At 70.2% G+C, this 453,922-nt stretch carries 419 protein-coding genes, 1 tRNA gene and 2 pseudogenes (2 of these 422 cut by a window edge); 259 read left to right on the forward strand and 163 right to left on the reverse strand.

Going from position 1 to position 453,922, the window contains the following annotated elements; all coding sequences use genetic code 11:
- The 4 genes from AC6CCG_RS06990 to rlmN form a co-directional block, all read left to right on the forward strand.
- Positions 1-1,544, forward strand: the 3' portion of a protein-coding gene (locus AC6CCG_RS06990) for a discoidin domain-containing protein (RefSeq protein WP_496653758.1). The gene continues 1,330 nt to the left of window position 1, outside the view; only the last 1,544 of its 2,874 coding nucleotides appear in the window; its start codon lies beyond the left edge, outside the window; it ends in the stop codon at positions 1,542-1,544.
- An 88-nt stretch (positions 1,545-1,632) separates the two neighbouring features.
- Entirely contained in the window at positions 1,633-2,457 is an 825-nt protein-coding gene (locus tag AC6CCG_RS06995; protein WP_496653759.1) for a MerR family transcriptional regulator, read from the forward strand.
- Positions 2,454-3,407 (forward strand): YobF C-terminal domain-containing protein, encoded by a 954-nt coding sequence (locus AC6CCG_RS07000; protein WP_496653760.1) that lies wholly within the window; start codon positions 2,454-2,456, stop codon positions 3,405-3,407. The genes AC6CCG_RS06995 and AC6CCG_RS07000 overlap by 4 nt, the downstream gene beginning before the upstream one ends.
- A 77-nt stretch (positions 3,408-3,484) precedes the next feature.
- A complete protein-coding gene (gene rlmN, locus AC6CCG_RS07005) occupies positions 3,485-4,600 on the forward strand; it encodes a dual-specificity RNA methyltransferase RlmN (RefSeq protein ID WP_496653761.1) in 1,116 nt (371 codons plus the stop codon).
- 178 nt (positions 4,601-4,778) lie between these two features.
- On the opposite strand, the gene AC6CCG_RS07010 is transcribed toward rlmN, so the two are convergent.
- Both AC6CCG_RS07010 and AC6CCG_RS07015 read right to left on the reverse strand, forming a co-directional pair.
- Complete coding sequence (locus AC6CCG_RS07010) at positions 4,779-6,185, reverse strand: FAD-dependent oxidoreductase (protein ID WP_496653762.1); 1,407 nt, start codon at positions 6,183-6,185, stop codon at positions 4,779-4,781.
- On the reverse strand, positions 6,182-7,261 hold the full coding sequence (locus AC6CCG_RS07015; RefSeq protein ID WP_496653763.1) for a flavin-containing monooxygenase: 1,080 nt from the start codon (positions 7,259-7,261) through the stop codon (positions 6,182-6,184). Before AC6CCG_RS07015 ends, AC6CCG_RS07010 begins: the two co-directional genes overlap by 4 nt.
- Positions 7,262-7,344: 83 nt before the next feature.
- Between AC6CCG_RS07015 and AC6CCG_RS07020 the strand changes: the two genes are divergently transcribed.
- The 5 genes from AC6CCG_RS07020 (at position 7,345) to AC6CCG_RS07040 (ending at position 10,215) form a co-directional block, all read left to right on the forward strand.
- Positions 7,345-7,683, forward strand: a complete 339-nt coding sequence (locus tag AC6CCG_RS07020; protein WP_496653764.1) for an ArsR/SmtB family transcription factor — start codon at positions 7,345-7,347, stop codon at positions 7,681-7,683.
- Between the two features lie 90 nt (positions 7,684-7,773).
- On the forward strand, positions 7,774-8,055 hold the full coding sequence (locus AC6CCG_RS07025; protein WP_496653765.1) for an ArsR/SmtB family transcription factor: 282 nt from the start codon (positions 7,774-7,776) through the stop codon (positions 8,053-8,055).
- A complete protein-coding gene (arsB, locus tag AC6CCG_RS07030; protein ID WP_496653766.1) occupies positions 8,055-9,161 on the forward strand; it encodes an ACR3 family arsenite efflux transporter in 1,107 nt (368 codons plus the stop codon). Before AC6CCG_RS07025 ends, arsB begins: the two co-directional genes overlap by 1 nt.
- Positions 9,158-9,781: an arsenate reductase ArsC gene (locus AC6CCG_RS07035; protein ID WP_496653767.1), complete on the forward strand. Its 624-nt coding sequence runs from the start codon at positions 9,158-9,160 to the stop codon at positions 9,779-9,781. The genes arsB and AC6CCG_RS07035 overlap by 4 nt, the downstream gene beginning before the upstream one ends.
- Positions 9,782-9,792: 11 nt before the next feature.
- Positions 9,793-10,215, forward strand: a complete 423-nt coding sequence (locus tag AC6CCG_RS07040; RefSeq protein WP_496653768.1) for an arsenate reductase ArsC — start codon at positions 9,793-9,795, stop codon at positions 10,213-10,215.
- Between the two features lie 18 nt (positions 10,216-10,233).
- Here AC6CCG_RS07040 and AC6CCG_RS07045 read toward each other — a convergent pair whose 3' ends face one another.
- Together AC6CCG_RS07045 and AC6CCG_RS07050 are read right to left on the reverse strand one after the other, a co-directional pair.
- Positions 10,234-10,572 carry a YciI family protein gene (locus AC6CCG_RS07045; protein WP_496653769.1) on the reverse strand — a complete coding sequence of 113 codons (339 nt, stop codon included), beginning with the start codon at positions 10,570-10,572 and terminating at the stop codon, positions 10,234-10,236.
- Positions 10,573-10,601: 29 nt separating this feature from the next.
- Complete coding sequence (locus AC6CCG_RS07050; RefSeq protein ID WP_496653770.1) at positions 10,602-10,808, reverse strand: hypothetical protein; 207 nt, start codon at positions 10,806-10,808, stop codon at positions 10,602-10,604.
- A gap of 169 nt (positions 10,809-10,977) precedes the next feature.
- On the opposite strand from AC6CCG_RS07050, the gene AC6CCG_RS07055 reads away from it, so the two are divergent.
- Positions 10,978-11,376: a VOC family protein gene (locus AC6CCG_RS07055; protein WP_496653771.1), complete on the forward strand. Its 399-nt coding sequence runs from the start codon at positions 10,978-10,980 to the stop codon at positions 11,374-11,376.
- A gap of 7 nt (positions 11,377-11,383) precedes the next feature.
- On the opposite strand, the gene AC6CCG_RS07060 is transcribed toward AC6CCG_RS07055, so the two are convergent.
- A complete protein-coding gene (locus AC6CCG_RS07060; RefSeq protein WP_496653772.1) occupies positions 11,384-12,262 on the reverse strand; it encodes a phosphotransferase in 879 nt (292 codons plus the stop codon).
- A 38-nt stretch (positions 12,263-12,300) separates the two neighbouring features.
- Here AC6CCG_RS07060 and AC6CCG_RS07065 point away from each other — a divergent pair, with 38 nt between their 5' ends.
- On the forward strand, positions 12,301-12,990 hold the full coding sequence (locus AC6CCG_RS07065) for an HAD family hydrolase (RefSeq protein WP_496653773.1): 690 nt from the start codon (positions 12,301-12,303) through the stop codon (positions 12,988-12,990).
- A gap of 17 nt (positions 12,991-13,007) precedes the next feature.
- On the opposite strand, the gene AC6CCG_RS07070 is transcribed toward AC6CCG_RS07065, so the two are convergent.
- Positions 13,008-13,730, reverse strand: coding sequence for a nuclear transport factor 2 family protein (locus tag AC6CCG_RS07070; RefSeq protein WP_496653774.1), 723 nt, complete (start codon positions 13,728-13,730; stop codon positions 13,008-13,010).
- Between the two features lie 157 nt (positions 13,731-13,887).
- On the opposite strand from AC6CCG_RS07070, the gene AC6CCG_RS07075 reads away from it, so the two are divergent.
- The gene (locus tag AC6CCG_RS07075) at positions 13,888-14,415 is read left to right on the forward strand and encodes a YbhB/YbcL family Raf kinase inhibitor-like protein (RefSeq protein ID WP_496653775.1); all 528 of its coding nucleotides are present in this window, start codon (positions 13,888-13,890) and stop codon (positions 14,413-14,415) included.
- Here AC6CCG_RS07075 and AC6CCG_RS07080 read toward each other — a convergent pair.
- On the reverse strand, positions 14,412-15,044 hold the full coding sequence (locus AC6CCG_RS07080) for a TetR/AcrR family transcriptional regulator (RefSeq protein WP_496653776.1): 633 nt from the start codon (positions 15,042-15,044) through the stop codon (positions 14,412-14,414). The two genes, AC6CCG_RS07075 and AC6CCG_RS07080, sit on opposite strands and share 4 nt — an antisense overlap.
- A gap of 98 nt (positions 15,045-15,142) precedes the next feature.
- On the opposite strand from AC6CCG_RS07080, the gene AC6CCG_RS07085 reads away from it, so the two are divergent.
- The 4 genes from AC6CCG_RS07085 (at position 15,143) to AC6CCG_RS07100 (ending at position 19,432) form a co-directional block, all read left to right on the forward strand.
- Entirely contained in the window at positions 15,143-15,664 is a 522-nt protein-coding gene (locus AC6CCG_RS07085; protein WP_496653777.1) for a PH domain-containing protein, read from the forward strand.
- On the forward strand, positions 15,661-17,148 hold the full coding sequence (locus tag AC6CCG_RS07090; RefSeq protein WP_496653778.1) for a PH domain-containing protein: 1,488 nt from the start codon (positions 15,661-15,663) through the stop codon (positions 17,146-17,148). Before AC6CCG_RS07085 ends, AC6CCG_RS07090 begins: the two co-directional genes overlap by 4 nt.
- A 204-nt stretch (positions 17,149-17,352) precedes the next feature.
- On the forward strand, positions 17,353-18,204 hold the full coding sequence (locus AC6CCG_RS07095; RefSeq protein ID WP_496653779.1) for a TrmH family RNA methyltransferase: 852 nt from the start codon (positions 17,353-17,355) through the stop codon (positions 18,202-18,204).
- 25 nt (positions 18,205-18,229) lie between these two features.
- On the forward strand, positions 18,230-19,432 hold the full coding sequence (locus AC6CCG_RS07100; RefSeq protein WP_496653780.1) for an MFS transporter: 1,203 nt from the start codon (positions 18,230-18,232) through the stop codon (positions 19,430-19,432).
- A 39-nt stretch (positions 19,433-19,471) separates the two neighbouring features.
- Here the strand turns inward: AC6CCG_RS07100 and AC6CCG_RS07105 are convergent, their stop codons facing one another.
- From AC6CCG_RS07105 to AC6CCG_RS07115, 3 genes and pseudogenes are all read right to left on the reverse strand, one after another.
- The gene (locus tag AC6CCG_RS07105) at positions 19,472-20,455 is read right to left on the reverse strand and encodes a ribonucleotide-diphosphate reductase subunit beta (protein ID WP_496653781.1); all 984 of its coding nucleotides are present in this window, start codon (positions 20,453-20,455) and stop codon (positions 19,472-19,474) included.
- A 289-nt stretch (positions 20,456-20,744) separates the two neighbouring features.
- Positions 20,745-23,294, reverse strand: a pseudogene (locus AC6CCG_RS07110) (ribonucleoside-diphosphate reductase subunit alpha); the annotation flags it as partial.
- A 289-nt stretch (positions 23,295-23,583) separates the two neighbouring features.
- Positions 23,584-24,153 (reverse strand): hypothetical protein, encoded by a 570-nt coding sequence (locus AC6CCG_RS07115; protein WP_496653783.1) that lies wholly within the window; start codon positions 24,151-24,153, stop codon positions 23,584-23,586.
- A gap of 134 nt (positions 24,154-24,287) precedes the next feature.
- Here AC6CCG_RS07115 and malQ point away from each other — a divergent pair, with 134 nt between their 5' ends.
- The 4 genes from malQ (at position 24,288) to AC6CCG_RS07135 (ending at position 28,870) form a co-directional block, all read left to right on the forward strand.
- The gene (gene malQ, locus AC6CCG_RS07120; protein ID WP_496653784.1) at positions 24,288-26,456 is read left to right on the forward strand and encodes a 4-alpha-glucanotransferase; all 2,169 of its coding nucleotides are present in this window, start codon (positions 24,288-24,290) and stop codon (positions 26,454-26,456) included.
- Positions 26,457-26,539: 83 nt separating this feature from the next.
- Positions 26,540-27,502, forward strand: coding sequence for a cation diffusion facilitator family transporter (locus tag AC6CCG_RS07125; protein ID WP_496653785.1), 963 nt, complete (start codon positions 26,540-26,542; stop codon positions 27,500-27,502).
- Positions 27,503-27,524: 22 nt separating this feature from the next.
- Positions 27,525-27,899 (forward strand): hypothetical protein, encoded by a 375-nt coding sequence (locus AC6CCG_RS07130; protein ID WP_496653787.1) that lies wholly within the window; start codon positions 27,525-27,527, stop codon positions 27,897-27,899.
- Positions 27,900-27,901: 2 nt separating this feature from the next.
- Positions 27,902-28,870 (forward strand): quinone oxidoreductase family protein, encoded by a 969-nt coding sequence (locus AC6CCG_RS07135; protein ID WP_496653788.1) that lies wholly within the window; start codon positions 27,902-27,904, stop codon positions 28,868-28,870.
- A gap of 207 nt (positions 28,871-29,077) precedes the next feature.
- Here the strand turns inward: AC6CCG_RS07135 and AC6CCG_RS07140 are convergent, their stop codons facing one another.
- Positions 29,078-30,214, reverse strand: a complete 1,137-nt coding sequence (locus tag AC6CCG_RS07140) for an LOG family protein (protein WP_496653789.1) — start codon at positions 30,212-30,214, stop codon at positions 29,078-29,080.
- Between the two features lie 52 nt (positions 30,215-30,266).
- On the reverse strand, positions 30,267-30,911 hold the full coding sequence (locus tag AC6CCG_RS07145; protein WP_496653790.1) for a LysE family translocator: 645 nt from the start codon (positions 30,909-30,911) through the stop codon (positions 30,267-30,269).
- 29 nt (positions 30,912-30,940) lie between these two features.
- Here AC6CCG_RS07145 and AC6CCG_RS07150 point away from each other — a divergent pair, with 29 nt between their 5' ends.
- Genes AC6CCG_RS07150 through AC6CCG_RS07160 form a run of 3 tightly spaced genes read left to right on the forward strand, consistent with a single transcriptional unit; the run spans position 30,941 to position 33,226 of the window.
- Positions 30,941-31,840 (forward strand): AraC family transcriptional regulator, encoded by a 900-nt coding sequence (locus AC6CCG_RS07150; RefSeq protein WP_496653791.1) that lies wholly within the window; start codon positions 30,941-30,943, stop codon positions 31,838-31,840.
- A complete protein-coding gene (locus tag AC6CCG_RS07155; RefSeq protein WP_496653792.1) occupies positions 31,837-32,262 on the forward strand; it encodes a VOC family protein in 426 nt (141 codons plus the stop codon). Before AC6CCG_RS07150 ends, AC6CCG_RS07155 begins: the two co-directional genes overlap by 4 nt.
- Before the next feature lie 55 nt (positions 32,263-32,317).
- Positions 32,318-33,226 carry a DUF2510 domain-containing protein gene (locus AC6CCG_RS07160; protein ID WP_496653793.1) on the forward strand — a complete coding sequence of 303 codons (909 nt, stop codon included), beginning with the start codon at positions 32,318-32,320 and terminating at the stop codon, positions 33,224-33,226.
- Between the two features lie 432 nt (positions 33,227-33,658).
- Here the strand turns inward: AC6CCG_RS07160 and AC6CCG_RS07165 are convergent, their stop codons facing one another.
- The gene (locus AC6CCG_RS07165) at positions 33,659-35,116 is read right to left on the reverse strand and encodes a serine hydrolase domain-containing protein (RefSeq protein ID WP_496653794.1); all 1,458 of its coding nucleotides are present in this window, start codon (positions 35,114-35,116) and stop codon (positions 33,659-33,661) included.
- A 76-nt stretch (positions 35,117-35,192) separates the two neighbouring features.
- Here AC6CCG_RS07165 and dxr point away from each other — a divergent pair, with 76 nt between their 5' ends.
- The 4 genes from dxr to AC6CCG_RS07185 are packed head-to-tail and all read left to right on the forward strand — an operon-like array spanning position 35,193 to position 39,887.
- Positions 35,193-36,443, forward strand: a complete 1,251-nt coding sequence (gene dxr, locus AC6CCG_RS07170; protein ID WP_496653796.1) for a 1-deoxy-D-xylulose-5-phosphate reductoisomerase — start codon at positions 35,193-35,195, stop codon at positions 36,441-36,443.
- Positions 36,444-36,456: 13 nt separating this feature from the next.
- The gene (locus AC6CCG_RS07175) at positions 36,457-37,773 is read left to right on the forward strand and encodes a M50 family metallopeptidase (RefSeq protein ID WP_496653797.1); all 1,317 of its coding nucleotides are present in this window, start codon (positions 36,457-36,459) and stop codon (positions 37,771-37,773) included.
- Between the two features lie 20 nt (positions 37,774-37,793).
- Positions 37,794-38,975 (forward strand): flavodoxin-dependent (E)-4-hydroxy-3-methylbut-2-enyl-diphosphate synthase, encoded by a 1,182-nt coding sequence (gene ispG / locus AC6CCG_RS07180; RefSeq protein WP_496653799.1) that lies wholly within the window; start codon positions 37,794-37,796, stop codon positions 38,973-38,975.
- 36 nt (positions 38,976-39,011) lie between these two features.
- A complete protein-coding gene (locus AC6CCG_RS07185; protein ID WP_496653800.1) occupies positions 39,012-39,887 on the forward strand; it encodes a GNAT family N-acetyltransferase in 876 nt (291 codons plus the stop codon).
- Here the strand turns inward: AC6CCG_RS07185 and AC6CCG_RS07190 are convergent.
- Positions 39,881-40,237 carry a DoxX family protein gene (locus AC6CCG_RS07190; RefSeq protein WP_496653802.1) on the reverse strand — a complete coding sequence of 119 codons (357 nt, stop codon included), beginning with the start codon at positions 40,235-40,237 and terminating at the stop codon, positions 39,881-39,883. The two genes, AC6CCG_RS07185 and AC6CCG_RS07190, sit on opposite strands and share 7 nt — an antisense overlap.
- 154 nt (positions 40,238-40,391) lie before the next feature.
- Between AC6CCG_RS07190 and AC6CCG_RS07195 the strand changes: the two genes are divergently transcribed.
- The gene (locus AC6CCG_RS07195) at positions 40,392-40,724 is read left to right on the forward strand and encodes a hypothetical protein (RefSeq protein WP_496653804.1); all 333 of its coding nucleotides are present in this window, start codon (positions 40,392-40,394) and stop codon (positions 40,722-40,724) included.
- Between the two features lie 54 nt (positions 40,725-40,778).
- Positions 40,779-41,627 carry an RNA polymerase sigma factor SigJ gene (gene sigJ, locus AC6CCG_RS07200; RefSeq protein WP_496653805.1) on the forward strand — a complete coding sequence of 283 codons (849 nt, stop codon included), beginning with the start codon at positions 40,779-40,781 and terminating at the stop codon, positions 41,625-41,627.
- A 123-nt stretch (positions 41,628-41,750) separates the two neighbouring features.
- Here sigJ and AC6CCG_RS07205 read toward each other — a convergent pair whose 3' ends face one another.
- Positions 41,751-42,191 (reverse strand): hypothetical protein, encoded by a 441-nt coding sequence (locus AC6CCG_RS07205; protein WP_496653806.1) that lies wholly within the window; start codon positions 42,189-42,191, stop codon positions 41,751-41,753.
- A 140-nt stretch (positions 42,192-42,331) separates the two neighbouring features.
- On the opposite strand from AC6CCG_RS07205, the gene AC6CCG_RS07210 reads away from it, so the two are divergent.
- On the forward strand, positions 42,332-43,138 hold the full coding sequence (locus AC6CCG_RS07210; protein ID WP_496653807.1) for a hypothetical protein: 807 nt from the start codon (positions 42,332-42,334) through the stop codon (positions 43,136-43,138).
- Positions 43,139-43,140: 2 nt separating this feature from the next.
- Positions 43,141-43,932, forward strand: coding sequence for a ferritin family protein (locus tag AC6CCG_RS07215; protein WP_496653808.1), 792 nt, complete (start codon positions 43,141-43,143; stop codon positions 43,930-43,932).
- Here the strand turns inward: AC6CCG_RS07215 and AC6CCG_RS07220 are convergent.
- Positions 43,926-44,489, reverse strand: coding sequence for a dihydrofolate reductase family protein (locus AC6CCG_RS07220; RefSeq protein WP_496653809.1), 564 nt, complete (start codon positions 44,487-44,489; stop codon positions 43,926-43,928). The genes AC6CCG_RS07215 and AC6CCG_RS07220 overlap by 7 nt on opposite strands.
- Positions 44,490-44,590: 101 nt before the next feature.
- Here AC6CCG_RS07220 and AC6CCG_RS07225 point away from each other — a divergent pair, with 101 nt between their 5' ends.
- Together AC6CCG_RS07225 and AC6CCG_RS07230 are read left to right on the forward strand one after the other, a co-directional pair.
- Positions 44,591-45,316 carry a TetR/AcrR family transcriptional regulator gene (locus AC6CCG_RS07225; RefSeq protein ID WP_496653810.1) on the forward strand — a complete coding sequence of 242 codons (726 nt, stop codon included), beginning with the start codon at positions 44,591-44,593 and terminating at the stop codon, positions 45,314-45,316.
- A complete protein-coding gene (locus tag AC6CCG_RS07230) occupies positions 45,313-46,053 on the forward strand; it encodes a class I SAM-dependent methyltransferase (protein WP_496653811.1) in 741 nt (246 codons plus the stop codon). Before AC6CCG_RS07225 ends, AC6CCG_RS07230 begins: the two co-directional genes overlap by 4 nt.
- Here AC6CCG_RS07230 and AC6CCG_RS07235 read toward each other — a convergent pair.
- Complete coding sequence (locus AC6CCG_RS07235) at positions 46,050-47,405, reverse strand: serine hydrolase domain-containing protein (RefSeq protein ID WP_496653812.1); 1,356 nt, start codon at positions 47,403-47,405, stop codon at positions 46,050-46,052. The two genes, AC6CCG_RS07230 and AC6CCG_RS07235, sit on opposite strands and share 4 nt — an antisense overlap.
- 16 nt (positions 47,406-47,421) lie before the next feature.
- Here AC6CCG_RS07235 and AC6CCG_RS07240 point away from each other — a divergent pair, with 16 nt between their 5' ends.
- Positions 47,422-47,859 (forward strand): NUDIX hydrolase, encoded by a 438-nt coding sequence (locus AC6CCG_RS07240; RefSeq protein ID WP_496653813.1) that lies wholly within the window; start codon positions 47,422-47,424, stop codon positions 47,857-47,859.
- Positions 47,860-48,714: 855 nt separating this feature from the next.
- On the opposite strand, the gene AC6CCG_RS07245 is transcribed toward AC6CCG_RS07240, so the two are convergent.
- Positions 48,715-49,257, reverse strand: a complete 543-nt coding sequence (locus tag AC6CCG_RS07245) for a dihydrofolate reductase family protein (RefSeq protein ID WP_496653814.1) — start codon at positions 49,255-49,257, stop codon at positions 48,715-48,717.
- Positions 49,258-49,396: 139 nt separating this feature from the next.
- Here AC6CCG_RS07245 and AC6CCG_RS07250 point away from each other — a divergent pair, with 139 nt between their 5' ends.
- Entirely contained in the window at positions 49,397-50,197 is an 801-nt protein-coding gene (locus AC6CCG_RS07250; protein WP_496653815.1) for a class I SAM-dependent methyltransferase, read from the forward strand.
- Here AC6CCG_RS07250 and AC6CCG_RS07255 read toward each other — a convergent pair.
- Together AC6CCG_RS07255 and AC6CCG_RS07260 are read right to left on the reverse strand one after the other, a co-directional pair.
- Positions 50,159-51,103 carry a phosphotransferase family protein gene (locus tag AC6CCG_RS07255; RefSeq protein WP_496653816.1) on the reverse strand — a complete coding sequence of 315 codons (945 nt, stop codon included), beginning with the start codon at positions 51,101-51,103 and terminating at the stop codon, positions 50,159-50,161. The genes AC6CCG_RS07250 and AC6CCG_RS07255 overlap by 39 nt on opposite strands.
- Before the next feature lie 51 nt (positions 51,104-51,154).
- Positions 51,155-51,916 carry an IclR family transcriptional regulator gene (locus tag AC6CCG_RS07260; protein ID WP_496653817.1) on the reverse strand — a complete coding sequence of 254 codons (762 nt, stop codon included), beginning with the start codon at positions 51,914-51,916 and terminating at the stop codon, positions 51,155-51,157.
- Positions 51,917-52,039: 123 nt separating this feature from the next.
- Here AC6CCG_RS07260 and AC6CCG_RS07265 point away from each other — a divergent pair, with 123 nt between their 5' ends.
- Genes AC6CCG_RS07265 through AC6CCG_RS07280 form a run of 4 tightly spaced genes read left to right on the forward strand, consistent with a single transcriptional unit; the run spans position 52,040 to position 55,985 of the window.
- Positions 52,040-52,852 (forward strand): RraA family protein, encoded by an 813-nt coding sequence (locus tag AC6CCG_RS07265; RefSeq protein WP_496653818.1) that lies wholly within the window; start codon positions 52,040-52,042, stop codon positions 52,850-52,852.
- Between the two features lie 27 nt (positions 52,853-52,879).
- Positions 52,880-54,172 carry a mandelate racemase/muconate lactonizing enzyme family protein gene (locus AC6CCG_RS07270; RefSeq protein WP_496653819.1) on the forward strand — a complete coding sequence of 431 codons (1,293 nt, stop codon included), beginning with the start codon at positions 52,880-52,882 and terminating at the stop codon, positions 54,170-54,172.
- 20 nt (positions 54,173-54,192) lie between these two features.
- The gene (locus AC6CCG_RS07275) at positions 54,193-55,179 is read left to right on the forward strand and encodes a mannonate dehydratase (protein ID WP_496653820.1); all 987 of its coding nucleotides are present in this window, start codon (positions 54,193-54,195) and stop codon (positions 55,177-55,179) included.
- A complete protein-coding gene (locus AC6CCG_RS07280; RefSeq protein ID WP_496653821.1) occupies positions 55,179-55,985 on the forward strand; it encodes an NAD-dependent epimerase/dehydratase family protein in 807 nt (268 codons plus the stop codon). The genes AC6CCG_RS07275 and AC6CCG_RS07280 overlap by 1 nt, the downstream gene beginning before the upstream one ends.
- Here the strand turns inward: AC6CCG_RS07280 and AC6CCG_RS07285 are convergent.
- Both AC6CCG_RS07285 and AC6CCG_RS07290 read right to left on the reverse strand, forming a co-directional pair.
- A complete protein-coding gene (locus tag AC6CCG_RS07285) occupies positions 55,940-56,392 on the reverse strand; it encodes a DoxX family protein (RefSeq protein ID WP_496653822.1) in 453 nt (150 codons plus the stop codon). The two genes, AC6CCG_RS07280 and AC6CCG_RS07285, sit on opposite strands and share 46 nt — an antisense overlap.
- Before the next feature lie 31 nt (positions 56,393-56,423).
- Positions 56,424-57,428 carry an ABC transporter substrate-binding protein gene (locus AC6CCG_RS07290; protein WP_496653823.1) on the reverse strand — a complete coding sequence of 335 codons (1,005 nt, stop codon included), beginning with the start codon at positions 57,426-57,428 and terminating at the stop codon, positions 56,424-56,426.
- A 94-nt stretch (positions 57,429-57,522) separates the two neighbouring features.
- Here AC6CCG_RS07290 and AC6CCG_RS07295 point away from each other — a divergent pair, with 94 nt between their 5' ends.
- Together AC6CCG_RS07295 and AC6CCG_RS07300 are read left to right on the forward strand one after the other, a co-directional pair.
- Positions 57,523-57,681: a ribbon-helix-helix domain-containing protein gene (locus AC6CCG_RS07295; RefSeq protein ID WP_496653824.1), complete on the forward strand. Its 159-nt coding sequence runs from the start codon at positions 57,523-57,525 to the stop codon at positions 57,679-57,681.
- Positions 57,681-58,427 carry a VOC family protein gene (locus tag AC6CCG_RS07300; RefSeq protein WP_496653825.1) on the forward strand — a complete coding sequence of 249 codons (747 nt, stop codon included), beginning with the start codon at positions 57,681-57,683 and terminating at the stop codon, positions 58,425-58,427. The genes AC6CCG_RS07295 and AC6CCG_RS07300 overlap by 1 nt, the downstream gene beginning before the upstream one ends.
- Before the next feature lie 8 nt (positions 58,428-58,435).
- Here AC6CCG_RS07300 and AC6CCG_RS07305 read toward each other — a convergent pair whose 3' ends face one another.
- The 3 genes from AC6CCG_RS07305 to AC6CCG_RS07315 all read right to left on the reverse strand — a co-directional run bounded on the left by AC6CCG_RS07305 (position 58,436) and on the right by AC6CCG_RS07315 (position 60,290).
- Positions 58,436-59,263 (reverse strand): serine protein kinase RIO, encoded by an 828-nt coding sequence (locus AC6CCG_RS07305; protein ID WP_496653826.1) that lies wholly within the window; start codon positions 59,261-59,263, stop codon positions 58,436-58,438.
- A gap of 159 nt (positions 59,264-59,422) precedes the next feature.
- On the reverse strand, positions 59,423-59,980 hold the full coding sequence (locus tag AC6CCG_RS07310; RefSeq protein ID WP_496653827.1) for an SRPBCC family protein: 558 nt from the start codon (positions 59,978-59,980) through the stop codon (positions 59,423-59,425).
- Complete coding sequence (locus tag AC6CCG_RS07315; RefSeq protein WP_496653828.1) at positions 59,970-60,290, reverse strand: ArsR/SmtB family transcription factor; 321 nt, start codon at positions 60,288-60,290, stop codon at positions 59,970-59,972. The genes AC6CCG_RS07310 and AC6CCG_RS07315 overlap by 11 nt, the downstream gene beginning before the upstream one ends.
- A 164-nt stretch (positions 60,291-60,454) precedes the next feature.
- Between AC6CCG_RS07315 and AC6CCG_RS07320 the strand changes: the two genes are divergently transcribed.
- Together AC6CCG_RS07320 and AC6CCG_RS07325 are read left to right on the forward strand one after the other, a co-directional pair.
- A complete protein-coding gene (locus tag AC6CCG_RS07320) occupies positions 60,455-62,227 on the forward strand; it encodes a proline--tRNA ligase (protein WP_496653829.1) in 1,773 nt (590 codons plus the stop codon).
- 5 nt (positions 62,228-62,232) lie between these two features.
- Positions 62,233-63,033, forward strand: coding sequence for a sulfite exporter TauE/SafE family protein (locus AC6CCG_RS07325; protein ID WP_496653830.1), 801 nt, complete (start codon positions 62,233-62,235; stop codon positions 63,031-63,033).
- Positions 63,034-63,037: 4 nt separating this feature from the next.
- On the opposite strand, the gene AC6CCG_RS07330 is transcribed toward AC6CCG_RS07325, so the two are convergent.
- Entirely contained in the window at positions 63,038-64,057 is a 1,020-nt protein-coding gene (locus tag AC6CCG_RS07330; protein ID WP_496653831.1) for a DUF4439 domain-containing protein, read from the reverse strand.
- Positions 64,058-64,171: 114 nt separating this feature from the next.
- Here AC6CCG_RS07330 and rimP point away from each other — a divergent pair, with 114 nt between their 5' ends.
- The 9 genes from rimP to AC6CCG_RS07375 all read left to right on the forward strand — a co-directional run bounded on the left by rimP (position 64,172) and on the right by AC6CCG_RS07375 (position 72,938).
- Positions 64,172-64,642: a ribosome maturation factor RimP gene (gene rimP / locus AC6CCG_RS07335; protein ID WP_496654399.1), complete on the forward strand. Its 471-nt coding sequence runs from the start codon at positions 64,172-64,174 to the stop codon at positions 64,640-64,642.
- A gap of 1 nt (position 64,643) precedes the next feature.
- Positions 64,644-65,627, forward strand: coding sequence for a transcription termination factor NusA (gene nusA, locus AC6CCG_RS07340; protein ID WP_496653832.1), 984 nt, complete (start codon positions 64,644-64,646; stop codon positions 65,625-65,627).
- Positions 65,624-66,157: a P-loop nucleotide/nucleoside kinase family protein gene (locus AC6CCG_RS07345; protein WP_496653833.1), complete on the forward strand. Its 534-nt coding sequence runs from the start codon at positions 65,624-65,626 to the stop codon at positions 66,155-66,157. The genes nusA and AC6CCG_RS07345 overlap by 4 nt, the downstream gene beginning before the upstream one ends.
- A complete protein-coding gene (locus tag AC6CCG_RS07350; RefSeq protein ID WP_496653834.1) occupies positions 66,154-66,405 on the forward strand; it encodes a YlxR family protein in 252 nt (83 codons plus the stop codon). The genes AC6CCG_RS07345 and AC6CCG_RS07350 overlap by 4 nt, the downstream gene beginning before the upstream one ends.
- A 291-nt stretch (positions 66,406-66,696) precedes the next feature.
- Positions 66,697-69,678 carry a translation initiation factor IF-2 gene (gene infB / locus AC6CCG_RS07355; RefSeq protein WP_496653835.1) on the forward strand — a complete coding sequence of 994 codons (2,982 nt, stop codon included), beginning with the start codon at positions 66,697-66,699 and terminating at the stop codon, positions 69,676-69,678.
- On the forward strand, positions 69,675-70,112 hold the full coding sequence (gene rbfA / locus AC6CCG_RS07360; RefSeq protein ID WP_496653836.1) for a 30S ribosome-binding factor RbfA: 438 nt from the start codon (positions 69,675-69,677) through the stop codon (positions 70,110-70,112). Before infB ends, rbfA begins: the two co-directional genes overlap by 4 nt.
- Complete coding sequence (truB, locus tag AC6CCG_RS07365) at positions 70,087-71,022, forward strand: tRNA pseudouridine(55) synthase TruB (RefSeq protein ID WP_496653837.1); 936 nt, start codon at positions 70,087-70,089, stop codon at positions 71,020-71,022. Before rbfA ends, truB begins: the two co-directional genes overlap by 26 nt.
- 10 nt (positions 71,023-71,032) lie before the next feature.
- On the forward strand, positions 71,033-71,974 hold the full coding sequence (locus AC6CCG_RS07370; protein WP_496653838.1) for an ion transporter: 942 nt from the start codon (positions 71,033-71,035) through the stop codon (positions 71,972-71,974).
- Between the two features lie 64 nt (positions 71,975-72,038).
- The gene (locus AC6CCG_RS07375) at positions 72,039-72,938 is read left to right on the forward strand and encodes a bifunctional riboflavin kinase/FAD synthetase (RefSeq protein WP_496653839.1); all 900 of its coding nucleotides are present in this window, start codon (positions 72,039-72,041) and stop codon (positions 72,936-72,938) included.
- Here the strand turns inward: AC6CCG_RS07375 and asnB are convergent.
- The 6 genes from asnB to AC6CCG_RS07405 form a co-directional block, all read right to left on the reverse strand.
- Positions 72,935-74,839, reverse strand: coding sequence for an asparagine synthase (glutamine-hydrolyzing) (gene asnB, locus AC6CCG_RS07380; RefSeq protein ID WP_496653840.1), 1,905 nt, complete (start codon positions 74,837-74,839; stop codon positions 72,935-72,937). The two genes, AC6CCG_RS07375 and asnB, sit on opposite strands and share 4 nt — an antisense overlap.
- Positions 74,840-74,920: 81 nt before the next feature.
- Positions 74,921-76,054, reverse strand: a complete 1,134-nt coding sequence (locus tag AC6CCG_RS07385; protein ID WP_496653841.1) for a sensor histidine kinase — start codon at positions 76,052-76,054, stop codon at positions 74,921-74,923.
- Positions 76,047-76,736 (reverse strand): response regulator transcription factor, encoded by a 690-nt coding sequence (locus tag AC6CCG_RS07390; RefSeq protein ID WP_496653842.1) that lies wholly within the window; start codon positions 76,734-76,736, stop codon positions 76,047-76,049. The genes AC6CCG_RS07385 and AC6CCG_RS07390 overlap by 8 nt, the downstream gene beginning before the upstream one ends.
- Positions 76,737-76,745: 9 nt before the next feature.
- Complete coding sequence (locus AC6CCG_RS07395) at positions 76,746-77,282, reverse strand: M15 family metallopeptidase (RefSeq protein WP_496653843.1); 537 nt, start codon at positions 77,280-77,282, stop codon at positions 76,746-76,748.
- Between the two features lie 64 nt (positions 77,283-77,346).
- Positions 77,347-78,732, reverse strand: coding sequence for a sulfatase family protein (locus tag AC6CCG_RS07400; RefSeq protein ID WP_496653844.1), 1,386 nt, complete (start codon positions 78,730-78,732; stop codon positions 77,347-77,349).
- Positions 78,729-79,655 (reverse strand): 1-phosphofructokinase family hexose kinase, encoded by a 927-nt coding sequence (locus AC6CCG_RS07405; protein ID WP_496653845.1) that lies wholly within the window; start codon positions 79,653-79,655, stop codon positions 78,729-78,731. The genes AC6CCG_RS07400 and AC6CCG_RS07405 overlap by 4 nt, the downstream gene beginning before the upstream one ends.
- 95 nt (positions 79,656-79,750) lie before the next feature.
- On the opposite strand from AC6CCG_RS07405, the gene AC6CCG_RS07410 reads away from it, so the two are divergent.
- Positions 79,751-80,143 (forward strand): hypothetical protein, encoded by a 393-nt coding sequence (locus tag AC6CCG_RS07410; protein WP_496653846.1) that lies wholly within the window; start codon positions 79,751-79,753, stop codon positions 80,141-80,143.
- A 417-nt stretch (positions 80,144-80,560) separates the two neighbouring features.
- Here the strand turns inward: AC6CCG_RS07410 and AC6CCG_RS07415 are convergent, their stop codons facing one another.
- The 3 genes from AC6CCG_RS07415 to AC6CCG_RS07425 are packed head-to-tail and all read right to left on the reverse strand — an operon-like array spanning position 80,561 to position 83,105.
- A complete protein-coding gene (locus AC6CCG_RS07415; protein WP_496653847.1) occupies positions 80,561-81,586 on the reverse strand; it encodes a protein kinase family protein in 1,026 nt (341 codons plus the stop codon).
- Between the two features lie 27 nt (positions 81,587-81,613).
- Positions 81,614-82,483 (reverse strand): phosphotransferase, encoded by an 870-nt coding sequence (locus tag AC6CCG_RS07420; RefSeq protein WP_496653848.1) that lies wholly within the window; start codon positions 82,481-82,483, stop codon positions 81,614-81,616.
- Positions 82,484-82,493: 10 nt separating this feature from the next.
- Complete coding sequence (locus AC6CCG_RS07425) at positions 82,494-83,105, reverse strand: TetR/AcrR family transcriptional regulator (protein ID WP_496653849.1); 612 nt, start codon at positions 83,103-83,105, stop codon at positions 82,494-82,496.
- Between the two features lie 132 nt (positions 83,106-83,237).
- Between AC6CCG_RS07425 and AC6CCG_RS07430 the strand changes: the two genes are divergently transcribed.
- From AC6CCG_RS07430 to AC6CCG_RS07440, 3 genes are all read left to right on the forward strand, one after another.
- A complete protein-coding gene (locus AC6CCG_RS07430; RefSeq protein WP_496653850.1) occupies positions 83,238-83,948 on the forward strand; it encodes an SDR family NAD(P)-dependent oxidoreductase in 711 nt (236 codons plus the stop codon).
- Between the two features lie 109 nt (positions 83,949-84,057).
- On the forward strand, positions 84,058-85,044 hold the full coding sequence (locus AC6CCG_RS07435; RefSeq protein ID WP_496653851.1) for an alpha/beta hydrolase: 987 nt from the start codon (positions 84,058-84,060) through the stop codon (positions 85,042-85,044).
- A gap of 39 nt (positions 85,045-85,083) precedes the next feature.
- A complete protein-coding gene (locus AC6CCG_RS07440) occupies positions 85,084-86,067 on the forward strand; it encodes a helix-turn-helix domain-containing protein (RefSeq protein WP_496653852.1) in 984 nt (327 codons plus the stop codon).
- Here AC6CCG_RS07440 and AC6CCG_RS07445 read toward each other — a convergent pair.
- A complete protein-coding gene (locus tag AC6CCG_RS07445) occupies positions 86,045-86,767 on the reverse strand; it encodes an NAD(P)-dependent oxidoreductase (RefSeq protein WP_496653853.1) in 723 nt (240 codons plus the stop codon). The two genes, AC6CCG_RS07440 and AC6CCG_RS07445, sit on opposite strands and share 23 nt — an antisense overlap.
- Before the next feature lie 84 nt (positions 86,768-86,851).
- On the opposite strand from AC6CCG_RS07445, the gene AC6CCG_RS07450 reads away from it, so the two are divergent.
- Positions 86,852-87,556, forward strand: coding sequence for a TetR/AcrR family transcriptional regulator C-terminal domain-containing protein (locus AC6CCG_RS07450; protein ID WP_496653854.1), 705 nt, complete (start codon positions 86,852-86,854; stop codon positions 87,554-87,556).
- Here AC6CCG_RS07450 and AC6CCG_RS07455 read toward each other — a convergent pair.
- Together AC6CCG_RS07455 and AC6CCG_RS07460 are read right to left on the reverse strand one after the other, a co-directional pair.
- Positions 87,510-89,054 carry a glucoamylase family protein gene (locus AC6CCG_RS07455; RefSeq protein WP_496653855.1) on the reverse strand — a complete coding sequence of 515 codons (1,545 nt, stop codon included), beginning with the start codon at positions 89,052-89,054 and terminating at the stop codon, positions 87,510-87,512. The genes AC6CCG_RS07450 and AC6CCG_RS07455 overlap by 47 nt on opposite strands.
- Before the next feature lie 75 nt (positions 89,055-89,129).
- Complete coding sequence (locus AC6CCG_RS07460) at positions 89,130-91,196, reverse strand: HelD family protein (RefSeq protein ID WP_496653856.1); 2,067 nt, start codon at positions 91,194-91,196, stop codon at positions 89,130-89,132.
- A 121-nt stretch (positions 91,197-91,317) separates the two neighbouring features.
- Between AC6CCG_RS07460 and AC6CCG_RS07465 the strand changes: the two genes are divergently transcribed.
- From AC6CCG_RS07465 to AC6CCG_RS07495, 7 genes and pseudogenes are all read left to right on the forward strand, one after another.
- The gene (locus tag AC6CCG_RS07465; protein ID WP_496653857.1) at positions 91,318-91,527 is read left to right on the forward strand and encodes an antitoxin MazE family protein; all 210 of its coding nucleotides are present in this window, start codon (positions 91,318-91,320) and stop codon (positions 91,525-91,527) included.
- On the forward strand, positions 91,515-91,859 hold the full coding sequence (locus AC6CCG_RS07470; RefSeq protein WP_496653858.1) for a type II toxin-antitoxin system PemK/MazF family toxin: 345 nt from the start codon (positions 91,515-91,517) through the stop codon (positions 91,857-91,859). The genes AC6CCG_RS07465 and AC6CCG_RS07470 overlap by 13 nt, the downstream gene beginning before the upstream one ends.
- An 85-nt stretch (positions 91,860-91,944) precedes the next feature.
- A pseudogene (locus tag AC6CCG_RS07475) lies at positions 91,945-92,370 on the forward strand (phosphotransferase); the annotation flags it as partial.
- 104 nt (positions 92,371-92,474) lie between these two features.
- Entirely contained in the window at positions 92,475-92,603 is a 129-nt protein-coding gene (locus AC6CCG_RS07480; protein ID WP_496654412.1) for a hypothetical protein, read from the forward strand.
- A gap of 177 nt (positions 92,604-92,780) precedes the next feature.
- Entirely contained in the window at positions 92,781-93,044 is a 264-nt protein-coding gene (rpsO, locus tag AC6CCG_RS07485) for a 30S ribosomal protein S15 (RefSeq protein ID WP_496654400.1), read from the forward strand.
- A 281-nt stretch (positions 93,045-93,325) separates the two neighbouring features.
- A complete protein-coding gene (locus tag AC6CCG_RS07490) occupies positions 93,326-95,536 on the forward strand; it encodes a polyribonucleotide nucleotidyltransferase (protein WP_496653859.1) in 2,211 nt (736 codons plus the stop codon).
- Positions 95,537-95,595: 59 nt separating this feature from the next.
- Entirely contained in the window at positions 95,596-96,861 is a 1,266-nt protein-coding gene (locus AC6CCG_RS07495) for a M16 family metallopeptidase (protein ID WP_496653860.1), read from the forward strand.
- Here the strand turns inward: AC6CCG_RS07495 and AC6CCG_RS07500 are convergent.
- From AC6CCG_RS07500 to AC6CCG_RS07520, 5 genes are read right to left on the reverse strand one after another with little or no spacing between them, the layout of a single operon-like run.
- Positions 96,858-97,940, reverse strand: a complete 1,083-nt coding sequence (locus tag AC6CCG_RS07500; RefSeq protein WP_496653861.1) for a dienelactone hydrolase family protein — start codon at positions 97,938-97,940, stop codon at positions 96,858-96,860. The genes AC6CCG_RS07495 and AC6CCG_RS07500 overlap by 4 nt on opposite strands.
- A 7-nt stretch (positions 97,941-97,947) precedes the next feature.
- Positions 97,948-98,778, reverse strand: a complete 831-nt coding sequence (locus AC6CCG_RS07505) for a TIGR03619 family F420-dependent LLM class oxidoreductase (protein ID WP_496653862.1) — start codon at positions 98,776-98,778, stop codon at positions 97,948-97,950.
- Between the two features lie 5 nt (positions 98,779-98,783).
- Entirely contained in the window at positions 98,784-100,133 is a 1,350-nt protein-coding gene (locus tag AC6CCG_RS07510; RefSeq protein WP_496653863.1) for an MFS transporter, read from the reverse strand.
- Positions 100,096-101,895, reverse strand: coding sequence for a sulfatase (locus AC6CCG_RS07515; protein ID WP_496653864.1), 1,800 nt, complete (start codon positions 101,893-101,895; stop codon positions 100,096-100,098). Before AC6CCG_RS07515 ends, AC6CCG_RS07510 begins: the two co-directional genes overlap by 38 nt.
- Positions 101,896-101,903: 8 nt before the next feature.
- Positions 101,904-102,512 carry a PadR family transcriptional regulator gene (locus AC6CCG_RS07520; RefSeq protein WP_496653865.1) on the reverse strand — a complete coding sequence of 203 codons (609 nt, stop codon included), beginning with the start codon at positions 102,510-102,512 and terminating at the stop codon, positions 101,904-101,906.
- Positions 102,513-102,670: 158 nt separating this feature from the next.
- Between AC6CCG_RS07520 and AC6CCG_RS07525 the strand changes: the two genes are divergently transcribed.
- A complete protein-coding gene (locus AC6CCG_RS07525) occupies positions 102,671-103,603 on the forward strand; it encodes a glycoside hydrolase family 26 protein (RefSeq protein WP_496653866.1) in 933 nt (310 codons plus the stop codon).
- Here AC6CCG_RS07525 and AC6CCG_RS07530 read toward each other — a convergent pair.
- Complete coding sequence (locus AC6CCG_RS07530) at positions 103,594-104,541, reverse strand: LacI family DNA-binding transcriptional regulator (RefSeq protein WP_496653867.1); 948 nt, start codon at positions 104,539-104,541, stop codon at positions 103,594-103,596. The genes AC6CCG_RS07525 and AC6CCG_RS07530 overlap by 10 nt on opposite strands.
- 79 nt (positions 104,542-104,620) lie before the next feature.
- Between AC6CCG_RS07530 and dapB the strand changes: the two genes are divergently transcribed.
- The gene (dapB, locus tag AC6CCG_RS07535) at positions 104,621-105,364 is read left to right on the forward strand and encodes a 4-hydroxy-tetrahydrodipicolinate reductase (RefSeq protein ID WP_496653868.1); all 744 of its coding nucleotides are present in this window, start codon (positions 104,621-104,623) and stop codon (positions 105,362-105,364) included.
- Between the two features lie 11 nt (positions 105,365-105,375).
- A complete protein-coding gene (locus tag AC6CCG_RS07540; RefSeq protein WP_496653869.1) occupies positions 105,376-106,098 on the forward strand; it encodes an LmeA family phospholipid-binding protein in 723 nt (240 codons plus the stop codon).
- Here AC6CCG_RS07540 and AC6CCG_RS07545 read toward each other — a convergent pair.
- Positions 106,082-107,155, reverse strand: coding sequence for a 3-deoxy-7-phosphoheptulonate synthase (locus AC6CCG_RS07545; RefSeq protein ID WP_496653870.1), 1,074 nt, complete (start codon positions 107,153-107,155; stop codon positions 106,082-106,084). The genes AC6CCG_RS07540 and AC6CCG_RS07545 overlap by 17 nt on opposite strands.
- A gap of 210 nt (positions 107,156-107,365) precedes the next feature.
- Here AC6CCG_RS07545 and cds1 point away from each other — a divergent pair, with 210 nt between their 5' ends.
- Positions 107,366-108,460, forward strand: a complete 1,095-nt coding sequence (gene cds1 / locus AC6CCG_RS07550; RefSeq protein WP_496653871.1) for an L-cysteine desulfhydrase Cds1 — start codon at positions 107,366-107,368, stop codon at positions 108,458-108,460.
- A gap of 90 nt (positions 108,461-108,550) precedes the next feature.
- On the opposite strand, the gene AC6CCG_RS07555 is transcribed toward cds1, so the two are convergent.
- Positions 108,551-109,000 (reverse strand): deazaflavin-dependent nitroreductase, encoded by a 450-nt coding sequence (locus AC6CCG_RS07555; RefSeq protein WP_496653872.1) that lies wholly within the window; start codon positions 108,998-109,000, stop codon positions 108,551-108,553.
- A gap of 66 nt (positions 109,001-109,066) precedes the next feature.
- Here AC6CCG_RS07555 and AC6CCG_RS07560 point away from each other — a divergent pair, with 66 nt between their 5' ends.
- Entirely contained in the window at positions 109,067-109,567 is a 501-nt protein-coding gene (locus AC6CCG_RS07560; protein WP_496653873.1) for a MarR family winged helix-turn-helix transcriptional regulator, read from the forward strand.
- Here the strand turns inward: AC6CCG_RS07560 and AC6CCG_RS07565 are convergent.
- Positions 109,551-110,501: an aminoglycoside phosphotransferase family protein gene (locus AC6CCG_RS07565; protein WP_496653874.1), complete on the reverse strand. Its 951-nt coding sequence runs from the start codon at positions 110,499-110,501 to the stop codon at positions 109,551-109,553. The genes AC6CCG_RS07560 and AC6CCG_RS07565 overlap by 17 nt on opposite strands.
- Positions 110,502-110,524: 23 nt before the next feature.
- On the opposite strand from AC6CCG_RS07565, the gene AC6CCG_RS07570 reads away from it, so the two are divergent.
- The 6 genes from AC6CCG_RS07570 to AC6CCG_RS07595 all read left to right on the forward strand — a co-directional run bounded on the left by AC6CCG_RS07570 (position 110,525) and on the right by AC6CCG_RS07595 (position 117,133).
- Complete coding sequence (locus AC6CCG_RS07570; protein WP_496653875.1) at positions 110,525-111,073, forward strand: GNAT family N-acetyltransferase; 549 nt, start codon at positions 110,525-110,527, stop codon at positions 111,071-111,073.
- A 1,100-nt stretch (positions 111,074-112,173) separates the two neighbouring features.
- Complete coding sequence (locus AC6CCG_RS07575) at positions 112,174-113,859, forward strand: ribonuclease J (RefSeq protein WP_496653876.1); 1,686 nt, start codon at positions 112,174-112,176, stop codon at positions 113,857-113,859.
- Positions 113,799-114,638, forward strand: coding sequence for an NAD-dependent epimerase/dehydratase family protein (locus AC6CCG_RS07580; protein ID WP_496653877.1), 840 nt, complete (start codon positions 113,799-113,801; stop codon positions 114,636-114,638). Before AC6CCG_RS07575 ends, AC6CCG_RS07580 begins: the two co-directional genes overlap by 61 nt.
- A 2-nt stretch (positions 114,639-114,640) precedes the next feature.
- A complete protein-coding gene (locus AC6CCG_RS07585) occupies positions 114,641-115,630 on the forward strand; it encodes a phosphotransferase family protein (RefSeq protein WP_496653878.1) in 990 nt (329 codons plus the stop codon).
- Complete coding sequence (locus AC6CCG_RS07590; protein ID WP_496653879.1) at positions 115,627-116,520, forward strand: aminoglycoside phosphotransferase family protein; 894 nt, start codon at positions 115,627-115,629, stop codon at positions 116,518-116,520. Before AC6CCG_RS07585 ends, AC6CCG_RS07590 begins: the two co-directional genes overlap by 4 nt.
- Positions 116,521-116,767: 247 nt before the next feature.
- Positions 116,768-117,133: an SGNH/GDSL hydrolase family protein gene (locus tag AC6CCG_RS07595; RefSeq protein ID WP_496653880.1), complete on the forward strand. Its 366-nt coding sequence runs from the start codon at positions 116,768-116,770 to the stop codon at positions 117,131-117,133.
- A 51-nt stretch (positions 117,134-117,184) separates the two neighbouring features.
- Here the strand turns inward: AC6CCG_RS07595 and AC6CCG_RS07600 are convergent, their stop codons facing one another.
- Both AC6CCG_RS07600 and rpmB read right to left on the reverse strand, forming a co-directional pair.
- Entirely contained in the window at positions 117,185-117,871 is a 687-nt protein-coding gene (locus AC6CCG_RS07600; protein WP_496653881.1) for an HAD family hydrolase, read from the reverse strand.
- A 93-nt stretch (positions 117,872-117,964) separates the two neighbouring features.
- Positions 117,965-118,153, reverse strand: coding sequence for a 50S ribosomal protein L28 (rpmB, locus tag AC6CCG_RS07605; protein ID WP_496653882.1), 189 nt, complete (start codon positions 118,151-118,153; stop codon positions 117,965-117,967).
- Between the two features lie 159 nt (positions 118,154-118,312).
- Here rpmB and AC6CCG_RS07610 point away from each other — a divergent pair, with 159 nt between their 5' ends.
- From AC6CCG_RS07610 to AC6CCG_RS07630, 5 genes are all read left to right on the forward strand, one after another.
- On the forward strand, positions 118,313-119,806 hold the full coding sequence (locus AC6CCG_RS07610; RefSeq protein WP_496653883.1) for a DAK2 domain-containing protein: 1,494 nt from the start codon (positions 118,313-118,315) through the stop codon (positions 119,804-119,806).
- Complete coding sequence (locus AC6CCG_RS07615) at positions 119,803-122,043, forward strand: ATP-dependent DNA helicase RecG (protein ID WP_496653884.1); 2,241 nt, start codon at positions 119,803-119,805, stop codon at positions 122,041-122,043. The genes AC6CCG_RS07610 and AC6CCG_RS07615 overlap by 4 nt, the downstream gene beginning before the upstream one ends.
- Positions 122,040-122,627: a 16S rRNA (guanine(966)-N(2))-methyltransferase RsmD gene (gene rsmD / locus AC6CCG_RS07620; protein ID WP_496653885.1), complete on the forward strand. Its 588-nt coding sequence runs from the start codon at positions 122,040-122,042 to the stop codon at positions 122,625-122,627. Before AC6CCG_RS07615 ends, rsmD begins: the two co-directional genes overlap by 4 nt.
- Positions 122,628-122,632: 5 nt before the next feature.
- On the forward strand, positions 122,633-123,097 hold the full coding sequence (gene coaD / locus AC6CCG_RS07625) for a pantetheine-phosphate adenylyltransferase (RefSeq protein ID WP_496653886.1): 465 nt from the start codon (positions 122,633-122,635) through the stop codon (positions 123,095-123,097).
- Between the two features lie 110 nt (positions 123,098-123,207).
- On the forward strand, positions 123,208-123,726 hold the full coding sequence (locus AC6CCG_RS07630; protein ID WP_496653887.1) for an ATP synthase subunit B family protein: 519 nt from the start codon (positions 123,208-123,210) through the stop codon (positions 123,724-123,726).
- A 22-nt stretch (positions 123,727-123,748) separates the two neighbouring features.
- Here the strand turns inward: AC6CCG_RS07630 and AC6CCG_RS07635 are convergent, their stop codons facing one another.
- Both AC6CCG_RS07635 and AC6CCG_RS07640 read right to left on the reverse strand, forming a co-directional pair.
- Positions 123,749-124,171, reverse strand: a complete 423-nt coding sequence (locus AC6CCG_RS07635) for an ester cyclase (RefSeq protein ID WP_496653888.1) — start codon at positions 124,169-124,171, stop codon at positions 123,749-123,751.
- Between the two features lie 2 nt (positions 124,172-124,173).
- On the reverse strand, positions 124,174-124,626 hold the full coding sequence (locus AC6CCG_RS07640) for a MarR family winged helix-turn-helix transcriptional regulator (RefSeq protein ID WP_496653889.1): 453 nt from the start codon (positions 124,624-124,626) through the stop codon (positions 124,174-124,176).
- 64 nt (positions 124,627-124,690) lie between these two features.
- Between AC6CCG_RS07640 and AC6CCG_RS07645 the strand changes: the two genes are divergently transcribed.
- The gene (locus AC6CCG_RS07645) at positions 124,691-125,170 is read left to right on the forward strand and encodes a nucleoside deaminase (protein WP_496653890.1); all 480 of its coding nucleotides are present in this window, start codon (positions 124,691-124,693) and stop codon (positions 125,168-125,170) included.
- Between the two features lie 55 nt (positions 125,171-125,225).
- Positions 125,226-126,431, forward strand: coding sequence for an MFS transporter (locus AC6CCG_RS07650; RefSeq protein ID WP_496653891.1), 1,206 nt, complete (start codon positions 125,226-125,228; stop codon positions 126,429-126,431).
- Between the two features lie 86 nt (positions 126,432-126,517).
- Here AC6CCG_RS07650 and AC6CCG_RS07655 read toward each other — a convergent pair whose 3' ends face one another.
- Positions 126,518-127,510, reverse strand: coding sequence for a TerC/Alx family metal homeostasis membrane protein (locus tag AC6CCG_RS07655; protein WP_496653892.1), 993 nt, complete (start codon positions 127,508-127,510; stop codon positions 126,518-126,520).
- 286 nt (positions 127,511-127,796) lie between these two features.
- Here AC6CCG_RS07655 and AC6CCG_RS07660 point away from each other — a divergent pair, with 286 nt between their 5' ends.
- Genes AC6CCG_RS07660 through mutM form a run of 4 tightly spaced genes read left to right on the forward strand, consistent with a single transcriptional unit; the run spans position 127,797 to position 130,252 of the window.
- The gene (locus AC6CCG_RS07660) at positions 127,797-128,369 is read left to right on the forward strand and encodes a YceD family protein (RefSeq protein ID WP_496653893.1); all 573 of its coding nucleotides are present in this window, start codon (positions 127,797-127,799) and stop codon (positions 128,367-128,369) included.
- A 36-nt stretch (positions 128,370-128,405) separates the two neighbouring features.
- Positions 128,406-128,597, forward strand: a complete 192-nt coding sequence (gene rpmF / locus AC6CCG_RS07665; RefSeq protein WP_496653894.1) for a 50S ribosomal protein L32 — start codon at positions 128,406-128,408, stop codon at positions 128,595-128,597.
- 59 nt (positions 128,598-128,656) lie between these two features.
- Positions 128,657-129,367: a ribonuclease III gene (gene rnc, locus AC6CCG_RS07670; RefSeq protein ID WP_496653895.1), complete on the forward strand. Its 711-nt coding sequence runs from the start codon at positions 128,657-128,659 to the stop codon at positions 129,365-129,367.
- Positions 129,368-129,391: 24 nt separating this feature from the next.
- Positions 129,392-130,252, forward strand: a complete 861-nt coding sequence (mutM, locus tag AC6CCG_RS07675) for a bifunctional DNA-formamidopyrimidine glycosylase/DNA-(apurinic or apyrimidinic site) lyase (protein WP_496653896.1) — start codon at positions 129,392-129,394, stop codon at positions 130,250-130,252.
- A 1-nt stretch (position 130,253) separates the two neighbouring features.
- Here mutM and AC6CCG_RS07680 read toward each other — a convergent pair whose 3' ends face one another.
- The 3 genes from AC6CCG_RS07680 to AC6CCG_RS07690 form a co-directional block, all read right to left on the reverse strand.
- Positions 130,254-131,693: a hypothetical protein gene (locus AC6CCG_RS07680; protein WP_496653897.1), complete on the reverse strand. Its 1,440-nt coding sequence runs from the start codon at positions 131,691-131,693 to the stop codon at positions 130,254-130,256.
- Between the two features lie 88 nt (positions 131,694-131,781).
- A complete protein-coding gene (locus AC6CCG_RS07685; protein ID WP_496653898.1) occupies positions 131,782-133,155 on the reverse strand; it encodes an erythromycin esterase family protein in 1,374 nt (457 codons plus the stop codon).
- 135 nt (positions 133,156-133,290) lie between these two features.
- On the reverse strand, positions 133,291-134,865 hold the full coding sequence (locus tag AC6CCG_RS07690; RefSeq protein WP_496653899.1) for an alkaline phosphatase D family protein: 1,575 nt from the start codon (positions 134,863-134,865) through the stop codon (positions 133,291-133,293).
- A gap of 128 nt (positions 134,866-134,993) precedes the next feature.
- Between AC6CCG_RS07690 and AC6CCG_RS07695 the strand changes: the two genes are divergently transcribed.
- The 3 genes from AC6CCG_RS07695 to AC6CCG_RS07705 are packed head-to-tail and all read left to right on the forward strand — an operon-like array spanning position 134,994 to position 137,787.
- Complete coding sequence (locus tag AC6CCG_RS07695; protein ID WP_496653900.1) at positions 134,994-135,971, forward strand: ABC transporter substrate-binding protein; 978 nt, start codon at positions 134,994-134,996, stop codon at positions 135,969-135,971.
- Complete coding sequence (locus AC6CCG_RS07700) at positions 135,968-137,002, forward strand: FecCD family ABC transporter permease (protein WP_496653901.1); 1,035 nt, start codon at positions 135,968-135,970, stop codon at positions 137,000-137,002. The genes AC6CCG_RS07695 and AC6CCG_RS07700 overlap by 4 nt, the downstream gene beginning before the upstream one ends.
- The gene (locus AC6CCG_RS07705) at positions 137,002-137,787 is read left to right on the forward strand and encodes an ABC transporter ATP-binding protein (RefSeq protein ID WP_496653902.1); all 786 of its coding nucleotides are present in this window, start codon (positions 137,002-137,004) and stop codon (positions 137,785-137,787) included. The genes AC6CCG_RS07700 and AC6CCG_RS07705 overlap by 1 nt, the downstream gene beginning before the upstream one ends.
- 3 nt (positions 137,788-137,790) lie before the next feature.
- On the opposite strand, the gene AC6CCG_RS07710 is transcribed toward AC6CCG_RS07705, so the two are convergent.
- Positions 137,791-138,357 (reverse strand): helix-turn-helix domain-containing protein, encoded by a 567-nt coding sequence (locus tag AC6CCG_RS07710; RefSeq protein WP_496653903.1) that lies wholly within the window; start codon positions 138,355-138,357, stop codon positions 137,791-137,793.
- Between the two features lie 106 nt (positions 138,358-138,463).
- On the opposite strand from AC6CCG_RS07710, the gene AC6CCG_RS07715 reads away from it, so the two are divergent.
- The 3 genes from AC6CCG_RS07715 to AC6CCG_RS07725 are packed head-to-tail and all read left to right on the forward strand — an operon-like array spanning position 138,464 to position 140,570.
- Positions 138,464-139,111 carry an AzlC family ABC transporter permease gene (locus AC6CCG_RS07715; RefSeq protein WP_496653904.1) on the forward strand — a complete coding sequence of 216 codons (648 nt, stop codon included), beginning with the start codon at positions 138,464-138,466 and terminating at the stop codon, positions 139,109-139,111.
- Positions 139,108-139,428 carry an AzlD domain-containing protein gene (locus AC6CCG_RS07720; protein ID WP_496653905.1) on the forward strand — a complete coding sequence of 107 codons (321 nt, stop codon included), beginning with the start codon at positions 139,108-139,110 and terminating at the stop codon, positions 139,426-139,428. Before AC6CCG_RS07715 ends, AC6CCG_RS07720 begins: the two co-directional genes overlap by 4 nt.
- 44 nt (positions 139,429-139,472) lie before the next feature.
- Complete coding sequence (locus AC6CCG_RS07725; protein ID WP_496653906.1) at positions 139,473-140,570, forward strand: Gfo/Idh/MocA family oxidoreductase; 1,098 nt, start codon at positions 139,473-139,475, stop codon at positions 140,568-140,570.
- On the opposite strand, the gene AC6CCG_RS07730 is transcribed toward AC6CCG_RS07725, so the two are convergent.
- Positions 140,560-143,382, reverse strand: a complete 2,823-nt coding sequence (locus AC6CCG_RS07730; protein WP_496653907.1) for an arabinosyltransferase domain-containing protein — start codon at positions 143,380-143,382, stop codon at positions 140,560-140,562. The two genes, AC6CCG_RS07725 and AC6CCG_RS07730, sit on opposite strands and share 11 nt — an antisense overlap.
- A 128-nt stretch (positions 143,383-143,510) precedes the next feature.
- Between AC6CCG_RS07730 and AC6CCG_RS07735 the strand changes: the two genes are divergently transcribed.
- Genes AC6CCG_RS07735 through AC6CCG_RS07750 form a run of 4 tightly spaced genes read left to right on the forward strand, consistent with a single transcriptional unit; the run spans position 143,511 to position 147,615 of the window.
- Positions 143,511-144,230: a GntR family transcriptional regulator gene (locus AC6CCG_RS07735; RefSeq protein WP_496653908.1), complete on the forward strand. Its 720-nt coding sequence runs from the start codon at positions 143,511-143,513 to the stop codon at positions 144,228-144,230.
- A 2-nt stretch (positions 144,231-144,232) separates the two neighbouring features.
- Positions 144,233-145,189 carry a carbohydrate kinase family protein gene (locus tag AC6CCG_RS07740; protein WP_496653909.1) on the forward strand — a complete coding sequence of 319 codons (957 nt, stop codon included), beginning with the start codon at positions 144,233-144,235 and terminating at the stop codon, positions 145,187-145,189.
- Complete coding sequence (locus AC6CCG_RS07745; RefSeq protein ID WP_496653910.1) at positions 145,186-146,217, forward strand: ADP-ribosylglycohydrolase family protein; 1,032 nt, start codon at positions 145,186-145,188, stop codon at positions 146,215-146,217. Before AC6CCG_RS07740 ends, AC6CCG_RS07745 begins: the two co-directional genes overlap by 4 nt.
- A 27-nt stretch (positions 146,218-146,244) precedes the next feature.
- Positions 146,245-147,615: an MFS transporter gene (locus AC6CCG_RS07750; protein ID WP_496653911.1), complete on the forward strand. Its 1,371-nt coding sequence runs from the start codon at positions 146,245-146,247 to the stop codon at positions 147,613-147,615.
- Between the two features lie 6 nt (positions 147,616-147,621).
- Here the strand turns inward: AC6CCG_RS07750 and AC6CCG_RS07755 are convergent, their stop codons facing one another.
- Positions 147,622-148,326 carry an HAD family hydrolase gene (locus AC6CCG_RS07755; protein ID WP_496653912.1) on the reverse strand — a complete coding sequence of 235 codons (705 nt, stop codon included), beginning with the start codon at positions 148,324-148,326 and terminating at the stop codon, positions 147,622-147,624.
- A 66-nt stretch (positions 148,327-148,392) separates the two neighbouring features.
- Between AC6CCG_RS07755 and AC6CCG_RS07760 the strand changes: the two genes are divergently transcribed.
- The 5 genes from AC6CCG_RS07760 to AC6CCG_RS07780 are packed head-to-tail and all read left to right on the forward strand — an operon-like array spanning position 148,393 to position 153,617.
- Positions 148,393-149,289 carry a MurR/RpiR family transcriptional regulator gene (locus tag AC6CCG_RS07760; RefSeq protein WP_496653913.1) on the forward strand — a complete coding sequence of 299 codons (897 nt, stop codon included), beginning with the start codon at positions 148,393-148,395 and terminating at the stop codon, positions 149,287-149,289.
- Positions 149,290-149,301: 12 nt separating this feature from the next.
- Positions 149,302-150,318 (forward strand): DUF6528 family protein, encoded by a 1,017-nt coding sequence (locus AC6CCG_RS07765; RefSeq protein WP_496653914.1) that lies wholly within the window; start codon positions 149,302-149,304, stop codon positions 150,316-150,318.
- Positions 150,319-150,343: 25 nt separating this feature from the next.
- Positions 150,344-151,744, forward strand: coding sequence for an extracellular solute-binding protein (locus AC6CCG_RS07770; protein ID WP_496653915.1), 1,401 nt, complete (start codon positions 150,344-150,346; stop codon positions 151,742-151,744).
- 11 nt (positions 151,745-151,755) lie between these two features.
- On the forward strand, positions 151,756-152,712 hold the full coding sequence (locus AC6CCG_RS07775) for a carbohydrate ABC transporter permease (protein WP_496653916.1): 957 nt from the start codon (positions 151,756-151,758) through the stop codon (positions 152,710-152,712).
- Positions 152,709-153,617 (forward strand): carbohydrate ABC transporter permease, encoded by a 909-nt coding sequence (locus tag AC6CCG_RS07780; protein WP_496653917.1) that lies wholly within the window; start codon positions 152,709-152,711, stop codon positions 153,615-153,617. Before AC6CCG_RS07775 ends, AC6CCG_RS07780 begins: the two co-directional genes overlap by 4 nt.
- A gap of 5 nt (positions 153,618-153,622) precedes the next feature.
- Here AC6CCG_RS07780 and AC6CCG_RS07785 read toward each other — a convergent pair whose 3' ends face one another.
- Positions 153,623-155,062 (reverse strand): ATP-binding protein, encoded by a 1,440-nt coding sequence (locus tag AC6CCG_RS07785; protein ID WP_496653918.1) that lies wholly within the window; start codon positions 155,060-155,062, stop codon positions 153,623-153,625.
- Between the two features lie 93 nt (positions 155,063-155,155).
- Here AC6CCG_RS07785 and AC6CCG_RS07790 point away from each other — a divergent pair, with 93 nt between their 5' ends.
- From AC6CCG_RS07790 to AC6CCG_RS07820, 7 genes are all read left to right on the forward strand, one after another.
- Positions 155,156-155,863 (forward strand): ZIP family metal transporter, encoded by a 708-nt coding sequence (locus tag AC6CCG_RS07790; protein ID WP_496653919.1) that lies wholly within the window; start codon positions 155,156-155,158, stop codon positions 155,861-155,863.
- A gap of 8 nt (positions 155,864-155,871) precedes the next feature.
- Positions 155,872-156,873 (forward strand): DUF4037 domain-containing protein, encoded by a 1,002-nt coding sequence (locus AC6CCG_RS07795; RefSeq protein ID WP_496653920.1) that lies wholly within the window; start codon positions 155,872-155,874, stop codon positions 156,871-156,873.
- A gap of 49 nt (positions 156,874-156,922) precedes the next feature.
- Positions 156,923-157,570 (forward strand): GtrA family protein, encoded by a 648-nt coding sequence (locus AC6CCG_RS07800; RefSeq protein ID WP_496653921.1) that lies wholly within the window; start codon positions 156,923-156,925, stop codon positions 157,568-157,570.
- A 94-nt stretch (positions 157,571-157,664) separates the two neighbouring features.
- Positions 157,665-161,240: a chromosome segregation protein SMC gene (gene smc, locus AC6CCG_RS07805; RefSeq protein WP_496653922.1), complete on the forward strand. Its 3,576-nt coding sequence runs from the start codon at positions 157,665-157,667 to the stop codon at positions 161,238-161,240.
- Positions 161,241-161,254: 14 nt separating this feature from the next.
- A complete protein-coding gene (locus AC6CCG_RS07810) occupies positions 161,255-162,274 on the forward strand; it encodes a LacI family DNA-binding transcriptional regulator (protein ID WP_496653923.1) in 1,020 nt (339 codons plus the stop codon).
- A 124-nt stretch (positions 162,275-162,398) separates the two neighbouring features.
- Positions 162,399-164,552, forward strand: coding sequence for an ABC transporter ATP-binding protein (locus AC6CCG_RS07815; protein WP_496653924.1), 2,154 nt, complete (start codon positions 162,399-162,401; stop codon positions 164,550-164,552).
- Positions 164,549-166,426 (forward strand): ABC transporter ATP-binding protein, encoded by a 1,878-nt coding sequence (locus AC6CCG_RS07820; protein WP_496653925.1) that lies wholly within the window; start codon positions 164,549-164,551, stop codon positions 166,424-166,426. The genes AC6CCG_RS07815 and AC6CCG_RS07820 overlap by 4 nt, the downstream gene beginning before the upstream one ends.
- Before the next feature lie 80 nt (positions 166,427-166,506).
- On the opposite strand, the gene AC6CCG_RS07825 is transcribed toward AC6CCG_RS07820, so the two are convergent.
- Positions 166,507-168,027 carry an alpha-N-arabinofuranosidase gene (locus AC6CCG_RS07825; protein WP_496653926.1) on the reverse strand — a complete coding sequence of 507 codons (1,521 nt, stop codon included), beginning with the start codon at positions 168,025-168,027 and terminating at the stop codon, positions 166,507-166,509.
- A 96-nt stretch (positions 168,028-168,123) separates the two neighbouring features.
- Between AC6CCG_RS07825 and AC6CCG_RS07830 the strand changes: the two genes are divergently transcribed.
- The gene (locus AC6CCG_RS07830; RefSeq protein ID WP_496653927.1) at positions 168,124-169,272 is read left to right on the forward strand and encodes an epoxide hydrolase family protein; all 1,149 of its coding nucleotides are present in this window, start codon (positions 168,124-168,126) and stop codon (positions 169,270-169,272) included.
- A gap of 15 nt (positions 169,273-169,287) precedes the next feature.
- Here the strand turns inward: AC6CCG_RS07830 and iolB are convergent, their stop codons facing one another.
- Both iolB and hpaB read right to left on the reverse strand, forming a co-directional pair.
- Complete coding sequence (gene iolB, locus AC6CCG_RS07835; protein ID WP_496653928.1) at positions 169,288-170,184, reverse strand: 5-deoxy-glucuronate isomerase; 897 nt, start codon at positions 170,182-170,184, stop codon at positions 169,288-169,290.
- 25 nt (positions 170,185-170,209) lie between these two features.
- Positions 170,210-171,664 carry a 4-hydroxyphenylacetate 3-monooxygenase, oxygenase component gene (gene hpaB, locus AC6CCG_RS07840; protein WP_496653929.1) on the reverse strand — a complete coding sequence of 485 codons (1,455 nt, stop codon included), beginning with the start codon at positions 171,662-171,664 and terminating at the stop codon, positions 170,210-170,212.
- 129 nt (positions 171,665-171,793) lie between these two features.
- On the opposite strand from hpaB, the gene AC6CCG_RS07845 reads away from it, so the two are divergent.
- Both AC6CCG_RS07845 and AC6CCG_RS07850 read left to right on the forward strand, forming a co-directional pair.
- Positions 171,794-172,504 (forward strand): IclR family transcriptional regulator, encoded by a 711-nt coding sequence (locus AC6CCG_RS07845; RefSeq protein ID WP_496653930.1) that lies wholly within the window; start codon positions 171,794-171,796, stop codon positions 172,502-172,504.
- A gap of 143 nt (positions 172,505-172,647) precedes the next feature.
- Positions 172,648-174,312 carry a thiamine pyrophosphate-binding protein gene (locus AC6CCG_RS07850; protein ID WP_496653931.1) on the forward strand — a complete coding sequence of 555 codons (1,665 nt, stop codon included), beginning with the start codon at positions 172,648-172,650 and terminating at the stop codon, positions 174,310-174,312.
- A gap of 39 nt (positions 174,313-174,351) precedes the next feature.
- Here AC6CCG_RS07850 and AC6CCG_RS07855 read toward each other — a convergent pair whose 3' ends face one another.
- The gene (locus AC6CCG_RS07855; RefSeq protein ID WP_496653932.1) at positions 174,352-175,482 is read right to left on the reverse strand and encodes a glycoside hydrolase family 183 protein; all 1,131 of its coding nucleotides are present in this window, start codon (positions 175,480-175,482) and stop codon (positions 174,352-174,354) included.
- Between the two features lie 95 nt (positions 175,483-175,577).
- Positions 175,578-176,948, reverse strand: a complete 1,371-nt coding sequence (locus AC6CCG_RS07860; RefSeq protein WP_496653933.1) for an MFS transporter — start codon at positions 176,946-176,948, stop codon at positions 175,578-175,580.
- Positions 176,949-177,343: 395 nt separating this feature from the next.
- Between AC6CCG_RS07860 and AC6CCG_RS07865 the strand changes: the two genes are divergently transcribed.
- The gene (locus tag AC6CCG_RS07865) at positions 177,344-178,966 is read left to right on the forward strand and encodes a TROVE domain-containing protein (protein WP_496653934.1); all 1,623 of its coding nucleotides are present in this window, start codon (positions 177,344-177,346) and stop codon (positions 178,964-178,966) included.
- Positions 178,967-178,994: 28 nt separating this feature from the next.
- Here AC6CCG_RS07865 and AC6CCG_RS07870 read toward each other — a convergent pair whose 3' ends face one another.
- Entirely contained in the window at positions 178,995-180,512 is a 1,518-nt protein-coding gene (locus AC6CCG_RS07870) for an HNH endonuclease signature motif containing protein (RefSeq protein WP_496653935.1), read from the reverse strand.
- A 110-nt stretch (positions 180,513-180,622) separates the two neighbouring features.
- On the opposite strand from AC6CCG_RS07870, the gene AC6CCG_RS07875 reads away from it, so the two are divergent.
- The 13 genes from AC6CCG_RS07875 to AC6CCG_RS07935 all read left to right on the forward strand — a co-directional run bounded on the left by AC6CCG_RS07875 (position 180,623) and on the right by AC6CCG_RS07935 (position 196,607).
- Positions 180,623-182,122 carry a fumarylacetoacetate hydrolase family protein gene (locus AC6CCG_RS07875; RefSeq protein WP_496653936.1) on the forward strand — a complete coding sequence of 500 codons (1,500 nt, stop codon included), beginning with the start codon at positions 180,623-180,625 and terminating at the stop codon, positions 182,120-182,122.
- Complete coding sequence (locus tag AC6CCG_RS07880) at positions 182,119-182,826, forward strand: GntR family transcriptional regulator (protein ID WP_496653937.1); 708 nt, start codon at positions 182,119-182,121, stop codon at positions 182,824-182,826. The genes AC6CCG_RS07875 and AC6CCG_RS07880 overlap by 4 nt, the downstream gene beginning before the upstream one ends.
- On the forward strand, positions 182,823-183,755 hold the full coding sequence (dapA, locus tag AC6CCG_RS07885; RefSeq protein ID WP_496653938.1) for a 4-hydroxy-tetrahydrodipicolinate synthase: 933 nt from the start codon (positions 182,823-182,825) through the stop codon (positions 183,753-183,755). Before AC6CCG_RS07880 ends, dapA begins: the two co-directional genes overlap by 4 nt.
- A gap of 2 nt (positions 183,756-183,757) precedes the next feature.
- The gene (gene hpaE / locus AC6CCG_RS07890) at positions 183,758-185,254 is read left to right on the forward strand and encodes a 5-carboxymethyl-2-hydroxymuconate semialdehyde dehydrogenase (protein WP_496653939.1); all 1,497 of its coding nucleotides are present in this window, start codon (positions 183,758-183,760) and stop codon (positions 185,252-185,254) included.
- Positions 185,251-186,303, forward strand: a complete 1,053-nt coding sequence (hpaD, locus tag AC6CCG_RS07895; RefSeq protein WP_496653940.1) for a 3,4-dihydroxyphenylacetate 2,3-dioxygenase — start codon at positions 185,251-185,253, stop codon at positions 186,301-186,303. Before hpaE ends, hpaD begins: the two co-directional genes overlap by 4 nt.
- Positions 186,304-186,472: 169 nt before the next feature.
- Positions 186,473-187,618 carry an esterase-like activity of phytase family protein gene (locus tag AC6CCG_RS07900; RefSeq protein WP_496653941.1) on the forward strand — a complete coding sequence of 382 codons (1,146 nt, stop codon included), beginning with the start codon at positions 186,473-186,475 and terminating at the stop codon, positions 187,616-187,618.
- A 30-nt stretch (positions 187,619-187,648) separates the two neighbouring features.
- On the forward strand, positions 187,649-188,866 hold the full coding sequence (gene ftsY, locus AC6CCG_RS07905; RefSeq protein WP_496653942.1) for a signal recognition particle-docking protein FtsY: 1,218 nt from the start codon (positions 187,649-187,651) through the stop codon (positions 188,864-188,866).
- A 598-nt stretch (positions 188,867-189,464) separates the two neighbouring features.
- On the forward strand, positions 189,465-191,591 hold the full coding sequence (locus tag AC6CCG_RS07910) for an ABC transporter substrate-binding protein (RefSeq protein ID WP_496653943.1): 2,127 nt from the start codon (positions 189,465-189,467) through the stop codon (positions 191,589-191,591).
- Positions 191,592-191,640: 49 nt separating this feature from the next.
- Entirely contained in the window at positions 191,641-192,624 is a 984-nt protein-coding gene (locus AC6CCG_RS07915) for an ABC transporter permease (RefSeq protein ID WP_496653944.1), read from the forward strand.
- A 13-nt stretch (positions 192,625-192,637) separates the two neighbouring features.
- Positions 192,638-193,765 carry an ABC transporter permease gene (locus AC6CCG_RS07920; protein ID WP_496653945.1) on the forward strand — a complete coding sequence of 376 codons (1,128 nt, stop codon included), beginning with the start codon at positions 192,638-192,640 and terminating at the stop codon, positions 193,763-193,765.
- Between the two features lie 22 nt (positions 193,766-193,787).
- Complete coding sequence (locus tag AC6CCG_RS07925) at positions 193,788-194,921, forward strand: ABC transporter ATP-binding protein (protein WP_496653946.1); 1,134 nt, start codon at positions 193,788-193,790, stop codon at positions 194,919-194,921.
- Positions 194,918-196,021, forward strand: a complete 1,104-nt coding sequence (locus AC6CCG_RS07930) for an ABC transporter ATP-binding protein (RefSeq protein WP_496653947.1) — start codon at positions 194,918-194,920, stop codon at positions 196,019-196,021. The genes AC6CCG_RS07925 and AC6CCG_RS07930 overlap by 4 nt, the downstream gene beginning before the upstream one ends.
- Before the next feature lie 13 nt (positions 196,022-196,034).
- A complete protein-coding gene (locus AC6CCG_RS07935; RefSeq protein ID WP_496653948.1) occupies positions 196,035-196,607 on the forward strand; it encodes a hypothetical protein in 573 nt (190 codons plus the stop codon).
- On the opposite strand, the gene AC6CCG_RS07940 is transcribed toward AC6CCG_RS07935, so the two are convergent.
- Both AC6CCG_RS07940 and AC6CCG_RS07945 read right to left on the reverse strand, forming a co-directional pair.
- Positions 196,604-197,284 carry a phosphonatase-like hydrolase gene (locus AC6CCG_RS07940; RefSeq protein WP_496653949.1) on the reverse strand — a complete coding sequence of 227 codons (681 nt, stop codon included), beginning with the start codon at positions 197,282-197,284 and terminating at the stop codon, positions 196,604-196,606. The genes AC6CCG_RS07935 and AC6CCG_RS07940 overlap by 4 nt on opposite strands.
- Positions 197,281-198,042 carry a GntR family transcriptional regulator gene (locus tag AC6CCG_RS07945; protein ID WP_496653950.1) on the reverse strand — a complete coding sequence of 254 codons (762 nt, stop codon included), beginning with the start codon at positions 198,040-198,042 and terminating at the stop codon, positions 197,281-197,283. The genes AC6CCG_RS07940 and AC6CCG_RS07945 overlap by 4 nt, the downstream gene beginning before the upstream one ends.
- Positions 198,043-198,185: 143 nt before the next feature.
- On the opposite strand from AC6CCG_RS07945, the gene AC6CCG_RS07950 reads away from it, so the two are divergent.
- Positions 198,186-199,313: a TIGR03364 family FAD-dependent oxidoreductase gene (locus AC6CCG_RS07950; protein ID WP_496653951.1), complete on the forward strand. Its 1,128-nt coding sequence runs from the start codon at positions 198,186-198,188 to the stop codon at positions 199,311-199,313.
- Here the strand turns inward: AC6CCG_RS07950 and yicI are convergent.
- Positions 199,226-201,538, reverse strand: coding sequence for an alpha-xylosidase (gene yicI / locus AC6CCG_RS07955; protein ID WP_496653952.1), 2,313 nt, complete (start codon positions 201,536-201,538; stop codon positions 199,226-199,228). The genes AC6CCG_RS07950 and yicI overlap by 88 nt on opposite strands.
- An 83-nt stretch (positions 201,539-201,621) precedes the next feature.
- Here yicI and AC6CCG_RS07960 point away from each other — a divergent pair, with 83 nt between their 5' ends.
- On the forward strand, positions 201,622-202,623 hold the full coding sequence (locus tag AC6CCG_RS07960; protein ID WP_496653953.1) for a LacI family DNA-binding transcriptional regulator: 1,002 nt from the start codon (positions 201,622-201,624) through the stop codon (positions 202,621-202,623).
- An 18-nt stretch (positions 202,624-202,641) separates the two neighbouring features.
- Here AC6CCG_RS07960 and AC6CCG_RS07965 read toward each other — a convergent pair whose 3' ends face one another.
- The 3 genes from AC6CCG_RS07965 to AC6CCG_RS07975 form a co-directional block, all read right to left on the reverse strand.
- Positions 202,642-203,652, reverse strand: a complete 1,011-nt coding sequence (locus AC6CCG_RS07965; RefSeq protein WP_496653954.1) for a carbohydrate ABC transporter permease — start codon at positions 203,650-203,652, stop codon at positions 202,642-202,644.
- Positions 203,649-204,512 (reverse strand): ABC transporter permease, encoded by an 864-nt coding sequence (locus tag AC6CCG_RS07970; protein ID WP_496654401.1) that lies wholly within the window; start codon positions 204,510-204,512, stop codon positions 203,649-203,651. Before AC6CCG_RS07970 ends, AC6CCG_RS07965 begins: the two co-directional genes overlap by 4 nt.
- Positions 204,513-204,596: 84 nt before the next feature.
- On the reverse strand, positions 204,597-206,249 hold the full coding sequence (locus AC6CCG_RS07975) for an extracellular solute-binding protein (protein ID WP_496653955.1): 1,653 nt from the start codon (positions 206,247-206,249) through the stop codon (positions 204,597-204,599).
- A 180-nt stretch (positions 206,250-206,429) separates the two neighbouring features.
- Between AC6CCG_RS07975 and AC6CCG_RS07980 the strand changes: the two genes are divergently transcribed.
- Positions 206,430-209,162 carry a glycoside hydrolase family 3 C-terminal domain-containing protein gene (locus tag AC6CCG_RS07980; protein WP_496653956.1) on the forward strand — a complete coding sequence of 911 codons (2,733 nt, stop codon included), beginning with the start codon at positions 206,430-206,432 and terminating at the stop codon, positions 209,160-209,162.
- Position 209,163: 1 nt separating this feature from the next.
- Here the strand turns inward: AC6CCG_RS07980 and AC6CCG_RS07985 are convergent, their stop codons facing one another.
- Positions 209,164-210,459 (reverse strand): MFS transporter, encoded by a 1,296-nt coding sequence (locus tag AC6CCG_RS07985; protein WP_496653957.1) that lies wholly within the window; start codon positions 210,457-210,459, stop codon positions 209,164-209,166.
- Positions 210,460-210,533: 74 nt separating this feature from the next.
- Here AC6CCG_RS07985 and AC6CCG_RS07990 point away from each other — a divergent pair, with 74 nt between their 5' ends.
- The 11 genes from AC6CCG_RS07990 (at position 210,534) to AC6CCG_RS08040 (ending at position 222,863) form a co-directional block, all read left to right on the forward strand.
- Positions 210,534-211,400: a phosphodiesterase gene (locus AC6CCG_RS07990; protein ID WP_496653958.1), complete on the forward strand. Its 867-nt coding sequence runs from the start codon at positions 210,534-210,536 to the stop codon at positions 211,398-211,400.
- A 40-nt stretch (positions 211,401-211,440) separates the two neighbouring features.
- The gene (locus AC6CCG_RS07995; RefSeq protein WP_496653959.1) at positions 211,441-211,998 is read left to right on the forward strand and encodes a Uma2 family endonuclease; all 558 of its coding nucleotides are present in this window, start codon (positions 211,441-211,443) and stop codon (positions 211,996-211,998) included.
- Positions 211,999-212,066: 68 nt separating this feature from the next.
- A complete protein-coding gene (gene ffh / locus AC6CCG_RS08000) occupies positions 212,067-213,647 on the forward strand; it encodes a signal recognition particle protein (RefSeq protein ID WP_496653960.1) in 1,581 nt (526 codons plus the stop codon).
- 5 nt (positions 213,648-213,652) lie between these two features.
- Positions 213,653-214,801, forward strand: coding sequence for an amidohydrolase family protein (locus tag AC6CCG_RS08005; RefSeq protein ID WP_496653961.1), 1,149 nt, complete (start codon positions 213,653-213,655; stop codon positions 214,799-214,801).
- Positions 214,794-217,406 carry an alpha/beta fold hydrolase gene (locus AC6CCG_RS08010; protein WP_496653962.1) on the forward strand — a complete coding sequence of 871 codons (2,613 nt, stop codon included), beginning with the start codon at positions 214,794-214,796 and terminating at the stop codon, positions 217,404-217,406. The genes AC6CCG_RS08005 and AC6CCG_RS08010 overlap by 8 nt, the downstream gene beginning before the upstream one ends.
- Positions 217,407-217,615: 209 nt before the next feature.
- Positions 217,616-218,137 (forward strand): phosphotransferase family protein, encoded by a 522-nt coding sequence (locus AC6CCG_RS08015; protein WP_496653963.1) that lies wholly within the window; start codon positions 217,616-217,618, stop codon positions 218,135-218,137.
- Between the two features lie 287 nt (positions 218,138-218,424).
- On the forward strand, positions 218,425-219,480 hold the full coding sequence (locus AC6CCG_RS08020; RefSeq protein ID WP_496653964.1) for an ABC transporter permease: 1,056 nt from the start codon (positions 218,425-218,427) through the stop codon (positions 219,478-219,480).
- 3 nt (positions 219,481-219,483) lie between these two features.
- A complete protein-coding gene (locus AC6CCG_RS08025; RefSeq protein ID WP_496653965.1) occupies positions 219,484-220,440 on the forward strand; it encodes a carbohydrate ABC transporter permease in 957 nt (318 codons plus the stop codon).
- A gap of 64 nt (positions 220,441-220,504) precedes the next feature.
- The gene (locus AC6CCG_RS08030; protein ID WP_496653966.1) at positions 220,505-221,542 is read left to right on the forward strand and encodes a Gfo/Idh/MocA family protein; all 1,038 of its coding nucleotides are present in this window, start codon (positions 220,505-220,507) and stop codon (positions 221,540-221,542) included.
- Between the two features lie 33 nt (positions 221,543-221,575).
- Positions 221,576-222,424, forward strand: a complete 849-nt coding sequence (locus AC6CCG_RS08035; protein WP_496653967.1) for a Gfo/Idh/MocA family oxidoreductase — start codon at positions 221,576-221,578, stop codon at positions 222,422-222,424.
- A 199-nt stretch (positions 222,425-222,623) separates the two neighbouring features.
- Complete coding sequence (locus tag AC6CCG_RS08040; RefSeq protein ID WP_496653968.1) at positions 222,624-222,863, forward strand: hypothetical protein; 240 nt, start codon at positions 222,624-222,626, stop codon at positions 222,861-222,863.
- Here AC6CCG_RS08040 and AC6CCG_RS08045 read toward each other — a convergent pair.
- Positions 222,860-223,774: an LLM class flavin-dependent oxidoreductase gene (locus AC6CCG_RS08045; RefSeq protein WP_496653969.1), complete on the reverse strand. Its 915-nt coding sequence runs from the start codon at positions 223,772-223,774 to the stop codon at positions 222,860-222,862. The genes AC6CCG_RS08040 and AC6CCG_RS08045 overlap by 4 nt on opposite strands.
- Before the next feature lie 21 nt (positions 223,775-223,795).
- Positions 223,796-224,716 (reverse strand): alpha/beta hydrolase, encoded by a 921-nt coding sequence (locus AC6CCG_RS08050; RefSeq protein ID WP_496653970.1) that lies wholly within the window; start codon positions 224,714-224,716, stop codon positions 223,796-223,798.
- Between the two features lie 75 nt (positions 224,717-224,791).
- Here AC6CCG_RS08050 and AC6CCG_RS08055 point away from each other — a divergent pair, with 75 nt between their 5' ends.
- Complete coding sequence (locus AC6CCG_RS08055) at positions 224,792-225,388, forward strand: TetR/AcrR family transcriptional regulator (RefSeq protein WP_496653971.1); 597 nt, start codon at positions 224,792-224,794, stop codon at positions 225,386-225,388.
- Here the strand turns inward: AC6CCG_RS08055 and AC6CCG_RS08060 are convergent.
- The 8 genes from AC6CCG_RS08060 to AC6CCG_RS08095 all read right to left on the reverse strand — a co-directional run bounded on the left by AC6CCG_RS08060 (position 225,385) and on the right by AC6CCG_RS08095 (position 234,985).
- Positions 225,385-226,965 (reverse strand): N-acyl-D-amino-acid deacylase family protein, encoded by a 1,581-nt coding sequence (locus AC6CCG_RS08060; RefSeq protein WP_496653972.1) that lies wholly within the window; start codon positions 226,963-226,965, stop codon positions 225,385-225,387. The two genes, AC6CCG_RS08055 and AC6CCG_RS08060, sit on opposite strands and share 4 nt — an antisense overlap.
- On the reverse strand, positions 226,965-227,594 hold the full coding sequence (locus AC6CCG_RS08065) for a DapH/DapD/GlmU-related protein (protein ID WP_496653973.1): 630 nt from the start codon (positions 227,592-227,594) through the stop codon (positions 226,965-226,967). Before AC6CCG_RS08065 ends, AC6CCG_RS08060 begins: the two co-directional genes overlap by 1 nt.
- Complete coding sequence (locus tag AC6CCG_RS08070) at positions 227,591-228,955, reverse strand: hypothetical protein (protein WP_496653974.1); 1,365 nt, start codon at positions 228,953-228,955, stop codon at positions 227,591-227,593. Before AC6CCG_RS08070 ends, AC6CCG_RS08065 begins: the two co-directional genes overlap by 4 nt.
- Position 228,956: 1 nt before the next feature.
- Complete coding sequence (locus AC6CCG_RS08075) at positions 228,957-230,588, reverse strand: type 2 periplasmic-binding domain-containing protein (RefSeq protein WP_496653975.1); 1,632 nt, start codon at positions 230,586-230,588, stop codon at positions 228,957-228,959.
- A gap of 5 nt (positions 230,589-230,593) precedes the next feature.
- Positions 230,594-231,940, reverse strand: a complete 1,347-nt coding sequence (locus AC6CCG_RS08080) for a hypothetical protein (RefSeq protein WP_496653976.1) — start codon at positions 231,938-231,940, stop codon at positions 230,594-230,596.
- 13 nt (positions 231,941-231,953) lie between these two features.
- The gene (locus AC6CCG_RS08085) at positions 231,954-233,006 is read right to left on the reverse strand and encodes a Gfo/Idh/MocA family protein (RefSeq protein ID WP_496653977.1); all 1,053 of its coding nucleotides are present in this window, start codon (positions 233,004-233,006) and stop codon (positions 231,954-231,956) included.
- Positions 233,007-233,135: 129 nt separating this feature from the next.
- Positions 233,136-234,059, reverse strand: coding sequence for a helix-turn-helix domain-containing protein (locus tag AC6CCG_RS08090; RefSeq protein ID WP_496653978.1), 924 nt, complete (start codon positions 234,057-234,059; stop codon positions 233,136-233,138).
- Positions 234,060-234,148: 89 nt separating this feature from the next.
- Positions 234,149-234,985 (reverse strand): PIG-L deacetylase family protein, encoded by an 837-nt coding sequence (locus tag AC6CCG_RS08095; RefSeq protein ID WP_496654402.1) that lies wholly within the window; start codon positions 234,983-234,985, stop codon positions 234,149-234,151.
- A gap of 48 nt (positions 234,986-235,033) precedes the next feature.
- Between AC6CCG_RS08095 and AC6CCG_RS08100 the strand changes: the two genes are divergently transcribed.
- Positions 235,034-236,308, forward strand: a complete 1,275-nt coding sequence (locus AC6CCG_RS08100) for a mandelate racemase/muconate lactonizing enzyme family protein (protein WP_496653979.1) — start codon at positions 235,034-235,036, stop codon at positions 236,306-236,308.
- Positions 236,309-236,318: 10 nt separating this feature from the next.
- Here AC6CCG_RS08100 and AC6CCG_RS08105 read toward each other — a convergent pair whose 3' ends face one another.
- The gene (locus tag AC6CCG_RS08105) at positions 236,319-237,632 is read right to left on the reverse strand and encodes an aspartate aminotransferase family protein (protein ID WP_496653980.1); all 1,314 of its coding nucleotides are present in this window, start codon (positions 237,630-237,632) and stop codon (positions 236,319-236,321) included.
- Positions 237,633-237,840: 208 nt separating this feature from the next.
- On the opposite strand from AC6CCG_RS08105, the gene AC6CCG_RS08110 reads away from it, so the two are divergent.
- The 11 genes from AC6CCG_RS08110 to AC6CCG_RS08160 all read left to right on the forward strand — a co-directional run bounded on the left by AC6CCG_RS08110 (position 237,841) and on the right by AC6CCG_RS08160 (position 249,245).
- Positions 237,841-239,469 (forward strand): ABC transporter substrate-binding protein, encoded by a 1,629-nt coding sequence (locus AC6CCG_RS08110; protein ID WP_496653981.1) that lies wholly within the window; start codon positions 237,841-237,843, stop codon positions 239,467-239,469.
- A gap of 36 nt (positions 239,470-239,505) precedes the next feature.
- On the forward strand, positions 239,506-240,462 hold the full coding sequence (locus tag AC6CCG_RS08115) for an ABC transporter permease (protein WP_496653982.1): 957 nt from the start codon (positions 239,506-239,508) through the stop codon (positions 240,460-240,462).
- Positions 240,459-241,370 carry an oligopeptide ABC transporter permease gene (gene opp4C / locus AC6CCG_RS08120; protein ID WP_496653983.1) on the forward strand — a complete coding sequence of 304 codons (912 nt, stop codon included), beginning with the start codon at positions 240,459-240,461 and terminating at the stop codon, positions 241,368-241,370. The genes AC6CCG_RS08115 and opp4C overlap by 4 nt, the downstream gene beginning before the upstream one ends.
- Complete coding sequence (locus tag AC6CCG_RS08125; RefSeq protein WP_496653984.1) at positions 241,367-242,443, forward strand: ABC transporter ATP-binding protein; 1,077 nt, start codon at positions 241,367-241,369, stop codon at positions 242,441-242,443. The genes opp4C and AC6CCG_RS08125 overlap by 4 nt, the downstream gene beginning before the upstream one ends.
- 65 nt (positions 242,444-242,508) lie before the next feature.
- Positions 242,509-243,537 (forward strand): ABC transporter ATP-binding protein, encoded by a 1,029-nt coding sequence (locus AC6CCG_RS08130; RefSeq protein WP_496653985.1) that lies wholly within the window; start codon positions 242,509-242,511, stop codon positions 243,535-243,537.
- A 3-nt stretch (positions 243,538-243,540) separates the two neighbouring features.
- Positions 243,541-244,392 carry an IclR family transcriptional regulator gene (locus tag AC6CCG_RS08135; RefSeq protein WP_496653986.1) on the forward strand — a complete coding sequence of 284 codons (852 nt, stop codon included), beginning with the start codon at positions 243,541-243,543 and terminating at the stop codon, positions 244,390-244,392.
- 37 nt (positions 244,393-244,429) lie between these two features.
- The gene (locus AC6CCG_RS08140; RefSeq protein WP_496653987.1) at positions 244,430-245,263 is read left to right on the forward strand and encodes an amidohydrolase family protein; all 834 of its coding nucleotides are present in this window, start codon (positions 244,430-244,432) and stop codon (positions 245,261-245,263) included.
- A gap of 2 nt (positions 245,264-245,265) precedes the next feature.
- Positions 245,266-246,279 carry a Gfo/Idh/MocA family protein gene (locus AC6CCG_RS08145; RefSeq protein ID WP_496653988.1) on the forward strand — a complete coding sequence of 338 codons (1,014 nt, stop codon included), beginning with the start codon at positions 245,266-245,268 and terminating at the stop codon, positions 246,277-246,279.
- Positions 246,276-246,815: a Gfo/Idh/MocA family protein gene (locus tag AC6CCG_RS08150; protein WP_496653989.1), complete on the forward strand. Its 540-nt coding sequence runs from the start codon at positions 246,276-246,278 to the stop codon at positions 246,813-246,815. The genes AC6CCG_RS08145 and AC6CCG_RS08150 overlap by 4 nt, the downstream gene beginning before the upstream one ends.
- Positions 246,816-246,817: 2 nt before the next feature.
- Positions 246,818-247,684 carry a fumarylacetoacetate hydrolase family protein gene (locus tag AC6CCG_RS08155; protein WP_496653990.1) on the forward strand — a complete coding sequence of 289 codons (867 nt, stop codon included), beginning with the start codon at positions 246,818-246,820 and terminating at the stop codon, positions 247,682-247,684.
- Between the two features lie 7 nt (positions 247,685-247,691).
- The gene (locus AC6CCG_RS08160) at positions 247,692-249,245 is read left to right on the forward strand and encodes an N-acyl-D-amino-acid deacylase family protein (protein ID WP_496653991.1); all 1,554 of its coding nucleotides are present in this window, start codon (positions 247,692-247,694) and stop codon (positions 249,243-249,245) included.
- Here the strand turns inward: AC6CCG_RS08160 and AC6CCG_RS08165 are convergent.
- The gene (locus AC6CCG_RS08165) at positions 249,229-249,702 is read right to left on the reverse strand and encodes a GNAT family N-acetyltransferase (protein ID WP_496653992.1); all 474 of its coding nucleotides are present in this window, start codon (positions 249,700-249,702) and stop codon (positions 249,229-249,231) included. The genes AC6CCG_RS08160 and AC6CCG_RS08165 overlap by 17 nt on opposite strands.
- A 41-nt stretch (positions 249,703-249,743) precedes the next feature.
- Here AC6CCG_RS08165 and AC6CCG_RS08170 point away from each other — a divergent pair, with 41 nt between their 5' ends.
- Complete coding sequence (locus AC6CCG_RS08170) at positions 249,744-250,469, forward strand: hypothetical protein (RefSeq protein ID WP_496653993.1); 726 nt, start codon at positions 249,744-249,746, stop codon at positions 250,467-250,469.
- 98 nt (positions 250,470-250,567) lie between these two features.
- Positions 250,568-251,368 (forward strand): nucleotidyltransferase domain-containing protein, encoded by an 801-nt coding sequence (locus AC6CCG_RS08175; RefSeq protein ID WP_496653994.1) that lies wholly within the window; start codon positions 250,568-250,570, stop codon positions 251,366-251,368.
- Here AC6CCG_RS08175 and lhgO read toward each other — a convergent pair.
- From lhgO to AC6CCG_RS08190, 3 genes are read right to left on the reverse strand one after another with little or no spacing between them, the layout of a single operon-like run.
- Positions 251,365-252,558 (reverse strand): L-2-hydroxyglutarate oxidase, encoded by a 1,194-nt coding sequence (gene lhgO / locus AC6CCG_RS08180; protein WP_496653995.1) that lies wholly within the window; start codon positions 252,556-252,558, stop codon positions 251,365-251,367. The two genes, AC6CCG_RS08175 and lhgO, sit on opposite strands and share 4 nt — an antisense overlap.
- A 28-nt stretch (positions 252,559-252,586) precedes the next feature.
- Positions 252,587-253,393, reverse strand: coding sequence for an SDR family NAD(P)-dependent oxidoreductase (locus AC6CCG_RS08185; RefSeq protein ID WP_496653996.1), 807 nt, complete (start codon positions 253,391-253,393; stop codon positions 252,587-252,589).
- 2 nt (positions 253,394-253,395) lie between these two features.
- Positions 253,396-254,307 (reverse strand): aldo/keto reductase, encoded by a 912-nt coding sequence (locus tag AC6CCG_RS08190; RefSeq protein ID WP_496653997.1) that lies wholly within the window; start codon positions 254,305-254,307, stop codon positions 253,396-253,398.
- Positions 254,308-254,425: 118 nt separating this feature from the next.
- On the opposite strand from AC6CCG_RS08190, the gene AC6CCG_RS08195 reads away from it, so the two are divergent.
- Positions 254,426-255,373 carry a glycoside hydrolase family 20 protein gene (locus AC6CCG_RS08195; protein WP_496653998.1) on the forward strand — a complete coding sequence of 316 codons (948 nt, stop codon included), beginning with the start codon at positions 254,426-254,428 and terminating at the stop codon, positions 255,371-255,373.
- Positions 255,374-255,385: 12 nt separating this feature from the next.
- On the opposite strand, the gene AC6CCG_RS08200 is transcribed toward AC6CCG_RS08195, so the two are convergent.
- The 6 genes from AC6CCG_RS08200 to AC6CCG_RS08225 form a co-directional block, all read right to left on the reverse strand.
- Positions 255,386-256,399, reverse strand: coding sequence for a sugar-binding transcriptional regulator (locus AC6CCG_RS08200; RefSeq protein ID WP_496653999.1), 1,014 nt, complete (start codon positions 256,397-256,399; stop codon positions 255,386-255,388).
- A gap of 40 nt (positions 256,400-256,439) precedes the next feature.
- Positions 256,440-257,105, reverse strand: coding sequence for an aspartate/glutamate racemase family protein (locus AC6CCG_RS08205; protein WP_496654000.1), 666 nt, complete (start codon positions 257,103-257,105; stop codon positions 256,440-256,442).
- A 39-nt stretch (positions 257,106-257,144) separates the two neighbouring features.
- Entirely contained in the window at positions 257,145-259,133 is a 1,989-nt protein-coding gene (locus tag AC6CCG_RS08210; protein WP_496654001.1) for a glycoside hydrolase family 127 protein, read from the reverse strand.
- Positions 259,127-260,392 carry a four-carbon acid sugar kinase family protein gene (locus AC6CCG_RS08215; protein ID WP_496654002.1) on the reverse strand — a complete coding sequence of 422 codons (1,266 nt, stop codon included), beginning with the start codon at positions 260,390-260,392 and terminating at the stop codon, positions 259,127-259,129. The genes AC6CCG_RS08210 and AC6CCG_RS08215 overlap by 7 nt, the downstream gene beginning before the upstream one ends.
- A gap of 22 nt (positions 260,393-260,414) precedes the next feature.
- Entirely contained in the window at positions 260,415-261,662 is a 1,248-nt protein-coding gene (locus AC6CCG_RS08220; RefSeq protein ID WP_496654003.1) for a RuBisCO large subunit C-terminal-like domain-containing protein, read from the reverse strand.
- 99 nt (positions 261,663-261,761) lie between these two features.
- The gene (locus tag AC6CCG_RS08225; RefSeq protein WP_496654004.1) at positions 261,762-263,204 is read right to left on the reverse strand and encodes a M81 family metallopeptidase; all 1,443 of its coding nucleotides are present in this window, start codon (positions 263,202-263,204) and stop codon (positions 261,762-261,764) included.
- Positions 263,205-263,304: 100 nt separating this feature from the next.
- On the opposite strand from AC6CCG_RS08225, the gene AC6CCG_RS08230 reads away from it, so the two are divergent.
- Both AC6CCG_RS08230 and AC6CCG_RS08235 read left to right on the forward strand, forming a co-directional pair.
- On the forward strand, positions 263,305-264,579 hold the full coding sequence (locus AC6CCG_RS08230) for an aspartate aminotransferase family protein (protein ID WP_496654005.1): 1,275 nt from the start codon (positions 263,305-263,307) through the stop codon (positions 264,577-264,579).
- 11 nt (positions 264,580-264,590) lie between these two features.
- The gene (locus tag AC6CCG_RS08235) at positions 264,591-265,337 is read left to right on the forward strand and encodes a glycerophosphodiester phosphodiesterase (protein ID WP_496654006.1); all 747 of its coding nucleotides are present in this window, start codon (positions 264,591-264,593) and stop codon (positions 265,335-265,337) included.
- Here AC6CCG_RS08235 and AC6CCG_RS08240 read toward each other — a convergent pair.
- From AC6CCG_RS08240 to AC6CCG_RS08255, 4 genes are read right to left on the reverse strand one after another with little or no spacing between them, the layout of a single operon-like run.
- The gene (locus tag AC6CCG_RS08240) at positions 265,315-266,070 is read right to left on the reverse strand and encodes a class I SAM-dependent methyltransferase (RefSeq protein ID WP_496654007.1); all 756 of its coding nucleotides are present in this window, start codon (positions 266,068-266,070) and stop codon (positions 265,315-265,317) included. The genes AC6CCG_RS08235 and AC6CCG_RS08240 overlap by 23 nt on opposite strands.
- Positions 266,071-266,116: 46 nt before the next feature.
- Positions 266,117-266,878 (reverse strand): SDR family NAD(P)-dependent oxidoreductase, encoded by a 762-nt coding sequence (locus AC6CCG_RS08245; protein ID WP_496654008.1) that lies wholly within the window; start codon positions 266,876-266,878, stop codon positions 266,117-266,119.
- Positions 266,875-267,786, reverse strand: a complete 912-nt coding sequence (locus AC6CCG_RS08250) for an SMP-30/gluconolactonase/LRE family protein (RefSeq protein WP_496654009.1) — start codon at positions 267,784-267,786, stop codon at positions 266,875-266,877. Before AC6CCG_RS08250 ends, AC6CCG_RS08245 begins: the two co-directional genes overlap by 4 nt.
- Before the next feature lie 24 nt (positions 267,787-267,810).
- Positions 267,811-268,584 (reverse strand): 6-phosphogluconolactonase, encoded by a 774-nt coding sequence (locus AC6CCG_RS08255; protein ID WP_496654010.1) that lies wholly within the window; start codon positions 268,582-268,584, stop codon positions 267,811-267,813.
- A gap of 173 nt (positions 268,585-268,757) precedes the next feature.
- On the opposite strand from AC6CCG_RS08255, the gene AC6CCG_RS08260 reads away from it, so the two are divergent.
- From AC6CCG_RS08260 to AC6CCG_RS08275, 4 genes are all read left to right on the forward strand, one after another.
- Positions 268,758-270,002, forward strand: a complete 1,245-nt coding sequence (locus tag AC6CCG_RS08260) for an AGE family epimerase/isomerase (RefSeq protein WP_496654011.1) — start codon at positions 268,758-268,760, stop codon at positions 270,000-270,002.
- Between the two features lie 122 nt (positions 270,003-270,124).
- Positions 270,125-271,120 carry a hypothetical protein gene (locus tag AC6CCG_RS08265; protein ID WP_496654012.1) on the forward strand — a complete coding sequence of 332 codons (996 nt, stop codon included), beginning with the start codon at positions 270,125-270,127 and terminating at the stop codon, positions 271,118-271,120.
- 2 nt (positions 271,121-271,122) lie between these two features.
- Complete coding sequence (locus tag AC6CCG_RS08270; protein WP_496654013.1) at positions 271,123-271,905, forward strand: protein phosphatase 2C domain-containing protein; 783 nt, start codon at positions 271,123-271,125, stop codon at positions 271,903-271,905.
- A gap of 87 nt (positions 271,906-271,992) precedes the next feature.
- Positions 271,993-272,676: a TMEM175 family protein gene (locus AC6CCG_RS08275; RefSeq protein ID WP_496654014.1), complete on the forward strand. Its 684-nt coding sequence runs from the start codon at positions 271,993-271,995 to the stop codon at positions 272,674-272,676.
- A 1-nt stretch (position 272,677) separates the two neighbouring features.
- Here AC6CCG_RS08275 and AC6CCG_RS08280 read toward each other — a convergent pair whose 3' ends face one another.
- Entirely contained in the window at positions 272,678-273,778 is a 1,101-nt protein-coding gene (locus AC6CCG_RS08280; RefSeq protein WP_496654015.1) for a peptidoglycan recognition protein family protein, read from the reverse strand.
- Positions 273,779-273,850: 72 nt separating this feature from the next.
- Here AC6CCG_RS08280 and AC6CCG_RS08285 point away from each other — a divergent pair, with 72 nt between their 5' ends.
- Both AC6CCG_RS08285 and AC6CCG_RS08290 read left to right on the forward strand, forming a co-directional pair.
- Complete coding sequence (locus tag AC6CCG_RS08285; RefSeq protein ID WP_496654016.1) at positions 273,851-274,702, forward strand: ABC transporter permease; 852 nt, start codon at positions 273,851-273,853, stop codon at positions 274,700-274,702.
- Between the two features lie 122 nt (positions 274,703-274,824).
- Complete coding sequence (locus AC6CCG_RS08290; protein WP_496654017.1) at positions 274,825-275,751, forward strand: endonuclease/exonuclease/phosphatase family protein; 927 nt, start codon at positions 274,825-274,827, stop codon at positions 275,749-275,751.
- On the opposite strand, the gene AC6CCG_RS08295 is transcribed toward AC6CCG_RS08290, so the two are convergent.
- From AC6CCG_RS08295 to AC6CCG_RS08310, 4 genes are all read right to left on the reverse strand, one after another.
- Positions 275,752-276,669, reverse strand: coding sequence for an aminoglycoside phosphotransferase family protein (locus AC6CCG_RS08295; RefSeq protein WP_496654018.1), 918 nt, complete (start codon positions 276,667-276,669; stop codon positions 275,752-275,754).
- A 206-nt stretch (positions 276,670-276,875) separates the two neighbouring features.
- Complete coding sequence (locus tag AC6CCG_RS08300) at positions 276,876-277,097, reverse strand: DUF5615 family PIN-like protein (protein ID WP_496654019.1); 222 nt, start codon at positions 277,095-277,097, stop codon at positions 276,876-276,878.
- A 29-nt stretch (positions 277,098-277,126) separates the two neighbouring features.
- Positions 277,127-277,378 carry a DUF433 domain-containing protein gene (locus AC6CCG_RS08305; protein ID WP_496654020.1) on the reverse strand — a complete coding sequence of 84 codons (252 nt, stop codon included), beginning with the start codon at positions 277,376-277,378 and terminating at the stop codon, positions 277,127-277,129.
- A 67-nt stretch (positions 277,379-277,445) separates the two neighbouring features.
- Complete coding sequence (locus AC6CCG_RS08310; RefSeq protein WP_496654021.1) at positions 277,446-278,633, reverse strand: septal ring lytic transglycosylase RlpA family protein; 1,188 nt, start codon at positions 278,631-278,633, stop codon at positions 277,446-277,448.
- A gap of 285 nt (positions 278,634-278,918) precedes the next feature.
- Between AC6CCG_RS08310 and AC6CCG_RS08315 the strand changes: the two genes are divergently transcribed.
- The gene (locus tag AC6CCG_RS08315) at positions 278,919-280,160 is read left to right on the forward strand and encodes a S1 family peptidase (protein ID WP_496654022.1); all 1,242 of its coding nucleotides are present in this window, start codon (positions 278,919-278,921) and stop codon (positions 280,158-280,160) included.
- On the opposite strand, the gene AC6CCG_RS08320 is transcribed toward AC6CCG_RS08315, so the two are convergent.
- On the reverse strand, positions 280,157-280,474 hold the full coding sequence (locus AC6CCG_RS08320; protein ID WP_496654023.1) for a GatB/YqeY domain-containing protein: 318 nt from the start codon (positions 280,472-280,474) through the stop codon (positions 280,157-280,159). The two genes, AC6CCG_RS08315 and AC6CCG_RS08320, sit on opposite strands and share 4 nt — an antisense overlap.
- Before the next feature lie 187 nt (positions 280,475-280,661).
- Here AC6CCG_RS08320 and rpsP point away from each other — a divergent pair, with 187 nt between their 5' ends.
- From rpsP to trmD, 4 genes are read left to right on the forward strand one after another with little or no spacing between them, the layout of a single operon-like run.
- A complete protein-coding gene (gene rpsP, locus AC6CCG_RS08325; protein WP_496654024.1) occupies positions 280,662-281,114 on the forward strand; it encodes a 30S ribosomal protein S16 in 453 nt (150 codons plus the stop codon).
- 2 nt (positions 281,115-281,116) lie between these two features.
- The gene (locus AC6CCG_RS08330; RefSeq protein ID WP_377491543.1) at positions 281,117-281,392 is read left to right on the forward strand and encodes an RNA-binding protein; all 276 of its coding nucleotides are present in this window, start codon (positions 281,117-281,119) and stop codon (positions 281,390-281,392) included.
- 17 nt (positions 281,393-281,409) lie between these two features.
- Positions 281,410-281,949, forward strand: coding sequence for a ribosome maturation factor RimM (rimM, locus tag AC6CCG_RS08335; RefSeq protein WP_496654025.1), 540 nt, complete (start codon positions 281,410-281,412; stop codon positions 281,947-281,949).
- On the forward strand, positions 281,949-283,127 hold the full coding sequence (gene trmD, locus AC6CCG_RS08340; protein ID WP_496654026.1) for a tRNA (guanosine(37)-N1)-methyltransferase TrmD: 1,179 nt from the start codon (positions 281,949-281,951) through the stop codon (positions 283,125-283,127). Before rimM ends, trmD begins: the two co-directional genes overlap by 1 nt.
- Here trmD and AC6CCG_RS08345 read toward each other — a convergent pair.
- The gene (locus AC6CCG_RS08345) at positions 283,099-283,710 is read right to left on the reverse strand and encodes a class I SAM-dependent methyltransferase (protein WP_496654027.1); all 612 of its coding nucleotides are present in this window, start codon (positions 283,708-283,710) and stop codon (positions 283,099-283,101) included. The two genes, trmD and AC6CCG_RS08345, sit on opposite strands and share 29 nt — an antisense overlap.
- A gap of 106 nt (positions 283,711-283,816) precedes the next feature.
- Here AC6CCG_RS08345 and AC6CCG_RS08350 point away from each other — a divergent pair, with 106 nt between their 5' ends.
- Together AC6CCG_RS08350 and hemW are read left to right on the forward strand one after the other, a co-directional pair.
- Positions 283,817-284,641 (forward strand): S-methyl-5'-thioadenosine phosphorylase, encoded by an 825-nt coding sequence (locus AC6CCG_RS08350; protein ID WP_496654028.1) that lies wholly within the window; start codon positions 283,817-283,819, stop codon positions 284,639-284,641.
- A gap of 21 nt (positions 284,642-284,662) precedes the next feature.
- Positions 284,663-285,880, forward strand: a complete 1,218-nt coding sequence (hemW, locus tag AC6CCG_RS08355) for a radical SAM family heme chaperone HemW (protein ID WP_496654029.1) — start codon at positions 284,663-284,665, stop codon at positions 285,878-285,880.
- Positions 285,881-285,882: 2 nt separating this feature from the next.
- Here the strand turns inward: hemW and AC6CCG_RS08360 are convergent, their stop codons facing one another.
- Positions 285,883-287,301 carry an MFS transporter gene (locus AC6CCG_RS08360; RefSeq protein WP_496654030.1) on the reverse strand — a complete coding sequence of 473 codons (1,419 nt, stop codon included), beginning with the start codon at positions 287,299-287,301 and terminating at the stop codon, positions 285,883-285,885.
- 128 nt (positions 287,302-287,429) lie between these two features.
- Between AC6CCG_RS08360 and AC6CCG_RS08365 the strand changes: the two genes are divergently transcribed.
- The 3 genes from AC6CCG_RS08365 to AC6CCG_RS08375 all read left to right on the forward strand — a co-directional run bounded on the left by AC6CCG_RS08365 (position 287,430) and on the right by AC6CCG_RS08375 (position 289,495).
- Positions 287,430-288,572 carry a mandelate racemase/muconate lactonizing enzyme family protein gene (locus AC6CCG_RS08365; protein ID WP_496654031.1) on the forward strand — a complete coding sequence of 381 codons (1,143 nt, stop codon included), beginning with the start codon at positions 287,430-287,432 and terminating at the stop codon, positions 288,570-288,572.
- Positions 288,573-288,659: 87 nt separating this feature from the next.
- Positions 288,660-289,010: an ArsR/SmtB family transcription factor gene (locus AC6CCG_RS08370; protein ID WP_496654032.1), complete on the forward strand. Its 351-nt coding sequence runs from the start codon at positions 288,660-288,662 to the stop codon at positions 289,008-289,010.
- Entirely contained in the window at positions 289,007-289,495 is a 489-nt protein-coding gene (locus AC6CCG_RS08375; protein WP_496654033.1) for an SRPBCC family protein, read from the forward strand. Before AC6CCG_RS08370 ends, AC6CCG_RS08375 begins: the two co-directional genes overlap by 4 nt.
- Here the strand turns inward: AC6CCG_RS08375 and AC6CCG_RS08380 are convergent, their stop codons facing one another.
- Positions 289,496-290,353, reverse strand: coding sequence for a DUF3097 domain-containing protein (locus AC6CCG_RS08380; RefSeq protein ID WP_496654034.1), 858 nt, complete (start codon positions 290,351-290,353; stop codon positions 289,496-289,498).
- An 83-nt stretch (positions 290,354-290,436) separates the two neighbouring features.
- The gene (locus AC6CCG_RS08385) at positions 290,437-290,688 is read right to left on the reverse strand and encodes an SHOCT domain-containing protein (RefSeq protein ID WP_496654035.1); all 252 of its coding nucleotides are present in this window, start codon (positions 290,686-290,688) and stop codon (positions 290,437-290,439) included.
- A 279-nt stretch (positions 290,689-290,967) separates the two neighbouring features.
- On the opposite strand from AC6CCG_RS08385, the gene AC6CCG_RS08390 reads away from it, so the two are divergent.
- From AC6CCG_RS08390 to AC6CCG_RS08400, 3 genes are all read left to right on the forward strand, one after another.
- The gene (locus AC6CCG_RS08390) at positions 290,968-292,218 is read left to right on the forward strand and encodes a sensor histidine kinase (protein WP_496654036.1); all 1,251 of its coding nucleotides are present in this window, start codon (positions 290,968-290,970) and stop codon (positions 292,216-292,218) included.
- A 20-nt stretch (positions 292,219-292,238) separates the two neighbouring features.
- Entirely contained in the window at positions 292,239-292,895 is a 657-nt protein-coding gene (locus tag AC6CCG_RS08395; RefSeq protein ID WP_496654037.1) for a response regulator, read from the forward strand.
- Positions 292,896-293,090: 195 nt separating this feature from the next.
- Positions 293,091-293,579: a universal stress protein gene (locus tag AC6CCG_RS08400; protein WP_496654038.1), complete on the forward strand. Its 489-nt coding sequence runs from the start codon at positions 293,091-293,093 to the stop codon at positions 293,577-293,579.
- Here the strand turns inward: AC6CCG_RS08400 and AC6CCG_RS08405 are convergent.
- Both AC6CCG_RS08405 and AC6CCG_RS08410 read right to left on the reverse strand, forming a co-directional pair.
- A complete protein-coding gene (locus AC6CCG_RS08405) occupies positions 293,576-294,253 on the reverse strand; it encodes a response regulator (protein WP_496654039.1) in 678 nt (225 codons plus the stop codon). The genes AC6CCG_RS08400 and AC6CCG_RS08405 overlap by 4 nt on opposite strands.
- On the reverse strand, positions 294,240-295,469 hold the full coding sequence (locus AC6CCG_RS08410; RefSeq protein ID WP_496654040.1) for a sensor histidine kinase: 1,230 nt from the start codon (positions 295,467-295,469) through the stop codon (positions 294,240-294,242). Before AC6CCG_RS08410 ends, AC6CCG_RS08405 begins: the two co-directional genes overlap by 14 nt.
- A 114-nt stretch (positions 295,470-295,583) precedes the next feature.
- Here AC6CCG_RS08410 and AC6CCG_RS08415 point away from each other — a divergent pair, with 114 nt between their 5' ends.
- Together AC6CCG_RS08415 and AC6CCG_RS08420 are read left to right on the forward strand one after the other, a co-directional pair.
- Entirely contained in the window at positions 295,584-296,342 is a 759-nt protein-coding gene (locus AC6CCG_RS08415; RefSeq protein ID WP_496654041.1) for a GAP family protein, read from the forward strand.
- 139 nt (positions 296,343-296,481) lie between these two features.
- Complete coding sequence (locus AC6CCG_RS08420) at positions 296,482-297,042, forward strand: Uma2 family endonuclease (RefSeq protein WP_496654042.1); 561 nt, start codon at positions 296,482-296,484, stop codon at positions 297,040-297,042.
- A 1-nt stretch (position 297,043) separates the two neighbouring features.
- Here AC6CCG_RS08420 and AC6CCG_RS08425 read toward each other — a convergent pair whose 3' ends face one another.
- Positions 297,044-297,868 (reverse strand): MBL fold metallo-hydrolase, encoded by an 825-nt coding sequence (locus AC6CCG_RS08425; protein ID WP_496654043.1) that lies wholly within the window; start codon positions 297,866-297,868, stop codon positions 297,044-297,046.
- A gap of 62 nt (positions 297,869-297,930) precedes the next feature.
- Between AC6CCG_RS08425 and hrcA the strand changes: the two genes are divergently transcribed.
- From hrcA to tgt, 4 genes are read left to right on the forward strand one after another with little or no spacing between them, the layout of a single operon-like run.
- Positions 297,931-298,947, forward strand: coding sequence for a heat-inducible transcriptional repressor HrcA (hrcA, locus tag AC6CCG_RS08430; protein ID WP_496654044.1), 1,017 nt, complete (start codon positions 297,931-297,933; stop codon positions 298,945-298,947).
- 48 nt (positions 298,948-298,995) lie between these two features.
- Positions 298,996-300,171 carry a molecular chaperone DnaJ gene (gene dnaJ / locus AC6CCG_RS08435; RefSeq protein WP_496654045.1) on the forward strand — a complete coding sequence of 392 codons (1,176 nt, stop codon included), beginning with the start codon at positions 298,996-298,998 and terminating at the stop codon, positions 300,169-300,171.
- On the forward strand, positions 300,168-300,902 hold the full coding sequence (locus AC6CCG_RS08440) for a 16S rRNA (uracil(1498)-N(3))-methyltransferase (RefSeq protein ID WP_496654046.1): 735 nt from the start codon (positions 300,168-300,170) through the stop codon (positions 300,900-300,902). The genes dnaJ and AC6CCG_RS08440 overlap by 4 nt, the downstream gene beginning before the upstream one ends.
- Positions 300,899-302,131, forward strand: coding sequence for a tRNA guanosine(34) transglycosylase Tgt (gene tgt, locus AC6CCG_RS08445; protein ID WP_496654047.1), 1,233 nt, complete (start codon positions 300,899-300,901; stop codon positions 302,129-302,131). Before AC6CCG_RS08440 ends, tgt begins: the two co-directional genes overlap by 4 nt.
- Here tgt and AC6CCG_RS08450 read toward each other — a convergent pair.
- Positions 302,128-303,153, reverse strand: a complete 1,026-nt coding sequence (locus tag AC6CCG_RS08450; protein ID WP_496654048.1) for an ABC transporter substrate-binding protein — start codon at positions 303,151-303,153, stop codon at positions 302,128-302,130. The two genes, tgt and AC6CCG_RS08450, sit on opposite strands and share 4 nt — an antisense overlap.
- Positions 303,154-303,282: 129 nt before the next feature.
- Between AC6CCG_RS08450 and AC6CCG_RS08455 the strand changes: the two genes are divergently transcribed.
- Positions 303,283-303,594 carry a hypothetical protein gene (locus tag AC6CCG_RS08455; RefSeq protein ID WP_496654049.1) on the forward strand — a complete coding sequence of 104 codons (312 nt, stop codon included), beginning with the start codon at positions 303,283-303,285 and terminating at the stop codon, positions 303,592-303,594.
- Positions 303,595-303,620: 26 nt separating this feature from the next.
- Here the strand turns inward: AC6CCG_RS08455 and AC6CCG_RS08460 are convergent, their stop codons facing one another.
- Positions 303,621-304,871 (reverse strand): metal-dependent hydrolase family protein, encoded by a 1,251-nt coding sequence (locus AC6CCG_RS08460; RefSeq protein ID WP_496654050.1) that lies wholly within the window; start codon positions 304,869-304,871, stop codon positions 303,621-303,623.
- A 76-nt stretch (positions 304,872-304,947) separates the two neighbouring features.
- On the opposite strand from AC6CCG_RS08460, the gene AC6CCG_RS08465 reads away from it, so the two are divergent.
- The gene (locus AC6CCG_RS08465) at positions 304,948-306,705 is read left to right on the forward strand and encodes a gamma-glutamyltransferase family protein (RefSeq protein ID WP_496654051.1); all 1,758 of its coding nucleotides are present in this window, start codon (positions 304,948-304,950) and stop codon (positions 306,703-306,705) included.
- An 8-nt stretch (positions 306,706-306,713) separates the two neighbouring features.
- Here AC6CCG_RS08465 and AC6CCG_RS08470 read toward each other — a convergent pair whose 3' ends face one another.
- Positions 306,714-307,010, reverse strand: coding sequence for a hypothetical protein (locus AC6CCG_RS08470; RefSeq protein WP_496654052.1), 297 nt, complete (start codon positions 307,008-307,010; stop codon positions 306,714-306,716).
- Positions 307,011-307,134: 124 nt separating this feature from the next.
- Here AC6CCG_RS08470 and AC6CCG_RS08475 point away from each other — a divergent pair, with 124 nt between their 5' ends.
- From AC6CCG_RS08475 to AC6CCG_RS08500, 6 genes are read left to right on the forward strand one after another with little or no spacing between them, the layout of a single operon-like run.
- On the forward strand, positions 307,135-308,040 hold the full coding sequence (locus tag AC6CCG_RS08475) for a dihydrodipicolinate synthase family protein (protein WP_496654053.1): 906 nt from the start codon (positions 307,135-307,137) through the stop codon (positions 308,038-308,040).
- Entirely contained in the window at positions 308,040-309,041 is a 1,002-nt protein-coding gene (locus AC6CCG_RS08480; protein ID WP_496654054.1) for a proline racemase family protein, read from the forward strand. The genes AC6CCG_RS08475 and AC6CCG_RS08480 overlap by 1 nt, the downstream gene beginning before the upstream one ends.
- Positions 309,042-309,048: 7 nt before the next feature.
- Positions 309,049-309,711, forward strand: coding sequence for a GntR family transcriptional regulator (locus AC6CCG_RS08485; protein WP_496654055.1), 663 nt, complete (start codon positions 309,049-309,051; stop codon positions 309,709-309,711).
- A 5-nt stretch (positions 309,712-309,716) separates the two neighbouring features.
- Complete coding sequence (locus AC6CCG_RS08490; RefSeq protein ID WP_496654403.1) at positions 309,717-310,874, forward strand: NAD(P)/FAD-dependent oxidoreductase; 1,158 nt, start codon at positions 309,717-309,719, stop codon at positions 310,872-310,874.
- Positions 310,867-311,139 (forward strand): (2Fe-2S)-binding protein, encoded by a 273-nt coding sequence (locus AC6CCG_RS08495; protein WP_496654056.1) that lies wholly within the window; start codon positions 310,867-310,869, stop codon positions 311,137-311,139. Before AC6CCG_RS08490 ends, AC6CCG_RS08495 begins: the two co-directional genes overlap by 8 nt.
- Complete coding sequence (locus AC6CCG_RS08500; protein WP_496654057.1) at positions 311,136-312,569, forward strand: FAD-dependent oxidoreductase; 1,434 nt, start codon at positions 311,136-311,138, stop codon at positions 312,567-312,569. The genes AC6CCG_RS08495 and AC6CCG_RS08500 overlap by 4 nt, the downstream gene beginning before the upstream one ends.
- A gap of 11 nt (positions 312,570-312,580) precedes the next feature.
- Here the strand turns inward: AC6CCG_RS08500 and AC6CCG_RS08505 are convergent, their stop codons facing one another.
- Together AC6CCG_RS08505 and AC6CCG_RS08510 are read right to left on the reverse strand one after the other, a co-directional pair.
- A complete protein-coding gene (locus tag AC6CCG_RS08505; RefSeq protein WP_496654058.1) occupies positions 312,581-313,411 on the reverse strand; it encodes a phosphoenolpyruvate hydrolase family protein in 831 nt (276 codons plus the stop codon).
- Between the two features lie 2 nt (positions 313,412-313,413).
- On the reverse strand, positions 313,414-314,637 hold the full coding sequence (locus tag AC6CCG_RS08510; protein WP_496654059.1) for a Tm-1-like ATP-binding domain-containing protein: 1,224 nt from the start codon (positions 314,635-314,637) through the stop codon (positions 313,414-313,416).
- A 55-nt stretch (positions 314,638-314,692) separates the two neighbouring features.
- Between AC6CCG_RS08510 and AC6CCG_RS08515 the strand changes: the two genes are divergently transcribed.
- From AC6CCG_RS08515 to AC6CCG_RS08540, 6 genes are all read left to right on the forward strand, one after another.
- Entirely contained in the window at positions 314,693-316,165 is a 1,473-nt protein-coding gene (locus AC6CCG_RS08515; protein ID WP_496654060.1) for an aminotransferase-like domain-containing protein, read from the forward strand.
- Positions 316,166-316,275: 110 nt separating this feature from the next.
- Complete coding sequence (locus AC6CCG_RS08520; RefSeq protein WP_496654061.1) at positions 316,276-316,617, forward strand: cupin domain-containing protein; 342 nt, start codon at positions 316,276-316,278, stop codon at positions 316,615-316,617.
- A gap of 67 nt (positions 316,618-316,684) precedes the next feature.
- Positions 316,685-317,635, forward strand: a complete 951-nt coding sequence (locus AC6CCG_RS08525; protein ID WP_496654062.1) for a carbohydrate ABC transporter permease — start codon at positions 316,685-316,687, stop codon at positions 317,633-317,635.
- Complete coding sequence (locus AC6CCG_RS08530) at positions 317,632-318,462, forward strand: carbohydrate ABC transporter permease (protein WP_496654063.1); 831 nt, start codon at positions 317,632-317,634, stop codon at positions 318,460-318,462. Before AC6CCG_RS08525 ends, AC6CCG_RS08530 begins: the two co-directional genes overlap by 4 nt.
- A gap of 20 nt (positions 318,463-318,482) precedes the next feature.
- Positions 318,483-319,478: a Gfo/Idh/MocA family protein gene (locus AC6CCG_RS08535; RefSeq protein WP_496654064.1), complete on the forward strand. Its 996-nt coding sequence runs from the start codon at positions 318,483-318,485 to the stop codon at positions 319,476-319,478.
- Entirely contained in the window at positions 319,475-320,239 is a 765-nt protein-coding gene (locus AC6CCG_RS08540) for a sugar phosphate isomerase/epimerase family protein (RefSeq protein ID WP_496654065.1), read from the forward strand. The genes AC6CCG_RS08535 and AC6CCG_RS08540 overlap by 4 nt, the downstream gene beginning before the upstream one ends.
- Before the next feature lie 21 nt (positions 320,240-320,260).
- On the opposite strand, the gene aztD is transcribed toward AC6CCG_RS08540, so the two are convergent.
- Entirely contained in the window at positions 320,261-321,475 is a 1,215-nt protein-coding gene (gene aztD / locus AC6CCG_RS08545; RefSeq protein ID WP_496654066.1) for a zinc metallochaperone AztD, read from the reverse strand.
- A 247-nt stretch (positions 321,476-321,722) separates the two neighbouring features.
- Between aztD and AC6CCG_RS08550 the strand changes: the two genes are divergently transcribed.
- Genes AC6CCG_RS08550 through AC6CCG_RS08560 form a run of 3 tightly spaced genes read left to right on the forward strand, consistent with a single transcriptional unit; the run spans position 321,723 to position 324,481 of the window.
- Complete coding sequence (locus tag AC6CCG_RS08550; RefSeq protein ID WP_496654067.1) at positions 321,723-323,141, forward strand: ABC transporter substrate-binding protein; 1,419 nt, start codon at positions 321,723-321,725, stop codon at positions 323,139-323,141.
- 19 nt (positions 323,142-323,160) lie between these two features.
- Positions 323,161-323,547: a DUF5709 domain-containing protein gene (locus tag AC6CCG_RS08555; protein ID WP_496654068.1), complete on the forward strand. Its 387-nt coding sequence runs from the start codon at positions 323,161-323,163 to the stop codon at positions 323,545-323,547.
- Positions 323,548-323,563: 16 nt separating this feature from the next.
- The gene (locus tag AC6CCG_RS08560; protein WP_496654069.1) at positions 323,564-324,481 is read left to right on the forward strand and encodes a phosphotransferase; all 918 of its coding nucleotides are present in this window, start codon (positions 323,564-323,566) and stop codon (positions 324,479-324,481) included.
- A gap of 87 nt (positions 324,482-324,568) precedes the next feature.
- On the opposite strand, the gene AC6CCG_RS08565 is transcribed toward AC6CCG_RS08560, so the two are convergent.
- Positions 324,569-324,793, reverse strand: a complete 225-nt coding sequence (locus AC6CCG_RS08565) for a hypothetical protein (protein WP_496654070.1) — start codon at positions 324,791-324,793, stop codon at positions 324,569-324,571.
- Between the two features lie 104 nt (positions 324,794-324,897).
- Between AC6CCG_RS08565 and AC6CCG_RS08570 the strand changes: the two genes are divergently transcribed.
- From AC6CCG_RS08570 to era, 6 genes are all read left to right on the forward strand, one after another.
- On the forward strand, positions 324,898-325,617 hold the full coding sequence (locus AC6CCG_RS08570) for a metal-dependent transcriptional regulator (RefSeq protein ID WP_496654071.1): 720 nt from the start codon (positions 324,898-324,900) through the stop codon (positions 325,615-325,617).
- Between the two features lie 191 nt (positions 325,618-325,808).
- The gene (locus AC6CCG_RS08575; RefSeq protein ID WP_496654072.1) at positions 325,809-326,729 is read left to right on the forward strand and encodes a PhoH family protein; all 921 of its coding nucleotides are present in this window, start codon (positions 325,809-325,811) and stop codon (positions 326,727-326,729) included.
- A gap of 25 nt (positions 326,730-326,754) precedes the next feature.
- On the forward strand, positions 326,755-327,216 hold the full coding sequence (gene ybeY / locus AC6CCG_RS08580; protein ID WP_496654073.1) for an rRNA maturation RNase YbeY: 462 nt from the start codon (positions 326,755-326,757) through the stop codon (positions 327,214-327,216).
- Between the two features lie 5 nt (positions 327,217-327,221).
- Positions 327,222-328,547, forward strand: coding sequence for a hemolysin family protein (locus AC6CCG_RS08585; protein ID WP_496654074.1), 1,326 nt, complete (start codon positions 327,222-327,224; stop codon positions 328,545-328,547).
- A gap of 2 nt (positions 328,548-328,549) precedes the next feature.
- On the forward strand, positions 328,550-328,873 hold the full coding sequence (locus tag AC6CCG_RS08590; RefSeq protein WP_496654075.1) for a cytidine deaminase-like protein: 324 nt from the start codon (positions 328,550-328,552) through the stop codon (positions 328,871-328,873).
- Positions 328,866-329,807: a GTPase Era gene (gene era, locus AC6CCG_RS08595; RefSeq protein WP_496654076.1), complete on the forward strand. Its 942-nt coding sequence runs from the start codon at positions 328,866-328,868 to the stop codon at positions 329,805-329,807. The genes AC6CCG_RS08590 and era overlap by 8 nt, the downstream gene beginning before the upstream one ends.
- Positions 329,808-329,809: 2 nt before the next feature.
- Here era and AC6CCG_RS08600 read toward each other — a convergent pair whose 3' ends face one another.
- The gene (locus AC6CCG_RS08600; RefSeq protein WP_496654404.1) at positions 329,810-330,598 is read right to left on the reverse strand and encodes a helix-turn-helix domain-containing protein; all 789 of its coding nucleotides are present in this window, start codon (positions 330,596-330,598) and stop codon (positions 329,810-329,812) included.
- 148 nt (positions 330,599-330,746) lie between these two features.
- On the opposite strand from AC6CCG_RS08600, the gene AC6CCG_RS08605 reads away from it, so the two are divergent.
- Positions 330,747-331,514 carry a phytanoyl-CoA dioxygenase family protein gene (locus AC6CCG_RS08605; protein WP_496654077.1) on the forward strand — a complete coding sequence of 256 codons (768 nt, stop codon included), beginning with the start codon at positions 330,747-330,749 and terminating at the stop codon, positions 331,512-331,514.
- 9 nt (positions 331,515-331,523) lie between these two features.
- On the opposite strand, the gene AC6CCG_RS08610 is transcribed toward AC6CCG_RS08605, so the two are convergent.
- Together AC6CCG_RS08610 and AC6CCG_RS08615 are read right to left on the reverse strand one after the other, a co-directional pair.
- On the reverse strand, positions 331,524-333,455 hold the full coding sequence (locus AC6CCG_RS08610; protein ID WP_496654078.1) for a hypothetical protein: 1,932 nt from the start codon (positions 333,453-333,455) through the stop codon (positions 331,524-331,526).
- A 70-nt stretch (positions 333,456-333,525) separates the two neighbouring features.
- On the reverse strand, positions 333,526-334,725 hold the full coding sequence (locus AC6CCG_RS08615; protein ID WP_496654079.1) for a hypothetical protein: 1,200 nt from the start codon (positions 334,723-334,725) through the stop codon (positions 333,526-333,528).
- An 80-nt stretch (positions 334,726-334,805) separates the two neighbouring features.
- On the opposite strand from AC6CCG_RS08615, the gene AC6CCG_RS08620 reads away from it, so the two are divergent.
- Positions 334,806-336,977, forward strand: a complete 2,172-nt coding sequence (locus AC6CCG_RS08620; protein ID WP_496654080.1) for a hypothetical protein — start codon at positions 334,806-334,808, stop codon at positions 336,975-336,977.
- Here AC6CCG_RS08620 and pepN read toward each other — a convergent pair.
- A complete protein-coding gene (gene pepN, locus AC6CCG_RS08625) occupies positions 336,965-339,553 on the reverse strand; it encodes an aminopeptidase N (protein ID WP_496654081.1) in 2,589 nt (862 codons plus the stop codon). The two genes, AC6CCG_RS08620 and pepN, sit on opposite strands and share 13 nt — an antisense overlap.
- Positions 339,554-339,572: 19 nt before the next feature.
- Positions 339,573-340,331: a hypothetical protein gene (locus AC6CCG_RS08630; protein WP_496654082.1), complete on the reverse strand. Its 759-nt coding sequence runs from the start codon at positions 340,329-340,331 to the stop codon at positions 339,573-339,575.
- A gap of 91 nt (positions 340,332-340,422) precedes the next feature.
- On the opposite strand from AC6CCG_RS08630, the gene AC6CCG_RS08635 reads away from it, so the two are divergent.
- The 3 genes from AC6CCG_RS08635 (at position 340,423) to AC6CCG_RS08645 (ending at position 343,521) form a co-directional block, all read left to right on the forward strand.
- Entirely contained in the window at positions 340,423-340,884 is a 462-nt protein-coding gene (locus AC6CCG_RS08635; protein ID WP_496654083.1) for a ribose-5-phosphate isomerase, read from the forward strand.
- A 298-nt stretch (positions 340,885-341,182) separates the two neighbouring features.
- Positions 341,183-341,989 carry an Fpg/Nei family DNA glycosylase gene (locus tag AC6CCG_RS08640; RefSeq protein WP_496654084.1) on the forward strand — a complete coding sequence of 269 codons (807 nt, stop codon included), beginning with the start codon at positions 341,183-341,185 and terminating at the stop codon, positions 341,987-341,989.
- Positions 341,971-343,521 carry a hypothetical protein gene (locus AC6CCG_RS08645; RefSeq protein WP_496654085.1) on the forward strand — a complete coding sequence of 517 codons (1,551 nt, stop codon included), beginning with the start codon at positions 341,971-341,973 and terminating at the stop codon, positions 343,519-343,521. Before AC6CCG_RS08640 ends, AC6CCG_RS08645 begins: the two co-directional genes overlap by 19 nt.
- A gap of 3 nt (positions 343,522-343,524) precedes the next feature.
- Here AC6CCG_RS08645 and AC6CCG_RS08650 read toward each other — a convergent pair whose 3' ends face one another.
- Positions 343,525-343,863 carry a hypothetical protein gene (locus AC6CCG_RS08650; RefSeq protein ID WP_496654086.1) on the reverse strand — a complete coding sequence of 113 codons (339 nt, stop codon included), beginning with the start codon at positions 343,861-343,863 and terminating at the stop codon, positions 343,525-343,527.
- Positions 343,864-343,995: 132 nt separating this feature from the next.
- Between AC6CCG_RS08650 and AC6CCG_RS08655 the strand changes: the two genes are divergently transcribed.
- Entirely contained in the window at positions 343,996-345,480 is a 1,485-nt protein-coding gene (locus tag AC6CCG_RS08655; protein WP_496654087.1) for a CoA-acylating methylmalonate-semialdehyde dehydrogenase, read from the forward strand.
- A gap of 594 nt (positions 345,481-346,074) precedes the next feature.
- Here AC6CCG_RS08655 and AC6CCG_RS08660 read toward each other — a convergent pair.
- The 3 genes from AC6CCG_RS08660 to AC6CCG_RS08670 form a co-directional block, all read right to left on the reverse strand.
- Complete coding sequence (locus AC6CCG_RS08660; protein ID WP_496654088.1) at positions 346,075-346,854, reverse strand: glycosyltransferase family A protein; 780 nt, start codon at positions 346,852-346,854, stop codon at positions 346,075-346,077.
- A gap of 207 nt (positions 346,855-347,061) precedes the next feature.
- Positions 347,062-347,355 (reverse strand): DUF503 domain-containing protein, encoded by a 294-nt coding sequence (locus AC6CCG_RS08665; protein ID WP_179758774.1) that lies wholly within the window; start codon positions 347,353-347,355, stop codon positions 347,062-347,064.
- Between the two features lie 177 nt (positions 347,356-347,532).
- Positions 347,533-348,897, reverse strand: coding sequence for a DNA polymerase IV (locus tag AC6CCG_RS08670; RefSeq protein WP_496654089.1), 1,365 nt, complete (start codon positions 348,895-348,897; stop codon positions 347,533-347,535).
- A 157-nt stretch (positions 348,898-349,054) separates the two neighbouring features.
- Between AC6CCG_RS08670 and AC6CCG_RS08675 the strand changes: the two genes are divergently transcribed.
- The 3 genes from AC6CCG_RS08675 (at position 349,055) to AC6CCG_RS08685 (ending at position 353,606) form a co-directional block, all read left to right on the forward strand.
- Positions 349,055-350,665, forward strand: a complete 1,611-nt coding sequence (locus tag AC6CCG_RS08675) for a carboxylesterase/lipase family protein (RefSeq protein WP_496654090.1) — start codon at positions 349,055-349,057, stop codon at positions 350,663-350,665.
- 174 nt (positions 350,666-350,839) lie between these two features.
- On the forward strand, positions 350,840-352,990 hold the full coding sequence (glgX, locus tag AC6CCG_RS08680; RefSeq protein WP_496654091.1) for a glycogen debranching protein GlgX: 2,151 nt from the start codon (positions 350,840-350,842) through the stop codon (positions 352,988-352,990).
- Positions 352,991-352,994: 4 nt separating this feature from the next.
- Entirely contained in the window at positions 352,995-353,606 is a 612-nt protein-coding gene (locus AC6CCG_RS08685) for a 50S ribosomal protein L11 methyltransferase (RefSeq protein WP_496654092.1), read from the forward strand.
- A 4-nt stretch (positions 353,607-353,610) separates the two neighbouring features.
- Here the strand turns inward: AC6CCG_RS08685 and AC6CCG_RS08690 are convergent, their stop codons facing one another.
- Positions 353,611-354,078, reverse strand: coding sequence for an Lrp/AsnC family transcriptional regulator (locus AC6CCG_RS08690; protein ID WP_496654093.1), 468 nt, complete (start codon positions 354,076-354,078; stop codon positions 353,611-353,613).
- A gap of 110 nt (positions 354,079-354,188) precedes the next feature.
- Between AC6CCG_RS08690 and AC6CCG_RS08695 the strand changes: the two genes are divergently transcribed.
- The 3 genes from AC6CCG_RS08695 (at position 354,189) to AC6CCG_RS08705 (ending at position 356,597) form a co-directional block, all read left to right on the forward strand.
- Positions 354,189-355,430, forward strand: a complete 1,242-nt coding sequence (locus AC6CCG_RS08695; RefSeq protein ID WP_496654094.1) for an NAD(P)/FAD-dependent oxidoreductase — start codon at positions 354,189-354,191, stop codon at positions 355,428-355,430.
- A gap of 62 nt (positions 355,431-355,492) precedes the next feature.
- Positions 355,493-356,068, forward strand: a complete 576-nt coding sequence (locus tag AC6CCG_RS08700; protein WP_496654095.1) for a GNAT family N-acetyltransferase — start codon at positions 355,493-355,495, stop codon at positions 356,066-356,068.
- Between the two features lie 52 nt (positions 356,069-356,120).
- Positions 356,121-356,597: a DUF3592 domain-containing protein gene (locus AC6CCG_RS08705; protein WP_496654096.1), complete on the forward strand. Its 477-nt coding sequence runs from the start codon at positions 356,121-356,123 to the stop codon at positions 356,595-356,597.
- Between the two features lie 24 nt (positions 356,598-356,621).
- Here the strand turns inward: AC6CCG_RS08705 and AC6CCG_RS08710 are convergent, their stop codons facing one another.
- Genes AC6CCG_RS08710 through AC6CCG_RS08740 form a run of 7 tightly spaced genes read right to left on the reverse strand, consistent with a single transcriptional unit; the run spans position 356,622 to position 364,397 of the window.
- The gene (locus AC6CCG_RS08710; RefSeq protein ID WP_496654097.1) at positions 356,622-357,551 is read right to left on the reverse strand and encodes a transketolase family protein; all 930 of its coding nucleotides are present in this window, start codon (positions 357,549-357,551) and stop codon (positions 356,622-356,624) included.
- A gap of 2 nt (positions 357,552-357,553) precedes the next feature.
- Positions 357,554-358,240, reverse strand: a complete 687-nt coding sequence (locus AC6CCG_RS08715; RefSeq protein WP_496654098.1) for a thiamine pyrophosphate-binding protein — start codon at positions 358,238-358,240, stop codon at positions 357,554-357,556.
- A 42-nt stretch (positions 358,241-358,282) separates the two neighbouring features.
- Positions 358,283-359,290, reverse strand: coding sequence for a LacI family DNA-binding transcriptional regulator (locus AC6CCG_RS08720; RefSeq protein WP_496654099.1), 1,008 nt, complete (start codon positions 359,288-359,290; stop codon positions 358,283-358,285).
- 36 nt (positions 359,291-359,326) lie between these two features.
- Positions 359,327-360,790: an alpha-L-fucosidase gene (locus AC6CCG_RS08725; RefSeq protein ID WP_496654100.1), complete on the reverse strand. Its 1,464-nt coding sequence runs from the start codon at positions 360,788-360,790 to the stop codon at positions 359,327-359,329.
- 14 nt (positions 360,791-360,804) lie between these two features.
- On the reverse strand, positions 360,805-362,454 hold the full coding sequence (locus AC6CCG_RS08730) for a type 2 periplasmic-binding domain-containing protein (protein WP_496654101.1): 1,650 nt from the start codon (positions 362,452-362,454) through the stop codon (positions 360,805-360,807).
- A 24-nt stretch (positions 362,455-362,478) separates the two neighbouring features.
- Positions 362,479-363,417: a carbohydrate ABC transporter permease gene (locus AC6CCG_RS08735; protein ID WP_496654102.1), complete on the reverse strand. Its 939-nt coding sequence runs from the start codon at positions 363,415-363,417 to the stop codon at positions 362,479-362,481.
- Positions 363,414-364,397, reverse strand: a complete 984-nt coding sequence (locus AC6CCG_RS08740; protein ID WP_496654103.1) for an ABC transporter permease — start codon at positions 364,395-364,397, stop codon at positions 363,414-363,416. The genes AC6CCG_RS08735 and AC6CCG_RS08740 overlap by 4 nt, the downstream gene beginning before the upstream one ends.
- Positions 364,398-364,701: 304 nt before the next feature.
- Here AC6CCG_RS08740 and AC6CCG_RS08745 point away from each other — a divergent pair, with 304 nt between their 5' ends.
- Positions 364,702-366,204: a SulP family inorganic anion transporter gene (locus AC6CCG_RS08745; protein WP_496654104.1), complete on the forward strand. Its 1,503-nt coding sequence runs from the start codon at positions 364,702-364,704 to the stop codon at positions 366,202-366,204.
- Between the two features lie 4 nt (positions 366,205-366,208).
- Positions 366,209-366,646 carry a MerR family transcriptional regulator gene (locus tag AC6CCG_RS08750; protein WP_496654105.1) on the forward strand — a complete coding sequence of 146 codons (438 nt, stop codon included), beginning with the start codon at positions 366,209-366,211 and terminating at the stop codon, positions 366,644-366,646.
- Here AC6CCG_RS08750 and dnaN read toward each other — a convergent pair.
- Entirely contained in the window at positions 366,621-367,775 is a 1,155-nt protein-coding gene (dnaN, locus tag AC6CCG_RS08755; RefSeq protein ID WP_496654106.1) for a DNA polymerase III subunit beta, read from the reverse strand. The genes AC6CCG_RS08750 and dnaN overlap by 26 nt on opposite strands.
- A gap of 35 nt (positions 367,776-367,810) precedes the next feature.
- Between dnaN and AC6CCG_RS08760 the strand changes: the two genes are divergently transcribed.
- Both AC6CCG_RS08760 and AC6CCG_RS08765 read left to right on the forward strand, forming a co-directional pair.
- The gene (locus AC6CCG_RS08760) at positions 367,811-368,449 is read left to right on the forward strand and encodes a hypothetical protein (protein ID WP_496654107.1); all 639 of its coding nucleotides are present in this window, start codon (positions 367,811-367,813) and stop codon (positions 368,447-368,449) included.
- Positions 368,446-369,069, forward strand: a complete 624-nt coding sequence (locus AC6CCG_RS08765) for a hypothetical protein (protein ID WP_496654108.1) — start codon at positions 368,446-368,448, stop codon at positions 369,067-369,069. The genes AC6CCG_RS08760 and AC6CCG_RS08765 overlap by 4 nt, the downstream gene beginning before the upstream one ends.
- 2 nt (positions 369,070-369,071) lie before the next feature.
- Here the strand turns inward: AC6CCG_RS08765 and hutI are convergent, their stop codons facing one another.
- From hutI to hutH, 6 genes are all read right to left on the reverse strand, one after another.
- On the reverse strand, positions 369,072-370,235 hold the full coding sequence (gene hutI / locus AC6CCG_RS08770) for an imidazolonepropionase (RefSeq protein ID WP_496654109.1): 1,164 nt from the start codon (positions 370,233-370,235) through the stop codon (positions 369,072-369,074).
- Entirely contained in the window at positions 370,232-371,566 is a 1,335-nt protein-coding gene (locus AC6CCG_RS08775; protein ID WP_496654110.1) for a formimidoylglutamate deiminase, read from the reverse strand. The genes hutI and AC6CCG_RS08775 overlap by 4 nt, the downstream gene beginning before the upstream one ends.
- Entirely contained in the window at positions 371,563-372,858 is a 1,296-nt protein-coding gene (locus AC6CCG_RS08780) for an allantoate amidohydrolase (protein ID WP_496654111.1), read from the reverse strand. The genes AC6CCG_RS08775 and AC6CCG_RS08780 overlap by 4 nt, the downstream gene beginning before the upstream one ends.
- Complete coding sequence (locus AC6CCG_RS08785) at positions 372,855-374,264, reverse strand: purine-cytosine permease family protein (protein WP_496654112.1); 1,410 nt, start codon at positions 374,262-374,264, stop codon at positions 372,855-372,857. Before AC6CCG_RS08785 ends, AC6CCG_RS08780 begins: the two co-directional genes overlap by 4 nt.
- 2 nt (positions 374,265-374,266) lie before the next feature.
- Positions 374,267-375,925 carry a urocanate hydratase gene (hutU, locus tag AC6CCG_RS08790; protein WP_496654113.1) on the reverse strand — a complete coding sequence of 553 codons (1,659 nt, stop codon included), beginning with the start codon at positions 375,923-375,925 and terminating at the stop codon, positions 374,267-374,269.
- A gap of 105 nt (positions 375,926-376,030) precedes the next feature.
- Positions 376,031-377,584 carry a histidine ammonia-lyase gene (gene hutH / locus AC6CCG_RS08795; protein ID WP_496654114.1) on the reverse strand — a complete coding sequence of 518 codons (1,554 nt, stop codon included), beginning with the start codon at positions 377,582-377,584 and terminating at the stop codon, positions 376,031-376,033.
- An 80-nt stretch (positions 377,585-377,664) separates the two neighbouring features.
- Here hutH and AC6CCG_RS08800 point away from each other — a divergent pair, with 80 nt between their 5' ends.
- Both AC6CCG_RS08800 and AC6CCG_RS08805 read left to right on the forward strand, forming a co-directional pair.
- Entirely contained in the window at positions 377,665-378,426 is a 762-nt protein-coding gene (locus tag AC6CCG_RS08800) for an IclR family transcriptional regulator (protein ID WP_496654115.1), read from the forward strand.
- A gap of 51 nt (positions 378,427-378,477) precedes the next feature.
- Positions 378,478-378,894 (forward strand): DUF3224 domain-containing protein, encoded by a 417-nt coding sequence (locus AC6CCG_RS08805; protein ID WP_496654116.1) that lies wholly within the window; start codon positions 378,478-378,480, stop codon positions 378,892-378,894.
- Here AC6CCG_RS08805 and AC6CCG_RS08810 read toward each other — a convergent pair.
- Together AC6CCG_RS08810 and AC6CCG_RS08815 are read right to left on the reverse strand one after the other, a co-directional pair.
- Complete coding sequence (locus AC6CCG_RS08810; protein WP_496654117.1) at positions 378,866-379,426, reverse strand: dihydrofolate reductase family protein; 561 nt, start codon at positions 379,424-379,426, stop codon at positions 378,866-378,868. The two genes, AC6CCG_RS08805 and AC6CCG_RS08810, sit on opposite strands and share 29 nt — an antisense overlap.
- Positions 379,427-379,462: 36 nt before the next feature.
- Positions 379,463-380,182 (reverse strand): helix-turn-helix transcriptional regulator, encoded by a 720-nt coding sequence (locus AC6CCG_RS08815; protein WP_496654118.1) that lies wholly within the window; start codon positions 380,180-380,182, stop codon positions 379,463-379,465.
- A 111-nt stretch (positions 380,183-380,293) separates the two neighbouring features.
- On the opposite strand from AC6CCG_RS08815, the gene AC6CCG_RS08820 reads away from it, so the two are divergent.
- The 3 genes from AC6CCG_RS08820 to AC6CCG_RS08830 all read left to right on the forward strand — a co-directional run bounded on the left by AC6CCG_RS08820 (position 380,294) and on the right by AC6CCG_RS08830 (position 384,302).
- Positions 380,294-380,366 (forward strand) — tRNA-Pro (locus tag AC6CCG_RS08820).
- A gap of 159 nt (positions 380,367-380,525) precedes the next feature.
- A complete protein-coding gene (locus AC6CCG_RS08825; protein WP_496654119.1) occupies positions 380,526-382,310 on the forward strand; it encodes an ATP-binding cassette domain-containing protein in 1,785 nt (594 codons plus the stop codon).
- A 111-nt stretch (positions 382,311-382,421) separates the two neighbouring features.
- A complete protein-coding gene (locus AC6CCG_RS08830) occupies positions 382,422-384,302 on the forward strand; it encodes a glycerophosphoryl diester phosphodiesterase membrane domain-containing protein (RefSeq protein ID WP_496654120.1) in 1,881 nt (626 codons plus the stop codon).
- Positions 384,303-384,317: 15 nt separating this feature from the next.
- Here the strand turns inward: AC6CCG_RS08830 and AC6CCG_RS08835 are convergent, their stop codons facing one another.
- From AC6CCG_RS08835 to AC6CCG_RS08850, 4 genes are all read right to left on the reverse strand, one after another.
- Positions 384,318-385,040 (reverse strand): tyrosine-protein phosphatase, encoded by a 723-nt coding sequence (locus AC6CCG_RS08835; protein ID WP_496654121.1) that lies wholly within the window; start codon positions 385,038-385,040, stop codon positions 384,318-384,320.
- A 145-nt stretch (positions 385,041-385,185) separates the two neighbouring features.
- Positions 385,186-385,557: a VOC family protein gene (locus AC6CCG_RS08840; RefSeq protein WP_496654122.1), complete on the reverse strand. Its 372-nt coding sequence runs from the start codon at positions 385,555-385,557 to the stop codon at positions 385,186-385,188.
- A complete protein-coding gene (locus AC6CCG_RS08845) occupies positions 385,554-386,993 on the reverse strand; it encodes an MFS transporter (protein ID WP_496654123.1) in 1,440 nt (479 codons plus the stop codon). Before AC6CCG_RS08845 ends, AC6CCG_RS08840 begins: the two co-directional genes overlap by 4 nt.
- A gap of 40 nt (positions 386,994-387,033) precedes the next feature.
- A complete protein-coding gene (locus AC6CCG_RS08850; protein WP_496654124.1) occupies positions 387,034-388,002 on the reverse strand; it encodes an LLM class F420-dependent oxidoreductase in 969 nt (322 codons plus the stop codon).
- Positions 388,003-388,171: 169 nt separating this feature from the next.
- On the opposite strand from AC6CCG_RS08850, the gene tig reads away from it, so the two are divergent.
- Positions 388,172-389,575, forward strand: a complete 1,404-nt coding sequence (gene tig, locus AC6CCG_RS08855; protein ID WP_496654125.1) for a trigger factor — start codon at positions 388,172-388,174, stop codon at positions 389,573-389,575.
- A gap of 67 nt (positions 389,576-389,642) precedes the next feature.
- On the opposite strand, the gene AC6CCG_RS08860 is transcribed toward tig, so the two are convergent.
- Entirely contained in the window at positions 389,643-390,125 is a 483-nt protein-coding gene (locus AC6CCG_RS08860; RefSeq protein WP_496654126.1) for a glutathione peroxidase, read from the reverse strand.
- Positions 390,126-390,244: 119 nt separating this feature from the next.
- On the opposite strand from AC6CCG_RS08860, the gene AC6CCG_RS08865 reads away from it, so the two are divergent.
- The 3 genes from AC6CCG_RS08865 (at position 390,245) to clpX (ending at position 392,911) form a co-directional block, all read left to right on the forward strand.
- On the forward strand, positions 390,245-390,838 hold the full coding sequence (locus tag AC6CCG_RS08865; RefSeq protein WP_496654405.1) for a ClpP family protease: 594 nt from the start codon (positions 390,245-390,247) through the stop codon (positions 390,836-390,838).
- A gap of 62 nt (positions 390,839-390,900) precedes the next feature.
- Positions 390,901-391,503: an ATP-dependent Clp protease proteolytic subunit gene (locus AC6CCG_RS08870; RefSeq protein WP_218872524.1), complete on the forward strand. Its 603-nt coding sequence runs from the start codon at positions 390,901-390,903 to the stop codon at positions 391,501-391,503.
- Between the two features lie 118 nt (positions 391,504-391,621).
- Entirely contained in the window at positions 391,622-392,911 is a 1,290-nt protein-coding gene (gene clpX / locus AC6CCG_RS08875; protein WP_496654127.1) for an ATP-dependent Clp protease ATP-binding subunit ClpX, read from the forward strand.
- A 51-nt stretch (positions 392,912-392,962) separates the two neighbouring features.
- Here clpX and AC6CCG_RS08880 read toward each other — a convergent pair whose 3' ends face one another.
- Positions 392,963-395,794 carry a polysaccharide lyase family 8 super-sandwich domain-containing protein gene (locus tag AC6CCG_RS08880; protein WP_496654128.1) on the reverse strand — a complete coding sequence of 944 codons (2,832 nt, stop codon included), beginning with the start codon at positions 395,792-395,794 and terminating at the stop codon, positions 392,963-392,965.
- A 146-nt stretch (positions 395,795-395,940) separates the two neighbouring features.
- Between AC6CCG_RS08880 and AC6CCG_RS08885 the strand changes: the two genes are divergently transcribed.
- The 7 genes from AC6CCG_RS08885 to AC6CCG_RS08915 all read left to right on the forward strand — a co-directional run bounded on the left by AC6CCG_RS08885 (position 395,941) and on the right by AC6CCG_RS08915 (position 406,133).
- Entirely contained in the window at positions 395,941-397,098 is a 1,158-nt protein-coding gene (locus tag AC6CCG_RS08885; RefSeq protein WP_496654129.1) for an ROK family transcriptional regulator, read from the forward strand.
- Between the two features lie 324 nt (positions 397,099-397,422).
- Positions 397,423-398,331, forward strand: a complete 909-nt coding sequence (locus AC6CCG_RS08890; RefSeq protein WP_496654130.1) for an ABC transporter permease — start codon at positions 397,423-397,425, stop codon at positions 398,329-398,331.
- On the forward strand, positions 398,328-399,284 hold the full coding sequence (locus tag AC6CCG_RS08895; protein ID WP_496654131.1) for a carbohydrate ABC transporter permease: 957 nt from the start codon (positions 398,328-398,330) through the stop codon (positions 399,282-399,284). Before AC6CCG_RS08890 ends, AC6CCG_RS08895 begins: the two co-directional genes overlap by 4 nt.
- Positions 399,285-399,311: 27 nt before the next feature.
- The gene (locus tag AC6CCG_RS08900; RefSeq protein WP_496654132.1) at positions 399,312-400,961 is read left to right on the forward strand and encodes an extracellular solute-binding protein; all 1,650 of its coding nucleotides are present in this window, start codon (positions 399,312-399,314) and stop codon (positions 400,959-400,961) included.
- Positions 400,962-400,989: 28 nt separating this feature from the next.
- Positions 400,990-402,627 (forward strand): type 2 periplasmic-binding domain-containing protein, encoded by a 1,638-nt coding sequence (locus AC6CCG_RS08905; protein WP_496654133.1) that lies wholly within the window; start codon positions 400,990-400,992, stop codon positions 402,625-402,627.
- Between the two features lie 27 nt (positions 402,628-402,654).
- Complete coding sequence (locus AC6CCG_RS08910; RefSeq protein WP_496654134.1) at positions 402,655-404,286, forward strand: extracellular solute-binding protein; 1,632 nt, start codon at positions 402,655-402,657, stop codon at positions 404,284-404,286.
- Positions 404,287-404,309: 23 nt separating this feature from the next.
- Positions 404,310-406,133, forward strand: coding sequence for a DUF2264 domain-containing protein (locus AC6CCG_RS08915; protein ID WP_496654135.1), 1,824 nt, complete (start codon positions 404,310-404,312; stop codon positions 406,131-406,133).
- Positions 406,134-406,240: 107 nt separating this feature from the next.
- Here the strand turns inward: AC6CCG_RS08915 and AC6CCG_RS08920 are convergent, their stop codons facing one another.
- Entirely contained in the window at positions 406,241-406,729 is a 489-nt protein-coding gene (locus AC6CCG_RS08920) for a MarR family winged helix-turn-helix transcriptional regulator (RefSeq protein ID WP_496654136.1), read from the reverse strand.
- A gap of 98 nt (positions 406,730-406,827) precedes the next feature.
- Between AC6CCG_RS08920 and AC6CCG_RS08925 the strand changes: the two genes are divergently transcribed.
- Positions 406,828-410,286 carry an efflux RND transporter permease subunit gene (locus tag AC6CCG_RS08925; protein ID WP_496654137.1) on the forward strand — a complete coding sequence of 1,153 codons (3,459 nt, stop codon included), beginning with the start codon at positions 406,828-406,830 and terminating at the stop codon, positions 410,284-410,286.
- A 221-nt stretch (positions 410,287-410,507) separates the two neighbouring features.
- Entirely contained in the window at positions 410,508-412,442 is a 1,935-nt protein-coding gene (nhaA, locus tag AC6CCG_RS08930) for a Na+/H+ antiporter NhaA (protein ID WP_496654138.1), read from the forward strand.
- On the opposite strand, the gene AC6CCG_RS08935 is transcribed toward nhaA, so the two are convergent.
- From AC6CCG_RS08935 to valS, 6 genes are all read right to left on the reverse strand, one after another.
- The gene (locus tag AC6CCG_RS08935; protein WP_496654139.1) at positions 412,439-412,843 is read right to left on the reverse strand and encodes a cupin domain-containing protein; all 405 of its coding nucleotides are present in this window, start codon (positions 412,841-412,843) and stop codon (positions 412,439-412,441) included. The two genes, nhaA and AC6CCG_RS08935, sit on opposite strands and share 4 nt — an antisense overlap.
- A 32-nt stretch (positions 412,844-412,875) precedes the next feature.
- Entirely contained in the window at positions 412,876-413,298 is a 423-nt protein-coding gene (locus AC6CCG_RS08940; protein ID WP_496654140.1) for a hypothetical protein, read from the reverse strand.
- Positions 413,299-413,404: 106 nt separating this feature from the next.
- Positions 413,405-414,778: an ABC transporter substrate-binding protein gene (locus AC6CCG_RS08945; protein WP_496654141.1), complete on the reverse strand. Its 1,374-nt coding sequence runs from the start codon at positions 414,776-414,778 to the stop codon at positions 413,405-413,407.
- A 33-nt stretch (positions 414,779-414,811) separates the two neighbouring features.
- Positions 414,812-415,732 carry a carbohydrate ABC transporter permease gene (locus AC6CCG_RS08950; protein WP_496654142.1) on the reverse strand — a complete coding sequence of 307 codons (921 nt, stop codon included), beginning with the start codon at positions 415,730-415,732 and terminating at the stop codon, positions 414,812-414,814.
- On the reverse strand, positions 415,729-416,688 hold the full coding sequence (locus AC6CCG_RS08955) for a carbohydrate ABC transporter permease (protein ID WP_496654143.1): 960 nt from the start codon (positions 416,686-416,688) through the stop codon (positions 415,729-415,731). The genes AC6CCG_RS08950 and AC6CCG_RS08955 overlap by 4 nt, the downstream gene beginning before the upstream one ends.
- A 178-nt stretch (positions 416,689-416,866) precedes the next feature.
- Complete coding sequence (valS, locus tag AC6CCG_RS08960; RefSeq protein ID WP_496654144.1) at positions 416,867-419,473, reverse strand: valine--tRNA ligase; 2,607 nt, start codon at positions 419,471-419,473, stop codon at positions 416,867-416,869.
- Between the two features lie 145 nt (positions 419,474-419,618).
- Between valS and AC6CCG_RS08965 the strand changes: the two genes are divergently transcribed.
- The 5 genes from AC6CCG_RS08965 (at position 419,619) to AC6CCG_RS08985 (ending at position 423,331) form a co-directional block, all read left to right on the forward strand.
- Entirely contained in the window at positions 419,619-420,227 is a 609-nt protein-coding gene (locus AC6CCG_RS08965) for a TetR/AcrR family transcriptional regulator (protein WP_496654145.1), read from the forward strand.
- A 14-nt stretch (positions 420,228-420,241) separates the two neighbouring features.
- Complete coding sequence (locus AC6CCG_RS08970; RefSeq protein WP_496654146.1) at positions 420,242-421,099, forward strand: ABC transporter ATP-binding protein; 858 nt, start codon at positions 420,242-420,244, stop codon at positions 421,097-421,099.
- On the forward strand, positions 421,096-421,806 hold the full coding sequence (locus AC6CCG_RS08975; RefSeq protein WP_496654147.1) for a fluoroquinolone export ABC transporter permease subunit: 711 nt from the start codon (positions 421,096-421,098) through the stop codon (positions 421,804-421,806). The genes AC6CCG_RS08970 and AC6CCG_RS08975 overlap by 4 nt, the downstream gene beginning before the upstream one ends.
- Before the next feature lie 2 nt (positions 421,807-421,808).
- Positions 421,809-422,540: an Rv2686c family ABC transporter permease subunit gene (locus tag AC6CCG_RS08980; RefSeq protein ID WP_496654148.1), complete on the forward strand. Its 732-nt coding sequence runs from the start codon at positions 421,809-421,811 to the stop codon at positions 422,538-422,540.
- Between the two features lie 206 nt (positions 422,541-422,746).
- On the forward strand, positions 422,747-423,331 hold the full coding sequence (locus tag AC6CCG_RS08985; protein ID WP_496654149.1) for a hypothetical protein: 585 nt from the start codon (positions 422,747-422,749) through the stop codon (positions 423,329-423,331).
- Positions 423,332-423,365: 34 nt separating this feature from the next.
- Here AC6CCG_RS08985 and AC6CCG_RS08990 read toward each other — a convergent pair whose 3' ends face one another.
- The 3 genes from AC6CCG_RS08990 to AC6CCG_RS09000 all read right to left on the reverse strand — a co-directional run bounded on the left by AC6CCG_RS08990 (position 423,366) and on the right by AC6CCG_RS09000 (position 425,555).
- Entirely contained in the window at positions 423,366-424,127 is a 762-nt protein-coding gene (locus tag AC6CCG_RS08990; protein ID WP_496654150.1) for an SDR family NAD(P)-dependent oxidoreductase, read from the reverse strand.
- An 87-nt stretch (positions 424,128-424,214) separates the two neighbouring features.
- Positions 424,215-425,063, reverse strand: coding sequence for a class I SAM-dependent methyltransferase (locus tag AC6CCG_RS08995; RefSeq protein ID WP_496654151.1), 849 nt, complete (start codon positions 425,061-425,063; stop codon positions 424,215-424,217).
- Positions 425,064-425,102: 39 nt separating this feature from the next.
- On the reverse strand, positions 425,103-425,555 hold the full coding sequence (locus AC6CCG_RS09000; protein ID WP_496654152.1) for an HIT family protein: 453 nt from the start codon (positions 425,553-425,555) through the stop codon (positions 425,103-425,105).
- A gap of 27 nt (positions 425,556-425,582) precedes the next feature.
- Here AC6CCG_RS09000 and AC6CCG_RS09005 point away from each other — a divergent pair, with 27 nt between their 5' ends.
- From AC6CCG_RS09005 to AC6CCG_RS09060, 12 genes are all read left to right on the forward strand, one after another.
- Positions 425,583-427,100, forward strand: coding sequence for a bifunctional folylpolyglutamate synthase/dihydrofolate synthase (locus AC6CCG_RS09005; RefSeq protein ID WP_496654153.1), 1,518 nt, complete (start codon positions 425,583-425,585; stop codon positions 427,098-427,100).
- Complete coding sequence (locus AC6CCG_RS09010; protein WP_496654154.1) at positions 427,097-427,459, forward strand: DUF4233 domain-containing protein; 363 nt, start codon at positions 427,097-427,099, stop codon at positions 427,457-427,459. The genes AC6CCG_RS09005 and AC6CCG_RS09010 overlap by 4 nt, the downstream gene beginning before the upstream one ends.
- A 34-nt stretch (positions 427,460-427,493) precedes the next feature.
- Positions 427,494-427,934 (forward strand): nucleoside-diphosphate kinase, encoded by a 441-nt coding sequence (ndk, locus tag AC6CCG_RS09015; protein ID WP_496654155.1) that lies wholly within the window; start codon positions 427,494-427,496, stop codon positions 427,932-427,934.
- 1,689 nt (positions 427,935-429,623) lie between these two features.
- Positions 429,624-431,018, forward strand: coding sequence for a hypothetical protein (locus tag AC6CCG_RS09020; protein ID WP_496654156.1), 1,395 nt, complete (start codon positions 429,624-429,626; stop codon positions 431,016-431,018).
- Positions 431,019-431,713: 695 nt separating this feature from the next.
- Positions 431,714-432,031 carry a hypothetical protein gene (locus tag AC6CCG_RS09025; protein ID WP_496654157.1) on the forward strand — a complete coding sequence of 106 codons (318 nt, stop codon included), beginning with the start codon at positions 431,714-431,716 and terminating at the stop codon, positions 432,029-432,031.
- 483 nt (positions 432,032-432,514) lie between these two features.
- Complete coding sequence (locus AC6CCG_RS09030; RefSeq protein ID WP_496654158.1) at positions 432,515-435,109, forward strand: hypothetical protein; 2,595 nt, start codon at positions 432,515-432,517, stop codon at positions 435,107-435,109.
- Positions 435,106-435,450, forward strand: coding sequence for a hypothetical protein (locus tag AC6CCG_RS09035; RefSeq protein ID WP_496654159.1), 345 nt, complete (start codon positions 435,106-435,108; stop codon positions 435,448-435,450). The genes AC6CCG_RS09030 and AC6CCG_RS09035 overlap by 4 nt, the downstream gene beginning before the upstream one ends.
- A 416-nt stretch (positions 435,451-435,866) precedes the next feature.
- A complete protein-coding gene (locus AC6CCG_RS09040; RefSeq protein WP_496654160.1) occupies positions 435,867-438,245 on the forward strand; it encodes a M23 family metallopeptidase in 2,379 nt (792 codons plus the stop codon).
- A gap of 2 nt (positions 438,246-438,247) precedes the next feature.
- Positions 438,248-438,877, forward strand: coding sequence for a hypothetical protein (locus tag AC6CCG_RS09045; RefSeq protein ID WP_496654161.1), 630 nt, complete (start codon positions 438,248-438,250; stop codon positions 438,875-438,877).
- Positions 438,878-438,883: 6 nt separating this feature from the next.
- On the forward strand, positions 438,884-440,278 hold the full coding sequence (locus tag AC6CCG_RS09050) for a nucleotide-binding protein (protein WP_496654162.1): 1,395 nt from the start codon (positions 438,884-438,886) through the stop codon (positions 440,276-440,278).
- Positions 440,278-441,258: a hypothetical protein gene (locus AC6CCG_RS09055; protein ID WP_496654163.1), complete on the forward strand. Its 981-nt coding sequence runs from the start codon at positions 440,278-440,280 to the stop codon at positions 441,256-441,258. Before AC6CCG_RS09050 ends, AC6CCG_RS09055 begins: the two co-directional genes overlap by 1 nt.
- Before the next feature lie 27 nt (positions 441,259-441,285).
- Positions 441,286-443,814 (forward strand): ATP-binding protein, encoded by a 2,529-nt coding sequence (locus AC6CCG_RS09060; RefSeq protein ID WP_496654164.1) that lies wholly within the window; start codon positions 441,286-441,288, stop codon positions 443,812-443,814.
- Here AC6CCG_RS09060 and AC6CCG_RS09065 read toward each other — a convergent pair.
- From AC6CCG_RS09065 to AC6CCG_RS09080, 4 genes are read right to left on the reverse strand one after another with little or no spacing between them, the layout of a single operon-like run.
- Positions 443,787-444,620 carry a hypothetical protein gene (locus AC6CCG_RS09065; RefSeq protein ID WP_496654165.1) on the reverse strand — a complete coding sequence of 278 codons (834 nt, stop codon included), beginning with the start codon at positions 444,618-444,620 and terminating at the stop codon, positions 443,787-443,789. The two genes, AC6CCG_RS09060 and AC6CCG_RS09065, sit on opposite strands and share 28 nt — an antisense overlap.
- A 14-nt stretch (positions 444,621-444,634) precedes the next feature.
- Entirely contained in the window at positions 444,635-445,999 is a 1,365-nt protein-coding gene (locus AC6CCG_RS09070; RefSeq protein WP_496654166.1) for an amidohydrolase family protein, read from the reverse strand.
- Positions 446,000-446,054: 55 nt separating this feature from the next.
- The gene (locus tag AC6CCG_RS09075) at positions 446,055-446,942 is read right to left on the reverse strand and encodes an alpha/beta fold hydrolase (protein WP_496654167.1); all 888 of its coding nucleotides are present in this window, start codon (positions 446,940-446,942) and stop codon (positions 446,055-446,057) included.
- Positions 446,939-447,910 (reverse strand): aldo/keto reductase, encoded by a 972-nt coding sequence (locus AC6CCG_RS09080; RefSeq protein ID WP_496654168.1) that lies wholly within the window; start codon positions 447,908-447,910, stop codon positions 446,939-446,941. Before AC6CCG_RS09080 ends, AC6CCG_RS09075 begins: the two co-directional genes overlap by 4 nt.
- Positions 447,911-448,046: 136 nt before the next feature.
- Here AC6CCG_RS09080 and AC6CCG_RS09085 point away from each other — a divergent pair, with 136 nt between their 5' ends.
- The 3 genes from AC6CCG_RS09085 to AC6CCG_RS09095 all read left to right on the forward strand — a co-directional run.
- The gene (locus AC6CCG_RS09085; protein WP_496654169.1) at positions 448,047-450,050 is read left to right on the forward strand and encodes an ArnT family glycosyltransferase; all 2,004 of its coding nucleotides are present in this window, start codon (positions 448,047-448,049) and stop codon (positions 450,048-450,050) included.
- The gene (locus AC6CCG_RS09090; protein WP_496654170.1) at positions 450,047-451,255 is read left to right on the forward strand and encodes a bifunctional glycosyltransferase family 2/GtrA family protein; all 1,209 of its coding nucleotides are present in this window, start codon (positions 450,047-450,049) and stop codon (positions 451,253-451,255) included. The genes AC6CCG_RS09085 and AC6CCG_RS09090 overlap by 4 nt, the downstream gene beginning before the upstream one ends.
- A gap of 71 nt (positions 451,256-451,326) precedes the next feature.
- Positions 451,327-453,922, forward strand: the 5' portion of a protein-coding gene (locus AC6CCG_RS09095) for a Na+/H+ antiporter subunit A (protein WP_496654171.1). The gene runs 329 nt beyond the window's last position; only the first 2,596 of its 2,925 coding nucleotides appear in the window; it begins with the start codon at positions 451,327-451,329; its stop codon lies beyond the right edge, outside the window.

Here is a 453,922-nt window from a genome sequence, read left to right on the forward strand (position 1 = left end):
GCTACTTCGACACCAAGCCGGAGGGGCAGCGCTGGACGTACTACCGGAAACGGGCCGAGGGCCAGAACACTCTGGTGCTGAACCCCGGGGCCGGCGCCGACCAGTCCACCGAGGCGTCCGGGACGGTGGTCCGCCGGGACGGCAACGCGGCGGCCGCCTTCTCGATCGCCGACCTGTCCGCGGCCTACAGCGACCGAGGCGTCACCAGCTGGCAGCGCGGCATCGCCGAGATCGACGGCCGCTCCCGGGTCGTGGTCCAGGACGAAGTGTCCGGGCCGGCGCCGATCACCTCCTGGTGGTTCATGCACACCACTGCGGCGATCACCGTCGCGGCCGATGGCCGGACGGCGAACCTGACCCTGAACGGGAAGCAGTTGCAGGCGCGGCTGCTCGACGGGCCGCCCGGCGCCCGGTTCTCGATCATGGACGCGACGCCGCTGCCCACCTCGCCGAACCCGTCCGGCCAGAACCCCAACACCGGCCTGCGCAAGCTGGTCGTGACCGGCGACCCGGCGAGTGCGTTCCGGATCTCGGTGCTGCTGGAACCGCTGCCGACCGGCCAGCCGGCCGAGCCACCGGCGGTCACCGACCTGGCCGACTGGACGCTGCCGGCGCTCGCCGAGCCGCGGCTGACCGGGCTCACGGTGGACGGCGAGCCGGTGGCCGGGTTCGGTCCGTCGTCGCTGACGTACACGATCGATCGGCCGGCCGGCAGCGCACCGCCGGTGGTCGCGGCGACCGCTGCCGACGGGGTGCCGGTGACCGTGCGGCAGGCCACCTCGATCCCGGGGGCGGCCGAGGTCTGTCTCGGGGACGGCGAGGACACCTGCGCCGTCCGGTACGCGATCAGGGTGCAGAACGCCTTCTCCGGAAGGGCCAGTGCGAGTGCCGCCGGGGTCAACCCGCCGGACAACGTCCTTGATCATGTTCTCGCCACCCTGTGGACCGCGGAGGGCGAGCAGTGGATCCAGGTCAACCTCGGCGAGCCGACCACGGTCAGCGGGGTCTCGCTGGCCTGGAGCCAGGGCACCGTGCGGAAGTACGCCTTCGCGGTCGAGACCTCGCTGGACGGCGAGACCTGGACCGAGGCGCTGCCCCGGCAGACCAGTTCGGGCACGACGCTGGAGTTGGAGGCGCACCCGTTCGCCCCGCTGCCGGCCCGCTACGTCCGGGTGCTCGGCTTCGGCAACAACCAGAACGCCTGGAACTCGATGGCCGAGCTCCGGGTTGCCACCGCCGACGGTCCGTGGCCGGAACCACCGGAGGTCGGTCGCGGCCTGGTCGGCCTGGAGCTGTCCGACGATGATCTTGAACTCGGTGTCGGTGACAGCACCCGGATCAAGGGCACCGCCGTCTATGCCGACGGCAGCAGGAAGGCGCTCCGGCTGGGCGAGATCACCTTGTCCAGCACGGATCCTGCGGTCGCGACCGTGACCAGGGACGAACGGATCGTCGGGCGCGCGGCCGGCTCCGCGGTCATCGCCGCACGCTTCCGCGAGGGTGGCAAGCTGGTCTTCGCGCGGGCCGCGGTGCACGTGGGCTGAGCGGAGGACCCGCCTTCGGCTGCCCGGACGACCGGTCGATCAGCGCGTCGGTTGACCTCGCCCCTTGGGCGGGCCGCAGACTCGGCGTGTGGACGATCCGTACCTGCTGGCCGGCCGCTTCGGCACCGAGGCCCGCCTGTCGCCGAAGGCGCTCCGGCTGTACGCCGAGCTGGGATTGCTGGTGCCGACCGAGGTGGACCCGGCGACGGGCTACCGCTACTACCACCGTGACCAGCTCGACCGGGCGCGACTGATCGGCCGGCTGCGCGGGCTGGACCTGCCGTTGGCCCGGATCGCGACGCTGGTGGACCTGACCCCGGCGGCGCTGGAGATCGAGCTGCGCGCCTGGCTCAAGGCTCGCCATGATCAACTCGGCCGGCAGGCGCAGCAGATCGACGCGATCGTCCGGGGCCCGGCCCAGTTGCCGGACCTGATCGCTGCGGTGACGGTCCGGCAGGCGCCGGCGACGACGTTGCTCTGCCGGCAGCGGATGGTCTCGACGGCCGAGTTGGACACCTTCATCGCCGAGTCCGAGGCCGAGTTGCGGGCCGGGCTGCGCGCCGCCGGCCACCCCGGGGACGGTCCGATCCGGGTCTATTTCCATGAGCTGGTGACACCGGACAGCGAGGGACTGGTGGAGGTCGCGATCGGCTACACCGGCGAGCTCGCACCGCAGGAAGGACTGCGGATCAGGCTGTCCCCGGCCCAGACCGAGGCGGTGCTGCCGGCGCCGAAGGCGTACGAGGACTATCCGCTGGTGCTGCACCTCTACGACGCGCTGGAGGCCTGGCTCGCCGACCGTCCCGGCGCCTGCTGCACCGACACCTGCTTCGAGGTCCATCCGGGCTGCGGCGCCCGGTTCGACGTCGTCTTCCCGGTCCGACTTCCCAACCAGAGTGAGGATCCCTCATGATCACAACCACCCTGGGCCTGCCCTACATCGGGTCCGGTCCGTACTGCTACGCCAACTCGTTCGCCATGGTCATGGCGGAGCACGCCCCGTCGACCGCGGTGATCGAGACCCTGTCCGGCGGCCCGTTCGGGATGCAGCTGATCGGCGGCCGGCTGCCCTTCTTCGACCCGTACGGCTGGGATCCGGCGCTCGGCTTCGCCAACCTGCTCGACGCGCTGGGCTGGACCTCGACCGTGTCCTCCGGCGGCGACGCGGGCGAGGCGGAGGAGCGGCTCCGGGCCGCGGCCGCGGACGGCCCGGTCTGGGTCGGTCCGGTCGAGATGGGCTATCTCGCCTACCAGCCGGACATGCGCGGCCCGATCGAGGCGGATCACTTCGTCGTCGTGCTGGAGGTCGGTCCGGACGTGGTCACCCTGCACGACCCGCAGGGCTTCCCGTACGCGACGTTGCCGATGGCCGACCTCCTGACCGCGTGGCGGGCCGACACGCTGCCGTACGGAGAGCCGTACACGCTGCGGACCGGCTTCCGCCGCGAGGTCGAGGTGACCGAGACCGAGGCCCTGCGGCGGGGGATCGGCGCGGCGACGGCCTGGCTGGACCTCGATCCGGACCGGGAGGTGCCGCCCGGAACCCTCGGCAACGGCGATGCGGCGCTCGCCCTGGCCGACCTGTGGGAGGCCGGCCCCGATGAGGGCCTGCGCGGTCACCTCGCCCACTTCGCGGTACGGGTCGGAGCCCGGCGACTGGACGACGCGGCGACCTGCCTGGCCCGGATCGGCCTGGACGAGGCGTCCGCGGTGCTGCGCGAACAGGCTCGGCGGGTCGGTTCGCTGCAGTATCCGGTGGTGCAGCGCGACGACGCCACGGTCGCCCGGGGCCTGCGCGAGCTGGCGCCGACCTACGACCGGCTCCGGGAGGCCCTGCCCGGCGCGGGTGGTCCGGTCGCCTGAGGCGCGGCTCGGATTCGGTGGCGGGCTGGGGCGGCAGGTAGCCTGACCGGCATGGAACCGGCGGGGAGGGCAGCGCGATGACGGAGCGTTCGCTGCCGCTGGTCTTCAGCGCTCCTCGCCGCGGGAAGCCGCCGCGGCACTGGGCCGACCTGACCGCGGCCGAGCGGCGGGAGGCGGTCGAGGCCCTCGGCCACCGTGCCTTCCGGGCCCGTCAGCTGTCCGCCCACTACTTCGCCGGCCTGCGCACCGACCCGGACGAGTGGACCGACCTGCCGGCCGAGGTCCGCGACGAACTGGCCTCGACCTTCATGCCGCCGCTGCTGAACCGGGTCCACGAACTGACCTGCGACGACGGCACGACCGTGAAGTCGCTCTGGCGGCTGCACGACGGCGCGACCGTCGAGAGCGTCCTGATGCGCTACCCGGACCGCGCCACCATGTGCGTGTCCAGCCAGGCCGGCTGCGGCATGGCCTGCCCGTTCTGCGCGACCGGGCAGGGCGGGCTGCAGCGCAACATGAGCACCGCCGAGATCGTCGAACAGGTCGTCGACGGCGCCCGCCGACTGGGCCGCGGCGAGATCGCCGGCGGGCCCGGCCGGGTGTCCAACGTGGTGTTCATGGGCATGGGCGAGCCGATGGCCAACTACAAGGCCGTGGTCGGAGCCGTACGGCAGCTGGTCACGCCGACGCCGGACGGCCTCGGCATGAGCGCCCGCGGCATCACCGTCTCCACCGTCGGCCTGGTGCCGAGGATCCAGCAGCTGGCGACCGAGGGGCTACCGGTCACCCTGGCCATCTCGCTGCACGCCCCGGACGACGAACTGCGCGACGAACTGGTCCCGGTGAACACCCGCTGGAACGTCGACGAGGTCGTCGACGCCGCCTGGGAGTACGCCAAGATCACCAAACGCCGGGTCTCGATCGAGTACATCCTGATCAAGGACATCAATGATCAGGCCCACCGCGCCGACCTGCTGGCCAAGGTGCTGCGCCGCGGCAACTGGGGCTGGGTCCATGTCAACCTGATCCCCCTGAACCCGACGCCTGGTTCGAAATGGACCGCGTCGCGGCGTGAGGACGAGGAAGAATTCGTCCGCCGGCTGGAGAAGCGGGGCGTGCCCGTGACCGTACGGGACACCCGGGGGCGCGAGATCGACGGCGCCTGCGGCCAGCTCGCGGCTCAGCAGGCCTAGGAGATCCAGCGCGGATCGCCGCGGTTCCGACCAAGGCTTCGCGGCGGCTCGAGGCTGCCCGATCGGACGGCCCGCGATCAGCAAGGGGATCAGGCCGGGGACGACGGCGAACGCCGCGGTGGTCGCGGTGCCGAGCCCGAAGATGATCATGATCGGACAGCCCCGGTCGGTGCTGGCCTCAGGTCTGGGCGCGGTCCCGTTCCCCGGCGAGCCCGTGTTGCCTGCCGGTGCGGAAGCCGACGCTGAGGAGTTGCGGCTCGGGAGCGCTGCCGCAGCAGGCAGCGCTCGCGGCGCCGGTCGCGAGCTCCCCCTCGGCGGGCGGGTTGGAACTGCAGACGCCGGTCTCGGGCAGGTCGAGTTGCACCCGGGCGGCGGCGTCGTGGTCGCCGGCGAGGGCGGCGGCGATGGACCGGACCTGTTCGTAGCCGGTGGCGAGGAGGAAGGTCGGCGCCCGGCCGTAGCTCTTGGCGCCGGCGAGGTAGAAGCCGGGCTCAGGATGGGAGAGTACGGCCTCGCCGTGCGGCGGCACCGTGCCGCAGCTGTGGAAGTTCGGATCGATCAGCGGCGCCAGCCGGGCCGGCGCCTCGACCGCCGCGTCCAGGTCGAGCCGGACCTCCCGGAGCAGGTCGAGATCGGGCCGGAAGCCGGTGGCGTTCACGATCGCGTCGACCTGCCAGTCCCGGGCGCCGTCACGGGTGTCGGCCTCGACCGTGACCCGCTCGTCGGCCGCCGGTGTGAGTCGGCTGATGATCGCGTTCCGTACCAGCGTGATCCGGCCGGCCTCGACGGCCGCCTTGAGGCGGGTGCCGAGCCGGCCGCGGGCGGGGAGACCGTCGTCCTCCCCGCCGCCGTAGAGCCGGGCCGGAGTGCCGCGGCGGATCAGCCAGGTGATGGTGGTGCCGGCCTCCTGCTCGGCGAGCTCGGCCAGGGCGAGCAGGGTGTTCGCGGCCGAGTGGCCCATACCGACGACCAGCGTGTGCCGGCCGGCGAATCGGGCCCGGTCGGCGCCGAGGACGTCGGGCAGCGGGCCCGCGAGGGCACCGGCGGCTTCGACCTCGCCGGGAGCCGGCAGCCCGGCGCTGCCGAGCGGATTGGGACGACCCCAGGTGCCTGAGGCGTCGATCACCGCGCGAGCTTCGAGGTCGTGCACCTGCCCGTCGCGGACGGTGCGGACCAGGAGCGGATGGTCGTCCCGGTCGATGGTGCGGGTCTTGTCGATCCCGCTCCGGGACACACCGACCACTCGGGTCGACGTCGAGATCCGCGGCGCCAGCTCGGTGGTCGTGACGAGCGGCTCCAGGTACTGCTCGACGAGCTCGTGCCCGCTGGGCAGGGCGTCGAGGTCGGGCACGGTCCAGCCGGTCGGTTCGAGGAGCCGGCGGGCGGCGGCGTCGAGGTCGTAGCGCCAGGGCGAGAACAGCCGTACGTGGCCCCAGGAGCGGATCGCCGCGCCGACGGAGTCGCCCTGCTCGAGGACGACCGGGTCGAGTCCGTGTTCGAGCAGGTGCGCCGCCGCGGCCAGCCCGACCGCCCCGGCGCCGATCACCACGACCGGCAAGGAGGCGTGCTGGTTGTTCATGATCATGTTCCCTTCGCTTCGGTGAGCCGCGCTGCACCTGCCGTACGGCGGGCGAGCGCGTTGATGAGGTAGACGGCGTCGCGATGGACACCGCGGAGCGTGTTGGACGAGAAGGACCGCTGGAACTCCAAACCGAGGAAGCCCAGGCCGGGGTGCGTGAGGGAGAGCCCGTGCCGGTGCCGCGGCCGGCCGTCCGGGGCGAGGGCTCCGCTGCCCTTCAGATACGGCAGGAACGGTTGGTAACCGGTCGCGAGGATCACCGCATCGACCGCCTCGGCGGTGCCGTCGGTCCATCGGACACCCGTCTCCGTGAACCCGGAGAAGACCGCGCGCTGGTCCAGCCGGCCGGTGTCGAGCGCAGCCTGGTACAGCCCGGTGTCGAACACCGGCGTCCCCTTGATCAACCGGGCCAGGACCGACGGCGGCAGCAGATCCAGCTTGAGCAGGTGCAGCCAGTAGTGCAGGTCACGGCCGCCACGGACCTGAGGCACGAACTGCACCGGCGACCGTACCGCGAGCGAGACCCGCGCGGTCTCGGACAGCTCGTAGGCGACCTGGACGGCCGAGTTGCCGGCCCCGACGACGACCACCCGGCGCCCGGCGAACCGGGCCGGCGAGCGGTACTCCGCCACGGTCAGCACCTCGCCGCCGAAGGCGGCCCGGCCCGGAAATTCGGGACGGACCGGGTTGCCGAACGCACCGGTGGCCGCGATCACCGCGTCCGCGCCGAGCACGTCGCCGTTCTCCGTACGGACCTCGAAGCCGCTTCCGGCGGGGCCGACCTCGACGACCCGCGTTCCGGTACGAAGATCGAGGGCGAGCCAGTCCGCGTAGCCGGTCAGGAAGGCGGCGACCTCGTCGCGAGTCGGGTAGCGATCCGGCCGGCCCGGGAAGGCGTAGCCGGGGAAGCCGCTGTAGCCGGCCGGCGAGAACAACGTCAGGCTGTCGTAGTACCCCGGCCACGATCCGGCCGGCCGCGCGCCGGCCTCCAGGATGACCGGATCCCAGCCGGTGTCCCTGGCCGCTCGGCCGGCGGCGAGGCCCGACTGCCCGCCGCCGATGATCACGATTCTGCGCTTCACAACGACGAACGTATCGTAGAATCGAAATATGTCAATATGAGGGAATGAGGTAATCTCGTTCCTGGACCGAGGGAGGGGTGCCCATGACTGCCGGACTGGATGCAGCGACCGCCGCGATCCCGGGCAGCCTGGACGAACTCGACCTGGCGTCCGAGACGCACGAGTTCCTCCGCGCGCTGGCGAGTTCGACCCGGCAGCAGATCATGCTGTTGTTCGCTCGCGGCGCCGAGTTGTCGGTCAACGAGGTCGCCGAACGTGCCGGGATCGGCCAGTCGACCGCGTCCAGTCAGCTCGCGATCCTGCGTCGCGGTCGCGTCGTCACCTGCCGGCGGGACGGCAAGGTCGTGCTGTACCGGGCGGACCGCGAAGGAACCCAGGCTGCACTGGGTGATCTCCAGCGCTACCTCAGCATCTGCTGCTGATCGGGCTCGCGCCCGGCCGCCGCGGTTGGCTTGACAGAACCGGGCCCTCCGCGGTCTCATCAAGATGTGTTGATATCAGGTCAGGTTGATGTGATCAGGTTGCTCGCCGACCCGCTGCGCCAGCAGATCGTGGAGCTGCTGGCCGACGGCCCGGCCTGCACCTGTCACCTGGTCGAGGACACCGGGGCGAAGCAGCCGACCGTGTCCCATCACCTGAAGGTGCTCCGCGAGGCCGGGCTGGTCGAGTCCGAGCCGCACGGTCGATTCACCTACTACCGGCTGGTGCCGGAGGAACTCGACTCCGCCGCCGCCGAGCTGACCGCACTGGCCGATCGGGCGCGGAGCAGCGCCGGCGAACGGCGGGCCTGCTGATGTCGACGACGACCGCCACGGCACCGAAGGTCCTCGGTGGGCTCTCCGTCCTCGATCGCTGGCTGCCGGCCTGGATCCTCGCAGCCATGGTCGTCGGTCTGGTCGCCGGCCGGCTGGTCCCCGGCCTCGGCGGCTGGTTGGGTGCCGTCGAGCTCGACGGGGTCTCGCTGCCGATCGCGATCGGGTTGTTGATCATGATGTATCCCGTCCTGGCCAAGGTTCGGTACGACCGGATCGGTGCCGTGACGGGGGACCGGCGGCTGTTGATCGCCTCGCTGGTCCTGAACTGGCTGGTCGGGCCTGCCCTGATGTTCGTCCTGGCCTGGACGTTCCTGCCCGATCTGCCCGCCTACCGGACCGGGCTGATCATCGTCGGCCTGGCCCGTTGCATCGCCATGGTGATCATCTGGAACGACCTGGCCTGCGGTGATCGCGAGGCTGCCGCCGTCCTGGTCGCACTGAACTCGATCTTCCAGGTGATCGCGTTCGCCGGGCTCGGCTGGTTCTATCTCGCCGTGCTGCCCGGCTGGCTCGGCCTGCCGCAGGCCCAACTCGACGTCAGTCCGTTCAAGATCGCGCAATCGGTGCTGATCTTCCTCGGCATCCCGCTCGTCGCCGGGTTCCTCACCCGGCTGATCGGTGAGCGCGCCAAGGGCAGGAGTTGGTACGAGAACCGGTTCCTGCCCAAGCTCGGGCCGTTCGCCCTCTACGGCCTGTTGTTCACGATCGTGATCTTGTTCGCGCTGCAGGGCGACCAGATCACCAGCCGGCCGTTCGATGTCGCCCGGATCGCCCTGCCGCTGCTGGTCTACTTCGCGCTCATGTGGGGCGGCGGCTACCTCGTCGGCCGGCTCACCGGGCTCACGTACGAACGCACCACCACGCTCGCCTTCACCGCTGCCGGCAACAACTTCGAACTCGCCATCGCCGTCGCGATCGCCACCTTCGGGGCCACCTCCGGCCAGGCCCTCGCCGGCGTCGTCGGGCCGCTCATCGAGGTCCCGGTGCTCGTCGGCCTCGTCTACGTCAGCCTCGCCCTCGGCCGGCGATTCCCCCACGCCGCCCCGGCAACAGACTCGGGGACACCCACGGAGGTGCGTCCATGATCAACCTCGACCACGATCCGGGCAGCTACGACCGGATCGTCGACGAACTCAGCTACGACTACGACGGCGTCTTCTCGGCCGCCACCATCCGCCAGGCCGTCGACGATGCCCGTCGGGCCCTGGAGCCGAACGCCAAGATCCACATCTACCTGCCCGTCCTCACGGCGCGATTCGCCAGAGAGCAACTCACCGCCGCCGCCCAGGCCACCGGTTCTCAGCCGAAGACCGTGCCCGAACTGCTGTTCGTCTGTGTGCACAACGCAGGGCGGTCCCAGCTGGCCGCGGCCCTCGCCGATCACCTCTCCGGTGGCCGCGTGCACGTCCGCTCCGCGGGCTCCGCGCCGACCAGCGAGGTGAACCCGCTCGCGATCCAGGCGCTCGAGGAGCGGGGGATCCGGCTCACCGAGGCCTATCCGAAACCCCTCACCGATCAGGTCGTCCGCGCCGCCGACGTGATCATCACCATGGGGTGCGGCGACGCCTGCCCGATCTATCCGGGCAAGCGTTACCTGGACTGGAACGTCGCCGATCCCGACGGGCAGTCGCTCGAGACCGTCCGTGACATCCGCGACGACCTGACCCATCGGGTCACCGACCTCCTCCGCGAACTCGACCTCTGACAAGGAACCCGATGACCGCTGACAAGCCCTCCGTCCTGTTCGTCTGTGTCCACAACGCCGGCCGCTCGCAGATGGCGGCGGGCTATCTCAGCCACCTCGCCGGTGGGGCGGTCGAGGTCCGGTCGGCCGGCTCCGAACCCGCCGAACTGATCAATCCGGTCGCGGTGCAGGCCATGGCCGAGGAGGGGATCGACATCACCGGGCAGCGCCCCAAGATCCTCACGACCGATGCGGTCCAGGCCTCCGACGTCGTGATCACCATGGGCTGCGGCGACACCTGTCCGTTCTATCCCGGCAAGCGGTACGAGGAGTGGGAGCTCGACGATCCCGCCGGCCAGGACCTTGATCATGTTCGACCGATCCGGGACGACATCAAGGGTCGCGTCCACACACTGCTCGAGGAGCTGGGGGTTCCGGTGGCGCCAGGACGGTGACCGGGCCGGGTTCGAGGGTCAGGTCGCGGCGTGCACGACCGGCCAGACCTCGATGACTCCCTCGGTGATCGCGCACGGCGATTTGGAGGCGAGTTCGATCGCCTCCTCGAGCGACCCGGCCTCCAGGATCGCGTACCCGGCGACGGGCAGTTCGGTGCGCAGGTACGGGCCGGGGCTCGTCTCGACGCCGGCGGCGTTGTGGTTGCGGACCTGGACCGGCGAGCCGGCCATGCCACCGGCGACGATCTTGCCGTTGGCCTCCATCCAGGCGTCATGATCATGAGCCGCGTTGCGGATCTCGGGCGCGGTCCGCTCGTAGGCCGCGGGATCGCCGTACGCGATGGTGAGGAACTGCATCGGAACTCCTAGGGGTCAAGGGGGTGTGATCAGGCTTGCTGGGCCGGGCAGGCGAGTTCCACCTGCTCGGTGACGGTGGGGCGGACCGAGGGCCGGGGCACGGCAGTCCGGTGTGCCGGTCTGCGCTCGACCCGTCGTTGCCGCAGCAGGCGGCGGACCAGTCGCTCCCGGGAGCGAGCTTGGATCAGTTCGGTGTAGCGCTGGTTCGGCAGGTCTGGACTGGTCTGGCTGAACATCGTCGTACTCCTTGGTCGGGATGCAAATGGTTAGGCATGTACTTAACTATTGCAGGACCGAAACCCGTCAGTCAAGTACTTGGTTAACTAATGTCCTGATCCTGCGGCGCCGTCGTGCGAGGTGTGAGGATGTGGGGAACCATGGCTCGATCAGTGGCTGGAGGCCGACATGCGCATGCTGCACCTGGGACTCCGGGTCACCGACCTGGACCGCTCGCTCGCCTTCTACACCGCGCTCGGCTACCTGGAGGTCGGCCGGGTGCCGGAGACCGGGTTCGGCAGCCTGACGATGCTGCGCCTACCCGACGATCCGTACGTCAGCCTGGAGCTCGTTCACGATCCGGCACGGCCGGTCACCGACACGAGCGCGGTCAACCACCTCGTGGTGCAGGTCGATGATCTTGATGCCACGATCAGGGAACTCGCCGGCCGCGGCCTCGAGGCCGAGCCGCCCTCCGACCCGGGACCCCGCGTCTCCTGGCTGACCGACCCGGACGGCTACCGGATCGAACTGGTGCAATGGGCGCCGGGCCATCCGGCGGGCCTGACCGAGGCGGACTTCCGCTGATCTTTGCTCAGCGGCTGAGTCGTGACTCGGCCAAGGCCAGCTGCCAGTCGATCACCGAGGCGTTCCCGCGTCGGAGCGCTCGGGGCAACTGGTGGGACAACCAGAACGCCCAGAAGATCCGAAGGGTGTCGGGCGGGAGCCGATCCTCCAGAATCTCGTCCAGGAGGCGTGCTGCCGCGATCTCGACGTCGCCGGGTGCGGCGTTCTGGACGAACCATTGTCGGTCGAACCGGGTCTGCACCAGGGCAAGGTGGCGATCGCCGCGGTAGACGCCGAGATTCCAGTCGACCACGGCGGTAGGGCGGTCCTGATCATCGAAGAGGACGTTGGCCGCGCTCAGGTCGACGTGGACAAGATCATCACCGCCGAGCCGCTCCTCGTTGGCCGGGTCGGTCGTGACCCGGAGGATCTGCTCGACCGCCTCGCGGATCCGGTGATCGTGCCGAGGGGCCAGGTCCAGCATCAGGTACGGATCGGTGTCCGTCGGGCGGAACCATCGCGTCAACGGTGGCACCTGGGGAAGATCGGCCAGGGCCTCCGCGAACCGGTCGTTGATCGCGACGATGCCCCTGATGCGATCCAGTGTGAGTCCCGTTGCTGCGGCCTTGGGCAGTCGCTGTTGCACGAAGACCGCCCGATCGTCGAGCTCGACGACGAGCTCGTGCCGTGGCACCGGAAGTCCTTGCGTGTGAAGGAGGTTCAGGACGTCGGCCGTCTGCCGTGCGGCCGGCTTCGAACCTTGGAACGTCGTCACCACGGCCGGGCGCCCGTCCGGCCATTCGGCGTACACGGCTCCGCCTTCCTTGCCGTGTTCCGATCGTCCGCGCACGACCAACCCGGCACCGGTGCTCCGATTGATCATGGCGATCAGTTCGGTGTCGTCCAACGCAGCCTCCTTCGGGCACGGATGCCGGGACTGCCATCATGGTGCTCATGCGGCTGATCTTGTGGGACGTCGACTCCACGTTGCTGAGAGACCACGGTCGCTGCTACGGCGCGTACGCGACGGCCTTCACCGCACACACCGGCCGAGAGTTCATGGCCTCGGTCTCCACCAGCGGCCGTACCGACCGCTGGATCACCAGCGAGGTGTTCAGGTCTCACGGCCTTGCGCCGGTGCCCGAACCCCAGGGGTACGAGGCGTTCTTCGCCCGCTATGCCGCCGAGGTCGCCGCGTTGCCGCCGGGGCCGGGCCCCTCGGTCGCGCTGCCGGGGGTGGCCGACCTGCTGGCCGCGCTGCAGGCCCGCGATGATGTGGTGCAGACGCTCGTCACGGGAAACATCGCGCCCGTTGCCCGGGCGAAGATCGCCAATGTCGGCCTCGACGGTTGGCTGGACACGGCCATCGGCGGCTACGGCGATGATCATGAACTCAGGGCTGAACTGGTGCGAGCAGCCTGCACGCGGGCCGAGGCGGTCCACGGGCCGTTCGCGGACGTTCTCGTCGTCGGCGACACCGAGCACGATGTCGCGGCCGCCCTCGACTGCGGTGTGGTCGCCGTCGCGGTCGCGACCGGCAGCGTCAGCGCCGCGGACCTGGTCGCCGCCGGCGCCCATCACGTCCTGCCGGATCTCTCGGACACCGCTGCCGCGCTGGCCGTGCTCGGGCCCTGATCGCAAGCCTGGCGTCGTCATGACTTCACGTAACCGCGGGCCTCGATGATCTTGCCGCCGCGGATGCGGAGCAGGTTCACGCCGCGGATCCGGTCGGCGGCGCCGTCGCCCCAGTGCAGCAGCCAGGGCTGCACGGCCAGCTCGCCGCTGAGTTCGGCGGCTTCCGGGGAGAACTGCAGGGTACGGTTCGCGGCGAGCTCGGACCAGCGGGCCAGGCAGGCCGCCCGGCCGACGCGCCGTTCGCCGTCCGGAGCCGGGCCGGAGTCCTCGATGACGCAGTCGTCCGCGATCAGGTCGTTGAGCAGGGTGGGGTCGTGCAGCCGGAAGGCCTCGTTGTAGCGGTCCAGGACCTCCTGCGTGCTGCGGCCGGTGTCGGCGGCGAGGGGGACTCCGCCGGTCTTGCTGTACGCGAGCGCTTCGGTGATCTTGCCGTCGCTGACCCTGATCAGGGTCACGCCGCGCACGGATTCGGCGCCGAAACGGAGACGCCAGCGGATCGTTCCGTGCTCGCCGCCGACGGTGATCTGCTCCGGCTCGAACCGGCTGTCGCGGTCTTCGGCGAGTGCGCGCCAGAACTCCAGGCAGGCAGCGCGGCCGACGGTACGGGCACCGTCCGGAGCCGGCTGGATGGCTTCCATCACGCAGTCCTCGGCGACGAGTTCGGTGAGTGCGGTGTGGTCGTGGTCGGTGAAGACCCGGTTGAAGAGTTCGATCACCTCGGCGGTGGTACGGCTGGCCATGGCAGGCTCCTTCGAAGAAATAGACCAATCGATCTACTCGAGGTTATAGACCAATCGGTCTATCGGTCAAGGGGTGGCGTCACGAACACACGGACGGCCCGTCGGGCCGCCGAATCGATCATCGGCAGCAGGCGCCGCCGCCGCTAGGGTGGGCGTCATGACGACTCCCTATGACGTGATCGGACCGGTGCCCGGGTTCCAGCTGACCAGTGATGATCTTGCCGACGGTGCGGTGCTCGGGCAGGCTCAGGTGAGCGGGCGGATGGGTGCCGGGGGAGCGGACCGGTCCCCTCAGTTGTCCTGGTCGGGTTTCCCGGCGGAGACGAAGTCGTTCGTGATCACCGTCTTCGATCCGGACGCACCCACCACGAGCGGGTTCTGGCACTGGGCCGTCGCCGATGTGCCGGTGGGTACGACCTCGCTGCCGACCGACGCCGGGGCCGAGGGCGGCGCGAACCTGCCGACCGGGGCGTTCCAGTTGCGCAACGACGCCGGCTTCGCCGGTTACGTCGGTGCGGCGCCGCCCGCGGGGCACGGTCCGCACCGCTACTACGTCGGCGTGCATGCGGTGGGTGTCGAGTCGCTCGGCATCCCGGCCGAGGCGAGTTGCGCCTATCTCGGCTTCAACCTGTTCTCGCACAGCGTCGGCCGCGCCGTGATCATGGGCACCTGGGAAGCCCGCTAGAGCCGCTTCGCGATCCTGGCCGACTCGGGCCAGCCGGACGGGCCGAGCAGGCGGACCAGGTAGTAGTCCAGCAGGGCGGCGGCATCGGCCGGCTCGCGCTGGCCGATCACCACATCCGTGCCTAGCCCGATCGCGGTCGACCAGAGCAGTTCGGCCTCCTTGATCGGCTCGATCGTGCCGCGCCGTTTGAACAACTTCGTGATCAGGCTTGCGGTGAACGGGTAGAGCTCGGACAGCCCGTCGCCGCGGATGATCTTGGCCACCTGCTCGTCGTGGATCGAGCGGGTGAAGTACACCAGTTGGACCCGGAGCGCCTGCCGGGTCTCCTCCTCGAACCCGAGCACCTCGGTCAGGCACTCACGCAGGATGTCGGCGGTGGCCGGGTGCTCGCCGAGCGCCTGGACTCGCCGCTCCACCCGCCGGCCGGCCCGGGTGGTGATCAGGGCCAGGGCATACCGCAGCATCTCGTCCTTGGTCCCGAAGCTGCGCTGCACCCGGCCCAGTGACACCCCCGCGGCCTGCGCCACCTCGCGCAGGCTGACCGATTCCAGGCCCCGTTCGGCGGCCAGTCGCCAGACCGCCTCTGCCAGCTGTTCCCGCTGCGCCTCGTGGTCGATCTGCTTCGGCACGTCCACCAACCTTTCCGATTCAGTCGTATTGAAACCGTAGCAGACGTTCGTTATGATGCAGATGTATTGAAACAAGTGTATTGGAAAGGATGTGCGCGGTGAGTGCTGCGGCGGAACGGGCGGTTCGGGCGGAGTTCCCGATGCCGCCGGGGGAGTCGGTCGACCCACGGGCGATCGGGTGGTGGCGGACGCAGCTGGTGGTGACGGCGGTCGCGCTGGTGGCCGCCGAATTCGTGGCGGCGGTGCTGTGGACCTGGTCCCGGTGGCCGGTGCCGACGGTATTGGTCCTGGCGGCGACGGCCGTGATCATGACGATCCTCGCGATCGTCGTTCCGGGTGCCAGCTTCAGGGTGCATCGCTGGCAGGTCGACGACGAGCGGGTCTATGCCGCGTCGGGCTGGCTGTGGCGGGAATGGCGGATCGCCCCGCTCAGCCGGATCCAGACCGTGGACACGAAGCAGGGACCGCTGCAGCGCTCGTACGGACTGATCGACGTCACCGTGACGACCGCCTCGGCAGCGGGACCGGTGGTCATCTCCGGGCTCGACGCCGAGCAGGGGCAGGCGCTGGTGGACCGGCTCGCCGAGGCCGCCGGCCTGACCGATCGGGACGGCACGTGACCGCCGAACTTGCCGACCGGGTCGTGATCGACTGGACCCATCCAAGCCGGCGCACTTTCCTGGCCAACCTCACCTGGCTGCTGCCGGCCGCCGGCTCGGCCTTCCTCAGCTGGCTCTTCGGCGGCTTCACCCTGCAGCCCGAACCGCTGATCCGGTCGGCCGTCGTCGGCGGCATCTTCGTCCTGGTGATGATCTTCGAGATGATCAAGACCGCGACCACCCGCTATCGGATCGCGGGCGACCGGCTCGAGGTCGACCGGGGCGGGTTGGTGCGCGCCCGGAAGTCGGTGGCCCGCGGCAGGATCCGCAGCGTCCAGGTGACGGCCGGCCCGGTGCAGCGGCTGCTCGGGCTGCAGCGGGTGACGGTCTCGGCCGGCCAGGCCTCCGAACGCGACTCGATCGTCCTGTCCGGCCTCCGGGTCGACGATGCGAACCGGTTGCGCGCGGCGCTGGACGCCGCCGAGCCGCCGGCGGATCAGCCGGCCGCGGACTCCGGCACGCTGTTGAGCTTCCGCCGGGACTGGCTGCGTTACGCGCCGCTCACGGTCTGGGGCGTCGGCGGCGTGGTGCTGCTGGCTCTGGTCGCCCAGCGTGGACTCGGCGTCCTCGGAATCCAGCCGGAGCAGGTGGTGGCCTGGGCCGTCGGCGTGGTCGGCCCCGTTCCGCCGTGGCAGCTCGGGTTGCTCGGCGCCGGACTGCTGTTCGTCCTGGGCGTTGCGCTGAGCCTGGCCGTCTTCGTCGAGGAATGGTGGCAGCTTCGGCTGACCCGAAACGCCTCCGGCTGGCTCACCATGGAACGCGGCCTGCTCGCGCACCGCCGACTCGGCCTCGACCTGCGCCGGCTGCGCGGCGTGATCATCTCGGAGCCGCTGCTGGGACGGCTCGCCGGCGGTGCCCGGGTCGAGCCGCTGACGGTGGCCGCGGCAGCCGAGGAGGACGAGGAGAACAAGTCCGGCTCGCTGCGCTACCTGACCCCGGTCGTCCCGCGCGACGAGGCCGCGGGCCTGGCCGCCCGGTTGCTTCCCGAGATCCCACCCCTGACGGCTGCCCTGCAGCGGCATCCGCGGGCGGCGCTGCGCCGCCGGTTGACCCGGTCCGTCGCGGCGGTGTTGCTCGTCGCGGCTGCGCCGGTGATCACGGCCCTGCTGACCGGGCAGGCGCTCTGGTGGTTCGTCGCGGCCGGCGCGTTCGTGGTCGCTCTGCCGATGGCTCTGGTCCTGGCCCGGTCCGGCTACCGGACGCTCGGCCACGCGGTACGGGACGGCTTCGTGATCATGCGTTCCGGCGTCATCGACCGGCGCACGACCGCCCTCGCCGGCGACGGCGTCATCGGCTGGCGGATCCGTCAGTCCCCGCTGCAGCGCCGGTCCGGGCTGATGACGCTGACGGCGACCACCGCGGCCGGGCGGCACGGCGGCTGTACGGTGCCGGACCTGGCGCCCGGCCAGGCGGCGGCAGTGATCACGGAGCTGGACATCCGCTGAGGTAATTCGCTGGCGGGCGCGGAAGGTCCGGGGTTACAGTCCGGACTGGACGAGGAGGACGTTCCGATGATCAGGATCGCGTGCGAGGCCGGTCGGGTTCCCGACCGCTGACGTCGCGCGCTCCTCAGGAACTGTCCACTGCACCGGCTGCCCGCGTCGACGGATACCGGCCGGTGATCACGTCTGCACCATCGGGTGATGATCATGAACGGACCTGTGTCCGGCATGCGCGCGGATCCGGTGATCACGTCGCGTACCAACAAGAAGGTGGCCGAGCTGGTACGGCTTCGGCTGCCGCGTCATCGAGCTCGCGCCGGTGCCTTCCTGATCGAGGGCTACCGGGAGCTGAGCCGGGCCCAGCCTCGGGTCGACCTGCTCGCGCTCTACTACTGCCGGGCGCTCTGGTCGGGCCGCCACGAGGCTGCGCTGCTGGCCCGCGCCAGGGCCGGCGGCACCCGGCTGGTCGAGCTCGCCGAGGAGCCGTTCCGGCGGATCAGCCATCGGGACCGGCCGGACGGGTTGATCGGTGTCGGCCGGATCTTTCCGGCCCCGTTGGACGGCCTCCCCGCCGCCCGGAGCGGTCCGCTGCTCCTGGTGGTGGAGGGGATCGAGAAGCCCGGCAACCTGGGCGCGATGCTGCGCACGGCCTGCGCCGCCGGCGTCGACGGGGTGATCATCTGCGATCCGGCGACCGACCCGTACGGGCCGGGGGTGGTCCGGGCCTCGCTCGGTCATCTGTTCACCGTGCCGATCGCGATCACCGACTCCGGCTCGGCGCAGCGCTGGCTGCGGCGGCGGGGGATCACGGTCTTCGCCGGCATCCCGGACGCGCCGGACGCCTCCTGGGACGCGGACCTGACCGGGCCGGCGGCGATTGCGAACGGCAGCGAGCAGCGCGGTTTGTCGTCGCGCTGGGCCGAGCTCGCCCGTCCGGTACGGATTCCGATGTCGGCCGGGACCGTCGGCGGACCGGACAGCCTCAACGCGGCGGTCGCGGCCGGCGTGCTGCTGTTCGAGGCGGCCCGGCAGCGGACCGGGATCTCGGCCACCCGTTGAACCGGAGCCGGCCATCGCCAGGGCCATGAACGCCGCGGGACTGGTTCGCCTCTTCCTCGGCTGGGTCGGGGCTCGCGCCGTGCTGCACAGGGGCTGGTGGCTGCTGGCCAGCCTGTTCATGGTGGTCGACGCCGGGCTCGGCCCGGCCGAGTTGTTGATCATCGCGGCGGCACAGGGAGTCGCCGCGATGATCTTCGAGGTGCCGGCGGGGGTGTTCGCGGACTCGGTCAGCCGCAAGTGGGCCATCGTGGTCGCGCACGGGCTGATGGGGACGGCCATGATCACCACCGGCGTGTTCGGCAGCTTCTGGCCGCTGCTGTTGTCGCAGATGCTGTGGGGCATCGCGTGGACGTTCTCCAGTGGCGCCGACGTCGCCTGGATCACCGACGAGCTGGACCGGCCGGCGATGATCACCTCGGTGCTGACCCGGCAGGCCCGGTGGGAACTGGCCGGGGCCGCCGTCGGCATGATCACGCTGGGCGGACTCGGCCTGCTGCTCGGCCGGCAGGCCGGCATCGTCCTGGCCGGTGCGGCGATGCTGGTGCTGGGCGTGGTCGTCGCCGTCGCGTTCCCGGAACGCCGCTTCACTCCGGTCCGGACCGGGCACCTGCGGGCCGCCCTCGGCATCGCCCGCCGCGGGGCCCGGCTGGCGTTGCGCGACCGGACCCTGTTCGCGTTGGTGATCATCACCGTGCTGGTGAACGGTGCCGCCGACACGTTCGGCCGGATCTACCCGGTCCGGCTGGCCGAGCTCGGCTTCCCGTCCACCCGGAACGGGACGCTGTGGTTCACCCTGCTCGGCGTCGCCGGGCTGTTCACCGGCGCGCTCGCCCTGCTCGCCGTCGAACGGCGCCTCCATGACGAACCCGGTGCCCGCGCCGCGCTGGTCTCGGCCTGCGCGACGGCGGCGGCCGGCTTCGTCCTGCTGGCCCTGGCGCCGAACCTGACCTGGGCCGTGCTGGCGATCCTGATCGCCTACGGCGCCGCGCTGCCGCTGATCCGTACGGTGACGACGATCTGGGTCAACCGCCGCGCCACCAGCGACGTCCGCGCCACGGTGCACTCGTTCCTGGCCCAGGCGGAGTACGTCGGCGAGATCGGCTGTACCTCGGCCCTGGCCGCCGTCGCCGGCGCAGCCGGGCCGACCGGAGCGCTGCTGCCGGCCGCCGGTCTCTTCCTGGTCGGCCTCCTGATCCTGACCGTACGGAAGAACGACAACGCTCCCTGAACCCAGCCGGAGGGCGGGATCAGGGAGCGTCGACGGTGATCACTTGGCGCGCGCGTTGACCTCGTACGAAGTGTTGATCGACTCGAAGAAGTTGACCAGCTGCAGGGTGTCGTTGGCGGTCGCCATCCACTTGGCCGGGTTCGTCACGTTGTACTCGGACTCGAAGCCGAGCTCCTCGAGACGCCGGTCGGCCAGGTACTTCACGTACTGGTTGATGTAGTCGGCGTTCATGCCCAGGATGCCGTTGGGCAGCAGATCCCGGTTGTACGCCTCCTCCATCTCGACCGCCTTCAAGATCATCCCGCGGATCTCCTCGGCGAACTCCTCGGTGCCGACCTCGGGGTTCTCGTCGAGCACGGTCAAGATCAGGTTGATCCCGAACTTCAGGTGCAGGCTCTCGTCCCGGACGATCCAGTCGATCAAGGACCCGAAGTTCCGGAGCAGGTTCCGCTGCCGGAAGGAGAGCGCCACCATGAACCCGGAGTAGAACCAGATCCCTTCCAGGATGACGTTGTAGGCGACCAGGTTGCGGACGAAGTCCTGCTTGCCCTCGATCGTGGAGATGTCCAGGGTCTGCTCGGTCATCCGCCGGATGAAGTTGACCTCGAACTGCTCCTTCGCGGCCATCGACGGCACGCTGATGTGGGACTCGTACGCCGCCGCCCGGTCGATCGGGAACGTCTCCAGCACGTACTCGAAGGCCATGCAGTGGTTGGCCTCCTCCCACATCTGCTTCGCCAGATACAGGTGGCACTCCGCCGAGTTCACGTACGGGTACACCCCGAACGCCAGCGCCTTGTTCACCAGGAGCTCGTTCGGATTGAAGTAGCTCATCAGGTGCGTCAGGGCGTGCCGCTCGTCGTCCGTCATCCGGCCGAAGTCACTCAGGTCCTCGCCGAGCTGGACCTCGTGCGGGAACCAGGTGTTGGCCACGGCCTGGTTGTAGAGCTCGTACGCCCACGGATACGTCACGGGCTTCAGCAGCAGCCCCTCGGTGATCCCGGTCCCCAAGATCGATGTCATCGCCATTCCTTCCCACGTGTTGCCGCGACCGAGTCTGACAGGTACCGGTCTACTGGCAGGAATCGCACTGCACCAGGTCCTGCGGGTCGATCAGGTCGAGGTCGTTCACCGAGATGGCCGGCGTCACCGACAGCTGGACCGCCCGGGTCGGCCGCGCCGCGGCCTCGCCCTCGGTCTCCGCCGGCTTGGTGGCCTGCGCGGTGGCGGCGCGTTCGGCCGCGGTGGGCCGGTGCGCGGCGACGGCCTGGGCCTCGCCGGCCTGGGCTTCGACCGTCTGGGGACGCTGCACCGAGACCGCGTCGACGGTCTCGGACGTCGCGACCGCCGGAACCTCGGACGCCGTGGCGGGGGAGGCCGGAGTACGCCCACCGGCCCGGCCGAAGCCGAACCCGCGCCGCGCCGGGGCGCTCTTGGTCGAGCCCTCGCCCTCGGTCTCGGCCGCCGCCGTGCCGCCGCGCAGCTCGGCCGCCTTGTTCACCTTCACCGTGCTCTGCTCGGCGGTGTGCCGCGGCATCATGTGCAGGTAGTAGGTGGTCTTCACGCCCTTGTCCCAGGCGGCGCTGTACAGGTCGACCATCTCGCCGACGTCCCGGCTGGCCAGGTAGATGTTCCGGCTGATCGCCTGGTCGATCCACTTCTGCGCCCGTGCGGCCACGTTGATGAACGCGTACGGCGACAGCTGGAACGACGTCCGGTAGATCTTCTTCAGTGCCTCCGGCACGATGTCGATCTTGGACACGTCGCCCTGGGCGCGCAGCAGGTCGTCACGGACCTGCTCCCAGAGGCCGTACTCCTTGAGGTCCTTGACCAGGTTGCGGTTCACCTCGAGGAACTTGCCGGACGAGGTGGCCCGGCTGAAGATCTGCGAGAACTGCGGGTCCAGGCCCGGGGTGGTGCCGGCGACCAGGCCGATCGAGGCGGTCGGGGCGATCGCCATCAGGGTGGCGTTGCGGATGCCGCCCTTGACCTTGGTGCGCAGCGCGTCCCAGTCCAGCCGGGTGGTCCGGTCGACGTCCACCTTCACGCCGCGGTCGCGCTCCAGCTCGTCGATCGTGTCGAACGGGACCATGCCCTGCGACCAGCGCGAACCCGGGAAGTTCGAGTACGCGCCGCGCTCACGGGCCAGGTCGGCGCTCTCGTCGATCGCGTGGTAGCTGACGAACTCCATGATCTCGTCGGCCAGCTGGTAGCTCTGCTCGCTCTCGTACGAGAAGCCCATCCGCTCCACCACGTCGGTGAAGCCCATCACGCCGAGGCCGATGGCCCGGTTGTCGGCGTTGGAGCGCTCCGACTCCGGCACCGAGGAGATCGTGATGTCGATCAGGTTGTCCAGCTGCCGTACCGCCGAGCGGGCGGACTGGCGCAGCCGGTCCCAGTCGATCCGGGCCTGCGGGCCGGAGCCGCGCAGGTGCTTGGACAGGTTGATCGAGGCCAGGTTGCAGACCGCGACGTTGTCCCGGTCCTGCGGCAGGCAGACCTCGGTGCACAGGTTGGACAGGTGGATCGTCCCGGTGTTGTTGTTCAGCGCCCGGGTGTTGATCGTGTCCTTCCAGGTCAGCCACGGGTGCGACGTGGTCTGCAGCGAGATCAGGATCGCCTGGAACTGCTCCCGGGCCCGGATCTTCTTGAACCGCTTGATCTCGCCGGCCTCGGCCATCCGGATGTACTCGGCGTAGCGCTTGGAGAACTCGGCGCCGTACAGCTCGGTCAGGTCCTCGACCTCCAGCGGGTCGAACAGGTACCAGTCCTCGTCGTTGCGGACGCGCTTCATGAACTCGTCGGAGATCCAGACCGCGGTGTTGGCGGTCCGGGTCCGGCGGTACGGGTCGCCCGCGTTCTGCCGCAGGTCGAGGAACTGGCCGAAGTCGAGGTGCCAGTTCTCCATGTAGAAGCACAGCGCGCCGAACTTCTTGCCGCCGCGGGACACCGCGCGCAGGGTCGAGTCGATCGTGTGCATGAAGGGGATCGGGCCGGTCGAGGTGGTGTTGTTGGACCGGATCGGCGAGCCTTCGCTGCGCAGCTTGGACACCGAGAGGCCGATGCCGCCGGTGCCCTTGGTCAGCCACATGACGTCGCGGACCGACTTGGCGATGTGCTCGATGTCGTCCTCCATCTGCATGACGAAGCAGTTGGAGAGCTGGGCGTACGAGGTGCCGGCGTTCACCAGCGTCGAGCCGGCGGCCAGGTATTCCAGCCGGGACATGCCCTCGTAGAAGGAGAGCGCGGCCTCGGTCGGGTCCTCCTCGTTGAGCGAGAGGCCCATCGACACCCGCATCCAGAAGTACTGCGGCACCTCGAGCGGGTTCCGGTCATGATCACTGATCATGTAGCGGGTCCGCATGGTCTGCACGCCGATGTAGCGGAGCAGGTCGTCGCGGGTCGGATCCAGCGCCGCGGCCAGCCGCTCCAGGTCGAACATCTCGCTGCCCAGCCGGGGATCCAGCAGGCCGCGCTCGATCGCGTCGGTCAGGTAGTCGGCGAAGCGCAGCCGGTGCAGCGCCTGGATGGTCTCCGGCGCCGAGTCGCCGAACAGGTCGTTGGTCTCGCCGAGCACCCGCTTGTAGAGGGTCTTGATCAACAGCCGGGCGGCGATCGTGTCGAACGCCGGATCGTCCTTCACGTTCTGCAGCGCGATGCCGATCACGGCCTCGTCGAGCTGCTCCGTGGTGATCTTGTCGAACAGCGTGATCTCGAGCTCGGACTGGATCTGGGTGGCCCGCTTGATGGCGTCGTCGAGGCCGCGCGCGGCGTCCTCGATGGAGCGGGCGATCTCGTACCCGTCGTACTGCTGAAGGCCCCCGTCACGCTTGACGACTCGGATCTCACTGGTCACGGTCATGTTGGGGATCCTCCCTACCTGTAGTGGCTGCTTGGCGCGAAGACCACCATATATGGAAATGACAGGTTTGTAACTACCCAGTCGCCTCGAATTCGCCCGGCCGCCGCGCGGCACGCTCAGTGCAGCCCTGAGAACCTGCGGAAACCCGCTCGGCGGCCCCGCGGAGAGGCCGCCGGACGAGTGGTGGAACTCACGTCGGGAGGTCCGGACAGCCCGCCGCCCGGTGCCGGCGGGGATCCGGCAACGGGCGGCGGTTTGTGGGGGAGGACAGCGAAGTTTGTGCGGAAGGTCAGCGGCGCCCCGGTCCGGTCGGGATCACGCCCGCCTCGGCGGCCTTGACGACCGCGTCGGCCTCGGCCTGGGTCAGGGTGCCCGCGTCGACCGCCTCGGCCAGTCGCTCCTTGAGCGCGGCGATGCCGTCGGCCTGGGCGGCCGCGCGGAGTTCGGTGAGCGCCTGCTCGACGGCGGACTGCTCGACGCCGAGCTTCTCGGCGAGCAGCTTGGTCAGCTCCCGCTGCCGCTCCTCCCGGGACGGCTTGGCGTCGCTCTCGTCCTTGCGGTCGGCCCGCAGTTCCTCGAACGCCGCGCGCAGCGCCTCGCTGACCTTCTCCTCGTCGAGCCCCAGCTTCTCGGCCAACTCGGGCGCCGAGAGGACACCGCCCGGTCCGGCATGGCGGCCGGGGCCGGGCCGGTCGGTGGGCGCCTCCTTGGGGTCGGCCGACGGGGTGCCGCCGGCCGACGGGGCGGCGCTCGGGGTGGGCGTCGGGTCGGCGGCGGCGACGGTCGCGCCGGCGACGATCCCGGTCACGGCCAGCGCGCTGCCGGCGATCGCGGCCGCGACGGTGGTCTTGGATCTCATGCGATGGGTCTCCCTCGTTGTCGGATGGAGATCCCAGGTGAGTGGCGGACGCTGGCACCGGGCTTGGATCGGGCTGGGCGAGACCTGTGGGTTGCTGTGGGTGGACCCCGGTCCGGGCATGCCAGGATGGCGTCGTGTCGACCGCTGACCCCGACCTGATCCGGCTCGCGCAGGCGTACCGGATCGACACCGAGTACTACGACTGGCGGGGCAACCTGACCCGGGTCGCTCCGGCCACGATCGTCGGCGTGCTGGCCGGACTCGGCGTCGATGCCTCCTCGCCGGAGTCGGTCCGGGCCGCCCTGTCCGACCACGAGCTCGCGCCGTGGCGGTTGCCGTTGCCGGCGTGCGTCACGGTCCGCCGCGGCAGCCTCGCGACGGTGCCGGTGCACGTGCGGGCCGGGTCCGAGATCCGCCTGGCGATCGCGTACGAGGACGGGCGGCCGGAGCTCGAGCTCTCGGCACCGGACGGCCCGGACGGTGAGCGCGAACTGGACGGCGCGACGATCGCCCGCTGGTCGTACCGGCTGCCGGAGGAGCTGCCGACCGGCTACCACACGGTGCGCGCGACGGCGGGTGACGTGCGGACCGAGGCCCCGTTGATCGTCACGCCGGATCGGCTGGACTGGCCGGCCGGCCTGGCGGCGCGGCCGGGCTGGGGCCTCGCGGCGCAGCTCTACAGCGTCCGCTCCGAGGCCTCCTGGGGCAGCGGCGACCTGACCGATCTGACCGACCTCGCCGCCTGGGCCGCGGTCGAGCACGGCGGCGACTTCGTGGTGATCAACCCGGTGCACGCCGGCGAGCCGGTGCCGCCGCTGGAGCCGTCGCCGTACCTCCCGGTCAGCCGGCGGTTCGTCAGCCCGCTCTACCTGCGGCCGGAGGCGATCGCCGAGTACGCGACGCTGCGGCGCAAGGACCGGAAGCGGATCCGGCGGCTCCGGGAGCGGCTGCTGCAGGCGCCGGGCGTCGGATACCGGATCGACCGGGACGCCGCCTGGGCCGCGAAGCTGGCCGCGCTCAAGATCATCTTCGGGGCCGGCCGGACCCCGGGCCGGGACCTGGCCTTCCGCGGGTACGTGGAGCGGGAGGGCTCCTCGCTGACCGACTTCGCCGTCTGGTCCGTGCTGGCCGAGCTGCACGGCCCGGACAGCCGGACCTGGCCGGAGCCGTACCGGGATCCGCGGTCGGCCGAGGTGCAGCGGTTCGCCGAGGACCACGCGGCCGAGCTCGAGTTCGTCCGCTGGCTGCAGTGGCAGTGCGACGAACAGCTGGCCCGGACCCAGGACGACGCGCGCCGGTTCGGGATGCGGCTCGGCGTACTGCACGACCTGGCCGTCGGCGTGCACCCGGGCGGCGCGGACGCCTGGCGGCTGCGGGACAGCTACGCAGGAGGGTTCAGCGTCGGGGCGCCGCCGGACGCGTACAACCAGCTCGGACAGGACTGGAACCAGCCGCCGTGGCGGCCGGACCGGCTGGCCGAGACCGGGTACCGGCCGTTCCGCGAGATGGTGGCCGCGCTGCTCCGGCACGCCGGCGGGCTCCGGGTCGATCATGTGATCGGCCTGTTCCGGCTCTGGTGGATCCCGCGGGACGCGGGCCCGCGTGAGGGCACCTACGTCCGGTACGACCACGAGGCGCTGGTCGGCATCCTGGCCCTGGAAGCGGAACGCGCCGGCGCGGTGATCATCGGCGAGGACCTGGGCACCGTCGAGCCGGCGGCCCGGGACTTCCTGCGCGAGCGCGGCATCCTGGGCACCTCGATCCTGTGGTTCGAGCGGGACTACCAGGCCGACGTCCCGTTGCCGGCCGAGCGCTGGCGGACCGCCTGCCTGGCGTCGGTGACCACCCACGACCTGCCGCCGACCGCGGCCTACCTGCGCGATGATCATGTCCGGCTGCGGGACCGGCTCGGCCTGCTGGAACGGCCGCTCGCCGAGGAGCTCGCCTCGTCCCGCGCCGAACGTGAGGGCTGGCTGGCCGAGCTGCGCGGCCGCGGGCTGCTGGCCGGCGACGATCAGGGCGAGCAGCCGGTGATCGAGGCGCTGCACCGGTTCCTCGGCAGCACCCCGGCGGTGCTCCGGGTGGCCGCGCTGCCCGACCTGGTCGGCGACCGCCGGGTGCAGAACCAGCCCGGCACCATTGATCAACATCCCAATTGGCGGATGCCGTTGAGCCATCCGGACGGCAGGCCGATGACGCTGGAGGAGTTGATCCTGAGCCCGCGCGCGGCGGCGCTGGCCGAGGTGATGGCGGCCGGACCGGACCAAGATCACGAGGAGGCTGGTGTCGACAACGTTCCCTGAGCTTGTCGAAGAGCAAGGCACGTCGGGCTCGGCACTTCGACAGGCTCAGCGCGCGTTCGGGGCCGGCCTCCTAGGCTGTTCTCGTGACTGCGGAGACGAAGACCGGGGGCAAGGCCGAGGGTGGGGAGAGCCTGCTCACCGTGATCATCGCCTTCGCGGCGAACCTGCTGATCGCGATCGCCAAGTCGATCGCCGCGGTGATCACCGGCTCGGCCGCGATCCTGGCCGAGGCGGCACACTCCTGGGCCGACGCCGGCAACGAGATCTTCCTGCTGATCGCCGACCGCCGCTCGGCCCGGCGGCGGGACCGGGCGCACCCGCTGGGCTTCGGCCGGGAGGCCTACGTCTGGTCGATGTTCGCCGCATTCGGCCTGTTCACGGCCGGCGCCGTGGTATCGATCACGCACGGCATCACCGAGCTGATCGAACCGGAACCGGCCGGCAACTTCGGCGTCGCCTATCTGATCTTGGCGATCGCCTTCGTGCTGGAGGGCGTCTCGTTCACCCAGGCGTTCCGGCAGGCCCGCCGGTTCGGCCGCGCGCAAGGGTTGTCGCCGCTGCGGTTCATCGGGCAGACCTCGAACCCGACGCTGCGGGCGGTGTTCGCCGAGGACGCCGCGGCGCTGCTCGGCCTGATCATCGCCGCGGCCAGCGTGGCCCTGCACCAGCTGACCGGGTCGGCGATCCCGGACGCCGTCGGCTCGATCCTGGTCGGCGTCCTGCTGGCCGTCGTCGCGGTCTTCCTGATCGACCGCAACCGGCGCTTCCTGGTCGGCGAGCAGGTGCAGCCGCAGTTGCGGGAGCGGGTGCTGCTGCGGTTGCTGGAGCACCCGGAGGTGGACCGGGTGACGTACCTGCACCTGGAGTTCGTCGGCCCGTCCCGGGTCTACCTGGTGGCGGCCGTCGACATGACCGGCGACCAGGCCGAACACGACCTCGCGGTCCGGCTGCGCCGGGTGGAACGGGAACTGGAGGAGCACGATGTGGTCGAGGAGGCCGTGCTCACCCTGGCCACCGCCGACGAACCGTCCCTCGGCCCGTCCTGAGCCGGATCACTATGCTGACCCGGTGACCAGACTGACCCAGGCCGTCGCCGTTGTCCTGATCTTGACCGGCGTGATCACGTTCATCGCGACCGGAGCGTCCAGCGTGACCGCGCTGATCCCGGCGTTCGTCGGGATCCTGATCGGGATCTGCGGCGTGCTGGCGCTGCGGGAGAAGTTCCGCCGGCACGCGATCCACCTCGCGCTCGTGTTCGCGCTGATCGGCGCGCTCGGCTCGCTGATGAACGTGGTCAAGATCGGCCAGCTGTTCGACGGCACCGCCGAACGCCCCGGCGCGATCATCGAGAGCATCATCCTGCTCGTCGTCACGGTGGTCTATCTGATCTTCGGGATCAGGTCGTTCATCGCCGCCCGCAAGGCCCGCACCGGAGGAGAATGATCATGGCCCACGCGATCCGGTACGCCCGCGCCGGCGGCCCCGAGGTGATCGAGTACGTCGAGGTCCCGGAGGCCGAGCCGGGTCCGGGCCAGGTGGCGATCGACGTCACCGGGGTCGGGGTCAACTTCATCGAGACCTACCAACGGGAAGGGATCTACAAGATCGACTACCCGTTCGTGCCCGGTGGCGAGGGTGCCGGCGTGATCACCGCGGTCGGGCCGGAGGTGACCACGTTCGCGGTCGGCGACCGGGTGGCCTGGGCCGGCATCCCGGGGTCGTACACCAGTCGGCTGGTCGGGGCGGCCGACAAGCTGCTCGCCGTACCCAGCGGGCTGTCGGACGAGCAGGCGGCTGCCGTACCGCTGCAGGGCCTGACCGCGCACTACCTGGCCACGTCGTGCTACCCGATCAAGTCCGGCGACACCGTGCTGGTGCACGCCGGTGCCGGGGGAGTCGGCCTGCTGCTGACCCAGATCGCCAAGATCAAGGGCGCCCAGGTGATCACCACCGTGTCCACCGCGGAGAAGGCGGAGCTGTCCCGGGAGGCCGGCGCGGACGAGGTGATCGTCGGCTACACCGGCTTCGCCGAGCGGGCCCGGGAGCTCACCGACGGCGAGGGCCTGCCGGTGGTCTACGACAGCGTCGGCCGGGACACGTTCGACGCGTCCCTGTCCGCCGTCCGCCGCCGCGGCCACCTGGTGCTGTTCGGCGCCTCCAGCGGCCCGGTCCCGCCGGTCGACCCGCAGCGCCTCAACGACGCCGGCTCGGTCTTCCTGACCCGGCCGAAGCTGGGCGACTACACCGTCACCCGGAGCGAACTGCTGGAGCGTTCCACCGAGCTGTTCGCCTGGATCGGCGACGGCCGCCTCTCGGTCCGGATCGGCGGCACCTACCCGCTCGCCGAAGCCGCCCGGGCCCAGTCCGACCTCACCGCCCGCAGGACCACCGGCAAGCTCGTCCTCCTCCCCTGAAATCCGCCGACCGGGCAGCAGGCGTTCTGGCGGCGTGTCGCTGCACAACTGCCCGGTCGACGCGCTCCGGGCACCCCGAGGGCATGTCACGATTTCTCTTCGCCTCGACTGATAAAGCGCTTCAGCGCTCGGAAGTGCCCGACATCAAGAGAAATCGCGACAGGCCGGTCAGTGATCAACAGGTCTCTCGCCGGCGCGCCCAGCTCGTCAGGGTTCGCTGAACTCGGCCAGCCGATCCAGGGCCTCCGGCACGGAGTCGACGCAGGCGATCACGGCGGCCATCGAGCGCTCCTCGGCGATCTTGGACAGCAGCGGCCAGGCCGGCAGGGTGCGGGTCCAGTAGTCGGTGCCGACCAAGATCATCGGCGCGATCTCGGAGTCGTCTCCTGCGTAGTAGTTCTCGGTGACGGCCTGGAAGATCTCCTGTACGGTGCCGGCCCGGCCGGGCAGGTAGACGATGCCGCCGCGGCAGCGGTGCAGCAGGGTGTCCTCCCGGAGCGCGTTGGCGAAGTACTTGGCGATCTCGGTGGCGAACACGTTGCTCGGCTCGTGGCCGTAGAACCAGGTCGGGATGCCGAGGCTGTGCCCGGCCTTGGCGGCCGGCAGCAGCTCGCGTACCTGATAGCCGGTCTCCACCCAGTCGTCGATCGAGACCCGGTAGTCGGTCACCTTGCCGAGCAGGGCCCGCGCCTCGATCAGGGCCTCCGGCTCCGGGCTCAGGTAGGCGCCGAGGTTGGCGGCCTCCATCGCGCCCGGCCCGCCGCCGGTGAGCACCACCCGGCCCGCCGTGGTCAGGTCGGCGGCCAGCCGCGCGGCCTGCCAGTACGCGTCGTCGGTCCGGGCCAGCGCATGGCCGCCCATGATCCCGACCACCCGGCGGCCGTCCTGGTAGGCCGAGCCGTGCATCGCCTCGTCCAGCGCGTCCGACATCGCGTGATCATGAAGCGACGCGGCCAGCGAGTGGTCCAGCGAACGGTGCACCTGGGCCTCCTTGGCCCACGCGTAGATCGCCGCGTCCGGACTGCTCAGGTACGGCACCAGCCGCCCGTCCGCCGGGTCGCCGTAGAGATCATCGGCCGCATACAGCCGAGGCCGGTACGGGTCGAACGGCAGCTCGGGCAGCGACGGGAAGATCAACGCGCCGCGTCGCCGCAGCCGCTCCTCGACACCCGGGCCGAACCGGCAGCCGAGGAACACCGCGCCGCGGACCACGACCCGCTCCAGCTCGGCCGCCCGTTCGCTCAGGTCGACCGACTGGATGAACCAGCCGTTCAGCCGGGAGGTGGACGCCAGATGATCATCGAAGGCGGTCAGGCTCTCGATCTCGATCGTGCGCCGGGTCACGGTCGCCCGGCCGGGCTCGTCGCTGACATGGGCGCAGTCTAGGAGGTCGAGGTCAGTCCTTGCGCCCGTTCAGGGCCACGCCGACGCCGAGTCCGATCATGGTCAACCCGGACGCTCCGCCGACCAGCTCGAGCCGGCGCCGGGACCGGGCGAACCAGCTGCGTACGGTGCTGGCGACCAGGCCCCAGACCGTGTCCGAGACCAGTGCGACCAGGGCGAAGATCCCGCCGAAGATGATCATCTGGAGCCCGGGCGGGGCGCCGGCGGTGCGGTCGACGAACTGGGGCAGGACGGCGGCGAAGAACACCATCGACTTCGGGTTCGTCACGCTGACCACGAAGCCCTCGACGAAGGTACGCCGGCCGCTGACCGGCGCGGCCCCCTCCTCGAGCGCCTGCCAGAGCCGGCCGCGGTGACGGATCGCGCGAACCCCCAGATAGATCAGGTAGCCGGCGCCGGCGAACTTCAGCACCGTGTACGCGAGCGCGGAGGCCTGCAGCAGCGCCCCGACGCCGACGGCGATGCCGACCGCGGAGACGAAGCTGCCGAGCGCACCGCCGATCACGGTGAGCACGGCCGTCCGGCGCCCGTACGCGAGCGCGCGGCTGACCACGAACAGCACGGACGGTCCGGGGATGATGATCAGGACGAACGCGGCGAGCGTGAAGGCGAGGGTGTTGCCGAGCGGCACCAGCATGCTCGGATTCTAAGGTGGACACTGGGATCGTGCCCGTGGATATCGCGCCGACCGAGACACCGCGCAGCTACGAGTTCGTCACCTCGGCGAGCCGGCTGCCCGGTCTGATCGCGTCCGCCACCGGCTACCGCAGCACCGACAATCCGCTCGGGCTGCACCGCGGCCTCCCGTCGCCGTACCTCACCTTCATCTTCACCCTCGACGACGCCCCGATCATCGGGGCCGACACCCCGGACGAGGCGCTGAAACCGGCGGCGCCGCGGGCGGCGGTCCTGCTCGGCGGGCTGCACGCGCGGCCCGCCTACGTGGTCCAGCCGCGCGACCAGGTCGGCATCCAGCTCGCCGTCCACCCGCTGGCGGCGCGGCGCCTGTTCGGGCCGCCGACCCGGGAACTGACCGAGCTGTTCGGGGACGGGACCGCCGTGCTCGGCGCGGCCTCCGAGCGGCTCCGGGAACGGATGGCCGAGACGCCGACCTGGGCGGAACGCTTCGACCTGCTCTGGGCCTACCTGCGCCGCCGGGCCGAGGCGACCGAGCGGTGCCGCGAGGTGCCGCCCACACTGGCCGAGGGCTGGCGCTGGCTGGCCCGGTTCGGCGGCACCGGCTCGATGGACGGCCTGGCCCGGCACCTCGGCTACAGCAGCCGCCGGGTGAGCCAGCTGTTCGCCGCCGAGCTCGGTACATCGCCGAAGCAGGTCGGCCGGCTGTTCCGGTTCGACCTGGCCCGGCGCCAGATCGCCGCCGAGATCGACCGGACCGGCCGCAGCGACCTGGGCCGGATCGCCGCCGAGCGCGGCTACTACGACCAGTCGCACCTGGTCCGGGACTTCCGGCAGTACACGGGCACCAGCCCGACCCGCTGGATCGCCGAGGAGTTCCGAAACATCCAAGCCGGCGGGCACCGGGCCCCGGAAGACTCGCCACCATGACCGACACCGACACCGACACTGCTGCCAACGTCTGGCCCACCCTGCAGGCCGCCGACGCACCGGCCCTGATCGACTTCCTGGTCGACGTGCTCGGCTTCGAACGCACCGCCGTGTACGCCGACGGCGACCGGGTCGCCCACGCCCAGCTCAACTGGCCGCATCCGGGCGGCTCCGGGACCGGCGGGATCATGCTCGGCAGCCACCAGCCGGACGCCGACTGGAGCCGGCCGCCCGGCACGGCCGGCACCTACCTGGTGGCCGACGACGTCGACGAGATCCACCGCCGGGCCGTCGCCGGCGGCGCCAAGATCATCAACGAGCCGGTCGATCGCGACTACGGCGGCCGCGAGTTCACCCTGGCCGATCCGGAGGGCAACCTCTGGTCCGTCGGCAGCTACCGCGGCGAGCCTCGTACGCGCTGATCCCGGCCCGGGATCGGCGCCGGCGGTGGGACCGCACCGTGATTGACTGACGCCCGTGTCGACGCCCGGCTGGTATCCCGATCCCTCCGGCGCGCCGGGCCAGTACCGCTACTGGGACGGTCGTGCCTGGTCCCGGCAGACCACCGACCCTCCCGGCGGCACGCCCACCGGCGGCGACCGGCCCGGGAAGCGCCGCGGGCTGCCGTTGCTCATCGGCGGGCTCGCGCTGGTCGTCGTTTTGGGCTTGATCATCTTCTTCGCGGTACGGCAGGCGGGCGCCGGCCGCCCGATCACGGACGACCCGGTGCCGTCCTCGACGGTGTCCGGCTGGGACGACAGCCGGCCGACCGCGTCCCCGACGCCCACCGCCTCGCCGACGCCGTCACCGTCGCGGACCCCGAGCCCGTCCAGTAGCGAGACGGCGGCAGCTCCGGTCGCCTGCCCGAGCGGTAATCCCCGCGAGCGCGGACCGCGGCCGCCGGACGGCCGGGTGCACGGCGGCGGGCTGTCCTTCCCCCGGATCGACGGCTGGGTCGATGACATGCAGACCAGCGGGGTCAGCTGGGGCTACGACGTGGAGTCGCAGGGCTTCTCCGTCTATCCCGGCTGGGCCGCGTTCCTCGGCGTCGGCGAGATCCGTGCCGCGGACGGCTTCGCCCCGACACCCAAGGCCGCCGCGGAGAAGGTCATGCAGTGCGTCGCCAGTTCCGGCTGGTACGCCACCGAGCAGTCCGTCAAGGACCTCAAGGCCGAGAAGGCGACCATCGACGGCCACCAGGCCTGGTGGATCCGGACCGACATCTACGTCGCCAACCGCAAGGTGCCGGGCGACACGGTCGACGTGATCGTCGTCGACACCGGCCGCCCGGAGGCGTACGGCCTGTTCATCGGGGCCGTCGCGATCGGCGACGCCGGCCTGCAGACGCTCCGCGACAACACCGTCCGAGACCTCACCGTCGACTGAACCCGCCGACGCGGAGTCGGTCGGGACCGCTGTCATGCCGTAGGGGCGTGCCCACCCGTTTGGCCGAATGATCGCCTGGGCCGGGGCATGGGTCCGCCGACGCACCAGCCCGGGCGCTCAACCAGGGCGCCACCCTGCTCACCTGCTTGGCGAGTCGGATTGTCCACAACCGAGCAGGCCGGGGTTGGTGTCGCGATTTCTCCACGGTTCGCGCGTCCAGGGCGTGTGCCACGCGGCAATGCTCGACGTGTGGAGGAATAACGACATCCTCGCCGGCGGCCCGACACGGCGGCACCCGGATCTCGCCCGAGCCGGGCATTCCTCGCCGCCCGACCGCTCGGGCTGTCGAGACCTCCGCGCGACGTCCGGTGCCGCGCTCGGCCGACCGGGCACCGGACCCGCCGGACTGTGGCGAGGCCCCGCGGCGGCTGGTCAGAGGGTCAGGTCGCGCGGGAGGGCCAGGCCGAAGAGGGACGTGCCGGGGAGCGGGGCGGTGACCCATTCCGTGATGGTGCCGCCGGTCGACGGGGCGAACCAGAGGGTCATCCGGTGCGGCGACTGCACCAGCACCAGGTCCAGCCGGAAGATGTCGTCCAGCCAGGTGCCGCTGGCGGCCAGCCGGAGCTCCCGGTCGCCGGGCAGTTCGACGATCGTCTCCAGCCAGCGGTCCGGCGCCGCGACCAGGTCGAAGTACGGCGTCTCGGGCGGCAGCAGCGGGTCGCCGTGGGTCAGGCTGACCCGCCAGATCCCGTTGTCGCCCGACTCGACCCCGACCACGTGCACGTCCGGGCGCGGCGCGTCCTCGGCCTCCGGCGGGCGGGCGTACGGCTGCTCGACGGCCGCCTCGGCCGCATGGTCGGCGGTCGGCAGCGACAGCGTGGCCAGCCGCTCCGCCAACGCCTGGGCGTCGCGCTCGGCGCCGTGCACCGGCCGCTGGCCGAAGCCTGGCACCAGGTGCTGCCAGGCGGTGGCGAGGATCGACTGCGCGTCGAACGCCGCCGAGGTCATCGCGATCACCGCGTCCTGCTCCGGCAGCACCAGGCAGAACTGGCCGAACGCGCCGTCGGCCCGGTAGCCGTACCGGGACCGCCAGAACTGGAAGCCGTAGCCCTCCCGCCAGTCCGGGGAGTCCTCCCGGTCCGCGTTCGGGGTCAGCGCCGAAGTGGCCTCGTCGACGTACGCGGCCGGAACGAGCTGCCGGCCGCCCCACTGGCCGCGCCGGAGGTAGAGCTCGCCGAACTTCGCGACCGACTCGGTGGTCAGGTGCAGGCCGCTGTAGCCGAGCTGCCGGCCGGCCGGGTAGTCGGTCCAGTGCGCCCGGTCGATGCCGAGCGGCCGCAGCAGCCGCGGCGTCAGATAGTCCAGCAGCGACGTGCCGGTGACCCGCTGGGTGATCGCCGCGATCGCGTACGTCGCCGTGTTGTTGTACGCGAACACGCTGCCCGGTTCATGATCGGGTTCGATGCCGAGGAACCCGCGCAGCGGCTCGTGCGGATCGGCCACGAAGGAGCGCCAGAGCGTGTCCTCGGCGTGCCCGGTGGCCATCCGCAGCGTGTCCCGCACGGTCAGCCGCCGGATCCGGGCGCCGCCGGCCGCGTCGGCCAGGTCGTCCAGGTACGCCAGCAGCGGCAGGTCCAGGTGCAGCCGGCCCTCGGCCACCGCGATCCCCGCCGCCGTCGCGGTGAAACTCTTGCTCAGCGAGTAGAGCAGGTGCACCTGGTCCGGCCCGTACGGCGCCCACCAGCCCTCCGCCAGCACCTTGCCGTGCCTCATGATCATCAGGCTGTGCAGTTCCTGGTCAAGATCATCGAGGAAGTCGAGCACGGCGCCGGGCCGCAGTCCGTGCTCGGCCGCAGAAGCCCGTTCCAGCTGCTGGGTCACGTGGCTCACGTGGCTCACCTTAGGGCAACCGCTGCCCCGAATCCCCGCCCTTCAGCCCCGCGACTCGCCAGGAGAGACTGTGTGCATGCGCGACGTCGTGGTTCTGGGCAGTACGGGTTCGATCGGCACCCAGGCGCTGGAGGTGATGGCCGCCCGGCCGGGCGAGTTCCGGATCGCCGCCCTCGCCGCGGGCGGCACCCGGCCGAAGCTGCTGGCCGAGCAGGTGCTGGAGTACCGGCCCCGGGTGGTGGCGCTGACCCAGGCGTCGGCGGTGCAGGACCTGCAGCTCGCGCTCTACGCCGAGGCGTCCCGGCGCGGCTGGGCCGAGGGCAAGCTGACCCTGCCCAAGATCATCGCCGGCCCGGACGCGGCGACCGAGGCGGCCGCGGAACCGGCCGACGTCGTGCTGAACGGGATCACCGGGTCTGCCGGGCTGCGCCCGACGCTGGCCGCGCTGGCCGCCGGCAGCACGCTGGCGCTGGCCAACAAGGAGTCCCTGGTGATCGGCGGGCCGCTGGTGATGGGCGCGGCGAAGCCGGGGCAGCTGGTCGCGGTGGACTCCGAGCACTCCGCGCTGGCCCAGTGCCTGCGCGGCGGCCGGGCCGAGGAGGTGGACCGGCTGGTCGTCACGGCGAGCGGCGGGCCGTTCCGCGGCTGGACCCGGGAGCAGATGCGCGACGTCACGCCGGCGCAGGCGTTGGCGCACCCGACCTGGAACATGGGCCGGGTCATCACGACCAATTCCGCGACGATGGTCAACAAGGCGCTCGAGGTGCTCGAGGCACATCTGCTGTACGGGATCGACCTGGACCGGATCGACGTCGTCGTGCACCCGCAGTCGATGGTGCACTCGATGGTCCAGTTCGTCGACGGGTCGACCCTGGCCCAGTGCTCCCCGCCGGACATGAAGCTGCCGATCGCGCTGGCCCTGACCTGGCCGGACCGGCTGCCCGGCGCCGCCCGCCCCTGCGACTGGACCCAGGCCACCAGCTGGACCTTCGAGCCGCTGGACGACGCCGCCTTCCCGGCGGTGGAGCTGGCCAAGCGGGCCGGCCGGGCCGGCGGCACCGCGACCGCGGTCTACAACGCGGCGAACGAGGAGTGCGTGGACGCCTTCCACGAGGGCCGGATCGCGTTCACCGACATCGTCGACATCGTCGCCGATGTGCTGGCCGAGCACCTCGGCGAGGCGAGATCTGCGGGCGATCCCGGAGCCGACGTAGGATCGTCCCTGGCCGCACCGGCGGGCTTCACCGACCACGTGACGGTGGAGACCGTACTGGCGGCTGATGGCTGGGCCCGGGAACGGGCCGGCGAGGCATGCAACCGGCGTTAGATCGAGAGGACCGATGTCAGCCCTGGAGACCGTGATCTACATCGCGGGCGCGCTGATCTTCTTCGCGTTGGTGATGACGTCGGTGGCGCTGCACGAGATCGGCCACCTGGTGCCGGCCAAGCTGTTCGGCGTCAAGACCACCCAGTATTTCGTCGGCTTCGGCAAGACCTTGTGGTCCCGGCGCAAGGGCGAGACCGAGTACGGGATCAAGGCCATCCCGCTCGGCGGCTTCGTCCGGATGATCGGCATGTACCCGCCGAGCCGGGAGCGGCCGAACCAGATCCGGGCCACCCGGACCGGCATCTTCCAGTCGCTGGCCGACCAGGCCCGGGCGGCCGAATGGGAGGAGATCCGGCCCGAGGACGACGGCCGGCTGCTCTACCAGAAGAAGCCGTGGCAGAAGTTGATCATCATGGCCGGCGGGCCGATCATGAACGTGCTGCTGGCCTTCCTGATCTTGCTCGGTGTGACCGCGACGTACGGCGTCTACCGGGAGACCCTGACCGTGCAGACGGTCAGCGAGTGCGTCCGGCCGCTGGACGCGCCGGCCTCCGCCTGCACGCCGAACGACCCGAAGACGCCGGCCTTCCAGGCCGGACTGCGGCCGGGCGACGAGATCATCTCCTTCAACGGCGTACGGATCCAGTCCTGGGACCAACTGCAGGGCGCGATCCGGGCCAATCTCGATCATCAGGCCAAGATCACCGTGCTCCGCGGCGGCCAGCCGGTCGAGCTGAAGCCGGTCAACACCGCGCTGAACGGCGTCCGCGACGAATGGGACCCGTCCAAGATCATCCAGCAGGGCTTCCTCGGCGTCACGCCGCAGCCGGTACGGGAGCGCGGCGGCCCGGTCACCGTCCTCAACGACATGTGGAACCTGACCCAGCGGACCGGCTACCTGCTGGTGCAGTTCCCGGTCAAGGTCTTCAACGTGGGCAAGGATCTGGTCACCGGCAAGCCGCGGGACGTGTACGGACCGATGAGCATCGTCGGGGCCAGCCGGGTGGCCGGCGAGATCGCCTCCACCGACCAGGTGCCGGTCGCCGACAAGCTCGCCGCACTCGCCCTGACGCTCGGCAACGTCAACCTGTTCCTGGCGCTGTTCAATCTCATCCCGCTGCTCCCGATGGACGGCGGCCACATCGCGGGTGCGCTCTACGAGTGGCTCAAGCGCGGCCTGTCCCGGCTGTTCAAGCGGCCGGATCCGGGCCATGTCGACACCGCACGGATGCTGCCGGTCGCCTGGGCGGTCGGCATCATCGTGGCGATCTCCGGGGCGGTGTTGATCATCGCCGACATCTTCGACCCGATCAAGCTGTTCACCGGCTGACGTACGACACAAGGAAACTCATGAGCATTGATCTTGGTATGCCGCCGCTGCCGCCGCCGACCCTGGCCGAACGGCGGCCGACCCGGCAGATCAAGGTCGGCAAGGTGCTGGTCGGTGGCGGTGCCCCGGTCAGCGTCCAGTCGATGACCACGACCCTGACCGCCGACATCAACGCGACCCTGCAGCAGATCGCCGCGCTGACCGCCAGCGGCTGCGACATCGTCCGGGTCGCGGTGCCCAGCCAGGACGACGCCGACGCCCTGCCGGCGATCGCGAAGAAGTCGCAGATCCCGGTGATCGCCGACATCCACTTCCAGCCCAAGTACGTGTTCGCGGCGATCGAGGCCGGCTGCGCCGCGGTCCGGGTGAACCCGGGCAACATCAAGGCGTTCGACGACCGGGTCGGCGAGATCGCCCAAGCCGCCAAGGAGGCCGGCGTCTCGCTGCGGATCGGCGTCAACGCGGGGTCGCTGGACAAGCGGCTGCTGGCCAAGCACGGCAAGGCGACGCCGGAGGCGCTGGTCGAGTCGGCACTGTGGGAGGCGAGCCTGTTCGAGGAGCACGGCTTCCGCGACTTCAAGATCTCGGTGAAGCACAACGACCCGGTGATCATGGTCCGCGCGTACGAGCTGCTCAGCGAGCAGTGCGACTACCCGCTGCACCTCGGCGTGACCGAGGCCGGGCCGGCGTTCCAGGGCACGATCAAGTCCGCGGTCGCGTTCGGAGCCCTGCTGTCCAAGGGAATCGGCGACACGATCCGGGTCTCGCTGTCGGCCGACCCGGTCGAGGAGGTCAAGGTCGGCTCCAAGATCCTCGAGTCGCTCAATCTGCGGCCGCGCAAGCTGGAGATCGTCTCCTGCCCGTCCTGCGGCCGGGCCCAGGTGGACGTCTACAAGCTGGCCGAGGAGGTCACCGCCGGGCTGGAGGGCCTGACCGTGCCGCTCCGGGTCGCCGTGATGGGCTGCGTCGTCAACGGCCCGGGCGAGGCGCGCGAGGCCGACCTCGGGGTCGCGTCCGGCAACGGCAAGGGGCAGATCTTCGTCCGCGGCGAGGTGATCAAGACGGTCAAGGAGAGCGAGATCGTCGAGACCCTGATCGAGGAGGCGATGCGGATCGCCGACGAGCTCGGCGAGTCGGTCGAGGGCGAGCCGGTGGTGGAGGTCGCGGGCACCGCATCGACGCCGGCCCCGGCGCGGGGATAACGTCGGACCCATGAGACCTCGCCGCGGGACCCCGGAATGACAGCCGCGTCGACGGTCACCGGGCGATCCGGCCACGCCGGTACGGTCCGGGTGCTGAACTCCGGCGATCTTGCCGCCGCGGTGCGGATCCTGTCCGCGCGACCGGTCGACAACGTGTTCGTCGCGTCCCGGGTGCGCGGCGCCGGACTCGACCCGAACAGTCTCGGCTGCCCGATGTGGGGCTACGAACGCGACGGCGTGCTCCGCTCGCTCTGCCACGCCGGCTCGAACCTGGTCCCGGTCGGCGCCGATCAGGATGCCGTCGACGCCTACGTGGAGTTCGCCGGCCCGCAGCGGATGTGCTCCTCGATCATCGGCCCGGCCGAGACGGCGCTGTCCCTGTGGCGCGGCCTGTCCGACCGTTGGGGCCCGTCCTGGTCGACGGTCCGGGAGGTCCGGCCGCACCAGCCGGTGCTGGCGATCGACTCCGCCCCGCACGTGGCACCGAACCCGCACGTCCGGCCGGTCACCCTCGCCGAGTGGGAGCCGTACTCGGAGGCGGCGATCAAGATGTACACCGAGGAGGTCGGCGTCTCCCCGGTCCAGGGCAACTCGGCCGGCTACCGGTTCTACGTCCGCCAGTTGATCTCCGCCGGCCGCGCGTTCGGCTGGATCGAGAACGGCCGGGTCCTGTTCAAGGCCGATCTCGGCTCGGTCTCGGCGACCGCGAGCCAGGTCCAGGGAGTCTGGCTGGACCCGGAGTTTCGCGGCCGCGGCCTGGCCCCCGCGGCGATGGCCGCCGTCGTGGAGCAGGCCCGCGCCGTCGCGCCGGTCGTCTCGCTCTACGTCAACGACTTCAACCATCCCGCCCGCGCGACGTACCGCAAGGTCGGGTTCCGCCAGGTCAGCGAGTTCGCCACCATCCTCTACTGAGGCGCGACCAGGGTGAAGATCAACGTCGCCGTGCAGAGCGCGAGCATGCCCAGGCAGTTGAGGAGGAAGTTGCGGCCGAAGTCGCGGGCCCGGACGTGCGCCCCGGCGGCCAGCAGGAAGTAGAGCACCAGCGCCGCGGTGGTCAGGATCGCCAGCGGCCGGAACCAGATCCCGATCACCAGTCCCGCCGTCGCCGCGAACTTGATCGGCGGCGCGACCCACCAGAACCGCTTCGGGAACCCGACGTCCTCGAAGCACTTCCGGATGAACGCGACCGGCTTCAGGCACATGAGTCCGTCACCGAACTGGATCAGGGCGAGGACCGCGAGCGGCCACCAGGGATCGATCATGACCCAACGATGGCGGAGCGCCCCCGTTTGTGACATCGCAACGGATGACAGCAGTCACTGGCGACCGCCGCCGCCCGACGCCAGAGTGGCGGCAATGAGTGAAGCGCCGCCCGAGGCACCCGGCTCGATCCCTCCACCTCGTCAACCGCCGGAGGTGGATCCACGGACGCAGGCGTACCTCTACGCCGAGGTCAGGCGGCGGATCGGCGCCGACGGCGCGCTGATCATGGCGGTGTTCGCGCTCGCCCTGTCCTGGCTGCTGCCCGTCGGCACCGTTCTGGGGATCGCGGTGTTCGTCCTGCGGGCCAGGCAGTTGCGCCTGATCTCCTGGTACGACGCGTACTTCCCGCACGGCTGCCCGGACCGGCGAACGCTCGACCTGGCCTGGGCGCTGGCGCTCCTCGCCGTCGTGATCTCTGTAGCGGCAGCGGCGCTGCTGATCGTCCTGACCGTGCAACAGGGCTGGAACGTCGTGCGGCCGCGCTAGGAGCCAGGCTTCGGCGTGAGATCCTGGCGGCGGCTTCGAACGAAGGGGAGTGGGTTGACCGCCGACGAGTTCGCCGAGTATCGGCGGCTGCTGTTCACCGTCGCCTACGACCTGCTCGGTACGGTGAGCGACGCCGAGGACGTGGTCCAGGACGCCTGGCTGCTCTGGCAGCGCGCGGACCGGTCGGCGGTGGCGAATCCGAGGGCGTACCTGGTCCGGATCGTGGTGAACCGGGCCCTCGAGCGGCATCGGCAGGTGGCCCGGGCCCGGGAGGAGTACGTCGGGCCGTGGCTGCCGGAGCCGCTCTGGACGACCGAGGACGTGGCGGAGCGGGTCAGTGACGCGGAGGACCTGGCGACCGGGATGCTGGTGGTGCTGGAGACGCTGTCCCCGCTGGAGCGGGCGGCGTTCGTGCTGCACGACGTGTTCGGCTTCGAGCATCCGGAGGTCGCCGAGATCCTGGATCGCTCGCCGAGTGCGGTGCGGCAGCTGGTGCACCGGGCCCGTGATCACGTACGGGAGCGGCGGCCGCGGTTCCGGGCCGAGCCGGAAGCGGCGCGGCGGGCGGCGGACCGGCTGATGCAGGCGGCGAGCGGCGGCAGCATCGAGGGTCTGCTGGAGGTGCTGGCACCGGACGTCGTGCTCTACCTGGACGGCGGCGGTGCGATCCGTACCGCGTTGCGGCCGATCACCGGTGCGGAGAAGGTGGCCCGGCTGCTCGGCGCGATCGGTCCCGACCTCCCGGATTACGAGCTGGTCTGGGACGCCGGGACCCGGCGGGCGATCGGCTACGCGGGTGGCCGGCCGGTGACGGCGCTCGGGCTGGACCTGGTCGACGGGCGGGTCACCGGCATCTACGGTGTGCTGAATCCGGAGAAGCTGAAGCACCTGCCGCGGAAATGAGATTCGGCCGGCCCTCAACCAAGCCTGCGGGTACTTGGGAGGACCGGCCTACTGATGAATAGTTAAGCCGCCCAGGCATCACGAACGATCAACTTCTGCTCAAGAGAGCCCGAAGATTCCCCACTAGGTTCCGGACGGGGCCGGGATTCGCTGCAGCAAGGGGCCGAACGAGGTCACCAGGGCGGTGATCACGCACACCACCAGGGTGATGATCACGCCGGCACCGGGGGTGTGGCCGTTGTCGGTGAAGACGATGATCCCGGCCGCCGCGAGGACGGCCAGCCAGCCGACGATCGAGCGGGCCAGCAGCCGGTCCGGCCGGGCCAGCACGCCGATGACGATGAACGCCAACAGGATCGCGATCGCGAGCACCAGGGCGAACAGCATCCGGTGGTTCACCGTCGCCAACATGCCCCAGAGCGTGTAGGTCCGGTTCACGTCGACGTCCGGAGTCTCGTACACCTTCTGCAGCCAGGGGGTCGCGGTGAGTGCCAGGACCGCGGCACTGCTGAACGGCGGCAATCGCCTCGGCAGGCTCGCCAGGGCTCCCTGTGGTTCGGCCATCTCTCCCTCTCGTCCCGTCCCTCGTCGCTGAGCGGAACACCGTAGCGAGCGACCGGGCCCATCCGAGGATCGCCCCCAACCGGAAGTCTGACTAAGGTGAGGCTAAGCTTTGCTGGACGGTGGATCTCTGGGGGTGACGGATGGAGTGGTACGACGACGCCGGCCGGCTCGATCGTGATCTCCGCGAGCATGCCCGCGCCGCCTCGGGGAGTCTGGCCGAACGGCTGCCGCTGGCGGCGATCCGCTGCTCGGCGACGACGCTGCGGCTGCTCCGGGTGCTCTACCTGGTCGAGCGGTCGACCATCGAACGGATGCGGGTGCTGCTGGTCACGCCCACGCACAGTGACGCCCAGGTCACCGCGTTCCTCTGCACCTGGGCCTACGAGCGGCACTGGATCGCCGACGCCCTGCGGACGGTGCTCGAGGCGCACGCCTGGCCGGTCGACTTCCCGCCACCGGGTCGGCCGACGCCGAGCGGCCTGCTCGGCGAGGCCCGGCACCGGCTGCTGCCGATCACCGAGGCGCTGCGGACCAATCTGATCGGCGACCCGGTGGTCGCCGTCCATCTCGTCGAGGGTGTCCTGGACGACGAGCTGAGCCGGGTCGGCTACCGAGAGTTGATCAAGCTCGAGCCGGGCCTGGCCGAGCTGGCCGAGTCGGTCCTCGACACCAAGATCATCCACGGTCGCTATCTGCGCACCCGGGCTGCCGTCGATCTTGGTCGCTCTGCCGTCGCACGGCGCCTGGTCGGCCGCCGGCTGAAGTCGTACGTGTGGCCGGAGCGCAGTCCTGCCCTGCCGACGGCGGAGGTGTCCTGGTTCGTCCGGACCGTCTTCGGCGACCGTGATGATCATGAGCTCGAGGTCGGGCTGGCCGGCCTGTCCCGGCTCCGGTTCGGGATCGAGCGCGGTCGGGTGCGCCTGCGTACCGACGCGGTGAGGAGTTGATCATGGCCTTCGACATCGACAAGTACGCCGACACCTCGGAACGGGTGCACTGGGAGGACCTGGACTTCTCCGCCTTCGACGACCGGCCGCTGTCGGCGGAGACGCTGCGCAGCCTGCACTACATGTGCGACATCGAGTACCACACCGTCTGCTACATGCGGGACATGCTGACCACGCCGTCGCACCGGGAGGACGCGGTGTCGACCTTCATGACGATGTGGAACCGGGAGGAGTACTGGCACGGCGAGGCGCTGGCGGCCGTGCTCGAGCGGCACGGCATCACGGTCGACTTCGACGCGTTGAAATCGCGCCGGCTCAAGCTCGGCTGGCGGGACAAGATCGCCCCGGTGAAGCAGGCGCTGCTGGGCAACCTGGTCGGCGCCGACTTCGTCGCGGTGCACATGAGCTGGGGCGCGGTGAACGAGTGGTCCGCGACCGCGGCGTACCGGCGGCTGGCCAAGCTCGAAGATCATCCGGCGCTGTCGCCGCTGCTGCGCCGGATCGGCCAGCAGGAGACCCGGCACGTCGCGTTCTACACCACCCAGGCCAGGGCGCGGCTGGAGAAGAGCGCCGCGGCCCGGACGTTGACCCGGTTCGCGCTGTCGAAGGCCTGGGGCCCGGTCGGCTCCGGGGTGATGCCGGAGGCCGAGGTGAAGCACGTGATGAAGCACATCTTCGGTTCCCCGGAAGGGATGGCGGAGATCCGCAAGATCGACGAGCACGTGGCCCGGCTGCCCGGCCTGGACGGCCTGCAGGTGGTCACCGACGCGTTCCGCGCCCGCGGGATCTACTGAGGCGAGGTCGTGTAGACCGCGTCGATCATGCCGGAGGAGAAGGTCCGTGCGGTACGCAGCGCGAGCGGCAGGGCCTCGTCCAGCTCGGCGAACATCGAACTGCCCTGACCGACGGCGACCGGGCTGATCTTCAACCAGAACTCGTCGACCAGGCCGGCGTTGATCATGGACCGGATCGACGCCACACCGCCGAACATCACCAGAGCCCGGCCGTCGGACTCCTTGAGCCGCCGGACCTGCTCGGCGCCGTCGCCGGCCGCCAGCGTTGTCTCGGGCCAGCGCGAGACGTCGAACCCGGTGTCCGAGGTCAGCACGACCTTCGGGGTGCTGTTGATCCAATCGGCCATCGGGCTGTGCACCTTGGTCCAGTAGGCCTCCATGTCGAGGAACGTCTGCCGGCCGAACAGGATCGTGTCGGCGCCGGTACGGAACCGGTCGGCCAGATCGTCCTCCTGTTCCTCGTCGGGAACGATGAACGTGAGCGAGGCCAGGTCGCCCTCCGGGCCGGCCATGAAGCCGTCGACGGAGATGTTGCAGGAAACGATCAGTGATCTCACGGTACGCACTCCTCGAGTCGGGCTCGCCGGCCCACACCGGTCGGCGTACGTCGTACCGTACTATGTACGGCAACTAGGGTCCAGACATGCACGGAGCGGAATTGTCACGGGTACTGCCGCTGCTGTGGCGCACCGCCGAACGGCCGAGCCCCGGCGACCGGCTCTCGGTCGGCCGGATCGTCCAGCAAGCCGTCGACCTCGCCGACGCGAGCGGTCTCGAGCGGGTGACCATGCGTGCGCTGGCCCAGGAACTCTCGGTCGGCACCATGTCGCTCTACACGCACGTGCCGGGGAAGCCCGAACTGCACGCGCTGATGCTCGACCAGGTGATGGGGGAGGACCTCCGGCCGGTGCCGGAGTCGGCCGGGTGGCGGGAGGCCCTGATCGAGATCGCCCACAACGACCGGGACCGCTACCTGCGGCATCCCTGGCTGCTGCAGCTGACCGCGACGCGTCCGCCGTCCGGGCCGAACGTGACCGCGAAGTACGACCGGGACCTGAGCGCGCTGGACCGGACCGGGCTGAGCGCGGCGGAGATCACCGCCACCATGATCACGTTGGACGTCTTCGTTCAGGGAGCCGTGCAGAGCGAGGTGGACGCAGACGCGGCGCGGGCGGCCGGCTTCGACGACGGCGACTGGTGGCAGGCACACCGGCCGTACTGGTCGCGGGTGGTCGACCCTGATCATTTCCCGGCGATCCACCGCCAGTTCGAGAGTGCCGGGCGGGCGGATCCGGACACCGACCACCGATTCAACTTCGACTTCGGCCTTGATCGACTGCTGGACGGCATCGAGGTCCTCCTGGAACGGCGGGGCGACCGGTGACCGCGGCCGAGGACCCCTACCGCGACGAGCAACTCGTCCAGCTGTACGACCTGGACAACCCGTCCGGTGATGATCATGACTATTTCCGGGCGGTCGCGGACCGGCTCGGGGCAACCAAGATCATCGACCTCGGTTGCGGGACCGGGCTGCTGACCCGGACCCTGGCGACCCCCGGGCGGTCGGTGATCGGAGTCGATCCCAGTCCGACCATGTTGGGTCATGCCCGCCGTCAGCCTGGTGCGGAGGCGGTCACCTGGATCGACGGCGACGCCGCGGCCCTCGAACCGGCCGGTGACGCCGACCTGGTGATCAGTAGCGGGAACACGATGATGCACGTGTCGCCGGCCGAACTGCCGGGCGTCCTCGCCGCGCTCGCGGCGGCGCTGCGGCCGGGCGGCATGATCACCTTCGACAGCCGGAACCCGGCGGCCCGGGCCTGGGAACAGTGGGGCCGGGAGTCCACGTACGGTGAGCGCGACACGCCCTTCGGCCGGCTGCGGGAGTGGCTGGATGTCGTCGCCGTCGAGGACGGCCGGGTCGAGTTCGACGCCTACAACGTCTTCGCCGACGGGCGCACCGCTGTCTTCCGCAATGTGCTCTTCTTCCGCGAGCCGGGCGACCTCGTTGCCGTTCTCGAGACGGCCGGGTTCACCGACGTCGACGTGCGCGGCGGGTGGCACAGTGAGCCGGTCGGTGACGGCACCCGGGTGCTGGTGATCAGCGCGCGGCGCGGCTAACCGGCGCGCGGCACCAGCCGGCCGACGTGCTTGGCCGCGACCACGGCCTCGCCCTCGCGGACGAACTCGCCCTGCAGCCCGGTGAACGGGCCGCCGACGACGAGGAACCGTTCGCCGGCGATCAGGCTGACCGGGAACTCCAGCGTCTCGCCGGAGCCGTCGCCGTCGGACACGGTGCCGTGGATGATCAGCCCGTCGTCCGCCACGACGATCCGCAGCTCGATCCCGTCGGTGCGGTAGGTGCCCGCGTACGGGGCCAGCTCGGCGGCCGAGAGTCGGAGCGGCTCCGGCGGTCGTTCGACCAGGCCGAGCCGGGTCTCCAGGGTCCGGCGCACGATGCGTTCCGACAACTCCCGGCCGGCCGGACTGCAGTTGGTCAGGACGACGATCGCGCTGTCGTGCTCGGGAACGATCGTGACGGCCGAGTGCTGGCCGGCGACATCTCCGTGGTGCTCGATGATCTTGGTGCCGTCGTACCCGCGGAGCATCCAGCCGATGCCGACCCGGATGCCGGGCATCAGTTCATGATCAGTCGTCGGCTCGTGCATGGCCCGCATTGACGTCTCGGAGAGCACCCGGGTGCCGTCCCCGGCTCGGCCGTCGCCCAGCTGGAAGCGGGCCCAGGCGAGTTGATCACGGAGGCTGGACGCGAGCCGGGCGCCGGCCGGGACGTAACCGCGCGGGTCGCTCCACGGTTCGCAGTGCCGAAGGCCGGCGTCGTTCTCGGCCGGCTGATGGCCCAGCGCAAAGGGCCGGGTCATGATCGCGTTCAGCGAGGTCAGGGTGTCCTGGAGGCCGAGCGGTTCGATGATCAACCGGGTCAGTGCGCGTTCGTACGGTGCGCCGGTGATCATCTCGATCACCCGGCCGGCGAGCACGAAGGCGGCATTGTTGTACGACGCGTCCGTACCCGGGGCGAACTGCTGCGGCAGCTCGGCCAACAGCCCGACCGCCCGTTCCACGGCGTCGTCGCCCTCGCCGGTGTCGACCCAGGAGTCGCCGCCGTCCCAACCCGCGGTGTGGTTGAGCAGTTGGCCGACGGTCAGGTTCGCCGCCGCGGCCTCGTCGTGCAGGCGCAGGTCCGGCAGGTAGTGGCGCACCCGTTCGTCGAGCGCCACCCGCCCCTGGTCCACCAGCGCCATCATCGCCGCTGCGGTGAACGTCTTCGCCGTCGACCCGATCTGGAACAGGGTCGACGCGTCGACCGGTCGACCATGATCGAGCCGTGTCGACCCGTACCCGGCGAGGTCCAGCTCACCGCCATGATCAACTCCGACGACGGCCCCGGGAACACCAAGCTCCCGGGCCGCCTGTGACACCTCGGCTTCGAGGGCAGCCGCCTGATCGCGCATACCGAGGACTCTACGGGTGGAATCAAGACTGTCGGTGGTCGGTGGCAGGCTGCGCGGCATGTGGGACTGGGAGACGAGTGTCGTGCTGGTGCGTGATGCGATCGGACGGGTGCTGCTGGTCCGGCAGAACTACGGGCACCGCTTCTTCGGCCTGCCCGGCGGGAAGATCGAGGACGGCGAGTCGCCTGGTGAGGCGGCCGTTCGGGAGCTGTTCGAGGAGACCGGCCTGCGCGCCGGGTCGGTCGTTCCGCACAGCGTGCACGAGCTCGTCTATCCGGGCACCGGCGGTCGCTACCGAGCGCACGCGTTCACCTGCCTCGAGGTCTCGGGCACGCCCGGCGTGCGACTGCCGGAGGAGATCTCCGCCGTCGCCTGGTACGACCCAGTCACCCTGCCCGACCCGCTCACCCCATCGGCCCACGCGGTCCTGAGATCCGGCCGAGACGTGCCCTGAGCCTGTCGAAGGGCCGGGAGACCTTGCACACCTGCAGCGGGCGTGACAGCGAGCGGTCTGTTCGGTCTGCGCGTTGCCGGAGTGTCTCGGCCAACGGGGCAAGGCCTTGCTCCCTGGTTCGCTCCGTTCTCCTGCAGGGCGGCGGTGAGAGGTGAACTGATCAAGTGATCCGGCCGCAACCGTCGGCTCTGCACTTTCGACATGATCCACGCAGACCGAGCCGCGAACGGGACATGGGCAGGCTTTCCACAGTTCCCTTGTTTTGTTGGGTTTCTGTCGGTCCAATGAAGTAGAATAGTGCACATGTTCGAATCTCTGGAGGCGAAGTGAGCGGCGCATGAACCGGGGACCTTCGCCGATGGACGGCAACGTGACCAAGCCGGCGGGCACGGCGCTGCTCCGCGCTCGGACCGCGATGGACGCGCGTCACCGGAAGGCCTCGTGGTCCGTGTCAACGTGCGTTCGACCCCGGAAGCTCGTCGCCGATCAGCGTTCACCGGCCGGGCGAGTCGAGTGGCGGACCAGCGGCTGACGGTTCGTCCGGCGCCGGGCCGGCCCAGGTCGGGTCCTTTCTCGAATACGGCGCTCCACGATCGGCACCACACCGGCCCGGTGTCGGAGACCTCGGCTGACTCGGCTGGACCACTCGACCGGCTGTCGGCGTCGGCAACGACGATCTTCGGGCCAGCGCCCGATCACGTGGCCCGGTGACCCGGATGGTACTCACGATCTTGGAGCTGGGTCGTCATGCTCTGCTGGCTGCGATCTCCCACCGAGCCGACAGCGGGGTCCTCTCTGGTGGGCGTCGAACGGGACCGAGCCGGCGGAGCTGCGCCGGCTCGGGCAGCGACGACGCTACTCGGCGCGGCCGTAGGCCAGGTGCAGGACGCCGGAGTCGAGGGCGGTGGAGGTGAGCAGCTTGAGGGGCACGGTCTTGCTGCCGGCGAAGAGCGTCTCGCCTTGGCCGACCACGATCGGGTGGACCAGCAGATGCAGTTCGTCGACGAGGCCCTGCTCGACCAGCCAGCGGACCAAGGTAGGGCTGCCGGTGGTGCCGAGGTTGGTGTCGGCCTTCAGCCTGGTCAGCTCGGCGGCCACGTCCCCGGTGATCACGTCCGTGTTCTGCCAGGTCGGGTCGGTCAGCGTGGTGGAGACGACGTACTTGCGCGATCCGTTCATCTGCTGGGTGATCGGGTCGTCCGGGTCGGCGTCCGGCCAGTAGGCGGCGAAGTCCTCGTACGTCTTCCGCCCGATCACGGTGGCTTCGGCCTCGCCCATCAGCCGGCCGACGATCTCGCCCATCTGATCGTCGAAATAGGGGAAGTGCCAGGTGTCCGGGTCTTCGGTGACGCCGTCCAGCGAGATGAACAGGCTGGCCTTGAGGAATCCCATGATCATGTTCTCCTTGATCAACCGGGCGGACCGGCTGGTAGCACTGCGAGAGAGGTTCGTGCCATCGAGACTCCCCGCCCCCTCGGCCTCCGGGTAGTGATGAAAGTCAGGAGCGTCGGCGGCGATCGGATGGGAGGATCGCGGCATGCCCTCCGTGAGCCAGCGCGATGCCTTCGACGAGTCCGCAGCGATCTATCAGGCGGCCCGGCCGGCCTATCCCGCCGAGCTGTTCGACGACCTGATCGCCGCGACCAGCCTCCGGCCTCCGGCGAACCTGCTGGAGATCGGCGCAGGTCCGGGCACCGCGACCGTCGACGTCGCGCGGCGCGGGTTCAAGATCACCGCCGTCGAACTCGGCCCCGGACTGGCCGAGCAGGCCCGGCACAACCTGGCCGGCTTCCCGCTGGTCTCGGTGATCACCAGCGGCTTCGAGGACTGGGAGCCTCCGGCCGACCACCACTACGACCTCGTCTACTCGGCCAACGTGTGGCACTGGCTCGATCCTGAACTCCGCTGGTCGAAGGCCGCCGGGCTGCTGAATCCGGGCGGTTGGCTGGCGGTCTTCGGCGCCCGGCACGCCTTCCCCGACGGCTACGATCCGTTCTTCGACCAGGTCCAGCCCGTCTACGACGAACTCGGCGAAGGGGCGATCGACTGGCCGCCCGCGCCACCGCGCCCCCACAGCGGCAAGCTGATCGAGGAAGCCGAGGGCACCGGCCTGTTCCGCGCCGTCGCCGACCGCCAGTACGTGTGGGCGGTCGACTACGACGTGGACGGCTACCTGGCGCTGCTCGACACGTTCGCCAACCACCTCGTCATGGAGCCGGCCAAACGTGATCATCTCTACGGCGAGGTACGCCGGCTGTTCGCCGAACGCCCCGGCGGACGGGTGACCCGGCACTGGGTCTCACAACCGGTCCTCTTCCGCCGCGAGCCAACGCCGTAGCGCATTCGCCCAGTTCCGGTGCCGGCTGTTGCCGCCGCGGAACTCGGCGGCCGACAGCAGGCCGTAGAGACCCTCGTAGAGCCGGACCCGCGCGGCGAACCCGACGTCCGTGGTCGCGTGCTCGGCGTACCCGGCCCGGAAGGCGTCCGCCCCGCCGGGCACGACCGGCAGCAAGCTGCTGTTGATCTTGATGAAGTCGTACCCGGCGTCCCACTCCCGGACCATCTCGAAGTCCAGCAACACCGGTGGCCTGCCGGGGGAGACCAGGAAGTTGCCGGGATGCAGGTCCCGGTGGACCAGCCGCGGCGCAGCCACGGACGCCAACAGCGCTGGCGCGTCCCGGTCGAGCCGCACGGCCACCGCATCGGCCAGCCGCCGGTCGTCACCCTCGAGCCCGGCCAGCTCGGCCAGTGCCTCGTCGAGCGCGGCCCGGAACACCGCCGGCCAGTCCGGATGGGCCTGCCCGGTGTCGTCGCGCCACACCGTCCCGGCCGGCAGCTCGATGGCGTGCAGCCGGCCGACGATCCTCCCGAACTCCCTCAGCAACTCGACGCGTACGGGCGCCGGAACCCGGTCGAGGACCGCGGACGCCTCCTCGCCGTCGGCGTACCGCAGCACGGAGAACTGACGACCGCCGAGGGCCGTGCAGGACTCCTCGAAGACGAGCAGTTCCGGCGTCGCAACGTCGTACCCGCGCAGTAGCTCCATCGTGCGCAGATAGGTGGCCAGCTGCTCGGGATCCTCCTCCGGGATCAACCGCACCTTGGCGACGACCGGCCCGGCGTCGCTGTCGCAGAACCAGACCTCGTTGGCATAACCGGCCAGGCGACGTGGCCTTCCCCGCAAGGAGATCGCGGGCCCCGCACCCGCCAGCGCCGTCGCCAGGGCACTCTCGTCGACCGCCATTCGATGATCTTGTCAGGCCGGGCCCGCCGGCGCACCGGGTTAACGATGCCGTCAGAGCAGGGTGGAGCTGATCTCCACCGCGGCGGCGACGGTGTCGCGGGCGAGTTCCTTGATCATCGGATCGATTCGGTACGACGGACCGGACAGGCAGATCGCGCCGACCGGGCTGCCCTCGCCATCGGTCAGCGCGACGGCGATCCGGGTCACCTCGTCGCCGAGCTCGATGGTCGCCCAGCCGCGCTGCTGGGCCCGCTCGATCTGGCCGGACAGCTCCCGGCGCTCGGCAGGCGACAGCCGGTGCTGGGCCGCGGCCAGCGACTCCCGCATCAGCTGGGATCGCTCGCCGTGCTCGACCGCAGCGAGGACGGCGACACCGACGGCGACCTCGTGGATCGGCCGCGGCACCATCGGGATCTCGGTCCGGACGGCCTTCCTGGTCTGCAGATAGTCGACGAACAGCATCTCGCCGCCGTTGACCACCGCGAGATGGATCGCCTCGTCGTGTTGATCATGGAGCTGTTCCAGCCGGGCCCGGGCCAGCCCGGCCAGGTCGAGCACCCCGGGCCGGCGGTGGGCCAGCTTGCTCAGCCGCGGCGTGGAGAAGTAGCGCCGGTTGACGTCCTGCCGGACGTAGCCCGCCTCGCGCAGGGTGGCCAGGATCCGTGAGCTGCTCGACTTGTCCAGGGCCAGCTGGGCCGCCACCTCGGTCACGGTGACGCCGTCCTTGCCGGACTGGGCCACCAGTTCCAGCGCGACGAGGCCGCGGCGCAGCGAGGACGAGCGGCCATCACCGGAACCGGGGCGGCGTTCCATCGCGTGCCTCCTCACCTCATCGTTCAGGGAACGAACACTCCCTTGACAGTCGGCGGAGCCGCTGCGCAGGATTGATCAACAGCGTTGCATTCTGCGCAACTCCCGTCAACCGAGGACTCCTCGATGCTGCCGTCCTACGAAGAGATCGTCGCCCTCACGCCGTTGTGGGAGGGGGTGCGTTCCGACGACGGGCGTCCCCGGGTCCCCGACGATGATCTTGAGGTGCTCGCCGGGGCCACCGCCGAGCATGCCTGGTCCGTTCTCGATCATGCCGGCTATCCGCGGCAGTACGTCGGCGGCTGGGTCCAGTCCCGGCCGGGCCGCCCGTTCGTCGGCCGCGCCCTGACCTGCGGGTTCGTGCCGTTCCGTCCGGACCACAACGAGGCGGTGGTCCGCAACGGTCGCGAGCACGGCTTCACCGAGGGCGGACGGCAGAACACCTGGGTGATCGAATCGCTGGGGGCCGGCGACTGTCTGGTCGCCGACATCTTCGGCAAGGTCTTCAACGGCACCGTGGTCGGCGACAACCTCGGCACGGCGGTGGCCACCCGGACCGGGGTCGGCGCCGTGATCGACGGCGGCGTCCGGGACCTCACCGGACTGCGCGAGCTCGACGCCAACTTCTACTTCCGCGACACCGACCCGTCGCCGATCCGCGAGGTCGTGCTGAACACGGTCAACGCCGCCGTCACCATCGGCGGTGCCACCGTGCTGCCCGGCGATGTCGTGCTCGGCACCGAACTCGGCGTCACCTTCATCCCGCCGCACCTGGTCGCCGCCGTCGTCCAGGAGAGCAAGAAGACCGCCCACCGGGACCGCTTCGGCAAGTTGCGCATCTCGGAGCGGATCTACACCACGACCGAGATCGACACCGGCACCTGGGCCGATCACATCGAGGCCGACTACGCCGACTGGACCCGCGCCAACCCGATCTGAATCCTCAACGAGAGAAGGCAACCCGCCATGACCACCGTCGGTTCGGGCGTACCCGTGCTGAGCGAGGACCACGTCAACACCGCCTCCCGGCCCAGTCAGCTGCGGATCACCGATCTCAAGATCGCCAACCTGGTCGGTGTCCCGTTCCCGTCGACGATCATCAGGCTGGAGACCAACCAGGGGCTGGTCGGCTACGGCGAGGTCCGGGACGGGGCCAGCGCCAGCTACGCGTTGATCTTGAAGAGCCGGATCATCGGCGAGAACCCGTGCAATCTGGACAAGATCTTCCGCAAGATCAAACAGTTCGGTGCGCACGGGCGGCAGGGCGGCGGTGTCTGCGGGATCGAGATGGCGCTGATGGACCTGGCCGGCAAGGCCTACGGCGTCCCCGCGTACGCCCTCGTCGGCGGCCAGTTCCGGGACCGGGTCCGGTGCTACGCCGACACACCGAGCGAGGCCGACCCGGAACGGATGGCGGAGCGGCTGCTGGACCGCAGGGCGCGCGGCTTCACCATGCTCAAGATGGACGTCGGCATCAATCTGATCAAGGACCTGCCGGGTGCGCTGATCGCGCCGCCCGGTGCGCTGACCGACACCGCGACCATGCACCCGTTCACCGGCATCCAGGTCACCCAACGCGGGGTCGAGGCGCTGGCCGCCTATGTCGCGCGGGTCCGCGAGATCGTCGGGTACGACGTCGCGCTGGCCACCGACCACTTCGGCCACATCGCGCTCGACTCCTGCATCCGGATCGGCCGGGCCCTGGAGCCGTACACGCTGGCCTGGATCGAGGACCTGATCCCGTGGCAGTACACGGACCAGTGGCGTCAGCTGACCGAGGCGGTCGCGGTGCCGACCTGCACCGGCGAGGACATCTACCTGACCGAGAACTTCAAGCCCCTGCTGGACGCCGGGGCGATCCGGGTGGTGCATCCCGACCCGGCGACCTCGGGCGGGATCGCCGAGACCAAGCGGCTGGGCGACTACGCGGAGGAGAAGGGGATCGCGATGGCGCTGCACCTCGCCGCGTCGCCGGTCGCGACCATGGCGAGCGTCCATCTGGCCGCGGCGACGCAGAACTTCCTGGCCCTGGAACACCACGCCGCCGACGTCGAGTTCTGGAACGACCTGGTCACCGGCCTGCCGAACCCGATCATCGCCGACGACGGCCACATCGCCGTGCCGGAGACGCCGGGCCTCGGCTTCGCCGACGTCAACGAGGAACTGTTCGCCGAGCATCTCGACCCGAGAGCGCCGGTCCTGTTCGCCGACACGGCGATCTGGGACAACGAGGCCGCCCATGATCGTCTCTGGAGCTGAGCCATGGAGGAGTTGAGCACGTGAAGATCGCCGAGGTCGTGCCCGGTGCCGAGGTGGGCGGCACGCTGTCCAGACTGGTCGCGCAGGCCGGGGTGGAGGACGCGGTGGGCACGCTGCCACCGGTGGCCCGGCTGGATGCCGGCGGTGGCGACGCGCCCTGGGACTACCTGCCGATGCTGCGGCTCAAGGACCGCTACAACCAGGCCGGGTTCGACCTCGGCGTGATCGAATGGCGGCCGCCGCTCAACCTGGCCAAGCGAGGGCTGCCCGGCCGGGACGCGGAGATCGATGCGGTCTGCACCTTGATCACCAGCATGGGCAAGCTCGGCATCCCGGTCTGGTGCTACGAGTGGATGACCGACCGGAACTGGGTCCGCACCTCCACCAGCACGCCGTCCCGGGCCGGCTCGGTGGTCACCGCCTTCGACCGGACGGCCTTCGAGGCGGGGCCGCCGCCGGAGCTGGGCGAGATCGCCGAAGATCAACTCTGGGAGAACCTGGAGTACTTCCTGCGCCGGGTGATCCCGGTGGCCGAGGACGCCGGCGTCCGGCTGGCGATGCATCCGGACGATCCGCCGCTGTCGCCGCTCGGCGGGGTCGGCCGGATCATGTCCAGCCTGGACGGGTACCGCAGGCTGCTGCAGACCGTCGACTCGCCGATGAACGGGATCACCTTCTGCCAGGGCAACTTCCGGCTGATGACCGATGATCTTCCGGCCGCGATCGGCGAGCTCGGCGCGGACGGCAAGATCTTCTTCGTCCACTTCCGTGACGTCGAGGGCACCGTCGAGAAGTTCACCGAGACCTGGCACGATGCCGGGCCGACCGACATGTACGGTTGCGTCAAGGCGTATCGCGACATCGGCTTCGACGGCCTGATGCGGTGTGATCACGTACCGACGATGTACGGCGAACCGCTCTCCGACGTGGGGTACGGCACACTGGGGCGGCTCTTCGCGATCGGCTACATGCGCGGACTGATCGAGGCCGCGAGCAAGGAGACCTGATGCGGATCATGATCACCGGCGCCGCGGGTCGGCTCGGCCGGCGGGTGGTCGACACCGCGACCGCGGCCGGGCACTCGGTGATCGCCTGCGATCGGGCGCTCATCGAGGCCGGGCCGCTGGTGCAGCCGGTGATCGCCGACGTCACCGACTACGACGCCGTCCGTGCGCTGCTCGACGGCGTCGACGCCGTGATCCACCTGGCTGCCTGGGCCGGTCCGCAGCCCGGTTGGCCGCGGACCCACAACGACAACGTGGCGGGCTCCTACGCGGTGCTGCTGGCGGCCGCCGAGGCTGGCGTGACCAGGGTCTGTGCGGCGTCCAGCGTGAACGCGATCGGCGGCATCTACAGCCGCACGCCGCGCTACGACTACTTCCCGATCGACACGGCGCATCCGACCTACGCCGAGGATCCGTACAGCCTGTCCAAGTGGATCCTGGAGGAGCAGGCCCGCTCGATCGTCCGCCGGTTCCCGTCCGTGTCGGTGGCCAGCCTGCGCTTCTCGGCGATCATGGAACGCGAGGCGCGGGTGGCCCACATCCGCCGCAACGAGGCGGCCGCGGCGCCGGACCTGTGGGGCTACTCGCCGCCCGACGCGTGCGCCGCCGTCTGCCTGGCCGCGCTGACCGGGGAGGTCCGGGGCGCCGAGGTGTTCTACGTCGTCGCCGGCGAGACCGCCAGCGACGTGCCGAGCGAGGAACTGGCCCGCCGCTACTTCCCGGACACACCGATCCGCGGCGACCTGTCCGGTCACCGCGGGTTCTACGACGGCTCGCCGGCCCGGGACCGGCTCGGCTGGGTCTCCTGATTCCCTGCCCCGGTACGGATCCGGGCGATCAACCGAGCGGTCCGCGGCCAGCGACCCCAGGCGATGATCACGACCAGGACCAGCAGACCGAGGGGGAGCGTCCAGCCGGCGCCAACGGCGAGCACCTGGGTCAGCACGGCGCCGATCATCAACAGGGAGAACGCGAGCGCGGCCGCGCCGCACAGCGGAGGGATCAGCAGCGTGACGGCGCCGATCACCTCGGCCACGCCGACGGTGTAGCGCAGCCAGACCCCGGCCCCGAGGGCGTCGAACGACGCCACACTCTCCGGCGCACCGCTGAACTTGCCGAGCGCTGCGAGCAGGAAGATCAACGCGGCCACGGCCTGGAACACCCAGAGGATGATCGAGACCGCATGGTGGCCACGTACGCCGGAGGAAGTCGCCATAACGACGTTATATCACCTCGTGGGGTGTGGTTCAGCCGAGCGAGGTCTTCAGGTCCTCCAGGATGCCGTGCGCCGCGATCACGCCGATCCCGGTCATCCAGACCTCGTCCGAGACCAGGAAAACCCGGCCGCTCTTGACGCCGCTCAGGGTCTGCCAGAGCGGGTCCTTGAGCAGCTGATCCTGCTCGGCGGTGGCGTCCGGACCGTACGCGGTGACGTAGATGATCTTGCCGTCCGCCTTCGGCAGTTCCTCGGCGCTGATCTCGGCGAAGCGCCGGTCCTCGGCGCCGTTGAGCTGCTGGAACTCCGGCCGGGAGATGCCGGCCAGCTCGAGCACCGAGCCGGAGAAGCTGGTCGGGCCGTAGATCCGGATGCCGCCCTTGATGAACCGGACGATCGAGGCCTCGGCCTGGGCTCCGTCCACCTCCGAACCGGTGGTCTTGGCTTCCGCCTTGAGTTGATCAAGGAGTTCCCGGGCCTGGTCGCCCCGGCGCAGGGCGCTCGCGTCGAGCAGGAAGTTCTCCTGCCAGGTCAGGCCGACCAGCTCGGTGAACACCGTCGGTGCGATCTGGGACAGCTGGTCGTACAGGTCCGGGGTGCGGAACTTCGAGCCGAGGATCAGGTCGGGGCGCAGGCCGGCGATCTTCTCCAGCTCCGGCTCGGAGATCTTGCCGACCGTCGGCACGGCCTTGATCGTCGGGCCGAGGTAGCTCGGTTGGCCGCTGTCCAGCGAGATCGTGCCGACCAGCCGGTCCTGCAACCCGAGCGCGCAGATCGTGTCCAGCTTGTCGCTGTCCAGGACCACGATCCGCTGCGCGTCGTCCGGCACGGTGGTCGATCCCATCGCGTGCTCGATCGTCGTCGGCCCGGCGGCCGGCCGGGTCTCGCCGCAGACCTCGTCGCCCGGTGCGGTGGTCGGGCCGAGCCGCTGGGGCGCCGGCGCCGCACCGGATGGTGGTGTGCCGCCGCTGCCACAGCCTGTGGCCAGCAGGGCCAGGCCGACCATGATCACGACAAGCAGGCGCAACGGGCGCATCGGGTTCCCCTTCGTTCTGGTTAGGCAGACCTTAGCTCAGGGCAGCCGAACGGACCTTGACAGGTCCCGGAGCTAGATTGCTAGCATATTAGCCATGGTGAGTGACAAGCCGAGCAAGGTTCAGTTCAACGTCTACCTGCCGCCGGACCTGGTCCGCCGGTTCAAGCACCAGGCCATCGACGAGGGCCGCAGTCTCTCGGCCGTGGTCGAGACGGCGCTCGAGGCCTACCTGACGACGAAGAAGGGACAGTGATGATCACCATGACGGAACAGAACAAGGTTGCCGTGCCGACGTTCCTCGCCCAGGCCTTCCGGTTCTCCGACGAGCCGGCCGCGATGGCGCGGTTCCTGGAGACGCTCGGGCTGGGCGTCCTGGTCAGCAAGGGCACCGGTTGGTACGACCTGCGCGGCCGGAGCGGATCCGTGGCGCTGCATGCCTCCGGTGACCGCAGTGCGTCCGGAGCCCCGGGCGGGCAGACCGGACTGGTCATGGTCGCGCCGGAGGCCCGGGCGGCCGCCGAGTATCTGGAGACGCAGGGGCTGGAGACCACCGTCTGGGACGAGTCCTTCGGGGTCCAGGCCAAGGTCAGGACGCCGTTCGGCGGCGAGCTCTCGATCAACGAGGAGCAGCGCGACTTCTACGGCTACGAGCGGCATGATCCGCAGCCCGGGCCGATGGAGGTCGTCGTGGTCTTCTTCACCAATCGCCTGGATGAGGTGGCTCCGTTCTTCGCACGGTTCGGGTTTCATCCAGACGAGGAGGGCTCCGAAGATCATCATCATCTCCGCAACGGCGACCGCGGGGTGATCCTCCTGCATCGGGCCCACACGGATGCGCAGGAGGGTTCGATCGGCCTGAGCTTCCAGACCGAGGAACCGTTGGAGGCGGTGGCGGACCGGCTCACCGCGGCCGGCTACCAGCCGTCGCTCCTGGGCGACCCGCGGCGGATCGCGGTGACGGACCCGGACGGTCAGCTGATCGAGGTCTGGCCGTCCTAGGTCCATGATCACCAGGCGTAGGTGATCAACTCCGACAGCAGCTCGTCGGCGTCGACCTCCAGTCCCTTGCCGGTGAACCAGGTCGCGACGTTGCGGCAGTCCCGGGCCAGGAATTCCATGCCCTGCGGATTGCCGACGATGTCGACGACCTGGGGAAGGTCGATGATCACGACCCGTTCCTCCGTGGCCAGGATGTTGTACGGGGACAGGTCGCCGTGGGCCAGTTGGCGGGAGGCCAGCACTCGCATCGCGTCGGTGAGCTGCTGCCAGAAGACGGCCAGCAGGTCCCGATCCGGCCTGGCCTGGGCCAGCCGCGGCGCCGGGCGGCCGTCCTCGTCGGTGATCAACTCCATCAGGATCTCGGTGCCGTCGAGCTGGATCGGGTACGGCACCGGGAGGCCGGCCGACCAGAGGTCGCAGAGGGTGCCCCACTCGGCGGCGGCCCACTGGCCGGCCTCGACGGTGCGGCCCCACTGACTGCCCTTGGCCATCGCCCGGCGGTCCCGGGAGTTCCTGATCTTGCGTCCCTCGACGTACCCGCTGTCCCGGTGGAACTGGCGATGATCATGGGAGCGGTAGCGCTTGGCGGCGTGGAGTTCGACCCGGTCGTCGGAGGCCCGTTCGACCAGATGGACGTCGGCCTCCTTGCCGGTCTTGAGAATGCCCAGCTCGGTGTCGATCGCCATCTCGGTGATCACCCAGTCGGGCACCGGTTCGGGCCCGGTGAGCACGCCCATCTCGTCGTAACGAGACCAGCGCTGGTTGTCGGGCAGGTCAGGCTTGGCCTCGAAGGTGAAGTCGAAGCCGTAGTCCGCGGCGGACCGCGATTCGGTCATGGGGATGTGCTCCTGTGCTGAGGGCGATGGTCATGAGGGCATGACCAAGGGAGGCGATGGACATGTCACGCCTCCTTCCTCAGGCACCGGGCCGCTCCCGGCACGAACTTCACTTGCCGCACGATCGTGTCCGACCCGAGCCGCACCTGGCAACCGAATTTATCCGGCGGCCTTCGGTGCCCCGACGTTCCACTGCGCGGCGTAATGATCATGAAGCCGCTGCCAGCCGTACTCGTCCGCGTCCGAGCCCACCACCCGGTCCACCGGGTTGCCGCCGACGTTGACCTCGAGCACGCTGATGCAGACGTGCCAGCCGCCGGCCATCTGGGGGCCGAGCGCGGGGTCGCCGGCGAAGCGCTGTTCCAGGGTCAGGCGGCTGCCTTCGGCGACCGGGTCGAGGGTCCAGCGCAGCGTGTGATCGCCCCAGCGGTGGATCAACTCGCGCGGCGGGTCGACCTCCAGCACCTCGGCGTCGGCCGGCTCGTCGCCCGGGTTCTCCCGGGACTGGGCCGTGCCGCGGCTGGTCAGCGCCCGGTCCGGCACGATCGGCGACCACTGGGCCAGCCGGTCCGGCTCGGTCAGCCAGGGCCAGACCTGCTCCGGGCTGCGGGGCAGCGACCGGGTCATGGTGAGCACCCAGGTCCCGCCGTCGTCGGTGAGCGTCGCCGCGTCGAAGCCCGTGGCGTCGATCGCGTTTTTGATCAGTTCATTCGGCATCGGAGGACTCCTTCTCCTGTTCCAGTAGTTCGGACAGCCGGTCGAGGCCCCGCGACCACCGGCGGTAGTAGGGCGTGATCCAGGCGATCACGTCGGGCAGGGGGCGGTCGCTCAGCCGGTAGACCCGCCGCGGGCCGTCGATCCGTACCGTGACGACGCCGGCGTCCCGGAGCACCCGGAGGTGCTTCGAGGTCAGCGACTGGGACAGGGCCAGCCGGTCGACCAGTGAGCCGACGTCGGACTCGCCGGCGGCCAGCGCGTCCAGGACGCGCCGCCGGGTCGGGTCCGCCAGCACCGTGAAACCGTCCATGACCGAGACATTACTCATCGTTCATATGAATGACAAGGGATATGCAGATCGGCATGGCGCGGACCACCCGTGGACTGGCGATAAGGTGCACGGGTGGTACGGCGACGTACCCCGGCACCCCCGAAGAAAGTCGAAGAAAGGCCAGCACCGACGTGATCACTCGCATGACGGAGTTGTTCGTCCGGACCCTGCGCGAGGACCCGGCGGACGCCGAGGTGCCCAGCCACCGCTGGCTGGTCCGGGCCGGGTACATCCGGCGGACCGCCCCGGGCATCTACTCCTGGCTGCCGCTCGGCTACCGGGTGCTGCGGAAGATCGAGGCCGTCGTCCGCGAGGAGATGGACGCGATGGGGGCGCAGGAGGTGCACCTGCCGGCGCTGCTGCCGCGCGAGCCGTACGAGGCGACGAACCGGTGGACCGAGTACGGCCCGAACCTGTTCCGGCTCAAGGACCGGCGTGGCAACGACATGCTGCTCGGCCCGACCCACGAGGAGATCTTCGCCCTGGTGGTGAAGGACCTCTGCTCCTCGTACAAGGACCTGCCGCTGTCGCTCTACCAGATCCAGACCAAGTACCGCGACGAGGCGCGGCCGCGGGCCGGCATCCTGCGCGGGCGCGAGTTCGTCATGAAGGACTCGTACTCCTTCGACCTCGACGACAGCGGCCTGCAGAAGTCCTACGACGCGCACCGGGACGCCTACATCAAGATCTTCAACCGGCTCGGCCTGCAGTACGAGATCGTCTCCGCCATGTCCGGCGCGATGGGCGGCTCGGCCAGCGAGGAGTTCCTGGGCCTGGCCGAGAACGGCGAGGACACGTTCGTCCGCTCGCCCGGCGGCTATGCGGCCAACGTCGAGGCGGTCCGGATCGCGCCCGCCGAGCCGATCCCGTACGACGACGCCCCGGCCGCGCACGTCGAGGACACCCCGGACACGCCGACCATCGACACCCTGGTCGCGGTCGCCAACGAGCGGGTGCCGCGGCCGGACCGGCCCTGGCAGGCGAGCGACACCCTGAAGAACGTCGTCCTCATGGTCACCGAGCCCGACGGCAAGACCCGCTATCCCTTGGTGATCGGGATCCCCGGCGACCGCGAGGTCGACGCGAAGCGGCTGGAGGCGCAGCTGGAGCCGGCCACCGCGGAGCCGTTCGGCGAGGCCGACTTCGCGGCCTACCCGGGCCTGGTCAAGGGCTACATCGGTCCCGGCGCGCTGGGCGAGGACTCGGTGACCAAGATCAAATACCTGGTCGACCCGCGGGTCGGCGTCGGCACCCGCTGGGTGACCGGCGCCGATCAGCCGGGGAAGCACGTCTTCGACCTGGTCTGCGGCCGCGACTTCACCCCGGACGGCACGATCGACGTCGCCGACATCCGCGAGGGCGACCCGTCGCCGGACGGTTCCGGCCCGCTGCACCTGGCCCGCGGCATCGAGCTAGGCCACATCTTCCAACTGGGCAAGAAGTACGCCGAGGCGCTCGGCCTGCAGGTCCTCGACCAGAACGGCAAGCTGACCACGGTCACCATGGGCTCGTACGGGGTCGGCGTGTCCCGCGCCGTCGCCGCGGTGGCCGAGGACACCAGCGACGAGAAGGGCCTGGCCTGGCCGCCGGAGATCGCGCCGTACCGGGTGCACATCGTGGCCGCCGGCAAGGGCACCGAGATCGCCGAGTACGCCCACGAGCTCGCCACCCGGCTGGACGAGGCCGGCATCGAGGTGCTGCTGGACGACCGGAACGTCAGCCCCGGCGTCAAGTTCGCCGACTCCGAGATCCTCGGCATGCCGACGATCGTCGTGGTCGGCCGCGGCCTGGCCGACGGCCTGATCGAGGTCCGGGACCGCCGGACCGGTGAGCGCACCGACATCGCGGTCGCGGATGCGCTCGGCCACCTGCTCGCCCTGATCCGTGAGGGCAGCGCCGCGGACCTCCTCGTCTAACGTCGGTGCTGCTCAACGACGGCCTCCAGCTGTCGCTGCTCGGGGTCGCGCTGTTGATCCTGGTCGCGTTCGCGGCCGGCTGGATCGACTCGGTGGTCGGCGGCGGCGGCCTGCTGCAGTTGCCGGCGCTGCTGATCGGCCTGCCGGACAGCCAGCCGGCGGCGATCCTCGGCACGAACAAGCTGTCCAGCGTCTGGGGGACGGCGGTCGCCTCGATCACGTACGCGATCAAGGTCAGACCGGACTGGCGGACGATCATCCCGCTGGTGATCACCTCCGGTCTGGGCGCGGCCGGTGGCGCGATGGTGGCGCAGTACCTGCCGAAGGCGATCTTCACCCCGATCGTGCTGGTCGCGCTGATCGGCGTCGGGATCTTCACCTGGCGCCGGCCCAAGCTGGGCATGACCAGCGAGCGCAAGCACGCCGGCGGCCACCACTACGGCCGGGCCGCGGCGATCGGGCTCGGCATCGGCTGTTACGACGGGCTGATCGGCCCGGGCACCGGCGCCTTCTTCGTGATCTTGCTGGTCAGCGTGCTCGGGTACGGCTTCCTGGAGGCCAGCGCCAAGGCCCGGATCGCCAACCTGACCACGAACATCGGGGCGATCATCGTCTTCGGCGTGCACGGCCAGCTGATCTGGCAGCTCGGCCTGGCGATGGGCGCGGCGAACCTGATCGGCGGGCTGCTCGGCGCCCGGATGGCGATCCGCGGCGGCAACGAGTTCGTCCGGCGGGTGTTCCTGATCGTCGTCCTCGCCCTGATCCTCAAGCTCGGCTACGACACGGTGATGCAGTTCCTGCCCTGACCGATCAGGGCTCGACGTAGCCGGGCCAGCTGAGCAGCGGGCCGCCCCAGCCGACCGCGGAGACCGTGGTGGAGCGGAGCGTGCCGACGGCCAGCTCGCGGTCCTCCTCGGAGTCCGCGGCGGCGACCCACTGGCCGCAGAACGGCAGCAGTGCGGTGTCCAGGGTCATGATCAACTTCGTGGCCGAACCGGCGTCGGTGGGCCGGACCGGGACGTCGTAGGCGGGTGCCGCCGGCGGGACCTCGGCCGACGCGTCGACGAGCTCGGCGATCAGCCGGTCGCGCAGGCTGCGGTACTGCCGCAGCGCGGTCGCGGCCCGTTCGAACCGCTGCTCGGTCAGGTGCCCGATCGCCGTCTGGTAGCCGTAGCTGACTGCGTGCAGCTGATCGACCATGGCCCGCCGGGCCTGTTCCGGGTCGACCGGCGCGACCGGGCGGTGCGGGACCGGCTTCGGTGCCTTGGCCGGCCCGGCACCCTTGGCCGAGTCGCCCTGCTGCCGGAGCGCCTGGCCGTAGCCGTCGGCGGCGGCCGCGAGGGACGCCCAGAAGAGGGCCGTCACCGACTCGGCGGCGACGGCCCGCTCGGCGTACTCGGTGGCGGCGGCGGCCTCCGCGGCGGCCAGGTCCTCGAGCCCGCCGGGCAGGGCCGCCTTGGTCGGCTTCGGGGTCGGCCGTGGGCTGCCGCCGCTGGTCGGCCGGCCGGTCGGCTCCGGTGCGACCAGGGCCGTCAGGTGGAGCTGGTGGCCGGCCGCGGCGGCGGTCAGGATCGCGGTCAGCGGACGGCCGAGCTCGTCGTCGCCGGCCTTGAGCAGCGACCGGGCCTGCCGGGCCAGCTGCTCCTCGAGCTTGGCCGCCGCGGCGCCGCCGGCGAAGACGGGCGGCTGGGTCGGCGCCGGCTCCGGTGCGGTGCTCGGCTGGACCGGCGGCTTGGCGTCGCACCCGGCCACGGCCCCGCTGACGGCGAGACCGGAGAGAACGCCGAACCCGGTCAGCAGCACGGCGCGCCGGGGCAACGGTGAATTCATCGGGTTGGTCCCCTGCGTCAAGAAACTACGGAGGTCATGGAACAATGCCTGGTCGGCGAAACTGCGGCCCGCAACATCAGGCACCTCAACATATCAATCGAACGGAGCTGGGGGATGAAGGACGTCCACATCGAGCAGTTGCTGACCCCAGTGCTCGCGGAACACGGTCTGGAGCTCGAGGCCGTCGAGATCGTACCCGCCGGGAAGCGGCGCCTGTTGCGGCTCGTGGTCGACGGTGACGGCCCGGACGGGACCGGTCCGCTGCTCGACGACATCGCAGAGGCGACCAAGGCGGTCTCGGCCGCCCTCGACGCCGACGACGCGGCCGGCTCGGCTCCGTACACGCTCGAAGTCACCTCGCGCGGCGTCTCCCGCCCGCTCACCCTGACCCGGCACTGGCGCCGCAACGCCGGCCGGCTGGTCCGCGTGAGCACCGCCGACGGCACCGAAATCACCGGCCGAATCGCCGAAGTGCACGATGATCAGGTCCTGCTGACGACAGAATCGGAGCAGATTTCGGTACGTTTTGCCGATATCGGCAAGGCGCTGGTCCAGGTCGAGCTGAATCGCGCCGAGGAGGGCTGACGTGGACATCGACATTTCCGTACTGCGGTTGCTGGAGCGGGAGAAGGACATCCCGTTCGACATTCTGGTCGCCGCGATCGAGGAAGCGCTGCTGTCCGCGTACGACAAGACCGACGGCGCGGTTCCCGGGGCTCGGGTCGAGCTCAACCGCAAGACCGGGCACGTCAACGTGATGGTCCCCGAGCTGGACGACGACGGCACCAGGATCGGCGAGTACGACAGCACGCCGGAGGGCTTCGGCCGGGTCGCGGCGTCGACCGCGCGCCAGGTGATCATGCAGCGGCTGCGCGACGCCGAGGACGAGCAGAAGTACGGCCACTTCTCCGGGGTCGAGGGCGACATCGTGTCCGGCGTGGTCCAGCAGGGCAGCGACACCCGCACCGTGCTGGTCGACCTGGGCAAGATCGAGGCGATCATGCCGCTGGCCGAGCAGGTGCCCGGCGAGACCTACAGTCACGGCACCCGGCTCCGGGTCTACGTGGTCTCGGTCCGCAAGGAGGTCCGCGGGCCTCAGGTCGTGGTGTCCCGGACCCATCCGGGCCTGGTCGAGAAGCTGTTCCGGATGGAGGTGCCGGAGATCGCCGACGGGACGGTCGAGATCAAGGCGGTCGCCCGCGAGGCCGGCCACCGGAGCAAGATCGCGGTCGTCAGCAACAACCCCGAGGTCAGCGCGAAGGGCGCCTGCATCGGCCCGATGGGGCAGCGGGTGCGCGCCGTGATGCACGAGCTGAACGAGGAGAAGATCGACATCATCGACTACTCCCCGGACCCGGCGAAGTTCGTCGGCCACGCGCTGTCGCCGGCCAAGGTCTCCTCGGTCACCGTCGTCGACGAGGGCCAGCGGGCTGCCCGGGTCGTCGTGCCGGACTACCAGCTGTCGCTGGCGATCGGCCGGGAGGGCCAGAACGCGCGGCTCGCCGCCCGGCTGACCGGCTGGCGGATCGACATCCGCTCCGACACCGAGCCGGTCAAGGAACAGGCTTGACCACAGCGGACCGCCCGCTGCTGCTCCTGCTCGCCGGGCGTCCCGGCACCGGCAAGACCACCCTGGCCACCCGGCTGGCCCGCGAACTCGGCGCCGGGTACGTCCGCGTCGACGCGATCGAGACCGCCCTGCTGCGCACCGGCACCGTCCAGCCGCCGGTCGGCCCGGTCGGCTACACGATCGCGTACGAGATCGCCCTCGGTATGCTGAGCCTGGGGACCGCGGTGGTGGTCGACGCGGTCAATCCGGTACCCGAGGCGCGCGCCGGCTGGCGGACCCTGGCCGACCGGGCCTGCCCGGTCTTCCTGGAGACCGTCGTCCCCGACGAGGCCGAACACCGCCGCCGGGTCACCGACCGCCGGCCCGACCTGGCCGGCCAGACCGTACCGACGTGGGCCGAGGTCCAGGCCGGTGAGTACGAGCCGTGGGACGAGTCCCGGGACGGCCCGCGGCACCGGATCGACACCACCGACCTCGACGCGGCGGTCGGGGCGGCGCTCGCCGTGGTCCGGGCTACGGTGACGCGGTGAGCGACCCGGTCCGGACCTGCATCGGCTGCCGTCGGCGTACCGAAAAGGAGGCGTTGCTCCGGGTCGTCTGGTCCGGCGGCCGGGTGATCGTCGACGAAGGACAGGTCGCCCCGGGTCGCGGTGCCTACCTGCATCCGGATCCGAAGTGCCTCGCCCAGGCCACGAAGAAGCGCGCCTTCGGCCGGGCCCTCCGGACCGAGGGGATCGGCGCCGAGCAGTTGGCCGACCTCACCCTGCCGTCCGGCTGACCGGGCTGCGACACCCGAGTCGTGCCGAGGGGTACCCGCTTAGGCAGATGCGTAGGCTTGGGCATAGAGTAAGTGCTCGGCCGTACGGCCAGTGATCACCTGCCTGCCCGAGACCGGGCGGGCAACCAGCCGAAGCGTGGGCCTCGAGGCACGTCGTGCACCGGGATCTCCCGCGTCGAACCAGAAGGTGGGCTAACGCTCATGACCACTCGATGAGTACACCTCAATGAGCATGCACGACAACTAGCTGGTCCGCGCCTAGCCCAAGGTCCGGACCGAACGAGGAGAGTAGTGGCTAAGGTCCGGGTCTACGAGCTCGCGAAGGAGCTCGGAGTCGAAAGCAAGGTCGTCCTCAGCACCCTGAAGGACATGGGGGAGTTCGTCCGGTCGGCATCGTCGACCGTCGAGGCCCCGGTCGTCCGTCGGCTGACGGAGCGACTGGCGAGCGAGCAGCCCGCCAAGAAGGCATCCAAGAAGGCTCCCGCCAAGAAGGCGCCCGCGAGCCCGTCCAAGGAAGAGGCAGTGACGGCCAAGCCTGCCGTGCCGGAGGCGCCTGTCGAGGCAGCCCCCGCGCCTGTCGCCCCGCCCGTCGAGGCGGAGAAGAAGCCCGAACCCGTTGCGGAGGCACCGGCCCCGCGCGCCGAGACGCCTCCGCCGGCGGAGACTCCGGCGCCGTCCCGGCCCACGCCGGGTCCCGCCCCGGCCCGGCCGGAGAACCGTACGGACAGTCGTCCGGACACGCGGTCGGACAACCGTCCGGACACGCGGTCCGACGGCGCGCCGCGGGACAACCGGCCGCGGCCGACGCCGCGCCCGGCGCCGGGCCGTGCGCCCGGGCGGCAGGAGGGTCGCGGCGACGGTCCGCGTCCGGACCAGCCGCGCCCCGGCGGTCAGCCGCGCGCTCCGCGCCCCGGCTCGACCGGCGGTCTGCCGGGTGGCGCCCGGCCTCGCCCGGGTGGCGCTCCGCGACCCGGTAACAACCCGTTCTCGTCGTCCCAGGGCATGGGGCAGCCGCGCGCTCCGCGGCCCGGTCAGGAAGGCGGCGGCCGCCCCGGTGGTCCGCGTCCGCAGTCCGGCCGGCCCGGTGGTCCGGCGCCGGCCGGCCGGCCCGGCCCCGGCGGCGGTGGCGTTCCCGGCATCCCGCGGCCCAACCCCGCGATGATGCCGAAGCAGTCGTCCGGCCAGCTCGGCGGCGCCCCGGCCCGTGGCCGTGGCGGTCCGGGCGGTGGTGGCGGCGGTGGTCGCGGCCGTGGCGGTGCTCCGGGTCGCGGTCCGGGCGGCGGTCCCGGTGGCGGCGGCGCTCCGGGCGGTCCGCCCGCCGGGCGTGGCGGTCGCGGTGGTCGCGGCGGGACCCAGGGTGCCTTCGGGCGTCCGGGCGGTCCGGCCCGGCGTGGCCGCAAGTCGCGCAAGCAGCGCAAGCAAGAGTTCAACGAGATGGAGGCCCCGTCCCTCGGCGGCATCCGCGTCCGCCAGGGCGACGGTGAGAAGGTCCGGCTCGCCCGGGGCGCCTCGCTGACCGACCTGGCCGAGAAGATCGGCGCGGATCCGGCAGCCCTGGTGCAGGCCCTGTTCCACCTCGGCGAGATGGTCACGGCCACCCAGTCGGTGCCGGACGAGACGCTGCAGGTGCTCGGCTCCGAGCTCAACTACGAGATCGAGGTCGTCTCGCCCGAGGACGAGGACCGCGAGCTGCTGGAGAGCTTCGACATCGAGTTCGGCGAGGACACCGGTGGCGAGGAGGAGCTGGTGGCCCGGCCGCCGGTCGTCACCGTCATGGGTCACGTCGACCACGGCAAGACGAAGCTGCTGGACGCGCTGCGCAAGACCAACGTGGTCGCCGGCGAGGCCGGTGGCATCACCCAGAAGATCGGCGCCTACCAGGTGTCGACCGAGGTCGACGATCAGGAACGCAAGATCACCTTCATCGACACCCCGGGTCACGAGGCGTTCACCGCCATGCGAGCCCGCGGTGCCAAGTCGACCGACATCGCCGTCCTGGTGGTGGCGGCCGACGACGGTGTGATGCCGCAGACGATCGAGGCGCTGAACATCGCCCGGGCGGCCGAGGTGCCGGTCGTGGTCGCGGTGAACAAGATCGACAAGCCGGGGGCGGATCCGTCCAAGGTGCGCGGTCAGCTCACCGAGTACGGGCTGGTGCCGGAGGAGTACGGCGGCGACACGATGTTCGTCAACGTCTCCGCGATCACCCGCGAGGGCCTCGACGACCTGCTCGAGGCGATCGTGCTGACCGCCGATGCGGCGCTCGACCTGCGGGCCAACGACTCGATGGACTCGCAGGGCATCTCGATCGAAGGTCACCTGGAGACGGGCCGCGGTCCGATCGCCACGGTGCTGGTGCAGCGCGGAACGCTCCGGGTCGGCGACTCGATCGTCGCCGGGCCGGCCCACGGCCGCGTCCGCGCCATGATCAACGACGCCGGCGAGTCGGTGAAGGAGGCTCCGCCGTCGATGCCGGTCCAGGTGCTCGGCCTGACCGCGGTGCCCGGCGCCGGCGACTCGTTCCTGGTGGTGTCCGACGACCGTACGGCCCGGCAGATCGCCGACCGCCGGTCCGCCCGGCTGCGTGCCGCGGCGCAGGCCGCCGGTGCCCGCCGGAAGACCCTGGACCAGCTGTTCGAGCAGCTGGAGAAGGGCGAGAAGCAGGAACTGAAGCTGATCCTGAAGGGCGACGGTTCCGGCTCGGTCGAGGCTCTGGAAGAGGCGCTGTCCAAGATCGACGTGGGCGACGAGGTCGCGCTGCAGGTGATCGACCGCGGTGTCGGTGGCATCACCGAGACCAACGTCAACCTGGCGGCCGCGTTCGACGCGGTGATCATCGGCTTCAACGTCCGCGCCCAGGGCAAGGCGTCCGAACTGGCCGACCGGCTCGGCGTCGACGTCCGCTACTACTCGGTGATCTACGCCGCGATCGATGAGATCGAGGCGGCGCTGAAGGGCATGCTGAAGCCGATCTACGAAGAGGCTCAGCTCGGCCAGGCCGAGATCCGGGAGATCTTCCGGTCGTCCCGGGCCGGCGTCATCGCGGGCTGCATGATCACCAACGGGCTGGTCCGGCGCAACGCCTCGGCCCGCCTGATCCGCGACGGCGTGGTGCTGACCGAGACCACCATCTCCTCGCTCCGGCGGGAGAAGGACGACGTCACCGAGGTGCGGGAGGGCTTCGAGTGCGGCCTCACCCTCGCCAACTACTCCGACATCCGGGTCGGTGACGTGGTGGAGACCTTCGAGATGCGGGAGAAGGAGCGGGTGTGAGCTCGCCGCGGGTGCTGAAGCTGGCCGACCAGATCAAGGTGATCGTGGCGGAGATGCTGGAGCGGCGGGTCAAGGACCCGCGGCTCGGCTTCGTCACCGTGACCGACGTCCGGTTGACCGGCGACAGCCGCGAGGCGTCCGTCTTCTACACCGTGCTCGGCAGCGACGAGGAGCGGGCCGGGACGGCGGCCGCGCTGCGGTCGGCGACCGGCCTGATCCGGTCGCAGGTCGGCAAGCAGCTCGGCCTGCGGTTCACCCCGACACTCGCGTTCATCGAGGACGCGGTGCCGGAGACCGCTCGGCAGATCGACGACCTGCTGGCCCAGGCCAAGGCCGGCGATGCCGAGGTGGCGGAGCGGGCCGCCGGAGCCAGTTACGCCGGCGATCCGGATCCGTACAAGCGCGCCGATGACGAGACCGAAGACGAGGACTGACGCCGGCGGCGCCTCCGGGACCACCGGTTCGGGCTTGGTCATCATCGACAAGCCCGGCGGGCTGACCTCGCACCAGGTGGTCGCCCGGGTGCGCCGGCTGGCCGGAACCCGCCGGGTCGGTCACGCCGGGACGCTCGACCCGATGGCCACCGGCGTGCTGGTGATCGGCATCAACCGGGCCACCCGGCTGCTCGGCCACCTGACCGCGACGATCAAGCGCTACACGGCGACGATCCGGCTCGGCGTCAGTACGGTGACCGACGACGCCGACGGCGAGGTGGTCGGTCGGCTCGGCGCTGCGGACGTGGCGCCGGACCGGGTTGCGGCCGCGATGGCCCGGCTGACCGGGGCCATCCGGCAGGTGCCGAGCGCGGTGTCGGCGATCAAGATCAACGGCGTCCGTTCCTACACCCGGGTTCGGGAGGGCCAGGCGGTCGAGCTCGCGGCGCGGCCGGTCACGGTCTCGGAGTTCACGCTGCTGGAGCGGCGCGAACTGCACGACGTCACCGGGCTGCCCCTGGTCGACCTGGACGTTGCGGTGGAGTGCACCGCCGGCACCTACATCCGGGCCCTGGCCCGCGACCTGGGCGCGAGCCTCGGGACCGGGGGACACCTGACGGCGCTGCGCCGGACCGCGGTGGGTTCGTTCACCGAGGATCGTGCGCAGACCCTGGACGCGGCCGATGCCGACGGGCTGCGGCTGATCGGGATCGACGAGGTCGCGGCCGAACAGTTCCCGACCCGCACCCTGGACGACGGCCAGGCCGAAGCCGTCCGGCACGGCCGCCGGCTGACCGGACTCGCGTTGCCCGCCGACCCGACCGCGGTGTTCGCCGGGGACGGCCGCTTCCTGGCGCTCTACCGGCCGGCCGGCCCGGACGCCGTCGCCGATGCCGTTTTCGTCGACTGACAGGACTCCGATGCCGTACCAGCCGCCTGAGGGTGCCCCGCGTTGGCAACGCGCCGCGCACGGACTGGTCAACGCGACCTGGTTCCAGAACCTGATCGTCGCGGTGATCCTGGCCAACGCGATCACCATCGGGGTCCAGACCTACCGTGAGCTGCCGGCCGGCGTGCACCGGGCGATCGAGCTGATCGACTACGGCTTCCTGGGCATCTTCGTGATCGAGGTGCTGCTCCGCTTCGTCGCGTACGGCCTGAACCCGCGCCGCTTCTTCAGCGATCCGTGGAACGTGTTCGACACCCTCGTCGTGGCCGCCGCGTTCGTCCCCGGGCTGTCCAGCAACACCACCGCGCTGCGGCTGATCCGGCTGCTCCGGGTGGTCCGGCTGCTCCGGCTGATGCCCGACGTACACGTCCTGATGGACGGCCTGCGCCGCGCCGCCGGCCCCGCCGCGAGCCTGCTCGCGCTGACCGGACTGCTCTGCTTCATCTACGCGATCATCGGCAACCTGTTGTTCGGCGACGTCGCGCCGCAGTACTTCGGCAACCTGGGCGAGGGCGTGCTCACCCTGTTTACGCTGCTCACGCTGGAGGGCTGGAACTCGGTGCTGTACGACCTCCGCGAGGTGTCGCCGTGGGGGCTGCCGTACACGATCTCGTTCGTGCTGATCGGCACCTACGTCGTGATCAACCTCGTCGTCGGCGTGGTGATCAACAGCCTGGACGAGGCGTACCGGAACCGGGTCGACGACCGGGTCGAGACCAAGGAACTGACCGAGACGATCCACAGTCTCCGCAAGGCGCTGGACGAGCTGGAGGCGAAACTGGCCGACACCGGCCTGGCGAGGGACACGACGGTAGGCACCGACGAGCTCCGGCATCGCTTCACGGATCACCCGATCGACCGCGAGCCGGTCGCCGACGGGGCCTCAGGACAGGATGGGAGACTTACCGAGTGACAGCACCCCACGACGCAGCCCTCCTCCGCTGCGCTCCCCCGAACTGCGCCGCGGGGGCCCCGCGATGAGCGACGGCAGCGTCATCATCATCGGAAACTTCGACGGCGTGCACCGAGGTCATGTCGCACTGATCAAGGCGGCCCGGGAGGCCGAGCCGGGTGCGAAGGTGATCGCCGTGACGTTCTGGCCGCATCCCTGGGTGATCCACCACCCGGACCGGGTGCCGCCGCTGCTGACCACCCTGGACCGTCGGGTCGAGCTGCTCCGTGCCGCCGGCGTCGACGAGGTCGTGGTCGTCGACTACACCCACGAGCTGTCCCGGCAGACTCCGGCCGAGTTCGTCGACGGGACCCTCCGGCCGCTCGATCCGGTACGGATCGTGGTCGGCGAGAACTTCCGGTTCGGCCGCGACAACAGCGGCGACGTCGGGACCCTGGCCGACCTGGCCGGCGGCGACTTCAAGGTGCAGGTCGTCCAGCTGGTCGGCGACGCCGCCGCCCCGAACTCGGCGACGCTGATCCGCCAGGCGATCGCGGACGGCGATCTGGAACGGTTCCGCGAGCTGAGCGACCAGGTGTTCCGGTTCTCCGGCGTCGTCATCGAGGGCGACCACCGTGGCCGCGAGCTGGGCTTCCCGACCGCGAACGTCGCCGTCGACCCGACGCTGGCCGTACCCGCCGACGGGGTCTACGCCGGCTGGGTGACCCGGCAGGACATCCCGTCGCCGCGCTGGCCGGCCGCGATCTCGGTCGGCACCAACCCGACCTTCGACGGCGTCGAGCGGCGGATCGAGGCGTACGTGCTGGACCGGACCGATCTCGAGCTGTACGGCGTCGAGATCGCGATCGACTTCGAGCAGCGGCTCCGCGGCCAGGTGAAGTACGAGGGCCGTGAGGCGCTGATCGTCCAGATGCACCGCGACGTCGAGCAGATCCGCGAGCTCCTCGCCTCCCCGAAGGCCTAGCTCCGGACGCGGCCGATCTGTCGTCGGCTCGATGCCGCAGCGACCGTCCGGGATGGCGTGTCGGTGTATTCGCGGAGCCAGAGCTCGAGGTTGATCAGCCGCCAGAAGAGCATGGTCTGGCTGGCCGCGTGGCCGGCGAGGTAGGCGTCGAAGGCGCTCAGGACCGCTCGTTGGTCGAAGTAGGGTCGCCGGCCGAACGATGCGCTGGCGAGGATCTGGCGCAGTTGCGGGCCGATCGCGCGGAACCAGGTGGATTCCGGGGTGGTGAAGCCGATCTTGTTGCGGCGTCCGGTGATCATGGCGGGCAGCAGCGGGCGGGCGGCGTCGCGGAGGGCGCGTTTGTTCCAGCCGGCGTGCAGGATCGCATCGGAGTCCAACGACCACAGCAGTTTGACGAGTTCGGAGTCGAGGAACGGGACGCGGCCTTCGAGGGAGAATCGCATCGTGTTGCGGTCCTCGTAGCGCAGCAGCGCGGGCAGGCTGGTCCGGAAGATGTCGTCCTCGAGCCGGGCCTTGAGGTCGTCGTCGATGACGGTGGGATGTTGATCTTGGTGGCGGGCGTTGAAGTCGGCGTCGAGCAGGGACTCGATGCCGACGGCCCGGCGGCCGGCGAGCCGGTCCTTGATCGTGAACCGGCTGAGGCGCCACAGCACGTCCTGGGCCTTGACGGTCTCGATGATCAGTCGACGGTGCTCCCGGCGGCGGCGCAGTTCACGCAGCTTGACCAGGTAGTACGGCACGTAGCCGGCCATCAGCTCGTCCGCGCCCTGGCCGTCGATCATCACCGTGACGTGCTGCGCGGCGGTCCGCATGACGCAGTACTGCGCGTACGGGCCGGTGGAGATGGTCGGCTCCTCCTGGGTGCGGACGAAGTCGTCCAGGTCGGCCAGGAACCCGCCCGGGGTCGGTCGGACCTTGTGGACCCGCAGCGAGCGGCAGCGGTCCGCGACGGCGTCGACGTAGCGCTCCTCATCGTTGAGCTCACCGGGGAAGACGGCGGAGAAGGACTGCTGTCGCGGGCCGATCGCCGCGGCGGCGCTGTGGCGATCGAGCAGCAGCCGGTTGACGCCGACGACCACGGTGGAGGAGTCCAGGCCGCCGGACAACGCGGTGCCGATCGGCACGTCGGCGACCAGCCTGGTCCGGATCGCGGCCTGCAGGGCCTCGGCGAACTCCTCGGCCACGTCGGAGCGATACGGCCGGCCCGGTTGTTCGGCCAGTTCGCGGAGTTCGCGGTGCAGCGAGGTGTACGTCTCGCGGGTCACGGTGCCGTCCGGCGCGATCCGGGCCAGCTCGCCGGGCAGCAGCCGGCTGATCCGGGCGAAGAACGTACGGTCGGTGTCGTCATGGACCCGGAAGCGCAGGTAACGGAACACGGTCAGCTCGTCCGGCTCGCGGCCGACCAGACCGGTGGCCAGCAGAGGGGTGAGTTCGCTCGCGAACAGCACCCGGCCCGGCGCACACGCCAGATACAGGGGTTTGATGCCGAACTGGTCGCGGGCCAGCACCGTCTCACCGGTCTCGCTGTCCGTCACCGCCAACGCGAACATCCCGTTGAACCGGTCCAGCGCCGCCGTGCCCCAGACCGCCCAGGCCGCCGCGACCACCTCGGTATCGCTGTCGGTCCGGAACTCCTGGCCCAGCCGGACCAGTTCGGCCCGGAGCTCGCGGAAGTTGTAGACCTCGCCGTTGTAGACCAGCACGTACCGGCCGCGCCGGAACGGCTGAGCCCCACCCACCCGGTCGATCACGGCGAGCCGCCGGTGGGCCAGCCCGACGGCGCCCTGCACGTGATAGCCCGCTCCGTCCGGGCCCCGATGGACCTGGACGTCCGCCATCACCCGCAACAGCGCCGCGCCCTGATCCCCTGACAGTCCGACATACCCAGCAATTCCACACATACCCTGCAGTCAAACTGCGCCGCTGTTCCCGGAACGTACGGTCGTTTCGATAGGCCGGGCATACAACCGAAGCAGGAGCGGCTAGCTGTGCTGCTCCGCGGCACCGCCGGCCGGCAACCGGACCGTGACGATCAAGCCGCCGTCCGGCCGGGCGATCAGGTCCAGCGTCCCGTCGTGGGCGCGGACGATGCTGTCGACGATGGCCAGGCCGAGTCCGACGCCGGCGTAGTGCTCGGTGCGGGCCCGATCGGTGCCGCGCTGGAACGGTTCGAGCAGGGTCGGCAGCAGCACGGAGGGGACCGGCGGGCCGGTGTTCTCGATCCGGACCACGCTGCCGTCCTCGTGCGCCGCCGTCCGCACCGTCACGGTGCCGTGCTCGGGCAGGTTGTGCACGATCGCGTTCTGGACCAGGTTCGTCACCATCCGCAGCAGCAGCGCCGCCGAACCGAGGGTCCGGCTCGGCTCGCCGGTGACCTCGAGGGTGACCTTGCGGTCCTCGGCGAGCGGCAGCAGCGTCTCGGCGGCCTCCTCGGCGAGCAGCGACAGATCGACCGGCTCGGTGGTGAAGAGCCTGCGGTCGCTCCGGTTGAGCAGCAACAGTCCTTCGGTGAGGTCGATCGCCCGGGTGTTGACCGTGTGCAGGCGATCGATGAGGTCGCCCTGGTTCTGCTCGGAGCCGGTCCGGGCGACCTCGATCAGGGTCTGTGAGATGGCCAGCGGGGTGCGCAGTTCGTGGGAGGCGTTCGCGGCGAACCGCTGCTGCTGGGTGACGTGGGCCTCGAGCTGCTCGAGCATGCCGTCGAAGGCGTCCGCGAGCTCGCGGAACTCGTCCTTCCGGCCCGGCAGCCGGATCCGGCGCGACAGCGACGCGTCGGTGGTCTGCCGGACGGCCCGGGTGATCCGGTCCAGCGGGGCGAGCATCCGGCCGGCCAGCACCCAGCCGCCGAGCAGGCCGAACACCAGCAGGAACGCCATCCCGATGGTCGCGGTCGGCAGCATCACGCCGACCAACAGGCGGAGCGCCGTGAGCAGGTCGCCGTTGATCATCATCCGGCCCGGGTCGATGCCCTCCGGCGTGGTGACCGCGCCCTCGGGTCCGTACCGCAGCAGCAGGACCCAGACGACGACGAGCACCATGAACCCGGCCAGCATCAGCAGGCCGGCGTAGCTCAGCGTGAGCTTGAGCCGAACGCTCAGTCCGGGCCTTCTATCCATCGGCAGCTCCCGGGTCACCGGGACCCGTGTCGATGCGGTAGCCGACGCCGGCGACGGTGGCGATCACCCACGGCTCGCCGAGCCGCTTGCGGAGCGCCGACACGGTGATCCGGACGGCATTCGTGAACGGGTCGGCGTTCTCGTCCCAGGCCCGCTCCAGCAGTTCCTCGGCACTGACCACACCGCCCTCGGCCGCGATCAGCACTTCGAGCACGGCGAACTGCTTCCGGGTCAGAGCGACGTAGCGGCCGTCCCGGTAGACCTCGCGCCGGAACGGGTCCAGCCGCAGCCCGGCGATCTCGCGGACCGGCGGCCGGCTGTGGACCCGCCGGCGGTCCAGCGCCCGCAGCCGGAGCACCAGCTCGCGCAGCTCGAACGGCTTGGTGAGGTAGTCGTCGGCACCGAGCTCGAACCCGGAGGCCTTGTCGTCGATCCGGTCGGCCGCGGTCAGCATCAGGATCGGCATCCCGCTGCCGGAGGCGACGATCCGCCGGGCCACCTCGTCGCCGGACGGTCCGGGAATGTCGCGATCGAGAACGGCGAGGTCGTAGGAGTTGATCGAGAGCAGCTCCAGTGCGGTGTCGCCGTCACCCGCGATGTCGGCGGCGATGGCCTCCAGCCGCAGTCCGTCCCGGACCGCCTCGGCCAGGTAGGGCTCGTCCTCCACGATCAGCACGCGCATGCTTGAAGCCTAGGGTGTGGCGGGCGTCGGCCCGGCGGTGTGGCGCTGGCCGCGTCGGTGCCGAGGATCCTCGCTCGGGTTCGCGTACAGCGGTGGCTGCCCGTACCTGACCGCCTCCGGCCGCAGCTCGAAGTGCCACGGTTCGTTGCGGTAGATCCGGCAGAGTCCGTACGCGGTGCCGTGCTCGGCCAGCCAGGCCGCCGCCTCGACCGGGCCGACGTCGACCGCCTCGCCCGCCACGTGCGCCGACGTCTCGGGCGTCGCGACCCACCGGGCGGCCTCCTCGCTCGACCCGAGCCGGCCGACCGCGTCCTCGAGCAGCCGCAACTGCCGGCGCGGCGAACGCCAGCCGGCGTTGATCCGGAGCCCGATTCCGTGCAGGGCCGCGGCGCGGGCTGCGCGGCGGAGCGCCTTCAGGAGCGCGGGGTCGAGCCCGGTCACCGCCGGTACGTCGGCGTACACCGACACCGACGTGCCGTCCGGAATGGCGCCGTCCGCCTCGCCCAACGGGACCTCGACCGTGGCCGTCCGCGCGCTCTGATTCATGCCTCAACTGAAGCCGTCGGGCGGTTGTGGCGGCGTATCAGGATTTCGATACGCGGGCGATACCTCAGCGCAGGGAGGCGACCCAGTCGTGGTGCAGGGCGGTCAGCCGGGTGACGTCGTCCGGTCGTTCGGCGGCAAGATCATGCTGCTCGCCGGGATCGTTGCGGAGATCGTACAGGCTCGTCCCGTCTCCCGGTTCGGCCCGCTCGACGGTACGGATGCCCTCGGCCCGTGGGGAATCGCCGTCGCACCAGCGCAGCTTGAGGTCGCCGGCCCGGACCGCCCACTGGAAGTCGCAGTCCCAGTGCAGCACCCGTTCATGATCACCGTCGGCGCCGGCCAGCACCGGACCGAGATCGATTCCGTCCGCCTGCTCGACGATCTCCGGGGCCGCGCCGGCCGCTCCGACCAGGGTCGGCAGCAGGTCCAGGGAGCTGACCGGGGCGTCGAGGGTGCGGCCGCCGGACCAGCCGCCGCCGGGCCAGCGGACCAGGTACGGGACCCGGATGCCGCCCTCCCAGAGCGTGTACTTGGACCCGCGCAGCGGCGTGTTGTCGCCGTAGTTGCAGGGCGAGCCGCCGTTGTCGGTCAGGTAGACCACGATCGTGTCGTCGGCGATGCCGAGCTCGTCCAGCCGGCCCAGCAGCCGGCCGATCTCGCGGTCCATCAACTCCAACTGGGCCAGGTAGTAGTCCCGGCCGTGCTCGAGATTCGGCGTGATCGAACCGTCGTACCACTCCGCATAGCCCTGATCATCCGCGTCGTGCCAGTCGGCCCGGACCGGCAGCCCGCGGGCGGCGAGTTCCTCCTCCGGCAGCTGCCAGCAGAAGTTGTGCACGGCGTTGAACGCGATCATGGTGAAGAACGGCTGCTCGGACCCGGCCTCGATGAAGGCGCCGGCCCGGCGGCCGAGCTCCTCGGTCAGGAAGCCCTCCAGCTCGACCTCGGTGTCGCCGGTCAGCATCGGCTGGACCGCCATCCGCCAGGACGCGTCCGGGCCGTACTCCTCGACCGCGGCGGTCGAGTGCCGCAGGTAGTTGAGCCGACCCATCTGGCGGCCGGCCAGGCCGTAGAACGTCTCGTCGAAGCCGTGGTGCGGCGGGCAGGCCCGGTCGCCGACGTCCTCCGGACCGTAGTGCACCTTGCCGAAGTAGCCGGTCCGGTAGCCGAGCGCACCGAGCCGCTCGGCCAGGCTCGGCAGCTGATCACCGAACCGGGAGTCGTTGAACCACCGGGCACCCCAGCGCTGCTGGTAGTGCCCGCTGATCAGCCCGGCCCGGGACGGGCTGCAGATCGGGGCACTGACATAGCCGTGGGTGCAGTCGACCCCGGTCGCCGCCAGCCGGTCCAGCGCCGGCGTCGTGACCCGTTGATCATGGCCGAGGTAGCCGCGGTCGGCGTAACCATGATCATCGGAGACGATCAGGACGATGTTGGGCCGATCCGTCACAGTTCCTCCACGTCGAGTTCCTTGGCGATCCGGTCCACGTCCTCGGTACGGAAGCGCGCCGGGCCGGGGATCAGCGCGTTCGCGGTGCCGGCCCCGGTGCCGCGCCGCAGCGCCGTCGGCAGGTCCGAGCCCTGGTCGAGGGCGCCGAGCAGCCCACCGAGGAAGGAATCTCCGCTGCCGACCGGGAAGCTGCCGCGCTCCGGCGACGCCGCGACCCGCCAACGGCCGCTGCCGTCGGTGGCGACCGCCCCGTGCTCGCCGTCGGTGATCACGACCGTTCCGCCGGTCCGCTCCCGTACCGCCTCGGCGCGTTCGCCCAGGTCACCCTCCGGGGCGACCTGCAGCAGCTCGGCGGCCTCGTACCGGTTGATCTTGACCAGCTCCGGCCGGGCGGTGATCGCGGCCGCCAGCGCCGGCCCGTGGGTGTCCACCGCGACCCGTACCCCGGCGTCGGCGGCCAGGCGGACCAGCTCCGCCAGGGCCTCCGGCTCCAGCCCGCGCGGCGCACTGCCGGTGATCGCCAGCCAGCCCGGCCGGCGCCGCAACGACGTACCGAGTTGATCATGGAAGGTCCGCCAGACGTCCGCCGGCACCGGTTCCGCCCGCGGATAGAGCTCGGTCAGCCGCCCGGTGTCCGCCGCCGCGATCGACACGCAGGTCCGGGTCTCCGCCGGCGTCCCGACCATGATCACCGAGACGCCCTCGGCCAACAGCTGCTCCGCCAGATAGTCGCCCGTCGAGCCGCCGAGCAGCGCCACGATCTCCACCTGCGCCCCCAGCGCCGCCGCCGCCCGAGCCAGATTGAGCGACTTCCCGCCCGCACACCGCACGACCTCCGACGGCCGATGGATCTCGCCCGGCTCCAATCGATCGACCAGATAGGTCAGGTCGAGCGACGGGCTCAGACCGGCGACGGTGATCACCCCGAGCACTCTAGCGGGACCGGAATTCCGGATGACCGAGCGGGCGGCGCGCCCTACCCTCGGGTCAACGGACACGGACGGACAGGAGGGTTTCGATGCGCCGGTCGCCGCAGGAGAAGAAGGCGCTGAGCTACGTCAAGGACCGGCGCAACTCCTACGGGGAGAACGACAAGAGTTCCCGGAAGTCCATCCGCAACGGCAAGCGCCGGGCAGTCCGGACCAACCGTCGGCTGGCCCAGCAGTCGCTGCAGGCCGCGACCGGTCCGGCCGACCTCGACCTCGCCGAGGACGCCGAGCTGCGGGCCCGCGCCCGGGCCCCGCGCCGGTTCGACAAGTGCTCCGATCGCCCGCTCGGCGAGATGCTCGAGTTCCGCCTGACCCATCGCGCCAAGCTTGGCATGGCCGACGAGTCCTGGGTCGAGACCCGCGTAGACCGGATCCGGTCCCGACTGGTCGGCCGCCGCCTCGACGCCGACCGCGCCTGGTGACCCACCGGCGCCACCGGTTCGAAAGTGCGGGCCCTGCCTCGAGCAGGGGGCCGCGGCGATCCTCGAGGAACTCAGGACCGGCATCGGCCCCATCGCGGACCACTGGCTGACCTTCCGCCCGAGCACGATTGGCCGACTCCGGTGCTGCCGGGATCCAACGCCTGGGGCGGATCGACCTGGTGGCTGCCACTCGGTGAACGACTGCCCTGACCGTTTCTGGCGAGTGGCACAAAGCTGTCGTCCAACGCATCGTGAAATCGATTTCTGACCTCCGGGGCGGCGCTGAGATGCAGATGCGTGCCACTTGCACGGTCAGCCGGGCTGGCCGCTCCTTGACACGCCGGCGGTACGGCTCGATCCGCCGTCGCGGCCACCACCCCCAGCCTTCCGGTGTCCCGCAGGTGGGCAGACCCAGGATCAGCGCAGCAGCGGCTGCGGATAGTCGGTGCGCCGATCCTCGTTGAACAGCCGGCGGTAGAACTGGAAGGTGCGCCAGGCGGTGGCGGCGTGGCGGGTCAGAAGGCCCGCGGCGACCGGGGGCAGGTCGTCGGGGAGGTCGCCCTCGGCACAGCGGCGGACGAACTCGGCCCGCGGTCGCCAGTCCTGGCCGGGCGCCTTCGGGTCCGGTACGCCGCAGACGGCGACGGCCAGCCAGTGCACCAGCCGCTGGGCGGCGTAGTCGGCATCGCTGGTGGCGATGGTGGCGAGGAAGGCCCGCTCCGGCTCGGTCACGTCGAAGCGCGGCGAGGTGGCCAGGCCGAAGTCGACGAGGTAGAGCCGCTCGCCGTCGGAGCGCATGTTGCCGAGCTGTCCGTCCAGGTGCAGCAGCTCCCGGCCGCGCAGGAAGTCGGTGATCGCGAACAGTTGCCGCTCGAACGACTCCGCCTTCGCGAGCGGATCCTCCCGCAGCCAGTCCGTCACCGGGTACGGCAACTGCTCGCTGATCAGCACGAGGCTGTGCGTCGCGGCGCGCAGGGCCTCCAGCCGGGCCCGTACGGCCGGCGAGCCGTCCAGCTCGGCGACCAAACCCTCCAGGTCCTCGGGGCCGGCGGCCAGCGGGGGCCGGCCGGGCAGCACCCGCCAGTGATGCAGCAGTGGGAAGGCCTCCGTCTCGCCGGCCAGCACACCGTCGGTGATGATCAGGTTCGCGGCCAGCTCGCGCCAGGCGTTGAGCGCCGGGCCGCCGAAGCCGAACCGGGTCACCGCGGGCACGCCGAAGAAGAAGTGGCAGACCGGCGGCAGGTCGAACAGGTTCGCGGTCGAGTTCGGCTGCGCCAGTTCCAGCTCGGTCAGCGGGATCCGCTTGGCGAACACCACGGCGCCGGCGACCTCGATCGTCCCGGAACCGGCGGAACCGACCAGCTCCGCGAGCTCGGGATCCGTCAGCGCGGCGAGCGAGTCGGAGATCGGTCGATGTCGGTCCCGCCTGGTCTCCCACTCCATCCGGTGATCATGCCAGGGAATTGTTGATCATGGTCGGAGCAGTGCGGCGAGTCGGTCCCGGGCCGTGGCCGGGTCGCCCCACCAGTCGCCGCCCGGCGCCAGCTCGAGCAACGGCCACAGGGCATGGAAGGTCCGCGCCGCCTCGGCCAGGCCTGGATCCGCGGTCTCCATCGCGGCGCAGATCCGGGCCACCGCGTCCGGGCCGAGCTCGCCGTGCAGATGGGCCAGATCTACCGCCGGATCGTCGATGCCGAGATCGCCGAGGTCGAGCAGCCCGGTGACGTCGCCGTCCCGGGCGCTGATCAGGTGGTCGACCCGGAAGTCCCGATGACACAGGGTACGGATCCGCGCCCGCCCCTCCAGCAGTGCGAGCGAGGACTCGACCCGCCGCCGCAGCCCGGAGGTGAGCTCCACCACGGCCAGCGCCTCCCGGAACTCACCCGTCGGATCGTCCCGGGGTACGCCGAGCGAGGCGGCCTCCTCCGGACCGACGGCATGCAGCCGGTCCAAGATCATCGCGATCCTGGTCATCAGCCCGGGATCGGTCCGGACCCGGTCGGGATCGAGCGGTGCCCCGACGACCCGGCGCTCCAGGATCGCCGCCGGCAGCCCGCCGGCCTCCTGGATCACGACACCGTCGGCCGGCACCGGCAAGCCGCGCTGCCGCAGTTCGGCGAGCAGGGCGAGCTCGTGGCCGCGGCCGCCGCGCCAGGTCCAGGGTTCGGGATGGCGGCGCGAGATCCGGAGCGCCCACCCGGGCCAGCCGTACGTCAGCGTGCTGATCCCCTCGCCGATCAGCTCCGGGTCCGCCTCGCCGAGCTCGGGCCGCTGTCGCCGTGCGGCCGCCACCAGGTCGGCCAGCGCTGCCGGAGTCAGGGTCGTGTCCCACCGCGTCACCCGCCGAACCCTACGCGGGACCTCCGGTCAGGGCGGGCCAGGCGGCCATCGCACCGTCGATGATCTTGTTCAGTTCCGCGGTGCTGGCGCAGTCCCGGGCCCGGATCGAGAGGCCGTACAGCACCGTGGTGTAGAAGTCGGCGACCATCGCGGTGTCGGTTCCGGCCGCGAGGTCGCCGTCGCGGATGCCTCGGGCGAGCCGTTCCTGCACCTGCCCGACCGTCTCGATCCGCTTCTCCACCAGGAAATCCCGCACGGTCTCGCTCCGGGTCGTGTACGTGGAGCCGGCCAGCACGATCATGCAGCCGCGCGGCCCGTCGCCGGACGAGTAGGCCGCGGCGTTGTCCCGCAGCATCGCCTCGACGGCCGCGGCCGCGGTCGGTTCCTCGGTGAGCGCCCGGGCGGTCAGCCCGCCCTCGGTCGCGCCGTACAGCCCGACCGCCTCCCGGAACAGCTCCTCCTTGCCGCCGAACGCCGCGTAGAGGCTTGGCGAGTTGATCTTCATCGCGGCGGTCAGGTCGGACAGCGACGTGCCCTCGTAGCCGTGTTCCCAGAAGACCTCCATGGCGGCGCGCAGGGCGACCTCGCGGTCGAAGGCCCGCGGCCGTCCGCGCTGCGCCATGCCTCGCCCACCTTTCTGTATCGATCACTAAGAATAGCCGTTGACTCCGGCACGACACCATGCCATCCTATTTATGTGTCAATCACTACAGAAACCTTGAACACGTCCCTCCAGACAGATCTCACGGGCCGCGTGGCGCTGGTCACCGGCGGCAGTCGCGGGATCGGGGCCGCGATCGCGCGCGCCCTCTCGGCGGCCGGGGCCGCCGTCGCGCTCACGTACGAACGCAGCAAGGAGCTGGCCGAGGCGGTCGCGACCGGGCTCGTCGAACGAGGCGGACGGGCGATCGCGCTGCCGGCCGACAGCGCCGACGCCACCGCGATCCAGGACGCGGTGGACCGCACCGTCGCCGAGTTCGGCCGGCTCGACATCGTGATCAACAACGCCGGAATCTTCCCCTACGGGCCGGTCGAGGAGACCGACCTGGACGAGATCGACCGCACCATCGCCGTGCACGTGCGGGCTCCGTTCCTCGCCGTCCGCGCCGCGGTCCCGCATCTCGGCCGGATCATCACCATCGGGAGCAATCTCGCCGAGCGGGCCAGCTTCGGCAACATCGCGCTCTACTCGATGACCAAGGCCGCGAACAGTGGCCTGACCCGGGCCCTGGCCCGGGAACTCGGCCCGCGCGGGATCACCGTCAACCTGGTCCATCCCGGCGCGACGGACACCGACATGAACCCGTCGGTCGGCGAGAGTGCGGACCTGCAACGCGGATTCTCCGCCCTCGGTGAGTACGGTTCGGTGGACGACATCGCCGGCGCGGTGCTCTTCCTGGCCGCCGACTCGGGTCGCCAGATCAGCGGCGCCACGCTGATCGTGGACGGCGGCAGCAACGCCTGACCGATCAGCCAGACGGCGGAGCGGCGCGCCGGAACCTGACCGCGATGGCGGTCGCGGCGGGCGGGCGGGGCGGATGATCATGGAAGCACCTGCCGACCGAGGAGTGATCATGACCGACACCGATGTCGCCCGCCCGCCGTTCGATCCGGAGCTCGAGCCGGTGCTCACCGAGCTGCTCGGCGGCCAACCGCGGCTCGACCTCTCCGCGGAAACGCTGACCGCGCTCCGCTCCGGCGGGGACGTGATCGCGATGCCGCCGATCGAGGAGCGGCTGGCCGGCCGGGCGATCGCGTACGAGGATCGCCTCGTGCCCGGCCCGGCCGGCGCACCGGAGATCACCGTCGCCGTCTTCCGGACCACCCGGGCGGTCAGCGGACCGGCGGCCGGGATCTACCACACCCATGGCGGCGGAATGATCATGGGCGACCGGCTGATGGGCGTCGACGGCTTCTTCGACCTGGTCGAGGCCGGCGAGGCGGTCGTGGTCAGCGTCGAATACCGGCTGGCTCCCGATCACCCGGATCCGGCGCCGGTCGAGGACTGTTATGCGGGCCTGCGCTGGACCGCCGAACATGCCGACGAGCTGGGCATCGATCCCGACCGGCTGATCATCGCGGGCGGCAGCGCGGGCGGCGGGCTGGCGGCCGGCACGGCGTTGCTGGCGCGTGACCGCAACGGGCCCCGGCTGGCCGGGCAGTTGCTGATCTGCCCGATGCTCGACGACCGCAACGTCACCGTCTCCAGCCATCAGTACGACGGCGTCGGGCTGTGGGACCGGCAGAACAACCTGTTCGGCTGGTCCGCACTGCTGGGCGATGATCACCGGGAACGCGACGACATCTCGCCGTACGCCGCGCCGGCCCGGGCCACCGACCTGTCCGGGCTGCCGCCGGCCTTCATCGACGCCGGCTCGGCCGAGGTGTTCCGGGACGAGGCGGTGGACTACGCGTCCCGGCTCTGGGCGGCCGGCGGCCAGGCCGAGCTGCACATCTGGGCCGGTGGCTTCCACGGTTTCTCGATGGTCGCCCAGGCCGGCGTCTCGGTCGCGGCCGCCGCGGCGGTGGACTCCTGGCTGCGCCGGGCGCTCCGCCTCTAGCCGGAGCATCCTTCCGGGCCAGGGTAGATTTCGATCACGATGCAGGAGCTGACGGGCCGGCTGATGTCGCTGGACCCGGAGGCCGGCGAGGGTCTTCGGGTCGTGGCGCACTTCGACGCGCTGGTCGACGCCCAGGTCGGCATCGACGCCCTGCTCCGCGCCGCCGTGATGCTGAGCGGCTGCCCGGCCGGGCATGCCGGTCAGGCCCATGGCGTACGGATCGCGGCGGACGGCCGGCGTCACGATCATGGATCACAACCGCCGCCGGGAGCGTTGACCCGGTCCACCGAGGACGGCGTGGTCTGGCTCGAACGAGACGGCGCCGCGCATTCCACCGACGCCATGGTGCTCGAGCGGCTCGCCCTCGCGGTCGGCATCGGCGGTCGCCGCCGGGTGGCCTCCGACCGGGATCCGCTGGCCGTGCTGGTCGATCCGGCGGCGACCGACGGGGCACGCCGGGTCGCCCTGGCCCGGCTCCGGCTGCGGCCCGAACAGCAGGTCCGGCTCTGGGCGGTCCCGGCCGATCACGAGCTGCCGGCTGAACTCCCCTCGGTGATCACCGGCTTCGGTGCCGCGCGGGCGCGGTTGGCGCTGACCGACGATGCCGGACGGCTCGGCGCGCCGCGACGGTCCGGCCGCGGGGTCCCGGCGCCGGCGACCGACGCCGCCGAGTCCGCCCGGACGGCGGCGATCGCGCTCCGGCTGACCAGCGACCTGATCACGGCCGTCGACGCCGAGACGCTCGGCGTGCTCGTGCGGCTCGCGGACGTACCGGATGATCATGGTGACGTCGCGGCACTGGCCGAGTTGATCAAGGAGCGCTCCTGGGCGGAGTCCACCGTCGAGGCCTTGATCAACAGCGACAGCCTGCGCGCCGCGGCCAAGCTGCTCGGCGTCCACCACGCAACCCTGCAGGCCAGGGTCAGGACGCTTCAGGAGCGCCTCGGCTACGGCCCGGACACACCGCTCGGCGCGCATCGGCTGACCGCGGCGTTCCTGATCAATCGTCTGCGACCGCGGTAGGGCCACCCGCGTGCGCGAGCGCGCTGGGGGAGCGCCGGCCGACGATCGCCGGGGCCTCACCGATCAGGGTGTCGTCGTCGATGGCTTCGATCATGAACAGGGCGAAGTCGGTTCGCCGGGTCAGGTTGCTGGCCAGCACCCGATCGCCGACGTGGCGGCTCCAGACGGGCAGGCCCTGGCTCTCGCCCTCCTCCAGGTCGCTGCCACGGACGACGGTCCAGCGGCGGTCGCTGGCGAAGATCCGCCGGCAGGCCTCGACCTGGTCGTCGATCTCCACGGCGCGGGCCAACTTGGCCAGCACCGTCATGATCCGGAGGGCGGCCAGGAACCACCAGGCGTAGCGGTCGCGGCCGTCCTTGGTGATGTGCCAGCCGCAGGAGAAGATCAGCCGCGCATCCGGTGCGGCATGATCGAGTACGGCCTGGGCGGTGCCCGACGAGTACTGCTGCACGCCCCACGGCACCAGCACGGCGAGCACGGCGTCGCAGCCCGCGACGGCCCGCCGGATCACCTCCGGGTCGTTGGTCGGGCCGGGGATGATCGTCATCCGGTCCGCGAACGGGGCCAGCTTCTCCACGCTGCGCTCCCGGCAGACGCCGACGACCTCGTACCCCCGATCGAGGGCGTGCCGTACCAAGTGCTGCCCGAGCTTGCCCGACGCGCCCACGATGCAGGCCCTGCGGCGGTTCCCGTTCTTCATCTCCGTGCTCCCGATCTCTGAGGCTTACGTTGTAAGTAAGAGTAAGCTTACGTCGTAAGTCGGTCAATCGGTGGAAAGGAACTCATGGCACGGCAGGGACGCACCGGGGTGAAGCGCGAGCCGCTGAGCCGGGCGCGGGTGATCGCGGCGGCCGTCGCGCTGGCCGATGCCGACGGCGAGGCCGGGCTGACCATGCGCGCGGTCGCCGGCCGGCTCGGGGTCGAGGCGATGTCGCTCTACAACCATGTCGACGGCCGGGAGGACCTGCTGGACGGCATGGTCGACGCGGTGTTCGACGAGATCGAGCTTCCCGCCACGGGGACGGACTGGAAGCGGGCGATGCGGGAACGGGCGGTCTCGGCGCGGTCCGTGCTCCGCCGGCACCCCTGGGCGGTCGGGCTGCTGGACTCACGCGGCACGCCGGGTCCGGCGACGCTCCGCCATCACGACGCGGTCCTCGGCGCGCTGCGAGCCGGCGGGTTCTCGGTGCCGATGGCGGCGCACGCCTTCTCGTTGATCGACAGCTACCTGTACGGGTTCGTCCTGCAGGAGTCGAGCCTGCCGTTCTCCGACCGGGCCGAGCTGGACCAGGTCGCCGGCGGCATCCTCGACGATCAACCGGCCGACGCCTATCCGCACCTGACCGAGTTGATCACCGACTACGCGCTGCGGCCGGGCTACTCCTACGCCGACGAGTTCGAGTTCGGCCTCGCCCTGATCCTGGACGCACTGCGGCCCGACGTCAGGCCCAGCCGGCGCCGAACGTCTCCATCCCGATCAGAGGCTTGATCGCCGCCGTCACTTCCTTGCCACAGAAGGCCTTCCGGAGCACGTCGCCGGCCATCAGGTTGCCCAGTGCGCCGATGATCATCGCCTGGTCCAGGGCCAGGTAGCGCCGGGCCACCGTGCCGGACCGGACCGCGACCGCGTCGTAGAATCCGCCGGGGCCGTAGCAGTCCAGCTCGTCGGCGATCTTGATCAGGTTCCGGTAACCCTCGACGCGGGCGTACGGCAGCGCCAGGAAGCCGGCGTGCGGCGTGACCACTCCGTCGCCGAAGGCCGGGTCGGGGCCCGGTGCCCGGCAGTTGCCGTAGCCGAGGTCGACGTTGCTCTTCTCGGCGTCGGAGTAGTAGCCGTCCGGATTCAGCCCGATCGGGTCGACGCCGTACTCCCGGTAACCGCCGCCCGGTTCGCTGGCGGGGGAGAAGCCCCAGTAGCCGTAGCCCGCGTCCTCCAGGCCGTGCAGCCGGTGCGCACGTACGGTCAGCGGATGGTTCACGCCCCAGGACTTCGGCGCCCAGCGTGCCTCCGGGACGAACAGGTCCGGCATCAACGCCTCGAACATCGATCCGCCCCAGCCCGGGACGACCAGCGAGTCGCGGTAGCCGTAGGCGCCCTCGAAGACGTCGATGCCGAGATAGGTCCGGGTCCGGCCGACCGGCTCCTGCTCCTGCCAGTCCCAGTCGCAACCGGAGGGAAAGGTCCGCCAGGTCGCGAAGTAGTGCTTGGCCGGCACCTGGCCGCGGGCGATCGCCAGGTAGGAGGTGATGCGGGTTTCCGATACAGTCGTATCATAATGGTTGGTGGTGTAGTGCACCGGAACACCGGTGCCGAGGTAGTCGCCGTCGACCCACGGCTTGTCGGGCGGCACCTCGCCGTCCCAGAACCCGCCCCGGAGCAGGCCGGTGCCGAATGCCGGACGCGCCGCGGGATCGTAGAACGCGGCGAAGTTCATGCTGTCCAGCAGTCGTGCGGCCTCCCGGCGCTGGTCGGTCCCGGCGCCCATGATCACCATCAGGGCCGCGGCCAGCCAGCCGTTGTCGACGCTGGACAGGAACGGGTAGACCTTGTCGCCGCTGCCGGGCCAGCTGGTCAGCACGTCGCCGGTGCGCTCGTCGTACCAGTTGTAGAACATGCCGCTCGGCTCGTGGCGCACCATCCGGTCCAGCGTGCGCAGCGTCTGCCCGAGCCGGCGCGACCGTTCCCGGTCGGTGATCAGCCGGAGTCGGTGCGCGATCACCGTGCTCCACAGGTAGCCGCCGATGTTGGTCGGCGATGTGTAGCCGCTGCGGCTGTCCGGGTCCAGGGTGCCGTCGATGTTGTCGGCGGTCAGCCCGGTCCGCTCGTCGGTCATCGCGATCATGGACCGCCAGGTGTCGGCGAGCCAGGACCGGAACCTGCCGCCTGGGCGTTCCTCGGCCGCTCCGAGGTTGAGCGGGGTCAGGGTCAACGGGATCGCCGTTCCGGCGGCCCCGGCCAGCAGCAGTCGTCGCGAGATCGCGCTCATCCCAGACTCCTTCGTCCCGGCAGGTCGACGCAGACCGCTTCAACCTAACACCCGCCGCCGGGGCGGTCCGGCGGATCAGCCGGTGAGCTCGTCCGGCAGTGGTTCGGTGTGCACGATCCGCAGCGAGGTGACGGCCCGGGTCAGGCAGACGTACAGCCGGCGCAGGCCGGTCGGCCGGTCCGGCTCCGCCGCGACGATCGCGGCCGGCTCCAGCAGCACCACGTGGTCGAACTCGAGGCCCTTGGCGATCGAGGCCGGCACCACGTCCAGCCTGCGGTCGAAGACGCCGTCCTCCTCGTCCTGCTGCGCTCCGAGCACGCCGTGGGTCAGGCCGTGCTCGGCCAGAACCCCTGCCACGAAAGGAACATCGGCGTCGGCGGCGATCAGGCCGATGCTGCCCTCCAGGGCCAGGGCCGCCTGGACCGCCTCGGCGAGGTCGGCGCCGGCGGCGCTGCTGGGCGTGATCGTCAGGTCGCCGCGGGACCGCCGGATCGAGTACGGAGCGGAGAGGGTCGGCGCGATCGACGGCAGCAGCCGGGCCGCGAAGTCGATCACCGCCGCCGGCACCCGGAAGCCGGTGACCAGTTCCTTGAGCTCGGCCGCCGGCTGGCCGAGATGGTCCAGCGCCTCGGCCCAGGACCGGGCGGCCCAGGGTGTGGTGGCCTGGGCCAGGTCGCCGAGGACGGTCACCGACCCGGTGCTGGCCCGCCGGCCGATGGCCCGCAGTTGCATCGCGGACAGGTCCTGGGCCTCGTCGATGATCAGGTGGCCGAGGCTGGGCGTCCGGGACAGGGCGTCCATGGCCTCGTCGATCAAGATCAGGTCCGCCGGCGTCCAGCGCGCCGACTTCACCGACCGGGGCGGCTTGGCCGGCCGGATCGCCGCCTGTTCCGCCTCGGTGAGGATGCCGTCGGCGTGCGCGGCCAGGAATTCCGCATCGGTGAGCAGGCGCAAGATCAACTTCGCCGGGTCGACGGCCGGCCAGAGGGCTTCCGCGTACGCCTTCACGCCGCGGCTCCGGGCCACGGAGTTCTGCACCCGGTCGTCGGGGGAGTCGCCGGAGGCCTCCATCCGCAGCAGCACCTGGTGTGCCAGTCGCTGCGGCACCATCTCCCGGCCCGCGGTGTAGCGGACGCCGCGGTCCCGGATCGACTGCACGAGTTCGTCGGCGAGATAGGCCGGCACCCGGAACTGGCGGGAGCCGCGCTGCACCAGCAGAGTCTCGGTGGCCGGCCGGAGGTGACTCCAGATCGCCTTCCTGATCACCTCGGCCAGCCGGGCGTCGCCCTTGATCACCGCGGACTCGACCGGTTCCTCGCCGGTCGCGGTCAGGCCGGTCGCCCGGGACACCAACGAGGCAACGGTTTCCTGGGTCGCGACGACCTCGCCGAGAGCCGGCAGCACGTCGCCGATGTAGGTGAGGAAGCTGTCGTTCGGCCCGATCACCATCAGCCCGGACCGGCCGAGTTGATCACGGTGCGTGTAGAGGAGGAAGGCGGCCCGGTGCAGTCCGACCGCGGTCTTGCCGGTGCCGGGCGCGCCCTGGATGCAGACGGAGCGTTCCAGGTCGGACCGGACGATCACGTCCTGGTCCGGCTGGATGGTCGCGACGATGTCGCGCATCGGTCCGGTCCGCGGCCGGGCGATCTCGGCCTCCAGGATGTCCGAGTGCTCCAGCGCGTCGCCGGCGACCAGGTCCTCGTCCTCGTACGCGGTGAGCTCGCCGTGGGCGTACCCGAACCGGCGGCGCAGCCGGACTCCCATCGGGTCGTCCTTGGTCGCGCGGTAGAAGGGGAGCGCGACCGGTGCGCGCCAGTCGATCACCATCGGCTCGCCCCCGGCCTCGCCGGTCACGTGCCGGCGTCCGATGTGGATCCGGCCGGGCAGATCGGGCCGGTCGTAGTCGATCCGGCCGAAGAAGAGCGGCACGGTCGGGTCGTCGATGAGCGACTTCGTGCGCCGGTACAGCACCTGCTTGAGATATTCGGTCGAGACGTTCGGCCCCTCGCTGACGGCCGCGGCGCCGACCGCCTTCAGTCCGCCGGCGTGGACATGCATCCGGTTGAGCGTCGCACGGGACCGCTCGAGATGATCTTGTTCCTCGGTCAGGGCGTCGGGTTGATCGGGCTCACTTTCGGACATGGCAAGACTCCCCCTGCGGGATCGAGTCGAAAAATGGGCGAAGTGCTGAATCTACCGATCGCCCGGGATCGCGCAACTGATTTTCCGGCCGCGCTCGAGTCGTTGCATGTAACATGGGTCCATGGCTGGAACGTCCTCACGAGATCGGGTGCGGCGGCACCGCGATCACCTGCGCAAGCGGGGCTTGCGCCCGATCCAGATCTGGGTGCCCGACACTCGCGCGCCTGGCTTTGCCGCGGAGGCTCGGCGCCAGTCACGGCTAGTGGCGGGCAGTCATGCTGCTGAGGAGGACCAGGCATTCGTGGACTCGTTCGCCGAGTGGGACGACTGACCCGCGTGCGCCGTGGAGAGATCTGGACTGCCGTCGGGCCTGGCTACGCGGGCAAGCCGCGTCCGGTCGTCATCATCCAGGCAGATCTGTTCGATCAGACAGATTCGGTCACGCTCTGTCTCCTGACGACCGATCCGACCGAGGCGCCGATCCTCCGGATTTCCGTCGATCCGACTCCCTCGAATGGTTTGCGCTCGAGGTCGAAGCTCATGGTCGACAAGCTGATGACGGCGCGGCGAAGCCAACTGCGAGAACGGGTTGGAGTGCTCGAAGCTGAATATCTGCTCGCACTGGAGCGAGCACTGGTCGTCTTTCTAGGTCTTGCCTCCTGATGGCTCGTCCGGGCGCAGGCACGACCTGGACCCCGGCCCCTCTCTCGCCGCCGCCCTCGGTGCCCGCTCGGGTACGGCGAGCAGGGTGCGCCGTGGAGCGATCGGAGCCGTCTGGCGGCTCGACCTGACCGGGCACTGGCACCGGACCCCTGGCCGCGAAGGAGTTCATCGCCTACGTGCCGGACGAGTCCGATGTGGCCAACGAGCTCTCGCTGCGGGAGGCGGCCGGCGCCGGGGGTGCCGAGTCCCGCGCCGGGCTGCCTGGGCGGGACGGTTCGAGCGCCTGGTCGAGGAAGAGGTGCCCGGCTTGGTCGCACTGGTCGGCCGTCAACCTGTGGGCCCGCCGCTCTGGTCGCACCGGGACGCCCAACCGGCCAACGTCATGGTCACCGGCGCCGGGCGACGGGTGCTGGTCGACTGGGACAACGCCGGCGGCACCTGGGCCGATCGGGAACTGGGCTCGCAACTCACGGCGATGCTCGACCGCCCGGACCAGTTGCGCTCCGCGTACGACACCTACCGGGCGGCCGGAGGCACGGCTCGGATCACCGGCCGGACGCCTTCGCCTCCGGGGTCGCGGCGAGCCTCAACTTTCTGGCCGAGCAGGTGGGACGGTTGGCGGATCCGGCGGCGAACGAGGAGGATCGGGGCTACGCTGGCGGCTGGCTGCCCGGGCTGCTGGACGACCTGCCGGACCTCGTTCGCCTGACCGAGGCGGCGGAGCTGCTCGCCGACCGGGCTTGACGCCGCTGCACGCCTGTGCCGATTTCGTGCCGGGTGGGGCGCGCTGCTAGCCTTTGTCCCGCCGTACGTTCGGCCGCGGATGCCCAAGAGCTCCCACGCACACCGAGTGCAAGGTCTCGATGCTCGAGGCTTCAGGGGGCGCCGCGCACCGGGAAACCGAGAGGAGAGCACGTGTCGATCGACGCTGCTGAAAAGAAGAAGATCATCGACGAGTACGCGACGACCGAGGGCGATACCGGCTCTCCGGAGGTTCAGATCGCGCTGCTCAGCCGCCGGATCTCGCATCTGACGGAGCACCTGAAGGAACACAAGCACGATCACCACAGCCGGCGCGGGCTGATGCTGCTGGTCGGTCAGCGTCGCCGACTGCTCAACTATGTCGCCAAGACCGACATCGAGCGGTACCGGTCGCTGATCGAGCGACTCGGCCTGCGGCGCTGAGCGAGCGAAGCGGTCCTCTTCGGAGGGCCGCTTCACTGACATTTCGGCCGCTCGACCACAATTGAACAGCGAAGAATCACAACCATTGATTGCATCCGGACACAGCCCCAGCGAGCAGGCTCGGTCCTCGGTAGTGATTCTCGGAGTCCCCTCGATCGAGGGCGACGACCGGGGATCTCGATCGAAGACCGGGTGAATACCCAGCCCGGGCGGTGCCGCGCGGATGCAATCTTGATCGCCGTTCGTCCCTGCGAGGGCGTACGGCAGAACAGGAGAATCCCGTGGAGGGACCCAACCTGAAGTTCACCGAGGCCGTCATCGACAACGGCGCCCTCGGCAAGCACGTGGTCCGGTTCGAGACCGGACTGCTGGCCCAGCAGGCGGCCGGCTCGGCCACCGTCTACATCGACGACGACACGATGCTGCTGTCGGCGACGACCGCGCAGAGCAAGCCGCGCGACTCGATCGACTTCTTCCCGCTGACCGTCGACGTCGAGGAGCGCGCGTACGCCGCGGGCAAGATCCCCGGCGCGGTCTTCCGCCGCGAGGGCCGCCCGTCGCAGAGCGCGATTCTGACCTGCCGGCTGATCGACCGGCCGCTGCGGCCCTGCTTCGTCAAGGGCCTGCGCAACGAGGTCCAGGTCGTCATCACCGTGATGGCGCTGAACCCGGACAAGCTCTACGACGTGGTCGCGATCAACGCCGCGTCGATGTCCACCCAGTTGGCCGGCCTGCCGTTCAGCGGTCCGGTCGGCGGCGTCCGGGTCGCCCTGATCGGCGACCAGTGGGTCGGCTTCCCCGACGTCAGCCAGCTTGAGGAGGCCGCGTTCGACATGGTCGTGGCCGGCCGGGTGCTGCCCGACGGCGACGTCGCGATCATGATGGTCGAGGCCGAGTCCACCGAGCAGACCTGGGACTTGGTGCAGTCCGGCAAGACCGCGCCGACCGAGGAGATCGTCGCCCAGGGCCTGGAGGCGGCCAAGCCGTTCATCAAGGCGCTCTGCGACGCTCAGGTCGAGCTGGCCGCGCAGTTCCCGAAGGACACCGCCGAGTTCCCGATCTTCCTGGACTACCAGGACGACGTGTACGCGGCGGTCGAGGAGGCCGTCACGGCCGAGCTCGCCCAGGTGATGACCATCGCCGACAAGCAGGAGCGCGAGACCTCGACCGAGGTGCTCAAGGACAAGCTGGTCGCCGAGCTGGCGCCGCGGTTCCCGGAGCGCGAGGCGGAGATCAAGGGCGCCTACCGGTCGCTGACCAAGAAGCTCGTCCGGAAGAAGATCATCACCGAGAAGGTGCGGATCGACGGCCGCGGGCTGACCGACATCCGGACCCTGTCGGCCGAGGTCGGCGTGGTGCCGCGGGTGCACGGCTCGGCGCTGTTCCAGCGCGGCGAGACCCAGATCCTGGGCATCACCACGCTGAACATGCTCGGTCTGGAGCAGCGGATCGGCCTCACCCTGGCCGAGGACACGACCAAGCGCTACATGCACCATTACAACTTCCCGCCCTTCTCGACCGGTGAGACCGGCCGGGTCGGGTCGCCGAAGCGGCGCGAGATCGGCCACGGTGTGCTCGCCGAGCGGGCGCTGGTGCCGGTGCTGCCGAGCCGCGAGGAGTTCCCGTACGCGATCCGGCAGGTGTCCGAGGCGCTCGGCTCCAACGGCTCCACCTCGATGGGCTCGGTCTGCGCCTCGACCCTGGCGCTGCTCAATTCCGGGGTGCCGCTGCGCGCACCGGTCGCGGGCATCGCGATGGGCCTGGTGTCGGACGAGATCGACGGCAAGACCGAGTACGTCGCGCTGACCGACATCCTGGGCGCCGAGGACGCGTACGGTGACATGGACTTCAAGGTCGCCGGTACGAAGGACTTCATCACCGCCCTGCAGCTGGACACCAAGCTCGACGGGATCCCGGCCTCGGTGCTGGCCGCCGCCCTGAACCAGGCCAAGGACGCTCGGCACACCCTGCTCGAGGTGATGAGCGAGGCGATCGACGAGCCGGACGAGATGAGCCTGTACGCGCCGCGGATCATCACGCTGCGCATCCCGGTCGACAAGATCGGCGAGGTGATCGGTCCCAAGGGCAAGGTGATCAACCAGATCCAGGACGACACCGGCGCCGAGATCACGATCGAGGACGACGGCACGATCTACGTCGGGGCGGAGAACGGCGAGGCCGCCGAGGCCGCCCGGACCATGATCAACGCGATCGCCAACCCGACCATGCCGGAGAAGGGCGAGCGCTACCTGGGCACCGTGGTGAAGATCGCGGCGTTCGGCGCGTTCGTCTCGCTGCTGCCGGGCAAGGACGGTCTGCTGCACATCTCCAAGCTGCGCAGCCTGACCGGCGGCAAGCGGGTCGAGAACGTCGAGGACGTGGTGAGCGTCGGCCAGAAGATCCAGGTCGAGATCACCGAGATCGACGATCGCGGCAAGCTGTCGCTGTCCCCGGTGGTCGAGGAGGCCGAGGAAGAGGTCGCGGTCTCCTGACCCGGAACAGGTCCACCGCTGCCGCTCGGCAGCACCTCGGCGGAGAGGTCCGCCGCACGGTGCTGCCGAGCGGTTTGCGCGTCGTCACGGAACGGATGCCGGGCAGCCACACGTTCAACCTCGGCTTCTTCGCCGCCGTCGGCTCCCGGTGGGAGACCGAGCGGTTGCACGGCGCCTCGCACTTCCTGGAACACGTGCTCTTCAAGGGTACGAAGCGGCGCACGCCGGAGCAGATCTCGGCCGAGATCGAGTCGGTCGGCGGCGAGTTGAACGCGTACACGGCCAAGGAGCACACCTGCTTCTACACCCGGGTGCTGGCCCGCGACGCCGACCTCGCGATCGACGTGCTGGCCGACATGATCACCTCCTCGACCCTGCGCTCGGCCGAGATCGAGTCGGAGCGCGCCGTGATCCTGGACGAGATCGCCATGCATGCCGACGATCCGGGCGAGGTGGCGCACGAGCTGATCGCGGGCGAACTGCTGGCCGGGTCGGGGCTGGGCAAGCCGGTGATCGGTTCGCCGGACAGCATCCGCGCGCTGCGGCGAGATCAGGTCATGGGCTACTGGAAGCGCCGCTACCGGCCCGAGCGGCTCGTGGTCAGCGCCTCCGGCCGAGTTGATCATGAACGCCTGGTGGCCCGGCTCTCCGAGTACGAGTCGCTCACCGCAGCACAGCCGCAGAGCCCGGCTCGTTCCCTGAGCCTGTCGAAGGCGCGGCCGGTGCGGGCGGACCAGGACCCGGTGGTGATCACCAAGCAACGCCGGTTCGAGCAGTCGACCGTGGTCTGGGCCCGGCCGGGACCCGGCCTGTTCGACGCCGACCGGTTCCCGATCGGGCTGTTGTCGATCATCGTCGGCGGCGGCATGGCGTCCCGGCTCTTCGTCGAGGTACGGGAGCGGCGCGGGCTGACGTACGGCATCGAGGCGGGGGAGACCAGCTACTCCGACGCCGGACTGTGGAGCGTGGACTGGCAGTGCGCGCCGGACCGGGTGCCGGAGATCCTGACGCTGGTCCGGCAGTGCCTGGCCGACATCGCCGAACACGGCGTCACCGCCGACGAACTGGCCCGCGCCAAGGGCCAGATGCGCGGCCAGACCGTGCTCTCCTTCGAAGGGCCGCAGAGCCGGATGAGCCGGATCGGCGTCGCCGAACTGCTCGGCGACGCCCGCTCCGTGTCGGACCTGCTGGCCGAGTACGACGCCGTCACCGGCGAGGACGTACGCCGGATCGCGAGCGACCTGCTCGGCCGGCGTCAGGTGCTCGCCGTGGTCGGTCCGTCGGGCGGCACCCGCTCGCTGCGCAAGGCCCTGGCGGGCTCCTAGGAGGCCGACCCGAGCTTGCGGTCGAGCCAGGCGAACGCGTCGTCCTGCATCTCACGATCGAACTTGTGCGGCCCGTCGTAGAACGCGCCGGTATAGCCGTCCGGGACGTCGGCATAGTGACCGGCGATCCGGGCGTGCGCGGCCTCGGCGGCGCCGAGGTCGAACAGCGGATCCTGGCGGTTGTACTGGACCAGCAGCGGGCTCGGCGCCCGGCAGGCCGCGACGTCCGCCCAGTCGGTGTCGGCCGGCAGGCCGGCCGGGAAGAACATCCAGGTGTGCTGCACCACATGCCGGTCCAGCAGCCCGTCGTACGTGCTCATCATGCCCACCACGACCGAGGCCGCCACGTCGCTGCTCGCCTGCAGCATGGCGGCCCGGCAGCCGCCGCCGGAGAGCCCGACGCAGCCGATCCGGCCGGCCACCTCGGGCCGGGACCGCAGGTAGCTCAGGGCGATCCGGTCCTCCCGGTTGACCAGGGCGGCGAAGGTCGTGCCGAGCAGCCGGCAGTACTTCTCCACCAGGTGCTCATGATCACGGGCGGTCTCGTTGTAGGCGGTCACCTCGTCGGTGCCGTGGCGGCGCAGCGATTCCGGGACGGCGTCCAAGGGAAACCGGCGACTGCCCCAGCAGAACACGTCCGGCACCAGCAGCACGTAGCCGCGGCGGCAGAGGCGGTTGGCGAACGCCTGGCCGCCGTACGCCTTCGTCCGCAGCGCCGCCATCGACGGCGGGGTCACCTCCGGTGCGTCGGCGATCTTCTCCTTGCCGTAGTACTTGATCCCGTCGTGGGAGTGCAGCGCGACGATCCCGGGCAGCGATCCGGTGGCGCCGGACGGTCGCAGCAGCCAGGCGTGCGCCCGCGGACCGAAGCCGACCGACCAGCTGAGTTCCTCGCCGTCGATGCCGTCGAGCTGCCAGGTCCGCTCCACCCGGACGTCGGCCGGTGTCTCGTCGGCGACCGCCAGCGCCTCCCGTACCCGTTGCCGGGTCCGGTCGCGGGGCGGCGGGGTCGCCCGGGCGGCCTGAGCGGGGCTCCAAGCGGGCCAGTCGCTGTACGGGCCGAGATGCAGGTAGGACATGATCGACTCAGCTCTGGGTGAGGAAGGGACGGAGGTCCGGGTGCCCGGCCAGCTCGTCGAGCCGGGCCCGGGCCTGGTCCTGATCACCGAGCCAGATCGCCAGGGCGTCCGCGCCGGCCTCGGCGAAGCCCCGCGCCGTTGCGGCGATCTCGGCGGTCGACTGGTCCTCCCACTGGATCCGGGTGGACAGCCGGAGCGGCCGGTCGGTCAGCTCCCGGATCGCGGCGGCGTCGCGAGCGAAGGACTCGGGCGTGTGGCCGAGGCCCTGCCACTCGTCGGCGCGCTCGGCGACCCGGCGGAACGCGCGCCGGCTGATGCCGCCGACCATGATCGGGATCGCCCGGCCCGGCTTGGGCTCGAACACGCCGTAGGAGAAGCCGAAGCGTTCGCCGGCGAACGTGGTGTCGCCGCGCCACAGGGCCCGGAGCAGGTCGATGCCCTCGTCCAGCCGGGCGCCGCGTTCGCCGAACGGCACGCCGACCGCCGCGTACTCCTGCTCGTTCCAGCCGCCGCCGACGCCGAGCACCACCCGTCCACCGGACAGCCGGTCGAGGGTCGCCACCTGCTTCGCCAAGACGAACGGGTTGCGCAGCGGCAGCACCAGCACCGAGGTGCCGAGCCGGATCCGCCGGGTCACGGCGGCCAGGTGCCCGAGCGTGATCAAGGCCTCGTAGACGCCGCCGAAGCCGGAGGCCGTCCCGTACTCACCGGGCGGCAGGACGTGGTCCGGCAGGTAGAGGCCGGCGAAGCCGGCCTGGTCCGCGGTCCGGGCCAGGTCGACCAGCAGGTCGGGGGACTGATCAGGCGACTCGTCGGGCAGAACGATCTCGAGATGCACGAGGTTCAGCGTAGGTCAGGCTCCGCCGCGCCCTCGCGGCGACGCAGCAGTTCCGTGCGCACCCGGGCCCGGTCTCGTGGATAGACCCGGTAGAGCACGGTGATCACCGCGGCGTTGATCACCATCAACACCACCAGCAGCCACCAGAACACGGCCTGGATCCCGATCACTCCGGCCAGCGCGCCGGCCAGGTAGCTGAAGGCCGCCCAGCCGATCGTCTCGAAGATCGCCAGGAAGATCACGAACGCCTGGGCTCGCAGTTCGGGCAGCACCACCGACATGACGATCGGCCGGTTGACGCCCGGGTTGAGTCCCTGCGCGGCGCCCATCAGGGCCCAGAAGATGGCGTACGTGCCGATCGAGGCGTAGTGGAACTGGGTGCCGAAGAACGCGACCAGCGCGAAGATCAGCTGCGCCGCCTGCAGGTAGGCGACCCGGCCGCGCTCCGGCACCAGCCGGTCCAGCGCCGAGACGGTCAGGCCGCCGCCGACGGTGCCGAGGAAATAGCCGATCCCGAACGGCAGCAGCACCACCGCCGCGACGGCGTTGCTGAAGCCACGTTCGGTGACCAGGAACTGCACCCCGAACACGCCGATCAGCAGGTGCCCGGACAGGAGACGGGACACCAGCATCAGGCTGAACGACGGGATCCGGAACAGCCGCAGCGCGTCCTGCCAGCGCAGCTTCGGCAGGGCCGACTCGGCGGCGCCGGCCAGCTCGTCGTCCGCGCCGCCGACCTTCGGCTCCTTGAACAGGACCAAGATCAACAACCCGACGACGATCAGGATGCCGCCGATCAGCCACCAGCCCCAGCGCCAGCCGTCCGGGATGCCGGACAGCTGGCCGAGCACCGGCGCGATGAACGAGCCGAGCAGCGAGGTGATGCCGTAGAAGTAGCCGGTCGCGCGGCCCCGGTTCTTGTCCGGGAAGGTGTCGGCGATGACGGCGTTGGAGATGGGGCTGATGCCGACCACGCAGCCGGCCTGGAGCGTCTGCAGCACCACCAGTTGGCCGAAGTTCTGCGAGAAGCCGGACAGCAGGGCCAGCACGCCGCCGACCGAGGTGCTGATCACCAGCGCGGCGCGGCGGGAGGTCCGGTTCGCCAGCCAGACCCAGAACGGGCCGAACGGGATGGCGACCAGCCGGCCCAGGGCCGACAGCAGGCCGAGGGCGCCGGAGTCGAGCCGCAGCGCGGCGGCGATGGTCGGGAACAGTGCCGTGGTGACGCTGCCCTCGCCGTTGTCGATCACCGTGACGCCGGTCATCGTGGCGAGGTTGCGCCAGCGGTGCGGGACCTTGTCGGTCCTGGCCCTGCGGTCAGTGGGTTCCGGCGCGTCCGTTCGGAGACTGGTCATGATCATCCTTCAGCGGTGGAGGAGTGAGGGAGGCGAGATCATCGGCGACCGCGGCCAGCGTCCGGTACGGAATCGGCACGGAGGCAGCGAGCTCGTGGATCGAGGTGGTAGGGACGGCGGTGATCAACTCCGTCTGGTGCAGCTGCGGCAGGTGCTCGGCGATCACCGCGGCCGCGGCCGGCAGGGCCAGCAGTTCGACGATCGGTGTGTGCAGCCCGTACGTCCCGGTGGCGAACTCGTCCAGCGGCGGTAGCGGCACGACCGCGTCGGCGGCCCGCCCCGCCTGCTGCTCGGCGAGCAGGTGCTCGGTCGTCACCGGTCCCTCGGCGGGCAGCCCCAGCCGTTCGTACTGGCTGGCCGGTGCGTCCGACGCCCGCAGCGCCTCCACCAGGAGTCCCGCCAGCCGCAGCTCGAGCTCGTCGTCGACCAGCGGGTGCAGCTGGCCGGGATCGTTCTCCAGATCGAACAGCAGCGTCCCGAAGGCGTACGGATTCAGCAGCGTCGACCGGGCCGTGCGGAGGGTCTGCAAGCCCTTGGTGAAGCCGAACGCGGGCGCCAGCTCGGCATCGGCCAGCTCCTTGACACTCCAGCGACCGCGCATGTGGGTCGGCATCAGCGTGTACTGCTCCAGCGGGGCGTTGTCGGCGGTCCGCGGCCCGCGGAGGTAGGCGTACCGGCCGTCGGTGACGTTGACGTGGCCGCCGTGCACGCCGAACAGGGCGGCCTCGCGCCGGGTCTCGCCGTCCAGCACCGCGGCAAGATCAAGTCCCTGCACGTCGGCCGGCGGCTGCAGCCCGAAGAAGTCGATCAAGGTCGGCGCGAGGTCGATCGTCTGGACCAGGGCGTCGCTCCGGATCCCGGCCTGCCGCCGTCGCGGATCCCAACAGAACAAGGGCAGGTGGACCAGCTCCTGGAACCAGGGCTGGACCACCTTGGCCCACCAGCCGTGCTCGCCGAGCAGGAACCCGTGATCGGTGTTGACGATCAACATGGTGTCGTCCCACATCTGGTGGGCGTCGATGAAGTCGAGCACCCGGCCCAGGGACCGGTCGCACATGGACAGCAGCGCGGAGTACTCGGCGCGGGCGTGCCGGACCTGATCCTCGGGCTCGGTGACCCGGCGGTACTCCGGCCAGTCGAACTCCGGTCCGTCGTAGTCGTGCGGGTAGAGGTCCTTGTAGGCCTGGTGGGAGAAGAACGGCTCGTGCGGGTCGAACGTCTCGATCTGCAGGAACCAGTGATCGGCCTCGACGTTGGTCTCGAGGAACTCCAGCCCGCCGTCGAAGGTCCGGGTCTGGCAGTGCTCGGCCTCGGTCGGCATGTAACGCCGGTTGATCCTGTCCTGCCGGCGCATCCCGCCGCGCGGGTTCCCGGGCCCGGTCGGCTCGTCGACCACCGCCTTCCACGGGTCGCCCTCCTGCCCGCGATGGAACTCCCAGGTGGCGTAGCGGGTGTGATAGGTCGCGCCGCCGTCCTCCCAGTAGTGCGGGTGGTCGGAAGCCAGGTGGGTGTGGATCCCGGCCTGCCGCAACTGCTCCGGCATCGAGTCGTCGAACGGTTCCAGCGGGCCCCAGCTGCGGTGCAGGAAGTTGTAGCGGCCGGTGTGCAGTTCCCGTCGGGCCGGCATGCAGGGCAGCGATCCCGCGTAGCAGTTGTCGAACGTGACGGTCCGTTCGGCCAGGCGTTGGAAGTTCGGCGCGATGATCGTGTCGCACCCGTACGGCGGCAGGAAGTGCCGGTTCAGGCTGTCGAACATGATCATGATCGCTCTCATCGCGGGGTGGCCTCTCGGTCGGGGTCGGGCTCGGGAGTACGTACGGGAAGGCGGCCGTCCAGCAGGTCGGCCCGCAGCTCGGTCAGGTTCCTGATGTGCTGGTCGATCGCGGCCGCACCGTACTGGTGCGAACGATCATGGATGGCGACGGCCAACTCGGCGTCGAACGGCACCTCCGGCTCGAAGACCTCGGTCCGGTCGCGGAACCGGTACTTCGCGACCTGGCGCTGCCGGGCCTCCAGTTCGGTGTCCAGCAGGGCCAGAAGTTGATCGACGGTGAGGAAGCCGGCGAAGTGCAGCCGGACGCCGAACTCGGGGTCCTCGAACCGGGTCGGCGGATGGTACGGCCCGGTCAGCCAGTCCAGGAACACGGTCGCCCCCTCCGGCGTGACCCGGAAGATCTTCGCGTCCTGGGCGCCGGGCCGGCTCTCGGTCCGGTAGCTGACCCACTCCCGTTCGGCCATCGAGGTCAATGACCGGTAGACCTGGCTCATCTGCGTGTTGGAGCGGAGGAACCGCCCGTGCGCGTCGAGGAACTTCTTCAGGTCGTAGCCGGTCCGCGGGCGGCCCAGCAGGACCCCGAGCAGGATGTATTCGAGCTTCATCGCCTATCCCCGTCGTTGGGAGAGTAATCCACAAGTGGAATGGTTCGAGGGTTCCACTTGTGGAGTACAGCTGTCAATACTTTCTATGACGTCCTTGATCTTCGAATCGACCGCCGCCGACACTGTCGACCAAGATCAACAAGGCGGAGGTATCACTGATGATCACTCGACGTACTCTGCTGGGAGCCGCAGCGGCGGCCACGGTCGCCGGCGCGACGCTCGCCACCACCGAGACCGCGGCCGCCGGGATCGGAACGCCGGGCACCTGCGCGCTGGGCGGCTTCGTCAAGGCCGACTTCGCGACCAACCGCGGCGGGGTCTCGCAGCCGAAGCCGCTGGAGGACCTGATCGGTCGCCGGCTGGAGATCAACCACAGCTTCCAGCACTGGGTGAACCCGGTGGTGCCGTCGTCGGTGGACGACGACATCGCCGCCGGCCGGACGTCCATGATCTCCTGGGGTGCCGGGCCGCAGACGGTCCTGGAGGCGACCGCCCGCGGGGACAACGACGCGTTCATCAAGGCCCAGGCGAAGGCACTGCGGGACAAGCGACAGCCGATCTTCCTGCGCTACAGCTGGGAGATGGATCTCGAACAGCGCGGCTACACGCCGTCGACGTTCGTCGATGCCTGGCAGCGCACGTACGGACTGTTCCAGGAGGTCAGCGCCGAGAACGTGACGTTCACCTGGTGCCCGACCTGGCTCGGCTTCCGGACCGGACTGGCCGAGGAGTTCTATCCCGGCCCCGAGTACGTGCACTGGATCGCCGCCGACGGGTACGCCCGCGACGCCGACGACTACCGGTCGATGGGGTTCATGTTTCCCGAGTTCCACGCGTTCGGCACCCAGGAGGGCAAGCCGATGATGATCGGCGAGACCGGTGTCGCGGAGGATCCGGACGACCCGGGCAACCAGGCCCGCTGGCTGCGCCAGTCGGCGATCGACCTGAAGACGACGTTCACCGGGGTCCGGGCCGTCTGCTTCTTCGACACGCCCGACGCCAACCACACCAACGACTGGCAGATCGAAGGCAACCCGCAGACCGAGGCGGCCTTCCTCGAACTGGCCGCGGATCCGTACTTTCAGACCTGATCACAACCGACCAGCTCGGTCCGTTCCTGCTCCGGTACGGTCTCGCCGGCGATCAGCCGGACCAGCAGCCGCACGGCGCGGGCGCCGATCCGTTCCTGAGGAATGGTGAACCCGGGCCAGGCCCGCGCCCGGCGGATGGGCCGCACCGGCTGCCCGAGCAGCGCGAGGACGAGATCGCCGGCCTCGTCCATGATCGGATCGAGGTCGAGTTCGGGATTGATCACCGCGGCGGTCAGCGTGCCGCCGGCCCGGCGCAGATCGGGCAGACCGGCCAGCCGGACCGGCCGCAGCCCGGAGTCGATCATGGTCCGGTGGTAGCCGTCCCACCGGTCCGCCGCCGGTTGATCATCGACCGGCCCGAGGAACGCGATCTCGGTGTGGCCGTCGTCGAGCAACCGCCGGACCACCTGACCGGTCGCCGCGGCGTAGTCCGCTCCGACGTACGGGATCCGCAGACCCGCGTCGTCGCGCTTGCCGACGAACACCAACGGATAGTCGATCGACTGCAGGCGGCGCAGCTCCGACCGGTCGGACGACCGGCCGAGCAGCAGGCAGCCGTCGGCGGCCCCGAGCCGCTGCCAGTTCGGCCGGACCAGCCGGCGCGGCCCGGCGACCCGGCTGACGCTGGTGAAGTGCAGCACGTCCAGTCCGAGCCGGCCGGCCGCCTCCTCGATCCCGGTGAGGAACGGCCGGTAGAAGTCGTCCGGCGCGGACGGGAACGCCGGTTCGTAGCAGAACACGCCCACCGTCTCGGGCCGCCGTTCGCGGCCGCCGTACGGCCGGTAGCCCGCGATCGCCGCGGCCTGCAGGACCCGGGCTCGGGTCACCGCGCTGATGGGCAGCCCGGTGACCGTACGGCCGCTGAGGACGATCGACACGGTGCTCTGGCTGACCCGCGCCAGCCGGGCGACGTCGGCCTGGGTGGGGCGCCGGGGCATGCCACCATCATCCCGGACCTTGTACCGCTGCTATATCGTGCTGAATCGGACTGAGATCGGGGACGAGCGTTAGGGCGAGATGATCAAGGTAGGGGTCTTCGGGGCGCGGGGCCGGATGGGCGCCGAAGTGGTGCGTGCGGTCGAGGCCGCCGACGGTCTGGAACTGGTCGCCGGCATCGATGTCGGCGACGACCGGTCCGCGGTCGAGGGCGCCGAGGTGATCGTCGACTTCACGCACCCGGACGCGGTGATGGACAACCTGGCCTGGTGCGTCGAGCACGGCATCCACGCCGTCGTCGGCACCACCGGCTTCACCGACGACCGGCTGGCCACGCTGCGCGAGCAGCTGGCCGCGAGGCCCGAGGTCGGCATCGTGGTGGCCGCGAACTTCTCGGTCGGCGCGATCCTGATGATGCACTTCGCCCAGCAGGCCGCGGCGTTCTACGAGAGCGTCGAGGTGATCGAGTTGCACCACCCGAACAAGGCCGACGCCCCGTCCGGTACGGCCAGCACGACGGCCCGCAAGATCGCGGAGGCGCGGGCCGCGGCCGGACTCGACGCGCCGCCGGATGCGACCGTGCAGGAGGTGCCCGGGGCCCGCGGCGCCCAGGTCGACGGGATCCGGGTGCACGGCGTGCGGCTGCGCGGGCTGGTCGCCCACCAGGAGGTCCTGTTCGGGGCCGAGGGGGAGACGCTGACGATCCGGCACGATTCGCTGGACCGGGTCTCGTTCATGCCGGGCGTGGTGGCCGCCGTCCGGGCCGTACCCTCACGGCCGGGTCTGACCATCGGCATCGAATCGATCCTGGGTCTCGGCGGATGACGATCCCGCCGATGACGATCCAGCCGCCGCCGCCCAAGCCGCGGCGGCGGGGCCGGCCGCTGACCGTGCTGATCATCGCCCTGATCGTGCTGATCTGCCTGGTGGTGGCCGCGGACCGGATCGGCGAGCGGGTCGCCGAGGACCAGGTCGGGGCCCGGCTGCAGGAGAAGATCGGCACCCCCGAGCGGCCGGAGGTCGAGGTCGCCCAGGTCCCGTTCCTGACCCAGCTGATCGCCCAGCGCTTCGGCCGGGTGAATCTGACCGCCGAGCAGATCCCGGTGTCCGGCGCCAGCGCGTCCGGCACCCTGGACCGGCTCGACCTGGCCCTGGAGGACGTACGGATCGGCGACCGGCAGCTGACCGCCGGCACGGTGAACGGCACCGCCTTCGCCGACTACGCCTCGCTCAGCTCGCTCGGCGGCGCCGAGATCCGGTACGTGCCCGAGGGCCGGATCACGATCGACTTCACCGCCCCGGTCGGCGGTCAGACCGTGTCCGGCACACTGACCGGCCGGCCGGTGATCGAGTCCGGCCGGTTGTCGCTGATCGACCCGCAGCTCAAGGTCGGCGGGGTGGACCTGCCGCAGACCCTGGTGGACGTCCTGCTCAGTTCGCTGCTGCGTTCGTTCACGCTGCCTCAGCTGCCGTTCGACCTCACCCTGACCGCGGTCACCGCGAGGGAGTCGGGGCTCGAGTTCGGGCTGGCCGGACGGGACATCAGCATCGCGCGCTGACCCCGCCCCGGCGCCGGGTCGCGGCGAACGCCAGCAGGTCGAGCGCGGTCTCGGTCTGCTCCCAGCCCAGGCAGGCGTCGGTGACGCTCTGGCCGAACACCAGGCCGGCCCGGCCCGCGTCGGTCAGCGTCTGCCGGCCCGGCACCAGGAAGCTCTCGATCATGACCCCGGAGATCGGGTCGCCGGCCGCGATCTGGCCGGCCAGCTCGGTGATCACCTCGGCCTGCCGGACATGGTCCTTGCCGCTGTTGGCGTGGCTCGCGTCGACGACGACCTTGCCCGGTAGCCCGGCCTCGGTGAGGCGCGCGGCGGCTGCGGAGAGGGAGGCGGAGTCGTAGTTCGGCCCGGTCCGGCCGCCGCGCAGGATGACGTGGCCGTACTCATTGCCGGTGGTCGAAACCACGCAGGTCCGGCCGGAGTCGTCGACGCCGAAGAAGACCTGGCTCTGCGCCGCTGCCCGTACCCCGTCGACGGCGACGCCGACATCGCCGTCGGTGCCGTTCTTGAAGCCGATCGGCATCGACAGGCCCGAGGCGAGCTGCCGGTGCACCTGGCTCTCCGTGGTCCGGGCCCCGATCGCGCCCCAGCTGATCGCGTCCGCGATGTAGTGCGGGCTGATCGGCTCCAGGAACTCGCAGCCGACCGGAAGCCCGAGCGCGGTGATGTCGCGCAGCACGCCACGGGCCAGCTCGAGCCCCTCGGCCACCCGATGGGTGCCGTCCAGGTGTGGGTCGTTGATCAGGCCCTTCCAGCCGGCGACCGTACGCGGCTTCTCGAAGTAGACCCGCATCACGATCAGCAGCCGGTCGGCGTGCCGCTCGGCCTCGGCGACCAGCCGGCGGGCGTACTCCAACGCGGCGTCGGGATCGTGCACCGAACACGGCCCGACGACGACCAGCAGCCGGTCGTCGTCGCCGCGCAGCACGGCCTCGACCTCCCGCCGGCTGGTCGTGACGAGGCCCTCGGTCTCGGTGCTGAGCGGCAGCCGTTCGCGCAGCTCGGCGGGTGTCGGCAGGGGTTCGAAGCCACGGATCCGGAGATCGTGGGTCTTGATCATGACAGTCCCTTCGGAGTCCGACGGGCTGGTGAGGTCTCCGCTTGGCCAACCCGTCCTGGAATGACGAAAGGCAGAGACATCGGTCTCTGCCTTGTTGGCTCTGGAGGTCTCGCGGCGTGCGTACTAAGCGGCGGGCTCCTCCAGAGCCAACCCAAAATACGCCTGCCAACGGAAACTCACGGCGCCGATGATAGCGCATACGCTGAACCCGTGGCGAGCTGTGACCGTACCGACCGGGCGTGGATCGACGAGGCCGTGCGCCGGGTCGAGGCCGACGCGAACCGAAGCGCGGACACCCATCTGCACGTGTTCCCGCTGCCGGACCAGGTCGGCGATCTCCAGCTCTACCTGAAGGACGAGTCGGTGCACCCGACCGGCAGCCTGAAGCACCGGCTGGCCCGGTCCCTGTTCCTGTATGCGCTCTGCAACGGCTGGATCGGCCGGGACACCACGGTGATCGAGGCCTCCAGCGGCTCCACCGCGGTCAGCGAGGCCTACTTCGCGCGGCTGCTCGGGCTGCCCTTCGTCGCGGTGATGCCGCGCCGCACCAGCGCCGCCAAGATCGCCCTGATCGAGTGGTACGGGGGTCGCTGCCACTTCGTCGACCGGCCGCCGGAGATGTACGCCGAAGCGGCCCGGCTGGCCGCGGAGTGCGGTGGTCACTACCTTGATCAATTCACCTACGCGGAGCGGGCCACCGACTGGCGCGGCAACAACAACATCGCCGAGTCGATCTTCGAGCAGCTGGCCGCCGAGCCGCACCCGATCCCGGCCTGGATCGTGGTCAGCGCCGGCACCGGCGGCACCTCCGCGACGATCGGCCGGTACGTCCGCTACCGGCGCCACCCGACCAAGATCATGGTCGGCGACCCGGAGAACTCGGCCTTCCTGGACGGCTGGCAACTGGACACCTCCGACTACATGACCGGGATGCCGTCCCGGATCGAGGGGATCGGCCGGCCGCGGGTCGAACCGTCCTTCGTCGGCGGCGTGATCGACGACATGGTCCGGGTTCCCGACGCCGCCTCCATCGCGGCGATGCGCTGGACCTCGGACCGGCTCGGCCGCAAGGTCGGCGGGTCGACCGGCACCAACGTCTGGACCGCCCTCGGCGTGATCGCCCGGATGCGGGCGCAGGGCGCGACCGGCAGCGTGGTCACGCTGCTCTGCGACGGCGGCGAACGCTACGCCGGCACCTACTACGACGACGCCTGGGTCGCTGATCAAGGTCTCGACCTGACCGAGCCGGCCGCCCGGCTGGCCAAGTTCGAGGCGACCGGCGAGTTCGATCCCGAGCTGTCCTGATCAAGCCCCGTCACGGTCCCACCTGATCACCGGCCGGTGACCTCCCGGCGGTCGAGGACGCCGTGCGGCGGTTGCGGCCGGGGTGGCCGGCTAGCTCGTAGTGATCATGAAGATCGCGCACCGGCCGGCGGCCTGCTCGAAGTCGTCCGGTGTCGGTCCCGGCGTGACGCCGGCCTGGACGAAGAAGTCCACTCCGTGCGGCACCGCGGTCGGAAACGCCCGCAGCACGGCCCGCTGCTCGGAAGGCTCGATCACCTCGGTGAGGGTCACCCGCTCGGCCCGGCGGCCGCGGGACAGCAGCCCCCAGCCGGCGGCCCGGGCGTTCTTGGCCCAGTCGCTGCCGGGCAGGCCGGCGATGACGTACCGGTGGCCTTCGACGGTGAGCGGGGAGACCGGCGTTGCGCGGAGCTTGCCGGACCTGCGACCGGGCACGGCGATCACCCGCATCGTGCCGAGCGAGAGGCCGAGCCGGTTCAGACCCTTGATCAACGGGTTGGCGATCTTGAGGTAGCCGGGCAGCCGATACGTCGTCGTGGTCATCGTGAACTTCCTCCGGGGAGATTGTTTCGAGATTCGAAATAATATGCTTCGGCTAGGATAGTTCGAGTGTCGAAGCAATCAAGCTCCCGGGCCGAACTGATCGAAACCATCCAGTACGAGGTCGCCGAGTTCCAGCACCTGACCGACACCTACGACGACGCGGCCGCGGCGCTGTTCGGGGTCAACCGGACCGACCTGCGACTGATCGGGCTGCTGTCACTGCGCGGGCCGCTGTCGGCCGGCGAGCTGGCCGAGCAGGCGGCCCTCAGCCCGGCCGCGACGACCACCGCGATCCAGCGCATCGTCGACGCCGGTCACGCCACCCGCGAGCCGGCCACCGAGGACCGCCGGCGGGCCGTGATCACCCTGACGGCGCGGGCCGTACGGCTGACCGAGAAGGTCTACACGACGATCGCGGAGGCAGGGCGATCCCAGCTGGAGGGCTACACCGAGCGGGAACTGGGCACCATCCACGACTTCCTGAGCCGGGGCAACGTGCTGCTGGAGGAATCGGCCCGGTCGCTGCGCCGCTCGACCCGGCCGCGCCGGGTCACCAACCGGCCATGATCAGGTACGGCGGTGCGTGCAGATGATCAAGCCGGTCCGGCAGGATCCAGTGCAGGTTCGACACGGCCACGATCTGGGCACAGCTGCGGACCAGCTCCGGGTCGTACCCGGTGATCGCGCAGAGCCGGTCCACCCGACGGCGCAACGAGCGGTCGGGATCCCCGGTCGCCGCCGCTGCCGACCAACGGTTGCGCAGCATGGGGACCGGTTCCCAGGCGCCGACGCCGATCGTCGGGAACGGATCGATGCCGACCCAGCCAGGATCGTCGCCCGGCAAGGTGTGCAGGACGTTGGCGAAATGAAGATCGTTGTGCAGCAGGGTCTGTGGCGTCGTCGCAAGATGATCACGCAACTCGGCGATGCGTCGACGGGCACGGTCGAGTTGGTCGGCAGGCACCGGTCCGCCGTCGGCCAGACCGTCCTCGATCCGGACCAGCTCCTCGGCCACCGTGCTGGGGCCGGCCACCGGTGGAGTGCCCGCGATGCCGACCAGGATCCGGCCGATGATGTCGATCGCTTCGTCGACATCCGGATGATCTTCCAGCGAGCGCGTCGGATCCAGCCGGGGGAGGAGGACGACCCGATCCGCGGCCGACACGGCGAGCGGCGTGATCATCCTCGGCTCGCCGGAACGGTGATCGTGCCGAGACCAGGCGCTGAGTGCGGCGGCCTCGCCCTCGATCCAGCTGACCGGCGGGGTGATCTTGAGGACCGCTCTCCGGCCCGCCCCGTCGACCACCGGCCAGGCCGGCGACGTCCAGCCGTACATCGCCGGGCCGTCCGGGCGAACCGCCCACTGCTCGGCGTACCGTCCCGCAAGAGCGCGCAGCTCCGGAAGCCAGTCGGCAGAACCTGGCATGGAAGCGACCTGCAACCGGTAGGGCGCCGGGATCTCCCAGGGCGGCTGGCCGAGGTCGGCCTCAGATCCGGTCACCGCGTCACTGTAGCGTCGGGCTCGTGAACAACGAGATCGCCGATTCGGTACGGCTGGCGCTGCCCGGCGAGGCCGCCGCCATCGCCCAGATCCAACGCCGCGTCTGGCTTGATCAACTCGGGCCGGAACGGGCCCAGCCGATGCTCGACGCGATCAGCCAGGAACAGGCCACCGAGGCCTGGCACACCGCGATCGCCCGGCCCCCGCAGGCCCGCTACCGGGTCCTCGTCGCCGTCGAGTCCGACCGGCTGACCGGCTTCGCCACCACCCGGCCTAGCGACGACCCGGACGCCGACGTGGCCGGCGACGGGCTGATCGACGAATTCGCCGTGGATCCCGCGGCCCGGAGCCGCGGTCACGGCTCACGGATGCTGAACGCCGCCGTCGACACGCTGCGCGCCGACGGGTTCACCCGAGCCACCCTCTGGATCCTGACCACCCAGGACGACTTCCGGCGCTTCCTGACCGCCGCCGGCTGGGCCCCGGACGGCGGCCACCGGGAGATCGGCACCGACGACGAGGAGGTCCGGATCAAGCAGATCCGGCTGCACGCCGCCATCGCCGAGGAGTGATCCGGGCGGCTCAGGAATTGCTCAAGATTGCCACTTGTGCGATCTCAAGAGACCTGGCAAGATCCTCATCACGAGTCCGCGGTTACCTGAACCCCCGAGCAGGTAACCGCGGACTCACCCCAAAACCCCCTGCTCGCCGCTGGTGCGGCTTCGCGTAGGGGGTTCGTTGTTTTATGCGGGGGCCGAGCCCCCGCGGCCCCGCGATTGGTGGTTGGGTTTGCGACCCGGGGGCGCTCGCTTCGCTTCGCTCGGTTCGGCTCAGCTTCGCTCGGCTCGTTCCGCTCGGCTCGGCTCGGTTCGGTTTGCTCGGCTCGGCTCGGTTCGCGCGGCGTGGCGCGGCTTCGCTTCGCTCGCCGCCAGTCCGCCTCGCCTCGCTCACTCTCGTGGTCGCCGCCTCGCCGGCCTCGCCCCGCTCTGTCGCGCTCCGCCGTCCGCCCAACCTTGCCCGCCCCGCTCTGCTTCGCCCCGCTCTGCTTCGCCTCGCGCCGCTTCGCCTCGCGCCGCCGGTCTCGATCCCTGCCTGCCCGCTTCGGCCGCGGCCTCGCGCTGTCGCCTCGCCCGCTCAGCTGGCCGGCACCCTTGCCCGGGCTCATTCCCACATCGCGGGCTGCGTCTCTCGCGTGCCTGCACCCGTGCCGCTTCACCCTTTCGCGAGCCTGCCTCGGTCTGGCTCGCTCCGCCTCTCTCGTTGCCCGGTCGCCCTCGTTGCCCGATCCCCCTCTTCGCCTCCTGGGCCCACACTCACCGGACCACGCCTGGCCCAGCTCGCGCCGCCGCCTCGTCCCACTCAGCTGGCCGGTACTCGTCGCCCGGGCCTATTCCCGCAGCGATCGCCGCCCCTCTCGCGGTCTGCCGCCCGTGCCTCCTCCTTTCGCGAGCCGCCCGCCTCGGTCTGGCTCTCTCGTTGCCCCGGTCGCCATCGTCGCCCGGTCGCCCTCCTCGCCCGCGGCCCTGACTCGCCAGACCACGCCTGGCCCAGCCGACGGCGGCGCGCGGGCTGTGGGTCGCCCGCCTCGGTCCCTTGCGCATCCCGCCGGTCCAGCAGTGCGGTGGGTCCCGCTGGTTCGGCGGGCGCTCCGCTTCTTGTAACGTTCGTCCTTGTGGCAGCCTCAAGTTTGCAGACACCGCCGAAGTTGAAGTCGGGAAATCTGCGCGTCATCCCGCTCGGCGGCCTCGGCGACGTCGGACGGAACATGGCCGTGATCGAGTACGGCGGCCAGCTGTTGCTGATCGACTGCGGAGTGCTGTTTCCCGAAGACGATCATCCCGGCGTCGACCTGATCCTGCCCGGGTTGGACGCGATCGCCGACCGGCTCGACGACATCGCCGGGCTGGTGCTCACCCATGGGCACGAAGATCACATCGGGGCGGTTCCGTACCTCCTCAAACAGCGGCCGGACATTCCGCTGATCGGGTCGAAGCTGACCCTCGCCTTGGTCCAGGAGAAGATCAGGGAGCACCGGATCCGGGGCACCCGTCCGCGTGAGGTGACCGACAACAGCACGTTCACCGCGGGACCCTTCGAGCTCGAGTTCATCGCGGTCAACCACTCGATTCCGGACGCCCTCGCGGTCGCCGTACGGACTCCGGCCGGACTCGTGCTGCACACCGGCGACTTCAAGATGGACCAGCTGCCGCTGGACGGCCGGCTGACCGACCTGCGGGCGTTCGCCCGGCTCGGTGAGGAGGGCGTCGACCTCCTCATGATCGACTCGACGAACGCCGAGGTGCCGGGTTTCACGACGCCGGAGAAGGACATCAACCCGGCACTGCAGCGGGTGTTCAGCACCAGCAAGCAGCGGGTCATCGTCGCCTGCTTCGCCTCCCACGTGCACCGGGTCCAGCAGGTGATGGACGCCGCCGTGCTGCACGGCCGCAAGGTGGTGTACGTCGGCCGGTCGATGCTCCGCAACATGGGCGTGGCCCGCGACCTCGGCTATCTCAAGGTGCCGGACAACACCTTGATCGAACTCCGCGACATCGACAACTACCGGCCGGACCAGGTCGTGATCATCTCCACCGGGTCGCAGGGCGAGCCGCTGTCCGCGCTGGCCCGGATGGCCAACAAGGAGCACCCGGTGATCAGCCTGAAAGCGGGCGACACCGTGGTGCTGGCGAGCTCCCTGGTGCCCGGTAACGAGAACGCGGTCTACCGCGTGATCAACGGGCTGAGTCGGCTCGGCGCCCAGGTGGTGCACCGCGGCAACGCGCTGGTGCACGTGTCCGGGCACGCGTCGGCCGGGGAACTGCTCTACTGCTACAACATCATCAAGCCGAAGAACGTGATGCCGGTGCACGGCGAGATCCGGCACCTGATCGCCAACGGTGACCTGGCCATCGCGACCGGGGTGCCGTCCGAGCGGACGATCATCGCCGAGGACGGCGCTGTGGTCGACCTGGTCAAGGGCGTCGCGCGGGTGACCGGCAAGATCGACGCCGGGTACATCTTCGTCGACGGCTCCACCGTCGGCGACATCAGCGAGGACGCCCTGACCGATCGCCGGATCCTCGGCGAGGAAGGGTTCATCTCGGTGATCGCGGTCGTCAACACCCATGCGCAGAAGATCGTCACCGGCCCGGACATCCATGCCCGCGGCTTCGTCGAGGACGAGAGCGTCTTCGAGGAGGTACGGCCGCTGATCGTCACCGCGCTCGAGGACGCGCTGCGCGACGGCGTCGACGACGTGCACCGACTGCAGCAGGTGATGCGACGCCAGCTCGGCAAGTGGGTGAGCGACACCCATCGTCGCCGGCCCATGATCATTCCGCTGATCATCCCGGCCTGACCATGATCACGCAGGGCCGGCTGCTGCTCACCGGCGGCGCCGGCGTGGTGGCGCAACTGCTCCGTCCGCTGCTCCGGGACCGGGCCGAGGTCGTCCTTGCCGATCTCCGGCAGCCGCCGACCCCGCCGGTCGCGGGGGAGACGTTCCTGCCCGGCGACCTGCGCGATGCCGGGTACGTGGACAAGATCACCGAGGACGTCGGAGCGATCGTGCACCTCGGCGGCCTGGCCAGTCCAGCCTCCGCTCCGGCGGACCTCTACGACGTCAACGTCGGCGGCACCGCGGCGCTGCTCGAGGCCGCCCGCCGCCGCGGCATCCCTCGCCTGGTGATCGCCAGTTCGGTGCACGCCTGCGGCGGCTACAACACGACGGCCGACTGGCCGGTCCACCCGTCCTGGCCGGTCCGGCCCTGTTGTCCGTACGGCGCGAGCAAAGGGGCCATGGAGGTGCTGGGCCGGCTGTACGCGGACGAGGTCGCCGACGCCCACGTCGTCTGCCTGCGGTTCGCCCTGGTCGGCCATCCGCTGACCTGGCGGCCCGATGAACGGGCCTATCTCGCCGACGACGATCTGCGTACGCTGATCACCGCGTCGTTGCAGACGGATCGCCGCTACGGTTGCTACTTCGGCGCCTCCGACTGCCCGAACCCGCGCTACGACGTCGGCCCCGGCAGCGAGCTCGGCTGGCAGCCGCGGGTGCGGATCTCCGGCGACGGGCTGCCCGGCGGCACGCCGCCGCCGTACCGGTGCCGGCTCTGGCCCGTCGACCCGGACGCCTGACCATGATCAACGGGCCGGACCTGATGGCGCGCTGGGCGAGCGGACCCTGGCGGGCGGAGGTCGAGGCCTGGATCGGTGACCGGCTCGACGCGGCCGGCCTGGTGGTGACCGGACCTGTGGAGCAGGCACGGCTGCGGCCCTGGTCGGTGCACCTCACCGTGCCGACGAGCGGCGGACGCTACTGGTTCAAGGAGAACTGCCCGCCGCTCCGGTTCGAGGCCGGTCTCGTGCAGCAGCTGGCGCGCCTGGTGCCCGGACGGGTGCTCGTCCCGCTGGCCGTCCAGCTCGATCGCGGTTGGCTGCTGAGCCCGGACGGCGGGCCCACTCTTGATCAACTCGGGGCGACGGTCGAGACGTACCGCCGGGTCATGATCGAGTACGGCGAGCTCCAGCGCGCCGTGGCGGCGCACCGGGACGAGCTGGCCCCGACCGGACTGTCGGTTCTGCCGGTGCCCGAGGCCGCGGACCGCTTCGAAGCGCAACTGGCCGAACTGGCCCGGCTGCCCGCCGATCATCCGTCCCGGATCGGTCCGGACGTGCTCGCCGCGGTCCGCCGGAACCGGTCGGTGATCACCGAGGCCGCACGACGGCTCGCCGAGACTCCGTTGCCGGATTCCCTGCAGCACAACGACCTCCAGCCCACCAACACGTGCGCCCCATCCGGCGGCGGCGTCCGCTTCCTCGACTTCGGCGATGCGATCTGGAGCCATCCCTTCTGCGTCCTCGACGTGGCGATCCACCGGATCGCACAGGCCTGGGACTGCCCGCGGGACGACCCGCGGATCCGCCGGGTCGTCGACGGCTACCTCGAGGGCTGGACCCACCTGGCCGAGGAGGGGGAATTGCGCGACCTGATCGGGCCGGCCCTGATCATCGCCCGGCTGCACCGGTACAACTCCTGGCACCGGCTGATCCCGTACGCGCCGGACGACGAGCTGCGCCGGCACGCCGGCTATCCCGAGTCCCTGGCCGGTGCGGTGCGCGCATCATGATCAAGGTCCCGGACCGGTTGGCCGAGCTGATCCGTCGTGACGTCGACGGTGCCGCCGCGTGGATCGCCGGCTTCCCCGAGCTGGCCCGCGGCCACCTGGACCGCTGGTCCTGCGTGCCCGAGGGTGACGTACGGGCCGGTGGGGTGGCCGTGGTGATCCCGGTCCGCTCTCCGTACGGCCCGGCGGTGATCAAGATCTCCCCGCCGCACCCGGGCAACCTGGACGAGCACCGGGCTCTCAGACTGTGGAACGGCGAGGGCGCCGTCCGGTTGTACGACTGCTCCCCGGACGGCCTGGTGCTGCTGCTGGAACGGGTCGAGGACCGCCGGCTCGACGTCGGAGTGGACGAGGCGATCATGATCGGCGGCGAGCTGTCGGCACGGCTGGCCGTGCCGGCGCCGGCCGGTATGAGACGGCTCGCCGACACCACAGCGGAGTGGGAGCACCAGCTGCACGATGATCGCCGGGCGGCCGGGGTGACGCTGCCGGCGCGAGTGGTCGGCGCCGCCGTCGAGACCGTACGTGATCTTGGTCGGGACAGGACGACCACGATGTTGCACGGTGATCTGCACGAGGGGAACATCCTGCACTCCGAACGCGGCTGGTTGGTGATCGATCCCAAGGGGATGGCCGGCCCGGCTGCCTACGACGCCTTGACGATGTGTGTCTACCGGCTCCCGGCCAGTGATCATCTCGCCGAGCTCCGGCGCCGGATCATGATCTTCAGCGAGGCCGCCGGCGTGGACCCGGACCTGTCTCGCCGCTGCTTTCAGGCCCGAGCCGTGACCGGCCTGCTCTGGGATCTGGCCCGCGGGGACGTACCGAGGACCGACAACGACGAGCTTCGGCTCCTGGTCTCCGATGGCCTGCTCGAGGTGAGTCCTCGATGATCATGTCCGAGCTGGGCGTCGCTGCGCCGACAGGTGCCCGCCCGGATGTCAGTACCCTCGGCCAGGATGGCCGGATGACAGTCCTTCTCGTAGGTGACAGCAACCTCGCTCGCCTGTACAACGATCTCCCCGATCTGGTTCCGCAGGCATTCGGCGCCGACGTCGAGTGTCGAGCCGCCGGGGCGCATGGTCCGGATCCCTCCGCGACCAGATCGGCGACCGGGCCGTGGCGGACTACAAGGCTGTCGTGGTGTCGATCGGAAGCAGCGACAGCCATATCCCGTACGGCAGTTCCCCGGCGATCTTCCGGGACAACGTGTCGCGAGAACTGGAAGTCGGCGGACTCTGGATCGCTCTGCTGCCCCGTGACCTGCTCCGCGCTCTTGACCCCTCCGAAACCGACGAGATCAACACTCGGATCCGAACGTACAGCGCGATCCTGGCCGAGCTGGTCAAGGCAGCTGGAGGCGTCGCTCTGGATGTCGGGGCGATAACCGGTACGCTCGGTCCGGCGGCGTACGAGGACGACGGTATCCATCTGTCGCGCGGGGCCTACGAGAAGCTCTCGCCCGAGATCGCCGACGCGATCGGGTCCGGTGCCGGGCGCCGGTGAGCAGTCCGGCAGCTCACCCCGATCGCGTCCCAAGGCCGGACTCGCCACGGCTCAGTCCAGGATCGCCAGCACGTCCGCGGGCGACCCGAGGTCCGGGACCCCGAATCTGGGATGGCGATCACGTATCGTCTGCGGCCAGCGATCCAGGAACCACCGCGCCCGGAAGGCGGTGAGTCCCGCCGCCTCCGCGCCGGCCAGTTCATCGCTGCCGCCGTCGCCGATGAACGCGGTCCGTTCCGGCGGGACGCCGAGGTTGTCGCAGCAGTGCAGATAGATCGCGCGGTCCGGCTTCGCAACTCCGACCCGACAGGAGAACGTGACATCGTCGAACAGGACGGCGTACGGACTGTCCGGCCAGGCAGACACCTCCTCGACGGCACAGTTGCTCACGACCCCGAGCCGCAGCCCGGCCGCACGAAGCCGTCCCAGGAGATCGATCACGCCGGTGTCGGCTGTGGTCACGGCCCGAGCCTTCACGGCCCGCCGCTCCGCGTACAACGCCTCGATCACCCGGGGATCCGCTGGGACGCCGACCGCGCGACACGCTTCAGCCAGCACCTCCCGGAACCCGAGCAGCGATGTCATCCGGTCCGGCTTCCGAGCCCGCCAGACACGCTCGAAGGAGTGCTCCGGAATCCCGAGCCGCCCGGCCGTCGTCGGCCCGGGCCGCCAGCACGGGTCGAACTCGGTGATCAGGGTCTCGTACAGGTCGAAGATCACCGCGTCGAACCGGGCCACCGGCCACAGGCTAGCGGCCCTCCCACAGTGGGCTCAGCTCCGCCGGGCAAGCAAAAGGCCCGCTCCGGGAGGAGCGGGCCTGCTGTCAAAGGGTCAGCGAGCGACCTTGCCGGCCTTCAGGCAGGAGGTGCACACGTTGACGCGCTTGGTGGAGCCGCCGGGAACCGCGGTCCGGACCCGCTGGATGTTCGGGTTCCAACGGCGCTTGGTCTTCTTCTTCGACCAGGGCACGTTGTTGCCGAAGCTGGGGCGCTTGGCGCAGATGTCACATACGGCAGCCACTGGATTTCTCCCACAAACGTTCTCGGTACGGTCAGCGAAGCAATCGGCCCTCTCGGGGCAACCGCTGAATCGTACCCGATCGCCCGAGGCCAGAGCGAATCGAGTCCTCGCCTGCGTGGAAGCCGCCACGGTCGCGGCAGGCTCAATAAGGTGAGGAGCGTGTCCATCCCGTCCCGGCCCATGGTGCCAGAGCCGGCCTATGCCGCTCTGGTCGCCTGGCTCCGCCGTGCCCGGGACCTGATCGCGGCCTCGGCGCCGGCAATCGATGCGATCAACGTCTTCCCGGCGCCGGACGCCGACACCGGGAGCAACGTCACGCTCACCCTGAACGCCGTGGTGGAGGCCGCTGCTGCCGGGCCGGACGCGCTGGGCAGTGCCGCGGTGGTGTCGGCGCACGGCAACTCGGGCGCGGTGATCGGCCAGATGATCGCCGTCGCCGCCGGCCGGCTGCCGTACCTCGGCTCCGGCGAGAGCTGCGGGCGCTGGCTCGCGACGACGTTGCGGGAGGCCGGCGCCATGGCGACGGCCGCGGTCGCGGAACCGGTCCGCGGCACCGTGCTGACGGTCGCCGCGGCCGCGACCGAAGCCGCGGCTGCGGCGGCCGAGGCCGGGCGCGCTCCGCTGCCGGTCGCACGGGCCGCGGAACGGGCCGCGAGCGAGGCCCTGGACCGGACCACCGACCAGCTGCCGGTGCTGCGCGAGGCCGGGGTCGTCGACGCCGGGGGACTCGCGTTCCTGTTGCTGCTCCGGGCCCTGGTCGAGACCCTCGGCGGCGAACCGGCCCAGCCGCTGCCCGCTCCCGCGGCGGTCGGCGGCGCGCCGCCGGCGGGTCCGGACGACACCTGCGAGTACGAGGTGATGTACCTGCTCGACGGCGCCGAACCGGCCGCCCTCGACCGCCTCCGGATCCGACTGTCCGAGCTCGCCGCTAGCGTGGTCGTCGTGACCACCGGGGCCGGTTCTCCTTCGGCGTCGAGCCGTACGGCCAAGGTCCATGCCCACCTGACCCGGCCGGCGCGGGCCGTCGCGCCCGGCCTCGCCGCCGGCACGGTCAGTGCACTCCGGGTCACCCCGCTCGGCCGGCCGGCAACCCCGCCGGTTCGCCGTCCGCTGGTGATCACCGACGACCCCGGCCAGGACGACCTGGTCCGCGCCCACGGTGGCGAACCGCTGCCGTACGACGATCCCGACCCGGCCGAACCGCTGCCGGCCCGCCTCGCCGCCGAACTGGCCCGCACCGGGCCGGAGGCGATCATCGTGCTGCCGGCAACCGCCGAGTCGGCGGCACGGACCGCGATCGACCTGAGTGACCGGGACCGCCGGGTCGAGTTGGTCCGGTGCCAAGGATCGGTGCCGGCCTTGTCCGCTCTGGCGGTGCACGAGCCGACGGCAGACCTGACCGAGGCGGCCGCGGCGATGCGGTCCGCGGCCTCCCGGGTGCGTACCGGTTCGGCGGGTTCGGCCGACGACGCCTGGACCATGATCACCAGGCTGGCCGCCGACCGGGCCGAGTTGATCACGATCATCGCGGACCCGTCCGCGGCGTCGGTCGACCTCGGCCGCCGGATCGCGGCCGCCTATCCCGGTGCCGAGGTCGAACTGCTGACCGGGCGTCATCGCGGCGACGCCTTCCTGATCGGGGTCGAACCATGATCGACGAGTGGCAGACCGAGACCTTCGCCCGGCTGGAGACGAAGCTGTCGTCGGTGATCGGCAAGGCGACGCCGTTCGAGAAGCTCAAGATCAACACCGTCGGCGACCTGCTGATGCACCTGCCGCGCCGCTACATGGACGGTACGGAGCTCAGCGAGCTGTCCGCCCTCACCCCGGGCGAGGAGGTGGCCGTTGTCGCGGAGGTGCTGGACGCCCGGGCGTACAACCTGGACAGCGGGCCCGGCTACTCGGCCCGGAAGCCACGGCTGGAGGCGACGATCACCGACCGGAAGGGCCGGCTCAAGCTCGCCTTCTTCGGCAAGCCGCCGTTGATCATGCACTGGCAACGGGTGCTGCAGCCGGGTGCTCGCGGGATCTTCGCCGGCAAGGTCCGCGAGTTCAACGGCGCGCTCCAATTGGCCCACCCGGACTTCGTGATCATCGACGAGAACGGTGCGGTGATCGCCGGCGCGAAGCGCAACGCCGACCTGGCCAAGGTGACCGGGACCAAGCTGCTCGGCCTCTACCCGCAGACGGCGAAGCTGCAGACCTGGACCATCGCCGCGACGATGGGCGTCGCGCTCGACTTCCTGGACGACGTCGAGGATCCGCTGCCGCCGGCGCTGCGGCTCGAGGCCGGTGTGATCGGCCTGGCCGACGCCTACCGTGCGGTGCACCGGCCGACCACCAAGGCCGAGGCGGGAGACGGCCGGCGCCGGCTCCAGTTCGACGAGGCGTTCGCGCTGCAGTTGGCCATGGCCCGCCGCCGCGCCGACGCCCGCTCCCACGGCGCGACGCCGCGGCCGCGCCGGGCGGATGGACTGCTGGACGCGTTCGACGCCCGGCTGCCGTACCAGCTGACCGCCGGGCAGACCGAGGTCTCCGACGTGATCATGGAGGAGCTGGGCCGGCCCTACCCGATGCAGCGGCTGCTCCAGGGCGAGGTCGGTTCCGGCAAGACCGTGGTCGCCCTGCGGTCCATGCTCACGGTGATCGACTCCGGCGGGCAGGCCGCGCTGTTGGCGCCGACCGAGGTGCTGGCCGCCCAGCACTACCAGACGATCACCAAGCTACTGGGCGACCTGGCCCACGGCGGCGGCCTGCTGGCCGGGGCGGCCGGCGGCACCGACGTGGCGTTGATCACCGGCTCGATGTCGGCCGCGCAGAAGCGGGAGGCGATGCTGCGCGCGGCCTCCGGCGAGGCCGGCATCGTCGTCGGCACCCACGCCCTGCTGAGCGAGCGGATCCAGTTCGCCGACCTCGGCCTGGTGGTGATCGACGAGCAGCACCGGTTCGGCGTCGAGCAGCGGGCCGCGCTGGCCGCGAAGGCGGAGTTGCGGCCGCACGTGCTCGTGCTCACGGCGACCCCGATCCCGCGCTCGGTCGCGATGACGGTGTTCGGCGACCTGGAGGTGTCGACGCTGACCGAGGTGCCGGCCGGGCGGGCCGACGTGTCGACGGTCCTGGTCGACGCCAAGGCGAAGCCGGCCTGGGTCGACCGCGCCTGGCAGCGGGTGGTGGAGGAGGCCGCGGCCGGCCGGCAGTCGTTCATCGTCTGCGCCCGGATCTCGGCCGAAAGCAAGAGCGGCCGAGCGGGGGAGGACCTGCCGACGCCCGAGGACGCCGAGCCGGCGATCGCCGCCGAGGATCTGTACGAGGAGCTGACCGCAGGCCCGCTCAAGGACCTGCGGGTCGGGCTGCTGCACGGCCAGCAGCCGGCCGACCAGAAGGACGAGACGATGCGCTCGTTCGCGGCCGGCGACCTGGATGTGCTGGTCTCGACCACGGTGATCGAGGTCGGCGTGGACGTACCGAACGCGTCGGTGATGGTGATCTGCGACGCGGACCGGTTCGGCATCTCGCAGCTGCACCAGCTGCGCGGCCGGATCGGCCGGGGCGAGCACCCGGGCGTCTGCCTGCTGCTGACCCGGACCCCGCCCGACACCACCGCCCGGGAGCGGCTGTCCGCGGTGGCCGCGACCAGGGACGGCTTCGAGCTGGCCCAGATCGACCTCGAGCAACGCCGCGAGGGCGACGTGCTCGGTGCCAGCCAGTCCGGCGTGCGGTCCAGCCTGCGCCTGCTCCGGGTGCTGGACGACCGCGACCTGATCGAGCGGGCCCGCGAACTGGCCGAACGGGAACTGGCCAAGGACCCCGAGCTGAAGCAGCCGGGCCTGGCCGATCTGGTCGCCCAGGTCGAGCGGCGCGCCGCCGGCGACTGGCTGGACCGTACGTGAGCCGGATCGTCGCCGGACGGTACGGCGGCCGCCGGCTCAAGCTGCCCGTCGGCGAACGGACCCGTCCGACCACGGACCGGGTGCGGGAGGCGTTGTTCGCGATGCTCGCGTCCTGGGCCGGCGCCGGCGGCGACGCGGGCGAGTCGCTGGCCGGGCTCTCCTTCCTCGATCTGTACGCGGGCTCCGGCGCGGTCGGGCTCGAGGCGGCCTCCCGCGGCGCCGACCCGGTGCTGCTGGTCGAGGCCGATCAGCGGACCGTGCGCGGCGTGATCCGGCCCAACATCGCCGCCCTCGGCGCCCGCGCATCGGTCCGGGCCGGCCGGGTCGAGCAGATCGTCAAGGGTCCGGCGCCGCTGGCGTACGACCTCGTCTTCATCGATCCGCCGTACGAACTCGGCAGCCCGGACCTCTCCGGCGTGCTGGCCGACCTGGTCGGCAACGGCTGGGTCGCCGAGGACGGGCTGATCGTGGCCGAGCGGTCCCGGCGGTCACCCGACCTCACCCCGCCCTCGCCGTACACCGAGGTCGGGACGCGACGCTACGGCGAGACCGTACTGACCACCTTCAGCCGACCGGTAGCGTGAGGATCGTGGTACGTCGCGCGGTCTGCCCCGGTTCCTACGACCCGATCACGCTCGGGCATCTCGACGTCATCGGCCGGGCGGCCGGGATGTTCGACGAGGTGATCGTGGCGATCGGGCACAACCCGGCCAAGAAGGGCCGGTTCACCGTCGAGGAGCGGGTCGACCTCGTCGCCGAGTCCTGCCAGGAGCTGCCCAACGTCGAGGCGATCCAGTTCTCCGGGCTGCTGGTCGACCTGTGCCGGCAGCGCGGGATCGGCACGATCGTCAAGGGTGTCCGTACCGCCGACGATGCCTCCTACGAGTTCCCGATGGCCCAGATGAACCGCCGGCTCACCGGAGTCGAGACCGTGCTGCTGCCGTCGGCCCCCGAGTGGTCGTTCGTCTCGTCGTCCCTGGTCCGGGAGATCTCCGGCTACGGTGGTGACGTGACGGCGTTCGTGCCACAGCCGGTGATCGACCGGTTGGCGTGAATGGCGCGACCCGGCCGAAACGGGCGTACCATCACAGTTGGGCACGAGTCGGGGGACTCTGCTCGTTTGCATGTTGAGTGGTCATTTGTCGAAAGCGAGCAAGGGGGATCATGGCTGATCGAGAGACGGTGGAGGAGAAACTCACTCTGCTGCGGGAGATGATCGCCCAGGCCCGGGCGATGCCGATGTCGGCGTCCTGCGTGATCAACCGCGGCGAGGTGCTGGGTGCCATCGACGACGTCATCGAACACCTTCCGGACGAGATCGAGGAGGCGCAGGCCGTCATCGACGCGTCCCACGCCAAGATCGCCGAGGGTGAGGCGGAAGCGGCCCGGATGATCCGGGACGCCCGGGAGAAGGCCCTCGAACTCGCTCAGCACAGCGAGATCGTGCGGGTCGCCCAGGAGACCGCCGAGCGGATCCGGACCGAGGCCGAGAACGAGGCGGCCGCACTCCGCCGGGAGACGGACGGCTTCATCGACTCCAGAATGGCCAGCTTCGAGTCCGTCCTGCACAAGACCACCAGCCAGGTGAAGACCGCCCGGCTCCGGCTGGCCGAGCGCAGCGATCTGGACGCCGAAGAGACGCAGCTGACCATGCAGATGCCGCGGATCCAGAGCGCCGGCTGACCGCCCGTCCCCCTTCGATCCCTTACTCGGACGCGGTGAGCTGGCGCATCAGGCTGGCCAGGTCCGAGCAGATCCACTCCTCGACGATCTTGCCGTCGACCACCCGGTAGATCTCGTTGCTGTCGTAGCTGACCGTGCGCCCGGTCGGCGGAATCCCCAGGAACTCACCGGTGTGGGTTCCGTGGAAGACCAGTCGGACGGCCACCCGGTCACCGGCGGCGAAGCAGTCCTTGACCTCGGCGCGGAGGTCGGGGAACGCCTGCATCGCCACCTCGATCCCTTGCCGCCAGGTGTCCAGCCCGAATCGGGGGCTCGGCGCACCGGCGATGTTGATCGCGAAGTCCTCGATCATCAGCGCGTTGCAGGCCTCGAAGTCCCGTGCGTTCAGGTGGTCGAAGGCCTGCCGGAGCAGCTCGGCGTTGCGGTCGGTCGTCGTCGTGGTCATGATCAACTTCCCTCTCCGTGGTGTTCCTCCATCAGGGCGGCGAGCCGGGTCCTCGCGTGACCGAGGGCCCGTGCCGTGGCGGCTCGATCCCTGGCCGGGATCGGGCCGAACAGGGCTTCCGCGAACTCCTCGTGCTGTACGGCCATCGCGGCCATCGCCGCCGTGCCCTGCTCGGTCAGCGTGATCAGGAACGCGCGCCGGTCCTCCGGATGCCGGTCCCGGGTCACGTGACCGCTGGCCACCAGCCCGTCCACCAGTGCGGTGACGTTGCGCGGGCTGACGTCCAGGACGGCCGCCAGCGTCTGCTGCGTGACCGGGCCGGAGCGATGCAGTTCCCACAACAGGTGGGTCCTGGCCAGGGTCAGTCCGTCCTTCCCCAGCGTGGCCGTCAAATCCTTGTCGATCATGATCGACAAGGCCAGCAGTTGATCAAGGAGTTCGGTTGGGCTCGCCATATCGTGAGTATAGTTCACTATTACCTGAGCTCAATAATCGTAGTGGTTCTCTAGACTGCCGGGCATGGCCGTCTCCGAGGAAGATCTCCAGCATCTCGAGCGCTGCGTCGCGCTGGCCCGGATCGCCCTGGACGGTGGTGACGAACCCTTCGGGTCCGTCCTGGTCGACCGCGGCGCCAGGGTGCTCTTCGAGGGGCACAACGAGGTCCAGGGCGGTGACCAGACCTGGCATCCGGAGTTCGCGGCGGCACGGTGGGCGGTGGCCAACCTCGACCCCGAGGCCCGGGCCGCCGCGACCGTCTACACCTCCGGCGAGCACTGCCCGATGTGCGCCGCCGCCCACGCCTGGGTCGGGCTGGGCCGCATCGTCTACGCGGCCTCGTCGGCCCAGCTGACCCGCTGGCGCTCCGAGTGGGGCCTGCCCGCCGGGCCGGTGGCGCCGCTCCCGATCAACGCGGTCGCCCCGTACCTCGTGGTCGACGGCCCGGCCCCACGCTTCGAAGCCGCCATGAAAGATCTCTATGCGCGCCGGTTCCGGCGCTGAGGTCAACCGGATAGTGTTAGCACTCCTCATGGGAGAGTGCTAACAGGGAGTCCGGATGTCTGCCGTTCCGCTGGGGCCGGTCTACGCCAGGTTGTGGTCCGCGACGGCGCTGTCGAACCTCGGGGACGGAATTCGTGCCGCGGCCTTTCCGCTGCTCGCGGCGAGCCTGACCTCCAGTCCGGTTCTGGTCACCGGCGTCGCAGTCGCGGGTGGGCTGCCTGGGCTGCTGTTCGGGCCGGTCGCCGGTGTCGTCGCTGATCGCATCAATCGCCGGGCGCTGGTCTTCGCGATGGATGTTGTCCGGACCGCACTGTTGCTCGGTCTCGTGGTGATCATCGCGACGGGCCACGCCACGATCTGGGCGGTCTATGGCGTGGTGTTCGCCTCCGGCCTGGCATCGGTTCTGCGCGATACCACCGTAGGAACCCTGTTGCCTTCGGTCGTCGGCAAAGATCAACTCGACCGAGCGAACGGTCGGATGGTCACGGCCGAGATTGCTGGCAACGAATTCGTCGGGCCACCGCTGGGTGGATACCTGTTCGGCATTGCGGTCGCCCTGCCGTTTGCGATCAACGGCGGCACTTTGGCCATCGCAGCGGCTTTGGTGGCTTCGATCCCGGCGATGGTGCAACCGAGGACTTCTCGCAGCGGCGAGGCGCCGTCATCGAGCCCGATCGCAGATCTGAGGGCGGGACTCGGGTGGTTGATCAAGCGGCGGCAAGTCCTGGCTGTCGCCGCGACCAGTGTCGCCCTGGCGATGACCGACAGTGCCTGGTTCACGCTTCTGGTGCTCTATCTCCGCCAGGTTCTCGGCTTGCCCGATTTCACCTTGGGGATCATGTTGGCCGTAGGCGCTCTCGGTGGGCTTGCCGGCGGGCTACTGGCGTCGGGGATCGGTCGTGCTCTAGGTCTGAGATGGACCATCGTGGGCAGTCTTCTCGTTGCCGCCGCCGGGCAACTCGCTCTCGGTGCGACCAGCAGTGCCGCCGTCACCGCGTTCGTTCTGGCCACCAGCAGCCTGGTCTTCGCCGTCTGGAACGTCGCTGCCCGTACTCTGATCCAGCGCCGGACACCTCTGGAGATGTTGGGCCGAATCAGCAGCCTGAACGGAACCGTCATCACAGCCGCCTCGATCCTGGGTGCACTGCTCGGAGGGATCATCGCCCAGCGCGTGGGACTACACGCCCCGTTCCTGCTCGGCGTCCCACTCCTCCTCGCCGCCGCCGTGATCGGCTGGTGGGCTCTTCGCCCGTTGCGGTGAGGGGTGGTCGCGAATGTCCCTCGAGTCGGATGAAAACCTCGAGAAGCGCGCAGACTGCACTTCAGCGAGGGACATTCGCGACGGGGTCAGCGCAGGGCGTCGGACTCTCGGCGGGCGTCGAGGCGGAGCTTGATCAGGCTCGCGATCACGGCGACGGCCATCGCGCCGACGATCACGCCGAGCGAGACGAAGGTGCCGATCTCGGGGGCCCAGGCGACGTGCTGGCCCCCGTTGATGAAGGGGAGTTCGTTCTCGTGCAGGGCGTGCAGGAACAGCTTCACGCCGATGAAGGCGAGGATGGCGGCGATCCCGTACTTGAGGAAGACCAGCTTCTCGACCAGATCGCCGAGCAGGAAGTACAGCTGCCGCAGCCCCATCAGGGCGAACACGTTGGCGGTGAAGACCAGGAACGGCTCGGTCGTGATGCCGAAGATCGCCGGGATCGAGTCGACCGCGAAGACGAGGTCGGTGGTGCCCAGCGCGATCAGGACGATGATCACCGGCGTGAACACGCGGCGTCCCCGTACCGTGGTCCTGAGTCGGGCACCGTCGTACTCATCGGTGATCGGGATCCGCCGGCGCAGGATCCTGATCAAGGGGTTCTCGGACTCGTCGTCGTGTTTGGCGACCGCCTGGTTGATCGCGGTGTAGATCAGGAACAGGCCGAAGATGTAGAAGATCCAGCTGAAGTTCGAGATCAGCGTCGCGCCGAGCAGGATGAAGGCGCCGCGGAAGACGAGCGCCAGGATGATGCCGACCATCAGCAGTTCCTGCTGGTACTGCCTCGGCACCGAGAACCTGGCCATGATGATCAGGAACACGAACAGGTTGTCGATCGAGAGGCTGTACTCGGTCAGCCAGCCGGCGACGAACTGACCGGCGTGCTCGGCGTCTCCGAGCGGCAGCAGGGAGCCCGCGAAGACCAGCGCGAGCACCACGTAGAACGTGATCCAGAGTGCCGACTCCCGGGTCGACGGGATGTGCGGTCGCCGGAACGCCAGCACGATGTCGAAGGTGAGGATCAGGGCCAGTACGACGTAGGTGCCGATCTCGAACCAGAGCGGGATGGTGAGTTCCACAGGAACCTTTCGGGTGGACGGAACGGACCCGAACGTCTCTCCCGCGCAGCCCCCGCCCGGATCTCTCCGGCGGGCCCGCGGCCGCGACCGGGGTTGCGGCGGCGGAACCCGTCATGACGATCGCGACGAACTGGGATACTCCCCTTCAGGAAGGCACAGTCTAGGGTGTCCCGAAGGGTCGCTCGCACCGCGACGCGACGATTACCGGAATTGCGGGCAGAGCAGGTAAGGTGTCTGGTCGGTCACAGCTCTGCCTGGGGCCGTCTGAGTTGGGAAGGAATTCTGCATGGATTCGGCGCAACACGGGCTGGATCCACGGTCCGAACTGGTGCTGGACACCCACGAGCTGGGACGCCGGCCGGGGGCGAGCCGCCACGTGCAGAAGGCCGTCCCGGCCCCGACGGGTCTTGGCCTTGCCGTGATCGGAGTGCCACCCGAGTCTGAGGTCGACCTGGACGTACGTCTGGAATCGGTCGTCGAAGGGGTGCTGGTCACCGGAACCGCGGTGGTCCAGCTGCGCGGAGAGTGCGTGCGGTGCCTGGGGGAGGTCAGTCGTGACCTGACCGTCGACCTCCAGGAGCTGTACGTCTACCCCGGCAGCGACGCGGAAGCCGACGAGGCCAGCCGTCTTCAGGGCGACCTGCTCGACCTGGAGCCGATCCTCCGCGACCAGGTGGTGCTCGACCTGCCGTACCGGCCGCTGTGCCGAGACGACTGCGAGGGGTTGTGCGCCACCTGTGGCGCCAACCTCAACGACGACCCGGACCACGGGCACGAAGCGCCGGTGGACCCGCGGTGGGCGGCGATCGCAGGGCTCGCACTCGAGTCGGACGAGCAGGAGCAGAGCAAGGACAGGTGACCCGGAGCTTCCGGGCCAAGGGCAAGGAGAAGATTCGTGGCCGTTCCCAAGCGGAGAATGTCCCGCAGCAACACCCGGCACCGCCGGTCCCAGTGGAAGGCCAAGCTGCCGACCCTGGTGACCTGTGCGAACCCGGCCTGCCGCGAGAAGCACCTGCCGCACGTGGCCTGCCCGGCCTGCGGTCAGTACGGACCGCGCGCAGCCCGTCGTCAGGTGCTCGCGTCCTGACCGAGTCAGCGGCGGCCCCCGACCAACGACCTGTCCGGGAGCTTCTTGACCAGCTCGAGATGCCGGTGCATCCCGAGCTGCTGGACCTCGCCCTCACCCATCGTTCGTACGCGTACGAGAAGGGTGGCCTGCCGACCAACGAGCGGCTGGAGTTCCTCGGCGACGCCGTGCTCAGCCTGGTCGTCACCGAGCATCTCTACCTGACCCATCCGGATCAGTCCGAGGGGCAGCTGGCGAAGCTGCGCTCGGCGGTCGTCCGGGCCACGACGCTGGCCGAGATCGCGCGGGAGCTCGATCTCGGGTCGGCCGTCTACCTGGGCCGTGGCGAGGAGTCGACGGGCGGTCGCGACAAGTCCTCCATCCTGGCCGACACGATGGAGGCGGTGATCGGTGCCGTCTTCCTGGGGCACGGGATCGAGGCCGCGGCGCGGTTCATCCATCACCTGTTCGACGACCTGATGGCCGAGGCGGCGACCCGCGGTGCCGGGCTGGACTGGAAGACCAGCCTGCAGGAGATCGCGTCGCTGTCGAACCTCGGCGTACCCAGCTACGAGATCAGCGAGTCCGGCCCGGACCACGCGAAGTCGTTCGAGGCCCGGGTGGTGCTCGGCGAGGAGCGCTTCGGGCCCGGGGCCGGCCGGAACAAGAAGGAAGCCGAGCAGAACGCGGCCTCGGTCGCGTTCGAGGCGGTCACGGCCCGGCTGAAACTGACCCAGGCCGAGGCGGACCCGGCGACCGACGGCGTCGGCGGGGTCGTCGCCGCCGACTGAGTTCCGTCGCCAGGCTCCACACCCATGCCCGAGCTTCCCGAGGTCGAGGTCGTCCGGCGCGGCCTGTCCACCGCGGTACGCGGCCGGACGATCACTCACGTCGACGTCCTGCACGAACGCCCGGTCCGCCGTCACCTGGCCGGCCCGGCCGACTTCGCCGCCCAGCTCACCGGCCGCCGGTTCGCCGAGCCGCGCCGTCGCGGCAAGTATCTGTGGCTCCCGTTCGAGGACGGCGACGCACTGCTGGCCCATCTCGGGATGAGCGGCCAGTTCCGATCCGACGAGGCGACGCTGCCCGATCCGCCGAACACCCGGATCAGGTTCGTCTTCGCCGACGGCGGGCCGGAGTTGCGCTTCGTCGACCAGCGGATGTTCGGCGGTCTGAGCCTGTCCCCGGACGGTGCCGAGCTCCCCGCCGAGGTGGCCCACATCGCCCGCGACCCGTTCGATCCAGAATTCGATCTTGGTCAGACCGTGGCCAGGATGCGCCGGAAGCGGAGCGGGGTGAAGCGCGCGCTGCTGGACCAGGAGTTGATCTCCGGCATCGGCAACATCTACGCCGACGAGGCGCTCTGGCGGAGCCGGCTGCACTACGCCAAGCCCGCCGACCGACTGACCCGCAAGGCCGCCGCCGGCGTGATCATGGCGGCGACCGAGGTGATGCGGGAGGCTCTCGGCGAGGGCGGCACCTCCTTCGATTCCCTGTACGTCAACGTGAACGGCAGCAGCGGCTACTTCGAGCGAGCCCTCGCCGTCTACGGGCGCGAGGGCCTGCCGTGCCTCCGCTGCGGCCGGCCGATCAAGCGCGAGCCGTTCATGAACCGCTCCTCCTTCCGCTGCCCGCGCTGCCAGCCGACGCCGCGGCTGATCAGCAACACGGCCTGACTCAGGACGGCCGGCCGATCAGCATCGGCGGGCGGTCGGGGAGGCAGATCAGCGCCTGACCGGGGCCGGTGCTCAGGATGGTGTCTCGCGGACCCCTCGCTGTGGCGTCGGGCAGCCGGAGCTGGGCGGTCTGTCTGCCGCTCGCGAAGTCGAAGACGATCAGTTGCTGCTCCTGGGTGTCCACAGTGTGCGTGGGCCGGGCTGAGCCGCTGACCACGACCGTGCCGCCCTCGACGGTGATCGACGCCCAGTCCGTGACTCCGTCCGGTTCGATCGGCAGCGGGTCGGTGTGCCGATCGGCGGACCGGAGGCCGGACGGCCAGTCGCCGAACTCGAGCACCCGGTCGGACAGGCGGGCCCAACCGAGCCGGCCGACCTGGACCCGGCTCCGATGGCCGTAGGCGGTCGACGAGTCCGCTTGGGTGAGCTGGCCGCCCGATCGATCGAGCCGGACGATCGTGGCCCCGCCCTCCGCCCCCTCGACGGCCAGGAGTTGTTCGTCGAGCCAGCGCATGGTCAGCCGGTCGCCGCAGCTGAAGGGCTCGCCCGGCGGACGGTCCTGACCATGGACCGTGCAACGGTTCTCGTTCATGGTGAAGGCGTTCACGTCCGGTCCGGTCGCAAAGGCGTAGTCCCCCTTGATCACCCCCTCGCTCCGGCCGTCACCGGCATTCAGGATGGTCCATTCGCCGTTGTCGGCCCGATCTTGGGAGACGATCCGCTCGGGCAGCCGGATCGACTCCGAGAAGGGAAGGTACGCCGCGACCTCTCGCTGCCAGACCTCCTTGCCCTCCAGGTCGAAGCCGAACGCACACTCGGCGTAGGCGCCGCAGTGTCTCTGGAGTACGACCACGTCACCGGCCGCGGCCAGGTCGGCATCGGCGATGATCGACTCCGGCCACAACGGTCGTGCCGAGTCGTCGTAGAGCTGGTACTGCTCACCCGTCGTGACCAGTAGCCGGTCCCCGGCGACGGACAGACGGGCGGCGTCCGACCGCTTCGGCACGGTGCCGCGCAGGTGGCCGTCGGCGAGGTCGAGGAACACCAGCCGTGCGCCGTCCTGGAGGACCACCGCATCGCCGACCACGGCATACGGCTGGAGTCCGTCGCCGATCGCCGGGTCGGCCTGCCAGACGATGCCGGAGCCGTTGAGCTCGGCCTGTCGCTGCAGCAGCGGAACGGCGATGACGACGGTCACCAGAAGGGCGATGCCGATCGTGACCGCCCGGACGAGAATGGGGTGGACGACATGGTTGACGGCGATCAGCACGATGAGCACGACCAACAGCCCGCTCAGGATGATCATGGTGATCACTCCGCCCAGCGTGTGCCTGAGGTAGATCCCCACGAACCCCAGGGACATCAGGGCGACCAGGCCGACCTGAAGCGCGACAGCGCGGACCGTGGCCCGGCGCTCGGCCGGTTCGTCGTGCTCGGACATGTGACCTCACCGTAGTGATCAACAGTCCTGGCCGACGGCCGGCAACGGGGCGGGATCCTTATGGGCCCATGCGCGGATCGGTATCGGGTCAGGCGGTGATCAGGTCGGTGGGGGAGACCTGGCGGCGATGGATGATCACGTCGAACCACTCGGCGAGGGTGCCGCCGGTCGCCTGAGATGCATAGCCCAGTTCCGGGTAGCCGCGGGCCAGCATGGAGGCCGTGAGCCAGTCCCGGACCGCGGCCGGAGCCCGGCCGCGCAGGTCGAGGACGGACTGTTCGTGATCAAGACCGGTGAAGGGGTGGTCGTACCAGTCGGGCTTGGGTACCGGTACGTCCACGACGGGGCCCTCCTCGGTCCGGTACGTGCCGTGGTGGAACCCGGCGCCGATCACTCGGTAGCGGTCGCCGTACCAGCCGGCCAGGTGCGAACCGGCGGGCTTGAAGGTGATCGCGTAGCCGCCGGAGAGCGAGATCTCGGCGGCGCGTGAGGTGTGCGCGGTGGCCGCCCAGTAGACCGCCTTGGTCTTCGACAGGTCGTGCCACCAGCGGATCGTCCGGGCCGAGCCGGCGTCACGGTAGCTCGGGATGTCCGGTTCGTCGAAGCTGTAGTGCAGGTAGAACTTCTCGATCTGCCGGGCCGCTTGGCCGGCCAGTTCGCGCCGAAGATCACCGGGGCGATCGGGCAGGGCGTCGACGATCTCGCGCAGCCGGGCGGCTCGGGTCAGGAACGGCTCCTTGTCCTGGACCTTCCGGAAGTACCAGAAGGCGTACTGTCCGATCGACGTGCAGTTGGGGTCGTCGGTCTTGCTGCAGTCGGGGATCAGGAACTTGATCAACTCGGCGACCTCGGACCGGTGCTCGGGCGCGACCTTCGCCAGATAGGCCTTCAGCTCGGTGTAGACGAACGGCAGGGTCGCGTAGTGTTCGGCGCCGACGAACCGTACTCGATCATTCCGATGCCGGAGGTTGTGCCGGCGCAGCCACCGCAGCAGGTCGACGACCTGTTGGTTCCGCCAGGCTCCGCTCATCTGGTTGACCAGGGCGACCAGGTCGCCCTCGCCGGTCTGCAGGTGCCGGTCGATCAGCAGGCAGAGCGACCAGTCCTCCTCCCAGAACACGGTGCGGAAGCTCTGCCGCTCGATCAGCCGGCGCAGCACCCGGTGCTTCAGCGCGGTCACCTCGGCGAAGTTGTGGCCGTGTTCGCCGAGGCCGACCAGGGTCGCGCCGCGGGTCAGCCGGGGCAGCAGGCGAAGATCATCGAGCGGCGCCTCCGGATCGACGGTGCGCAGCCGGACGGCCTCCTCCCGGATCCAGCGCTGGACGGCGTCGCCGCCGGCGGCCCGCGGCTCGGCGAAGGCGGACCCCGGCGCCGCGGCGGCGACGGTCGCTCCCGCCGCCACGGCGATCAGGCTCCGTCGGCTGATCTTGGTCAGCGCGGTCGGACGGTCGTTGGTGATCATGGTCGGTGCTCCCCCTCGGTGATGACGACACCGGCCATCCTGGTCCGTTGCCGGCTCCGGCACATCGGTGCCGGAGCCGATTCCGGCTACGTCACGCTACGTAGCCGGCGGGAGCGACGACAGTGACAAAGATCATCAGCCGGCGGCGGTCTCGACGCCCGCGATCCCCGCCTTCCCTGCCTCCACATGGATCCGGCCGGCCAGCTCGAGCGGCGCTCCCGGCCGGGTCACGTAGGGGACCACCTTGTAGTCGGCCTGCCAGGCGTCCGGGGTCACCGAGCAGCTGACGTACCCGCGCTGGGCGTTGTGGAACTTCAGGTGCGGGTTCTCGGCCAGCCAGATCCGGCCCAGGTTGTCCATCGCCGCGCCGTCCTTGCCCGAGGTCAGCGACGAGCCGAGGAACTCGGTGCCGATGGTCTTCGAGGCCGGATCGTCGAAGTCCAGCTTGAGGTCGGCCGCGGTGCCGCGGTGCGCGTCGCCGGTGAGCACGACGAAGTTGTCCACGCCGCGGTCGGCGACGGCGTTGAACAGCCGCTGCCGGGCGGCCGTGTACCCGTCCCACGGATCGAGTCCGTACCGGGTGTCCGGCCCCTCGGTGTGGTCGGCCTGGAACATGAAGACCTGGTTGCCGAGGATGTTCCAGGTGGTCCGGGAGCGGTCCAGGCCGTCGATCAGCCAGCGTTCCTGGGCGGCGCCGAGCATGGTCCGCGCCGGGTCGTCGCGGTCCTCCTGCAGGGTGGGCTGGACGTCGCGGTACTGCCGGGTGTCCACCATGTGCAGGGACGCCAGCCGGCCGTACGGCCGGCGCCGGAACAGCTTCATGTCGGGGCCGTCGGGCTTGGACTCCAACCGCAGCGGCTGATTCTCGTAGAACGCCTGGAAGGCGTCGGCGCGGCGCTTCAGGAAGACCGCCGGGTCCTGGTCCGGTTCGGAGTCCGGCTGGGAGTGGCTGCCGGCCCAATTGTTCTCGACGTCATGATCATCGACGGTGACCAGCCAGGGGAAGGCGGCGTGCGCGCGTTGCAGCTCGGGGTCGGCCTTGTACTGGCCGAACCGGATCCGGTAGTCGGTCAGCGAGAACGTCTCGGCCGCCGGCAGGTGACCGCGGCCGAGATCCCCCTGGCCGCCGCCTTCGTAGATGTAGTCGCCGAGGTGCACGACGAAGTCGAGGTCCTCGGCGGCCAGGTGGGAGAGCGCGGTGTAGTAGCCCTCGTAGTAGTTCTGGCAGCTGGCGAACGCGAAGTCGAGCCGGTCGACCGATGCCTTCGGGTCCGGCGCGGTCCGGGTCCGGCCGACCGGGCTGGTGTAGCTGCCGGTCCGGAACCGGTACCAGTAGTGGCGGTGCGGCCGGAGCCCGCTCACCTCGACGTGGACGGAGTGACTGAGCGCGGGCGAGGCCTTGGCGGTGCCGCGGGCGACGATCCGGCGGAACCGTTCGTCCTCGGCGACCTGCCAGTCGACCGCGATCACGCGGTCCGGCATCCCGCCGGTCCCGTCCGGGCTGACCGGGTCGAGGGCGAGCCGGGTCCACAGCACCACGCCGTCGGGGTACGGCTCGCCGGACGCGACGCCGAGCCGGAACGGATCGTCGGGGAACTGCGGATTGGCCCAGGCCCGGCCGGGATCGGCCAGGTGGACGCCGACAGCGGCGGCCAGGGCGCTGCCGGTGCCGAGAGCGAGGAATCGTCGTCGATCTGATCGCGGGTTCATGCCAGGCATCAAATCCGGCGGCACCATATTTGGTCAATGGCTCGTCCGAAACTGCCGTGGGTTCTCGACAAACCTGTCTTCTACATGTTGTAGAGTCACGCTGCACACGTCGGTGGAGGGGAGTTCGGATGGCGCGACCGCGGCTGTTGATCATGGTGATGGCGATGGTGGTGATCGCCGCCGGCTGTGCCGCGCCGGCTGCGCCGGCGGGGCCGGCGACCGGGAGTGCGGGGGCGGTGACGGTGGAGAACTGTGGCGTACGGACGACCTACCGGGAGTCGCCGAAGTCGATCTTGGCCATGAACGTCACCGCCGTCGAGACCATGATCATGCTCGGCGCCGGTGACCGGCTGATCGGGCGACAGACGGAGACCGACGACCCGCGGCCGGTGCCCGAGGCGGCGGCGGAGTTCGATCGGCTCGAGGTGCTGGGCCGGGCCAATCTCAGCGGCGAGAAGATCGCGGACCTGGGACCGGAGCTGGTCGTCGCGGGCTGGGACCTGTTCGACGAGGACGAGGGCCGGAGCCGGGATCAGCTGCGTGGGTACGGGATCGACACGTTCGGCTTCACCGAGTACTGCGCGGGCGGCTTCGCCGGTTTCGAGACCCTGGAGAAGGATCTCCGTGATCTCGGGGCGATCCTCGGTGCTCCGGACCGGGCCGAGGCCCTGATCGCCGACCTGCGCGGGCGGCTCGACCGGGCCCGGTCCGCGCTCGACGGGGTCCAGCCGCTGCGGACGTTCTACTACGACAGCGGCACCGACGGGCCGTACACCCCGGGCGGACCGGGCGTGCTCAGCTTCATCGCCGAGCAGGCCAAGGCGCCGAGTGTGATCACCGGCGGCGAGCGGCCGTTCGTCACGGCCAGTTGGGAACAGGTCGCCGATCAGCAGCCCGAGGTGATCGTGATCCTCGACTACCCGTACTCGGGCACCGTCGCGGACAAGATCAAGATCCTGGAGGCGAATCCGCTGATGGCCTCGACACCCGCGGTCCGGCAGCGCCGCTACGTCACCCTCGGCCTGTACGACACCTTCGAGGGTGTCCGCATCCCGCGCGCGGTGGAGCACCTCGCCGAGGCCGTCCACGGGAAGCAGCCGCGGTGATCCGACGGGTCGCGCTGGTCCCGTTCTACGGTGCCGGCGCCGTGCTGTTGGCCTTCCTGGTTGTCGCCGGGGTCTCGGTCGGGTCCGCCGACCTGCCGTTCGGCGATGTCTGGGCGATCGTCGGGCACCACCTGATCGGGATACCGGAGCAGCCGTGGTGGCGGGAGACCCGGCAGCGGATCGTGCTCGACTCGCGGCTGCCGCGCACCCTGATGGCAGCCGTGGTCGGGGCGATGCTCGGCCTGGCCGGTGCGCTGGCGCAGCGGGTGACCCGGAACCCGCTCGCGGATCCGTACCTGCTCGGGGTCTCGTCCGGTGCGAGCTTCGGCGTGATGCTGGTGATCGTCTTCGGGCTCGGTGCGGCGCTCGGTCCCTGGGCGATCCCGGCCGCGGCGTTCGTCGGGACCCTGATCCCGATCGGGGCCTGTCTGCTGGTGGCGAGCCGGTCCCGCAACACGGTGGCACTGATCCTGATGGGCGTCGCGATGGCCCAGTTCTTCTCGGCCGGCGTCACCTTCGTCCTGATGGTGATCGCCGACGAACGTCAGGTGACGGCGGTGGTGCGCTGGACGGCCGGCGGCTTCGGGGCCAGCGACTGGTCGATGATCATGCTCCCGGTGATCACCCTGCTCGTCCTCGGCGTCCTGGTGATCATGGCCGGGCGCCGGCTCGACCTGCTGCACGCCGGCGACGAGGCGGCCGCCGCGCTCGGGCTGAACGTGCCGCGGTTCCGGGCCCTGATGCTGCTCGCGGTCTCGGTGCTGGCGGCCGTCTCGGTGAGCGTCGCCGGCCCGATCGGGTTCATCGGGCTGCTCGTTCCGCATGTGGCCTCGTTCCTGGTCGGGGTCACGGGCCGCCGGCTGTTGCCCGCCGCGGCCCTGCTCGGCGCGCTGGCCCTGGTCGGCGCCGAACTGCTGGCCCGGGCGCTGCTCGACGGCCGGGAGGTCCCGGTCGGCGTGGTGACCTCGGCGATCGGTGCGCCGATCTTCGTCGTGCTGCTCTACCGGCAGTTCCGGGAGCGGATCCTGTGATGCTCGAACTCGACGAGGTCGGAGTCACGCTGCGCGGCCGGCGCATCCTCGCTCGCGTCAGCCTCGCGGTCGGCGCGGGCGAAGTGGTTGCTCTGGTCGGGCCGAACGGCAGCGGCAAGACGACCACGCTGCGCTGCTGCTATCGCCAGGTTCCGGTCGACGCCGGCCGGGTCATGATCGACGGCCACGAGCTCCGTACGTTGTCCAGGCGCCGGCTGTCCCAGTTGCTGACCGCGAGCGTCCAGGAACCCGAATCGCTGCCGGGGATGACGGTCCGGGAGTCGGTCACCGCCGGCCGGGTGCCGCGACTCCGGCTGCACCAGGCGCTGACCGGGGTCGACCGGCAGCGCGTCACCGAGTGCCTCGCCACGGTCGGGCTGGCCGACCTGGCGGACCGCGACCTCAGCCGGCTGTCCGGCGGCGAGCGGCAGCGGGTCTCGATCGCCCGGGCGCTGGCCAGCGATCCGCGGGTGCTGTTGCTCGACGAACCGACCAATCACCTCGACCTGCGCTACCAGTTGACCGTCCTGGAACTGTGCCGGGACCTGGCCCGGAGTCAGGGGCTGGCCGTCCTGATGACCGTTCATGATCTTCAGCAGGCGGCCAACTACGCCGACCGGGTCGTGATCATCGACGGCGGCCGGGTGATCGCGGAGGGTGCGGCGGGCACTGCGTTGAGCCCGGCGGTCCTTGATCAGGTGTTCGGCGTCCGCGGGCGACTGGACGTCGGGCCCGGCGGCACGTACCGGCTGGAACTGGACGGGCTGGCCGCGGCACGACCTTGATCATCAGGCGCGCGTGTGCTCCGAGATCAACACGGCCGTGGTGTCCGGCTCCAGGGCGCGGAAGACGTGGGCGACGTCGCCGGGATAGCTCAGATAGTCGCCCGGCCCGAGCTCGACCGGGTCGTCGGCCGGCCCGACCTGGGCCCGGCCGACGCCCATGATCACGTGCTCGACGATCCCGGGCAGGTGCGGGTCGGAGTCGCGGGCGCTGCCCGGCTGGGCGGTGATCAGGAAGATGTCCCGGCGGGCCGACGGCGGGCTGGACGAGAGCAGGGTCGCGACGTAGTCCGCCCGGTCGGAGGCGACCGCCGGCCCCTCGCCGGCCCGGATCAGCGTGGTCGGCGGCCGGGTCGGCTGGACCAGTTGGGAGATCGGCACGTCGAGCGCCGTACTCAACGCCCACAGGGTCTCCACGCTCGGGTTGCCGGCCCCCGATTCGAGTTGGGACAGGGTCGACTTGGCGATCCCGGCCCGCCGGGCGACCTCGCCCAGCGACAGCCCGGTGCGGCGCCGCTCGGCTCGCAGGGCTGCCGCGATCACGTCCAGCGGAGCCCGGCTGCGCTCGTTCATGATCCTCCCGGTCGGTTTGTCGTACGATCGTTCGGCTTGACGAACGCACGATGAAGTGTTCACCATAGGCTACATGCGTTCGATATGGCGAACGGCGGATCGGGGGATGGTCCGTGACGTCGCGGTGGTCAGTGCGGCGGTGGGGCTCGTCGCCGTGTCGTACGGCGCGATCGCGGTCGGCTCCGGCTTCCCGCTCTGGGTGCCGGCGCTGCTCTCGCTCACGGTGCTGGCCGGATCGGCCGAGTTCCTGTTCGTCGGCATCCTCACCGCCGGCGGCGGACCGGTCGCGGCCGTGCTGGCCGGGCTGCTCGTCAACGCCCGGCATCTGCCGTTCGGGTTGGCCGTCGCCGACGTGGTCGGCACGGGCTGGCGCCGGCTGCTCGGCAGTCACCTGATGAACGACGAGTCGGTCGCGCTGGCCCTCGGTCAGAGCGATCCGGACCGGCGGCGGGCTGCGTTCTGGTTGTGCGGGTTCGGTGTGCTGCTCTGCTGGCCCAGCGGAGCGATCCTGGGCGGGCTGCTCGGCGGGCTGGTCGCGGACCCGGCCCAGCTCGGCCTGGACGCGATGTTCCCGGCGGTCCTGCTCGCCGTGGCCCTGCCGGCACTGCGGAAGTCCCGGCGGGTCGGCCTGGCGGCCGCCGTCGGGTGCCTGATCGCCCTGGTCACCACGCCGTTCCTGCCGCCCGGGCTGCCCGTGCTGCTTTCGCTGCTGGGCCTGCTCGCCGTTCTGCCCCGGGTACGGGAGCGTCGATGAGCCCCGTGGTCGTGATCATCGGCGGGCTCTGCCTCGCTCTCGGCACCTACGCCTTCCGCCTGACCGGGCCGCTGCTGGCGCACCGGATCGACCTGTCCGAACGGGTCCAGGAGCTGATCGACACCTCGACCGTGGTGCTGCTGCTCGCCGTGGTGGCGACCACCGCGACGACCGAGGCGCAGCAGTTCGCCGGCGTCGCCCGCCCGGCCGGGGTGCTGGTGGCCGGGGTGCTGGCCTGGCGCAAGGCGCCGTTCGTGATCACAGTGACCGCCGCGGCCGCGGTCGCTGCCGGCCTCCGCCTGCTCGGCGTCCCCTGAACCCTCGTCGGGTGCGAGGGTGAGAGGCTGGGGAGGTGGTTGACGTGATCATTGTCGGGCTCGGGTTCGGCGCGGCTTTCGTACCGATCTATCAGGCACATCCGTCCGTCGGTCGGGTGGCGATCGTCGACAGCGACCCCGGCCGGCTGGCCGCGGTGGGCGACGAGCTCGGAGTCCATGATCGTTTCGGCAGACTGGAGGATGCTCTGGCCGCGGACGGCTGGGATGCGGTGCACCTGCTGACACCCGTCGCGCTGCATGCCGAGCAGGTGGAGTTGATCTTGGACTCCGGTCGGCACTGTGCCAGCGCGGTGCCGATGGCGACCACGCTCGATGATCTTGACCGGCTGATCGCCGCGGAGGCGCGCAGCGGGCGGAACTACCTGATGATGGAGACCGCCGTCCACTCACGAGAGTTCTTCCAGGCCTTGCAGCTCAGGGATTCCGGAGCCCTGGGAAGGCTCAGCTACTTCCGTGGCGAGCACCTGCAGAACCTGGACGGCTACCCACCGTACTGGCTCGGCTACCCGCCGATGCACTACGTCACGCACGCGCTGTCGCCGGCGCTGGAACTCGCCGACGCCCGGGTCGACACGGTGCGCTGCCTCGGCTCGTCCCGGCTCACGCCGGACCGTGTCGGCGTGGCGGGCGAGGGCTTCGGCACCGAGGCGGCCCTGTTCTCGCTGGTGCCGCGGGACGGCTCGCCGGCCGATGACGCCCTGGTCGCCAACATCACGATGTCGTTCTTCCAGCTCGGCCGGTCCTACCTGGAGGGCTTCTCGGTGTACGGGGACGAGGGCGCGCTGGAGTGGCCGCAGCTGGAGGGCGGTCCGATGAAGCGGTTCGCGATGGCGCCGGCCGCGCCCGGGCAGCGGGGGAGGCCGGTCTCGGTGACCGACGTACGGCCGCCGGGGGCGCCCGAACTGCTGCCGGAGCCGCTGCGGCCGTTCACCGACGGCGGGCACGGCGGCTCGCATCCGCACCTGGTGCACGAGTTCGTGGCCAGCATCGTCGAGGGACGACCGGCCCGGATCGACGCGCGGCGGGCGGCCGAGCTGACCGCGCCGGGGATCTGCGCGCACGCCTCGGCCCTGGCCGGTGGCGCCGAGGTCTCCGTACCCGACTACCGGGTCAGCGGGTGATCGCCGGGGTACGGGTCCAGCCCCAGCGCCGGACCTCGCCGCGGGTGGGCGCCGGCGCCGGCTCGACGGCCGCCGGTACCACCCGGTAGAGGCTGTACCCGAGCCGGCTGAATGCGTCGTCCGGCGTCGCCGGGTAGAGCGGGATCCACCGGAAGTCCGCCAGATCGGACACACCGGCGAACGGCGAACCCATCCGGGCCAGGTGCTCGACCGGCTTGCGGCCGAACGCGTACTCGGGGAGCTCGGACCGGCCGGCGGTGAGCGAGGCAGGGCGGAGGCAACCGGCGTAGAAACCGATCCGCCAGTCCAGGTAGACCGGACGGTCGCCGAGCAGGTCCGCCAGCGCGACCGTGCGGGGAATCCTCGGTGCGGTCACCGACAGCCGGGAACCGGGCCTGGTCTCGGCGACCACGCGGACCCGGGTCGCACCGCCGTGCCGAGCCAGGCTGACCGTCAGATCCCCGCTGCGGCCGTCCCGATTGAGCAGCACCCGGCGGCCGTGATCGGTCTCCAGCCAGACCCGGTCGCCCTGCCCCGGCGTGCCGACCCGGACCACCACCCGGCCGCCCTCGCTGGACTCCGGCGGGATCGCGTACCAACCACTGCTGAACCGGCCCTCCGTGATCATGGTCCGGACCGGAACCCCGTCGCCGTTGCGGCCGGGGAAGTCGTGCCCCGGCCGGAGCGCGCCGAGGACGCCGTTCGCGGGATCCGGCTCGGCCCGCAGTGACCGTTCCAGGGCACACCGGCCGCCGGTCAGCGTCGCGGCAGTCGCGGCAGCGATCGTGTAGCGGCCCGGCCGCGCCAGCGCGGCCCTGGCCAGCGCCAGCGGCTCGGCCAGGACCGTCAGTGCCAGCCCGATCACGAGCACCCGGGCCAGGATGCCCGGGAACCGGCGGCCCACCGGGGTCCGGCCGGCGACGAAGATCACCAGGGCAGCGAGGAGCCCGATGATCATCACCGGCGTGGCCAGTTCGACCCGGCCCAGGTGGATCGGGCCCGCGTCGGACCAGACGCCGAGCCGGGCGACCTCCCACCAGGCGTTGCTCTGCCGCAGCGACAGCCCGGCCGCGACGGCGAGTCCCGCGGTCAGCCCGGCCACCGCCGCCGGCGGCACCGCGGACCGGCTCAGCACCTGCACGGCCAGCGCGACCAGCAGCCCGGTGATCATGGTCAGCGCGCCGAAGTGGTGGTAGAGCTTGGTCGGGCTGAACATCAAGATCGGGAAGAAGAGGAAGTACGAGCCGAGCAGCAGGCCGGCCAGCCGCGGTCGCAGCCCGGGCACCGGCGCGAAGCGGCGCCAGCCGGCGGCGAGGAAGATCGCGACGGCGAGGGCCGGCCAGACGGTGATGTTGCGCGGGAACGACGACTCCAGCAGTTGGGCGTAGCGGTGCCAGTCGTCGTACCAGGCGTAGCTCGGCCCGTCGTGGTTGCGGGCCGCGACGCTGGCCAGCGTGGAGCCGAGGGTCTGGTCGGCGAACATCGGTAACAGGGCGAGCCCGGCCGCGGCCAGCACCGTGAGCCCGAGCGCGACCGCGGCGAGCGGCCGGTGCCGGCGGCGGATGATCTTGATCAGTGACGGGAGCGCGGCCAGGAGCGGGGCGAAGGCGACCAGCCCGGTCGGGCCGACCGCCGTGGTCAGGCCCGCGACCGTCGCGGCGACGGCGAGCGGCAGCGCGCGCCGCTCGGTCCGGCCGACATCGACCAGCCAGAGCACGATGATCAGGCCGAGCGCGAACCACGGCTCCGGCCGGATCGAGTTCCCGTAGACCAGCCAGGGCAGCAGCATCCCGGCGGCGAGTCCGGCGACCACCCACGGTGACGGCCGCGCGATCAGCCGCGGCAGCAGGAGGTGGCGCAGCACCAGCCAGCCGGCCAGCCCGAGCAGCAACGGGAGCAGCCGCAACCGGAGCGGGTTCCAGCCGACCCGGCCGAGCAGGTCGATCACGGCGTAGTACCAGCCGAACGGGGCCTCCGGTGTGTTGTACCAGCGGACGTAGTTGCCGTAGTAGCCGTCGACCTGGCCGGTCCGCGCGATCTGGGCGATGAAGCCGTCGTCGTCCGTACCGGAGCCGATCATGGTCCAGCCGACCATGATCACGGCGACCGCCGCATCGGCCGGTCCCGGACGGAACCGGACCGGCGCCGGGCGGCGGACCGGGTCGGCCTGCCGGAGCCCGGCGAACGCCACCGCCAGCGCGGTCACGGCCAGCAGCCCGACGATGATCTTGAGCGGCGACGGGGTCGAGCTGAACTGGGTGTCCGCGGCGACGGCGATCCGCACCGCCCCGGCGGCCGGCTCGGTGAAGAGTCCGGTCAGCACCGGCCGGCGGTCCTTCCCGTCGGAGGCCACGACGCGGTCGTCGACCGAGACCAGGGAACCCTCCGGCCGCAGCCGTACGGTCAGCGTGGAGCAGGCCCGCAGTTGAGCGGGCGCCAGGCTCGCCACCCGACCGCCGGCGGACCTGATCACCAGTCGGCCGTCCGCCCAGCCGATCCGCAGCGCGTCCCGGGCCAGCCGCTCCGCCCCTGCCGTGCCCGAGACCCGCCGATCGCCGAGCGCGGCGTTGACCGTGCCGACCAGCGGGCCGGCGGCCGCAGCGGGGTCGGTCAGGCCCGCGCAGGGCAGCATGATCATCAACGCCGCCGGCCGGGGCGGGCTCAGCGGCAGTGCGACCGAACGCTGTCCGGCCGAACTGGTCCAGTGGTACTCGGCGGTGTTCTCGATCACCGGGGCGAGCACGAAGAGCAGGCTGCAGACACCGGCGACCAGGGCCGCGGCGATCGTCACCCGCACGGGAACGCGCGACACGCAGGCCAACTTCGGGCCGCAAGGTTGCCGCACGGCGACGCCGGCCTGACAGGTCGATGACCAGTGCCGGATATCGCCGTGTCCGGGGGGCGAGTTGCTCAACTGAACGCACTTAGTACACTAAGTGCATGAACAGGCGTCCTTCGCGGGCTCCGCTCTACCGCACCATCCAGGGCGAGATCCAGCGCGACATCCTGAACGGCACGCTCCAGCCCGGTGACTGGCTGCCGTCGGAGAGCCAGTTGCGCGCCCGGTACGGGGTCTCCCAGACCTCGGTCCGCCGAGCGTTCCTGGAACTGCAGCGGCTCGGCCTGGTCGAGCGGTTCCACGGTCGCGGCAGCGTCGTCGCGTCCAACGAGATCCGGGCGATGAGCCCGATGCTCGGGCTCGGCCGCGAGCTGCGGCACCGCGGGTTCACCATCCGTCCCGAGCTGCTCGACAACGTCGAGCAGCCGGCCGACGCGACCGTGGCCCGTGCGCTCGACATCGCCGCCGGCGACACCGTCAGCCACATCGAGCGGCGCTACTGGATCGGCGAGGACCCGTTCGTCTTCCTTGATCATTACCTGCCGCCGCAGCCGGGGATCGACTTCTCCGAGTTCACCGGGGACTCCCTGTACGCCTTCCTCACCGTGCGCGACGCCCAGCCGACGCACGCCCAGGAGCGGGTCAGCGCGGTGAACCTCTCCGATGCCGAGGCGGGCCTGCTCGGCGTGGAGCCGGGCCGGGCGGCACTGCTGCGCGAACGTACCTCCTTCGGAGCCGATCACCGGCCGATGGAGTTCACCCGCTACATCCTGCGCGGCGACCTGTACCACCTCGACATCGACCTGAGGAACCAGCTCTGACCATGATCGACAACCAGCAGCCGCCGGGCCGGCTCGTCGTCGTCGGGGACGCCAGCATCGACTATTTCGTACGGGTTCCGCACATCGCCGGCAACGACAACAAGGCCATCGGCACCCTGGCCGGGGTGTACGGCGGCGGGATGAGCGCCAACCTCGCCGCCGCGGCCGCCGCGCACGGCATCGACGTCGAGTTGATCACCAAGACCGGCACCGGGCCGGAGACCGACGAGGCCCTCGCCGAACTCCGCCGGCTCGGGGTGTCGACCGATCACTCGCTGCGGGACGACCGGCGGCCCACCTGGATGTGCTTCGTCCAGCTCGACCCGAGTGGCGAGAAGGCGCTGACCGGCGCGGACACCGGGATCAAGCTCCCGCTGATCGACGAACTGGACCCGGCGGTCATGGCCGGGTCCGGCATCGTGGCGCCGCTGGCCGACGACCTGGTCTGGGCCGCGGCGGTCGCCGGGCCGGCCCGCGAGCACGGCGCCCGGATCGCCATCGACCTGGAACCGGACGCGTTCGAACCCGACCAGCCGGAGTTCGCCCGGATGATCGACCTGAGCGACATCGTCTTCCTCAACGCCGCCTCGGCGGCCAAGCTCGCCGGCGAGCCGGTCGCGGCCGCCGAGCGGCTGGTCCGGCTCGGCGTCGACCAGGTCGTGGTGAGCGAGGGTGCCCACGGAGCGTTCTGCCTGCGTCGTGACGGCGAGCTGCTGCGGGCCCAACTGATCGGCACCGTCGACGTGGTCGACACCACCGGCGCCGGTGACGCGCTGGCCGGGGCCTACCTCGGCGGACTGCTGGCCGGAGCCGGGCCGGGGGAGAGCCTGCGGCACGCCGTCGTCCAGGCGACGGCCTGCGTCACCGCCATCGGCGGCCGCACCTACCTGGGCGACTCGCGGCGGAGCGAGTGGCCCGACGACATGATCACGCTGACCAGTGAGAGGTACCCGACTTGATCACCGAGCTGCACTCCAGGTTCCACGGCAGTCTGGCCGCCGCCTGCCTCGCCGACGCCCTCGGCGCCCCCACCGAGGAGTTGAGCCGCGGCCAGATCCGTACCGCCTTCGGTGGCTACGTGACCGAGTTCCAGGCGCCGCTGCCCGGAGCGCCGTACGCCAAGGGCCGCGCGGCCGCGCAGATCACCGACGACTCCAGCCAGATGATCATGCTGGCGCGGCTGCTGGCCCGGACCGGTGCGGCGCTGACGCCGGCGGACATGGCGGGACTGCTGATCGAATGGTCGAAGAACGAGGACTACTTCCCGCACTTCGCCGGCCCGACCACCCGGGAGGCGATCGCCCGGCTGGAGCGCGGCGAGGACCCGCGCGAGGTCGGCAGGGCCGGGACGATCATGACCCAGGGCGCCAGCAACGGGGCCGCGATGCGGGTCGGGCCGGTCGGCCTGTTCCACCACGGCGACCCCGAGGCGGCGGTACGGACAGCGTTCGTCACCTGCGTGCCCAGCCACAACACGACCGCCGGTGTGGCGGGCGCGGCCGCGATCGCCGCGGCGGTGGCCCGTGCCTGCACGCCGGGCGCCGAACTCGTCGACGTGGTCCGGGCGGCGACCGACGGCGCCCGGGCCGGCGCCGAGCTGGGCCGGACCGAGGGCCGGGACGTGCCGGGCGCCTCGGTGGAGCGGCGGATCGACCGGGCCGTCGCGCTGGCGGTGACGGCCCGCGACGACGAGCACGCGATCGACCTGATCGCCGAGGAGATCGGCGTCGGGCTGCCGGCCGCCGAGGCGGTGCCGGCGGCGCTCGGCTTCTTCGTGGCGGGCGCCGGCGACCCGGTCCGGGTGGCGCGGCTGGCCGCCAACGCCGGCGGCGACAGCGACACGATCGGCTGCATGGCGGCCGCCATCGCGGGTGCGTACCGGGGCATCGAGGCGGTCGATCCCGACCAGGTCGCCCAGGTGGAGCGCGCCAACGATCTTGATCTTGCGGGCCTGGCCGGAGAGCTGCTGGACGCCGTTCCGAACTGATCACCGATCCGAAGGGAAGCATCGACGATGAGCAGGCCGACCGACGAATTCGCCAAGGTGAGCTGGCGGGAACGCCTCTCCTTCGGCGCCGGTGATCTTGCCACCAACATCGCCTGGGGAGCGCTGGCGACCTACGTCGTGTTCTTCTACACCGACGTGGTCGGCGCGGCGGCCGCGGCGGTCGGCACGATCGTGCTGGCGGCCCGGCTGTTCGACGGCGTCGTGGACGTCGCGATGGGGGCGGTGGTCGACCGGACGGCCACCCGCTGGGGCAAGGCGCGGCCGTGGATCCTCTGGATGGCCCTGCCGTTCGCCGCGGCGCTGATCCTGGTCTTCACCGTGCCCGACCTGGAGCCCGGGCCGACCCTGGTCTACATCGCGATCACGTACGTCCTGATGAACATCGTGCTCAGCGCCGCCGTGATCCCGTACGGGACCCTGAACACCCGGATGACCCGCGACTTCACCGAGCGCTCCCGGCTCAATGTCACCCGGATGTTCGGCGCGACCCTCGGCGCCCTGGTCGTCACCGTGCTGACGCTGCCGCTGGTGAACGCGCTCGGCGGTGATCAGCCGGCCTGGGTGATCACGTTCTGCATCTTCGGCGCGATCGCGGCCGTGCTGTTCTTCGTCACCTTCCGCAACACCCGGGAACGGATCGTCGACACCGCGCCGCCGCGCGAGCAGCCCGGCCTCGGCACCGCGCTCAAGCTGGCACTGCGCAACCGCTACTGGCTGCTGCTGTTCGGGATCTTCGTCGTGTTCAGCGTCGCCGAGTCGCTGTTCACCGGGGCGACCGCCTACTTCGCCCAGTACTTCCTCGGCGACGCCGGGTTCGCCGCCCTGATGTCCTTCATGCTCTACATCCCGGCCCTGATCGGCATGCTCTTCATGCAGCCCGTCTACGAGCGGTTCGGCAAGATCGCGCCGATGATCATCGGCGCCGCCGTCTTCGTGGCCGGCTCGTTGATCATCGCCATCGACCCGACCGACATCAACCTCGCGATCGCCGGCTCCGTCCTGCGCGGCATCGGCCGGATCCCGATCTTCGGCGCGATCTGGGGCATGCTGCCCGACACCATCGAGTACGGCGAGTGGAAGAACGGCCGCCGGCTCGAGGGCGTCCTGTACAGCGCCGGCAGCATGGGCCAGAAGCTCGGCTACGGCCTGGGCGCCGCCGTGCTGGGCTGGGTGATGGGTGCCGCCGGGTACAACGGCCTGAGCGACACCCAGCCCGACTCCGCGCTCGCGGCCATCAGTGCGCTCTTCGTCTACGTCCCGATGATCTTGTTCGCCCTGTTGATCATCATGTTCTGGGCGTACCGGCTGGAACGGATCTATCCCACCGTCGAACGGGAGCTGGCCGAGCGCCGGGCCGCCGCCGCCCAGCCGCGCTGATCGCGGCTATCCGGGCAGGACCAGGTAGCGCGACATCTCGATCAGGGTCCGTACGTGCTCATGATCATCGGGAGCGTCGCAGTCGTCGTACGGGTCGTAGTGCACGGCCAGGATGTCCGCGGCCTGTGCTCCCACCACGTCCGCGGGCACGGTGTCCCCGACGTGGACGGCCTTCTCGGGTAGGCCGCCGACCTCCTTGACGGCGTGCAGGAAGAACTGCGGGTCGGGCTTGTTCAGCCCGATCACCGTGCTGTCGAAGACCCGGTCGACCGTGACGCCCGGACCCTCGCCCTCCTGGCACATCTTGGCGTCCCAGAGCATCTCGGCGATGTGGCCGTCGGCCTGGGAGACGATCGCGACCGAGATGCCGGCGTCCACGAAGCCGGCCAGCGCGGCCTTGGACTCCTGATCCGGGTCGTGCCACATGTTCTTCTCGCAGGAGGCGGCGAAGTAGGCCCGGGTGCAGTCCGCCCAGCGCGACTCCGGGACGCCGGCGTACCGGGGCAGCAGGTCGTAGTAGCCGCCGAGCGGTTCGCCGCGGGTGGGGTGCGCGGCGTTGTGGGCCGCGCAGTGCGCACGGTAGAAGTCCTCGGCCGAGGTGACGCCGCCGTACTCGGCGATCACCGGGACCAGCGCCTCCCGGTTCAGCAACAGCAGCACTCCGCCGACATCGACGAGCAGGACCGTCTTGTCCGGGTGGGTCGTCGTCATCCGTTCATCCCTCGTTCCGTTGTCAACTATTGACGAACTGTCTTCATGATCGATAATTTCTACCACATGTCCGATGAAGCAGGGTTGCTCGATCGCATCACGGGGCTGCTGCCGCAGCTCACCGCCAGCGGCCGGAAGGTGGCCGACACGATCCTGGCCAACCCCGAGCTCGCCGCGCAGTCGAGCATCCTCGAGCTTGCTGAACGTTCGGAGACGTCGACCGCGAGCATCAACCGGCTCTGCCGCGAGCTCGGCCTGCGCGGCTACCCGGAGCTCCGGCTCGGCCTGGCCCGCGAGGTCGGTGCCCAGGCCGGGACCGACCCGGACTTCGACGACACCGAGGAACTCGCTCCCGACCTGGGGGCCCGGGAAACCCTGTCCGTGCTGGCCGGTTCGAGCATCAACGCGCTGCGCCGGACCGCGGCCCTGCTGGACCCGGACGCCCTGGACCAGCTCGCCGCCGCGATCGACGAGGCCGATCGGATCCAGATCGCCGCGCAGGGCGGCAGCGCCCACATCGCCGCCTACCTCGCGGCCCAGCTGACCGGGATCGGCAGCTGGGCCACCGCCAATGTCGACCCGACCTACACCGCCTCGCAGGCCGTCACGCTGACCGACGGCGACGTCGCGCTGGCGATCAGCTACTCCGGTGCCGCCGGGCCGGTGCTCGACTTCGTCGACATCGCCGCCGAACGCGGCGCGCTGACCGCGGCGATCACCAGCAGCGCCAACACGCCGCTGGCGCAGGCGGTCGACGTCGCGCTCTCCACCACCGCCCGCTCGGCCTCGCTCCGGTACCGCGGGACCGCCGGTCGGCACGCCCAGCTGTACGTCTGCGACGCCCTCTACGTCCGGGTCGCCCAGCGCCGCTCCGAGCAGGCCGAACGGCTGCTCGGGCTGGCCGGCGAGGTGACCCAGCGCTACCTCGTACCACCGAATCGGCAACCTCGCTCCACCCGTTGAAAGGGAGTCTCGATGTCACCCGCATTCCGCACCCTGGCCGTCCTCGCGGCCGCCACCACCCTCACCCTGATCGGCACCGCCACCTCGGCCCAGGCCGAGCCGGAACTCGCGGCTCGCTGCACCCCGAGCCCGAAGACGATCAGCAGCACACCCGTGATCTTGACCGAGCAGAAGTCCGACCGGCTCGTCGTGATGGATCTCTGCCAGAGCTGGGACAAGCCCGACGCGCAGCTCTGGAGCTGGAAGGCCAGCAAGGAGTTCGGCATCACCGACCCGGAGACCTCGTGGGGCCTGCCCGACGATGCCCGGCTGCGCCGCGACGCCGACGGCAACCGGTTCGTCCTGGCCACCGACTCGTACGGGCTGCTGGCCAAGATCCCGTACCCGGCCGGCGGCGAGGTGGCCTGGTCGGTCGAGCTCGGCCGCGGCCCGAACCCGCACGGCATCGAGCTGCTGCCGAACGGCAACATCGCCGTCGCGGCCAGCACCGGCAAGTTCGTCCGGGTCTACGCGGCCAGCCAGGGCCAGCACGAAGATCATTACGTCGAGGACGTCCTGCCCGGAGCCCACGAGGTCTACTGGGACGAGCCGACCGGGTCGCTCTGGGCGATCGGCGACACCGAACTGATCGAGTACACCGTCGGGGGCACCGACGCCGAGCCGACGCTGACCCGCAAGGCCGTCTACCGGTTGCCGACCAACTGGGGCCACGACCTGCAGCCGGTCACCGGTGACCCGGACCGGTTCTGGGTGACCACCGTCTACGGGGTGCACCAGTTCGTGAAGTCGACCCGCAAGTTCGACCACAGCTTCCCGCGGCTCCGCGAGCTGTACGCGCTCAACATCAAGAGCATCGGCACCGACGCCAAGACCGGAGTGATCCTGCAGACCACGCCGAAGACCGGCAACCCGTGCTCCTGGTGCACCGATCAGGTCGACTTCTTCATCGGCGCCGACCGCAACGCCACCCGGATCCTTCCCGGGGCCGAGATCTACCGCGCGCGCTGGTTCGACGAGCGCGCGAACTGAACCTCACACAAGGAGCCAGCACACCATGTCCCCGCACCGGTTCGGCCGCCGCACCCTGCTCGGCGGCGCGGCCGCCGCAGCCACCACCCTGACCCTCGGCGCCTGCAGCAGCAGCTCAGGCGGCTCGTCACCGATCCGGCTGCTCGCCGGCGGCGGCCGCTGGGAGAAGGGCGGCTACGGCTGGAACCAGATCCAGAAGTACAACGAGCAGCATCCCGATGCTGCCGTCGAGGTGGTCTCGGCCGGCCAGAACTTCACCAAGCTGTTCACCCAGCAGGTGAGTTCCGGCAGCTTCCCCGACATCACGCTCGGCTCGATCGACCTCCCGACGGTACGGGAGCGCGACTGGGTGGTCCCGATCGGCGACCTCGGCGTCGACCTCAAACCCCGTTATCCGCAAGAGATGTGGGTCGACGGGATCACCACGGCCGAGGGCAAGATCTTCTCCTGGGGCCAGGACGACGGCCGCGGCGTCTTCCTCGGCAGCAACACGACGTTCCTCGCCGAGGCCGGGGCCAAGGAGCCCCCGGGCAGCTGGGCCGAGTTGATCGAACTGTCCGCCGCCGTCCACGCCAAGGACAAGGAGGTGTACGGGATCGCGCTGCCGCTGCTCAACGGGGAGGCGATCACCTTCATCGCCAACACCCTGCTGCGTGACAACCCGGGCCTGATGACCGGGTTCGACCTCACCAAGGGCCGGTACGCGATGGACGTCTACTTCGACCAGGCGATGCAGGTCATGATCGACCTGCAGAAGTCGGAGACGACCCACCCGAACTCGTCCCAGTTGTCCTTCGCCGATGTCGACGGCTACTTCAACTCGTCCCGTACGGTGTTCAACCTGGACGGCACCTGGCTCTGCTCGGTGGCGCACGAGCGCGACTTCGCCGACTACGTCGTGTCGGCGCCGCCGCGCCGCGAGGCGAGCCAGCAGACCCTGCAGTACGGGTCTCTCAGCGGCAGTTCCTTCTTCGTCTTCAGGGAATCCAAGCGGCTCGACGCGATGGGCACGCTGGTCGACTTCCTGACCGGGGAGGAGTTCGTCAAGGGCCAGCTGGAGACCAACTACAGCATCACCGCGATCCCGGACCTGAACCGCAAGTTCGCCCCGAACGAGCAGATCAAGCAGCTGCTCGACGTCCAGGACCAGGTGATCCAGCCGCCGATCCCGCAGACCGACGCGAAGGCGATGGAGGCGCGGAAGAAGGAGTCCGCGCTGCCGGCGCCGCGGCAGGTGGCCGCCGACATCGCCGCCGGGGTGCTGGCCGGCAAGATCGATGACTGGAAAGGCGCGTTCAAGGAGATGAACCAGCAGTACAACGACCGGTTCGATGCCGCGCTCGCCGATTCGGGCTGTCCGCGGGAGAAGTTCGTCTTCGCCGACTGGGACGGCGAGTCCGACTACGCCCTCAAGACGTCCGTCTGAGGTCCCGGCTGATGATCAACTCCCCTCGACGGGGGCGCCGCGGCGCGCCCTGGTTGCGGCGCCGGAGCCTGTGGTGCTGGGTCTTCCTGGCACCACAGGTGCTGGTCTTCCTCGGCTTCGTGGCCTGGCCGACCGTGGCCAGCTGGTACTTCGCGTTCTTCGACTGGGACGGTATCGGCCTGCCGGACGACTTCGTCGGGCTGGACAACTTCGTCGAGGTGGCGTCGGATCCGCAGTTCTGGAACTCCTTCGGCAACAGCCTGATCTACACCGCTGCGCTGGTGATCATCGTGGTGCCGACCTCGTTGATCATGGCGCTGATCCTGAACAGCAAGGTGGTCGTGGCTCGGACCGCGTACCGGGTTGCGCTGGTGCTGCCGGTGGTGCTCACCTCGGCGGTGGTCGGCCTGCAGATGAAGAACATCTTCGCCACCCAGGGCGGCGTCGTGAACAACCTGCTGGAGACGCTCGGCGTGATCACCGACCCGGTGGCCTGGCTCGACCTCGGGCCGGCCGCGATGGCCGTGGTGATCATGGTCGGCGCCTGGAAGACGTTCGGGGTGAAGATGATCTACTGGCTGGCCGGGATCCAGACCGTGCCGACCGAGCTCAACGAGGCGGCCGAGGTGGACGGCGCCTCGCGGTGGCAGCGGTTCCGGCTGATCACCGTACCGCTGCTGATGCCGTTCCTGTTCGTGATCACCTTCCTGCAGATCCTGGACGGGCTGCGGGTGTTCGACCTGATCAAGACCATGACCAACGGCGGGCCGTACTTCGCCACCGACATGGTCCCGCTCTACATCTACCGGTACGCCTTCGAGCCGTCGGCCGTCTCGAACGACGCGTTCGCGCTGCCCCGGTACGGCTTCGCCTCCGCGGCCGGCATCTTCTACGGCCTGGCCACGTTCGTGATCGCCGTCGTGATGGCGGGCCTGATCAGGTTCTGGCGGGGGAGGGCAGGAACATGAGCACGGCACGGGTCAGCCCGAAGCTGCGTCGCCGCCTGGTCCGGATCGCCGCCCAGTTGCTGCTGTTGGCGGTGGCGATCGTCTGGACCTATCCGCTGACCGGCGCCATCCTGTCCTCGGTCAAGTCCAACCGGGAGGTGCTCGGCGGGTCGCTCGGCCTGCTGCCGGAAGGGTTCCGCTGGGAACTCCTGGCGCCGCACCGCTGGGGCGAGCTGGCCGGGATCTTCCACCTGGAGAACTACGCCCAGGCCTGGTTCGTCGGGTCGTTCGGCCAGTACTTCGGCAACTCGGTGGTCCTGACCGTCTCGACGGTGATCATCGTCGTGACGCTGAGCTGTCTCAGCGGGTACGCCCTCGGCCGCTATCCGTTCCCGGGCAAGAAGATCCTGATCACGGTCTTCGCCGTGTCGGCGTTCCTGCCGGAGGGCTACACGATCATCCCGATCTGGCAGCTGATCAAGGGTCTCGGCCTGTCCGAGTCGATGGCCGGCCTGGTGCTGGCCGTGTCCAGCGGCGGCCACCTGCTCTACATCCTGCTGTTCAGCGCGTACTTCGCGAAGCTGCCGGCCGAACTGGAGGAGGCCGCGGTGATGGACGGCGCCGGCTTCCTGCGGATCTTCGGGACGATCATGGTGCCGCTGGCCAAGCCTGCTCTGGCGACGGTGACCATCCTGGAGACGATCCGGGCCTGGAACGACTTCTTCATGCCGCTCGTCTTCACCGCCAACCGGCCGGACCTGCAGACGATCGCGGTCGGCCTCTACACCCAGTTCACCAACCGCAACACCGCGGACCTGGCGACCATGGCGGCCGGCATCGTGATCGCCTTCATCCCGGTGGTGGTGGTCTTCATCGCCCTGCAGAAGTACTTCGTCGAGGGCATCGCGGGCGCCGTGAAGAGCTGAGCGCGTTATTCGGAAAGCCAGGCCTGCACGACATCTCGCGGTTCCCAGACGAGATCGACGGTGTTCCGGTCCACCCGGCTGGTGAGGCCGGACCGGGAGACGACGACCAGGCCACTCTCGGCAGGATCCCAGCCGGGAAGCCGGGACGCGCTCCGCTGCAAGGTCTTGAGGTCGTGGTGATCGAAGCCGGACTCCACCCACTTGATGGAGCCTGCGAAGTCCACACGTCCGGCTATCGGCCGGCGGTCCGCACCGACCAGGTCGATCTCGGGATCGAACTGGCGGTTCCACCAGCCGCCGACGGCGTTGACGTCCGGCCACGGCAATCGTTGCGCGGCCGCGGCCAGGGACAGGGATTCGCGGATCAGTGGTTCAACGGCGCGCCCTCGCCAGGCCGACCAGCGTTGAGTGAACACACGGTACGCGTCCGCGACGCGGCCTCGTCGGGCCAGGTCGTGGGAGGAGCGCAGGGCGGCCAGGTAGAGACGCAGATTGCTGTCGGCCACGTGATACAAGGCAGGCTTGCTCGACTGGGTCGACAGCGGCTGCTCGACGGCAAGGACCCGTTTCTCGTTCACCAGACGGTGCAGCAGCGGCGACAGGGAGCCGGACGGCAGACCTCCGGCCGCGGCAGCGATCGTGGCGTGAGTGCGATCGCCACGGCCGACGGCCTCCAGGACGCGCCGGGCCAGGTCAGGGGAGGGAAACTCTGCGAGCAGTGTCGACTCGGGGATGCTGAACAGGGCGGACGCCGGATCGGCGCACTCGTTCTTGACGAACTTCGCCGCAGCCTCGCCAGGCGGCCAGCTGCGGATGATGCCGGGCAGTCCGCCGGTGATCAACTGCGCGTCGATCGCGTCGTCTGGATCGAGCCGGAGAGCGGCACCGGTCTCGGCGACGTTGAGCGGCGGCAGGACGACGTTGTCGGCCCGTCCGTAGAACGGCCGGTCGTAGGCCGTGAGTCGCTCCATCATGTGGATGTCGCTCCCCAGCAGAAGGAGCAGGATGGGCTTGCGGGACAGCCGTCGGTCCCACATGGCCTGCAGCGATCCGTCGAATGACCTGTCCTGCTCTGCGAGCCAGGGCAACTCGTCAAGGACGACGATCGACGGCGTGTCAGGTAGGGCCGTGGCGAGGACCCGGAGGGCATCCGGCCAGGTCGTTGCGCCGCCGGGAAGGAGGTCGGAGTCCGTGACCAAGGGCGATGATTTCAACTCCGCAAGGAAAGCACCGACCGAATCAGCGGGCGATGCTCCTTTGATCGCCGTGTAGTAGACGTAGGGGACTCCCGCCGTGTCGCAGAACTCCTGGACGAGTCTTGACTTGCCGACCTGGCGGCGCCCGCGAATGGCGACCGCGAGCCCTGAGCCCGAGTCGGAGATCCGCGACAGTCGTTTGTGCAGGAGGGCCAACTCGGAACGCCTGCCGATGAATTCCGTGGGCATCGTCCACTCCTAGGTAGATCCCATCTATGTAGACACAATCTACCTTTACTGGATCAGATCGGCACCTGGGTCGGTCCAGTAACGTGACCACCCATGCTGGCAGCGTTGGTGTGGGGCGCGGTAGCGGCGAGTTCGCTGGTGATCGGGGCCGTGCTGGGCATGATCAGGAAGTGGCACGCCGGCCTGGTCGGCGGCGTGCTCGCGTTCGGCGCGGGCGCGTTGATCTCCAGCGTCGCCTTCGAACTGGCCCAGGAGGGCCTGACGATCGCCGGCCCGATCCCGGTGGCGATCGGGCTGGCCGCCGGCGCGCTGGCGTTCTTCGCCGCGAACGCCGCGGTGGACCGGATCGGCGGCCGGGCCGGCGGCGGCGCGGGCGGCCTGCCGCTGGCGCTCGGCTCGCTGCTGGACGGGATCCCGGAGCAGGCCGTGCTCGGCATCGGCCTGGCCGCCGGCGAAGGGGTCAGCGTCGCCCTGCTGGTCGCGATCTTCATCTCGAACCTGCCCGAGGGGATCGGCTCGGCCAGCGACATGCGGTCGGCCGGCAAGTCGCCGCGCGCGGTGCTCGGGCTCTGGTGCGTGGTCGCCGTGGCCTGCATGCTGGCCACCCTCGGCGGGTACGGCCTCGCCAGCGTCGCCGGCCCGGAGATCAAGGCGGGGATCGACGGCTTCGCGGCCGGCGCGCTGCTGGTGATGCTGGTCGACTCGATGATCCCGGAGGCCACCGAGAAGGCCGGCAACCGGGCCGGCCTGGTCACCGTGATCGGCTTCGCCGTCGCCGCGGCCCTGTCCAACCTCGTCTGAGTTCGATCATGGAACGCTTCGTCGGTGGGATCGAGCTGAGCCGGCGGCTCTACCGGGAGGTCGTCCGGCCCGCCCTGGCCGATGCCCATCCCGACCTGGCCTACAGTGCGGCACTGCTCGGCCGCGGCTCGGAGGTGCTCGGCTACGACGACGTCCAGTCCGCCGACCATGATCGACAGCCGCGGGTGTTGATCTTCCTCCGCGACGGTGATCCGGTCGACCCGGTGGCGGCAACGGTCCGGCGGGCGGTCCCGGACCGGTTCGAAGGCTTCCCGACCGACCACCGCGTCCAGCCGCTGAGCGACTACGTCCGCGGTCAGCTCGGCGTCGACCAAGATCGCCGGCCGACGGCGCGGGACTGGCTGAGCCTGTCCGAGCAGCGGCTGCTGATGTTCACCGCCGGGGAGGTGTTCCACGACGGGGCCGGGCTGCAGACGGTGCGGAACCGGTACGCCTATTACCCGCGCGATGTCTGGCTGTATCTCCTGTCGACCGCCTGGTGGAGCGTCCATCCCGAGGCCAATCTGGTCGGCCGCACCGGGCAGGTCGGCGACGAGCTCGGCTCGGCGCTGATCGGGGCCGACCTGGTCCGTGGCCTGATGCGGCTCTGCTTCCTGATCGAGCGCCGCTATGCCCCGTACCCGAAGTGGTTCGGCACCGCCTTCGCCCGGCTCCCCGGCGCCGAGACCCTGCAGCCGCTGCTCGGGTCGGTGCTGCGGGCGACGTCGTGGCCGGACCGGGAGGAGGCCCTGATCGCCGCCTACCGCGAGGTCGCCGCCCGGCAGAACGCACTCGGCCTGACCGAACCCGTACCGACCGAGATCGTGCGGCTCTGGGACCGCCCGTTCCGCGTGCTCTGGGGCGACTTCCCGGGCGCGCTGCAGGCCGCGATCCGCGATCCCGAGGTCCTGGACCTGGTCCGCCGCTGGCCCGCCGGCGGCATCGACCGCGTCCGCGACGTGCTGCCCGGCCGCCCCGACCTGTCAGAGACCGGGCCGCTCACGGGCTGAGCCGTCGATTGGCGTTGCGCACAGGGTTGGGCGGTAGCATCGTCCGATCGTGGAAAGACTCCGGCACTTCCTGTTCGTACGCCACCGCCACAACTGGCTCCTGTTGATCCGGTTCGGGCTGGTCGGCGCGTCCGGCGTGCTGGTGAACCTGATCAGCGTGGTGCTGCTGAAGCGGGCCGGCCCCCATTTCGACGCGGTCGCGATCGATCTGCCGCTGACCGACTTCAACGTCCGCTGGTACCACGTGTACTCGATGATCGCGTTCCTGATCGCGAACCTGTGGAACTTCCAGCTGAACCGGATGTGGACGTTCCGGAGCGCCAAGCACAGCGGCTGGTGGCGCGAGTTCGGGCCGTTCCTCGCGGTCGGGCTGGTGGCCCAGCTGATCGGCCTCGGCATCCTGACCCTGCTGATGCACCCGGGCTCGATCTTCTCGCTGCCGTCGAACCTGCTGGACAACTCGACCGGCTTCCGGACCAAGTACTACTGGGCCCAGCTGATCACCATCGGCTTCACGGTGCCGATCTCGTTCGTCCTCAACAAGCTGTGGACCTTCTCCGCGGTACGCCGCGGCAATCACGTCAGCTTCGAGTCCGAGGTCGCCGCGGAGGTGGCCGAGGAGGCCGGAGCCGCGCGGGACCAGGAACGGATCGAACCCGAACCGGCCGGTGAGGCGCGGGAGCGGATCCGGGGCTGACCTCCCGGATTGACCCGAGTCCCTCGGTTAGTGTGAAGTACGCTTCCCCGGCCCCGAATGTGATGGACGAGACGAGTTAGTCGAGGAACGTGCGGTGTACCTGAAGAGCCTGACCCTGAAGGGATTCAAGTCCTTCGCCTCGGCGACCACGCTCAACTTCGAGCCGGGGATCACCTGCGTGGTCGGGCCGAACGGGTCGGGCAAGTCCAACGTCGTCGACGCGCTCAGCTGGGTGATGGGCGAGCAGGGCGCCAAGTCGCTGCGCGGCGGCAAGATGCAGGACGTCATCTTCGCCGGGACGTCCGGGCGGGCACCGCTGGGCCGGGCCGAGGTCACGCTCACCATCGACAACACCGACGGCGCGCTGCCGATCGAGTACACCGAGGTCACGCTGTCGCGGACCATGTTCCGCAACGGCGGTTCGGAGTACGCGATCAACGGCCAGACCGCCCGGCTGCTCGACATCCAGGAACTGCTGTCCGACTCCGGCATCGGCCGCGAGATGCACGTCATCGTCGGCCAGGGCCAGCTCGACTCCATCCTGCAGGCGACCCCCGAGGGGCGGCGCGGCTTCATCGAAGAGGCCGCCGGCGTGCTGAAGCACCGCAAGCGCAAGGAGAAGGCGCTCAAGAAGCTGGAGTCGACCGAGGGCAACCTGAACCGGCTGAACGACCTGATCTCGGAGATCCGGCGCCAGCTGAAGCCGCTCGGCCGGCAGGCGGAGGTGGCCCGCAAGGCGGCCGTGATCCAGGCCGAGGTCCGCGACGCCAAGGCTCGGCTGATCGCCGACGACCTGGTCCAGGCCACGCTGGCGATGGAGTCCGACCTGGCCGACGAGAAGGCGATGCGGGAGCGCCGCCGCGAGCTGGAGGACGCGCTGGAGGCGGCCCGGGAGACCGAGGTCGCCGCCGAGGAGTCCGTACGGGAAGGGCTGCCGCGGCTGACCGCCGCCCAGGAGACCTGGTATTCGCTGGCCGCGCTGAAGGAACGGGTGGCCAGCACGCTGTCGATCGCCCGGGAACGGATGCGCAACGCCGAGTCCGACCCGGGTGAGGTACGGCCCGGCCGCGACCCCGACGAACTGGACCGGGAGGCGGACGCGGTCGGCGAGCAGGAGGCCGAGCTGACCGCCGAGCTGGAGGAGAAGGCCGAGGCCCTCGAGCTGGCCAGCGAACGGCGGGCCGAACTGGAGGAGGCGCACCGGATCGAGGAGACCCGGTTCGCCGGCCTGATCCGGGCCGCGGCCGACCGCCGCGAGGGCCTGGCCCGACTCACCGGCCAGGTCAACTCGCTGCGCAGCCGCGCCGAGGCCGCCGACGCCGAACTCGGCCGGCTCAGCGCCGCCCAGGCGGAGGCGGCCGAGCGGGCCGCGGCGGCCGAGCGGGCGTTCACGTCGCTGGAGTCGCGGGTGGCCGGGCTGGACGACGGCGAGGAGGGGCTGGACGCCGAGCACGAGTCGGCCCAGGAGGCGCTGGACCAGGTCGAGACCGAGCTCGCCGAATTGCGCCGGGCCGAGGCGCAGGCCCAGCAGGAGCGGGCCGCCCTGGTGGCCCGGGTCGAGGCCCTGCAGGTCGGGCTGCGGCGCAAGGACGCCGGCGCCGCACTGCTCGCGGCGACCGACCAGGTGGCCGGGCTGCTCGGGTCGGTGGCGGCGCTGGTCGGGGTCGAGGCGACCTACGAGACGGCGGTGGCGGCGGCCTTCGGGCACGCGGCCGATGCGGTCGCGGTGACCGACGTGAACGCGGCGATCACCGCCTTCGAACACCTCAAGACCGAGGACCTCGGCCGGGCCGGGCTGCTGCTGGCCGGCGCTCCCGGCTCGGACCGGGCGTCCTGGCCCGCGCTGCCCGGGGGCGTCCGCTACGCGGTGGACGTGGTCGAGTGCAGCGCCGAGCTGCGGCCCGCGGTGGACCGGGTGCTCCGCAAGATCGCCGTCGTCGACGACCTGGCGGCCGCCCGCGACCTGGTCCGGCAGCACGCCGACCTGACCGCGGTGACCCGGGACGGCGACGTCCTCAGCGCCCACTTCGCCGCCGGCGGCTCGTCCTCCCAGCCGAGCCTGATCGAGGTGCAGGCCGCGGTCGACGAGGCGGAGCAGAAGCTCGCCGAGGCCAACCACGCCTGCGAGCGGCTCAAGTTCGCCCAGACCGAGCTGGCCGACCGGCACACGCAGGCCAAGCGCGAGGTCGAGATCACGCTGGCCAAGCTGCACGAGTCCGACGCCGCGATGGCGGCCGTCGCCGAGGAACTGGGCCAGTTGTCGTCGACCGCGAAGGGCGCCCGCGGCGAGGCGGACCGGCTGGCCGCGGCGATCCGGCAGGCCGAGGAAGCTCGCGACTCCGACCTGTCCGGGCTGGCCGATCTGGAGCAGCGGCTCGAGCTGGCCAGCGACGAGGCCGAGATCGACGAGCCGGACTCCGCCGAACGCGACCGGCTGGGCGAGGAGGCCAGGCTGGCCCGGGCCGCCGAGATGGAGTCCCGGCTGGCGCTGCGAACGCTGGAGGAACGGGTCCGGGCGCTGGCCGGCCGGGCCGACGCGCTGCGCCGGGCGGCCGAGAACGAACGCCAGGCGCACGCCCGGGCGGTGGCCCGCCGGGAACGGATGCTGCGGGAGGCTCGGATCGCCGCCGCCGTCCACGCGGCCGGCAGCTACCTGGCCGAGCAGGTCGACCGGTCCGTCGCGCTGGCCGCCGCCGAACGGTCCGAGGCGGAGGCGACCCGGCAGGAGGCCGAGGCCGTGCTGGCCGAGGTCCGCCGACGCGTCCGCTCCCTCGGCGCCGACTTCGAGTCGCTGGTCGACTCGGCGCACCGCGAGGAGATGGCCCGGGCCGAGCACCGGATGCGGATCGAGGCGCTGAACGAGAAGGCGATGACCGAACTCGGCCTGGAGCCGACCGTGCTGACCGAGGAGTACGGACCCGAACTGCCGGTCCCGGTGCTGACCCGCGAGGACGGGTCCGCGATCACCGACGAGAGCGAGCGGCCCGAGCCGGTGCCGTACGTCCGCGAGGAGCAGCAGAAGCGGCTCCGCCGCGCCGAACGGTCGCTGGGCCAGCTGGGCCGGATCAACCCGCTCGCGCTGGAGGAGTTCGACGCGATGGAGGAGCGGCACAAGTTCCTCTCCGAGCAGCTGGAGGACCTGCGCAAGACCCGGACCGACCTGATCGACATCATCAGCGAGGTCGACGCCCGGGTGGAGCAGGTCTTCGCCGACGCGTACGCCGACGTCGAGAACGCCTTCAACCGGGTCTTCGCCCGGCTGTTCCCGGGTGGCGAGGGCCGGCTGGTGCTGACCGAGCCGGGCAACTGGCTGACCACCGGCGTCGACGTCGAGGCGCGGCCGCCCGGCAAGAAGGTGAAGCGGCTGTCGCTGCTGTCCGGCGGCGAGCGGTCGCTGGTCGCGGTCGCGTTCCTGGTCTCGCTGTTCATCGCCCGGCCGAGCCCGTTCTACATCCTGGACGAGGTCGAGGCGGCGCTGGACGACACCAACCTGGGTCGGCTGCTGGAGATCTACGAGGAGCTCCGGGAGAACAGCCAGCTGCTCGTGATCACCCACCAGAAGCGCACGATGGAGGTCGCCGACGCGCTCTACGGCGTGACCATGCGCGGCGACGGCGTCTCGGCGGTGATCTCGCAGCGTCTCCGTACCGACGCCGAATCGGTCGCCTGACCCCGAAGCTGATCATGAACCGGCGTGCGGTGACCATGAACGACGTGGCCCGCGCCGCGGGCGTGTCGACGATGACCGTGTCCAACGTGATCAACGGACGCTCGCAGCGGGTCGGCGAGGCGACCCGGCAGCGGGTGCTGGAGACGATCCAGGAGCTCGGCTACCAGGTCAACGTCGCGGCCCGGCAGCTCCGGGTCGGCCGCACCGGCACCGTCGGGCTGGCCGTGCCGGACTTCGACTCCGGTTACTTCTCCGAGCTGGCCGACCGGCTGGCCGCCCGGCTCGGTGATCATGGACTGCGGCTGATCATGGAACGCACCGGCGGCTCCCGCGCGGCCGAGCTGGACACCCTGACCGCGGCCCGGCTGAGCAGCTACGACGGCTTCGTGCTGAGCGTGGTCGCCGGTGATCGCGATGATCTTGAACGGCTGAGCATCGACACCCCGGTCGTGCTGATCGGCGAACGCGCCGTACCGGCCCGGTTCGATCACGTCCTGATGGACAACGTCGACGGGGCCCGGCAGGCCACCGAACTGCTGCTGCGGACCGGTGCCCGGCGGATCCTGCTGCTGGGCGGGAGCCCGTCCCGCCGGCAGACCATGGCAGCGCTGCGCACCCGCGGCTACCGCAAGGCGCACGCCGACGCCGGCCTGACCGTGCAGCCGGAGCTGATCGTGCCGGCGCCGCTGCGGGTCGCCGACGGCCATCGCGCGGTCCGGGACCTGATCACCGCCGGGCTCGCCTTCGACGCGGTCTTCGCCCTCACCGATGCCGCCGCCTACGGTGCCCTCCGGGCCCTCGCCGACGCCGGGATCATGGTGCCGGACCAGGTGCAGGTGATCGGCTTCGACAACCTCCGGACCAGCGCCTACACCGTTCCCGCGCTGACCACCGTCGAGCCGGACAACGACGCGATGGCCGACGCGATCTGCACCCTGCTGATCGAGCGCATCGCCCAGGGCTCGACCCCCGCGCCCGCCCGCGTCGTGATGCCCCCGGCCACCATCGCCCACCGGGCCAGCACCCGCGCCTGATCCGCGCCCGGACCGGCCCTCTCCGCGGGAACTCGTTTTCCCGCGTCTCGGCGGCGGGTTAGGATCGTTGAGTTTCGTCATCGGCGACGGACTCCCGTCGTTTCGTTCTCCTTCCTGGGTGTACATGACTCTCTCCGCGTCCCGCTCGACCAGAACTCCGTCCCGACCCTCGCAGTCCCGGAACTCGAAGGGCGTGACGGCCGACGGCATCGCCGCGGCGCCGTCGGCCGGGGTCGTCTTCCGCGAGGGCCTGGGGCGGCTGTTCTCGGCGTGTTGGGAACGACGGCTGATCTTCATCCCGTCGGTGCTCTCGGGCGTCGCGTTCGCCCTGCTGCAGGTGCTGACGTCGACGGTGATCGGCCAGGTGACGCAGGACGTCATCGTGCCGTCGTTCGAGTCCGGCAACCCCGTCCCGGGCGCGGTCGCGACCGCCGGGCTCCTGGTGGCCGGCATCGCCCTGCTCCGCGCGGTGACCGTGGTGGGCCGGCGCACGCTGGCCTCGGTGACCCAGTTCCACCTGATCGCCGACTACCGGTTGCGGCTGACCCGCCGGCTGTCCGAGCTGCCGTTGCTGTGGCATCGCCGGCAGTCCACCGGTGCGCTGCTGTCGACGATGTACTCCGACATCGAGGCCACCTTCTTCGCCATCGCGCCGTTCCCCTTCGCGCTGGCCACCCTGGCGATGCTCGCGTACGCGGTCGTCGTGGTGGCCGGCATCGACCCGGTCCTGCTGCTGATCATGGTCGTCACGGTCGCGCTGCTGATGTTGCTCAACATGGTCTTCCAGGCCCGCGCCGCGCCGATCGCCCTGGAGTCGCAGCGGCTGCGCGCCGAGGTCTCCGAGATCGCCCACGAGTCGTTCGACGGCGCCAACGTGGTGAAGTCGCTCGGCCGGGAGGCCGTCGAGGAGGTACGGTTCGTCGACGCCGCCGAGCGGCTGCGCCGCAACGGCATCCGGCTCGGCTACGTCCGCGGCTGGTTCGACCCGGTCATCGACGCGCTGCCCAACGTGGCGATCCTGCTGGTCACGCTGGTCGGCACCTGGCGGATCGGCCAGGGCGCGCTCACCACCGGCCAGCTGGTGCAGGTCGCCTACCTGTTCACGCTGATGGCGCTGCCGCTGCGCTCGTTCGGCTGGGTGCTCGGCGATCTCTCCCGGGTGGTCGTCGGCTGGCGGCGGACCCGGCGGATCCTGACCGCGCGGGACGAGCTCGCGTACGGAACGAGGACGGCGCCGAACACCGGCCGCCCGGCCCGGGTGGAGTTCCAGGGCGTCACCCTCGAATACCGGGACTCGCATTCCGCGACCGGCCGGACCCGCCCGGACGCAGTCGCCCTGCATGAGATCGATCTCACGGCCGACGCCGAGACCGACGGCCGGGTGGTGGCGATCGTCGGCGCCACCGGCTCCGGCAAGTCGACCCTGACCCTGCTCGCCTCTCGGCTGCTCGACCCGACCGACGGCCGGATCCTGCTGGACGGCGTCGACCTGCGCGACCTCACCGCCGACTCGCTCGCGGAGTCCGTCGCCCTGGTGCTGCAGCAGGCCTTCGTGTTCGACTCCAGCGTCCGCGACAACGTCACCCTAGGCGAGGATTTCTCGGACGCCGACGTGCGCTGGGCGCTGCGGATCGCGCAGGCCGAGACCTTCGTCGACGCCCTGCCCGAGGGCCTCGACACCGTGCTCGGCGAGCGCGGCGGCTCGCTGTCGGGCGGCCAGCGGCAGCGGATCGCGCTGGCCCGGGCCCTGGTCCGGCGGCCCCGGCTGCTGGTCCTGGACGACGCCACCAGCGCCTGCGACCCGGCCGTCGAAGCCGCGATCCTGGAAGGGATCCACGAGGAGATCACCGAGACGACGCTGCTGGTGGTCGCCTACCGCAAGTCGACGATCTCGATCGCCAGCCGGGTGGTGTTCCTGGAACACGGCCGGATCACGGCCACCGGCCGGCATGCCGAGCTGCTCGCCGACGTCCCGGCCTACCGCGCCCTGGTCGACGCGTACGACGAGGCGGCCATCGCCCACGAACTGCTCGAGTCGGACCGGGCCGACCTGGACGAGCAGGCCGCGGCCCGGGCGAGCGACGAACGGGCCCGGGCCGAACGGGACCGTGCGGAGCGTGAGATCGCCGAGCGGAAGCGGGCGGAACGGGAGCGCGCCGAGCGGGAGCACGGGAAGCGGGAGCCGTCGCCGGACGACCCGGAGGTCTGGGTCGAACTGGCGGAGGAACGCCACCGTACGGACTGCGACGACGAGGACCGCCTGATGGAGGAACGATGAGCACCCAGGCGCCGCAGAGCAGCAGCCTGACCACGGATCGCCACGAGACCGAGGGCACGATCGCCACGATCCGCCGCGGCCTGTCGCTGACGCCGGAGGTCGCCCGTGGGCTGTGGCTGACACTGGTGCTCGCCGTGGTCACCACGGCGGGGAAGATCGTCGTACCGGTGACGGTCCAGCGGATCATCGACGGCGGGATCGTCGGCGCCGAGACGATCGACCTGGGCTTCGTCGCCGGCAGCCTCGGCCTCGCCGCCCTGGTCCTGGCCGTGACGGTGACGGCGAACGTGTTCATGAACCGCCGGCTGTTCCGCGCCTCGGAGACCGCGCTGCGGGTGCTCCGGACCCGGGCCTTCCGGCACATCCACGACCTGTCGCTGCTCACCCAGTCCACCGAGAAGCGCGGCGCCCTGGTCTCCCGGGTGACCAGCGACGTCGACACGGTCAGCCAGTTCATGTCGTTCGGCGGGATCATGCTGATCGTGATGAGCCTGCAGGTGATCATCGCGACCGTGGTGATGGCCATCTACTCGTGGCCGCTGGCGATCCTGACCTGGCTCTGCTTCGTGCCGGTGCTGCTGGCGATGACCCGGATCCAGAAGCGCATCCGGTCCCGGTACCAGACCGTCCGGGCCAAGGTCGGCTCGATGCTCGGCTCGGTGTCGGAGGCCCTGGTCGGCTCCGCGACGATCCGCGCGTACGGCGTCACGGGCCGGACCAACGACGAGATGGACGGCACCGTCGCCGAGGTCCGCGGCGCCCAGCTGCGGGTGCTCCGCCCGCAGGCCGTGTCGTTCTCCCTGTCGGAGATGAGCGACGGCTTCACCACCGGCATGGTGATCGTCGTCGGCATCTGGCTCGGCACCTCCACCGACCTGCTCTCGGTCGGGCAGCTGGTCGCGTTCGTGTTCCTGGTGTCGCTGTTCAGCCAGCCGGTCCGGATGGGCATCGAGATGCTGAACGAGGCGCAGAACGCGGTGGCCGGCTGGCGCCGGGTGCTCGGCGTCATCGACACGCCGGCCGACATCAGCGATCCCGGCGGTGCCATCGATCCGACGACGGGGGAGCGCGGTCCGGCCCGGCCGGACGCCCGGCGGCTGCCGGCCGGTCCGCTCGGCATCGAGATCGAGAACCTGCGCTACGCCTACCCGGGCGGCCCCGAGGTGCTGCACGGCCTGAACGTGTCGATCCCGCCGCGGACCCACGTCGCGATCGTCGGCGAGACCGGCAGCGGCAAGACGACGCTGGCGAAGCTGCTGACCCGGATGATGGACCCGACCGCCGGTGCGGTCCGGATCGGCGGCGTCGAGGTCGACCGGATCCCGTTCGACTCGCTCCGCGGCCGGGTGGTGATGGTGCCGCAGGAGGGCTTCCTGTTCGACGGCAGCATCGCCGACAACCTCCGCTACGGCCGCCCCGACGCCACCGAGCTGCAGATGCTCGCGGCGATGGAGGACCTCGGGCTGCTCGACTGGATCGAGGCGATGCCGCTGGGGCTGGACACCCCGGTGCACCAGCGCGGCGAGGCGCTCAGCGCGGGCGAACGGCAGCTGGTCGCCCTCGCCCGCGCCTACATCGCGGATCCGGACCTGATCGTGCTGGACGAGGCGACGAGCGCCGTCGACCCGGCCTCGGACGTCCGCCTGCAGGCCGCGTTGGAGGGCCTGGCCCGGGGCCGGACCACGGTCACCATCGCACACCGCCTATCGACCGCCGAACGGGCCGACCTGGTGCTGGTGCTCGACCACGGCCACGTCGTCGAGCACGGCCGGCACGCGGACCTGGTCGACCTCCCGGACGGCATCTACGCGCGACTGCACCAGGCCTGGGTGGCCCACCGCGTCGGCGCCGACAGCGCCGCCCCCGTGCACTGACCAGCCACAACGGTCCCTGAGCTTGTCGAAGGGCAGGGCGACCTGCGCCCTTCGACAGGCTCAGGGCACGCACCTTCGGGTCAGGCCAGGTCGACCTCGATCGTCGCGAAGGAGTGCGGCGGGAGGTCGGCGATCAGGCGGCCGTCGGCGACCTGGACCTCGAGCTCGGCCGGCGCGACCGCGGTGGGGTCGGTCACCGTGTTGTGGGCCTGCGGCCGGTCGGCGGTGAGGATCCGACCTCGGGCCTCCCGGACGGCTCCGCCGCGCAGGTCGAAGTCGATCTTGGTCGCGGAGTCCACGGACAGGTTGCCGACCGAGATCAACGCCGTATCGCCCTTCCGGCTGGCGGAGGCGGTCACCTGGGCCAGCGTGGTGCCGTCGACGTCGATCGAGGGCCCGCCCGGCAGGTGTACGGCGAGCGAGGCGGCGTCCTGGTGGCCCTTGTTCATCTCGAACACGTGGTACGTCGGCGTCAGCACCAGGCCGCCCCGGTCATCGGTCAAGATCATCGACTGCAGCACGTTCACGGTCTGCGCGATGTTCGCCATGATCAACCGCTCCGCGTGCCGGTGGAAGATGTCGAAGTGCAGCCCGGCGACGAGCGCGTCACGCAGGGTGTTCTGCTGCTGCAGGAAGCCCGGGTTGGTGCCCTCGTCGACCTGCCACCAGGTGCCCCACTCGTCGCAGACCAGCCCGACCACACCCTCCGGGTCGTACGCGTCCATCACCGCGCGATGGGCCTTGATCACCCGGTCGATGTCGGCCGCCTTGATCATGGTCCGGTAGTACTGGGTGTCGTCGAAGTCGGTGGCGTGCGAGCGGTGGATGCCGTCGCCGTCGTGGGTGTAGTAGTGGAACGAGATGCCCTGGAAGAAGCCCCGCGGCTTGTTGCCGCAGCCCAGGCAGCTGACCGCCTTCATCAGGGCCTCGGTCCAGGCCAGGTTGTCGTCGTTGGCGCCGGCGGCGATCCGGTACAGCTTGTTGTCGCCATGATCACGCAGGAACGTCGCGTACCGGCGCGCCTCGTCGGCGTACGCCTCGGGCCGCATGTTGCCGCCGCAGCCCCAGGCCTCGTTGCCGATGCCCCAGAACGGCACCCGCCACGGCTTGTCCCGGCCGTTCGCCTTGCGCTGCCGCACCATCGGGGAGTCGCCGTCGCGGGTCAGGTACTCGACCCACTCGCTCATCTCGCGCACGGTGCCGGAACCGACGTTGCCGTTGACGTACGGGTCGGCGCCGAGCAGCTCGCACAGGGCCATGAACTCGTGGGTGCCGAAGTGGTTGTTCTCCTCGACGTTGCCCCAGTGCGTGTTCACCATGACCGGCCGGTCCTCTCGCGGCCCGATCCCGTCCTGCCAGTGGTACTCGTCGGCGAAGCAGCCGCCCGGCCAGCGCAGGTTGGGGATGTTCAGGGCCCGCAGCGCGTCGACCACGTCGGTCCGGATGCCGCCCACGTTGGGCAGGTCGGAGTCCTCGCCGACCCAGAAGCCGCCGTAGATGCAGCGGCCGAGGTGCTCGGCGAAGTGGCCGTACAGATGCCGGTTGATCACCGGCCCGCCGAGGTCGACGTTGATCACGGCGCGGGTCGTCGGTGTGCTCATGCGCGAAGTTCTTCCTGTGAGGTTTGACGTTACACCTTCGGAGTCAGCCTAATGGCCCGGCACCGGATCCGGAAACGGGCCGGGCAGGATGGAACGATGATCGAACCGTTCTCCGTCGAGATCGAGCCGGCCCGGCTGGATGATCTTCGCCGCCGGATCCGGGACACCCGCTGGCCCGAGCCGGCCACCGCCCCCGGCCAGAGCGTGCCGCTCGACGCGTTGCGCCGGCTCGCCGCTCACTGGGCCGAGACGTACGACTGGCGCCGGCTCGAGGCCGAACTGTCCACCCGGCCACAGTTCCGTACGGTGATCGAGGGGCTCGGGCTGCACTTCCTGCACCTGCGGTCGCCGCACCCGGACGCGACGCCGCTGCTGCTCAGCCACGGCTGGCCGGGTTCCTATCTGGAGTTCCTCGACGTCGTCGGCCCGCTCACCGACCCGACCGCGCACGGCGGTACGCCCGCGGACGCCTTCCACGTCGTCTGCCCCTCGCTGCCCGGGTACGGGTTCAGCGACCGCCCCGCCACCGCCGGTTGGGACATCCACCGGATCGCGGCCGCCTGGATCGAGCTGATGGACCGGCTGGGCTACCGGCGGTTCGCCGCCGCGGGCAGTGACTGGGGCACCAGCGTCTCGACCATGATCGCCGCGCGGGCCCCGGAGCGGGTGATCGGGATCCACCTGATCCCGCCGCTCGTCGCGCCGGACCGGTCGGTGCCGTTCACCGAGGCGGAGCAGCGGGCCGTTGATCAACTGGCCGAGCGGTCCCGCACCGGCTCCGCGTACGGCGAACTGCACGCGACCCGGCCGCAGACGATCGGCTACGCGCTGACCGACTCGCCGGTCGGGCTGTGCGCCTGGATCGCCGAGAAATATGAGGACTGGGCCGATCCGGCGGGTCCCGGCGTGCCACTCGACCGGCTGCTGGACACGGTCACGCTCTACTGGCTGACCGGCACCGCGGCCTCCAGCGCCCGGCTCTACTGGGAGAGCATCGGCGAGGTGAGCCGATGGTTCACCGAAGCGACACCGGACGTGATCATGGTCCCGACCGGCGCCACGGTCTTCCCGGCCGAGCTGCCGCGGCCGTCCCGCCGCTGGGCGGAGCGCCGGTTCCCCGACCTGCGCTACTGGGGCGAGCCGCCGGTCGGCGGACACTTCGCGGCGCTCGAGGTGCCGGATCGCTACGTCGCCGAGTTGCGGGCCTCCTTCGCGGCGATCAGGTCGGGCCCGCAGCCGGGCTGAACCGGCGGCGGCAGGTCACGCCTCGTCGCGATAGGGGAGCCGCGGGTCGACCGGCTGGTCCGGCCAGCTGCCGCGGACCCAGGCGTGGGCCGGGTCGTCGGTGATCAACCACGCCCGTTCCGGGTCCGGGCCGGCCATCACGTTCAGGTAGTACAGGTCGTAGCCGGGCGCCGCGACGGCCGGACCGTGGTAGCCGTACGGGACCAGGGCGATGTCGCCGGTGCGTACCATCGCGTTGATCTCGATCTCGCCGGCCGACGACGCGTAGGTGCTGAACAGGCCGAAGGCGTTCTCCTGATCACCAGCGGCGCCGGCCTCCGGGGCCGCCTCGAAGTAGTAGATCTCCTCCAGCCGGGATTCGTGGCCCGGCCGGTGCTCGTCGTGCTTGTGCGCCGGGTACGAGGACCAGTTGCCCGCCGGCGTGATCACTTCGCAGACGATCAACCGGGCCGCGTCGAGCGCGTCGGGGGTGCCGAAGTTGTGCACCTGCCGGCTGGCCGCTCCGGAGCCGCGCAGCTCGACCGGGGTCTCCGCCGCCGCAACGTGGCGGAGCGGCCGGACCGTCGTCGTGGGCGAGGTCGCCACGGCGACCCGGCCGGTCCCGGTGATCATGCCGGTGCTGCCGGCCGGCAGGTAGAGCACGTCGGTCGGCCCGGCGAAGACGGAGCGGCGGCCGGCCAGCCTGGTCTCGCCGGCGACTCCGTCGACCAGGTGGGCGACGCTGAACGAGCCGGCGAGCGGCACGACGATGCGCTCCACGTCGGTCCGGTCCAGCGGCAGGGCGGCCGACGCGGCCAGCTCGGCGACGTCCAGACCGGTGTGCTCCCAGCCGGGCAGGGAGGCGTCCACGCGGCTCTGCCAGCCGTCCCGGGCGAGTGCTCCCCGCCGATGGAACCAGCGGTCCTGGCTCATCCGCTCCGCCTTCCTGCCGAGTTGATCAATCCGTCCGGGCCAGCAACTCTCGTACGCGAGCCCGGGCCGGTTCGCGATCGTAGCTGTTCACCAGCGCCCCGGCCATCCGGACCGGGTCGCCGAAGAAGTAGTACTCGTACTGCGCCTGCCGGGACGAGAAGGCCGACATCGAGGCATCGAAGGCGAGCCGGTACAACTGGGCCCGGCTCTCGGCCGGCAGCAGCTTCGCCTGCAGGTACTGGTCGATGTCGTCCCGGGCGGCGGAGGAGAGGTCGGCCTCGCTCGGTGCCGCCAGCAGCCCGGACGCGCAGAACTTCCGGATGATCGCCGGGAACCGCTGCGAGGCCCGTGGGAACCAGTTCCGGGCGGCGTTCAGCGAGCTCCACTTCGGCGTCATCATGCCCCACCGGTTCGGGGCGGCGTCGGCCTCGGCGGCCCGGAGCAGGGCCTTGCCGATCTCCACGTCGATGATCAACTCGGCCAGGTCCTCCTGGATGTGCTGGTAGCCGTCGATCGCGATCGACGAGGCGATCTCCGAGGCCAGGCCGAGGAAGAACTCGGTCTTCGCGATGGTCCGGGTCACCACCTGCTGGGTCATCAGGGCCGTCGCCCCGGTCTCGGTGTAGAAGGCGTTGCACAGCTGGGGATTCCCCAGCATGAAGACGCGCTCGGCCGGCACGAAGACGTCATCGAAGATCACCATCGCGTCCATCTCCTCGAACCGCGACGCCAGCGGCTCGTCGAAGCTCGACCCGCCGTGGTGCAGCGAGGTCCGGCAGAGGTAGCGCAGGCCGGGGGTGTCGTTCGGGATCGCGAACGCGAAGCTGTACGGGATGTCCCGGTCGGTGCCGCGCAACAGAGTGGACGGGAAGACCAGGATCTCGTCGGCGATCGGCGCCACGGTGGCCAGCATCCGGGCGCCGCGGACCACGATGCCGTCGGCGCGTTGCTCGATCACCTGCGCGGCCACCTTGCCGCCCATCTGCTCCGAGCCGGAGACCGACCGGTTGGACTGCGGCGGGATCAGCGTGTGCGTGGTCAGCAGATCGTTCTCGCGCACGTACTCGTAGTAGGCCCGGATCCTTTCCCCGTAACGGGGATCGGCCTGGTCGAACCAGTCCGCCGCCGCGGCCAGCGCGGTGAGCGCGGCGTTCAGGTAGTCGGCGGTCCGGCCGAGGAAGCCGTTGGAGTGGTCGGCCCAGACCCGGGCGGCCTCTCGGCGGTGCACCAGGTCCTCCTGCGTGAGCGGGATCAGGAACGAGGCGCCGACCGGCTCGCCACTGCTGGGCGAGGGGTACGTCAGCGCGGCGGCATGGGCCGGGTCGTGCTGCAGGTCGTACAGCCGCGCATAGCTGCGGGCCACGCCGGCGAACGCCGGATGATCGGCGACGTTCTCGCTGACCTGCTTGCCGTCGATGGTCAGGTGCGGGCGCATCGAGTTGATCTTGTCCAGGAACTGCCGGCCGGTCCGGATGCCCATGCCCACTCCTCGCTGAGTTTCATGATCAGAATCTGAGGCCTGGTGTTCTCATATAGAACACCGTGTTCTAGTATCGGACGATACGCCGGGAAGTCGGCGTGGGCAACCCGAAGCGGGAAAGGAGCGGGCGTGGTCGACCCGAAACCCGCCGCACACTCCCAGACCCTGTCCCGCGGGCTGCGGGCGCTGGAGATCCTGGCCGAGGCGAGCGGGCCGATCAGCATCGCCGAACTCGCGGCAGCGCTCGGCCTGCACCGCTCGATCGCGTACCGGATCCTGCGCACCCTCGAAGATCACCGGCTGGTGCTCCGGGACGACCGCGGACTGCTGCTGCTCGGGCCACGGATGGCGGCCCTGGCCCGGGGTGTCCAGCGCAGCCTGCAGGCGGCGGCACTGCCCGAGCTGACCGCGGCCGCCCGCGATCTCGGGATGACGGCTTTCCTGGTGGTGCTGGATTCCGACGAGTGCGTGACCCTGGTCAGCGTCGAGCCGCCGCCCGGTCCGGCCAGCATCGCGCAACGGCCGGGCACCCGGCATTCGATCATGGTCGGAGCGCCCGGGCTGGCGATCCAGAGCGTGCTCAGCGACGACGAGTGGTCCGGGCTCGGGCTCGCGGGGGAACGCCGACCGGAGGCTGCCGAGGCGGCTCGCCGCGGCTACGCGATCAGCCGGGACGAGGTGGTGCCCGGCCTGTCCGCGGTCGCCGTACCGCTCCGGCTCCCCGGCCAGGCGCCCGCCGCGCTGGCCGTCGTCCACGTGTCCGGCCAGGATCACGACCCGGCACCGGTGGGCGCCCGGCTGGCCGAGGCCGCCGACCGGATCCGGGCCGAACTGAACTGACCCACGTCCCTGGGCTCGTGGGTCTATAGTCGGCAGTGTCCGGCGGAATTGGCGTCGTTGCTCGAAAAAGGGGCAATAGCCCGGCCTGCGTACCGGTGAGACATATACGGATCTGATCCTCGTCGTCGAGAGAAGGCCCGTTCATGTCGAACGTCTCCGCGCATGCCGCTTTCGTCCTCTCCGCCCACCTGACCGATGTCTTCGGGGTGATGGGCAACGGCAACGCCTATCTCCTGGACGCGCTGTCCCGGACCCGGACCCGCTTCACCGCGGTCCGGCACGAGGCCGCCGGGGTGGCCGCCGCCGACGCCTACTTCCGGGCCTCCGGCCGGCTCGCCGCGGCCACCACCACCTACGGGCCCGGCTTCAGCAACGCGATCACGCCGCTGGCCGAGGCGGTGCGGGCCCAGATCCCGCTGGTGTTGATCACCGGCGCCGAACCGTCCGCGGGGCGCCGGCCGTGGGACGTCGACCAGACGGCCCTGGCCGCGGCGGTCGGGGCACGCACGGTCTCCGTCGGCGCCGGTTCGGTGGTCGCCGACCTCACCGAGGCGATCGAGTACGCCCTCGCCGCGCGCAGCCCGGTCGTGGTCGCGCTGCCGTACGATCTCGCGACGGCCGAGGCCGGCCGGATCCCTGCTCTGCCAGGGATCCCCGCACCGGTGCCGGTCCCGGCGGCTGCCGACGACCTGGAGCGGCTGGCGGAGTTGATCAACGCCGCCCGGCGCCCGGTGATCCTGGCCGGGCGCGGCGCCTGGCTGGCCGGCGCCGGTCCCGAGCTGACCCGGCTGGCTCGGATGATCAAGGCCCCGGCGGCGACCACCGCGTTCGCCCGGTCCCTGTTCGGCCCGGTTCCCGACCAGCTCGGGATCGCCGGCGGGTTCGGCAGCCGGCGCTGCGCGGCCGCCTTCCGGGCGACCGATCTGGTGCTGGTCGTCGGCGCGGGCCTGAACCAGTTCACCACCCGGTTCGGCCGGCTGTTCGACGAGCACGCCCGGGTGCTGCAGATCGACCTCGCGGCGCCGACGCAGCCCCGGGTGGACCTCGCTGTGCGTGCCGATGCGGCGCTGGCCGCGGCGGGGCTGCTCCGGCTGGTCCGGCCTCGTGATCATGAGGTCTGGACCGCCGCGCATCCGGAGCTCATCGCGGCCGCCGAGCCGGACGTGCCCGGGACGCCCGGCGGCCTGCTGCCGGACGGCCGGCTCGACCCGCGCCAGCTGGCCCAGCGACTGGACGCGATCCTGCCGACGGACCGGACCGTGGTCACCGACGGCGGCCACTTCCTGGAGTGGGGCCCGCGCTACTGGCGGATCGGCGGGCCGGACCGGTTGATCATGGTCGGCACCGCGTACCAGACGATCGGGCTGGGCCTGGCCAGCGCCGTCGGGGCGGCCCGGGCCCGGCCGGAGTCGACGATCGTGCTGGCCTCCGGCGACGGCGGGGCGCTGATGGGCCTGCCCGACCTGGAATCGCTGGCCCGGACCGCGCGCCGGGCGGTGATGATCATCTTCGACGACGGTGCCTACGGCGCGGAGGTGCACCAGTACGGCAGCCTGGGACTCGACCAGGCGCCGATGCGGATCGGTGAGGTCGACTTCGCCGGCCTCGGTCGTGCGGTGGCCGCCGCCGGCCGCACCGTACGCACGCTTGATGATCTTGACGACCTGGCCGGTTGGCTGGCCGGGCCGGCGGCCGGGCTCTACGTCGCCGACTGCCGGATCTCGACCAGCGTGGTCGCCCCGCACATGCGGGAGGTGCAGGCGGCCCGGCGGATCCCGGCCGACCGGCTCGAGCCGGCCGGCCGGTGATCAACGGGCGTTGTTGATCAAGCTCAGGGTCGATCGGGATCAGGCCCGGTCGGCCCAGCGGCCGAGGCCCTCGAACCGGTACTGCATCACGTGGTAGATGCTGTTGTCGCCGGTGTTCCACTGGCTCACGGTGAGGTGCACGTCGTTCAGCCGTGAGCCGGGGATGATGTAGCTGCCGTACAGCTGGGCCAGGTGGTTCACGTCCTGGTTGTCCCAGCTGGTGCCGTGCAGCATGGTGAACTTCGGCGTGGTCCGGAGGTCCTGCGTCGGGTGGTCGAGCACCTGGCAGTCGATCCGGTAGCGCGGCCCGTCGAACCAGGTGTGCAGCCACTTGTCGCCGAACCGGCGCAGCGAGTTCTCGCCGATGATGTCGTCCGACAACGGCGTCGGCTCGACGCCCCAGCGCCAGCGGCCGTTCTTCTTCCCCCACGGCTGGTACTTGTCCGGCTGGGTGATGTGCCATGGCCGGACCCGGTGCAGGATCATCGTGCTCTCGCGGAGGAACTCCGAGGTGTAGACGTAGAGCCAGCCGTCCGCGCCGATGTCCCAGCTGGCCAGCTGCCAGCGCTTGTCGTACGCGGCGGCGGGGAACCGGGCGCCGGAGTCCTCCCAGTTCTCGCCGTTGTCCTTCGAGACCCAGATCCCGCTCCAGATCACGTTGCCGAAGCCCTGGTTGACCACGGCGTGCAGATAGATCTTGTTGCCGATCGTGATCACGTCGGACGGGATGATCGTCGAGATCTCCTCGCCGTGCTCGTACGGGATCAGCTGTTTGGCCCAGTCGCCGCCCGGCGTCCCGTTGAACACGACGCCGGAGGCCAGGTTGCGGGTGCTCGACCAGAGCGCGGTGGGGGAGCGCCAGTTCTCGCCCCACGCGGGTCCGAAGCTGTCGCCGAAGACGTAGATGCTGCGGCCGTCCGGCGTGCGGGCCACGGCACCGAGATCGACATAGTGCAACCCGAACTTGCCGGTGATGTCCGGGCCGGTGAGATTCTTGACCTTCGTGATCTTGACGCCGTCGACGATCACCGAGCCTTCGTCAGCGGCGGCCGGCTGGGTGAGTCCGGCGGCGAGACCGGTGCCGGCCAGGCCGGCAGCGGCGACACCACCGAGCAACCGGCGGCGACTGATGGGATGCGGGGCGGCACCAGAGTGGGGATGCGGGGGCATGGGCTCACTTCCTCGGGGTCCATGAAATCGTTTTCGGTCACGGTACGATCACGGGTGACCCCGAGTCAAGGGAGCCGCCAGCAGCCGACCGGGGGTCACTCGGACAGGATCGTGGCGCCGCGGGCCTGGCGTGCCTCGTTCTCCGGGCCGAGCGGGATGCCGGTCCGGTCCCGGAGCAGGAAGGTCGCCGCGGCCGCGACGATCGTCAGACCGGCCAGATACACGCCGACCGCGTTCGTGGTGTGGAACTGCTGCACCAGGGCGGTGGCGATGGTCGGGGCGAAGGCGCCGCCGAGGATGGCGCCGATCGCGTACGAGATCGCGACGCCGGAGAACCTGATCGAGGCCGGGAACAGTTCGGCGAAGAACGCGGCCTGCGGCCCGTAGGTGAGCCCGTTGCCGAGGGTGAACAGGGCCAGGCCGAGCGCGAGCAGCCAGACGTTGCCGGTGTCGACCAGCCAGAACATCGGGAACACCGTGATCAACTGGCAGGCCCAGCCGATCAGGTACGTGGTGCGCCGGCCGATCCGGTCCGACAGCCCGCCCGCGATCCAGGTGCACACGCCCCAGACGACGGCCGAGGCCGTCACCGCGAGCAGCACCGACGCGCGGTCCAGCTGAAGCGGCCCCTTCGGATCGGTGGCGTAGTTCTGGATGTAGCCGCCGGTGGTCATGTACCCGGCCGCGTTGTTGCCGGCGAAGGTCAGCGCGGCCAAGATCACGATCGGGGCGTGGAACCGGAACAGCCGGGCGATCGGCAGCGCCGTCTGCTCCCGCCGCTCGGCGATCTCGGCGAACACCGGGCTCTCCGCGACGCGGCTCCGGACCACGATCCCGACGATGATCAACACGACGCTGATCAGGAACGGCACCCGCCAGCCCCAGACCGAGAACGCCTCGCCCGGGGCGATCACGGCCATCAGGGCCATCGCGCCGGACGCCGCCAGCAGACCGAGCGGCGGTCCGAGCTGGGGGAAGGCGCCGAAGCGCCCGCGGCGGTCGGCCGGCGCGTGCTCCACCGCCATCAGCACGGCACCGCCCCATTCGCCGCCGGCGGAGAGGCCCTGCAGGATCCGCAAGATCAACAATGCGGCCGGTGCGATCACGCCGGCCTGGTCGTAGGTCGGCAGCAGGCCGATCAGCGTCGTGGCGCCGCCCATCAGGATCAGGGTCACCACCAGCATCGCCTTGCGGCCGATCCGGTCGCCGAGATGCCCGGCCAGCAGGGCGCCGAGCGGGCGGAACAGGAAGCTCACGCCGACCGAGGCGAAGGAGAGCAGCAGCGCGATCTGGTCGCCGGCCGGCCGGAAGTAGAGCTGGGCGAACACCAGGCCCGCGGCGCTCGCATAGATGAAGAAGTCGTACCACTCGATCGTGGTCCCGATCGTCGTGGCCAGTGCGACCCGGCGACGCTCGGCGGCGGTGGTCCGGGTCGGGTCCGCAGGATGGGTCGGGGACGCCATCATCCCTCCTGATCATCGGTGATCTCCCCTTCACGATAAGGGATCGCGCCGAAATCCGCTGGCGGGTGACCGGCCCCGGTCGTACGCTGAGCGGGCAGAAAGCTCAACAGCAACGGTCCGGAGGGGACCGAAGGTGATCGGTTATCGCTGAGACCGACCCCGGTCCCGCAACCTTGTCCCCTCCCCGCCGTTCTGCCGGCACAGCGGGTGCGCTGTGCCGGTTGATCGGTGGTCCTCAGACCGCAGACAGTCCGTTAACTCAGGGTCCAGAGGTCGCGGGTTCGAGTCCCGCAGGCGGAACCCAGGTTTCGTCGTAGCTCAGCGGCAGAGCGGTGGAATATCCGGGTTGTCGCCACCTTGTCTGAGGGCCACCGCCGACGATGCGAGAGGAGATGATCATGACGTACGGTTCCGATCCGCTGACCCGGATCTCGACCCGGCGTACCCCGCAGGCCCGGCCGGCGACGCCGGACCAGGTGCCGAACCACGCCGGCGGGCACGTCTTCGAGATCACTCCGGAGCAACGGTTGCGACGGTTCCTGATCATCGGCAGCAGCGGCGGGACCTACTACCAGGGCGAGGCCGAGCTGACCCGGGAGAACGCGCAGGTCGTGATCGACTTCGCCGCCGCGGACCCGGTCCGGCTGGTCGAGATCGTCCGCGAGGTGTCGCTGGCCGGTCGCGCGCCCAAGCAGAACCCGACGATCTTCGCCCTGGCGGTCGCCGCGGCGGCAGAACGGCCCGAGGGCCGGGCGGCCGCGTTCGCGGCGATGCCCGAAGTGCTGCGCACCGGGACCCACCTGATGCTGTTCGCCAAGTACGTGACTCAGTTCCGCGGCTGGGGGTCCGGCCTGATGCGGGCCGGTCGCCGCTGGTACGAGGCGAAGGATGTCGAGGCGCTGACGTACCAGCTGGTGAAGTACCGCAGCCGAGAGGGCTTCAGCCAGCGCGACCTGCTGCGCCTGATCCACCCGAAGACCGATGATCAACTCCGGAACGCCCTCTACCGCTGGGTGGCTCAGGACGAGCTGTCGTACCAGCTGCCCAGGCTGGTGCACGGTTTCGTCGCCGCCCAGGCCGCCGCGTCGGCCGCGGACTGGGTCCGGCTGATCAAGGACTACCGGCTGTCCTGGGAGATGCTGCCCGACGCGGCCCTGAGCGAGCCGACGGTCTGGCGGGCGCTGATCGACGTCGGCCTGCCGATGACCGCGCTGATCCGGCAACTGCCGCGGCTGACCAGGCTCGAGGTGATCGGCAACGCGTTGCGCGACGGCGATCGCACCATCGACGTGGTGGCGCAGCTGACCGACCCGGAACTGCTGAGCCGGGCCAGGATCCACCCGTTCAACGTGCTGGTCGCCCTGCGTACCTATGCCGCCGGCCGGTCCTTCCGCGGTTCCTCGACCTGGACCCCGGCCCGGCCGGTGCTGGACGCGCTGGACGCCGCGTTCTACACCTCGTTCGGCAACGTCGTCCCCGCCAACCGGCGGACCATGATCGGGCTGGACGTCTCCGGCTCGATGGGCACGCCGGTCGCCGGCAGCCCGCTGACCGCGCGGGATGCCTCGGCGGCGATGTCGATGATCACCGTCGCCACGGAACCGACGACCGCGGTGTACGGGTTCACCGCGGGCGGTGCCGGATGGCGCTCGGCCGCGCTGACCGAACTGGCGATCGGGCCGCGGCAACGGCTGGAGAACGTGATCGACAGCGTGTCCCGGCTGCCGTTCGGCGGCACCGACTGCGCGCTGCCGATGATCAAGGCTCTGGACGACGGGCTCGAGGTCGACACCTTCCTGGTGATCACGGACAACGAGACCTGGGCCGGGGACATCCATCCGCACCAGGCGCTGGCCGAGTACCGGCGCAGGTCCGGGATCCCGGCTCGGCTGGTGGTCTGGGGGATGACCTCGACCGGCTTCAGCATCGCCGACCCGTCCGACCCGGGAATGCTCGACCTGGTCGGTGTCGACTCCGCGGCACCGCAACTGCTGGCCGACTTCTCCCGCGGGGACGTCTGACCGGACGCGCGGTCGGTCGGTCGGGCGGTCAGGCGGCCTCCTGGTCCTGGTTGCTGATCATGCCGAACAGGGCTTCGACGCAGTTGTGGAGGCTGAAGCCCTCGCCGCCGCCGACGGTGCCGATCGTTGGAACCCGCTGGCCAGGATCGTCCGGGCCTGGCTCAGGGTCGGTCAGTCGGCGGGTGAGGCGGTCGGCGGTCATCACGCGCCAGCCCGACTCGGCGACAGGTTCTCCGTCGGGGAGGGTGAACTGCCATGCCGGTTCCCCGGTGAGGCCGCGGAAGAAGGCCGTACCTTCCCGGCGGGCGATGGTGATGCCGCCTTCGTGAACGGCGGTGTGGTGGAATCCGCAGAGCAGGATCAGATTCGTCAGGTCGGTACTGCCGCCGTGGGACCAGGGGATCCGGTGGTGGGCCTGGAGATTCCGGTCGCGGGAGCAGCCCGGGTACTGACACAGCCGGTCGCGGATCAGCAGCGCCCGGCGTTGCCGCTTGGAGACGAGCCGCCGGGTGCGGCCCAGGGCGAGGACGCCACCGTGCTGGTCGACGATCGCGCCGAGGATCGAGCCGGTACAGATCAGGCGTTGTGCGGTCCGGGGCTCGATCGGCCCGGACCCGCGGATCGTACACAGCTGGTCCTGCAGGCCCGGCGGCCGGCCGCCGCCCGGGTCACCGGCACCTCGAAGCGTTCCCGCGGGAACGTCCTTCGCTTCGCCACCGGGCGTCTCCGCGGAAGGGGCTTCCGGCTCGCCGGCCGTGAGGTTCCGCAACGGTTGCCCCGCGGCTTCGAGCTGTTCGGCGGCGACTTCGACGATGACCAGGCTGCGGTCCTCGCCCGACTCGTCGGCGGTGGCTGCGGTGGCCAGGTAGTGCCGGCACACGTCAAGGAGCGCATCGGCATCGGTGTAGCGCGGGGTGGCGTCATGCTCGTCGGGATCGAGCGGCGTCGCTATGGTCGGCGTGCTGTTGAGGTGTCGGGCTCGTTGCACGGCAGCGGTCAGGATGGCCGCCTCGTCGGTCGGGAACCGGCCCGTGATGCCGGTCATCGAGTCCTCCCGGGTGATCAGCCGGAACAGCCGGCGGCTCTCGGCCTTGATCCTGCTGCCGGCAGCGGCGCGGAAGCTGGAGATCATCCGGGCCAGCTGAGAGGCTGTGGCGTAGCGGGCCAGCGCGCAGAGTCGGGCCTCGTCGACCAGGTCGACGATCCGGGTGAGCTCTCGTACCTTCGAGTAGGACAGCTCGCCCGCGCCGAAGGCGGCCGTCACGGTGGGCATCCGGCGCAGCGCCCGGGCCACCCGGATGTGTTCGCGGGCCGTGCCCTGCGTCATCGAACAGGTCCAGGCCAACCAGTGTGCGACCGATGTAAACCCGTCCGTCCAGGCCCACCCGTTCCCGGCGTCGAACTCGCCGATCAGGATCAGCAGATCGCAGCTGTCCCGGGCCTGCCGGGCGGCGTGGTCGCAGATCCGGCCGGCCAGTTCCTCGGCCGCCTCCCGTCCCAGCGGCGGCACCTCGGCCGCCGGATCCTGCTGCGTTGCAGTGGTCATCGTCATCCCCCAGATTTCTCTTACGTGTAGAGGGACGCTAGGTGGGGCCACTGACAGTCGAGCCGGTGCGGATCTGTTCAGGCCGGACTGGATCGTATACGATCCGAACTATGATTTCGGAGGCGATGACGCCGCTGCCGTTCCGGGCACTGCCGTACGACGACGGCGGGGCGGGGCTGCCGTACCCGAGCAAGATCATCGCGGTGCACCTCAACTTCGAGTCGCGGGCCGCGGAGCGGGGCAGGCGGCCGGAGCAGCCGTCGTACTTCCTCAAGCCGGTGAGCTCGCTGGCCTCCTCCGGTGGGGTGGTGGAGCGGCCGGCGGGGACCGAGCTGCTCGGCTTCGAGGGCGAGATCGCGCTGGTGATCAAGGAGGCGACGCGGCGGGTCGCGCCCGAGCAGGCCTGGTCCCGGGTGGCCGGGGTGACGGCGGCCAATGACCTGGGTGTCTACGACCTGCGGTACGCCGACAAGGGGTCCAACCTGCGCTCCAAGGGTGGCGACGGGTTCGCCCCGGTCGGGCCGGCGCTGATCCCGGCGGACCGGATCGATCCGCGCTGGCTGCGGCTGCGGACCTGGGTCAACGGCGAACCGGCGCAGCAGGACAGCACCCGGGAGTTGATCTTCGACTTCGCCCGGCTGGTCGCCGACCTGTCCCAGTTGATCACGCTCGAGGCCGGCGACCTGATCTTGACCGGTACGCCGGCGGGCGCGTCGGTGATCAAGCCCGGGGACCGGGTCGAGGTGGAAGTCGACGCGCCCGGAGCGCCCGGCGAGCCGACCAGCGGCCGGCTGGTCACCACGGTCACCGCGGGCGAGCTGCCGCTTCGGGAGTACGGCGCGGGGCCGAAGATCGACGAGGCGACCCGGGCCGACGCCTGGGGGAGCCGGGGTGAACAAGCCACTCCGACGACCCGGACGCCGCTGACCGAGGAGGTCCTGGCGGCGCTGCGCGAGGTCGGCACCGCAACGCTGAGTTCCCAACTCCGCAAGCGCGGGCTGGACAACGTCAGCATCGACGGGGTGGCTCCGCTCCGAGCCGGGGAACGGCTGATCGGCACCGCCAGGACGCTGCGGATGGTGCCGCTCCGCGAGGATCTCTTCAAGAGTCACGGCGGCGGTTACAACGCCCAGAAGCGGGCCGTCGACACGCTGGAGCCGGGCGACGTGCTGGTGATCGAGGCCCGCGGCGAACGCGGCACCGGCACGATCGGCGACATTCTCGCGCTGCGTGCCCAGGTGCGCGGCGCCGCGGGAGTGGTCACCGACGGCGGCGTTCGTGATCATGACGCGGTCGCCGGCCTCGGGCTGCCGGTCTACTGCGCCGGGGCCCATCCGGCCGTGCTCGGGCGTCGCCACGTGCCCTGGGACGTGGATCAGACGATCGCCTGCGGCGGGACCACGGTGCAACCGGGCGACGTGATCGTCGGCGATGCGGACGGGGTGCTGGTGATCCCGCCCGGGCTGGTCGCCGAGGTTGCGGCCGACGCCGTCGAGCAGGAACGGCAGGAGACCTTCATCGCCGAGCAGGTCGCGGCCGGTGAGCCGGTCGACGGCCTGTACCCGATGAACGAGAGTTGGCGGGAGAAGTACCGGCAGTGGCGACCATGATCGACTCCGTGGTACCGGAGTCGGCGAAGGTTCCGGAGTCCTCGAAGGCCCAGCGCGCCTACGCCTGGCTGGCCGGCAAGATCGCCGACGGCAGCTTCCCGCCCGGTTACCGGCTCGTCCTCGGCCCGATCGCGACCGAGTTGGAGATCAGCGTCGCGCCGGTCCGGGAGGCGATCCGGATGCTCGAGGCGGAGGGGCTGGTCAGCTACGCCAAGAACGTCGGGGCGCAGGTCGCGATGCCCGACCCGGCCGAGTACGTCGACGTGATGCAGACCCTCGGCGCGCTGGAGGGGATCGCCACCGGCCTGGCGCTGCCGTTGATCACCGACGACGATCTCGACCGCGCCCGCGAACTGAACGCCGCGCTGGAGCGGACCCTGCACGACTTCGACCCACCGGAGTTCACCCGGCTCAACCTGCAGTTCCACGAGGTCCTGTTCCACCGCTGCCCGAACCGGCACCTGCTGGACCTGATCCGGCGGACCCGGACCCGGCTGGCCGGCTTGCGCGACTCGACGTTCAGCTTCGTCCCGGGCCGGGCCCGGCGGTCGGTGGCCGAGCACGAGAAGTTGATCACCGCGATCGGTGCCGCCCGCACCGATCCGGCGGGCGGCCGCGCGGTCGTCGAGGCGGCGGTCCGCGAGCACCGGGACGCCACCCTGCAGGCGTTCCTCGATCACGGCAACGGAAAGGCGGCACGATGAGGTTTCGCAGCGACCCGGCGCGGATCCGGGGTTCGCTCGCGCCGGTGATCACGCCGTTCACCGAGGACGGCGCGGTCGACCAGCAGAGCCTGACCCGGCTGGTCGCGTGGCAGCTCGAGCAGGGCTCGCACGGCATCTCGATCGGCGGCTCCACCGGCGAGCCGAGCGCGCAGACGATCACCGAGCGGGCCGAGGCGATCCGCCTGGTCGCCCGTACCGTGAACGACCGGGTGCCGTTCGTGCCCGGCACCGGCAGCGCCAAGCTGGACGAGACCCTCGAACTCACTGCCGCCGCCCGGGATGCGGGAGCCGACGCGGTGTTGATCATCACGCCCTACTACGCGCGGCCGACCCAGGAGGCCTTGTACCGCTGGTATGCCGCGGTGGCCCGGGAGTTCCCGGACCTGCCGGTGATCGCGTACAACGTGCCGAGCCGGACCGCCGTCGATCTTGCTCCGGAGTCGGTGGCCCGGCTGTTCACGGACCTGGACAACTTCGTCGGGATCAAGGAGACGACCAAGGACTTCGAGCACTTCTCCCGGGTGCTGCACCGCTGCGGCCCGGACCTGCTGGTCTGGTCCGGGATCGAGCTGCTCTGCCTGCCGCTGCTGGCCCTCGGCGGTGCCGGCTACATCAGCGCCACCGCCAACCTGGCGCCGGCCGCCTGCGCGGCGATGTACCGCGCCTGGGAAGCCGGTGATCTTGCCGAGGCCCGTCGGATCCACTACGGGCTGCACCCCCTGGTCGATCTCCTGTTCACCGAGACCAACCCGGCGCCGGCCAAGCTCGTCCTGCAACAGCGCGGCCTGATCGGCTCCGCTCACGTACGGCCGCCGCTGATCGAGCCGACCGAACCCGCCCGCGCCCGGATCGCCGAGCTGCTGGCGGAAGGCGCCGAGTTCCTCAGCCCCGTCGAAGGAGGGAGTTGATCATGAACGATCGCCGGCCGGCCGGCCTGCCCGACCAGCTGCGGCACTTCATCGGCGGCGAGCCGGTGGACAGCGTGGACGGCGGCACCTTCGAGGTGCTTGACCCGCTGACCAACGAGACGTATCTGACCGCAGCCGCCGGCCGGGCCGAGGACGTGGACCGCGCCGTCGCCGCCGCCCGGTCCGCCTTCACCGAAGGTCCCTGGCCGACCATGATCGCCCGGCAGCGGGCCCGGATCCTGAACAGGATCGCCGACGCCGTCGCGGCCCAAGATCAACGACTGGCTGCCTGGGAGACGTACGACACGGGGCTGCCGATCACCCAGGCCCTCGGCCAGGCCCAGCGGGCGGCCGAGAACTTCCGCTTCTTCGCCGACCTGATCGTGGCCCAGGCCGACGACACCTACCAGGTGCCAGGCCGGCAGCTGAACTACGTGCACCGCAAGCCGGTCGGCGTGGCCGGATTGATCACGCCCTGGAACACGCCGTTCATGCTGGAGAGCTGGAAGCTGGCCCCGGCGCTGGCGGCGGGCTGCACGGTGGTGCTGAAGCCGGCCGAGTTCACCCCGCTGTCGGCCAGCCTGTGGCCCGAGATCTTCGCCGAGGCGGGCGTGCCGGAGGGTGTCTTCAACCTGGTCAACGGGATCGGCGAGCAGGCCGGCGACGCCCTCGTGGCGCACCCGGACGTGCCGCTGATCTCCTTCACCGGCGAGTCGGCGACCGGCGAGGTGATCTTCGCCCGGGCGGCGCCCCGGCTGAAGGGCCTGTCGATGGAGCTCGGCGGCAAGTCGCCCGCGATCGTGTTCGCCGACGCTGACCTGGACGCGGCAATCGACTCGACCCTGTTCGGCGTCTTCTCGCTGAACGGGGAACGGTGCACGGCCAGCAGCCGGATCCTCGTCGAGCGTGCGATCTACGACGAGTTCTGCACCCGGTACGCCGAGCGGGCGAGCAAGATCATCGTCGGCGACCCGAGCGACCCGGCCACCGAGGTCGGCACCCTGGTGCACCCGGAGCACTGCGCCAAGGTCCTCTCCTACGTCGAGCTGGGCCGGACCGAGGGCCGGCTGCTGGCCGGCGGCGGCCGGCCGCCCGGACTTGATCATGGAAACTTCGTCGCGCCGACGGTCTTCGCCGACGTGGCACCGGAGGCCCGGATCTTCACCGAGGAGATTTTCGGGCCGGTGGTCACCCTGACCCCGTTCGACACCGAGGAGGAGGCGCTCCGGCTGGCCAACGCCGTCCGCTACGGGCTCGCCGCCTACCTGTGGACCCATGATCTTGAACGGGGCCACAACCTGGCGCACCGGATCGAGGCAGGCATGGTCTGGCTCAACTCGCACAACGTGCGCGACCTGCGCACCCCGTTCGGCGGCGTGAAGGCGTCCGGGCTGGGGCAGGAGGGCGGCTACCGGTCGCTCGACTTCTACAGTCACCGGCAGGCGGTCCACGTCAGCCTGGGTCCCGTCCACACGCCGAGGTTCGGAGCCGGATCATGATCGACAACGGCCCGGACATCCTGCGCTGCGGGTACGTCGAGCTGGTCGTCTCCGATCTGGCCGCAGCCCGCGAGTTCTACGTCGACCTGCTCGGGTTGGTGATCACGAAGGAGACCGACGACGCGCTCTACCTGCGCACGCTGGAGGAGTTCATCCACCACAACCTGGTGCTGCGCGCAGGGCCGGTGCCGGCCGCGGCGGCGATCGCCTTCCGGGTCCGTACCCCGCAGAACGTGGACCTCGCCGAGGCCTACTACCGCAAGCTCGGCTGCCCGACCCGGCGCTCCGCCGGCGGGTTCGTGGACGGGGTCGGCGACGCGGTCCGGGTGATCGATCCGCTCGGCTTCCCGTACGAGTTCTTCCACGAGGTCGAGCACGTCGAGCGGCTGACCTGGCGCTACGACCTGCACCGGACCGGCTCGCTGGCCCGGCTTGATCACGTCAACCAGGTGACGCCCGACCTGCCGGCCGGAATCGCTTACCTGGAAGGGATCGGCTTCCGGGTCACCGAGGACATCAGGGACGCCGACGGGGTCACCTATGCGGCCTGGCTGCGGCGCAAGCCGACCGTGCACGACGTCGCCCTGACCGGCGGCGACGGCCCGCGGCTGCACCACGTCGCGTTCGCCGCCCACGAGTCGCACCAGATCCTGGCGGTCTGCGACCGGCTGGGCGCGCTGCGCCGGTCCGACTGCATCGAGCGTGGACCCGGCCGGCACGGCGTCTCGAACGCCTTCTATCTCTATCTGCGGGATCCGGACGGGCACCGGGTCGAGCTCTACACGCAGGACTACTGGACCGGCGACCCGGACAACCCGGTCGTCACCTGGGACGTCCACGACAACCAGCGCCGCGACTGGTGGGGCAACCCCGTCGTGCCCAGCTGGTACGCCGAGGCCTCCGCCGTCCTCGACCTGGACGGCAACCCGGTGCCGAACCGTCCGCGGGCCGACCCCGCCGAAGCCGCGGTCACCATCGGCGCGGACGGCTTCTCCTACACCAGGGCCGAGGGGGAGGACCGCGGCTTCAAGCTGGGCGATCAGGTCTGACCCGGCAGGGAGCACTCCGTCCCGGTCCAGCCCGCGTCGATGGACGGTAGTCGGAAATCCGCGTGCCCATGGCCGATCCGGTTGGGCTGCTGCGGTCGGTCGGGTCGTTCACCTTCCGTTCGGCGGCACCGGCCTTGCTGGCCGTACCACTGAAACTCGGGAGGATCACGTGCGCTGGAAGAACCCGCTCGTCGCCACCGTCGCGCTCGCCACTGTCGCGCTCGCCACTGTCGCGCTCGCCACTGTCGCCCTCGGCGGCACCCTTGCCGGACCGCAGCCCGCGGCGGCTCAGCACCCGCCGCCGTCCGGCGGCTCCTGCTCGGCCGACGCTCGATGGCTCGGCTCCAGCGACAGCCTGGACAAGGCGATCTTCGAGGGCCAGCCGGTCGCCGGGCTGTCCGCCCTCGCGCCGACCCGGCCGGGCCATGCGCTCGCGCTGGTCGACAACGTCGCGACGACGCCGGCCCGGGTGTTCGGGCTGGAGCTCGATGCCCGCCGGGGCAAGCCGCAGGTCGAGGTGGAGAGCCTGACGCTGCTGCGGCGCGCGGACGGCACGCCGTACACGGGTGCCGACTTCGACGGTGAAGGTCTCGTCGTCGAGCGTGGTGGCCGGTCGATCCTGGCCAGTTCGGAGCGGGAGCCGTCGCTCCGGCGGTTCCGGCTCTCCGACGGCAAGGAGACGGCCTCGCTGCCGGTACCGGAGCGGTTCCGGGTCGCGCCCGCCGGCGAGGCGGCGTCGAACGCCACCTTCGAGGCGCTGGCGGCGAGCCGCGACGGCCGGACGCTGTACGCCGGGATGGAGGGCCCGCTCGCCCCGGACGGCACCGACGCCGATGGCCGGTCGCGCAACCGCATCCTCCGTTACGAGGGCCGTCCGGGCGGCGACTACCGGGTCGCGGCGCAGCTCGCGTACCGCACCGATCCCGGGCTGTCCCTGGTCGAGCTCGCGGTGGCCGACCGGGACCGACTGCTGGCGCTGGAACGCGGCTACGTCCCGAACGTCGGCAACACGATCAAGGTCTTCACCGTCTCGCTGCACCGGGCCACCGACATCGCCGACCGGGCTTCGCTGGCCGATCTCGCGGACCGGACGTTCCTCAAGAAGGACCTCCTGTTCGACCTCGCCGAGTGCCCGCCGTCCGGTGCCGTCGCGAAGCAGCCGCAGCCCAACCCGCTGCTGGACAACGTCGAGGGCATGGCTCTGGGCGGCCGGCTGCCGGGCGGGGGCCGGCAGCTGTACCTGATCTCCGACGACAACGCGGGTGCCACCCAGATCACCCGCTTCTACTCGCTCGCGGTCGACCTCCGCCAGTAGCGACCCTCGCCCGAGCCCTAAGCTGACCCGGTGGATCTGACACTCATCTGGTACCTGGTCGGCGGCATCCTGCTGGCGGCGGTGGTCATCGTCGGCTTCGTCGCGGTCGGTCGGCGGTCGGCCCTGCGCCGGGGCCGGGACCAGGCCGAACTGCCGTCCGAACCCACGACCGGGACCGTCGCGGCGCCGGAGGACGAGGCCGAGGTCGTCGAGCGGCCCGAGGCAGCGCCGCCGGAGACCCCGACCGCTGAGGCGACCGGGACCGCCGAGCCGGAGGTGGCCGAACCGGTCGCCCCGGAGGTCGAGCGGCCGGAACCGCGGCAGAGCCGGCTGGCCCGGCTGCGGCGCCGGCTGGCCGGGTCCAGCAACGCGCTCAGCCGCGGCCTGCTCACGCTGCTGTCCCGGGACCGGATCGACGAGGAGACCTGGGAGGACTTCGAGGACACGCTCCTCACCTCGGACCTCGGCGTCGGGCCGACCACCGAGCTGGTGGAGACGCTGCAGACCCGGTTCCGGGTGGACGGCATCTCCGACCCGCACGAGGCCCGCGGCATCCTCCGCGAGGAGTTGATCAAGCTGGTCGACCCGTCCCTGGACCGCAGCCTGGCCACCCGGCGCGGCGAGACCCCGGCCGTGGTGCTGGTGGTCGGGGTGAACGGGACCGGCAAGACGACGACGGTCGGCAAGCTGGCCCGGGTGCTGGTCGCCGAGGACAACGACGTGCTGCTCGGCGCGGTCGACACGTTCCGCGCGGCCGCGGCCGATCAGCTGCAGACCTGGGGCGACCGGGTGGGCGTTCCGACGGTACGGGGAGCGGAGGGCGCCGACCCGGCCAGCGTCGCGTTCGAGGCGGTCCAGGCCGGCATCGAGCAGGAGGTCGACACGGTGTTGATCGACACCGCCGGCCGGCTGCACACCAAGGCCGGCCTGATGGACGAGCTGGGCAAGGTGAAACGAGTCATCGAACGGCAGGCCCCGGTGTCGGAGGTGCTGCTGGTGCTGGACGCGACGACCGGCCAGAACGGGCTCACCCAGGCCCGGATCTTCGCCGAGGTGGTCGACGTGACCGGGATCGTGCTGACCAAGCTGGACGGCTCGGCCAAGGGCGGCATCGTGATCCAGGTGCAGCGCGAGCTCGGCGTACCGGTCAAGCTGGTCGGCCTCGGCGAGGGCGCCGACGACCTGGCCCCGTTCGAGCCGGAGGCCTTCGTGGACGCGCTCCTGGAGACTCCCGCCGCTGCTGCGTAACGGCACGGCTCGGCGACCATGATCGAGATCGTCCGGTCGCCACGGGTCTTGATCAGTCTCGGGATCGGTTCCCGCCGGCCTCGGCGTCCATGATCATTGCGGCTGCCTGTGCGAAGACTGTCCGGCTGCTGTGCCGGCCGGCCGGGTGCCATGATCACCGGCACCGCTGCCGTTGATCACCACCACCTCGCCGGGTCCGGCGCAGGTCACGACCGGGTCGGCTGGTTGATCACCCCCGTGATCTTCGAGCTGGCCAGCGGGACCGGGTGATCAGCGTACTCGCCCTCATGGCAGCAGGTGGCCATTTCCGGCGCTTGGAACGTTTTACGCAAGGACATTGAGCGCGGCTCGCTCAGGCCGGATGATCATCATCGGCGTGTCGTGTGGCATTTCTCACTCGCTGAGCCTCCGGCCGAGGCCGCGGCACCTTATCTTCCGGGCCCGGGCAAGGTCCACCGTTGGTAACAATTGCTCAATTCGTCAATCGATTTTATGCAGGATCGTTCTGAGGGGGTAAGAATGGGCCTCAAGGGGCAGCCCTCTTGCGGGACTGCCCTTAGCCGTACCCTGACGAAGATTCAGCAACGATGGAGGACCAATGATGGCTTCCCAGCACTCTCGCCGTAGCTTCCTCTACGGCTCCGCTCTGCTGGCCGGTGCGGCGGCCCTGAGCGCGTGTTCGCCCGGTGGTGGCGGTACCAGTCCCGGTGGCGGCAACAGCCAGAGTCCCGGCGGGTCGGACGCGGTGGGTTCCTTCACCGAGGTGCTGCCCAAGCCGGAGAAGTTCAACCAGGCGCCGAACATCGACAGCAGCCTGCCGCCGATCGAGGAGCGGCTGCCGGAGAACCCGTATGTCGTCCCGCACAAGTGGGTGCAGCCGGGCAAGTACGGCGGCGTCATGAACATGCAGGTGATGTCGACCCAAGGTGGGATCAAGGCCGACTCGGACCGGAACTTCTTCTATGGCCACTCACCGCTGCGCTGGCTCAACGACGGCAAGGACGTCGGCCCGGGCCTGGTCGAGAAGTGGGAGTCCAACGACGACGCCTCGGAGTGGACCTTCTACTTCCGCAAGGGCCTGAAGTGGTCCGACGGCGAGCCGTTCACGATCGACGACATCCTCTTCTGGTGGGACGAGTTCGTCATCGAGCAGAAGATGGCTCAGACGCCGCCCGACGAGGCCCGCTCCGGTAAGGGCACCCTGGCCAAGTTCAAGAAGGTCGACGAGTCGACGCTGACGATGACCTTCGACGCGCCGGCCCCGTTGACGGCGGACCGGATGGCCATGTGGGTCAACGGCAACATCGGCAAGAACGGTCCGATCTGGATCATGCCGAGCCACTACCTGAAGCAGTTCCACCCCAAGTACGGCAAGAACGTGCCGGACAACTGGGACACGGTGGGCGGCCTGATGGAGACCAAGGGCGACTGGCACCGCAACCCGGACTGCCCGACGTTGATCGGCTACAAGTGCAAGTCGTTCGACAACGCCAAGGGCGTGGTGCTGGAGCGGAACCCGTACTACTGGGCCGTGATGCCCAACGGCGACCAGCTGCCGTACCTGGACGAGATCCAGATCAACGTGGTCACCGATCCGGAGGCCGGCAAGCTCCAGGTGCAGCAGGGCGCGGTCGACTTCTGCAACGGCAACTACAACCAGATCGCGCTGAACGACGTCCAGGGCATCCGGGACTCCGCCGAGCGGGCCAACACCGAGATCATCCTCTGGGACAGCGGCTCGGGCACCGGTTCGATCTTCTTCCTCAACTACGACTACTTCGAGAAGGATCTCCGCGAGGTGATCCGGATGCCGAAGTTCCGGCAGGCCATCTCGCACGCGTTCAACCGCGAGGCGGTCCGCAAGTCGGTCTACTTCAACACCGGCGAGCCGACCACCGGCACGCTCAGCCCGAAGGCGATCGAGTACTCGATCAACGACACGGGCAAGAAGGCCTACACCGACTGGCGGGACTCCTACGTCGCGTACGACCCGGAGAAGGCGAAGGCGCTCCTGGAGGAGATCGGGATCAAGGATTCCGACGGTGACGGCATGCGCGAACTGCCGAACGGCAAGAAGCTCACCCTCCGGCTGGACACCACGGCCGACTCCTCCCAGGAGCACAAGACCAAGGACAACCAGCTGGCGTCCGACCTGAAGGCCGTCGGGATCGAGATGCAGATCAACCCGATCGCCCCGCAGACGTACGACGATCGGTGGAAGACCGGCAAGCTGATGGGCCACAGCAACTGGGAGGTCGGCGACGGGCCGAACCACCTGGTGTACCCGCAGTGGCTGGTGCCGCTCGAGTACACGCGCTGGGCCCCCCTGGAGGGTCAGTGGTACCAGCAGCTCGGCACCAAGACCGCCGGCACCGAGTTGGACAAGGATCCGTGGGAGCGGACGCCGCCCCGGATGGAGCCGGAGGCCGACGGCCCGATCAAGAAGCTCTGGGACCTGTACGACCAGAGCAAGGTCGAGCCGGACGAGACCAAGCGGCATCAGCTGGTCTGGGACATGATCAAGATCCACATCTCCGACGGCCCGTTCATGATCGGCTCGGTGGCGAACTACCCGCAGGTCATGATCGTCAAGAAGGATCTCCGCAACGTGCCGAAGCGGGAGAACCTGGCTCAGGGCGGCGCGGTCAACCCGTGGATCCACCCGACGCCGGCCGTCTACGACCCAGAGACCTGGTACTGGGAGGACCCGACCCAGCACGCCTGATCCGAGCCGACGATCATGACCGGACGAGCCTGACTGGGAGGGCACCGAAGTGTTCATCTTCGTACTCCGGCGGCTGCTGTACGCGATCTTCACGCTGGCCGTGATTTCGCTGGTCGCCTTCTTCATCATCGAATTGGCGCCGGGGTCGGCGATCACCGACGAGATCTCCCGGCTGCGAGCCCAGGGCAACAACGTCTCCGATCAAATGGTGCAGGCCATGGAGGAGCAGTACGGCATCAACGACCCGTTCTTCGTGAAGTACGGGAAGTGGGCCCAGGGCTTCTTCACCGGGGACTTCGGCCAGTCGTTCGCGTTCCGGCAGCCGGTCAGCGAGCTGATCTGGAGCCGGCTCGGCCTGTCGGTGGCGCTGTCACTCGGTGCGCTCATCGTCGCCTGGGTGATCGCGATCCCGGTGGGCGTCTACTCGGCGACCCACCGGTACAACCTGCCGGACAACATCATCACCGTGATCCAGTTCGTCGGCGTCGCGGTGCCGGAGTTCCTGCTGGCCTTGGGGGTGATGAGCGTGGCCAGCGCATCGGGGATGGAGGTCGGTGGGCTCAACTCCAACGAGTACCGCAACGCCCCGTTCAGCGGGGCGAAATTCCTCGACATGTTGTCCCACATGTGGATGCCGCTGGTGGTGATCGCGGTGGCCAGCACCGCCTGGCTGTCCCGCGTGATGCGGGCCAACCTGTTCGATGTGCTGGGCCAGCAGTACGTGCAGACGGCCCGGGCGAAGGGCGTCGCCGAACGCCTGGTGATCTGGAAGCACGCCGTACGCAACGCGCTGCACCCGCTCGTGATGACGTTCGGCACGACGCTGTCGGCGCTCATCTCCGGCGAGGCGATCATCTCGATCGTCTTCGGTCTGCCGACCACGGGCCAGGCGTTGCTGCAGTCCTTGATCGTCAAGGACACCTACGTCGCGGCGACGCTGCTGGTCCTGTTGTCGGCATTGCTGGTGATCGGCAACCTGATCTCCGACATCGCACTGACGATCATCGACCCGCGGGTCAAGGCGACGGACTGAGGGGGAGCGAGCCATGACGGGAACACTTCAGGTCGCCGAGTCCGAAGTCGAGGACACCGGCGGACGTTCGAACTCGCCGGACAGCAAGGTCGGCGAGATTCCGCAGTGGCGGCTGATGGTGCGCCGGTTCCGGCGCAGCAAGCTGGCCGTGGTCAGCGTGATCATTCTGCTGTTCATGTATCTGATGGCGGCGTTCGCGCCGTTCCTCTCGCCGAACGATCCGCAGGCGGTCAACCCGGACTTCAAATACGCGGCGCCCAGCACCTTCACACTCAACGGCGGTCCGGGGATCTGCCGGGTCACCCAGGAGATCGACCCGGTCAACATCTCCACCACGTATGTCACGGACTGCAACAACCCGATCCGGGTGCAGGTCTTCGGCCAGGGGTGGGAGTACAAGTTGTTCGGCCTGATCCCGGCTGACCGGCACCTGTTCACCGTCGGCGAGGGCAAAGTGCTCGTGTTCGGCGGCGACGGCAACGGCCGGGACGTGTTCAGCCGGACAGTGCACGGGTCCCAGATCTCGATGACGATCGGCCTGCTCGGCGTCGCGATCGCGACCGTGCTGGGTGCGGTGATCGGGACCATCTCCGGCTATGCCGGCGGGGTGACCGACAACATCATCCAGCGGGTCATCGAGATCATCATGTCGATCCCGACGCTGCCACTGTGGGCCACGATGGCGGCGATTCTTCCGCTCGACATGCCGGTGACCCAGCGCTACTTCATGATGACGATCATCCTGTCCCTGGTCACCTGGACCGGTCTGGCCAGACAGACCCGCGGCAAGGTGATGGGGTACGCCCACGCCGACTACGTCGCCGCGGCTCGCTCGGCGGGATCCTCGGGGCTGCGCATCGTCGGGACCCACCTGATGCCGAACGCGACCAGCCACATCGTCGCCGTGGCCATGCTGTCCATCCCGGCGACGATCCTGGCCGAGACCTCGCTGTCGTTCATCGGCATCGGGATGCTCGAACCGGCGATCAGCTGGGGCGTGCTGCTGAAGGACGCGTCCCGGATCGACGTCCTGCAACAGTTCCCGTGGCTGCTGATCCCGGGACTCGCGGTGATCATCGTGATCACCTGTTTCCAACTCCTCGGTGACGGCGTCCGCGATGCCGTCGATCCGTACAGCTGACCGAGAGAAGGCAGGAGCCAACGTGACTTCAACGGAGAACGGCAACAGCGACGCGATCATCTCCGTCCGCGATCTGCGGGTGCAGTTTCCCACCACGCTCGGCGTCGTCAATGCCCTCAACGGCGTCACCTTCGACATCCCGCGCGGCAAGGTCGTCGGCATCGTGGGCGAGAGCGGCAGCGGCAAGAGCGTGACCGCGCGGGCGATCATGCAGATTCTCGAACCGCCGGGCAAGATCACCGAGGGGTCGATCGACTTCCGGCGCAGTGCCGACGGACAGCAGGTCTCGCAGCTGCTGGTCGGCGAGGACGTGGACCTCGGCGCGGCGGAGACCACCTCGGGCGGGGTCGAGATCACCAAGCTCCATCCGCGCAGCTCGGCGATGCGGGCCCTCCGCGGCGCCGAGATCGCGATGATCTTCCAGGAGCCGATGACCTCGCTGAACCCGGTGTACACCGTCGGGGCGCAGATCGAGGAAGCCATCCTGCTGCACCAGACCTCGGACAAGCAGGTGGCCAAGGAACAGGCCGTCGACATGCTCCGGCAGGTCGGCATGCCGAACCCGGAGCGGATCGCGAAGTCCTATCCGCACGAGCTGTCCGGCGGCATGCGGCAGCGGGCCATGATCGCGATGGCGCTGTCCTGCCATCCGTCGCTGCTGATCGCGGACGAGCCGACCACGGCGCTGGACGTGACCACCGAGGCCCAGATCCTGTCCCTGATGCGCAAGCTCAAGGCCGAGATCGGGATGTCGATCATGTTCATCACGCACAGCATGGGCGTGGTCGCCCAACTGTGCGACGAGGTGATCGTCATGTATCTCGGCCGGGTGGTCGAGCGGGCCTCGGTGGACGAGATCTTCTACAACCCGAAGCACCCGTACACCAAGGCGCTGTTGCGGTCGATCCCGCGGATCGGGTCGGCCGAGCACCAGCCGCTCGAGGTGATCAAGGGTTCCATCCCGGACCCGTACACGACGGTGACCGGGTGTGCGTTCCACCCGCGCTGCCCGGCCTTCATCGGTGATGTCTGCGTCGACGTCATCCCGGAGGAGACGCTGCTGGAGGGGCCGACGACGCACGGGGTGCGCTGCCACCTCTATTCCGATCAGACGGCCGGCGCGCCCGAGCCCGCGAGCACGGGAGGTGCCCGATGACCCAGGCGGAGACCGAGAAGCAGCCGGCAGCCGAGGAACCGCTGCTGGAGGTCACCGACCTCAAGAAGCACTTCCCGATCAAGGGCGGCCTGCTGCGCCGCACCATCGGCGAGGTCAAGGCCGTCGACGGCGTGAACCTCACCGTCAACCGGGGCGAGACGCTCGCCGTGGTCGGCGAGTCGGGGTGCGGCAAGAGCACCACGGGCCGCACCATCATGCGGCTGGAGCAGCCGACCGACGGCCAGGTGGTCTTCCACGACAAGGAGCTCGGCGCGGTCAACGTGGAGAGTGCCGACCGCCGCACCATGGAGCGGATCCGGCCGAAGATGCAGATCATCTTCCAGGACCCGTTCGCCTCGCTCGACTCCCGGATGACCGTCGGCCGGGTGATCGCCGAACCGCTGGTGATCAACAAGGTGCTGAAGGGCCAGGCGCTGCGCGACCGGGTGGCCGAGCTGCTCAAGCTGGTCGGCCTGCGGCCGGAGCACGCCAGCCGCTACCCGCACGCGTTCTCCGGCGGCCAGCGGCAGCGGATCGGGATCGCCCGGGCCATCGCGCTGAACCCGGAGTTGATCATCTGCGACGAGCCGGTCTCCGCGCTCGACGTGTCGGTCCAGGCCCAGGTGATCAACCTGCTGGAGGACCTGCAGGACCGGCTCAAGCTGACCTACATGTTCATCTCGCACGACCTGTCCGTGGTGGAGCACATCTCGGACCGGGTCGCGGTGATGTACGTGGGCCGGGTGGTCGAGACCGGCACCACGCGCGAGCTGTTCTACCGGCCCAAGCACCCGTACACGGAGGCGCTGCTGTCGGCGCTGCCGCAGCCCGATCCGCGGAACCGGACCGAGGCGGTGCCGCTGACCGGCGATGTGCCGAGCCCGGCCAACCCGCCCTCGGGCTGCTACTTCCACACCCGCTGCCCGTACGCGCAGGAGATCTGCTCCACCGAGACGCCGCCGCTGCGCGACGTCCCGGACGAGACGGCGGGCCCGGGCAGCACTCGGCAGGCCGCCTGCCACTTCGCGGAGCAGCTCGACCTGAAGGGTGCGCTGGTACCGTCGGCGGAGGCTGCCGGCGGATCGGTGGACGGACGATGAAGGAGCCCCAGGCATGAAGGAGCAGGGTCTGATGACGGGTGAGCCCAAGGTCCGGACCGGACGGCCGCAGTTCACCGGGATCACCACCTACGACGATCCCGAGGGCCGGTTCGCCTTCCGTCATCCGTGGGGCTGGCACCGGTCCGAGCTGGAGGGCCGGGACGGGGTGATCGTCCGGCCCGAGGAAGACGATCAAGCCACCTACTTCGCGGTGGCGGTCGCCAAGCTCGAGGTCAGCGTCGTCGCCGACGACCTGCCGGCGCTTCGGGAGGGGTTCGAGGCGGGCCTGGCCGAGCTGACCGACGTCGAGGTCGAGGGCGCCGACGACCAGAACTACAACGACATCGTCAAGATCGAACGGACCTTCACGTTCACCGAGGACGGGCAGCGGCGGAAGCGCCGGGTCTGGGCGATGCACGCCGACACGTGGCAGTACCTGGTCGCCTTCCAGGGCTCGACGGTGGAGGAGTACCAGTACTGGCTGCCGATGGGCAACTACTGCTTCACCGCGTTCACGCTGCCGCAGGCCCTCTGGTTCGCCACCGACCCCGAGCTCCGCGGTGGCCCGCCCGAGGAGACCGCCTAGGGCTGGATCCCCAGCAGGGCGGGGAGTTCGGCGACGCTGGGCAGCAGGTGGGTGTGCCGATGGCGGCCCAGCTCGACGGCATCGTACTCACCGGTGAGGACACCGATCACCAGCGCGGCCCGGGCGTTGCTGCCGGCGCCGAGGTCGTTCGGGGTGTCACCCGCGACGGCGACCTCGGCCAGGTCGCGGACGCCGGTGGCCTCCATCGCCCGGAAGATCAGGTACGGCGCCGGCCGGCTGGCCGGGACCTGATCACTGGTGATCACCGCGTCGATCTGCTCACCGATCCGCCAGCCGATCCCGGTCAGGATCGTCTCGGCGATCTTCGCGGAATAGCCGGTCTGCAAGGCGATCCGGACTCCTGCCGCGCGCAGCAGCGTGAACGCCTCGGGCACGCCGGGCACCGGCACCGGCGGAGTGTCCTGGTAGGTGGCCAGCAGTTGATCATGGAACTCGCCGTACAGCCGGTCCAGTTCGGCCCGGCCGACCGGGGCGCCGAGGTCGGCCAGCAGCCCGGCCAGCGCGGCCCGCTTGTCGGTGCCGGTCCAGCGGACCATGATCCGGTCCGGCGGCTGGGCGCCGACACGTTGCGCCACCGTGTTCCTGAGCGCCGCGTACACCGCGCCGCCGTCGTCGATGGTGGTCCCGGCCATGTCCAGCGCGGCCAACGTGATCATGAGGAAGTCTCCTTGAGGATGCGGAGGTCGGCGGCCGTCCCGGGCTGGACCGGCCGCTCGTTGTCGAGGGTGAAGGTGACCCGGTCCGGCCGGTAGCGGTCGTCCGCGTACTCCAGTGGGGTGCCGGTCCGGTCGCGGGCGCAGCGGCGTTCCCGGAGCAGCGGCGCGCCGACCGCGACGTCGAGCAGCTCGGCGTCGGTCCCGTCGGCGGCGATCGCGTCGATCGTGTGCCGGGCCCGGTGCAGTTCGACGCCCTGTTCCGCCAGGTGGCCGTAGAGCGAACCGCTGTCCGGGTCCCAGTCGAAGAGCAGCCGGCCGACCGGCTCGACGAAGCTGCTTCGCTCCAGGAGGGCCGGCTCGCCGTCCAAGGTCCGCTGCCGCAGTACGTCGACGACCGGCGTACCGGGCTCGAGGCCGAGCGCCCCCGCGGTGGTCACGGTGGCGCCGCGGCGGGCGATCTCGATCGTGCGCTGGCCGGGGAGCCGGCCGACCTGCCCGGCCCAGGCGGTGAACGACAGGAAGGTCTCGAACGGCTGGCCCAGCGCGGCCGAGCGGACGACCGGCTGCCGGCCCTGCCCGCCGACGATCATCCCTTCGTGCCGGAGCGCGCCGAGGGCCTGCCGCACCGTACCGCGGGAGGCGCCGAACTCCTCGCAGAGCTGAGCCTCCGACGGCAAGGGCGTGCCGACCCGGTAGTGGCCCCGGCTGATCCGGAGCCGCAACTCCTCGGCCACCCGGAGGTGGAGTGGCTGACTCACGCCGCTGACTATACAAGTTCTTCCTCGCAGAGACGATCGGGCGATGAACGCCGCTGGAACGCCTGGCCGGCCTGAGGAAACTTGTCTGAACAAGAAGCTGAAACCCATTGACTCCGGGCCGGCGGCAGGGCAGGTTGGCGCCCATGGGGAGCAACACGTACGGGACGGACCACAGCGACCTGCTGATCGTGGGAGCCGGCATCGTCGGCCTCGCCCATGCCGTGGTGGCCGCCGAGCGAGGTCTGCGGGTGATGGTGCTGGAGCGGGACGAGCGGGCCGTCGGCGCGTCGATCCGCAACTTCGGCCACATCTGTCTGACTGCCCAGTCCGGCCGTGCGCTCGACTACGGGCTGGCCGCCCGGCAGCGCTGGATCGACCTGGCCGCGAAGGCCGGCTTCTGGCTCCGCGAGGCCGGCACGGTCGTGGTGGCGCGAGCCGCCGACGAGCTCGCGGTGCTGGAGGAGCTCGCCGACCGCCGCGGCCGGGATCAGGTACGGCTGCTGAGCCGTGACGCGGTCGCCGAGCGGCTGCCGTTGCTGGATCCGGGAACCGTCGGCGGAGCCTGGCTGCCGCTGGATCTCCGGGTCGACCCGCGCCAGGCGGTGCCGGCCATCGCCGCCTGGCTGGCCGACCGCGGCGTCCGGTTCCACTGGGGTGCCCAGGTGCAGCAGGCCGCCGGTGGCGAGGTGATCAGCACCGTCGGCCGGTTCACCGCCGACCAGGTGATCCTCGCCGTCGGCCACGACGTGGACCGGCTCGCGCCGGGAGCAGCCGCCGCCGTCGACCTGCGCCGTTGCCTGCTGCAGATGCTCGAGGTGACGCCGGACCGGCCGGTGACGGTCGACCCGGCGGTGCTCAGTGGCCTGTCCATGCTGCGGTACGGCGGCCTGGCCGGTTGCCCCGCCGCCGAGACCGTACGGGAGCGGTTCCGCAACACCAGGCCGGACCTGCTCGAGGCCGTGATGAACCTGATGTACACCCAGCGTCCCGACGGCGCCCTGGTGATCGGCGACACGCACTCGTACGCCACCACGCACCTGCCGTTCGACGACGAGCAGACGGCGGAGTTGATCATCGCCGAGGCGGGGCGACTGCTCGGCACGAACCGGTTGACCGTCCGGCGCCGTTGGCGCGGCGTCTACGCCTCCTCCGACCGGACCGACTTCATGATCACCGACCTGGATCAGTCGACCCGGGTCGTCTCGGTCACCTCCGGGATCGGCATGACCACCGCGTTCGGACTGGCCGCCGAGGTCCTCAGCACCGCCTGATTCTCCCGCGCCTCGACGAGTTGATCATCGACCCGGAGTCGCCAGGGCCGGTCGGTGCCCTCGGCGGTCGCGACGATCGACTCCTGCTCGCGCCGGACCGAGAACCGGGCCGGACCCACGGTCAGCTCGAAGTGATCACCGTCGGCGAACTCGTACGCCTGCAGCGTGAGTCCGTCGAGGTGGTCGTAGTCGGGCCGGTCATCCCGCGAGCCCCAGGGCAGCACGGTGCCCGGCCGTACGAACAGCGGGAGCGAGTCGAAGTCGTACACCTCGCTGTGCCAGCGCGGGCCGGACAGCCGCTCACCGGTCAGGGCATGCGTCCAGGTGCCCTCGGGCAGGTAGAAGTCGGCCCGGCCGTCCGCCCGGAACACCGGCGCCACCAGCAGTCGATCACCCAGCAGGTACTGGGTCTGGACCGCGACGGCGCCGCGATCCTCGGGGAACTCGAGCACCATCGGCCTCATGATCGGAATCCCCGAGCTGTGCGCCTCCTCGCCGAGCCGGGACAGATAGGGCATCAGCGACAGCTTCAGCCGGGCGAACTGCCGGGTCACCTCCACGGCCTCCTCGTCGAACGCCCAGGGCACCCGGTAGGAGCTGGAACCGTGCAGCCGGGAGTGCGAGGACAGCAGCCCGAAGGCCGTCCAGCGCTTGAAGACGGCCGGATCGGGGGTGCCCTCGAAGCCGCCGATGTCGTGGCTCCAGTAGCCGAAGCCGGACAGGGCCAGGGAGAGCCCGCCGCGCAGGGACTCGGCCATCGACGCGAAGGTGGACTCGCAGTCGCCGCCCCAGTGCACCGGGTACTGCTGGCCGCCCGCGGTCGCCGAGCGGGCGAAGACCACCGCCTCGCCCTCGCCGCGCTCGGACCGCAGCAGATCGAAGACGCACTGGTTGTAGAGCTGGGCGTAGAAGTTGTGCATCCGGGCCGGATCCGAGCCGTCGTGCCAGACCACGCCCTCGGTCGGGATCCGTTCGCCGAAGTCGGTCTTGAACGCGTCGACTCCTTGATCGAGAAGGACCTTGAGCTTCGAGGCGTACCAGTCGCGGGCGTCCGGGTTGGTGAAGTCGACCAGGCCCATGCCTGCCTGCCACAGGTCCCACTGCCAGACGTCGTCGTCGGTGGTCCGGACCAGGAAGCCGAGTTCCTTGCCCTCCGCGAAGAGGGCCGAGCGCTGGGCGATGTAGGGGTTGATCCAGACCGAGATCCGGACCCCCTTCCGCTTCAGCCGTTCCAGCATGCCGGCCGGGTCGGGGAACATCGCCGGGTCCCAGATGAAGTCGCACCAGTGGAACTGGCGCATCCAGAAGCAGTCGAAGTGGAACACGCTGAGCGGGAGTTCGCGCTCCGCCATCCCGTCCAGGAACGACGTCACGGTCCGCTCGTCGTAGTCGGTGGTGAAGGAGGTCGACAGCCACAGCCCGTACGACCAGTCCGGGACCCGGGCGGGCCGGCCGGTCAGCGCGGTGTACCTGCTCAGGATCTCCTTCGGGGTCGGGCCGTAGATCACGTAGTACTGCAGCGACTGGCCCTCGACCGAGAACTGGGTCCGGGACACGACCTCGGTGCCGACCTCGAAGCTGACCAAGTCGGGATGCGCGACGAAGATTCCGTAGCCGGCGTCGGTCAGGTAGAAGGGCACGTTCTTGTACGCCTGTTCGGTGGCCGTGCCGCCGTCGGCGTTCCAGCTGTCGACGGTCTGCCCGTTCTTGATCAACGGGCCGAACCGCTCGCCGAGACCGTACACGTGATCATCGATGCCGAGGGTCAGCTGCTCCCGGACGAAGTGCCGGCCCTCGCCGTCGGTGATCGCGCCGACACTGTTCGGTGTCGACGACGTGAGCACGGTGTCGCCGGCCAGGAAGTCGACCGTCCAGTCGCCGTCGGTGGCGATCCGCGCGGTCAGCCGGCCGGACCTGAAGGTCACCGGGCCGCCGGCCGGCGCATCGATCACCGGAGCCGGGTCGGTCCTGTTGATCATGAAGTGCGGGCCGCGGTCCCGGCCGCCGGTGAAGTGCTCGATCCGGACGCCGATCACGTCCTCGGCCGGGGTGTCGAAGGTCACCGTGATCACCGGCCGGTTCAGCGAGTCGCCGCGGCTGCGGAGCGGGCCGGTCGGCGCGAAGACCGTCAGATTCCCTTCTGCGGTTTCGATCTGGTCGACCGCGCGCGGTCGCAGGATCGACACCCCGGGCAGCGTCTGCCAGTAGCCGTCGGTGAACTTCATGCCATGCCTCTCTCGATCAGCGGCCTATGATGGTCCCCGTCCAGCGGTACGGCAGGGCCCAGCGGTACGGGAGGAGGGTGATCATGGCCACCATCAACGATGTTGCCCGGGCGGCCGGGGTGTCGACCTCCACCGTGTCGTACGTGCTCAGCGGCAAACGCTCGATCTCGGCCGAGACCCGCGCCCGGGTCGAGGAGGCGATCCGCCAGCTCGACTACCGGCCGCATGCCGGCGCCCGTTCGCTGGCCTCCCGACGGACCTGGACGCTGGCCCTGGTGGCGCCGCTGCGGACCGACGTGAACGTCGGCGTGATCATGAAGTTCGTCACCGGGGTGGTGACCCGGGCCCGTGATCATGAGATGGACGTGCTGCTGCTCACCCAGGACGACCCGCGCGGCGTGGAGCGGGCGGCCACCTCGTCGATGGTCGACGCGTTGATCATGATGGACATCGAGGCCGAGGACCCGCGGATCCCCACCCTGGTGGAGCTGCACCGGCCGGCGGTGCTGATCGGCCTGCCGGACGACCCGCACGGCCTGTCGGTGGTGGACCTGGACTTCGAGGCCGCCGGCCGGATGGCGGTGCAGCACCTGCTCGAGCTGGGGCACACCGAGGTGGCGCTGATCGGTCCGACCCCGACCGTGCTGGGCCGGCACACCTCGTACGCCGAACGACTGCTGCGCGGCTACCGGAGTCTGGCCGAGACGGCCGGCACCGAGCCGGTCGTCGAGCCGGCCGAGGCCAGCCATGCCGGTGGTGTGGACGCCGTCGGCCGGGTGCTCGCCCGGCGCCCCGAGCTGACCGCCCTGGTCGTGCACAACGAGGCCGCCCTGCCCGGCGTGCTCGCCGCGCTGAGCGAGGCGGGCCGCCCGGCCGGGAAGGCGGTCAGCGTGATCGCGCTCTGCCCGGCCGACGTGGCGGTCGGCCAGCAGCTTCCGCTGACCTCGATCGACCTTCCCGCCGTCCGGATGGGCGAGATCGCGGTCGACCTGGCGATGGCCCGGATCGAGGGGATCGAGGACCCGGAGATCCGGCTGTTGGTGCCGCAGCTGACCGAGCGGGACTCCACGTTCCGGCAGTCCTAGCGGTTCCGGCCGCACGGTTCAGCCCTTGATGGCGCCGAAGATGACGCCCTTGGTGAAGTGCCGCTGCACGAACGGGTAGACGATCAGGATCGGTACCAGGGCGAGCACCATCACCGCCATCTTCACCGGCATCCCGGCGACCGTTCCGGTGGCGTGGGTGTCCGTCGACGTGGGCCCGCCGGGCAGGTTGGCGCCCTGCAGCACGTACGAACGCAGCACCAGCTGCAGCGGCCACTTCTCGTTGTCGTTGATGTAGAGCATCGCGTTGAAGAAGGCGTTGAAGTAGCCGACGCCGTAGAACAGCGCGACGACGGCGATCACCGCGCCGGACATCGGCAGCACGATCTGGCCGAGGATCCGCCATTCGCCGGCGCCGTCGATCCGGGCGGCCTCCAGGATGCCCGGTTCGATCCCCATGAAGAAGTTCCGCAGGATCAGCACGTTGAACGCCGACACCGCGGTCGGCAGGATCAGCGCCCAGTAGGAGTTGATCAAGCCGAGGTTGCTGACCAGCAGGTAGGTCGGGATCATCCCGGCGCCGAAGAACATCGTGATCAGGAACACGAACAGGATCAGCCGGTGCCCGAACGAGTTCGGCTTGGACAGCCCGTAGGCGGCCATGATCGACACCGTGGTGGACAGGATCGTGCCGACCGCGGTGATGCCGACGCTGACCAGCGCGGCACGGGTGACCACACCGCCGGACAGGATCTGGACGTACGCCTGCGCGGTCAGCTCGCCCGGAACGACGACCAGGCCGCCGGTCTCGATCGTGTGCGCCTGGGTGGAGAAGCTGGTCAGCACGACGGTGTAGAGCGGGAAGATCACGGCGAGCACGACCACGGCGAGCGCCATCGCCTTGCCGGCGGAGCCGAGCCGGCCGGGCTCCTCGTCCCAGACCGGTCGCTTCCGCTGCCGGGCCCGGGCGCTTCCGCGCCCCGAGCCCGTCGAAGGACGTCCGGTGCCCGTCGCCCCGCGCCCTGAGTTCGTCGATGGGCCGGTCGTGGGTCGGGTGAGTTCGGTGGTCATGATTTCTGGTACACCCCGGCTTCCCCGAACACGTGGGCGAGCTTGTTCGCGCCCAGCACCAGCAACAGACTGATCACGCCCTTGGCCAGCCCGGCGGCCGCGGCGAAGCTCCAGTCGCCGTAGATCACGCCCTGGTAGTAGACATAGGTGTCGATCACCTCGGAGACCTCGGCCCCCACGGCGTCCCGCTGCAGGATCAGCTGTTCGAAGCCGACCGACAGCGAGTCGCCCAGCCGGAGGATCAGCAGCAGGATGATCACCGGCCGGAGCGCCGGCAGTGTGATGTGCCAGAGCCGGCGCCACCGGTTGGCCCCGTCCGAGGCCGCGGCCTCGTGCAGCGCCGGGTCCACCGTGCTGAGCGCGGCCAGGAAGATGATGATGCCCCAGCCGGCGTCCTTCCAGACCGACTGCAGCGTGATCAGGACCAGGAACGCGTCCGGGTCGGTCATCAGGTCGAAGCCCTGGAACCCGTTGTTGCGCAGGGTCTGCGCGACCAGGCCGGCGCCGCCGACGATCTGCTGGAAGATCGTCACGACCAGCACCCAGGAGAAGAAGTGCGGCAGGTAGACCACGGCCTGCACGGCGGTCCTGATCCTGGGTGAGATCACGCTGTTCAGCAGCAGGGCCAGGATGATCGGGATCGGGAAGTAGAAGACCAGCTGGAACGCGGTGATCGCCAGCGTGTTCTTCACCGAGTTCAGGAACAGCGGGTTGTTGAACACCCGGACGAAGTTGTCGAAGCCGACGAAGGCGCTCCGGAAGAAGCCGGTGTACGGCGAGTACTGCTGGAACGCCATCACGTTGCCGAGCATCGGCACGTACGCGAAGACCGCCAGCAGCGCGACCGCCGGGAGGGTCATGATGATCAACGAACGGTCCTGCCTGAGCTTGCTGCGCCAGGTTCGTCGCCGTGCCGGTCGTGGGGTGCTCATCGTGTCGGCGCCCTACTGCTTGTCCAGGATTTCCTGGTAGAAGGTGCGGAGCTGCTCGCCGCCGGACGCCTTCCAGGTCTTGATCGCGTCGTCCAGCGCGCTGAGCGGCTTGCGGCCGCGGGCGATGTCGGACTCCAGGTCCTCGAACGGCTGGCCGATCGACGCGTACTGGCTCGGCTCGGCGATGTTCATGCCGTAGAACAGCGGCTCCGCGGCGAACTCGCCGGCCCGCTGCTGCCAGGTGCAGTACTCCTCGACGTAGCCCGGGTACTGCATGTGGAACTCGGCCACCGGCGGGTCGGTCAGGAAGACGTACGTCGGCTGCAGCTCCTTCGCCGCCAGCGAGGTCGGCTCCGGGATGCCTTGATCACCCTTGGTGTAGTGCACGCCCTCGACACCGTAGTTGATCAAGTGGAACTCGGTGGTTCCGAACGGCGCGGCGAGGACGTTGGCCAGCTTCAGGATCTCCTCGACCTTGGCCGGATCGTCGCTCTGCTTGACGAAGGAGTACATGCCGGCGGCAGCGCCCTTCCAGTAGACCGGCTTCGCGGACTCGTCGGGGGCGATCAGGTCGAACGGCCGTTGCGAGTAGGACGGGTTGCCGGCGAGGTTGTCCCGCAGCGCCTCGTGCCAGCCGCCGAAACCGTCGAACATGATCAACGCCTTGCCGGCCTGGAACCGGCTCTTGCTCTCGTCGTCCTTGCCGGCGACCGCGTCCGGATGCACCAACCCGGCCTTGAACACGCCGGCGCACCACTCCAGCGCCGCCCGGTACTCCTCGGTCTCCACCCGGTGCACCAGGCCGGCGTCGCCCAGTTTCCACTTGGGCACGACGGAGAAGGCCATCGTGGCGATGTTCCACGGGTCCTCGGTGGCCCACTGGTTCCCGCCCGGGTTGTTGATCTCCACCATCAGGTCGTACAACTGCTTGATCGTCTTGACGTCCGGGCTGATGCCGAGCTTCTCCAGCAGGTCGTCCCGGTAGAAGTTCCCGTTGCCGATGGGCGTGCCGGGGAAGGGGAGACCGTACAGCTTGCCGTTCCAGACGCAGGACTTCCAGGCGTCGGTGGGGATGTTGGCGAGGTTCGGGTACTTCGTCACCCCCTCGCCGGCCAGGAACGGCGTGAGGTCGGTGAACACGTTCTCGACGATCTCGGTGCCGAACCGGGACGGCAGGTTCCAGCTCGGCACCTGGACCCAGTCCGGCACGTCCTTCGGCGAGGCGAGCACGGTTGCGAGCTTGTCGCCGTACGTGGTGCCGTCCGAGATCTGGAAGTTGATCTTGCTGCCCAGGATCTCGTTCACGGCGTCGAAGTACTGGTTGCCGCTGCTCGGCGGGATGGTGCCCCACAGCGGCGTCATCGCGTTGATCGTCAGGCCGGTGCCCGGCGGCTCGGGGACCGACCGGACCAGCTCGGCGGGCATCTTCGTGTAACCGGGCGGGGACCCGTTCTGGCTCGGGACGTCGGGCTTGGCGTAGTCCACCGGGACGTACTTCGGCAGCACGGAGTCGGCGATCTCGGCGCCCTGTTCGACGGGGGCCGGCGCGCTGCCGGTGGAACAGCCGGCCAGGGCGGTCCCGGCTCCGGCGGCGAGGCCCACCGAGGTGAGGAACCAGCGGCGGTTCAGCCGGCCTCCGGGCACGGTGCCTGCGGTCATGATCATCACTTCCTCGTGATCGGGATCGGGTCGAGCGCCAGCGAACCGCCGGACCGGCGGGCGAACTGTCGAAGCGCTTCGACAGCGGAAGGTTAAGCGCGCCGTTGATTCTCTGGCAAGACCCTTCATCCAATCGAGACCTGTGAGAAGATCTGATCGAATCGATTCGACACTCGAGGAGTTGGCATGGTGGCCGATCCGGTGGCAGCGCTGCTCGCCGACCTCAGCACCGAGGAGAAGCTCGCCCTGCTGCACCAGGCGGTGCCGGCGCTGCCGCGGCACGGACTGGCGGCGTTCCACACCGGTGCCGAGGCCGCCCACGGGGTCGCCTGGGAGGGCCTCGCGACGGTGTTCCCGCAGCCGGTCGGGATGGCGGCCAGCTGGGACCCGGACCTGCTGCGCCGGATCGGCGACGTGGTCGGGACCGAGCTGCGGGCCAAGCGCGCGGTGGATCCCGGCATCGGGCTGAACGCCTGGGCGCCGGTGGTGAACCCGCTCCGGCACCCGCGCTGGGGACGCAACGAGGAGGGCTTCTCCGAGGACCCGTGGCTGACCGCCGAGCTGGCCGGTGCCTACGCGGCCGGGATGCGCGGCGACGACGCGCGGCGCTGGCGGGCGGTGCCGACGCTGAAGCACTTCTGCGGCTACAACAACGAGACCGACCGCGATGTCAGCGACTCCCAGCTACGGCGCCGGGTGCTCCACGAGTACGAGCTGCCGGCCTACCGCGGCCCGGTCGCCGCCGGGGCGGTCGGTGCGGTGATGGCCTCGTACAACTTGATCAACGGGCGTCCGGCCCACGTCAGCGCCGACCTGCTGGACGAGCTGCGGTCCTGGACCCCGGACTCGCTGCTCGTGGTCTCGGACGCCTTCGCGCCGGGCAACCTGGTCGGGTCGCAGGGTTACTTCGCTGATCATCGGCAGTCGCATGCCGCCGCCCTGCAGGCCGGGATGGACAGCTTCACCGACAACGGCCGGGACTCCGGACCCACGCTGGAGCGGCTGCGCGGGGCGCTCGACGACGGACTGATCACGCTGGCCGAGGTGGATCGGGCCGTGGAACGCGTGCTGCGGCTGCGGGAGCGGCTGGGCGAACTCGATGATCATGACCCGTACGCGGGCATCGGACCCGATGATCTTGACCGGCCGGAGCACCGGGAGCTGGCCCGGGAGGCGGCCGCGGCCGGAGTGGTGGTGCTGCGCAACGAGGGTCTGCTGCCGTTGCCGCCGCGCGGCCGGATCGCAGTGATCGGGCCCTTGGCCCACCGGGTCCTCACCGACTGGTACTCCGGGACCCCGCCCTACACGGTCTCGCTGACCGAGGCGCTCCGGGAGGCCGTCGGGACCGAGGGCGAGGTCCGGGTCGCCGACGGGGCGGACCGGGTGACGCTGCAGCCGGTGGGCCACGACGGCCTGCTCCGCAACCGGGACGGCCGGCTGGTGGCCGACGGGCTGACGGCCGCGGACGGGACGCCGGAGCCGGCCGCGGTGTTCGCGCTCACGGACTGGGGCCACGGCGTGATCACCGTCGCCGCCGCCGACGGCCGGCTCTGGACCGTGCCGAAGGGTCGCTGGGTCCGGGCGGAGGCCGACCGGGTCGGCGGCTGGGTGGTCCAGGAGAGCTTCCGGCTGCACCGGCACGACGACGGCACCTGGTCGCTCCGCCACCTGGGCACCGGGAAGTGGCTGAGGGTCGACGTCGCGGGCGGGCTGTCGGCCGAGCACCTCGACCTGGCGGACGCGACCCGGTTCCGGCTCGGAGTGGTCGCCGACGGCCGGGCCGAGGCCGCGGCGGCGGCCGCCTGGGCGGAGACGGTGATCGTGATGGCGGGCAACGAGCCGCACCTGCTGGGCCGGGAGACCGCGGACCGGCCCGACCTGGCCCTGCCGGCGCCGCAGTCGGCGCTGCTCCGGGCCGCCCGGGCGGTGAACGAGCGGGTGCTGCTGGCGATCGTGTCGAGCTACCCGTACGCGCTGGACGCCGACGAGGCCGGCACCGCGGCCGTCGTCTGGACCAGTCACGGCGGACAGGAACTCGGACACGGCCTGGTCGACGTGATCACCGGCGCCGTCGAACCGGGCGGCCGGCTGGCGCAGACCTGGCCGGCCCCGGACAATCGGCTGCCCGACCTGCTCGACTACGACATCATCAGCAGTCGCGCCACCTACTGGTACTCCGACCAGCGTCCCCGGTACGCCTTCGGCCACGGGCTCGGCTTCTCCCGGATCGAGTACGGCGAGCTCACGATCGACTCCGCCGCCCGGCCGCTCCGGGTCTCGCTGCCGGTGATCAACACCGGTGAACGGCCGGCGATCGAGATCGTCCAGGCCTACGTCAGCGCACCCGAGCACCGGCTGACCTTCCCGCGCCGGCTGGCCGGCTGGCGGCGGGTCCGGCTCGAGCCGGGGGAGAGCCGGGTCGTCGAGCTCACGCTGCGGCCGGAGGCGTTCATGATCTTCGACGTCACCCGGTCGGAGTCGATCATCGAGCGCGGCCCGTACCGGATCGCGGTCGGGGCGTCCGCCGCTGATCTTCGCCGTACCGGCACCGTTCAGCTCGACGGCGAGGTCGTGGGTCCGCACGACCTGACGGCTCCGGTGCCGGCGGCCGCCTTCGACGACTGCGAGCGGGCCCGGCTGGCACCGCGGGAACCGTTGCGGGGCGAGATCGTCGAGGCAGTGGACGGCACGATCGGCTTCCGGTCGGTCGACCTCGGCGATCATGATCAACTCGAGCTCCGGGTCCGCCGGTCCGGCCGCGTCGACGGGCGGGTCGAGGTGACGCTCGACGGGTGCCCGCTCGGCTCGGTCCCGGCCACCGCGACCTGGCAGGCGCACCGGCTGCCGGCTCACCGCCGCGGCGGTGAGCTCGGGTTCCGGCTGGTCCGCGCGGCCCTGGACACCGTCCGCGCGGTCTGACTCAGGGCTGCGGGTTCTGGGCGTCGTAGGCCAGGAACCGGCGCTGCACGGCGAGCACGACGCCCAGCACCACCACGCAGGTCAGGCCGCCGATCACGGCCGCCCAGTGTTCGCCGAACCAGTTCGCCTCGGCGCCCAGCACCAGCTCGCCGAGTCGCGGCCCGCCGGCGACCACGACGATGAACACGCCCTGCAGCCGGCCGCGCATCGAGTCCGGCGTCGCCGACTGCAGGATGGTCTGCCGGAACACCGAGCTGACCGCATCGGCGGCGCCGGCCAGGGCCAGAAACCCCGCCGCCGCCAGCAGGGCGCCCACCAGCAGGCTGCCCGGGGAGGTCGGGCCGATGATCACCAGCACCACGCCGAAGCCCGTGACGGCCAGCCCGAACGCGCCGATCGCCGCGCCGATCACGCGGCCCTGGTGCCGGATCCGTACCAGCGAACCGGAGAAGATCCCGGCCAGCACGGCCCCCACCGCGAACGCGGCGGCGAGGATGCCGGTGGTGGTCGCACCGCCGCCGAGGAAGATCACGCCGACCGCCGGATAGAGCACCCGCGGCATCGCGAAGATCATCGCGATCAGGTCGACGACGAAGGTCATCCGGACGTTCGGCCGGGTGGCCAGGTAGCGCAACCCGTCCAGCACCATGGCGATGCCGCGCCGGCCCCGGCCGACGTCGGGCAGGTCGGCGGACCCGGCGGTCGGCGGCAGATCCGGGAGCCGCCAGAGCGCCCACAGCGAGGCGGTGAACAGGACCGCGTCGATCGTGTAGACCTCGGCGAAGTCCCAGGTCGCGACGAGGAACGCGCCGAGCAGCGGCCCGACGGTCAGGGCGATGTTCCAGAAGACGGTCTGCAGGACGTTCGCGGCCGGCAGCAGCCGCCGGTCGACCAGCCTCGGGATGATCGCCGACCGGGCCGGGTTGTTGATCGCGAAGCCGGCCGACTGCAGGGCGACCAACCCGTAGAGCATCGGTACGGAATCCAGCTGCAGCCAGGCCTGCACCGCGAGCAGGATGACCACCAGCCAGAGCCCGAACGACGAGGCCAGGGCGACCTTGCGCCGGTCGTAGGTGTCCACCAGCGCACCGCCGTACAGGCCGAGCACGATCAGCGGCACCAGCGCACAGACGCCGAGCACGCCGACGGCCAGCGTCGAGCCCGTGATCGCGTACACCTGCAGGCCGACCGCGGCCACCGTGAGCTGGGTGCCGAAGTTGGAGATCCCGAGCCCCCACCACAACCGCCGGAACGAGCGAGACGTCCGCAGCGGGGTGAGATCGAGAAGGAAGGACATGCTGACCCGAAATCTATGGCACCGGTTTCCCGGGCCGTCACCCAGTCTCCATGTCGCCCGGCTAGACCGTGATCATGAACGAGTACGGCAGCCAGTACCCAAGCCCCGACCACACGCTGCTCCACCTCAGTGACACCCACTTCGTCGGCGACGACGAGCGGCTCCACGGCAAGATCGACTGCGACGCCCAGCTGACCCGGCTACTGGACCGGGTCCGCGCCTCCGAGCTGCGCCCCGGGGCGATCATCGTCACCGGCGACCTGGCCGACACCGGCCGGCCCGACGCCTACCGCCGGCTGCGCGCACTGGTCGAGCCGTTCGCCGCCGAACTCGGAGCGGAGTTGGTCTGGGTGATGGGCAACCACGACCGGCGGCCCGCGTTCCGCGCCGGGTTGCTGGATCTCGAGCCGACCGACGAGCCGTACGACCGGGTGCACCAGGTCGGCGGCCTGCGGATCGTCGTACTGGACACGACGGTGCCCGGCGAGCACTACGGCGAACTGACCGACGACCAGCTCGTCTGGCTGCGCGACACGCTGTCCCGGCCGGCCCCGGACGGCACCCTGCTCGCCCTGCACCACCCGCCGATCCCCAGCCCGGTCGCGGTCGCCGGCACCATCGAGCTGCGCGAGGAGGGCTGGCTGGCCGCGATGCTGGCGGGCACCGACGTGCGGGGCATCCTGGCCGGTCATCTGCACTATTCGACGACCAGCCTGTTCGCCGGCATCCCGGTCTCGGTCGCCACGGCCACCTGCTACACCCAGGATCTCGGCGTCGCGCAGCCGGCGGCGCGCGGCCAGGACGGTGCGCAGGCGTACAACCTGATCCACGTGTACGGAGACCGCGTGGTGCATTCGGTGGTGCCGATCGAGGCGTACCCGACGGTGTCGGAATGGCTGCCGCCGGTCGAGCAGCCGGAGGCTGTCAGCGCCGCCGTCTAGTCTCCCCGGATGCTGAGGGGGAGGAATTACCCTGAGTGTCATGACGGCTCATGCGACGGCGACCTGGCCACTGCCGGGCCGGCCCATGACGTTGGCAGATCTCGATGAACTGCCCGACGACGGCCGCCGTTACGAGCTCATCGACGGGGTGCTCGTCGTGAGCCCGTCGCCGTCGTGGCTGCACCAGCGCGGCGTGGGAAGACTGGCCATGCTCATGATGGCTGCATGTCCGGTCGAGCTCGAGGTCTTCGTAGCGACGCTCGATGTTGACATCGCCGCCGACACCCGCCTGGAGCCTGACCTCCTGGTCGTCCGCAAGGATCGGCTCGGAGAGCGTCGGCTGGCGGGGCTGCCCGAGCTCGCGGTGGAGGTGCTGTCGCCCAGTACTCGCCGCTTCGACCTGGTGCTCAAACGTTCTCGATACGAAGCCGCCGGTTGCCCGGGCTATTGGGTCGTCGATCCCGACGCGGCGTCGATCACGGCCTGGGAACTCGTCGAGGACCGGTACGTGGAGGTCGGCAGGGCTGAGGGCGACGCGGAGTTGGCGTTGGCCCGGCCGTTCCCGGTGACGCTGAATCCGGTCCGCCTGGTCGACTGAACTCCGCGGCGGATTGGCCGCACCGTTAGGCTGGCAGGGATAGGGACCCCTGCACACCGAGGAAGCTCGTGTTCGACACACTGCAAGACCGGCTCGCCGCGACGTTCAAGAACCTGCGCGGCAAAGGTCGGATCACCGACGCCGACATCGACACCACCGCGCGGGAGATCCGCCGAGCGCTGCTCGAGGCGGACGTCGCGCTGTCCGTCGTCAAGGACTTCATCAGCGCCATCCGGGAACGGGCCCGGACCGCTGAACTGAGCGGTGCGCTGAACCCGGCCCAGCAGATCATCAAGATCGTCAACGAGGAACTGATCAACGTCCTCGGCGGCGAGACCAGGACGATCCGGTTCGCGAAGCGGCCGCCGACCGTCATCCTGCTGGCCGGCCTGCAGGGTGCCGGCAAGACGACGCTGGCCGGCAAGCTGGCGTACTGGCTGAAGGAGCAGGGCCACTCGCCGCTCCTGGTGGCCGCCGACCTGCAGCGGCCGAACGCGGTCGACCAGCTGCGGGTGGTCGGGCAGCGGGCCGGCGTGCAGGTCTTCGCTCCGGAACCGGGATCCGGGGTCGGCGATCCGGTCAAGGTCGCGAAGGACTCGATCGGCGAGGCCGAGCGGAAGCTGTTCGACGTGGTGATCGTCGACACCGCGGGCCGGCTCGGTGTCGACACCGAGATGATGCAGCAGGCCTCGGCGATCCGGGACGCGGTCAACCCGGACGAGACCCTGTTCGTCGTCAACGCGATGATCGGCCAGGACGCCGTCAACACGGCCAACGCGTTCGCCGACGGAGTGGGCTTCGACGGCGTCGTGCTCACTCAGCTCGACGGTGACGCCCGCGGCGGTGCGGCGCTGTCGATCGCCAAGGCCACCGGCAAGCCGATCATGTTCGCCTCCAACGGTGAGAAGGTCGGCGACTTCGACCTGTTCCACCCGGACCGGATGGCCAGCCGGATCCTCGGCATGGGCGACATGCTCACCCTGATCGAGCAGGCCGAGAAGACCTTCGACGCCGAGCAGTCGGCGAAGGCGGCCGCGAAGCTGACCAGCAAGGGCGGCGGCGAGTTCGGGCTGTCCGACTTCCTGCAGCAGATGCAGATGGTGCGCAAGATGGGCCCGCTCTCCAAGATCTTCGGCATGCTGCCGGGGATGGGCGAGATGAAGGACCAGATCGCCGGCATCGACGAGCGGGAGGTCGACCGGATCGAGGCGATCATCCACTCGATGACGCCGGCCGAGCGGGACAACCCCAAGATCATCGACGGTTCCCGGCGGGCCCGGATCGCCCGCGGCTCCGGCGTCGAGGTGTCCGCCGTGAACAGCCTGGTCACCCGGTTCTTCGAGGCCCGCAAGGTGATGTCGCAGCTGGCCAACGGCAAGGGCATGCCGGGGATGCCAGGCATGCCGGGGCTGCCCGGCGCCGCGAAGCGACCGGCGGCCAAGCAGGGCAAGAAGAACAAGCGCGGCAAGAAGGTGTCCGGCAACCCGGCCAAGCGGGCCGCCGCGGCCAAGGGCCAGGACCAGCAGCAGGCGGTCGACCCGGCCGCGGCGTTCGGCGGCGGGATGGACCAGGAGCAGCTGGAACAGGCGATCAAGGACTTCCAGTTGCCGCCCGGCCTCGGCAAGATGATCAACAACCAGGGCAAGTAGGGTCCGTGCCGGAGCGGCTGCATCTCACCGGCACGCTGCTGCCGTCGGAGGAGCCCGTCGAGCTGTGGATCGTCGACGGGAGGATCAGCGACGAGCCGGTGTCCGGTGCCACCACGGTGCTGACCGGCGGCTGGATCCTGCCCGGTCTGGTCGACGCGCACTGCCACGTCGGCCTGGACTCCGGCGGGGCCGTGGACCGGGCCACGGCCGAGGCCCAGGCGAGGGCCGACCGGGACGCCGGGGCGCTGCTGATCCGGGATGCCGGTTCGCCGTCCGACACCCGCTGGATCGACGAGCGGGACGACCTGCCCATGATCATCCGGGCCGGCCGGCACCTGGCCCGGCCGAAGCGTTACCTGCGCGGCTTCGGCGAGGAGATCGAACCGGCCGAGTTGATCTCCGCGGTCGAGCGGCAGGCCGCGGCCGGCGACGGCTGGGTCAAGCTGGTCGGCGACTGGATCGACCGCGACCTCGGTGATCTTGCTCCGCTGTGGCCCGTCGAGGTGGCGACGGCGGCGATCGCCCGGGCCCATGAGCTCGGCGTCCGGGTCACCGCACACGTGTTCGGCGAGCAGGCCACCGCGGAGTTGATCATGGCCGGAGTGGACGGGATCGAGCACGGCACCGGGTTGACCGCGGAGGGGATCGCGATCATGGCCGAACGGCGGATCGCGCTGGTGCCGACGATGATCCAGGTCGGCCTGTTCGAACGGTTCGCGGCGCAGGGGGAGCCGAAGTTCCCGGCGTACGCGAAGCACATGCGGGCCCTGCAGTCCGGACATCGCGGCATCCTGGCCGACGCGCGGGACGCGGGGGTGCCGCTCCATGCCGGCACCGACGCCGGCGGCTACCAGCCGCACGGACTGATCGGGACCGAGATCGCCCGGATGGCCGACGTGATCGGGGCACCGGACGCCCTGGCGGCCGGGTCCTGGAAGGCCCGGCGCTGGCTCGGCCGGCCCGAGCGTCCGGTGCCGGGGGAGCGGGCCGAACTGGTCGGCTACCCGGCCGATCCGCGGTCCGACCTGACCGTGCTGACCGGTCCGCGCCACGTCGTGCTCGGTCGTACCCACCGCTTCCTCCGGGGTCCCCGCGGCGCGGTTCGGGGGAGCGAAGCGGAGGAGAAGCGCGCCGTGGGGTGGGTCGTTGGCTGAGCACCGTCCGCGCCTCGGCCGCCGTGGGGCCGCGCCCAGGATCCTGCTGGCGCTGCTGCTGACCTGCGGTCTGCTCTCCGTACCCACGACGGCCCGGGCCGAGGAGGTCGTGGAGACACCGGTCCGGATCGCCGGCACCCCGGAGCCGGCCGAACCGGCGGGGACCGACGGCGGGCCGGTCGAGCTGGACGCCTCCGTGTTCACCGCCCGGCCGGGTGAGCCGCAGCCGGCGGTCGTGCTGAGTCACGGGTTCAACGGCAGCAAGGGCGACAGCGCGGAGACGGCCCGCCGGCTCGCCGCCGACGGCTACACCGTGATCACGTACACGGCCCGCGGGTTCGGTTCCTCCGGCGGCCTGATCCACCTTGATCATCCGGACTTCGAGGTGGCCGACCTGACCAAGATCATCGACTATGCGGCGACGCTGCCCGAGGTCCAGCGCACCGGTGACAACGACCCGGTGATCGGGCTGGCCGGCGTCTCGTACGGCGGCGCGGTGACCCTGTTCGGCGGCGCCGATCCGCGGGTGGACGCGATCGCGCCGGCCTTCACCTGGAACAGCCTGCCGCACGCCCTGTTCCCGCAGTACGCCAGCAGCGGCACCCAGGAGGCGCCGGGGCAGGTGCTGCCGATCGACACGGCGGGCGTGTTCAAGGCCCGCTGGGCGTCGCTGTTCTTCCTCGACACCAGCCGGCCCGACGACCCGAACGTTCCGGCCGACCGGTCCCTCTGCGGCCGCTTCTCGCTGGACCTGTGCCGGGCCTACCTGGAGACCGCGCAGACCGGCCGGCCGAACGCGAAGCTGCTGGAGCTGCTGGACCGGTCCAGCCCGCAGTCCGTGCTGGGCCGGATCAACGCACCGACCATGATCATCGCCGGCGAGCAGGACACCCTGTTCCCGCTCGATCACGCCGACGCGAACCTGCGCGGACTGCCCGCCGGCACGCCGGCCCGGATGGTCTGGGTGGACGGCGGCCACGACGGCACGATCGCGCTGGACCCGATGACCGCGGAACTGGAGTCCTGGTTCGGCCGCCACCTGAAGAATGAGCAGACCGACCCCGGGCCGGCCTTCGCCGTGGACATCCCGACCGGCCGGGCCAACGGTGCCGACCGGCCGGCGGACCGACTGACCGGGGCCGCCTATCCCGGCCGCGGCGCCCCGGCGATGGTGACCGGGTCGCTGACCCTGGACGGCGACGCGCAGCGGATGATCGCGCCGCCCGGCGGGGTGCCGGCGGCGCTGACCAGCCTGCCCGGCCTCGGCCCGCAGCTGGCAGCGCTGACCGGCACCGAGGCGTACCGGATCGGAGTGCTGCCCGGCCAGTCGGTCACCTTCACCAGTGCTGCGCTGGACGAGCCGCTCAACGTGGTCGGCAGCGCCCGGGCCCGGATCCGGATCACGCCGTCGACGACGTCGGCGACCCTGTTCGCGTCGCTGTGGGACCTCGGCCCGGACAGTACGAGTTCGGGCGCGCCGGCCCCGTCCAGCGCCGTCCTGCCCGGCCTGGCCGTCGCCCCGATCCGGCTGGACGGCCTGAAGCCGGGCGTGCCGACCGACGTCATGATCAACCTGCCGCCGATCGCGCACCGCTACCCGGTCAACCACCGGGCCCAGCTGGTGATCTCCAGCACCGACCAGGCCTACGCGCTGCCCGACGAGGCCGCCGACTACGAGCTGGAACTGCTGGACCGGTCCCTGGTGCTGCCGACCCTGACACCGGTCGAGGTGGAGCCGGAGCAGCGGTTCTCGGTGCCGGCCTGGCTGCCGATCGCGGTCGGGTTGCTCGCCCTGGCGGCCGCGGCGGCGATCGGGATCGGCCGGCTCCGCGGCTTCCTGCAGGCTCGCGGGGACGCCGAACGGGCCGATCTGCGGAACACGCCGCTGGCCGTCGACGGCCTGACCAAGAGCTACCGTGACCGGCTGACCAAGGAACGGGTGCTGGCCGTCCACGACGTGACCTTCGCCGCCGAGCCGGGTCAGGTGGTCGGCCTGCTCGGGCCGAACGGCGCGGGAAAGACGACCACGATCCGGATGATGATGGGCCTGATCCGGCCCGACTCCGGCAGTGCGTACGTGCTCGGCCGCCGGGTCCGGCCCGGTGCTCCAGTCCTGCAGTCGGTCGGGGCGCTGGTCGAGGGCCCGGGCTTCCTGCCGCATCTGTCCGGCGAGGAGAACCTGCGCGCCTACTGGGCCGCGACCGGCCGTCCCGAGGAGGAGGCCCGGTTCGACGAGGTCCTCCGGATCGCCGACCTCGGCTCCGCCGCCCAGCGCCGGGTCCGCGGCTACAGCCAGGGCATGCGGCAGCGCCTCGGGATCGCCCAGGCCATGCTCGGCCTACCCCGGTTGTTGATCTTGGACGAGCCGGTGAACGGCCTCGACCCGCCCCAGATCAAGGCGATGCGGGCCGTCCTCGCCGACTACGCCGCCGCCGGCCGCACCGTCCTGCTGTCCAGCCACCTGCTCGGCGAGGTCGAGCTGACCTGCAGTCACGTGGTGATGATGAACCGAGGCCGCGTCGTCCTCGCCGGCTCGGTGGCCGAACTCACCGAACGCCACGACCGCCCCCTGGAGGAGGTCTTCCTCCGCCTGATCACCCCCTGACCTCAGGGGTCGGATCGGGAAGAATGGCCGGATGCGACAAGGTGCGGTGGGCCACGTCCGCCTGGTCGAGCACGGGGGCCGGCGCTGTGTCGAGAAGCAGATCGCCGATCCGGTCCGCCACGACACGGAGGTACTGGCGCTGCGGGCGCTCGCGGACAGCGGCCTGCCGGTGCCCGAGTTGATCAAGGTCGAGCCCGGGGTCGGTGCTGATGACCCTGATGCGCGGCGGGCGGCTCGACGCCGAGAAGGCCGACGTGCGGCTGGACGGGCTCCGCGCCTCGGCCGCGTTGCTGCGGCGCCTGCACCGGATCGAGCCCGCGCCGGGTCTGCCGGCAGCGCCGGACGACGCGCTGATCGCCCGGCGCTACCGGGAGGCCGGCGGGCCGCCGCTGCCGCTGGCGATCCCTCGGATCGGGCGGCCGGTGTTCTGCCACGGCGACTGGACCGACGCCAATCTGCTCGCCGAGAACGGCGAGATCACCGCCGTCGTCGACTGGGAAGCGGCCCATGCCGGCGACCCGATCAGGGAACTGGCCCGGGCGGCCTGGGCGGCGTCGCAGAAGGACCCGCGGTGCTTCGACGTCATCGTCGAGGCGTACGGCGAGGATCCGGCTCGGGCACGGGCGTGGACTCCGCTCCATGCCGCTGAGCTGTGGCTCTGGTTCCGCGAAGCCGGGCCGCCGGACTACCTGGAACAGCTCACGGCCGACCTGCTCGCCTGGCCCCGCTAGGCGCGCTCCGCAGAGCGCGCGGCTTCTGCACGGCCGAACCTTCCCGGTGCCGTCGGCGTGGGCGTAACAGATCATTTACGTGACTCACCCTTGCTATTTGCAATCGGTTGCAATAGCGTGCTGGACGAGACCTGGCGAGGGTGGCGAGCGGATTTCAATCACCGAAATCACCGTGTTGACAGTCGAATCTCACCAGGGGAAACTCGGGGCCACCACCCCGCGCGGCGAGCGGGTGGAACCCGGGGCAGCGATGCCAGGGGTAGACGCTCAGGGAAGAGGGAGGTGGCATGAGCTCGCAGAGGGCCGACGCCGCAATCGGCGCCGGAAACGAAGAACCGACCAATGCCGAGCTGCAAGCTCGCGGCGCGGTCGACACCGGCCGCGACCAACCGAAGGGCCGGAAGGCGAGCACGCCACCGGACCGGCAACTCTCCCTGTTCACGCGGTTCTGGCGCGACAGGTCCTTGTTGCTGCTGGCCGTGCCGGGTGTGGTGTTGGTGGTGTTGTTCCACTACATCCCGTTGCTGGGCAACGTGATCGCGTTCAAGGACTATCAGCCCTATCTCGGGATCTGGGAGGCCCCGTGGGTCGGGCTGGAGAATTTCGAGATCATCTTCAACGGCGATCCGTACTTCCTGAACGCTCTGAAGAACACGTTGATCATCTCGTTGGTGCAGATCGTGTTCGTGTTCCCGGTGCCGATCGGGTTGGCGTTGTTGTTGAACTCGTTGCTGGGCGAGAAGATCAAGCGGGTGGTGCAGTCGATCTTGTACCTGCCGCACTTCATGTCCTGGGTGATCGTGGTCGCGATCTTCCAGCACATGCTGGGCAACGCGGGTCTGTTCAACACGTGGGCGCGGCAGAACGACTTCTTCACGATGAACATCATCGGTGAGCCGTCGCTGTTCATTCCGTTGATCACGTCGCAGATCATCTGGAAGGACGCGGGTTGGGGCACGATCATCTTCCTGGCGGCGATCTCGCGGGTCGATCTCGACCTGTACGAGGCGGTCGCGGTGGACGGCGGTGGCCGGTTGCGGCAGTTGTGGCATGTGACGCTGCCGGCGATCCGAGGTGTGATCATCCTGTTGCTGATCTTGCGGCTGGGTGATGCGCTGACGGTCGGCTTCGAGCAGATCTTCCTGCAGCAGGGGCCGGTCGGGCTGGAGGCGTCGGAGGTGTTGGACACCTACGTCTACAACCGTGGCATCGTCGGCGGGAACTGGGGTGCCTCGGCCGCGGTCGGGTTGGTGAAGGGCCTGGTCGGCACAGCGCTGGTGCTGGGGGCGAACAAGGTCGCCCACATCTTCGGTGAACGCGGCGTCTACTCGACGAAGGACTGAATCATGGCTACGACTACCACGTCCTCGCCGCGGAAGCGGCGCAAGCCGGTCACGATCCCGGGCATGTCGCAGAGCGACCGGCTGCGGGCGATCAACGGGGCGAAGCCGCCGAGCATCCCGATCCGGATCCTGAAGGGGATCGTGCTGTTGATCGCGTGTCTGTTGGTGATCATGCCGTTCCTCGCGGTGATCTCGACCAGTCTGGCCGACCAGGAGCAGATCAACGCCGCCGGCGGTTATGTGTTGTTCCCGACCAACCCGACGTTCGCCGCGTACGAGGCGATCTTCAGGGGCGGGGTGGTGACCCGGGCGACGATCGTGTCGATCTTGATCACGGTGGTCGGTTCGGCGCTGTCGGTCACGGTGGTGACGATGCTGGCGTACGCGCTGTCGCGGCCGGGGACGTTCGCGCACCGGCCGATCCTGCTGATGGTGCTGTTCACCATGCTGTTCTCCGCCGGCATGATCCCGAACTACCTGCTGGTGAAGCAGTTGGGGCTGATCGACTCCTATTGGGCGTTGATCCTGCCGACGATGGTGTCCGGCTTCCAGGTGATCCTGATGCGGGGCTTCTTCCTGGAGGTGCCGAAGGAGATCATCGAGGCCGCCCGGATCGACGGGGCCGGCGAGTTCCGGATCCTGACCACGATCATGGTCCCGTTGTCCAAGGCGGCCCTGGCGGTGATCGCGTTGTTCAATGCGGTGTCGTACTGGAACGCGTTCTTCAACGCGGTGCTCTACATCAACTCGACCGAGAAGTGGCCGCTGCAGCTGGTCCTGCGGACCTACGTGGTGGACAACTCCTCGATCGGGGTCGATCTGCCGGGCGACTACATCCCGCCGCAGCAGTCGTTGCAGATGGCGATCCTCGTGGTCAGCCTGGTGCCGATCTGCCTGGTCTACCCGTTCCTGCAGAAGCACTTCGCCAAGGGCGTGATCATCGGAGCCGTCAAGGGCTGATCACTCCGCACCGGGACCCCCGGGCGGGCACACATAGGGGCAGCAACGCAAAGGGAGAACTTCCTTGTCCGAACAGGTAAGAGTCGGCATCATCGGCCTCGGCCGAAGCGGTTGGAACATCCACGCCGCCGGCCTCCGGGACCTGACCGACCAGTTCCGGGTGGTCGCCGTCGCCGACCCGCTCCCGGAGCGCCAGCAGGAGGCGGCGAACGACTTCGGGGCGACCACGTACGCCGAGCCGGAGCAGCTGATCGCCGACGAGCAGGTGGAGCTCGTCGTGGTGGCCACGCCGTCGTTCACCCACGTACCGCTCGCCCTGGCCGCGCTCGCGGCGGGCAAGCACGTGGTGATCGAGAAGCCGATGGCGCAGTCGGTCGAGGAGGTCGACCAGCTCACCGCGGCGGCCGAGCAGGCCGGCCGGATGGTCACCTGCTTCCAGAACAACCGGTTCGAGCCGTCGTTCCTCAGGATCAGGGAGATCATCGACTCCGGCCGGATCGGCGAGGTCGTGCTGGTGCGCCGGGCGATCCACCGGTTCGCCCGCCGGGCCGACTGGCAGACCCTCCGGGCCAAGGGCGGCGGCGAGCTGCCGAACACGGTGTCGCACTTCCTTGATCAACTGCTGCTGCTCGTCGGGGACAGCCCGGTGTCGGTGTTCGCCGACCTGCGCCGGACCGTGTCGGCCGGCGACGCCGAGGACCACGTCAAGCTGGTGCTCCGGCCGGAGAAGGGCCCGCTGGTCGAGGTCGAGTCCAGCGCCGCGATCGCGTACCCGCAGGATCACTGGCTGATCGCCGGGACCGCGGGCGGCATCACCGGCTCGATGTCGGAACTCAAGGTCCGCTGGTTCGACCCCGCCGCGCTGCCCGAGCTGGAGGCCGACCCGAACACGCCCGAAGGCCGCAAGTACGGCTACACCGAGACGATCGACTGGCAGGAGGAGACGATCGAGGTCCCGCCGCCGGCCGAGCGGACGCAGAACTACTACCGGACGATCTACGCCACCCTGCGGGAGGGCGCCGACCTGTTCGTCACTCCGGCCAGCGTGCGCCGCCAGATCGGCGTGATCGCCGAGGCCCGCAACCAGACCGGCTTCCTCTGATTTCCAGCACAACCATCATCGAATAGGACGACTGTGAAACGCATCGGCTTCATCGGAACCGAGAACTCCCACACCGACCACTTCATCCGCCTGCTCAACGCCGAGGAACAGCACCCGGGCTACCGTGCCGTCGCCCTCGTCGGCGGGGCCTCGGAACGTAACAACGCGCTCGCCGAGGCCGGCGACATCTCGATCATCGTCGACAACCCGGAGGACCTGATCGGCCAGGTCGACGCCGCGGTGATCTGCACCCGCGACGGGGCCCGGCACCGCGAGCAGGCCGAGCCGCTGCTGAAGGCCGGCCTGCCGGTCCTGATGGACAAGCCGTTCGCCACCACGACCGCCGACGCCGAGGCGGTCATCGCCGCGGCCCAGGCGAGCCAGACCCCGCTGGACTCCTCGTCGGCGCTGCGCTTCGTGCCCGAGATCGCCGAGTTCGCCGCCGCCGCGGAGGGCCTCAAGGAACTGCGCCGGCTCACCGTCTCCGGACCGGCCGACCCGGACAGCGAATACTCCGGGCTGTTCTTCTACGGCATCCACCATGTCGAGGCTGCCCTGGAGATCCTGGGCAACCCGGTGATCGGGGTCGACCAGGAGGTCGACGTGGCGCGCCGCGGTGACACCGTGACGGCCCGGACCCTGATCGGTGACGTCGAGGTCGAGTTCGTCTTCGTCGTGCCGGGCGCCGACTACCGGATCCCGTTCCACGCCCAGCTGATCGGCACCGGCGGGATCGTCGCCAAGGAACTGACCCTCGGCAAGGACTACAACGCGCCGCTGCTGGCCAAGTTCGTCGACGTCTGGGAGAGCCATACGCCCATCGATGTCGAGCGCCTGCTCAGCCCGGTCAATCTGCTGGCCGCGATCAGCAACGCCCTCTGATTCGACGAACCCTGCCGCTCCCCGCGGGCCTCGCGCCCGCCGGGGGCGGCAGTTCGCGTTCCGGCGGACACCCCGCGAGACAGGACCGGTCGCTTCGTGATTCGTGTGTTGACAGTCACACCGGGTGTCATCAAGAATCGGTAACGACCGAGAGCAGCAGGGAGGGGCCCTGTGCGGGTGAGGACTGTTCGAGGTGGTTATGAACGACGATCTGGGACGACTGTCGGTGCGGGAGTTGATCATTCGACTCGCGGACACGGAGGACACGATTCGGCGGGCAGCAATCTGCGGCGACCGAGCAGACTCCGAACGACAACCGATCAATGGCTCGCTGATCGAGCTGGCGCGGACCGAGCAACGGATCATCCGCGAGCTGCGACAACGTGAGCACACGGTCGATCGGCACGCCTGGCGCCGCGAGCAGCCGCTCGCCGGTTAGTCGGTTTCGTATCCCAGCTGCGGGATGACCTCGTCTGCGAACCGTCGGAGTTGTTCCGGCGGGTCGAGTAGCGGATCGAGGATGATCAACTGAGCTCCGGCCCTGGCCACCTCGGCCAGGCCGAGAGCGCAGTCGTCGACCGTGCCGGCAACCGCGACGGTGGCAAGGTCACCCATCGCGAAGTAGCTGTACCGGCGGTGGAGGGCGTCGGCCGCCTGGCTGCGAGCCCGTGCGCCGTTGTCGTCGAGTGCGACATAGACGCGCTTGGCGATGTCGAACGTGCCCGGGTTCCGGTGTTGCCGGTCCAGCTCGGCCCGCAGCGTGACGACCTGCGCCGCGAATGCCGCGGTGGTCGAGGAGCCGGCGCCGAGGAAGCCAGAGCCGAGCCGAACGGCGCGCGCGAGCGCCTTCGGATGACTGCCGCCCAGCCAGAGCGGCGGGTGCGGCCGCTGGACCGGCTTGGGCTCCATGGCCGCGTCGCGGAGTTGCCAGAACCGTCCGTCGAAGTCGATCCGCGGCTCGGCCCAGAGTCGACGCATCAGCTCCAGCCCTTCGCCGAAGCGTGCCACGAACGTCGACGGGTCGACGCCGAAGGCCGAGAACATCTGGTACGGACCTCCGGCGACCAGCCCGACCTCGGTCCGGCCTCGGCTGAGCTGGTCCAGGCTGGCGATGCCCTTGGCCAGGTGGACCGGGTTGTGCAGCGAGCTGACGAACATGGCACAGCCGAGCCTGATCCGGTGGGTGACGGCGGCGGCGAAGGACAGTACTTCGAGTGGGCTCAGCAGCGGAGACGTGCCGAGCACCTGTTCACCGGTCCAGGCGCTCTCGAACCGGAGCTCCTCGGCCTGAGCCAGGAAGTCACCGAGCAGGCCCGGGTCGAACCTGCCGGCCGTGGCGGCCTGGGGCATGGCGACGGCGTAGCGCACGGTTCAGCCGCCGAGCTTGTGGCGCAGCCAGGAGCCCGCCTCGGCGATCGCGGCGTCGGCTTCGGGCAGGCGGCCGGCCATCAGCTGGTACGCGTGCTGCATCTCCTCGCCGACCCACAGTTCGACCTCGACCCCGGCCTGCCGGGCCCGGGTCGCGAACAGGTCGATGCTGTCCTTGAGCGTCTCGTGGCTGCCGTAGGTCAGCAGGATCGGCGGCAGGCCGGACGGGTCCGCGTACAGCGGGTTGGCCAGCGGATCGGTCGGCGGCCGCCCGCCGAGGTAGAGCGGGCCGAAGCCGTGCACCAGCTCCCGGGAGATGGCGAGGTCGAATCCGGCGTTGCTCTCGTACGACTCGCCGTTGCCCTCGAGGTCGTACCAGGGGGAGAAGGCGGCGATCGCGCCGGGCAGCGGACGGCCGTCGTCGCGCAGGGACAGCGCCGCGGCCGTGGCGAGGTTGCCGCCTGCGGACTCGCCGGCGAGGCCGATCCGGGCCGGCTGGATGCCCTGCTCGAGCAGCCAGTCGTAGCAGGCCCGCGCGTCGTCGAGCTGCGCCGGGTACGGGTGCAGGGGAGCCAGGCGGTAGTCGGTGATCAGTACGGCGCAGCCGGCCGCCGTCGCGAGGTGACCGCCGACCTTGCGGTGGCTGTCCTTGGAGCCGCTGACGAAGCCGCCGCCGTGGAAGTAGATGATCACCCGGTCGGTGGAGCCCGCGACCGGGCGGGCCCAGATCGCGGCCGTGCCGCCGGCGACGACCTCCTGGTACGTCACGTCGACCGGCTCCGCGGCCAGGCCGGCGGTGCCCTCGAGCCCGGCCAGGTCGAGGTCCGGATGGGTCGCCCGGAGCCGGGCCATGATGCCGGCCACCGTCTTCGGGGCGCAGGCCTGGTAGGTGTCGCGAAGTGTGGTCCATTCCTTGCTCGCCATCGTGCAGCTCCTCCTTGAGTTAGTTGTCTGACTAACCTAGCGGCACCCGGCGCCGAGGTCTATGCTGTGAGCGAGATGACTGACTCAGTCGATGTTGATCAAGAGTCGACAGCCGCCCGGCCGGGCAAGCGCGAGCGGCTGGTCGACGCGGCTTGCGATCTGCTGCACCGTCAGGGTGTCGCGCGCACGACGCTGGCCGACATCGCGCAGTCGGCTGACGTACCGGTGGGCAACGTCTACTACTACTTCAAGACCAAGGACGACATCGTCGCCGCCGTCCTCGACGTGCACGCGGAGCACCTGGCCGCCGGCGTGGCGGAGTTGGAGCGCCGGCACCACAGCCCGAAGGCCCGGCTCAAGGCGCTGATCCGGCTGCTCGCCGGCCGGCGCGACATCATCGCCCGGCACGGCTGTCGCTACGGCACCTTGTGCTCGGAGCTGACCAAGCGGCCGGACGGGGCCGACCCGAGGGCCGCGCCGTTGCTGAGGATCCCGCTCGATTGGGCCGAGCAGCAGTTCCGCTCCCTGCAACGGCGGGACGCCAGGGAGCTGGCCGTCGAGCTGGTCGCCTGCTTCCAGGGCAGCGCGTTGATCAGCAGCGCGTTCGGAGAGCCCGACCTGCTGGCCCGGCAGGCCCGCCGCCTGGAGCGCTGGGTGGACTCGCTGGCCTAGCGTCGTGGGCGACGCAACACCCGGCCGGGACGGGAGGCGGTCTGCCGGCCGTCCGTGATCACCGGGGCCCCGTTGACCAGCACGTGCCGGATCCCGTCCGGTCGCTGCGCGGGATCCAGGAACGTCGCGCGGTCGATCACCGTGGCCGGGTCGAACGCGACGACGTCGGCGGCCAGGCCGGGCCGGAGCCGGCCGCGATCGGTGAGGCCGATCCGGTCCGCGGCGTCGCCGGTCATCCGCCGGATCGCCGGCGCGAGGTCGAGCACGCCGAGGTCTCGTACGTAGCGGCCGAGAACCCGGGCGTGGGCTCCGTAGGCGCGCGGGTGCGGCAGCCGATCGATCCGGTACGGCAGCGCGGACCCGTCGGAGCCGATCAGGGCGTACGGCTGGCGCAAGAAGGTCACCATGTCGGCCTCGGTCCGGTAGCGCAGCACCACCTGCACCCGGTTGCCGCCGGTCCGGCACAACTCCAGCACCAGGTCCGGCTCGGCGACGCCCAGTTCGACGGCCGCCTCGGCGACCGTCAGGCCTTCCCGGGCGCCGCCCAGCCCGTCGGTCCGGGACAGGATCACCCGGTCCCACAGCCAGGGCACGCCGCGGCCCCAGCCCCGGGCCAGCTCGGCGGATGCGCGCCGCCGGGTCTCCGGATCGGCGAGCCGTGCCGCCATGGCCGCGACCCCGCCCGCCTGGACCCAGGCCGGCAGGTACTGGGTGAGGGCCGAGGCCGACGCGTCGTACGGATACACGTCGTAGGCCAGGTCGACACCGCCGGCGCGGAGCCGGTCGAACACCGCGACCAGGTCGTCCGCCCGGCCCCAGCGCTCCGGGTGGTTGATCGCCAGATGCGAGTACTGCACCCGGACGCCGGTGGTGCGGCCGAGCAGGGCGGCCTCCTCGATCGACTCGACACCCTCGTGCCGCGCGTGGCTGGCATACAGCGCCCCGGCCGCCGCCAGGGTCCGGCCGAGCTCGATCAGTTCGGCGGTGTCGGCGAAGCCGGACGGGACGTAGGTCAGGCCGGTCGACAAACCGAAGGCGCCCTGGTCCAGCAGTTCCGCCAGCAACCGCTGCTGGGTCCCGATCTGGTCGGCGTCGGCCCGTTCGGCCATCCCGGCGGCGGCGATCCGGAGCTGGCCGTGACCGACCAGCGGGGCGACGTTGATCGCGACGCCCCGCTCGGCGAAGGCCTCCGCGTAGCCGTCCAGGTCGGTCCAGGCCGGGTCGATCGGGTCGTCGCCGATGCCGGCCAGCAGCTCGAGTTGATCATGACGGTGCGGTGTCGTCAGTGGGTACGGGGAGAAGCCGCAGTTGCCGGTCACCTCGGTGGTGACGCCCTGGTGGACCTTGCTCTCGGCACGGCCGTCCAGCAGCACGCTGATATCGGAATGGGTGTGCACGTCGATGAAACCGGGGGTGACGACGAGCCCGGTCGCGTCGAGTGTGCGGGACGTGGCGACCGGGGTGCCGGGTGGCAGCAGCGCCTCGATCCGGTCGCCCTTGATCAGGACGTCCAGCGACCGGGCCGGTTCGCCGGTGCCGTCGAGGACCGTGCCGCCGGTGATCAGCAGGTCGGTCATCAGCGACTCGCGGGACGGCGGTCGGCGATCCGGCGGGCCGGCACCCCGGCATAGATCCCGTACGGCTCGGTGTCGCGGGTCAGCACGCCGTTGGCGCCGAGGATGCAGCCGGTCGCGATGGTGACGCCCTGCACCACCGTGGCGTTCGCGCCCAGCCAGACGTCGTCGGCGATCGTGATCGGCGCCGAGGTCGAGGGGGCCAGCGCCATCGGCTGATCGTGCCGGGCCGGATCGTGCTGCACCGAGGTGATCACGACGTGCGCGGCGATGTTGCAGTACGCCCCGAGCCGGACCCCGCCACCGCCGTAGAGCGCGCAGCCGGCGGCGAAATGGCTCTTCCGGCCGACGCTGATCACGCCGTCCGGGCCGCCGACCGAGAGGTAGCCGCCGGGATAGAAGTCGACCTCGGCGGCCAGCTCCAGCCGGCCGCTGCCCTGCAGGAAGCAGTTCGGGAAGAACGAGCTGTCCGGACCGATGATCACCTCGGTCGAGCCCTGGCTGTAGAAGCCGCGGCCGAGCCGGACCCGGTCGCCGACCCGGAACAGCTCGGGATGCTCGATCTGGACGTCCGGTTCGATCACCACGCCGGTGCCGCACTCGGCGAACCGGTCCTGCAGTCGTTCGGTCACGCGTCCTCCCACGCCTTCAGTACGGTCTCGACGAGGTCCTCGCCGGTGCCCGGCCTGGTCCACGAGGTCGGGCTGCGCCAGGTCTCGTACCCGCCCTGGGTGAAGGCCCGCCGGGTCGGCAGGTAGCCGAGATGATCATCCGCGAGCCCGATGATCGCGGTCAGCCGGTGCCGTGAGCGGTCCTTGAGCCGCAGCCCGTGTTCGACGAACACCTCGCCCGGCAGCGCGACCAGCCCCAGCCCGCCGATCGTGATCAACCCGATCGTCGTCGGCCGCTCGGCCGGCAGCCGGTCCAGCTCCAGCAGGTTGCGGGCGAACCGCTCCGCTACCGGTCCGGGCACCGGATTCCCTTGCGCATAACTGAACCACGCCGCCGGAACCTCAGCCCCCGCTACCGCGCCCTGAGTCTGTCGAAAGGTCTCGATGATCCTGCCCGCCAGTTCCCGATCACTATCGGTGACCGGATAGCGATGGGCCAGGAACGGCAGGCTCCTGGCGTCCACCGTGAGCTCGGACGAACGTTCGGCGAGCGCCGTGGCGGCAAGGGCGGCGCCGGCGACGGCCCGCGCGACCAGGATCGCCCGCCGGGTACCGGTGATCGGGACCCGACGCTCCGGGTCCACGTTGTTGATGTCGCCCGACGCACCGTTGCAGAGCACCGCGATCACGTCGTCGCCGAGCTGGGCCCGGACCGCCTCGGCGAACCTGCCGTAGTAGTCGGAACTGATCATGGTCTGGTCGTCGATGCCCACGTAGTGCAGGGAGAGGTTGGCCCAGAGTGCGATCGGCCGGCCGTCGGCGTCCTCGGCCAGCAGCGCGGTCACGGCCGGGTCGGTCGGGCCGGCCGGCCGTGGCTCGCCGGGCCGGTCGCCCCAGTGCGTGATCGCGTACCCGTCGTCGGTCAGGTAACGACGGTTGAAGCAGATCCCGTCGACTGTCGCCGAGCCGACCGCGATCGTGGCGGGCCGCAGTCCGGCGCAGGCCAGGATCGCCGACTCGGCGATCCGGCCGGGGAGTTCGTCGAGGTAGTGCGGGTCGACGGCGGCGCCGGTCTCGGTCCGGATCGTGGCGGGTCCGGTGTGCGTGTGCGTGCAGGAGATCACGATCCGGTCGGGTGGGACACCGGTCCGTTCGGCGATGATCGACTTTGCCAGGTCGGTCAGTGTGGCCGGCAGGTAGATCAGGTCGCAGGTGATCAACACCACCGGCGCGCCGTCGCTCTGGACGGCGATCGCCTTGGCCAGCAGGGGGCTCTCGACGTCGGAGGCGGTACGGGTCTCGAACAGTCCGGCCAGCTCGGTGCCGAGCGGCGGGGTGAGGTCGGTCTGGGCCGCCCCGACCCACAGACGTGGTTGCGCCATGTCAGCCGCCGGCCCGTTCCCGGTGTGCCGTCTCGTACTCGCTCCTGATCTTGTCCCCGCCACGCGACCGCCAGTCCGCCACCGCCTTGTCGAAGTCGGCCAGCGTGGCCCGGCCCATGATCACGTTGTCCCGGACGTCGTTCAGGGCGAGCAGCAGCCGGGCGCCCTCGCGGTCGTTGGTCGGCGAGTAGAGCCCGAGCGTCGGGTCCTTGTACGCGACCGGGATGGTCTCCTTCTGCACCGCGTACATCGCCTTCGTCTTGTCGATGTAGCCCGGGTTGTAGAGCACGTACGGCCCGCTCGACATGTACGCGAACTCGCCGCCCGGCTGCTCGGCGGCGATCAACTGATTGCCGATCGGCGCACCGAGCTTCTCGTCCCAGCTGAAGTGCGTCCCCTCCTCGCCGTACTGGCGGAAGAGGTACTCGGCGGTGCCGAACGGTGTCGCCAGCCAGTCCAGCACCCGGAGCAGTTCCCGGACCCGGTCCTCGGAGTCCTGCTTGGAGATCCCGCAGAGGCCGCTGATCCCCGGCCCGAGGCGCTTCGGGGCGACTCCGCCGCCCTCGGCCAATGGCGCCGCCAGGAAGCCCATGTCCATCCCCGGCAGGTTCTGCCGCAGCACACCGCTGTAGCCGACCCCGCCCCAGGCGAAGAACACGACGTTGCCGGACTGGTAGAGCTGCGGCGCGTTGATCTTGCCGAACGCGTCGGGATGGATGACGCCGGCCTGCCACTGCTTGATCGTCCAGTCCAGCGCTGCGTGGTACTCGTCGGTCTCGTGCATCAGCCGGAACGCTCCGTCCTGCTCGGACCAGTTGTTCGGCGCCTCGAACATGGCGCAACCGAAGTGGTGCAGCACCTGCTCGGCGTTGCCGAAGGCGTACCGGTTGGCGGCGGCGTCGGTCACGCCGCGGGCCAGCTCCTCGACCTCCGTGACGTCCTTCGGCTGCGGGTTCAGCCCGAGCTTCTCGATCACCTCGTTGCGGGTGATCCAAGTCGGCGTGCCGACGATGTTCTGGGGCGGAATGGTGAAGATCCGGCCCTTGAAGACCGTGTTCTGCCAGGTGGCCGGAGGCAGCGCGGCGAGGAAGGGGTAGTCCAGTCCGGCGTCGCCGGACAGGTAAGGGGTGAGGTCGGTGAACTTCGCCTCCAGCACGTCGGGGAGCCGCGGGTAGGCGGGGCTCAGCCGGACCAGGTCGGGCAGTTCGTTGCCGGCCAGGGCGGTGGACAGCCTGGCGTCGTAGTCGGCGCTCGGCGTCATGTCCACCTGCAGTTCGCAGCCGAGCCGCTCGTTCAGCCCTTGCCACCAACGGTTGTTGGCCATCGGGGTGGGTGCCTGGACCGAGATGCTGATCATGGCCGTGACGGTGCCGCCGGCCGCCGGCTTCTCCGGTACGGCTTCGGGCGCCGGGCGTGGATAGGTCAGGAAGCCGTCCGGTACACCCTCCGGGGTGCCCGGCAGGTCCGGCTTCACGCCGTCGTACTTCCGGTAGGTCGGCGGCGGCACCGGTGCGTTGTCACGGCCGCTGGTGGTGCCGGTCGGGCCGGCCTCGGTGCAGCCCGCGAGAGCCGGTGCGGCGAGCGCCGCCAGGCCGGCTCCGGCGAGCAGTCGCCGGCGGTCGAAGGTCTCCATGATCATCATCCCTTCCAGAGGCGGTCCAGCTCCTCGGCTGTCACTGCGATCAGATCCTCACCGGTGCCCGGCGCGGTCCAGGAGATGCTGCTCCGCCAAGTCTCGTACCCGCCGTCGGCGAAGGCCGCCCGGGTCGGCAGGTAACCGAGATGATCATTGGCCAGCCCGACCACGGCGGTGATCGGGAACGGGCTCGCCGTCTTGATCGCCAGGCCGAACTCGACGAAGATCTCGCCGGGCAGCGCGGCCAGGGCGACGTCACCGATGCCGATCACGCCGACGACGCTCTGCTGGTGCTCCGGCAGCGCGGCCAGCTCAGCGAGTTCTCTGGTGTAGTAGGGAATCAGCGACTCCGGGATCGGCATCCCCTCGACATAGCTGTAGCCGGCCGGCAGCGGCTCACCGGCCGTGATCCGTCGGGCCAGCGCGAGGTCGGCCTCGCTGACCGGCCACCGTCGCGCGGTGACCGGCGCCAGCCGGGCGGACAGTCGCGGCGCCGGATCCCGCCGGCTCATGGTCGTCGCGGTCAGCGCCGCGCCGAGCACGGCGTCGGCGACCAGGACCGACCGCCGGGTGCCGTCGACTTCGACCACCCGGTCCAGGTCGATGTTGTTGATGTCGCCGGAGGCGCCGTTGGTCAGGATGCCGACCACGTCGTCGCCGAGCAGGGCGGCGACCCGCTCGGCGAAGACGCCGAAGTAGTCGGAGGAGATGGCGGCGGGCTCGTCGACGCCGACGTAGTGCAAGGAGAGGTTCGCCCACAGCGCGAGCGGCCGCCCGGCCAGGTCCTCGACCAGCAGCGCGGTGACGGTCGGGTCCACCGGCCCGGCCGGCCCGACCAGGTCGTCGCGGCCGTACCCGGGATTCATCTCCACGCAGCCGTCGGTCCGCCGGTAGCGGCGGTTGAAGCAGATCCCGCTCACGGTGCCGGTGCCGGCGGCGATCCTGGCCCCGACCAGCCGGTCCAGGGCGTCCGCCGCGGCCTCGGCGATCTTGCCCGGCAGGGTGGCCAGGTAGGCCTGATCATTGACCCAGGAACCGGCATGATCGAACGTCGCCGGGCCGTAATGGGTGTGGGTGGCCGAGATCAGCACCCGGTCGGCCGGCACCGCGTGCCGTTCCATGATCAGCCGTTTGGCCTCGTCGACCAGATCGCCGCGCCGGAACAGCAGCAGGTCGCAGCTGATCAACAACAGCACGGTGTCGCCCTGGGCCAGGGCGAGCACCCTGATCTTCAGCGGACGCTCCACCCGGACGGAGGTCCGCGGCTCGAAGCTGCCGGCCAGCTGGATGCCGACCGGCGGCGTGATGTCGGCCGTCGCCGCGCCGGCGCGCAGCCCGCTGCTGGTCATCGTCCGCTGATGATCATCGGCCGGTCGGTGCCGGCAGCCGGTCCAGTCCGGGCGTCCGCCACGGGTCGCCGAACCCGAGCCCGGTCAGGTCGGCGACGACCCGCTCGCGTTCGGCCTGGTAGAGCCGCCAGATCACCCGCAGGCCCTGCAGCGACGTCGGTCCGTCGGTCGGCACCGGCGTCCTGCCCTCCACACAGTCGAGGAACTGGCCCAGCTCCCGGTCGACGTACTTGCGGTGCTGATCGGTCCGGCTCAGCGTCTTGACCCCGGAGCGGGTGTAGATCCGCAACTTCCCGGCCCGGAGATCCGCCTCGAGCATCGCCTCGGTGCCGTGGGCGTGGATGCTGTAGCCGAGCTTGGTGCCGCGGGCGCCCCAGGTGCCGAAGTGGTAGCCGAGGGCTCCGTTCGCGAACTCGAGCGAGACGTTGCTGGTGCCCTCGCCCTCCAGCCACGGGGTGCCGCGCCGGGTGCCGACGTGGGTGCCGCTGACCGGGTCACCGAGGAACCAGAGCAGCAGGTCGATGTAGTGGCAGCCGTGCGAGAACAGCTGGCCGCCGCCGAGCGTCGCGGCCGAGTGGGCCCAGTGGCCGTCGGCGTACTGGGTGCGTTGTTCGGTCCAGATGGAGATCTGGAACACCTCACCGATCTGGTTGGCGTCGAGCAGCCGCTTCAGCTCGACGACCAGCGGGTGGTAACGCATCGGGTAGGCGACCATCAGCGTCCGGTCGACCCGTTCGGCGTGCTCGATCAGGTCGAGGCATTCGGACTCGGAGAGGGCCAGCGGCTTCTCCATCAGGACGTGCTTGCCGGCGGCCAGCAGGTCGGAGCCGATCTCGTAGTGGGTGTGGTGCGGCGTGACCACCAGGGCCGCGTCGATGTCGTCCAGCACCTCCGTGTGCTTGGCGGCGGCGCGCGCGCCGGGGAACCGGGCCGCGGCGGCCTCGGCGCGCTCGAGGACGGGATCGACGGTGGCGACGATGTCGAGGCGGTCGGCGAGCAGGTCCATCCCGCTCGCATGGGTGCCCTCCATGCCGCCGCAACCGATGATCGCCAAGCGATGTTTCATGATCAGCCTCCCCGGGCTCGTGGCCCGTACAGCAGAACAGGTGACTCACACAGTAGAACGCTGCCGAGGCGAGGGCAACGGCTCCGCGGGCGCTCCGAAGGTCTGCGTGCGCCGAAAACTCCTGTCACATCAAGGGATCCAGCGGATCGGCTCCCGATCGTCGGGCGTCGACCGGCGGAGTCGTTCGACCCGCTCGGCGATCCGGATCCCGGTCGCCGGACCTGGCCCGGGACCGAGCACGGCGGCGATGACCGCAGCCAGGAAGGTCGCCCACTCGATCGAGGGCGGCGGCGGGCCGAGGCGAGCGTCGGTGCGGCCGAGCCAGTCCGTGATCACGTCGCTGTCGGTCAGATCCGGACCGGAGACCACCACCCGCAGCACGGCGCCGTCCGGCCGGCTCGGCTGGAGTTGATCAAGGAACTGTTCGAACTCGAGGTCGCGCCGTTCCGGGAAGCACTCGTCCTTCGCGTCCTGGGCGTCGAGCACGGAGAACAGATCGTCGAAGGTCGCGGCCGGGGGCGGGGCGTCCGTCGGGTCGCCCGTTCGCAGCCAGTACGCGAACGCGCCGTCGCCGCCGTTCAGATAGAGCCCGCCGAACCCCGCGATCTCGCCGGCCAGCACCCCGGCCTCGGACCGGAGCCGGTCCGGCCGGACGACGACGCCCCAGCGCCGCCACACCCGGCGTACGGTCGCCGCGCTCAGCCCGAGCCGGCCGGCGAGCCCGGCGGCGGACCAGTGGCCCGTGGTCGGCGGGGTCGCGGTGGCCAGCAGGATCGGGATCTCCGGCGCGGGCGGGCGTCCGGACCGGGGTGCGTCCGCGAGCCCCTCCACCCCGTCGCCGGCCACGCTGTCCTGAACCGTCTCGAACCGGCGTCGCCAGCGGGCCACGGTCTGCCGGGCGATCCCGAGTTCCGCGGCGATGGCGACGTCGGACCGGCCCTGATGGGCCAGCAGGATGATCTTGGCCCGAAGCGCCGCCGGGCCGCCGGACTGCGCCGTGTGGCGCAAGGAACTGATCGTTGCGGCGGACAACGGCCGCGGTTCGACTGGCACTCCCTGACCCCGATGTGAGTGGTTCGCGGTGTTAGCGGACTTATTGTCGTCCGTCCGGCCGGGGTCCTTCCGATCTTGTGACCCAACCGTTACCCGGCGGGGAAGTCGGCTCTCAGATCGATCTGCGAATAGCCGACGTGCCGGGTCAGCGGGTCGTCGGCCAGGGCCGCGTCGGTGACCGGGAGCAACGGTCGGGTCTCGTTGTAGCAGCGCACGAATGCCTCGGCGAAGTTCACGCCGGCGACCCGCCCGTGCTCGCCGTTGTTGGACTCGATCAGTTTCCGGGCGAACAGCCCGTCGTAGCCCTGGGAGGCGAAGCAGTCCATCGCCGCCACCTTCTTGGCGATCACCGGCGTGATGTCGATGTAGAGATCGTTCCGGGAGCCGTGCAGGCTGAGCGCGTCGGCCGTGAAGACCGGGTAGGAGGTGAAGAACACCTGCCGCACGTTGACCTCGGCGGAGCCGTCCAGGTTCTTCAGGAGCCGTGCCGCGCGGCCGATCGCCGCCAGTGCGGTCATCGTCGCCGCGGTGTGCGTGTTCGCGGTCTGGGCGGCGTTCAGCGGGTAGTCGCAGATGATCACGTCGGGTCGCTCGCGGGCGATCAGCTCGGCGGTCTGGTCGACCAGGTCCTCGTGCACCCGGGCGATCTCGTCGTCGTGGTCGAGCGTGTGCACCCGGGCGATGCCGATGATCCCGGCGGCCCGGTCCAGCTCGGCCTTCTTGTTCGCGATGATCGCCGCGGTGTCGGCCTGGACGATCTCGGAGTCCGGGTCGTCCTTGCGCCACTCCTCGGCGTACTTGTTCGGATGGATCCGGCCGCCATGGGTCAGGATCAACGCGACCACCTCGTCGCCCGCCTCGGCGTGCCGGGCCAGGGTCCCGCCGCAGTTGGTGATCGTGTCGGCGGGATGGGCGTAGATCGTCATGATCTTCACAGGTACGGATTCAACGCAGAACACCATTCCATGTCAAGGGTGCCGTTCTCGCCGCCCGGCTGCGATCATGGAGCGATGATGATCACCGAGGTCCGATCGGTGCTGCTCACCGGCCCGTGCACCGACGATCCCTGGCTCAGCGTCTTCAAGCAGTCGCGCAGCGTCGCGTTGATCGAGATCGTGACGAGCGCCGGCGTGGTCGGGGTGGGGGAGACCTACGCCGGCTACTTCTTCCCGGAGAGTGTGCCGCTGATCGTCGACTACGTCCGGCCGATCCTGGTCAACGCCGAGCCGTTCGACGGCGAGAGCCTGGACGTCGGGCTGCTGACCGGCCGGCTGCGCACCTGCTGCCAGTACTGGGGCCGGACCGGGCTCGGTGCGGCCGTGATCTCCGGGATCGAGGCGGCGCTGATCGATCTTCAGGGCAAGCTGCTCGACCTCCCGGCGCACCGGTTGCTCGGCTCCGACGCCGCCACCCCCGAGTGGCTGCCCGCCTATGCCACCGGCGGCCCGTCGCCGTGGCCGGAGGAGCGGCTGCTCGAGAAGGTCGATTTCTATCTGGGGCTGGGATTCACGGCGTTCAAGGTGGCCTCCGGCTACCTCGACTCGGTGACCCGCGAGGAGCTTCCGGCCGGTTCGCCGGCGGCCGCGGCCGAACTGGAGGCGGCCAAACTCGCCCTGCTCCGTGATCATGTCGGCGGCGAGGTCGGCATCCTGTTGGACGGCCACATGGGGCATCGGGAGGGCCCGGACCGCTGGGACGCGGAGACCGCGATCATGGTCCTGGACGCGATCGCGCCCTATCGGCCGGTCTTCTTCGAGGAGCCGCTGGCGTACCACGATCTCGACGGGTACGCGGAACTGGGCCGACGGTCCGCCGTGCCGGTCGCCGGCGGCGAGCAGCTGTCCAGCTACGCCGAGTTCCTGCCGTTCCTGCAGCGGGAGGCGTTCGCCGTCGCCCAGCCGGACGCGGCCTGGCTCGGCATGATCGACTTCGTCCGGGTCGCCCGGCACCAGCACGAACTCGGCCGCTCGGTCGCGCCGCATGCCTGGGGCGGTGGTGCGGCCGTGCTGCAGAACGTGCACGCCGCCTTCGCCGTACCGAACACCGCGATCGTCGAGCTGCCGCCGGCCGCGGGACCGCTGCACACCGAGCTGTGGGGCGACGCACTCGAACTGGTCGACGGGCAGGTGTGCCGGCCGGACCAGCCCGGCCTCGGGGTCAGGCTCACCGAGGACCTGAAGCAGCGCTTCCCGTTCCGGCCCGGGATGGAGGAGTTCTCCAGCGTGCCCGGGAAGCTGATGCGCAGCTGACGCGTTGCGGCTAGCGGGACTTGGCCAGTTCGGTCAGCGCCGACTCGGCCGCCTCCAGGGTCTGGTCGATGTCGGCCTGGGTGTGGGCGCCGGAGACGTGGTTGCGCTTCAATGACAGCGGCAGCATCAGGACGCCGCGGTTGATCATGGCGCGATGGAAGTCGACGTAGGCCTGGTGATCGTTGGCCAGCAGGTCGCGGTAGCCGGCCGGGCGCTCCGGCGTGAAGTACAGGTTGAACACGCCGCCGAAGCCGGCCGCGTGCGCGGGCAGTTCGAGCTCCTCGACGATGCGGGTCAGCCCGGCCCGGAGTTGATCACCGAAGTCCCGGGTCCGGGTGTAGAAGTCCGGATGCTCCGCGAGATGGTCCAGGGTGGCCAATGCGGCGACACAGCCGAGCGGGTTGCCGTTGAACGTGCCGGCCAGCAGCACGTCGCCGCCGCGGCCGTTGAAGTGCTCCATCAGGTCTCGCCGGCCGGCCAGCCCGCCGACCGGGTAGCCGTTCGCCATCCCCTTGCCGAACGTGGTCAGGTCCGGCGTCACGCCGCAGAGCTGCTGGTAGCCGCCCAGCGCGTGCCGGAAGCCGGTGATCACCTCGTCGAAGATCAACACGGTGCCGGTCGCGGTGCACAGCTCGCGCAGGCCCTGGACGAACTCGTCCGTCGGCACCAGGGCGCCGACGTTGTGCGGGATGGGTTCCAGGATGATCCCGGCGACCTCGCCGTCGTGCTCGCCGAGCAGCGACTTCACCGAACCGAGATCGTTGAACTCGGCGATCAGGGTCGAGTCCAGGGCCTCCGGCAGGATGCCGGCGGACAGTGGGTCCATGCCGTACGCCTTCTCGGGCGTCGAGATCACGTTCCGGGCCACCGGGTCGTGCCAGCCGTGGAAGCCGCCCTGGAACTTGATGATCTTGCGCCGGCCGGTCGCGGCGCGGGCGAGCCGGATCGCCTGCGCGGTCGCCTCCGAGCCGCTGACCGTCGCGATCATGCTCTCGGCACTCGGGATGATCGAACAGATCCGCTCGGCCAGGGCCACCTCCAGTTCGGTGACGCCGAGACCGGAGAGATCCAGACCACCGACCGCGTCGCGGATCGCCCGGTTCACCGACTCCACGTTGTGGCCGAGCAGGATCGCCCCGAACGCCGCGTGGTAGTCGAGATAGTCGTTGCCGTCGAGATCGGTCACGTACGCACCGGAGGCCGACGCGAAAGCGTACGGTTCCCCGATGTAGCGCGTGGCCGAGTTCACCCCGCCGGGAATGACCCTGGCCGCGGCGTCGGCCAACGCACGTCCCCGCGGTACGTCGGATGGCTGCCGGATCATCGAGACCTCACCTTCGCCAGTAACAGAGTCGTTACGTGGAATAGTGTTCCATACCGTTCCGTTTCTGGGACTATAGCTGAGGCGCCCGAGTCGGTTCAATCGCAGGACCACGGGGTGCACCGGGCGATGCTTGACCGTGTCGCCGTACGTGGAATACATTTTCATGATGTCCGGGGGAGAGCCGGACCTCGCCGAAGTGAGGTAACCGATGAAGAGACTCACCAGGTTCGGGCTAGGCCTCTGCGTTGCCCTGGTCCTCGCCGTCACCGCCTGCACCGGGCCGGCCACCGAAACGCCGGGGGCACCGGGAACGGGCAGTGGAACCGCTGCCGGCGGGGGCACGGTCAACATCTATCTGTACCAGGAGCCGGCCGGCATCTTCGGCCCGCTGGCTCCGGCCAGCGGTCCCGACGGTCAGGTCAACTCGTTGATCTTCCAGGGCCTGCTCGGCGCCGACCCGAACTTCGAACTGCAGCCGATCCTCGCCGAGTCGTACGAGATCAGCCCGGACGCCAAGACCTTCACGTTCAAGCTGAAGTCCGGCCTGAAGTGGAACGACGGCGAACCGCTGACCTCGGCCGACGTGCTGTTCACCTACAACGCGGTGGCGAACCCGAAGGCGAAGAGCGCCGCGGCCAGCATGTTCAGCAGCATCGTCGGGGCGAAGGACGTGACCGCCGGCAAGGCCGACACGGTCTCCGGCATCACCGCACCCGACGACCAGACGATCGTGGTCAAGACGGCCGAGCCGAACTTCGGCCTGCTGGCCCAGATCGGCCCGATCCTGATCTTGCCCAAGCACGTGCTCGGCGACATCCCGATCGGTGAGCTGTACGACAACGAGTACTTCCGCAACCCCACGGTGACCAGCGGCCCGTTCAAGTTCGTCGAGTACAAGACGAGCCAGTACGTGCACGTGGTGGCCAACGAGAACGCGAACCCGAAGCCGAAGCTCTCCGAGGTCTACCTCAAGCCGATGACCTCCGACGTGGCGACCGCCGCGCTGGGCAACGGCGAGCTCGACGTCGCGACGGTCTCGCCGCTGGACCTGGAGACGATCCAGGGCTTCGACCAGGTGGCGGTGCAGGAGAAGCTCGGCGCCGGGTTCGTCCGGCTCGGGCTGAACCAGTCCCGGGACTACTTCAAGGACGAGCGGGTCCGGCAGGCGTTCCTCTACGCGGTGAACCGAGCCGACCTGGTGCAGAAGGTGCTGCTCGGCAAGGCCGGGGTGCAGAACTCCGACTTCTACGGCCCGCGGGCGCCGAAGGATCTCAACGAGTACGCCTACGATCCGGCGAAGGCGAAGCAGTTGCTGGCCGACGCCGGTTGGGACTCCGGCAAGGAGATCGACCTGATGTGGGTGCCGGGTCAGCGGGACCGGGACGCCAGCGCGACGATCGTGCAGAGCCAGCTCAAGGAGGTCGGGGTCAACGTCAAGCTGCGCCAGGTGCAGCCGTCCGAGATCACCAAGATCTACTCCGACAAGGACTTCGACATGGTCCTCTACGGCGGCGGCAACTACGCGATCAGCTCCGACAACGTCTCGGTGATCACCTCCTGCGACAAGTGGTACCCCAACGGCGGCAACATCAACTACTTCTGTGATCCGGCGCTGGACAAGATCATGAAGGAGGCCAACGGCACCGTCGACGAGGCCAAGCGCAACGAGCTGTACGCGCAGGCCGCCAAGATCTCCAACGAGAAGGCCGACCTGTTCTGGCTGTACAGCCCGATGGGGCTGTGGGCCGTGAACAAGCGGCTGCAGGGCTTCCAGGCCCCGGGCTCGCAGGAGGTCCAGTTCTGGGATCCGGCCAGCTGGTCGATCAGCGGCCAGTGATCTTGGTGGGGGGATCATCACGGTGATGGGACACGCGTGGGCTCGTACCTGATTCGACGCCTGCTGATCAATCTCGGAGTCTTCTGGGTGATCAGCGTCGCGATCTTCGCGCTGACCCGGGCGACGCCGGGCGACCCGATCGCGATGATGATCCCGCCGGAACTGCTCAACTCCGGCTCGGCGGACTACATCGCGGCCCGCCGAGCCGAGTTGGGCCTGGACCAGCCGGTGGTGCTGCAGTACCTCCGCTGGGCCGGCAACGCGCTGACCGGCGACCTCGGCTACTCGATGGTCAACGGCAGGCCGGTCACCGACCTGCTGCTGGAACGTCTCGGCCCGACGATCGAGCTGATGGGCGTCGGGATGATCTGCTCGATCCTGATCGCGTTCCCGCTGGGCATCGTCGCGGCGGTCCGGCGGAACACGTTCGTCGACTACATCGCGACGTTCTTCAGCCTCGGCATCGTGGCGTTCCCGGTCTTCTTCATCGCCCTGGTCGCGATCTTCGTGTTCACCCTGCAGTTCCCGATCCTGCCGTCGTCCGGGATCACCGACCCGACCGACCCGACGCTGCTCAACACGCTGCGTCACCTGGTCCTGCCGGCGTTGATCCTCGGCATCGGCAACTCGGGCCGGCTGATGCGCTACGTCCGGTCCAGTCTGCTGTCGGAACTGGACTCCGACTACGTCCGGACCGCGCGGGCCAAGGGCGCCTCGCCCCGGCTGGCCGTCCTGCACGGCCTGCGCAACTCGCTGATCCCGGTGATCACGATCCTGGCCTCCGACCTGTCCCACCTGGTCGCAGGCGCGGTGGTGATCGAGCAGATCTTCGCCTGGCCGGGGATGGGCCGGCTCGCGGTCACCGCGGTCGCCCAGAACGACTACTCGGTGATCATCGGGTTCGCGCTGGTCGGCGCCGTGATGGTGCTGGCGTCGAACCTGCTGGCCGACATCCTCTACACCGTGGTCGATCCGAGAGTGAGGCTGCAATGACCGTCGCACCTCTTGCCACGGACGTCGCCGCCGCGACCGCTCCCGCTCGCGGCGGCCACCGGTCGCCGGGCCGGATGGCCGTGCGCCGGTTCCTCCGGCACCGCGCCGCCGTGGTCAGCCTGGTCGTGCTGGCCCTGATCATCATCGCGGTGCTGTTCGCCGACGTGATCGCGCAGCATCAGCCGAACGCGACCGACCTGTCGGCGATCCGGGCCAAGCCGAGCGCCGAGCACTGGCTCGGCACCGACGCGACGGGACGGGACGTCTTCGCCCGGTTGCTGCACGCCGGCCGGGTCTCGCTCGGCGTCGGGCTCGCGTCCGCCGCGCTGGCGGTGGTGCTCGGCATCGTGCTGGGCAGCCTGGCCGGCATGTTCGGCGGCTGGGTGGACGGGTTGATCATGCGGCTGGCCGACATCTTCCTGTCCTTCCCGTCGCTGGTGGTGATGATCGTGCTGGCCGGCATCCTCGGCCCGAGCGTGGTGACCATGATCATCGCGATCGGCGTCTTCCAATGGCCGATCTGCGGCCGGCTGGTCCGGGGCAGCGCCCTCTCGGTGCGGGAGAACGAATACATCCTGGCCTCCCGGGCCACCGGTGCGCACCCGTGGTGGGTGATCACCCGGCACATCCTGCCCGCGGTGCTGCCACCGGTCGTGGTGGCCGGCACGCTCTCCGTGGCCGGTTCGATCGGGCTGGAGGCGACGCTGTCGTTCCTCGGCCTCGGCATCCAGCCGCCGACCGCGAGCTGGGGCAACATGCTGAACGAGGCGCAGTCGCTGACCGTGATCCGCAACCAGCCCTGGCTGTGGCTGCCGCCCGGCCTCGCGGTCGCGGTCACCGTGCTCGGGGTCAACTTCATCGGCGACGGTCTGCGGGACGCCCTGGATCCGAAGCAGGGCGGACGATGACGGCCGAACTGCTGAACGTCACCGACCTCGCCGTCGAGTTCCGGACCGAGGACGGCACCGTGTACGCGGTCGACGGGATCTCCTTCCAGGTCAGGGCCGGCGAGCTGCTGGCCATCGTCGGCGAGTCCGGCTCCGGCAAGAGCGTCACGGCACTGTCGGTGATCGGCCTGCTGGACCGCAAGGCCAAGGTGGCCGGATCGATCGCGCTGGACGGCGAGGAACTGACCAGCGCGTCCGAGCAGCGGATGCAGGCCGTCCGCGGCGGCCGGGTCGGGATGATCTTCCAGGACCCGATGACGGCGCTGAACCCGGTGATGACGATCGGCGCGCAGCTGTCCGAGGCGATCCGGCTGCACACCGGCAAGGCAGGTCGGGGCGTGCTCGACAAGGCGGCGGTACGGGAGCGCTGCATCGGTCTGCTCGAGTCGGTCGGGGTGGCCAATCCGGACCAGCGGCTGCGCCAGTACCCGCACGAGTTCTCCGGCGGGATGCGGCAGCGGGCCATGATCGCGATGGCGATCGCCAACGACCCGGACCTGATCATCGCCGACGAACCGACCACGGCGCTGGACGTGACCATCCAGGCCCAGGTGCTTGATCAACTCCGGAAGGCGCAGCGGGAGACCGGCGCCGCCGCGATCCTGATCACGCACGACCTGGGCGTGGTGGCCGAGCTGGCCGATCGGGTGATCGTCATGTACGCGGGCCGGATCGTCGAGTCGGCCGGCGTCCGGGAGCTGTTCCGGCAGCCGCGGCATCCGTACACGATGGGGTTGCTGGCGAGCCTGCCGACGTTGGACTCCGAGCTCACCCGGCTGCACCCGATCCCGGGCAGTCCGCCGGACGTCAGCCAGCCGATCACCAACTGCCCGTTCCACCCGCGCTGCCCGCTGGCCGTGGATCGCTGCCGTACCGAGGATCCGGGGCTGGTCGAGGTCGCCGACGGCCACCTCGCGGCGTGCTTCCGTACTGACGACCTGATCGGGCGGACGCCGGAGCAGGTGTTCGTGCGGACCGTCGTCGAGGCGGAAGAGCCGGACGAGCCGGTGACGGCGACGGAGGCGGCCCGATGAGCACCCCACGACGCAATTCTCCTCCGCTGCGCTCCCCCGAATTGCGCCGCGGGGACCCCGAAAGAGTGACCGAACTGTTGCGCGTCGAGGGCCTGGTCAAGCACTTCCCGATCCGCCGGGGCGTGCTGCGCCGGCAGGTCGGCGTCGTCCGCGCCGTCGACGGGCTCGACTTCGGCGTCGCCGCGGGCAAGACGCTCAGCCTGGTCGGCGAGTCCGGCTGCGGCAAGTCCACCACCGGCCGGCTGCTGGCCCGGTTGATCGAACCGACCGAGGGCCGGGTCTGGCTGGAGTCCGACGAGCTGACCGCGCTGCCGCCGGCCCGGCTGCGGGCCCGCCGGCGGGACATCCAGATCATGTTCCAGGACCCGTTCTCATCGCTGTCGCCGCGGCTCACCGTCGCCGAGATCATCGCCGAGCCCCTGCGGGTGCAGGGCTTGTACCGCAGCGGCGGCCGGAACCGGGTGCTCGAGCTGCTGGAGCTGGTCGGGCTGCGCCCGGAGCACGCGTACCGCTATCCGCACGAGTTCTCCGGCGGTCAGCGGCAGCGGATCGGGCTGGCCCGGGCGCTCGCCCTGGAGCCCAAGGTGTTGATCTTGGACGAGCCGGTCAGCGCGCTCGACGTCTCGGTACAGGCGCAGGTGGTGAACCAGCTGCAGGATCTGCAGCAGCGGCTCGGCCTGGCCTACGTCTTCATCTCGCACAACCTTTCCGTGGTACGGCATCTGTCCGACCAGATCGCGGTGATGTACCTCGGCATGATCGTCGAGCAGGGCAGCCGGGAGCAGCTCTACCAGCGGCCGCGGCACCCGTACACGAAGGCTCTGTTGTCGGCGGTGCCGATCCCGGACCCGGACCGGCGCGACGATCGGGAACGGATCCGGCTGACCGGCGACGTGCCGAGCGTCAGCAACCCGCCGAGCGGCTGCCGGTTCCGGACCCGCTGCTGGAAGGCGCAGGACGTGTGCGCCACGACACCGCCGCCGCTGGCCGAACTGACCGCGGACGGGCACCTTTCGGCCTGCCACTTCCCGGAGAACGTCGATCCCGCCACTAGCATGCGAACGACCGTCGATTCTCAACGTCAGGAGGGCTGAGCCGTGGCCCGTAACGTCTCATCCGCCAAGCAGCCGGCCCTGGACGACAGCCGTCCGGCCTCGGCGAACTATCACGCGAACGCGCTGGCCCGGGGCCTCGGCCTGATGGAACAGCTCGCCGCGGCCGACCGGCCGCTCACCCTGAGCGACTTCAACAGCACCACGAAGCTGCCCAAGAGCACGCTGGTCCGGCTGCTGTCGGTGCTGGTCGAGCTGGAGTACCTGGTGCGGATCGACGAGCAGCCGTCGTTCCGGCTCGGCCACAAGGTGCAGCACCTGGCGTCGGCCTACCGGGCGTCCCTGGACATCGCCGACGTCACCGGGCACTACCTCGCCGAGGCCGCGGCCGAGACCGGCCACACCTGCAACCTCGGCGTGCTGGACGGCGATCAGGTGCTGCACCTCTGCGTCGAGGAACCTGACCGGCCGTTGCGGTTCAACGCCGCGCCGGGCTCTCGTGATCATCTGTACTGCACCGGTCTGGGCAAGGTGCTGCTCGCCGGGCTGGACGACGAGGCCGCGTCCCGGCGGCTGCCGGCCGCGCCCTGGGAGGGCTTCACGCCGTCCACGATCACCGAACTGCCGGAGTTGCTGCGGGAGCTGAAGAAGGTCCGCACCCGCGGGTACGCCATCGACGACAACGAGCGCAGCACCGGTCTGCGCTGCATCGCGGTCGGGATCGAGATCGACGGCTCCGTGCTCGCCGCGGTCAGCCTGTCCGGCCCGGCCGCCGAGTTCGGCCCGGCCCGGCAGAAGGAGTACGCGGGCGTCCTCGCCCGGCTCGCCGATGCGCTCGGTCAAGATCAGGATTTCGTCGTCGCGATCAGCAATCTGACCGCGCAGCTGCGGGTGTGATCACCACCCGAACCCAGCCACAACCGAACAGGAAGCGATGATCGACGTTCACACCCACTGCCACCTCAGCAAGCACTGGGGCCCGGAGTGGGAGACCAACTGGAAGCCCGTCTACGGTCACGACTACGAGGAGAAGACGCCCGCCGAGTTCGACGCGGCGATGAAGGAGGCCGGCGTCGAGCTCGCGTTCACCTTCGGACTGCGGGCCACCCGGGCCGGCGTGGACACCCCCAACGAGTACGTCGAGTGGTTCTGCGCCAACACCGAGACCCCGACGGTCGGCTTCATGGCGCTCGACCTCAGCGACGACGACGTCCTTGATCAACTCCAGGACGGGATCGCCCGCGGGCTCGGCGGGATCAAGCTCTACCCGGTGCTGGCCCACTTCGATCCACGGGACACGAAGCACGATCCGGTCTACGCGGCGGCCGAGGCGGCCGGCTTGATCATCCTCTGGCACATGGGCGCGACGCCGAGCCCGGAGGGCCGGCTCGACATCAGTCAGCCGCTGGTCGTCGACGAGGTCGCCCGGCGACACCCGGGACTGAAGCAGATCATCGCGCACATGGGCCATCCGTGGCAGCGCGAGACGATGGTGATCTGCCGCAAGAACCGCAACGTGTTCACCGATGTCTCGGCGAGCTGGCACCGTCCGATGGACGGCTACCTTGCCCTGGCCAGGGCCCAGGAATGGTCGGTGGTGGACAAGCTGCTGTTCGGCTCCGACTACGCGCTGTGGACGCCGGCCGACGCCGTCGCCGGACTGCGCTCGATGGCCGCCACCCGGATCGAGGGGATGCCGGCGATCAAGAACGAGACGCTGGAATGGCTGCTGGACGGCGATCCGCGGCCCGCGCTGGGGCTGGCGTGATCATGACCGCACCCACCAGAGTCATCGTCGTCGGCTCGGGCTTCATCGCCGGCGAACACCTGTCCGCCCTGGACCAACTGCCGGACGCCGAGGTGGCCGGCATCGTCGATCTCGATCCCGGCCGGGCGGCCGCGGCGGCGAAGGCGGCCGGCGGGGTGCCGTGGGCCGTTGATCTTGGTACGGCGATCGCCGACTGGTCGGCCGACGCGGCGATCGTCTGCACGCCGAACCACACCCATCCGGCGATCGGGCGGGTGCTGGCCGAGGCCGGGGTGCATGCCTTGATCGAGAAGCCGCTGGCGATCATCCCGGCCGCGGCCGCCGAGCTGGTGGAGCTCTTCGAGGACCGCGGGCTGGTGCTGTCGGCGGCACACACCCACCGCTACGCACCGTACGCGCGGGCGGTCCGGCAGGCGATCGTCGACGGCGCCGTCGGCCGGCCCCTGCAGGCCCGGATCACGCTGCTCGGCGGCTGGATCTGGGGCGACTGGCGGAACTGGCAGATCGACCGCGGCCGGTCCGGCGGGCACGCGCTGCACAACGGCGTCCACCTGCTCGACCTGGTCACCTGGTGGCTCGGCGACACCCCGACCCACCTGCACGCTCACGGGCGCAAGCGCGCGGCCGCCGATCTCGAGGTGCACGACTACCTGATGATCACCGTCGGCTACGCCTCGGGCGCGTCCGCCGTCTGCGAGATGAGCCGGGCCAACCAGCCGCGCGCCATCGGCTACCGGGAGGTGTTCGTGCAGGGCGACGGCGGCACGCTGCGGCTGCCCTGGGACAACGAGGGCCTGCTCTCCTGGGGCCACGACGGGACCCGCTCGGTGCCGGCCGGGCCGAGCCCGTTCCTGGCCCAGGCCCGGACCTGGCTGGCTGCGGTCCGGGGTGATCAACTCGAGGAGGAGCCCGTGACTGGCCGGACCGGGCTGGCCGCGGTCGTCCTTGGCGACGCCGCGGAACGCTCCCTGGCGAGCGGGACCATGATCAGTCTCGAGGGTGAGGGAGCGCGATGAGCGGCAGGCTGCTGGTGCGGACCGATCCAGGGGTTCAGCGAGTCGCCGCGGCGGTCGTCCGCGGCGACCTGGGACTGCCGTGGTCGGTGCAGGCCGAGCTGGTGCGACGGGGCCCGGGTGACGAGACGCTGGGCGGGTTGCTGGCGGGGGCGGTGGATGCCGTCCGGTTCGTGCTCGGCCTCCAGGTGCGTACGGTCTCGGCGCGCTGCACCGGGTCGCTCGACGATGATCACGGGGTGCTGACCGCGACCTTGACCTTCGACCACGAGGTCGGGGCGTCGCTCACGGTGAGCCGGATCGCCACGCCCGGGCTGGACGAGGCCCGGTTGCGGGTGATGGGCAACGAGGGCGTCCTGGCCGCTGACCTGACCCGGCCGGCGGTTCTGGTCGACGGTGGGGCGCGCCTGCTGGCGTACGGTCCGACTGCCGCCGAGCCGGAGCTGGAGCCGGCCGACGCCGACGCGGTGACCGGGGTCGTCGACGCGGCCCGCCGGTCGATCACGGAGAATGCCGTCATCAACCTGGAAGGAATCTGATCATGCGATTCGTCACCTACCGCCGGGACGGCGAGCTCTACCACGGTCGGCTGGCCGGTGATCAACTCGACGCCGGGGTGATCGAACTCGGCTCGGGCGATCTGCTGAGCGTTCTGGAGGGCGAGGGCCTGGCCGCCGCCGGGCAACGGTCCGGCCCGGAGCGGTCGGCGGCGGAGATCACGCTGACCTCGCCGCTGCTGCGGCCGCCGAAACTGCTCGCGGTCGCCGCCAACTACGCCGACCACATCAAGGAGGGCGGCGGCACGCCGATGAACCCGGCGCGCGCCACGCCGCGGCTCTTCCTCAAGCCGTCGACCGCGATCACGGGCCCGTACGACCCGGTCACGCTGCCCAAGATCTCCACCCGGAACGACTGGGAGGTGGAACTCGCCGTCGTGATCGGCGAGCGCTGCCGCGACGTCCCGCTGGACCGGGCGCTCGACGTGGTCGCGGGCTATGTCACGGCCAACGACGTGTCCGCGCGCTCGATCGAGCCGGGCTTCGAACGCGACGAGGAGCACGCGCACCCGTTCTTCGACTGGCTGCTCGGCAAGTGGCCGGACGGCTTCGCGCCGCTCGGCCCGTACCTGGTCACGGCCGACGAGGTGCCGGATCCGCAGGATCTGGACCTGGTGCTCGAGGTCGACGGCACGGTACGGCAGCAGGGCTCGACCAAGGACATGATCTTCGGTGTCGCCGAACTGATCGCGTTCGCGTCGTCGGTGATGACCCTGGAGCCGGGCGACGTGATCGAGACCGGGACGCCGGACGGCACCGGCGCCGCGATCGGCGTCTTCCTCAAGCCCGGCGAAGTGATGACCGCCCGGGTCGGCAACCTGGGCGAGCAGCGGACACCGATCCAGGGCTGAGCCGAAGATGATCTTGGACGGGATGGTCGTCGGCGGTTGGCTCGTCGACGGCACCGGAGCGGAGCGTCGCCGGGTGGATGTCGGCTGGCGCGACGGCCGGATCGTGGCCGTCGGTGATCTTGGCGCCGCATCGGCCGAGCAGCGGATCGACGCGGACGGGCTGGTCGTCGCACCCGGCTTCGTCGACCTGCACGGGCACTCCGACCTGTCCGTCCTTGATCATCCCGCCGGCACCAGCAAGATCAGGCAGGGCGTGACCACCGAGGTCGCCGGCAACTGCGGGCTCGCGGTCGCTCCGGTTGCGGCCGACGCCGTGGCCGGGGTGCGCGGTCTGCTCGGCATTGTCGAGGAGCCGGACGTGCCCTGGTCCTGGTCCGGGGTCGGCGAGTACCTGGCCCGCGTCGAGGAGAACCGACCGAACCTCCGGATCGCCTTGCTGGCCGGGCATCTGGCGATCCGGGCCTCCGTGGTCGGGCTCGAGCAGCGGTCGCCGAACCCCGACGAGCTGGCGGCGATGTGCGGGCTGGTGCAGCAGGCGCTGGACGAGGGCGCGGTCGGGCTGTCGCTCGGCCTGATGTACCCGCCGAGCGCGTACGGGAGCGTCGAGGAGCTGACTGCCCTGGCCGAGGTGGTCGCCCGCAACGATGCGGTGCTGACCGTGCACATGCGCGACTACGGTGGCGGGCTGCTGGAAGCGGTACGCGAGGCGCTGACGATCGCCGAGCGGTCCGGCTGCCGGCTGCAGATCTCCCACCTCACGGTCGCCGGCCGGCGCCACTGGGGCTCCGTGCCCGCCGCGCTGGCCGAGATCGACGCCGCTGCCGAGGCCGGGATCGACGTGGCGGTGGACTGCTACCCGTACCTGGCCGGCAGCACCAACCTGTCCCAGCTGGCGCCGCGCTGGGCCATGGACGGCGGCCAGGACGGGCTGCACGCGCGGCTCGCCGATCCGGAGCTCCGGACCAAGATCGTCGGCGAGATGAGCGATCCCAACGTCGGCTGGGACGAGGTCCTGATCGGCCTGATGCCGGGCCGTCCCGAACTGGCCGGTCGGACCGTCGCCGAGATCGCGGCGGCGACCGGGCAGGCGCCGGAGACGGCCGCCGTCGACCTGCTCGCCGTCGCCGACCCGTCGATCATCGCCTTCGGCCGCTCCGAAGACGATCTTCGTGCGGTGCTGACCCACCGGCTGAGCATGATCGGCTCCGACGGCCTCGCCGTCGACCCCGACCGGCGTGATCGCGGCCTGCCGCACCCACGCTACTTCGGCGCCTATCCCGGGCTCTTTCAGCGCTACGTCCGCGAGGAATCCCTGCTGAGCTTGGAGGACGCCGTCCGCCGCTGCACGTCGGCACCGGCCGCCCGGGCCGGGCTGACCGACCGGGGCCGGCTCGCCCCGGGGCTGCTGGCGGACCTGGTGATCTTCGACCCGGACACGATCACCGAACGCTCCACGTACCTCGATCCCTGGGCGGCCCCGGAGGGCATCGCCAGGGTCGTCGTCGGCGGCCGCACGGTCGCCGTGGACGGCGCCGTCGAGCCGGTCAACCCGCCGTCCTGATCAGCTCGAAACTCAGCAGCGGCAGCGGTCGTCCGGGAATCGACCCGGACGGAACCTCCCCGATCCTCGTCGCCCCCATCGCGAGATAGAAGCCCTCCGCCCGCGGTTCCGCCTCGATCCTGAGCCTCCGGAACCCGAGCCCGCGGGCGGTTTCCGCGGCATGCTCGAAGAGCCGACGGCCCAGCCCGGTCCCGATCGCTCCCGGCTCCACCCAGAGATTGCCCAGTTCACCGTCGGGCGGCTCGCCATCGAGACTGGAGAACCCCAGGACCTCGCCCGCGGCGTCGGCGACGGTGAAGCGGCGGGCGGTCAGATCGGCCGTCGTGAAGGTCAATTCGGACCGGCAGGCTTCGAGGAACGCCGCGGTGTAGCCCCAATGCCCCTTGGCCCGCAGCGCGAGCTCGCCCAGGAGCGCCGCCTCGTCCGCGCGTGCCGGCCGCAGCCGTACCGTGTCCACGGGTCCATGGTGGCACCGGAGGACTCGACTAACGTTTCGGCATGACCGACGAAGCTCAGTTGAGCGCTGCACTCACGGCGGCACGGGCCGCCCACGTCGCGGCGACGGAGGCCCTGGCACGCGCGGAGGCCGCTGCCGCGGAGGCCGGGATCAAGATCGACGACGCCGGTGCCGAGCTGCGGGTGCAGCGGCTCAGAATCGTCGAGCCGGACGGCCGGACCCGGATGATCATCGGCAATTCGACCTTGTCCCACACGGCCCCGGTCCGCGGTCGCGATGTCGAGCATCCCGGCCGGGGGAGCCTCGGCGGCATCCTGTTCTGCAATGACGAAGGCACCGAAGCCGGCGGTCTGATCTATGCCGGCGGCACGGTGGACGGGGTGCCGCGGCAGCTGGGCGTCTGGACCGTGGACGACTTCGAGCAGAACGAGGGCTTCCGCCTCGGCGCCGCACAGGAGGGCGAGGCGCGGACCAAGTGGATCGAGTTCGCCGACCAGCCGTACTTCTCCGCCGCCGACTTCCTGGAGGAGGCTGAAGGCAGGACCGGGGCCGAACGGGACGCGATCGCGCAGCGCTACTGGCCGGACGGAGCCAGCGGCGACGGCATCCTGCGGATGCGCTTGTCCCGCGAAGCCGACGGCACGGTGGCGCTCTCGCTGCGCGACGGCGAGGGGACGGAGCGGATCAGGCTGGCGGTGACCGCCGACGGGTCTTCCAAGATCACGACCACGGCCCCCGACGGCACCGTCAGGTCCCTGATCCCCTAGCCACGACCTCGGGTCCGGAGCCTTCGCGCGCCTCGTCTGGGCCGCGGTCACCGAGCGCGCCGTCGGGGCGGCCTGACCCGGTCGCTAGAGTCACGGCCATGGCGGACGTGCGCGCTCTCGTTGATCACTACGTCGACCTGCTGTCCAGGTTGCCCGGGGTGCGAGCGGTCCTGGTGGGCGGTAGCCTCGCGCGTCAGGCGGCCGATCGCTGGAGCGACCTCGATCTCATGGTCGTCGGTGCGGACGGCGTCAGTCCGGCAGAGCTCGCCGACGCCGCGCTGGTGGCCGTGTCCACCTCGGTCGACGAGCCGCTGCTGGCGATCCGCCGGGACGGTGATCACCACTGCCTGCTCAACCTGGTCCTGCCGCCGTGGACCCGGATCGACATCAGTGTGACGGACGATCAGCAGCCCGGTGGGCCGCGGATGCCGCTGCGCCAGGTGTACGGCGACCACCTCGAACTCACGCCACCGCCCGAGGGGGTTGGAGTCGATCTTGGTGCCGCGGCCGCGGTGGTGGCCCAGCTGGTCCGCGTCTACGGCCTCGCCCCGGTGGTGCTGGGCCGCGACGACCTGATCACCGCGCTGCAAGGCTGCCACCTGATCTGGGGCGAGCTGGTCAACCTGTGTCTCCTGGTCGATCCCGAGACCAGTCGGATGGGTGCCCTGTCGAAGGCGCGCCGGCTCCTGCCCGAGCATCGCGAGCTGCTGCTGTCGCTGCCGGCCATCGGTCCCGACCGGGCGGGCATCATCGCGTTCCACGAGGCGGCCTGGGCTGCGCTGCTGATCATCACCGGATCGGGACCGCTGGCCGCCGTGGACTGGCCGCCGCAGCGGACTCTGCAGCACCTGCAGTCCTGGCTCGACGAGACCCTGGGCCTCGCGATCGGACTTCCCTAGGCGCAGGCGGCGTCGACGATCTCCCGGGCGATGGCGAGGCTGGCGGTCGCGGCCGGTGACGGAGCATTGCGTACGCAGACGACGCGGCCCGCCCGGCTGATCCGGAAGTCGTCGACCAGCGAGCCGTCGGCGTCCATGGCCTGCGCCCGGATCCCGGGCGGGGCGGGTTCGAGATCACGAACTCGGAGCTCGGGCAGATAGCGGCGGGCGGCGCGGGCGAACAGCCGCCGGCTGGACGAGCCGGCCAGCTCGCGGATCCCGGTGGCCCAGTTGCGGCGGGCGAATCGGCGGAAGCCCGGCCAGCGGAGCAGCGACAGCAGTTGATCACCGGTCACGTCGCGGCGCCGGTAGCCTTCCCGGGCCAGGGCGAGCACGGCGTTCGGGCCGACCAGGACCCGACCGTCCACGCGACGGGTCAGATGTACGCCCAGGAAGGGATAGCGCGGGTCGGGCACCGGGTAGATCAGACCGTTGACCAGGCCTGCCCGGTCGGCCCGCAGCACGGCGAACTCGCCGCGGAACGGCACGATCACCGGATACTCCTGATCACCGGCGAGCCGGGCCAGCCGATCGGCCTGCAGCCCGGCGCAGTTGATCACCCGGTGGTAGCCGCCGAGCTCCTCGCCGCCGAACACCCGGACCTCGTCGCCCACCTCGGTGAAGCCGGTCACCGTGACTCCGGTCCGGAGTTCACCGCCCGCGTCGGTGACCTCGCCGAGGAGGGCCCGGGTGATCGCGCCGTAGTCGGTGATCGCCGTGCTGGGGGAATGCAGGCCGGCGATGCCGGCGGCGTGCGGTTCCAGCTCGCGCAGGCCGTCGGCGTCGACCAGCCGCACGCCCGGCACCCCGTTGGCCCGGGCCCGCTCGAAGATCGCCGCCATCCGTTCCCGATCCTGGTCGGTCAGCGCGACCAGCACCTTCCCGACCTCCTGGTACGGCAGCCCATGATCAGCGCAGAACGCCTGCAGCAGCGCAATGCCCGACCGGACCAGCCGCGCCTTCGCCGAGCCGGGCGGATAGTAGAGCCCGGCATGCACGACGCCGCTGTTCCGCCCGGTCTGGTGCAGCGCCGGTTCGGCCTCCTTCTCGATCACCGTGACCCGGGTCGCCGGATCGCGCAGCAGCAACTCCCGCGCCACGGCCGCGCCGATGATGCCGGCGCCGATCACGGCCACCCGTTGGATCACCATGCCACCCAGTCTGGCGTACCGAAGCGGACTACCAGGCGGTCCAGCCGCCGTCGACCACCAGTTGGGTACCGGTGACGAAACTCGCCGACGGTGAGGCGAGGAAGACCACCGCACCGGCGATCTCGGCGGCCCGGCCGACCCGGCCGAGCACGGTGCGCCGACTCAGCCGGTCGAGGAACTCCGGGTGGGCACCCTGCCCGGCCGGGTTGGGGAACGGCCCGGGGACGACCGCGTTCACGGTGATCCCGTCCGGGCCGAAGCGGACCGCCTGGAACCGGACCAGCTGGGCGATGCCGGCCTTGGCCATGCCGTAGTCGACCGGGTTGATCGGCAGCCCGTCCGGATAGTTGGCCGGGTCCGGGCTGACCGTCCCGTACATGGAACCGAAGAGGATGATCCGTCCGCCGCGTCCCGCGCCACGCTCCTTCATCACCCGGGCCGCCGCCCGGCTCACCGCCAGGGAGCCGGTCAGGCTGACCCGGTAGCCGGCCTCGAGGTCGTCGGCGCCGATCTCGTCGTACCCCTTGCCGCTGTGGAACGCGGCCAGGTTGACCACGACGTCGAGTCGATCATGGTCGCACCCGATCTCGGCGGCCTGCGCGTCCACGGCGTCGACGTCGCCGATGTCCAGGCCTCGCCCGGCGGCGCGCAGCCCGTCACCGGTCAGCGTCGCCGCCAGCGCCTCGGCCCGGTCCGGTGCGGCGTCGGCGATGATCACCTGGGCGCCGTGTTCGGCCAGCGCCCGGGACACCTCGCTGCCGAGCAGCCCGGCGCCGCCGACCACCCAGGCCACCTGCCCGGACAGGTCGAACCGGTGGAGTCGTGAATCGGTCATGATCATCCTTTCCAGCGGGACGGGTCGACGAGGTCGAGCGGGCCGGCCGGGAGCTCGGCGCGCAGCCAGTCGATCTCGGCCAGGCTGAGCGGAGTCCTGGCGACCAGGCGTGCCGTGTCGACGATCTGCTCGGCCGACCGGGCGCCGACGACCACGGCACCGACCCAGACATGGCCGAGCACGTAACCGAGGGCAAGATCACGAAGGCTCTCCCGGCCCAGTGCCTGGCAGGCCGCGCGCAGTCGCTCGGCGAGCACGGCGGGATCGCCGGGACCGGGCCAGGCGCGGGCCAGCGGATCGACGAGCATTCCCTGCAGGTACGTGGATCTGGCCGCGATCACCACCTCCGGCCGGGACCGGATCGCGGCGACGACGGACGGTTCGCACCAGCGCCGGTCGAGCAGGTTGTACGGCAGCTGGACATGACTGAGGCCGGGCACTTCGAGCGCTTCGAGGAGTTCGTCCGGGGCGCCGACGGAGACGCCCCACTCGATGATCACCCGGTCGGCGCGGAGGGCGTCCAGGATCGTCACGGCCCGCCCCGCGCCGGCCCGCAGATCGCGGGCACGGTGCAGCAGCACCGTGTCCACCGCGTCGGCCCGCAACGCCGCGAAGGAACGTTCCAGGCTGTCCCGGACGGCCCGCTCCACGGCATCCGGAGCGGACTCGGCGTCGAGCTCGGACAGCGGCCGGATCTTCGTGATCACCGCCGGCCCGTCCCGGCCGTCGCGGACGCGCCCGAGCACGGCCTCGCTGTCGCCGTAGGCCCGCGCGGTGTCGATCCCCCGGGCGCCGACGGCGACCGCGGCCTCGTACCACGCCTCGGCTTCCGGCGCGGACGGCGGCTCCCGTCTCGCTCCGCGTCCGTACGCCTGCCCCAGCTGGGCGGCGCCGATGATCAACCGCTCCGGCACCCGATGAACGTAGGGAGCGCATCTTTCCATGTCAACGGCTGGTCAAGCGGCTTTGCACATTGATACCGTGGTTGCGTTCTGTGAAACGACCGCCCGCTCTGGGCGAAGGAGTTCTGAGATGCCCGAACCACTGATCTGGGCCAATCTGCTGCACCTCAGTTACAACATGTGGCTGGATACACCCGGCGATTCACCGATCTCGTACTCGCCGGACCTGCGCTGCGACGACGACCTCTGGGCCGAGCTGACCCAGCGGATGGCGGACGCCGGCTTCACCATGATCGTCATCGACCTCGGCGACGGCGTGCAGTACGCGTCGCACCCGGAGATCGCGATCAAGGGTGCCTGGAGCCTCGGCCGGCTGGAGGAGGAGCTGGGCCGGCTCCGCGGCCTCGGCCTGGAGCCGATCCCGAAGCTCAACTTCAGCGCCTGCCACGACGCCTGGCTCGGCGAGTACTCGAAGATGGTCTCGACCAAGCTCTACTACGAGGTGTGCGCCGACCTGATCGACGAGGTGGCGCAACTCTTCGGCCGGCCGCGCTTCTTCCACATCGGCATGGACGAGGAGGCGGCGAGCTACCAGCGGAACATGGAACTGGCGATCATGCGCCAGCACGATCTCTGGTGGCGTGACCTGCTCCGCTTCGCCGACGCGGTGGACCGGAACGGGTCCCGGCCGTGGATCTGGTCCGATCATGCCTGGCGGCACCCGGAGCCGTACTACGAGAAGATGCCGAAGTCGATCATCCAGAGCAACTGGTACTACAGCGCTCCGTTCGCCTCGGACGAGTCCGGCCGGCCCCGCGAGGTCGAGGGCGATGATCGCTACCTGACGTACCTCGATCTGGACGATCACGGCTACGACCAGATCCCCACCGGCAGCAACTGGACCGTGCCGGAGAACTTCGGGCGGACCGTGGACTTCTGCACCGAACGGCTGGATCCCTCACGCCTGCTGGGTTTCCTGCAGACGCCGTGGCATCCCACGCTGCCCGAGTTCCGTGATCATCAACTGGAGGCGATCGACGTCGCGGCGAAGGCGATCAAGAGCCACACCGCCACCTGAGTTCGTCGAAGGCTAGGCGTCGACCAGGCGGCGCGCGGTGAAGTGGTCGGTGACCAGGACGTTGATCCAGCCGCCGGCCGCCGCCGCCCGGATCGCGTCCACCTTGCCCGGGCCGCCGGCCACGCCGATCCGGCGTGGCACGGCGCGCAGTTCGTCCGGGCCGATGCCCAGCACCCGGTCGGTGAGCCGGGCGTCGACCAGGTCGCCGGCGGCGTCGAAGAAGTTCAGGCAGACGTCGCCGACGGCGCCGAGCTTGATCAACCGATCAAGATCACGTTGCGGCAGCGCGGTGCCCCAGGACGCCCGCAGCGGCGACGGCTTGGCCGAGCCGATGCCGACCAGCGCCATGGTCAGGCCGCTCCAGGCGGCCACCGCCTCGGCGATGTACGGATCCAGCAGCAGCCCGTCCCGGACCGCCTTGCTGGCCACGACTCCGGGCGCCGGCAGATAGACCGGCTCGCCGCCGGTCAGCTGGGACAGCCGGTCGGTCAGCCGGGTCGCCCGGACCTGCATCGCCGGGTTGCCGACCGCGCCGAGGGTCTGCACGACGACCTCCGCGCCGCCGGTGGTCACCGGTCCGAGCGCGTCGACCATCGCGAACAGCGAGGCCGACCGGGAGGTGATGCCGATCCGTTCGCCGCTGCGCAGGGTTCCCTCGAGGTAGCTCGCGGCGGCCGCGCCCAGCGACGACAGCACGCCCGCCTCGCTGTCCGACGCTGCTTCGGCGACGACGACGTCGCGCAGGGCGAACGTGGTCCGCAGCGCCTGCTCCAGTTCCGGATACAACCCGGGCGGGGAGGCCACCACGGTACGGACGATGCCGAGTCGGGCCGCCTCCTTGAGCATCCGGGACACCCGCGACTGGGTCATGTTCAGCCGCTCGGCGATCTCCGGCTGCAGCAGGCCTTCCTCGTGATACATCCGGGCCGTCTTGACCACCAGGGACAACCGGCCGACGGCGACCGGCGGCGCCGTGGCCGCCGACGAGCTCATCGCCGTCCCGTCGTCCGCCGAGTTCCCGCGCATGCCGGTACGGTAACAGCGCCGGACCCGCCGGTTCGGGAGTTCACGGGGTCGCCCGGTCGAGAGTTCCGACGACCTCGGCCGCGCGCCGGACGCCCAGCTCCGGGCTGGTCAGCACCTCGACACCGACCTGGACGGTCGCGGCCGCGCCGGCCATCGAGGCCTGGGCGAGGACGATCACGTCGTGCCCTGCGGCCAGTTCGGTGATCGCGGCCCCGACCAACCGGTCGTGCCCGGCCTGGTCGCCGGAGCTGACTGCCTGGAACGCCCCGTCGACGACCCGCTCGGTCAGGGCCACCGGCCGCCCGGCCAGCTCGGCCCGTTCCCGCAGCAGGGCCGCGGTCGGGCGCAGCGTGGTCGGCAGGGTGGCGATCACGGCGATCCGGGTCCCGCCGGCCACGGCCCGGTCGGCCATCGCCTCGTCGATCCGGAGCACCGGGACGCCCAGCCGCTGCTGCAGGTCGGCGGCGAAGCCGGAGATCGAGGAGCAGGAGAAGATCACCGCGCCGGAGCCGGCCTCGACGGCCGCCCGGCCGAGCGCGTGCAGCCGGCCGGCCACGTGCGTCGCCTCGGCGTCCCGGCCGAGGTCGGTGACGATCTTGTCGTCCAGCAGGTGCTGCACCTCGACGTCCGGCAGGTGGGTCCGGGCCAGCGCGGCGAACGTCGGGATGACGACGGCGCCGGTGTGGATGAAGGCGATGCGGGTCATGATCAACTCCAGGGTTGCTGCTTGACAGAGGAAACCGGACTACCAGGCCAGCGCGTTCCAGACCGACATCTCGCCCGGACCCCGGTTCCCCCAGAGTCCGTACGGCACCAGTCGGACCGGCAGCGGTTCCGGATCGGTCGGCACCAGCTCCCCGTACAGGGAACCGGGCCGCACCTGGTCGGGCCGGCGCAGCGCCGTGGCCGTGAGCAGGACGTGGCCGGCGAAGATCCCGGTGCCGGCCTCCTCGGCCCATTCGACGGTACGGGGCAGCAGCACCGACTCGATCCCGACTCCGGTCGGCAGGTCGGCGCTCTCCAGGCAGTAGACGACCGGTCCGCGGACCACGGCGACCTGACCGGCGGCCTCCTCGACGAAGTGGTGCGCCGTGATCATCTTCGGGCGCAGCGGTATCCGTACGGTGATCGTCGCGGCGTCCCAGTCCCGGTCGACCACCGCGTAGCCGTTCTCGACGGAGTCGATCTTGGTGCCGTCGACCTCGACGGTCGTTCCCGGCGCCCAGCCGGGCACCCGGAGCCGGATCGTGCCGCGGGCCGGCCGCTCGGCTGTGACGGTGATCGTCACCGTGCCGTCGGCCGGGTAGGCGGTCTGCTGGTGCAGGGTGACCGGCACTCCGTTCAGTGTCGCGGCCGCGTGTCCGGTCAGGTACTGGTGCACCCAGATCCCGTTGTCCGCTTGAGAATACGCGTAGTACGGCAGCTCGGCGATGAACCGGGCGATGTTCGGCGGACAGCAGAAGCAGTGGTTCATGTACTCCTGCCGGCCGCGCCGGTCGGACGGCGGGACCACGGTGCCGCCGGGGTCGCCGGCCCGTCGCAGCGGGTACGGCAGCCCGCGCACCTGGCGCAGCGGATTGGTGTAGAAGTAGCTCTTCCCGTCGGCGCCGATCATGGCCGGCAGCGCGTTGTAGATCACCCGCTCGATCTCGTCGGCGAACCGGGCCTCACCGGTCAGCAGCAGCAGCCGCCAGGCCAGCATCAGATACCCCAGGGAGGCGCAGGATTCGTTGTACGCGGTCGTCTGCGGCAGCTGGTACGGACGCCCGTAGGCCTGGTGCGTCTTGGTGATCATGGAATAGTCCTGGCCGGCGTCCGGCGAGGCCCCGTCGTAGAGCGCGCCGCAGCCGCCGGTCAGGTACAGCTTGCTGGACACCAGGTCGTCCCAGATCGCGTACAGGGCGGTGATCAACTCCGGATCGCCGGTCTCCAGGGCGACGTCGGCCATCCCGGCGTAGAGGTAGTTGGCGCGGACCGCGTGCCCGACGGCCTTGCGCTGCTCCCGTACTCCAAGGACGTCCTGGTTGTCGTCGCCGCCCTCGGATCCCTTGCCGCCGTGCAGTTCGAGCAGCCGCTCGGCCAGCCTCAGGTATTGCTCATCGCCGGTGGTCCGGTACAGCTCGACCACGCCCATGTAGTGCGACGGGCAGGTGTTGCAGCGGGCGATCGCGGCCGGGTCGTCGGCGCAGGTCTGCTGCAGGTAGCCGGCGACCTTGATCGCCAACCGCAGGTAGTCGTCCTTGCCGGTGACCCGGTGGTGAATGCAGGCGAGGTTGATCAGGTGGCCGAAGTTGTAGGTCTCGAAGTCCATCGTCTCGGCCAGCGGCTGGACGGCCGGATCGCTGCGCCGGGCCACGGTGGTCTTCGTCTGCAGGTAGCCGTCGGGCTGCTGCGCGGCGGCGATCGCGGCCGCGCCGAGGTCCAGCCACTTCTCCAGCCGCGGATCGCCGGTCTCGGCCAGGATCGCGGTGGCCGCCTCCAGCCACTTGTAGAAGTCGCCGTCCATGAACGGCGGGCCCTGCCGGTCGCCGTCGGCGGTGCCGGCCGCGATCAGGAAGTTCTGGTATGCATGGGAGATCGCCGGGTCGAACATGATCGAACCCATCGTCGGGATGGTCACCTCGATCGCGCGCTCGCGCAGCCGGGCCAGCGGCGAGCCGCCCTCGATCGAGCAGGCCGCGGGCGGCAGCGAGGTCATCAGCGCGTGCCGGCTGGCGTGGGTGTCGGTCAGCATGGAACGTGGGGCCTTCCCTGTCGTACGTCCTCGAACACGTCGGCGGTGCCCATCTGACCGCCCTTCAAGATCACCTCGAACGAACCGGAGGCGCGCGTGGCACGACAGAACGCGAGGTTGCCCCACGGTTCTGCCTCGATGATCAACTCCCGGACGCCGAGCCGGCGCAACAGGCTGCCCGAGGTGTCCCCGCCACAGCAGAGGATCCGGGTCTCCGGCACTGCGTCCAGCGCCGCGGCGGCGACCTCGGCCAGCCGGTCGGCGACGCGATCCGACGGCTCGACCCGGTCCCGGGACAGGGTGTGCACGACCACCGGGACGCCGGAGCGGTGCAGGGCGACGGCGCGTGCGGAAACCCCGTCCTGGAACAGATCCAGCTCGTGCCAGCCGGCCCGTACCGCGGTCCGGAGCTGCTCGCGGGTGCGCGGCGACGCGCTGCCGCTGAGGGCCAGGGTGCGGTCCGGCGCGGGAGACACGGCGGTGGGCTTCGACAGGCTCAGCCCACGTGACTCCGATCCCTGAGCCTGTCGAAGGGCACGCCCGATCCCGAGACTCAGCCCGCCGGAGCCGATCATGAACCGCGGCCGCGTCGGCTCGGCCAGGACGGCGGCCGCGATCCGTTCGAGGTGATCATCGGTGAGCGCGTCGAAGATCACGGCCGCCTCGGGTGCGGCCTTGATCAGGTTCGCCAGCCGGGCCGGGTCGGCGTACTCGGTCCAGGGCACCGAGCCGACCGACAGCCAGGTCTGCCGGCCGATCAGCCGGGCCAGGTCCGCCTCGGCGATCGGCGTGACCGGGTGGTGCGCCATGATCGGATGCCGGTCCAGCCGGTGCACCCGCTCGCCGTCGGAGGCGAAGTGCTGACCGAAGACCGTGTAGCGGCCGAAGTCCGGCTGGGCGAACAGCAGCGGCACCGGCAGCGACGGGAACAGCTGCCGGCCGATCTCCAGCACCCGGCCCAGGCTGCCGATCTCCGGCGAGGAGTCGGCCGTCGAACAGGCCTTGTACTGCACCACCCGCGGGTCGAGGTCGCGCAGCCGGACGAGCGCCGGCGCCACTTCGGTGGCGAGATCGTCGGCCGGCAGCGCACGGGCGATCCCGGCGATGCCGACGACATCCCGGCCGGCGAGATCGGCCGAGCCCGGCCGAAGGGCGTCCGTACTGGTGAGCAGGACGCCGTCCAGCCCGGCCCGGCGGTACTGGAGCAGGGCGTCGACGGACCCGGTGAAGTCGTCCCCGTAGAACCCCACGCGTGTCATGGGCCGAGCCTCGCGCGCGTCATCAGCGGCGTCCGAACGTCTCGAGCGCGGTGGCCAGCTCGGCGTCCCGGCCGGCGCGTTGATCAAGGTCCTCGCCGGTCAGTGCGGCATCCCAGGCCGAACGCATGGCCCGGACGCCGGCGCCCGGTCCGGCCGGGTGGCCGTGGATGCCGCCGCCGGCCAGCACCAGCAGATCGGCCGTCCCCACCATCGCGTACGTCGCGTGGGCCAGGCCGGGCGACTGGCCCGAGGACAGCACCGGCAGCGTCGGGTAGCCGCCGAACAGCGGCGCCCGGACCGCGGCGATCGAGGCGACGACCTGATCATCGGTCTCGTAGAACTTGTTGGAGATCCCGTTGGTGTGCAGGTGATCGGCGCCGGCGAGCCGGGCCAGCTTCTGGAACGCGACGAAGTCGAGCCCGAGCTGCGGCGACCGGGACAACGCCCCGAACATCGCCCGGTGACCGTGGATCGGCAGTTCGGAACGTTCCCGGAGATACTGCAGCCCGGCCAGCCCGACGGTGGTCACGCAGATCATCACGCAGCGGCCCCCGGCGTCCCGGACGAGATCATGGTTCGAGGCTAGCCGGGAGATGTCGTCGGTGATGTTGAAGGCATACATCGGCAGCCGGCCGGTCCGGTCCGCCACCCGCTTCAGGGCGCCGGTGACCACGGCGACCCGCTCGGCCAGCGGCAGGTGGGGCGGGTTGCCCTGAAGTTCGTCGTCCTTGATGAAGTCGATCCCGGCCTCGGCGAGCTCGGTGACCAGCGCGGCCAGGTCGTCGGCACCGAGCCCGACGCTGGGTTTGACGATGGTGCCGATCATCGGCCCGTCCGGCCGGTCCATCAGCTTGCGGGTGCCGTCCACGCCGAACGCCGGGCCCGGATAGACCTCGGCGAAGGCGTCCGGCAGGTCGAGGTCGACCAGGCGGAGCGCGCCGACCTCGCGCAACTCGAACAGGTTGCCGGCGACCGCGGCGAGCAGATTGGGCAGCGACGGGCCGAAGTTCCGCAGCGGGAAGTCGATCATGACCCGGGCCCGGCGGGCGCGGCTCCAGTCGCCGGTGGCGCCGGGCAGCGGGGGACGGCCGCTCGGCGGCAGCTCCTCGATCGCGGCGACGGTCGCGCGGTGCCGCAGCTTCAGCTCGGCAGTCTCCCGGGCGACCGCGACGAACGTCCCGCTCGACTGCTCGCCGGCCATCACCTCGGCCGCCTGCTCGAGGGGCAGGGCCGTCTCGATCTCGTAGATCGCCCGCACCAGCTCCGTCACCTGAGTTCGACCTCCGCCGACTGTACATGCACACTCGCATTTTCATGCATGAAGCGGGCAGGAAGCAAGTGCTCGGGCCGATCGGGCGTTTCGAGCGGGTCAGTGGGTGAGCGGCAGCCGGGAGAGATCGGCGTCGCACGGGCCGGGCGTGGCGGCGTCGACGAAGCGCTCGGCGATCGGGGACCAGCCGGCCCGGATCGCGGCCGCGCCCTTCAACAGTGCGATCCGGTACGTGCTCGGGTCGAGACCCAGTGAGCGGAACAGTTCCGGGTCGTTCGGCTGGATCGGCGTCGACTGCAGGATGAGATCGAGCGTGCCGATCCTGATCGCCGCGGCGTCGCCCATGCCGACCTTGGCGCCGGTGGCCATCGGTCCGGTGTTCACGAAGCTGCCGTCCGTCACCGACCGCACGGTCGCCTCGACCGACACCGGGGTGCCGGAGCTCGGACCGGACCGGCCGCCCAGTTCCAGGGCGAGGGCCGCGCCCACTCCGGCCCGGTGGGCCGCCGCCGCTGCCTCGGGGTCCCACAGGGTGCCGGTGATCGGTACCTCGGGATGATCAAGAGCGAGCCGCAGCAGCCAGGTGCCGTCACCGGGCGACCCGCCGTTGATGTTGTCACCGGTGTCGGCGATCGCCACCAGGCCGGGGCCGGCCAGGGCGTCGGCGAAGGCCTCGGCCGGCGACGGCAGTTCTCGTACGAACGTTCCGAGCAGGGGCTCGGCGAACGCCGCGAGGTCGGTGACCGCGGCCTCGGCCAGGTCCCGGCAGCGAGCGTCCGCCGTCGCCGAGAACCCCATCCCGAGGTGGGGCACGTCCGCATAGGCGTAACCGGCGTGCACGGTGACGTCGAGCAGGCCGTACTCCGACTCCAGGGCCCGGGCTCGGTCCATGATCAACCGCAACGGCCGATCCGCGGTGGCCTGGCTGGACGGGATGGCTCGGCAGTCCAGCCCGCGGTGGGCGCGGGTCAGGGTGATGCCCTCACGGAGCACTCGGCCCATGATCAACGCCGCATCGCGGCCGCGGTCGTACGTGTCGACATGCGGGTTGGTCCGGTAGCCGATCAGGGCATCCAACTCCGCCAGTCGGCCGGTCCGGACGTTGGCGTGCAGGTCGGTGACCGCGATGATCGGGCGGTCGCCGAGGCGGTTCCGGAGCAGGCTGACGATCGTCTGCTCGGCGTCGGGGTGACGATCCGCGACCAGGGCGCCGTGCAGCTCGAGCAGAACACCGTCGACCGCACCGGCGTGATCGAGTTCGGTACGGATCCCGTCGATGATCACGTCCATGGCCTCGGCGGTGACCAGTCCGGCCGGCGTGGCGTACGCGCCGAAGACGCCGATCACGTCCAGCCCGGCCTCGGCGGCTCCGGCCAGGAAGCCGCCGCCGACGGTGCGCGTCCCGGCGAACTCCTCGACCCACGCGGACCCGCGCAGCAGCCCCCGGCGGCGGAACGCGGTCAGGCCGGTCGGCAGCGGCGAGTAGGTGTTGGTCTCATGGAAGACGCCGATCGCGGCGATCCGCGGGCGAGGCTGGTTCACGGTCCGTCCTTTGGTTCCGACTGCTGGTAGGGTAACACCGCCAACAGAAACTCTGGTCCCACTGTATGAAAACCAGGCGGACGGAATCGAGGGAAAGATCATGAACTCGCGGACCGACGACCGGAGCCGGGCGCTGCGTGCCCGGGCGGTCGAGCTGACGCCCGGCGGCGTGCACTCGAACGTCCGGATGACCAGCCCCTCGGTCTTCTTCGATCACGGCAAGGGTGCCTGGCTGTGGGACGCGGACGGCAACGACTACGTCGACTACCTGCTCGGCCAGGGACCGAACTTCCTCGGCCACGCGCACGACGAGGTGATCGGCGCGGTGGGGTCGGCGATGCGCCGCGGCGGCGTGTTCGGCTCCCAGCACGTCCTCGAGAACGAGGCCGGTGAGATCTTCCTGGACAGCATCGGCTGGGCCGAGCGGGTCCGGTTCGGCGTCTCCGGTACGGAAGCGGACCAGGCCGCCCTGCGCCTGGCCCGGGCGGCGACCGGGCGGACCAGGTTCGTCCGGTTCGAGGGGCACTACCACGGCTGGCTGGACAACGTGTTGATCAAGACCGTCGACGGTGTCACCGGCCCGGCCAGTGAGGGGCAGTTGGCCCATCACCTCGACGACTCGATCGTGCTCGGGTTCAACGACCCGGCCGCACTGGCCGACGCGTTCGACCGGCACGGCGACGAGATCGCGGCGGTGATCCTGGAGCCGATGATGTGCAACAGCGGCGCGATCCCGCCCCAGGACGGTTATCTGCAACGGGTTCGCGAGCTGTGCACCGAGCACGGCGCGGTGTTGATCTTCGACGAGGTGATCACCGGGTTCCGGCTGGCACTGGGCGGCGCCGCCGAGCGGTTCGGGGTGACGCCGGACCTCGCCGTCTACGGGAAGGCGATGGCGGGCGGCTGGCCGGTGTCGGCCCTGGCCGGCCGGGCCGACCTGATGGACCGGTTCGCCGGCGGGGTCAATCACTCCGGCACCTTCAACTCCTCGGTGCCGGCCTGCGCCGCCGTCACCGCGGCGCTGACCGTGTTGCGGCGCGAGGCTCCGTACCAGGCGATCGAGGAGCACGGCGCCGAGCTGATCGACGGGATCCGCAAGCTCGGTGTCGATCATGACCTGCCGCTGCGGGTGCAGGGACTGCCGATGGCCTTCCACGTCGGGTTCGGCGATCCGGACCCGGTCGTCGACGCCGCCGGGTTGGCCCGGCTGGACCTGCAGCGCTATGCGGACCTGGTGCCGACGCTCGTCGATCATGGAATCTGGGTCGCGCCGCGCGGGATCTGGTACGTCTCGGCGGCACACGGCGAAGCCGAGTTGGCTGCCGTCCTGGAGCGCCTCGATGCCGCCCTCACGGCCGCCGGAGCCGCCCGGTAGACTCGCCGGCCATGATCATCGCGGGCCATCGCGGGGCGATGGCACACCATCCCGAGAACAGCCTGGAATCCTTCGCCGCGGCCGAAGCCGCCGGTGCCGATGAGATCGAGCTGGACGTCCGGCGGACCCGGGACGGGATGCTGATCGTGCTGCACGACGCGACCCTGGACCGGGTCGCCCTGGACGACAGCGGCCGGGGACTGCCGCCGGTCGCCGAGCTGACGTACGACGAGGTCAGTGCGATCACGCTCGACTCCGGGCGGCCGGCGCTCACCCTCGACGAGGCGTACGCGGCGACCAAGATCACGCTGCAGGTGGAACTCAAGGACCCGGGTTGCGTCGAGGCGCTGGCGGCGTTCTTCGCTGATCATCCGGACCGGGCCGCCCGAACGATCTTCACCAGCTTCCACGCCGACGCACTCGAGCAGGCCAAGGAGCTGATGCCCGGGATCCCGCGCGGCATCATCGTCTTCGGCCACCCGAGCGCCGACGAGTACCCGGAGGGCATCCCGGCGCTGCTGCGCCGGACCGGCTCGGAGATCTTCCACTGCGGCTGGCCGGGCCTGACCCGCGAAGTCGTCGACGCGATGCACGACGCCGGCTTCCCGGTGCGCGGCTGGCCGCTGCGCGATCCGGCCGACATGGAGCGAGCGGTCGCCCTCGGCATCGACGGCACCACCAGCGACGACCCGGCCCTGGCCCGGACCTGGTACGAGGCGGTCGCCGGCGCGGGAGTCAGCGGCGCCGGTAGACGCTGACGTGCATCGTGCTGTCGGCCACGAACGGTTCCCGGTTCCAGCCGGCCCAGCGTTCGCTCAGCCGGAGCCCGGCGAGCCGCGCCATCAGGTCGAGCTCGCTCGGCCAGGCCAGCCGGTACACCCCGGTGCCCGACGTGATCCCGGCGCCCGAGATCCGGACCAGGTTCTCCAGGAAGACCTGGGTGGACGGGTCGTAGCGGCAGACGTTGAGGCCGACGCCCTCGTGGCCGATCCAGCGCGGGCGGACGTACTCGTGCTCGTCGGTCCAGGTGCTCGGGACGGCGGTCTCGACGACGAACGCGCCGTCCTCGGTGAGGTGCCGGGCGGCGTTCTCGAAGCAGCGCACCTGGTCGTCCTGCGTCCGCAGGTTGAAGATCGTGTTGAAGACGAGGTACACGAGCGAGTACGTGCCCGCCAGCCGCACCGACGTCATGTCCCCGAGCGCGACGTCCAGTTCGGTGCCGCCCGGCAGGGTCCGCAACCGGTCGATCGCCCCCGCATACAGATCGACGCCCGCGACCTCGATCCCACGCTCGGCCAGCGGCAGGGCGATCCGGCCGTCCCCGATCCCGAACTCCAGGGTGCGGCCGGTGCCGGCCAGGTCGGCCAGGAGGTCGCAGGCGGCATCCTCGTCGCCGCGAAGCCAGGCGATCCCGCTGTCGTCGCCCCTGATCGCCGTGTCGGCGTCGGACAGGTCGGAGCGGGGCCGGAACGTCCTCGGATCGGATCCCATGCCGGCCAAGATCGCCGCACTCGAAGGCGAGGTCAACCGATTTGCGTCAGCGGAGCACCCAGCCGCCGTCGACGGTGATGATCTGGCCGGTGACGAAGGCGCTGTCGTCGCCGGCCAGGAAGAGGAAGGCTCCGGCAAGATCAGCGGAGTAGCCGCGGCGCTGCAAGGCTTGGTGCGGCAGGATGCGCTCGGCGGCGACGGCCTCGTCCGGGGTCCAGCGGACCTCGTTCTCGGTCCGGATCGCGCCGGGCATGATCGCGTTCACCCGGATCCCCTCGGGGCCGACCTCGCGGGCGAGGGTACGGACCAGCCCGATGATCGCGGCCTTGCTGGTGGTGTAGTCCATCGCGCCGACCATGCCGAGGTCGACCATGATCGAGGTCAGGGCGATGAAGGAGCCGTGGCCGGAGTCGCGCAGGTACGGATGGGCGTGCTTGGCCAGCAGGAAGGTGCCGCGGACGTTGACCGCCTGGGTCAGGTCCCACTGCTCGACGGTGATCTCCTGCCAGGGCCGGTGCGTCTCGAACGCGGCGTTGGCGACGACGACGTCCAGCCGGCCCCAATGGGCGGCCGACTGCTCGACCAGGCGCTCGACGGCGTCCGGGTCCGCGAGATCGGCGGCCAGCGGCGTGGCGGCGTCGCCGAGCTCGGCCGCCACGGCCTCCGCCTCGGCGGTCCGGTCCGGGTGCGGCTGGTGCGCGATGATCACCTTCGCGCCCTCGGCGGCGAACCGGCGGGCGGTCGCCGCGCCGATGCCCCTCGAGGCTCCGGTGATCAACGCGACCCGGTCGGCGAGCTTTCCGGTCATCCGCGGAGACCGGTCGGCGCGGGCAGGATGATCATGGGCCGGAGCCGGCCCGGGTACGGCGAGCGGGTGGTGAACAGCCGGCCGGCCAGCGGGTCCGCCGCCGAGTCGGCCTCCGAGAACCCCTCCCGGGCACTGGTGATCAGCACGTCGCGGCCGTCCGGCCCGCCGAGCTCGACACTGGTGGCCTGGGGCGTGGGGATGGTGATCACGACGTCGACGGTACCGTCCGCCGCGTACCGGCGCACCTGCCCGGACCCGTAGAGGGCGACCCAGAGCCCGCCGGCCCGGTCGGCGGCCAGTCCGTCCGGCAGGCCGTCCTCGGCCGGGATCTCGAGGGCGACCCCGGACTCGCTGACGGTGCCCGACCCCGGATCGACCCGGTGCCGCAGGATCGCGTGGCCGAAGGTGTCGGCGTGGAACAGTTCGGTCCCGTCGGCCGACCAGACCATGCCGTTGGACAGGGTGATGCCGCCGGCCTGCCGGCTGCTGACGCCGTCGAGGTCGACCTTGATCAACTCGCCGGCACCGGGGGTCCGGGCCGGTTCGATGCTGCCGATCCACAGGCGGCCCGCGGCGTCGGCGGTGCCGTCGTTGACCAACCAGCCGTCGGGCACGTCCACCGCGCCGAACCGGGTCAGCCGCCAGCCTCGATCATGATCACGACGGGCGGCGAACAAGGTCGTGCCCTGCACCACCAGGGCGGCCCCCGCGCCGTCCGGCTGGACCAGCGAGGTGCGGCCGCCGTCCGTGATCACCGGCTCGGCGGGGCCGTCCGGTCGTCGCGTCCAGACGTGCCCGGGGTCGGCGTCGACCCACCACCAGGCCTCGCCGTCCCAGCGGGCGCTCTCGCCGAGCACCGTGCGCGGACCGGCCGCCTCGTCCAGCGGTTCGGCGGTGATCGTGATCATCCGTACTCCTGGATCAGTCGTTGATCAACCGCGGTCCGGCGTCAGTCGCGAGGCCGCGCCCGCGTCGAGGTAGAGCGAAGCCTGCAGGTGGGTGCGCAGCACGCTGGCGGGGCAGTCCGTCGTCAGCGGGCCTTCCAGCGCTGCCCGTACCGCCTCGGCCTTGTGCGGGCCGATCACCGTCGCGACCATGGCCGCGGCGCCGGTCAGGGCCGGTACGGTCAGCGTGAGCGCGAACTCCGGGACGTCCTCGATCGTCTCGAAGAGCTCGTCGTCGACCTGCTGCTTGCGCGACACGTCGTCCAGCCGGATCCGCCGGACCAGACGGCTGTCGGCGAAGTCGGTGTCACCCGGCTCGTTGAACGCGATGTGGCCGTTCACCCCGATGCCGAGGCAGGTGACGTCGATCGGCGCCTCGGCCAGCAGGCCTGAGTAGCGGGCGATCTCCGCGTCCGGGTCGGCGGTGGCGTCGATCCGCTGCAGCCCGGGCCGGGCGGCCTTCGGCAGCCGGTCCGACAGCCACTGGCCGAAGCCCTGCGGGTGGTCCGGGGCCAGGCCCAGGTAGTCGTCCATGTGGAAGGAGCGGACCGCGGCCCAGTCGATCCGGGTGTCGGTCCGGAGATGGGCCAGCATCGCCTCCTGGGACGGGGCGCTGGCGAAGATCACCCGCGCCGCGCCGGACCGCTGCTGGGCCGCGACGATCAGGTCGGCGGCCGCCGCGGCAGCCCGCCGCCCGGCCTCGTCCTCGGTCGGCTCGATCACCACGGCCCCGGCCAGAGGGCGAGAATCGGCGAGGTCCATCAGGCAGTCCCCTTCCAGAATGAGAGCGCTCCTGTCCGTCGCGGAGCGGAGCCGGGATTCAAGGGGCGTCCCCTTGGATACCTTTGCAATCGGTTGCAGAAGACACTAGCGTGTGGCCCGTTCCCGGTCAACGACGGTCCCGTCTCGCGGGGCACCAGGGGAGGGCGGAGTGGATGGCTGACGGCGTCGACGGCCGGATCGCGGAGATCAAGATCACGGCGCGGCAGCAGCTGGAACAGGTGATCCTGCCCTTCTGGCTGGACCGCGGGATCGACCACGAGTTCGGCGGCTTCCACACCTGCTTCGACAATCGCGGCCGGAACCGTACCGGGACCGACAAGTTCACCTGGTCCCAGGGGCGGTTCGTCTGGCTGCTCGCCCACGCCGCCGAACGGGTCGTCGCGGGCGACCTGTCCGGCTCGGCGGAGGATCTGCTCGGGTGGGCCCGCCGGGGTGCCCGGTTCGTCGCCGAGCACGCGCTCCGGCCGGACGGCACCTGCTGGTACGCCACCACCCAGGACGGCCGGCCGCTCGCCGAGAGCCGCGGCGGCGACCAGCCCGACCGTAGCGTCTACGCCGACTGCTTCGCGGTGCTCGGGCTGGCCGAGTTGGCCAGGGTGGAACAGGACCGGTCCTGGCTCGAGCTGGCCGACCCGGTGCTGCGCCGGGCCCGGGCCGACATCCTGGCCGGCACGGCTCCGACGCCGCCGTACCCGGTCCCGGCCGGTTACACCGCCTACGGCCCGAAGATGATCTTGGTCAACGTGCTGCTCGCCGCCGCCCAGGCGGACCAGGCCGTCGGCGGCACCGGGCCGTACCGGGCGTGGCTGGCCGAGGCGCTGGACCTGATGATCACCCATCGGCTGCCGGACGGGACGTTCGCCGAGATGCTGCCGGCCTCCGGCGAGGCGCTGCTGGGCCGGCACCGGGTTCCCGGGCACGCCATCGAGGGGACCTGGATGGCGCTGGCCGCGATGGACCTGCTCGATGATCATCGGCACCGGGATTCCTTGCTGGACGGGATTCCGGCGCTCTGTGCGTCCGCCTGGGACCCGGAGTTCGGCGGCCTGCTCCGCTACGTCGACGCCGATGCTCCGGACCGGCCGCGGGGCGTCGACTCCGGCAGCCCGTACGAGCGGGGCCTGATCGACACCTGGGACACCAAGCTCTGGTGGGTGCACTCGGAGACCGCGGCGACGACCATGATCGCCAGTCGCCGGTACGGCCACGCGGAGTCCCGGGACTGGCTGCTCCGGGTCTGGGACTACCTGATCACGACGTTCCCCGGCGGCGACCAGGGCGAGGAATGGATCCAGATCCGCGATCGCGCCGGCCGGCCGCTGGACCAGGTCGTGGCGCTGCCGGTCAAGGATCCGTTCCACGTCACCCGCAACCTGATGCAGTTGCTGACCGCCTGATTTCGGTCCGAATTACGGTCCATCCGCTATCAGAATTCTGGACGTCCGGAGCTCTTGTGGCGGAGGTCACGGCCGCCTTACGATCACTCCATCCCAAGCCGTCTTCGTGCTGGAGGTGCCGAATGATCACTCGTCCGAGCCACATCCTCCGCCGGATCGGCCGGAGCTGCGGGGCACTGGTGTTGCTGGTCGTGCTCGCGGTTGCCGGCGGTCCGACGCCAGCCCGGGCCGACACCGGCCTGACCCGCCTCACCTGGTCCGCCAACCTCGGCCGAATCGCCAACGTCGGGCCCTGGGTCCGCAATGTGAACTACTCGATGACTCCGAGCACGCCGACCAGCGGCCGGGTCGCCGGGACCTTCGCCCAGTACGACCCGACCGTGGCCGGCGTGAAGACCGTGATCGGTTACGCCGGACCGTGCAACGGCGTGGACCGCTGCCCGATCTTCACCGCCACGGCGTCCCGGTCGGGCACCTGGCAGGGCGACTACACCTTCACCGGGACCGACAATGCCGGTCGGCTGGTGATCACCTGGGACAGCGGCATGACCGAGACCTGGGACCTGACCCAACTGCGCGGCAACACGCTCGGCCAGATGACCCTGGTGTCGGCGGCCTGGGACGGCAGCGACCCGAACGGCGGCATCGGGTACGGCTCCAAGCAGCCGTTCAGCTACTACAAGACGATGGGCATGGTCGACTCGGTCACCGATCTCTACTACGGCACCACGGACTACGTGGTCGAGGGCTCGACGGCCCAGTACGGGGCGGCCTGGAACCTCAACGTCGGTGCGATGAACGGGAGCTCGACGTACCCCAAGGGGCTCTATCTGCTGCAGAGTCCGAACACCAGTTACCCGGCCTGCCGCGATGATCTTGAATACATCAAGGGCACCATCTACATGATGTGGGTGACCAATGCGGGACGCCTGATGCCGCAGAACAACTGGCGCCGCTGCCTGGTCCAGGCCGAGACCGGCGCCTACACCCAGGACCTGCACGTCGCGATGCTGAACCAGGTGATCGACGACAGCAAGAACCTGGTCGGCGTCGTCGGCGTCGAGTCCTCGGCCTCCGGCGGCTGGACGCTCGCCCGGGTCCGCGCGCTCAAGCAGTGATCATGGACCCGGAGGTACGGATCGCCACCCTGCCGGCGTTTCCGGACCAGCCCAACGAGGACCTCGCGATCACCCGGGGCGGCGTCGTCGTCCTGCTCGACGGCGCCGGCATCCCGAAGCACCTGAGCACCGGCTGCCACCACGGCGTGCACTGGTACGTCAGCCGGCTCGGACCGGCCCTGCTGGACCGGGCGACCGATCCGGCGACGCCGCTCGCGGAAGCGCTGCGGCTGGCGATCCTGGACGTCCGCCCGCTGCACGAGGGCGCCTGCGATCTCGATCACCCGAACTCGCCGTCCGCCACCGTGATCGTCACCCGGCTGACCGACCGACTGGAGGCGCTCGTCCTCGCCGACTCGACCTTGATCGTCGACACGGCGGACGGGCCGACGGCGGTCACCGACGACCGGCTGGACCGACTGGCCGCCCGGCTCCGTGCGGAGGGCCACCTGCCCGCTTCGGGCTGGATGACTCCCTACCGGAACCGACCGGGAGGGTTCTGGGTCGCCGGGGCCGACCCGGCCGCCGCGGCCGAGGCGCTGATCCGGACCTGGCCGCGGGAGCAGGTCACCGCCTTCGCCCTGCTCTCCGACGGCGCGGCCCGCGGCGTCGACCTGTTCCATGATCAGGAATGGCCGGGGGTGCTCGCGACGCTCGCCGGCGACGGACCGGAGGCCGTGCTGAACCAGGTCCGGGACCTCGAGGCCGCCGACGCCGACCGGACCCGCCGGCCCCGCTCGAAGATCAACGACGACGCCACGATCGCCTACGTCGAACTCGGCTGAACCCGCCCGGAACCCGTGCCGCTCGGAGTAGGGTCCTCACGGCGCTGTGCAGCACAGGCCCGGGACAGCGAGGAGCGGAGGAGACGGGTGGCCGAGTCGGAACCGGAACGGCCGGACTTCCCACCGGCGCGGAGCGGACGTCTCGAGGCGTTCACCGACGCGGTGGTCGCGATCGCCATGACGTTGTTGATCTTGCCGCTGCTGGAGGCGGCCACCGAGGTGGTCCGGCAGGCGCGCGAGCACGGCGAGGCGGGCGAGAGCCCGACCGCGGGCGACTACCTGAGCGAGAACGGCTGGCAGCTGGTCACGTTCCTGCTCAGCTTCGTCCTGATCGCGGTCTTCTGGGCGCTGCACCACCGGGTGTTCCGGTCCGACACCCCGAGTTCGGGCGCGCGCACGGCGGCCAACTTCGCCTGGATGGTGACCATCGTGCTGATGCCCTTGACCACGGCCATGATCGGCCTGTTCGAGACCGACAGGCTGCTGCTCGCGGTCTACATCGGCAACCTGGCCGCCTGCTCGTGGCTGCTGTTGCTGATCACCGCGCTGGAGATCAGGAACCGGCGCCGGGCCGGCCTGGCGGCGCCGCGGCGCGGCTTCCTGGCGGTCTTCTGGTCGCAGGCCCTGCTCTACACGCTGGCCCTGGTGGTCGCCGTCGCCGCGCCGTCGATCGGCTTCTACGCCCTGTTCCTGTTGATCTTGACCGCGCCGGTGTCCTGGCTGCTGCTCAGGACCCCGGTGCTGCGGGCCGGGACCCGCAGCACACCCTAGGTCAGCGGAACGACTCGCGGACGATCCCGCCGACCAGCGCGCACCAGGTCGACGGCGACATCACGCCGTCGGCCGGCAGCCGGTGCAGTCGCTGCAGCTTGCGTACCGCGACGTCGGTGACACCGTCGAAGGCGCCGGTGACCGTGGTCCCGAAGCCCTTCGTGGCGAGCATGGTCTGGATCGCCGAGACCGCCGGGCCGGAATCGCCGAGCCGGACCGGCACCGGCTCGACCAGCGACCGCCAGGTGGGCGGGGTCAGCGTCGCGTCGACGTCGACCGGGATCTGGTTGCGGGCCTGCCAGTCCTGCACCGCGGCCACCGTCGCCGGGCCGAACGCGCCGTCCGGCTTGAGCGGGTAGCCCTGGACGTTGAGCAGGTACTGCACGGTGATCACCGACGGGCTGTTGACGAACCGCCACAGGTCCGGCCAGCGCCGCTCCTCGTCCATGCTCGCCTCGCCGAGCTTGCGGGCGATCGTGCGGCGGAGCTTCGGGAAGATCCCGTAGAACGCGATGCCGGGACACTGCGTGTGCCGGAAGTCCCAGTGGCCGAAGATGTCCCAGGCGTGCAGGCCGTACTGCTCGCAGACGGCGACGCAGAGCCGGACCAGCGATTCCTGCAGCGCGTCCGGCGGCAGTTCGGTGATGTAGGTGCCCTCGTTCTCGATCCCGATCGCGCGGCCGTTCTCGCCGGGGCAGTGGGCCGAGATCACCTGGTTGCCGCCCGTGTCCAGCTGGGCGAGGCTGCCGTGCCGGCCCTCGAGGACGTACCCGCCGCGGCTGATCGTGAAGTGCTGACCGGTGTCGGACCAGCCGTTGCCGTCCATGTGCAGGTCCTGGCAGTCCTTGGCCAGCTTGATCGCCTGCTCGCGCGAATAGTCCGTGACGTTCGGGAACGCCATGTGGTGCAGGATGATCTTGTTCGTGGCGATCGCGCTGAGCGGCAGCGCACCTGACGGCGGCCGGGCACCCCAGCCGTCGCAGTCGATGATCCAGGGAAATGTGGGGCTGGGTGCTGCGTGGGCGGTGGATGCGGCGCTGCCGATGACGGCGGTTGCGGCGATCCCGAGCCCACCCTGCAGCACGGCGCGACGAGTCTGCATCGAACTCCCTCCGTTGGGCTGCGCCGATCGTACGACGAGCGACGGCGATTTGTCGCCGGTTACGCTGATCATGTGGTGGCACCCGACGAGACCCGACCGGAGACCGGCGCCGTGACCGCGGCGCTGCCGCTGCGGGCCGAGTTGCGGCGTCAGCTGGGCCGGCGGCGCACGATCGGCATCCTGGCCGTGCTGCTGGCGTTGCCATTGGTGCTGATCGGCGCGTTTGCGCTCGGCGGGCCGTCGGACGGGACGGGGCCGACGTTCGTCGACCTGGCCCAGTACGGCGGACCGAATCTCACCGTCTTCGCCCTGTACGCGGCGACCGGCTTCCTGTTGATCATCGTGGTGGCCCTGTTCTTCGGCGACACGGTGCCGTCCGAGGCGGCCTGGGGGACCCTGCGCTACCTGCTCAGCGCACCGGTGCCGCGGGCCCGGCTGCTCGGCAGCAAACTGATCATCGCCGGGCTGTCGGCCGTGGCGGCCATGATCGTCCTGCCGGTCTGGACGTTGCTGGTGGGCGGCTTTGCGTACGGCTGGAACTCGTACCTGTCGCCGACCGGTGATCAACTCGTCCTCGGCGAGTTCCTGCTCCGGCTGCCGATCATCATCGTCTACCTGATCCTCAACCTGTCCGTGGTCGGTGCGCTCTCGTTTGCGTTCGGGGTGCTCACCGACGCGCCGCTGGCCGCCGTCGGCGGGGCGGTCCTGGTCATGATCGTCTCCGCGATCCTCGACTCGATCCCGGCCCTCGGCCCGATCGCGGACGGGCTGCCCGGACACTTCGCGTTCGCCTGGGCCACGGCGCTCGCCCCGGCCATCGACTTCTCCCGGATGGCCACCGGCGCGCTCTGGTCGATCGGCTACGCGATCATCGGCTTCGGCTTCGCCTTCTGGTGGTTCCTCCGCAAGGACATCACCAGCTGACTTGATCACCAACTGACCCGGTTGCCCGCGCAGCATTCTGCGGGCCGCCGATCGGTCGTCACCTGATCTCCGCCTGCCCTTCCTAGCGTTCCGAGCCGAACGCATCGACTCGGAGGGGTGCCATGTCCTTGATCTCCCGTCGTACCTTGATCGCCGGAGCGGGCGTCGCGGCCGGCCTGGCCGCGGCGACCGGAACGGCCCGGGCGGAGGCGGCCGGGCGGCGGCCGCTGATCGGCGAGGCGAGCCGGACCCAGCTGCACCTGATGACCTTCAACATCCGCTACGACCGGTCCGGCGTCACGCAGCTGGGCGACCCCGACCACTGGCCGGACCGCCGCCCGATCATGATCGAACTGCTTGAACTGGAGCAGCCGACGCTGCTCGGCGTCCAGGAGGTGCTCTACGGGCAGCTGGCGGCGGTCGATCAGGCGCTGCCGAAGCACCGGCTGATCGGGTACGGACGCCAGGGTGGCAGCCACGACGAGTACTCCGGGATCTTCTACGACCCGGTCCGGCTCGAGGTTCTCGAGTGGGACCAGTTCTGGCTGTCGGACACGCCGAAGGTGATCGGCTCGGCCACCTGGGGCAACACGGTGACCCGGATCGTCACCTGGGCCCGGGTTCGTGATCTCCACTCCGGCAAGGAGTTCGCCATGATCAACACCCACTTCGACCACCAGTCCGAGCCGGCCCGGCTGAACAGCGCGAAGGCGATGGTCGAGTTGATCAACGGCGGGCTGGCCGGCCTGCCGATGATCGTCACCGGCGACTTCAACTCCTCCTCGCACAACTCCGGCGCCTACGCGACGCTGGTGGACAGCGGCGAGCTGATCGACAGTTGGGACGCGGCGGAGAAGCGGCTGACCCCGGAGTGGAACACGTTCGCCGGCTACCGGGAGCTGGTCGAGGGCGGCAACCGGATCGACTGGATCCTCGGCAGCACCGAGGTCCGGGTCCGCAAGGCCGCGATCAACAGCTACCGCAAGGATGGTCGCTACCCGTCCGACCATCTGCCGGTGCAGGCGCTGGTACAGCTGCCGCCGGCCTGATCATGATCGGCGGTGGTCCGCCAGGACGTTCTCGATCACCCGGTACGGATCGTGCCGCCAGCCGAAGCGGCGGGCGTCGTCGTACTCGTCGCCGCCGGCCAGCCGGGCCCGCCGGATCGTGATCAACGCCTTCCACAAGGCCCAGCCGCGGCCGCGTGCCCAGGTGTCGTCGTCGAACGGGAGCCGGGCCCGGAACCGTGCGGCGCCGGGATCGGCGAAGAACGACCACGTGATCGCCAGGTCGCAGGCGGGATCGCCGACCGCGAAGCAGCCGAAGTCGATCACCGCGCTCAGCCTTCCGTCGGCGACGAGCAGGTTGGCGCCGACGAGGTCGCCGTGCACCCAGGCCGGCGGCCGGTCCCAGGTGCTGGACAGCGCCCGCCGCCACACCTGGTTCACGGCCCTCGGATCGAACCGGTCCGCGATCATGGCCGTCGCCTCCGGGATCTCCTCGTCGTCGTAGATCGCGAGCGGCCCGCCGCGATGACCGTTGCCCGGCTCCGGCGGCGGCCCGTCGGTGGGATCGATCCCCGTCAGCGCGATCAGGAAGTCCGCCAGGTCGTCGGCGAACCCGAGCTCGTCGGCGATCGGAGCCCGACCGGCCGGCGCCCCGGCCAGCCAGTGGTTGATCGTCCACGGCCAGGGATAGCCACAGCCCGGGCGACCGGCCGCGACCGGGCGGGGGATCGGCCGCGGCAACCGCGGAGCCAGCACCGGCAGCCAACGGTGTTCCTTCGGCACGGCCGTCGCGTAGCCGCCGCCGTTCGGCAGCCTGATCGACAACGCGTCACCGAGCCGGAAGGTCGAGTCGTCCCAGCCGCTCAGGCCGACCGGCACGACGGGCAGTCCTGCCCATTGCGGAAACTGCTCGGCCACCAGTCGAGCCGCCAGGTCCGCCGTGATCTCATCCCGCTCCATGCCGCCCGATTGTTCCGTTGGCTGGGCGACCTGGCACCCGATTTCCGGCTGGGCGCGACCTACTGGTCAGCTCGGGTCGTGGATGAAGACGCCGTCACGATGAAGTTCGACGAATCGGTACTCAACGACCGCAGCTGTCAGGTCGGCGTCATGGCGATCGAACAGCGCGAGCAGGTCCGGGGTCGCGATGTTGCCGCACGTGACGATCAGGAGCGGGCCGGCTGCCGCCTGGTCAGGTGCAGGACTCGAAAATCGTCGTCCTTGGTCACAACGATTCTGTTCTCGCGATCCGCGATCGCCGCGATCTCGATGTCGGCGAGGACCGTTCCGCGTGGGTACTGCTTGACGTGGCGAGCGTCGTGACCATGGCTGCTCAGGTGCACTGCGAGCCGTGACGGCAACTGTTGGTCGATGAGGAAGGCTGACACGGCGGGAAGCGCGGTCGAGGGCTCGGCTTTCAGGCGACGAACCTGTGGATGCGAGCTGCGGAGTGGAGTGCGGCGAACTCCAGGACGGCGAGGATGTCATCGCGCTCGAGTTCGTCGTAGTCGGCGAGGATCCCCTCGTAGGTCATCCCGGACGCGAGTAGTTCGAGCACGTCCTGCACGCGAATCCGCATGCCGCGGATCGTCGGCTTCCCATGGGAGACCTCCGGATTCACGGTGATCCGATCAAGTCGGCTCGGCGTAGCGACCATGTGCACCATCATCGCCTTCGAACGACCGTCTGGCACCTATCAGGGGCCTGGACACCGTTGTCCCGTCTCGCCCGGCCGCTCAGAGCACCTTGTACTTGACCGGGACGACGCCCGCACCGGTGCCGCCGATGGCCTGCATCGCGGCCCGGGAGAGGTCGAGGCAGCGGCCGGAGATGTACGGGCCGCGGTCGTTGATCCGGACGACGGTGCTCTTGCCGTTGTTGAGATTGGTCACCTTGACCCGGCTGTTGAACGGCAGCGACTTGTGCGCCGCGGTGAAGTCGTTCGTGTTGAACTGCTCGCCGTTCGCGGTCATCTGGCCCTGCCAGTAGTAGGACGCCTTGCAGGTGCCCGAATCGCCGGAGGCCTCGTCGTTCTTCGGCTCGTCGTCGTTGCTGGAGCCGCCCGAATCGCCCGAGTCGTCGTTACCCGAGTCGTCGTTGTTGTCGCTGTCGTCCTGCTTCGGCTCCTTGGTGCCGACCAGAACGATCTTGTCCCGCTTCTTCTTGATCACCTTCGAGGAGAGCTTCCGCTTCTCGGTCTGCTTGCCGTCGACGTAGACGTACTCCCAGACCTCTTCGGTGATCCCGGTGATGCCGCTGGTGTCGGTCTTCGTCTCGCCCTTCTCGAGCGAGTCGGTCTTCTTCTCGATCGTCTTGTACTCGTGCTCGAGCTTCTTGGTCGCCTTCTTCACCTCGACGATCTTGACCACGATCTTGGCCTTGTCGCGCAGGGCCGAGGAAGGCTTCGGCGAGACCTGATCATCCTTGTCGTAGGCGACCTTGGCCTGCTTGAGCGCGTCGGCGATGGTCCGCCCGGTCGAGGTGATCTTGAAGGTCTTGCCGCCGGCGACGATCGTCGCGGACTTGGAGGTGTCCACCTTGATGTGGATGCCGTCCCGGCTGATCTTGGCGCCGCGCGAGGTGGACAGCTTGGCCGTGGCGGGGATGTTCATCTCCTGCAGGGCCTCGTCCACGCTGCGTGCCGTGGTCCAGTAGCTGTCCTTCTTGCCGTCGACCGTGATCGTCAGCTGACGGGCGAAGTTCACCGTGATCGTGGTCGGACCGGCGACCTCCGCGGTCAGCGACGGCTGCACGTCGTCCCGGTCGTTGACCGCGATGCCCTGGTCGCGCAGCACGTCGGCCACGGTCCCGGCATGGGTCGTGAAGCGGGTTGACTGCCCGTCGACCGAGAGATTGACATCGTCGGCGGCCGCGACATATCCGCCGTAGCCGAGGCCACCAGCGGCGAGAAGGCCAGCGATCACGACTGCAGGAACAACTTTGCGCACGATTCTCCAGCGGGTCTGCGGGTGGGTGGGCACAGGTGCGACACCCCTTGCGGATAACAGAATAGTAACGACAGGTTCAGCGAACGCAACTCGGTGGAGGAGACCTACCCGGTTCGCCGGGCGAAGGGTGAGCCCTTGACCTCCCCGTCGAAGGTTCGTTAGCGTCAACGGCGATTTACTCAAGCGATTTTGCTCAGGGGAAGGCTGGCTCTCGGTCAGGTCGGGGGTGTGCCCATCGGGGAAATCGATCGAGAGGAAGTCATGTCTGATCGGGGAACGACCCGTGCTCTGAGGCCGTTGCTCGCCCTGCTGGCCGGGCTCGCGCTGATGTTCGGTACGGCCACTGCGGCGACCGCTCAACCCGACAAGGGAATCCCGGATTCCCAGTTACAAGCGTTGGCCCGTGCACTCGGGCTGTCGACGGACGATGCCGAGAACCTGCTGTCGGTGCAGGCCAGGCTGTCGGTGCTGGCCGTCGATCTCGAGGCCAAGCTCGGTCCGGACGTCAGTGCCGGGTCCTGGATCGACGCGGGCTCGGGAAAGCTCGTCGTCGCGGTGACCAGCTCGGAGGCGGCCGCGGTGGTTCGCGCGTCCGGTGCCGAGGTGCGCCAGGTCAAGCATTCGCTGTCCGAACTGGCCGAGCAGCGCAAGGCGCTGGACGCGTTCGCGCGGTCCGAGGGGGCCGGCGACGTGCAGTCCTGGCGGGCCGACGTGCGGTCCAACAGCCTGCTGGTCAGGACCGTCGAGGGCGCCGACGACAAGGCGACCGAGGCCTTCCTGGCCAAGGCTCGCAAGCTCGGCGTGACCGTGACCGTCGAGAAGGTGGCCGGCGCGGTCCGGCCGACCGCCGACCTCTACGGCGGGCAGCAGATCGAGATGTCCAACGGCTACGTCTGCTCGGCCGGGTTCAACGCCAAGACCTCGTCCGGTGACGCGATCCTGCTCACCGCGGGCCACTGCGGTGCCGACGAGCCGACGTTCTCCCGGGACGGCGTGGAGATCGGCGCGACGCGTTCGTACAGCTTCCCGGAGAACGACTACGCGGCCGTCGACGTCTCCAGCGCCTGGACCCAGCAGGGTGCCGTGGACACCTACGACGGCTCGTACCAGGACGTCACCGAGGCCGGCCTCGGTGCGGTCGGCAGTGCGGTCTGCAAGAGCGGCCGGACCACCGACTGGACCTGTGGCGAGATCGAGTCGCACGACGAGACCGTCAACTACGGCAACGGCGACATCGTCTCCGGCCTGACCCAGCACACCGCCTGCGTCGAGCAGGGCGACTCCGGCGGCGCGAACGTCAGCGGCAGCGTCGCCCAGGGTCTGACCAGCGGCGGGATGCTCTACCAGCAGGGCCAGGACCTGGTCTGCGGCGAGAAGGTCGGCGAGCCGAACGTCGGCTACTTCCAGCCGGTCGAGGAGGCCCTCGCGGCCAACGACGCCGAACTGATCACGGCCTCCACGTCCTCGAACGGCCGGGGCAACGGCTGGGGACGCGACCGCTAGTCGCGACCGCTCAGGATCCGGTCGAGCACGTCGGCCTCCCGGTGGAGTTCGCCGGCGTGCTCGGTCCGGCCCGACTCTTCGTACGCCGCGGCGGCCCGCCGCCGCTCGCTGACCTCGGCGCCGACGATCGCCACCAGATCGTCGGCGCCGAGTTCGCGCCGGGCCACCTCGGCCGCCGTGTGGCCGGCCGGATCGACGGCCTCGGCGTTCCCGATCGCCGCCAGCGCGGTCCGGATCGCCCGCGCCGCGACTCGGTCCCGTTCCTTCAAGGCGGCACGCAGCGCGTCCTGCAGCCGGTCTCGCAGTTCGTTCATGGCGTGAGGCTAGTCGCGCGGTGAGTTCGCGTTGTGGGGCGTGACTCTGGCAAACTATGCGCTGGTCCTGCTCGGGCACGCCCTCTCATCGTGCCCGCAGTCGGGTCCCAGCCGAGGCCGCGGTTCGGAGTGCCCCACACGGGCGGTGTCCTCACCCACACATGATTTCCAAGGAGTTACCACTCACGTGGCTGTCAAGATTCGCCTGAAGCGGCTCGGCAAGATCCGCTCGCCGCACTACCGCATCGTCGTCGCCGACTCCCGCACCAAGCGTGACGGTCGGGCGATCGAGGAGATCGGCAAGTACCACCCGAAGAACGACCCGTCGCTGATCGAGGTCAACTCGGAGCGGGCCCAGTACTGGCTGTCCGTCGGCGCCCAGCCGACCGAGGCCGTCATCGCCATCCTCAAGCGCAGCGGTGACTGGCAGAAGTACTCCGGCGACACCTCGCCGTCGGGGATCGAGCCGCAGAAGACCCGGACCAACAAGCTCGACGCGTTCAACGCCGCGCTGGCCGAGGCCGGGGACGAGCCGAAGAACAAGGCCATCACGACGGAGAAGCCGGCCAAGAAGGCCGACGCCGAGGCTGACGGCGGCGACGCCGCTCCGGCCGACGCCGAGTCCGGCGATCAGGCCTGATCGTGCTGTCTGAGGCGCTGGAGCACCTGGTCCGCGGCATCGTGACGGTGCCCGACGACGTCCGGGTGCGGGACAAGGACCTGCGGCGCGGGCGGTTGCTCGAGGTGCGGGTCCATCCCGACGACATCGGCAAGGTGATCGGCCGGTCGGGGCGGACCGCCACCGCGCTGCGGACCGTGATCACGGCCCTGGCCGGTCGCGAGCAGGTTCGGGTCGACTTCGTCGACGTCGACCGCAACGACCGCCGCTCCGGAGATCGCCGCCGCGGTCGTCGCTGACGTACGGATCCACAACCGTGTCGGTTGAGGTCCTGGTCGGCGTCGTCGGCCGGGCCCACGGAATCCGTGGCGATGTCGCGGTCGAGCCGCGCACCGACGAGCCAGAGGTACGTTTCGCAGCCGGCCGGGCTGTCCGCATCGAGGGCAGCCCGCGCCGGCTGACGGTCGTCACGGCGCGTGATCACAGCGGCCGGCTGCTGGTCCGGTTCAGTGAGATCGACGACCGCAACGCCGCGGAGGCGCTGCGCGGCGTCCGGCTGGTCGTCGACGTGGATCCGGCGGAACGGCCGGACCAGCCGGAGGAGTTCTACGACCGGCAGTTGGTCGGGCTGCGGGTGCTCGACGCCACCGGCACCGAGGTCGGCCGGGTCACCGGCGTGGCCCATCTGCCCGCCCAGGACCTGCTGGAGATCGACACCGCTGGCGGCGAGGCGCTGGTGCCGTTCGTCTCCGAGCTGGTGCCCGAGGTCGATCTCGATCAAGGTCTGCTCCGGCTGGCCGACGTGCCCGGGCTGCTGGCCGCCGAGACTCCATCGTCTGACGGGGTTGGCGACTGATGCGGATCGACGTCGTCTCGATCTTCCCCGACTACCTGGCACCACTGAGGCTCTCCCTGGTCGGCAAGGCGATCGAGACCGGACTGATCGACCTCGCGGTGCACGATCTGCGGGACTGGACCCACGACCGGCACCGGACCGTCGACGACACCCCGTACGGCGGCGGTGCCGGCATGGTGATGCGCCCGGAGCCGTGGGGAGAGGCGCTGGACGACCTGGTGCCGGCCGACACGGACGCCCGGTTGTTGATCATGTCGCCGTCCGGGCGGCGCTTCGACCAACGGCTGGCCGCGGAACTGGCCGCCGAGCAGCGGGTGATCATCGCCTGCGGCCGCTACGAGGGGATCGACGCCCGGGTCGCCGAACACGCCGCGACCCGGATGCGGGTGGACGAGGTCAGCATCGGCGACTACGTCCTGAACGGCGGCGAGGCAGCAGCGCTGGTGATCATCGAGGCGTTCGCCCGGCTGATTCCGGGCGTGATCGGCAACCCCGCATCGCTGGCCGAGGAGTCCCACTCCGCCGACCATGATCAACTCCTGGAGTACCCGGTCTACACCAAGCCGGCCGCCTGGCGCGGGCTGGAGGTGCCGGAGGTGCTGCTGTCCGGCCACCACGGCCGGATCACCGCCTGGCGCCGGGAACGGGCCGTCGAGCTGACTCGGCGGCGCCGGCCGGAGCTGTTGCCGGACGCCGAACGGACCGGCGAGCTCGAGGTCCGGCCCGCGGTCCGGACCGACGCCGGCGAACTGCTGACCCTGCAGCGGGCCGCGTTCCTGACCGAAGGGCAGCGCTGCGGTTCGCTGGACCTGCCGCCGCTGACCGAGGGGATCGAGGTGATCAACGCCGCCATCGACACCGACACCGTGCTGGTCGCGCGCCTGAGCGGGAGGCTCGCCGGCGGCGTGATCGGTGCCCGCGGCGAGCACGGGGCGTGGACGATCGGCCGGCTGATCGTCGCGCCGGACCTGACCGGGCGGGGTGTCGGCAGTCGGCTGCTGGCCGCGATCGAGGCTGCCGCGCCGCGGGATCGTACGGTCGCCCGGCTGTTCACCGCCGTGGCCAGCAAGGAGAACATCGCCTTCTACCGCGGCCGCGGCTACCGGGTCGTCGAGCGCCGGGACACGCCGATCGAAGTACCGATCGTGATCATGGAGAAGTCCCTGCGGGTCCCCTGAGCTCGATGATGTCGGCCAGCGGTCCTGCGGCCTCCCGGTGACTGACCCGCAACGAGGAGTCGCCGATGGCGGCGGTCAGGGACCGGGTCAGGCTGGCGCCGCCGACCGCGGTCAGGACCCTGCTGGCCGCGCGGCGCACCGGTCCGGGCGGGGCCTCGAAGAACCGGCCCAGGATCCAGAGGCTGCCTCCGGCGTTGATCACACGGGCGGCCTCGGCGACGGCCCGGGTGGGATCCTCGACGACGCTCAGTACGTAGCTGAGGACGACGACGTCGAACGAGTCGTCGGGGAAGGCGAGGGCCTCGGCGTTCATCTCCAGCAGCCTCGCGTCCGCGCACCGGGCCCTGGCCCGCGCCAGCATCGCCGGCGACAGGTCGCCCCCGCTCACCTCCGCACCAGCCGGCAGGTGCAGCAGATCCAGTCCGGTCCCGACGCCGACCAGCAGAACCCGTTGGCCTGGCCGGATGGCGGCGCGGGCGAACAGCCGCCGGCGCGGCCCGGCCACCAGCGGCAGCGCGGCGGCCAGGTCGTACACCGCGGCCAGCCGCTGGTAGCGGGCACGATTGCGGTCGTTCGGTCCCATCCGTCCTCCCTCCGTACCGCGATTCTGGGCGGACCCGAGGCGCCGGCGACAGGGCCTGCACCGGTCACCCACCGGACAGCTCGGCCCGGCCTCTACCCTTGGTCCCGTGACGGCAACGGCTGAGATCGGGATCATCGGAGGTTCGGGGTTCTACACCTTCCTGGACGAGCCGGAACGGGTCGCGGTGGAGACGCCGTTCGGGGCGCCCAGCGCCGACCTGGCGATCGGTGAGGTGGCCGGGCGGCGGGTCGCGTTCCTGCCCCGGCACGGCGAGCAGCACCAGCATCCGCCGCACCGGGTGAACTACCGGGCCAACCTGTGGGCGCTGCGCTCGGTCGGGGTGCGGCAGGTGCTCGGCCCGTGCGCGGTCGGCTCGCTCCGGGAGGAGTACGGGCCCGGCACGCTGGTGCTGCCCGACCAGGTGATCGACCGGACCTGGGGCCGCGCGCACACCGTGTACGACAGCGAGGGCCCGGTGGTGCACGTCAGTTTCGCCGACCCGTATTGTCCGCGCGGCCGGCAGGTGGTGCTCGACTCGGCCGGGGCCGACACCGGGGTGCCGATCGACGGCGGGACGCTGGTCGTGGTCAACGGACCGCGGTTCTCCAGTCGGGCCGAGTCGCACTGGCACACCGCCCTCGGCGGCACCGTGATCGGGATGACCGGGATGCCGGAGGCGTCGATCGCGCGTGAACTGGCGCTCTGCTACACGACCGTCGCGGTGATCACCGATCACGACGCCGGGGTCGACCAGGCCACCGCGGTGAGCCATGCCGAGGTGCTGAAGATCTTCGGCGAGAACATCGACCGGCTGAAGCAGCTGCTGCGCCGGGTGATCGAACGGCTGCCGGCCGCGGAGACGGACGCCGAGGCGACCTGCCCCTGCCGCCGGGCGCTGGACGGCATGCCGTTGCCGTTCGAGCTGCCATGATCATGATCAGGTCCTGGTCCGGTGCCGTCGCAACCTCCTGACGGGACGCCGGCGCCGGCCGACGGGTCGCTGCCCGGCCCCGCCCGGGCCGAGGTGGGCCGGCGGCCGCTCGGGTTCTATCTGCACGTCCCGTACTGCACGACGCGGTGCGGCTACTGCGACTTCAACACCTACACGTCTGCCGAGCTCGGCTCGGCGCCCGGCACGGGTCAGGACAGCTACCTGGCCGCGATGCTGGCCGAGATCGAGTTGGCCGGCCGGGTGCTCGGCGCCGCCGCTCCGCCGGTCGGCACGATCTTCGTCGGCGGCGGCACGCCGACCCTGCTGCCGCCCGAATCCTTGATCACGATGATCACCGCGATCGAGGACCGGTTCGGCCTGCTCCCGGACGCCGAGATCACTACCGAGTCCAACCCGGAGTCGATCGGCCCGGACGGGCTGGAACGGCTGCGGGCGGGCGGCTTCAACCGGATCTCGTTCGGCATGCAGTCGGCCGTCGAACGGGTGCTGGCCACCCTGGACCGGGTCCATTCCCCGGGGCGGGCCGGCCGGGCGGTGGCCGAGGCGCGGGCGGCCGGCTTCGACGACATCAGTCTCGATCTGATCTTCGGCACGCCGGGGGAGAGCCTGGCCGACTGGCGGACCAGCCTGGAGACCGCGCTGGCCGCCGAACCCGATCATGTGAGCGCGTACGCCCTGATCGTGGAGTCCGGGACCCGGCTGGCGAACCGGATCCGGCGCGGCGAGATCGCCCAGCCCGACGACGATGATCTTGCCGACAAATACCTGCTGGCCGAGGAGCTGCTGACCGGTGCCGGTCTGTCCGCGTACGAGATCAGCAACTGGGCTCGTGGGCCAGAGCACCGGTGCCGGCACAACATCGGCTACTGGCGCGGTGATCACTGGTGGGGTGTCGGGCCCGGCGCGCACAGTCACGTCGGCGGCGTCCGGTGGTGGAACGTTCGGCACCCGGCGGCCTACACCGGCCGGCTGGCGGCAGGGGAGTCGCCGGCCCAGGCCCGCGAGCTGCTCGACGATCGTGATCGCCGGGTGGAGCGGGTGCTGCTCGAACTCCGGCTGGCCGACGGGCTCGACCCGGACGCGCTGACCGAGTCCGAGTCGAGCCGGGTCGCGGACCTGGTGGATCGCGGCTTGATCATGATCACCGACGGCCGGCTGGTGCTGACCCTGCGCGGCCGGTTGCTGGCCGACGCCGTGGTACGGGATCTGCTCGACTGAGCCTAGGAGGGTGCCCCGTCACGTCGTGAGCGCAGGGTGATCACGATCAGCACGGCACCGGCCAGGGCGATGCCCGCGGCACCGAGGAAGGCGGCGGAGAAGCCCTGGGTCAGGGCCGCGGTGTCACCGAGTCGATCGGCGCCGAACGCGGTCGCCACGGCCGTCATCGCGGCCAGGCCGAGCGCGGAGCCCACCTGGTAGCTCGTGTTCACGATGCCGGAGGCCAGGCCGCCCTCCTCGGGCCGGGCCGACGAGATCGCCGTGCCGAGCGACGGGATGAAGGCGAGCGACATGCCCAGCGCTGCCACCAGCGTGGCCGGCAGGACGTCGGTCCAGTAGCTGCCGTCGGCCGGTGCCAGCGACAGCCAGCCCATCCCGGCGGCGAGCAGGATCAGGCCGGCGACGATCGGCGTCCTGGTGCCGAACCGCCCGATCACCCGCGGTGCCAGCGCGATCATCCCGATCATGATCACCAACGTCATCGGCAGCAGCGCGGCGCCGGAGGGGAACGCCGTGTAGTGCAGCACCTGCTGCAGGTAGAGGTTGAGGAAGAACCACATCGGGATCCAGGCCCCGCCGAGCATCAACTGGGCCAGGTTGGCCGCACCCAGCTGAGGCGTGCGGAAGATCGACAGCCGGACCAGCGGCTGCCGCCGAACCGCCTGCGAGATCACGAACCCGGTCAGCAGCACGGCGGCGAGTCCCAGCGCGATCCAGGTCTCCGCCGAGCCCCAGCCGACCTCCGGGGCCCGGACGATGCCGTACACCGCCGCGCCGAGGCCGAGGGTCACGGTGAGCGCGCCGGGCAGGTCCACCGACCCGCGGGTCCCGGTCCCGCCGGCCGGCATCAGGAACCGGGTGGCGACCAGCGCGATCACCGCGATCGGGACGTTGAGGTAGAAGACCCAGGGCCAGGAGAGGTACTGGGTGATCACCCCGCCGAGGAACACGCCCGCCGTGCCGCCGGCCGGAGCCGCGGCGCCGTAGAGCGCGAGGGCCCTGGTCGACTCCTTCGGGTCGGCCCCGAAGATCATCATGAGCAGGGTGAGCGCGGACGGCGCGATCAGCGCGGCGCCGATGCCCTGGACGGCCCGCCCGGCGAGCTCCACGGCGACGTTGCCGGCCAGCCCCGCGACGAGCGAGCCGGCCAGCAGGACGACCCAGCCGGTGCCGAACAGGCGACGGGCACCGAACAGGTCCGACAGCCGGCCGCCGAGCAGGAGCAGACCGCCGAAGGCGACGACGTAGGCGTTGAAGACCCAGGAGAGATTCTGCTGGGTGAAGCCGAGCTCGGCCTGCATCCGGGGCAGGGCGACCCCGATGATCGAGGTGTCCATGATCACCACGAACTGGGCGGTGGCGATCAACGCGAGCGCCCACCAGCGCTTGGTGCCGCGGCGCTCACTGACTGACGTAGACATCTGGTTCTCCATACCGGTAGGGGGTATATCGAGCGATACCCTATGGGGGTATGGGTCAAGACACAAGAGCGTTCTGCCCCGTGGGATCCCGGACCCGCTCCGGAGTGGCGAGGGCTAGCGTCGGAGCCATGATCATCACCGAGGTTCGACCGTTCCTGCTCGACCGCTACCTGATGGTCGAGATCCGTACCGACGAAGGGCTGACCGGACTCGGCGAGTCCGGTGCTTGGGGCTTCCTGGAGGCGTCCCGCGGTGCGCTGGACCACTTCGGCCGCTACCTGGTCGGCACGTCGCCGCTGCTGATCGAGCATCACTGGCAGTACCTCTACCGATCCACCCACTTCCGTGGTGCGGCGATCATGGGGGCGCTGAGCGCGATCGACATCGCCCTCTGGGACATCGCCGGCCAGTACTACGGCGTGCCGGTGCACCACCTGCTCGGTGGGCCGGTGCGGGACCGGGCGCGCGCGTACTGCCATGTCTTCGGGCAGTCGCGCGCCGAACTGATCGACGGCATCGTCGCCGCCAAGGAGCAGGGGTTCACCGCTGTCGGGCACCTGACGCCGTTCCTGGACTCGCCGCGCCACGAGCCGTACTTCGAGACCGAGGCGCAGAAGATCGGCCGCGCGATCGACGCTGTGCACCGATACCGCGAAGTGGCCGGCGACGGGGTCGACCTGTGCATCGAGCTGCACCGGCGACTGACCCCGGCCGAGGCGGTGCTGCTCGGCTCCGGCATCGAGGCCGCGCTGCCCATGTTCCTCGAGGATCCGGTGCTGCCGGACAACCTCGACGAGATGGCGTACGTCGCCGACAAGATCAACGTGCCGATCGCGACAGGCGAGCGCCTGACCAGCATCTGGGACTTCGAGATGCTGCTCTCCCGCAACGCCGTCCAGTACGTCCGGCCGGACGTCTGCCTGGTCGGTGGCATCTCCGGTGCGAAGAAGATCGCGGCGCTGGCCGAGGCTCGGCACGTGGGGGTGGTGCCGCACAACCCGCTCGGACCGGTGTCCACCGCGGCCTGCCTGCAGGTCGCGGCCAGTGTGCCCAACTTCGCCCTGCAGGAGTTCCCGACCGTGGATCTCGCCGGCTTCCCGGCCGGGGCGATCGAGGTCGACTACGGCCACGACGGCCGGGGCTTCCTGACCGTGCCGAGCACGCCCGGGATCGGAGCCCGGCTCGGCCCGGACGCCGAGCGGATCGCGCCGCCGCGGATCCCGCCGCTGACCACCAGGCTGCACCTGGACGGCTCCGTCGTCGACCAGTGAACGTGTTATTCAACCTATCGGTTGACAACCTGGGAGTGCCGCTCTAGGTTCGTACTCAACCAAGAGGTTGAGTACGAGGAGTGTTCGATGCCGGACGACCGCCTGTCCAGGGTCTTCGCTGCGCTCGCCGATCCGACCCGCCGGGACATCGTGGCCCGGCTCGCTGCCGGCGACGCCACGGTGGGCCAACTCGCCGAGCCGTACGACGTGTCGCTGCAGGCCGTCTCCAAGCAGCTCCGGGTCCTCGAGGACGCCGGACTGGTCAGCCGGACCCGGGAGGCCCAGCGGCGTCCCTGTCATCTCGAGGCGGAGGTGTTCGATCTGATGACCCGCTGGATCGAGCGCTATCGGGACCAGGCCGAGCAGCGTTACCGCCGGATCGACGACGTGCTCGCCGACCTTGATCAAGCAGACCGCACCGAAGGAGCAGTGTCGTGAACGACACCATGATCAACAAGACCGAGCTGGAGGTCGATCCGACCCAGCCGACGATCCGGGCCGCCCGCGAGTTCGCGGCGACGCCGGACCGGCTCTATCGCGCGTTCACCGACCCCGACCTGGTGGTCCGCTGGCTCGGCCCGCGGGACCAGCCGGTCCGGCTGGACCATTGGGATGCCCGGACCGGCGGCAGCTATCGCTACACAGGACGCGACGCAGGTCCCGACGAGCCGGGCTTCTTCGGCTCGTTCCACGAACTCAGGGAGAACGAACGGATCGTTCAGACGCTCTCCTACGACGGCTACCCGGACGGGGTGTGCCTGGAGATCATGACCCTGACCGAGCTGCCCGGCGGCCGGACCCGACTCGACTCCCTGCTGGTGCTCGACTCGGTCGAGGCTCGGGACGGACTCGTCCGCAGCGGCATGGAGAAGGGCATGAACGAGGGGTACGAGCAGCTCGACGAACTGCTGGCCGGTGCTTGATCAGTCGATCGCGTGATCGGTGGTGACGAAGTCGATCAACTGCTCGACCACCGTCAGCAACGGCCGCTCCAGGTCGTCCCAGCTGGTCACCCGGCCCAAGATCATCCGCCAGGCGGCGGCGATGTCGGCCTGGCTTTCGTGCGGCCAGCCGAGGGCGGCGCAGATGCCGGACTTCCAGTCGGTGCCGCGCGGGATGGTCGGCCACGCCGTCAGGCCGAGCCGGTCCGGCTTCACCGCCTGCCAGATGTCGATGAACGGATGGCCGAGCACCGAGACGAACTCGCCGTGCCGGCCGGCCGCGACCGCGTCGGCGATCCGGGTCTCCTTGCTGCCCGGCACCAGGTGATCGACCAGGACGCCGAGCCGGCGGCCGCGCGCCGGGGCGAACTCGTCGACGATCGCCGGCAGGTCGTCGATGCCGCCCAGGAACTCGACCACCACTCCGACGTGCCGAAGATCATCGCCCCAGACCTTCTCGACCAGTTCGGCGTCGTGCCGGCCCTCGACGTAGATCCGGCTGGGCAGGGCGATCTTGGCCTTCTCGTGCGGGGTGGCGACCGAGCCGGACGCGGTCCGGGCCGGCTCCTTGGCGCCGGCCCGCACCGGCGGGGTCAGCTCGACCGGCTTGCCGTCGATCAGGAACCCCGCGCCCAAAGGAAAACTGCGCCGCTTGTCGCGGCGGTCCTCCAGAACGACGATGCCGTTCTCGTAGCGGACGATGGCACCGCAGAAACCGGTGCTGGCGTCCTCGACGACGAGGCCGCGTTGCACCGGAACAGGACGGCTGGTGATCTTGGTGGCCTGTTGCCAGCCCGGGGCGAGCACGTCGCCTCCGTAACGATCATGCGGGGAAGGCACCAGAGAACCTTAAGTCACGACACCGCCCGCCCGGGGAGATTTCCCCGGACGGGCGGTTGGTGTGTCGGCCACAGGGCCCTTGATCAGCGGCGCTTCTTACCGCCGTCGTCGGTCGGCCACTGGTCCGAGCCCGGCGTCCAGTTCAGCACGCTGGCCCGCTCCAGGAACTCGTCGGTCGAGATGTCGCCCCGGGCGAACCGCTCGGCCAGGACCTTGCGGGCCTCGAACTCGGGCGCCCGGTTCGCGGCGTTGACCCACGGCGGCGGACCGATCTTGCCGCGCCGGGCCAGGAAGAAGGCGCCGCCGATCAGCAGCGCGAGAAACAGCAGGCACATGATTCCTCCAAGGATGGGAAAGGGAAAGAAGGGCGGCGGACCATCGGCCCAGCGATGCGGACCGAACCCGGTGTCCAACGGCACCAACAGTGAACTGATCATGACCACCACTGTGGCGCGGCGAAGGCGTCCGGACATCGCCCGTCGAGCGGCTTTCCGACTACGCTCCGTGACGTAGCCGCGGTACGCGCGGCGGTCGATGTGCGGGCCCCGGACCCGGCCTAGGATCGTTGGTCAGATCCGAGCAGTTGAGCGAGCAGCAGCCGAAAGGGGAAGCCGATGGCACGGGCGCTGCCGGCCATCCGGCCGGAACCGAGGCACTTGTTCCTGGACGTCCCGCTGGGCCTGCTGATCGGGCTGGCCACTCTGTGGAGCGTGCTGATCAGCGGCTGGATGGGTCACGGCCGCCCGCCGTGGGCCGGCCGGGAGGGGCCCTACGGGCCGTACCCGCCGCCCGGTCCTGACTTCGGCGGCGGAGCCGATCGGGTCGATCTCACCTGGCCGATCGTGCTGGGGATCCTGATGTTCACCGCCGGCCTGATCCTGCGCCGGCTGCAGCCGTGGGTGGGCTATCCGCTGGTGGTCGTCGGGGTCGCGGTGGGTCTGGCCGCCGGGATCCCGGGTGGTCCGGTCTTCCTGGCGCCGATGATCGCGATCGGCACGCTGGCCCGTCAGTTCGAGCCGCGGCACTGGCTGCCGTGGTCGGCCGCCCTGGTGCCGATGGTCGCGGCGGGGCTGTGGCCGCCGGACGGCCGCGGCTTCGCCGATCCGAACCGCCTCGCCGGTGCGACCTTCGTCCTGGTGCTGCTCGGCCTCGCGGCGATGATCGGGATGATCCGGCGGACCCGCCGGGAGACCGTCCAGCGGGAGCGGGACGATGACCTGCGTCGCTCCGCGTACGAGGAGCGGCTGCGGATCGCCCGCGAGGTGCACGACCTGATCGGGCACTCGCTGTCGGTGATCAACATGCAGGCCGGCGTCGCGCTGCACGTCCTGCCGAAGAGGCCGGAACAGGCCGAGGAGTCGCTGCGGGCGATCCGGCAGACCAGCAAGGACGCGCTGGCCGAGCTGCGCTCGACGCTGGCCGTGTTCCGGGACCCGGACCGGGCCGAGCCGACGGCGCCGGAGCCGGGCCTGGCGCGGCTCGAGCATCTGATCACGGCGATGCGGCAGGCCGGCCGGGCCATCGAACTGACCGTCGAGGGGGAGGTCGGGGAGCTGCCGCCGACCGTCGATCACACCGCCTACCGGATCGTCCAGGAGGCGCTGACCAACGTGGTCCGGCACGCCGGTGACGCGGCGGCGTCGGTGACGATCACCCGGCAGAACGGCCGGCTGCTGATCGCGGTCGTGGACCAGGGACCGCCGGTCCGGTCCGACCGGCTGGTCGAGGGACACGGGATCTCCGGGATGCGGGAACGGGCCCGAGCCGTCGGCGGTACGTTGACCGTACAACCCCAACCGGGCGGCGGCGTGGCGGTGCGGGCCCAGCTGCCGATCCGGAACCAGCTGTCGAACCGACCCGAATAGCCGACCGAGAGGATGCAGTGATGACGATCAGGGTGGCCATCGCCGATGATCAACAGCTGGTCCGGATGGGCCTGCGCGTGCTGGTCGACGCCGAGGACGACCTCGAGCTGGCCGGCGAGGCGGAGGACGGCCGGCAGGCGCTGGACCTGGTCCGGCGGACCCGGCCCGACGTGATCTTGATGGACATCCGGATGCCGATCATGGACGGGATCGAGACCCTGAAGTCGATCGCCGCCGACGAGAAGCTGAGCGAGACCCGGGTGGTCATGCTGACCACGTTCGAGAACGACGACTACGTCTTCGAGGCGCTGCACGGCGGCGCGGCCGGGTTCCTGATCAAGGACAGCGAGCCGGAGGACATGGTGCGGGCGATCCGGCTGGCCGCGGCGGGGGAGTCGCTGCTGTCGCCGTCGGTGGCCCGCCGGGTGATCGAATCGCTGCGGTCGCGGGCACCGGCGCGGGCCAAGGTGCATCCGCAGCTGGCCACCCTGACCGACCGGGAACGCGAGGTGCTCGGCCTGATCGGCGAGGGCCTGAACAACGACGAGATCGCCGGCCGGCTGTTCGTCAGCCCGGCCACGGCCCGGACCCACGTCAGCCGCGCGATGATCAAGCTAGGAGCCCGGGACCGGGCCCAGCTGGTGGTGATCGCGTACCAGTCCGGCCTGGTCCACTGATCTTCCTTGCCGTTGCCCCACGAACCAGACCTCACCCACTTTCCTGCCTCTTTACACGAGATGTAACCCGTGCAAAGCGACGGTTTTTCACGTTAACGTGAAAAACTTGGGGCCAGAGTGACGGCTCCTGGCCCGGACGGCGGTTGTCTCCCGGTCGGTGGCGGAGGAGAGTAGAAGGGTCCGAAAGGAGTGATCATGGAGTCGACGAGGACACCATGCGAGCCCGAGGTCGTGGTGGGGTTCGACGACTCGCCCTCGGCGCGGGCCGCGCTCGACTGGGCGGCGCGCTACGCCCGGGCGGCCGGACTCCGGGTGCGGGCGGTGCACGTGCTGGGTCAGGTGCCGGACCCGATGGCCTGGGTGTCCAGCTACGACGCGGCCGGCTATCTCGGCGAATCGCCGACGCCGGAGGATCTGGAGGCGCGGGTCAAGGACGTCGTCCGGCAGTCGTTCGAGGCGACGAAGCCCGAGGCCGACTGGCGGCTCGAGTTCGTCTGCGGCTCGCCCGGCAAGACCTTGATCAACGAGTCCCGCCGGTCCCAGCTGCTGGTGATCGGCACTCGGGAACACACCGGGATCGAACGTTTGATCAGCGGCTCGGTGAGCCACTACTGCCTCGGCCACTCGCTGCGCCCGATCGTTGCCGTACCGGCGCCTGACGACGAGCCGGACGCCCGCGGTTAGGGGACGACCAGGCCGGCGGAGCGGGCGACGATCGCGGCCTGGGTCCGCGAGGCCAGGTTGAGCTTGGCCAGCACCCGGGAGACGTGGGTCTTCGCGGTGGCCTCCGAGATCACCAGCTCGGCGGCGAGTTGCGCGTTGGACAGGCCGCGGCCGAGGGCGGCCAGCACCTCCCGTTCCCGCTCGGTCAGCTCGGCCAGCCCGGGCACCTCCTCGGAGGTCTCGGCCGACTGTGCGCGGGCGAACTCGGTCAGGATGCGGCGGGTCACCTCGGGCGCCAGGATGCCGTCGCCCGCGGCCACCCGGCGCACCGCGTCGATCAGGGCGGCCGGTTCGACCGACTTGAGCAGGAAGCCCGCCGCGCCGGCCCGGAGCGCGCCGAACACGTACTCGTCGAGATCGAAGGTCGTCAGCACCATCACCTGGGCCAGCCGCTCGGAGACGATCGCCTTGGTCGCCTCGATCCCGTCGGTGCCGGGCATCCGGATGTCCATCAAGATCACGTCCGGACGGTACGCCCTCGCCTGCCGGACCGCCGCGTCGCCGTCGGCGGCCTCGCCGACCACCTCGATGTCGCCGGCGCCGGCCAGGATCAGACCGAGGCCGGTCCGGATCGCACCATGATCATCGGCGATGACGACCCTGATCGACGGCCCCTGATGATCATGATCGGACACGCTCGCCTCCCGGGATGATGGCCTCGATCAACCAGGTGCCGTGATCGGTCGGCCCGGCGGACAGCCTGCCACCCAACGCGGCGGTACGGTCACGCAGGGCGGCCAGGCCGTGCCCGGCCGACAGCGCGGGGTGGATCGTCGCGCCCGAGCCGGCGGTGTTCTCGACCTTGACCACCAGCGGGTCCGCGCCGTCGATGGTCAGCTCGACCGTCGAGCCGGGGGCGTGCTTCGCTGCGTTCACCAGGGCCTCGGCGATGATCCGGTACGCCGTCTGGTCGACCGCCGCCGGCACCGTGGCCGCGTCGCCGCCGAACCTGATCCGCAGCCCGTTGTCCTCGGCCTGCCTGACCAGTTCCGAGACCCGGTCCAGCCGGGGCGGTGCGGCGACCGGCTCGTCCGGATCGGCCTCGTTGCGCAGCAACATGATCATGGAACGCATCTCGGACAGGCCGGCCAGGCTCGATTCGCGGACCGACTCGAGGGCCTTCCGGTCCGCACCGGCATCGGCCGGCCGGGCCAGCGCCGCACCGGCCTGCAGCGCGGTGGCCGAGAGGTGGGAGGCGATCACGTCGTGCAGGTCGCGGGCCATCGAGGCCCGCTCGGCCTGCACGGCGCGCTGCCGGTCCAGCTCGCCGACCCGGACCAGGTCGTCGGCCCGTTGCCGTTCCAGCTCGATCCGCTCGGCGGCGAGGCGGGCCAGTTCCTCCTTCTGCCGCAGGTCGCGGGCCCACCAGACCGGGACCACCAGGAACGCCGTCAGCTGCAGCGCGGTGGCGATCCCGGTACGCAGGTCGATCAGGCCGGCCACCAGGACGAGCACGGCGACGATCACCGCGGCGACGGACCCGGCGATCACTCGTCGGCCGACGCGGCTGCCCAGCCGGAACGCGGTGAACAGCAGATCGAAGATCACCAGCAGGACGCCCGGACTGCCGCCGATCGCGAAGTCGGCGAGGACGGCGACGGTGCCCACACCGAGGGCGATCATCGGGTGCCGCCGGCTGAACGCGATCGCGATGCAGCCGACCGTCAGCGGGACCGCATGCCACCACGGATCGAACTGCGGCCAGCCGGTGCCCCGCCAGACCCCGCCGAGACCGAGCGCGAGCAGGCCGAGGCCGGCCAGCCAGAGCACGAGCGGCGACCAGCGCGGGTCGCCCTCGACGGAGAAGAACCGCTCCAGCCAGCGCCGCGCGGCCGAAACTGTCGTGGTCACGCCACCATCTCAGCACAGCGGGCGGCGGGATCCCATCCGTCGAAGGATGTATCCGCGAGCAGGAGAAGTGTCCTCCTTCGGCCGACGACGGATCGGCGCCGCGCGGGCAGGCTGATGATCATGACCCTTTGGCTCGCCGGTTCCCTCGCGGTGCTCGCACTGATCGACTCGACCAGCTTCGGCACCCTGCTGATCCCGATCTGGCTGCTGCTCGGTTCCGAGCGTCCGCGAGTGGGCCGGATGTTGATCTACCTCGGCACGGTGACCGGGTTCTACTTCGCGCTGGGCATGATCATCTCCTTCGGCGCGTACGCCTTCATGGACCAGATCCAGGCCGCGCTGGCCACCCGGGCCGCCTCGGTGGTCCAACTGCTGCTCGGTGTCGGGCTGTTCCTGCTCAGCTTCGCGCTCGACCCGAAGCGCCGCGCCAAGCGGGCCGACGGCGAGCCGGGCAAGATCGCGCGCTGGCGGCAGCGGGCCATGGGCGACGCCTCCGGCGGTGGCTCGATCCCTGCCCTGATGGGGCTTGCGCTCGGTGCCGCGGCGATCGAGGCGGCCAGCATGCTGCCGTACCTGGGGGCGATCGGCCTGATCACCACCTCCGGACTTGATCTTGCCGGCCGCGGGCTGTCGCTGGCCGCGTACTGCGTGATCATGGTCCTGCCGGCGCTGGTCTTCCTGGTGCTGCGGCTGGTCGCGCATCGCCAGGTCGAGCCGCTGCTGCAGAAGATCAACGGCTGGCTGACCAAGCACGCGGCCGGTGCGACGTCCTGGATCGTGGCCATCGTGGGCTTCCTGGTCGCCCGGGACGCGCTCTGGCGGCTGGGCGGGATCGACTGGGTGGTCGACCAACTCGGCCGGGTCACCGGTTGATACGACGGTCAGCGCCGGTCCGTTCGCGGAGCGGAGCGGGGGATCTGAAGGGGGCGTCCCCCTTCACGCAACACTGTCAGTAGGCGGCCGTAGGTTCCGGCCATCGAACTGTGGAGACGGGAGGCCTACCATGACAGCTATGACGGCGCCGGCGACCCCTATCGGATTGCCCTACGGACGTGCCCTGACGCGGGACGACCTGGCGGCGATGCCCGATGACGGCCACCGCTACGAACTCATCGACGGGACGCTGATCGTGACGCCCGCGCCCGGCTACGACCACCAGTCGGGTGTGTTGGAGTTGGCCGTGCTGCTGCGCTCCGGTTGCCCGGCCGACCTCAAGGTCATGATCGCGCCGTTCGACGTGGTGTTCGGGAAGAAGACCGTGCTGCAGCCCGACCTGCTGGTCGCTCGGCGATCCGACTTCACAGCCCGCGACCTGCCGAAGGTGCCGGTGCTCGCGGTGGAGGTCCTCAGCCCCAGCACCCGGCACATCGACCTCGGCCTCAAACGGTCCAGGTACGAGGCGGCCGGTTGCCCGTCCTACTGGGTGATCGACCCGAAGGCCCCGTCGATCTCGGCCTGGGAACTCACCGATGGCCAGTACGAGCTCGTCGGCGAGGCCAAGGGCGAGGAGCCGCTGCGGCTGTCGAAGCCGTATCCGGTCGAGATCGTCCCGGCCCGCCTGCTCGACGGCTGACTCAGGCCAGCGGCAACTGCCGCCGCCCGATCTCGGGACGCTCGGCCGCCAGCTGCGCGTAGCCGGGCTCGATCCCGCCCGCCACGTACGACTCCGGATAGGCCCACTCGCCCCGTTCCAGCGCCTGGTCCTGCGGCACTCCGGAGGAGGCCAGCCGCTGCAGTTCGCCGGCGACGGCGGCGACCCGGCCGCGCTGCTCGAAGACGTACTCCCGATCCACCGGCTCGCCGTGCCCCGGCACCGCCCGTGAAGTCTCGGTCATCAGCCCGACCAGCCCGTCCAGCGTGGCGGGCCACTCGTGCGGGAAGCTGTCCGACCCCCAGGACGGCGGCGCGGCCGACTCGATCAGGTCGCCGGCGAAGATCAGTTCGGCGTCCGGCACGACGACCAGCAGGTCTCCGGCCGTGTGACCACGGCCGAGGTGCGCGATCTCGACCCGGCGCCCGCCCAGGTCGATCGCGGCCGCCACGGCCAGTTCGCGGCTCGGTGCCGGCACACCCTCCGCCAGCTCGGCGCGGACCGACTCGTGCGCGATCGTCGTGACATCGGCGAAAGCGGCCAGCCCGTTCGCGTGGTCGTCGTGCGCGTGGGTGACCACGACGGTGGTCAGCGGCGCCGAGGTCACCGCGGCGATCGAGTCGCGGATCAGCCGGCCGTGCTCGGCGTTGCTGCCGCAGTCGACCAGCAGGCAGCCGTCGTCACCGGCGATCAGGCCGAGATTCGCGGACTCGGGTTCGGCCACCGCGACCCAGACCCGCGGAGCGAGCTCCTGCCAGGTGCCGATCGTCCCAGGTCCGCTCGTGCCGTCCGGCTCTCCAACGCTCACCGGGCTAGACTGGCACTCCCCGGCCGTGAGTGCCAAACTGCGGCTCAGCAAGCGAAGGAGGCGTGATGGACGACCGCAAACTCGATGTTTTGCGCGCGATCGTGACCGACTACGTCTCCAGCCAGGAGCCGGTCGGTTCGAAGGCCCTGGTCGAGCGGCACAACCTGCGGGTCTCCCCGGCGACGGTGCGCAACGACATGGCGTCGCTGGAGGAGGAGGGCTACATCACCCAGCCGCACACCAGCGCCGGCCGGATCCCGACCGACAAGGGCTACCGGCTGTTCGTCGACCGGCTGGGCACCGTGAAGCCGCTGTCGGTGGCCGAGCGGCGCGCGATCCAGACCTTCCTGTCCGGCGCGCTCGACCTGGACGATGTGATCTTGCGCACCGTGCGGCTGCTGGCCCAGGTGACCCAGCAGGTGGCGATCGTGCAGTACCCGACGATGAGCAGCGCCACCGTGCGGCACATCGAGGTGGTGTCGCTGAACCCGGGCCGGATCCTGCTGATCCTCATCACCTCGACCGGCCGGGTCGAGCAGCGCTCGTTCGAGGTCCCCGCCTACGACGAGGACACGCTGGCCGACCTGCGGGCGCACCTCAACGCGGCCGCCGACGGCCAGCCCACTGCGGTCGCCGCGACCCGGCTGAGCGAGCTCGCCGGCCGGCTGCCGGTCGACCTGGACCCGATCGCGCCGTCCGCCATCGCCGCCCTGCTGGAGATGCTGGGGACCGAGACGAGCACCCGGCTGGTGGTGGGCGGGGTGCCGAACCTGACCCGCTTCGGGGACGATTTCGAAACCACCGTGAAGCCGGTGCTGGAGGCCCTGGAGGAGCAGGTGGTGCTGCTCAAGCTGCTCGGCGAGGCGACCACCGCCGACGCCGTCACGGTCCGGATCGGGCAGGAGAATCCGTACAAGGAACTGCGGACCACGTCGGTCGTCTCCTCCGGGTACGGTGGAACGGACGACCCCTGGGCCGCGCTCGGGGTCGTCGGCCCGACCCGGATGGACTATCCCTCGACGATGGCCTCGGTGCGGGCCGTGGCCCGTTACGTCGGCCGTTTTCTCTCCGAAGGATGACTCCGATTCCGTCGCAGCCACTTCTGATTAAGGATGTCAGTGCCCAAGATGACTGAGGATTACTACGAAATCCTCGGCGTGCCGCGTGACGCCACGCCCGAACAGATCAAGAAGGCCTACCGGCAACTGGCCCGCAAGCTGCATCCGGACGTGGCCCAGGAGCCGGACGCCGCGGACCGCTTCAAGAAGGTCGCCGAGGCGTACGAGGTGCTGCGGGACGAGCAGAAGCGTGATCTGTACGACCGCGGCGGAGACCCGCTCGGCGGCGGGATGGGCGGTTTCAACGGGTTCGGCGGCTTCAACGGCGGGGCACAGGGCTTCGACTTCACCAACCTGGTCGACGCGATGTTCGGCGGCCAGCAGTCGCGCGGCCCGCGGTCCCGGGTGCGCCGCGGCCAGGACGCGGTGGTGCGGCTCGATCTCGACCTCGCCGAGGCGGCGTTCGGCGCCACCAAGCCGGTCCGGGTCGACACCGCCGTGCTCTGCCCGCGCTGCAACGGCAGCGGCGCCTCCGAGGGTTCCCAGCCGGTGCGCTGCTCGACCTGCCACGGCCAGGGCGACGTGACCCACGTCCAGCGCTCCTTCCTCGGCGACATCCGGACCACCCAGCCGTGCCCGACCTGCCGCGGCTACGGCACGGTCATCCCGGACCCCTGCGTCGAGTGCAACGGCGAGGGCCGGGTCCGGCACAGCCGGACGATCGAGGTCAAGGTGCCGGCGGGCGTCGACACCGGGATCCGGGTCAAGCTGTCCTCGCAGGGCGAGGTCGGCCCCGGCGGCGGCCCGGCCGGCGACCTGTACGTGGCGTTGAACGTGCAGCCGCACGACGTCTTCAAGCGGGTGAACGACGACCTCGAGGTGGTCCTGAAGATCCCGATGACCGCGGCCGCGCTGGGCACCGAGGTCGAGGTGACGACGCTCGAGGCGGACCTGCCCGACGCCGACCCGGCCGACACCAAGGTCATGGTCTCGGTCCCGGCCGGGACCCAGTCCGGCACCCGGATCACGGTCGAGGGCAAGGGCGCGCCGCGGCTGCGCGGCAACGGCCGCGGCGAGCTCGGCGTGACGCTGCTGGTGCAGACCCCGACCAAGCTGGACGACAGCCAGCGCGAACTGCTGCGCCACCTGGCCGAGGCCCGCAACGAGTCGCGGCCGGAGGTCACGGTGCAGCGGCACAGCAAGGGCGTCTTCGGCCGGATCCGCGACGCCTTCGTCGGTCAGTGACCGATCCGATCTTCTGGCTGCCCGACCTCGCTGATCCGCTGCCGCCGGCCGGGACGGTGCTCGCGCTGACCGGGCCGGAGGGTCATCACGCGGCGGTGGTGCGCCGGATCCGGAGCGGCGAGACGGTCCGGCTCGGCGACGGGCGTGGCCGTGCCGTCGCCGGGGTGGTGGTGGCGGCGAACAAGCAGGGACTCCAGGTCGAGGTCACCGAGGCCCTTCCGGTACGGACTCCGGGCCCGCTGCACTACGTCGCCGCTCAGGCGCCGGCCAAGGGCGACCGCTCGGAACTGGCCGTCGAGGTGCTGACCGAGGCCGGGATCGACGAGATCGTCCCCTGGCAGGCCTCCCGGGCCGTGGTCCGCTGGTCCGCGGAGCGCGCCGTGAAGGCCAGGGCCCGCTGGGCCGGCACCGCGAGCGAGGCGGCGAAGCAGTCCCGCCGGCTGACCGTGCCCGAGGTGACCGAGCCGGTGACGACGGCCGGCCTGGTCGAGTTGATCAAGGAAACGGCGCTGACCCTGGTGCTGCACGAGGAGGCGGCGACGCCGCTCGCCGAGGTGGCGCTGCCCGGCGCGGGCCGGGTGATGATCGTCGTCGGTCCGGAGGGCGGGATCGCGCCCGACGAACTGGCCGCCTTCACCGAGGCCGGCGGCCGGCCGGTGCTGCTCGGCGAGAACGTGCTGCGGGCCTCGACGGCCGGCGTGGTGGCCCTGGCCGGACTGAGGCTGCGATGACCGGTTACGACTTCGCGATCACCTCCGAGCTGCCGGGAACCCGCGGCCGGACCGGCGTGATCGGCACGCCGCACGGGACGATCGAGACGCCCGCGTTCATCGCGGTCGGCACCAAGGCCACCGTGAAGGCGGTGCTGCCCGAGTCGATGGCCGAGCTGGGCGCGCAGGCCCTGCTGGCGAACGCGTACCACCTGTACCTGCAGCCGGGGCCGGACATCGTCGACGAGGCGGGCGGGCTGGGCCGGTTCATGAACTGGCCGGGGCCGACGTTCACCGACAGCGGGGGCTTCCAGGTGATGAGCCTGGGCGTCGGGTTCAAGAAGGTGCTCGCGATGGACACCGCCGGGCTCGGCGACGACGACGTGATCGCCGAGGGCAAGACCCGGCTGGCCCACGTCGACGAGGACGGCGTCACCTTCACCTCGCACCTGAACGGATCCCGGCACCGGTTCACGCCCGAGGTGTCGATGCAGATCCAGCACCAGCTCGGCGCGGACATCATCTTCGCGTTCGACGAGCTGACCACGCTGATGAACACCAGGGCGTACCAGGAACGGTCGGTGGACCGGACCCAGCGCTGGGCGGAACGCTGCCTGACCGAGCACCTCCGGCTGACCGCCGAGCGGGCGCACCGTCCGTACCAGGCGCTGTTCGGGGTGGTCCAGGGCGCCCAGTACGAGGATCTGCGGCGGCAGGCGGCTCGTGATCTTGCTGCGCTGCGGCTCCCGGACCCGGCCGGAGTCGATCATGGTTTCGACGGGTACGGGATCGGCGGCGCGCTGGAGAAGGAGCGGCTCGGCGAGATCGTCGGCTGGGTGACCGACGAACTGCCCGACGACAAGCCGCGGCACCTGCTCGGCATCGCGGAGCCGGACGACTTCTTCGTCGCGATCGAGAACGGCGCCGACACCTTCGACTGCGTGAATCCGTCCCGGGTGGCCCGCAACGCGGCCGTCTACTCCCGCGACGGCCGGTTCAACGTCAACACCGCGCGGAACCGGCGGGCCTTCACCCCGATCGACGACGAGTGCGACTGCTACACCTGCGCGCACTACACCCGGGCCTACCTGCACCACCTGTTCAAGGCGGGGGAGATGCTGGCCTCGACCCTGTGCACGATCCACAACGAACGCTTCATCGTGTCGCTGGTGGACCGGATCAGGGCCAGCATCGCCGACGGCAGCTACGCCGACTTCAAGATCAGCTTCCTGAAGCGCTACTACGGTTAGGATCCGGGCCGGCCGCAGCAGCCCTTCGGCTCCCGGGTCAGCTGACCGGTCGGCGCCAACTGGTCGGCCAGCGTGTTCAAGATCACCGACTGCAGCTTGTAGCTCGGCGGCGACACGTAGTCCCAGCGGACCAGTTGGCCGGCCTCGACGGACGGCAGCTTGGCGAAGGACGGCTTGGCCTTGATGATCTGGTCCGGCTTCGCGGCCTGCGAGCGGGTGTCCCACATGATCACGTCGAGGGCGTACTTGTCGGCGTTCTCCCAGCTCAGGTACTCCCAGAACTCACCGTTGTTGGGGTTCTCCGGCGTGACCAGGCCGAGCCCCAGGCTCGCGTAGTAGGCGAGGTCGGCGTTGTCCTTCGGTACGGCGATGTACATCATCTGCGGGTCCAGGGCGACCGCCGCGATCCGGACGTCCGGCTTCGCCTTGGCCCAGTCCCGGAGCCGGTTGGAGGCCGCCTCGAAGGCCGCCTTGTCCTGGCTGATCTCCGGTGAGCCGAGATCGACCCCGAGCGAGGCGGCCAGCTCGGCGTAACGGGCGATCGTCTTGTCCAGCGTCGCGCCCTTGCCGTGGTTGATCTTCACCAGCGGCGCGATCTCGGCCATCTTCTTCTCTTCGTCGGTCGGCTCGGCGTCGGGCGACCAGGTGCCGTAGACGATCAGGTCGGGCGCCAGTGAGGCGAGCTTCTCGATGTCGGCCTGGCCGTACTCCTCGCCGAGGTTGGTCACCGCGGCCGGATCCACGTTGCCGGACTGCGGATTGGGCTTGCCGTCGACCGGGGACAGCGGCCCGAACGTGCCGATCGCCTTGATGCCGAGGTCCCACAGCGCACCGGCCGAACTCGTGTACGCGACGATCCGCTTCGGAACCTCCGGCGCGGTGACCGTCTCGCCCCGGTCGTCGGTGAAGCTCCAGCCCTGTTCGGACTCGGTCGCGGGCGGCGTCGTTGACGCGCAGGCGGCGCCGGCGAGAACGAGCAGAGCGGCCAGGCAGGCCAGCACGGACCGGATCGGTCGAGCCACGAGAGTCCCCCTTGGTTAGGTCAGGCTTACTTTATAGCCTGTCGCGACGATGCGGAGAGAACGAGGTCTGCGATCCGGACAGCGTGTCACACTGGGCTGGCTGGTGCGGCCGGTGAATCGGGGGTTGGGATGGGGCGGTACTTCGCGGACGCGCGGACCAAGCCGTTGTACGGCTGGATCGTGGCCGGTGAGGTGATCGGCGGCGTCGGGTTGTTCTGTGTCGCGGTCTTCGCCGTGCTGGCGTTCGGCTGGGTCCGGCAACCGAAGTCGTACGGCGAGGTCACGGCGGTCATCGCGAACGGCTTCCCCTGGTATCTGGTGCTCTGGTCGTCGCTCGGCACCTTCCTCACCGGCGTCGGCGTGATCTGGGTGATCGCGGCCCACCTGGTCCGGGCCATGGTGATGCGCCGGGACGCCGCGAAGATCAACTCGCCGCGCTGACCGAGCCGCCGGGCCCGTGGACGTGCTCAGCCGTCGAAGCAGACGCTGCCGGACCTGATCACGGTGCGTGGCCGGGCCGGGTCGCAGAGCACCTCCGGGTCGGCGAACACGTCGCCGGACAGCACCAGCAGGTCGCCGACGCAGCCCGGCTCGACCCGGCCGAGATCAGGCCGCCGGATCAGGGCGGCGTTGACCGACGTCGCCGAGCGCAGCGTGTTCGGCCAGCCGTCCGTCGCGGCCTGCAGTCGCAGCCCGTTCAGTTGATCATCCTGCAGATCGCCCATCAGGTCTGAGCCGAAGCCGACCGGAACACCGGCCTCCCGGGCGATCTTGATCGAATCCCGGCCGGCGTCGAGCACCTCCTGGTTCTTCCGCTGGGCCACCTCGGGCAGGCCGAGGGCGGCGCCACGGACCCGCATCGCCTCGTACGCGGCCAGGGTCGGCACCAGGAAGGCGCCGTGCTCGGCCATGATCACGGCCGACTCGGCGTCGAGCAGGTTGCCGTGTTCGACACTGCGACACCCGTTGCGGACCGAGTGGATGATCGCCTCCGGGGAGTAGGCGTGCACGGCGACGTACGAGCCGCGCCGGGCCGCTTCCTCGGTCGCGGCCCGGACCTCCTCGGCCGAGTACTGCGGCACCCGGAGCGGATCGGCGGGCGAGACCACGCCGCCCGAGGTCATCAGCTTGATCGCGTGCGCGCCGCGGCGGAACCGGTCGCGGACGGTGCGCCGGACCTCGTCCGCCCCGTCCACCACCTCGCACATCCGGTGGCCGTGCGAACACTCGACGCTGTCGGGGTCGCGGCTGTCGCCGTGACCGCCGGTCTGGCTCAGCGCGGCGCCGGTGTAGAGGTAGCGCGGCGACCAGTAGAGCCCCTCGACGCCGGCCCGGGCGAAGGCCGGGTCGCCGCCCGCGACGTCGCGGACGGTCGTGAAGCCGCGGGCCAGCGCCGCGGTCAGCCGCCGCGCGGCCTTGACGCCCAGGTAGCTGCCCGGGAGCCGGTCGGCCAGCGCGCCGGTCAGGTCCAGGGCGAACGCGTGCAGGTGGGCGTCGATCAGGCCGGGCAGGACGGTTCCGCCGGCGGCGTCGATCACCCGGCCGGACCGCTTCACCGCCGGGCCGACCTCGACGATGCGACCGGCCTCGACCCGGACCTCGCCGGGGTACGGCTCGTCGGCGACTCCGTCGAAGATCATCCCGTTGACCACGGTGAGGTCGGCGTCGGCGATCACGGCATGGTCGGTCCGCAGACCGAACCGGCGACTGCTCTCCATCCGGACAGCGTAGTAGCGTGAAACCGATCCCGACCGCCCGATCATGATCAACTCCGGATCACCGAGGAGCGCGCCCATGATGACCACCCGCCCGGAACTGATCGGCGACTTCGGCATGGTGGCGAGCACCCACTGGCTGGCTTCTGCGGCGGGGATGAGCGTGCTGGAGCGAGGCGGCAACGCGGCCGATGCCGCGGTCGCGGCCGGCTTCGTGCTGCAGATCGTCGAACCGCACCTGAACGGCCCCGGCGGTGAGGTGCCGATCCTGGTCTGGTCCGAGACCGAGCGGGAGCTCAAGGTGATCAGCGGTCAGGGCGTCGCGCCGGAGGCCGCCACGATCGAGGCGATCACCGGGCTGGGCCTGGAGCTGATGCCCGGCACCGGCCTGCTGCCGGCGACCGTGCCGGGCTCGTTCGGCGCCTGGCTGCGGCTGCTCCGGCAGTGGGGCACGTGGTCCGTCGCGGACATCCTCGAACCGGCGATCACCCTGGCCCGCAAGGGAAGCCCGGTCTTGGCCCGGGTCGAGGCGACGGTGGCCGGGGTGGCCGAACTGTTCCGTACCGAGTGGCCGAGTTCGGCCGAGGTCTGGCTGCCCGGCGGCGCACCGCCGGCGGCCGGGACTCGGTTCCGCAACCCGGCCCTCGCCGACACCTACGCCCGGGTCGCGCGCGAGTCCGAGCAGGCCGGCGGCAGCCGGGACCAGCGGATCCAGGCCGCGCACGACGCCTGGTACTCCGGCTTCGTCGCCGAGGCGATCGACGCGTTCTGCCGTACCGCGGAGATCATGGACACCAGCGGCGAACGGCATCGCGGCCTGCTCGCCGGCACCGACCTGGCCCGCTGGCAGCCGCTGGTCGAGGACCCGGTCATGATCGACTACGGCCGCTACCGGGTCGCCAAGACCGGGCCGTGGGGCCAGGGGCCGGTGATGCTGCAGCAATTGGCGCTGCTGCAGGCCGCGGGGATCGCCGACGTCGAGCCGGGGTCGGCCGACTGGGTGCACCTGATCACCGAGGCGAGCAAGCTGGCGTACGCCGATCGCGAGGCCTGGTACGGCGATCCCGACTTCACCGACGTGCCGTTGGGCGACCTGCTCAGCCCCGAGTACGCCAAGCAGCGGGCGACCCTGCTCGGTGACACCTCGTCGCCCGACCTGCGACCCGGCAGCCCCGGCGGGCGCGAGCCGAAGCTGCCGCGCTATCCCGGTGATCATGAACCGGACCCGGCGGCCGGCTCGGGCGAGCCGACCCTGCGCGGCGACACCTGCCACCTCGACGTGGTCGACGCGAACGGCATGATGATCTCCGCGACGCCGAGCGGCGGCTGGCTGCAGTCCTCGCCGGTGATCCCGGGCCTCGGCTTCTGTCTCGGCACCCGGGGCCAGATGTTCTGGCTCCAGGACGACCTGCCGAACTCGCTCCGCCCCGGCGCCCGGCCGCGGACCACGCTCACCCCGTCCTTCGCCTTCCGGGACGGCGAACCGTGGCTCGCCTTCGGAACCCCCGGCGGCGACTTCCAGGACCAGTGGTCGCTGCACTTCCTGCTCGAGGTGATCCATCGCGGGATGGACCTGCAGCAGGCGATCGACGCCCCGGACTTCCACACACTCGCCGTGCCGAACTCCTTCTATCCGCGCGACATCCATCCGCGCCACCTGCTGATCGAAGATCGTTTCGGCCCGGACGTGATCACCGAGCTGCGGCGGCGCGGGCACCTGGTGGAGGTCGGCGACGGCTGGTCCCTCGGCCGGCTCTCGGCCGTCGCCCGGGACGGCGGCTGGCTGAAGGCGGGGGCCAACCCCCGCGGCGCCCAGGGCTACGCGGTCGGCCGGTAGCGCTCGGGTCAGCGGGCCTGCGCGATGTCGTTCGCGAGCCGGTCGACGATGCCTCGGGTCTGGTTCACGTCGGTGCCCGACGCGATCACCTGCTCGAAGTAGCCGCGGCCCCCGATGGGCAGGTGCAGGATCGACACGCGCATGTCGGCGAGGTTCCCGGCAACCTCCTGGTCGTTGTTGATCACGTCCGTGAACCGGACATCCAGGTTGTTCAGATAGGCCTGGATGTTCGACTTGAGTTGCCAGAGTTCCTGATAGCTGGGCCCGAGCTCCATGCGGCGGGTCCGGATGAACAGGCAGGTCATCAGCGGCCTCCGATCAGGGGAAATGGTGGGAACGCCGCGACGGTAACCCGGCTCGGCCGTCCGGCGGCAGTGCCATTCGGCCCGATCCTCCCCTTTGAGTGTCGTGTGACATTACACTGATGGCATGGTGGAGCAGAGCAGGCCTTGGCGCGGGGTTCAGGTGGCGGCGGCATTGCCGTTCCACGACGACCTGACGATCGACGTGGAGGCGTACGCGGAGCACGTCCGGTTCCTGGCCGGGAACGGGTGTGACGGGATCTGTCCGAACGGCTCCCTGGGGGAATACCAGACGCTGTCCGACGATGAGCGGGCGCTGGTCGTCCGGACGGCGATCGAGGCCGCGCCGGACGGGTTCTCGGTGATGCCGGGCGTGGGCGCTTACGGTGCGCTGCAGTCCCGGCGGTGGGCGGAGCACGCGGCCGAGGCCGGTGCGGCGTCGGTGCTGTTGCTGCCACCGAACACGTACCGGGCCGACGAGGCGACGGTGGTCGAGCACTATCGCGAGGTGGCCAAGGCCGGGCTGCCGATCGTCGCGTACAACAATCCGTACGACACCAAGGTCGACCTGACGCCGCCGCTGCTGGCCCGGCTGTTCGGCGAGGGCCTGATCGTCGCCGTGAAGGAGTTCACCGGCGACGTGCGCCGGGCCTACCGGATCGCCGAGCTGGCGCCCGGCCTGGACGTGATCATCGGCACCGATGACGTGCTGCTCGAGCTCGGCATCGCCGGGGCGGTCGGCTGGATCGCCGGACTGCCCAACGCGCTGCCGGCGATCAGTGTCGAGCTGTACCGGCTGGCCACTTCCGGCCAGCCCGCTGATCTTGCCGAGGCTCTGCCGCTCTACCGCGACCTGCACGCGTTGCTGCGCTGGGACGCGACCACCGAGTTCGTCCAGGCGATCAAGCTCATGATGGACGTGGCCGGACGCAAGGGTGGTGGCTGCCGGCCGCCGCGGCTGGCGCTGCCCACCGAGTCGGCGACCGAGATCACCGGCGAGGTGGAACGCCTGCTGGCCAAGGGAATGCGCTGATGCGCTCGAAGCGCGTCTTCCACGCGGTCGACTCGCACACGGAGGGGATGCCGACCCGGGTGATCACCGGTGGCGTCGGCGTGATCCCCGGCTCGACGATGGCCGAACGGCGGCAGTGGTTCGCCGACAACCAAGATCACGTCCGCACGCTGCTGATGTACGAACCGCGCGGGCACGCCGCCATGAGCGGGGCGATCCTGCAGCCGTCGACCCGGCCGGACGCCGACTTCGGCGTGCTGTTCATCGAGGTGTCCGGGTTGCTGCCGATGTGCGGGCACGGCACGATCGGCGTTGCCACGGTGCTGGTCGAGACCGGGATGGTCGAGGTCGCCGAGCCGGTCACGGTGATCAACCTGGACACGCCGGCCGGGCTGGTCCGGGCCGAGGTGGCCGTACGGGACGGTGCCGCGACCGCCGTGACGCTGCGCAACGTCGACTCGTACGCGCACGCCTTGAACCAGCAGGTCGAGGTCCCGGGGTACGGCAGCGTCGGCTACGACTTGGCCTTCGGCGGGAACTTCTACGCCATCGTCGAACTGGACCGGCTCGGGCTGCCGTACGACCGCGCGGCCGGCGGTGAGTTGATCAAGGCCGGACTGGCGATCATGGACGCGATCAACGAGGCGGACCGGCCGGTGCATCCGGAACGGCCCGACATCGCCGGGTGCCACCACGTCTATCTCGCCGCGCCGGGCTCGGACGCCCGGCACTCCCGGCACGCGATGGCGATCCATCCCGGCTGGTTCGACCGGTCCCCGTGCGGCACCGGGACCAGCGCCCGGATGGCACAGCTGCACGCGCGCGGCGAGCTGGCGCTGGACACCGACTTCGTCAACGAGTCCTTCATCGGCACCCGGTTCGTCGGCCGTCTGGTCGACACGGCCGCGGTCGGCGGCCGGTCGGCGGTGGTGCCGACGATCACCGGCCGGGCCTGGATCACCGGCACCGCGCAGTATTTCCTCGACCCGACCGACCCGTTCCCGGCCGGCTTCCTGCTGTGAGTCGATCATGAGCAGTACGTTGCGCCCGGTGCGCCGGGAGAACCTCCGGGACGGGGTCAAACGCGCGATCAGATCGGCGATCATCTCCGGCGAGATGGAGCCGGGCCGGGTCTACTCGGCGCCGACGCTGGCCGAGACGTTCGGCGTCTCGCCGACCCCGGTCCGCGAGGCGATGCTCGACCTGGTCCGGGAGGGACTGGTGATCTCCCTTCCGAACAAGGGATTCCGGGTCACCGAGGTGTCCGAGTCGGACCTCGACGACGTGGCCCAGCTGCGGCTGCTGATCGAGCCGCCGATGGTACGGAAGGTCGCCGGCCGGATCGACCCGGCTGGGATCGAGCGGCTCCGCGAACAGGCCGGCAAGATCGTCGAGGCGGCGAAGGCGGGGGACCTGATCGAATACGTCGCCTGCGATCTGGACTTCCACCTGACCCTGCTGGAGCACGCCGGCAACCGGCTGCTGCTCGACGTCGTCGCCGACCTCCGGGCCAAGACCCGGCTGCTCGGGCTGACCCCGCTGCTGGAGTCCGGTCGGCTGGTCGAGTCGGCCGAGGAACATCTGGTGATCATGGACCTGGTCGAGGCCGGGCAGGCGGAGGACGTGGAGGCGTACCTGCGCCGGCACATCGGCCATGTCCGCGGGCTCTGGGCCGCTCACCCGGAGGCGTGATCACGATGCCGCAGCCGGACCTGGTGATCATCGGTGCGGGTGTGGTCGGCGCCTCCTGCGCCTACTTCGCCACCCTGGCCGGGCTGCGTACGGTCGTCGTGGACCGGGCCGGCGTCGCCGGCGGCACGTCGAGCGCGGGCGAGGGCAATCTGCTGGTGTCGGACAAGGAACCCGGCCCGGAACTGGAGCTGGCCCGGTACGCGCAGCGACTGTGGCGGCAGGATCTCGGCGAGCACGCGGCCCGCTGGGAGTTCGAGGCCAAGGGCGGGGTCGTGGTCGCGGCCACCGGACCCGCGCTGGCCGGGCTGCGCCGGCTGGCGGCGGGCCAGCGCGCGGCCGGTGTGATCGCCGATGATCTCGGTCCGGACGAGCTGCCCGGCTACGAGCCCGAGCTCGCGGTCGGCCTGGCCGGGGGAGCGTTCTATCCCGAGGACGCCCAGGTGCAGCCGATGCTCGCGGCCGCCCAGCTGCTCCGGCTGGCCCGGGACCGCGGCGCCGAACTCCGCGCCGCGGAGGTGACCGGGTTCCTCCGGGCCGGCGACGACGTGGTCGGGGTCCGGACCGGCGACGGCGGGACGATCCCGGCCGGTCGGGTGATCAACGCGGCCGGCACCTGGGCCGGCGAGGTCGCTGCGCTGGCCGGGGTACGGCTGCCGGTGCTGCCGCGGCGCGGGTTCGTCCTGGTCACCGAGCCGGTCGGGCGGCTGATCCGGCACAAGGTCTACAGCGCCGACTACGTGGACAACGTGGCCAGCTCCGACGCCGTGTTGCAGACCTCGCCGGTGATCGAGGGCACGCCGAGCGGCACCGTGCTGATCGGCTCGTCCCGGGAACGGGTCGGTTTCGATCACGAGGTCCGGCCCGAGGTGCTCGGCCGGCTGGCCCGGCAGGCGATCGCGCTGTTCCCGGTGCTGGCCGGGGTACGGATCCTGCGGCACTACCACGGTTTCCGGCCCTACTGCCCGGATCATCTGCCGGTGATCGGCGCCGATCCGCGGGCACCGGGACTGCTGCACGGCTGTGGCCACGAGGGTGCCGGGATCGGGCTGTCGGTGGCCACCGGTGCCCTGCTGACCCAGCTGATCATGGGCGAGTCTCCTGGGGTGGACCCGGCTCCGTTCGCGCCCGAGCGGTTCGACAGCGCCGGAGTCGATCATGGTTGAGCCGACGTACGCGATCAAGGTCGACGGCGCCGACGTCCCGGCGGGGCCGGACCAGACCGTCGCCGCCGCCCTGATCGCGGCCGGCATCGTCTCCTGGCGCCGGACCCGGCGGTACGACCGCCCGCGCGGCCTGTTCTGCGGCATCGGTGCCTGCTTCGACTGCCTGGTCCGGGTGGACGGTGGGCCGCCGGTCCGGGCCTGCCTGATCCCGGCCCGGGAGGGCATGATCATCGACACCGACCGGGGCCAGGAGGATCCGCCGTGACCGCCGCGGAACGGTTCGCCGCGGTCGTGGTCGGCGCCGGCCCGGCCGGGCTGACCGGCGCCGTCCGGCTGGCCGCGGCGGGAGTGCGGACCGCGCTGATCGACGCCGGACCCCGCCCGGGCGGCCAGTTCTGGCGGCACACCGAGGACGATGCGGCGGCGCCCGGTCAGCACGACCGGCCGGTACTGGGCCGGTTGCTGCGTGAGCTCGCAGCACACCGGGCGACCGGCATGATCGACTACCGGCCCGGCCGCGAAGTGCACCTGATCACGGGCTCGCCCGGCGAGCGGCGGTTGGAGCTCCGGCCGACGGCCGCGGCCGGGCCGGCCGGGTCCGAACCGGTGATCGCGGAACGGCTGCTGCTCTGCCCGGGCGGCCATGATCGGCAGCTGCCGCTGCCCGGCTGGGACCTGCCCGGAGTGGTCGCGGCGGGCGGGGCGCAGGCGCTGCTCAAGGGTCAGCGGACCCTGGTCGGGCGCCGAGTGCTCGTGGCCGGGACCGGCCCGTTCCTGCTGCCGGTGGCCGTCGGCCTGGCCCGCGCCGGTGCCACGGTGGTCGGAGTCTGCGAGGCCAACGACCCGGGCCGTTGGCTGCGGTCCGCGGCAGCCGTTGCCGCCGTGCCCGCCAAACTGGTCGAAGGGGCGGGCTACCTGGCCGGGCTGGCTCGGCACCGGATCCCGTACCGGATCAGGACGATCGTCGGCGAGGTCCGCGGCGACGACCGGGTCCGCTCGGTCCGGCTGGACCGGCTGGACCGGGCCGGCAACCGGGTCCGGACCGGGATCGCCGAGCTCGAGGTGGACACGGTCGCGCTCGGCTGGGGCTTCACGGCCTCCCTCGAGTTGATCATGATGACCGGCGCGGCGACCGGCCTCGGTGCCGACGGTTCCTTGATCACGGAGGTGGACGGCCGGCAGCGGACCAGCGAGCCCGACGTCTACGTCGCGGGCGAGGCGACCGGCGTCGGCGGCGCCGCGCTGGCCCGGGCCGAGGGTGAGCTCGCGGCCCTGAGCCTGCTCCACGATTCCGGCCGCGGTCCACGGACCGGGGACAGGATCGTCCGCCGGATCCGCCGGCTGCGGGCGTTCGCCGCGGCGCTGCACCGGGCCCATCCGGTGCCGGCCGGCTGGCCGGACTGGTGCACGCCGGACACCCTGGTGTGCCGCTGCGAGGAGGTGACGCTGGCCGAGGCGGAGCACGCCAGACGCGAACTCGCGGCCCGCTCCGCCCGCCAGCTGAAGCTGTTCACCCGGTGCGGCATGGGCTGGTGCCAGGGCCGGATCTGCGGGCCCAACGTCGCGGCGCTGGCCGCCGCGCGCACGGGGCGGCCGGTCACCGCGGACGACCTGCGCGGGATGGCCAAGCGGACCCTGGCCGTCCCCGTCCCGCTGGCCGAGCTGGCCGCGCTGGATCCCGGGGACACACCATGATCACCGGCGGGTCAGAACCTGATCTCGGTGAAGGCCCTGGTCTGTTCGATCAGGGCGCGCTCCACCGGCAGCCGCTCCATCGAGGAGGCGCCGTAGAAACCGTGCACGTTCTTGGTCCGCTGCAGTACGTAGGCGGCGTCGCCCGGCTCCGCGACCGGGCCGCCGTGCACCAGGACGATCACGTCGTCGCGGACGTCCCGGGCGGCCGCCGCCCACTCGTTGCAGAGCACGACCGAGTCGTCCAGGGTGCGCGCGGTCTCGGCGCCGATGTTGCCGCCCGTGGTCAGACCGAGATGACAGACGATCACGTCGGCGCCCGCCTCCGCCATCGCCACGGCGTCGGCGGCCGAGAAGACGTACGGCGTCGTCAGCAGGTCCTTCTGCGCGGCCAGCCCGATCAGCTCGATCTCGTGACCGAAGCCCATCCCGGTCTCCTCGAGATTGGCCCGGAACGTGCCGTCGATCAGCCCGACCGTCGGAAAGTTCTGCACGCCGGAGTAGCCGGCCTTGATCAACAGATCGAGGAACGCCTCCGGCTGGTAGAACGGATCGGTGCCGTTCACCCCGGCCAGCACCGGGGTGTCCTTGACCACGGTGACGATCTCGTTCGCCATCTCCAGCACGATCTCGTTCGCGTTGCCGTACGCCAGCAGGCCGGCCAGCGACCCGCGGCCGGCCATCCGGTACCGACCGGAGTTGTAGACGATGATCAGGTCGATGCCGCCGGCCTCCTCGCACTTGGCCGACAGACCGGTGCCGGCACCGCCGCCGACGATCGGCTCGTTGCGGGCGATCTTGTCGTTCAACCGCCGCAGGATGGCGGAGCGTTCGATTCGGCCCATGATCAAACTCCTTCACGTTGGGCGACAGCTGCGTGCAACCGATCCACCATCGCATCGGCGAACTTCTCGTCGTTGACGGTCGCGTCCAGCTCGATCAGCTCGACGGTGCTGCCGGCCAGACCGGACCGTACCGCAGCGAACAGGGCGGCATCGGCGGTCGGGTCATGGAACGCCCCGTCCGCGCCGGCGATCGCGGAGATCCCGCGCAGCGGCAGGAAGACCGTGGCCTCGCCGACCGACGCGCGGACCTGCTCCGCCAGCCGGGCCCCGAGCGCGGCACACTCCTGCGGCGTCGTCCGCATCAGGGTCGTGGTGGCGTTGTGCTGGTAGAACAGGCGATCCGCGAACTTCTCCGGTACGGTCTCCGGCGGCCCGAAGTTGACCATGTCCAGCGCGCCGACCGACACCACCGCCGGCGTCCCGGTGCGAGCCGCCGCGCCGAGCCGGTCCGGGCCGGCGTCGAAGATGCCGCCGACCAGATGATCGGCCAGTTCGGTGGTCGTGACGTCGAACACCCCGGCCAGCAGGCCGGCGTCGATCAGCGACTCCAGCGTGCGCCCGCCGGCGCCGGTCATGTGGAACACGAGCACCTCGTAGCCCAGGCCCTCCAGCCGCTCCCTGGCGCGGGTGACACAGGGCGTCGTGACGCCGAACATGCTGGCGCCGATCAACGGCCTGCTGTCGCCGCCGGCCGCCGGGGGAGCGCCGACCATGCCGGCCATCGCGGCGGCGGCGTTGCTCATGATCTTGGTCGAGATCCGGTTCAGCCCGGAGACGTCGACGATGCTCGGCACCAGGATCAGGTCGGACTCGCCGATGTAGTGCTGGGTGTCCCCGGACGCCGCGGTCGACACGATCAGCTTCGGCACGCCCAGGGCGAGCCGGCGGAAGGCCGCCGACGCCAGCGAGGTGCCACCGGTGCCGCCGAGCGCAAGCGCGCCGTCGATCCGGTGCTCCGCGGCCAGCCGTTCCAGGATCACTCCGGCGCCCCGGGACATGGCCTGCACCGCAGCGCCGCGATCACCCGCCGCCGCCAGTTCGGCGACGTCCTCGCCGGCGGCCGCGGCCACCTCGGTGCGCTCGATGTCGGGCCGGAGCAGCGGCGGCCCGAGGATGCCGCAGTCGATCACCAGGACTTCGAGGCCGAGATCGCGGAGGCGGGCGGCGACGAACGCGTACTCGTGCCCTTTGGTGTCGAGCGTTCCGACCAGCGCGACCGTACCCACGATGTCTCCTCCTCGAGTCACCCCAACAAGGTTTCCATCATGAAGGACGACGACGATGTCAACGAGTGCCAATTCGATCCGAATGGTCGGCCGCCAGGTCAGCGTGCACCGGCTGGCCCGGCTGATCAGCGACTGGGGGCTGGGCGACGGCGTGCTGCACGCCCAACTGGCCGGCCGGCTCCGGGTGCTGGTCGACAACGGCAAGCTGGCGGCCGGGGCGCGGCTGCCGTCCGAGCGGTCCCTGGCGGAGGCGCTCGGGGTCAGCCGGAACACGGTCGGGGCGGCCTTCGACGAACTGCGCGGCGACGGCATCCTGACCAGCCGGCGCGGTGACGGCACGTACGTCAGCGCGGCCCGGCAGCCCACGCCGGGTGGTGGCGACGACCGGCTGGAGTCGTTCCTCGGCCGGACCGGGCCGGCCGTGCCCCGGATCGACCTGCGCAGCGCGGCGCTGCCAGGACTGCCGATGGTCACCGAGGAGATCGGCCGGACCCTCGCCGATGATCTTGCTCCGCTGGTGGCCGGCCACGGCTACCTGCCGAGCGGACTGCCCAGCCTGCGCGAACAGGTCGCGCTCTACTACGAGACGCTCGGCCTGCCGACCACGCCCGAGCAGATCGTGATCAGCTCCGGCGCCCAGCAGGCCATGCGAATGGCGGCGGTGTCGCTGCTGGAGCCGGGCTCGGTGGCCCTGGTGGAGGAGCCGTCCTTCCGCGGCGCCATCGAGCTGCTCCGGGCGGCCGGGGCCCGGCTGGTGCCGCTGCCACGCGGCCCGGCCGGGATCGAGGTGACCGCGCTGGTGCAGGCCGTGACCCGGTTCCGGCCGGCCCTGCTGGCGATGCAGTCCACCGTGCAGAACCCGACCGGCGGCGTGATGGACGCCGACCGGCGGCGGCGCCTCGCCGTCACGGCAGCGGAGCTGGGGCTGCCGGTGCTCGACGACACCACGCTGGCCGACGCCGTCATCGACGGACCGCCGCCGCTGCCGCTCGCGGCCTGGGGCTCGACCGTGCTGACCGTCGGCTCGGTCAGCAAGTCGTTCTGGGGCGGCCTGCGGGTCGGCTGGCTGCGGGCCGAGGAGTCACGGATCGCGTCGCTGGTGTCGATCAAGGCCGGCGAGGATCTCGGTACCTCGCTGCTCGCGCAGGCGACGACCGCACGGCTGCTGCCCCGGATCGCCGAGGCCCGGGAGCTACGGCGGGCCGCGCTCGCCGCCAGCCGGGACCTGGCCCTGGCGGCGCTGGCGGACCTGCTGCCGGACTGGGAGCCGACGGTGCCGGCCGGCGGAGCGTCGCTCTGGATCAGGCTGCCGGTCCCGGTCGCCACCGAATTCGTCCAGCGGGCCGAACGGCTCGGCGTCCAGTTGTTGCCCGGCCCGACGTTCAGCTGCGTGGACGGGCTGGGTGACCACGTACGGGTCAGCCTGGCCGGCCCGCAGCCGGAGTTGATCACCGGGCTCGGCGTGCTCCGGGACGCCTGGGACCTGATGAGGGTCCGGCCAATGCGCCCCCGGCGGCGCGCCAACTGACCCGAATTGGCCCTGTCCAACCTTCCCGACCGAGCGCAGGATGGGCGGAATCCCCGATCTGCAAGGAGATCGGGCTGTCGAGGAGGGCAACCGTGGGTCGTGGTGGATTGATGCCGGCGGATCGGGTCGAGGCCGAGCCGCAGGACTGGGGCAAGCTCGAGTGGATGATCTCCGGAGCGCTCGGCAACTCCGACACCCTGACGGTCGGGCGGTGCACGATCCGGCCGGGTGAGCAGAACCCGCCGCACCTCCATCCCAACTGCGACGAGGTGCTGCACGTCCTGCAGGGCACGATCGAGCACCGGCTCGGTGATCAACTCCTCCCGATGGGACCGGGCGACACGATCTCGATCCCGACCGGCACCGTGCACAACGCCCGGAACACCGGGACCGAACCGGCGGTGCTGATGATCAGCTTCTCCACCGCCGACCGCCAGGTCGTCGGCGAGTAGGCGGGCCGCCGGCCTGCTCGGCCGGCCGGAACAAGATCAGAACGGATACGGCGAGGAGGTGCCGGTGATGGCGGTGTCCACGACGGCGAGCGCGCCAGCGGTGGCCCGCCGGACCAGGAACCGGCTGAGCGGTCAGGGCCGACTGGAGCGGCGCTGGGGACTGCTGCTGGCGGCGCCCGCGATGCTCGGGTTCGTGATCTTCACGCTGGGCCCGATGGCCGCCTCCGCCGTGCTCAGCCTGACCGACTGGACGATCGGCTCACCGCCCGCCTTCGTCGGAGTCGCCAACTACGTCCGGCTGCTCTCCGGCGACGACCTGTTCTGGAAGTCGCTCGGCGTGACCTGGTACTACACGCTGGGCGCGGTGCCGCTGACCCTGGTGGTGGCCTTCGCGATCGCGCTGCTGCTGAACGCCCGGGTCCGGGGACTCGGCGTCTACCGCACCATCTACTACCTGCCGACGCTGGTGCCGAGCGTGGCCAACGCCGTGCTGTGGCTGTGGATCTTCAATCCCGACTTCGGGCTGCTCAACACCACGCTGCGACAGGCCGGTCTGCCGACCTCGAACTGGGTGTTCAGCGAGACCGCCGTGGTCCCGTCGCTGATCTTGATGAGCACCTGGGGTTTCGGGAACGTCATGGTGATCTTCCTGGCCGGGCTGCAGGGTGTGCCGCGCCACCTGTACGAGGCGGTCGCGATCGACGGCGGCGGCTGGTGGCAGCAGTTCCGGCACGTGACGCTGCCGATGATGACGCCGGTGATCTTCTACAACCTGGTGACCAGCGTGATCGGCACCTTCCAGGTGTTCAACCAGGCCTACATCATGACCCAGGGCGGTCCGAACAACGCCTCCACGTTCTACGTCTACTACCTCTACACGACGGCCTTCACCAAGAGCGAGATGGGGTACGCCAGCGCCCTGGCCTGGGTGCTCTTCGTGATCGTCCTGGTGATCACGGCGCTGCTGTTCCGGTCCTCCTCCCGGTGGGTCTACTACGAGATGGGAACGGCGCGATGACCGCACGACGGGTGATCATCTACCTGGTGCTGATCATCGGCGTGGTGCCGACGATCCTGCCGTTCGTCTGGTTGGTGCGGAGCGCGCTGATGGACAACAACCAGATGTTCGTCGCCCCGCCGGAATGGATCCCGAGCCCGTTCGCCTGGGAGAACTTCTCCGGGGCGATGACCGCGCAGCCGTTCGCCCGCTACTTCCTGAACACGATGATCCTCGAGGTGTTCAACGTGACCGGCACGCTGCTCACCTGCTCGGTGGCGGCGTTCAGCTTCTCCCGGTTGCGCTGGCGCGGCCGCAACGTGATCTTCGGCATCCTGCTCAGCGGCCTGATGCTGCCCCAGGCGGTGCTGCTGGTGCCGACGTTCCTGATGTGGGACGCACTGGCCGCGATCGACACCTACTACCCGTTGATCGTGCCGGCCTGGTTCGGCGGCGCGGCCGGTGGGATCTTCAACGTCTTCCTGCTCCGCCAGTTCTTCCTGACGATCCCGTACGAGATCGACGAGGCGGCCTATGTCGACGGTGCCAGCCCGTGGCAGGTGTTCTGGCGGATCATCATCCCCAACAGCAAACCGGCCCTGATGGTGGTCGGCATCTTCACCTTCATCCGGGTCTGGAACGAGTTCCTCGACCCGCTGATCTACCTCAACGACGACGACCTGTTCCCGATCGCGCTCGGGCTGGCGTCGTTCCAGGGGGTCTACAACGCCCAGTGGGGCTATCTGATGGCGGCGGCGACGGTGACGATCGCGCCGATCATCCTGCTGTTCTTCTTCGCCCAGCGCTATCTGATCGAGGGCGTGACCCTGACCGGGGTCAAGGGCTGACCGACGACGAGGAGACGACGATGATCAAACACAGGATCGCGCTGGTCGGTGCCGGGAACATCTCCCGGGTCCACCTGCGGAGCTGGCAGCGGCATCCCGACCGGGTCGAGCTGGTCGCCGCCGCCGACCCGTCCGAGGAGCGCCGGAGCTGGATCCGGGACGAGTACGGCGTCGCAGCCGGCTACCCGTCGGTCGGCGAGCTGGTCCAGGCCGGTGGCTGGGACGTTGCCGTGGTCTGCACGCCGAGCCATGTCCGGTCGGCGGCCGTGCTGGAGCTGGCGGCGGCCGGGAAGCACGTCCTGGTGGAGAAACCGCTGTCGTTCTCGCTGGCCGAGGCCCGGTCGATGGTCGATGCCTGTGCCGCCGCCGGCGTGCACCTGGCGGTGAACCAGAACTTCCGGGACCAGTACACCTTCGGCCTGGGCCGGGAGCTGATCGAGGCCGGCGAGCTCGGCGAGGTGCAGGCGATCAGCCAGCAGGAGCTCCAGGTCCGGCAGGACCAGGGCTGGCGGCTGCAGCAGCAGCGGCACGCCCTGTCGGTGATGGGCATCCACTGGTTCGACGGGTTCCGGGTGCTGCTCGGCCGGGAGGCGACCTGGGTGTCGGCGCGGACGTTCTCCTCGCCGGTGATCGACTGTGCCGGCGAGACCGACGCCCACGTCCAGGTGCTGTTCGACCAGACCCCGGTCAGCTACGTGCAGAGCTTCTCGTCGTCGGTCCGGCGGACCGAGACGCTGGTGTTCGGCGAGACCGGGACGCTGGCGCTGACGTACGACCACGCGGTGCTGGCCCGCCCGGACGGCACCGAGAAGAGCTATCCCAACCCGTTCGCCGGTGATCAACGACCGGAGACGATGTTCCGCAGCCTGGACCGGCTGCTCACCGCGATCGAGACCGGGACCGAACCCAGCAACAGCGGCCGGGACAACCTGCGCACCGTCGCGTTGCTGGACGCGGCCTACCGTTCGGCCGACGACCGCCGGCCCGTCGTCCTCGAGAAGGGACTGCCGGCATGAAGCTCGCGTTCTCCAAGCCCACCCGCGGCGCCGAGGCCCAGCGCCGACTCCTGCTCAGCTATCCCGAGTACGGCTTCGACGGCCTGCAACTGAAGGGGAACCAGTACGGCGACTACGTCGGAGTGCCGGACGGCCCGGACCGGTTCCGGGCCGACTGGGGCGACGCCCCCGGCCACGTCTCGTCGTTGATCACGATGAACCCGCTGGACGACGCCGGCACCGCGCGGCTGCTGGCGCTGATCGAGTTCGCCGCCGGGGTAGGGGCGGAGCGGGTGGTGCTCTGCCACGACGTAGCTCGGGAAGGCTTGCAGGACAGCGATCTGGTCCGCTTCGCGGGCACGCTCTCCGACCTCGCGGAGCAGTCCCTCGAGCGGGGCGTCCGGCTGTCCCTGCACCACCACACCGACCAGCCGGTGATGCACCGACGCGACTTCGACGTCTTCTTCGCGGCGGTGCGGCCGGGCACGCTGACCCTGACCGTGGACACCGGCCACCTGCTGAAGTCCGGCATCACCGACGTCGCGTCCTTGATCACCGACCTGGCGCCGGTGATCGATAACATCCACCTGAAGGACTTCGCCGACGGCGAGTTCCGGCTGCTCGGCCAGGGCACGGTCGAGCTGACCGGTGCCCTGGCCGCGATCGGCCGGCTCGGCGACGGCGTCACCCTCTGCGTGGACGAGGAGAGCCGGGCCGATCTCGCCGAGGGACTGCGGGTGTCCCGGGACTACCTTCGTGATCACTGGAGACCGGGTCGCTGACCCGGTCCGGCGAGACCTGGCTCAGTGCTCGCCCTCGCCGACGCCGGTGATCTCGTTCGGGACCTGCGGCAATTCGACCGAGTCGACCACCTTCTTCCCCGGCAGGTACACGACGTGCACCTTCGACGTGCTCGGCTCGGTCACGTACGCCGTGCTGCCCTCGACCAGCAGCGTCGGCCGGGGATCCTGCCAGGCAACAGGTTCCCGCCACGGCTCGGTGACCTTGATCCGGTCCGTGATCTTGCCGGTGTCGGGATCGATCACGGCCAGCCGGCCGTCGGTGCCGAGCACCAGCGCCTCGCCGTTCGGTCCGCGGCCGAGTGACCGGAAGGTGTAGCTGGTGCCGAGTTCGACCAGCTTGATCTTCTTCTTCTCGGTGTCGATCAGGCTGATCCGGGTCGGTTCCTCGAGCTCGGCGTCGGGATCGGTCTTGTAGTCGCCGAGCACGACGTCGGACCGGGGCGACCCGGCCTGGTTGCCGATCCGGCCGTAGTCGTCGGCGCTGTCGATCTTGATGAACTTCTCGTCCTGCCAGAGCAGGACGCCGTCGGTGCAGCCGGCCAGGACGGTGCCGTTCGCCGCTGTGGCCTCGCCGTGCAGGTCCGGACAGTCGTCGCTGGAGCCGAGCACCCGCCCAGCGGCGTCGAGCACCTGGGCCCCGGTCCTGGCCTCCTCGGTGCCGATGCTCACGAACAGCCGATCGTTCTCCAGCGGCACGGCCACACCGTGGTGCGGATGCGGCGCGGTCCAGGTGGGCTCACCGGGCGGGTTGTCGATCTTGGCCGGATCGAGCACCTGGACGGTCCCGGCACCGTCGCTGAACAACGCGACCTTGCCCGCGTGCCGGACGACGTGGCCGGGATGGGGCGCCGGGTAGCTGGTCTCGGTCAGCCGCGCCTCGCCCGCGAAGTAGTGGTTGTGATCACCGTGCCCCTGCACCTCGACGCCGGTGTCCAGCACCTGGAAGCCGTCGCCGGTCGAGACGAGGAGATGGCGTTGATCACCGGCCGGGTTGAGTCGCAGGAAGCCGGGCAGCTTGAGGTCCGCCACCGGCTTCAGGCTGTCGCGGTCCAAGATCAGGATGCCGCCGTTGTACGTGACCGAGATCCGCGGCCCGGTCACCTCGGCTCGTTCCGCCGACTGTTCCGCGGCCGGCTCGGCGGCGTTGCCGCAGGCGCCGGCCAGCAGGGCCAGGGCCAAGCTCGCCGCAGCCAGGCCCCCAGGTAGACGTCTCATGATCTCTCCTAGCTAATGACAATCATTATCAATAGTCTGACAGGGTACCCCGGGCCGACCGGGTCGGTCGAATCCGGTCCGTTGATCACGAGACGGCACGAAGAGACGGCCATTCCGGGCCGAGAGGCCGGAATTGGACCTGGCCGGACAACGGCGGAGAACGAAGGATCGGTGTTGGTCGGCGGGTGGGTCGAACCGCGACAGCGCGGACCTTCGAGGCCGAAGCCCGCCGCCCGGAGGAGAAGTCATGACCAAGATCGAATTGCCGCCCCGGAGCCGCCGGAGCTTTCTGCGCACGGCCGGGATCGCCTCCGCGGCAGCGGCCGCCGGCCTGGCCGGCTGTGGTGGGACCTCGAGCCGCGACGCCGGGGACGGCGGAGGCGGTGGTGGCGGTCCGGCACGCCTCCAGTTCATGTTCTGGGGGTCCGCGTTCGAGAAGACCGCGATCGAGCAGATGCTGAAGGGGTTCGAGGAGAGCCATGCTGGTACGGAGGTCGAGCCGATCCATGTGCCCGGCGACTACCAGACGAAGGTCAACACCCTGGTCGCCAGCGATGATCTTCCCGACGTCGCCTACATGGACGCGCCGACCGCGTACCGGCTGATGGAGCAGGGCAAGATCGCCAACCTGTATCCGTACATCGAGAAGTTCCCGCAGCTCTCCGACCGGAAGCCGGCGAACTTCTTCTGGCTCGAGGATGAGTTGGTCGCCGGGACTCCGGCGGCCAGCGAGATCACCCTGCTCTGGTACAACCGGGCGCTGTTCGGCGACGGAGTGCCGACCCCGCCCGCGGTCGCCGACCAGGCCTGGTCCTGGGACCAGCTGCTGGAGACCGCGACCCGGTTGACCCTTGATCAAGAAGGCCGCAATCCGACCGAGTCCGGGTTCGACGCGAAGAACGTCCGGCAGTTCGGGGTCTCGGCGCCGGTGACGACCCAGTGGACCTGGTACCCGTTGATCCGCAGCAACGGCGGCGACCTCACCGACGAGACCGGGATGAGGTACACGCTGAACAGTCCCGAGTGCGTCGAGGTGTTCCAGAACCTGCAGGACCTGATGTACCGGCACCGGGTCGCGCCCGGCCCGGCCCAACTGGGCGGGGTCGACGGCGCGAACGCGCCGACCACGACCGTGCTGCTGCAGACCAAGCGGGTGGCAATGGTGGTCGACGGGCAGTGGACCCTGCTGGACCTGGGCAAGAGCGACCTCGACTACGGCGTCGGCGTGCTGCCGTCGTACCAGGAGCCGTTCACCATGGAGGCCGGCAGTTGCCGGGTGATGTCGGCGAACACGGCGTCGCCGGAGCAGGCGATCGAGCTGTACGTCTACAGCGTGGACGGGTCGAACAGCGACCTGTTCGCCCAGGGCCTGTGGATGCCGGTGGAGACCAAGTACTACTCCGACGACGCCGCGATCGACTCCTGGATCGGCAACGAGGTCCATCCGCCCGAGTACCGGACCGCGGCGGTGGACTACCGGCTCGACCACGCGACCCGCGACTGGACGCAGACACTGAAGAATGTCCCGGCGATCCAGGAGGTGGTGACCCCCGCGATGCAGGAGATCGCGACGGGTTCGCGGCCGGCGAAGGAGGTGCTGGACGGGCTGAAGGACAAGGTCGAGCCGCTGCTCAAGGGCCGCTACGCCATTCCCGACACACTGTGACGATGGCTATGTTGGCGCCATGAGTTCGTACGACAAGGAAGTGCCCGATCAGTCCGAGCAACTCGATCAGCGCCAGCCGGAGGACACGCTCGACGATCGCGGCGTCGAGGACGTCCTGGACGAGGGCTACTCGCCGCCGGAGCGGTGGCGGAACCTCGACGAGGACTCGACCCTCGACGAGCGGCTCGACAGCGAGGTGCCCGAGGAGGACGACGACGGCGGCGAGTATCTCGACGACGGCGAGGTCGGCGAGTCGCGGGCCGGTCGCCTGGTGGACCCGAACGGCGGCATCGGCGAGGACGACGAGTCGACGCTGATCGGCGAGGACGTCGGGATCGACGGCGCCGGCGCGAGCGCGGAAGAGGCCGCGGTGCACGTCGTCCCGGACGAGAACGGGGACGTGTGAGCCGCTGTACGTCGCGATGAGCGGCGGTACGGACGGCGACGTCGCGCGGCAGCTGGCGCGGGGTGACGGCGGGCTCGATCCGGCCGGGCAGGTGGCCGCGGTCAATGCCGGTACCGGTGCCGGGCTGACCCTGGTCGGGGTGGCCGATCACGGTGACTCCGGCGGTGCGGTGTACGTCAGCTGGCCGGACGGGCGGCCGGGCGTGCTGACCCGGTCACCGGCCTCGCTGGAGCGGGTGCGGCAGACCGCGGACGTGCTGGCCGGGCTGCGAGCGGACGGCCTGCCCGTACCGCGGCACGACCTGGTCGTCGAGCTCGGCGGCGGGGTGGTCGCGATCGTCCAGGAGCGACTGCCGGGCCGTCCGGCGGAGCGGCTGGACGCCACCACGATCGACGCCATGGTCGAGATCAACGAACGGTTCGCCGGCCTGCTCGCCGACCGGGAGGATGTGCCGGTGCCGGACCTCGGCATCCGGGAGGACGCCTGGGATCCGCGGGCCGTCGCCCTGCTCCGCGAGCACGGACCGCGAGCCCGCCGGATCCTCGACCGGATCCGCGAGGTGGGGGAGTCGGCCCCGCTGCGGATCGACGGCGACGACGTCCTGCACCCGGACCTCACCCTCGGCAACGTCCTGTACGAAGCCGGCCGGGTCACCGGCGTCGTGGACTGGAACTGGGGTGTCGAACGCGGCGACCGCCGGTTCGCCCTGGTCCGGATCTACATCGACCTCTACTGGAGCCTGGTCTATCCCGGCGCCGTCGAGCCGTCCGCGTGGGAGCGCCTCGACGCGGTCGTCGAAGACCTGATCGAGCCGGACCTGCTGCCCGCCTACTGGGCCAACGTGACGCTCGGCCAACTGAGCCACTGGAGCCTCGAAGGCAGCGAAGAGGCGGTCGACCTCTTCCTCCGGATGGGCGAGTCCCGGCTCACCTGACGCCGGATGTTGCCGCGCACTGAGCCTGTCGAAGTGCCGAACCCGATCTGGCTCGCCCATCGACAAGCTCAGGGATCGTGGTGCAGTTCAGCGGTGGTCGGCCGGGATCCGGCGCGGAGCCGGCGCGCGACGGGCACGCTCGTGGCGGAGCAGCCAGGCGAGGGCGAGCAGGCCGGCGAGCAGGGCCAGGCTGCTCCGCAGCACGGCGTCCGGGGCGGTGATGGAAGTACCGAAGCCGGTCAGGCCGACGATCACGAGCACGGTGGCCAGCACGGCGACCAGGCCGCGGGCCAACTCCTTCGGGCTCACCATTCACCAAGCATGCACGATATTTTTCGGCTCGCCAAACTTTACCGTCCGGTACGCCGTACCGAGCGCCCTCGGCCCGCCGGTGCAGCGCCACTAGACTGACCACGATGACGGTGGCCGAGCTCTCGCCGATGGCGCAGGACTACCTGAAACTCATCTGGAAGTGTCAGGAGTGGTCCGACGACCCGGTCAGCACCAACGCGCTGGCCGGTCGGCTCGGCGTCTCCCCGTCGACGGTCTCGGGCAACATCAAGAAGCTCGCGTCGCTCGGCCTGATCGACCACACCCCGTACGGCGCGATCCAGTTGAGCGTCGAGGGCCGTACCGCAGCGGTCCAGATGGTGCGCCGGCACCGGCTGCTGGAGACCTATCTCGTGGTCCGGCTCGGCTACGGCTGGGACGAGGTGCACGACGAGGCCGAGAACCTCGAGCACTCGGTGTCGCAGCTCTTCATCGACCGGATCGACACCGACCTCGGCCACCCGGGCCGTGACCCGCACGGCGACCCGATCCCGGACGCGGCGGGCCGGATCGACCGGCCGCAGGCGCAGCAACTCTCCGAGGTCGAACCGGGGCACTGCGGCTTCATCGCGCGGATCCTGGACGACGACGCCGAACTGCTGCGCTACCTGGACACCCGCCGGCTGGTCCTCGACACGCACATCACGGTCGACGAGCACCGCAGGTTCGCCGGCTCCCTGGCGATCACCCGCGAGTCCGGCGCCGACGAGCCGGAACAACTCGACCTCGGCCTGGCCGCCGCGGAGTCGATCTGGCTGACCACCACGCCGCACCGGCACCGGCGTGCGGTTCCGGCCGGCTCCTGAGCGGGAGGACCGGGAACTTCTCGTTGGAGAGGTCGCCGGATCTTGATTAGGATGGCTGGACCGTTACGTAAATCGACCGAGGACAACCCCTGACTAGTCACGATCAACCGGCCACGCTGGCCACTGCGGGCCAGGCCGCGACGGCTGCGGGCGCCAACACGCGCCGGATCACGATCCCGAACTCGATCGAGATGGTCAACGTGCTCGGCTCGGCCGACGAGTTCCTGCGCATTCTCGAGCGCGACCTGGACGCCGAGATCCACGTCCGGGGCAACGAGATCACGCTGACCGGGCAGCCCGCCGCGGTCACGCTCGCGGTCGAGGTGTTCACCGAGCTGGTCGCCGTGCTGCGCACCGGCCAGGGCCTGACCGCCGACGCGGTGGAGCGGATCTGCTCCATGCTGAGCGCTCGCGAGGACGCCCGGCCGGCTGAGGTGCTGACCCAGAACATCCTGTCCAACCGGGGCAAGACCATCCGGCCGAAGACCCTGAACCAGAAGCGGTACGTCGACGCGATCGACCAGCACACGGTCGTCTTCGGGATCGGCCCGGCCGGCACCGGCAAGACGTACCTGGCGATGGCCAAGGCGGTGCAGGCGCTGCAGAGCAAGCAGGTCAACCGGATCATCCTGACCCGGCCGGCGGTCGAGGCGGGCGAGCACCTGGGCTTCCTGCCCGGCACGCTGAACGAGAAGATCGATCCCTACCTGCGGCCGCTCTACGACGCGCTGCACGACATGATCGACCCGGACTCGATCCCGCGGCTGCTGACCGCCGGCACCATCGAGGTGGCGCCGCTGGCCTACATGCGCGGCCGTACGTTGAACGACGCGTTCATCATCCTCGACGAGGCGCAGAACACCTCGATGGAGCAGATGAAGATGTTCCTGACCCGGCTCGGGTTCGGGGCCAAGATGGTGGTCACCGGCGATGTCACCCAGATCGACCTGCCCGGCGGCAGCAAGAGCGGGCTGAAGGCGGTCCAGGGGATTCTGGACAACGTCGACGACATCGCCTTCTGCGCGCTGACCAACCACGACGTCGTCCGGCACAAGCTGGTCGGCCGGATCGTGGCGGCCTACGATCGATTCGAGGCGCAGCGCCCCCGTTGATGAGACGACCCGGCAGGCGACGACGATGACCATAGACATCAGCAACGAGTCCGGATTGGAGGCCGACAGTACCGGCCTGGTCCGGTTGGCCCGCTACGCGCTGGACGAACTGCGGATCCATCCGCAGGCCGAGCTGTCGATCCTCCTGGTCGACACGGATGCCATGAGCGCGTACCACCAGAAGTACATGGGCGAGGACGGCCCGACCGACGTGCTGTCGTTCCCGATGGACGAGCTGCGGCCGCCGGCGGACGACGAGGAGCCGCCGGACGGTCTGCTCGGCGACATCGTGCTGTGCCCCGAGGTGACCAGCCGGCAGGCCGCCGAGCACGGTCGGACCCCGGAGGCCGAGGCCGAGTACCTGCTGGTGCACGGCCTGCTGCACCTGCTCGGGTACGACCACGCGACGCCGGACGAGAAGGCGGAGATGTTCGGCCTCAAGGACAAGATCATCGCGGGCTGGGCCGAAGCCCGCCGCCGGAGTTGATCACGGTGAGCCAATATCTGGTTCAGCTCGGGATCGCCTTGCTGCTGGCCATTCTGGCCGGTCTGATGGCAGCCGCCGAAGCAGCGTTGTCGTCGTTCTCGCGCAGCCGGGCCGACAAGCTCGTCGCGGACGGCCGGCCCGGCGCGCTCCGGGTGCGCAAGATCGTTGAGGACCCGCCGCGCTATCTGAACACGGCGCTGTTCCTGCGGATCGTGTTCGAGATCAGCGCGATCGTGCTGGTCGCGCTCGTCTTCTTCGGCGTCTTCGGCCTGACCTGGCAGGGTGTGCTGATCTCGGCCGGTTCCATGATCGTCATCTCGTACGTGCTCTGGGGCGTCGCGCCGCGCACGCTGGGCCGCCAGCACCATGATCGGGTGGCCTGCCTGTTCGCCGGGCCGCTGGTCGCGCTGACCCGGGTGCTCGGCCCGCTGTCCCGGTTGTTGATCATGATCGGCAACGCCCTGACGCCGGGCAAGGGGTTCTCCGAGGGCCCGTTCGCCTCCGAGGCGGAGCTGCGCGAGCTGGTCGACCTCGCCGAGGCGAGCGAGGTGATCGAATCCGGCGAGCGCCGGATGATCCACTCGGTGTTCGAGCTCGGCGACACGATCGTCCGCGAGGTGATGGTGCCGCGGACGGACATGGTGTTCATCGAGAGCAACAAGACGCTGCGGCAGGCCATGTCGCTGGCGCTGCGGTCCGGCTTCAGCCGGATCCCGGTGACCGGCGAGGGCGGGCTGGACGACGTGGTCGGCGTGCTCTACCTCAAGGACGCGATCAAGCGGGTGTACGACCATCCGAAGGCGGAGACCACCGAACGGGTCGCCTCGCTGATGCGGAACCCGGAATGGTGCCCGGACTCCAAGCCGGTCGACGAACTGCTGCGCGAGATGCAGCTGAACCGGACCCACCTGGTGATCGTCGTGGACGAGTTCGGCGGCACCGCCGGGATGGCCACGATCGAGGACATCCTGGAGGAGATCGTCGGCGAGATCACCGACGAGTACGACGAGGAGAACACCGACGTCACCCAGCTCGCCGACGGCCGCTACCGGGTCTCGTCCCGGCTCGGCGTGGACGAGCTCGGCGACCTGTTCTCGCTCGAGCTCGACGAGGAGGACGTCGACACCGTGGGCGGGCTGATGGCGAAGCTGCTCAACAAGGTGCCGATCGTCGGCTCGACGGTGACGTACCACGGCCTGGAACTGGTCGCCGACCGGTCGACCGGCCGGCGGAACCGGATCGGCACCGTCGTGGTCCGTCAGGTCGAGGAGCACCGGCCGGACGAGGCGGCGGAAGCGGCGGCAGTGGACACGACGGCGAGGGCGACCTGACCATGACCGGGAATCCGGAAGACGCCAAGATCATCACGCTGGCCCGGGCGGCGCGGGCCCGGACCGGCGCGGCGGAGGGGGCCTGCATCCGTGACACGGACGGCCGGACCTATGCCGCGACGACGGTCGACCTGCCGCATCTGAAGCTGTCGGCGGTGTCCGTCGCGATCGCCATGGGCGTGTCCTCCGGGGCGCCCGGACTCGAGGCGGTGGCGCTGGTCGGCGAGGGATCGCTGACCGACGCCGATCGGGCGGTGATCGCCGACCTGGGCGGCGACGCGGTGACCCTGCTGGTCGCCGATCCGCAGGGAAACGTCCGTGACTGAGCCGGAGGGCGCCGAGACCCAGCACCGGTCCGGCTTCGCCTGCTTCGTCGGCCGGCCCAACGCCGGCAAGTCGACCCTGACCAACGCGCTGGTCGGCAGCAAGATCGCGATCGCCTCGTCCAAGCCGCAGACCACCCGGCACGCGATCCGCGGGATCGTGCACCGGCCGGACGCGCAGTTGATCTTGATCGACACGCCCGGTCTGCACAAGCCGCGGACGCTGCTCGGCGAGCGGCTGAACGACGTGGTCCGGACCACCTGGTCCGAGGTGGACGTGATCGGCGTCTGTCTGCCGGCCAATCAGCGGATCGGCCCCGGCGACACGTACCTGGTCAAGGAGATCGCGGAGCTGCCCAAGCGGCCGACCCTGGTCGGGATCGCCACCAAGGCGGACCTGGTCAGTAAGCAGCGGATGGCCGAGCACCTGGTCCGGATCGCTGCCCTGGAAGAGGAACTGGGCATCAGGTGGGCCGAGATCGTCCCGGTCTCGGCGACCACCGGTGATCAACTCGAGGTGCTGGCCGGCGTCCTGTCCGGGCTGCTCCCGGCCGGCCCGCCGCTCTATCCGGACGGTGAGATCACCGACGAGCCGGAGGAGACCCTGGTCGCGGAACTGATTCGGGAGGCCGCGCTGGAGGGCGTCCGGGACGAGCTGCCGCACTCGATCACCGTGATGATCGACGAGATGGGTCTGCGCGAAGGGCGGGCGAAGGACAAGCCGCTGCTCGACGTGTACGCCTCGATGGTCGTCGAACGCGACTCGCAGAAGGGCATCGTCATCGGCCACCGCGGCGCCCGGCTGCGCGAGATCGGCACCGCCGCCCGCAAGCAGATCGAGGCCCTGCTCGGCACCCCGGTCTTCCTCGACCTCAAGGTCAAGGTGGTCAAGGAGTGGCAGCGCGACGCCAAGCAGTTGAACCGGCTGGGTTTCTGAGCTCAAGCAAGGGGCGAACGTCGTGAGCCGGTGCCCAGGGTGCGCAGTCGGCCGGGCGGGCTGCCGGTCTCGTTCTTGATCACTCGGCTCAGGTGGCTGGCCGAGGCGAAGCCGCAGCGGTCGGCGATCACCGGGAGGGTCAGGTCGGAGGTGCGCAGCAGGTCCAGGGCGCGGCGCACTCGGACGGCGAGCAGGGCGGCCTGGGGCGGCAGGCCGCGCCGGGCGACGAAGTGCTGGCGCAGGCCGGACACCGAGACGCCGGCCTCGCGGGCGGTCGCGGCCACCGAGATCCGTTCCGCGTAACGCTCCTCGAAGACCTGCTCCACGCCGCGGACGAGTTCCTCGGCCGGCTCGGGCCGCAGGTCCGGGTGCTGCCGCTGCAGGGTCAGGTCGACGCAGGTGACCAGGGCCTTGATCAACTCCGGGCTGCGGCGGTCCGGCCGGGTGTCCTCCCGGACCAGCGCGGCCAGGTGTTGGCCCACTTCCTGGGCGGCCTGGCCGGAGCACTCGTCCGGCCAGGCCTGGTCGTCCGGCGCGGCCAGCAGCAGGTAGTAGTTCGCGTAGGCCGTGTGCGCGACCTCCTCGTGGCTCGCGTTCGGCCGCAGCACCAGCACGGTGCCGGGCCGGGCGGCGTAGCGCACGCCGTCGACGATCGAGTCGATCCGGCCGGTCCGGTAGTACGTGACCTTCCAGCCGGCGTGCCGGTGCGGAGCCGCGTGCTGCCCGCGGCCGGCCGCGTAGGCGCCGACGGACAGCATCGAGACCCTGCCCGACGATGGTGCCTGATGCATGCCCACGAACACGAGATTAACCGTGAGCTTGCGAATCACGCAGCCCGGATTGGCGATCCGTGCATGATCAGTGCCGATCGATGCATTGGCCCGGGCCGGTGCCGGATGGTGAGCTTGACGGCAACGCAGCGATCGAGGAGGACCATCCGTGAGCACGTACCGCACCGCCGACGCCCTGGCCGACCTGGGCGTCACCGAGGACAGCCTGAGCCCCGCCCAGCGCAAGCAGTTGGACGAGGACGGCTACCTCCCGTTGATCAACCACATGCCGGACGACCTGCTCCAGGCGTTCCGGGAGCGGACCGACGAACTGCTCGTGTCGGAGGGCTCGGCGGCCGGTCACGAGGTGCCGCAGGGCGCGGGCGTCGCGGCGCTGGCCGACCTGCTCAACAAGGGCGAGATGTTCGAGCGCTGCTACACCGACCCGGCGGTGCTGAGCGCGGCTCGGCAGGTGCTCGGCGAGGAGTTCCGGGTCAACTCGCTGAACTACCGAGCCACGCTGCCCGGGCAGGGCCAGCAGGGTCTGCACGGTGACTGGGGCGGGGCCGTGCCGGACGGCGACTTCCACATCCTCAACTCGATGTGGCTGCTGGACGACTTCACCGAGGACAACGGTGCGACCCGGATCGTGCCGGGCACGCACCGGTCCGGCCGCTGGCCGACCGACGACCTGGAGCGGACCACGGACGATCACCCGGATCAGATCCTGGCCCTGGCGCCGGCCGGCTCGGTGATCATCTTCAACGCCCACGTCTGGCACGGCGGCACGCTGAACCGGACCGCGCAGCGACGCCGCGGGATGACGATGTCGTTCTGCCGGCGCGACGAGCCGCAGCAGCTGAACCAGGCCGAGTACATCCGGAAGTCGGTCCACGACCGGATCTCCCCGGCTCAGCGCTTCCTGCTCGACGTCTGACCGGCGAGCTCAGAAACGCGTGACGGCGATCAGGTTGCGGCCCTTGATCGTGTAGAGCGTCCGGCCGTCCGGAGCCACGGCGATCAGCCCGACCGCGTAGGCCTGGGCGTTCAGGCCGTCGACGACGGTGGTGATCACCGGGCTGGTGCCGTCGGTGATCGTGAACAGCCGCTTGCCGTCGGTGCCGTACAGTCCGCCTCGGGCGAGCACCAGGGTGCTGGCGCCGGTGCCGATCTTGGCGGTCGCGACGACCCGCCGGCCGCTCGGGTCGAGGACGAACAGATCGCCCTTCTCCGTGGTGCCGTAGATCCGGCCGCGGTACGGCATCAGGTCGGTGATCTGCTGCGCACCGGGCACCGGAGCGAACTGGCCGAGCACCTTGCCGGTGCGGAGATCGAAGCGGGAGACGGTGGCCTCCTTCTCGATCGGGTCGGTGCCCAGGCTGTTGCGGGTCTCGCTTCCCAGGAAGGCGATCCCGTCCTTGACCGCGACCGACTTGAGCGACTGGTTCGGCACGATCCCGCGCCGCACGGTGAGCCTCCCGTCGGAGAGCCGGTAGTCGGCCAGGGCGCCGTTGATCTTGCCGTAGTCGGCCTCGGTGGCGATCAGCAGCCGACCCGATCCGGCGTCGTACCAGGCATCGGTGGGCCGGGTCTGCTCGTTCTCGATCCGGTCCAGCTCGGCCAGCTCGGTCCCGTCCGGCCGCATCGACCACAGCCGGGCCAGCGTGTACACGCCGAGATAGAGCCGGTCGCCGATCGGCGTCATCGTCTTCGCCTCGCCGGGCAGGAAGGTCCGGCTGTTCGTGCCCGCCGCGAGGTCGTGCACCTGGATGCCCGCCTTGCCGCTGACCAGGACGGTGTCCTCGGTGGCGGCGATCTGCATGGCCAGCTCCGGTGCCGGCGGCAGACCGGCCTGGCCGAGGTCGACGCCGCTGAAGGTGCCGGTGGCCTTGTCGTAGCTGACGATCTGGCTGGTCAGGCTGGCCCGGAGTTGATCGCCGTCGATCAGGATCTTGTTGAAGTAGGCGCCGTCGTACGGCTGCCCGAGCCGCTCCGGCGTGCTGCTGCCGGCCGGGACCCGGTAGAGCGTCCCGGAGGCCCGGGTGCCGAAGTAGACGTCGCCGGTGGCCGGGTCGTGGCTGATCGCGGTGACGTACTGATCGCCGCCGGGCGCCTGCACCTCGACCGGCGCACCCAGGTCGTCGGTGTCGAAGATCAACATCGTGCCGGTCGGCGACAGCCCCGCGGCCAGCCGGTCGCCCTCCAGGGCGAGGGTGGCCACGAAGGTGCGATCGGCGTAGCCGGCCGGCAGCACGTTCGCCGTCGCGCCGCTGGCCCGGTCGACGGTGATCAACTTCGCGTGCGAGCCGATGCCGGCGTAGATCGTCTGCTCGTCGACGGCGATGCTGCGGACGTACTGCTCGCCGGGCGCCACCGTGCCGTAGCTGCGGGTGGCCCCGGTCGCCGGGTCGTAGCTGTGTACGCCGGCGTCCGGGTAGGTGCCGGCGACGATGACGCCGTCCGGCGCGGCGGCCAGCGACCAGATGAAGGAGCCGAAGTCGGCGACCTTGGTCAGCGTCCCGGTGCCGGTGTCGATCTTGTACAGGTCGCCGGGGGTGTAGGTGCCGACGTAGAGGTCGGTGCCGACATGGGCCATCGCCCAGACGCCGGCGCCGGTCGGCAGGTCGACGGTCCGCTCGACCCTGCCGCTGGCGGGGTCGAAGGCGCCGACCCGGACCGGGGAGACGCCGGAGGTGGCGGTCCAGATCAGGTCGCCGACCTGTTCGGCGACGCCGGTCGAGGTGACCGAGGAGGCCGGGCCCAGGTCCGTGACGACCGGGCTCGCCGCGGGCTCGGCGACCGCGGAACTGACCGCAAGCCCGCTGAGGGCGAGGACGAGGGAGGCGAGGAGGGCCACTCGACGCACGACATCGGACATTCAGGACCACCTATTTTGCCGTTAATGCACGCCGTAATTGAGGGAACGGTATGAGACGGCCGGCGCCGCGTCAAGAGGTGGCGGTGCGACGGGAGCGCCGTTGCGCCACCAGCCGGTCGATCAGGCCGACGCCGACGTAGAAGCCGGCCACGGCCACGCAGATGACGGCGATGACACCGAGCGGCGTCTGGTGCGGGTCGAGGAAGAAGTACGGGATCGGCACGCCGAACGCCGCGTTGGCGGACCACAGCGTGATCACGTACGCGAGCGGGAGGATCATCATCGCCAGCACCTGGCGCAGCGTCAGCGGCTTCAGGGCCGCCTGGCCGGCCCGGATCCCGAGCAGCACCACCAGCGGCGTGGCCAGGTGCATCGAGATGTTCGCCCACATCGTCGGCTCGTCGGTCCGCAGCCCCTGGGTCGGCACCATGACCAGCCAGTACGCCAGCGCGGACAGCACGATGCCGGCCACGCCGGACCGCAGGATCACCTGGTAGCCCGGCGGTTGCAGCGGCCTGGCGAACGTCGCCAGGGTGACCAGCGCGGCGCTGACCACCGAGAACAGCAGGGGCACCGGCGTGGTCAGGTCCGGTTGCTGGGCCTGCAGCCAGATCCCGGTCAGGGCGGCCACCGGCACCCAGATGTTGATCTTGTACCGTGGCGTGAAGTAGCTCATCGCCGAGTCGGCGAAGACCGACCAGAGCAGCACCGAGCCGAGCACCGGGATGATCACCACCCAGAACCGGGCCGGGTAGTCCGGGTTCAGCCGGGCCGCCTCGATACACATGAAGAACGTGTAGACGACGCCGAGCGCGTAGAGGCCGAGGAACGGCAGCAGGGCGGCGATGTAGCGGGACACCCAGCGGTCGCCGCGCTCCTGCACGATCGTGTAGAGGTTGGTGATCGGGTTCCGGGCCCGGGACCCGATCAGCCCGCGGCGGGAGGACTCGGTCAGGCCGGCGATCTTGATCAACTCGTCCTCGAGCAGCCGGGCCGAGCGGGCCCGCCGCGAGGTGCCGGCGATCATGACCGTCTGGTACAGCATCAGGAACACGACCGGCCAGGGCAGGTAGCCGATCAGCCCGGTCGGGAACTCGTCCTGGTAGACGGCGAACAGCGACACCGGGAGATAGGCGATCACGATGCCGACCAGGGCCATGCTGACCTGGGAGGCGTTCTGGATCCCGGCGTCCTCGGTCTGCAGCAGTGCCGACAGGGCCTCGGTGCGCGCGTCGGAGTCGGCTCGATCGTCCGTCGCGCCGTCGGTCATGCCACCCCCTGGTCGTGCTTCCGTACCGAAGTACAGCACAGGTCCTGCCGGCCTCGTGGGTTTCACCTAGGCTCGTACGGGTGACGGACCGCAGGCGGACCATGATCGCTTCCCTCGCGGCCTGGGCGGCCGCGGCGGACCGGTACTGGGTCGACCCGGGCGGCGACGGCGGCGTCGGCTGGTACGGGACCGGCTACGACAACTGGGGTGTCCAGACCAACCAGAAGTACCTCGGCGCGCTGGCCGCGCTGGCCGCGTTGACCGACGACGACCGGCTGGCCGGCCGGGCGCTCGCGGCGCTCCGGTTCAGCGTCCGCAGCCACAGGTCCGGCGGCGGCACGTGCGCCGACGGGAAGCCGTGGGGCCACACCTGGATCAGCCCGCTCGGCATCGAACGGATGATGTACGGCCTCGACCTGCTCGCCGACCGGATCGAGCCGGACCTGGTCGCCGGGCTGGACCGGCTGCTGGTCAGCGAGGCGGAATGGATCCGGACGTCGTTCCACCGCGGCCGGGCCCACGGCGTGGTGGGCGGGCTCTGGGATGCCTCCGGCCGGAACGCGCCCGAGTCGAACCTGTGGGCCGGCGCACTGCTCTGGCGAACCGCGCAGCGGGTGCCCGATCATCCGCAGCGGGCGGTCTGGGAAGAACTGGCCCGGACGTTCATGATCAACGGCGTCAGCGTGCCGGCCGACCGCACCGACCCGGCCGTCGTCGACGACCGCCCGGTCTCGGAACGGTTCCGCGGCGCGAACTTCTTCGACAGTTACGCGCTGGACCACCACGGCTATCTCAACGTCGGCTACATGATCATCTGCGTCAGCAACGCGGCGATCCTGCACTTCGACCTGAAGCGGCGCGGCGAGCCCGCGCCCGAGGCGCTGCACCGGCACCAGTCCGACCTGTGGCGGGTGGTCCGGCCGCTGATCGCCCCGGACGGGCGGGTGCTCCGGATCGGTGGGGACAGCCGGGTCCGCTACGCGTACTGCCAGGAGTACCTGCTGCCGTCGCTGTGCTACGCCGCCGACCGGCTCGGCGATCCCAACGCCGTCGACCTGCTCGACGCGCAGGTCCAGCTGATCACCCGCGAGCAGCGCGGCAACGCCGACGGCGGCTTCTACGGTACCCGGCTGGCCGAGCTGGCGAGCTCGAGCCCGTACTACGTCACGCGGTTGGAGAGCGACCGGGCCTGCGCCCTCGGGCTGGCGCTGGTCGCTCTCGATCATGTCGAGGCACCGGGCCCGGCCCTTCGACAGGCTCAGGGGACTGCGGCGTCCTGGAGCTGGATCGACCATGATCATCAGGCGGTCGCGGTCCGGAACGAGCACCGGCTGGCCTCGTTCTCCTGGCGAGCGTTCAGCCGGACCCAGGGGCTCTGTGTGCCGCTGGCGGACGGCTCCCTGGCGGAGTGGGACCTGAACCTGGCGCCCGAGATCACGGTGCTCGGTGATCAGGGCGACGGCCCGGGCCGGCTGTCCCGGACGGTGACCAGGAGCCGGGTCACCGAGCTCGACGGCGGCTTCGTCACCTCCGGTACGGTCGTCGAAGGCGTTCGGCTCAGCATCCCGGAGGGCTGGAGCGGCAGCGACGGCGCCCGGACCATGATCGCGATCGCGGCGCTGCCGGACGGCCACACCATGATCGGGATCCACCGCACCGTGACCGCGGACTGGTGGGTCGGGCTCGGCTCGGTGAAGGGCCTGCACCTCAACGTCCCGAACGATGTCCTCAACGGCTCTCGGCGCCGGTACGTCCACGCCGGCGGCACCCTGGAGCTCGAGCCCGGGGCCGACGAACGGATCGCGCTCGGCCGCTGGGTCGCCGTTGACGACGTCCTCGGCACGGTCGGGCTGTGGGGGAGCGGAGAGTTGATCATGGACCGCTCCGCCCGGCGCCGCGGCGGCCCGCAGCACTCGCTCTTCGTCGACGAACTCTGCTTCCCGTACCGGAGCGGGCCGGAACAGCTGCCGCCGAACACGGTGGTGGTCGAGCACGCGTTCGCCGTGCTGGCCGGCTGCGACGCCGAGACCACCGCCCGCTTCGCCCAGACGAACCCGGCCCGACTCGCCGACGTGGCCGGCGACCTGGCCGGCGCGACGGTCACCGCGCTGGACGGCCGCCGCTACCGGCTGCTGCTCAACCTCGCCGCGACCCCGGTCCGGCCGGAGCTTCCCGCCGGGGCGGTGGACCTGGCCACGGCCGCGGCGCCGGGCGAACTGGGTCCCGGCGACGCCGCGCTCTACTGGCTCTGAGCCAGGCCGTTGGCCGCCTGCTGACAGCGCAACGACCGGGCCGTCTCGTCCCGGCGCTCCGAGACCAGCCGCCGCACCGACGGCGTGAGCTCGGCCGCGGCCAGCCAGGCGTCGACCGTGCGCAGCTGCTCGGCGGCATCCTCCAGCCGCGGATAGAGCAGGATCAGGGCGTTGTCGCGCAGCGAGGTGCCCTGGCCGCCCCAGATCCCGTTGCCGGCCGACATCTGCTCGGCCGCCTCCAGGTAGGCCGCGAGATACGGCCGCAGCAGGTCGTCCTGCCCCGGCTGGACGAACCCGACGCAGACCTGGCGCTGGGTCTCGTTCGGCACGCTGCCGTCGGCGACGGCGAGCCGCCAGGCCTCCGTCTTCGCGGCGGGATCGGGCCGGGCGGCGCGCGCCCCGGCCGCCTGCTCGGCTCCCGTGATCGTGTTGTCCCGGCCCTGTTCCGCCGTGATCATCGCGTCGTCGGCCAGGCCGAGCCGGGCCAGGTGCAAGATCAGGATCCAGCGCAGGTCCTGGTCCACGACCAGCCCGTCCGGTACGTCCTCGCCGACCAGCCAGCCGTTGATCACCGCGCCGGCCGACGGATCGAGCGCCGCGCGGGCATAGGCCCGGGCCAGGGCCAGCTGATGATCGGAGCCCGGCTCGGCGGCGGCCAGCAGGCCGGCCAGGCCGTCCTGCCAGGTGCGCCGGACCATCTCCCGTACCGCCGGCGGGGTGTCCTCCTGGGCCGCCCGCAATCCCTGCAGCAGCACGGCCTCCACGGCGGTCAGGTCCGACTCGACGGCCACGCCGCGGAGCACCAGGGCGACGTAGTCGGCGGCCGGCAGCTCGGCGTCGCGACACATGTCCCAGGCGGCGCCCCAGCAGACGGCCCGGGCCAGCGGGTCGTCGATCCGGTCGATGGTGTCGATCAAGGTGCTCAGCGACCGAGGGTCCAGCCGCAGCTTGGCGTAGGTCAGGTCGTCGTCGTTGATCAGGATCAGGTCCGGCTGGCGGCGGCCGGCCAGCTCCGGCACCTCGGTGGCCGCGCCGCTGACGTCGGTCTCCAGCCGGTGTGTCCGGACCAGCCGCCCGTCGGTCAGGTCGTAGAACCCGATCGCGATCCGGTGATCACGCAGCGTCGGCCACTCGGCCGGTGCCTCCTGGCGGACGGCGAACCGGGTGATCACGCCGGCGTCGTCGACCGCGAGCTCCGGGCGCAAGGTGTTGACGCCGGCCTGCTCCAGCCATTGCGCCGACCAGCCGGACAGGTCGCGGCCGGAGGCCTGCTGCAGCGCGGTCAGCAGGTGCGACAGCTCCGTGTTGCCGTAGGCGTGATCGGCGAAGTAGCGCCGGGCGCCGGCCAGGAAGGCGTCCTCGCCGACGAACGCGACCAGCTGCCGGAGCACCGAGGCGCCCTTGGCGTAGGTGATCCCGTCGAAGTTCTGCTCGACCGCCTCGAGATCGATCATGTCGGCGGCGATCGGATGGGTGCTGCTCAGTTGATCTTGGCGGTAGGCCCAGGTCTTGCGCTTGTTGCAGAACGTCGCCCAGGCCTGGCTGGGTTCGGCGTCGAGCCGGCTCTGCGCGAACGTCGCCGCCCACTCGGCGAAGGACTCCTTCAGCCACAGGTCGTCCCACCAGCGCATCGTCACCAGGTCGCCGAACCACATGTGGGCCAGCTCGTGCAGCACGACGTTGGCCCGTTCCCGGTACGTCGCGGCGGTGACCCGGCTCCGGAAGATCATGCTGTCCCGCAGCACGATGCAGCCGACGTTCTCCATCGCGCCCATGTTGTATTCCGGCACGAAGGCCTGGTCGTACTTCCCGAACGGGTACGGGTAGCCGAACGCCTCCTCGAACACGTCGAAACCGCCCCGGGTCACCTCGACGATCCGGTCCGCGTCCAGATGCGGCAGCACGGAGTCGCGGACCAGGATCGACAGCGGAGCGGCGTTCTTGCCCGCGGTCTCCTCGGCGACCACCTGGCGGTACTCGCCGGCGACGACCCCGACCAGATAGGTGGAGAACGGCTCGGTCTCGGCGAACTCCCACCGGGACAGCGCGTCGCTGACCTCGACCCGCGCCGTCTCGGCGCCGTTGCTGATCACCGTCCAGTCCCGCGGCGCGGTCACGGTGATCGACATCCGTGCCTTCAGGTCGGGCTGTTCGAAGCAGGCGAAGACGCGCCGAGCCTCGGCCGACTCGAACTGGGTGTAGCAGTAGACCCGGTCGTCCGCCGGGTCGACGAACCGGTGCAGGCCGAGGCCCGCCCGGCTGTAGCGGTACTCGGCGGTCACCGTCAGCTCGTGATCACCCGCGGTCACGTCGAACGGCAGCCGGCTGGCCGCGAACCGGCCGGTGTCGAGCGGCTCCCCGTCCAGCGTCGCGGTGATCACCCGGTCGGCGATCGCGTCGATGTGCAGGCTGCCCGGGGCGTCGGCCCGGAACCGTACCGTCGAGGTCGAGCGGAAGGTCAGGGCCGGATCGGCGACCTCCCGGCCCGACAGGTCGAGCTCGATCCGGTAGTGCGAGGTGGCGATCAGGGCCGACCGCGCCATGGCCTCGTCGCGGGTCAGGTTGTCCGGGAACATGGGCCCGATCCTGCCACGATCAAAACCGGGCCGTGCTGGCGCGCAGGAACTCCCGCCAGGTCGCCTCGTCGGTGAGGTCCCCGCCGAGGTCGAGCCCGGACGTGATCTCGGTCACGACCGACCGGGTCGGCTCCGCCCACTCGCCGTCGATCGGCACCGGCCGGTCCCAGACGTGGGTGCAGATCGCCTGCACCGCATGGTTCTGCACCCGGGAGGAGCCGCCGCGGAACGTGGACAGCTCGGTGCCGGTCACTCCGTTGTCGACGTGGATGTGGTTCCGGTGCAGGTCGTCGAAGAGGTACGTCAGCACGTCGGCGAAGTGGTGGTGCAGGCTGGCCGCGGTCGCCCAGTAGCGGCGCAGCTGCGCGGCCGTCGCGGCCGGGCCCCAGAGGTCGTACCGGCAGGTCATCAGGTCCCGGCCGCCGGACCGCAGTCTGGCCAGGTCGAACGCCCGCCCGGCGTTGTGCCACGAGGAGCACTTCGGCTCGCCGTCGGTCCAGCTTCCGTACGTCCTGATCTCGTCGATCTCCACCCCGGTCTCGGCCGTGAAGAAGCCGAGCCAGTCGAGCAGCCGTTCGTGGAAGGCGTCGTCGAAACGGAAGCTGCGGCCGCGCTCGTCGATCTCGTAGATCAAGGGCGCGCCGCCGAGCTCGTCGTGGCCGGTCAGGGTGCCGGCCGCGACGCAGCGGGGCCGTTCCCGGCCGACGTCGGTGCAGCCCGCAGCGGCCAGTCCGGCGAGTCCGGCGCAGCCCAGCAGCGCTCGTCGGCTCAGAGTCACGCGCCGACCCTAGCGCTCTTCCCGTCCCGCCCAATCAGACGCTGGGCCGACACCGGTGCCAGGCTCATCGGACCTTTGAGATAGTTCTCCCATGCGCGTACACATCGGCAGCGACCACGCGGGGTATGAGCTGAAGAACCATCTGGCGTCGGTCCTGCGGGCCGACGGCCACGACGTCGTTGATCATGGTCCGCGGGTGTTCGACCCGGACGACGACTACCCGGTCTTCTGCATCCCTGCTGCCCTTGGCGTCGTGGCCGATCAAGGATCGCTGGGCATCGTGATCGGCGGTTCCGGGAACGGCGAGCAGATCGCGGCCAACAAGGTGATCGGCGTCCGGGCCGCGCTGGCGTACGACGTCGAGACCGCGCAGCTGGCCCGCCAGCACAACGACGCGAACGTGATCGCGATCGGTGCCCGGATGCATGATCAGGACGGGGCGACCGAACTGGTCCGGACCTTCCTGACGACGCCGTTCAGCGCGCAGGAACGGCACGCGCGCCGGATCCAGCAGATCAGTGCGTACGAGGAGCGTCGGGCCGAGGAGGAATGACGCGTCGCGGCCGGCGTCCCTCGGCTCTGGCCCGCAGGTCGGCGAGCACCGACTCGGCGAGGAGTTCGTCCTCGGGCGTGGGTTCGCCGACATAGGAACGGCCGTGTCCGTTCGCGGAGCGGAGCGGGGGTTCAAGGGGGTCGTCCCCCTTGACTGATCGACGGGCCAGGTCTTGGGCCTCGACGTCCGGGATTGAGCGCACGATGAACGGGGCCGGAGCGGCCGCACCTGTCATAGTGGACAGCCTAATCCGCCTGCGGGACTACAGCCACAGAGAAATTCGTTCGAGGATCGTGAAATGCCGGAAGGCCATACGCTGCATCGGCTGGCACTGGACGTGACGGCCGGGTTCGCCGGTCGGACGCCTGCCGTGACCAGCCCGCAGGGCCGGTTCGCCGAGTCGGCCGCGCTGCTGGACGGGACCCGGCTGATCAACGCCACAGCCCACGGCAAGCACCTGTTCGTCGAGTTCGCCGACGACCGCTTGCTGCACATCCATCTCGGCCTGATCGGGGCCCTGCAGTTCGGCCCGCCGGGACCGCCGCAGGGCGAGGTCCGGGTCCGGCTGGCCACCTCCGACCTGGTCGCCGATCTCCGCGGCCCGCAGCAGTGCTCGGTCATGACCGCCGCGGAGGTGGCCGACCTGGTCGGCCGGTTGGGTCCCGATCCGCTCCGCGACGACGCGGACCCTGACCTGGCCTGGCGGCGGATCCACCGGTCCGGCCGGCCGATCGCCGCGCTGCTGATGGATCAGGCGATCCTGTCCGGCGTCGGCAACGTGTACCGGGCCGAGGTGTTGTTCCGGAACCGGATCCACCCGCACCGGCCGGGCAACAAGCTGAGCCGGCGCAGTTGGCAGGCGATCTGGGCCGATCTGCTGCTGCTGATGCCCAAGGGTGTCGCCGACAACCGGATCGACACGGTGCGCGACGAGCACACCCCGGAGGCGATGGGCCGCCCGCCGCGGGTCGACGATCATGGTGGTGAGGTGTACGTGTACCGCCGCAACGGCCTGCCCTGCTGGGTCTGCGGCTCCATGATCAGGACCGAGGTCCTGGCCGGGCGCAATCTGTTCTGGTGTGGGCGATGTCAGCGCCGCGGATGATCTTCGACGTGCCGCCCGGCCGGCTCCGGATCGACGAGACGGGGCGGATCGTCGACGCCACCGCCGGTGATCATCGCTACCTGTCCGGCGGCGGGGTCGGCGAGGTGATCATCGGCGGCCGGGCCCGGCAGCCGGAGCTGGTCCGGCTCGCCGGCGACGCCGACGAGGTCGACCTGGAGCTCGATGCCGGTGACGGGCTGGACATCTCGGTCCGGCACACGGTCGCGGCCGGCTGGGGCTGGCGGGTCCGGCTGGCCAACGCCACCCAGCACGAGCTCGCGGTCGACCAGGTGCGGCTCGACCTGGCCCTCGGCGAGCGGATGGTCGGGCACCCGGCTGCCGCCGGCGCGGAGGCGGAGCTGGTCATCCGGCCGGGTGACGGCGGCGGGCCGATCCTGGCCGGGCGACTGACCACCGGAGCGATCGCGGAGATCGGCGACGCCGGTCTGCTGACCGGGCCGCTCCGGCTGCCGGCGGGCGCGGGCTTCGTGATCACCTGGCAGTGGACCTGGTACGCCGACGCGGCCCGGCTGATCGAGCGCCGCCGCGGCGTGGTGCCGTGGCCGACCGTGCGGACGGTGGGCGAACCGATCGACCTGCGCAGCGACCCGGACGCGGCCCTGATCGTGCCGGAGGACCTGATCGGTGTCGGCGGGACGTTGAGCGCGCCGGGCGGCGAGATCACCGAACTCGTGGCGGACCGGGCGGCCCGGTACTCGATCGAGGAGCGGTCCGCGCGCGGGACCGTACGGTTCAGCCTGGGGTGGGCGCCGCCGGTCGAGCAGGTGGTGGCCGAACGGGTCGACCAGTTCCCGGCGCCGGAGCCGTCCGGCCCGGCCGGCTCGACCGCGGACGGCATCGTGCTGCACCGCACCCTCAGCGCCGGTACGGCGGCGGACCCGGACGAGGCGGCCGAGCTGTTGGAGATGATCACCGGCGCGCTGCTGGACGACGGCCCGGCGACCGGTCTGGACGCGACCCTGCTCTGCATCGAGCACCACCGCACCGGTGCCCGGGACCTGCTCGAGGTGGCCGTCGACTGGCTGCTGCGCTGCGACCGGGTCGACCCCGGGCTCGGCTTCGCGGTCACCCAGGCCTGTCTGGCCCGGGTCATCCGCGGCCAGGCGATCGCCCCGATCATCCAGCACGCCGGCGCTCTGGCCGCCGCCGTGCCGGGCCGGCCCGAGCTGCCGCTGGACCGGCACGGGATCGCCGAGCTCGAGCTGCTGGCCGCGATCCACCGCACTCTGGAGCAGCCGTCGCCGGCGTTCCGGGCCCGGCTCCGGGCCGCGGGTCCGTACCTGGGCAGCGGCGAGGTGGCACCGGCCCGGCCGGCTCTCCCCGCGACCGACCAGGCCGCCCTGATCGCCGTGATCCGGTTCGCCGAGGAGCAGGCCGCGACCGCCGTCGGGCGGGACTGGGCGACCCCGCCGTCGGTGCTGGCCGAGGCGGCCGCCGGCATCCTGCTCGACGAGGTCGGCGGCTCCGCCTCGACCGAGACGCTGGCCTGGCTGGCGCTGGCCCAGCTCTGAGCCCTAGGGCCGGGCGATGGCCAGGACGGCCAGCGCACCGGCCACCACGACCATGATCATCTGCAGCCAGAGCCCGACCGTGTCGCCGACCGCGCGAACCTCGAGCAGCCGAGGCGCCTGCCCGGCGCCGAACAGGCCGATGATCATGAACGCGGCGGCCAGCACGGCAGCGACCGGTGACCAGCGGAACGGCAGGAACGCGGTCAACGCGGCCGCGGCCAGCAACAGGATCGCGCCCGGCGCGACCACCGGGTAGCCCGGCAGGTTGCCGGCGGCGATCTGGACGTAGATCCCGAGCGCGGCGAGGAACAGGGCGCTGGCGGAGAGCGACTTGAGATTCATGGTCTCGATGCTCGTTGGCCGACCGGCCGTTGCGCGTCGTCGGGAGCACGTATTCTCGGCTCCGCCACTGCGCTCGCTGACGTAGTCGCGACGGGGCGTCCCGTCGCCGATTCGGGGCCTTAGGCTGGGGCCATGGGTAAGCGGATCGGACATTTTCTCGACGGCAAGATCATCACGGGTGGGGACCGGGTCGGGCCGGTGTTCAATCCGGCGACCGGACAGCAGACCGGCGAGGTCGCCCTGGCCTCCGCGGCCGAGCTGGGGGCCGCGGTCGAGGTGGCCGCCGCAGCGCTGCCCGGCTGGCGGGCGACGCCGCTGGCCCGGCGCGCCGAGGTGATGTTCCGGCTCCGTCAGGCGATCAAGGAACGCGGCGACGAGCTGGCCGCGCTGATCACCGCCGAGCACGGCAAGGTGCTCACGGACGCGGCCGGCGAGATCAGCCGCGGGCTGGAGAACGTCGACTTCTGCGCCGGCCTGCCGCACCTGCTGAAGGGCGAGTACGCCGAGCAGGTGTCCCGCGGCGTGGACGTCCACCAGGTGCGCCAGCCGGTCGGCGTGGTTGCCTGCGTCACCCCGTTCAACTTCCCGGCCATGGTGCCGTTGTGGATGATCACCGGCGCGATCGCCTGCGGCAACACGGTGATCCTGAAGCCGAGCGAGCGGGACCCCTCGGCGGCCCTCTGGATCGCCGAGCGATTCGCCGAGGCGGGCCTGCCGGACGGCGTACTCAATGTGATCAACGGCGACGCCGAGACCGTGTCCGCGATCCTCGACCATCCCGGCATCGCCGCCGTCAGCTTCGTCGGCTCGACCCCGATCGCCGAGACGATCTACCGCCGCGCGGCCGAGGCCGGAAAGCGGGTGCAGGCGCTCGGCGGGGCGAAGAACCACATGGTCGTGATGCCGGACGCCGACCTGCCGGCCGCCGCCGACGCCGCGGTGTCGGCAGCCTACGGCTCGGCCGGCGAGCGCTGCATGGCCGTCTCGGTGCTGGTCACCGTCGGCGACGTCGCGGACCCGCTGATCGACCTGGTGGCGGAGCGGATCGCCAAGCTGCGGATCGGCGACGGCACCGACCCGGCCTCGGAGATGGGTCCGCTGATCACCGAGCAGGCCCGGGACCGGGTGGCCTCGTACGTCGCCGGCGCCGCCGCCGAGGGCGCGACCGTGGTGGTCGACGGGCGGGAGCAGCAGTTCGACGGGGACGGCTTCTTCCTCGGCGTCAGCCTGATCGACCAGGTGAAGCCCGGCATGAAGGTCTACGACGAGGAGATCTTCGGGCCGGTGCTCTCGGTGGTCCGGGTGGACAGCTACGACGACGCGGTGCGGCTGGTCAACGAGTGCCAGTACGCCAACGGGGTGGCGATCTTCACCCGCGACGGCAAGACCGCCCGTTCGTTCGAGTTCGACGTCGAGGTCGGCATGGTCGGCGTCAACGTCCCGATCCCCGTCCCCGTCGGTACGTTCTCGTTCGGCGGCTGGAAGCGCTCCCTGTTCGGCGACACCCACATCTACGGCCCGGAGAGCTTCAACTTCTACACCCGCCGCAAGGTCGTCACCACCCGCTGGCCCGACCCCTCCGAGACCCAGGTCAATCTCGGCTTCCCGACCCACTGACCCCGCAGCGAGCGGGACTCAACGGCGCAGTCCGCGTCCACCGCGCTCTGCAGCGACCCACCAGGCCCGGACAACCTCGCCCGTCCACGCGGCTCGCGACCGGGCGCGGCGAGTTGACGCCACGGGCCGTGTGCGGACACCGAATCGCGGTCAAGGCGTCCTCTCGGCGTCCGGCCGGTGTCCGAGGTTCGTCAACGTGCCGCGGACGCGAGCGGCGCCTGGATCGGGCGGCTCACAGGAGCGGGTGACCCAGATCTGCAACGCAACGCCCTCGAAAAGCGGGTTCTCGGCGTCGGAGGACCGTTGCCTTGCAGATCCGGGTCACTCGCGCCCGGGGGCTCTGGGTGACTTGCGATCAGGGACGCGTTGGCTCACCTGCGCTCTTCATGCCAGGGCCGACACAACGCGCGCGACCGAGGGCTGAGAACACCGCGCACGGTCTGGCGGCCGGGCGGGATCGATCGCCCGCGGTCGGGAGTACCCGGCCGCGGCGTAGCGACCGCTGGCCGATCACGTGCGCCCAGGAATGTTGGATGTCGCGTACGGGCGGAGCGTTGGCCGGTTACGTGCAATCGCGGCTGCGAACGTGTGGGGTCAGGCGGAGCGGCGGAGGTCGCCGTACCAGGCGACGGAGCCGGCGCCGATCGGGCGGCCGCGGTTGGCCACCCGGGGGGCGACCGCGCGGTCGACGACGTAGCGCAGGATGGGGCGCATGTTCGAGCCGTCCAGCGACTCGATCTTGGCCAGCTCGTCCTCGGTGTCGGCGTAGTCGGTGTGCTTGATCCGCTCCAGATCGCTGTGCTGCAGCACGCGGAGGAACCGGCGGTCGCGCAGCATCACCGGCCGGAGGAACTTCCGTACGGCCCGGATCACCAGGTCGGAGTCCTCGCCCGACCAGCCGCGGAAGCGGTCGCTCTCGTCGTAGCCGCCCAGCATGATGAAGTTTTCCTTCGACAGCGCGATCCGCCCCATGCAGCCCTTGTGCACGCCGGCGTTGAGCCGGTAGTCGAGCCGGTTGGACGCCACGATCGAGTTCGGCCGCCGGGTGAAGACCGCTCGCAGGTACTGCGCGAAGCCGAACCCGACGAAGTTGTCGGCGTCGACGTTGCAGACGACGTCGCCGCTGGCCAGCGAGTGGGCCATGTTCTTGGCGTGCGAGTGGCGGAAGTACGTCTGACCCTCGCAGCGGGCGAACTTGAGGATCCCGGCGTCGCGGTACGGCTTCAGCCGCTCGTCGGTCGTGATCCATTCGGCCAGGTCGTCCGGCGAGCTGTAGTCCAGAACGACGAATTCGACGTCATTCGGACGTGACCAGTCGACGCTGTCCCGCAGGTTTTTGGGCAGGGTCTCCTTGAGATGGTGCGCCCTGCCCATGCAGGTCGTACAAAAAGAGAGCTTCATAGCTGACCGCAAAGCCTTCTTTCCGTGTGGGGCTCATTCTACTCGGGTCTCTACCGTGCAAGGGGTGCGACCCCCTTGGACCCCCGCCACGCTCCGCGCATGGACGGGAACTTCCTCTGGTCCAGGGGTGAGACTGTCGCACTCACGGGCTGGTCCGCAAGCTTCCCGCGCCGAGATCGGTCAGTCGTCGGTGTTCCGGATGATCCGGCGAGCGGACAGCAGCTCCGACTCCGGGCGGGCGGCGACGCTGCGTTCGACGGCGTCCAGGATCTGGATGAGATGGGCGTGATCCCCGGAAGCGGCGGCGATTCCGATGCCCGCGCGGCGGTGCAGGTCCAGGTGGCCGACCTCGGCCACACTGAGCTGATAGGTACGCCGGAGCTCGGCGATCAGCGGCCGGACCAGGGAGCGCTTCTCCTTCAGCGACCCGACCTCACCGAGGAGCAGGTCGAACTCGATCGAGCCGACCCACATGTCAGCGGGACCCGGACAGGCGACGGCGCCGGGGCGCGCGAGCCGACGGGGTTCCCGCAGCCGTGGGGCGAGGATGATCGGCTGCCCCGAGCAGCCGTTTCGCATGATCGGCCATGGGTGAACCCTAGGGCAATCCGCGGAATGTTTTCGACGTCCGTCCCAACCCGCCGCGAATCGCTATCGCGCTGTGACCTGATCGCTCGGCGCCCGGCCCGCGTGCAGGGCCGGGTCGTCGACGGCGAACGTCCGGACCGGCCCGGGCGGCGTGTCGCGGGTCTCGAACCGGACCGTCACCCGGCCCAGACCGGCGCCCCAGACCCAGCCCGGTCCATGATCATCGTGGTGCACGTCCTGGCCCGGGTGCCAGCCGTCGCCGTAGCGCGGCCGGGCTCCGGCGGTGTCCGGGGCGGGCGGCTGGGCCGGACCATGATCATCGACCGGTGCCGGCTCCGGCAACGCCTCGTCGTCGCCGCCGAACAGGTCCTCCTGCACCACGTCGGTCAGGCCGGCCACGCCGACACCGAGCAGCCGGATCCCATTGCTGGTGTCGATCTGGGCCAGCAGGCTGCGGGCGACCGCGGTGATCGTCTCGGTCCGGTCGGTGGCGCCGGAGAGCGTCCGGGCCCGGGTGTTGGTGGCGAAGTCGTGCTGCCGGACCTTGATCGTCACGGTGCGTGCGAACAGGCCCGCCGCGCGCAGCCGGCGGCCCACCTGCGCCGCGTGGCCGTCCAGGATCTCGCCGAGTCGATCATGGTCGACCAGGTCGGTGGCGAAGGTGTCCTCGACGGAGATCGACTTCGCCTCCCGCTCCGGCTCGACGGCCCGGTCGTCCCGTGCGTACGCCAGCGCGAGCAGTCCCTGGCCGTGCGCCCGGCCGATCTCGCGGACCAGCTCGTCCGGCGGGATCGCCTGCAGGTCGGCGACGGTGTTCACCCCGATCCTGCGCAGCTTCTCCGCGGTCACCGGGCCGACGCCGGGGATCACGGTCACCTGCATCGGCCGGAGCAGCTCGACCTCGCTGCCCGGCTCCACGATGAACAGCCCGTCCGGCTTGTCCAGCTCGGTCGCCACCTTCGCCATGAACTTGGAACTGGCGATGCCGACGGAGCAGGTCAGGCCGCCGGTGACCTCGGCCAGCTCGGCCTTCACCGACCCCACCAGCTCGGTCAGCGCGGGCCGGTCCAGACCGACCGCGGGTTCGGCGGCGGCCAGGTCGACGAACGCCTCGTCCAGCGACAGCGGCTCGACCAGCGGGGACAGCCGGTGCAGCAGGTCCATCACCTGCCGGCTGGCGTCCCGGTACGCCTCGAACCGCCCGGACAGGAACGCCGCGTGCGGGCAGCGCCGCCGGGCCTCGTGCGTGGGCATGGCCGACCGCACCCCGTACCGCCTGGCCTCGTAGGAGGCGGTCGAGACGACGCCGCGCTGGCCGGTGCCGCCGACGATCACCGGCTTGCCGCGCAGTGACGGTTTGTCGCGCTGCTCGACCGAGGCGAAGAACGCGTCCAGGTCGAGGTGCAGCACGGAGGCCTCAGCTCGCACGGGCCCATCCTCGCCGACGCCGCCGACAGTGCCCTTCGACGGGCTCAGGAATCGGAGTGGGGCGATCCCCAGCACCGGTTCGGGGGATCGCCGGTTGTCGCCGGGCCGCGTCCCGAACCGACGATGAAACCGTCCGTACGAGCTGAGGAGAACCCCGATGAAGTCAGCGCTGCGAGCGATCCTGGTGGTCGCCGTGATCTTGGTCACCGTCCTGGGCGCGGCCGCCCCCGCGACCGCCGGGCCACCGGGCGGCCAGGCCGTCACCCGGACCGAGAACGGCCTGGTCCGTGGCACGTCGGCGGCCGGCGTCGAGGTCTACCAGGGCATCCCGTACGCGGCGCCGCCGGTCGGCGACCTGCGCTGGCGTACGCCCGCACCGGCGGCCGACTGGCCCGGCGTCCGGGACGCGACCAGGCCCGGCCCGGCGTGCGCGCAGGCCGGCGACTTCATCGGCGACCCGCCCAGCGATGCCGAGGACTGCCTCTCGCTCAACGTCACGACGCCGCGGCACGCCTCGGCCCGGCGGCCGGTGCCGGTGATGGTCTGGCTGCACGGCGGCGGGTTCCAGTGGGGCTCGGGCTCGATCTACGGCGCCGAGCGGCTGGTTCGGCGCGGCGATGTGATGGTCGTCACGCTCAACTACCGGCTCAACGTGTTCGGCTTCCTGGCCCACCCGGCGCTCGCCGGGGCGGGTCGGGACGCGGCCAACCTCGGTGTCGAGGACCAGCAGGCGGCGCTGCGCTGGGTCCGGCGCAACGCCGCGGCCTTCGGCGGCGACCCGCGCAACGTGACGATCTTCGGCGAGTCGGCCGGCGCCCAGGTCAGCTGCACCCACCTGACCGCGCCCGGCTCCCGCGGCCTGTTCGAGCGGGTGATCATGCAGAGCGGCCCGTGCACCCTGAACTGGCCGTACGGCGACACCTGGCGGGCCAAGCCGCGCGCGACGGCGGAGGAGATCGCGCTGGCCGTCGCGGCGAAGGCCGGCTGCGCCGATCCGGCCACCGCTGCGGCCTGCCTGCGGTCGAAGTCAGTCGCGGAACTGCTCGCCGCCGACGCCGGCGAGCATGGCCACGGCCCGTCGTTCGGCGGCAACCCGGTGATCCCGGAGGATCCGGCCGAGCTGCTGGCCGCCGGCCGAGCCGCCGCGGTACCGGTGCTGCACGGCACCACCCGGGACGAGCACGTGACGTTCCAGGTGGGCATGGAGCTGATGACCGGCGGGCCGGTGCCCGCACCGCTGTACGGCCCGATGCTGAGCCAGTTCCTCGGCCTGGACGCGGCTCGGACCGACCGGGTGCTGCGCGAGTACCCGCTCGCCGACTTCGGCGGCTCCACCGGCGCCGCGCTGTCGGCGGTGCTGACCGACTGGGCCTGGTCCTGCCCGGCCGTACGGACCAACGACCTGCTGGCCCGCCGCGGCCCGACCTACGCGTTCGAGTTCGCGGACCGGACCGCACCCTGGCTCGGCGGTACGGAGGCGCCCGCCTTCCCGACCGGCGCCTTCCACGCCGGCGAACTGCAGTACCTCTTCTCCGGCGCCTACGCCGGTGAGCCGCTCTCGGCCGCCCAGCGGCGGCTGGCGGACCGGATGATCGACTACTGGACCGCGTTCGCACGCACCGGCGATCCCAACGGGCCCGGCCGGCCGCACTGGCGCCAGGTCCGGCCCGGTGACACCGGCGTGCTGGCCCTGGCGCCCGGTTCTCGCGGCATCCGGCCGGCCGACCTGAGCCGGGAGCACCGCTGCCGGTTCTGGGACACCCTCTGAGGAAACGCGCACTGAGCCTGTCGAAGGGCCGGGCCCGGCCCTGCCGTTCGACAGGCTCAGGGAACGTGTCCGATATCAGCGCCGCCGACCCGGCCGTGCGCGATCGGCCGCCAGCCGAGAGAATGGGCGCCCCGCCGCCTGCCGGTGCCGGGGCGAGCCGGGCGAGAGGATGCGATGGAGACGTGGCCGGGACAGCCGTACCCGCTGGGTGCGACCTACGACGGCAGCGGGGTCAGCTTCTCGGTCTTCTCCGAGATCGCCGACCGGGTCGAGCTCTGCCTGATCGATGACGCCGGGGCCGAGACCCGGGTCGAGATCACCGAGGTCGACGGCGCGATCTGGCACATCTACCTGCCCGGGATCGAACCCGGCCAGCGCTACGGCTACCGGGTGTACGGCCCGTACGATCCGGCCTCCGGCCACCGCTGCAACCCGGCCAAGCTGCTGCTGGACCCGTACGCGAAGGCGATCGAGGGCCAGCCGGACGGCGACGAGTCGCTCTACTCCTACCGGTTCGCCGACCCGGAGCAGTTCAACGACGACGACTCGCTCGGCCACACCATGCTGTCGGTGGTGATCAACCCCTACTTCGACTGGGGCCACGACCGCCCGCCGGCGCTGCCGTACCACGAGATGATCTTGTACGAGGCGCACGTCAAGGGCCTCACGATGACCCACCCGGAGGTGCCGGAGGCGATCCGCGGCACCTACTCCGGCGTCGGCCACCCGGCCACGATCGAGCACCTGCAGAAGCTCGGCGTGAACGCCCTCGAGCTGATGCCGGTGCACCAGTTCGTCAACGACAGCCACCTGGTCGAGCGCGGGCTGTCCAACTACTGGGGCTACAACACGATCGGCTTCCTGGCCCCGCACAACGCCTACGCCAGCACCGGGCAGCTCGGCCAGCAGGTCGGCGAGTTCAAGAACATGGTCCGGTCGCTGCACGACGCCGGCATCGAAGTGATCTTGGACGTGGTCTACAACCACACCGCGGAAGGCAACGAGCGCGGTCCGACGATCGGCTTCCGCGGTGTCGACAACGCCGCCTACTACCGGCTGGTGGACGAGGACAAGGCGCACTACTACGACACCACGGGCACCGGCAACAGCCTGCTGATGCGCAGCCCGCACGTGCTGCAGTTGATCATGGACTCGCTGCGCTACTGGGTGCTCGAGATGCACGTCGACGGGTTCCGGTTCGATCTGGCCGCGACGCTCGCCCGGCAGTTCCACGAGGTGGACAAGCTGTCGGCGTTCTTCGACATCATCCAGCAGGACCCGGTGATCTCGCAGGTGAAGCTGATCGCCGAGCCGTGGGATCTCGGCGACGGCGGCTACCAGGTCGGCAACTTCCCGTCGTTGTGGTCGGAGTGGAACGGAAAGTACCGTGACACCGTGCGCGACTTCTGGCGCGGGCAGCCGGCGACGATGGCCGAGTTCGCCTCCCGGCTGACCGGGTCGAGTGATCTCTACAACCACTCCGACCGGCGGCCCACCGCGTCGATCAACTTCATCACCGCGCACGACGGCTTCACGTTGCGTGATCTCGTGTCGTACAACGAAAAACACAACGAGGCCAACGGGGAGGACGGCCGCGACGGCGAGAGCCACAACCGGTCCTGGAACTGCGGGGTCGAGGGCGAGACCGACGACCCGGCGATCAACCAGCTGCGGGCACGGCAGCAGCGCAACTTCCTCACCACGCTGCTGCTCAGCCAGGGCGTGCCCATGATCGCGCACGGCGACGAACTGGGCCGGACCCAGGGCGGCAACAACAACGTGTACGCGCAGGACAATCCGGTGTCCTGGATCGACTGGGCACTGACCGACGAACAGCGCGGCCTGCTCGACTTCACCGCCGACCTGATCGCGCTGCGCAAGGCGCACCCGGTGTTCCGGAGGCGACGGTTCCTGGCCGACGGCACCAGCGCGGCCGACGGCGCCGAGCCGGGCGAGATCAGCTGGCTGAAGCCGGACGGTCACCCGATGGACGACGCGGACTGGAACGCCGGCTTCGCGCGCAGCCTGATGGTGTTCCTCAACGGCGACGCGATCCCGGAGCCCGACGCGATGGGCCGGCCGGTCACCGACGACCGCTTCCTGCTGCTGTTCAACGCGCATTCGGAGCCGATCGACTTCGTCCTGCCCGACGCGGCGTACGGGTCGGAGTGGACGGTCCGGCTGGACAGCAGCAGCGGGTTCGCCGAGTCGGACGCCGCACCGGCCTGGCAGCCCGGGTCGGCGCACCCGGTCGAGGCCCATTCCGTGGTCGTCCTGTCCAGCCCGCTCGAGGCCGAACCGCCGGCCGCCGAACCGGGAGCGTGAGGCGATGTCGGGGGAGTCGCCCGAGGAGGCCACCGAGTCGATCTTCGTCCAGCTGGACGTACGGATCGTCGTCCCGCCCGGTGTCAGGCCGATCACCCGGGTCTCCGACCTGCTCGCCTCGGCCGTGCTGGACGAGGTCACCGAGACCGACCGGGTGCTCGACTACGGCACCGGCAGCGGCGTCAACGCCGTCCTCGCCGCCCGGAAGTCGCCCACCGTCATCGCGGCCGACCTGGTGCCCCGGGCCGTCGCCGCGGCCCGCAGCAACGCGGTCCGGAACCGGGTCGCGGAACGGATCACGGTCGTGCGCAGCGACGGCTTCGACTCGGTCGACGGCCGGTTCGACGTGATCATCATGGACGCGGTCGACGCCGACCGCCGCACCCTGACCGGGTTCTTCGAGGGTCTCGATGATCATCTGGCGGAGCGGGGCCGGGTGCTGCTGCACACCGAGATGCGCGATGATCTTGCCGACCTGCTGGAAATGATCACCGAGCATCACCTGCACCGGTCGATCGCCACCCAGCGTTCGATCAGCCGCGGTTCGCACCGGATCCCGTACGTGGTCTTCCGGCTCACCCGGACCGACGAGCCGGCCGCTCTCGGCACCGACTGACCGGTCAGTGGTACGGATCGAGCGAATCGAAGATCACGCTCGTGTTGGTGCTGGCGATCTCGGGCCGGGTGCTCAGCGTGCTGGCGACCAGGGTGCGCAGCTGTTCGGAGTCGGACACCGCGACATGGGCCAGGAAGTCCTGGTCGCCGGTGACGAAGTAGACCCGCTCCACCTCGGGCAGCGACACCAGGTAGCGGCCGAACGTGGTCAGGTCGCCGCGCGCGTTCGCCTTCAGCCGGATCGAGATCATCGCCTGCAGGCCGCGGCCGGCTGCCGTCTGGTTGATCTCGGTCCGGAAGCCGGTGATCACCCCGGTCTCCAGCAGCCGGTGCAGCCGGGCGTGCGCGGTCGACGGCGCGATCCCGACCCGGTCGGCGATCAGCTTGATCGGCAGCCGGGCGTCGGCGCGCAGCTCGGCCAGGATCTGCTCGTCGATCCGGTCCAGCCGGGCCGGTTGTCGGTCGTTCGGCATCTGCCCTCCTCGATGAACCCGCTCGGACGATTCTTCGTGCCGGGCGCACCCTAGCCGAACGATATTCGGAGGTCATTGCCTTCGGGCGAAGGGATGGCCACGATCGCGGCGTGAACACCCACACTCCGAGACCGCGGACCGCCCTGGTGGTCGGCGCCGGCATGGTCGGGCTCGCCACCGCCTGGCACCTGCAACGACGCGGCATCGACGTCACCGTGATCGACCGGACCGGCGTCGCCGCCGGCTCCTCCTGGGGCAACGCCGGCTGGCTGACTCCTGGGCTCGCGATGCCGCTGGCCGAGCCGAGCCTGTGGACGTACGCGCCGCGGGCCCTGCTCGACCCGAACGCCGCCCTGCACATCCCGGTCCGGCTGCAGCCGCGGCTGTGGCGGTTCCTGCTCCGCTTCATCGGTCACGCGACCACGCGGACCTGGCGCCGGACCATGGCCGACCTGACCCCGATCGACCGGCTCGCGCTCGACGCGTACGACGAACTGAAGGCGGGCGGAGTCGAGGCGCGGTCGCGCGAGGTCGACTTCCTGGTCGCGTTCGAGTCGGTCCGGCAGGCCCGCGCCTTCCGGCACGAGCTGGCCGGCGTCGAGGCGGCGGGCCAGCAGGTGCCGCTGCGCCGGCTGGCCAGCGCGCAGGAGCTGGTGCCGCAGGTGTCCGACCTTCCGTTCGCGTACGCGCTCGGCGGCCAACGGATCATCGAGCCCGGCCCGTTCGTGGAGAGCCTGGCCGAGGCGGTCCGCGACCGCGGCGCCAAGATCATCACCGGCGAGGCGGTCCGGGACGTGGAGCAGGTGCCCGGCGGCGGCGTCCGCGTCGACCTCGGCAACGGGCGGACCGAGGCGGCCGACGTCGCGGTGCTGGCCACCGGCGCCTGGCTGCCCGAACTGGCCCGCCCGCTCGGTGTCCGGACGCCGGTCCAGGCCGGCCGCGGCTACTCCTTCACGGTCGACGGAGCGATCGATCATCCGGTCTACTTCCCGGCCCGGCGGGTCGCCTGCACCCCGTACCAGGGGCGGTTCCGGATCGCCGGCACGATGGAGTTCCGGGGCCCGGACGAGCCGCTGCAACCGCGCCGGATCGACGCCATCGTGAACTCCGTCCGCGCGTTGCTGCCCGGCCTCGACCTTGATCACCGGGCCGACGAGTGGGTCGGCTCCCGCCCGGTCACCACCGACGGCCTGCCGCTGATCGGCGCCACCCGGTTGCCCGGGGTCTTCGTGGCCGGCGGCCATGGCATGTGGGGCATCGTGCTGGGCCCGGCCACCGGTCGGTTGCTGGCCGACCGGATCGCGACCGGCGCCGTGCCGGAGGCCCTGCGCCCTTTCGACCCGCTGCGTTGACCGCCCTGATGTCCGTCCACGAGTCGACGTGAGGGCTCCGACCGGCCGTTAGCCTCTGGGGGATGGACCGTCGGGAGCCCGAGATCACGTTCCGGCGGGTGACGGCTGAGGACTTCGCGCTGCTCGGCCGCTGGCTCGCGCAGCCGTACGTCGCCCGCTGGTGGAACCACGACCCGACCCCGGCCGGCGTCGAACGCGACTTCGGGCCGGGAGTGCGCGGCGAGGAGCCGGGGGAGGACCTGATCGCTCTGCTCGACGAGCGGCCGTTCGGGCTCGTCCAGCGGTCCCGGCTGGACGACTATCCCGACTACCGCGCCGAGCTGGCCGCCCACGTCGAGGTGCCGCCGGGCACGGTGACGATCGACTACCTGATCGGCGAACCAGCGCTGACCGGGCGCGGCCTCGGCACGGAGTTGATCATGGCCCTGGTGGCGCGGACCTGGACCGATCACCCGGATACGGCGGCGATCATCGTCCCGGTGGCCGCCGGGAACCGTCCGTCCTGGCGGGCGCTGGAGAGGGCCGGCCTGACCCGGATCGGCTCCGGCGATCTGGAACCCGACAACCCGGCCGACCCGCCGCTGCACCATCTCTACCGGATCGACCGGCCGGCAGGGTCGGCGCCGGTCCGGGGCTGAGCGGCCGGCGGGCGGATCGGGAGTGGCCGGTGTCACCTCTACTCTGATCGGCATGCCCACCGACAGCGACTCGGCTCCCGTTCTCTGGCCCGGCATCGTCTTCGGGATCCCCGCGCTCGTCTTGTTGATCATCGGCTTCGCCCTGATCGGCAACACGGCCACGTTCCTCGCCCAGAGCACCGTGACGACGGGCACGGTGGTCGACAACGAGAGCCGGCTGAACTGTTCCCGCTCGAACGACAGGAACCAGGACTGCACGCCGAACCTCCACCCGGTGGTCGTCTTCACGAGCGCCACCGGGGAAGAGATCCGGTTCACGTCCGACGTCGGCTCCGGGACCGCGCTGTACGCCGTCGGCGACCAGGTGCAGGTCCGCTATCCCACCCACCGGCCGTCCGACGCCGAGATCGACGGCTTTCAGATCTGGCTGGCGCCCGTGATCGTCACCGGGCTCGGGGTCGTCTTCGGGCTCATCGCGACCGGCACCCTGGTGGGCTACTTCCGGAAGGTCCGCGCCGGGGCGCGGTGAGCCTCCGGCGAGGTCGCCGGCTGCTCAGGACGCTTCCAGGAACCGACTGATCGAGTTCCGCAGCCCGGCCGGGTCGAGGCCGTGCAGTCGATCATGGTCCGCCGGTTCGCCGTACCGGTGCTGGTCGGGGTCGCCGACGCCGAGGCCGAGTTGCCGGTGCGGCAGGTCGGCCAGCACCCGGGCGACCTCGGCGGCCGACGTTCCGGCCAGGTAGGGCTCGACCATGATCACGTTCGGCGCGGCCAGGGTGCGGCGCAGCGTGGTCCCGTCGAAGGGCCGGACGGTCGACGCGTAGAGCACGGTGACGTCCAGATCCGCGACGGCGACCAGGGTCTTGTGCAAGGTCGGTCCGACCGCCACCACCGTGCCGCGCCGGCCGCGCCGGAGCGGCACCAGACCGTCCTCGAGATACGGCTCCGGGTTCTGGCCGTCGCCGACCCGGATGTAGGTCCGGCCGTCCCCGTGAACCGCCCGGCGGAGCTGCCGGTCCAGCTCGGCCGGATGGCCCGGCACGTCGATCGTCCAGTCCCGCAGCGTGTCCAGCAGCGCGACGTCGCCGGGTGCCTGATGGGTCCGGCCGCCGGCCGGCCAGTCGTACGAGCCGTACGCGCCGACGAGCACGCCGCCGAGGTCCTGGTGCCCGAAGTCGAGCTTGACCTGCTCCCAGGCCCGTTCGATCACGAACGCGCCGAAGCTGTGCACGATCGGCTTCAGCCCGGCCAGGGCGAGCCCGGCGCCGACGCTGACCAGGAGTTGCTCGCGGATGCCGACGTTGATCACCCGGTCGGGGTGCTCCGCGGCGACCGGCCGGAACCGGTCCGCGGTGATCTCGGCCAGGATGACGGCAACCCGAGGGTCGGTCCTGATCAGCTCGCTCGCGGTGATCACGAACTGGTCCCGCAGGTTCGCGGCGTAGCCCGCGGCGTGCGGTGCGGTGGTGGCGATGCTGGTCATGATCATCCCTTCGGTTCGACGTCGGCGACGACAACGGTGGGCCGGTCCGGAGCGGTGCCGGCGAACGCGGCCGTGAGCGCTTCATGATCACGGCCGGACACCTCGTGGGTACGCCAGCCCTCGGCGGCGAACCGGCTCGCGATCCCGCCGCGCCAGCCGTGGCTGGAGGAGTGGTTGTCGATCACCACGACGGTCAGGTCGGCCAGCCCGACCGCACCGGCATAGACGACCGCTTCGCTGTTGGACCCCTCGTCGAACTCGGCGTCCCCGATCAGCGTGATCACCCGCGGCGGCCGGCCGCCGCCCGGTGGCCGGGCCCGCAGGCCGAGCGCCAGCCCGACCGCGAGCGGCAGCCCGTGCCCGAGGGAACCGCTGGAGATCTCCACGCCGGGGATCAGCAGCCGGTCCGGATGGTGCCCGAGCGGCGAGTCGTATCCGCCGAACGTCGGCAGCACCTTCTCGTCGACGAACCCCTTCGCGGCCAGCACCGCGTAGTAGGCCATCGGCCCGTGTCCCTTGGAGAGCAGGAATCTGTCCCGGTCCGGCCGGTCGACCGTCTGCGGGGAGACGTTGAGGACGCGGTCGTACAGGACCCACAGGACGTCGAGCGTCGATGTCGCGCTCGGCCCGTGCTTCTCGTCCCCGGTCATCAACCCGATCAGGCGGTCCAGGTCGTCATAGCTGTCCATGCCGACCACCTTGCAACCTCAAGCTGCCTTGAACTCAAGCCTTCAGCCGAGGGTGCGGACGGACTTGCGTTCGATCAGCCGGGCCGGCGGGTCGGTGATCTCCAGGTCGGCGGGCCGGCCGCCGGCCAGGCGTTCGTGCAGCAGCCGGACGGCTTCCGCGCCCATCGCCTCGACCGGCATCCGCAGCGCGGTCAGCGGCGGTGAGCTGTGATCACAGATCCAGGAGTCGTGGATGGTGATCACGCTCAGCTCGCCGGGGACCCGGATGGCACGCTGCTGGGCCGCGGTCAGCAGCCCGATGGCCGCGTTGACATTGGCGACGACGACGGCGGTCGGAGCCTTCCCCGGGCTCGACAGCAGCAGGTCGAGGGCCGCCGCCGAGGACCCCAGGGCATAGCCGAGTCGCGTGATCAGTCCTTGATCGACAGGGATCCGGTGGGCCCGCAGGGCGGCCAGATAGCCGTCCTCGCGGCGTCGTGCGGTGATCATGTTCGGCAGACCGCCGACCAGGGCGATCCGGCGATGGCCGCGGGCGATCAGCGTCTCGGTCGCCAGCCGGGCCGCCCCGGCGTCGTCCATCAGCACACTGCCGGGCCGGCCCTCCAGCCGCCCGTGCACCAGCACCGACGGCACGTGGCTGACCAGGCGGGACAGCGCGTCCAGGCTGGTGTCGTCGGTGGCCTGCAGGATGAAGCCGTCGACCCGGCCGCGTTCGATCATCCGGGCCAACTGCCCGCTGCTGCGGACCTGCTCGGACCGTCCGAGGAGCACGGTGTAGCCGCGCCGTTCGGCTTCCTCCTCGATGCCCTTCAACAGTCCGGAGAACAACGGGTTGGTGATGTCGGGCACGAGCACGCCGATGGTGTCCGACCTCGCGGCGCGCAGGGCCCGGGCGACGACGTTTGGCCGGTAGCCGAGCTCGTCGGCCACCCGGAGCACCTTGTCCTTGGTCGCGGCGGCCGCGCGGGCGTTCGGGTCGTTGTTCAGGATCCGCGACACCTGGCCGATCGACACGCCCGCCTGCTCGGCGATGTCGCGCAGGCGCACCATCTCTCGCAGTCCCTCCCTCCGGTCCCGCGCATCATCTCATCGCGGCGGCCCCGCGTACTCGAGGGCGAGGCAGACCGGCCCTTCGTGGGGCGCCCGCTCCGGCAGCCTGGCCACCAGAAGGCCCTCGGCGACGGCGAACTCGACCGGTCCCGCCCCGAGCAGCCGGACGGCCTTGATCCGGTCGGCCGCTTCGAGGCTCCGGATCACCGCCCGGTGATCATCGGGCCGACGCAGCTGGAAGGCGTACAGGGTGTCGCCCTTGGTGGTGAACCGGAAGTCCTGGCTCGTCCAGGAGACCGCCTCCTCGGTGAAGCCCTCGATGCGGACGCTGCTCGGCCCCTCGCCGGACACGCGGAACGGGCGGGTGCCGTAGAGGCCCTCTCCGCACACCCTGATCCAACGACCCAGTTGATCAAGGAGATGCAGGCACTCGTCGTCCACGGTTCCGTCGGGTCGCTGCGGAATGTTCAGCAGCAGGTTGCCGTTCTTGGCCACGATGTCGATCAACATCTCGATCACATGGGTCGGCGTCTTGTAGACGTCCCGTACGTTGTAGAACCAGTCGCCGACCGACGTGTCGGTCTGCCAGGCGTCGGGCTTGATCTCGGGCTCCTGGCTGCGTTCGACGTCCAGCACACCGACGCCGTAGATCTCCGGCCGCCGGTCCTTCTGCGTGTAGACGGCCTGGTTCGCTCCGTCGTGCCGGGCGGCGCTGCTGTTGTAGAGATGGGCGACGGCGGTGAGCCCGGCCCGATAGCCGTGCTCGCCGAACGGCAGCGGCCCGTCCGAGTAGAGCAGGTCCGGCTGGTACTTGTCGATGATCTCGATCATGACGTCGAGCCAGTGCTGGTGCCAGCCCGGGTTCGGCGTGTACCAGGGATCGAGGCCGTGATCACCGGGCCGGTAGTGCTCCCGATTGTCGAGATAGAGGTCGGCCGACGCCGGATCCGTACCGTCGTAGGGGATTCCGGCGAACGGTCCGTTCCGGTCGCTGCCCTTGTTGACCTTCCACCAGCTGAACGTCGCGCCCAGGTGCTCGGTCAGGCCGAACGGCAGCCCGTGGCTGGTCGCCGCGTCCTTCCACAGCTGCGTGATGTCCTGCTTCGGTCCGACCCGTACCGAATTCCACGGATGCAGGGCGGAGTCGTAGTTGAAGAAGTTGTCGTGATGCATCGCCTGCCCGACGAAGTAGCGGGCACCGGCCGCGACGAAACGGCCCATCAAGGCCTCGGGGTCGAACCGTTCGGCCCGCCACTGTGCCAGCACGTCCTTGTAACCGACTTGGGACGGGTGGCCGTACCGGCGGAGATGGAACCGGTACTGATCGGAGCCCTCGACGTACAGGTTCCGGGCGTACCAGTCGCCGTACATCGGTACCGACTGCGGGCCCCAGTGCGACCAGATGCCGAACTTGGCGTCCCGGAACCAGTCCGGACAGGTGAACCCGCGCAGCGAGTCGAGGGTCGGTGCGAACGGTCCGCTCGGTGCGTGTTCCGCCATGGTGGAGATCCCTTTCAACGTTTGACGCTGGACTTGTCGTAGGCCGTCTGGAGCAGTTCCAGATAGCGGGGGAGACCGAGGCCCTGGAACCCTTGGACATAGGCGTCCCAGTCGGTGTCGAGGTTCTTCGATCCGGTGATGAACTGCAGCGAGTTCTGCGCGACGTAGTTCTCCAGATTGGTCTGCAGGGTCGCCATCTCGCTGGCGTCGGCCGGATCCACCCAGACGCCCCAGTACGGGAAGATCGCCGCCTGATTCTCCTTGCCGGCGTAGAGATTCGTGGCCTCGAACAGGCGGCGTTCGTAGCCGGCCGAACTGTAGATGTCGTCCGGGACGGCCTGGGCATTCCGGAACTCCTTGGTGTTGTTGTACTGCGCGACGGCGCCCCAGCCGGTTTCCTCGTCGCTGTCGGTCAGCTTGAAGAGCGGCTTCAGATTGGGATCCAGGGCCTTGTCCTTGGGACCGGGGTCGGTCCATTCGACACCCTTCTGGCCGATGTGGGCCGCCAGGTGCCCTTCGGTCGTGAAGATGTAGTCGAGCAGCTTGATCGCGGCGACCTGATCGGTCTTCGTGGCCTTGTTCGTGAGCACGAAGGTCGCGCCGGGCGCGGAGGGAAAGTTGTACGCGGCGTAGGCCAGACCGGTCGGGCCGGTCAACGGCGGGACCGCGTCATAGTCCTTGTCGCGTGCGTCCTCCTGGTCGAGGCTCACGGCCTGGCCCAGATGGAGCACGGTCGCCGAACCGAGGATGGGTGCGCCGGCGTTGTCGCCGATCCGGAGCAGGGCCTCGCCGTTCTGCGTGAACGCGCCCTTGTCGATCAAGCCCTCGTCGTGGAGGGACTTGATGTAGCGCAGCCCCTCCCGCCAGCCCTCCTTGTTGGCCTGATCATCCACCCTGCCGTTGTCGAGGACCAGCGTTCCTCGGTTGTTGCCACTGGTGCCCTGCGGGTCGTAGATGAACGAGTTCATGAAGTACGGGATCAGGGCGTCCTGCAGCGATGCCGAGATCGGAACCTCGTCCGCCTTGCCGTTCCCGTTCGGATCCTTGGTCTTGAACGCGCGCAGAACGTCGCGCATCTCCTCGGTCGTGGTCGGCTGCTTCAACCCGAGCTTCTTCAACCAGGCCGAGTTCATCCACAGCTTGGCCTGGTAGGTGCAGTGGTAGCAGTCGACCCACTGCGGCAGGCCGTAGATGTTGCCGTCCGGTGCCGTGGCCATGGCCTTGAAGTCGGGCAAGGTGTCCAGCGCCTTCTGGATGTTCGGCGCGTGCTCGGCGATCAGGTCGTTGAGCGGCAGGGCGACACCCTGCTGGCCGAGCTTCAGCAGTTCCGCCGACTTGAACTGATCCACCCAGGGAATGAGCAGGAACAGATCCGGATAGTCGCCACTGGCGAGGGCGATCTGGCGTTTCTCGGCGGCCGGGCCGGCATCGTAGGTGGTGGTCTGCCAGCTGAACTTGATGTCGAACTTCTGCTCCATCGCCTTGGTGAAGGGATTGGCGGCCAGGTTGCTGTCCGGGCCCTGCGGAGACATCACCGAGATCTCGGCCGTGCCACCGATGTCCTCCTGTTGTTCCGGTTCGTTCGGACTGCAGGCCACTCCGGCGATCGTGAGGCAGGCGGCCAGGGCAAGGCCGAGCAGCGTGCGGGCGGTTGGGCGAGACATGACGCTCCTTTGCGTGGTTGGGATTCAGCCCTTGATCGCGCCGACCAGAACACCCTTGGTGAAGTGCCGGGCGACGAAGGGATAGATCAGGAGAACGGGAATGCTGGCGACGACGATCAACGAGTACTTGAGGAGATCCGCCAGTCGTTGCCGTTCCATCTGCAGCGCCGGGTCGGCGATGGTGGACTGCGTGTTCAAGATCAAGATGTTGCGCAGGACGAGCTGCAGCGGATAGAGGTCGGCGTCCTTGAGATAGATCAGCGCGTCGAAGTAGGAGTTCCACTGCGCGATCGCGTACATCAGGGCGACCACGGCGATCATCGGCTTGGAGAGCGGGAGGACCACCGACCAGAGGAAGCGCAGGTCGCCGCAGCCGTCGAGTTCGGCGGCCTCGGTGAGCTCGTTGGGGATCGCCGACTGGAAGTACGTCCTGGCGATGATCACCTGCCAGACCGCGATCGCGTTCGGGATCAGCAGCGACCACCGGGTGTTCAGCATGCCGAGCTCCTGGACCACCAGATAGGTCGGGATGAGACCGCCGCTGAACAGCATCGTGAACAGGACCAGGACCATGATCACGTTGCGGCCCATGAAGTTCTTCCGCGACAACGGGTAGGCGATCGCCACGGTCAGTGCAGTGCTGATCACGGTTCCGGCTACCGTGTAGAACAAGGAGTTGCCGTAGCCGGTGAGGATCTGTGGATTCGCCATCACCGCCTGGTAACCCTGGATCGAGAAGTCCACCGGCCACAGGAGGACCTGGCCGGAGGAGACCGCCTCCGGGCTGGAGAAGGAACTGCTCAGAATGTGGAGCAGCGGTGCCACGACAATGATGACCGCGACGGCGAGCAGGACGTACACCGCGATCAGGAAGACGAGATCGATCCGGGACTCCTTGATCCGGCGCGGTGGCTGCCGGGTCCGTTCCGCCGCGGTGCTCAGGGTCGTCCTCGTGCCGCTCACCACAGTCCGCTTCCGCTCAGCCGGCGTGCCACGGCGTTGACCGCCAGCAGCAGCACCAGATTGATCAACGAGTTGAACAGGCCCACCGCGGTGGCGATGCCGAAGTCGGCGTTGAGCAGGCCGGTCTTGTAGACGTAGGTGGCGATGATCTCCGACTCGGACAGGTTCAGCGGATTCTGCATCAGGAAGGCCTTCTCGAACCCGACGGCCATGATGCTCCCGACGCTCAGGATCAGGATGATCATGGCGGTCGGCATGATGCTGGGCAGGTCGACGTGCCAGATCCGGCGCAGCCGGGAGGCCCCGTCGACCCGGGCCGACTCGTACAGGGCCGGGTCGACGGCGGACAGTGCCGCGAGATAGATCACGGCCGCGTAGCCCGTGGTCTGCCAGAGGTCGGACCACACGTAGATGTGCCGGAAGTAGTCCGGGTTGCCGAGCAGGTCGGGTGCGTCGACGCCGAAGAACCCGAACGTCTTGGTGACCAGGCCGAGACGCGGCGCCGTCAGCAGGATGATCATCGAGACGATCACCACGGTGGAGATGAAGTACGGCGCGTAGGTGACCAGCTGGACGGTCTTGCGGAACCAACGATGCCGGACCTCGTTGAGCATCAGCGCGAGCAGCAGGGGCAGCGGGAAGCCGGCGAGGATCGCGTACCCGGACAGCAGCAGGGTGTTCTTGATCAAGGTCCAGAAGACCGGGTTCCGGAAGAAGAGCTCGAAGTTCTTCAGCCCGACCCACGGACTGTCCCAGATCCCCTTGACCACGCTGTAGTTCTTGAACGCGATGACGATGTTGGACATCGGGACGTACTTGAACACCACGAAGTAGAGCAGTGGCGGGATGATCAGCAGATAGAGCTGCCAGTGCCGGCGCAGGCTCTTCCGCCACCGGGCGGCCAGGGACTGCTGTCGGGCAGCGATCTGCCGGGCTGCTGCGGGTTGCTCCACCGCGGCGGAGAGCTCGACCGTCCTCACCAGTGCCTCCTCGCACGTTTGGGGACCCGTTGCACAAACGTTTGGGCAACCAGGTATCACGATAAACATCCGATGACTCGTTGGCAAGGCTTCGCCGAGACGAAAGTCGCCAGGCTCGCTGGAATCCGGGCCGGCCGACCTGCCCGGGCAGACATCGGACCGGTCTAGGGGTTGGACGGTAAATCTCCCCTCACGTTAGGGTCGCTGTCGGTCATGAGTTCTCGCGCTCGACGACGCGCGGTTCCGGGGATGCATCACCGCGGTTCAGTCCACCTGCCGTCCCTCTGATCGATCGGGGTACCGGATGTCGTCCGTCGCGCCTGCCCAGCCCGAATCCACCTCGGTCCTGGCCGCCCTGCGGTCGCCGCGACGACTGCGGACGGAGGTGCTGGCCGGGCTGGTGGTCGCGCTGGCCCTGATCCCGGAGGCGATCTCGTTCTCGATCATCGCCGGCGTGGATCCGCGGGTCGGCCTGTTCGCCTCGTTCACGATGGCGGTCACGATCGCGATCGTCGGCGGCCGGCCCGCGATGATCTCGGCGGCGACCGGAGCCGTGGCGCTGGTCGTGGCGCCGGTGGTTCGTGATCATGGCCTGGACTACCTGATCGTCACCGTGCTGTTGGCCGGACTGTTCCAGATCGGCCTGAGCCTGCTCGGCGTCGCGAAGCTGATGCGGTTCATCCCGCGCAGCGTCATGGTCGGCTTCGTCAACGCGCTGGCGATCCTGATCTTCCTGGCCCAGTTGCCACACCTGATCGGCGTACCGTGGGCGGTCTATCCGATGGTCGCCGTCGGGATCGCGATCATCGTGCTGCTGCCGCGTTTCACCCGGGTCGTCCCGGCGCCGCTGGTGGCGATCATCGTGCTCAGCCTGGTCACCGTGCTGGCCGGGATCGACGTGCCGACGGTCGGTGACGAGGGCGCGTTGCCGGACAGCCTGCCGACGCTGTTCCTGCCGCAGGTCCCGCTGACCTGGGAGACGCTGCAGATCGTCGCCCCGTACGCCTTCGCGATGGCGCTGGTCGGCCTGCTCGAGTCGCTGATGACGGCGAAGTTGGTCGACGACATCACCGACACGCACAGCTCGAAGACCCGGGAGGGCTGGGGCCAGGGCGTGGCGAACCTGGTCACCGGGCTGTTCGGCGGCATGGGCGGCTGCGCGATGATCGGCCAGACCATGATCAACGTCAAGGTGTCCGGTGCCCGGACCCGGATCTCGACCTTCCTGGCCGGCGGGTTCCTGCTGGTCCTGGTCGTGGTGCTGGGCGACATCGTTGCGTTGATCCCGATGGCGGCGCTGGTCGCGGTGATGATCATGGTGTCGGTCGGCACGATGGACTGGCACAGCGTCGATCCGCGGACGCTGCGCCGGCTGCCGATCAGTGCGACCGCGATCATGGTCACCACGGTCGTGGTCACGGTGGTGACGCACAATCTCGCGGCCGGGGTGATCCTCGGCGTGATCGTGGCCTGCCTGCTGTTCGCCCGCCGGATCGCCCACTTCACCCAGGTCGTCGACGTCGCCCACCCCGATGAGAACACCAGGGTGTACGCGGTGAGGGGCGCCTTGTTCTTCGCCTCCAGCAACGACCTGGTCACCCAGTTCGACTACGTCGGCGATCCGGAGAACGTGATCATCGACCTCAGCGCGTCCCAGATCTACGACTCGTCGACGGTCGCCGCGCTGGACGCGATCGAGGTGAAGTACCGGCAGCACGGCAAGCGGGTCGAGGTGGTCGGGCTGAACGAACCGAGCCGGGCCTGGCACACCAGGCTGACCGGCAAGCTCGGCGCCGGAGCACACTAGGGCCATGCCCGATCACGCGGACGACAGCACATCGGCAGGGGAGGTCGAGCGGCCGATGCAGGTCGGGGTCGTGGCCGAACGGCTCGGCCTGTCGATCCGGACGCTGCACCACTGGGACGAGACCGGCCTGGTGGTGCCGTCGGCCCGCACGGCCGGCGGCTTCCGGCTCTACACCGAGGACGACATCGCCCGGCTGATCACCGTACGGCGGATGAAACCGCTCGGCTTCACGCTCGACGAGATGAAGGGGCTGCTGAGCGCGCTGGCCACCCTCGAGCGCGCCGACGCCGAACCGGACGAGCAGGCCGCGGCCCGTGGCTACGTGACCGACTGCCACGAGCGGGCCCGGGCCCGCTGCGACGAGCTGCGCCGCACGTTGAGCTGGGCCGAGGAGTTCCGCGATCTGCTGGCCGGCCTCAGTTACCGAGCCGGAGCGTCTTGATCAGATGCCGGTAGCCGGTCTCCGGATTCCCTTCCAGCTCGGCGATCCCGGTGACCAGGCACTGCCGCTGGCGTTCGGTGATCGCCAGCTCGACGTACGGGGTGTCCACGACGGACAGCGCGTCGGTCAGGTAGCCGGGGTTGAAGCCGGCCAGGCCGATCCGTTCCTCGGCGAGGAACTCGTTCACGGTCGGCACGGTCACGCTGGACCGGCCGGCGGTCGCGGAGGCGGCCGTGAGCGAGCAGTGTTGATCATCGACGAGGAGGCGCAACGGCGTGTTCCGCTCGAGCACCAGCGCCGCCCGCCGGACGGCCTCGCGCAGCTCGGCGGTCGCGACCCGGACCGTCGTGTCCGGCGAGACCTGCAGCAGCGGGCCGAAGTCGGGGTAGGCGCCGTCGATCAGCCGCGAGGTCTGCCACACCTCGCCGGACCGGCTGCGGCCGCCGAACGAGACGGTGGGCACGCCGGCCGGGTCGGGGTCGAAGCCGAGGTCGACCCGGCTGCCCGGCAGCAGCCCGCGGGTCACCGTGCCGAGGCCGCGGGCCGGCACCAGGAGCTGGGCCTTCGCCTGCGGATCGGACGGCTCCCAGGCCAGGGTGCGGACGGCCATCCGGTAGCGGTCGGTGGCCATCAGGGTCAGTTCGGCGCCGTCGATGTCGATCAGCACACCGGTGAAGATCGGCAGCAGTTCGTCCCGGCCCGCCGCGATGACGGCCTGGTGCACCGCACGGTCGAACTCGGCCAGGTCGACCGAGCCGGACACCGCCGGCGCGTCGGGCAGGGCGGGGTAGTCGGCGACCGGCAGCGTCTGCAGCACGAACGAGGTGCCCTCACCGGTCAGCTCCGCCTCGTTCCCGTCCGCGGTGATCGCGATCGGGCCGGCCGGGAAGGCGCCGGCGATCTCGGCCAGCAGCCGGCCCGGGACCAGGACGCTGCCGGGCCGCAACACCTCGGCGGGCACGGTGACCCGGATCGACGACTCGTAGTCGAAGCCGGACAGGGTGACGGTGCCCGCACCGGACTCGATCAGCATGCCCGCCAGGATCGGGGTGGTCGGCCGGTTGGGGACGACTCGGGCCACGGACGGCGCGGCCTCGGCCAGCGCGGCGGCGTCGACAACGATGTGCACCCTCCGGAGGATACGGCAGCGAATACTCTTGCGGCATGTCCGCACCCAAGGCGCGCTCGCCGAAGCCGCTGCCGACGCCACGGCTGCCCTGGCAGCCGCCGTTGGCGGTCCTGATCATCGCGATCGCCTTGCCCGCCGTGGCCGGAGTCCTGCTGGCGTGGGCGAACAGCGTTCCGGGCTCGCAGGTGATCATGGGGGTGATCGGGGTCGGGCTGAGCCTGGTCGCCGCCTCGTTCCTGGTGATCAACGGGATCATCTGCTTCGCCCGGCGGACCCTGGTACCGGCGGTGATCATCGGCGCCGTGATCCTGGTCGGGCTGTTCGTGTTCGCCGAGTCGGGGGTGCCGCTGCGGGCCCGGTTCGAGTTGCACCGGGCAGCGTTCGACGAGGTCGCCGGCCAGCCGCAGCCACCGAAGGAGGGGGTCTGGCAGGGTCCGTGCCCGACCCGGATCGGCAACTTCCCGATCAGCCGGTGCGCCGCGATCGGCACCGGCTTCCTCTACTACGAGCCGGAGGGCGGGCTGCTCAACGGGGCCGGGTTCGCCTACCTGCCGGACGGGCCGGACCGGGCCCAGCGCCCCCAGGCGGACGACCCGACGGCGGACCTGTCCGGCCCGATCGTCTACCGGCCGCTGGCCGACGGCTGGTACTCCTTCATCGACCCGGCCTGGTGATCATGGAACCTGAGTTCTCCGACGAGTCCGCCGCTGCGGTACGGCGAGCCGGGGAGCGCCTCCAGGAGGCGCTCGGGACACAGATCGAGCTCGCCGCCCGGGCCCGGCAGGACTCCGACCTGGCCGACGTCGACGACGCCGCGGAAGCGGTCCGCGAGCTGCTGGCCGACTACGCGCAGGCACTGCTCGAGCACTGCGGCGAGCCGGCGCCGTTCGAGGACAGCGTCGAGGAGCCCGAACCGGAGTCCGACGACGACGGCTCGACCTTGATCAGCAGGCTGGCCCGGACCGACTTCATGATCGTCGACGAGCCGGCCCTGCTGGCCGACGGCGCCCGAGCCGGTGTGGAAGCCGGCTCGGCGCCGCCGCCGGAACTCGACCCGGCGCCGATGACCGTGTCGCGGGCGATCCGGCTGATCGTCTCGGCACGCGGTCCGGACGGGTTGTGGGGTGCCGGCGGGGTCCGCCCGCTGTGGTCGGAGACGATCATCCTGCGGCCGGACCCGGTGGAGATCGAGGACGAGGAAGAGCCGGACGAGGAGGAGTTCGAGGACCCGTTGTCGATCTTCGACGTCGACGGCGAGATCGTCAGCACCGAGAGCGAGCAGTTCTTCCGCTGACCTCAGAGCTCGAGGGCACGGGTCAGCGCCATGCCCGGCGAGTAGGCCAGATGCAGGTAGGACGGAGCGTCGATCACGGCCAGGTCGGCCCGCCGTCCGACCGTGATCGCTCCGATGTCGGTACGGCGCAGAGCCTGTGCTCCGCCGGCCGTCGCGGCCAGCAGCGCCTGGGCCGGGGTCAGGCCCAGCTCCCGTACCGCGAGGGCGATCATGAACGGCATCGACGAGGAGTGGCAGGTGCCGGGATTGCAGTCGGAGGCGAGCGCGAGCGAGACGCCGGCGGCGATCAGCCGGCCACCGTCCGGGTACGGCGAGCGGGTGGCGAACTCCACGCCCGGCAGCAGGGTGGCGACCGTCGTGTCCGCGGCGTCGGCCAGCGCGTCGACGTCGGCGTCGGTCAGATGGGTGCAGTGGTCGACGCTGGCGGCACCGAGCTCGACGGCCAGCCGGACGCCGGGACCGGGGCCGAGCTGGTTCCCGTGCACCCGGAGCTCCAGGCCCGCCGCGGCGCCGGCGGTCAAGATCGTCCGGGACTCCTCGGCGGTGAACGCGTGCGGGGAGTTCGGCTCGCAGAAGACGTCGATCCAGCGCGCATACGGCGCTGCGGCGGCGAGCATCGGCCCGCGCACCAGGTCGACGTAGCCGGCCCGGTCGGCGGCGAGTTCGGCCGGCACGACGTGGCCGCCGAGGAACGTCGTCTCGGCGGTGACCTCGCCGGCCAGCCGGAGTGCTCGGACCTCCTCGTCGACCGTCAGTCCGTACCCGCTCTTGATCTCCAGCGTCGTCGTGCCCTGGGCCCGGGCCGCCGCCACCCGGCCGGCGATCAGGGTCCGGAGTCGATCATCGTCGGCGGCCCTGGTCGCCGCCACGGTGGTGCCGATCCCGCCGCCGTCGTACCGTGCTCCGGTCATCCGGGCCGCGAATTCCGCGGCCCGGTCGCCGGCGAAGACCAGATGGGTGTGGCTGTCCACGAAGCCGGGGATCACGGTCCGGCCGTCGCAGTCGATCATGGTGTCCGCGGCGGGTGCCGCGCCGGCCGGGCCGATCCAGGTGATCATGCCGCCCTCGGCGATCATCGCGTGATCGTCGCGGACGCCGAGACCCTCCGGTCCGCTGCCGTCGCAGGAGACCAGTTGGCCGATTCCGGTGATCAGGGTGGCGGTCACGAAGGGTCCTCCCACAGGCGGTCGAGGATGGTCAGGTCCGGCAGCCCGCCGGCCGGGCGGCCGTCGGCGACGATGGTACGGCCGCCGACGACGACCCGGCGGACGTCGGCCGCCGTGGCCGCGTAACAGAGTTGGTCCGGCCGGCTGCCCGCGGTCCGGAGCGAGTCCTGGTCGACCACCACGAAGTCGCACAGCTGCCCGGCTGCGATCCCGCCCGCGTCGGTCCAGCCGAGGCTGCGGTAGCCGGTCGCGGTCGCGGCGGTGATCAACTCCGCGGTGGCGAACCGGCCCCGTTCACCGGTCTGCAGCCGCTCGTGCAGCTCCAGTCCGCGCAGCTCCTCGAACGCGTCGATCACCGCGTGCTGGTCGGTGCCGAGCGAGAGCGGCGCGCCGGCGCCGGCCAGTTCCCGGGCCGGCCCGATGCCGTCGGCCAGATCCCGTTCCGTGGTGGGGCAGAAGCAGGCACAGGTGCCGGTCCCGCCGAGCCGGGCGATGTCGTCGCCTGTCAGATGGGTGGCGTGCACGACCGTGGTCCGGGGGCCGAGCAGGCCATGATCATCGAGCAGTCGGGCCGGGGTCCGGCCGTAGTGGGCCAGACAGGCCTCGTTCTCGGCCGGCTGTTCGCTCAGGTGGACGTGCAGCGGGCGGTCCGGGAACGCCGCGCCGAGCGGGCCGAGCGCCGCGGCCGGCACCGCCCGCACCGAGTGGGCCGCGATGCCGATCCTGGTCAGCCCGGCCGGCTCCGCCTCGGCCGGGATCAGGTCGGCGACCCGGCCGGCCCAGCGGTCGACGTCGCCGTCGGAGAACCGCCGCTGCACCGGGTCGGGCTCCCGGTGCCCGGCCCGGTCCAGCCCGCCGGCGAGATAGCCGGTGTCCAGCAGGGTGATCCGCAGGCCGACCTCGGCGGCTGCCCGGAGCAGGGCCCGGCCCATGGCGTTCGGGTCGGCGTACCGACGGCCTTCGTGATCATGGTGCAGGTAGTGGAACTCGCCGACCACGGTGAACCCGGCCAGCGCCAGCTCGGTGTAGCAGGCCCGGGCGAGTTCCAGATAGCTGTCTGGGTCGAGCCGGCCGGCGAGGGCGTACATCCTCTCCCGCCAGGTCCAGAAGCTGCCCCGGCCGGACTGGGTGCGCCCGCGCAGGGCCCGGTGGAACGCGTGCGAGTGGGCGTTCGCGAAGCCGGGGAAGACCATGCCGGCCAGGCGCTCGTCGCCCGGTTCCGGCTCGACGCCGGTGATCACGGCAGTGAACCGGCCGCCGGCCTCGGCGAACCGGACCCGTTCCGCCCAGCCGTCCGGCAGCCACGCGTGCTCCGCCCAGTAGGTGATCACGAGTCGCTCGCGAGGTCGGCCAGGACGGCGGCGAGTGCGTCCACGCCGGCCTCGCAGTCGTCCGGTTCGGCGTGTTCGGCGGGGGAGTGGGACACCCCGGTCGGGTTGCGGACGAAGATCATCGCCGTCCGGATCCCTGCCCGGGCGAGAATCCCGGCGTCGTGGCCGGCGCCGGTGCCGAGGATCGGCACCGGCCCTGGTTCCTCCGTGCCCTGAGCCTGTCGAAGGGCGCGGTCGGATCCGGTCTTGCCCTTCGACAAGCTCAGGGAACGTTGTGCCTCACGGCCCAGCAGTACGGCGATCCGGGTGGCCAGGTCCGGATCGAACCGGGTCACCGGGGTCCAGGACTCCTCGGTGATCGTTCCGCCGTCGCTCGCCGCCGACGCGGTGAGTTCCGCCAGCGCGGCCCGTACGGCATCCTCGGCGGGGCCGCGGGCGTCCAGCCAGGCGGTCGCGGCCGACGGGATCGCGTTCACGCCGCCGGGTTCCACCCGGGTCTTGCCGACCGTGGCCAGGCAGCCGTTCCGTTCCGCCGCGGTACGGGCGGCGAGGACCAGCCGGGCCAGCCCGAGCATGGCGTCGGACCGGTCGGTCAGCGCGGTGGTGCCGGCATGATCGGCGACGCCAGGGAAGTCGAACCGCCACCGGCCGTGCGGCCAGATGTCGCTGCCGACCCCGACCGGCGCGCCGAGGCCGACGAGTCCCTTGCCCTGCTCGACGTGCAGCTCGACGAAGGTGCCGATCCGGCGCAGCGCCTCGGGGTCCGGACCAAGATCATCGGGTCGGCGGCCGGTGCTCCGCAGAGCCTCGGCCAGCGTGATCCCGTCGGCGTCGGCGAGACCGAGCGCCCGGTCCGCGGGCAGCTCGCCGGTGATCACGCGGGACCCGGCACAAGCGACCCCGAACCGGGCTCCCTCCTCGTCGACGAACCGGACGATCCCGATCGGCCGGGCGGGTTCGAAGTCGCGCTGACGCAGCCGGTCCACGGCGAGCAGGGCGCTGACCACGCCCAGCGGGCCGTCGAACGCGCCACCGTCCGGGACGCTGTCCAGGTGCGATCCGGTCACCACGGCCCGCCCCGGCGCCGCATCCGGATCGCCCCACCAGGCCCATTGGTTGCCGGCCCGGTCCTCGGTGACCGAGAGCCCGCGAGCCGCGCACTCGGCCTCGAACCAGGACCCGAGTTCATGATCATCGCGAGTCCAGGCGTAGCGCCGGAAGCCGCCGGTGCCGGCGTCCCGGCCGATCGGTTCGAGCTCGGCCAGCAGCTCGGTCACGCGTCCGCTGGTCATGCCGCCTCCCGTACCGACCGCGGCCGGGCCAGCAGGTAGTAGAGCAGACCGGTGATCACCAGGCCGACCATCCAGGAGATGTCGGCGCCGCCGAGCAGCTCGGTGATCGGGCCGGTGTACAGCTTCTGGGCCAGGAACGGGATCTGGACGACGACCCCGATGCCGTAGCAGGCGAGCGCCCGCACGTTCCAGCGGCCGTACCGTCCGTCCGGGTCGTAGAGCGCGTCGACGTCCACCCGCTCCTTGGAGATCAGATAGAAGTCGATCAGGTTGATCGCGCTCCACGGCGTGAACACCATCAGCAGCACCAGGACGAAGTTCTTGAAGTTGTCCAGGAAGTCCGCCGACGCCGCCAGCGCGATGATCACCGAGACCGCGATGAACGCGGCGATGTAGACGGTCCGGACCCGGCGGCTGATCGTCGCGGTGCCGGTGAATCCGGCCACCGTGGTCAGCGCGCACATGAAGCCGCCGTACGCATTCAGGCTGTTCACCGTGAGCTTGCCGCTGACGATCACCAGGTAGATCGCGATCGCGGCCAATCCGGGTCCGGCGATCGAGCCGAGGAAGCCGACCTGGTCGGCCAGGAAGGACTTCCCGTCCCGGGCCGGCAGGGTGGCCACCAGCGCCCCGAGCGTCATCGACCACTGGGAGCCGATCACACTGCCGAGCAGGGTGAAGGTGAACGTCGTCCGGGGCTTGGTGGTCCGCGGCAGGTAGCGGCTGTAGTCGGCGACGTACGGGCCGAAGGTGAGCTGCCAGCCGGCGCCGAGCGCGACGCTGAGCAGGAACGGCGGCCAGGCGAACTGCGCACCTCCGATCAGCGCACCAAGATCGACGGTGCGCAGGATCTGGACGGTGAGGAAGCCGAAGCCGAGCACGCCGAGGACGGTGGCGATCCGGCCCATCCGGTGGATCACCTTGTAGCCGAGCAACGCGATCAACAGCGTCAGCAGGCCGAAGATCACGATCCCGAGCCAGGGCGCCGAGACGCCGATGATCTGGTTGATCGCCTGCCCGGACAGGACGGTGCCGGTCGCCGCGAAGCCGAGGTACATGACGATCACCAGCACCAGCGGGATCGCCGCCCCGAAGACACCGAACTGGGCCCGGCTGCTGATCATCTGCGGCAGCCCGAGCAGCGGTCCCTGTGCCGAGTGCAGCGCCATCACCGCGCCGCCGAGCAGGTTGCCGATCAGCAGCCCGACGATCGCCCAGATCGGGTCGGCGCCGAAGACCACCGCCAGCGCGCCGTCGACCACCGCCGTGATCTGCGTCGTGGCGCCGAACCAGAGCGTGAACTGGCTGACCGGCGTGCCGTGCCGTTCCGCGTCCGGGACGACCTCGATGGAGCGGGTCTCGATCACCCTCGTCGCCACGCGTGCTGAGCCTGCCGAAGCACTCATGATCAAGCTCCTTCGGTCAGCGGGATCCGCACCCCACGTTCGTCGGCGACGTCGCGGGCGAGGTCGTAGCCGGCGTCGACGTGCCGGATCACGCCCATCGCCGGGTCGTTGCTGAGCACCCGGGCGATCTTCTCGGCGGCCAGCTCGGTGCCGTCGGCAACGGTGACCTGGCCGGCGTGGATGGACCGGCCGATGCCGACCCCGCCGCCGTGGTGCAGCGAGACCCAGCTGGCGCCGGACGCCGTGTTGATCATGGCGTTGAGCAGCGGCCAGTCGGCGATCGCGTCCGAGCCGTCCAGCATCGACTCGGTCTCCCGGTACGGGCTCGCCACCGACCCGCAGTCCAGATGATCACGGCCGATCACGATCGGGGCCTTGACCCGGCCGGACGCGACCAGGTCGTTGAACGCGGCCCCGGCCCGGTCCCGCTCGCCGTACCCGAGCCAACAGATCCGGGCCGGCAGGCCTTGGAAGCTGATCTTGTCCTGGGCGCCGCGGATCCACTTCTGCAGCCGGTCGTTGTCACCGAAGAGGTCCAGCACGGCCCGGTCGGTGGCGGCGATGTCGGCCGGGTCTCCGGACAGCGCGACCCAGCGGAACGGGCCCTTGCCCTCGCAGAACAGCGGCCGGATGTAGGCGGGCACGAAGCCGGGGAAGTCGAACGCCCGTTCGCAGCCGCCCTTGCGGGCCTCGTCGCGGATCGAGTTGCCGTAGTCGAACACCTCGGCGCCGCCGTCGGCGAAGCCGACCATCGCCGTCACCTGCTTGGCCATCGAGGCGCGGGCCCGGTCGGTGAACTCCTCGGGCTTCTTCGCCGCATAGTCGTCCCAGTCGTCCGGGTCGATGCCCTCCGGCAGGTAGCTCAGCGGGTCGTGCGCGCTGGTCTGGTCGGTGACGATGTCGATCTCCACGCCGCGCCGGAGCAGTTCCTCGAAGATCGTCGCCGCGTTGCCGACCACGCCGACCGACCACGCCTTCCGCTCCTGCTTGGCCTTGAGCCCGATCGCCACGGCCTCGTCGAGATCGTCCGCGATCTGATCGAGGTAGCGGTGGTCGACCCGGCGCTGCAGCCGGCTCCGGGCCACGTCGACGACCAGGCAGACGCCACCGTTCAGGGTGACCGCGAGCGGCTGCGCACCGCCCATCCCGCCGCAGCCGCCGGTCAGCGTCAGCGTCCCGGCCAGGGTGCCGCCGAACCGCTTGTCCGCAACGGCCGCGAACGTCTCGTAGGTGCCCTGGACGATGCCCTGGGTGCCGATGTAGATCCAGGACCCGGCCGTCATCTGGCCGTACATGGTCAGGCCGAGCTGCTCCAGCCGGCGGAACTCGGGCCAGTTGGCCCAGTCCGGCACCAGGTTGGAGTTCGCGATCAGCACCCGCGGCGCCCAGGGATGGGTCCGCAGCACGCCGACCGGCCGGCCGGACTGGACGAGCATCGTCTCGTCCTCGGCCAGCGTCGTCAGCGTCCGTACCATCGCGTCGAAGGACCGCCAGTCCCGCGCCGCCCGCCCGGTCCCGCCGTACACGACAAGATCATCGGGCCGTTCCGCGACCTCCGGGTCGAGGTTGTTCATCAGCATCCGCAACGGCGCCTCGGCCGCCCACGACCGCGCCGTCAGCCCGGTCCCGCGCGGAGCCCGTACCGGCCTCGCACCCTCCATGATCAACCGTCCCTTCCGTCTCAGGTTTTTCACGTTAACGTGAAAAACTGGCGCTTTACCTGAGTTGCTTCTCGTGTAAAGCGCCAAGAAATGTGGTGAAGTGAGTCATCGGAGCGGCCCGGTGACGGCTTCGACAGCTGCGAGCAGGCTGCCGTCGGCAACCACTCGGACCGCGGTCTCGATCTCCGGCGAGAGCCAACGATCGGGTCCCGGGCCGGCGACCCCGGCCTCTTCGAGTACGGAGATCGCGGCGGCCGTGGCCGGGCCGGGACGCAGCGGCGCCCGCAACCGCAGACCCCGCGCGGCGGTGATCAACTCGATCGCCAGCACCCGGCGCAGTCCGTCGATCGAGCGGCGCAGCTTGCGCCCCGCGGACCAACCCATCGACACGTGGTCCTCCTGCATCGCCGAGGACGGGATCGAGTCGACCGAGGCCGGCGCGGCCAATCGCTTCAGCTCCGAGACGATGGCCGCCTGGGTGTACTGCGCGATCATCAGGCCGGAGTCGACGCCCGGGTCGTCGGCGAGGAACGGCGGCAGCCCGTGGCTGCGGGCGCGGTCCAGGAAGCGGTCGGTACGGCGCTCGGCGATGCTGGCCAGGTCGGCCGTGACGATGGCCAGGAAGTCCAGCTGGTAGGCGATCGGGGCTCCGTGGAAGTTGCCGTTCGACTCCACCCGGTCGTCCGGCGTGATCACCGGATTGTCGATCGCTGAGGCCAGTTCCCAACCGGCCACGACGGCCGCATGATCGACCGTGTCCCGCGCGGCTCCGGCGACCTGGGGTGCGCAGCGCAGCGAGTAGGCGTCCTGCACCCGTGGGCAGTCCTCCACCTGATGGCTGGCCCTGATCTCGCTGTCGGCCATGATCAGCCGCAGGTTCGCGGCCGAAGCGGCCTGGCCCGGCTGCGGCCGGAGGGCGTGCAGGTCGGCGGCGAACACGTGGTCCGTCCCGAGCAGCCCTTCCACGCTCATGGCCGCCGTGACATCCGAGACCGTGATCAAGGAACGCAGGTCGTCGATCGCCAGCAGCAGCATGCCGAGCATGCCGTCGGTGCCGTTGATCAACGCCAGGCCCTCCTTCTCGGCCAGGGTGATCGGGGCGATCCCGGCCTCCGCCAACGCCTCGGCCGACGGCCGGACCCGGCCGGAACGATCACGGACCAGCCCTTCGCCGGTCAGCGCCAGCGCGCAGTGCGCCAGCGGAGCAAGATCACCCGAACAGCCGAGGCTGCCGTACTCGTGGACGATCGGCGTGATGCCGGCGTTGATCATGGCCAGGTAGCCGTCCAGCGTCGACTCCCGGACCCCGGTCCGGCCGGTGGCCAGCGTCGAGCAACGCAACAGCATCAGCGCGCGGACCACCTCGCGCTCGACCTCCGGCCCCGATCCCGCCGCGTGCGACCGGATCAGGCTCGCCTGCAGGGCCGCCCGCCGGTCCGCCGGGATGTGGGTGGTGGCCAGTGCGCCGAAGCCGGTGGACACGCCGTAGTGCGGGTCGGCGTCGCCGGCCAGGCCGTCGATCACGGCGCGGGTCCGCCGTACCTCCTGGCGCGCGTCCTCGGTGAGCCGGACGACGGCGTCGCGGCGGGCGACGGCGATCACGTCGGCGGCGGTCAGCGGTCCGATCCCGAGCTGCACCGATCCGGAAGCTGCGTTCATGCTCTTATTGGAGTGCCGGGAGCCGGGTTTGGCGAGTACCGCCGCCGCAACATCTGTCTCGGATCTGAGACACTGCTGCCATGTCCTCGGCGCCCGCGGCGGATCACGTGCTCGCCGTGCTCCGGTTGCTGGCCCGACAGCCGGAGCCCGTGTCGGCCGGGACCGTCGCGGCCCGACTGGGGCTGCCGCGGTCGACCACGTACCGGCTGCTGTCGATCCTTCGTGATCAAGGATTCGTGAGCCACCTGGTGGACCGGCGGCGCTACTGTCTCGGCGTCGCCGCGTACGAGCTCGGCACGGCCTACCAGCGTCAGGAGCCGCTGCAACGGATCGCCGGGCCCGCCCTGCGCCGGCTGGCCGCCGAGTGGGGACATGCCCGGCTGTCCGTGCTGCACGGCACCGAGGTCTACTTCGTGATCGAGGAACGCGCGCCCGGCACGCCGTTGTTGATCACTGACGTCGGGGTACGGCTGCCGGCCACGGTCACCGCCAGCGGCCTGGCGATCCTGGCCGGACTGCCGGCCCGCCAGATCACCGCCCTGTTCCCGCACCCGGACGCGCTGGTGCAGCGGGAGGGCCGCGGCCCGGCCACTCCGACCGAACTGCGCCGGATGCTCAGCGACGTCCGCACCCGCGGGTACGCCCTCGAGGAGGGACTGGTGACCCCGGGCTGGGCCTCGATCGCCCGGCCGGTGCTGGACACCCAGGACCACCCGGTGGCCAGCGTCGCCGTGACCCTCCCGGCCGACGCGGAGCCGGGCCTGCGGGATCAGGTCGTCGAGGCCGTACGCACGACGGCGGGGCAACTGTCCGACCGGCTCGGCGGACGCCCGGCCGGCTGATGTCGGATTTGATCAAGCGGAGCGCCGTCGCCGACCGCTAACCTCCCTGCCATGCAGGCACAGGGAACCTTCACCGTCTCCGACTGGACCAACTCCGACCACACGCCGCCGATCACGACGGCCGCCTCGGTCGGGCACGCCACCATGATCAAGACCTTCACCGGTGGCATCGAGGGCCGCGCGAGCACCCAGTTCACCGGCGCGCTGAACACCGAGACCGGGGCCGGCAGTTATGTCGCGATGGAGTCGTTCGAGGGCAGCATCGGCGGCCGGACCGGCACGATCAACTTCCTCCACTCGGCGTCGACGCACGGCTCCGACCGCTACGACGAGAAGCTCGCGATCGTGCCGGACAGCGGCACCGGCGAGCTGGCCGGGCTGACCGGGTCCGGGTCGATCGTCGTCGACCCGGACGGTACGCATCACCTGATCTTGGAACTCAGCGCCGCGGCCGTACCCGAAGGTTGAGATTGATCACGCCGCTGGCGTTGGTCCGGCTGCTGATCACCTCCATCGACTGCGGCACCGAGCCCTCGGGGAACAGTCGAGCACCGGTGCCCAGGGTCACCGGGTAGAGGAACAGGTGCAGCTCGTCGACCAGCCCGTCGGCGAGCATCGCCCGGACCAGGGTGCCGCTGGCGCCGGTGAACACGTCGCCCTGCTGCTCCGCCTTGAGCCGGCGGATCGCCTCCGGGTCGTACCCGCCGAGCAGGGTGGTGGGCTGCCAGGTCGCCTCGTCCTCGGTGAGCGTGCTGGACACCACGTACTTCGGCGTCTTGTTGAGGAACGGGGCGAACATGTCGTCGTCGGCGGTGCGCTCGGACCAGGCCGGCGCGAACATCTCGTAGCTGCGCCGGCCGAGGATCACCGCCGTGCAGGTCTCGGCGAGCCGTTCCAGGGTCTCGTTCATGCCCTCGTCGAAGTCGAAGTCCGCCGACCATCCCGGCTCGTCGATGATGCCGTCGAGGGTGATGAACTCGTGTGCGTGCAGTGCGCCCATGGGTGTTCCTGTCTGCTGGTGGGTCGGCGCAGGAGACTAGGCGCTCGGCGGCAGCTCGGTCTTGTACATCAGCGACAGCGGCTCCGCCGGATCGGTCTTGCGCAGCTGCCGGACCGTCCGGCCTACGTAGCGGGCCAGTGACCTGGTCAGGTGCGGCTGATCGAAATAGCCCAGGGTGTGCACGACCTCGACCGGCGGCATGCCCTCCATGATCAACATCGCGGCCTGCCTGGCCCGCAGGATCTGCCGGACCGCCGTCGGCGTGAGCCCCGTCGTGGCCAGGAAACGGCGCTGCACCGTACGCAACGACACGTCGGGCCGATGATCATCGGCCGCCGCCGCGACCACCGGGTCCCGGCCCAGCACGCCCTCCCGAACCAGCCGCTCGACGAACCCCTCGGCGTTGCCGAAACCCGGCCGGAACCAGCGCGAACCGGCCAGCTCGAACCGCCGGCCGCTGACCTCCGGCAGCTCGAGGCCGCCGTCCAGCAGCAGCCGGGTCGGGAGCTGGTGCAGCGCCGTACCGAGCGAGAACGTGATCCCGAAGAACCAGGTGTCCGCCGGCACCGGCGCCAGTCCCGCCCGCGTCTCCGGGCCCTGCAGCGCGACCTGGATCCGGCCCGGCCCACCCCAGAAGACGCGTTCCAGGTACGGATTCGCGACCGACATCATCCGGTCCACGGCGAAGCTCCGGCTGCGCCAGACCCGCTCGACGAACGGCGAGGCGGAGGGACGATCCTCGATCTCCAGCCCCATCGCCCTCCGGTACCTCCGATCTTGATCAAGCGGTGCGGTCAACGGTAACGGGTTGGTCGCCGGCGGGCCCGGACATTACACTCGTGCGGACCCTCCCGGGTGACCGGGAGACGGGGCGTGGCCCAGTGGCTAGGGCACCTGCTTTGGGAGCAGGGGATCGCGGGTTCGAGTCCCGCCGCCCCGACATCTTTGCTAGCTTGGGCGTACCCAAGCCACTCTGCCTCTGGGTCCCACGGGGACGTCATCGCACTTGGCCACGGGCGGCACGACCTCTTCCGGCCTTCGGCTGCCGGTCGCTGGCGGCTGCCCTCGTCTGTCGACCTCGATGCAGAAGGACAGTCCCGTGGCTTCCTCCCAAGATCTGACGTTGCTCGCTGCGCTCTCGGCTGCGCTGCGCATCTCCTGGCTCGCCGTACGCGATGCGGCCCGCCACTGCACCGGCTGGTTCGTCGCCGCCTCGGTGCTCAGCCTGTGCCACGCCCTGGTGCCACCCGCGGAGGTCTGGCTGCTCAAGCAGCTGCTCGACGAGATCGCTGCTCCGGAACGGAATCCGCAGCACCTCGCGACCGCGCTGGCGGCCCTGACCGTGGTGGTCGGGCTGAACTTCTCGATCGGCTACCTGGCGTTGACCGCGTCGCAGCGGACCGGGTTGCGGCTCGGCTGGCACTGCCGGACCGGACTCGCCCGCGCGGCGGCGGGGCTGCCGCCGCATCGGCTGGCCGAGCCGGAGGTGAGTACGGCGCTGCAGGCCGCCGAATTGGGCATCGACCCGCTCGGGCGGGTGCCGGGCAACGTGCTGCAACTGCTCGGTACGGCCGTGACCGCGATCGGGCTCTGCGTCGCGATCTTCACCTTCAGCCCGTTCGCCGCCGTACTGGTGCTCTCGGCGCTGCTGCCGACGGTGATCGCGATGACGTTCATCGCCCGCGTCGAGGCGCGCGGCTGGCCGCCGGTGGCAGCGGCTCAGCGGCGCTCGACGTACGCGATGGAGCAGTTGCTGCAGCAACGCCCCGGCACCGAACTGGCCCTGCTCGGCACCGGTGGCAAGATCGCCGAGCGAGTCGGCCGCGAGCAGCGGCGCAAGGTGGTCCTGCTGGACCGGGTGCTGGCGGCCGACATGCGCTGGGAGACCGCCGCCTCGACCGGGACGGCCGTACTGCTGGCGGCGGCGCTGTGGGCCATGATCAACTCCGGCGCGGGCGCCGCGGTGGCCGCGGCCGCGATCGCCGGCATCCTGTCCGGGCTGTCGGCGATCCGATTCACCGGGCACGCCTTCGGCAACATCATGTCGACGGCGCCGCAGGCCGACAGCTACTACCGGATGGTGGCGGAGGCGGCGCCCGAGCCGGCGACGGCTCCGGCCCGGCGTGCCCGGCGGATCGAGCTGGACCGGCTGACCGTGCGCTATCCGGGGCAGCAGCGGCCTGCGGTCGACGAGGTCTCCCTGACGGTCGAGCGCGGCGAGATGATCGCCCTGGTCGGCGCGAACGGAGCCGGCAAGACGACGACCGTCAACGCGCTGATCGGCGTCGTGGCACCCGAAGCCGGGACGATCCTGATCGACGGCCGGCCGGCCGGATTCCCGCTGCAGCCCGAGATGCTGGCCGGCGTCGGCCTGCTCAACCAGGAGTTCGGCCGGTACGAGTTCACCGTGCGCGAGGTCGTCGAGCTGGGCACCCCGCGAGCCGACGTCACCGACGGCGAACTCTGGGCGGCGCTCGACGCGGCCCGGATCGGCGATCTGGTCCGCTCGCTGCCAAACGGCCTGGACACCCAGCTCGGCCAACAGTGGGGTGGCGTCGGCCTGTCCGGCGGCCAGTGGCAGCGCCTGGCCCTCGCCCGGATCTGCCTGCGCGACGCCGGGGTCTGGATCCTCGACGAGCCGACCAGCGCCATCGACGCCGAGGCCGAAGCGGAGATCTTCGCGGAACTCCAGCAGAACAAGGAGAACCGGATCACCGTCGTCGTCTCGCACCGCGCCTGGACCCTGCGCGGCCTGGACCGGATCTACGTCTTCGACCAGGGCCGGATCGTCCAGGTCGGCAGCTACCGCGACCTCCTCGACCGCCCCGGCCGCTTCGCCGACCTGTTCGCCGAGCAAGTGACCGGCGACCGGGCGACGCGCTGAGGTCGGGTTGTCGACAAACCCACGTCGAACCGCGCCGGGGACGTCGGAAAGTCGACGATCCGACGTCCGGGGCGAAGGATGATCGCGGGCGGGGGATGGCAGGATCGGGGGATGGATGCGGGTCCTGAGGTCGAGTCACGGGGTGTACTGGCTGCTCCGGACCGCGGGGAGCCGGCGACCGCGCGGCCGGTCGGGGTGCTGCGGGCCGCGCGCATCGGCTTTCGGACCACCTGGCGCTCGCCGCTGCGCTATGTCTTGATCATTCTGGCCGGTGAGGCGCTCGCCGCGCTGGTGGGGGCGCCGGTGATCAGGTTGCTCTACCAGCTCGTCCTGATCGAGAGCGGGGCGGACAGTTTCTCGTACGAGCAGTTCGTCCGGATCCTGCGCAACCCGCTTGCGGATGCGACCCTGCTCGTCGCGGCCGCGCTGGCCGTGGTGTTGATCTTCACCGGCTTCGCCCTGGTCTTCATCCTGGCCGACCAGCACCAGGATCGGGACTCGGTGGCGCTCCGGCCGGCGCTGGAGCGGTTGCTGCGGACGCTGCGGAAGCTCCTGCATCCGCAGAGCCTGCTGCTGGTGGTCTACCTGTTGCTCATCCTGCCGCTCGGCCAGGTCGGACTGATCGCGTCGCTGACCAGCCGGGTCGCGGTACCCCCGTTCGTCACCGACGAGCTGGCGAAGTCGCCCCTGGCCGCCCTCCTGTACGGGCTCACGATGCTGGTCCTGCTGTACCTCAACCTCCGGCTGTTGTTCGTCCTGCCGCTGCTCAGCACCACCGACGCAGGAGTCCTGACCGCGATCGCCACCAGTTGGCGGCTCAGCCGTTGGCGCACCCTGCGGCTCTTCGGTCTGGGCGCCCTGGTCGGGCTTCCGCACACCGCGGCGTTGCTCCTGGCCGGAGTGATCGCCTGTCTCCCGACGGCCGTGGCGGACGAGCTGGCGCCGGACCGCTCGTTGATCACGGCCGCCGTCAGTCTCGCGGTCTGGCAGGTGGCGCTGTTCGTGTTCACCGCGCTGGGGACCACGACACTGGCGCAGAGCTTGATCGTCCTGCAGCGGGACGGCCTGCCCAGGCTGTCCGGCGTTCCGCTGCCGGTCCGGTCGACCGGCGAGACCTGGGGCGTTCGATCCGGCCCACGGTTGCGCGTGCTCGCCGGCGTCGTCGCGGTGATCGCGATCGGTACCGGCTCGGTGATCAACAGCGCAGCGTTCCAGACCTTCGACGTGGACCGGACGGCCGAGGTGATCGCGCACCGGGGCTGGGTCGACGACGCGGTGGAGAACACGGTGCCGGCGCTGCGAGCGGCCGACCGGGCCGGTGCCGACCGGGTCGAGTTCGACGTCCAGGAGACGAAGGACGGCAGGTTCGTGGTGCTGCACGACGCCAACCTGAGCCGGTTGGCCGGCCTCGATCGCGACGTCAAGGACCTGACCCAGGCGGAACTGACCAAGATCACGGTCCGGGACGGCGGCACCGAGGCGCGCATCCCATCGCTGGAGGAGTGGATCGAGACCTCGAAGGAGCTGGACCTGCCGCAGCTGCTCGAGGTGAAGCTGCACGGCGGCGAGAGTCCCGAACTGGTGCCCAGGCTGCTGGCCGTGCTGGACGCGTACGGCGTCTCGGACTGGTACACGTACCACTCGATCAGCCGCGACGTGGTGACCAGGCTGAAGGAGGCCAGGCCGTCACTGCGGGTCGGCTACATCATCCCGATCAACCTGAGCGGCATCCCGAACCTGGACTGCGACTTCGTCGTCATCGAACAGGCCTCCTACGATGATCGTTTCCGTGAGCAGGCCCGCGAGACCGGCCGGCGGATCATCGTCTGGACCGTCCAGTCGGAGGAGCAGCTGGAGGGCTTCATGATCGACGGCGTGGACGGCATCATCACCGATCACCCGGACCTCGCCAGGGCGGTCGAACGCGAGGTGGCCGAGGACGAAGGACTCTCCGGCCGGTTGATCGAACGGCTCGTCCGTACGGTCCCGTGACCGACTCGGGATCGGTCAGGCCGCGCCACCGAGCAGGCGGGCGCGCAGCCGGGCGAGAGTCTCGTCGCCGAGCCCGCCCTGCCGCAGATAGGCCTCGCTCCCGCCGTACTCGCGGTCGAGATGATCAAGCACCGCGATCATGGTCTCGGGCCGGCTGCTGAACTCCTCGGCCAACTGGGCCCGGGCGGTCGGATCGGCGACCGCGGCCTGTAACTCGGCGAGATGATCACGTAGCCGTTCCCCGACCCTGGCGTAATCGGCCGTGATCACCGCCGCCGGCACTCCGGCCACGCCGAGCGCGAGCGCGATGATCATGCCGGTCCGGTCCTTACCCATGTGGCAGTGCACCAGGACCGCCCCGGCCGGCGCCGACGCGATGGCCTCGACCGCTGCGGCGTACAGCTCGGGCCGGCGGTCGAGCCCCGCGATGTAGGTCTGGTCCAGGCTGAGCTCCGGATCGTACGGATCGTCGTGCCGGTACAACGGCCGGTTGCGGTGCAGTGGGTCGCCGGCGAACGGCGTCGGGAACTGCTCGCACTCCCGGTCGGTCCGGACGTCGACGATCCGGCTCAGCCCGGCGGCCCGGACGACGGCGACCCCGGCCGGGGTCAACCGGGTCAGGTTGTCCGACCTGATCAAGGCGCCGCGGGCGATCCGCCGGCCGTCCGAGGTCGGCAGTCCGCCAAGATCACGAACGTTGAGGCAGTCGGGCCAGTCCAGGATCACCGGTTCGATCACGGTTCATTCGATCATGGTGGAGTACGGGCTGTCAGCCGCGTGCGCGAGCTGCTGGAACCGGGCCGCCCGCCGGCGGGCCTCGAGCGCTTGGTCATCCCGACCCGTGACCGCCGTCGGCGATCGATCAGGTGTCCTGGGGCCCGGCTCAGCCGGGGGAGTGGCAGACGGCCTCGACGTTGTTGCCGTCCGGGTCGCGGACGAAGGCGGCGAAGTAGTTCTCGTGGTATTCCGGCCAGACCCGCGGCTCGTGCAGGATCTCCATCCCTTGCGCCTTCGCCGCCTCGAAGAAGGCGAGCACCGCGTCGCGGTCCTTGGCGGCGAAGGCGTGGTGGGTCGGCCGGTTCGGCACCTGGTCGGTCCACTGGCCGATCCAGAAGTCCGGATGCTGATCGTCGCCGTAGCCGATGGCGACCTGGAAGTCCATCACCCGCCGCTGGCCGAGCGCCCCGAGCACGGCGTCGTAGAAGGCCGCGCTGGCAGCGATGTCGGCGACCTGGAGCCCGAAATGATCGATCATGTTTGCGAACGGTACTCCTCGGCGTCGGTGTCCACGCCGACCGGATCCCAGCGGAACACGAGCAGGGCGAGGACGCCGAGCAGCGGGAAGATCGCGATGATCCAGAACACCCCGGACTGCAGCGCGCCGGCCAGGATCGGGAAGAAGAACAGCGAGATCACCGAGAAGACCCGCTTCACGGCCTCGTTGAAGCCGACCCCGGTGCCGCGCAGGCTGGTCGGATAGCTCAACGTCGCGTACGACATCAGTTGGGCCCCCGGCCCGCCGGCCTGGGCGAAGATGAACAACGCCAGCATGCCGACGGCGACCGCGATCAGCGGCCCGGTCGGGATGCCGACGACGGCCAGGATCAACAACGCCACCGTCTGCAGGGCGAAGCCGATCAGCGCCAGCCGGCGGGAGCCGGCCTTGCTGACCAGTGCGACCCCGACCAGGCCGCCGCCGACACCGAAGACGAGATTGATCACCAGCGAGGAGCCGATGGTGATCAACGGGCCCTGCTGGAACAGGGTGGAGATGATCAACGGCGTGCCGTACGCGACGGCGTTGTAGCCGAACGTGGAGAAGACGCTGACGCAGAGCGCGACGATGGTCCGGACCCGGTAGGTCGGTGACCACAGCCGGGCGAAGGCCGTCCAGTTCGCTGCCGGGGTGGTCCGCTTCGCGGTCACCGCGTCCGGAGCCAGTTCCGCGTCGATCCCGTACGCCGAGCGCAGGATGTCCACCGCACCGCGCAGATCGCCCTGATTGGCCAGCCACTGCGGCGATTCCTTGAGGAAGCGGCGCCGCACGAGCAGCACCACCAGCGCCGGTACGGCACCGAAGCCGACCACGATCCGCCACAGCAGCGGCTGGCCCGACTCCGGCAGCGCGAGGAAGGCGATCAGCACCACCAGGTAGCCGAAGCCCGTCGCCGCGTACCAGGCCGGCGACCACGCGTTCACCCGCTGCGACCGGTTGCCCTTGCCGCGCAGCGAGGAGAACTCGGCCAGGAACGCCATCGCCACCGGAAGATCGAGTCCGACCCCGATGCCCATGACGAACCGGAAGAAGATCAGCCACCACTCGTTCGGCGCCACCGCGCAGCCGATCGCGGCGACCACGAAGAAGATCATGTCGGCCATGAACAGCCGGTACCGGCCGAGCCGGTCCACCAGCACCCCGCCGACCGAGGCACCGACCACCGAGCCGACCATGATCGCCGCGTTGACCACACCGGTCATCAGGGCGTCCAGCCCGAACTGACGCCGGATCTCGGTGATCCCGAACGCGATCGACGAGAAGTCGTACGCGTCCATGAAGATGCCGCCCAGGGCCAGGATCACCACGGCCGCGGCGCCCTTGGTGGGCCGCGGCCGGTCGGCGACCAGCCGGGCGACGTCGGCGGCCGTCCGGACCACGGGTCGGGCGGCCGCCGTCGTCGAGGAGTCGTTCACAAGCAGGGATGGTAGGCCCAAGGCCCACCGTCCCCGTCGATCAACCGAACTGCGGGATGATCTCCTCGGCGAACCGCTGCAGCGGTTCATGATCATAAGCGAGCGCCGGGATGTAGCAGATCACGTAGTCGGCGCCGGCCTCGACCAGCTGCTCGACCTCGGCCTTGATCTCCGACACGGTCTTCACCGGGTCGCCGTAGCGCTCCCGCCAGGTCGGCGGCAGACCACGGAACGCCTTCTCCTCGGCCTTGGCCTTGTCCTCGCCGTCGGCGATCGGATAGACGTTCAGGCTGGTCGACTTGATGATCTCCGCGTAGTCCCGGCCCACCTTCTCGCAATGGCCCTTGAGGATCGCAGCCTTCTGCTTCAGTGTCTCCGGGTCGCCGCCGCCGATGTTCGCGGCGTTGCCGTACTGCGCCACCAGCTTGAGGGTGACCTTCTCGCCACCGCCGCCGATCCACAGCGACGGATGCGGCTTCCGGACGCCCTTCGGCTCGTTGTACGGGCCGTCGATCGAGTAGTACTTGCCCTCGAAGGTCGGGTTGTCCTCGGTCCACATCTTGTGAATGATCTGCACGGCCTCGCGGAAGGCGCCCATCCGGTCCTTCAGCTCCGGCCACTCGTAGCCGTACGCCTTCCACTCGTGCTCGTACCAGCCGGCCCCGATCCCGGCGTACAGCCGGCCGTGGCTGGCCACGTCGACGGTCGAGGCGATCTTGGCGTAGAGGGAGGGGTGCCGGTAGCCGTTGCAGCCGACCATCTGGCCGACGTTGACCCGGGTGGTGTCGCGGACCAGCGTCGAGGTCGCGGTCCAGCACTCGAAGGTGGTGTTCTGGGTGGGCTCGGGAACGGTGTGGAAGTGGTCGTAGACCCAGATCGAGTCCCACGGTCCGGCGTCGGCGGCCTTGGCCACGGCGGTCATCGCCTCGTACTGCTCGACCGGATCGGCGATGTCGGCCAGATCCATCCGCCAGCCCTGCGGAACGAAAACTCCAAATCGCGTCGTCACGGGTTTCCTTTCCCTGATCAAGTTGTCGCTGGTGACCCTACTCGGGCCGCCGGCGCGGGATTTGGCGCCCTAGGACGCCGACCGTAGGATGGTCCGGTCTCTGGCGAGGCGTATCTTCGGCCTGCGCTGGACCCGAACTGATGCCATTCCTTCCACCAGGAGTCTGTACGTGCCGAGCACCGTCGAGCAGCTGAGCCCGTCCCGGGTCAAGATCACCGTCGAGGTCCCGTTCGACGAACTGAAGCCGAGCGTCGACAAGACCTATCAGGCGATCGCCCAGCAGATCACCATCCCCGGCTTCCGCAAGGGCAAGGTGCCGCCGATGGTGATCGACCAGCGGTACGGCCGTGGTGCGGTGCTGCAGGAGGCGATCAACGACGCGCTGCCCGGCCTGTACGGCAAGGCCGTCGCGGACAACAAGCTGGCGCCGCTGGCCCAGCCGGACATCGAGGTGACCAAGCTCGAGGACAACGACCTGCTCGAGTTCACCGCCGAGGTCGAGGTGCGTCCCGAGTTCGAGCTGCCCGAGCTGGACTCGCTGTCCGCCACGGTCGACGCGCTCGAGGTCGACGAGGAGCGGGTCACCGAGCAGCTGGACGCGCTGCGGGCGCGGTTCGGCTCCCGCGAGACCGTCGAGCGCGCCGCCGCCGAGGGTGACGTGGTGACGATCGACCTCGAGGCGAGTGTCGACGGCGAGGTCCTCGAGGACGCGACCGCCGAGGGCATGGAGTACGAGATCGGCTCCGGCTCGATGCTGGAGGGTCTGGACGAGGCCGTCACCGGGCTGTCCGCCGGCGAGTCGGCCACCTTCACCTCGAAGCTGGTCGGCGGGCCGCACAAGGACGAGGAAGCCGAGATCAAGGTCGGCGTGACCACGGTCGCCGAGCAGAACCTGCCCGAGCTGGACGACGAGTTCGCTCAGCTGGCGTCGGAGTTCGACACGCTGGACGAGATGAAGGACGATATCCGGACCCGGCTGACCAACATGAGCCGGCTGGAGCAGGCCAGCGACGCCCGCGACAAGGTCCTCGAGGACCTGATCGGCAAGATCGACTTCGACGTGCCCGAGGGCGCGCTGGCCGCCGACGTCGAGGCCCGCAAGGAGCAGATCAACCGTCAGCTCGGCCAGGCCGGGCTCTCCCTCGAGCAGTACCTCGCCGAGTCCGAGGAGGCCGAGAGCGAGGACGCCTTCTGGGCCGACGTGGAGAAGCGGGCCGCCGACGCGCTGAAGGCGCAGATCGTGCTGGACAAGCTGGCCGAGGAGCGTGAGGTCCCGGTCGACCAGAACGACCTGACCCAGCACATCATCCGGCTGGCGCAGCAGCAGGGGAGCAACCCGCAGCAGATCGCGGACCACCTGCAGGAGCACCCGCACCACGTGAACGAATACATGACCGAGATCCGGCGCGGCAAGGCGCTGGCCCTGGTCGTCGAGGCCGCGACGGTCACCGACTCCAACGGCGACACGGTCGAGCTGGACCGGCTGCAGCCGGACGGCACGCTGGCCGATCCGGTCGTCGAGGCGGACGAGGTCGAGGAGACCGAGGAGCCGGTCGCCGCGAAGTCGGAGTAGTCCGTACGAACGTCGCCTGAGCCCGTCGAAGCCCACTGCTTCGGCGGGCTCAGTGCACGTTACGGGGTCACGCGGCGAGGGCCTTCTCGATGTCACCCTCGAGCTGCTCCGGGGTGGTCTGCGGCGCGTACCGCTTGATCACCTCGCCGTCCCGGCCGACCAGGAACTTGGTGAAGTTCCACTTGATCGCATCGCCCAGCACGCCGCCCTTCTCGGACCGCAGCCAAGTGTAGAGCGGGTGGGCGTCGGCGCCGTTGACGTCGATCTTGGCGAACATCGGGAACGTCACGCCGTGGTTGACCCGGCAGAACTCGTCGATCTCGGCCTCGGTGCCCGGCTCCTGGTGGCCGAACTGGTCGCACGGGAAACCCAGCACCACCAGCCCGGCGTCGGCGTGGTCGGCGTACAGCTGCTGCAGGCCGTCGTACTGCGGGGTGAACCCGCACTTGGAGGCCGTGTTCACGACCAGGACGACCTTGCCGAGGTATTCGCCGAGCGGCCGTTCGGTGCCGTCGATCGCGGTCGCGGAGAAGTCCGCCAGGGTGCTCATGATCACCAATCTAGCCGCGCGGTCCGGCCGCCTCGCGTGCGCCGTCAGCGAACAGGGCCGGGATGCCCTCTGCCACGAGGTTCCCAGCGGGTAGGTTCGTGCCCGTGAATGCAGAACTGATGGCAGAGCGCAGCGGGGGCTTCGGTCTCGACGACCAGGTGTATCAGTCGCTGTTGCGGAACCGGATCATCTTCCTCGGCACAGAGGTCCGGGACGAGAACTCCAACGCGATCTGTGCCCAGATGCTGCTGCTGAACGCGGAGGACCCGCACAAGGACATCTGGCTGTACATCAACAGCCCCGGCGGCTCGGTCGACTCCGGCATGGCGATCTACGACACCATGCGCTGGATCTCGAACGACGTCGCGACGGTGGCGATGGGTCTGGCCGCCTCGATGGGTCAGTTCCTGCTCTCGGCCGGCACCAAGGGCAAGCGGTACGCGCTCCCGCACAGCCGGATCATGATGCACCAGCCGTCCGGCGGTCTCGGCGGTACGGCGAGCGACATCAAGATCCAGGCGGAGCAGTCGCTGCACATCAAGTCGGTGATGCAGAACCTGATCGCCGAGCACACCGGCCAGTCGCTGGAACAGATCGAACGGGACTCCGACCGGGACCGCTGGTTCACCGCGGAGGCCGCCAGGGAATACGGGTTCATCGACCACGTGTTCACCTCGGCCGCGCAGATCAGTTCCGAGTCGCCGACCCAGTGAAGAAGAGGACCCCCATGAACCCGAGCACCTTCGGCGGCGACCCGTCCAGCTACGCCCCGCGGATGGACTACTACATCCCGCAGTGGGAGGAGCGCACCTCCTACGGGATGCGCCGGATCGACCCGTACACGAAGCTTTTCGAAGACCGCATCATCTTCCTCGGCACGCCGATCTCCGACGAGATCGCCAACGCCGTGATGGCGCAGCTGCTGTGCCTGCAGTCGATGGACCCGGAACGCGACATCGAGATCTACATCAACTCGCCGGGCGGTTCCTTCACGGCGCTGACCGCGATCTACGACACGATGCGCTACATCAAGCCCGACATCCGGACGGTCTGCCTCGGTCAGGCCGCGTCGGCCGCCGCGGTGATCCTGGCCGCCGGCACCAAGGGCAAGCGGCTCGCCCTGCCGAACAGCCGGATCCTGATCCACCAGCCGGCGACCGAGGGCGGGTACGGCCAGTCCTCGGACATCGAGATCCAGGCCAAGGAGATCCTCCGGATCCGAGCCCTGATGGAGAACATGCTCGCCTCCGACACCGGTAAGGAAGCCGAGGAGGTCAGCCGCGACATCGAGCGGGACAAGTACCTGACCGCCGAACAGGCCAAGGAGTACGGAATCATCGACGACGTCCTGACGTCGTTGAAGGCCGTGCCGGCCTGACCGCTGGAATATGTTCCACAACGTCCGGAGCCCGGGTTACTGTGGAGCGAAGCCCGACACACCGCCCACGGCTTCGGCCGTACCGGGAACCCGTAGTACAGGGAAGTGAGGAGACGGCGTGGCTCGCATCGGAGAGAGCGGCGACCTGCTGAAGTGTTCTTTCTGCGGAAAGAGTCAGAAGCAGGTCAAGAAGCTCATTGCCGGTCCAGGTGTCTACATCTGTGACGAGTGCATCGACCTCTGCAACGAGATCATCGAAGAGGAGTTCTCCGAAGGTGCCGACGTCGGTCTGCTGGACGAGCTGCCCAAGCCGCAGCAGATCCGGCAGTTCCTCGACGGGTACGTGATCGGCCAGACCAACGCCAAGAAGGCGCTGGCCGTCGCGGTCTACAACCACTACAAACGGGTCCAGTCGAGAGCCTCGAACCCGGCGCGCCGGGCCGAGGAGGACAACATCGAGTTGGAGAAGTCCAACATCCTGTTGATCGGCCCGACCGGTTGCGGCAAGACGTATCTGGCGCAGACGCTGGCCCGGATGCTCAACGTCCCGTTCGCGATCGCCGACGCGACCGCGCTGACCGAGGCCGGCTACGTCGGCGAGGACGTCGAGAACATCCTGCTCAAGCTGATCCAGGCCGCCGACTTCGACGTGAAGAAGGCCGAGACCGGGATCATCTACATCGACGAGGTCGACAAGATCGCCCGCAAGAGCGAGAACCCGTCGATCACCCGGGACGTCTCCGGCGAGGGCGTCCAGCAGGCGCTGCTGAAGATCTTGGAGGGCACCCAGGCCAGCGTGCCGCCGCAGGGCGGCCGCAAGCACCCGCACCAGGACTTCATCCAGATCGACACCACCAACGTGCTGTTCATCGTCGGCGGCGCGTTCGCCGGCCTTGATCAGATCGTCAGCCAGCGGGTCGGCAAGCGGCCGCTCGGCTTCAACAACGACCCGGAGACCCGCAAGCCCGAGTCGGAGGATCCGTTCGAGGACGTCCGGCCCGAGGACCTGGTCAAGTTCGGCCTGATCCCCGAGTTCATCGGCCGACTGCCGATGATCTCCTCGGTCAGCCCGCTGGACCGGGAGGCGCTGATCCGGATCCTGGTCGAGCCGAAGAACGCGCTGACCAAGCAGTTCAAGAAGCTGTTCGAGCTGGACGGCATCGAGCTCGAGTTCACCGACGAGGCGGTCGAGGCGATCGCGGACCTGGCACTGCTCCGCGGCACCGGCGCCCGCGGCCTGCGGGCGATCCTCGAGGAGGTCCTGCTCAACGTCATGTACGACGTACCGAGCCGGAGCGACATCGCCCAGGTGATCATCACCGCCGAGGTCGTCAACGACAACGTGCTGCCGACCCTGGTGCCGCGCAGCAAGATGCCGAAGCGCGAACGCCGCGAGAAGTCCGCCTGACGCGCCCTGACCCTGTCGAAGGGCCCCTGAGCCTGTCGAAGGGCCGCAGGGTCAGCGCCGGAGCACGCCCCGGCGCGGCTGGCCGGCGGCTCCCGCGAGGTCGACGGTGAGCCGCACTCCGCCGTCCCGCCGGGCGATCTCGATCTCCGGATCGCCCTGCCAGGTCCACCGGCCGGGCCGGTCCAGCGTCAGGGTGAGCCGTTGCTTGAGCTGGGTCGGGTCGCTGATCGCCAGCGACAGCTCGTCCCGGGTCTCGATCATGATCACGGACGCCTCCCAGCGGTCGGTCGCGGTCACCGGCGCCAGTCGGATCGCGTCGGCCACGACCGTGCCGCTGGCGGTGCTGTCGATCTCCACCCAGTGATCGCCGCCGGCGGTGAAGTCGAACACGCCGAGCCGCCGCCAGCGCGAGCCGCCGCCCCAGCGCTGGCTCGTCGGCACCGTCGTCGTCCCGGCCGCGTGCTTGATCCGGAACGGCGTGTCCGTGGCGTAGCTGCTGTGCTCGTACCACCAGCCGCTGACCTCGTAGGTCCCGCTGACCGGAACCCGGAGCCCGAACCGCGCCACGGCCGATCCGTCGCCGGCCGGATGATGGTGGTGCTGACCCTGATAGCGGGCACCGCCCGAATCGGTCGAGATCGACCAGTCGCCGGAGATCACCGTGAAGTCGGACGACCGGTCGTCGGTGATCGCGACGGGCAGGTCCGGTTCGCTCGGCGGTACGAGGGACAGCGGGCCGACCCGGCCCGGTGTCCAGAAGTTCACCCCGGTGAAGCCGCGGGCCGGCGCCTGGACCGCCTGGGCGCGCCCGTTGTTGATCAGGATCCGCAGCCCCGGGTCGTCGGCCAGCTCCGCGGTCCGCCGGGCCGAGGCGCCGGGCAGCAGTGCGTAGGCGTACGAGGCGGCGGCCGGCGCGGCGCCGTGGTCGAGCCACAGCGTCTGATAGCGGCGCCGGGTCGGTTCGTCCGATCCCTCGCCCTGGATGTCGCGCCAGCGACCGGTCCGATCCTCGCGGACCGTCCTCAGCTCGGCGCCGTCGAGGAACAGGTAGCCGCCGGTGCCGGCCAGGTGGGCCCAGCGCGGTCCGCTGAAGGTCCGCGGCTCACCGGGCTCGGCGGGTTGGCGTACCCCGTCGACGATGAAGGCCTCGGTGCCGGCGGCGTGCAGGTTGCGGTTCTCGATCGTGGTCTCGACCGTGCTGCTGCCGCCGGCGGTGATGTCGGCGCCCAGCGCGACCACCCGATCGTCCAGGAAGAACCAGGACTTCTTGGCCCGCAGGGTCGACCCGTAGCGGGGATCCTGCACCAGCGCCATCGACGCGCTGCCGTGGCCGTCCAGGCCGATCGCGCCCACCGCCGGGTCCGGGCTGGTGTAGTTGCGGCCCTGGCCGTCGGCCCGCGGCACCCGGTCCACCGTCGTCCCCGGCAGCCGGTACGGGTCGACGGTCGGCCAGTGGTCGTCGGCGTAGTGCCCGAGATCGCCGGTGTAGACGTAGAGCATGCCGTTGGCCGTGTACCAGCCGTGCAGGTTGGTGTTCAGGTTGGTCGCCTCGAAGTTGCGGATCCGGGTCGAGGACAGCGCCAGCCCGATCGCATAGCCGCGCGTGTGCTGCACGGCGCGGTCCATCGCCGGGAAGGCGCGGAAGCCCTGCGGCCGTTCCCGGAGTTCGAGGTCGCTGTCGGACAGTACGTCCAGCGCCGGCGGCAACAGCGGCAGCGGAGCACGGGCGAGGAAGTCGAGATAGGTGTCCCGGGTGATCCAGGTCTTCGCCATCGCCCGGAACGCGACGCGGGCCGGGGCCGGAGCAGCGACGGCTGCCCGCAACACCAGTTCGATGATCTTGTGCCCGGTGACATGATCACTTTCGGCCGGGTTGGAGATCACGCGGCCGCGGACCGGGTCCATCATCGCGCCGTCGATCATGAACGGCTCGAACGAGTCGTACACCCAGTTGACCAGATTTCCCTTCTGTGGATCGGAAATCTCCCAGCTGGTGCCGGTCAGCAGACCGAGCAGCGGGGCCAGCGTGATCACCAGGCCGGCTCCGTAACCGCCGTTGTACGGGAAGGCGGTGTGCTGGATGAACGAGCCGTCCCGGTAGAAGCCGTCGCCCGACGTGACGTACGGGAACACCGACGTCACCGCCTGACCGGCCTTGGCGAGACGATCCCCGTCGCGGCCGAGGACTCCGCTGACCGCCGCCTGCCGGCATTTCCAGACCAGGTTCGCGCCGGTCGACGTCGAGCCGTTGTAGTTGATCTTGGTCGGGTCCGGCGTCCAGCGGTCGATGCTGGCGAGCAGGGCGGCCCGGTCCGCGGCCGGCAGCGCGTCGCCGAGCAGGATGGCGGCGTTGCTGACCCGGTCCGGGGTGCTGATCTCCCACTCGTACCAGGCGCCCGCCTCGTACTCGACGCCGCGGGAGAACATCGTCTCGTTCAACCAGCGCAGGGCCTCGATCACGCGGCCGGCCAGCGCGGCGTCGGCCCGGTGGGCCGACCCGACCGTGGCATAGCCGCGGGCCAGGGTGGCCAGCCGGGCGAAGCTGTCCCGCATCGCGTTGGACTTCTCCCGGTTGGTGCCGGCCAGCGGCAGGTCCGCCCAGAGCGACCCGGTGGCCCCCGGCGCCGGCACCGCGAGCGTGGCGAGGTGCCCGGCGATCTCCGCGTCCAGTTCGGCCAGCCGGTCCCGGATCAGCGGGATCGCCGGGTCGACGCCGGAGCCGCCGGTCAGGTAGTCCCGCCACCGGCCGGCCAGGGTGGCGAACTCGTCCTGCGGCTCGGCGTGAGCCGGGGCCTGGCCCACGATCGGGCCGAGGACGAGTCCGGTGGCGCCGGCCGCGAGGGCCTGGCGACGGGTGAGATGACGGGGCTGGGCAGGCATCATGGTGCGCCTCCTGGGCGAGTGTTCGACCGTGAACACGTGACCCATCCGGCACTCGTCCGTGATCAGCGAGCGCGTCCCCGGGCACGCAGCAGCATAGTTATCTATAGTCTGTTGATAAGTCAAGAGACCGGTGAGAGGGGAGCGCGGTGGTCACGACGGGAAGCGGTGGTCGGCCGGCCCTGCTCCGCCGGCACAACCAGGCGCTCATCCTCGACGCGTTGCGGCGGTCGGGCGAGGTGACCCGGCCCGAGCTGGCGCGCCGGACCGGCTTGGCCTGGCCCACGGTCTCCCGGCTGGTCGACGACCTGATCGGCCGCGGGCTGGTGGAGGACACCGGTGCCCCCGAACCCGGGCGCGGCCGTCCGGCGACGACGGTCCGGTTGCGGCCGACGGGGGCGTACACGGTGGGCGGGGAGCTGGACCGGCACGGGATCCGGCTCGTCGTCGCCGACCTCTGCGGCACCGTGCAGGGTGCCGCCGAGCTCGCCCGGGGCGACGGCCCGGTCGACGATCTCCGCGCCATGGCCGACCGGGTCGAGCTCCTGCTGGCCGACCTCGGCGTGGCGGCGGTGCGGGTGCTCGGCCTCGGTCTCGGGGTGCCGGGGCAGCTCGACCCGGACCGGGGCCTCCTGGTCGGGCCGCCCCATCTGCCGGGCTGGTCCCAGGTCCCGATCAAGGCGCTGCTGGCCGACCTGCTCCCGTACCCGGTGACGGTGGACAACGACGCCAACCTGGCGGCCGCCGGCGAGTATCTGCTCGGTGGGCACCGGGTGCGCCACCTGATCTCGGTCTACGCCGGGTCGGGCATCGGTGCCGGGCTGGTGCTGGACGGCCGGCTCTACCGCGGCCGCGCCAACGGCGTGGGGGAGATCGGCCACTGCGTGATCGACCCGGCCGGCCCGGCCTGCTTCTGCGGCCGGTCGGGGTGTGTCGAGGTGTTCGCCAGCACCGGGGCCATGGCCGCGGCCGCCGGGCGGTCGGGCTTCGCGGAGCTGCTGGCCGCGGAGGCCGGCGGTGATCCGGTCGCGCGGGCGGCGCTCCAGTCAGGCGGGGAGCGGCTCGGCCTCGGGCTCGGCAACCTGATCAACGTCCTGGACCCGGACCTGGTCGTCCTGGGCGGTGAGGCGGCAGCCAGCCCTGCCTTCGAGGCGGCGACGTTCGCCGCGATGAGACGGCACACGTTCCTGGCCGGCTCGCGCGGCATCGAGGCCCGGCGGTCCGCGTTGGGCCGCGACGCCGTGGCGCGAGGGGCCGCCGCGACGGCTCTCGCCACGCTGTTCGAGTCGCCCTTGGGCCAGGGTTGAGGACGGTGCGAAAGCCTGCCAGCGGTGCCGATCCGTCTGCTCGATAACGATCCGGATGCCGACCTTGGCAACGGATGGCAAACCCTTGCCATGTGCTTGCCATCCCGGTTGCTATGAGTCACAGTAGCCTGCGTGACCGGGCACGGTCAGCAGTGCAGAACCAGACACCGGAGTCGGCCGCCCGGCCGCCAATGACAAAGAGGGACTTCCCAATCAATGGCAAGGTCATCTAATCTCGCTGAGATGGGCAAGCGTTTACCAAAGACGGTGAACGGCGGGGGCGGCACGACGACAGTCGGGTCGGCTCCAGCCGGTGGCCGCAAGATGGGATCGATCAAGCGGTTGGGTCGGGACAAGTTGCTGGTCGCGCTCGGGCTTCCGGGAGCGATCGCACTGGTCCTGTTCCACTACGTGCCGCTGTTGGGCAACGTCATCGCGTTCCAGGACTACCAGCCGTACCTGGAGATCACCGAGGCGCCCTTCGTCGGGTTGGAGAACTTCTCCTTCCTCTGGGACGGCAACGTGCAGTTCATCAACGCCTTGGTGAACACGCTGACGCTGACCGTGATCCAGACCGTGCTGGTGTTCCCGATCCCGCTGGTGCTGGCGCTGTTGCTGAACAGCCTGGCGGGGGAGCGACTGAAGCGGCTGTTGCAGTCGATCCTCTACCTGCCGCACTTCCTGTCCTGGGTGATCGTGGTCGCGTTGTTCCAGCAGATGCTCGGCAACGCCGGCATGCTGAACACCTTCCTGGTCCAGAACGACCTGCCGCTGATCCAGATCATCGGTGTGCCGGAGTTGTTCAAGGCGTTGATCACCGCGCAGGTGATCTGGAAGGACGCCGGCTGGGGCACGATCATCTTCCTGGCCGCGATCTCCCAGATCGATCAGGAGCAGTACGAGGCCGCGGCGGTGGACGGGGCCAACGCGTGGCAGCGGCTGATCCACATCACGCTGCCGGCGCTCAAGGGCCTGTTCATCCTGCTGTTGATCTTGCGGCTCGGCAACAGCCTCTCGGTCGGCTTCGAGCAGATCATCCTGCAACAGGGGCCGGTGGGGCTGGAGGCCAGTGAGGTGCTCGACACCTGGGTCTACAACAACGGCATCATCGGCGGCAACTGGGGCATGTCCACCGCGGCAGGCCTGGTCAAGAGTGTCGTCGGTATCGGACTCGTGATCGGCGCCAACAAGTTGGCCCATCTCTTCGGCGAGCGAGGGGTGTACTCGAAATGACGACTCTCGAACAGCAGTCGACCATCGGGGCCTCCGACGCCCCGCTGCGGACGGCCAAGGGCAGCAAGCGCCCGGTCTGGATGGAGAAGCCGAACCCGCTGGTTCAGCTGGTCAAGTTCGTCGCGCTGGGGATCTCGGTGCTGCTGGTGATCATCCCGTTCTGGTCGGTGGTGGCCACGTCGCTGGCCGACCAGAAGACGATCAACGACAGCGGCGGCGGAATGATCTTGTGGCCGGGCGGCCCGTCGCTGGCCGCGTACAGCGCGATCCTGTCCGGCGGCGTGGTGACCCGGGCGGTGATCATCTCGATCGCGATCACGGTGGTCGGGACGCTGCTGTCGCTGGCGGCCACCGCCGGGCTGGCGTACTGGCTGTCCCGGCCGGGTTCGTTCGGCTCCAAGCCGACGGTGTTGATCGTGCTCGGTGCGGTGCTGTTCAGCCCGGGCCTGATCCCCAGCTACCTGCTGGTGAAGCAGTTCAACCTGCTGGACTCGTGGTGGTCGCTGATCCTGCCGGTGCTGGTGAACGCCTTCAACGTGATCGTCATGCGGGCGTTCTTCCAGGAACTGCCGCAGGAGCTCTTCGAGTCCGCGGCGATCGACGGTGCCTCCAGTGCCACCGTGCTGGTCCGGATCGTGCTGCCGCTGTCCAAGGCGGTGCTCGCGGTGATCGGCCTGTTCTACGCGGTCTCGTACTGGAACGCGTTCTTCAACGCCCTGCTCTACATCCAGAGCACCGACAAGTGGCCGATGGCCCTGGTGCTCCGGACCTTCGTGGTCAACCAGACCACCATCGGCGGTGATCAGGTCGGTGGAATGGCTGAGGTGCTGCCGCCGCAGCTGCCACTCCAGATGGCGATCCTGGTGGTCGCGTTGGTCCCGATCTTGATCGTCTATCCATTCCTGCAGCGCCACTTCGCGAAGGGCGTCATGATCGGCGCCGTCAAGGGCTGACTTCAGAGTCGAGGGAGAAACCACACTATGTCCGCTTACACGTTCCGTCGCCGGTCACTGCTCGCCGGAGCGGGCGGTGCCGCCCTGCTGGCCGGCACCGGCGCCCTGGCCGGCTGCGGCACCAGCGGAGGCAACGAGGAGAACACGGCCGCGAAGAACACCGCGGTCACGTTGCCGAGCTACATCCAGTACACCGGGGTCAAGCCCGACCTGCCGGGCTCCGAGAAGGGCGTCGACCCGGCGTTCCGGAACTTCCCGAAGGACCGCCCGAAGGTGTCCACGGAGAAGCCGGGCAACGGCGAGACCCTGACCGGGATGGGCAACATCTACTACGCGGTGCCGCCGGGCCCGGACCGGAACACGTACTGGGCCGGGCTGAACGAGCGGCTCGGGATCAAGCTCGACCTGCAGATGGTCGGCAACGCCGACTACACCCAGAAGTTCGCCACCACGATCGCCGGCAACGACCTGCCGGACATGCTGCAGATGCAGGTCGTGGCGAACTTCCCGTCGCTGCTGGAGAAGCGCTTCACGCGGCTGGACGAGTTCCTGGCCGGCGACGCGATCAAGGAATACCCGAACCTGGCCAACATCCCGACCCGGCACTGGAAGCCGACCGTCTACAACGGCGGCATCTACGGCGTGCCGATTCCGCGCGGTGCGGTAGGCGCCTACAGCTTCATCCGGCAGGACCTGTTCGAGGAGGCCGGCCTCTCGCCGGAGCCGAAGAGCTTCGCCGAGCTGACCGAGTCGGCGAAGGCGCTGACCGATCCGAAGAAGCGACGTTGGGCGTTCGGCATGTGGGGCCAGGTGCGCAACTACCTGACCATGATGAACGGCGCGCCGACCGGTTGGCGTGAGGAGGGCGGCAAGCTCACCCACCAGTACGAGACCGACGAGTACAAGCAGGCGATCACGGACCTGACGGAGCTCTGGAAGGCCGGCGTGCTGCACCCGGACGCCTTCTCCGACCAGTTGCCGTTCAAGAACCTCTTCAACGCCGGCACCGTCGCGATCAACGCCACCGACGGCTACCCGGGCTGGACCCAGTACATCCTGGACAACGCCTCGAACCCGAAGTTCAAGCTCGGCCTGATGCCGGTGTACGAGCGCGAGGGCGGCCAGCTGGCGGCCTGGCACCAGGGCAGCGGCTACTACTCGATCACCGCGCTGAAGAAGCAGGACAGCCCGGAGAAGATCAAGTTGATCCTGCGGGTGCTGAACTGGCTGGCCGCGCCGTTCGGCACCGAGGAGTACCTCTACCGGCTCTACGGCGAGGAGGGCGTCGATCACACGGTCAACGGTGACGGCGATCCGGTGCTGACCAAGACCGGCACCGCCAACACGGTGATCCCGATCCGGTACCTGGCCGATTCGCCGTACACGATCTACCAGCCGGGCCGGCCGGAGGACGCCGACACCCAGCACGCGTACCAGACGAAGGTGCTGGAGAAGTCGATCACCAACCCGACGGTGGGTCTGTTCTCGAACACGTCGGCCACCAAGAACGCCACGATCGACAAGACGTTCAACGACGGCGTGCAGCAGATCATCCAGGGCCGGGATCCCTTCAGCAAGCTGGACGAGCTGCTCAAGGCGTGGCGCAGCGGTGGCGGCGACGGGATGCGGGCCGAGTACGAGGAGCAGTTGCAGCAGGCCGGCGGACAGCCGGGCTGACCCGTAGCCGCGGACCAGGGGAGGTTCCATGATCAACCACTCGTTCGGACGTAGGACCCTGCTGGCCGGTGCCGGGGCGACCGCCCTGATCGGCACCGCAGCGGGGTGCTCGACAGGTTCGGACAGTGGTGGGAACTCGGCCGAGGAGAACACGGCGGTGACGCTGCCGGCCTACGTCGAGTACCAGGGGGTCAAGCCGGATCTGGCCGGCACCGAGGACGGCGTCGATCCCGGCTTCTACCACTTCCCGGCCGATCAGGCCGCGACGGTCGAGGAGAAGCCGGGCAACGGCGAGACCCTGTCCGGGCTCGGCAACCTCTATGTCGCCGTGCCGCCCGGGGTCGACCAGAACTCGTACTGGCGCGGCCTGAACGAGCGGCTCGGCGTCAACCTGGAATGCCAGATGGTCGGCAACGCGGACTGGGAGAACAAGTTCGCCACCGTGATCGCGGGCAATGATCTTCCCGACATCCTGCAGACGCGGATCGTGGCCAACTTCCCGCAACTGCTGGAGAAGCGGTTCACCCGGCTGGACGAGTTCCTGGCCGGCGACGCGATCAAGGAGTATCCCAACCTGGCCAACGTGCCGACGCGGCACTGGAGGTCGACCGTCTACAACGGCGGGATCTACGGCATCCCGATCCCGCGCGGCGCGGTCGGCTGGGGCCACTTCATCCGGGTGGACCTGTTCGAGGAGGCCGGTGTCTCCACCGAGCCCAAGGGCTTCGACGAACTGCTGGAGACCGCGAAGGCGCTGACCGACCCGAAGAAGCGTCGCTGGGCGTTCGGCCTGATCGGGTCGACCCGTTCGCTGATCGGGCGGATGAACGGCGAGCCCAACGTCTGGCGCGAGGAGGGCGGAAAGCTCACCCACGCCTACGAGACCGAGGAGTTCCGCCAGTCGCTGACCGACATGATCACGCTCTGGAAGGCCGGGGTGCTGCACCCCGACTCGGTCAGCACCACCTTCCCGTTCAAGCAGATGTTCAACGGCGGTACGGTGGCGATCAATCCCAACGACGGCTACACGGCCTGGGGTGGCTACATCACCGAGGGCGAGGCGTCGCCGGGCTACCAGCTCGGCCTGTTGACGGCCTACCTGCGCGACGGATCGAAGATCGCCCCGGTGGCGTACAACGCACCGAACTTCTCGATCACCGGCCTGAAGAAGCAGGACAACCCCGACAAGATCAAGTTGATCCTGCGGGTCCTGAACTGGTTGGCGGCGCCCTTCGGGACCAAGGAGTACCTCTACCGCAAGTTCGGTGAGGAGGGCGTCGACCACACCATCAACGGCGACGGCGACCCGGTCAAGACCAAGACCGGCACCGCCAACATCGCGCTGCCGATCAACTACTTCGCCGACTGTCCGCTGCCGCTCTACCAGCCCGGACGTCCGCAGGACGTGGACATCCAGCACGCGTACCAGGCGAAGGTGATGCCGACGGCGGTCCAGAACCCGGTCGAGGGCCTGTTCTCCAACACCCACGCGACCAAGAACACCCCGGCGGACAAGAAGTTCCTGGACAACCTGTGGCAGATCGTCCAGGGGCGCAAGCCGGAGTCGGAGGTCGAGGGCCTGATCAGCACCTGGCGCGGCGAGGCCGGCGACGGGATGCGCACCGAGTATCAGGAGCAGTTGCAGGCCGGCGGCCAGCCGGGCTGACCTGAATCATTGGACCAAGGAGCATCCATGATCAACCACTCGTTCGGACGAAGGACACTGCTGGCCGGTGCCGGGGCGACCGCCCTGATCGGCACCGCCGCGGGGTGCGGGACCAGTTCGGGGTCCGGCTCCAACACGGCCGAGAAGAACACCGGCGTGCAGTTGCCGACGTACATCGAGTATCAGGGGGTCAAACCGGAACTGCCCGGGAACGAGAACGGCACGCTGCCCGGCTTCCATCAGTTCCCGGCCGAGCGGGCCAAGTCGGTGGCGGAGAAGCCCGGCGGCGGCGAGACGCTGACCGGCCTCGGTCACATCTACACGGCGGTGCCGCCAGGGGTGGACCAGAACTCGTACTGGAAGGGTCTGAACGAGCGGCTCGGGATCAATCTCGAGGTGCAGATGGTCGGCAACGCCGACTGGGAACAGAAGTTCGCCACGGTGATCGCCGGCAACGACCTTCCCGACATCCTGCAGTTGCGCGTCGTGGCGAACTTCCCGTCCCTGCTGGAGAAGCGGTTCACCCGGTTGGACGAGTTCCTGGCCGGCGACGCGATCAAGGACTACCCGAACCTGGCCAACGTCGCGACCCGGCACTGGAAGTCGACGGTCTACAACGGCGCCATCTACGGGATTCCGATCCCGCGCGGTGCCGTCGGCCAGTACCACTTCATCCGCGCCGATCTGTTCGAGGCGGCCGGCGTCTCCACCGAGCCGAAGGGGTTCGACGAACTCCTCGAGGCGGCGAAGGCCCTGACCGACCCGAAGAAGCGGCGGTGGGCGTTCGGCCTGATCGGTTCGACGCGGGCGCTGCTGGCCCGGATGAACGGTGAGCCGAACACCTGGCGGGAGGAGGGTGGAAAGCTCACGCATTCGTACGAGACCGAGGAGTTCCGGCAGTCGCTGGCCGATCTGATCACGCTCTGGAAGGCGGGTGTGCTCCATCCGGACTCGGTGAGCACGACGTTCCCGTTCAAGCAGATGTTCAACGGTGGGACCGTGGCGATCAACCCCGCGGACGGCTATCTGGGCTGGGCCGGCTACATCGCCGAAGCCACCGGGACCTACAAGCTCGGACTGCTCAAGGCCTACCAGCGCGATGGCTCGGCGCCCGCCCGGGTGACCTACGGCGGGCCGAACTATTCGATCACCGGGCTGAAGAAGCAGGACAGCCCGGACAAGATCAAGTTGATCTTGCGCGTGCTGAACTGGCTGGCCGCGCCGTTCGGCACCGAGGAGTTCACGTACCGCAAGTTCGGCGAGGAGGGTGTCGACCACACCGTCGGCCCCAACGGCGACCTGGTCAAGACCAAGACCGGCACGGCGAACATCGCGCTGCCGATCGGCTACTTCTCCGACAGCCAGAACCCGCTCTACGAGCCGGGCCGGCCGGAGGACGTCGACCTGCAGCACAAGTACCAGTCCGAGGTCATGCCGACCGCGATCACGAACCCGACCGAGGGCCTGTTCTCCAACGCCAGCGCGACGAAGAACACGCCGGCGGACAAGAAGTTCCTGGACAACCTCTGGCAGATCGTCCAGGGCCGCAAGCCGGAGTCCGAGGTGGAGAGCTTGATCAAGACCTGGCGCAGTGAGGTCGGCGACGAGATGCGTACCGAATATCAAGATCAACTCCAGCAGAACGGTGGCCAGCGCTGACTTCCACATCGCTCACCCAGAACGTGTCGAAGCCGGGCGAGAACTGGACCAGGGGCGACCTGGTCCAGTTCGCCGACCGCTCCTTGCTCGCCCTGCGCCGCTGGGCGACGCCGGGACGGGCCCGGTTCGACCTGCCCGGCCCGGCGTCCGGCTCCGGTCCGGTCAGCGACGGCCTCGAGGCCTTCGCCCGGTCCTTCCTGGCGGTCGGCTTCCGGCTGGCCGCCGCCGACGCCGACTCCCATGATCACGCCGGCTGGTACGCCGCGGGACTGGCCGCCGGGACGGACCCCGAATCACCGGAGCGCTGGCCTTCGCTGCGCGAGCGGCCGCAGGCTCGGGTGGAGGCGGCCGCGATCGCGATCGCGCTGCACGAGAGCCGGCACTGGATCTGGGACGCGCTGACGCCGGACGTCCGGCAGCGGGTGATCGACTGGCTCTCCGGTTCGGTCGGGATCGGGTACCCGGACAACAACTGGCGCTGGTTCCAGAACGTGACCCAGGCGTTCCTGCGCTCGGTCGGCGGCCCGTACGACCAGGCCGAGCTGGACCGCAACCTGGCCCTCCTGGACGACTGCTACCTCGCCGACGGCTGGTACAGCGACGGCCGGCCGGATCGCCGGACCGGCAACGTGGACTGGTACGTCGGCTGGGTGATGCACCTGTTCTCGCTGTGGTACTGCCGGATGACCGAGGGTGAGCCCGGCATCGACGCCCTGCGCACCCGGTACGCCGAGCGGCTGCGGCCCTACCTGGCCGACGCCGAGCATCTGTTCGGGGCCGACGGGGCGCCGCTGCACCAGGGCCGCTCGCTGGTCTACCGGCACGCGGTGGTCGGCGCGCTCTGGGCCGGCGCGGTCTTCGACGCCAGCCCGCTGCCGCCCGGCCGGCTGCGCCGGACCGCCCTGGGCGCGATCCGCTTCTTCGCCGAGCGCGGCGCGTTCGACGACGACGGGCTGCTCAGCCTCGGCTGGCTCGGCCGGTTCGAGCCGCTGCGGCAGTCCTACTCGGGCCCCGGCTCCCCGTACTGGGCCAGCCTGGGTCTGGCCGGCCTGGTGCTGCCGGAGAGCCACCCGGTCTGGTCCGAGCCCGACCAGCCGGCACCGATCGAGTCCGCCGACGTGGTCCGGCCGATCCGGCCGATCGGCTGGCTGGTCTCCGGGACGACCGACGACGGGATCGTGCGTGTGATCAACCACGGCGTGGATCACAGCACCGCGACACCGGCGCCGGAGAACCCGTACTACAACCGATACGGCTACTCCAGCGTCACCGGTCCGGTCCCGGAACCCTCCGGCACGGCCGGCGGTGCGGTGGACCAGCAGGTGGCCCTGATCGATCCGGCCGGCCGCTGGTCGCAGCGCCCGCTGATCGACCTGGTCGCGGTCGATGATCATCGCGCCAGCAGCCGGCAGCGGGCCCGCTTCGCCAGAACCGAACCGGAGCAGGGATTCGACGACGGCCCCGAGCTGACCTGCGTCTCCCTGGTCCGCGCCTCGGTCGAGGTCCGCGCCGTACGTTTCGACGATCATGATCACGATCCGGCGGCCCTGGTGGTCTCCGGCTATGCCGTACCCCGGCGCCCGGCCGCGGGCGCCCGGACCGGCCTGCGCAGCGCCGTCGTCGCCCTCACCGAGGGTGGCAGCCAGGGCAGTTCGCTGCATCCGGTCGCCAACGCGTTCGGCTCCGACCTCGAGGTCCCGTGGTGCCGCTTCGAGGCCCCGGAACCCGGCCGCTGGTACGTCATCGCCCTCTGCCTCGGCGAAACCGAACCCGCCTGGCCCACCCTCACCGACACCCCGTCGGGCCCGACCATCACCTGGCCCGACGGCACCACCGACCCCCTCTGAGCCGCCGGTCAGTTTTTCACGTTAACGTGAAAAACTGGCGCTTTGCACAGGAAGCTTCTCGTGTAAAGCGCCAGGAACCTGCGTGGAGTTCGACGTGGCGGACGGGGTCAGGGTGCCTCGTCGGCGTTGCCTTCTTCGGTCAGGATCCGCTGCAGTGCGGTGACGCCGCGGACCAGGGCCCGTAGATCCTCCAGTTCGAGCCGTTCCAGCACGTGCGTGTGCATGGTGCCGGCGCTGCTGACGAAGCTCGCGATCAGGTCCCGGCCGGCATCGGTGACCTCGAGCCGGCGGACCCGGCGGTCGTTCGGGTCCTCGACCCGGCGCGCCACCCCGTGATCGACCAGCCGGTCGATGATCCCCGACATCGTGGCCGACGAGACGCCGAGCCGCTCGACCAGCCGGTGCGCGTTGGCCTGCTCGGGCTCGATCGAGATCATCGCCAGCACCTTGAACTGCTGCATGGTCAGCGGGATCTTGATCTTCGGCTCGGCCAGTGAACGCAGCACCCGTCGCTCGGTCTCGTTGTGCAGCCGTTCCAGCCGAGCGAGCAGCTCCGCCCGCTCGCCGTCGTGACCCGGCTCACGCTCCGTCGTCATGCCCGCCCCTCGATTCGCGCAATGTCATGCTCTACGCTAACTATTAGCTTAATGCTAACTACTTGGCTCCTGCTCGACTCGCCTCAACCGGAGGTCTCGTGTTCCGCCTCGCTCGGCTCAGCCTGAAGCAGCGCTCCCTGGTGGCCCTGGCCACCCTGATTCTGATCGCCGCCGGCATCGGCACGACCGGACTGCTGAAGCAAGAACTCATCCCCTCGATCGAGATTCCCCAGGTCGCGGTGCTGACCTCGTACCCGGGCACCAGTCCGGAGGTCGTCGACGAGCAGGTCAGCCAGCCGCTGACCTCGGCGTTGTCCGGACTTGACGGCGTTGAAGACATTACCGCCGAATCCCGCAGCGGCTTCTCCACGGTCCGGATCGAGTTCGCGTACGGCACCGACACCGACGACGTCCAGGCCGACGTCGACCAGGCCATCGCCGGCCTGAACGGGACGCTGCCCGAGGGTGTCACGCCGAAGACGATGGTCGGCAGTTCCGACGACCTGCCGGTGATCAGCCTGGCGATCTCCTCGTCGGCCAGCCCGGTCCGGCTGACCGCGGACATCGAGGAGCACGTGATCGGCGAACTGCAGAAGATCGACGGGGTACGGGAAGCGACGCTGTCCGGGGCGGTCACCCAGCGGATCGTGATCACGCCCGACCCGGCCAAGCTGACCGACGCCGGCCTGACCAACCAGTCGATTGAGGACGCCCTGCAGGCCAACGGCACGATCATTCCGGCCGGCAGCCTGGACGAGGACGGCAAGACCTACTCGGTGAACTCCGGCACGGCGCTCGCGAACCTTGATCAGTTGAAGGCGATCCCGCTGCTGCCGGCCGCGACCGGCGGCCAGGCCGGCGCGGCCGAGAGCGTACCGCTGAGCGACGTCGCCACGGTCGAGCTGACCAGTCCCGAGCAGACCTCGATCACCCGCACCAACGGCGACGAGGGCCTGTCGGTCTCGGTGACCAAGAAGCCGAACGCCGACGCGGTGGCGATCTCGCACGCGGTCCGTGATCAACTCGCCGGGCTGGAGGACGACCTCGGCGAGGGCGCGTTCATCCAGGTGACGTTCGACCAGGCGCCGTTCGTCGAGCGGTCGATCGAGGACCTCACCACCGAGGGTGCGCTGGGCCTGGTGTTCGCGGTCGTCGTGATCTTGATCTTCCTGCTCTCGGTGCGCTCGACCCTGGTCACCGCGGTCTCGATCCCGGTCTCGGTGCTGATCACCCTGATCGGCCTGTACGCGGGCGGCCACTCGCTCAACATGCTCACCCTCGGCGCACTCACGATCGCGATCGGCCGGGTGGTCGACGACTCGATCGTGGTGATCGAGAACATCAAACGCCACCTGAGCTACGGCGAGCCCAAACAGGAGGCGATCCTGACCGGCGTCAAGGAGGTCGCCGGCGCTATCACCTCCTCCACACTTGCCACGGTGGCGGTCTTCCTGCCGATCGCGGTGGTCGGTGGCATGGTCGGCGTGCTGTTCCGCCCGTTCGCGCTGACCGTCGTGATCGCCCTGCTCTCCTCGCTGGTGGTGGCACTGACCATCGTGCCGGTGCTGGCGTACTGGTTCCTCAAGCAGCCGTCCGGCCAGGTGGACGCCGACCGGGTGCGGGAGGAGGCCGAGCGCAAGGAGAAGAACTCCCCGCTGCAGCAGGGCTATCTGCCGATCCTGCGGGCGACCCAGCGGCATCCGGTGATCACCATCCTGGCCGCCGCCGTGATCCTGGCCGGGACGGTGGCCGCGGTGCCGCGACTGGAGACCGACTTCCTCGGCGACTCGGGCCAGAACCAGCTGTCCGTGGTGCAGGAGCTGCCGGCCGGCACCGACCTGGCCGGGCTCACCAAGGCGGCGACGAAGGTCGAGCAGGAGTTGCTCGACGTCGACGGCATCGAGACGGTCCAGGTGACGATCGGCAACTCGGCCGACGGTGGCCTGATGAGCATGATGTCGTCGGATCCGATCAGCTATCTGATCACGACGGACCCGGACGGCGACCAGGCGGCGATCCAGGACGCGGCCCGGGCCAAGATCGACCGGTTGACCGGGATCGGCGACGTGACGATCACCGCCGGCGGCGGCGCGGCGTTCGGCGGTTCGAGCACCGTGGACGTGATCATCAACGCGGAGCGCGACGAGGATCTCGGCAAGGCCAACGACGAGGTGATGGACGCCCTGGAGGACGTGGCCGGTTCGGCCAAGGTGGAATCCGACCTCGCGGCCGCGCAGCCGACCCTGGAGATCACGGTGGACCGGGCGAAGGCGGCCGACTCCGGGCTGACCGAGGCCCAGGTCGGCGGGTTCGTCGCCTCGGTGATCAACCCGCAGTCGATCGGTTCGGTGCACTTCGACGGCGACGAGCTGGAGCTCTTCCTGTATCCCAAGGATCCGCCGCAGACCGCGGCCGAATTGAAGGAGCTGGCCGTGCCGACCCCGGTCGGGAGCACGGTGAAGCTCTCCTCGGTGGCGAAGGTCGCGCAGGTCGACGTACCGCCGAGCATCTCGAGCAACGACGGCGAACGGATCGCGACGGTCTCCGTGACGCCGGAGGACGGGGTGGCGATCGGCACCCTGACCGAGTCGGTACGCGCAGCGCTCGGCGACGCCGACCTGCCCGACGACACGTCGGCCGACCTCGGCGGCGTCAGCGCCGACCAGGCCGAAGCCTTCGGCCAGCTCGGCGTGGCGTTGCTGGTCGCGATCGCGATCGTCTACCTGATCATGGTCGCGACGTTCCGCAGCATCGTCCAGCCGCTGATCCTGTTGATCTCCATCCCGTTCGCCGCGACCGGTGCGCTGCTGGCGTTGTTGATCACCGGCACCCCGCTCGGCGTGGCCGCGCTGGTCGGCACCCTGATGCTGGTCGGCATCGTGGTGACGAACGCGATCGTGCTGATCGACCTGGTGAACCAGTACCGGGCCCGCGGCGCCTCGGTCCGGGAGGCGGTGGAGGAGGGCGCCCGGCAACGGCTCCGGCCGATCCTGATGACCGCCCTGGCGACGATCTTCGCCCTGATCCCGATGGCCCTCGGAATCACCGGCGGCGGTGGCTTCATCTCCCGCCCGCTCGCCCTGGTCGTGATCGGAGGCCTGATCTCGTCGACCGCGCTGACCCTGATCCTGGTCCCGGTGCTCTACCTCCTGGTCGAGGGGAGCAAGGAACGAAGCCGAGCCCGGGCCGCGGCAGTTGCGCCCGTGACCCGGGACGCCGCACGGCCCGCGCCGTCAGCCGCCGCGGCGGGGCAGCCCGACGGTACGTGGTCCGAGGAGGAGCGGACGGATGACGTGCGGACGGCGGGGGCGCGGCCGGAAGGGGTCGGGCCGGACCATGTCTGGCCGGACGAGGCACAGCCGGGCGAGCCTCAGCCGGGTGAGACCCGGTCGGAAGGGGCGCGGGACGGGGCTCCCGCCGAAGGGGACGAACTGGCCCGGCTCGAGGAGGAGAACGTCGCGCTGCGCCGGATCATCGCCGACGAGGAGTTGCGCCGGTCGGTCCTCGTGCAGGAACTGCGGCGGCCCGGGACCGATCGGCAGGACCCGCCGTCCTGACCCCGCTCGGGAGCGGCCGCGGGCGGTCCGCAACGGAACTCGGCGCGCGGACTCGACCCGGCCGAGTCCGCGCGGGCCGGGCACGGTCCGCGTGAGCCCGACCCCGAGGTCGACGTTCCGGACCCTCGTCCTCGGTGACCCGCTCCGGCGTGCGCACCCGGCCGGCGCGGCCGGTTCGGACGGTGATCGGGAGACCCACTCCGGCGTCGTAGGCTCTGCGCGTGAGCAGTCCAGCGGCCGGAGGTGAGCAGATCACCCCGCGGGTGACGTCGGATACGACTCCGCGCCTGCCGGAGCAGGGCTCGCTCGATCAGGGCCCGCCTGATCCGGCGCTGATCCGCCTGGAGCGCGGCCTGTTCCGGTTCTCCTACAACGAGCCGCGCACGGCGGCCCTGCTGCTGGCCGCGACCGTGCTCGCCCTGCTCTGGGCGAACCTGCCCGGCGGCACGTACCAGGAGTTCTGGCACACCGAGCTGGGCGTCGCGCTCGGCCCGTACGAGCTGTCGCTGGACCTGAAGCACTGGGTCAACGACGGCCTGATGGCGTTCTTCTTCTTCGCCGTCGGGCTGGAGGTGAAGCGGGAGCTCGCGATCGGCGAGCTGAACGACCGGTCCCGGGCCGTGGTGCCGATCCTCGCCGCGCTGGCCGGTCTGGCCCTGCCCGCGGTGATCTTCCTGGTCCTGAACGCGTCCGGGCCGGGCGCCGGCGCCTGGGGCGTGGTCGTCTCGACCGACACCGCGTTCGTGCTCGGCGTGCTGGCGCTGGTCGGTCCGCGGCGGGCGGCGCGGCTCCGGTTGTTCATCATGGCGCTCGCGGTCACGGACGACATCGGCGCCTTGTTGATCATCGCGCTCTTCTACACCGAGTCGATCAACCTGCCGGCGCTGGGCGTCGCAGTGATCGGCTTCGGGCTGATCTTCGTCCTGCGCCGGCTCCGGGTGTCCCGCGGCGCCGGCTACTTCGTCGTCGGGATCGCCACCTGGGTGGCGATGTACCTCTCCGGCGTCCATCCGACTCTCGCCGGCGTGGTGATCGCGCTGCTGCTGCCGGTCTTCCCGCCGAAGCGGCAGGCGGTGGAGCGCGCGGCCCAGCTGGCCCGCGCCTTCCGCCAGTCGCCCAACGCCAAGTATTCGCGGGCGGCGCGGGTCGGGCTGACCACGGCGGTCTCGGTCAACGAGCGGCTGCAGATCGCCTTCCACCCGGTCAACGCCTTGGTGATCGTGCCCCTGTTCGCGCTGGCCAACGCCGGCGTGACGCTGCACCTGGACAGTCTCGCCGCCGCGTTCGGTTCGGTGCTGACCTGGGGTGTCGTGGCCGGCCTGGTGATCGGCAAGCTGGTCGGCATCGCCGGCGCGGCGACCGCGGTGACCCGGTCCAGACCGGGATCGCTGCCGCCCGGACTGACGCTGCCGCAGATCGTCGGCGGGGCGGCCCTGTCCGGGATCGGCTTCACCATCTCGCTGTTCATCGTCGACCTCGCGCTGACCGATCCGGTGCTGCAGGACCAGGCCCGGGTCGGCGTGTTCACGGCCTCGCTGATCGCCGCCGGGCTCGGCGCGGTGATCTTCTTCGCGATCCGTGGCCAGACCCGCGATCTCGGCCCGCCGCTGGAGCTGCTCCGGCCGGTCGATCCGGAACGTGATCACATCCGCGGCCGGCCCGACGCCCCGTACACCTTGATCGAGTACGGCGACTTCGAGTGCCCGTTCTGCTCCAAGGCGACCGGGTCGATCCGGGAGGTGCGGGAGTTCTTCGGCGACGATCTCCGGTACGTGTTCCGCCATCTGCCCCTGGAACGGCAGCATCCGCAGGCCTACCAGGCGGCGCTGGCCAGCGAGGCCGCGGCAGACCAGGGCAAGTTCTGGGAGATGCACGACCTGCTGTTCGCGCACAGCGACGCGCTGGAGCCGGAGCAGTTGCGTTCGTACGCGGAGCAGCTCGGTCTCGATCTCGACGCGTACGACGAGGCGCTCCGCACCCGGGCCCACGCCGGCCGGGTGAACGACGACCTGGTCGACGCGGAGACCTCGGAACTGACCGGAACGCCGGCCTTCTACATCGGCGAGGAGCGGCTGACCGGGCCGTACGACGCGCAACGCCTGATCTGGGAGCTGTCCGAGTCGGCCCCGCCGCCGCCCGGCGCCCTGAAGGATTAGGCCAGTTCGGTGTCGTAGGCCGCGAAGATCTCGGCGGTGCTGCGGCCCTGCTGCCGCTCCGGATCGTGCAGCACCGCGATCAACTCCCTGATCTTCGGCGTGGTGATCAACAGATAGCGGGTGAGCACCGGCGCCGCGTTCCAGTAGGTGTGCACGACGCCCGCCTTCGCCAGCGCGGCGCCGCCGGCCGGCACCTCGAATTCCCTTCCGTCGAAGGAGAATCCGAGTCTTCCCTCCAGCACGTACCAGGCCTCGTCGTCGCCCCGATGAACGTGCAGCGGGGCGACCGGCTCCGGCTCTCCCGACGTCGAGGGCGGCTGGCTCCACTCGGCGATCACGAAGTCGCTGCCGGCGTTCAGCTCGGCCGCGGCGAGGCTGGCGCGGATCAGATCAGTGGACATGATTGTGAATATTTCACGATTCTGACAAATACTCAAGCGGTACGGCGGTGCCGCCAGGTCCGTACCAGGTACGTGATCGCGGCCGCGCAGCCCGGCACCGGCAGCAGCATCAGGACCAGCAGCGGTCCGGTCACCCCGGAGGCGAGCACCAGTCCGCTGAGGCCCGCGGTGATCATGAACCACCAGAGGCCGAGCCCGGTCCGGTACGCCGCGTAGACCAGGGCGGCGAGCGCCACGGCGAGGAAGCCGGCCAGCAGGAAGGCCCGGGGCCCGGCGCAGGCCAGGCCGTTGCCGGAGCAGGCGCCGGAGTCCAGCAGACTCAGTCCGTACCCGATGCCGAAGATCAGCAGCGCCGCCACGGTGCTCAGATAGGCCCGGGCCAGGTGCCGGGCGAAGGGGTGACTCGACGTCGCGGAGCGAGTGGTGGTCAGCGAACCGATCGATGCTTCAGCCATGCTGTTCATCCTTGTTCGGCAGGGGCTTCCAGACGTCTGGCCGAGGTGCGGATCCGCCCGAGCCCGGGTCCGACTCCGGGCCCAGGGCGGTACCGCAGGGTCGGACTCAGGACGTGACCACCCGCTCCAGGTCCTCGCGGTTGTCGGCCATGATCTCCTCCAGCCGCGGCCGGATCCCGGTCAGCGCCTCCGCCGCCGGCACGTTGTCCCCGTACACGCGGGCCATCGCGCCGCTGATCTGGTCGGTCGCGGACTGGAACCAGGTGATCCGGTCGGCGGTCCTGGCGTTGGGCAGCTGGTCCAGGGCGACCCCGAAGTTCGGGTTCTCCTTGACCAGGTCCTTGACGATGCTCGTCTCGTGCGCGGCCTTGACGATCGGCACGTAGCCGGTGCTGGCGTGCCAGTAGGCCGCGACCTCCGGCTTGGCGAGGAACTTGAACAGCTCGGCCGCGGCGTCCTGCCGGTCCTTCGAGTCGGCCTTGATGATCGACAGGCCGGAGCCGCCGGTCGGCACCTGGGTCCGCTCGGACTTCTTGCCCAGCATGAAGGCGACCCCGATGTCGAACTTGGCGGCCTGCATCGCGCCGCGCAGCGAGGCGGTCGAGCCGTGGCAGGCGGCGACCAGCCCGGTCGTGTAGTCGGTCATCGCGGCCTTGGCCATGTAGCCGAGCTTCTGCTCGTGGATGAACGACCGCTGCCATTCCAGCCACTCGACCGCGGGTGCCTCGTCGACGGTGATCTCGTAGTCCTTCGAGAACGAGCCGCCGAAGGCCCACACCCCGGCCTGGCCGAACCAGTTGTCGGTCGCGCCGAAGGCCATGGTCTGCAGCGGCTTGCCGCTCACGGTGATCTTGGCCAGCTCGGGACCGTACTCGGCGAGATCGTCCCAGGTCTTGGGACCCTCCTCGGGCAGACCGGCCTTGGCGAAGAGCTCCCGATTGAAGTAGAACAACGGATTCGACCGGGCGAACGGGACCACGTAGGTCTTGCCGGCGGCGACACCCTCGCCGACGTACTGATCCAGATAGACGTCGAGCGACCAGTCCGTCGTGAAGTACGGGTCGAGCTCGGCGAACACCCCGGAGAAGTAGAACTGCAGCCACTGCAGCTCCGGGAACGCCACCACGTCCGGCACCTGGCGCGCCTGCAGGGCGGCGGTGAGCTTCTGGTTCAGCACCTGGTAGCTCTCCTGCGACTCGGACACGGCGACGATGTCGCTCTGCGACTCGTTGAACTGGCGCAGCATCTCGTTGATCGCGTCCTGCGGGCCGGCCGTCCACGGCGACCAGAACAGCACGGGGGTGCGGCCCTGGTACTGCTGCGGGATCTGCAGGTCGGCCTGCTTGTAGGCGTTGTTGACCGCGCCCTCGGTGCTCGCTCCGGGCGCTCCGCAGGCCGCCAGCGCTGCGGTGGCGCCGGTCAGGCCCAGCACGGACAGCATCGACCGGCGGGAGAGGGTGGACGTGGTGAACCTGGTCATGATCGACTCCGGATCTCTCTTTTGGTGGGTACGTCAGCGCAGCGCGCCCACGGCGAGACCGCCGACGATGCGTCGCTGGGCCAGGAAGAAGATGATCAACATCGGCAGTGCCGTGATCACGGTGCCGGCCATCACGGCACCCCAGTTGGTGTAGCCCTCCTCGGAGCGGAGGAACATCAGGCCGATCGGCAGGGTGCGCATGGTGACCGTGTTGGTCGCGATCAACGGCCAGACGAAGTCGTTCCACTTGCCGATCAGGATGATCAAGGTCGCGGTGATGATCATCGGACGGGACAGCGGCAGCACCAGATGGATCAGTCGGTAGAAGTGCCCGGCGCCGTCCAGGGTCATCGCGTCGGTCAGCTCGGCCGAGATCCGGCGCATCTGCTGCAGCAGCAGGAACATCGCGAACGCGGTACCGATCCCGGGCAGGATCAGGCCCTGGTAGGTGTTGATCCAGCCGAGATGGCCGATCGTGATGTAGTTGACCAGCAGGGTGACGTGGCCGGGCAGCATCAGCGAGCCGAGCATCAGCAGCAGCACCGGTCGCTTCCAGCGGAACGGCACGAAGGCGAAGGCGTACGCGCTCATGATCGCCAGCACCAGCTCCAGGCTGGTGCCGACCGAGGTGGTGATCACCGAGTTGAGCAGGAACCGGCCGAACGGAGCGGCCTGCCAGGCCTCGGCGAAGTTCTCGAACCGGGGCAGTTCCGGCAGCCAGGTGACCGGATAGGTGTAGATCTCCTCCGGCGCCTTGAGCGCCGTGCTGAACAGCCAGTAGAGCGGGATCGCGAACACGCCCAGCGTGATCACGAGCAACGGGTAGAGCAGCAGGCGCGGGCCGAACCACCGGCGCCGTCGGCGGGTCGCCGGGGCGGGGGCCGACGGGATCGGACCCGTGGTGTCCTGGCGGGAGGGCTCGGTGGCCCGGGCGGAGATCGGGGGAGCGCTCACTGGTAGTGCACCGTCCGATCGCCGATCCGCAGCTGGATCACCGTGAGGGCGAGCAGCAGCAGGAACATCAGCGTGGCCGACGCTGCCGACATGCCGATGTCGAAGTCGCGGAACGCCGTCGCGTAGATCAGCCAGCTCAGCGTGGTGCTGGAGTCACCTGGTCCGCCCTCGGTGAGCGTGGCGATGATGTCGAACGCCTGGGCCGCCCCGATCAGGCCGGTGATCGACAGGAACAGCGTCGCCGGCGAGAGCAGCGGCAGGGTCAGGTTGAGGTGCAGCCGCCAGCCGGACGCCCCGTCCAGTGACGCGGCCTCGTACACGTCCTTCGGCAGGTCCAGGATCGCCGTGTAGTAGATGATCGTGACGAAGCCGAGCCGCTGCCAGAGGTAGGCCAGGGTGATCGCCCAGACCGACCAGTCCGAGGTGGTGGTCCAGCGCGGGGAGTCCATCCCGACCAGGTCGAAGGCGACCCGGGACAGCCCGTACGTGGGATCGAAGATGAACAGCCAGAGCACGCCGATCGCCGCGCCCGGCAGCAGATGCGGTGCGAACGCGATGGTCCGGACGAAGCCGCTGAACCGCAGCCTGGCGGCCAGCAGCAGGCCCATCAGGATCCCGCCGACCAGGCTGCCGACCGTACTCACCCCGGTGAAGATCGCGGTGTTGATCAAGGCCGAGTGGAACCGGGTGTCGGTGATCATGGACAGGTAGTTCCGCAGGCCGACGAACGTCGGCTGCGGGTCGACCAGGTCCCACTTGGTCAGACTGAGGTAGACGTTGTAGATCGTCGGCCAGTAGGAGAAGACCAGGATCACGATCAGGTTCGGCGCGATCAGGGCGGCGAACAGCAGGGCGTTCCTGAGGCTGTTCCGTCGACGACGGGTGCGCCGGGTCGGGGCCCCGAGACGTACGCTCTCCGTTCCGGCCCTTCCCCGTTCGGCCGCAAGGGTGCTCACGGCCGCTGATCATGATCGGGCAAGGTAACGGCGCGGCCCTGGAACTGTGGCCCGGCGGTGAACAGGGGCCCAGCAGCACCGTCAACTGCAGGACAACCGAGTCCACGCGCCCTGAGCCTGTCGAAGGGCCAAGCCTGATCGTGCCCTGCCCTTCGACAAGCTCAGGGAACGGTGCAGGTCAGGACGGCTCGGCCAGGGTGACGTCGACGGTCAGCTCGCCGTCGCCCTCGGCCCACTCCACGTCGCCGGTGATCCGGCCCACGGCGCGAAGATCGCCCTCGACGGCACGGACCCGCTCCAAAGTGTCCGCCGGCCCGGCGAACCGGGCGTGGGTGATCTCGGTCTTCATCGAGACCTTCGCGGTCGACTTGGCTCCGCGGATCGCGATCAGCGCGGCGGCCACGTCGGCCAGCAGTCGCGGATCACCGTCCGCGTGGTCCAGTTCGTCGACGGTCGGCCAGGCCGCGAGGTGCACCGAGCCCGGCTTCCACCAGGACCACACCTCCTCGGTGACGTACGGCAGGATCGGCGCGAACAGACGCAGGATCACGTCCAACGCCTGGGTCAGCGCGGCGCGGGCCGAGTCGGCCCCGGCCTCGCCCGACGAGCCGTACGCCCGCTCCTTGACCAGCTCGAGGTAGTCGTCGCAGAACTGCCAGAAGAACCGTTCGGTCACTTCGAGCGCCGTCGTGTAGTCGTACGCGTCGAAGTGCTTGGTCGCGGCCGTGATCACCGCACGCAACTCGGCCAGCATGGCCAGGTCGGCGGGCTCGGTGACCGCGGTGCCGGGCTGCGGCTCCGGGTAGCCGAGGATCAGCTTGCTCGCGTTCAACACCTTCATCGCGAGGCGGCGGCCGACCTTCATCTGGGTCTCGTCGAAGGGGGAGTCCAGCCCCGGCCGGGCCAGTGCGGCGCGCCAGCGCACGGCGTCGGTGCCGAACTTGTCCAGCACCTCGGTCGGCACCGTCGCGTTGCCCTTGGACTTGCTCATCTTCTTGCGATCCGGGTCCACCACGAACCCACTGATCATGGACCGGGCCCAGGGCAGCGAGTCGTTCTCGAAGTGCGACCTGATCACCCGGTCGAACAGCCAGGTCCGGATGATGTCGTGCGCGTTCGTGTTGAGGTCCATCGGGAACGTCAGCTGGAACAGCTCCGGGTCCCGTTCCCAGCCGCAGACGATCTGCGGCGTCAGTGAGGAGATGGCCCAGGTGTCCATCACGTCGGGATCGGCGATGAAGCCGCCGGGCACGCCGCGTTGATCATCGGCGTAGCCGGCCGGGGTGTCCGTGCTCGGATCCACCGGGAGCGCGGATTCCTCGGCGAACAAGGGGTTTTCGTAGTCCGGCTCACCTTGATCGTCGAGCGGGTACCAGACCGGGAACGGCACGCCGAAGAAGCGCTGGCGGGAGATCAGCCAGTCGCCGTTCAGCCCGCCGACCCAGTCCTCGTAACGGTGCTTCATGTGTTCCGGCACCCAGCCGAGCTCCCGGCCGCGCTGCAGGAACCGGTCGCGCAGCTCGGCGTCGCGGCCGCCGTTGCGGATGTACCACTGCCGGGTGGAGACGATCTCCAGCGGCTTGTCGCCCTTCTCGAAGAAGTTCGCCTTGCGCTGGGTCGGCTTCGGCTCGCCGTCCAGGTCGCCGGACTCGCGGAGCAGCCCGACCATGGCCTCGCGCGCGCTGAAGGTGGTCTTGCCGGCCAGCTGCTCGTACGCCGAGCGGGCGGACTCCGGGATCCACTCCGGCACCTCGGCGAGGATCCGGCCATCCCGGCCGATGATCACCCGGGCGGGCAACTGGAGTTCGCGCCACCAGGTCACGTCGGTCTGGTCGCCGAACGTACAGCACATCACCAGGCCGGAGCCGAGGTCCTTCTCCACCAGCGGATGGCTGAGCACCGACAGTTCCACGCCGAACACCGGGCTGGTCACGGTCTGGCCGACCAGGCCGGTGAACCGCTCGTCGTCCGGATGCACCAGCAGCGCCACGCAGGCCGCGATCAGTTCCGGCCGGGTGGTCTCGATGTGCACCGGGCCCTGGGCGGAGTGGAAGGCGATCCGGTGGAACGCGCCCGGGTAGTCCCGGGCCTCCACCTCGGCCTGCGCGATCGCGGTCTGGAACGTCACGTCCCAGACCGTCGGAGCGTCGGCGAGATACGCCTCGCCGCGGGCCGCGTTGCGCAGGAAGCCCAGCTGCGCCACCCGGGTCGAGTCGTCGGAGATCGTCGTGTAGAGCGTCGACCAGTCCACGCTCAGGCCCACCTGGCGCCACAGGGCCTCGAACGCCTTCTCGTCCACCTCGGTCAACTCGTGGCAGAGCGCGACGAAGTTGCGCCGGCTGATCGGCACCTGGCGCTTGGGGTCGGGCTTCGCCGGCGGCGTGAAGTCGGGGTCGTACGGCACCGTCGGGTCGCACCGGACGCCGTAGAAGTTCTGCACCCGGCGCTCGGTGGGCAGGCCGTTGTCGTCCCAGCCGATCGGGTAGTAGACGGCCTTGCCGGTCATCCGCTGGAAGCGCGCGATCAGATCCGTGTGGGTGTAGGAGAACACGTGGCCCACGTGCAGCGAGCCGGACACCGTCGGCGGCGGGGTGTCGATGCTGAACACCTGGTCCCGGCGCTCCGGCCGGACGAACGCGTACGTCCCGTCCTCGTCCCAGCGGGCGGACCACTTGGCCTCCAGCCCCTCCAGCGCCGGCCTCTCCGGCACCGCCCGTACGACGACGGCCTCGGGCGCGGGTGCTGCCGGAGGAGTCGTACGGGGTGCTGTCGAGGTATCGGTCATAGCGCTCGATCTTACGGAAGAGGCACCGCTCGCCGCACATTCATTGACCGGCCGCGTTCTCGACGATCTTGCCCCCGGTCCCGCGGCGGCGTAATCTGAGCTGTGAACGAAAAACCAATTTGTTTTCAGAGATTCAGGAGGACCTGTGCCGTCGGCGTTCACCGAGCGGGAGCGGGAGCGGATCACCGGGAAGCTGCTGGAGTCGGGCTTCCGGTTGTTCACCACCCAAGGGCTGCGCAAGACGTCACTGGACGACCTGGTGGCACCGGCCGGCATCGCGAAGAGCACCTTCTACCGGTTCTTCGACTCCAAGGAGGAGCTGTACGTCGAGCTGATGTATCGCCAGGTGCCGGAGCTGCGGGCGGGCATCCTCGGCATCCTCGAGGACGAGTCGCTGGACGTGGCCGAGCGGCTGCGGCGTTACCTGCACGCCGTGCTGGACATCCAGCGGAACAAACCGCTCTACCGAAGGCTGCTCACCCATCCGGACGAGCTCGAGCTGGTGGCGGCGAAGGTCTCGCCGGAACGGCTCGAACAGACGAAACGGCTGATGATCGAGCCGTCCCTCGCCTTCCTCCAGCAGGCCCGCGAGAACGGCGACCTGGTCGACGTCGAACCCGGCATCGTGTTCGGCGTCGTCCAGGCGGTGCTCACCGTGCCGCTCCAGGAGCAGATGTTCGACCCGGCCAGCTATGAGCCGGCGCTCGACCTGCTGATCGACATCGTGGCGACCGGGCTCACCCGGTCCCGCTGAGAGGACTCAACGTCATGATCACTGTGGAGGGCCTGACCTTCCGCTATCCCGGCAGTGCCGAGCCCGCCGTGCGGGGGATGGACTTCGAGGTGGGGCGAGGGGAGATCTTCGGCTTCCTCGGGCCCAGCGGCGCCGGCAAGTCGACGACGCAGAAGATCCTGATCGGCCTGCTGACCGGGCACGGCGGCCGGATCTCCGTCTGGGGCAGGGAACCGGCCGACTGGGGCCCGGACTACTACGAGCGGGTCGGCGTCTCCTTCGAGTTGCCGAACCACTACCTGAAGCTCACCGCGCGGGAGAACCTCGAGTTCTTCGCATCCCTGTACGCGGGGCCGACCCGCGACCCGCTCGAGCTGCTCGACCTGGTCGGGCTGGCCGACGACGCGGACACCCGGGTGGGCAGGTTCTCCAAGGGCATGCAGATGCGGCTGGTGTTCGTCCGGGCCCTGTTGCACGACCCGGAACTGCTGTTCCTGGACGAGCCCACGTCGGGTCTCGATCCGACCAACGCCCGCAAGGTGAAGGACATCGTGCTGGCCGAGAAGGCCCGCGGCAAGACGGTCTTCCTGACCACCCACGACATGGCGACCGCCGACGAGCTCTGCGACCGGGTCGCGTTCGTGGTGGACGGCCGGATCGTCGCGCTCAACTCGCCGCGCGAGCTCAAGGTGGAACGCAGCCAGCGCCGGGTCCGGGTCGAGTACCGGGACCCGAGCGGCGATCTGGTGCAGCGAGACTTCGACATGGACCGGCTCGCCGAGGACGACGATTTCCTGGCCCTGTTGAAGAACGAGGCCGTGGAGACGATCCACAGCAAGGAGGCCACCCTCGACGACGTGTTCGTCGAAGCGACCGGACGGCGGCTGACATGAGCCGATTGGGCGTCGTCCTGCGCGCCGAGTTCCGGCTGCAGTGGCGCTACCGCTTCCTGCAGGCCGGGATCTTCTCCGGCTTCATGTGGTTGTTGATCCTGCTGCCGCTGCCGCACGACCTGCGGTCGATGGCCGAGCCGTACGTGATCCTCGGTGACCTGTCGATCGTCGGTTGGTTCTTCATCGCCGGCGCCGTCTTCTTCGAGAAGGGGGACCGGACGCTGAATGCGCTCGTCGCCACTCCGCTGCGCTTCAGCGAGTATCTGGCCTCGAAGTTGATCACGCTGGTTCTGCTGTCCAGCGTGCTGGCGATCTTCGTCGCCACGGTCACCCACGGCACCGGCTACGACCTGCGGTTGCTGATCATCGGCGCGGTGCCGGGGACGCTGGTGATGTTGCTGACCAGCTTCGTCTCCTCGATGCCGTTCACCTCGGTGAGCAACTGGTTCCTGCCGTCGACGATCCCGCTGGCGGTGCTCAGCCTGCCCGCGTTCCATCTGGCCGGGATCCTCGAACAGCCGTGGATGTACGTGATTCCGACGCTCGGGCCGCTGCTGTTCCTCGGCGCTGCGTTCGGCCAGACGACGCTGGCTGCCTGGCAGATCGGCTATGGCGTGATCTACCCGTTGATCTTCGTCGCGCTGCTCTGGCTGCCGGCCCGCCACCTGTTCAACCGCCACGTGGTGGCCCGGACCGGGAGCGAATGATCATGAACACACTGACGGCCCTGGGCCGCAACGATCTTCGCGGGATCCGCCGCGAGTCCCTGTTCGCCTTCGTGGTGTTCGCACCGCTGGGCTGGATCGCCCTGGTCAGATTCGGTACGCCCGCCGCGGCTGCCATGACCGCCGACCGGTACGGGCTCGATCTGACGCCGTACCACCCGGTGATCCTGACCGGCTTCCTGCTGCTGACCAGCCCGATCGTGGTCGGGGCGCTGGGTGCCTTCCTGGTCCTGGACGAACGGGACAGCAACACCATCGCGGCGCTGCGCGTCTCGCCGGCCCGGATGAGCACCTACCTCGGCTACCGGGCGATCACGGTCGTCGTGGTCACGGCGCTGTACGTGATCGTCACGCTGCCGGCGAGCGGGCTGATGCCGCTGGAGCAGTGGCCGGCGCTGATCCCGGTCGGGCTGCTGGCCGGGCTGTCCGGGGTGGTCATCTCGCTGGCGCTGCTGGCGTTCGCCCGGAACAAGGTCGAAGGGCTGGCCGGAGTCCGGGCGATCGGCATCGTGGTGGCCGGGCTGCCGCTGATCCCGTACTTCCTCGGGCCGGAGTGGCAGTACCCGTTCTGGCTGTTGCCGACCTACTGGCCGGCCAAGGCGTACTGGCTGATCAGCACCGGTGATCCCTGGTGGCCGTACCTGGTCGGCGGGGTGATCTACCACCTGCCGCTGATCGCCCTGCTGTACCGGAGATTCCTGCGCAGTCTCGGCTGAGTCCGGCGTCGGAACCCTAATATCACGTGCCTTTCGGGTCGTCATATCTTAATTCCAATTTCAGACGGCCCCCTAGACAGATTTGAGCTGGGTTCGTATGTTTATCGGTCGTAAGGCCGTGTATCACCTCAGCTCGGGGGATTGAAGGGTCCGACTGCTGGTCCGGAGTCCGAAACGACTTCGGAGAACCTACCCGAGGAGTGATCATGTCTATCTTTAAGCCATTGGTCAAAGGTGTCGTCGCCGGCGTAGCCGTACTGGCGACCACTTTCGCCGGCCTCACCACCGCAAGCGCTGACACGGGCGAAACGATCGAGCTCAAGGGCGTCAAGGGTCAGCTGACGCGAACTCAGGTCTCGTCGTACGTGACCGACAGCCTGGAGTATCAGCTGTATCGCGAACTCCTGGAGCACGGGGCCACCAAGGCTCAGGCCGCCGTGCTGGCAGACAAGATCACGGATCGCATGAAGAGCCGGGTGAAGACCCAGTTGCCCACCAAGGGAACGATGAGCAAGAGCTCGGTGCGCAAGCTCGAGTCCTCCATGGAACGTGATCTTGAGACGACGATGGGTACGAAGGTTGATCTCAAGCTCAACCGTGGCACGCTCGCGCCGACGCTGGATCTGCCGGGCGGCCTCGACCTCGCCGGACTGCTGGGTAAGGTGCTCGGCCTGGTCGGCAGCCTGCTCGACACCGTCATCGGGCTGCTGGGCGGCCTCGGTGGCGGCGGACTGCCGGAACTCCCGGAGCTCCCGGAGCTGCCGGAGCCGGAACTGCCGGTCGGTGAATGAGTTCGCGTTGAATCACTCGGCGGCGGCTGCGCGGTCAGTAGACCGTGTAGCCGCCGTCGATCACGACCACCGAACCGGTCATGAACGCTGCGGCGTCCGACGCGAGATAGACCACGGTCGGTGCAATCTCCTCAGGCATTGCATAGCGTTGCTGCACTGAGTCGTCTATCCAGCGGGCTTTGAATTCAGGCCGGTCCACCGGTGCCATATCAGTTTTGACATATCCGGGCGCTACGGCGTTCACCCGAATTCCGTACGGCGCCCATTCTGCGGCCAGCGACTTCGTGAGCTGGTGTACTGCCGCCTTCGAGGCGTTGTAGGAAGCCTGCCACTGCGGGCGATTCACGATGATCGACGAGATCGATCCGACATTGACGATGCTGCCCCCGCCGGACTCCTTCATGATCCGGGCCGCGGCGATCGAGGTGGTCCAGACCGACTTGAGGTTGAGGTCGAGCACGGTGTCGAACTCCGACTCCGGGACCTCGAAGGTCGGCCGGTGGATCGCGATCCCGGCGTTGTTGATCACGATGTCCAGGCCGCCGAGCGCGGCGGCCGCCTCGGTGACGATCCGGTCCGCGTCGCTGACCAGGTCGCCGGTGACCACCTGGACCGCGTGGCCCTCGCCGCGCAGCGCCGCAGCCGCCTCCTCGTTGCGGGCCCGATCGCGGGCGGTGATCACCACCGCGGCGCCGGCCTCGGCCAGCCCTCGGGCGAAGGCGAGCCCGAGCCCGCGATTCCCGCCGGTGACCAGTGCCTTCCGCCCGGTCAGCCGGAACGTGTCCAGTACGTGCACGGTGCCTCCCTCTCTCGCCGACTCCGTACCTGAATGTACGGGGATGCCGACGACGTGGGCGGAGGGGAGCAGGTTGCCGTCCCGGGATCAGGGACGTTTCGTCGCGGCGAGGGTGAAGGTCAGCGGCAGCCGTTCCGGATGGTCGGTGAGCCGCCACTCGCCGTTGCCGAGCGGCGTCATCCGGCCCGGGATCGCCTCGTGCGGTGCCGTGTCGTGCTCCTCGAACAGGGTCAGCTCCAGGCCGTGCCGGAGCAGGGCGGTGATCATCTCACCGAGCCCGTGGTTCCACTGGTAGCTGGTCGTGTGGGTGATCTTGTGATCGGTCTGCACGTAGGTGCCGTCGCCGTCCCAGATCAACGGCTCGGTCTCGAAGTAGGGGTACTCGACGGTGAGCAGACCGTCCGGCCGGGATTCGTTGGTGGCATGGAGCATCGGGTGCCCGTCGCGCAGGAACAACCGGCCGCCCGGCCGGAGCAGCTCGGCGACCACGCCGGCCCAGCGGTCGATGTCGGGCAGCCAGCACAGCGCTCCGATGCTCGTGTAGACGAGATCGAAGCCGCCGCCTTGATCAAGACCGGAGAGGGCCTCGAGAGCGGCCGGCGCGGAGTAGACGTCCGCGACGACGAAGTCGGCCTGGGCCGAGGTGCGGTCCGCGAGCTCCCGGGCGCGGTCGATCGAGACCGGCGAGAGGTCGACGCCGGTGATCTTCGCGCCGAGCCGGGCCAGCGAGACCGTGTCCGTACCGATGTGGCATTGGAGATGGACCGTGCGCAGCCCGCGTACGTCGCCCAACCGCTTGGAATCGAACCGGACCACGTCGCTGAGGAACTCGGGATCGTCGAATTCGGCGACCCGATAGTCGGGGGAGGCGGCGTGGGCGACGGCCCGGTCGTCCCAGTTCGCACGGTTCGCGGTCAGGTAGGCAGGCTCGGACATCCCGTCATGATCACGTGGCGCCGGGGGAGTGGCCATCGGTTATCGCCGCTGCAGCGCGGCACGAAGCTCACGGGCCAGCTCGTCCATCCGCTCGGTCGGCACCCATTCCTTCCTCGGGTGCTTCAGGTAGCCGAAGATGCCCGGGCCTCTCAGCTCCGGGGCAAGATCAGCAGCGCGCGGGACCAGATGGATGTGCAGGTGGCTGAAGCCCTCGGCCTCGGCGAACATCATCTGGTACGTCTTCACACAGCCGACCACCGTGTGCAGCGCGTGGGAGAGATCGAGCAGCAGCGGCCCGACCTCCGCGGCCGCTTCCTCGGTCAGCTCGGTGAAACTCGTGATGTGCCGGGTCGGCAGGAAGACGAGCCAGCCGGGGAGCGCGGAGTCGAACGCGTGCGCGACCCGCCAGTGTTCGGTGCGGACCACCTGCTCCCGGTCCGGCAGGGTTTCGGCGGCGGTCTGCGTACAGGCCAAGCAGTCTGTGGTGTTCATCGGCCTCGACACTAGACTGTGCTGGCTATGTCACATGCCGAACTCGTCGCCACCCTCACCGCTCGCTGGCCGGAACACCGGGTCGCGCCGAGCCTCGGTCGGGTGCAGGCGCTGATGGACCTGCTGGGTGAGCCGCAGAAGACGTACCCGGTGATTCATGTCGCCGGTACGAACGGCAAGGGCTCAACGGCCGCCATGATCGAATCGCTGCTGCGGGCGGCGGGCTTGCGTACCGGACGGTTCTCGAGCCCGCACCTGACCAGCGTCACCGAACGGATCATGATCGACGGCCGGCCGATCGACGAGGAACGGTTCGACGCGACCTGGGCCGACATCGAGCCGTACGTGGCGATGGTGGACGAGCGCAAGATCGACGGCGTCGCGATGACCTTCTTCGAGATCATCACCGCGATGGCCTTCGCCGCCTTCGCCGACGCCCCGGTCGACGTCGCGGTGATCGAGGTCGGGCTGGGCGGCACCTGGGACGCCACCAACGTCGCCGACGGTGCGGTCGCCGTGATCACTCCGATCGATCTCGATCACACCCATCTGCTCGGTTCCACGATCGACAAGATCGCGGGGGAGAAGGCCGGCATCATCAAGCCCGGTGCGCAGGCGGTGCTGGCCGGTCAGCCGGTGGAGGCGGCGACGGTGCTGCTGGCCCGCTCCGCCGAGGTCGGCGCTCTCGTCCAGCGGGACGGCATCGACTTCGGTCTGCTGTCGCGCAGCATCGCGGTCGGCGGGCAGCTGCTCCGGCTCAACGCGTCGGGCGGCCCGGTCGACGACGTCTTCCTTCCCCTGCACGGTGGGCATCAGGCCGACAACGCCGCGCTGGCCGTCGCGGCCGTCGAGGCCTTCCTCGGCATGCGGGCGCTGGAGCCCGACGTGATCCGGGCCGGACTCGCGGAGGTACGGGTGCCGGGCCGGCTCGAGGTCATCCGGCGCTCGCCGACCGTCGTCCTGGACGCCGCCCACAATCCGCACGGGGCTCGCGCCGCGGCCGCCGCCATGGCCGAGTCGTTCGGGTTCAGCCCGCTGATCGGCGTGATCGCCGTGATGCGGGACAAGGACGCGCGCGGCCTGCTGACCGAGCTGGCCGAGACCGTGGACCGGGTCGTCACCACCCAGGTCGCCTCGACCGACCGCGGCATGCCCGCCGAGGCGCTGGGCGAGCTGGCCGCGGAGATCCTCGGCACCGACCGGGTCCAGGTGGAGCCACGCCTCGACGACGCGATCGAGACCGCGATCGCCCTCGCCGACGCCGACGAGTACGGCAACGCCGGCGTCCTGATCGCCGGCTCCGTGATCGCCGTCGGCGAGGCCAGGACGCTGCTGGCCGGCGACCAGCCCTGCCCCGTCAACGGCGGCGATGCGGTCGCCGAGACGAGCGAGGAGGAGCCGGAGGACGAGGAGCTGGACCCGGACGACTGGAGCCGGGACGACCTCGACGGCTTCGACTACGCGCCGCCGCAGATCCGCCGCGCCCCTGCCGAGGACCCGCTGCGCCCGCTGGTCGGCGACGAACCGGAGGGCGACGGCCGATGAGGCTCGCCGCGGACAACCCGATGCGGATGCCGCTGATGATCACCCTGATGTTCGAGGTGATCGTGTTCGGGCTGTCCATCCCGGTGATGATCTTCATCTCGGGACTGCCCGGCTGGGTCGCCGGCGGCCTCGGCGGCCTGGCGGCCGTCCTCGCGCTGGTCAGCGCCGGCCTGATGCGGTCTCCCGCCGGCTATCCGCTCGGCTGGCTGACCCAGCTCGCCGGCCTCGCCCTCGGCTTCGCGAACGCCACCATGTTCGTCGCCGGCGGCCTCTTCGCCGGCGTCTGGGTGCTGTTCTTCGTCCTCGGCCGACGGCTCGAGCGGGGCATACCCGGTGGCGGTGGCGCCGCGACCGGTTGAGTCGCGAGCGAGCGGCGATCGATAGGGTGCAGCCATGACTGACACCCCGACGCCGCCGGCGCCCGCGGCCCAGCGCTCCTTCGTCCTGATCAAGCCCGACGCCGTCCGGCGTGGACTGGTCGGGGCCGTGCTGAGCAGGCTCGAGAACAAGGGCCTGTCGATCGTCGCGATGGAGCTGCGCCAGGTGGACGGGGACCTGTCCGACCAGCATTACGCCGAGCACGTCGAGAAGGCCTTCTACCCGCCGCTGCGTACCTTCGTGACCTCCGGCCCGTCGGTCGCTCTGGTCGTCGAGGGCGACGAGGCCATCGAGGTCGTAAGGCTGCTGAACGGGGCCACCGACGGCCGCAAGGCCGCCCCCGGCACCATCCGAGGCGACTTCTCCCTGTCCAACCGCGAGAACCTCGTCCACGGCTCCGACTCACCCGAGTCCGCCAAACGCGAGATCGACCTCTGGTTCCCCGGCCTCCCCTGACGCAAGCCCTGACCCGACTTATCAACAGGTAGCCGGGTGCCGGCGAGTTATCCACAAGTTCGGGTCAGCGTCTAGAGTTCAAGCCTCGCCGGATGTCATAGTGACCTGCATGGCAGGCCCGACGCAGTGGCTGCCGGTAGCTGCGGACCCAAGACCCAGCCCCGGCACCCGCAAACGCCCCCGCCGCTGGCGCCCCCTAGCCGCGGCCCTCTTGGCCTGCGCCCTCCAATTGATCGCGGCCTGCACTGACAACGTCACCCATACCCCCTCAAGTCCTGTTCCATCTTCCCCAACTCGATCTGATCCGACACAAGGCCCTAACTCGACGAGAAGTTCCGCTCGTGAGAGGTCCATAGCCGAGTCGAGGCAGACCTATGCAGATTTCACGCGCGCGATTGACCAGTTTGCACAGGCTGGCGGAGGGTCCGTGATACCGGATTACCTGGACCGCTTGATGCACCCAAAGGGTCCCGTTCGCGAATACGTGCTGGATGAGATGTCGGCCGTGAGGAGGGAGAAGCTAAAGTCTTCAGGCTTTGGCGTATTGCGCGACATCAAGCTTCTGGAGTCTTCGAGCCTAGATGCAAGTCCTCCCGAAATCCATTGGTCGGCGTGCCTAGATCAGAGTGATGTTCAGGTCACAAAGGCGGGGAAGCCGTACGCTGGGAAGCCGGACTTCCTCGCGGAGCGCGCCATCCTAAAGTTGGATCGAGCTCGTGGCAAATGGCGAATGTGGGACATGGAAGTTCAACTCATGTCGTCCGAGGGTTCATGCGGGGGTGAGAAGTAGTGAGATGCTTAACCCTAGCTCTAGTAATGGTCGTCACAGTGTGGTTCTCCGTAGGCACATCAAGTACGTCCTCCGCACAACCATGTGAACGGCGGAACATTGGGCTTATAACGGGAAGAGCCACTTGCGAAACGCCAGGTTCCTCCACTGAGCGGCGGTCTGATGATGACACCGGCCAAGAATGGAGGAAGCCGGGAATTCCAGGCACCGCCCGAGTTAGGGAGCCGGACGAACTGCCAGATGACAGGTCCCAGTGGAACTGGCACGAAATAATGTACTATTCGGAAACTCAAGGTCCATGTTGGGGGATAAATGACCCCGAGGAGTACCTTGAGTGTCAAGTCGCTCCGTGGGTGGAGTCAGACGATCCAACACCCACTCTAACTCCTGAGGAGGCAGTTGAGGCAGTGGTGGCTGAAATTGAATTCACTGCTGCCACGCCTGAAATGGGACCGAATCGTGAGCATCATGATTTTCCGTTCGACACCGCTGTAGGATATCCGATCTGGTTGTGGGCGGATGGAGGCACTGTTTCAAGAACCGTATCTGAGACGATTGGCGGAAATAGCGTCTCGATTTCGATACGATTGAAGAGTGTCGACTGGGATTTAGGCGACGGCACCGTGCTTCGGTGCAACCGGGGAACACCCTGGAGAGTCGGAACGATAGCAGGGAGTTCCTCGCCAACTTGCGGCCACGTTTATACCGTACCGGGATCATATAATGTTGTTGCTACTTCCCGTTGGGAAATTGATTGGACGGCGGGCGGTCAGTCGGGGACGATGAATCACAGTATCTCGGCATCGCGGCGCTTCGACGTCGGCGAAATTCACGTCCTCATTCGATAGCTATCGAGGATATGTAGGACTGGACAGCGGGACCATTTCTAGGAGGAGTAAGTGCACCACCTCGGGCGTGTCACGGCATTGGCGATGATTGCATTGGCATTAGTCGTTGCCGGCTGCGCGACGACTGTACGGGTTGATGGAGTGGAGGTCGACGGCAAGGTGCCGTTCCTGCAGGCACTGGAGGTTGCTTGGTCAGATGGCCAGGCTAACGATCCCTACTCCTCTCGTGCTGACGAGACTGGATGTTGGCTCCTGCGCGCCCCAAGTGATGGTGCACTCGAGCCCAGGGCACTTTGTGGCCCAATTCGGCATCTGAGGGATCGAGGTAAGCCCGGAGTTTTCGATGAGGTTGCGTTTACGCCGAAACTCGTTGGCGAGAAGGATGTCGAGGTTAGCCCGGACTCAATTCGATTGGGAGAAACGGGAGTCGAGGTTCCAGGGGGATTGGAACTGTATCGACCCGATGGACTCAAGCCGGTTGCTGCGGACAAGGTCCCAGAGCCGCCTTCACCGCAGGCCGAGCCCGCGATGGTTGCGCGAATTAGCGGAGAACTGGAGCTAACAGGACCGATCAAACCGAAAAATGGAATGATCCTTGGTCCGGGCCTCAGGGTTGCCGCGAAGGAAGTTGGAGTACTGCAGTCACTCCCTCGCGACAGTGAGTTTCCGTATTTCGTTCCTGCGGATGGAGAGGAGTTCCTTGCTATCAAAGTGGCGGTAACCGACCTCGACTACAATCAGGGCGAGGTAGAAACCAAAGCTTCGTACTCAGTGGCCGTCGGGAGTGAAAGGGCCGCCGTGACACTGGTGAATTCGGGGGATTCAACCCTTTCGCAAGAGGCGACAATTGTAGCGTCCGTGGCTAAGGGGGCGGATGCGGACCTGATTGTAACCGTTGCCGGGCTGGATCAGACGATTTCATTCAGGACGGGCGAGCGCACATCGAAGTCGGCTGATGCGATGTACCGTCATTTCCCGGAGGTCACTCTGAGTCAGAAGTACTCCGGATCCAGCAAGATTGGCGGCTTTTCCGTCAGTCACTCTGTCGATTTTGTGAAGGCGAAGATCTCTGCATTTCATCGCGACAGGGGTTGGGCACCAAAAGATCACGCGTGGCTGCAACTTTCCTGGGAAAATAACGAGGGCGCAATAATGCCCGCGCATCTGTACGACGTGCCCACGATCGACAAGTCCAAAACGCTACAGGCTACTGATTCGAACGGAAGTCCCTGCTCGGTGTCGGAGGGAATACCAATCATCGACGTGACACTGGCTCAAGGAGAGGTGTTGATTTCTGTTCCGGTGTCAGCGAAGGCAGTGAATATCGTTTACGCGCCGCGAGGTAAGTTTGTTCCGTCGTCATTCGGATCAACGATACCTAATCTGTCGCCAAAGAGTGGCGATTTCACAATGAAGCCAATCGAATTCTCGATCAAGATGTCTTGATTGTTGGTCGTGGTGCCGTCAGCGTCAGGCAAGTCCGCGGACATGCCGCTTAACTCTGTTCATTCGCACTGTCGCGCACGTGAAGCTCGCGAAGCCACGTTGAACGATCCGACGTGACAGCTCGTGGAACTTTGGCTTGTCAGTTCGCTCCGGCCCAGACAGTCGGATGAGAGGGAGTGATCCGACCGCCACGTCGGAGCGCCCGTGCGCCCTTGGATGCGGGAGTATTGGGCCACGGGCGCGCCAACGACGAAGGTGCGCCGATGTCGAGACATCAACTCGTCGATCGCCTCGTGCTAGAGGTCAGGGGACGCCGGTTGTAGTCCCAAGGTGGGAGGGCTCGCGCGGTAGCCCAGTCTCCGTTCGGCTGGCTGGTAAAGTTCCTAGTCAGAATGGTTTTTCGTGTGCCATGGACTCCGTCGTGAGCCTAGACATGGGACACGTCAGAACCTATTGTGGTTTGGGGAGGTGGGTGCGTGAGCGAGATTGGGTCAGGGCCTCAGGACCGCGAGACTACGATGCGTCGGCTGCGCAGGCGCTTCGGGATCGCGGATGGACAACGGAACGACGTGACAGAGTGGCTGCAGGATCGCGGGGCCATCCCCATGGCGATTGCGGCTGCGGTTCTGGGCGTGTTCCTACTAGTGAAGGTGATCGGCGGCTTCGCCGTCGGACTGTGATGAGAGAGTCAGATCATGATCTATGACGTCGAATTGGCCAAAGCCTGGAGCGAGTTCTGGGATGCAATCCTAGGCGCAGGCGGGCGTGATCTGACCACCGCTGCGGCTTGGATAGGTCTCATAATTATCCTGGGTGCCGTCGTTGTCTTTATGTGGCGCCGAATTCGTGGATACTCCAACGAAGGTTCTGGCCCTCGTGGCTGGATCGTTTGGGCGATCGTATTTGGAGCCGTTCTTGCTGCACCAGACTTTATTATGCCCGCTATTCTCGGATTGATTGACATTATTGCGAATACTGGCGTGGGACTCTGGGATGCGTCGCGAAGAAATTGATGTGGTTGCACGATAATGAACTCGCAGCCACTGTACACACTCACGGACATGACCGGCCGTGAAGCGTCGAATACGCGACAGCAGACAATCGGTCCAGTTGATCTTCCCTATCGGGCGTTTGTTATTTCCCTTTTGGCGATCATCCTCGGAATCGTCCCCACGATATTCTTGTGGATACTCGTCGGTCCAGGCGCCCTTTGGCTTCTCATTGTGGTCGTTTTCGGGTCAGTCTGGATGTTCCATGGAGTTACTCGGCGGGGGTTGCAGATCCGGAACTATCAAATGTTGGTGAATCGGCGGACCGCCGTTCTAAACCAATTCATGCTTGGTCCGGCGACCGTTAAGGTCCCACATGACGACTGGGCACTCATTCGGCCGGGCGGGCGGCCTAACCCGAAGAAGAAGGTTCTCCCTGCGGATCAGCCGTTGAAGCCGATGTCCACGGCTGCTCGGGTAGCTTCAATCTTCGATTGAGTTCCTGACATGGGGCCGGTGGCGAGACCTGTGGTGGTGCGCCTAGCGAGCATTTTGCTCGCAGCGCTCGGCGTGTTGTTGATCTCGACGTCTACCGCTTCAGCTGATCCGGCTGCGGACCAGAAGACTCGTGGCATCTGCGCCACCACCGTCGGAACTGCGGATTACCAGTACCTTCCGGTGGAGCGGTGGTCTGGTGCGACACAGCAGATCCATGTCCGGACCGGTGGCGGCAATCCGTTCGATATCGCTCCCTTTCAGCGGCAGATGCAGGGGAGCACTTTCGCGATCGGGGACTTCCTGTACTCGGTGACGACCAAGTTCGTCATGTGGTCGACGGAGTTCTGCCCACTGCAGTCGGTCGGCGGGGCGATCGATGGGGCTGTCGCACAGTTCGGTCAACGCGTGATCGACTCCCCGTTAGTGGCGGGGCTTCTCGGCCTGGCGACTCTCGGACTGCTGATCCAGGGAATCGGTCGCCAGGGCGACTGGTTACCGCGGCTGTTCGTCAAGATGGTGATCGTCGCGATTCTGATTCTGATGGTCGCCGGTGCTGCGCGAAGCACCACGGACTCCTCGGGCCGCTATGTTCCTGGCCAAGGGTCTCCTGGTTGGTTCGCGACGATGATCGATCAAGCGATCACCGAGATCGCAGCCGCGCCGGCTGCGGCGCTCAGCGCTCCGGGCATCGACGACGGTGTGGGTGTCGACCAGGATGAGTTGAGTTGTGGCGCCTACGTCAACGCGCTGAAGCGGGGCTATGACGCTTCGGCGCGCAGCAAGGGCACGCTGATCGACGCGAAGACCATCCCGGCACAGACCGTCTCCAATCTCTGGCAGGTCTCGGGGTATCGGGCGTGGTCGGTGGGGCAGTTCGGCCGGGACAACTTCAACGGGCAGAGCCGGGTGGCCTGCAGGTTGCTCGATCACAACGCTCGCATCCCGGTCACGCTGGGTGACTACTTGGTACCGGGGCAATCAGAGACGGCCGTCTCCTCCGCAACGCGCGAGGACGTCCTGAGGCGGGTGCCGGCCGCTGGAATCCCGGAGGGATCCTCGTTCGCGGTCAAGGCGGATGCCCCGGCCTGGCGGCAGTTGGATCGGATTCAGCAGGACCGAGCCTGGATCGCCTGGGCGGCCTGCGTGCCCAAGGACGGCAAGTTGGAGAACCTCGGTGCACGCGACGGCTGGCACACGCCGAAAGGTCAGAGCTGGCTGATCAGCGCCGAGGGTGCGCGCACCGGTGCCGAGGAGGGATCCTCGGGCGCCTTCAATGAGGCCTGTTACAACTTCTTCAACAGCGACAGCGAGACCGTCGCAGACATGTTCGACTGGAGTGACGGGGACTCCGAGCTCAAGGATGTCGCCGGCGAGATGCCGCCGTCGATCTACGACTTCATCTCCGCGCTCCATGGGACGAATCAGAGTTCCAGCGGCTCGGCGGTCATCGGCTATCTGATCTCCGCCATCGGAGTCGCCGGGGTGTTCGGCACGCTGGGTGCTGTCATCATGATCGTCAAGGCCGTGGCCGCCTTCATGCTGCTGTCCTCGATCTTCGTCGCATTGCTCTGCCTGCTGCCGCGCGCGGACAACGGCCGGTTGGTTCGCTTCCTCAAGATCTACGTCGGTCTGTCCTTGACCGCAGCCTTCGGCGTCTTCCTGATGAGCTTGATCACATTGTTCACGAATCTGATCTTGAACCTGGTACGGAGCTTCGCAGGCCCGAACTCCGACATGACGCTGATCCTGGGCGGCCTGGCTCCGGTCATGGCGGCGGTGGCCCTGCACTTCGCCTTCAAGAAGGCAGGCATGCCCTCACCTCTGTCCGTGAGCGGGGCGATGGCGTGGGGCGGCGCGTTGTCGGGCGGTACAGGCTTGGGTGCAGTTCGCGCCGGCGGTCAGGCGATCGCAGACCGTGCCAGGGGACTGGTGGGTCGGAGCGGCCGGTCGGGTGATGATGAGGATGGTGTCCGGGTGTCGCGACGCCATGGCAAGCGGAACTCCGAACTGGACACCGATCAGGCAATACCGGCGAAGGCCGCTCCGAACAGCGTCTCCGTGGATCGAACAGATGACGACATACTCAACGATCCTTCTTCAACCAGGCGGGAGATCATTGCGGCGAGGCGCCGGCGAATGGCGGAGGTGGATGCGCTGCGGAATGACCGAGCAATCGGAAACGTGTCGCCAGCTGGAGATTCATCCGAAGGCGAGCCCGCCGCAGCTGCAGCAACATCGGGTAGTGCGCAGTCCGGTTCGGCTGTGGCAACAAGCGCAGCCAGTCATTCAGCGGGATCCGTTCCGCGGGCTGCTAGTCCCGTCCACCTCCCTGTTCCGAGTGGGATCCCGGGCACGTGGCGGAGCAAGTCGTCGAAGAAGAATGGGGGCATGGCGTACACGGATCCAGCAGATCCTGGCAATTCTGTTCGCGTCATGCCGGGGAATCCGAAAAGCCCGTATCCGAACTCGCGCGGACCCTACGTGCGATGGCAGCGCAACGGCCGCCCGCTCGACAAGAATGGAAACGTATTGCCCAGTCCAAAAACTGCTGCTGCTCACATTCCTGTCGCGGATTTCAAGTTTCTACCGGAGGTATTCCGTTGAGGATCTATGAGGACAAGATCGTTGCTGCGCTTCGTGAGCTTGCTGACCGCGAGTACCAGGCGCGGGTCTGGACCGGCAATGCGCTTCCGGAGATGTCGTCGTTCGTCGAGTGTGTCGAGACTCTGTTCGACGACAGCGGATTGGAGTCCGCCCTCGCGGAGGGCGACGTGTTCGGGGATCCGATCGATGCTCAGCTGCGCGATCTGAGTGAGATCGTCGATCGGATCGAAATCGATGAGCCGTACGCGGTCCTGGCTGCCGATGCCAATTTCGATCGAGCTACGCAACTCGCCGAGAAGATTCTCGAGGGGCTTTCAGGGCGTGAAGACGACCGAACCTAGGCCATGGAGCTGAACTCGGTTGACCTGGAGTCCGCCGAAGCGTGGATCCATGCCTGAACGGCCCGTCCGGCAGAGTTCGCCGGCTCGGCCCACGGCAGGGACCAGGATGCAGGGGGTTGAGCGGAGGTTGCTCAAGTTCTGCCGCCGGTCGCGGCGAGACAACTGTTGGACCCAGTTCGTCACTCAGGTCACAATGGTATAAACCGGCGTGTGAAGTCCCTCGGGGGGCCGAGTCTGTACCTCAGCAGAGGTGGGCTCGGCATGGTGGGCGGCGTGCCTCGACGACTCGGGGACCGCAGCCTGCCCTCGTAGCGAAGGGAGGTGACCGGGGGATGGCCCAGGACGGTCCAAGCGACAACGGAAACGGACCGTCGAGGGGCGGCGTTCGCCGGTCGCTGTCGTCCGGGAAGCGGCTGATGTCCGGCAGCGAGTCGGACGGCTCGGTGAGCGACGACGTACGTGACGTCGGGGCCAACGCCAAGGCCGGCGCGACGCTCGGAGCCGTCGGGGGCGCCCAGGGCGCCTTCGTGGGAGCAGCGGCGGGCGCGGGCATCGGGATCGCCAAGAACCCGGCGACGAGGCGCCGGATCCTCACGGCTGCGGTCATCGCCGTGGTCGTCCCGGCCTATCTCATCGTCAATCTGATCCAGTCCGTCACCCAGGTCGGGGGCGCGATCGCGACCGACACCGGGTTCCAGGAGGAGCTCTCGTACGAGGCCGCGACGGCGGAGGGGCTGACGGAGAAGGAGATCTCGCTCTACAAGGTCGCCGCCGAGGGGTCCGGGACGACCTGGACCGTGCTCGCCGCGATCGACCGGTCCGCGGGCGACTGGACGAAGGCGGGCGATCCTCCGTACGGCATCAAGGTGGCGGAGTTCAACAAGGCCGCAGCCCCGTACGGGATCGATCGGCTGACCGCGGAGACCGCGAAGGACCGGCAGACCGCCGGCTATCTGCTGGGCCGGCTGTTCGCGGCGCTGATGGTCGCCGGGCCTGGCACCGATCCGCTGTCCGTGGACGCGGGCGCGGTGACGATCCCCGATCCGCAGGACGCGGACCGCTTCATCATCGGCATCAACCAGGACGACCCGGCGAGCGCGGGCGTGCACAACCGGACCCGGAAGGCGTTCGAGCAGGTGCTCTCCCAGCTGCCGACGTCGACCAGCGGTGATCAGGCCCGGGTCTTCGACGCCGCCTATCGCTGGGCGATCGGCCAGAAGCAGGAGCCGCAGGGGCCGCCCGGGTCCTGCACACCGGGGCAGATCGGCATGATCGGCCTGCCCGGCAACCTGCCCCGGCTGGACGGGTTCACCGACCTGCAGATCCGCAACGCGGCCGCGATCATCGCGGTGGGGAAGGCGCTCAAGCTGCCGGAGCTGGCCTGGCGGATCGCCCTGATGACCGCGCTGGTCGAGTCGCAGATCGGCGCCGACGGTTCGACGTCCCGGCCGGACCCCAACCACGATGTCGGGGTCTTCCAGGAACGGGCGCTGATCGGCTGGCACGCCGACGGGCGCACGTACGAGGAGAACGTCAAGCTGCTCAACGACATCCAGGTGGCGGCAAAGGCCTTCTACGTCGGCCGCAAGGTTACCGCCCAGAACGTCGCCGACGCCAAGAAGGAAGGTACGGAACCGGCCGGTGGTGCCGGCTATCACCTGCCCGGGCTGCTGCAGATCGACGGCTGGCAGACCATGCCGCCGGGCGACGCGGCGCAGAAGGTTCAGGGTTCGGCGTTTCCGGACCGCTACGCCACCCGGGAGGCCGAGGCGGTCACACTGATCAACGGTCTCGGCGGGGTGACCGGACCGGTGACGGCGACGGACGAGTGCCAGGGGCAGGGCGGCGACTTCGCGAACTGCCCGGCGACCGGCCTGCCGTCGGAGCGCGGACTGAAGCCGGACGCGTTGCGCACCCTGCGCTGCACCAAGCAGAAGTTCCCGGCGATCACCAACATCGGCGGCTACTACTACACGACCTGGGGCGAGCACCCGCTCTACCGGGCGGTTGACTTCATGATTCCCGGGTACGAGACGCCGGCGGGCAACAAACTCGGCGACGAGGCGGCCGAATGGCTCAAGGCCAATTGGCGCCCGCTGGGCATCATGTACATCATCTGGCAGGAACGCATCTGGTCCGTGGAGCGGGCCGACGAGGGCTGGCGCCAATGCGGGACGGCGGCCGCCGGCTGCTACTCCGGCCCGAGCGACTCCGCCGCGCACCGCAACCACATCCACGTGTCCGTGTACGGCAACAAGGGCGTCGTCGACACCGGCGGCGGGGACGGCAAGTGGGGCCTGCCGACGACGCAGAACTATTCGATCGGGCACGGCGTCTGCCTCTCTGGGAGCGGCGAGTGCTGGGGCTACGGAGGGCACACAGGCCAGGACATGTCGACGAACGAGGGCTCGCCGATCCTCGCGGTGGCCGACGGCAAGGTCGACTCGACCAAGGTGTACTGCGCGAATCTGACGAACGAGCAGCGGCGGAGCAACTTCGGGTGCTCGTACGGCCGCCTCGTGGTGATCGACCACGGCGGCGGCGTGAAGACCTACTACGCCCATCTGAACTCGTTCGGGCCCGGAATCAAGCAGGGAGTCGCGGTGAAGCGCGGCCAGGTGATCGGCACCGAGGGCGAGCAGGGCAAGGCGAGCGGGGCCCACCTGCACTTCGAGGTCCGGCGCGAGGGAGCGGTGATGAACCCGATCACGTACCTGGAACAGCAGGGGGTCCCGATCCGCTGCTCGCCGCAGATGACCAGCAACGCGGGACACGTACCCGCCGGGGACTGTTGACCATGGCGACGCGGAGTTCGACGAGTGTGGTCGGGATCGCACTGGCGGTGGTGATCGTTGTGGCGGTTGTGGTGGGGATTTGGCGGTCCGTCGCGTCGCGGGCGCCGGGAGAGTCCGGCGAGCCGCCGCAGCCGCCTGCCGCCACGACCAGCGCGCCGTACGAGCATCCGGGGGACGAAGGCGCCTCCGACACGCCGACGGCACCGCCGCCGACGAATGTGCCCAGCACGGGTACGGACGCTGACGAGCACAGCCGGCTGACGCCCGCCGAGGAGGCCGTGGTCATGAAGCGAGCAACCGCCTTCTGGAAGGCCTTTTCGGTACGAGATCCGGCGACCCGCGACCAGGAGTTGGCGAAGGTGACCGTGCCCTATCTGGCCAAGCGAATGTCGGTCCCGTCCACGTCGCGGATACCGGTCATCACCCCCGTACGGTCAGCGGTGGTTGACGGTACCTTTTCCCAGGCCACGGTGGTGTCCGAGGCGATCGGTAGCTCGCAGAACAAATGGTGGTACGTGACTTTGGTATTCGATCCGGTGACGGAAACTTGGTCGGCGCAGGCTTATGAGGAGGCGTCGCCCGGTCTCATCGCGGCGGCTCAGAAGATCATGAAGAATACGGAAGGGAGGTGAGGTGACGTGACCACCCCGATCGGACTCATCGGTCTGGATCCGCTCGCGATCCACCTGGTCAGGGCCGGATTCACGGTAGCCTCCAGCCCTGACCTGCGGATCGCCGCGGACCGGGTGCACGACCTCGTCACCGAATACGGCCCGGTCGGCTGCCTGATTCTCAACCAGCCGCGGGTGCAGAGCCTCATCCCGCGGATCTACCGCCACGTCAATCTGACCGTGCTCGGCACGGACCAGGACCCGATCGTCGATGACGGCGACGGCTACCGGACCTACCAGCTGCGGCCCGGCACCACCGTCGTCGACGTACTCAAGAACGCGGGCGTGGTCACCGACGCGATCGACCTGGACCAGCTCCCGCCGGGGCTGCAGTTCGAGCCCGACGGTTCGCTGCTGGACCCGAACCTGCCCGACTGGTCCGAGTGGGATCCCGACGCCGGGGCACCGCGCCGGGCGGCCGAACCGGAGGCTCCGCCGCATCCGGACGAGGAATTGTTCGCTGAGTCGGTACGGCGAGCGCTGCGCGGTGGGGCCATCCGGACCGGCGAGGCCGAGGTCTTGTTCGCGCTGTCCGGGTCCGGCGGCGTCGGCAAGTCGTCGCTGGCGCTGTCCGTGGCCAACCGGGCCGCGAACCGGGGGCGCCGGGTCGTGCTCGTCGACGCCAACCTCGGCCAGCCCGACCTGGCCACCTTCCTGCGGGTTGCCGACGGCAACCTGCCGACCGTGTTCGACGCGATCCTCGACGACAACGTCCGGACCGGCATCATCTCGCCGCTGCAACTGAACCGGACCAGGGATGCGCGGCTGTCCAAGGTCAACTTCGCCTTCATCCAGGGACCGACCGCGGAACAGCTGGCCACCGGCCGGATCACCGCGTCGGTGCTGGCCGGCATGATCAGCCAGGTCCGCCAGTTCGCCGACCTGGTCGTGCTGGACACCCAGATCCTGGAACGGGACGACCCGCGCGACCTGGTCTCGCAGGTGATCGAGCCCGAGCTGGGCGCCGGCGGCTGGGCGCTGGCCGTGACCGGCATGTCGACCGCCGGGCTGTCCAACCTGATCGAGGTGATGGAGCGGCTGATCCGGCTCGGCGTGAATCCCAGCCACGTCATGTCCTTGATCAACAGGGTGCCGACCAACATCGCGCTGCACAACCAGGATCGCATCGTGGCCGCGCTCCGCGAACTCTCGGTGCACCTGGGCACCATCTGGGAGGACAACGAGATCCTGTCCCGGATGAACGCCGGCGAACTCGCCTCCGACCTTCCGGTGTGCGCGAACATGATCGATGTCGTGCTGCAGCGGATCTTCGACATGCCGGTCGAGGCGGCGCCCTATTCACCGGACTCGGGCAAGGACCGCCGTCGCTGGTTCCGGCGGCGCGGGAAGGAGGCCGGCTGATGAAGACGGCCAACGGTGCACGCAAGCTCAAGAACGTCGACTGGTGGGACGAGCCGGACACTCTGCCGGTCGTCGTGGACCCGAACCGGGGCAAGGCCCGCCGCCGGGTGATCACGATCTACCTCTGGGTCTCGGCGATCCTGTTCCCGTTCCTGATCTTCACCGTGATCGTGCTGGGTGTCCGTACGCTCTCGCCGCCCACGTCGTCGGCCGGCAGCGGCAACGACCTGACCGTGACCCGGGAGGCGGCGCAGGCCCAGGTCGAGGTCGAGAAGTGGCTCGCCAAGGTGCCCTCACCGCTTCCCGGCGGCCGCGTGGTCGCGTACACGGGCTCGGTCAGCAAGCCCGCTGAACAGCGCGACGGCCAGGACACCGAGCAGCGCACGCTGACGACCTACTCCTTCGTCCTGGCCGATCCGCAGGGCAAGATGTTCGACACCAGCATCCAGTTGGTCAGTGGTGCGTCGGGCGCGGTCGCTCTGGCCCAGCCGGCGTTGGTGCCGATCCTGCCGCCTGCCGTGGACGCGGCCGGACAGGGTGAATGGCCGTGGCCCGGGGTGAGTTCGATGGCGGCGGCGCCCGAGTACGCGCAGGCCGTCAACGCGTGGGCCAAGGCCTACACCGGTGGCGATCCGGCGGCGCTCAAGCTCGCCGTCGGCGACCCCGCCGCGAACCGGTTCTACATGCCGCTCACCGGTGTCACGTTCGCCGAGGTCTCGGTCGGTCAGGTCGGTGCGGTCTGGGCCGAGGGGCAGGACCGGGCCCAGGAACCGAAGCCGCGGCAGGCCCTGCTGCGAGTCACCGTGTCCGCCGTCTGGACCAGCCAGCCGGCGGCCACTCAGAATCCGACGCTGACCTACGACCTGCTGCTCGACCGGGCCGACACCGCGGCACCTGCGGTGGTCGCCTGGGGCCCACCCGGGACCGAGCTGAAGCCGTACAGCAATGCCGTCGGGCGCGATCCGGGAACCACCCGGTGAGCCCGGCCTTCCGGTGAGAAAGGGGCGATGATCATGGCGACGCGTCGCGGAGCGGGCCTGAACCAGTTCTCCACGAAACCGACGTACTACACGACCCTCGGGCCGACCTACCCGGGTGGCCGGTGCCGCTCCAGCATGGACGGCACGGTGTGGCTGTACCGCTCGGTGCCCCTCAAGCCGGTCGTCGACGCCCGCGACGACAAGTCGGCCATGGAGGCCATGACGCCGTTGTTCCGGGCCTTCGTGGAGTTGGCGGGCCTGGTGGACGCCTCCTCGAACCGGCGCTACACCGCCCGCTCGTCGTACCGGCGGGTCCACGCGTTGTTGATCAACATCCAGGAGAACTTCCATCTGCCCTGGACCCATCCGCTGGGCACCTATCTGAACAAGGGATTCGGCGAGGAGCCGATCGACAACCGGCTGCTGCTGTTCGGTGTCCAGCTCAACGACAAGGTCGGTGGCGGCGGCGGGTTCCGGGACCGGGTCGACTCGCTGGCGGCCTTCTTCAAGGACGGCCTGATCCCGTTGGCCGACTTCGACGAGGACTACGCCCGGGTCGACGCCGCGTTGGCTCGGTGCGGCCTGATCGTGCCGCGGCCGGAGCAGCTCAAGCTCGCGGACGCGTACTGGAATCTGGGGGAGACCCCGGCCACGCCGCGGCTGAACCATCTCGAGCACATGCACGTGTTCCACTCGCCGGACTCGATGCGGATCGCCGAGATCGTCGGCACCGAGAACTGTGAGGCGCTGGAGGCGGTGCCCGGGCAGAGTGCGGTGACGTACGCGTCGGTGACGGAGTTCGACTTCGAGTTCGACGCGCCGACCGACCCCGTCGCGCACTGGGTGTCGACCTTGATCGACGAGGGCGCGATCTCGGTCTCGGTCCGTGGCCTGATCGAGCCCGCGAAGATGACCAGGAATCAGTTGCGGACGCAGCGGAAGCGGTTCATCCGCGACATCGAGGACCGGCGCAAGCAGGGGCAGTTGTCTCGGAGTGAGCAGGACGAGATGCTGATGAAGCTCGGCCAGGTCGAAGATCATTACGGCAAGGGCGGCGCGAACCCGTCCTTGATCGATGCCAGTGCGCTGGTGGCGTTCTCCGGGATCAAGAGCCTGGACACGTTCAACTCGGCCAGCAACCCGATCCGGCTGGCGCCGATGACGCTGCTGCAGCCGGGGGCGATGGCGGAGACCTGGTTGTGTTCCAACGTACGGGCCAATCCGAAGCTGCACGACATCCCGGTCCAGGTGATCGCAGCGTCCGGGATGACCTCGCTGTCCTTCGTCGGCGACGCCGACGGGGCGCTGGTCGGCTTCACCGAGCGGGACCGGCAACCGGCCTGGCTGTCGCCGAAGGCGGCGTCGGCCAAGGACAAGCTGCCGTTGTTCCTCTGCGCCGCGTCGACCGGTTCCGGCAAGACGATGCTGTTGTTGAACCTGGCCGACCAGTGGGCCCGCGGCGGCGAGTCCGGCGTGATCATCGACCCGAAGCAGGGTTCCGATCACTCGGCCGTGGTCGAGGCCTGTGGCGGGCAGACGATCCGGTTGGACGACATCCGTTCCGCGGATGGGATCTTCGACCCGATCCGGTTCTCGGCGAGCACCGAGGTCGGGGTCGAGCTGGCGAGCTCGATGCTGTTGTCGATCAACGTCTGGGGTGACAGCGCGGCAAAGGCCCGGGTGGAGCAGCCGCTCGGCGAGGCGCTCCGGTACGGCGTCGAACAGGGGGCGACCTGCATCGGCGAGGCGCTGGCGATCGCCGACCGCGAGCTTGATCATCTTCCGGAGGACATGATCAGGCGGGTACTGTCCGAGGCCCGCAACTCGGCCACCTTCTCCGCACTCTGCGGTACGGATCCGCAGTCACAGGCCCTGACCGTGGCCGAGGGGATCACGCTGATCATGGTCGGCGACAATCACCTGAACGTGCCGCTGGCCGGACAGGCACCGGACGGACTGGGGCAGCGGACCGCGCTGGCCCTGGTCCGGATGATGGTGTTCGGCTCGGCGGCGGCGCTGCGGTCCCGCGGCGGCGGCTTCGTGTCGCTGGACGAGGCGTGGATGTTCCTCGGTGCCGGGGCGGCCGAGGTGGAGCGGCTGGGCCGACTGGCCCGGTCCCAGCGGGTGCTGCCGCTGCTGTTCACCCAGCGGGTCACCGACGCCCTGGAAGCCGGCCTGAAGGGCTACATCTCCCGGCTCGCGATCGGCCCGCTGGAGGACGAGGACGAGGCGATCGCGGCCTGCCGGATCGCCGGCCTGAACCCGGACCGCTACAAGGCGCGGATCATGCTGCCGGGCACGCTCGGCGGTGATTCGCACACCGGCGAGCAGCCGAACTGGGACTCGATGCACGCCCTGAAGAGCCCGCGGAACTCGCAGATCCTGCGCGGATCGATCTTCATCTACCAGGACCTCGACTCCCGCGCGGTGCCGACCGAGATCCGGCTGACCGACGAGTTCCACCGGCTGGCCTCGACCAACCCGGAGGACGTGGAGGCCCGGAAGCGGGAGCGCGCGGAGAGCATCCGTCAGAGCTCCGAAGGGCTGCTCGTCTGATCAGCGCCCGCGGAGATGGGCGAGCCGGCGGCGGCAGTCGTCCAGCTTGCCGCCGACCGGTTGGTGCGGGTCGGCGTAGCTGACGCCGTGGTAGTGCCGACGGCGGCGTCGGACAGCAGATGATCAAGTCCGTGCGTCCGCATCGCCAAGGTGGCGAGGCCGAAGGTGTCGGCGAACCCGGCCAGATCAGGGTCGGCGGAGATGATCACCGCCGAGGACAGCCCGATCACGTCGGCCACCCGGCGGAACGTTTCGGTGTTGCGGACCAGGGCGAAGGCCGGGTGGCAGCGGACCTTGTGCCGGCCGGGGAAGGCGCCGGGTTCGGCGTCGTCGACCGCGATGCGGAGCTGCTGCAGCCGGCCCCGCCACAGGTCCCGGCTGCTGCCCGGGCCCTCGGACTCCTCGAGCCAGGCGAACCGCGCCTGGACGGCCCAGGCACCCGGCGCCGCCGTCAGCTCCGTGACCATCCGGTCGACGGTGGCGTTCTCGATCACGTAGCTGTCGGCGTCGGCGAACAGGAAGTGATCGGCGTCGTGATGGCCGGCGACGAAGTCGCGCATCACGTCGCCGTGGCTGTTCGCCGCGGCTGCGGCGGCCGGCCAGCGGGACCGGGCGAACCCGGCGCCGAGCTCGGCGCAGGCCCGGACCAGCGCCGGCAGGCCTTGATCATCGGAGTGGTTGTCCATGATCGTGATCTTGAGCCGGCCGGAGTCGATCATGGTCCGGTGGGCGGCGACCAGGGTCCGGAGCGCCAGCTCGGCGAACTCCGACGTGTTGTGGTTGACGATGCAGGCTTCGGTCCGCACCGGCTCAGCGTACGTCAGCCGAGGTGGTACTCACCCGGATCGTCGGCGAGCAACGGCTCGACGCCGAGGGCCGAGCGGTCGACCGGGACGCCGTCCTTGATCACCTCGCGGATCCTGCCGTAGTTCTCCGGGGCGGCCAGGGGATCGGCGTCCAGGACCACCAGGTCGGCGGCCTTGCCCGGCGTCACCGTGCCGTAGCGGGCGTCCTGCCGGTACGCCTCCGCGATGTAGGCCGTGGCGGACCGGAGGACCTCCATCGGAGCCAGGCCGAGCTCCCAGGCCGCCTTGATCCACAGGAAGTGGCCGCGGCCGATCTGGGTCGGCATGTCCGGGACGGTGTCCTCGAGGATGCCGGGCCGGAAGCCGGCGTGCTGCTTGACCCGCCGGCCGTAGGCGAACGCGTCGGTGGTGAGCAGTACCCGGGCACCCTGCTCGATCATGGCCCGCTGGTTCTGCTGTGCCGTCCGCCGGCTCCTGCCGTGCTCGGGCCGGGCCTGCTCCAGCCAGCCGAGGTAGTCCTCGGTGACCATCAGGGCCATGCAGGGCAGCTGCTTCTCGACGATCTCCGCCATCAGCTTCTCGGGGATCGGCGTCTCACCGGTCTGATCGGGATGCTGGAGCAGATCGTTGCCTGCTTCGACCTCCATCCGCAGCGACTCGACCGTCGTCGTGTGCGCCTGGACCAGCCGGCCCTTCTCGTGGCACACGTCGACGATCCGCCGCTGTGCCTGCTCGGAGAACAGCAGGAAGCCCTCGGTCCGGTGATCGGAGGCGGCGTACTTGAGGAAGTCGACGCCGGTCGCGTCGAGATAGCCGGCGATCGCCTCGCCGATCTGGTCGATGGTCAGCTGGACGAGCCTGGTGCCGCAGCCGAACTCCCAGTACTCGTTGATCCGCTTGATCGTCGCCGGTTCGAAGGTGAGTCCGGTCTTGAAGAAGTCCTGCGACATCGGCCCGTCGAGCCCGATGATGTTGCCGGCGCAGAAGAACCGGGAGCCGATCCGCTCTCCGGCGTTGATCGCGTCCCGCGCGGACACCAGCGCGGCGGCCGGGCCCCAGGTGTCGAAGACGGTGGTCAGCCCGTACTTGAGGGCCAGCTCGGCCGCCTCGAGGGCGAGCTCGTCGTAGCGCCCCTCGAACTCCAGCAGGGTGTCCGGTGTCCGCGCGGAGACGAGGTGGATGTTGGCATCCATCAGCCCCGGGATGACGTAGGTGCCGGTGAGGTCACGGACCGTCGCATCGTCCGGGACCGCGACGGAGCCGGTCGGCCCGGCGGCCTCGATGCTGCCGTTCATGATCACGATCGTCGCGTCCTCGACCGGGTCGGCTCCGGTGCCGTCGATCAGGGTGACGTGCTGCAGGACGGTGGTGCCGGACATGAGACTCCGTTCCTCGAGGCTGTCGAAAAGGCTATCGCGGTACGTCAGCAGGGGGTCAGGGCGCCGCGTCCCAGAAGGCCAGCAGGGCCGGCGCCAGAGCCTCCTTCTTCTGCATGGGCAGGGAATGCGTGGCGTCCGGCCAGAACTCGACCGCGGCGTCGGGTCGCAGCCGGCGCAGTCGCTCGAGGGCCACCGAGCCGCCGGCCAGCGACTTGGTGCCGGCGAGGTCGACCCGCAACGGCATCGACAGCGAACGCCACTCGGCATCGCTGAGCAGCCGCGGCACCGGGAGCTTCGCGTCGAACTGGGCGGCACCGGTCTCGATCATGATCGACAGCGGCGTCCGCTCCCGGACCTCGGCCACGGTGACCCCGCCGAGCTCGGCCAGCGCGCGGTCCTTCCAGGTACGGAGGAGCGGGAGCAGGGTGATCGTCGCCCAGAAGAAGCTCGACACCGGCGGCGCCCGGAGCACCAGGGCCGGCTCGAGCAGCGTCAGCGAGGCGACCTGGTCCGGATGCCGGAGGGCGTGGATCGCGGCGTTGGCGCCACCGAAGCTGTGCCCGACCGTGTGCACCCGGTCCAGGCCGAGGCCGGTGATCAACTGGGCCGGCCACTCGGCCTGATCATCGAACGACGCGAGCGGCCGGGACTGGGTGGAGAGCCCGGCGTCGCCGATCGCGTCGGCGGCGATCATGGTCCGCCGACCGATCCAGAAGGGCAGGTTCTCGGCCCACATCGGAGCCCCGGATGCCTTGCCGGGCAGGAGAAGCACCGGGGCACCGGCACCGTCCGCGGCCCACTCGTAGGCGCGGACGGTGCCGAAGTCGGTCGGGACGTCGAGGGTACGGGACGGCTCCGGGAGCGACCGCAACACGGTGCGGTACGCCTCCTCGTACGTCGAGCGTCCCGCCTGGCTGCGCCAGGTCCCGACCCTCGTGATCACCAGGCGTAGTCCTCCGGCGCCGTCTTGTGGCCCGGGAAGAGCTCGTCCAGCCGGTCCAGCGTCGCCTGGTCGAGCGTGATCTCCACGGCACGCAGGGCACCGTCGAGCTGCTCCTGGATCCGCGGGCCGATGATCGGCGCGGTGACCGCGGGCTGGTGCAGCAGCCAGGCCAGGGCGAGGTCACCGGGCTCGTGGCCGAGTTCTGCGGCCAGGTCCTCGTACGCGGTGAGCTGCTCGCGCTTCTCCTCGACTGCCTGGGCGGCCCGGCCCTCGAGCCGGCGGACGCCCTCGTTCACCTTCTTGATCACGCCACCGAGCAGCCCGCCGTGCAGCGGGGACCAGGGGATGATGCCGATGCCGTAGTGCTGCGCGGCCGGGATCACCTCGAGCTCGATGCTGCGCTGGACCAGGTTGTACAGCGACTGCTCGCTGACCAGGCCGAGGTAGCCGCGCCGGTTCGCCGCCTCCTGCGCCTGGGTGATGTGCCACCCGGCGAAGTTCGAGCTGCCGCTGTAGAGCAGCTTGCCCTGCTGGACGGCGACCTCGACGGCCTGCCAGATCTCCTCCCACGGCGTGTTCCGGTCGATGTGGTGGAACTGGTACAGATCGACGTAGTCGGTCTGCAGCCGCTTCAGGCTGGCGTCCAGCGCGCGCCGGATGTTCAGTGCGGAGAGCTTGCCCTCGTTGGGCCAGGGACCCATGTCGCCGTACACCTTGGTGGCGAGCACGGTGCGCTCGCGGCGGCCGCCGCCGGTGGCGAACCAGCGGCCGATGATCTCCTCGGTCCGGCCGCGGTGATCGGGACCGCCGTACCCGTTGGCGGTGTCGAAGAAGTTGATCTCGTTGTCGTGGGCCGAGTCCATGATCCGGTGCGCGTCGGGCTCCGGGGTCTGCGGGCCGAAGTTCATCGTGCCGAGGCACAGGCGGGACACCTTGAGGCCGGTGCGGCCGAGCTGTGTGAACTGCATGTCCACTGACACTAGTCCGCCCGGAACAGCGCCGTCAGTGGGTGTCCCGGTCGCCGGATCGTGGTCCGGCGAAGCCACAGGACGACCACAGGCTGATCATGGTCCTCGAAAAGTCGGGCCCGGCACGGTTCTGTCCATGAAGCCTTCCACCCCTGCCACCGTGATCAAGAGCCGGGTGATCAAGATCGGCACCCTGGCAGTCCTGCTGATCGGCACGGCCTTCCTCTACCTGTGGGGCTTGACCGCCTCCGGGTACGCCAACTCCTTCTACTCGGCGGCGGCCCAGGCCGGGGCGCAGGACTGGACGGCGTTCCTGTTCGGCTCGCTGGACCCGTCGAACTCGATCACGGTCGACAAGCCGCCGGCCTCGCTCTGGCTGATGGCACTGTCGGTCCGGCTGTTCGGCCTCAGCTCGGCCAGCATCCTGGTCCCGCAGGCGCTGCTGGGCGTCGCCACCGTCGCCGTCCTGTACGCGACGGTCCGCCGCACCTCCGGACACTGGGCCGGGATCGCGGCCGGCGTGATCCTGGCGCTGACCCCGGTGGCGACGCTGATGTTCCGGTTCAACAACCCGGACGCGATGCTGGTCTTCCTGCTGACCGTCGCCGCGTACGCGACACTGCGCGCGGTCGAGCACGCCAAGGCGAGCTGGCTGGTGCTGGCCGGCGTCGTGATCGGGTTCGCCTTCCTGACCAAGATGTTGCAGGCGTTCCTGGTCCTGCCGGCGTTCGTGATCGTCTACCTGATCGCCGCGCCGACCCGGTTCCGGAACCGGGTCCTGCACCTGCTCGCGGCGTTCGGCGCCATGATCGTTTCGCTGGGCTGGTGGATCGCGCTGGTCGAGCTGCTGCCGGAGAACCTGCGGCCCTACATCGGCGGCTCGCAGAACAACTCGGTGCTGGAGTTGATCTTCGGCTACAACGGCCTCGGCCGGATCACCGGAGAACAGGTCGGCAGCGTCGGCGGCAGTCCTGGCGGTGGCTGGGGCGAGACCGGGCCGACCCGGCTGTTCGACTCGGTGTCCGGCGGCATGATCAGCTGGCTGATCCCGGCGGCGTTGATCTTGGCCGTGGTCGCGGTGGTCGCGATCGGGACCCGGCCCCGGCCCGCCGACGAGGCCGGTCCGGACACGGCCCGGCTGACTCGCGCGTCGATCGTGATCTTCACCGGTTGGCTGCTGGTGACCGGACTGGTGTTCTCCTTCATGGCCGGGATCTACCACGACTACTACACGGTCGCACTGGCCCCGGCGGTCGCCGGCACCACCGTGGTCGCCGCCGCCGAGCTGTGGCGGCAGCGGTCGCGCTGGCTGAGCCGGATCGGGCTGGCCGCAGCCACCGGCGCGACCACGGTGTGGGCTGTCGTCCTGCTGGCCCGCGCCGCGGAGCCGTACCCGAGTCTGCGGGTGCCGATCGCGATCATCGGCGGGCTGGCCACGTTCGGCCTGCTGTTCGCCCGACAGCTGCCCAAACACCTGGCCCGGGCGGTGCTGGTCGCGGCCGGTCTGACGGCGGTGATCGGGCCGGCCGCGTACTCGGCCCAGACGGCGGCCACCGCGCACCAGGGCTCGATCGTCACCGCCGGTCCGGTGTACGGCGGCCCCGGCGGCGGGCGCCTGATCACCTACGGCGCCCCTCCCGGCGCCGGCCAGCCGGGCGGTCAACCCGGGGGACAGGCCGACGGGCGGCTGCGGCAGGGTGGCGGACCACCGCCGGGCCAGGACGGCGGCGGGGGCCGGGAGCCGGAGTTCGGCCGGGCCGGCGGCGGCTTCCTCGGTGGCGGTACGGCCAACGACGAGATCGTCGCCAAGCTCCAGGCGGGCGCCGAGGCCTACAGCTGGGCCGCCGCGACGACCGGCTCGCAGGGCGCGGCGACGTACCAGCTCGCGGCCGGTGTGCCGGTGATGGCGATCGGCGGTTTCAACGGCAGCGACCCGAGCCCGACGCTGGCCGAGTTCCAGCAGCTGGTCGCCGACGGCAGGATCCACTACTACCTGGGCGGAGAGGGCGACGACGAGCGCGGCCGGCTGCAGAACGGCGGCAGTCGCGCCGCGGAGGAGATCGCCGCCTGGGTGGCCGACCACTTCACCGGCACCACGATCGACGGCGTCACGGTCTACGACCTCAGCGAGGCGAGGTGACCCGGCCGGCGGGCGTCGGCCCGACCCTCGAACTCGTCGTGCCGGTCCACAACGAGGAGGCCGACCTCGCCGCGTCGGTGGTCCGGCTGCACGACCACCTGCGGCAGGCGATGCCGTACTCCTGGCAGCTCACCATCGCCGACAACGCCAGCACCGACGCGACGCCGGCGATCGCCCGCCGGCTGGAGGCCGAGCTGCCGGGCGTCCGGGCGGTCCGGCTGGAGCAGAAGGGCCGCGGCCGCGCGCTCAAGGCCGTCTGGCTGGAGTCGAAGGCCGACGTCGTGGCCTACACCGATGTCGACCTGTCGACCGACCTGCGGGCCCTGCTGCCGCTGATCGCCCCGCTGATCACCGGGCACTCCGACGTCGCCATCGGGACCCGGCTGGCGCCGAGCAGCCGGGTCAGCCGGGGCCCGAAGCGGGAACTGATCTCACGCGGCTACAACCTCCTGCTCAAGGGCACCCTGGCCGCGTCGTTCTCGGACGCCCAGTGCGGCTTCAAGGCGCTCCGCCGCGAGGTGGCCCGCGGGCTGCTGCCGCTGATCGAGGACGACAACTGGTTCTTCGACACCGAGTTGCTGGTGCTCGCCCAGCGGTCCGGACTGCGGATCCACGAGGTCCCGGTGGACTGGACGGACGATCCGGACAGCCGGGTCGACCTGGTCGCGACCGCCGCCGAGGACCTGCGCGGCATCGCCCGGCTGGCCCGCGGACTGGTCACCGGCCGGATCCCGGTCCGCCGGATCGGCGCCGAGCTGCTCGCGTCCCGGCCGGCGCCGGCGAGCGCGGGGCTGCTGGCCCAGCTGGTCCGGTTCGGTGCGGTCGGCGTGCTCAGTACGGCCGCGTACTTCCTCATCTATCTGTTGCTCCGCGACGCGGTCGGACCGCAGCCGGCCAACCTGGCCGCGTTGTTGATCACCGCGATCGCCAACACGGCGACCAACCGGCGGATGACGTTCGGAGTGCAGGGACGGCGGCGGTTGATCACGCACCATCTCGGCGGCCTGGCCGCGTTCGGGTTCGGCCTGCTGCTGACCAGCGGCTCGCTCTGGCTGCTGCACGCCGTGACCGCCGAACCCGGCCGCGCCGTCGAGGTGGTCGTGTTGATCTTCGCCAACGGGGTCGGCACCGTGGTCCGCTTCCTCACCCTGCGGAGGCTCATGACGCGGTCGGATACAATGCCGTATCCCGGCGCGCATCCGTAGCGTGTTGTTCCTTGTCGCATGGGCGTTGCCGGTACCGTCCCACTAACGATCCGTGACGACGAGAGGTCCGAGTGACGCTCCTCATCGCCGTGCACTTCGGCGTTGCCATGCTCGCGCCCCTGCTGGCCAGGTGGCTGCGCTGTCGCGCCTATTTCGTGCTCGCGCTGGCTCCGCTGGCGACGGCGATCTGGCTCGGTCTGCAGGGTCCGGCGGTGCTCGCCGGCGAGGTGCCGACCGAGACGGTGTCCTGGATCCCCGCGCTCGGCATCGATCTCACGTTCCGGCTCGGCATCCTGCAGTGGCTGCTCGGCATGATCGTCTCCACGGTCGGTGCGCTGGTGCTCTTCTACTGCCGCTGGTACTTCGCCGACGAGGATCCGGCGCCGCGGACCAGCGCCGTGCTGACGGCGTTCGCCGGAGCGATGCTCGGCCTCGTCACGGCCGACGACCTGATCGTCCTGTACGTGTTCTGGGAGCTGACCACGGTCTTCTCCTACCTGCTGATCGGGCACAAGCCGACCCGCAGCGCCAACCGGCGGGCCGCCCTGAACGCCCTGATCGTGACCACGTTCGGCGGCCTGGCGATGCTGACCGGGATCATCATGCTGGCGGTCACGTCGGGTACGTTCTCGATCTCGGAGATCCTGTCCCGGGCCGACCTGCAGCTGGCCTCGCCGGTGATCGTGGCCGCGGTGATCCTGATCTTGGTCGGCGCGCTGTCGAAGTCCGCCCTGGTGCCGTTCCACTTCTGGCTGCCTGGGGCGATGGCGGCGCCGACCCCGATCAGCGCCTACCTGCACGCGGCGGCCATGGTGAAGGCCGGCGTCTACCTGGTCGCGCTGCTGGCACCGACCTTCGCGGGCCAGCCCGGCTGGCGGCCGATCGTGCTCACCCTGGGCGCGGTGACCATGATCATCGGGGCCTGGCGGGCCCTGCGGCAGTACGACATCAAGGTGCTGCTGGCGTACGGGACGGTCAGCCAACTCGGCTTCCTGGTCTTCATGTGCGGCCTCGGCACCCGGTCGGCCGAGCTGGCCGGCGTCGCCATGATCATCTCGCACGCCCTGTTCAAGGCCGCGCTGTTCCTCGTGGTCGGGATCGTCGATCGCTCGGCCGGCAGCCGCGACATCCGGCGGCTGTCCGGTCTGGGCCGGTCGCTGCCGGTGATCGCGGTCACCGCCGGCCTGGCCTCGGCGTCGATGGCCGCGGTGCCGCCGCTGATCGGCTTCGTCACCAAAGAGGCCGCGTTCGAGTCGCTGACGTACCTGGCGGACGGGGACGGGGTCGGCATCCCGAAGCTGCCCGCACTGCTGCTGATCGCCGCGATCCTGGTCGGCTCGTCGCTCACGGTCGCCTACTCACTGCGGTTCCTCTGGGGCACGTTCGCGACGAAGGTGCGGCCGGACGAGCCGGGCGAGCCGGAACCGACCCGCTGCCGTCCCGTGCCGGCCGGCTTCGCCGCCGCACCCCTGATCCTGGCCACCGCCTCGCTGGTCGGCGGCTTCCTCGGCCCGCAGTTGACCGCGGCGCTCGAGCCGGTCGCCGCCACCGTGCCGACCGGCCACGAGAGCCACGGCATCGCGCTCTGGCACGGGTTCACGCCGCCGCTGCTGATGTCGGCCGTGGTCCTGCTGGCCGGGTTCCTGATGTTCCGGCACCGGGACTGGATCGGCCGGATCCAGGCCACCCTGCCGCGGGTGCCGGACGCGCAGGAGACCTACCAGTGGTTGATGCGCGGGCTGGACCGGGTCGCGGTCGAGACGACGGCGCTGACCCAGCGCGGTTCGCTGCCGATCTACCTCGGCGCCATCCTGCTGGTGCTGGTCTGCGCGCCCGGCGGGGTCCTGTTGATCATGACGGACTTCCCGTCCGGGTTCCGGATCGCCGACTCGCCGGGCCAGGTGCTGGTCGGCGCGGTGATGATCATCGCGGCGTTCGGCGCGGCGACGGCCCGCGGCCGGATGAAGGCGGTGATCCTGGTCGGCGTCACCGGCTACGGCACCGCGCTGCTCTTCCTGTTGCACGGCGCACCGGACCTGGCCCTGACCCAGGTGCTGATCGAGACCGTGATCCTGGTCGTCTTCGTGCTCGTGCTGCGCAAGCTGCCGAAGTACTTCACCAACCGGCCGCTGCACTCGAGCCGCTGGTGGCGCCTGGCGATCGCGGCAGCGGTCGGCTTCGTGATCGCCGCGATCGCCTTCGTGGCCAGCGGATCCCGGATCGCGATCCCGGTGTCGACGGCGTTCCCGGAGGCCGCATACGAGTTCGGCTACGGGCTCAACATCGTCAACGTCACCCTGGTCGACATCAGGGCCTGGGACACGATGGGCGAGATCTCGGTGCTCGTGGTGGCCGCCACCGGCGTGGCCAGCCTGATCTTCATCCGGACCCGCAACATCGACCTGACCCGGCTGGCCGGGCCGCGCGGCGGGCGGCGCCGCCGGCTGAACGGCAACGGGCGCAGCATGGTCTGGCTGCGTGGCGGGGTCACCCTGTCCCCGCTGAAGCGGTCGTTGATCTTCGAGGTGATCACCCGGCTGTTGTTCGGCACCATGATGGTCACGTCGGTGTACCTGCTGCTGGTCGGCCACAACGAACCCGGCGGCGGGTTCGCCGGCGGCCTGGTCGCCGGCATGGCGCTGGTGATCAGATACCTGGTCGGCGGCC

Source organism: Microlunatus sp. YIM B11417 (assembly GCF_059617205.1).

Excerpts from the sequence above, each read along its gene's own strand:
- AC6CCG_RS08715 (WP_496654098.1), bottom strand. The coding sequence starts at position 358,240 with ATGGACAGCTATGACGACCTGGACCGCCTGATCGGGTTGATGACCGGG.
- AC6CCG_RS08250 (WP_496654009.1), bottom strand. The coding sequence starts at position 267,786 with ATGATCACGATCACCGCCGAACCGCTGGACGAGGCGGCCGGTCCGCGC.
- AC6CCG_RS07685 (WP_496653898.1), bottom strand. The coding sequence starts at position 133,155 with ATGATCACCAACGACCGTCCGACCGCGCTGACCAAGATCAGCCGACGG.
- AC6CCG_RS07210 (WP_496653807.1), top strand. The coding sequence starts at position 42,332 with ATGGAGTGGTACGACGACGCCGGCCGGCTCGATCGTGATCTCCGCGAG.
- AC6CCG_RS07285 (WP_496653822.1), bottom strand. The coding sequence starts at position 56,392 with ATGGCGACTTCCTCCGGCGTACGTGGCCACCATGCGGTCTCGATCATC.
- AC6CCG_RS08780 (WP_496654111.1), bottom strand. The coding sequence starts at position 372,858 with ATGACCAGCGGACGCGTGACCGAGCTGCTGGCCGAGCTCGAACCGATC.
- AC6CCG_RS08900 (WP_496654132.1), top strand. The coding sequence starts at position 399,312 with ATGTCCGCTTACACGTTCCGTCGCCGGTCACTGCTCGCCGGAGCGGGC.
- AC6CCG_RS08205 (WP_496654000.1), bottom strand. The coding sequence starts at position 257,105 with ATGACCCGCATCGCCTTCATCCACACCGGCGCCGTCGTCATCCCGACG.
- AC6CCG_RS07270 (WP_496653819.1), top strand. The coding sequence starts at position 52,880 with ATGACCACCGTCGGTTCGGGCGTACCCGTGCTGAGCGAGGACCACGTC.
- AC6CCG_RS08470 (WP_496654052.1), bottom strand. The coding sequence starts at position 307,010 with ATGACCTGCCTGTTCATCCGGACCCGCCGCATGGAGCTCGGGCCCAGC.
- AC6CCG_RS07055 (WP_496653771.1), top strand. The coding sequence starts at position 10,978 with ATGCGCATGCTGCACCTGGGACTCCGGGTCACCGACCTGGACCGCTCG.
- AC6CCG_RS09000 (WP_496654152.1), bottom strand. The coding sequence starts at position 425,555 with ATGAACACCACAGACTGCTTGGCCTGTACGCAGACCGCCGCCGAAACC.
- AC6CCG_RS08575 (WP_496654072.1), top strand. The coding sequence starts at position 325,809 with ATGGTCAACGTGCTCGGCTCGGCCGACGAGTTCCTGCGCATTCTCGAG.
- AC6CCG_RS07615 (WP_496653884.1), top strand. The coding sequence starts at position 119,803 with ATGATCGACGAGTGGCAGACCGAGACCTTCGCCCGGCTGGAGACGAAG.
- AC6CCG_RS07305 (WP_496653826.1), bottom strand. The coding sequence starts at position 59,263 with ATGACCGAATCGCGGTCCGCCGCGGACTACGGCTTCGACTTCACCTTC.
- AC6CCG_RS08485 (WP_496654055.1), top strand. The coding sequence starts at position 309,049 with ATGAGCAGTACGTTGCGCCCGGTGCGCCGGGAGAACCTCCGGGACGGG.
- AC6CCG_RS08665 (WP_179758774.1), bottom strand. The coding sequence starts at position 347,355 with ATGTGGGTCGGCTCGATCGAGTTCGACCTGCTCCTCGGTGAGGTCGGG.
- AC6CCG_RS09010 (WP_496654154.1), top strand. The coding sequence starts at position 427,097 with ATGAGGCTCGCCGCGGACAACCCGATGCGGATGCCGCTGATGATCACC.
- AC6CCG_RS07970 (WP_496654401.1), bottom strand. The coding sequence starts at position 204,512 with ATGACCCTCCCGGCGGTCGCGCTGCTGGCGGTCTTCGCGTACGTGCCG.
- AC6CCG_RS08830 (WP_496654120.1), top strand. The coding sequence starts at position 382,422 with ATGGATGCGGGTCCTGAGGTCGAGTCACGGGGTGTACTGGCTGCTCCG.
- AC6CCG_RS07020 (WP_496653764.1), top strand. The coding sequence starts at position 7,345 with ATGACTGCCGGACTGGATGCAGCGACCGCCGCGATCCCGGGCAGCCTG.
- AC6CCG_RS08055 (WP_496653971.1), top strand. The coding sequence starts at position 224,792 with ATGACTGACTCAGTCGATGTTGATCAAGAGTCGACAGCCGCCCGGCCG.
- AC6CCG_RS07445 (WP_496653853.1), bottom strand. The coding sequence starts at position 86,767 with ATGAAGAACGGGAACCGCCGCAGGGCCTGCATCGTGGGCGCGTCGGGC.
- AC6CCG_RS08085 (WP_496653977.1), bottom strand. The coding sequence starts at position 233,006 with ATGAAACATCGCTTGGCGATCATCGGTTGCGGCGGCATGGAGGGCACC.
- AC6CCG_RS08150 (WP_496653989.1), top strand. The coding sequence starts at position 246,276 with ATGAGCGGCAGGCTGCTGGTGCGGACCGATCCAGGGGTTCAGCGAGTC.
- AC6CCG_RS07000 (WP_496653760.1), top strand. The coding sequence starts at position 2,454 with ATGATCACAACCACCCTGGGCCTGCCCTACATCGGGTCCGGTCCGTAC.
- AC6CCG_RS08975 (WP_496654147.1), top strand. The coding sequence starts at position 421,096 with ATGAGCCGATTGGGCGTCGTCCTGCGCGCCGAGTTCCGGCTGCAGTGG.
- AC6CCG_RS07415 (WP_496653847.1), bottom strand. The coding sequence starts at position 81,586 with ATGGAGTGGGAGACCAGGCGGGACCGACATCGACCGATCTCCGACTCG.
- AC6CCG_RS08365 (WP_496654031.1), top strand. The coding sequence starts at position 287,430 with ATGATCATCACCGAGGTTCGACCGTTCCTGCTCGACCGCTACCTGATG.
- AC6CCG_RS08460 (WP_496654050.1), bottom strand. The coding sequence starts at position 304,871 with ATGGAGAGCAGTCGCCGGTTCGGTCTGCGGACCGACCATGCCGTGATC.
- AC6CCG_RS08690 (WP_496654093.1), bottom strand. The coding sequence starts at position 354,078 with ATGCCGAACGACCGACAACCGGCCCGGCTGGACCGGATCGACGAGCAG.
- AC6CCG_RS08805 (WP_496654116.1), top strand. The coding sequence starts at position 378,478 with ATGCAGGCACAGGGAACCTTCACCGTCTCCGACTGGACCAACTCCGAC.
- AC6CCG_RS09055 (WP_496654163.1), top strand. The coding sequence starts at position 440,278 with ATGAAGACGGCCAACGGTGCACGCAAGCTCAAGAACGTCGACTGGTGG.
- AC6CCG_RS08195 (WP_496653998.1), top strand. The coding sequence starts at position 254,426 with ATGCCCGAACCACTGATCTGGGCCAATCTGCTGCACCTCAGTTACAAC.
- AC6CCG_RS09080 (WP_496654168.1), bottom strand. The coding sequence starts at position 447,910 with ATGCAGTTCACACAGCTCGGCCGCACCGGCCTCAAGGTGTCCCGCCTG.
- AC6CCG_RS07635 (WP_496653888.1), bottom strand. The coding sequence starts at position 124,171 with ATGACCACGACGACGACCGACCGCAACGCCGAGCTGCTCCGGCAGGCC.
- AC6CCG_RS08935 (WP_496654139.1), bottom strand. The coding sequence starts at position 412,843 with ATGTCCACTGATCTGATCCGCGCCAGCCTCGCCGCGGCCGAGCTGAAC.
- AC6CCG_RS08265 (WP_496654012.1), top strand. The coding sequence starts at position 270,125 with ATGATCACTCGTCCGAGCCACATCCTCCGCCGGATCGGCCGGAGCTGC.
- AC6CCG_RS08750 (WP_496654105.1), top strand. The coding sequence starts at position 366,209 with ATGCCCGATCACGCGGACGACAGCACATCGGCAGGGGAGGTCGAGCGG.
- AC6CCG_RS08870 (WP_218872524.1), top strand. The coding sequence starts at position 390,901 with ATGGACTACTACATCCCGCAGTGGGAGGAGCGCACCTCCTACGGGATG.
- AC6CCG_RS09025 (WP_496654157.1), top strand. The coding sequence starts at position 431,714 with ATGATCTATGACGTCGAATTGGCCAAAGCCTGGAGCGAGTTCTGGGAT.
- AC6CCG_RS07185 (WP_496653800.1), top strand. The coding sequence starts at position 39,012 with ATGACAGCCGCGTCGACGGTCACCGGGCGATCCGGCCACGCCGGTACG.
- AC6CCG_RS08675 (WP_496654090.1), top strand. The coding sequence starts at position 349,055 with ATGAAGTCAGCGCTGCGAGCGATCCTGGTGGTCGCCGTGATCTTGGTC.
- AC6CCG_RS07880 (WP_496653937.1), top strand. The coding sequence starts at position 182,119 with ATGATCGACTCCGTGGTACCGGAGTCGGCGAAGGTTCCGGAGTCCTCG.
- AC6CCG_RS07910 (WP_496653943.1), top strand. The coding sequence starts at position 189,465 with ATGATGGCTTCCCAGCACTCTCGCCGTAGCTTCCTCTACGGCTCCGCT.
- AC6CCG_RS07045 (WP_496653769.1), bottom strand. The coding sequence starts at position 10,572 with ATGCAGTTCCTCACCATCGCGTACGGCGATCCCGCGGCCTACGAGCGG.
- asnB (WP_496653840.1), bottom strand. The coding sequence starts at position 74,839 with ATGTGTGGAATTGCTGGGTATGTCGGACTGTCAGGGGATCAGGGCGCG.
- hpaB (WP_496653929.1), bottom strand. The coding sequence starts at position 171,664 with ATGGGCATCCGGACCGGCCGGCAGTTCCTGGACAAGATCAACTCGATG.
- truB (WP_496653837.1), top strand. The coding sequence starts at position 70,087 with ATGACGAGACCGAAGACGAGGACTGACGCCGGCGGCGCCTCCGGGACC.
- AC6CCG_RS07540 (WP_496653869.1), top strand. The coding sequence starts at position 105,376 with ATGACGATCCAGCCGCCGCCGCCCAAGCCGCGGCGGCGGGGCCGGCCG.
- tgt (WP_496654047.1), top strand. The coding sequence starts at position 300,899 with ATGACCGGTTACGACTTCGCGATCACCTCCGAGCTGCCGGGAACCCGC.
- AC6CCG_RS07530 (WP_496653867.1), bottom strand. The coding sequence starts at position 104,541 with ATGCCCCGGCGCCCCACCCAGGCCGACGTCGCCCGGCTGGCGCGGGTC.
- iolB (WP_496653928.1), bottom strand. The coding sequence starts at position 170,184 with ATGAGCCAGGACCGCTGGTTCCATCGGCGGGGAGCACTCGCCCGGGAC.
- AC6CCG_RS07265 (WP_496653818.1), top strand. The coding sequence starts at position 52,040 with ATGCTGCCGTCCTACGAAGAGATCGTCGCCCTCACGCCGTTGTGGGAG.
- AC6CCG_RS08635 (WP_496654083.1), top strand. The coding sequence starts at position 340,423 with ATGCGCGTACACATCGGCAGCGACCACGCGGGGTATGAGCTGAAGAAC.
- AC6CCG_RS07980 (WP_496653956.1), top strand. The coding sequence starts at position 206,430 with ATGGTGGCCGATCCGGTGGCAGCGCTGCTCGCCGACCTCAGCACCGAG.
- AC6CCG_RS08175 (WP_496653994.1), top strand. The coding sequence starts at position 250,568 with ATGGCGGACGTGCGCGCTCTCGTTGATCACTACGTCGACCTGCTGTCC.
- AC6CCG_RS07320 (WP_496653829.1), top strand. The coding sequence starts at position 60,455 with ATGACGGAGTTGTTCGTCCGGACCCTGCGCGAGGACCCGGCGGACGCC.
- AC6CCG_RS07510 (WP_496653863.1), bottom strand. The coding sequence starts at position 100,133 with ATGACCAGTCTCCGAACGGACGCGCCGGAACCCACTGACCGCAGGGCC.
- AC6CCG_RS08895 (WP_496654131.1), top strand. The coding sequence starts at position 398,328 with ATGACGACTCTCGAACAGCAGTCGACCATCGGGGCCTCCGACGCCCCG.
- AC6CCG_RS08385 (WP_496654035.1), bottom strand. The coding sequence starts at position 290,688 with ATGTGCCTGCTGTTTCTCGCGCTGCTGATCGGCGGCGCCTTCTTCCTG.
- AC6CCG_RS08025 (WP_496653965.1), top strand. The coding sequence starts at position 219,484 with ATGGCTACGACTACCACGTCCTCGCCGCGGAAGCGGCGCAAGCCGGTC.
- AC6CCG_RS08970 (WP_496654146.1), top strand. The coding sequence starts at position 420,242 with ATGATCACTGTGGAGGGCCTGACCTTCCGCTATCCCGGCAGTGCCGAG.
- AC6CCG_RS08685 (WP_496654092.1), top strand. The coding sequence starts at position 352,995 with ATGTCGGGGGAGTCGCCCGAGGAGGCCACCGAGTCGATCTTCGTCCAG.
- AC6CCG_RS07830 (WP_496653927.1), top strand. The coding sequence starts at position 168,124 with ATGATCGAACCGTTCTCCGTCGAGATCGAGCCGGCCCGGCTGGATGAT.
- AC6CCG_RS07940 (WP_496653949.1), bottom strand. The coding sequence starts at position 197,284 with ATGATCACGTTGGCCGCGCTGGACATGGCCGGGACCACCATCGACGAC.
- AC6CCG_RS08985 (WP_496654149.1), top strand. The coding sequence starts at position 422,747 with ATGTCTATCTTTAAGCCATTGGTCAAAGGTGTCGTCGCCGGCGTAGCC.
- AC6CCG_RS07395 (WP_496653843.1), bottom strand. The coding sequence starts at position 77,282 with ATGAATCAGAGCGCGCGGACGGCCACGGTCGAGGTCCCGTTGGGCGAG.
- hpaD (WP_496653940.1), top strand. The coding sequence starts at position 185,251 with ATGATCGACAACGGCCCGGACATCCTGCGCTGCGGGTACGTCGAGCTG.
- AC6CCG_RS07720 (WP_496653905.1), top strand. The coding sequence starts at position 139,108 with ATGAGCCCCGTGGTCGTGATCATCGGCGGGCTCTGCCTCGCTCTCGGC.
- AC6CCG_RS08610 (WP_496654078.1), bottom strand. The coding sequence starts at position 333,455 with ATGTCCGATGTCGTGCGTCGAGTGGCCCTCCTCGCCTCCCTCGTCCTC.
- AC6CCG_RS07235 (WP_496653812.1), bottom strand. The coding sequence starts at position 47,405 with ATGCGCGATCAGGCGGCTGCCCTCGAAGCCGAGGTGTCACAGGCGGCC.
- hpaE (WP_496653939.1), top strand. The coding sequence starts at position 183,758 with ATGAACGATCGCCGGCCGGCCGGCCTGCCCGACCAGCTGCGGCACTTC.
- AC6CCG_RS08295 (WP_496654018.1), bottom strand. The coding sequence starts at position 276,669 with ATGGAGCGGGATGAGATCACGGCGGACCTGGCGGCTCGACTGGTGGCC.
- AC6CCG_RS08730 (WP_496654101.1), bottom strand. The coding sequence starts at position 362,454 with ATGTCTCGCCCAACCGCCCGCACGCTGCTCGGCCTTGCCCTGGCCGCC.
- AC6CCG_RS08210 (WP_496654001.1), bottom strand. The coding sequence starts at position 259,133 with ATGCTGACCGACACCCACGCCAGCCGGCACGCGCTGATGACCTCGCTG.
- AC6CCG_RS08590 (WP_496654075.1), top strand. The coding sequence starts at position 328,550 with ATGACCGGGAATCCGGAAGACGCCAAGATCATCACGCTGGCCCGGGCG.
- glgX (WP_496654091.1), top strand. The coding sequence starts at position 350,840 with ATGGAGACGTGGCCGGGACAGCCGTACCCGCTGGGTGCGACCTACGAC.
- AC6CCG_RS07385 (WP_496653841.1), bottom strand. The coding sequence starts at position 76,054 with ATGGATAGAAGGCCCGGACTGAGCGTTCGGCTCAAGCTCACGCTGAGC.
- AC6CCG_RS08515 (WP_496654060.1), top strand. The coding sequence starts at position 314,693 with ATGTCAACGAGTGCCAATTCGATCCGAATGGTCGGCCGCCAGGTCAGC.
- ispG (WP_496653799.1), top strand. The coding sequence starts at position 37,794 with ATGAGCATTGATCTTGGTATGCCGCCGCTGCCGCCGCCGACCCTGGCC.
- AC6CCG_RS07260 (WP_496653817.1), bottom strand. The coding sequence starts at position 51,916 with ATGGAACGCCGCCCCGGTTCCGGTGATGGCCGCTCGTCCTCGCTGCGC.
- AC6CCG_RS07100 (WP_496653780.1), top strand. The coding sequence starts at position 18,230 with ATGAACGCCGCGGGACTGGTTCGCCTCTTCCTCGGCTGGGTCGGGGCT.
- AC6CCG_RS08185 (WP_496653996.1), bottom strand. The coding sequence starts at position 253,393 with ATGACCGATTCACGACTCCACCGGTTCGACCTGTCCGGGCAGGTGGCC.
- AC6CCG_RS08280 (WP_496654015.1), bottom strand. The coding sequence starts at position 273,778 with ATGCAGACTCGTCGCGCCGTGCTGCAGGGTGGGCTCGGGATCGCCGCA.
- AC6CCG_RS08800 (WP_496654115.1), top strand. The coding sequence starts at position 377,665 with ATGTCCTCGGCGCCCGCGGCGGATCACGTGCTCGCCGTGCTCCGGTTG.
- AC6CCG_RS08640 (WP_496654084.1), top strand. The coding sequence starts at position 341,183 with ATGCCGGAAGGCCATACGCTGCATCGGCTGGCACTGGACGTGACGGCC.
- AC6CCG_RS07280 (WP_496653821.1), top strand. The coding sequence starts at position 55,179 with ATGCGGATCATGATCACCGGCGCCGCGGGTCGGCTCGGCCGGCGGGTG.
- AC6CCG_RS07690 (WP_496653899.1), bottom strand. The coding sequence starts at position 134,865 with ATGAACCCGCGATCAGATCGACGACGATTCCTCGCTCTCGGCACCGGC.
- AC6CCG_RS07315 (WP_496653828.1), bottom strand. The coding sequence starts at position 60,290 with ATGGACGGTTTCACGGTGCTGGCGGACCCGACCCGGCGGCGCGTCCTG.
- yicI (WP_496653952.1), bottom strand. The coding sequence starts at position 201,538 with ATGAAGTTCACCGACGGCTACTGGCAGACGCTGCCCGGGGTGTCGATC.
- AC6CCG_RS08565 (WP_496654070.1), bottom strand. The coding sequence starts at position 324,793 with ATGGTGAGCCCGAAGGAGTTGGCCCGCGGCCTGGTCGCCGTGCTGGCC.
- AC6CCG_RS07215 (WP_496653808.1), top strand. The coding sequence starts at position 43,141 with ATGGCCTTCGACATCGACAAGTACGCCGACACCTCGGAACGGGTGCAC.
- AC6CCG_RS08860 (WP_496654126.1), bottom strand. The coding sequence starts at position 390,125 with ATGAGCACCCTGGCGGACTTCTCCGCGACCGCGATCGACGGCACCGAA.
- AC6CCG_RS07245 (WP_496653814.1), bottom strand. The coding sequence starts at position 49,257 with ATGATCATGGGATTCCTCAAGGCCAGCCTGTTCATCTCGCTGGACGGC.
- AC6CCG_RS08550 (WP_496654067.1), top strand. The coding sequence starts at position 321,723 with ATGACCAAGATCGAATTGCCGCCCCGGAGCCGCCGGAGCTTTCTGCGC.
- AC6CCG_RS08785 (WP_496654112.1), bottom strand. The coding sequence starts at position 374,264 with ATGAGTGCTTCGGCAGGCTCAGCACGCGTGGCGACGAGGGTGATCGAG.
- AC6CCG_RS08890 (WP_496654130.1), top strand. The coding sequence starts at position 397,423 with ATGGGATCGATCAAGCGGTTGGGTCGGGACAAGTTGCTGGTCGCGCTC.
- AC6CCG_RS08910 (WP_496654134.1), top strand. The coding sequence starts at position 402,655 with ATGATCAACCACTCGTTCGGACGAAGGACACTGCTGGCCGGTGCCGGG.
- AC6CCG_RS08060 (WP_496653972.1), bottom strand. The coding sequence starts at position 226,965 with ATGACCGACCTGCTGATCACCGGCGGCACGGTCCTCGACGGCACCGGC.
- AC6CCG_RS08535 (WP_496654064.1), top strand. The coding sequence starts at position 318,483 with ATGATCAAACACAGGATCGCGCTGGTCGGTGCCGGGAACATCTCCCGG.
- AC6CCG_RS07735 (WP_496653908.1), top strand. The coding sequence starts at position 143,511 with ATGAACAGGCGTCCTTCGCGGGCTCCGCTCTACCGCACCATCCAGGGC.
- AC6CCG_RS07695 (WP_496653900.1), top strand. The coding sequence starts at position 134,994 with ATGGCGCGACCGCGGCTGTTGATCATGGTGATGGCGATGGTGGTGATC.
- rnc (WP_496653895.1), top strand. The coding sequence starts at position 128,657 with ATGCCGGTGCATCCCGAGCTGCTGGACCTCGCCCTCACCCATCGTTCG.
- AC6CCG_RS07920 (WP_496653945.1), top strand. The coding sequence starts at position 192,638 with ATGACGGGAACACTTCAGGTCGCCGAGTCCGAAGTCGAGGACACCGGC.
- AC6CCG_RS08720 (WP_496654099.1), bottom strand. The coding sequence starts at position 359,290 with ATGGTGCGCCTGCGCGACATCGCCGAGCAGGCGGGCGTGTCGATCGGC.
- AC6CCG_RS08480 (WP_496654054.1), top strand. The coding sequence starts at position 308,040 with ATGCGCTCGAAGCGCGTCTTCCACGCGGTCGACTCGCACACGGAGGGG.
- AC6CCG_RS08200 (WP_496653999.1), bottom strand. The coding sequence starts at position 256,399 with ATGCGCGGGAACTCGGCGGACGACGGGACGGCGATGAGCTCGTCGGCG.
- AC6CCG_RS07850 (WP_496653931.1), top strand. The coding sequence starts at position 172,648 with ATGTCGAACGTCTCCGCGCATGCCGCTTTCGTCCTCTCCGCCCACCTG.
- AC6CCG_RS07065 (WP_496653773.1), top strand. The coding sequence starts at position 12,301 with ATGGTGCTCATGCGGCTGATCTTGTGGGACGTCGACTCCACGTTGCTG.
- AC6CCG_RS07070 (WP_496653774.1), bottom strand. The coding sequence starts at position 13,730 with ATGGCCAGCCGTACCACCGCCGAGGTGATCGAACTCTTCAACCGGGTC.
- ybeY (WP_496654073.1), top strand. The coding sequence starts at position 326,755 with ATGACCATAGACATCAGCAACGAGTCCGGATTGGAGGCCGACAGTACC.
- AC6CCG_RS08905 (WP_496654133.1), top strand. The coding sequence starts at position 400,990 with ATGATCAACCACTCGTTCGGACGTAGGACCCTGCTGGCCGGTGCCGGG.
- AC6CCG_RS07255 (WP_496653816.1), bottom strand. The coding sequence starts at position 51,103 with ATGGCGGTCGACGAGAGTGCCCTGGCGACGGCGCTGGCGGGTGCGGGG.
- AC6CCG_RS08940 (WP_496654140.1), bottom strand. The coding sequence starts at position 413,298 with ATGGCTGAAGCATCGATCGGTTCGCTGACCACCACTCGCTCCGCGACG.
- AC6CCG_RS08525 (WP_496654062.1), top strand. The coding sequence starts at position 316,685 with ATGGCGGTGTCCACGACGGCGAGCGCGCCAGCGGTGGCCCGCCGGACC.
- AC6CCG_RS07425 (WP_496653849.1), bottom strand. The coding sequence starts at position 83,105 with ATGGCGCAGCGCGGACGGCCGCGGGCCTTCGACCGCGAGGTCGCCCTG.
- AC6CCG_RS07715 (WP_496653904.1), top strand. The coding sequence starts at position 138,464 with ATGGTCCGTGACGTCGCGGTGGTCAGTGCGGCGGTGGGGCTCGTCGCC.
- AC6CCG_RS07640 (WP_496653889.1), bottom strand. The coding sequence starts at position 124,626 with ATGGCGAGCCCAACCGAACTCCTTGATCAACTGCTGGCCTTGTCGATC.
- AC6CCG_RS07820 (WP_496653925.1), top strand. The coding sequence starts at position 164,549 with ATGAGCACCCAGGCGCCGCAGAGCAGCAGCCTGACCACGGATCGCCAC.
- AC6CCG_RS07515 (WP_496653864.1), bottom strand. The coding sequence starts at position 101,895 with ATGATCATGTTCGACAGCCTGAACCGGCACTTCCTGCCGCCGTACGGG.
- AC6CCG_RS08075 (WP_496653975.1), bottom strand. The coding sequence starts at position 230,588 with ATGGAGACCTTCGACCGCCGGCGACTGCTCGCCGGAGCCGGCCTGGCG.
- AC6CCG_RS07875 (WP_496653936.1), top strand. The coding sequence starts at position 180,623 with ATGATTTCGGAGGCGATGACGCCGCTGCCGTTCCGGGCACTGCCGTAC.
- AC6CCG_RS07440 (WP_496653852.1), top strand. The coding sequence starts at position 85,084 with ATGCAGGAGCTGACGGGCCGGCTGATGTCGCTGGACCCGGAGGCCGGC.
- AC6CCG_RS07390 (WP_496653842.1), bottom strand. The coding sequence starts at position 76,736 with ATGCGCGTGCTGATCGTGGAGGACGAGCCCTACCTGGCCGAGGCGGTC.
- AC6CCG_RS08245 (WP_496654008.1), bottom strand. The coding sequence starts at position 266,878 with ATGACCGGAAAGCTCGCCGACCGGGTCGCGTTGATCACCGGAGCCTCG.
- AC6CCG_RS07710 (WP_496653903.1), bottom strand. The coding sequence starts at position 138,357 with ATGAACGAGCGCAGCCGGGCTCCGCTGGACGTGATCGCGGCAGCCCTG.
- AC6CCG_RS08020 (WP_496653964.1), top strand. The coding sequence starts at position 218,425 with ATGAGCTCGCAGAGGGCCGACGCCGCAATCGGCGCCGGAAACGAAGAA.
- AC6CCG_RS07795 (WP_496653920.1), top strand. The coding sequence starts at position 155,872 with ATGGAACGCTTCGTCGGTGGGATCGAGCTGAGCCGGCGGCTCTACCGG.
- trmD (WP_496654026.1), top strand. The coding sequence starts at position 281,949 with ATGCGGATCGACGTCGTCTCGATCTTCCCCGACTACCTGGCACCACTG.
- AC6CCG_RS08345 (WP_496654027.1), bottom strand. The coding sequence starts at position 283,710 with ATGGGACCGAACGACCGCAATCGTGCCCGCTACCAGCGGCTGGCCGCG.
- AC6CCG_RS08230 (WP_496654005.1), top strand. The coding sequence starts at position 263,305 with ATGAACTCGCGGACCGACGACCGGAGCCGGGCGCTGCGTGCCCGGGCG.
- AC6CCG_RS07785 (WP_496653918.1), bottom strand. The coding sequence starts at position 155,062 with ATGCCCACGGAATTCATCGGCAGGCGTTCCGAGTTGGCCCTCCTGCAC.
- AC6CCG_RS07375 (WP_496653839.1), top strand. The coding sequence starts at position 72,039 with ATGAGCGACGGCAGCGTCATCATCATCGGAAACTTCGACGGCGTGCAC.
- pepN (WP_496654081.1), bottom strand. The coding sequence starts at position 339,553 with ATGTTCCCGGACAACCTGACCCGCGACGAGGCCATGGCGCGGTCGGCC.
- AC6CCG_RS08360 (WP_496654030.1), bottom strand. The coding sequence starts at position 287,301 with ATGTCTACGTCAGTCAGTGAGCGCCGCGGCACCAAGCGCTGGTGGGCG.
- AC6CCG_RS07790 (WP_496653919.1), top strand. The coding sequence starts at position 155,156 with ATGCTGGCAGCGTTGGTGTGGGGCGCGGTAGCGGCGAGTTCGCTGGTG.
- AC6CCG_RS08705 (WP_496654096.1), top strand. The coding sequence starts at position 356,121 with ATGCCCACCGACAGCGACTCGGCTCCCGTTCTCTGGCCCGGCATCGTC.
- AC6CCG_RS07145 (WP_496653790.1), bottom strand. The coding sequence starts at position 30,911 with ATGCTGGTGCCGCTCGGCAACACCCTCGCCTTCACGCTCGCCGCGTTC.
- AC6CCG_RS08555 (WP_496654068.1), top strand. The coding sequence starts at position 323,161 with ATGAGTTCGTACGACAAGGAAGTGCCCGATCAGTCCGAGCAACTCGAT.
- AC6CCG_RS07250 (WP_496653815.1), top strand. The coding sequence starts at position 49,397 with ATGCCCTCCGTGAGCCAGCGCGATGCCTTCGACGAGTCCGCAGCGATC.
- AC6CCG_RS08015 (WP_496653963.1), top strand. The coding sequence starts at position 217,616 with ATGACCCTGATGCGCGGCGGGCGGCTCGACGCCGAGAAGGCCGACGTG.
- AC6CCG_RS07815 (WP_496653924.1), top strand. The coding sequence starts at position 162,399 with ATGACTCTCTCCGCGTCCCGCTCGACCAGAACTCCGTCCCGACCCTCG.
- AC6CCG_RS08920 (WP_496654136.1), bottom strand. The coding sequence starts at position 406,729 with ATGACGACGGAGCGTGAGCCGGGTCACGACGGCGAGCGGGCGGAGCTG.
- AC6CCG_RS08215 (WP_496654002.1), bottom strand. The coding sequence starts at position 260,392 with ATGACACGCGTGGGGTTCTACGGGGACGACTTCACCGGGTCCGTCGAC.
- AC6CCG_RS07780 (WP_496653917.1), top strand. The coding sequence starts at position 152,709 with ATGAGCACGGCACGGGTCAGCCCGAAGCTGCGTCGCCGCCTGGTCCGG.
- AC6CCG_RS08145 (WP_496653988.1), top strand. The coding sequence starts at position 245,266 with ATGACCGCACCCACCAGAGTCATCGTCGTCGGCTCGGGCTTCATCGCC.
- AC6CCG_RS08520 (WP_496654061.1), top strand. The coding sequence starts at position 316,276 with ATGCCGGCGGATCGGGTCGAGGCCGAGCCGCAGGACTGGGGCAAGCTC.
- AC6CCG_RS08865 (WP_496654405.1), top strand. The coding sequence starts at position 390,245 with ATGGCAGAGCGCAGCGGGGGCTTCGGTCTCGACGACCAGGTGTATCAG.
- AC6CCG_RS07555 (WP_496653872.1), bottom strand. The coding sequence starts at position 109,000 with ATGACCACGACGACGTATCGGCTGCCCGGCTACCTCAAGATCGCCAAC.
- AC6CCG_RS07965 (WP_496653954.1), bottom strand. The coding sequence starts at position 203,652 with ATGACCACCGAACTCACCCGACCCACGACCGGCCCATCGACGAACTCA.
- AC6CCG_RS07960 (WP_496653953.1), top strand. The coding sequence starts at position 201,622 with ATGGCCACCATCAACGATGTTGCCCGGGCGGCCGGGGTGTCGACCTCC.
- AC6CCG_RS08945 (WP_496654141.1), bottom strand. The coding sequence starts at position 414,778 with ATGACCAGGTTCACCACGTCCACCCTCTCCCGCCGGTCGATGCTGTCC.
- arsB (WP_496653766.1), top strand. The coding sequence starts at position 8,055 with ATGTCGACGACGACCGCCACGGCACCGAAGGTCCTCGGTGGGCTCTCC.
- AC6CCG_RS09030 (WP_496654158.1), top strand. The coding sequence starts at position 432,515 with ATGGGGCCGGTGGCGAGACCTGTGGTGGTGCGCCTAGCGAGCATTTTG.
- AC6CCG_RS08725 (WP_496654100.1), bottom strand. The coding sequence starts at position 360,790 with ATGGCGGAACACGCACCGAGCGGACCGTTCGCACCGACCCTCGACTCG.
- AC6CCG_RS08995 (WP_496654151.1), bottom strand. The coding sequence starts at position 425,063 with ATGTCCGAGCCTGCCTACCTGACCGCGAACCGTGCGAACTGGGACGAC.
- AC6CCG_RS08270 (WP_496654013.1), top strand. The coding sequence starts at position 271,123 with ATGGACCCGGAGGTACGGATCGCCACCCTGCCGGCGTTTCCGGACCAG.
- AC6CCG_RS08465 (WP_496654051.1), top strand. The coding sequence starts at position 304,948 with ATGATGACCACCCGCCCGGAACTGATCGGCGACTTCGGCATGGTGGCG.
- AC6CCG_RS08160 (WP_496653991.1), top strand. The coding sequence starts at position 247,692 with ATGATCTTGGACGGGATGGTCGTCGGCGGTTGGCTCGTCGACGGCACC.
- AC6CCG_RS08455 (WP_496654049.1), top strand. The coding sequence starts at position 303,283 with ATGGGGCGGTACTTCGCGGACGCGCGGACCAAGCCGTTGTACGGCTGG.
- AC6CCG_RS08155 (WP_496653990.1), top strand. The coding sequence starts at position 246,818 with ATGCGATTCGTCACCTACCGCCGGGACGGCGAGCTCTACCACGGTCGG.
- AC6CCG_RS07985 (WP_496653957.1), bottom strand. The coding sequence starts at position 210,459 with ATGTCCTTCCTTCTCGATCTCACCCCGCTGCGGACGTCTCGCTCGTTC.
- AC6CCG_RS08390 (WP_496654036.1), top strand. The coding sequence starts at position 290,968 with ATGGCACGGGCGCTGCCGGCCATCCGGCCGGAACCGAGGCACTTGTTC.
- rlmN (WP_496653761.1), top strand. The coding sequence starts at position 3,485 with ATGACGGAGCGTTCGCTGCCGCTGGTCTTCAGCGCTCCTCGCCGCGGG.
- AC6CCG_RS07075 (WP_496653775.1), top strand. The coding sequence starts at position 13,888 with ATGACGACTCCCTATGACGTGATCGGACCGGTGCCCGGGTTCCAGCTG.
- AC6CCG_RS07460 (WP_496653856.1), bottom strand. The coding sequence starts at position 91,196 with ATGTCCGAAAGTGAGCCCGATCAACCCGACGCCCTGACCGAGGAACAA.
- AC6CCG_RS07585 (WP_496653878.1), top strand. The coding sequence starts at position 114,641 with ATGATCAACGGGCCGGACCTGATGGCGCGCTGGGCGAGCGGACCCTGG.
- AC6CCG_RS07930 (WP_496653947.1), top strand. The coding sequence starts at position 194,918 with ATGACCCAGGCGGAGACCGAGAAGCAGCCGGCAGCCGAGGAACCGCTG.
- AC6CCG_RS07500 (WP_496653861.1), bottom strand. The coding sequence starts at position 97,940 with ATGTCCTACCTGCATCTCGGCCCGTACAGCGACTGGCCCGCTTGGAGC.
- hutH (WP_496654114.1), bottom strand. The coding sequence starts at position 377,584 with ATGAACGCAGCTTCCGGATCGGTGCAGCTCGGGATCGGACCGCTGACC.
- AC6CCG_RS07455 (WP_496653855.1), bottom strand. The coding sequence starts at position 89,054 with ATGAGCGCGATCTCGCGACGACTGCTGCTGGCCGGGGCCGCCGGAACG.
- AC6CCG_RS07035 (WP_496653767.1), top strand. The coding sequence starts at position 9,158 with ATGATCAACCTCGACCACGATCCGGGCAGCTACGACCGGATCGTCGAC.
- AC6CCG_RS08700 (WP_496654095.1), top strand. The coding sequence starts at position 355,493 with ATGGACCGTCGGGAGCCCGAGATCACGTTCCGGCGGGTGACGGCTGAG.
- AC6CCG_RS07040 (WP_496653768.1), top strand. The coding sequence starts at position 9,793 with ATGACCGCTGACAAGCCCTCCGTCCTGTTCGTCTGTGTCCACAACGCC.
- aztD (WP_496654066.1), bottom strand. The coding sequence starts at position 321,475 with ATGAGACGTCTACCTGGGGGCCTGGCTGCGGCGAGCTTGGCCCTGGCC.
- AC6CCG_RS08880 (WP_496654128.1), bottom strand. The coding sequence starts at position 395,794 with ATGATGCCTGCCCAGCCCCGTCATCTCACCCGTCGCCAGGCCCTCGCG.
- AC6CCG_RS08815 (WP_496654118.1), bottom strand. The coding sequence starts at position 380,182 with ATGGGGCTGGAGATCGAGGATCGTCCCTCCGCCTCGCCGTTCGTCGAG.
- AC6CCG_RS07435 (WP_496653851.1), top strand. The coding sequence starts at position 84,058 with ATGACCGACACCGATGTCGCCCGCCCGCCGTTCGATCCGGAGCTCGAG.
- AC6CCG_RS07330 (WP_496653831.1), bottom strand. The coding sequence starts at position 64,057 with ATGAATTCACCGTTGCCCCGGCGCGCCGTGCTGCTGACCGGGTTCGGC.
- AC6CCG_RS08560 (WP_496654069.1), top strand. The coding sequence starts at position 323,564 with ATGAGCGGCGGTACGGACGGCGACGTCGCGCGGCAGCTGGCGCGGGGT.
- AC6CCG_RS07290 (WP_496653823.1), bottom strand. The coding sequence starts at position 57,428 with ATGCGCCCGTTGCGCCTGCTTGTCGTGATCATGGTCGGCCTGGCCCTG.
- AC6CCG_RS07190 (WP_496653802.1), bottom strand. The coding sequence starts at position 40,237 with ATGATCGATCCCTGGTGGCCGCTCGCGGTCCTCGCCCTGATCCAGTTC.
- AC6CCG_RS08490 (WP_496654403.1), top strand. The coding sequence starts at position 309,717 with ATGCCGCAGCCGGACCTGGTGATCATCGGTGCGGGTGTGGTCGGCGCC.
- AC6CCG_RS08050 (WP_496653970.1), bottom strand. The coding sequence starts at position 224,716 with ATGGCGAGCAAGGAATGGACCACACTTCGCGACACCTACCAGGCCTGC.
- AC6CCG_RS08140 (WP_496653987.1), top strand. The coding sequence starts at position 244,430 with ATGATCGACGTTCACACCCACTGCCACCTCAGCAAGCACTGGGGCCCG.
- AC6CCG_RS08495 (WP_496654056.1), top strand. The coding sequence starts at position 310,867 with ATGGTTGAGCCGACGTACGCGATCAAGGTCGACGGCGCCGACGTCCCG.
- AC6CCG_RS08255 (WP_496654010.1), bottom strand. The coding sequence starts at position 268,584 with ATGGACCTCGCCGATTCTCGCCCTCTGGCCGGGGCCGTGGTGATCGAG.
- AC6CCG_RS08655 (WP_496654087.1), top strand. The coding sequence starts at position 343,996 with ATGGGTAAGCGGATCGGACATTTTCTCGACGGCAAGATCATCACGGGT.
- AC6CCG_RS07935 (WP_496653948.1), top strand. The coding sequence starts at position 196,035 with ATGAAGGAGCAGGGTCTGATGACGGGTGAGCCCAAGGTCCGGACCGGA.
- AC6CCG_RS07870 (WP_496653935.1), bottom strand. The coding sequence starts at position 180,512 with ATGACCACTGCAACGCAGCAGGATCCGGCGGCCGAGGTGCCGCCGCTG.
- AC6CCG_RS07765 (WP_496653914.1), top strand. The coding sequence starts at position 149,302 with ATGTCACCCGCATTCCGCACCCTGGCCGTCCTCGCGGCCGCCACCACC.
- AC6CCG_RS08840 (WP_496654122.1), bottom strand. The coding sequence starts at position 385,557 with ATGATCGATCATTTCGGGCTCCAGGTCGCCGACATCGCTGCCAGCGCG.
- AC6CCG_RS07010 (WP_496653762.1), bottom strand. The coding sequence starts at position 6,185 with ATGATCATGAACAACCAGCACGCCTCCTTGCCGGTCGTGGTGATCGGC.
- AC6CCG_RS07295 (WP_496653824.1), top strand. The coding sequence starts at position 57,523 with ATGGTGAGTGACAAGCCGAGCAAGGTTCAGTTCAACGTCTACCTGCCG.
- AC6CCG_RS08095 (WP_496654402.1), bottom strand. The coding sequence starts at position 234,985 with ATGACGATCTACGCCCATCCCGCCGACACGATCACCAACTGCGGCGGG.
- AC6CCG_RS09060 (WP_496654164.1), top strand. The coding sequence starts at position 441,286 with ATGATCATGGCGACGCGTCGCGGAGCGGGCCTGAACCAGTTCTCCACG.
- AC6CCG_RS08110 (WP_496653981.1), top strand. The coding sequence starts at position 237,841 with ATGAAGAGACTCACCAGGTTCGGGCTAGGCCTCTGCGTTGCCCTGGTC.
- AC6CCG_RS08400 (WP_496654038.1), top strand. The coding sequence starts at position 293,091 with ATGGAGTCGACGAGGACACCATGCGAGCCCGAGGTCGTGGTGGGGTTC.
- AC6CCG_RS07310 (WP_496653827.1), bottom strand. The coding sequence starts at position 59,980 with ATGCCGAATGAACTGATCAAAAACGCGATCGACGCCACGGGCTTCGAC.
- AC6CCG_RS07810 (WP_496653923.1), top strand. The coding sequence starts at position 161,255 with ATGAACCGGCGTGCGGTGACCATGAACGACGTGGCCCGCGCCGCGGGC.
- AC6CCG_RS08530 (WP_496654063.1), top strand. The coding sequence starts at position 317,632 with ATGACCGCACGACGGGTGATCATCTACCTGGTGCTGATCATCGGCGTG.
- AC6CCG_RS08540 (WP_496654065.1), top strand. The coding sequence starts at position 319,475 with ATGAAGCTCGCGTTCTCCAAGCCCACCCGCGGCGCCGAGGCCCAGCGC.
- AC6CCG_RS08080 (WP_496653976.1), bottom strand. The coding sequence starts at position 231,940 with ATGACCAGCAGCGGGCTGCGCGCCGGCGCGGCGACGGCCGACATCACG.
- AC6CCG_RS07990 (WP_496653958.1), top strand. The coding sequence starts at position 210,534 with ATGAACGAGTACGGCAGCCAGTACCCAAGCCCCGACCACACGCTGCTC.
- AC6CCG_RS07520 (WP_496653865.1), bottom strand. The coding sequence starts at position 102,512 with ATGAAGCTCGAATACATCCTGCTCGGGGTCCTGCTGGGCCGCCCGCGG.
- AC6CCG_RS07760 (WP_496653913.1), top strand. The coding sequence starts at position 148,393 with ATGTCCGATGAAGCAGGGTTGCTCGATCGCATCACGGGGCTGCTGCCG.
- AC6CCG_RS09070 (WP_496654166.1), bottom strand. The coding sequence starts at position 445,999 with ATGTCCGGCACCACCGTCCTGCAGCACGTCACCCTGATCGACGGCACC.
- AC6CCG_RS07750 (WP_496653911.1), top strand. The coding sequence starts at position 146,245 with ATGAGCAGGCCGACCGACGAATTCGCCAAGGTGAGCTGGCGGGAACGC.
- AC6CCG_RS07650 (WP_496653891.1), top strand. The coding sequence starts at position 125,226 with ATGTCTGCCGTTCCGCTGGGGCCGGTCTACGCCAGGTTGTGGTCCGCG.
- AC6CCG_RS08395 (WP_496654037.1), top strand. The coding sequence starts at position 292,239 with ATGACGATCAGGGTGGCCATCGCCGATGATCAACAGCTGGTCCGGATG.
- AC6CCG_RS08070 (WP_496653974.1), bottom strand. The coding sequence starts at position 228,955 with ATGGCGCAACCACGTCTGTGGGTCGGGGCGGCCCAGACCGACCTCACC.
- AC6CCG_RS08570 (WP_496654071.1), top strand. The coding sequence starts at position 324,898 with ATGACGGTGGCCGAGCTCTCGCCGATGGCGCAGGACTACCTGAAACTC.
- mutM (WP_496653896.1), top strand. The coding sequence starts at position 129,392 with ATGCCCGAGCTTCCCGAGGTCGAGGTCGTCCGGCGCGGCCTGTCCACC.
- AC6CCG_RS08420 (WP_496654042.1), top strand. The coding sequence starts at position 296,482 with ATGACGGCGCCGGCGACCCCTATCGGATTGCCCTACGGACGTGCCCTG.
- AC6CCG_RS07450 (WP_496653854.1), top strand. The coding sequence starts at position 86,852 with ATGGCACGGCAGGGACGCACCGGGGTGAAGCGCGAGCCGCTGAGCCGG.
- AC6CCG_RS08170 (WP_496653993.1), top strand. The coding sequence starts at position 249,744 with ATGACCGACGAAGCTCAGTTGAGCGCTGCACTCACGGCGGCACGGGCC.
- AC6CCG_RS07660 (WP_496653893.1), top strand. The coding sequence starts at position 127,797 with ATGGATTCGGCGCAACACGGGCTGGATCCACGGTCCGAACTGGTGCTG.
- dapB (WP_496653868.1), top strand. The coding sequence starts at position 104,621 with ATGATCAAGGTAGGGGTCTTCGGGGCGCGGGGCCGGATGGGCGCCGAA.
- AC6CCG_RS08505 (WP_496654058.1), bottom strand. The coding sequence starts at position 313,411 with ATGGGCCGAATCGAACGCTCCGCCATCCTGCGGCGGTTGAACGACAAG.
- AC6CCG_RS09085 (WP_496654169.1), top strand. The coding sequence starts at position 448,047 with ATGAAGCCTTCCACCCCTGCCACCGTGATCAAGAGCCGGGTGATCAAG.
- AC6CCG_RS07775 (WP_496653916.1), top strand. The coding sequence starts at position 151,756 with ATGATCAACTCCCCTCGACGGGGGCGCCGCGGCGCGCCCTGGTTGCGG.
- AC6CCG_RS07115 (WP_496653783.1), bottom strand. The coding sequence starts at position 24,153 with ATGAGATCCAAGACCACCGTCGCGGCCGCGATCGCCGGCAGCGCGCTG.
- AC6CCG_RS07645 (WP_496653890.1), top strand. The coding sequence starts at position 124,691 with ATGGCCGTCTCCGAGGAAGATCTCCAGCATCTCGAGCGCTGCGTCGCG.
- AC6CCG_RS08315 (WP_496654022.1), top strand. The coding sequence starts at position 278,919 with ATGTCTGATCGGGGAACGACCCGTGCTCTGAGGCCGTTGCTCGCCCTG.
- AC6CCG_RS08760 (WP_496654107.1), top strand. The coding sequence starts at position 367,811 with ATGTCCGCACCCAAGGCGCGCTCGCCGAAGCCGCTGCCGACGCCACGG.
- AC6CCG_RS07370 (WP_496653838.1), top strand. The coding sequence starts at position 71,033 with ATGCCGTACCAGCCGCCTGAGGGTGCCCCGCGTTGGCAACGCGCCGCG.
- AC6CCG_RS07770 (WP_496653915.1), top strand. The coding sequence starts at position 150,344 with ATGTCCCCGCACCGGTTCGGCCGCCGCACCCTGCTCGGCGGCGCGGCC.
- AC6CCG_RS07590 (WP_496653879.1), top strand. The coding sequence starts at position 115,627 with ATGATCAAGGTCCCGGACCGGTTGGCCGAGCTGATCCGTCGTGACGTC.
- AC6CCG_RS07860 (WP_496653933.1), bottom strand. The coding sequence starts at position 176,948 with ATGATGGCGTCCCCGACCCATCCTGCGGACCCGACCCGGACCACCGCC.
- AC6CCG_RS08710 (WP_496654097.1), bottom strand. The coding sequence starts at position 357,551 with ATGACCAGCATCGCCACCACCGCACCGCACGCCGCGGGCTACGCCGCG.
- AC6CCG_RS08745 (WP_496654104.1), top strand. The coding sequence starts at position 364,702 with ATGTCGTCCGTCGCGCCTGCCCAGCCCGAATCCACCTCGGTCCTGGCC.
- AC6CCG_RS07855 (WP_496653932.1), bottom strand. The coding sequence starts at position 175,482 with ATGCCCCCGCATCCCCACTCTGGTGCCGCCCCGCATCCCATCAGTCGC.
- AC6CCG_RS09040 (WP_496654160.1), top strand. The coding sequence starts at position 435,867 with ATGTCCGGCAGCGAGTCGGACGGCTCGGTGAGCGACGACGTACGTGAC.
- valS (WP_496654144.1), bottom strand. The coding sequence starts at position 419,473 with ATGACCGATACCTCGACAGCACCCCGTACGACTCCTCCGGCAGCACCC.
- AC6CCG_RS08105 (WP_496653980.1), bottom strand. The coding sequence starts at position 237,632 with ATGATCCGGCAGCCATCCGACGTACCGCGGGGACGTGCGTTGGCCGAC.
- AC6CCG_RS08320 (WP_496654023.1), bottom strand. The coding sequence starts at position 280,474 with ATGAACGAACTGCGAGACCGGCTGCAGGACGCGCTGCGTGCCGCCTTG.
- AC6CCG_RS08305 (WP_496654020.1), bottom strand. The coding sequence starts at position 277,378 with ATGATGGTGCACATGGTCGCTACGCCGAGCCGACTTGATCGGATCACC.
- AC6CCG_RS07105 (WP_496653781.1), bottom strand. The coding sequence starts at position 20,455 with ATGACATCGATCTTGGGGACCGGGATCACCGAGGGGCTGCTGCTGAAG.
- AC6CCG_RS07525 (WP_496653866.1), top strand. The coding sequence starts at position 102,671 with ATGATCACTCGACGTACTCTGCTGGGAGCCGCAGCGGCGGCCACGGTC.
- AC6CCG_RS08615 (WP_496654079.1), bottom strand. The coding sequence starts at position 334,725 with ATGACCGACGGCGCGACGGACGATCGAGCCGACTCCGACGCGCGCACC.
- AC6CCG_RS08370 (WP_496654032.1), top strand. The coding sequence starts at position 288,660 with ATGCCGGACGACCGCCTGTCCAGGGTCTTCGCTGCGCTCGCCGATCCG.
- AC6CCG_RS07705 (WP_496653902.1), top strand. The coding sequence starts at position 137,002 with ATGCTCGAACTCGACGAGGTCGGAGTCACGCTGCGCGGCCGGCGCATC.
- AC6CCG_RS08290 (WP_496654017.1), top strand. The coding sequence starts at position 274,825 with ATGTCCTTGATCTCCCGTCGTACCTTGATCGCCGGAGCGGGCGTCGCG.
- AC6CCG_RS07545 (WP_496653870.1), bottom strand. The coding sequence starts at position 107,155 with ATGATCAAGACCCACGATCTCCGGATCCGTGGCTTCGAACCCCTGCCG.
- AC6CCG_RS08125 (WP_496653984.1), top strand. The coding sequence starts at position 241,367 with ATGACGGCCGAACTGCTGAACGTCACCGACCTCGCCGTCGAGTTCCGG.
- AC6CCG_RS08600 (WP_496654404.1), bottom strand. The coding sequence starts at position 330,598 with ATGCATCAGGCACCATCGTCGGGCAGGGTCTCGATGCTGTCCGTCGGC.
- AC6CCG_RS07095 (WP_496653779.1), top strand. The coding sequence starts at position 17,353 with ATGAACGGACCTGTGTCCGGCATGCGCGCGGATCCGGTGATCACGTCG.
- AC6CCG_RS08235 (WP_496654006.1), top strand. The coding sequence starts at position 264,591 with ATGATCATCGCGGGCCATCGCGGGGCGATGGCACACCATCCCGAGAAC.
- dapA (WP_496653938.1), top strand. The coding sequence starts at position 182,823 with ATGAGGTTTCGCAGCGACCCGGCGCGGATCCGGGGTTCGCTCGCGCCG.
- AC6CCG_RS07755 (WP_496653912.1), bottom strand. The coding sequence starts at position 148,326 with ATGACGACGACCCACCCGGACAAGACGGTCCTGCTCGTCGATGTCGGC.
- dxr (WP_496653796.1), top strand. The coding sequence starts at position 35,193 with ATGCGCGACGTCGTGGTTCTGGGCAGTACGGGTTCGATCGGCACCCAG.
- AC6CCG_RS08645 (WP_496654085.1), top strand. The coding sequence starts at position 341,971 with ATGTCAGCGCCGCGGATGATCTTCGACGTGCCGCCCGGCCGGCTCCGG.
- AC6CCG_RS07205 (WP_496653806.1), bottom strand. The coding sequence starts at position 42,191 with ATGGCCGAACCACAGGGAGCCCTGGCGAGCCTGCCGAGGCGATTGCCG.
- AC6CCG_RS07050 (WP_496653770.1), bottom strand. The coding sequence starts at position 10,808 with ATGTTCAGCCAGACCAGTCCAGACCTGCCGAACCAGCGCTACACCGAA.
- AC6CCG_RS07155 (WP_496653792.1), top strand. The coding sequence starts at position 31,837 with ATGACCGACACCGACACCGACACTGCTGCCAACGTCTGGCCCACCCTG.
- AC6CCG_RS07865 (WP_496653934.1), top strand. The coding sequence starts at position 177,344 with ATGACGTACGGTTCCGATCCGCTGACCCGGATCTCGACCCGGCGTACC.
- AC6CCG_RS08045 (WP_496653969.1), bottom strand. The coding sequence starts at position 223,774 with ATGCCCCAGGCCGCCACGGCCGGCAGGTTCGACCCGGGCCTGCTCGGT.
- AC6CCG_RS08810 (WP_496654117.1), bottom strand. The coding sequence starts at position 379,426 with ATGGGCGCACTGCACGCACACGAGTTCATCACCCTCGACGGCATCATC.
- AC6CCG_RS07630 (WP_496653887.1), top strand. The coding sequence starts at position 123,208 with ATGGCTGATCGAGAGACGGTGGAGGAGAAACTCACTCTGCTGCGGGAG.
- AC6CCG_RS08415 (WP_496654041.1), top strand. The coding sequence starts at position 295,584 with ATGATCATGACCCTTTGGCTCGCCGGTTCCCTCGCGGTGCTCGCACTG.
- AC6CCG_RS07680 (WP_496653897.1), bottom strand. The coding sequence starts at position 131,693 with ATGTCCGAGCACGACGAACCGGCCGAGCGCCGGGCCACGGTCCGCGCT.
- AC6CCG_RS09005 (WP_496654153.1), top strand. The coding sequence starts at position 425,583 with ATGTCACATGCCGAACTCGTCGCCACCCTCACCGCTCGCTGGCCGGAA.
- AC6CCG_RS08660 (WP_496654088.1), bottom strand. The coding sequence starts at position 346,854 with ATGGGCAGGGCGCACCATCTCAAGGAGACCCTGCCCAAAAACCTGCGG.
- lhgO (WP_496653995.1), bottom strand. The coding sequence starts at position 252,558 with ATGGTGATCCAACGGGTGGCCGTGATCGGCGCCGGCATCATCGGCGCG.
- AC6CCG_RS07825 (WP_496653926.1), bottom strand. The coding sequence starts at position 168,027 with ATGAGCACACCGACGACCCGCGCCGTGATCAACGTCGACCTCGGCGGG.
- rimP (WP_496654399.1), top strand. The coding sequence starts at position 64,172 with ATGAAGGACGTCCACATCGAGCAGTTGCTGACCCCAGTGCTCGCGGAA.
- AC6CCG_RS07740 (WP_496653909.1), top strand. The coding sequence starts at position 144,233 with ATGATCGACAACCAGCAGCCGCCGGGCCGGCTCGTCGTCGTCGGGGAC.
- AC6CCG_RS07135 (WP_496653788.1), top strand. The coding sequence starts at position 27,902 with ATGGCCCACGCGATCCGGTACGCCCGCGCCGGCGGCCCCGAGGTGATC.
- dnaJ (WP_496654045.1), top strand. The coding sequence starts at position 298,996 with ATGACTGAGGATTACTACGAAATCCTCGGCGTGCCGCGTGACGCCACG.
- AC6CCG_RS08040 (WP_496653968.1), top strand. The coding sequence starts at position 222,624 with ATGAACGACGATCTGGGACGACTGTCGGTGCGGGAGTTGATCATTCGA.
- AC6CCG_RS07300 (WP_496653825.1), top strand. The coding sequence starts at position 57,681 with ATGATCACCATGACGGAACAGAACAAGGTTGCCGTGCCGACGTTCCTC.
- AC6CCG_RS07995 (WP_496653959.1), top strand. The coding sequence starts at position 211,441 with ATGACGGCTCATGCGACGGCGACCTGGCCACTGCCGGGCCGGCCCATG.
- AC6CCG_RS07975 (WP_496653955.1), bottom strand. The coding sequence starts at position 206,249 with ATGATCATGACCGCAGGCACCGTGCCCGGAGGCCGGCTGAACCGCCGC.
- AC6CCG_RS08980 (WP_496654148.1), top strand. The coding sequence starts at position 421,809 with ATGAACACACTGACGGCCCTGGGCCGCAACGATCTTCGCGGGATCCGC.
- hutU (WP_496654113.1), bottom strand. The coding sequence starts at position 375,925 with ATGGAGGGTGCGAGGCCGGTACGGGCTCCGCGCGGGACCGGGCTGACG.
- AC6CCG_RS08650 (WP_496654086.1), bottom strand. The coding sequence starts at position 343,863 with ATGAATCTCAAGTCGCTCTCCGCCAGCGCCCTGTTCCTCGCCGCGCTC.
- AC6CCG_RS09045 (WP_496654161.1), top strand. The coding sequence starts at position 438,248 with ATGGCGACGCGGAGTTCGACGAGTGTGGTCGGGATCGCACTGGCGGTG.
- AC6CCG_RS07465 (WP_496653857.1), top strand. The coding sequence starts at position 91,318 with ATGGCTGGAACGTCCTCACGAGATCGGGTGCGGCGGCACCGCGATCAC.
- opp4C (WP_496653983.1), top strand. The coding sequence starts at position 240,459 with ATGACCGTCGCACCTCTTGCCACGGACGTCGCCGCCGCGACCGCTCCC.
- ndk (WP_496654155.1), top strand. The coding sequence starts at position 427,494 with ATGACTGACACCCCGACGCCGCCGGCGCCCGCGGCCCAGCGCTCCTTC.
- AC6CCG_RS08240 (WP_496654007.1), bottom strand. The coding sequence starts at position 266,070 with ATGGGATCCGATCCGAGGACGTTCCGGCCCCGCTCCGACCTGTCCGAC.
- AC6CCG_RS07410 (WP_496653846.1), top strand. The coding sequence starts at position 79,751 with ATGCGCCGGTCGCCGCAGGAGAAGAAGGCGCTGAGCTACGTCAAGGAC.
- AC6CCG_RS08260 (WP_496654011.1), top strand. The coding sequence starts at position 268,758 with ATGGCTGACGGCGTCGACGGCCGGATCGCGGAGATCAAGATCACGGCG.
- AC6CCG_RS08475 (WP_496654053.1), top strand. The coding sequence starts at position 307,135 with ATGGTGGAGCAGAGCAGGCCTTGGCGCGGGGTTCAGGTGGCGGCGGCA.
- AC6CCG_RS07950 (WP_496653951.1), top strand. The coding sequence starts at position 198,186 with ATGGGGAGCAACACGTACGGGACGGACCACAGCGACCTGCTGATCGTG.
- AC6CCG_RS07175 (WP_496653797.1), top strand. The coding sequence starts at position 36,457 with ATGTCAGCCCTGGAGACCGTGATCTACATCGCGGGCGCGCTGATCTTC.